411 protein-coding genes, 3 rRNA genes, 2 pseudogenes, 7 riboswitches and 1 other annotated feature (2 of these 424 running past the window's edge) are annotated in these 461,373 nt (G+C 47.6%); of the genes and pseudogenes, 298 read left to right on the top strand and 118 right to left on the bottom strand.

Annotated features, from left to right (window positions below; translation table 11 throughout):
* Window positions 1-467, top strand: partial view of a glycoside hydrolase family 88 protein gene (locus tag gpAD87_RS30755; protein WP_064642798.1) — the end only. The gene continues 670 nt to the left of window position 1, outside the view; the window shows 467 of its 1,137 coding nt (coding positions 671-1,137); its start codon lies off the left edge, out of view; it ends in the stop codon at window positions 465-467.
* Between the two features lie 147 nt (window positions 468-614).
* Here the strand turns inward: gpAD87_RS30755 and gpAD87_RS30750 are convergent, their stop codons facing one another.
* A complete protein-coding gene (locus tag gpAD87_RS30750; protein ID WP_064642796.1) occupies window positions 615-1,235 on the bottom strand; it encodes a class I SAM-dependent methyltransferase in 621 nt (206 codons plus the stop codon).
* A gap of 244 nt (window positions 1,236-1,479) precedes the next feature.
* Here gpAD87_RS30750 and gpAD87_RS30745 point away from each other — a divergent pair, with 244 nt between their 5' ends.
* Entirely contained in the window at window positions 1,480-3,819 is a 2,340-nt protein-coding gene (locus gpAD87_RS30745; protein ID WP_231952960.1) for an Ig-like domain-containing protein, read from the top strand.
* A 202-nt stretch (window positions 3,820-4,021) separates the two neighbouring features.
* Here gpAD87_RS30745 and gpAD87_RS30740 read toward each other — a convergent pair whose 3' ends face one another.
* The 8 genes from gpAD87_RS30740 to gpAD87_RS30705 all read right to left on the bottom strand — a co-directional run bounded on the left by gpAD87_RS30740 (window position 4,022) and on the right by gpAD87_RS30705 (window position 11,194).
* Complete coding sequence (locus tag gpAD87_RS30740; protein WP_064642792.1) at window positions 4,022-4,567, bottom strand: chromate transporter; 546 nt, start codon at window positions 4,565-4,567, stop codon at window positions 4,022-4,024.
* Window positions 4,568-4,570: 3 nt separating this feature from the next.
* Window positions 4,571-5,158: a chromate transporter gene (locus gpAD87_RS30735; protein WP_064642790.1), complete on the bottom strand. Its 588-nt coding sequence runs from the start codon at window positions 5,156-5,158 to the stop codon at window positions 4,571-4,573.
* 12 nt (window positions 5,159-5,170) lie between these two features.
* Window positions 5,171-5,665, bottom strand: coding sequence for an Lrp/AsnC family transcriptional regulator (locus tag gpAD87_RS30730; protein WP_064642788.1), 495 nt, complete (start codon window positions 5,663-5,665; stop codon window positions 5,171-5,173).
* Between the two features lie 277 nt (window positions 5,666-5,942).
* Window positions 5,943-7,055, bottom strand: coding sequence for a PAS domain-containing sensor histidine kinase (locus tag gpAD87_RS30725; RefSeq protein ID WP_064642786.1), 1,113 nt, complete (start codon window positions 7,053-7,055; stop codon window positions 5,943-5,945).
* Window positions 7,048-7,698 carry a response regulator gene (locus gpAD87_RS30720; protein WP_053780067.1) on the bottom strand — a complete coding sequence of 217 codons (651 nt, stop codon included), beginning with the start codon at window positions 7,696-7,698 and terminating at the stop codon, window positions 7,048-7,050. Before gpAD87_RS30720 ends, gpAD87_RS30725 begins: the two co-directional genes overlap by 8 nt.
* 121 nt (window positions 7,699-7,819) lie before the next feature.
* Window positions 7,820-8,767: an ABC transporter substrate-binding protein gene (locus gpAD87_RS30715; protein ID WP_197521574.1), complete on the bottom strand. Its 948-nt coding sequence runs from the start codon at window positions 8,765-8,767 to the stop codon at window positions 7,820-7,822.
* A gap of 168 nt (window positions 8,768-8,935) precedes the next feature.
* The gene (locus gpAD87_RS30710) at window positions 8,936-10,546 is read right to left on the bottom strand and encodes a helix-turn-helix domain-containing protein (RefSeq protein WP_064642781.1); all 1,611 of its coding nucleotides are present in this window, start codon (window positions 10,544-10,546) and stop codon (window positions 8,936-8,938) included.
* 216 nt (window positions 10,547-10,762) lie between these two features.
* Complete coding sequence (locus gpAD87_RS30705) at window positions 10,763-11,194, bottom strand: GAF domain-containing protein (protein WP_063566294.1); 432 nt, start codon at window positions 11,192-11,194, stop codon at window positions 10,763-10,765.
* Between the two features lie 383 nt (window positions 11,195-11,577).
* Here gpAD87_RS30705 and gpAD87_RS30700 point away from each other — a divergent pair, with 383 nt between their 5' ends.
* Window positions 11,578-12,354: a Crp/Fnr family transcriptional regulator gene (locus gpAD87_RS30700; protein WP_231952959.1), complete on the top strand. Its 777-nt coding sequence runs from the start codon at window positions 11,578-11,580 to the stop codon at window positions 12,352-12,354.
* Between the two features lie 133 nt (window positions 12,355-12,487).
* Here the strand turns inward: gpAD87_RS30700 and gpAD87_RS30695 are convergent, their stop codons facing one another.
* The 3 genes from gpAD87_RS30695 to gpAD87_RS30690 all read right to left on the bottom strand — a co-directional run bounded on the left by gpAD87_RS30695 (window position 12,488) and on the right by gpAD87_RS30690 (window position 13,912).
* Window positions 12,488-13,030 carry a GNAT family N-acetyltransferase gene (locus gpAD87_RS30695; RefSeq protein WP_064642779.1) on the bottom strand — a complete coding sequence of 181 codons (543 nt, stop codon included), beginning with the start codon at window positions 13,028-13,030 and terminating at the stop codon, window positions 12,488-12,490.
* Window positions 13,031-13,309: 279 nt separating this feature from the next.
* Window positions 13,310-13,465 (bottom strand): hypothetical protein, encoded by a 156-nt coding sequence (locus gpAD87_RS32380; protein ID WP_162842450.1) that lies wholly within the window; start codon window positions 13,463-13,465, stop codon window positions 13,310-13,312.
* Between the two features lie 153 nt (window positions 13,466-13,618).
* Window positions 13,619-13,912 carry a hypothetical protein gene (locus tag gpAD87_RS30690; RefSeq protein WP_157258621.1) on the bottom strand — a complete coding sequence of 98 codons (294 nt, stop codon included), beginning with the start codon at window positions 13,910-13,912 and terminating at the stop codon, window positions 13,619-13,621.
* A gap of 217 nt (window positions 13,913-14,129) precedes the next feature.
* Here gpAD87_RS30690 and gpAD87_RS30685 point away from each other — a divergent pair, with 217 nt between their 5' ends.
* The 3 genes from gpAD87_RS30685 (at window position 14,130) to gpAD87_RS30675 (ending at window position 17,718) form a co-directional block, all read left to right on the top strand.
* Window positions 14,130-15,641: a DUF6359 domain-containing protein gene (locus gpAD87_RS30685; protein WP_064642962.1), complete on the top strand. Its 1,512-nt coding sequence runs from the start codon at window positions 14,130-14,132 to the stop codon at window positions 15,639-15,641.
* Window positions 15,642-15,785: 144 nt separating this feature from the next.
* Window positions 15,786-16,415, top strand: a complete 630-nt coding sequence (gene cdaS, locus gpAD87_RS30680) for a sporulation-specific diadenylate cyclase CdaS (RefSeq protein WP_064642774.1) — start codon at window positions 15,786-15,788, stop codon at window positions 16,413-16,415.
* A gap of 196 nt (window positions 16,416-16,611) precedes the next feature.
* A complete protein-coding gene (locus gpAD87_RS30675) occupies window positions 16,612-17,718 on the top strand; it encodes a Glu/Leu/Phe/Val family dehydrogenase (protein WP_064642772.1) in 1,107 nt (368 codons plus the stop codon).
* 169 nt (window positions 17,719-17,887) lie between these two features.
* Here gpAD87_RS30675 and gpAD87_RS30670 read toward each other — a convergent pair whose 3' ends face one another.
* Together gpAD87_RS30670 and gpAD87_RS30665 are read right to left on the bottom strand one after the other, a co-directional pair.
* A complete protein-coding gene (locus gpAD87_RS30670) occupies window positions 17,888-18,499 on the bottom strand; it encodes an esterase/lipase family protein (RefSeq protein WP_064642770.1) in 612 nt (203 codons plus the stop codon).
* A 283-nt stretch (window positions 18,500-18,782) separates the two neighbouring features.
* A complete protein-coding gene (locus tag gpAD87_RS30665; RefSeq protein WP_064642768.1) occupies window positions 18,783-19,646 on the bottom strand; it encodes a LysR family transcriptional regulator in 864 nt (287 codons plus the stop codon).
* Between the two features lie 198 nt (window positions 19,647-19,844).
* Between gpAD87_RS30665 and gpAD87_RS30660 the strand changes: the two genes are divergently transcribed.
* Window positions 19,845-20,888 (top strand): alkene reductase, encoded by a 1,044-nt coding sequence (locus gpAD87_RS30660; RefSeq protein ID WP_231952958.1) that lies wholly within the window; start codon window positions 19,845-19,847, stop codon window positions 20,886-20,888.
* A 147-nt stretch (window positions 20,889-21,035) separates the two neighbouring features.
* Here the strand turns inward: gpAD87_RS30660 and gpAD87_RS30655 are convergent, their stop codons facing one another.
* The gene (locus tag gpAD87_RS30655; protein WP_064642764.1) at window positions 21,036-22,310 is read right to left on the bottom strand and encodes an MFS transporter; all 1,275 of its coding nucleotides are present in this window, start codon (window positions 22,308-22,310) and stop codon (window positions 21,036-21,038) included.
* Between the two features lie 65 nt (window positions 22,311-22,375).
* Complete coding sequence (locus gpAD87_RS30650) at window positions 22,376-23,617, bottom strand: ATP-grasp domain-containing protein (RefSeq protein WP_064642762.1); 1,242 nt, start codon at window positions 23,615-23,617, stop codon at window positions 22,376-22,378.
* Window positions 23,618-23,801: 184 nt separating this feature from the next.
* Between gpAD87_RS30650 and gpAD87_RS30645 the strand changes: the two genes are divergently transcribed.
* Window positions 23,802-24,365, top strand: a complete 564-nt coding sequence (locus gpAD87_RS30645) for a hypothetical protein (RefSeq protein ID WP_064642760.1) — start codon at window positions 23,802-23,804, stop codon at window positions 24,363-24,365.
* Window positions 24,323-24,772 carry a DUF2000 family protein gene (locus gpAD87_RS30640; protein ID WP_331710944.1) on the top strand — a complete coding sequence of 150 codons (450 nt, stop codon included), beginning with the start codon at window positions 24,323-24,325 and terminating at the stop codon, window positions 24,770-24,772. Before gpAD87_RS30645 ends, gpAD87_RS30640 begins: the two co-directional genes overlap by 43 nt.
* 72 nt (window positions 24,773-24,844) lie before the next feature.
* Here gpAD87_RS30640 and gpAD87_RS30635 read toward each other — a convergent pair whose 3' ends face one another.
* Window positions 24,845-26,044 carry an MFS transporter gene (locus tag gpAD87_RS30635; RefSeq protein ID WP_442950753.1) on the bottom strand — a complete coding sequence of 400 codons (1,200 nt, stop codon included), beginning with the start codon at window positions 26,042-26,044 and terminating at the stop codon, window positions 24,845-24,847.
* 266 nt (window positions 26,045-26,310) lie between these two features.
* Between gpAD87_RS30635 and gpAD87_RS30630 the strand changes: the two genes are divergently transcribed.
* On the top strand, window positions 26,311-26,892 hold the full coding sequence (locus gpAD87_RS30630) for a TetR/AcrR family transcriptional regulator (RefSeq protein ID WP_064642754.1): 582 nt from the start codon (window positions 26,311-26,313) through the stop codon (window positions 26,890-26,892).
* Window positions 26,893-26,989: 97 nt separating this feature from the next.
* Here the strand turns inward: gpAD87_RS30630 and gpAD87_RS30625 are convergent, their stop codons facing one another.
* On the bottom strand, window positions 26,990-28,114 hold the full coding sequence (locus tag gpAD87_RS30625) for an LLM class flavin-dependent oxidoreductase (RefSeq protein WP_064642751.1): 1,125 nt from the start codon (window positions 28,112-28,114) through the stop codon (window positions 26,990-26,992).
* Window positions 28,115-28,387: 273 nt separating this feature from the next.
* On the opposite strand from gpAD87_RS30625, the gene gpAD87_RS30620 reads away from it, so the two are divergent.
* The 12 genes from gpAD87_RS30620 (at window position 28,388) to gpAD87_RS30570 (ending at window position 40,930) form a co-directional block, all read left to right on the top strand.
* Window positions 28,388-29,788, top strand: coding sequence for a helix-turn-helix domain-containing protein (locus tag gpAD87_RS30620; protein WP_064642749.1), 1,401 nt, complete (start codon window positions 28,388-28,390; stop codon window positions 29,786-29,788).
* A gap of 245 nt (window positions 29,789-30,033) precedes the next feature.
* Window positions 30,034-31,419 (top strand): hypothetical protein, encoded by a 1,386-nt coding sequence (locus gpAD87_RS30615; RefSeq protein ID WP_064642747.1) that lies wholly within the window; start codon window positions 30,034-30,036, stop codon window positions 31,417-31,419.
* A 131-nt stretch (window positions 31,420-31,550) separates the two neighbouring features.
* Window positions 31,551-31,712 (top strand): aspartyl-phosphate phosphatase Spo0E family protein, encoded by a 162-nt coding sequence (locus tag gpAD87_RS31675; protein ID WP_139295711.1) that lies wholly within the window; start codon window positions 31,551-31,553, stop codon window positions 31,710-31,712.
* Between the two features lie 137 nt (window positions 31,713-31,849).
* Window positions 31,850-32,359, top strand: coding sequence for a DUF1453 family protein (locus gpAD87_RS30610; RefSeq protein ID WP_064642745.1), 510 nt, complete (start codon window positions 31,850-31,852; stop codon window positions 32,357-32,359).
* Window positions 32,360-32,606: 247 nt separating this feature from the next.
* Window positions 32,607-32,795, top strand: coding sequence for an aspartyl-phosphate phosphatase Spo0E family protein (locus tag gpAD87_RS30605; protein ID WP_064642743.1), 189 nt, complete (start codon window positions 32,607-32,609; stop codon window positions 32,793-32,795).
* Window positions 32,796-33,023: 228 nt separating this feature from the next.
* Window positions 33,024-34,847 carry a cache domain-containing sensor histidine kinase gene (locus gpAD87_RS30600; RefSeq protein ID WP_064642742.1) on the top strand — a complete coding sequence of 608 codons (1,824 nt, stop codon included), beginning with the start codon at window positions 33,024-33,026 and terminating at the stop codon, window positions 34,845-34,847.
* A 5-nt stretch (window positions 34,848-34,852) separates the two neighbouring features.
* Window positions 34,853-35,620, top strand: coding sequence for a response regulator transcription factor (locus gpAD87_RS30595; RefSeq protein WP_064642740.1), 768 nt, complete (start codon window positions 34,853-34,855; stop codon window positions 35,618-35,620).
* 103 nt (window positions 35,621-35,723) lie between these two features.
* Window positions 35,724-37,019: an ABC transporter substrate-binding protein gene (locus tag gpAD87_RS30590; RefSeq protein ID WP_064642738.1), complete on the top strand. Its 1,296-nt coding sequence runs from the start codon at window positions 35,724-35,726 to the stop codon at window positions 37,017-37,019.
* A 27-nt stretch (window positions 37,020-37,046) separates the two neighbouring features.
* Window positions 37,047-37,751 (top strand): hypothetical protein, encoded by a 705-nt coding sequence (locus gpAD87_RS30585; protein ID WP_064642736.1) that lies wholly within the window; start codon window positions 37,047-37,049, stop codon window positions 37,749-37,751.
* A gap of 34 nt (window positions 37,752-37,785) precedes the next feature.
* Complete coding sequence (locus gpAD87_RS30580; protein ID WP_064642734.1) at window positions 37,786-38,700, top strand: carbohydrate ABC transporter permease; 915 nt, start codon at window positions 37,786-37,788, stop codon at window positions 38,698-38,700.
* Window positions 38,684-39,538 (top strand): carbohydrate ABC transporter permease, encoded by an 855-nt coding sequence (locus tag gpAD87_RS30575; protein ID WP_064642732.1) that lies wholly within the window; start codon window positions 38,684-38,686, stop codon window positions 39,536-39,538. Before gpAD87_RS30580 ends, gpAD87_RS30575 begins: the two co-directional genes overlap by 17 nt.
* A 54-nt stretch (window positions 39,539-39,592) precedes the next feature.
* On the top strand, window positions 39,593-40,930 hold the full coding sequence (locus tag gpAD87_RS30570; RefSeq protein WP_064642960.1) for an FAD-dependent oxidoreductase: 1,338 nt from the start codon (window positions 39,593-39,595) through the stop codon (window positions 40,928-40,930).
* A 112-nt stretch (window positions 40,931-41,042) separates the two neighbouring features.
* On the opposite strand, the gene gpAD87_RS30565 is transcribed toward gpAD87_RS30570, so the two are convergent.
* The 4 genes from gpAD87_RS30565 to gpAD87_RS30550 all read right to left on the bottom strand — a co-directional run bounded on the left by gpAD87_RS30565 (window position 41,043) and on the right by gpAD87_RS30550 (window position 44,167).
* A complete protein-coding gene (locus gpAD87_RS30565; protein WP_063566273.1) occupies window positions 41,043-41,693 on the bottom strand; it encodes an amino acid ABC transporter permease in 651 nt (216 codons plus the stop codon).
* A gap of 53 nt (window positions 41,694-41,746) precedes the next feature.
* Window positions 41,747-42,469, bottom strand: a complete 723-nt coding sequence (locus gpAD87_RS30560) for an amino acid ABC transporter permease (RefSeq protein WP_064642730.1) — start codon at window positions 42,467-42,469, stop codon at window positions 41,747-41,749.
* Window positions 42,470-42,572: 103 nt separating this feature from the next.
* Window positions 42,573-43,406 (bottom strand): ABC transporter substrate-binding protein, encoded by an 834-nt coding sequence (locus gpAD87_RS30555; protein ID WP_064642728.1) that lies wholly within the window; start codon window positions 43,404-43,406, stop codon window positions 42,573-42,575.
* Window positions 43,407-43,438: 32 nt separating this feature from the next.
* The gene (locus gpAD87_RS30550; protein ID WP_076290684.1) at window positions 43,439-44,167 is read right to left on the bottom strand and encodes an amino acid ABC transporter ATP-binding protein; all 729 of its coding nucleotides are present in this window, start codon (window positions 44,165-44,167) and stop codon (window positions 43,439-43,441) included.
* Between the two features lie 461 nt (window positions 44,168-44,628).
* Between gpAD87_RS30550 and gpAD87_RS30545 the strand changes: the two genes are divergently transcribed.
* Entirely contained in the window at window positions 44,629-46,242 is a 1,614-nt protein-coding gene (locus tag gpAD87_RS30545; RefSeq protein WP_064642724.1) for a glycoside hydrolase family 28 protein, read from the top strand.
* Window positions 46,243-46,356: 114 nt separating this feature from the next.
* Here gpAD87_RS30545 and gpAD87_RS30540 read toward each other — a convergent pair whose 3' ends face one another.
* Window positions 46,357-47,208 carry a helix-turn-helix transcriptional regulator gene (locus tag gpAD87_RS30540; RefSeq protein WP_064642722.1) on the bottom strand — a complete coding sequence of 284 codons (852 nt, stop codon included), beginning with the start codon at window positions 47,206-47,208 and terminating at the stop codon, window positions 46,357-46,359.
* 258 nt (window positions 47,209-47,466) lie between these two features.
* Between gpAD87_RS30540 and gpAD87_RS30535 the strand changes: the two genes are divergently transcribed.
* Window positions 47,467-47,925 (top strand): cupin domain-containing protein, encoded by a 459-nt coding sequence (locus gpAD87_RS30535; protein WP_063566267.1) that lies wholly within the window; start codon window positions 47,467-47,469, stop codon window positions 47,923-47,925.
* 95 nt (window positions 47,926-48,020) lie between these two features.
* Here the strand turns inward: gpAD87_RS30535 and gpAD87_RS30530 are convergent, their stop codons facing one another.
* Window positions 48,021-48,848, bottom strand: a complete 828-nt coding sequence (locus gpAD87_RS30530; RefSeq protein ID WP_064642720.1) for an aldo/keto reductase — start codon at window positions 48,846-48,848, stop codon at window positions 48,021-48,023.
* 336 nt (window positions 48,849-49,184) lie between these two features.
* Between gpAD87_RS30530 and gpAD87_RS30525 the strand changes: the two genes are divergently transcribed.
* The 4 genes from gpAD87_RS30525 (at window position 49,185) to gpAD87_RS30510 (ending at window position 52,725) form a co-directional block, all read left to right on the top strand.
* Window positions 49,185-50,441: a DUF445 domain-containing protein gene (locus tag gpAD87_RS30525; protein WP_064642718.1), complete on the top strand. Its 1,257-nt coding sequence runs from the start codon at window positions 49,185-49,187 to the stop codon at window positions 50,439-50,441.
* A gap of 343 nt (window positions 50,442-50,784) precedes the next feature.
* The gene (locus tag gpAD87_RS30520) at window positions 50,785-51,066 is read left to right on the top strand and encodes a hypothetical protein (protein WP_063566264.1); all 282 of its coding nucleotides are present in this window, start codon (window positions 50,785-50,787) and stop codon (window positions 51,064-51,066) included.
* Window positions 51,067-51,148: 82 nt separating this feature from the next.
* Window positions 51,149-52,399 (top strand): lipase family protein, encoded by a 1,251-nt coding sequence (locus tag gpAD87_RS30515; protein ID WP_064642958.1) that lies wholly within the window; start codon window positions 51,149-51,151, stop codon window positions 52,397-52,399.
* Window positions 52,400-52,452: 53 nt separating this feature from the next.
* Window positions 52,453-52,725, top strand: a complete 273-nt coding sequence (locus gpAD87_RS30510) for a hypothetical protein (protein ID WP_064642717.1) — start codon at window positions 52,453-52,455, stop codon at window positions 52,723-52,725.
* Between the two features lie 171 nt (window positions 52,726-52,896).
* Here the strand turns inward: gpAD87_RS30510 and gpAD87_RS30505 are convergent, their stop codons facing one another.
* The 4 genes from gpAD87_RS30505 to gpAD87_RS30490 form a co-directional block, all read right to left on the bottom strand.
* The gene (locus gpAD87_RS30505) at window positions 52,897-53,667 is read right to left on the bottom strand and encodes a YcnI family copper-binding membrane protein (RefSeq protein ID WP_231952955.1); all 771 of its coding nucleotides are present in this window, start codon (window positions 53,665-53,667) and stop codon (window positions 52,897-52,899) included.
* 313 nt (window positions 53,668-53,980) lie between these two features.
* A complete protein-coding gene (locus tag gpAD87_RS30500) occupies window positions 53,981-55,675 on the bottom strand; it encodes a copper resistance CopC/CopD family protein (protein ID WP_197521570.1) in 1,695 nt (564 codons plus the stop codon).
* 180 nt (window positions 55,676-55,855) lie between these two features.
* Window positions 55,856-56,512 carry a response regulator gene (locus tag gpAD87_RS30495; RefSeq protein WP_063566261.1) on the bottom strand — a complete coding sequence of 219 codons (657 nt, stop codon included), beginning with the start codon at window positions 56,510-56,512 and terminating at the stop codon, window positions 55,856-55,858.
* Window position 56,513: 1 nt separating this feature from the next.
* Entirely contained in the window at window positions 56,514-57,344 is an 831-nt protein-coding gene (locus tag gpAD87_RS30490; RefSeq protein WP_064642713.1) for a sensor histidine kinase, read from the bottom strand.
* A 302-nt stretch (window positions 57,345-57,646) separates the two neighbouring features.
* Between gpAD87_RS30490 and gpAD87_RS32375 the strand changes: the two genes are divergently transcribed.
* Entirely contained in the window at window positions 57,647-57,814 is a 168-nt protein-coding gene (locus gpAD87_RS32375; RefSeq protein ID WP_162842449.1) for a hypothetical protein, read from the top strand.
* 128 nt (window positions 57,815-57,942) lie between these two features.
* On the opposite strand, the gene gpAD87_RS30485 is transcribed toward gpAD87_RS32375, so the two are convergent.
* The 3 genes from gpAD87_RS30485 to gpAD87_RS30475 form a co-directional block, all read right to left on the bottom strand.
* A complete protein-coding gene (locus gpAD87_RS30485; protein ID WP_064642711.1) occupies window positions 57,943-59,775 on the bottom strand; it encodes a bifunctional diguanylate cyclase/phosphohydrolase in 1,833 nt (610 codons plus the stop codon).
* 254 nt (window positions 59,776-60,029) lie between these two features.
* A complete protein-coding gene (locus gpAD87_RS30480) occupies window positions 60,030-60,662 on the bottom strand; it encodes a DUF5317 domain-containing protein (RefSeq protein ID WP_064642708.1) in 633 nt (210 codons plus the stop codon).
* Window positions 60,663-60,902: 240 nt separating this feature from the next.
* Window positions 60,903-62,345 (bottom strand): hypothetical protein, encoded by a 1,443-nt coding sequence (locus gpAD87_RS30475; RefSeq protein ID WP_064642706.1) that lies wholly within the window; start codon window positions 62,343-62,345, stop codon window positions 60,903-60,905.
* 277 nt (window positions 62,346-62,622) lie between these two features.
* On the opposite strand from gpAD87_RS30475, the gene gpAD87_RS30470 reads away from it, so the two are divergent.
* The 6 genes from gpAD87_RS30470 to gpAD87_RS30445 all read left to right on the top strand — a co-directional run bounded on the left by gpAD87_RS30470 (window position 62,623) and on the right by gpAD87_RS30445 (window position 68,707).
* Complete coding sequence (locus gpAD87_RS30470; protein ID WP_064642704.1) at window positions 62,623-63,654, top strand: BMP family lipoprotein; 1,032 nt, start codon at window positions 62,623-62,625, stop codon at window positions 63,652-63,654.
* A gap of 104 nt (window positions 63,655-63,758) precedes the next feature.
* On the top strand, window positions 63,759-65,258 hold the full coding sequence (locus gpAD87_RS30465) for an ABC transporter ATP-binding protein (RefSeq protein ID WP_063566255.1): 1,500 nt from the start codon (window positions 63,759-63,761) through the stop codon (window positions 65,256-65,258).
* Complete coding sequence (locus tag gpAD87_RS30460) at window positions 65,255-66,322, top strand: ABC transporter permease (protein WP_063566254.1); 1,068 nt, start codon at window positions 65,255-65,257, stop codon at window positions 66,320-66,322. The genes gpAD87_RS30465 and gpAD87_RS30460 overlap by 4 nt, the downstream gene beginning before the upstream one ends.
* Window positions 66,306-67,229: an ABC transporter permease gene (locus tag gpAD87_RS30455; protein WP_024632282.1), complete on the top strand. Its 924-nt coding sequence runs from the start codon at window positions 66,306-66,308 to the stop codon at window positions 67,227-67,229. The genes gpAD87_RS30460 and gpAD87_RS30455 overlap by 17 nt, the downstream gene beginning before the upstream one ends.
* A gap of 46 nt (window positions 67,230-67,275) precedes the next feature.
* A complete protein-coding gene (locus gpAD87_RS30450; RefSeq protein WP_064642702.1) occupies window positions 67,276-67,947 on the top strand; it encodes a sulfite oxidase-like oxidoreductase in 672 nt (223 codons plus the stop codon).
* Between the two features lies 1 nt (window position 67,948).
* A complete protein-coding gene (locus gpAD87_RS30445) occupies window positions 67,949-68,707 on the top strand; it encodes a nucleoside phosphorylase (RefSeq protein ID WP_064642700.1) in 759 nt (252 codons plus the stop codon).
* A 183-nt stretch (window positions 68,708-68,890) separates the two neighbouring features.
* On the opposite strand, the gene gpAD87_RS30440 is transcribed toward gpAD87_RS30445, so the two are convergent.
* Complete coding sequence (locus gpAD87_RS30440) at window positions 68,891-69,778, bottom strand: LysR family transcriptional regulator (protein WP_064642698.1); 888 nt, start codon at window positions 69,776-69,778, stop codon at window positions 68,891-68,893.
* Window positions 69,779-69,988: 210 nt separating this feature from the next.
* Here gpAD87_RS30440 and gpAD87_RS30435 point away from each other — a divergent pair, with 210 nt between their 5' ends.
* The 9 genes from gpAD87_RS30435 (at window position 69,989) to nfsA (ending at window position 78,371) form a co-directional block, all read left to right on the top strand.
* The gene (locus tag gpAD87_RS30435; RefSeq protein ID WP_063566251.1) at window positions 69,989-70,879 is read left to right on the top strand and encodes a DMT family transporter; all 891 of its coding nucleotides are present in this window, start codon (window positions 69,989-69,991) and stop codon (window positions 70,877-70,879) included.
* Window positions 70,880-71,002: 123 nt separating this feature from the next.
* On the top strand, window positions 71,003-71,185 hold the full coding sequence (locus gpAD87_RS30430; RefSeq protein WP_063566250.1) for a hypothetical protein: 183 nt from the start codon (window positions 71,003-71,005) through the stop codon (window positions 71,183-71,185).
* 148 nt (window positions 71,186-71,333) lie between these two features.
* A complete protein-coding gene (locus gpAD87_RS30425; RefSeq protein ID WP_064642696.1) occupies window positions 71,334-71,816 on the top strand; it encodes a GNAT family N-acetyltransferase in 483 nt (160 codons plus the stop codon).
* A gap of 156 nt (window positions 71,817-71,972) precedes the next feature.
* Complete coding sequence (locus tag gpAD87_RS30420; RefSeq protein WP_082935409.1) at window positions 71,973-72,374, top strand: metal-sensitive transcriptional regulator; 402 nt, start codon at window positions 71,973-71,975, stop codon at window positions 72,372-72,374.
* 48 nt (window positions 72,375-72,422) lie between these two features.
* Window positions 72,423-72,623, top strand: a complete 201-nt coding sequence (locus gpAD87_RS30415) for a copper ion binding protein (RefSeq protein WP_053779829.1) — start codon at window positions 72,423-72,425, stop codon at window positions 72,621-72,623.
* Window positions 72,624-72,784: 161 nt separating this feature from the next.
* Window positions 72,785-75,313: a heavy metal translocating P-type ATPase gene (locus gpAD87_RS30410; RefSeq protein ID WP_064642694.1), complete on the top strand. Its 2,529-nt coding sequence runs from the start codon at window positions 72,785-72,787 to the stop codon at window positions 75,311-75,313.
* Between the two features lie 334 nt (window positions 75,314-75,647).
* Window positions 75,648-76,808 (top strand): YhgE/Pip domain-containing protein, encoded by a 1,161-nt coding sequence (locus gpAD87_RS30405; protein ID WP_064642692.1) that lies wholly within the window; start codon window positions 75,648-75,650, stop codon window positions 76,806-76,808.
* Between the two features lie 227 nt (window positions 76,809-77,035).
* Window positions 77,036-77,644, top strand: a complete 609-nt coding sequence (locus gpAD87_RS30400) for a TetR family transcriptional regulator (RefSeq protein WP_064642691.1) — start codon at window positions 77,036-77,038, stop codon at window positions 77,642-77,644.
* Window positions 77,628-78,371 carry an oxygen-insensitive NADPH nitroreductase gene (gene nfsA / locus gpAD87_RS30395; RefSeq protein ID WP_063566246.1) on the top strand — a complete coding sequence of 248 codons (744 nt, stop codon included), beginning with the start codon at window positions 77,628-77,630 and terminating at the stop codon, window positions 78,369-78,371. The genes gpAD87_RS30400 and nfsA overlap by 17 nt, the downstream gene beginning before the upstream one ends.
* A gap of 108 nt (window positions 78,372-78,479) precedes the next feature.
* Here the strand turns inward: nfsA and gpAD87_RS30390 are convergent, their stop codons facing one another.
* The 7 genes from gpAD87_RS30390 to gpAD87_RS30360 all read right to left on the bottom strand — a co-directional run bounded on the left by gpAD87_RS30390 (window position 78,480) and on the right by gpAD87_RS30360 (window position 84,276).
* Entirely contained in the window at window positions 78,480-79,286 is an 807-nt protein-coding gene (locus tag gpAD87_RS30390; RefSeq protein ID WP_064642689.1) for a TatD family hydrolase, read from the bottom strand.
* Window positions 79,287-79,381: 95 nt separating this feature from the next.
* Window positions 79,382-80,281, bottom strand: coding sequence for an ABC transporter ATP-binding protein (locus tag gpAD87_RS30385; protein WP_231952954.1), 900 nt, complete (start codon window positions 80,279-80,281; stop codon window positions 79,382-79,384).
* A 43-nt stretch (window positions 80,282-80,324) separates the two neighbouring features.
* The gene (locus gpAD87_RS30380; RefSeq protein WP_064642687.1) at window positions 80,325-81,083 is read right to left on the bottom strand and encodes an ABC transporter permease; all 759 of its coding nucleotides are present in this window, start codon (window positions 81,081-81,083) and stop codon (window positions 80,325-80,327) included.
* Entirely contained in the window at window positions 81,083-81,373 is a 291-nt protein-coding gene (locus gpAD87_RS30375; protein ID WP_024632265.1) for a thiamine-binding protein, read from the bottom strand. Before gpAD87_RS30375 ends, gpAD87_RS30380 begins: the two co-directional genes overlap by 1 nt.
* Window positions 81,374-81,596: 223 nt before the next feature.
* Window positions 81,597-82,637 (bottom strand): ABC transporter substrate-binding protein, encoded by a 1,041-nt coding sequence (locus tag gpAD87_RS30370; RefSeq protein ID WP_157258617.1) that lies wholly within the window; start codon window positions 82,635-82,637, stop codon window positions 81,597-81,599.
* A gap of 222 nt (window positions 82,638-82,859) precedes the next feature.
* Window positions 82,860-82,972: riboswitch (TPP riboswitch) on the bottom strand.
* A 145-nt stretch (window positions 82,973-83,117) separates the two neighbouring features.
* Complete coding sequence (locus tag gpAD87_RS30365; RefSeq protein ID WP_064642682.1) at window positions 83,118-83,873, bottom strand: NAD-dependent epimerase/dehydratase family protein; 756 nt, start codon at window positions 83,871-83,873, stop codon at window positions 83,118-83,120.
* 16 nt (window positions 83,874-83,889) lie between these two features.
* Window positions 83,890-84,276: a VOC family protein gene (locus gpAD87_RS30360; protein WP_064642680.1), complete on the bottom strand. Its 387-nt coding sequence runs from the start codon at window positions 84,274-84,276 to the stop codon at window positions 83,890-83,892.
* Window positions 84,277-84,463: 187 nt separating this feature from the next.
* On the opposite strand from gpAD87_RS30360, the gene gpAD87_RS30355 reads away from it, so the two are divergent.
* Window positions 84,464-84,952, top strand: coding sequence for a hypothetical protein (locus tag gpAD87_RS30355; protein WP_063566240.1), 489 nt, complete (start codon window positions 84,464-84,466; stop codon window positions 84,950-84,952).
* A gap of 182 nt (window positions 84,953-85,134) precedes the next feature.
* Here gpAD87_RS30355 and gpAD87_RS30350 read toward each other — a convergent pair whose 3' ends face one another.
* On the bottom strand, window positions 85,135-86,370 hold the full coding sequence (locus gpAD87_RS30350) for an MFS transporter (RefSeq protein ID WP_064642678.1): 1,236 nt from the start codon (window positions 86,368-86,370) through the stop codon (window positions 85,135-85,137).
* Between the two features lie 379 nt (window positions 86,371-86,749).
* Here gpAD87_RS30350 and serS point away from each other — a divergent pair, with 379 nt between their 5' ends.
* The 32 genes from serS to gpAD87_RS30190 all read left to right on the top strand — a co-directional run bounded on the left by serS (window position 86,750) and on the right by gpAD87_RS30190 (window position 121,631).
* A complete protein-coding gene (gene serS / locus gpAD87_RS30345; protein WP_064642676.1) occupies window positions 86,750-88,048 on the top strand; it encodes a serine--tRNA ligase in 1,299 nt (432 codons plus the stop codon).
* A 219-nt stretch (window positions 88,049-88,267) separates the two neighbouring features.
* Window positions 88,268-88,915, top strand: coding sequence for a response regulator transcription factor (locus gpAD87_RS30340; RefSeq protein WP_064642674.1), 648 nt, complete (start codon window positions 88,268-88,270; stop codon window positions 88,913-88,915).
* Window positions 88,908-90,293, top strand: coding sequence for a sensor histidine kinase (locus gpAD87_RS30335; protein ID WP_079695847.1), 1,386 nt, complete (start codon window positions 88,908-88,910; stop codon window positions 90,291-90,293). The genes gpAD87_RS30340 and gpAD87_RS30335 overlap by 8 nt, the downstream gene beginning before the upstream one ends.
* Window positions 90,294-90,462: 169 nt before the next feature.
* Complete coding sequence (locus tag gpAD87_RS30330) at window positions 90,463-91,488, top strand: polysaccharide biosynthesis protein (RefSeq protein WP_063566235.1); 1,026 nt, start codon at window positions 90,463-90,465, stop codon at window positions 91,486-91,488.
* Window positions 91,437-92,543 carry an undecaprenyldiphospho-muramoylpentapeptide beta-N-acetylglucosaminyltransferase gene (locus gpAD87_RS30325; RefSeq protein WP_064642670.1) on the top strand — a complete coding sequence of 369 codons (1,107 nt, stop codon included), beginning with the start codon at window positions 91,437-91,439 and terminating at the stop codon, window positions 92,541-92,543. The genes gpAD87_RS30330 and gpAD87_RS30325 overlap by 52 nt, the downstream gene beginning before the upstream one ends.
* Window positions 92,544-93,032: 489 nt before the next feature.
* Complete coding sequence (locus gpAD87_RS30320; protein WP_064642668.1) at window positions 93,033-94,139, top strand: Ig-like domain-containing protein; 1,107 nt, start codon at window positions 93,033-93,035, stop codon at window positions 94,137-94,139.
* A 306-nt stretch (window positions 94,140-94,445) separates the two neighbouring features.
* A complete protein-coding gene (locus gpAD87_RS30315) occupies window positions 94,446-94,997 on the top strand; it encodes a GrpB family protein (RefSeq protein ID WP_064642666.1) in 552 nt (183 codons plus the stop codon).
* A 3-nt stretch (window positions 94,998-95,000) separates the two neighbouring features.
* A complete protein-coding gene (locus tag gpAD87_RS30310; RefSeq protein ID WP_064642953.1) occupies window positions 95,001-95,405 on the top strand; it encodes a ribosomal maturation YjgA family protein in 405 nt (134 codons plus the stop codon).
* A gap of 15 nt (window positions 95,406-95,420) precedes the next feature.
* Window positions 95,421-95,978: a GNAT family N-acetyltransferase gene (locus gpAD87_RS30305; protein ID WP_064642664.1), complete on the top strand. Its 558-nt coding sequence runs from the start codon at window positions 95,421-95,423 to the stop codon at window positions 95,976-95,978.
* A 51-nt stretch (window positions 95,979-96,029) separates the two neighbouring features.
* Complete coding sequence (locus tag gpAD87_RS30300) at window positions 96,030-96,359, top strand: DUF952 domain-containing protein (protein ID WP_064642662.1); 330 nt, start codon at window positions 96,030-96,032, stop codon at window positions 96,357-96,359.
* Window positions 96,360-96,392: 33 nt separating this feature from the next.
* Complete coding sequence (locus tag gpAD87_RS30295) at window positions 96,393-96,983, top strand: DUF1572 family protein (RefSeq protein ID WP_064642951.1); 591 nt, start codon at window positions 96,393-96,395, stop codon at window positions 96,981-96,983.
* Complete coding sequence (locus tag gpAD87_RS30290) at window positions 96,980-97,570, top strand: histidine phosphatase family protein (RefSeq protein ID WP_064642660.1); 591 nt, start codon at window positions 96,980-96,982, stop codon at window positions 97,568-97,570. Before gpAD87_RS30295 ends, gpAD87_RS30290 begins: the two co-directional genes overlap by 4 nt.
* Before the next feature lie 3 nt (window positions 97,571-97,573).
* Entirely contained in the window at window positions 97,574-98,404 is an 831-nt protein-coding gene (locus tag gpAD87_RS30285) for a DUF2785 domain-containing protein (RefSeq protein ID WP_082935408.1), read from the top strand.
* Between the two features lie 39 nt (window positions 98,405-98,443).
* The gene (gene pxpB, locus gpAD87_RS30280; RefSeq protein WP_064642658.1) at window positions 98,444-99,154 is read left to right on the top strand and encodes a 5-oxoprolinase subunit PxpB; all 711 of its coding nucleotides are present in this window, start codon (window positions 98,444-98,446) and stop codon (window positions 99,152-99,154) included.
* Window positions 99,151-100,179, top strand: a complete 1,029-nt coding sequence (locus tag gpAD87_RS30275; RefSeq protein WP_064642656.1) for a biotin-dependent carboxyltransferase family protein — start codon at window positions 99,151-99,153, stop codon at window positions 100,177-100,179. The genes pxpB and gpAD87_RS30275 overlap by 4 nt, the downstream gene beginning before the upstream one ends.
* Entirely contained in the window at window positions 100,176-100,943 is a 768-nt protein-coding gene (locus gpAD87_RS30270; protein WP_064642654.1) for a LamB/YcsF family protein, read from the top strand. The genes gpAD87_RS30275 and gpAD87_RS30270 overlap by 4 nt, the downstream gene beginning before the upstream one ends.
* A 64-nt stretch (window positions 100,944-101,007) precedes the next feature.
* Complete coding sequence (locus gpAD87_RS30265) at window positions 101,008-101,466, top strand: NUDIX domain-containing protein (RefSeq protein WP_064642652.1); 459 nt, start codon at window positions 101,008-101,010, stop codon at window positions 101,464-101,466.
* A 509-nt stretch (window positions 101,467-101,975) separates the two neighbouring features.
* Window positions 101,976-102,392 carry a pyridoxamine 5'-phosphate oxidase family protein gene (locus gpAD87_RS30260; RefSeq protein ID WP_063566223.1) on the top strand — a complete coding sequence of 139 codons (417 nt, stop codon included), beginning with the start codon at window positions 101,976-101,978 and terminating at the stop codon, window positions 102,390-102,392.
* 478 nt (window positions 102,393-102,870) lie between these two features.
* Window positions 102,871-105,129 (top strand): bifunctional 2',3'-cyclic-nucleotide 2'-phosphodiesterase/3'-nucleotidase, encoded by a 2,259-nt coding sequence (locus tag gpAD87_RS30255; protein ID WP_064642650.1) that lies wholly within the window; start codon window positions 102,871-102,873, stop codon window positions 105,127-105,129.
* Between the two features lie 213 nt (window positions 105,130-105,342).
* Complete coding sequence (locus gpAD87_RS30250) at window positions 105,343-106,386, top strand: EAL domain-containing protein (RefSeq protein ID WP_064642647.1); 1,044 nt, start codon at window positions 105,343-105,345, stop codon at window positions 106,384-106,386.
* A 216-nt stretch (window positions 106,387-106,602) separates the two neighbouring features.
* Window positions 106,603-108,693 carry a methyl-accepting chemotaxis protein gene (locus gpAD87_RS30245; RefSeq protein ID WP_082935407.1) on the top strand — a complete coding sequence of 697 codons (2,091 nt, stop codon included), beginning with the start codon at window positions 106,603-106,605 and terminating at the stop codon, window positions 108,691-108,693.
* A gap of 189 nt (window positions 108,694-108,882) precedes the next feature.
* Complete coding sequence (locus gpAD87_RS30240; protein ID WP_064642645.1) at window positions 108,883-110,175, top strand: arsenic transporter; 1,293 nt, start codon at window positions 108,883-108,885, stop codon at window positions 110,173-110,175.
* Between the two features lie 757 nt (window positions 110,176-110,932).
* Window positions 110,933-111,856, top strand: a complete 924-nt coding sequence (locus tag gpAD87_RS30235) for a phosphate ABC transporter substrate-binding protein PstS family protein (RefSeq protein WP_053779802.1) — start codon at window positions 110,933-110,935, stop codon at window positions 111,854-111,856.
* Window positions 111,857-111,998: 142 nt separating this feature from the next.
* Window positions 111,999-112,907, top strand: a complete 909-nt coding sequence (gene pstC / locus gpAD87_RS30230) for a phosphate ABC transporter permease subunit PstC (protein ID WP_099858708.1) — start codon at window positions 111,999-112,001, stop codon at window positions 112,905-112,907.
* A gap of 2 nt (window positions 112,908-112,909) precedes the next feature.
* The gene (gene pstA, locus gpAD87_RS30225; RefSeq protein WP_064642944.1) at window positions 112,910-113,797 is read left to right on the top strand and encodes a phosphate ABC transporter permease PstA; all 888 of its coding nucleotides are present in this window, start codon (window positions 112,910-112,912) and stop codon (window positions 113,795-113,797) included.
* A 12-nt stretch (window positions 113,798-113,809) separates the two neighbouring features.
* Window positions 113,810-114,565, top strand: a complete 756-nt coding sequence (gene pstB / locus gpAD87_RS30220) for a phosphate ABC transporter ATP-binding protein PstB (RefSeq protein ID WP_063566217.1) — start codon at window positions 113,810-113,812, stop codon at window positions 114,563-114,565.
* 189 nt (window positions 114,566-114,754) lie between these two features.
* Window positions 114,755-115,885, top strand: coding sequence for a phosphotransferase enzyme family protein (locus gpAD87_RS30215; protein ID WP_064642641.1), 1,131 nt, complete (start codon window positions 114,755-114,757; stop codon window positions 115,883-115,885).
* A gap of 29 nt (window positions 115,886-115,914) precedes the next feature.
* On the top strand, window positions 115,915-117,192 hold the full coding sequence (locus gpAD87_RS30210; protein ID WP_064642639.1) for an MFS transporter: 1,278 nt from the start codon (window positions 115,915-115,917) through the stop codon (window positions 117,190-117,192).
* 337 nt (window positions 117,193-117,529) lie between these two features.
* Window positions 117,530-117,653, top strand: a riboswitch (glycine riboswitch).
* Between the two features lie 4 nt (window positions 117,654-117,657).
* Window positions 117,658-117,801, top strand: a riboswitch (glycine riboswitch).
* A gap of 111 nt (window positions 117,802-117,912) precedes the next feature.
* Window positions 117,913-118,602: an L-serine ammonia-lyase, iron-sulfur-dependent subunit beta gene (sdaAB, locus tag gpAD87_RS30205; protein WP_064642637.1), complete on the top strand. Its 690-nt coding sequence runs from the start codon at window positions 117,913-117,915 to the stop codon at window positions 118,600-118,602.
* Complete coding sequence (sdaAA, locus tag gpAD87_RS30200; protein ID WP_064642635.1) at window positions 118,592-119,536, top strand: L-serine ammonia-lyase, iron-sulfur-dependent, subunit alpha; 945 nt, start codon at window positions 118,592-118,594, stop codon at window positions 119,534-119,536. The genes sdaAB and sdaAA overlap by 11 nt, the downstream gene beginning before the upstream one ends.
* Before the next feature lie 256 nt (window positions 119,537-119,792).
* Complete coding sequence (locus tag gpAD87_RS30195; protein ID WP_064642633.1) at window positions 119,793-121,010, top strand: YhgE/Pip domain-containing protein; 1,218 nt, start codon at window positions 119,793-119,795, stop codon at window positions 121,008-121,010.
* Between the two features lie 108 nt (window positions 121,011-121,118).
* Window positions 121,119-121,631 (top strand): PadR family transcriptional regulator, encoded by a 513-nt coding sequence (locus gpAD87_RS30190; protein WP_064642631.1) that lies wholly within the window; start codon window positions 121,119-121,121, stop codon window positions 121,629-121,631.
* Between the two features lie 148 nt (window positions 121,632-121,779).
* On the opposite strand, the gene gpAD87_RS30185 is transcribed toward gpAD87_RS30190, so the two are convergent.
* Entirely contained in the window at window positions 121,780-123,534 is a 1,755-nt protein-coding gene (locus tag gpAD87_RS30185; protein ID WP_064642628.1) for an alpha-glycosidase, read from the bottom strand.
* Window positions 123,535-123,813: 279 nt separating this feature from the next.
* Between gpAD87_RS30185 and gpAD87_RS30180 the strand changes: the two genes are divergently transcribed.
* From gpAD87_RS30180 to gpAD87_RS30155, 6 genes are all read left to right on the top strand, one after another.
* On the top strand, window positions 123,814-124,497 hold the full coding sequence (locus gpAD87_RS30180) for a response regulator transcription factor (protein WP_063566209.1): 684 nt from the start codon (window positions 123,814-123,816) through the stop codon (window positions 124,495-124,497).
* A gap of 44 nt (window positions 124,498-124,541) precedes the next feature.
* The gene (locus gpAD87_RS30175) at window positions 124,542-126,059 is read left to right on the top strand and encodes a HAMP domain-containing sensor histidine kinase (protein WP_231952953.1); all 1,518 of its coding nucleotides are present in this window, start codon (window positions 124,542-124,544) and stop codon (window positions 126,057-126,059) included.
* A gap of 61 nt (window positions 126,060-126,120) precedes the next feature.
* Window positions 126,121-127,035: an ABC transporter ATP-binding protein gene (locus tag gpAD87_RS30170; RefSeq protein WP_064642624.1), complete on the top strand. Its 915-nt coding sequence runs from the start codon at window positions 126,121-126,123 to the stop codon at window positions 127,033-127,035.
* The gene (locus gpAD87_RS30165) at window positions 127,032-127,748 is read left to right on the top strand and encodes an ABC transporter permease (RefSeq protein WP_064642622.1); all 717 of its coding nucleotides are present in this window, start codon (window positions 127,032-127,034) and stop codon (window positions 127,746-127,748) included. The genes gpAD87_RS30170 and gpAD87_RS30165 overlap by 4 nt, the downstream gene beginning before the upstream one ends.
* Window position 127,749: 1 nt before the next feature.
* Window positions 127,750-128,484 carry an ABC transporter permease gene (locus tag gpAD87_RS30160; protein ID WP_064642620.1) on the top strand — a complete coding sequence of 245 codons (735 nt, stop codon included), beginning with the start codon at window positions 127,750-127,752 and terminating at the stop codon, window positions 128,482-128,484.
* 276 nt (window positions 128,485-128,760) lie between these two features.
* Window positions 128,761-131,475 carry a PAS domain-containing hybrid sensor histidine kinase/response regulator gene (locus gpAD87_RS30155; RefSeq protein WP_064642618.1) on the top strand — a complete coding sequence of 905 codons (2,715 nt, stop codon included), beginning with the start codon at window positions 128,761-128,763 and terminating at the stop codon, window positions 131,473-131,475.
* A gap of 132 nt (window positions 131,476-131,607) precedes the next feature.
* On the opposite strand, the gene gpAD87_RS30150 is transcribed toward gpAD87_RS30155, so the two are convergent.
* On the bottom strand, window positions 131,608-132,561 hold the full coding sequence (locus gpAD87_RS30150) for an L-lactate dehydrogenase (protein ID WP_064642616.1): 954 nt from the start codon (window positions 132,559-132,561) through the stop codon (window positions 131,608-131,610).
* Between the two features lie 501 nt (window positions 132,562-133,062).
* Here gpAD87_RS30150 and gpAD87_RS30145 point away from each other — a divergent pair.
* The 4 genes from gpAD87_RS30145 (at window position 133,063) to gpAD87_RS30130 (ending at window position 137,106) form a co-directional block, all read left to right on the top strand.
* Window positions 133,063-133,716, top strand: a complete 654-nt coding sequence (locus gpAD87_RS30145) for a hypothetical protein (RefSeq protein ID WP_082935405.1) — start codon at window positions 133,063-133,065, stop codon at window positions 133,714-133,716.
* Between the two features lie 113 nt (window positions 133,717-133,829).
* Window positions 133,830-134,672: a serine/threonine protein kinase gene (locus gpAD87_RS30140; RefSeq protein WP_064642614.1), complete on the top strand. Its 843-nt coding sequence runs from the start codon at window positions 133,830-133,832 to the stop codon at window positions 134,670-134,672.
* 499 nt (window positions 134,673-135,171) lie between these two features.
* Entirely contained in the window at window positions 135,172-135,918 is a 747-nt protein-coding gene (gene map / locus gpAD87_RS30135) for a type I methionyl aminopeptidase (RefSeq protein ID WP_064642612.1), read from the top strand.
* A 174-nt stretch (window positions 135,919-136,092) separates the two neighbouring features.
* Window positions 136,093-137,106 (top strand): NADP-dependent oxidoreductase, encoded by a 1,014-nt coding sequence (locus tag gpAD87_RS30130; RefSeq protein ID WP_064642610.1) that lies wholly within the window; start codon window positions 136,093-136,095, stop codon window positions 137,104-137,106.
* 102 nt (window positions 137,107-137,208) lie between these two features.
* Here the strand turns inward: gpAD87_RS30130 and gpAD87_RS30125 are convergent, their stop codons facing one another.
* Window positions 137,209-137,694: a CcdC family protein gene (locus tag gpAD87_RS30125; protein WP_176854693.1), complete on the bottom strand. Its 486-nt coding sequence runs from the start codon at window positions 137,692-137,694 to the stop codon at window positions 137,209-137,211.
* 460 nt (window positions 137,695-138,154) lie between these two features.
* Here gpAD87_RS30125 and gpAD87_RS30120 point away from each other — a divergent pair, with 460 nt between their 5' ends.
* Window positions 138,155-139,285, top strand: a complete 1,131-nt coding sequence (locus gpAD87_RS30120) for a hypothetical protein (RefSeq protein ID WP_064642608.1) — start codon at window positions 138,155-138,157, stop codon at window positions 139,283-139,285.
* A 97-nt stretch (window positions 139,286-139,382) separates the two neighbouring features.
* Here the strand turns inward: gpAD87_RS30120 and gpAD87_RS30115 are convergent, their stop codons facing one another.
* From gpAD87_RS30115 to gpAD87_RS30110, 3 genes and pseudogenes are all read right to left on the bottom strand, one after another.
* The gene (locus tag gpAD87_RS30115; protein WP_231952965.1) at window positions 139,383-139,772 is read right to left on the bottom strand and encodes a TetR-like C-terminal domain-containing protein; all 390 of its coding nucleotides are present in this window, start codon (window positions 139,770-139,772) and stop codon (window positions 139,383-139,385) included.
* Window positions 139,773-139,823: 51 nt separating this feature from the next.
* Window positions 139,824-139,952, bottom strand: a pseudogene (locus gpAD87_RS32755) (TetR family transcriptional regulator); the annotation flags it as partial.
* Window positions 139,949-140,674: an MBL fold metallo-hydrolase gene (locus gpAD87_RS30110; RefSeq protein ID WP_442950752.1), complete on the bottom strand. Its 726-nt coding sequence runs from the start codon at window positions 140,672-140,674 to the stop codon at window positions 139,949-139,951. The pseudogene gpAD87_RS32755 and the gene gpAD87_RS30110, both read right to left, overlap by 4 nt.
* 435 nt (window positions 140,675-141,109) lie before the next feature.
* On the opposite strand from gpAD87_RS30110, the gene gpAD87_RS30105 reads away from it, so the two are divergent.
* Window positions 141,110-141,574, top strand: coding sequence for an Rrf2 family transcriptional regulator (locus tag gpAD87_RS30105; protein ID WP_063566196.1), 465 nt, complete (start codon window positions 141,110-141,112; stop codon window positions 141,572-141,574).
* 249 nt (window positions 141,575-141,823) lie between these two features.
* Window positions 141,824-142,450, top strand: coding sequence for a nitroreductase family protein (locus gpAD87_RS30100; RefSeq protein ID WP_063566195.1), 627 nt, complete (start codon window positions 141,824-141,826; stop codon window positions 142,448-142,450).
* Between the two features lie 115 nt (window positions 142,451-142,565).
* Here gpAD87_RS30100 and gpAD87_RS30095 read toward each other — a convergent pair whose 3' ends face one another.
* A complete protein-coding gene (locus tag gpAD87_RS30095; protein ID WP_063566194.1) occupies window positions 142,566-143,249 on the bottom strand; it encodes an S-layer homology domain-containing protein in 684 nt (227 codons plus the stop codon).
* A 324-nt stretch (window positions 143,250-143,573) separates the two neighbouring features.
* Here gpAD87_RS30095 and gpAD87_RS30090 point away from each other — a divergent pair, with 324 nt between their 5' ends.
* The 6 genes from gpAD87_RS30090 (at window position 143,574) to gpAD87_RS30065 (ending at window position 150,614) form a co-directional block, all read left to right on the top strand.
* Window positions 143,574-144,629, top strand: a complete 1,056-nt coding sequence (locus gpAD87_RS30090; RefSeq protein WP_064642602.1) for a lactonase family protein — start codon at window positions 143,574-143,576, stop codon at window positions 144,627-144,629.
* Between the two features lie 248 nt (window positions 144,630-144,877).
* Complete coding sequence (locus gpAD87_RS30085; RefSeq protein ID WP_064642600.1) at window positions 144,878-146,752, top strand: rhamnogalacturonan lyase; 1,875 nt, start codon at window positions 144,878-144,880, stop codon at window positions 146,750-146,752.
* 481 nt (window positions 146,753-147,233) lie between these two features.
* Window positions 147,234-148,313, top strand: coding sequence for a sulfate ABC transporter substrate-binding protein (locus gpAD87_RS30080; protein ID WP_064642598.1), 1,080 nt, complete (start codon window positions 147,234-147,236; stop codon window positions 148,311-148,313).
* 82 nt (window positions 148,314-148,395) lie between these two features.
* Window positions 148,396-149,232 carry a sulfate ABC transporter permease subunit CysT gene (gene cysT / locus gpAD87_RS30075; protein WP_063566191.1) on the top strand — a complete coding sequence of 279 codons (837 nt, stop codon included), beginning with the start codon at window positions 148,396-148,398 and terminating at the stop codon, window positions 149,230-149,232.
* A gap of 40 nt (window positions 149,233-149,272) precedes the next feature.
* Window positions 149,273-150,148, top strand: a complete 876-nt coding sequence (gene cysW, locus gpAD87_RS30070; protein WP_064642596.1) for a sulfate ABC transporter permease subunit CysW — start codon at window positions 149,273-149,275, stop codon at window positions 150,146-150,148.
* Between the two features lie 226 nt (window positions 150,149-150,374).
* On the top strand, window positions 150,375-150,614 hold the full coding sequence (locus gpAD87_RS30065) for a YezD family protein (RefSeq protein WP_062322628.1): 240 nt from the start codon (window positions 150,375-150,377) through the stop codon (window positions 150,612-150,614).
* A gap of 149 nt (window positions 150,615-150,763) precedes the next feature.
* Here the strand turns inward: gpAD87_RS30065 and gpAD87_RS30060 are convergent, their stop codons facing one another.
* On the bottom strand, window positions 150,764-151,684 hold the full coding sequence (locus gpAD87_RS30060; RefSeq protein ID WP_064642594.1) for a hypothetical protein: 921 nt from the start codon (window positions 151,682-151,684) through the stop codon (window positions 150,764-150,766).
* A 218-nt stretch (window positions 151,685-151,902) separates the two neighbouring features.
* On the opposite strand from gpAD87_RS30060, the gene gpAD87_RS30055 reads away from it, so the two are divergent.
* The 10 genes from gpAD87_RS30055 (at window position 151,903) to gpAD87_RS30015 (ending at window position 164,019) form a co-directional block, all read left to right on the top strand.
* Window positions 151,903-152,313 (top strand): GNAT family N-acetyltransferase, encoded by a 411-nt coding sequence (locus gpAD87_RS30055; RefSeq protein ID WP_064642593.1) that lies wholly within the window; start codon window positions 151,903-151,905, stop codon window positions 152,311-152,313.
* A 219-nt stretch (window positions 152,314-152,532) separates the two neighbouring features.
* On the top strand, window positions 152,533-152,910 hold the full coding sequence (locus tag gpAD87_RS30050; protein ID WP_063566187.1) for a hypothetical protein: 378 nt from the start codon (window positions 152,533-152,535) through the stop codon (window positions 152,908-152,910).
* Window positions 152,891-154,171 carry an MFS transporter gene (locus gpAD87_RS30045; RefSeq protein ID WP_064642591.1) on the top strand — a complete coding sequence of 427 codons (1,281 nt, stop codon included), beginning with the start codon at window positions 152,891-152,893 and terminating at the stop codon, window positions 154,169-154,171. The genes gpAD87_RS30050 and gpAD87_RS30045 overlap by 20 nt, the downstream gene beginning before the upstream one ends.
* A 186-nt stretch (window positions 154,172-154,357) precedes the next feature.
* Window positions 154,358-154,495, top strand: coding sequence for a hypothetical protein (locus gpAD87_RS32030; RefSeq protein ID WP_157258615.1), 138 nt, complete (start codon window positions 154,358-154,360; stop codon window positions 154,493-154,495).
* A gap of 114 nt (window positions 154,496-154,609) precedes the next feature.
* A complete protein-coding gene (locus gpAD87_RS30040) occupies window positions 154,610-157,351 on the top strand; it encodes a class III lanthionine synthetase LanKC N-terminal domain-containing protein (protein WP_064642589.1) in 2,742 nt (913 codons plus the stop codon).
* On the top strand, window positions 157,329-158,126 hold the full coding sequence (locus tag gpAD87_RS30035) for a hypothetical protein (RefSeq protein WP_064642587.1): 798 nt from the start codon (window positions 157,329-157,331) through the stop codon (window positions 158,124-158,126). The genes gpAD87_RS30040 and gpAD87_RS30035 overlap by 23 nt, the downstream gene beginning before the upstream one ends.
* Window positions 158,126-159,586 carry a hypothetical protein gene (locus tag gpAD87_RS30030; protein ID WP_064642585.1) on the top strand — a complete coding sequence of 487 codons (1,461 nt, stop codon included), beginning with the start codon at window positions 158,126-158,128 and terminating at the stop codon, window positions 159,584-159,586. Before gpAD87_RS30035 ends, gpAD87_RS30030 begins: the two co-directional genes overlap by 1 nt.
* A complete protein-coding gene (locus gpAD87_RS30025) occupies window positions 159,568-161,337 on the top strand; it encodes an alpha/beta hydrolase family protein (protein ID WP_064642583.1) in 1,770 nt (589 codons plus the stop codon). The genes gpAD87_RS30030 and gpAD87_RS30025 overlap by 19 nt, the downstream gene beginning before the upstream one ends.
* 256 nt (window positions 161,338-161,593) lie before the next feature.
* A complete protein-coding gene (locus gpAD87_RS30020) occupies window positions 161,594-162,226 on the top strand; it encodes an NAD(P)-dependent oxidoreductase (protein ID WP_064642581.1) in 633 nt (210 codons plus the stop codon).
* Between the two features lie 140 nt (window positions 162,227-162,366).
* The gene (locus gpAD87_RS30015) at window positions 162,367-164,019 is read left to right on the top strand and encodes a bifunctional ADP-dependent NAD(P)H-hydrate dehydratase/NAD(P)H-hydrate epimerase (protein WP_064642579.1); all 1,653 of its coding nucleotides are present in this window, start codon (window positions 162,367-162,369) and stop codon (window positions 164,017-164,019) included.
* 478 nt (window positions 164,020-164,497) lie between these two features.
* Here the strand turns inward: gpAD87_RS30015 and gpAD87_RS30010 are convergent, their stop codons facing one another.
* The 4 genes from gpAD87_RS30010 to gpAD87_RS29995 all read right to left on the bottom strand — a co-directional run bounded on the left by gpAD87_RS30010 (window position 164,498) and on the right by gpAD87_RS29995 (window position 170,324).
* Entirely contained in the window at window positions 164,498-166,150 is a 1,653-nt protein-coding gene (locus tag gpAD87_RS30010; RefSeq protein WP_063568252.1) for a methyl-accepting chemotaxis protein, read from the bottom strand.
* Between the two features lie 27 nt (window positions 166,151-166,177).
* On the bottom strand, window positions 166,178-167,185 hold the full coding sequence (locus tag gpAD87_RS30005) for a BMP family lipoprotein (RefSeq protein WP_231952952.1): 1,008 nt from the start codon (window positions 167,183-167,185) through the stop codon (window positions 166,178-166,180).
* 423 nt (window positions 167,186-167,608) lie between these two features.
* Window positions 167,609-169,219: a gamma-glutamyltransferase family protein gene (locus gpAD87_RS30000; protein ID WP_064642577.1), complete on the bottom strand. Its 1,611-nt coding sequence runs from the start codon at window positions 169,217-169,219 to the stop codon at window positions 167,609-167,611.
* A gap of 205 nt (window positions 169,220-169,424) precedes the next feature.
* Window positions 169,425-170,324, bottom strand: coding sequence for a glucose 1-dehydrogenase (locus gpAD87_RS29995; RefSeq protein ID WP_063568255.1), 900 nt, complete (start codon window positions 170,322-170,324; stop codon window positions 169,425-169,427).
* 168 nt (window positions 170,325-170,492) lie between these two features.
* Between gpAD87_RS29995 and fosB the strand changes: the two genes are divergently transcribed.
* Both fosB and gpAD87_RS29985 read left to right on the top strand, forming a co-directional pair.
* Window positions 170,493-170,912, top strand: a complete 420-nt coding sequence (gene fosB / locus gpAD87_RS29990; protein WP_064642575.1) for a metallothiol transferase FosB — start codon at window positions 170,493-170,495, stop codon at window positions 170,910-170,912.
* Between the two features lie 130 nt (window positions 170,913-171,042).
* Window positions 171,043-172,854 (top strand): S9 family peptidase, encoded by a 1,812-nt coding sequence (locus tag gpAD87_RS29985; RefSeq protein WP_064642573.1) that lies wholly within the window; start codon window positions 171,043-171,045, stop codon window positions 172,852-172,854.
* Window positions 172,855-172,950: 96 nt separating this feature from the next.
* Here the strand turns inward: gpAD87_RS29985 and gpAD87_RS29980 are convergent, their stop codons facing one another.
* From gpAD87_RS29980 to gpAD87_RS29965, 4 genes are all read right to left on the bottom strand, one after another.
* On the bottom strand, window positions 172,951-173,988 hold the full coding sequence (locus gpAD87_RS29980; RefSeq protein WP_064642571.1) for a phosphotransferase family protein: 1,038 nt from the start codon (window positions 173,986-173,988) through the stop codon (window positions 172,951-172,953).
* Between the two features lie 17 nt (window positions 173,989-174,005).
* Window positions 174,006-174,980 carry an SMI1/KNR4 family protein gene (locus tag gpAD87_RS29975; protein WP_064642569.1) on the bottom strand — a complete coding sequence of 325 codons (975 nt, stop codon included), beginning with the start codon at window positions 174,978-174,980 and terminating at the stop codon, window positions 174,006-174,008.
* Between the two features lie 206 nt (window positions 174,981-175,186).
* Window positions 175,187-176,218, bottom strand: a complete 1,032-nt coding sequence (locus tag gpAD87_RS29970; RefSeq protein WP_024632189.1) for a ribonucleotide-diphosphate reductase subunit beta — start codon at window positions 176,216-176,218, stop codon at window positions 175,187-175,189.
* Between the two features lie 347 nt (window positions 176,219-176,565).
* Window positions 176,566-178,899 carry a ribonucleoside-diphosphate reductase subunit alpha gene (locus tag gpAD87_RS29965; protein WP_063568260.1) on the bottom strand — a complete coding sequence of 778 codons (2,334 nt, stop codon included), beginning with the start codon at window positions 178,897-178,899 and terminating at the stop codon, window positions 176,566-176,568.
* Between the two features lie 761 nt (window positions 178,900-179,660).
* Between gpAD87_RS29965 and gpAD87_RS29960 the strand changes: the two genes are divergently transcribed.
* The 7 genes from gpAD87_RS29960 (at window position 179,661) to gpAD87_RS29940 (ending at window position 184,840) form a co-directional block, all read left to right on the top strand.
* Complete coding sequence (locus gpAD87_RS29960) at window positions 179,661-179,987, top strand: MTH1187 family thiamine-binding protein (RefSeq protein ID WP_063568261.1); 327 nt, start codon at window positions 179,661-179,663, stop codon at window positions 179,985-179,987.
* A gap of 209 nt (window positions 179,988-180,196) precedes the next feature.
* Complete coding sequence (locus gpAD87_RS32750; protein WP_017690880.1) at window positions 180,197-180,301, top strand: hypothetical protein; 105 nt, start codon at window positions 180,197-180,199, stop codon at window positions 180,299-180,301.
* A gap of 42 nt (window positions 180,302-180,343) precedes the next feature.
* Window positions 180,344-180,451: a sporulation protein YjcZ gene (locus gpAD87_RS32370; protein WP_197521564.1), complete on the top strand. Its 108-nt coding sequence runs from the start codon at window positions 180,344-180,346 to the stop codon at window positions 180,449-180,451.
* Window positions 180,452-180,618: 167 nt separating this feature from the next.
* Window positions 180,619-180,924: a hypothetical protein gene (locus gpAD87_RS32745; protein ID WP_063568262.1), complete on the top strand. Its 306-nt coding sequence runs from the start codon at window positions 180,619-180,621 to the stop codon at window positions 180,922-180,924.
* Window positions 180,925-181,499: 575 nt separating this feature from the next.
* Complete coding sequence (locus tag gpAD87_RS29950; protein WP_064642567.1) at window positions 181,500-182,096, top strand: RNA polymerase sigma factor; 597 nt, start codon at window positions 181,500-181,502, stop codon at window positions 182,094-182,096.
* The gene (locus gpAD87_RS29945) at window positions 182,093-183,073 is read left to right on the top strand and encodes an anti-sigma factor domain-containing protein (RefSeq protein ID WP_064642566.1); all 981 of its coding nucleotides are present in this window, start codon (window positions 182,093-182,095) and stop codon (window positions 183,071-183,073) included. The genes gpAD87_RS29950 and gpAD87_RS29945 overlap by 4 nt, the downstream gene beginning before the upstream one ends.
* Window positions 183,074-183,316: 243 nt before the next feature.
* Window positions 183,317-184,840: an HD-GYP domain-containing protein gene (locus gpAD87_RS29940; RefSeq protein WP_064642564.1), complete on the top strand. Its 1,524-nt coding sequence runs from the start codon at window positions 183,317-183,319 to the stop codon at window positions 184,838-184,840.
* Here the strand turns inward: gpAD87_RS29940 and gpAD87_RS29935 are convergent.
* A complete protein-coding gene (locus gpAD87_RS29935) occupies window positions 184,833-185,486 on the bottom strand; it encodes a phosphatase PAP2 family protein (RefSeq protein WP_079695791.1) in 654 nt (217 codons plus the stop codon). The two genes, gpAD87_RS29940 and gpAD87_RS29935, sit on opposite strands and share 8 nt — an antisense overlap.
* 232 nt (window positions 185,487-185,718) lie before the next feature.
* On the opposite strand from gpAD87_RS29935, the gene gpAD87_RS29930 reads away from it, so the two are divergent.
* From gpAD87_RS29930 to gpAD87_RS29915, 4 genes are all read left to right on the top strand, one after another.
* Window positions 185,719-187,134 carry a sensor histidine kinase gene (locus gpAD87_RS29930; protein WP_064642562.1) on the top strand — a complete coding sequence of 472 codons (1,416 nt, stop codon included), beginning with the start codon at window positions 185,719-185,721 and terminating at the stop codon, window positions 187,132-187,134.
* Window positions 187,135-187,342: 208 nt separating this feature from the next.
* Window positions 187,343-188,500 (top strand): MFS transporter, encoded by a 1,158-nt coding sequence (locus gpAD87_RS29925; RefSeq protein WP_231952963.1) that lies wholly within the window; start codon window positions 187,343-187,345, stop codon window positions 188,498-188,500.
* Window positions 188,501-188,520: 20 nt separating this feature from the next.
* A complete protein-coding gene (locus gpAD87_RS29920; RefSeq protein ID WP_231952951.1) occupies window positions 188,521-189,201 on the top strand; it encodes an oxidoreductase in 681 nt (226 codons plus the stop codon).
* A 147-nt stretch (window positions 189,202-189,348) separates the two neighbouring features.
* Complete coding sequence (locus gpAD87_RS29915) at window positions 189,349-189,723, top strand: RidA family protein (RefSeq protein WP_063567999.1); 375 nt, start codon at window positions 189,349-189,351, stop codon at window positions 189,721-189,723.
* A 102-nt stretch (window positions 189,724-189,825) separates the two neighbouring features.
* On the opposite strand, the gene gpAD87_RS29910 is transcribed toward gpAD87_RS29915, so the two are convergent.
* A complete protein-coding gene (locus gpAD87_RS29910) occupies window positions 189,826-190,584 on the bottom strand; it encodes a tryptophan-rich sensory protein (protein WP_063567998.1) in 759 nt (252 codons plus the stop codon).
* A 233-nt stretch (window positions 190,585-190,817) separates the two neighbouring features.
* Here gpAD87_RS29910 and gpAD87_RS29905 point away from each other — a divergent pair, with 233 nt between their 5' ends.
* Entirely contained in the window at window positions 190,818-191,765 is a 948-nt protein-coding gene (locus gpAD87_RS29905) for an arsenic resistance protein (protein WP_064642937.1), read from the top strand.
* Window positions 191,766-191,930: 165 nt separating this feature from the next.
* Here gpAD87_RS29905 and gpAD87_RS29900 read toward each other — a convergent pair whose 3' ends face one another.
* A complete protein-coding gene (locus tag gpAD87_RS29900; RefSeq protein ID WP_064642556.1) occupies window positions 191,931-193,562 on the bottom strand; it encodes a response regulator in 1,632 nt (543 codons plus the stop codon).
* Window positions 193,563-193,567: 5 nt separating this feature from the next.
* On the bottom strand, window positions 193,568-195,394 hold the full coding sequence (locus gpAD87_RS29895; protein ID WP_064642554.1) for a cache domain-containing sensor histidine kinase: 1,827 nt from the start codon (window positions 195,392-195,394) through the stop codon (window positions 193,568-193,570).
* A gap of 143 nt (window positions 195,395-195,537) precedes the next feature.
* On the opposite strand from gpAD87_RS29895, the gene gpAD87_RS29890 reads away from it, so the two are divergent.
* From gpAD87_RS29890 to gpAD87_RS29790, 21 genes are all read left to right on the top strand, one after another.
* Window positions 195,538-196,419 (top strand): carbohydrate ABC transporter permease, encoded by an 882-nt coding sequence (locus gpAD87_RS29890; protein WP_063567994.1) that lies wholly within the window; start codon window positions 195,538-195,540, stop codon window positions 196,417-196,419.
* The gene (locus tag gpAD87_RS29885; protein ID WP_053779743.1) at window positions 196,420-197,256 is read left to right on the top strand and encodes a carbohydrate ABC transporter permease; all 837 of its coding nucleotides are present in this window, start codon (window positions 196,420-196,422) and stop codon (window positions 197,254-197,256) included.
* 306 nt (window positions 197,257-197,562) lie between these two features.
* Window positions 197,563-198,861 (top strand): ABC transporter substrate-binding protein, encoded by a 1,299-nt coding sequence (locus gpAD87_RS29880; protein ID WP_063567993.1) that lies wholly within the window; start codon window positions 197,563-197,565, stop codon window positions 198,859-198,861.
* Window positions 198,862-199,268: 407 nt separating this feature from the next.
* The gene (locus tag gpAD87_RS29875; RefSeq protein WP_064642552.1) at window positions 199,269-199,889 is read left to right on the top strand and encodes a TetR/AcrR family transcriptional regulator; all 621 of its coding nucleotides are present in this window, start codon (window positions 199,269-199,271) and stop codon (window positions 199,887-199,889) included.
* A 77-nt stretch (window positions 199,890-199,966) separates the two neighbouring features.
* Window positions 199,967-201,973 carry an alpha/beta fold hydrolase gene (locus gpAD87_RS29870; RefSeq protein WP_082935404.1) on the top strand — a complete coding sequence of 669 codons (2,007 nt, stop codon included), beginning with the start codon at window positions 199,967-199,969 and terminating at the stop codon, window positions 201,971-201,973.
* 240 nt (window positions 201,974-202,213) lie between these two features.
* A complete protein-coding gene (locus gpAD87_RS29865; protein WP_064642550.1) occupies window positions 202,214-203,164 on the top strand; it encodes a DUF1177 domain-containing protein in 951 nt (316 codons plus the stop codon).
* Between the two features lie 96 nt (window positions 203,165-203,260).
* On the top strand, window positions 203,261-203,932 hold the full coding sequence (locus gpAD87_RS29860) for an AroM family protein (protein ID WP_064642548.1): 672 nt from the start codon (window positions 203,261-203,263) through the stop codon (window positions 203,930-203,932).
* A 19-nt stretch (window positions 203,933-203,951) separates the two neighbouring features.
* Complete coding sequence (locus tag gpAD87_RS29855) at window positions 203,952-204,902, top strand: aminopeptidase (protein ID WP_064642546.1); 951 nt, start codon at window positions 203,952-203,954, stop codon at window positions 204,900-204,902.
* A 228-nt stretch (window positions 204,903-205,130) separates the two neighbouring features.
* Window positions 205,131-205,763 (top strand): aspartate/glutamate racemase family protein, encoded by a 633-nt coding sequence (locus tag gpAD87_RS29850; protein ID WP_063567988.1) that lies wholly within the window; start codon window positions 205,131-205,133, stop codon window positions 205,761-205,763.
* A gap of 395 nt (window positions 205,764-206,158) precedes the next feature.
* The gene (locus gpAD87_RS29845; RefSeq protein ID WP_082935403.1) at window positions 206,159-207,691 is read left to right on the top strand and encodes a PucR family transcriptional regulator; all 1,533 of its coding nucleotides are present in this window, start codon (window positions 206,159-206,161) and stop codon (window positions 207,689-207,691) included.
* Window positions 207,692-208,003: 312 nt separating this feature from the next.
* Entirely contained in the window at window positions 208,004-209,014 is a 1,011-nt protein-coding gene (locus gpAD87_RS29840; protein WP_170867904.1) for an ABC transporter permease, read from the top strand.
* A 51-nt stretch (window positions 209,015-209,065) separates the two neighbouring features.
* Window positions 209,066-209,941 (top strand): ABC transporter permease, encoded by an 876-nt coding sequence (locus gpAD87_RS29835; protein WP_064642935.1) that lies wholly within the window; start codon window positions 209,066-209,068, stop codon window positions 209,939-209,941.
* 262 nt (window positions 209,942-210,203) lie between these two features.
* Entirely contained in the window at window positions 210,204-211,787 is a 1,584-nt protein-coding gene (locus tag gpAD87_RS29830) for an ABC transporter substrate-binding protein (protein WP_064642543.1), read from the top strand.
* A 95-nt stretch (window positions 211,788-211,882) separates the two neighbouring features.
* A complete protein-coding gene (locus gpAD87_RS29825; RefSeq protein WP_064642541.1) occupies window positions 211,883-213,220 on the top strand; it encodes a M20 family metallopeptidase in 1,338 nt (445 codons plus the stop codon).
* Window positions 213,221-213,280: 60 nt separating this feature from the next.
* Window positions 213,281-214,258 carry an ABC transporter ATP-binding protein gene (locus gpAD87_RS29820; protein WP_064642538.1) on the top strand — a complete coding sequence of 326 codons (978 nt, stop codon included), beginning with the start codon at window positions 213,281-213,283 and terminating at the stop codon, window positions 214,256-214,258.
* Window positions 214,255-215,217 carry an ABC transporter ATP-binding protein gene (locus gpAD87_RS29815; RefSeq protein ID WP_064642536.1) on the top strand — a complete coding sequence of 321 codons (963 nt, stop codon included), beginning with the start codon at window positions 214,255-214,257 and terminating at the stop codon, window positions 215,215-215,217. The genes gpAD87_RS29820 and gpAD87_RS29815 overlap by 4 nt, the downstream gene beginning before the upstream one ends.
* A gap of 255 nt (window positions 215,218-215,472) precedes the next feature.
* Window positions 215,473-215,925 (top strand): chemotaxis protein CheW, encoded by a 453-nt coding sequence (locus gpAD87_RS29810; protein ID WP_063567982.1) that lies wholly within the window; start codon window positions 215,473-215,475, stop codon window positions 215,923-215,925.
* A 285-nt stretch (window positions 215,926-216,210) separates the two neighbouring features.
* Window positions 216,211-219,414 carry a DEAD/DEAH box helicase gene (locus gpAD87_RS29805; protein ID WP_064642534.1) on the top strand — a complete coding sequence of 1,068 codons (3,204 nt, stop codon included), beginning with the start codon at window positions 216,211-216,213 and terminating at the stop codon, window positions 219,412-219,414.
* A gap of 52 nt (window positions 219,415-219,466) precedes the next feature.
* The gene (locus tag gpAD87_RS29800; protein WP_157258609.1) at window positions 219,467-220,285 is read left to right on the top strand and encodes a hypothetical protein; all 819 of its coding nucleotides are present in this window, start codon (window positions 219,467-219,469) and stop codon (window positions 220,283-220,285) included.
* A 319-nt stretch (window positions 220,286-220,604) separates the two neighbouring features.
* Window positions 220,605-221,567 (top strand): M15 family metallopeptidase, encoded by a 963-nt coding sequence (locus gpAD87_RS29795; protein ID WP_064642532.1) that lies wholly within the window; start codon window positions 220,605-220,607, stop codon window positions 221,565-221,567.
* A gap of 222 nt (window positions 221,568-221,789) precedes the next feature.
* Window positions 221,790-222,212, top strand: a complete 423-nt coding sequence (locus gpAD87_RS29790; protein WP_063568364.1) for a RidA family protein — start codon at window positions 221,790-221,792, stop codon at window positions 222,210-222,212.
* A 164-nt stretch (window positions 222,213-222,376) separates the two neighbouring features.
* Here gpAD87_RS29790 and gpAD87_RS29785 read toward each other — a convergent pair whose 3' ends face one another.
* Window positions 222,377-223,438, bottom strand: a complete 1,062-nt coding sequence (locus gpAD87_RS29785; RefSeq protein WP_197521559.1) for a copper amine oxidase N-terminal domain-containing protein — start codon at window positions 223,436-223,438, stop codon at window positions 222,377-222,379.
* A 294-nt stretch (window positions 223,439-223,732) separates the two neighbouring features.
* Between gpAD87_RS29785 and gpAD87_RS29780 the strand changes: the two genes are divergently transcribed.
* Both gpAD87_RS29780 and gpAD87_RS29775 read left to right on the top strand, forming a co-directional pair.
* Window positions 223,733-224,209: a GNAT family N-acetyltransferase gene (locus gpAD87_RS29780; RefSeq protein ID WP_064642530.1), complete on the top strand. Its 477-nt coding sequence runs from the start codon at window positions 223,733-223,735 to the stop codon at window positions 224,207-224,209.
* Between the two features lie 38 nt (window positions 224,210-224,247).
* Window positions 224,248-225,318 (top strand): Gfo/Idh/MocA family protein, encoded by a 1,071-nt coding sequence (locus tag gpAD87_RS29775; RefSeq protein ID WP_064642528.1) that lies wholly within the window; start codon window positions 224,248-224,250, stop codon window positions 225,316-225,318.
* A gap of 151 nt (window positions 225,319-225,469) precedes the next feature.
* Here gpAD87_RS29775 and gpAD87_RS29770 read toward each other — a convergent pair whose 3' ends face one another.
* A complete protein-coding gene (locus gpAD87_RS29770) occupies window positions 225,470-225,703 on the bottom strand; it encodes a hypothetical protein (protein ID WP_064642526.1) in 234 nt (77 codons plus the stop codon).
* Window positions 225,704-225,796: 93 nt separating this feature from the next.
* Between gpAD87_RS29770 and gpAD87_RS29765 the strand changes: the two genes are divergently transcribed.
* The gene (locus gpAD87_RS29765) at window positions 225,797-226,519 is read left to right on the top strand and encodes a hypothetical protein (RefSeq protein WP_064642524.1); all 723 of its coding nucleotides are present in this window, start codon (window positions 225,797-225,799) and stop codon (window positions 226,517-226,519) included.
* A 368-nt stretch (window positions 226,520-226,887) separates the two neighbouring features.
* Here the strand turns inward: gpAD87_RS29765 and gpAD87_RS29760 are convergent, their stop codons facing one another.
* From gpAD87_RS29760 to gpAD87_RS29750, 3 genes are all read right to left on the bottom strand, one after another.
* Window positions 226,888-227,928 (bottom strand): zinc-binding alcohol dehydrogenase family protein, encoded by a 1,041-nt coding sequence (locus tag gpAD87_RS29760; RefSeq protein WP_331710943.1) that lies wholly within the window; start codon window positions 227,926-227,928, stop codon window positions 226,888-226,890.
* 204 nt (window positions 227,929-228,132) lie between these two features.
* Window positions 228,133-228,498 carry a hypothetical protein gene (locus gpAD87_RS29755; RefSeq protein ID WP_082935400.1) on the bottom strand — a complete coding sequence of 122 codons (366 nt, stop codon included), beginning with the start codon at window positions 228,496-228,498 and terminating at the stop codon, window positions 228,133-228,135.
* An 85-nt stretch (window positions 228,499-228,583) separates the two neighbouring features.
* A complete protein-coding gene (locus tag gpAD87_RS29750; RefSeq protein WP_064642521.1) occupies window positions 228,584-231,256 on the bottom strand; it encodes a UvrD-helicase domain-containing protein in 2,673 nt (890 codons plus the stop codon).
* 346 nt (window positions 231,257-231,602) lie between these two features.
* Between gpAD87_RS29750 and gpAD87_RS29745 the strand changes: the two genes are divergently transcribed.
* Both gpAD87_RS29745 and gpAD87_RS29740 read left to right on the top strand, forming a co-directional pair.
* Window positions 231,603-232,394, top strand: coding sequence for a zinc ribbon domain-containing protein (locus tag gpAD87_RS29745; protein WP_064642520.1), 792 nt, complete (start codon window positions 231,603-231,605; stop codon window positions 232,392-232,394).
* Between the two features lie 68 nt (window positions 232,395-232,462).
* Window positions 232,463-233,260, top strand: a complete 798-nt coding sequence (locus gpAD87_RS29740; RefSeq protein WP_064642518.1) for a TrmB family transcriptional regulator — start codon at window positions 232,463-232,465, stop codon at window positions 233,258-233,260.
* Between the two features lie 188 nt (window positions 233,261-233,448).
* Here the strand turns inward: gpAD87_RS29740 and gpAD87_RS29735 are convergent, their stop codons facing one another.
* Window positions 233,449-234,132 carry an NUDIX hydrolase gene (locus tag gpAD87_RS29735; RefSeq protein WP_064642516.1) on the bottom strand — a complete coding sequence of 228 codons (684 nt, stop codon included), beginning with the start codon at window positions 234,130-234,132 and terminating at the stop codon, window positions 233,449-233,451.
* 79 nt (window positions 234,133-234,211) lie between these two features.
* Between gpAD87_RS29735 and gpAD87_RS29730 the strand changes: the two genes are divergently transcribed.
* Complete coding sequence (locus tag gpAD87_RS29730; protein WP_063567890.1) at window positions 234,212-234,514, top strand: hypothetical protein; 303 nt, start codon at window positions 234,212-234,214, stop codon at window positions 234,512-234,514.
* A gap of 279 nt (window positions 234,515-234,793) precedes the next feature.
* Here gpAD87_RS29730 and mscL read toward each other — a convergent pair whose 3' ends face one another.
* Window positions 234,794-235,288, bottom strand: a complete 495-nt coding sequence (gene mscL / locus gpAD87_RS29725) for a large conductance mechanosensitive channel protein MscL (protein WP_064642514.1) — start codon at window positions 235,286-235,288, stop codon at window positions 234,794-234,796.
* A gap of 270 nt (window positions 235,289-235,558) precedes the next feature.
* A riboswitch (purine riboswitch) is annotated at window positions 235,559-235,658 on the top strand.
* Window positions 235,659-235,958: 300 nt separating this feature from the next.
* Here mscL and gpAD87_RS29720 point away from each other — a divergent pair.
* Both gpAD87_RS29720 and gpAD87_RS29715 read left to right on the top strand, forming a co-directional pair.
* Entirely contained in the window at window positions 235,959-236,546 is a 588-nt protein-coding gene (locus gpAD87_RS29720; protein WP_063567892.1) for a xanthine phosphoribosyltransferase, read from the top strand.
* Between the two features lies 1 nt (window position 236,547).
* On the top strand, window positions 236,548-237,909 hold the full coding sequence (locus gpAD87_RS29715) for a nucleobase:cation symporter-2 family protein (RefSeq protein ID WP_064642512.1): 1,362 nt from the start codon (window positions 236,548-236,550) through the stop codon (window positions 237,907-237,909).
* 308 nt (window positions 237,910-238,217) lie between these two features.
* Here gpAD87_RS29715 and gpAD87_RS29710 read toward each other — a convergent pair whose 3' ends face one another.
* The gene (locus tag gpAD87_RS29710) at window positions 238,218-238,556 is read right to left on the bottom strand and encodes a DUF4870 domain-containing protein (RefSeq protein ID WP_063567894.1); all 339 of its coding nucleotides are present in this window, start codon (window positions 238,554-238,556) and stop codon (window positions 238,218-238,220) included.
* Window positions 238,557-238,838: 282 nt separating this feature from the next.
* Between gpAD87_RS29710 and gpAD87_RS29705 the strand changes: the two genes are divergently transcribed.
* The 13 genes from gpAD87_RS29705 (at window position 238,839) to gpAD87_RS29650 (ending at window position 252,104) form a co-directional block, all read left to right on the top strand.
* Window positions 238,839-240,419, top strand: coding sequence for a hypothetical protein (locus gpAD87_RS29705; RefSeq protein ID WP_064642510.1), 1,581 nt, complete (start codon window positions 238,839-238,841; stop codon window positions 240,417-240,419).
* Between the two features lie 25 nt (window positions 240,420-240,444).
* Window positions 240,445-241,593: a pentapeptide repeat-containing protein gene (locus tag gpAD87_RS29700; protein ID WP_064642508.1), complete on the top strand. Its 1,149-nt coding sequence runs from the start codon at window positions 240,445-240,447 to the stop codon at window positions 241,591-241,593.
* On the top strand, window positions 241,569-242,066 hold the full coding sequence (locus tag gpAD87_RS29695; RefSeq protein ID WP_064642506.1) for an imm11 family protein: 498 nt from the start codon (window positions 241,569-241,571) through the stop codon (window positions 242,064-242,066). The genes gpAD87_RS29700 and gpAD87_RS29695 overlap by 25 nt, the downstream gene beginning before the upstream one ends.
* Entirely contained in the window at window positions 242,063-242,716 is a 654-nt protein-coding gene (locus tag gpAD87_RS29690) for a hypothetical protein (protein WP_064642505.1), read from the top strand. The genes gpAD87_RS29695 and gpAD87_RS29690 overlap by 4 nt, the downstream gene beginning before the upstream one ends.
* A 17-nt stretch (window positions 242,717-242,733) precedes the next feature.
* Window positions 242,734-243,111 (top strand): DUF4280 domain-containing protein, encoded by a 378-nt coding sequence (locus tag gpAD87_RS29685; protein ID WP_064642503.1) that lies wholly within the window; start codon window positions 242,734-242,736, stop codon window positions 243,109-243,111.
* A gap of 39 nt (window positions 243,112-243,150) precedes the next feature.
* Window positions 243,151-246,156, top strand: coding sequence for a late control protein (locus gpAD87_RS29680; RefSeq protein ID WP_231952950.1), 3,006 nt, complete (start codon window positions 243,151-243,153; stop codon window positions 246,154-246,156).
* Entirely contained in the window at window positions 246,125-246,625 is a 501-nt protein-coding gene (locus gpAD87_RS29675; RefSeq protein ID WP_231952969.1) for a hypothetical protein, read from the top strand. The genes gpAD87_RS29680 and gpAD87_RS29675 overlap by 32 nt, the downstream gene beginning before the upstream one ends.
* A 109-nt stretch (window positions 246,626-246,734) precedes the next feature.
* The gene (locus gpAD87_RS29670; protein WP_231952948.1) at window positions 246,735-247,058 is read left to right on the top strand and encodes a DUF6985 domain-containing protein; all 324 of its coding nucleotides are present in this window, start codon (window positions 246,735-246,737) and stop codon (window positions 247,056-247,058) included.
* A complete protein-coding gene (locus tag gpAD87_RS33045; RefSeq protein ID WP_376765184.1) occupies window positions 247,048-247,146 on the top strand; it encodes a DUF6985 domain-containing protein in 99 nt (32 codons plus the stop codon). The genes gpAD87_RS29670 and gpAD87_RS33045 overlap by 11 nt, the downstream gene beginning before the upstream one ends.
* Window positions 247,147-247,368: 222 nt before the next feature.
* Complete coding sequence (locus gpAD87_RS29665; RefSeq protein ID WP_064642498.1) at window positions 247,369-248,340, top strand: hypothetical protein; 972 nt, start codon at window positions 247,369-247,371, stop codon at window positions 248,338-248,340.
* A 172-nt stretch (window positions 248,341-248,512) separates the two neighbouring features.
* Window positions 248,513-249,370 (top strand): AHH domain-containing protein, encoded by an 858-nt coding sequence (locus gpAD87_RS29660; RefSeq protein WP_197521556.1) that lies wholly within the window; start codon window positions 248,513-248,515, stop codon window positions 249,368-249,370.
* 34 nt (window positions 249,371-249,404) lie between these two features.
* On the top strand, window positions 249,405-250,667 hold the full coding sequence (locus gpAD87_RS31660) for a suppressor of fused domain protein (protein WP_231952946.1): 1,263 nt from the start codon (window positions 249,405-249,407) through the stop codon (window positions 250,665-250,667).
* A gap of 375 nt (window positions 250,668-251,042) precedes the next feature.
* On the top strand, window positions 251,043-252,104 hold the full coding sequence (locus gpAD87_RS29650; protein WP_231952944.1) for a M48 family metallopeptidase: 1,062 nt from the start codon (window positions 251,043-251,045) through the stop codon (window positions 252,102-252,104).
* A gap of 103 nt (window positions 252,105-252,207) precedes the next feature.
* Here gpAD87_RS29650 and gpAD87_RS29645 read toward each other — a convergent pair whose 3' ends face one another.
* Window positions 252,208-252,489, bottom strand: a complete 282-nt coding sequence (locus tag gpAD87_RS29645) for a hypothetical protein (RefSeq protein ID WP_064642492.1) — start codon at window positions 252,487-252,489, stop codon at window positions 252,208-252,210.
* Window positions 252,490-252,886: 397 nt separating this feature from the next.
* Here gpAD87_RS29645 and gpAD87_RS29640 point away from each other — a divergent pair, with 397 nt between their 5' ends.
* From gpAD87_RS29640 to gpAD87_RS29560, 17 genes are all read left to right on the top strand, one after another.
* On the top strand, window positions 252,887-253,075 hold the full coding sequence (locus tag gpAD87_RS29640; RefSeq protein WP_017690840.1) for a hypothetical protein: 189 nt from the start codon (window positions 252,887-252,889) through the stop codon (window positions 253,073-253,075).
* A gap of 232 nt (window positions 253,076-253,307) precedes the next feature.
* Window positions 253,308-254,069 (top strand): type I methionyl aminopeptidase, encoded by a 762-nt coding sequence (map, locus tag gpAD87_RS29635; RefSeq protein WP_064642490.1) that lies wholly within the window; start codon window positions 253,308-253,310, stop codon window positions 254,067-254,069.
* A 580-nt stretch (window positions 254,070-254,649) separates the two neighbouring features.
* On the top strand, window positions 254,650-255,702 hold the full coding sequence (gene coxB, locus gpAD87_RS29630) for a cytochrome c oxidase subunit II (protein WP_063567896.1): 1,053 nt from the start codon (window positions 254,650-254,652) through the stop codon (window positions 255,700-255,702).
* A 71-nt stretch (window positions 255,703-255,773) separates the two neighbouring features.
* A complete protein-coding gene (gene ctaD, locus gpAD87_RS29625; RefSeq protein WP_442950751.1) occupies window positions 255,774-257,624 on the top strand; it encodes a cytochrome c oxidase subunit I in 1,851 nt (616 codons plus the stop codon).
* Window positions 257,621-258,247, top strand: coding sequence for a cytochrome (ubi)quinol oxidase subunit III (locus tag gpAD87_RS29620; RefSeq protein ID WP_064642486.1), 627 nt, complete (start codon window positions 257,621-257,623; stop codon window positions 258,245-258,247). The genes ctaD and gpAD87_RS29620 overlap by 4 nt, the downstream gene beginning before the upstream one ends.
* A 3-nt stretch (window positions 258,248-258,250) precedes the next feature.
* Window positions 258,251-258,571 carry a cytochrome C oxidase subunit IV family protein gene (locus gpAD87_RS29615; RefSeq protein WP_063567899.1) on the top strand — a complete coding sequence of 107 codons (321 nt, stop codon included), beginning with the start codon at window positions 258,251-258,253 and terminating at the stop codon, window positions 258,569-258,571.
* Between the two features lie 106 nt (window positions 258,572-258,677).
* Window positions 258,678-259,601, top strand: coding sequence for a cytochrome c oxidase assembly factor CtaG (ctaG, locus tag gpAD87_RS29610; RefSeq protein ID WP_064642484.1), 924 nt, complete (start codon window positions 258,678-258,680; stop codon window positions 259,599-259,601).
* Between the two features lie 36 nt (window positions 259,602-259,637).
* Entirely contained in the window at window positions 259,638-260,102 is a 465-nt protein-coding gene (locus gpAD87_RS29605) for a DUF420 domain-containing protein (RefSeq protein ID WP_024632131.1), read from the top strand.
* Window positions 260,103-260,213: 111 nt separating this feature from the next.
* Entirely contained in the window at window positions 260,214-260,585 is a 372-nt protein-coding gene (locus gpAD87_RS29600; protein WP_063567901.1) for a hypothetical protein, read from the top strand.
* Window positions 260,586-260,812: 227 nt separating this feature from the next.
* Window positions 260,813-261,004, top strand: coding sequence for a hypothetical protein (locus gpAD87_RS32740; protein WP_231952942.1), 192 nt, complete (start codon window positions 260,813-260,815; stop codon window positions 261,002-261,004).
* Window positions 261,005-261,166: 162 nt separating this feature from the next.
* Complete coding sequence (locus gpAD87_RS29590) at window positions 261,167-261,982, top strand: hypothetical protein (protein WP_082935398.1); 816 nt, start codon at window positions 261,167-261,169, stop codon at window positions 261,980-261,982.
* 92 nt (window positions 261,983-262,074) lie between these two features.
* Entirely contained in the window at window positions 262,075-262,464 is a 390-nt protein-coding gene (locus tag gpAD87_RS29585; protein WP_064642930.1) for a GntR family transcriptional regulator, read from the top strand.
* Between the two features lie 15 nt (window positions 262,465-262,479).
* Complete coding sequence (locus tag gpAD87_RS29580; RefSeq protein WP_063567903.1) at window positions 262,480-263,376, top strand: ATP-binding cassette domain-containing protein; 897 nt, start codon at window positions 262,480-262,482, stop codon at window positions 263,374-263,376.
* A 20-nt stretch (window positions 263,377-263,396) separates the two neighbouring features.
* Window positions 263,397-264,299: an ABC transporter ATP-binding protein gene (locus tag gpAD87_RS29575; protein WP_064642929.1), complete on the top strand. Its 903-nt coding sequence runs from the start codon at window positions 263,397-263,399 to the stop codon at window positions 264,297-264,299.
* The gene (locus gpAD87_RS29570) at window positions 264,292-265,587 is read left to right on the top strand and encodes an ABC transporter permease (protein ID WP_064642479.1); all 1,296 of its coding nucleotides are present in this window, start codon (window positions 264,292-264,294) and stop codon (window positions 265,585-265,587) included. The genes gpAD87_RS29575 and gpAD87_RS29570 overlap by 8 nt, the downstream gene beginning before the upstream one ends.
* A 187-nt stretch (window positions 265,588-265,774) precedes the next feature.
* Complete coding sequence (locus gpAD87_RS29565; RefSeq protein ID WP_064642477.1) at window positions 265,775-266,995, top strand: TraB/GumN family protein; 1,221 nt, start codon at window positions 265,775-265,777, stop codon at window positions 266,993-266,995.
* A 461-nt stretch (window positions 266,996-267,456) separates the two neighbouring features.
* Entirely contained in the window at window positions 267,457-268,686 is a 1,230-nt protein-coding gene (locus gpAD87_RS29560; RefSeq protein ID WP_064642475.1) for a glycosyl hydrolase family 8, read from the top strand.
* A 258-nt stretch (window positions 268,687-268,944) separates the two neighbouring features.
* Here gpAD87_RS29560 and gpAD87_RS29555 read toward each other — a convergent pair whose 3' ends face one another.
* The 10 genes from gpAD87_RS29555 to gpAD87_RS29510 form a co-directional block, all read right to left on the bottom strand.
* Window positions 268,945-270,270 (bottom strand): 6-phospho-beta-glucosidase, encoded by a 1,326-nt coding sequence (locus tag gpAD87_RS29555; RefSeq protein ID WP_064642473.1) that lies wholly within the window; start codon window positions 270,268-270,270, stop codon window positions 268,945-268,947.
* 54 nt (window positions 270,271-270,324) lie between these two features.
* Entirely contained in the window at window positions 270,325-271,317 is a 993-nt protein-coding gene (locus gpAD87_RS29550; RefSeq protein WP_064642471.1) for an N-acetylglucosamine kinase, read from the bottom strand.
* Window positions 271,318-271,350: 33 nt separating this feature from the next.
* A complete protein-coding gene (locus gpAD87_RS29545) occupies window positions 271,351-272,358 on the bottom strand; it encodes a LacI family DNA-binding transcriptional regulator (protein WP_064642469.1) in 1,008 nt (335 codons plus the stop codon).
* Between the two features lie 131 nt (window positions 272,359-272,489).
* A complete protein-coding gene (locus tag gpAD87_RS29540; protein ID WP_064642467.1) occupies window positions 272,490-273,872 on the bottom strand; it encodes an ABC transporter substrate-binding protein in 1,383 nt (460 codons plus the stop codon).
* 53 nt (window positions 273,873-273,925) lie between these two features.
* A complete protein-coding gene (locus tag gpAD87_RS29535) occupies window positions 273,926-274,810 on the bottom strand; it encodes a carbohydrate ABC transporter permease (protein ID WP_063567787.1) in 885 nt (294 codons plus the stop codon).
* Window positions 274,807-275,664 carry a carbohydrate ABC transporter permease gene (locus gpAD87_RS29530; protein WP_063567788.1) on the bottom strand — a complete coding sequence of 286 codons (858 nt, stop codon included), beginning with the start codon at window positions 275,662-275,664 and terminating at the stop codon, window positions 274,807-274,809. The genes gpAD87_RS29535 and gpAD87_RS29530 overlap by 4 nt, the downstream gene beginning before the upstream one ends.
* Window positions 275,665-276,338: 674 nt before the next feature.
* On the bottom strand, window positions 276,339-277,073 hold the full coding sequence (locus gpAD87_RS29525; RefSeq protein WP_064642465.1) for an IclR family transcriptional regulator: 735 nt from the start codon (window positions 277,071-277,073) through the stop codon (window positions 276,339-276,341).
* A gap of 162 nt (window positions 277,074-277,235) precedes the next feature.
* Window positions 277,236-277,688: a heme-binding protein gene (locus gpAD87_RS29520; protein WP_231952939.1), complete on the bottom strand. Its 453-nt coding sequence runs from the start codon at window positions 277,686-277,688 to the stop codon at window positions 277,236-277,238.
* Between the two features lie 6 nt (window positions 277,689-277,694).
* Entirely contained in the window at window positions 277,695-278,888 is a 1,194-nt protein-coding gene (locus gpAD87_RS29515; protein ID WP_064642461.1) for an MFS transporter, read from the bottom strand.
* 167 nt (window positions 278,889-279,055) lie between these two features.
* Entirely contained in the window at window positions 279,056-279,349 is a 294-nt protein-coding gene (locus tag gpAD87_RS29510; RefSeq protein WP_064642459.1) for a putative quinol monooxygenase, read from the bottom strand.
* A gap of 321 nt (window positions 279,350-279,670) precedes the next feature.
* Between gpAD87_RS29510 and gpAD87_RS29505 the strand changes: the two genes are divergently transcribed.
* The gene (locus gpAD87_RS29505) at window positions 279,671-280,027 is read left to right on the top strand and encodes a FlxA-like family protein (protein ID WP_064642457.1); all 357 of its coding nucleotides are present in this window, start codon (window positions 279,671-279,673) and stop codon (window positions 280,025-280,027) included.
* 143 nt (window positions 280,028-280,170) lie between these two features.
* Here the strand turns inward: gpAD87_RS29505 and gpAD87_RS29500 are convergent, their stop codons facing one another.
* Window positions 280,171-281,526: an MATE family efflux transporter gene (locus tag gpAD87_RS29500; RefSeq protein ID WP_064642455.1), complete on the bottom strand. Its 1,356-nt coding sequence runs from the start codon at window positions 281,524-281,526 to the stop codon at window positions 280,171-280,173.
* Window positions 281,527-281,693: 167 nt separating this feature from the next.
* Between gpAD87_RS29500 and gpAD87_RS29495 the strand changes: the two genes are divergently transcribed.
* From gpAD87_RS29495 to gpAD87_RS29460, 8 genes are all read left to right on the top strand, one after another.
* Window positions 281,694-282,428, top strand: a complete 735-nt coding sequence (locus gpAD87_RS29495; protein ID WP_064642453.1) for a class I SAM-dependent methyltransferase — start codon at window positions 281,694-281,696, stop codon at window positions 282,426-282,428.
* Between the two features lie 174 nt (window positions 282,429-282,602).
* Window positions 282,603-283,181 (top strand): RNA polymerase sigma factor, encoded by a 579-nt coding sequence (locus gpAD87_RS29490; protein ID WP_079695757.1) that lies wholly within the window; start codon window positions 282,603-282,605, stop codon window positions 283,179-283,181.
* Window positions 283,178-284,446 (top strand): hypothetical protein, encoded by a 1,269-nt coding sequence (locus gpAD87_RS29485; RefSeq protein ID WP_064642451.1) that lies wholly within the window; start codon window positions 283,178-283,180, stop codon window positions 284,444-284,446. The genes gpAD87_RS29490 and gpAD87_RS29485 overlap by 4 nt, the downstream gene beginning before the upstream one ends.
* A gap of 60 nt (window positions 284,447-284,506) precedes the next feature.
* Complete coding sequence (locus gpAD87_RS29480; protein WP_063567797.1) at window positions 284,507-284,965, top strand: DUF523 domain-containing protein; 459 nt, start codon at window positions 284,507-284,509, stop codon at window positions 284,963-284,965.
* 267 nt (window positions 284,966-285,232) lie between these two features.
* Entirely contained in the window at window positions 285,233-285,910 is a 678-nt protein-coding gene (locus gpAD87_RS29475) for an NAD(P)H-dependent oxidoreductase (protein WP_064642449.1), read from the top strand.
* Window positions 285,911-286,057: 147 nt separating this feature from the next.
* Window positions 286,058-286,369, top strand: coding sequence for an ArsR/SmtB family transcription factor (locus gpAD87_RS29470; protein WP_063567799.1), 312 nt, complete (start codon window positions 286,058-286,060; stop codon window positions 286,367-286,369).
* Between the two features lie 164 nt (window positions 286,370-286,533).
* Window positions 286,534-287,568, top strand: coding sequence for an LLM class flavin-dependent oxidoreductase (locus tag gpAD87_RS29465; protein ID WP_064642447.1), 1,035 nt, complete (start codon window positions 286,534-286,536; stop codon window positions 287,566-287,568).
* Window positions 287,569-287,871: 303 nt separating this feature from the next.
* Window positions 287,872-289,032, top strand: coding sequence for an AI-2E family transporter (locus tag gpAD87_RS29460; protein WP_063567801.1), 1,161 nt, complete (start codon window positions 287,872-287,874; stop codon window positions 289,030-289,032).
* Window positions 289,033-289,143: 111 nt separating this feature from the next.
* Here gpAD87_RS29460 and gpAD87_RS29455 read toward each other — a convergent pair whose 3' ends face one another.
* Entirely contained in the window at window positions 289,144-289,515 is a 372-nt protein-coding gene (locus gpAD87_RS29455; protein WP_064642445.1) for an ArsR/SmtB family transcription factor, read from the bottom strand.
* A 264-nt stretch (window positions 289,516-289,779) separates the two neighbouring features.
* Here gpAD87_RS29455 and gpAD87_RS29450 point away from each other — a divergent pair, with 264 nt between their 5' ends.
* From gpAD87_RS29450 to gpAD87_RS29420, 7 genes are all read left to right on the top strand, one after another.
* Window positions 289,780-292,152 carry a heavy metal translocating P-type ATPase gene (locus tag gpAD87_RS29450; protein ID WP_064642443.1) on the top strand — a complete coding sequence of 791 codons (2,373 nt, stop codon included), beginning with the start codon at window positions 289,780-289,782 and terminating at the stop codon, window positions 292,150-292,152.
* 100 nt (window positions 292,153-292,252) lie between these two features.
* Window positions 292,253-292,612 carry an SdpI family protein gene (locus gpAD87_RS29445; RefSeq protein WP_161490650.1) on the top strand — a complete coding sequence of 120 codons (360 nt, stop codon included), beginning with the start codon at window positions 292,253-292,255 and terminating at the stop codon, window positions 292,610-292,612.
* 246 nt (window positions 292,613-292,858) lie between these two features.
* On the top strand, window positions 292,859-293,299 hold the full coding sequence (locus gpAD87_RS29440) for a helix-turn-helix domain-containing protein (RefSeq protein WP_064642440.1): 441 nt from the start codon (window positions 292,859-292,861) through the stop codon (window positions 293,297-293,299).
* A gap of 212 nt (window positions 293,300-293,511) precedes the next feature.
* Window positions 293,512-294,729, top strand: coding sequence for an MFS transporter (locus gpAD87_RS29435; RefSeq protein WP_064642438.1), 1,218 nt, complete (start codon window positions 293,512-293,514; stop codon window positions 294,727-294,729).
* 19 nt (window positions 294,730-294,748) lie between these two features.
* Entirely contained in the window at window positions 294,749-295,171 is a 423-nt protein-coding gene (locus tag gpAD87_RS29430) for a universal stress protein (protein WP_064642436.1), read from the top strand.
* Between the two features lie 90 nt (window positions 295,172-295,261).
* On the top strand, window positions 295,262-296,686 hold the full coding sequence (locus tag gpAD87_RS29425) for an aldehyde dehydrogenase family protein (RefSeq protein WP_090953953.1): 1,425 nt from the start codon (window positions 295,262-295,264) through the stop codon (window positions 296,684-296,686).
* A 368-nt stretch (window positions 296,687-297,054) separates the two neighbouring features.
* The gene (locus gpAD87_RS29420) at window positions 297,055-297,870 is read left to right on the top strand and encodes a MerR family transcriptional regulator (RefSeq protein WP_064642432.1); all 816 of its coding nucleotides are present in this window, start codon (window positions 297,055-297,057) and stop codon (window positions 297,868-297,870) included.
* 155 nt (window positions 297,871-298,025) lie between these two features.
* On the opposite strand, the gene gpAD87_RS29415 is transcribed toward gpAD87_RS29420, so the two are convergent.
* Window positions 298,026-298,514: a GAF domain-containing protein gene (locus gpAD87_RS29415; protein WP_064642430.1), complete on the bottom strand. Its 489-nt coding sequence runs from the start codon at window positions 298,512-298,514 to the stop codon at window positions 298,026-298,028.
* Window positions 298,515-298,700: 186 nt separating this feature from the next.
* Here gpAD87_RS29415 and gpAD87_RS29410 point away from each other — a divergent pair, with 186 nt between their 5' ends.
* The 5 genes from gpAD87_RS29410 (at window position 298,701) to gpAD87_RS29390 (ending at window position 302,230) form a co-directional block, all read left to right on the top strand.
* A complete protein-coding gene (locus gpAD87_RS29410; protein ID WP_064642428.1) occupies window positions 298,701-298,997 on the top strand; it encodes a hypothetical protein in 297 nt (98 codons plus the stop codon).
* A 197-nt stretch (window positions 298,998-299,194) separates the two neighbouring features.
* Window positions 299,195-299,767: a GNAT family N-acetyltransferase gene (locus gpAD87_RS29405; RefSeq protein WP_064642426.1), complete on the top strand. Its 573-nt coding sequence runs from the start codon at window positions 299,195-299,197 to the stop codon at window positions 299,765-299,767.
* Between the two features lie 129 nt (window positions 299,768-299,896).
* Window positions 299,897-301,405 (top strand): MDR family MFS transporter, encoded by a 1,509-nt coding sequence (locus gpAD87_RS29400; RefSeq protein ID WP_082935424.1) that lies wholly within the window; start codon window positions 299,897-299,899, stop codon window positions 301,403-301,405.
* A 119-nt stretch (window positions 301,406-301,524) separates the two neighbouring features.
* Complete coding sequence (locus tag gpAD87_RS29395) at window positions 301,525-302,013, top strand: hypothetical protein (RefSeq protein WP_064642420.1); 489 nt, start codon at window positions 301,525-301,527, stop codon at window positions 302,011-302,013.
* Between the two features lie 34 nt (window positions 302,014-302,047).
* Entirely contained in the window at window positions 302,048-302,230 is a 183-nt protein-coding gene (locus gpAD87_RS29390; RefSeq protein ID WP_063567815.1) for a hypothetical protein, read from the top strand.
* A gap of 89 nt (window positions 302,231-302,319) precedes the next feature.
* Here gpAD87_RS29390 and gpAD87_RS29385 read toward each other — a convergent pair whose 3' ends face one another.
* The gene (locus tag gpAD87_RS29385) at window positions 302,320-302,781 is read right to left on the bottom strand and encodes a MarR family winged helix-turn-helix transcriptional regulator (protein ID WP_024632985.1); all 462 of its coding nucleotides are present in this window, start codon (window positions 302,779-302,781) and stop codon (window positions 302,320-302,322) included.
* A 307-nt stretch (window positions 302,782-303,088) separates the two neighbouring features.
* On the opposite strand from gpAD87_RS29385, the gene gpAD87_RS29380 reads away from it, so the two are divergent.
* Window positions 303,089-304,423: an MFS transporter gene (locus gpAD87_RS29380; protein ID WP_231952936.1), complete on the top strand. Its 1,335-nt coding sequence runs from the start codon at window positions 303,089-303,091 to the stop codon at window positions 304,421-304,423.
* A 90-nt stretch (window positions 304,424-304,513) separates the two neighbouring features.
* Here gpAD87_RS29380 and gpAD87_RS29375 read toward each other — a convergent pair whose 3' ends face one another.
* Window positions 304,514-304,846, bottom strand: a complete 333-nt coding sequence (locus gpAD87_RS29375) for a type II toxin-antitoxin system death-on-curing family toxin (RefSeq protein ID WP_231952933.1) — start codon at window positions 304,844-304,846, stop codon at window positions 304,514-304,516.
* 179 nt (window positions 304,847-305,025) lie between these two features.
* On the opposite strand from gpAD87_RS29375, the gene gpAD87_RS29370 reads away from it, so the two are divergent.
* From gpAD87_RS29370 to gpAD87_RS29360, 3 genes are all read left to right on the top strand, one after another.
* Window positions 305,026-305,751, top strand: a complete 726-nt coding sequence (locus tag gpAD87_RS29370; RefSeq protein WP_064642415.1) for an ABC transporter ATP-binding protein — start codon at window positions 305,026-305,028, stop codon at window positions 305,749-305,751.
* A gap of 18 nt (window positions 305,752-305,769) precedes the next feature.
* Window positions 305,770-307,020 (top strand): ABC transporter permease, encoded by a 1,251-nt coding sequence (locus tag gpAD87_RS29365; RefSeq protein WP_064642413.1) that lies wholly within the window; start codon window positions 305,770-305,772, stop codon window positions 307,018-307,020.
* 114 nt (window positions 307,021-307,134) lie between these two features.
* The gene (locus gpAD87_RS29360) at window positions 307,135-307,518 is read left to right on the top strand and encodes a hypothetical protein (RefSeq protein WP_063567819.1); all 384 of its coding nucleotides are present in this window, start codon (window positions 307,135-307,137) and stop codon (window positions 307,516-307,518) included.
* Window positions 307,519-307,693: 175 nt separating this feature from the next.
* Here gpAD87_RS29360 and gpAD87_RS29355 read toward each other — a convergent pair whose 3' ends face one another.
* Window positions 307,694-308,962 carry an NAD(P)/FAD-dependent oxidoreductase gene (locus gpAD87_RS29355; protein WP_064642411.1) on the bottom strand — a complete coding sequence of 423 codons (1,269 nt, stop codon included), beginning with the start codon at window positions 308,960-308,962 and terminating at the stop codon, window positions 307,694-307,696.
* A gap of 169 nt (window positions 308,963-309,131) precedes the next feature.
* On the opposite strand from gpAD87_RS29355, the gene gpAD87_RS29350 reads away from it, so the two are divergent.
* The 3 genes from gpAD87_RS29350 (at window position 309,132) to nadE (ending at window position 312,403) form a co-directional block, all read left to right on the top strand.
* Window positions 309,132-310,853 (top strand): two-component system sensor histidine kinase NtrB, encoded by a 1,722-nt coding sequence (locus tag gpAD87_RS29350; protein ID WP_082935396.1) that lies wholly within the window; start codon window positions 309,132-309,134, stop codon window positions 310,851-310,853.
* A gap of 168 nt (window positions 310,854-311,021) precedes the next feature.
* Window positions 311,022-311,456 (top strand): BrxA/BrxB family bacilliredoxin, encoded by a 435-nt coding sequence (locus gpAD87_RS29345; protein WP_053779648.1) that lies wholly within the window; start codon window positions 311,022-311,024, stop codon window positions 311,454-311,456.
* A gap of 137 nt (window positions 311,457-311,593) precedes the next feature.
* Complete coding sequence (gene nadE, locus gpAD87_RS29340; protein WP_063567821.1) at window positions 311,594-312,403, top strand: ammonia-dependent NAD(+) synthetase; 810 nt, start codon at window positions 311,594-311,596, stop codon at window positions 312,401-312,403.
* 99 nt (window positions 312,404-312,502) lie between these two features.
* Here nadE and gpAD87_RS29335 read toward each other — a convergent pair whose 3' ends face one another.
* Window positions 312,503-313,318 (bottom strand): alpha/beta hydrolase, encoded by an 816-nt coding sequence (locus gpAD87_RS29335; RefSeq protein ID WP_064642409.1) that lies wholly within the window; start codon window positions 313,316-313,318, stop codon window positions 312,503-312,505.
* A 186-nt stretch (window positions 313,319-313,504) separates the two neighbouring features.
* Between gpAD87_RS29335 and acpS the strand changes: the two genes are divergently transcribed.
* Together acpS and mutY are read left to right on the top strand one after the other, a co-directional pair.
* Window positions 313,505-313,924, top strand: coding sequence for a holo-ACP synthase (gene acpS, locus gpAD87_RS29330; RefSeq protein WP_064642407.1), 420 nt, complete (start codon window positions 313,505-313,507; stop codon window positions 313,922-313,924).
* Window positions 313,925-313,979: 55 nt separating this feature from the next.
* On the top strand, window positions 313,980-315,335 hold the full coding sequence (gene mutY, locus gpAD87_RS29325; protein WP_064642405.1) for an A/G-specific adenine glycosylase: 1,356 nt from the start codon (window positions 313,980-313,982) through the stop codon (window positions 315,333-315,335).
* Window positions 315,336-315,528: 193 nt separating this feature from the next.
* Here mutY and gpAD87_RS29320 read toward each other — a convergent pair whose 3' ends face one another.
* Complete coding sequence (locus tag gpAD87_RS29320; RefSeq protein WP_024632995.1) at window positions 315,529-316,140, bottom strand: superoxide dismutase; 612 nt, start codon at window positions 316,138-316,140, stop codon at window positions 315,529-315,531.
* A gap of 538 nt (window positions 316,141-316,678) precedes the next feature.
* Here gpAD87_RS29320 and gpAD87_RS29315 point away from each other — a divergent pair.
* From gpAD87_RS29315 to gpAD87_RS29275, 9 genes are all read left to right on the top strand, one after another.
* Window positions 316,679-317,104, top strand: coding sequence for a GNAT family N-acetyltransferase (locus gpAD87_RS29315; protein ID WP_024632996.1), 426 nt, complete (start codon window positions 316,679-316,681; stop codon window positions 317,102-317,104).
* A gap of 421 nt (window positions 317,105-317,525) precedes the next feature.
* On the top strand, window positions 317,526-318,131 hold the full coding sequence (gene lepB, locus gpAD87_RS29310; protein WP_231952931.1) for a signal peptidase I: 606 nt from the start codon (window positions 317,526-317,528) through the stop codon (window positions 318,129-318,131).
* Between the two features lie 178 nt (window positions 318,132-318,309).
* Entirely contained in the window at window positions 318,310-320,151 is a 1,842-nt protein-coding gene (gene queG / locus gpAD87_RS29305; protein WP_064642404.1) for a tRNA epoxyqueuosine(34) reductase QueG, read from the top strand.
* A 15-nt stretch (window positions 320,152-320,166) separates the two neighbouring features.
* On the top strand, window positions 320,167-321,198 hold the full coding sequence (locus tag gpAD87_RS29300) for an HD-GYP domain-containing protein (RefSeq protein WP_063568445.1): 1,032 nt from the start codon (window positions 320,167-320,169) through the stop codon (window positions 321,196-321,198).
* Window positions 321,199-321,421: 223 nt separating this feature from the next.
* On the top strand, window positions 321,422-321,685 hold the full coding sequence (locus gpAD87_RS29295; RefSeq protein WP_063568444.1) for a YneF family protein: 264 nt from the start codon (window positions 321,422-321,424) through the stop codon (window positions 321,683-321,685).
* Window positions 321,686-321,764: 79 nt separating this feature from the next.
* Window positions 321,765-322,358 (top strand): GTP cyclohydrolase I FolE, encoded by a 594-nt coding sequence (folE, locus tag gpAD87_RS29290; RefSeq protein ID WP_063568443.1) that lies wholly within the window; start codon window positions 321,765-321,767, stop codon window positions 322,356-322,358.
* Between the two features lie 253 nt (window positions 322,359-322,611).
* Complete coding sequence (locus gpAD87_RS29285; protein WP_082935394.1) at window positions 322,612-323,466, top strand: lipoate--protein ligase family protein; 855 nt, start codon at window positions 322,612-322,614, stop codon at window positions 323,464-323,466.
* Between the two features lie 70 nt (window positions 323,467-323,536).
* Window positions 323,537-323,761 carry a hypothetical protein gene (locus gpAD87_RS29280; protein WP_053779639.1) on the top strand — a complete coding sequence of 75 codons (225 nt, stop codon included), beginning with the start codon at window positions 323,537-323,539 and terminating at the stop codon, window positions 323,759-323,761.
* A gap of 270 nt (window positions 323,762-324,031) precedes the next feature.
* Window positions 324,032-327,667 carry an S-layer homology domain-containing protein gene (locus tag gpAD87_RS29275; protein WP_082935393.1) on the top strand — a complete coding sequence of 1,212 codons (3,636 nt, stop codon included), beginning with the start codon at window positions 324,032-324,034 and terminating at the stop codon, window positions 327,665-327,667.
* Between the two features lie 135 nt (window positions 327,668-327,802).
* Here the strand turns inward: gpAD87_RS29275 and gpAD87_RS29270 are convergent, their stop codons facing one another.
* Together gpAD87_RS29270 and gpAD87_RS29265 are read right to left on the bottom strand one after the other, a co-directional pair.
* Window positions 327,803-329,128, bottom strand: coding sequence for a Fe-Mn family superoxide dismutase (locus tag gpAD87_RS29270; RefSeq protein WP_064642400.1), 1,326 nt, complete (start codon window positions 329,126-329,128; stop codon window positions 327,803-327,805).
* Between the two features lie 195 nt (window positions 329,129-329,323).
* Window positions 329,324-330,352 carry an alpha/beta hydrolase gene (locus gpAD87_RS29265; RefSeq protein WP_063568039.1) on the bottom strand — a complete coding sequence of 343 codons (1,029 nt, stop codon included), beginning with the start codon at window positions 330,350-330,352 and terminating at the stop codon, window positions 329,324-329,326.
* A 358-nt stretch (window positions 330,353-330,710) separates the two neighbouring features.
* Between gpAD87_RS29265 and gpAD87_RS29260 the strand changes: the two genes are divergently transcribed.
* Together gpAD87_RS29260 and thiC are read left to right on the top strand one after the other, a co-directional pair.
* Window positions 330,711-331,454 (top strand): IclR family transcriptional regulator, encoded by a 744-nt coding sequence (locus gpAD87_RS29260; protein WP_064642398.1) that lies wholly within the window; start codon window positions 330,711-330,713, stop codon window positions 331,452-331,454.
* A 116-nt stretch (window positions 331,455-331,570) separates the two neighbouring features.
* A riboswitch (TPP riboswitch) is annotated at window positions 331,571-331,684 on the top strand.
* Between the two features lie 359 nt (window positions 331,685-332,043).
* Window positions 332,044-333,831, top strand: a complete 1,788-nt coding sequence (gene thiC, locus gpAD87_RS29255; protein ID WP_064642922.1) for a phosphomethylpyrimidine synthase ThiC — start codon at window positions 332,044-332,046, stop codon at window positions 333,829-333,831.
* Between the two features lie 517 nt (window positions 333,832-334,348).
* On the opposite strand, the gene gpAD87_RS29250 is transcribed toward thiC, so the two are convergent.
* From gpAD87_RS29250 to gpAD87_RS29240, 4 genes are all read right to left on the bottom strand, one after another.
* Window positions 334,349-335,041: an aspartate/glutamate racemase family protein gene (locus gpAD87_RS29250; RefSeq protein ID WP_064642396.1), complete on the bottom strand. Its 693-nt coding sequence runs from the start codon at window positions 335,039-335,041 to the stop codon at window positions 334,349-334,351.
* Between the two features lie 202 nt (window positions 335,042-335,243).
* Window positions 335,244-335,411, bottom strand: a complete 168-nt coding sequence (locus gpAD87_RS32020; RefSeq protein WP_157258603.1) for a hypothetical protein — start codon at window positions 335,409-335,411, stop codon at window positions 335,244-335,246.
* Between the two features lie 542 nt (window positions 335,412-335,953).
* A complete protein-coding gene (locus tag gpAD87_RS29245; RefSeq protein ID WP_064642394.1) occupies window positions 335,954-336,772 on the bottom strand; it encodes a zinc ribbon domain-containing protein in 819 nt (272 codons plus the stop codon).
* Window positions 336,773-336,844: 72 nt separating this feature from the next.
* On the bottom strand, window positions 336,845-337,795 hold the full coding sequence (locus gpAD87_RS29240) for a helix-turn-helix transcriptional regulator (protein ID WP_064642392.1): 951 nt from the start codon (window positions 337,793-337,795) through the stop codon (window positions 336,845-336,847).
* A gap of 83 nt (window positions 337,796-337,878) precedes the next feature.
* On the opposite strand from gpAD87_RS29240, the gene gpAD87_RS29235 reads away from it, so the two are divergent.
* The 4 genes and pseudogenes from gpAD87_RS29235 (at window position 337,879) to gpAD87_RS29220 (ending at window position 341,197) form a co-directional block, all read left to right on the top strand.
* The gene (locus tag gpAD87_RS29235; RefSeq protein ID WP_063568044.1) at window positions 337,879-338,574 is read left to right on the top strand and encodes a response regulator transcription factor; all 696 of its coding nucleotides are present in this window, start codon (window positions 337,879-337,881) and stop codon (window positions 338,572-338,574) included.
* Window positions 338,567-339,655 carry a HAMP domain-containing sensor histidine kinase gene (locus gpAD87_RS29230; RefSeq protein WP_064642391.1) on the top strand — a complete coding sequence of 363 codons (1,089 nt, stop codon included), beginning with the start codon at window positions 338,567-338,569 and terminating at the stop codon, window positions 339,653-339,655. The genes gpAD87_RS29235 and gpAD87_RS29230 overlap by 8 nt, the downstream gene beginning before the upstream one ends.
* Window positions 339,656-339,753: 98 nt before the next feature.
* Window positions 339,754-340,414 (top strand): annotated as a pseudogene (locus tag gpAD87_RS29225) (M15 family metallopeptidase); the annotation flags it as partial.
* 231 nt (window positions 340,415-340,645) lie between these two features.
* Window positions 340,646-341,197 carry a VanZ family protein gene (locus tag gpAD87_RS29220; protein WP_064642386.1) on the top strand — a complete coding sequence of 184 codons (552 nt, stop codon included), beginning with the start codon at window positions 340,646-340,648 and terminating at the stop codon, window positions 341,195-341,197.
* A 183-nt stretch (window positions 341,198-341,380) separates the two neighbouring features.
* Here gpAD87_RS29220 and acnA read toward each other — a convergent pair whose 3' ends face one another.
* Window positions 341,381-344,095 (bottom strand): aconitate hydratase AcnA, encoded by a 2,715-nt coding sequence (gene acnA / locus gpAD87_RS29215; protein ID WP_063568048.1) that lies wholly within the window; start codon window positions 344,093-344,095, stop codon window positions 341,381-341,383.
* A 381-nt stretch (window positions 344,096-344,476) separates the two neighbouring features.
* Here acnA and gpAD87_RS29210 point away from each other — a divergent pair, with 381 nt between their 5' ends.
* The 14 genes from gpAD87_RS29210 (at window position 344,477) to gpAD87_RS29145 (ending at window position 360,403) form a co-directional block, all read left to right on the top strand.
* Entirely contained in the window at window positions 344,477-345,475 is a 999-nt protein-coding gene (locus tag gpAD87_RS29210) for an amidase domain-containing protein (protein WP_442950749.1), read from the top strand.
* A 133-nt stretch (window positions 345,476-345,608) separates the two neighbouring features.
* The gene (locus tag gpAD87_RS29205; RefSeq protein WP_064642382.1) at window positions 345,609-346,709 is read left to right on the top strand and encodes a D-alanine--D-alanine ligase; all 1,101 of its coding nucleotides are present in this window, start codon (window positions 345,609-345,611) and stop codon (window positions 346,707-346,709) included.
* Window positions 346,710-346,740: 31 nt separating this feature from the next.
* Complete coding sequence (locus gpAD87_RS29200) at window positions 346,741-347,064, top strand: hypothetical protein (protein ID WP_053779624.1); 324 nt, start codon at window positions 346,741-346,743, stop codon at window positions 347,062-347,064.
* Window positions 347,065-347,218: 154 nt separating this feature from the next.
* Window positions 347,219-348,220: a UV DNA damage repair endonuclease UvsE gene (gene uvsE / locus gpAD87_RS29195; RefSeq protein WP_064642380.1), complete on the top strand. Its 1,002-nt coding sequence runs from the start codon at window positions 347,219-347,221 to the stop codon at window positions 348,218-348,220.
* 107 nt (window positions 348,221-348,327) lie between these two features.
* Window positions 348,328-349,191, top strand: coding sequence for an inositol monophosphatase family protein (locus gpAD87_RS29190; protein WP_371121658.1), 864 nt, complete (start codon window positions 348,328-348,330; stop codon window positions 349,189-349,191).
* Window positions 349,192-349,465: 274 nt separating this feature from the next.
* Window positions 349,466-349,756: a hypothetical protein gene (locus tag gpAD87_RS29185; protein ID WP_064642378.1), complete on the top strand. Its 291-nt coding sequence runs from the start codon at window positions 349,466-349,468 to the stop codon at window positions 349,754-349,756.
* 206 nt (window positions 349,757-349,962) lie between these two features.
* The gene (locus gpAD87_RS29180; protein WP_064642376.1) at window positions 349,963-351,279 is read left to right on the top strand and encodes a stalk domain-containing protein; all 1,317 of its coding nucleotides are present in this window, start codon (window positions 349,963-349,965) and stop codon (window positions 351,277-351,279) included.
* A 257-nt stretch (window positions 351,280-351,536) separates the two neighbouring features.
* Window positions 351,537-353,324, top strand: coding sequence for a cache domain-containing sensor histidine kinase (locus gpAD87_RS29175; RefSeq protein ID WP_064642374.1), 1,788 nt, complete (start codon window positions 351,537-351,539; stop codon window positions 353,322-353,324).
* The gene (locus gpAD87_RS29170; protein ID WP_064642372.1) at window positions 353,299-354,852 is read left to right on the top strand and encodes a response regulator transcription factor; all 1,554 of its coding nucleotides are present in this window, start codon (window positions 353,299-353,301) and stop codon (window positions 354,850-354,852) included. The genes gpAD87_RS29175 and gpAD87_RS29170 overlap by 26 nt, the downstream gene beginning before the upstream one ends.
* A 221-nt stretch (window positions 354,853-355,073) precedes the next feature.
* Entirely contained in the window at window positions 355,074-356,357 is a 1,284-nt protein-coding gene (locus gpAD87_RS29165; RefSeq protein ID WP_064642370.1) for an ABC transporter substrate-binding protein, read from the top strand.
* A gap of 141 nt (window positions 356,358-356,498) precedes the next feature.
* On the top strand, window positions 356,499-357,401 hold the full coding sequence (locus gpAD87_RS29160) for a carbohydrate ABC transporter permease (protein WP_024633027.1): 903 nt from the start codon (window positions 356,499-356,501) through the stop codon (window positions 357,399-357,401).
* A 2-nt stretch (window positions 357,402-357,403) separates the two neighbouring features.
* A complete protein-coding gene (locus gpAD87_RS29155) occupies window positions 357,404-358,243 on the top strand; it encodes a carbohydrate ABC transporter permease (RefSeq protein WP_024633028.1) in 840 nt (279 codons plus the stop codon).
* Window positions 358,244-358,429: 186 nt separating this feature from the next.
* The gene (locus tag gpAD87_RS29150; protein WP_064642920.1) at window positions 358,430-359,542 is read left to right on the top strand and encodes a rhamnogalacturonan acetylesterase; all 1,113 of its coding nucleotides are present in this window, start codon (window positions 358,430-358,432) and stop codon (window positions 359,540-359,542) included.
* Between the two features lie 450 nt (window positions 359,543-359,992).
* Window positions 359,993-360,403, top strand: a complete 411-nt coding sequence (locus gpAD87_RS29145) for a sensory rhodopsin transducer (RefSeq protein ID WP_064642368.1) — start codon at window positions 359,993-359,995, stop codon at window positions 360,401-360,403.
* A gap of 63 nt (window positions 360,404-360,466) precedes the next feature.
* Here the strand turns inward: gpAD87_RS29145 and gpAD87_RS29140 are convergent, their stop codons facing one another.
* From gpAD87_RS29140 to gpAD87_RS29120, 5 genes are all read right to left on the bottom strand, one after another.
* Window positions 360,467-361,624, bottom strand: a complete 1,158-nt coding sequence (locus gpAD87_RS29140; protein ID WP_064642366.1) for a Ger(x)C family spore germination protein — start codon at window positions 361,622-361,624, stop codon at window positions 360,467-360,469.
* A complete protein-coding gene (locus gpAD87_RS29135) occupies window positions 361,621-363,090 on the bottom strand; it encodes a spore germination protein (RefSeq protein WP_063568160.1) in 1,470 nt (489 codons plus the stop codon). The genes gpAD87_RS29140 and gpAD87_RS29135 overlap by 4 nt, the downstream gene beginning before the upstream one ends.
* Complete coding sequence (locus tag gpAD87_RS29130) at window positions 363,071-364,177, bottom strand: GerAB/ArcD/ProY family transporter (protein WP_064642364.1); 1,107 nt, start codon at window positions 364,175-364,177, stop codon at window positions 363,071-363,073. Before gpAD87_RS29130 ends, gpAD87_RS29135 begins: the two co-directional genes overlap by 20 nt.
* A gap of 69 nt (window positions 364,178-364,246) precedes the next feature.
* Window positions 364,247-365,239 carry a tryptophan--tRNA ligase gene (gene trpS / locus gpAD87_RS29125; protein WP_064642362.1) on the bottom strand — a complete coding sequence of 331 codons (993 nt, stop codon included), beginning with the start codon at window positions 365,237-365,239 and terminating at the stop codon, window positions 364,247-364,249.
* A gap of 161 nt (window positions 365,240-365,400) precedes the next feature.
* Window positions 365,401-365,704, bottom strand: a binding site (T-box leader).
* Window positions 365,705-365,731: 27 nt separating this feature from the next.
* Window positions 365,732-366,667 (bottom strand): DMT family transporter, encoded by a 936-nt coding sequence (locus gpAD87_RS29120; RefSeq protein WP_064642360.1) that lies wholly within the window; start codon window positions 366,665-366,667, stop codon window positions 365,732-365,734.
* Window positions 366,668-366,844: 177 nt separating this feature from the next.
* Here gpAD87_RS29120 and gpAD87_RS29115 point away from each other — a divergent pair, with 177 nt between their 5' ends.
* Window positions 366,845-368,239 carry an aminotransferase-like domain-containing protein gene (locus gpAD87_RS29115; protein ID WP_064642358.1) on the top strand — a complete coding sequence of 465 codons (1,395 nt, stop codon included), beginning with the start codon at window positions 366,845-366,847 and terminating at the stop codon, window positions 368,237-368,239.
* Between the two features lie 86 nt (window positions 368,240-368,325).
* On the opposite strand, the gene gpAD87_RS29110 is transcribed toward gpAD87_RS29115, so the two are convergent.
* Complete coding sequence (locus tag gpAD87_RS29110; protein ID WP_064642356.1) at window positions 368,326-369,645, bottom strand: glutamate-1-semialdehyde 2,1-aminomutase; 1,320 nt, start codon at window positions 369,643-369,645, stop codon at window positions 368,326-368,328.
* An 81-nt stretch (window positions 369,646-369,726) separates the two neighbouring features.
* Entirely contained in the window at window positions 369,727-370,770 is a 1,044-nt protein-coding gene (locus gpAD87_RS29105; protein ID WP_064642354.1) for an LCP family protein, read from the bottom strand.
* A gap of 204 nt (window positions 370,771-370,974) precedes the next feature.
* On the opposite strand from gpAD87_RS29105, the gene gpAD87_RS29100 reads away from it, so the two are divergent.
* From gpAD87_RS29100 to bcp, 4 genes are read left to right on the top strand one after another with little or no spacing between them, the layout of a single operon-like run.
* Window positions 370,975-372,021 carry an ABC transporter ATP-binding protein gene (locus gpAD87_RS29100; protein WP_064642352.1) on the top strand — a complete coding sequence of 349 codons (1,047 nt, stop codon included), beginning with the start codon at window positions 370,975-370,977 and terminating at the stop codon, window positions 372,019-372,021.
* 1 nt (window position 372,022) lies between these two features.
* Window positions 372,023-372,817 (top strand): ABC transporter permease, encoded by a 795-nt coding sequence (locus gpAD87_RS29095; protein ID WP_064642351.1) that lies wholly within the window; start codon window positions 372,023-372,025, stop codon window positions 372,815-372,817.
* A 13-nt stretch (window positions 372,818-372,830) separates the two neighbouring features.
* Window positions 372,831-373,607, top strand: a complete 777-nt coding sequence (locus gpAD87_RS29090) for an ABC transporter permease (protein ID WP_175382219.1) — start codon at window positions 372,831-372,833, stop codon at window positions 373,605-373,607.
* Between the two features lie 44 nt (window positions 373,608-373,651).
* Window positions 373,652-374,116 carry a thioredoxin-dependent thiol peroxidase gene (gene bcp / locus gpAD87_RS29085; RefSeq protein WP_064642346.1) on the top strand — a complete coding sequence of 155 codons (465 nt, stop codon included), beginning with the start codon at window positions 373,652-373,654 and terminating at the stop codon, window positions 374,114-374,116.
* A 95-nt stretch (window positions 374,117-374,211) separates the two neighbouring features.
* Here the strand turns inward: bcp and gpAD87_RS29080 are convergent, their stop codons facing one another.
* Genes gpAD87_RS29080 through gpAD87_RS29060 form a run of 5 tightly spaced genes read right to left on the bottom strand, consistent with a single transcriptional unit; the run spans window position 374,212 to window position 379,487 of the window.
* Complete coding sequence (locus tag gpAD87_RS29080; RefSeq protein WP_064642344.1) at window positions 374,212-375,339, bottom strand: GerAB/ArcD/ProY family transporter; 1,128 nt, start codon at window positions 375,337-375,339, stop codon at window positions 374,212-374,214.
* A gap of 44 nt (window positions 375,340-375,383) precedes the next feature.
* Complete coding sequence (locus gpAD87_RS29075; protein ID WP_064642341.1) at window positions 375,384-376,493, bottom strand: GerAB/ArcD/ProY family transporter; 1,110 nt, start codon at window positions 376,491-376,493, stop codon at window positions 375,384-375,386.
* A gap of 19 nt (window positions 376,494-376,512) precedes the next feature.
* Complete coding sequence (locus gpAD87_RS29070) at window positions 376,513-376,749, bottom strand: hypothetical protein (RefSeq protein ID WP_064642339.1); 237 nt, start codon at window positions 376,747-376,749, stop codon at window positions 376,513-376,515.
* Window positions 376,750-376,754: 5 nt separating this feature from the next.
* The gene (locus gpAD87_RS29065; RefSeq protein ID WP_064642337.1) at window positions 376,755-377,957 is read right to left on the bottom strand and encodes a Ger(x)C family spore germination protein; all 1,203 of its coding nucleotides are present in this window, start codon (window positions 377,955-377,957) and stop codon (window positions 376,755-376,757) included.
* Window positions 377,958-377,975: 18 nt separating this feature from the next.
* The gene (locus gpAD87_RS29060) at window positions 377,976-379,487 is read right to left on the bottom strand and encodes a spore germination protein (protein WP_064642335.1); all 1,512 of its coding nucleotides are present in this window, start codon (window positions 379,485-379,487) and stop codon (window positions 377,976-377,978) included.
* Between the two features lie 176 nt (window positions 379,488-379,663).
* Between gpAD87_RS29060 and gpAD87_RS29055 the strand changes: the two genes are divergently transcribed.
* Entirely contained in the window at window positions 379,664-380,974 is a 1,311-nt protein-coding gene (locus gpAD87_RS29055; RefSeq protein WP_064642333.1) for an MFS transporter, read from the top strand.
* 146 nt (window positions 380,975-381,120) lie between these two features.
* Here the strand turns inward: gpAD87_RS29055 and gpAD87_RS29050 are convergent, their stop codons facing one another.
* Complete coding sequence (locus tag gpAD87_RS29050; RefSeq protein WP_064642331.1) at window positions 381,121-381,765, bottom strand: DedA family protein; 645 nt, start codon at window positions 381,763-381,765, stop codon at window positions 381,121-381,123.
* 245 nt (window positions 381,766-382,010) lie between these two features.
* Here gpAD87_RS29050 and gpAD87_RS29045 point away from each other — a divergent pair, with 245 nt between their 5' ends.
* The 5 genes from gpAD87_RS29045 to guaA all read left to right on the top strand — a co-directional run bounded on the left by gpAD87_RS29045 (window position 382,011) and on the right by guaA (window position 389,941).
* The gene (locus gpAD87_RS29045) at window positions 382,011-383,279 is read left to right on the top strand and encodes a polysaccharide deacetylase (RefSeq protein WP_064642329.1); all 1,269 of its coding nucleotides are present in this window, start codon (window positions 382,011-382,013) and stop codon (window positions 383,277-383,279) included.
* A gap of 103 nt (window positions 383,280-383,382) precedes the next feature.
* Complete coding sequence (locus gpAD87_RS29040) at window positions 383,383-384,372, top strand: AAA family ATPase (RefSeq protein WP_064642327.1); 990 nt, start codon at window positions 383,383-383,385, stop codon at window positions 384,370-384,372.
* The gene (locus gpAD87_RS29035; protein WP_064642325.1) at window positions 384,369-385,736 is read left to right on the top strand and encodes a DUF58 domain-containing protein; all 1,368 of its coding nucleotides are present in this window, start codon (window positions 384,369-384,371) and stop codon (window positions 385,734-385,736) included. The genes gpAD87_RS29040 and gpAD87_RS29035 overlap by 4 nt, the downstream gene beginning before the upstream one ends.
* A gap of 112 nt (window positions 385,737-385,848) precedes the next feature.
* Complete coding sequence (locus tag gpAD87_RS29030) at window positions 385,849-388,086, top strand: transglutaminase TgpA family protein (protein WP_197521552.1); 2,238 nt, start codon at window positions 385,849-385,851, stop codon at window positions 388,084-388,086.
* Between the two features lie 316 nt (window positions 388,087-388,402).
* On the top strand, window positions 388,403-389,941 hold the full coding sequence (guaA, locus tag gpAD87_RS29025; protein WP_063568414.1) for a glutamine-hydrolyzing GMP synthase: 1,539 nt from the start codon (window positions 388,403-388,405) through the stop codon (window positions 389,939-389,941).
* A gap of 139 nt (window positions 389,942-390,080) precedes the next feature.
* Here guaA and gpAD87_RS32875 read toward each other — a convergent pair whose 3' ends face one another.
* On the bottom strand, window positions 390,081-391,358 hold the full coding sequence (locus gpAD87_RS32875) for a flagellin N-terminal helical domain-containing protein (RefSeq protein ID WP_064642321.1): 1,278 nt from the start codon (window positions 391,356-391,358) through the stop codon (window positions 390,081-390,083).
* Window positions 391,359-391,605: 247 nt separating this feature from the next.
* Here gpAD87_RS32875 and gpAD87_RS29015 point away from each other — a divergent pair, with 247 nt between their 5' ends.
* The 6 genes from gpAD87_RS29015 to rrf all read left to right on the top strand — a co-directional run bounded on the left by gpAD87_RS29015 (window position 391,606) and on the right by rrf (window position 401,069).
* The gene (locus tag gpAD87_RS29015) at window positions 391,606-392,646 is read left to right on the top strand and encodes a leucine-rich repeat domain-containing protein (RefSeq protein ID WP_064642319.1); all 1,041 of its coding nucleotides are present in this window, start codon (window positions 391,606-391,608) and stop codon (window positions 392,644-392,646) included.
* Between the two features lie 96 nt (window positions 392,647-392,742).
* The gene (locus gpAD87_RS29010; RefSeq protein ID WP_064642317.1) at window positions 392,743-392,994 is read left to right on the top strand and encodes a hypothetical protein; all 252 of its coding nucleotides are present in this window, start codon (window positions 392,743-392,745) and stop codon (window positions 392,992-392,994) included.
* Window positions 392,995-393,336: 342 nt separating this feature from the next.
* Window positions 393,337-393,436: riboswitch (purine riboswitch) on the top strand.
* A gap of 179 nt (window positions 393,437-393,615) precedes the next feature.
* Window positions 393,616-394,992, top strand: coding sequence for an NCS2 family permease (locus gpAD87_RS29005; RefSeq protein ID WP_064642315.1), 1,377 nt, complete (start codon window positions 393,616-393,618; stop codon window positions 394,990-394,992).
* 1,095 nt (window positions 394,993-396,087) lie between these two features.
* Window positions 396,088-397,640, top strand: a 16S ribosomal RNA gene (locus gpAD87_RS29000).
* Between the two features lie 306 nt (window positions 397,641-397,946).
* Window positions 397,947-400,873, top strand: a 23S ribosomal RNA gene (locus tag gpAD87_RS28995).
* A gap of 79 nt (window positions 400,874-400,952) precedes the next feature.
* Window positions 400,953-401,069 (top strand): 5S ribosomal RNA (gene rrf, locus gpAD87_RS28990).
* Together the 16S, 23S and 5S rRNA genes form the textbook arrangement of a ribosomal RNA operon.
* Before the next feature lie 176 nt (window positions 401,070-401,245).
* Here rrf and gpAD87_RS28985 read toward each other — a convergent pair.
* The gene (locus tag gpAD87_RS28985) at window positions 401,246-401,800 is read right to left on the bottom strand and encodes an NADPH-dependent FMN reductase (protein WP_064642314.1); all 555 of its coding nucleotides are present in this window, start codon (window positions 401,798-401,800) and stop codon (window positions 401,246-401,248) included.
* A 302-nt stretch (window positions 401,801-402,102) separates the two neighbouring features.
* Here gpAD87_RS28985 and gpAD87_RS28980 point away from each other — a divergent pair, with 302 nt between their 5' ends.
* Window positions 402,103-403,113, top strand: coding sequence for a ketoacyl-ACP synthase III (locus gpAD87_RS28980; protein ID WP_064642312.1), 1,011 nt, complete (start codon window positions 402,103-402,105; stop codon window positions 403,111-403,113).
* A 111-nt stretch (window positions 403,114-403,224) separates the two neighbouring features.
* On the opposite strand, the gene gpAD87_RS28975 is transcribed toward gpAD87_RS28980, so the two are convergent.
* Both gpAD87_RS28975 and gpAD87_RS28970 read right to left on the bottom strand, forming a co-directional pair.
* Window positions 403,225-404,421 (bottom strand): S-layer homology domain-containing protein, encoded by a 1,197-nt coding sequence (locus gpAD87_RS28975; protein WP_064642310.1) that lies wholly within the window; start codon window positions 404,419-404,421, stop codon window positions 403,225-403,227.
* A gap of 173 nt (window positions 404,422-404,594) precedes the next feature.
* Window positions 404,595-406,529, bottom strand: a complete 1,935-nt coding sequence (locus gpAD87_RS28970; protein WP_064642307.1) for an amidase family protein — start codon at window positions 406,527-406,529, stop codon at window positions 404,595-404,597.
* A 383-nt stretch (window positions 406,530-406,912) separates the two neighbouring features.
* On the opposite strand from gpAD87_RS28970, the gene gpAD87_RS28965 reads away from it, so the two are divergent.
* From gpAD87_RS28965 to gpAD87_RS28860, 23 genes are all read left to right on the top strand, one after another.
* Window positions 406,913-409,042 carry a DNA topoisomerase III gene (locus gpAD87_RS28965; RefSeq protein WP_064642305.1) on the top strand — a complete coding sequence of 710 codons (2,130 nt, stop codon included), beginning with the start codon at window positions 406,913-406,915 and terminating at the stop codon, window positions 409,040-409,042.
* 58 nt (window positions 409,043-409,100) lie between these two features.
* The gene (locus gpAD87_RS32360; RefSeq protein WP_162842470.1) at window positions 409,101-409,238 is read left to right on the top strand and encodes a hypothetical protein; all 138 of its coding nucleotides are present in this window, start codon (window positions 409,101-409,103) and stop codon (window positions 409,236-409,238) included.
* Window positions 409,239-409,367: 129 nt separating this feature from the next.
* Window positions 409,368-409,631 carry a DUF1294 domain-containing protein gene (locus gpAD87_RS28960; protein ID WP_063568208.1) on the top strand — a complete coding sequence of 88 codons (264 nt, stop codon included), beginning with the start codon at window positions 409,368-409,370 and terminating at the stop codon, window positions 409,629-409,631.
* Between the two features lie 186 nt (window positions 409,632-409,817).
* The gene (locus gpAD87_RS28955) at window positions 409,818-410,252 is read left to right on the top strand and encodes a universal stress protein (RefSeq protein WP_024633549.1); all 435 of its coding nucleotides are present in this window, start codon (window positions 409,818-409,820) and stop codon (window positions 410,250-410,252) included.
* A 268-nt stretch (window positions 410,253-410,520) separates the two neighbouring features.
* A riboswitch (purine riboswitch) is annotated at window positions 410,521-410,622 on the top strand.
* A gap of 186 nt (window positions 410,623-410,808) precedes the next feature.
* Window positions 410,809-411,294: a 5-(carboxyamino)imidazole ribonucleotide mutase gene (gene purE, locus gpAD87_RS28950; protein ID WP_063568218.1), complete on the top strand. Its 486-nt coding sequence runs from the start codon at window positions 410,809-410,811 to the stop codon at window positions 411,292-411,294.
* Window positions 411,291-412,493 carry a 5-(carboxyamino)imidazole ribonucleotide synthase gene (gene purK / locus gpAD87_RS28945; RefSeq protein ID WP_064642303.1) on the top strand — a complete coding sequence of 401 codons (1,203 nt, stop codon included), beginning with the start codon at window positions 411,291-411,293 and terminating at the stop codon, window positions 412,491-412,493. Before purE ends, purK begins: the two co-directional genes overlap by 4 nt.
* Complete coding sequence (purB, locus tag gpAD87_RS28940; RefSeq protein ID WP_063568205.1) at window positions 412,490-413,788, top strand: adenylosuccinate lyase; 1,299 nt, start codon at window positions 412,490-412,492, stop codon at window positions 413,786-413,788. Before purK ends, purB begins: the two co-directional genes overlap by 4 nt.
* Window positions 413,789-414,064: 276 nt before the next feature.
* Window positions 414,065-414,940, top strand: coding sequence for a phosphoribosylaminoimidazolesuccinocarboxamide synthase (locus gpAD87_RS28935; RefSeq protein WP_063568204.1), 876 nt, complete (start codon window positions 414,065-414,067; stop codon window positions 414,938-414,940).
* Window positions 414,941-415,582: 642 nt separating this feature from the next.
* Complete coding sequence (purS, locus tag gpAD87_RS28930; RefSeq protein ID WP_024633544.1) at window positions 415,583-415,828, top strand: phosphoribosylformylglycinamidine synthase subunit PurS; 246 nt, start codon at window positions 415,583-415,585, stop codon at window positions 415,826-415,828.
* 4 nt (window positions 415,829-415,832) lie between these two features.
* On the top strand, window positions 415,833-416,522 hold the full coding sequence (purQ, locus tag gpAD87_RS28925; RefSeq protein ID WP_064642301.1) for a phosphoribosylformylglycinamidine synthase subunit PurQ: 690 nt from the start codon (window positions 415,833-415,835) through the stop codon (window positions 416,520-416,522).
* Window positions 416,500-418,743, top strand: coding sequence for a phosphoribosylformylglycinamidine synthase subunit PurL (purL, locus tag gpAD87_RS28920; RefSeq protein ID WP_064642299.1), 2,244 nt, complete (start codon window positions 416,500-416,502; stop codon window positions 418,741-418,743). Before purQ ends, purL begins: the two co-directional genes overlap by 23 nt.
* A complete protein-coding gene (purF, locus tag gpAD87_RS28915; RefSeq protein WP_064642297.1) occupies window positions 418,728-420,206 on the top strand; it encodes an amidophosphoribosyltransferase in 1,479 nt (492 codons plus the stop codon). Before purL ends, purF begins: the two co-directional genes overlap by 16 nt.
* A gap of 628 nt (window positions 420,207-420,834) precedes the next feature.
* Window positions 420,835-421,875: a phosphoribosylformylglycinamidine cyclo-ligase gene (gene purM, locus gpAD87_RS28910; protein ID WP_063568060.1), complete on the top strand. Its 1,041-nt coding sequence runs from the start codon at window positions 420,835-420,837 to the stop codon at window positions 421,873-421,875.
* Complete coding sequence (gene purN, locus gpAD87_RS28905) at window positions 421,875-422,492, top strand: phosphoribosylglycinamide formyltransferase (RefSeq protein WP_064642295.1); 618 nt, start codon at window positions 421,875-421,877, stop codon at window positions 422,490-422,492. Before purM ends, purN begins: the two co-directional genes overlap by 1 nt.
* A 333-nt stretch (window positions 422,493-422,825) precedes the next feature.
* Window positions 422,826-424,373 carry a bifunctional phosphoribosylaminoimidazolecarboxamide formyltransferase/IMP cyclohydrolase gene (gene purH, locus gpAD87_RS28900; protein WP_064642294.1) on the top strand — a complete coding sequence of 516 codons (1,548 nt, stop codon included), beginning with the start codon at window positions 422,826-422,828 and terminating at the stop codon, window positions 424,371-424,373.
* Between the two features lie 130 nt (window positions 424,374-424,503).
* Window positions 424,504-425,769 (top strand): phosphoribosylamine--glycine ligase, encoded by a 1,266-nt coding sequence (purD, locus tag gpAD87_RS28895; RefSeq protein ID WP_064642292.1) that lies wholly within the window; start codon window positions 424,504-424,506, stop codon window positions 425,767-425,769.
* Between the two features lie 724 nt (window positions 425,770-426,493).
* Window positions 426,494-427,831, top strand: coding sequence for a hemolysin family protein (locus gpAD87_RS28890; RefSeq protein WP_064642290.1), 1,338 nt, complete (start codon window positions 426,494-426,496; stop codon window positions 427,829-427,831).
* A 280-nt stretch (window positions 427,832-428,111) separates the two neighbouring features.
* On the top strand, window positions 428,112-429,200 hold the full coding sequence (locus gpAD87_RS28885) for a hemolysin family protein (protein ID WP_063568065.1): 1,089 nt from the start codon (window positions 428,112-428,114) through the stop codon (window positions 429,198-429,200).
* Window positions 429,201-429,493: 293 nt separating this feature from the next.
* Entirely contained in the window at window positions 429,494-430,444 is a 951-nt protein-coding gene (locus gpAD87_RS28880) for a ring-cleaving dioxygenase (protein ID WP_064642288.1), read from the top strand.
* A 14-nt stretch (window positions 430,445-430,458) separates the two neighbouring features.
* On the top strand, window positions 430,459-431,064 hold the full coding sequence (locus gpAD87_RS28875; protein WP_064642918.1) for an alpha/beta hydrolase: 606 nt from the start codon (window positions 430,459-430,461) through the stop codon (window positions 431,062-431,064).
* 270 nt (window positions 431,065-431,334) lie between these two features.
* Window positions 431,335-432,225, top strand: a complete 891-nt coding sequence (locus gpAD87_RS28870) for an alpha/beta fold hydrolase (protein ID WP_064642286.1) — start codon at window positions 431,335-431,337, stop codon at window positions 432,223-432,225.
* A gap of 63 nt (window positions 432,226-432,288) precedes the next feature.
* Window positions 432,289-433,581 carry a threonine ammonia-lyase IlvA gene (gene ilvA / locus gpAD87_RS28865; protein ID WP_064642284.1) on the top strand — a complete coding sequence of 431 codons (1,293 nt, stop codon included), beginning with the start codon at window positions 432,289-432,291 and terminating at the stop codon, window positions 433,579-433,581.
* Complete coding sequence (locus gpAD87_RS28860; protein WP_157258601.1) at window positions 433,581-434,183, top strand: GNAT family N-acetyltransferase; 603 nt, start codon at window positions 433,581-433,583, stop codon at window positions 434,181-434,183. The genes ilvA and gpAD87_RS28860 overlap by 1 nt, the downstream gene beginning before the upstream one ends.
* A 150-nt stretch (window positions 434,184-434,333) precedes the next feature.
* On the opposite strand, the gene gpAD87_RS31650 is transcribed toward gpAD87_RS28860, so the two are convergent.
* Window positions 434,334-435,299 (bottom strand): hypothetical protein, encoded by a 966-nt coding sequence (locus gpAD87_RS31650; RefSeq protein ID WP_082935391.1) that lies wholly within the window; start codon window positions 435,297-435,299, stop codon window positions 434,334-434,336.
* A 287-nt stretch (window positions 435,300-435,586) separates the two neighbouring features.
* Here gpAD87_RS31650 and gpAD87_RS28850 point away from each other — a divergent pair, with 287 nt between their 5' ends.
* Together gpAD87_RS28850 and gpAD87_RS28845 are read left to right on the top strand one after the other, a co-directional pair.
* Window positions 435,587-438,775 carry a copper amine oxidase N-terminal domain-containing protein gene (locus gpAD87_RS28850; protein ID WP_064642282.1) on the top strand — a complete coding sequence of 1,063 codons (3,189 nt, stop codon included), beginning with the start codon at window positions 435,587-435,589 and terminating at the stop codon, window positions 438,773-438,775.
* 303 nt (window positions 438,776-439,078) lie between these two features.
* Window positions 439,079-439,996 (top strand): AraC family transcriptional regulator, encoded by a 918-nt coding sequence (locus gpAD87_RS28845; protein WP_064642280.1) that lies wholly within the window; start codon window positions 439,079-439,081, stop codon window positions 439,994-439,996.
* A gap of 307 nt (window positions 439,997-440,303) precedes the next feature.
* On the opposite strand, the gene gpAD87_RS31645 is transcribed toward gpAD87_RS28845, so the two are convergent.
* Window positions 440,304-441,140: a DUF1129 family protein gene (locus gpAD87_RS31645; protein ID WP_082935389.1), complete on the bottom strand. Its 837-nt coding sequence runs from the start codon at window positions 441,138-441,140 to the stop codon at window positions 440,304-440,306.
* A gap of 414 nt (window positions 441,141-441,554) precedes the next feature.
* Here gpAD87_RS31645 and gpAD87_RS28835 point away from each other — a divergent pair, with 414 nt between their 5' ends.
* The 3 genes from gpAD87_RS28835 to gpAD87_RS28825 all read left to right on the top strand — a co-directional run bounded on the left by gpAD87_RS28835 (window position 441,555) and on the right by gpAD87_RS28825 (window position 443,829).
* Entirely contained in the window at window positions 441,555-441,791 is a 237-nt protein-coding gene (locus tag gpAD87_RS28835) for a hypothetical protein (protein WP_063568072.1), read from the top strand.
* 239 nt (window positions 441,792-442,030) lie between these two features.
* The gene (locus gpAD87_RS28830; protein ID WP_063568073.1) at window positions 442,031-442,861 is read left to right on the top strand and encodes an alpha/beta hydrolase; all 831 of its coding nucleotides are present in this window, start codon (window positions 442,031-442,033) and stop codon (window positions 442,859-442,861) included.
* Window positions 442,862-443,040: 179 nt separating this feature from the next.
* A complete protein-coding gene (locus gpAD87_RS28825; RefSeq protein ID WP_064642278.1) occupies window positions 443,041-443,829 on the top strand; it encodes a DODA-type extradiol aromatic ring-opening family dioxygenase in 789 nt (262 codons plus the stop codon).
* A 178-nt stretch (window positions 443,830-444,007) separates the two neighbouring features.
* On the opposite strand, the gene gpAD87_RS28820 is transcribed toward gpAD87_RS28825, so the two are convergent.
* Entirely contained in the window at window positions 444,008-444,220 is a 213-nt protein-coding gene (locus gpAD87_RS28820) for a hypothetical protein (RefSeq protein WP_064642276.1), read from the bottom strand.
* A 159-nt stretch (window positions 444,221-444,379) separates the two neighbouring features.
* Window positions 444,380-444,919 carry a DoxX family protein gene (locus gpAD87_RS28815; RefSeq protein ID WP_064642274.1) on the bottom strand — a complete coding sequence of 180 codons (540 nt, stop codon included), beginning with the start codon at window positions 444,917-444,919 and terminating at the stop codon, window positions 444,380-444,382.
* Between the two features lie 340 nt (window positions 444,920-445,259).
* On the opposite strand from gpAD87_RS28815, the gene gpAD87_RS28810 reads away from it, so the two are divergent.
* The 4 genes from gpAD87_RS28810 to corA all read left to right on the top strand — a co-directional run bounded on the left by gpAD87_RS28810 (window position 445,260) and on the right by corA (window position 449,477).
* Window positions 445,260-446,327, top strand: a complete 1,068-nt coding sequence (locus gpAD87_RS28810) for a DUF3048 domain-containing protein (protein ID WP_064642272.1) — start codon at window positions 445,260-445,262, stop codon at window positions 446,325-446,327.
* 216 nt (window positions 446,328-446,543) lie between these two features.
* Complete coding sequence (locus gpAD87_RS28805) at window positions 446,544-447,161, top strand: DUF47 domain-containing protein (RefSeq protein WP_063568078.1); 618 nt, start codon at window positions 446,544-446,546, stop codon at window positions 447,159-447,161.
* 14 nt (window positions 447,162-447,175) lie between these two features.
* On the top strand, window positions 447,176-448,165 hold the full coding sequence (locus gpAD87_RS28800; protein ID WP_063568079.1) for an inorganic phosphate transporter: 990 nt from the start codon (window positions 447,176-447,178) through the stop codon (window positions 448,163-448,165).
* Window positions 448,166-448,517: 352 nt separating this feature from the next.
* Window positions 448,518-449,477 (top strand): magnesium/cobalt transporter CorA, encoded by a 960-nt coding sequence (gene corA, locus gpAD87_RS28795; protein WP_063568080.1) that lies wholly within the window; start codon window positions 448,518-448,520, stop codon window positions 449,475-449,477.
* 361 nt (window positions 449,478-449,838) lie between these two features.
* Here the strand turns inward: corA and gpAD87_RS28790 are convergent, their stop codons facing one another.
* On the bottom strand, window positions 449,839-450,930 hold the full coding sequence (locus tag gpAD87_RS28790) for a DNA alkylation repair protein (protein ID WP_064642270.1): 1,092 nt from the start codon (window positions 450,928-450,930) through the stop codon (window positions 449,839-449,841).
* Window positions 450,931-451,107: 177 nt separating this feature from the next.
* Window positions 451,108-451,740 carry a hypothetical protein gene (locus tag gpAD87_RS28785; protein WP_079697190.1) on the bottom strand — a complete coding sequence of 211 codons (633 nt, stop codon included), beginning with the start codon at window positions 451,738-451,740 and terminating at the stop codon, window positions 451,108-451,110.
* A 449-nt stretch (window positions 451,741-452,189) separates the two neighbouring features.
* Between gpAD87_RS28785 and gpAD87_RS28780 the strand changes: the two genes are divergently transcribed.
* The 8 genes from gpAD87_RS28780 to bioC all read left to right on the top strand — a co-directional run bounded on the left by gpAD87_RS28780 (window position 452,190) and on the right by bioC (window position 459,513).
* Window positions 452,190-452,480: a YerC/YecD family TrpR-related protein gene (locus gpAD87_RS28780; RefSeq protein WP_017690665.1), complete on the top strand. Its 291-nt coding sequence runs from the start codon at window positions 452,190-452,192 to the stop codon at window positions 452,478-452,480.
* Window positions 452,481-452,482: 2 nt separating this feature from the next.
* A complete protein-coding gene (locus gpAD87_RS28775; protein WP_064642268.1) occupies window positions 452,483-453,262 on the top strand; it encodes a sirohydrochlorin chelatase in 780 nt (259 codons plus the stop codon).
* Between the two features lie 330 nt (window positions 453,263-453,592).
* A complete protein-coding gene (gene bioA, locus gpAD87_RS28770) occupies window positions 453,593-454,951 on the top strand; it encodes an adenosylmethionine--8-amino-7-oxononanoate transaminase (protein WP_064642266.1) in 1,359 nt (452 codons plus the stop codon).
* Window positions 454,948-455,682 (top strand): dethiobiotin synthase, encoded by a 735-nt coding sequence (gene bioD / locus gpAD87_RS28765; RefSeq protein ID WP_064642264.1) that lies wholly within the window; start codon window positions 454,948-454,950, stop codon window positions 455,680-455,682. The genes bioA and bioD overlap by 4 nt, the downstream gene beginning before the upstream one ends.
* A 2-nt stretch (window positions 455,683-455,684) precedes the next feature.
* Window positions 455,685-456,683 carry a biotin synthase BioB gene (gene bioB / locus gpAD87_RS28760; RefSeq protein WP_064642262.1) on the top strand — a complete coding sequence of 333 codons (999 nt, stop codon included), beginning with the start codon at window positions 455,685-455,687 and terminating at the stop codon, window positions 456,681-456,683.
* A gap of 13 nt (window positions 456,684-456,696) precedes the next feature.
* Window positions 456,697-457,875, top strand: a complete 1,179-nt coding sequence (bioF, locus tag gpAD87_RS28755; protein ID WP_082935388.1) for an 8-amino-7-oxononanoate synthase — start codon at window positions 456,697-456,699, stop codon at window positions 457,873-457,875.
* Window positions 457,872-458,690, top strand: coding sequence for an alpha/beta fold hydrolase (locus gpAD87_RS28750; protein WP_064642258.1), 819 nt, complete (start codon window positions 457,872-457,874; stop codon window positions 458,688-458,690). The genes bioF and gpAD87_RS28750 overlap by 4 nt, the downstream gene beginning before the upstream one ends.
* Window positions 458,656-459,513: a malonyl-ACP O-methyltransferase BioC gene (bioC, locus tag gpAD87_RS28745; protein ID WP_064642256.1), complete on the top strand. Its 858-nt coding sequence runs from the start codon at window positions 458,656-458,658 to the stop codon at window positions 459,511-459,513. Before gpAD87_RS28750 ends, bioC begins: the two co-directional genes overlap by 35 nt.
* 2 nt (window positions 459,514-459,515) lie before the next feature.
* Here bioC and gpAD87_RS28740 read toward each other — a convergent pair whose 3' ends face one another.
* On the bottom strand, window positions 459,516-460,076 hold the full coding sequence (locus tag gpAD87_RS28740; RefSeq protein ID WP_064642254.1) for a TetR/AcrR family transcriptional regulator: 561 nt from the start codon (window positions 460,074-460,076) through the stop codon (window positions 459,516-459,518).
* A 168-nt stretch (window positions 460,077-460,244) separates the two neighbouring features.
* Here gpAD87_RS28740 and gpAD87_RS28735 point away from each other — a divergent pair, with 168 nt between their 5' ends.
* Both gpAD87_RS28735 and gpAD87_RS28730 read left to right on the top strand, forming a co-directional pair.
* Window positions 460,245-461,168 (top strand): ketopantoate reductase family protein, encoded by a 924-nt coding sequence (locus gpAD87_RS28735; RefSeq protein WP_064642252.1) that lies wholly within the window; start codon window positions 460,245-460,247, stop codon window positions 461,166-461,168.
* Between the two features lie 89 nt (window positions 461,169-461,257).
* Window positions 461,258-461,373: the start of a DUF4395 domain-containing protein gene (locus gpAD87_RS28730; RefSeq protein WP_064642250.1), read on the top strand. It continues 301 nt past the right edge of the window; 116 of the gene's 417 nt are visible here — the first part of the coding sequence; the start codon lies at window positions 461,258-461,260; the stop codon falls past the right edge of the window.

The following is a 461,373-nucleotide window of genomic DNA, read 5'->3' as shown; positions in this document are numbered from 1 at the left end:
ATGCGCCAGGTTCGGCCTGGGCGCGGGGCACCGCCTGGGCGTTGCACGGGTTTGCGCTGTCTTTCCGGTATACGGGCGAAGCCCGCTATCTGGAGACAGCGGAGCGGGCGGCCGATTTCTTCCTCGCCATGCTTGGCGAAGAGATCGTGCCGGTGTGGGATTTTCGCGCACCTGCCGAGCATCAGGTGGCGTGGGACTCGTCCGCTTCGGCGATTGCCGCAAGCGGCCTGTTGGAGCTGGCGAAGCTGTCACCGCGCGGCGAGGAATATGCAGACGCGGCAGAGCGTATCCTCCGCGGGCTGCATGAGACCTACAGCTCCGGTGAGACGGCAGCGGAAGAAGGTCTAATCATGCAGGGCACGGTGCATTACCCAGAGGGTCGTGGCTTGAATGTACCGATTATATATGGTGATTATTTCTATATGGAGGCGCTGGCGAAGCTGCGTGGCCGTCCGGGTTTATTTTAGAGAAATGAGAATCAGGAATGTCACATTTCAAGCGGCGAGTATGCGTGAGTTGCATGAGTAGGCGACCCACCATACAGCCGTTCGAGTGTGCCTGCCTCCTAGTGGGAAAGGGTATTCCTGTCTTGGAGGCGGAGCACACCCTTGGTCTCAGACCGATTTATTTTCGTTGCCGGGTGTGCGTCTTAAGATGACAAAGTCGGCCGAGGACTGGTCGGGATATCGCTGAGGAATAATTTCATGTACTTTGAATTCGGGATAGTCGAACAGATAATCAAAAATATTTCGGTCCTGAATGGTGCTAACCCCTGGGTTACCGTTTTCTTTCAAACGAGTGTACAACACAACCCACGCTGACGAAGAGTGCAGAATGTCGTAGAGAGTATTGCGAAAATCCGTTTCATCCGTAATATGATAGAGCACATCCAGACAGACGGTGAGATCAGCTTGCAGGAAACCGCGGTTAATCCATAGACCTGGTGTATATAACATGAAACTTTTGGAGGTATCGTTAGCAAACTTGGAGGCGCATAGACGCACCGACGAGCCGGCTACATCGACACCCAGATACGTATTATAGTTCATATATTGCAGTTGATTGCCATCCCCGCATCCAAATTCAATGACGCTGGAAATACCCTCACGCTGAATCAGTCCATTTACCACCTCTGCCTTGAATTCAGCCAGTACGCCATACGAACCCCTTCCGGATGTCTCGCCTGAGCTATACGTTTGTTCCCAATATCCTTTGTAGTCAAAAGGCTGACTCATGTTTCTCCCCCGATCATATAAAAATGAATTCAAAAAGTGACTATACATAGGTTATGCGTAATATTTGCGGGTATGAATCATTTGGAAATCGGTAGTTCGGATGAATGAATTTCCACGAAATCCCCTGAAAATTCCCTGAAAGTCTAAACATCTGGAAAGAACTTGCCGACATTAAACTAAGGAACAAAATGAAAAGAATCGGGGGGAAATGATGTTAAAGCCAAGATTGACCAAGTACATGGTGATGATGCTGGTATTGGTGCTGAGTATTTCCAACGTAGGCTTGGCCGCTGCGGCAGATAAAGAACTGTCCAAAATTGTAGTTTCCAAAAATGAGCTGTCGCTCGAAGTGGGTGATTCCAGTTCGGTTACGGTGACAGGAGTATATACCGACAATACATCGGCTAACGTAACCATCAGTTCTTCCTGGAGTAGCAGTGATACTTCGATAGCGACTGTATATAATGGTGCCATTACTGCCAAAAAGGAAGGTACGGCAACCATTACAACGTCGTATCTGTCTCAGAGTCAAACGGTTCAGGTGAATGTAACCAAAAAGGTTAAAGCCCTTTCCAAAAACGTGCAGTCCCTGGACTTGCGCACAGGGGATAGCAAAGACATTATTTTGACAGCAACTTACAGTGATAATACGACGAATGCAGATGCATCCAAAGTAGCTGAATGGTCATCCGATGACGAGAAAGTGGCAACGGTTGTGAATGGTAAAGTTACTGGACAAAGCGCCGGTACAGCTGTCATCACAGGTAAAGTCGGCAGTCAAAGCGTGACTGTGGATGTTAATGTCGAAGTTGTTAAACGTGTAGATGTGGACAAGAAGCAGGTCAATCTGCTGTTGAACAAAAGCGAGAGTGTTAAGTTGACAGCCACCTATCCAGATGGCACAACCAAAGATGTAACCGATCTGGCAGAGTGGACGTCAAGTAATGAAAAAGTAGCAGATGTATTAAAAGGTGAAATTACAGGATACTCCGCAGGTTCTGCTAAGATTACAGCCAAATACGGAACGAAATCCGTATCCGTAGATGTGGATGTTGATCTGACAAGCAAACTGAGTGTGGAGAAACAGAGCATTTTCTTCCGTTTGAGCGAGTCCAATAAAACGGCAAATGTAGTATTGACTGCCTCTTACCCGAATAGCGCTGATGTAAATGTAACGGATCAAGCGACATGGACATCCAGCAACGAGAAGGTAGCGACGGTATTCAAGGGACAAGTTACAGCGATTGGTGCGGGTTCTACGACAATTAAGGCAACGTATAGCGGCAAAACAGTGGAAATCACGGTTGACGTTGATACAGCAAGATATCTGGATATTGCGGGTGTCGAAGATAAACTGGCCATGAGTGTTACAGGTGATAACAAAACCAAGAAACTGGTAGCCAATGCAGAATATATTGATGCAAGTACAGAAAACGTAACTTCCAAAGCAACTTGGACATCCAGCAATGCGGATGTTGTATATGTATCTGGCGGCGAGTTGATTGCTTATAAATCGGGAACAGCGACCATCACTGCGGCATACGGCGGCAAAACCGTTAAATTCACAGTGAATGTAGACGTTCCAGACAAGTATGAAATGGACAAGAAAAAAGGTTCTGTAGCCATTGGTGGTACATTATCTGTGAAAGTATTGGCCGTATATGGTGATACATCCAAAGACGTATCCGAAGATGCGGATTGGAGCAGCAGCAGTGAGAAACTCGCTGAAGTGGACAGCAAAGGTGTCGTGACGGGTATTGCAACAGGTAAAGTAACCATCACAGCCAAAATTGAAGGTAAAACGTTAACTCTGCCTGTTGAAGTAGGCATGGCTAGTGGGCTGGAGGCAGATGTGAACTTTGTGGTGTTGTCCTCCAAGGAAACACAGCAAATCGTACTCACAGCAACGGACGAAGATGGCTTGACCAAGGATGTTTCATCCGATGCAACATGGAAATCAAGCAATTCCCGCGTAGCCGACGTGAAAAAAGGGGTTATCACTGCCAACAGCAGCGGTAAAGCCAATATCACGGCTGAATATGGTTCCAACAAAGTAACCATTCAGGTAGAAGTGGACGTTATTTCACGCATTGAAGCATCGGAACCGGCTCTTTCCCTGAAAACCGGTGATTCCGCTGATCTTACGGTTACCGCATATCTGAGCGATGGCAGTGAGCGTGATGTCACGGACAAAGCGGAATGGAAAACCAACAGCTACAAAGTAGCTCAGGTAACCAAAGGTAAAGTAAAAGCGACAGGTTCAGGTAAAGCAAAAATTACAGCGAAGTACGGCAGCAAGACGGTAACCATTGCAGTCGATGTAGATACACTGAAATATTTGCAAACCGATAAAGTAACCCTGACCATGAAGCCTGGTGACAAAGCAACTCTGGTTGCTACAGCAACGTATGCCGATGGCAGCGAAGCGAACGTATCCAAGCCGGCACTGTGGAAATCTTCCCGTATAGCGACAGCATCGGTGAAGGATGGAATAATCCAGGCCAATGGCAAGGGTAAGGCAACCATTACTGTAACTTATGCAGGTGTGAAAACCAAAGTAACTGTAGTCGTTGAAGCGAAATAATATCTTCAAGTACGAAGGTAAAACAAGCAATTTTATGTACGGTGATGACAGCTTAAATGCTGGCATCACCGTTTTTTTTATGGGAAAACACAAAAGAACTAACAATACAAAAAGGAAACGGCCCGGCACTTGTGCATATATCCATACTGGATATAAAAACACAATGTTCCAAGACGTTCCCCGAATCTAAATAATCAATGAATTACATCGTATGAGACAGAACCAACGCTCCGTATGCAAAAGCAATGACGATGAGGATGGCTGGATGCAGCTTGGTCTTGGTCATGACCCAAAGCGAGATCCCTGCAATGATCAATGTCTGCCAAATGCCGATGGAATTGGTGGATACCTGACCGAATTCCCATGTAAGTAAGATCATAAGTACAGCAATAACCGGTTGTACGAGCAACGTCATCCCTTTCACCTTTGGTGAAGTGCGATGCTTGTTCAGTAAACGAAGCAGCAGAATTAACGCGACAGCAGAAGGTACAACGGTGGCAAAACTGGCGATGAATGCACCAAACCAGCCAGCCACCTGATAACCGACAAAGGCGGCAATTTTGGTCGCTATCGGACCGGGAAGTGCATTACCGATGGCGAGTACATCACCGAATTGCTCGGTGGTCATCCACTTGTAGTGGTTGACCACTTCCTCCTGCATTAACGGAATGGAGGCGGGGCCGCCCCCGTAACCCAAGGTATTGGCTACAAAAAATCCCCAAAACAATTCCCACCATGTCTGAAGCATCGCTTAGGACACCCCCTTGTCGGAATTGCGTTTGGATTTGAAACGCTGGACCACATCCAGATGGAAGACGCCATATCCGAGGAATACGGCAATCACAATACCGGGGTGAATATCCAGCAGCTGCAGCAGTACAAATGCAAGGACACCGAACAGGGCGGCAAAGGTTGTACCGAGTCCCTTCCATGCTTTCTTGGCGAATTCGTATGCCATCATGCCGAGCATGACAAAAATGACCGGGCGAACAGCTGCGACCATGCCTGCTACGATTTTCGATTCGCGCAGCGCGTACATGGAACCAAGCAGCGCAATGATGGCGATGCTCGTCGGCAAAATATGGGCCAGGACGGACACAATAGCACCCAGCACGCCCTTCGTTTTATACCCGAGATACGCGGCCATCTTGGTAGCAATGGGACCAGGCAGAGCGTTGGCAATGGCCAAAATCTCGCCAAACTCATCATCGCTCACCCACTTATAGCGGGTAACGGCTTCATAACGGATCAGTGGAATAACCGAGGGGCCGCCGCCATATCCCAAAATTCCGGTTCGTACCATCCCAATGACGAGACCGTTGTAATCTTTCCAACTCATGCTGATTTCCTCCTAGAGTCTCATGCCCATTCGGCTTTTATATCGTTTTAACAACAGCTGTGATTCTACCTTGACGATGCCTGGCATCTTGTAGAGCTTCTCCAGCAGGAACTGCTCCATCTCTTCCATATCTGCAAAAATACCATGCATGTGCAGGGTACTCGGGCCTGTCATATGATAGAGGCTGGTTACTGCGGGTTCTTCGTCCAGTTTCGCGGCCACTTCATCCAGGAATAGCGGTTCTACATCGACATTGAAAAAGGCAGAGACCTGAAGTCCAACTTTGCCCGGATTGATAACCACGGTGAAGCGTTCAATGATTCCCTTTTCGGATAAGGCATTAATGCGGGCCTGAACGGCCACACGGGACAAACCGATCTGTGCACCCAGATCGGTGTAGGATATCCGGCTATTTTGGTGAAGAGCGGCAATGATTTTACGATCGATTGCATCCAGATTGTGCATTTGCGGGATTTCTACACCTTTGGAGGAGCGTTTCTCTGACATGATTGACCATCCTTTTTTTTAACTATATAGAATAAAAAATTATGATAGGATCTACGTACAATTTGTATGCAGCATTCATATTTTAATGACGAATCGTAATTGGAGTCAATATATTTATTGTAAATGTTGAATTTATCCGATTCAGAGCTTTCATTTTGTCATTTTTACCAATCAGAGATGATAAATGGGAGCAGGATGCAGGCATGGATCGAAAAAGAGACTGTTCACGGAACACATCCGTAAACAGTCTTCTATATAAAGTACAGGTTAAAGCGACTTAATGAACAGTTTTGGGTAGACAAAAGGTAACTACAGTTCCTTCGCCAGGCTCCGAAGATACTACAAGTGTACCTCCGGCTCCACGAGCTCGCTCCTCCATGCTAAATAGACCAACACCGTTACCAGCCGTCGTACTGTTGAACCCTGCACCTTGGTCCACGATCTTAACAACGGTTGCCTCTTCCGAATCTTCCACCGTCACATGTGCTTCTGACACATCGGCGTACTTGGCTACATTGGTTAACGCCTCCTGGATAATGCGATACATGGCGATCTCCCGGTTCATCTCCAGTCGTTTCCGCAGATTACATTCCAGCTCCACTTCAATCCCGTAGTGCCGGGTGTAGTTCTCGATATACGTGCGAATGGCCGGAACGACACCAAGGTCATCCAGTACGGAGGGTCTCAGCTCCCATGCCATGCCGCGTACATCCTCCATAATGCCCGTAACTTGCTTCCGCAGTGCTTCCACACCAGATTGAGGTTGGTCCGCCAACAGACGATCCATCTGAATGACAAGAGAGAAGAGACTCTGTCCAATGCCGTCATGCAGCTCACGGGAGATGCGACGCCGCTCCTCTTCCTGAATGTTCATGACCTGGGTCATCATCGTCTGTATCTCAGCTTCGACCCGCTTCAACTTGGTTACCTCACTACGAACAGCCAAATACTGATAGGGCTCACCATCGTTATCGAGAAAAGGCACAATCGTTGTATTCACCCAATAATGGCTGCCATCCCTGGCACGATTACGAATCTCTCCGTTCCACACTCGTCCGGAAGAGATGGTTTCCCACAGGTTTTTCATAAAGTTCTTGCCGTGATAACCCGAATTAATGATCCGATGATCCTGGCCGATTAATTCTTCCCGATTATATTGTGAGATTTCGCAAAACTTATCGTTTACATACTGGATCTTTCCTTTGCGGTCCGTGAGGGCTACAATGGACGACTCATCCAGGGCAAACTTCAGATCACTGAGCTGATGCAGGGAACCTTTCAGTCTGCTGCGAAATTCAGTATCTGTAATGTGACTGTCGATTTCCTCTAATAACTGACGCACAGGCTGGTCGGCAAATCCGCTAAGTCTGTTTTTACGTGTGCTACTCAAAGTTAAGCAACCCCTTTTTCATCGCAAACTTCACCAGTTCCGGTCTGGTTCGAAGGCCGAGCTTCTCCATCAGATTGCTTTTGTGGGATTCGACCGTTTTGACACTGATCACCAGATGTTCAGCGATTTCCTTGTTGGCATAACCCTTGGCAATCCAGGACAATATCTCTTTCTCTCGTTCGGATAACGTGTCATACGGTCCAGCGTTCTCCTGCTTCGCTTTGTCCAGGTATTCACTCATCAGCCGCTTGGTCGCACTCGGGTACAGATAGGCGCTACCCTCTGCTACGGAACGAATAGCGGCAAGCAATTCTTCATGCGGCGCGCTCTTGAGAATATATCCGGATGCTCCCGCGTGGATGGCGCGGAACAGATATTCTTCATCGTCATGCATGGTTAGTATCAAAATGGAGACATCCGGCATCAATTTCTTCAATTCAGCAGTAGCGGTCAGACCGTCTTTGCCTGGCGGCATGCTGAAATCCATTAAGACCACATCCGGCTTCAGTTCTTGTGCCTTGGCAATAGCTTCATCCCCATCGGCCGCGTCTCCAACAATATGTATATCATTCTTTCCGTCGAGCAGGGCGATCAGCCCGGAGCGTACAACTACATGATCGTCGACAACTAATAATTGAATCACATCATTTTCCTCCTGTCCGGTTCCACAGTTCTCTCTTTATCATACCAAAAAAGAAAGCCATTCAGAGGGGAATCTCTGAATAGCTTCTTTTCTCTGTATATCGGACAAGAGGAATTAAACTTTAGTTCTCTGTTTTACCGAAACGCTCCTTAATCATGTCTGCAATTTCCTGAACCTGTGCTTCCACGGCAAGTGGATCATAGGGCCAGAAGCGTTCTCCGTCAAGCTTGAACACGCGATTGTTCTTCACGGCATCCAGGGATGACCAGACCGCTGAACCCTCATCCAGTGAACCTCCGTTGGACAAATCCAGGAAGATATAGTCACCTGCGTAATCTGCCAGCTTTTCCTCGGATATCGCTACGGTATCTTTATCCTGATCAATGAGCTCTTTCTGTACAATGTCTGGTGCTTTCAGTCCAAGCTGTTGATAGATGGCTTGTCCACCGCGATTGACACCATCCCCGTTGATGTACCATTCTTTGCCGAACAGGCTGAAGTTGGAGAAGGTTGTGCCTTCTTTGACCATTCCTTGAATGGACTCTTTGGCGGCCTTCACTTTTATTTCGAAATTCGATAACCAATCTTGGGCTTCCTTCTGTTTGTTAATGATTTCACCAAAAGCGGTGATTTCCTCATGGACATTGTCGTATGTTCCGTAAGGGATGATGAGTGTGGGTGCGATTTTACGATATTGCTCATTCAGTTTCTCATCTCCACCTACAGTAACGATCAGGTCAGGCTGAAGTGCCAAAATTTTCTCTACAGATCCGCCGTCAATCCGGCCAATGTCTGCCACGCCCTCAACGAGATCAAGCACATATGGGCTTTCCAGCTCATAATCTGGTGCGCCTACAGGCTTGACACCAAGTGCCAGAAAATCAGCAAGGTAACCTTGCGTAACGATACGTTGAGGATTCACGGGAATTTCAACGTCTCCGTTAACCGTAGATATAACCTGTGTTTCTGCTTCGCTTGTCGCTGGTTGTTCTTCTGTTACGGCAGGTGCGGAAGCTTTGTTTTCTTTCGTTTCTTCCGCTTGGCCTGAGCAGCCAATAATTCCTATCACGAATAAAAGGATTATGAGCCCGGCCCACCATTTTGATTTAACCCCTGTCATTCTACTTCTCCCCAATCAATAATGATTATCTTTCTCAATAAAACCTCCTATGTATCGTAGCTTTTGTGCACAAGTATCGTCTATCTCAAAATGTGACCCATTGAGCATGGACAAATGTTACCTGGCCTTAACGCTATTCTCCCGAATCAGGATGTCTACCATAAGTTCAAGCTGCTTCTCCAGAGACAAGGCATCATTACACCAGAATTGTTCCAGCTGGAGAGGGTATATGCGACGATTTCCGTTATTCATAACCTTGCGCCAGCCCGGGCGCTCTCTAAGTTTATCTGGTGAATCGTGATACAGGCCACCTTCGTGTGCCGGAAGAACAAGAAACATATGATCTGCTGCATATTCTGCCAATTGATCTTCTTCGATGTATTGATGATTGTCCGGTTCCAGAACATCACGGAGGATGTTGGGGTGCGGAGTAAGATGAAGTCCATAATACACGTTATAGGCTGCTCTGGCGGTTGCATTCCAGATACAAATGGTGCCATCTTCCCACAGCTCATACAAACCAACTGTTTCTCCGGGTTTAATAAAATCCTTTAGTCGATCAGATTCGGTTCTGGCCCGTGTTGTGTAATGTTCGATCCAATCTTCTGCTGCCTGTTCTCGTCCTATAATTCGGCCAATCAGACGAACGGTCTCCAGTCGATCCAGTTGATTCCAAGGGAGAACAATAACCTGGGATATGCGTTCAAGTTGTTCGAGCTTGTGCGGCAAGTAGTACAGATAGTCCGGTGCGATGATCAAATCAATCGGTTCAGCGCGCAGTGATTCTTCCACGCCATGTTCATCCAGATCAATTACGTCATGCAGCTCATCCTGGATCAATGGAGAAAGGGCCCAGGGAAGAAAGGAGGCTGCAACGGGTTGAACGCCGAGGGCAAGCAGATCCCCTGTATACTGAACCGTTGCAATCCGTCTCGCACGTGGCTGCAATCGATACTCACTTGGGCTGATCCCGGTGAACTGCTTAAACTTGCGGCTTAAATATAAACCGTCAGCATAGCCTACGAGCAAGGCAATTTCATTCAATGTGGCCTGTGTCGATAGAAGGTATTGCTTTGCCTTATCCATCCGAACTCGGGTCAGATGAGCCTGGAAGCTGCGCCCCACCTGTTTTTGAAAAAATCTAGAGAAATAGCTTGCGTTAAATCCGGTCATGCGGGCAATGTCTTCCCGGGTGAGATGATCGCCATAGTGATGATTAATATAGTAAAGAGCATCCCTAATTACACTGTCCACCATTTCTGTGGCAGGTTTAACAGCCAGCCTGAACAACTCAAGCAGCTCACTCAGTAGAAAATGGGATCGGGCTTCTTCAGTCATGATGCTGCCTGAACGTTTGTCGGTAAGTTCCTGGATAATGGCAAGGATCCGTAGCCCTTGTGAACTGGCTCCAGTCTTTGATCCATGTGCAGGTAAGTTCTCTGATGTAAGTTCATAGACACGCTTCTCATGGGACTCTTTCGTTAATCCGTATTCCAGAAAGCCGATATGATATACCGTGAAGGCAGAAGCCGGAGTATGTATAAGCTCCAGGGAGCATGGGGGATACAGGAAAAGGGTCTGGCCTTTATGTAAAACGCCATGTACCTGCCCATACTGGAAGTTCACCGTGGCTGTACAAGTCACCAGGGAAGGAGATTCTATGGAAATAAATCCGGTTTGCTGTGCAGCTTCCCAAGGAATCACACTGGCATTTGTCAGTACAAGCATATCTGTAGCCTCCTAGCCGTATGTTCTATCTTGAACATATCGATGTATGGACTCGATTATATCAATCTGTGAGAGAGACGTCGACGTACACAGAGGAGTGATGGCAAGGTGACTAATTAACGCTTGTCCAACTAAGAATAAACCATAATCAAAAAAAGTCTTGTTACTCCCATTAGGAAATAACAAGACTTTTTAGCGTATTCCAGACAGCTGTCTTTATCCGTACACTTTTGGCTGCAGCTGTATAGCGACCTGTTCGGTCTGACGGACCATCTCCGGTGAGAACGTGCAGGGTAATCTGCTGCCAAGGAGCAACACGGCGCCAGGAACACTTCCTTGCTGGAACACAGGCACTGCTATGGCACATACCAACCGCTCCGCAAGCATTAACGGGCAACGACCGGGTGTATGCTCCCCGATGGATTGTGCATCGGATAGAGCGGTGCGTCCAGTCCGAAGCGCTGTGCCAACCAGGTCTTGTCCGGGACGCATCTCCATGCGCTTCACACGTTCGTTGCTGGCGCCGGATGTATACTTCCAGCGCAACATCGCGCCGGAAAGACAGGCCAGTCCGCAAAAATCGCTGGAGGTACTCAGGCGCAGGCCGTCGATCATCTCCTGAATGCCAGATGGCAGTTCATCATGCATGAGAGGACACTTCCTTTTTTGGAATCATACCGTACGTTACGGTGTAATCAATAGCAATATCGTTAACCTGTGGTCAGGGAAATCTTAAAATAAGGGTATTTCGCTGTTGCTTCTATTGTAGCCCCTTTTTTCCGGATTGTAATTCAGGGAAAACCCCTATTTCCGTTCTGCAATTTGCTGATCCTGTGTATGGACAGGCATTCAGTCCAGGAACGGCAAGGCTTTTTTCGATTGCGGAGTCGTAAAGGTAGCTCATAAGTGTGATATATCTCACAGCAAATTCAGGGAGTTTCCCCGTGAGGTTCAGGTAATCCCCCGATAACCCCCACGCTATATTCGCGGTATGATGGATACATAAGGAAACACCGAGGGGGACGATGGTAATGGGTACGGTATTTAAAGAAAGAACAACCCAGGCGACACAACAAGAACAGACGGAGGCGAGCAAGATGACACGGGAGACAGGTGGAATCCTTTCGTTCGTGACAGCTGAACAATGGGGCTTGATCGAGACGAAGATGCAGCCTAAACGGGTAAAGTCGGGGTACAGTCTCTTTCTGGAAGGCGATGAAGCCGGATACCTGTACTACATTCGCTCGGGAAGAGTGAAGCTGACCAAGTCGACTGAGGATGGGAAAGAAATTATTTTATCGATTCAGCAAACCGGGGATCTGATTGGAGAGTTTGGCGGCATCGGCGGATTATCCCATAGCTACAGTGCAGAGATGGCAGAAAAAGGGGAGCTGGGGATCATCTCGCTCAGCGACTTGGAAAGTGTACTCAGCAAACACGGTGACCTTGCCTTGAAATTCCTGCAATGGATGGCACTCGCCCAGCGTATCACCCAGTCGCGTTTCCGTGACCTCTTGCTCTATGGCAAGGCAGGTGCACTCGCATCGACGCTCATTCGTGCCAGCAACTCGTATGGCAGAATTACGCCGGATGGCATCGTGCTCGACATGAAGCTGAATCATACCGAATTATCGGAAATGATTGGTGCCACGCGGGAGAGTGTAACGCGTATGTTGGGAGCATGGAAGGAACAGGGGACGCTGGACACCATGGATGGAAAGCTGATGATTCGTGACCTGGCAGCCTTACGCTGTATGTGCGGATGTCCTACATTTCCAAGCTGCCCGGTAGAGCTGTGCCGATTGTAATGAAAGCAAGTTGAATAGGGTTGTACTTCGATGGCGATTGGGGTCGTTACGGAGAAATCAAAAAAGCTGATGTCCGATTTACTCGGGGTCAGCTTTTTGGCGTGGTTAATATGTTTTTTTGTTGTAGGCACGCTTAACGTTCAACATTCGCGCTTACATATTCCTTTGCAAGAATCGAATATAGACACGAATCATGATATTCCCCTTTATAAAACCAATGCTCTCGCATCAGACCTTCACGCTGCATACCAATCTTCTGCATAACCTTCTCAGAAGCCTTGTTGTTCGGGCGGCATTTCGCATAAATACGGTGTACGCCAAGTGTATTGAAGCCAAAGCCAAGCATCGCTCGGGCTGCTTCGGCAGCGTACCCTTTTCCCTGATAAACGGGATTGAGCACATAACCGATTTCTGCGTTCGTCTTTTCGATGTGAAGGCCAACACCGCCGATCAGGATGCCCTCCTTTTTCAAGCATATCGCCAGTTCGAAGCCCTCTCGTGGTTGTGTTTGCTGTGAATTTAGCACAAATTCCACATAATCTCGCGTATTTTCTTCTGTATTCGGTCCCCATGCCGTATGCTCAGTAACTTCTGTCATGGATGTGTAGCTATGTATGCTCTCCCAGTCTGTCTGCAGAATTTCCCGGATAATGAGTCGTTCGGTCTCCAATTGCATCGCTATTCCCTCCCAATATAAATTGAACTAAAGAATATTTACACTTGCCACTCCGATGACAGAACAACCTTCCGATCGCTGTTATCCCCAGATTTTTTTGATTCCCTTTTTAAAAGGAGAAAATCCGGGGATAAAGGCGAACGCTCCGCTTCTTCAGTTTTTTTCTGTCCTCTCCGTTTCTCGTGTAAATGTTTAGTTCAATTATATAGTAAAACAAAAATAGCCCAATAACCGATTCGTGTAAAGAATGGGTTACGAGCTATGTAGGTATAAGGCATGCTATTGTGGTTGTTTACATTCAACTGCGGGATAAGTATAAGCCAGCTTGCGGATAATTTCCTTTTGCCATTTGGTGTCACCCAGGTTGGTTGCCAGGTTCAGAAGATCCAAATAATCGTCAAGCTGCAGATCAGCCTTTTGCAGAGTTGTATTCATTCGATGTTCGTTCCCCTTTATCTATAAAATCGTTAAGTCATGTACAGTAGGCAGAAGACTTGAGACAGGCTCAAGAATGATAATCATTATCACAGTTATATTATCATTATGCAATGAACGATGTCAAAATGCAATGCCAAGGCTCGAATGTACTCAACTTTTTTTCGAAAAAAGGCTCATCCACAGCACATAGGGAATGTACACACCCAGGTATGCAGACGGATAAAGAAACCATCCATTCAACAGGAAATGGTGAATTTCTGTGGTGAACGTTGTCATATGGGCATTCGTAGCGTACACATCGCCGGCAATGACAGTGGCCGCACTATAAAAGCATAGCAGGGCAAGTACATGGAAAACACGGGTAACCATCCGGGAGCGAAGCGCAACAAAAACCATAATCAGTGGAACAATCAGTAGGAGTAGAAGAAAAAGAAACTTCATCATACAGGCCTCCTTTGGGTTACTTTTGTTAACCAGTATGGGCAATTGGTGGAATTTCCAAAAGTTTTTTCAAACATTTTACAAAAAGAAAGAGGAATTCAGCATATGAACGATTAAATTAAAGGTGGATAACCCATTATCAGGTAATTACGAGGAGGAGAAGGCAAGTATGAAGAAAGCGATATGGCAGCATTGGATCGGGGCATTCCTGATCTTCATCATGATGGCGACGGCATTGCTTCAACCTGGTTCACAAGGTCCGGTACAGGCCGCTGCAGCACCTATTACGGTATCGCAGGCCATCGCTGCCCAGAGTGGCGGAGCAACGGCAACGGTGGAAGGATATATTGTTGGACATGCCACCGGTTCGCTTACAGCCAAGTTTACATCTCCTTACGCCAATGATTTTAACTTCCTGATTGCAGATTCAGCGACAGAGAAGACTAACGCGAAACTGCTCGACGTGCAGATTCCAGCGTCGTACCGCTCGCAATATGGACTGGCTACCAACCCGAATCTTGTGGGGCAGAAGGTTATCATAACCGGAACACTTGGCGCATATAACAGTTTTGCCGGAGTTAAGAATCCTACCTCAATCGCACTCTCCTCTGGAACAACCAATCCTGATCCTGATCCAGGCACAACGCTGCCGGATGGTACAGGGAAGAAAGTATTGTTCGATAACACGCATGCTCAGACAGCCGGGGCTGCGGACTGGGTTATTGATGGGGCATTTTCGGACTTTGCGAATGGTTTGCGAAACGCGGGCTTTATCGTGGATCAGCTGGATCGCAGCATCCCGTATACCTTCGGTGAGCAAGCCATCACCTTTAATAAATTGAAAGATTATGATGTCTTCGTTATCGGCGAAGCGAACGTGCCTTTCAAAGCGACAGAGCAAGCTGCGCTGCTGCAATATGTACAGAATGGTGGCAGTGTCTTCTTTATTGCCGATCACTATAACGCAGACCGGAACAAAAACCGCTGGGATTCCTCCGAAGTATTCAACGGCTATCGCCGTGGTGCATTCTTGAATCCAGCCAAAGGCATGTCGTCAGCAGAAGCTGAATCTTCAGCTATGCAAGGCATGACCAGTTCGGACTGGTTGGCATCCAACTTCGGTATTCGTTTCCGCTACAATGCATTGGGAGATGTTAATGCAACGGATATCGTCGCACCTTCACAGTCGTTCGGCATTACAACTGGCGTTAGCGCAGTAGCTATGCATGCAGGTTCCACGCTTGCCATTATTGACCCGAACAAAGCCAAAGGTCTGGTGTATGTGCCTAGTGGGGTTTCCAAATGGGGCAACGCGGTAGATCAGGGCGTATACAATGGCGGCGGACGAGCTGAAGGAGCCTATGCAGCGATCGCCAAGATCGGGGCAGGTAAAGCAGCATTTATCGGCGACTCCTCACCTGTTGAGGATGCTACTCCAAAATATCTACGTGAAGAAACAGGTGCTGCCAAAACAACGTATGATGGCTTCAAAGAAGTGAATGACGGTGTATTCCTTGTGAATACAGTGAAATGGCTTGCAGTAAAAGAAAGCTACACAAGTCTGTCTCAGGTGTCTGGACTGACATTGGATACGCCGACAAGTCTGCTTGCAATTGAAGCGCCGGCTTCATCCACCGAGCCGCAAACCGAACCATGGGCTACGCCGGCTGCAGGCTACAAATGGTACGATCCTACAACGTTTAAGGTAGGGTCGTACGGCAAAGCTCAGTAAGATAAGCAGTAAGAAAATATATGGATAATCAGCCTGTCCGCCACGATTGCGGACAGGCTTTATTTTGCATAAATGCCCGGAGCAGAGGGAAACGTATGGGTAATTATGAATGATGAGTGAGATGCCAAGGTGAGGAGGAAGACCATGATGAATCGGCAAGCAGACTGCGACAGCTCGACCATGAGGCAGAAACTCAAAGGGGACCTCCATCGTGTGGCAGATCGAATGAACAAGACGTTATCCACCTTTGATCATGACAGTGTGTGTCTGCTGGGCCAATTTGCGGAGATTCGGGCCGAGATCAAGCAGATCGAGGTGCTGGCGTCTTCCTTTTATCTGGATTGTTATCTGTCTCCCTTCACGGAGAAATTTGCCGAACTGACTGCCAGTGTACAGCATTTGTCGGATCGCAGATATGGTGCGCTCATTGTAATTGAACGGGAAGTTCCGCTTGAACCAATTATCCACTCAGGGGTTGCAGTCGATGCCAGAGTCACGCATGCGTTGCTGGAATCGCTTTTTATACCGGGTGCACCTCTGCATGATGGGGCGGTGCTGATTCGGGGCAATCAGATTGTATCCGCGGGCAATGTATTGCCTTTGTCACAGGCCATTGCACATGAGCGGAAAATTGGCACACGGCATAAGGCTGCTCTCGGATTAAGTGAGCTGACGGATGCGGTTGTGCTGGTTGTCTCGGAAGAGACAGGTCAAGCTTCATTCGCCGTGGGAGGGGATCTGCATCCCATCAACGTGGTTGAAACCGTGCCATGATTACTGGTCGCTAGATTTTTTACCGATTCCATGCTGGAGTAAATGAACCTTTTTCCCTGCGAAGAGAGAAAGGTCTTTTTGTTACATCGTGATGTGGTTTTGCACAAACTTGATCATCATGGGTACAATAGAGGATGGAAGACGAACTGAAGAAGGCGAATTGATCGCAAAAATGGTTGGAGGAGACGGTTAACACATGAGCTGGTTTGATGCAATGGAACATCACGATTATGAGGAACTGGTACTGTGCCAGGATAGAGCCTCTGGTTTAAAAGCAATTATTGCTATTCACGATACAACACTCGGTCCTGCGCTGGGAGGCACACGGATGTGGACCTATGCTTCTGAGGAAGCTGCCATTGAAGATGCCTTGCGCCTTGCGCGGGGAATGACATATAAACATGCTGTATCCGGACTGAATCTGGGCGGAGGCAAAGCCGTAATTATTGGAGATCCGCGCCGTGACAAAAATGAAGCGATGTTCCGGGCTTTTGGCCGATACATTCAGGGACTGAACGGACGTTATGTCACCGCAGAGGATGTGGGAACCACAGAAGAAGATATGAATCTGATCTATCAGGAAACCGACTATGTTACAGGCATATCACCAAGCTACGGTTCCTCCGGTAATCCTTCCCCGGCAACAGCCTGGGGTGTATATCGGGGCATAAAGGCCGCAGCGAAGCAAGCATTCGGCACGGATCTGCTGGAAGGCAAAACCGTGGCTGTACAAGGTGTGGGCAACGTGGCGATGCGTCTGTGCAAATATTTGTACGAAGAAGGTGCGCAGCTGATCGTTACCGATATCCATAAGGATTCCGTGAAACAGGCTGTGGATCAATTCGGTGCAAAAGCGGTGGACCCTGCCGACATTACTGGAGTGGATTGTGATATTTATGCTCCATGTGCATTGGGCGGTACAATTAATGACGATACGTTGAAACAGCTTAAGGCCAAGGTAGTGGCAGGCTGCGCCAACAACCAATTGCTGGAGCCGCGTCATGGTGACAAGCTGCATGAAATGGGGATCGTATACGCACCAGACTACGTGATCAATGCAGGTGGCGTAATTAATATTGCGGATGAGCTGAACGGCTATAACGCAGATCGTGCGTGGAGCAAGGTTGGGGAGATCTACAATAATCTGGAGAAAATCTTCGACACGTCACGGACCGAAGGCATCGCAACGTATATTGCTGCGGATCGCCTGGCTGAACGCCGGATTGAACTGATGAAAAATACACGCAGCACGTTTCTGCAAAATGGTCATCACGCGCTGAGTTCCCGCAGACTGCGCGGGTAAAACAGACGAGTGGTATAGAATGAGCAGATCGAAGAGAAACACACAGGAAAAACGTAAATTTAAAATAGTTAAAGGCAGGCATCTGTATGTAAACTGCACCCCAATGATTGAACACGAATCACTTGGAGGTGCAGTTCATGGAGGTCTGCCTTTCTTATATATTTTGGTTTTACTTCAAGGCGTTGAGGATGTGGCTTTGAACACCACGATCAATCAGCAGGCCGATATGGGTCACCCCGAAAATGCGAATATTGTTCGCCCCGTTCAGAGGGGATAACGTATTATTTACAATAAAGTCCGACGTACTGTAGATGGAAGTATATGAAATGCCGTTTGGTGCCGATTGGGCCACAAGCCGGTTGGGAGAGCCGAGTGTAATGACTTTGCCTATATTTTTACCTCCACCGAGGTTGTTGATATAATACAGGGTGTTGGCTCCGCCCATGCTATGGGCAATGATATCGACCTGGCTGGCGCCAGTCTTCCGCAGGACATCATCAATATAGGTGGATAACTGACGTGAATTGGTGACATTGTTTCCCGACTTGTCCAGGAAATCGATGGCGTACAGGTCACTTTGGGAATAGCCTTCGTTTATTAGTGCTCTTTCGATGCTGGCAAAGTTAAATCCCGCGCCTCCAATACCGTGTACAAGCACAATCGGATTGCGCCCATTGGCAGCCGCTGACTGCTCCGCACCGGCAGGGATGGATAGCAAAGATAACGAGCTAACGAAGAACAGACAGGTTAAGACACAACGTAGAATAATAGATTTAGTCAATATTAATATCCTCCTTTGGAATGTATATCCATACTATATCTCTCTTAATCTATCATTATTTGTAATTAAAAGGAATGGATTGGTAGTATTAAAATTAAAATAAATTTTGAGGGGATTAATGCATGCTGGTTTTGGCTGTAGTGGTCCATTTTAGTGAAAAGTAAGAAAAAGCCTTTATAGCTAATACCAGAAGAAGAGATGCGTAAGTTCGCCTCTCTTCTTCTGGTGTTCTCTAGCCCTAGATAAGCGCTGAGTCAGATATGGGGAAAATTGAAATTTTATTTCAAAACGTAATGCACTTCTGATTCAGCAGCTTCACAAATCGATCCAGCGCGCTGCTGACGTATCGATCCTCACCCCGGACAAAGGTCGTTGTGGTATGTGTGAATCGTTCGGCCAGATCATATACAGAGAACTCATCTGGTTTCTTGTGAATAACGCTGCAAGGCATAATGGTAAAAGCAATTCCCGACTCCACACAGCTAAGCAGGTTATCCATCGTGCTGACTTCAATCATATTGCGAGCAGACAAACCTTCTTCCTGCAAATATTCCTCCGTAATTTCACGGTATGGGCAGCCTTTTGGGAAAACGACCCATGAAACCTGACACAGGCTTTCGGGTGGAACGTCCATCCGTTTGGAGATGATATGCACCGTGTCTTGCATTTCATATTCCACTTTTAGACCCTCTTTCACACACGCACCACTAATAAAGGCACCATCAATCTCATATTCCTGTATTTTCTTGCGCAGCACTTTGGGTGAAGTGGCATTCACAAGTGAGATGGAGACCTCAGGATAGGTCACTTGGTATTCATTGAGAATCTCCATGAACCGGCTGGATGCTGCCGTCTCCACAATCCCGATTTTTAACGTGCCTGAAGGCTCACCGGGATCAGTCATATCCTGCTCCAGATCGTTTAACAGGTCACGGATGCGTGTTGCATATTGGACAAACTGTTCTCCTTTGGAAGTCAGCACTACCCCTTTGGGAAAGCGGTTGAACAACTGCACCTGATATTCCTGCTCCAGCTTTTTGATGCGTGTGGTGACGTTGGATTGAGCGTAATTCAGTTCCTTGGCGGCCTGTGAGATTTTGCCGGACCTTGCCACCGCGAGAATAATATCGATATCCGAGAGTTCCATGGCTCTGGCCTCCTGAGTTGTAATGAAATGAAGTAAAGTGAAGTGAAGTGTTAGGTATCTCTATGAGAGATACATCTATATATTTCAATCATTTTACGATATATATATGCCGGCTTACAATATCGTTATCAACAGCTTTTACAGAGCAATGGAATCATGCAAAACGCTGACAATGGAGAAGGAGTTGTGATGAGAAATATGTCTACATTACTGAGTCCGGTGACGATCAACGAATGGCATTTGAGAAACAGATTAGTGATGGCACCTCTTACCCGAGGGTTTGCCAATGATCAGGATGGGACTGCGACGGAAGAGATGGTGGCGTATTACGAGCGACGTGCCAGGGATAGTGTAGGGTTGATCATTACAGAGGGGATTAATCCCTCGCTGGCAGGCAAAGGAACCTACGGTATCCCCGGATTATATACGGCTGAACAGACCGCTTCATGGAAAAAAGTAACGAATGCCGTCCATAAACACGGAGGAACCATCATCGCTCAGCTGTGGCATGTGGGCAGACTGTCTCACTCCGATCTGATCGGTACCCCGCCGCTGGCACCTTCAGAGATTCCGGCTCAAGGAAGAGTCCATAAATTGCATAAGCCATATCAGATACCCCAAGCTATGAGTGTGCAAGATATCCGGGATACCGTTCAACAATTTCAAACGGCTGCCCGCAATGCGGTACTGGCTGGATTTGACGGAATTGAGCTGCATGCAGCTCATGGTTATCTGATCGATCAGTTTATCAATGAGAAGACGAACCACAGAACAGACGAATACGGAGGCGATATCCAGAGTCGATTGCGTTTTCTGAAGGAGATCATTATTGCAGTCCAAAAAGAAATCAGCGTGGATCGCATATCGATACGATTTTCCGAGAAAAAAGATGATGACCCTTCCTATGTCTGGTCAGACAAGGCTGGAGTGCTGAACGCCTATCTGAATCTGTTCCGCGAGACAGGTATTACAATCTTACATCCTTCAACAGATCGATACACCACTGTCTGGGATGGGGAGCACAATTTCCATGAAGCGATTCGCCAGCAGTGGAATGGAATCATCATTGGCGTAGGGGATCTTGAGGCAACAACCGCAGAGCAGGCAGTGCAAGATCGGAGCATTAATTTGGCAGCGTTCGGCAGACCGTTTATCGCCAATCCCGATCTGGTGCAAAAGTTGCGTTCGGGGCAGCAGTTGGTCGAGTACGATGCCAATGCACATTTGACTGTGTTGGTGTGAATGTAGCAAAAAAAGGGCAGAAGCTGATCCTAAAGATCACTCTGCCCTTTGTTTAACGAATCGTATATAGATTCGTCTATTATCGATGATGACCATGGTGAAATGTCTTCAATGCTGCAGTAACTTGCGGAGGGTTGGGTCAGATGCTCAAACACTTTGAGATAAATCCAATGGTTCAATTTCACTTTTTCTGGTTGAGATTTTTTCGATATACCACAGGATGATCATGCACAACGCATAGACCAAGCTGAAGGCCAGAATAATGATCCACAAGCTCCCCATGTCCATGCTTTTGATGAAAATACCTGTCAAGTATGGGCTAAGTGTATAACCCAGGCAGCCTACGAACAGCAGCAAGCCGTTAAACCGCCCCTGATGTGTATCCGGTACTCGTGAAGCGATATATAGATTGATATTGGTTTGCACCAGAATCTCTCCAACGGTCCACAGTACCGTAGAGACGGCGACGATGGTGAAATGGGGAAAGTAACCCATCAGGCTCAATGCACCAAATCCAATGCCATAGAAGAGCGCACCTGTGGCAATGGAGTTTAGCGCAGTTAATTTACGTGTAACGGATAGGATCAAGGTGGTCAGGATAATGACGCTGATAGCATTAATGGTCATGACTGAGCCGTAATATGCTGCCCCGTCCTCTCCAAACGAATCATTCATTTGTAGCGGAAGGCTAAACGAAGATTGCATATAAATAAAATAGTTGAGAAATGATACCAAGATGAAAAAGGCGACGAGCGGATTTTTCATAAGAAGTCTGAATAAAGGAGTGGGAGGTTGGCTCGATTGTAGATGTACAGAATTGTTGCTGCCTGTAGGTGTCATTACCTTGCTTGTACCGATCTTTACCTGGTTGATGATAATGAAGGTGGATATCAGAAATACAGTGCCGATACTTATAAAGACGATATGGACATGATCTTTGATGAAAAAACCGGCTAGCAATGGTCCGATGGCTATACCCAAATTGGCTCCCAAATACATAAGGGAGAAAGCGGACTTTCGCTCTTTCTCCTCCGTACACAGTTGAATGATTAATGCGTTATAAGCAGGGCGGGTAATGCTGATGAAGAACATGACAGCGATCAGTAAATACCCAACCGTAATGGTGCCCGACCAGAACGAACAGCATATTATCATTGTGGCGGACAACAATTGCCCGGTGACAATAATTGTTTTTTTGCCCATGAGGTCACTTAAATAGCCACCAAGAAGGACAGCTGGTCCACTAATCAAGGCTGCCAGTGATACAAAGATGCCTGCACTGACAACATTCATACCCATCTGTAAAGTCAGGACTAAGGTAATAAGGGAGAACACAAAGTCTCCTGCGCTGTTAATCGTTCTGGCTAAACAGAGGTAATATATTTCACGGCTCAAACCCGTGTATGATTTAAATAAAGACAAGAATTCCAGCCCTCCCCAATACAACTGTCAATCCAAATACAAGCCTTTATAGTCCATCCCGCGTTTTATACGGGTTCGGTAACAGTAACTTCAATCTTGAAGCGATCGTACATATTCAGCAGTGTTTGACGCAATTCTTCGAATGAACTCCCTTCCACAATGGCAAAACCCGATCTGGTCATCGTATCGCTGACGTCCCCGGCACGTTGTCCCACTTGATAGGATACATTGAAATCAATAATGCCGGAGATATCTTCATAATCTTCTATCCCTGATATGCTGTGAATCATTCCTGCGCGAGAAGGGAAACAGATCATACCCGTATATTTATTATTCGTCTTTTGTTTGTTGAGCTCATATATTCCAACTTCCAGATCGCTGACTGCCTCGAATAAATCAACACCGTGTGTGTTCTTGATACAAGGAGGCATAACCTGTGAACCCCCGATTCTTGCACCGATTTCTCCAAATACTACTTCTCCACCCGAAGTTAGAAAAAGCTCGGCATGTGTTACGGAATGATTAATCCCCAGAGCAGCAATCACCTGTTCATTGAGTTCTTTGATGTGGTGAATAAAGTCAGCCTCAGTGCTTTCAGGAAACGTAATGCTGGCCGGTGGCTTCTGCTTAGTAGCAATATCCAAACAGTTATACAGGTATTGGGAAACGGATGAAAATATAACTTTCCCCTTCGAGACAATGGAATCACAGTGAAACTCTGTACCGTCGATGAATTCCTCCAGCAAATCCCGTTGCTGCGCTTGTCTTGTATGGTGAAGATAATGGATCAGTTCTTCCATACTGGACAATTTGAACGTATTTATACTTCCATATCCGCTGAGTGGCTTCACAATAATCGGGAACCCGTGTGTATCAGTGAAACGAATGTAATCCTGTTCATGAAGAGCGATTGCAATGTCAGAAGTCCGAATTCCTCGTTGATGGAGCATCTGTTTCATAATCCATTTATTGCGGACGGCTTCAGCCTGATTGCGCTGCATACCGGGGATACCAAATTCGGATCGAAACTGGCCGCCGATCTCAATTGCATTCTCACCCGGAGTTAACAAAGCTACGATGGAATGGGAACGTCGGATTTCAATAATGTGTTCCCTGATGTCATCCACGGATTCCAAGTGGTCCACGTATCTAATCTCATCGAAGAAATCCTCAAGCAAGTAATCATGAAGCAGATTGTAACGTTCAATAATCAGAATTTTTTTGTAATCAGTAAATTTTTTCAAAGGTTTTACGAAGTTTAAGCCATGTGGAAGCCTGAAATCAGATATGTATACAATTGTTTTCATAAATCCTCCTTCAATGAAGAACAAAAAATAGAAAAAGACCATTTCATAACATTATATACAAAAATATTCCATTTTCAATACGGTTTTTGTAAAATTTTTGACGCGTTAAAGTGTTAATTGACAATAGATTTTTTTTGGTATACGATCTTACCGGATTTGAATAAAAGGGAGGAAATAGAAAAAAATGGAGATTACTGAAAGCAAATATGCCATACTGGGAACATTGGGAGACGAAGAAGGATTCCTGACTTGCAGCATGCATATCGCTAAGAAACTCAACAACTCTGATATAATCAAGCCGTACCCCGAATTTGAAGCGGCCGCGGAAGACTTGAAATCAGGGGAAATTTCCTGTCTATTGGTACCTGGGGCTTATCCCAAGCTCAACAGTTTCATTATGGATTCCGAATTAGTGGTGTCTGAGAGCTTTGTAGAGAAGATTCCTGCGCTGGTTCTATCCGGATTCCATGCGGAATGTCCTGATCAGATCGACGTTATTTTTCATCATCCGGCAACTACATACTTGTTATCTGAACTCAGTATAATTTATAGAGAGAGCAGCACCGTATCGTCCAACCCCGAAGCCTGCAGGAAGGTCATGCATCACACAGAAAGGTCCATTGCGCTCACAAATCAGCTCTGTGCCGATCATTACGGGCTCGTTACCTACAAGGTATTGCGTGAGGGAATCAATATGCCGTGGGTATGTTTTACAAAAAATGTACAGAGGGTGAATGCACTCGTATGAAAAGAATTGCTATTATATTGGATAAAAATTTGGAGATTGGCGCCGCAGCGAATGTAGCTGCCTTATTGATGGGACAAGCAGCCCTTAAAGAACCGGATTTATATTCTGATACACCTGTACTGGATCTTAGCGGCGTTCAGCATGCAGGCATCCGCTATAGCACGGTAATTTTGAAGGCTGGGGAGAATCAATTGATCCAATTGGCTAAATTCTGTTCATCTGACAACGACGAAGTGAGCTATGTTGTGTTTTCACAGAAGGGTCAATCACTCAATAATGCATTCGAACAATATGCGGATGAGATCGCTTCGATGGAAATGGAAATCACTAAAGTTGTAGGTGTCATTGTGTGGGGAGAGGATGACAAGGTTAGGGCAACGACCAAGAAATTTAGTGTCATGAAATGATGATGGATAAAGGGCAGAAGCTGATCCTCAAGATCACTCTGCCCTTTGTTTTGTTTACATATGGATGGATGGTTACGGGTTACTGACGACGGTAACTTTCTTTTCCGTTAAGTAATATACGAGTGCCAGCAGAGGCATCAACAGACCAATCAGTGTGGTGAGACTCCAACCTCCATGCGCGTAGGACCAACTGCCAAGAGATGATCCAATTGCGCCCCCTACAAAAAAGATCGACATAAATATCCCGTTTACGCGTCCCCTTGCTTCGCTCAACGAATAGATAATGCGCTGTCCCAGCACCAAATTACCCGAAACCGCCATATCCAGCGTGATGGCAACGACCAAAAGCAAAATAAGGGTAGCGGTAGAGTGACCCTGGAACAGATAGGCAAGCCCAAAAGATGCAGCCGCGATGACCATGGCGAGTCCGGTTAATATACGGGTTAAACCTTTATCCGCCCATCTTCCGGCAATAGGTGCTGCGATGGCACCCCCAACACCAGCCAGTGCAAACCAGGCAATTCCTTGCTGGGACATGCCATACTCGTTGGCGAGCTGCAAGGGAACTGTGGTCCAGAACAAGCTGAAGGCGCCAAACAGACTGGCCTGATAGAGAGCTCGGCGGCGGAGCAAGGGAAATGTTTTGAGCAGGGAGCCCAATGACAGAATTAATTGTCCGTATTTCATCGCAGGTTGTGGCTGACGTGCAGGAAGTGCGCGTAACAGGAGCAATGTAAGTAATACGATAATGATTGCCGAGAAGACAAAGACCGCTTGCCAGCCGAGCAGGCTCGTAATAAAACTTGCGACTGGCCGAGCCAGCATGATGCCCAGCAGCAGGCCACTCATCACGTTGCCGACAACCCGTCCGCGTTGCTCCTCAGAAGTGAGGTAGGTGGCGTAGGGAACCAGAATTTGTGCAACGACTGAACTGATACCGATGACGAGGGAAGCAGTCAGAAATAATACGGCATGGGAAGAGAAAGCAGCGGCAATCAATGCAACGACTAGAATGATGAGGAAAAAAGTGACCAGTCGCTTATTCTCCAGAATGTCACTGAGCGGAACGATAAACAGCAGGCCAATAACATACCCGATCTGTGTTAACGTCACAATCAATCCCGCAGCAGCAGAGGAAAGCCCTGTTGTCACGCCGATTGGCCCTATAACCGTCTGAGCATAATACAGGTTTGCCGCAATCAGCCCGCACGCCGCAGCCAAAAGTAAAATCAACCAGCTTGGAATCGAATTTGCCTTCACATCAGGTTGCATATGCATGAGTATCACCCTCCACATGTTCTCAAATTATTTTTTATTAAAGTGAACTTGTATTGAAATTGTTAATTACTAAACGGTGCGTTTACTAATCACAAACATATAATAAACTAAACGTTCAGTATTGTAAATAGACGTGAGAATTTTTTTGTATGTCGAAGTATGGCAAGAACGAAATTGTTTAATGTATCGGTGTTTTAGTATAATGAACGTATAGTTTTTATGAATTACAGATGCATTTGTTACACCAAGGAGGGCTTATGATGACAGCCAAAAGAGGGCGTCCCCGCAATGTGGAAACCCAGAATGCGATTCTTGCAGCTTCCTATGAATTATTACTGGAACACGGCTTCGGAGCGATTACGATCGAAAAAATTGCTGAACGTGCTAAGGTGAGCAAAGCAACGATATATAAATGGTGGCCTAATAAAGGTGCTGTCATTATGGATGGGTACATGTCTGCGGCAAAGGCAAGATTGCCTGTACCGGATACAGGATCGGTATTTGAGGATGTGCGCATTCATGCGAGCAATCTGGTTGTTTTTTTGAGCAGCCGGGAAGGTAAAGTGATCACACAGATTGTCGGAGAGGGACAGTCTGATCCAGGACTTGCAGAAGAATACCGAACCAGATACATTCAGCCTCGTCGGCGCGAAGCGTGGGGAATTTTTGAAAAAGGCGTAGAACGGGGAGAGTTGAAAAAGGATTGTGACATCGGACTGTGCATAGACCTCGTCTATGGAGCGATGTTCTATCGCATGCTGGTGACTGGCGAAGCGATAGATACTGAATTCGTGCAGCGTTCGTTGATCTCCTTGTTTGAGGGTATTAAATCTGGATCATAGAGAAAGACATCTTGGGGGAGGGATAGGGCGATTCGCAAGAATCACCCTGGGTGCAAAAGGCTTGTGGATGAATGGGGAATGTGTGGAGAATTGAGACCTACACCTGGAAGATCGGTGAGATGGCTGGGGGCCATGAATCAGGAGAATGCGAAGTGGAAGAGGGAAGAGACTGGTTCAAGAGCGGGGGTTCGTTCCATATGAAACTAGGTATTTCGCGTCGTAACACTGGTGCTACATCCTGGGCGAAGCGTTCTACCTGCTCCAGCTGCTCCGCATGGCTGAGTCCATCGACGCTGATGCTCAGCACCTGATGTCCATATGCGGCATGGTAATTGAGGATCTTCTCAATGACCTGCTCTGGACTACCAATCAGTACAGGGCCATGCGCAATGTTATCCTCCAGGTCCTTAAAGGGTGACTGGTTGTGCTGCGCAGCGGCCGTAGCATGAAAGGCCTCATAATAAGGTGTATAACGCCGGATCGCCTCTTCGCGTGTATTCGCGAGGTATAGGCTGCCTGCCCCGGAGCCAACCACTGCTCGGTTCGCATCATGACCATAATAATCGAGACGCTCCCGGTAATGGTCAATTAACGCTTTGTATTTTGCCTGCGGGTGGAAGGAATTCGAGCTAAATATCGGTTCGCCATACTTAGCTGCAAGCTCGGTAGAGCGGGTGCTCGATGCGCTGCCATGCCAGATCGGTATGGATTGCTGAAGCGGTCTCGGCTGAGTGGTAACCTCTTGAAGGGGAGGGCGATACGTTCCCTGCCAGGTTACATTCTCTTCAGTCCACAGCCGTTTCAGCAGTTCGTAGCGTTCACCGAGTGAATCCCATTGTTCCTCCTCGCTAATGCCAAACAGGGGATAGTGCCGAGGATCATTGCCTTTCCCGATGATCATCTCCAGCCGTCCGCCCGATAATTGATCCAGCGTGGCATAATCCTCGGCAACCCGTACCGGATCAAGTATACTAAGAACAGTTACTGTTGTTAGCAACCGGATACGTGAAGTCGCAGCAGCGACGGCGGTCAGCACAACGGGAGGTGAGGAAGACAGAAAAGGTGCGCCATGCCGCTCACCGATCCCATATGCATCGAACCCCAGCCGTTCGGCCAGCTTGGCTTGTTCCAAAATGTTGTGAAACTTTTGTTGTGTTGTTAGTGATTCACCAGTTACGGCATTTGGAAGATTCATCATGAGACTAAATAAGGCAAATTTCATCTAACCATCCCCTTGGATTGGATTGGATTGGAAAAGCACTGGGTTGTCTAATCCTATGGAAATAGTAGGATATTCAAGCTAAAACTAACTTTACCATGTTGCCATGCATTCTTCTAATGGATTTTTTCTATAAGGCGGATTAAAGCCGCTCAAAACTAGACAAATGGGCAGGAAATTGCCACGATTTTTATTGACCGCTGTAAAATTTAGGATTAAAATTGTGCATATCATATAAATTCAAATTTATGGATTTTCATTGTGGAGGTGGGAGACATGGAACCTACAACTACGATACGCTCCTTTATTGAGGACTACATCAGGAAACAGGGCTATACCCTGCAATACTTTGCCGATATATCGGGTGTGAACGCTGGAACGTTAAGTGCGATCATCAAAGGGACGCGGCCAATCGCCATGGCTCAACTGGATCTGATTACCAAAGGCATGAAGCTGGAAGAAGGTCATTTCTACGAAATTTACGGCGCTGAGTGTTTTGTGGAGTCTGCACCACATTGGAGAAGACTGGAACCTTTTCTGCAACGTTGCGCCGAGCTGGACAAGCTCGAATGTATTCAGAGGGTGATCCAGCAAGTGACGGATGATCGATCCTATATTTCAGAATTGTTCGAGATGGCAGAAGGCATGCTTGAGCGAGGACAAAAGAAAGCGGCCCGCATGTTATATGAATGCGTTGCGGAGTGTGAGAAGTACCAACACTCGGAACGTCTCGCATTGTGTCAGTATCGTATTTTCACATTATCTCTGGGTCAGGATCAGCATGAAAATCTTAGGGCAGCTGTGCACTTCGAGCCATATATTAATAGGCTGGATGAAGAGCGGCAGCTGGATGCGATAAGGGAATTGGCTAATTTATATGCTAGCTTAAATTATTGGGATAAAGTATTCCAGCTAGCTGACGAACTGTTGCAACGAGTTAAATTTTTGGAACAATATAAAAATAAGAAAAAAGGAATAGATGATATTTCAATTTGCAAGCACCCATTATTTACTTATAAATATTATGCTTATTTGATTATGGCTACGGTATGGAGTGAACGTAAAGACTACGAAAAAGCACTAAAGTATATTTCTCTCTATTCAAATATAGTTATTGAAGAACCTACTTCAGAAGAGCAACTTTTTATAAAACGATTCAAAGATTGGGCTGAAGTGAATACTTACTCGTGCAAATTAATGATGGGGGACATGGATGCGCTTAACTCCTATCTCGATTTTATAGAAGTTAATGAAAATGAAACTCTTCTAGGCCTTGTTAAAGTTATAGAAGCAGCAAATCTGTATCATTTAAATATTGATCACGCTCTTAGAAGATTCGATATGCTCATTCACAAGTTTTTCAATGAACTTAATTATCAAAGCAGTTATAGTACAATAATAAAGAACAAACAATATACTAATTTTTGGGGCAAATTAGCCTTATACCAGCTAACTAAAGGGAGATACCAAGAAGGATTCAGGAACTTGATTAATTGTTTAACGATTGCCCAGAAGATCAAAGATGACTCTACTGTAATATATTGTGTAGGTTTATTTGAAGCATACAGAAGTCATGCTTCTGAATTAATAGAGTCCCAATATAAAGATATAATAAAGGAGGCTTATGGTCGATATGAGAAAAAAGGCAATGTTGGCATTGGCATTAACGTTGTTTAGTTCCTTTATTTTGTTACAAAGTTCTACAGATGGTATAGATATCATAACAAAGCTATTTAGCGAGCACGGTATTGGGGGATACTAAGAGAACTAAAGTTTATAATATATTATTGGTAAGCGTGCTGTTTCCTATTTGGAGATGGGACGTTTTTTTGTTGTATTATACATTGACCAAGGTAAAATACAGGATTAAAATTACATTTATTATAAATCATTAAGTAGTTTGTTTGATGGGGGTGGGAGAATTGAAACTTACACCTAAGATACGCACATATATAGAGAATCACATAAGAGAAAGAGGATATAAACTACAGCAATTCTCAGATGTCACAGGTGTCAACGTTGGCACATTAAGTGCTATCCTCAAGGGCAGCAGACCTCTAGCTATGAATCAGTTGGATCAAATCACATCTGGTATGGGGTTGGAGAAGGGATACTTCTACGAGATGTACAGTGTGGAATGTTTTGTGGAAGCCGCACCTCATTGGAGGCGTTTGGAACCGTTCCTGTATCGCTGCGCTGAACTTAACAAGCTAGGCTGTATTAAAAAGGTAGTCTATCAGGTTACAGATGATCGATCCTATATTTCAGAACTGTTTCAAATGGCAGAAAATCTATATTTCAAAGAAATGAATGAAGCGGCGCTTATTTTATATGGATGCGTAGCCGCAGGTGAGAAATATCAGCACTCGGAACGGTTGGCGTTATGCCAGTACCGTATTTTTTTGCTTCATAAAACAATGAGTAAATTCGATAATCTGGCTGCAGCAGCCCAATTGGAACCTTATATTGAGAAATTGGATGAAGAAATACAACTGGATGCTATTAAAGACTTGGCGAATGTTTATAGTACAATACATCTCTGGGATAAGGTTTATGATCTGGCAGAGGAACTGGAACGAAAAGTTGATTTTCAACTTGAACTTCAATCTCGAAGACGGAAAAATAGAAAAAGAACCGCCTTTTACCCCATATTTACGTATAAAGCATATGCGAATTTATTGAAGGCAAGTGTCTGTGAAGCGCGTAAGCAATATGAAAAAGCTCTGGAATATACAGATGTTTACGTGACTGTTATTGAAATCTCTAATCCAACAGAAGAAGAGCAAGAATTAATAGAACGTTTCAAAGGATGGGCGGAGGGAAATCGGTATTTATACCATTTGATGAATGGGAACCATGAGGTTATTGAACCTTATCTGAATTACCTTGATGCTAATCCACATGAGATTTTAATAGCATTCGTGAATATTGTGCAAGCAGCTAACCGGCACTCACTGGATATTGATTCTGCATTGGATAGATTCGATCCTTATATTAAACAATTCAACACGGATATACATTTAAAAGGGACGTACAATATGCAAATGTTGAATTATAGATATATATGTTTTTATTATGAGTTAGCGAAGTACAGGCTCAACCAACAAAGATACGCAACGGGGATTGACACGTTACTCACGAGCCTGGAACTCTCATCATCAAGTAACGATGACCTAATGTCTATTAAATCTATTGATTTATATGGTAAATTCAGAAGGCATGTAACGAACCAACAGGAAGAACAATACAATAGGTTAATAGAAGGCCAGAGCTCACAAAATTTTGGAATTAGAATTAAAAGTGTATAACTACTGAGATCTAATCTTGCTCAATATAACGACCTCTACTAAAAGATCTAATACAAAAATTTTGCAAAGCATTCCATTATGAATTTTTAGATAAATGTACCCTAAAATAGGTTGAAAAAGGGGTGCATGCTGTGAGAGAAATCAAGCAGATCAAAGATCAAATCGAGCAGAATCGGCAACATTTGCGTCGGTTGGTGGAGAAACATGGCATGCATGATGATAAAGTTCTCAAGCAGTCTATGGTGCTGGATGAACTGATTAATAAATATATTCGACTAAGAGAGAAACACTAATTTGTTAACGCTCTTATCTTCCTCTGTAATCCACCTATAGGTGGACTTCTATATCAACCCAGTTGTGGACGCTAGAGCGGTGTTCTCCCTGCTATGCTTAAAGCATCAAATCAAGCAAATTACAGGGGGAACAACGTATGACGACGAGCATGTGGGTTCAGATGATCATCATGTTTGCGGTTTTAGTATTCACTTCAATTGGACGAAAGCCAGTACGTTATTATCGGTTATTGCTGCCTTTCGTTATTATGGGTTATTATGCAGCCAAATTCCTTAAAGACATGACTTTTACAGGCAATAATGTGCTGTTTTTGTTGGTGGCCGTGATTGTAGGGGCATTGTTCGGAATGATTGTGCTGGGAATAACGCGTATGGAATTCGATGCGACGGCAGGTAAGTGGTATACCCGAGTGGGGATAGGCAGTGTGGTCGTCTGGGCGGTGGCATTCCTGCTACGCATCATTCCGGTGGAATGGATCACGCATCATCCGCAGCAAGCATACCAGTATGCAAATGAGCATCAATTGGATCTTCAGAATATCGGTCCTGCATTTATATTAATGACCGCAGCTATGGTTTTGGTGCGTGTAGCAGGGATTCTAGTCCGCTCCAGAGCGAGCAAAGTACAGCATTCGATTGGAACATAATTTATAATGTGTTTCTGTCTTTAGTCTTTGCGTAAAGGGACTCCATTTTCTCATGAGTACGATATGTAGTTTAGTGTGAGTGGAATATATCTATATGCTGTAGTTGTGACGATTTTCACGGATTAATGCAAAATGCTATGTTATGAAAGTATTGTTATGTAAGAAAACATTTTATTTTGCAAAGGAATAAAATATGAATTTTTTGGCAATGTATCCTAAAATGTTTTAAAAAGAGGGGGTGCATGCTGTGAGAGAACCGAAGCAGATTAGAGACCAAATCGAACAAAACAGGCATGAGTTAAGTCGTTTGGCGGAATATCATGGCATGCAAGACTACAAAGTCCTTCAACAATCGATGGTATTGGACGAGTTAATTAATGAATATAATCGCTTCAAATATAAAAAACACTTTATGAAAAGACAGCCGATTGCATAATGCAGTCGGTTTTTCTATGCAATAGAAGAGTAGTCGACTGTAGCCATACAGTCGGCTTTTTTGCGTTTCGTCGAAACCTGGGCTTCAATCTTGAAATTCCGTACCAATCCCATGGTTGGCAGGATAGCCAACGATCATTAAAACTGGATATGATGAACCCCAGTTATATCCAGATTGATCTGTGAAGGGGGCTCATACAATGATCGGGAGAGGGAGGGATGAACGGAAATGATGGACAAGGTACTGGGTTATTTCGGAAGAAATATGAATCTGCGCACCAAGCTGCTTCTGTTGTTCCTGGCGTTGACCTTGCTGCCGCTAAGCTTGCAGGGAGTGGTGAATTACATGCATTTCTCGCAGACGATTGATCGCAAGACGGAGCAGTTCACCATTGATATTGTCCGCCAGATTAATACCAATCTGAATCGGCTGCTCAAGGACTTCGAACGTTTGTCGCTCTTGCCGCTCTATGATCAGATGGTGCTTGGCATTCTGGGCAAATACAATGCTCCGATGGGATCGGGTACATGGGCGCGGTCCGATGATTATCTGAAAATGAAGCTCTACACGTCCGGTCAAGCGTATGACCGACCGGAAATTCGTGGCGTCCATCTGATCAGCAACAGCGGCATTTTGTTCTCCAATCTGGATTCGCTGGCAGTGAATCCGGTATGGGACAGCAGGCAGGATGACTGGTTTGCAGAGCTTAACGGCTCGGAAGGGGAATGGCGTCTGCTTCCTCCACACGAACCAAGCTATTACACGGGCAGTCGTGAAGAGCCGTATATATCGGTTGCCCGTGAGATTCGTGATCCGGGTACACTCCAGCGACTGGGTTACATTCTGATCGACATCCGGCTGGAAGCCTTCGGCCAACTCTTATCCAATCTGAATTTCGAGCAAAATGCGAGCCTGATGATTGTCGACAGCAAGCAGCGTCTCCTGTTCGAACGCACCTCAGCCGGAGGTCTGTCCGCATACGACCAACTGTTAAAACATGGCCAGCTTCAAGGATACGCAGGCAACCAGAAGGTTGTCCTTGAGGGGAAGCCCTATCTCTACGTACAGCACCATTCCAGCTATTCAGGACTTTCGGTGATCAGCCTTACACCTATTGCCGTTATTCAGAAGGAGTCGGGCGAGATGCTCACGTTTACGTTTGGATTCGCTGTGCTATGTATGGCAGCCGTAGCAGTTCTCGCTGTTCTCTTATCCTATCGCATAACGAGGCCGCTGATTCGATTGAAGCACAATATGATTCGGGTGGAGCAGGGAGACTTTAGCCAGCGCGTAGCGCACTTCAGCAATGATGAGTTCGGACAGATTAGCCGGGGTTTTAACCGGATGATGGAAGAGATCAATCGACTGTTCAACGAGGTATTTCTGTTGGGCATTCAAGAGCGAGAGGCGGAGTTGTCAGCATTGCAGAGCCAGATCAATCCCCATTTTATATACAACACATTGGAGTCCATCAACATGATGGCGGTCCGCCAGAAGCACGCTGAGGTGTCTGATATGGTGACGGCACTTGGCAAGCTGCTGCGTTATACGATTGATAAGGTGAATCGGAGGGTTCCACTTCAGGAAGAATTGGCTTTTGTGCAATCCTATGTACGCATTCAACAGGTACGTTATGACGGCAAGCTGGAGGTAATCTATGACATCGATGAAGCCATTACAGAGTGTCTGATTCCCAAGCTGGTATTGCAACCGCTGGTGGAGAACGCTGTCTACCATGGCATTGAAGGGAAGGCGGATGGCGGGGTGATCTGGGTATCTGCATTGAAATTCGATGATGAGCTGCTGATTATTGTGCGTGACAATGGCAAAGGCATGGCTCAGGCGGAGATTGATGAATTAAATGAATCTATTGCTCGGCAGCCTTCCAATGAGGCATTGCGTTGTCATGCCGGGGACAGGCTGGGACTTAACAATATCTCTCAAAGGCTCCGCCTCATGTATGGAGAAGGCAGCGGCCTGAGCGTCGATGGCAGTCCCGGGCAGGGCCTGGCGGTGACGATATCCATTCAACTTCAACCGAAAGGGGAATGAAGCGCATGTATAAAGTATTGCTTGTGGAGGATGAGACGGTCATCCGTCAGGGACTGAGAGAGCTGATTGTACAGGCGGCTCCTCAGTTTCAGGTAACAGGTGAAGCTTCGAGCGGAGCCGAGGCACTGGATTTTCTGAGATGTGAAGTACCGGATGTGTTGATCACGGATATTCGCATGCGTGAAATGGACGGGCTGACACTGGTATCCAAAGCAAGAGATATGTACCCTGAACTGCTGATGATCATCATTAGCGGGTACGGGGAGTTTGAATATGCACGCAGGGCGATGGAATACGGGGTGTTGAACTATCTGCTGAAGCCGATTGAACGTCATGAACTGGCATTATGCATCCAAAAAATTCAATTGCTGCTGGATCGCAGGTACGGCATTTCAACCCTTCCAATCACGGAGCCATCTGGGAAAGCAGAGCACTCCGGCGGAGATACGCGGAAGATTATCCGAGATGTGAAGGAGCATATCAAGCAGCACCCCGATGGGGATCTGCGACTTCAGACCATAGCAGCTCTGGTTCATCTAAACCCCACCTATCTAAGCCAGCTGTTCAAGAACGAAACAGGAACCAATTACTCCGAATACATCGCTGAGTCTCGTATGGAACGGGCCAAGTGGCTGCTGGTTAACACAGGGCTCAAAATCTATGATGTTGCAAGGTTATCCGGGCATCAGAGTCCTAAGCACTTCATGCTGGTATTCAAGCAGCAGGTGGGATCGACAGCAGGGGAATATCGTGACCGATTCAGTAGTTCTTGAAAAACCATACCATTTCTGTAATTGACGTGATTTATGAACAGGCGTTGCCTTCGTTATACTTTGGTTGCACATGTATACCACTAAGTCCATAAGGGGGATTTTCATGAAAAAAGCAGGACTGATATTGATACTCTTACTCATGATGATTGCTTCAATCGGGTGCACAAGCTCCAATTCCGGAAGTGATCCTGGACAAACAGCCGGGGAAAATGGAGAGGTTGAGCTGAAATTCATGATGTGGGGCAATCAGGCACATATGGATGTATACAACAATCTGATTGATGGCTTCACGCAGGAAAATCCAGGCATCAAGGTGACGATGGAATCCGTACCTTTCGCGGAATATCAGCAAAAAATTTCGGTGCTTGCCGCTGGCGGCTCTCTCCCGGATATCGCATGGGTATCGGAGCGGATGGTGCCACAATTCAAATCCAATCACATCCTGGCCGATGTATCCGAGTTCAAGGACGATGCACAGTTCAAGCTGGATGATTATATACCAAGCACATTGGATTTGTTCCGTGATGGAGATCAGCTGCTGGGGCTTCCTTTTTCTACACCTCCGGTGGTCATGTTCTACAATAAAACGCTGTTCGACAAAGCAGGCCTGACCGACCCGAATACACTTGCCAGCCAAGGGCAATGGACATGGGAACAGTTCGAGAATTCTGCCAAGGCGATTACTAGCAAGGATGCGACCAACCGGATCTATGGCGCTAACTTTTTTCGCGACTGGAAGACCTGGGCTGTGCTCTCCTCGTATTCCTGGTCCAATGGCAGTGGTCCATTCGACGAAGGTATGACGAAGTTCACCTGGAACGATGCTTATGGCGTACAGACCTTTGAACTGCTGGAGCGCATGATGTTTACCGATGAATCGCATCCAAAAGCAGGCGAGCAGGTCAGTTTCGATGCTGGCAATGTGGGCATGTTCTTCGATAACTACAGCTATGTTTCCAAAGCAAGAGAAATTACGGATTTTGAATGGAGTATCGCTCCCATGCCTTCCGGCTCACAAGGCAGCGTACCGATGCTGGGGCAGGCTGGATATGCCATGTTCAATGACAGCAAACATCCGGAGGAAACCAAGAAGCTGTTGAAGTATTTTGCCAGTGAGCAGGGCATTCAGGCGACGGCCACCTACTTTGTGCCTCCGCGTACCTCTGTGCTGAACTCCGATGCGTTCATTAATCAGCCGAATAATCCGAGCAAGGAGCATATTGTGCAAGCGGTGATTAATGAAATGCCAAAAGCGCGCTTGATTCCAGGTCATATCCGTTGGCAGGATATCGACAATGCGGTGTTGCAGGGATTTGACCGACTGTTCGCCCGTTCAGCGACACCCGAGGATAATCTGAAGCAAATGCAGGAAGAGGTCCAAAGCGTGCTGCAACAATAAATAATCTTATAGAAACAGGAGGTGAGCATGATGGGCAAATTCAAGGAATTGCTTGATCGGAAATCCCTGTCACTTGTGGTCAGCTTACCCGAGAACGATCTATCTTTGGCCCGGGCAGCAATTGAAGAGGGCGCTGATGCACTGAAGGTGCATTATAATGTCGGTCATCGCGCCAGCGGGAATCATTTTGGTCCACTGGACAACTATGCCGAAGTTTTTCAGGCGATCCGTAACGAGTTTGGCGGCCCGCTTGGGGTCGTACCATCCGGTAGTATAGATGGAGCACGGAGGGAGGACGTGGAGCGCCTCTCCGGGCTGGGTTTTGACTTCTATTCCATCTATGCACATCACTTGCCGTCCTTCATGCTGGATGACCTGGGGTTGGACCCCACATTTGCGATCAATGACGAATATGAACCTTCCCTCGTAACGTCAGCCGCTCATTACGGCTTCACCGCCCTGGAGGCATCCATTGTGCCTGGGAATGAATATGGTACACCGCTAAGCTTTGCGGACGTGCTCAAGTATCGCCGTCTGGTCTTACAGGCGCAAATTCCGGTATTGGTTCCTTCTCAGCGTAAGCTGGTGCCGGAGGATGTTCGGGTGCTGCACGATACCGGAGTCAAGGCGATCATGCTTGGAGCGGTCGTAACGGGCAGAGCGGAGGAGCAGCTGCGAAGGGCTGTTAACGCCTTCCGTAATGCGGTGGACACTTTGAACCGTTCAGACTAGAGGGAAGAAATTTGATATAAAGGAGGGCCTGACTGTGACCCATTCACGCAAGCGTACAGGAAGAGGTCCGCTCGCCAGAGAGGCCCAGATCGCGGGATGGCTATTCGTATCACCAATGGTGCTCGGGTTTACCCTGCTGCTGCTGTTTCCCATGGGTCTCGCGCTATACATGAGCCTGACCGACTGGCCGCTGCTGGGGGATCATCATTTTATTGGACTGGAGAATTACCGGAATGTGATGACAGACGCCATGTTCTGGAAGGTGCTTGCCAATACGGTCTATTTCACTGCGGGGCTTGTGCCGCTTAACATTGTGCTTGCTCTACTGCTCGCGTTGCTGCTATCCAGAAGTTTGCGCGGTATCGGAATTTTTCGAACAGCCATCTTCGTTCCGGTCATGACCTCGCTAATTGTATGGTCCATCGTGTGGAAGCTGATGTATGCGACAGAGTCGGGACTGATCAATCAGCTTCTGTTAATGATAGGCATCAAGGGTCCGGCCTGGCTCTACAATCAGGATCTGGCGCTGCCTGCGGTTATTGTGACGAGTGTACTGAAAAATGTGGGGCTGAATATGGTGCTGTTCATTGCAGCCATTCAGCAGGTGCCGCGTTCACTTTACGAAGCGGCAACACTGGACGGCGCGGGTAGAAGGGGGACTTTCTTTCACGTCACGCTGCCCATGATTACGCCAACGGTGTTTCTAACCATGGTCATGACCGTGATTGGCTCGCTTAAGGTGTTTGGACAGATCTACGTCATGACACAGGGAGGGCCGAGCAACAGCACGAAGGTATTGGTCTATTACATCTGGGAAAAAGCATTCAAATTATTTCAGTTCGGCTACGCCTCTTCGCTTGCCTATGTGCTGTTTTTTATCGTGCTAATTCTGACACTGCTGCAATGGCAGCTTCGAAAGAGGTGGGTGTTCAATGAAGGCGATGCCTAATCCTTCGGTTCGTAAGACATGGAGTGCCCTTGGGACGTATTTGTTGCTGACACTGATCTCGCTGATCATGCTTGTTCCATTTATCTGGATGATATCGACGTCATTCAAGGAACCTCAGAGCATATTTACCTATCCACCACAGTGGATACCGGATACCTTCCGATTTCAGAACTACATCGATGTCTTTCGATTGATTCCGTTTCATCGTTTTTATTTTAACAGTGTATATATTGCTGCTGTGGTTGTGCTGGGTACGGTGTTTTTTGCATCTCTTGCCGGGTACGCATTTGCCAAAATTCCGTTCAAGGGACGTAATGTGGTATTTCTCATCCTGCTGAGTGCGATGATGATTCCCCATGAGGTGACGGCAATCCCGATGTTTCTGTTCATGCGGCAGCTGGGGTGGATTGATACACATCTTCCGCTGATTTTACTGCCGATCTTTGGGGCGGGCGGTGTGTTTGGCATCTTTGTGATGAGGCAGTTCTTCATTACGGTACCCACCGAGCTGGAAGAAGCGGCGATGATTGACGGCTGCAACCGCTTCCGGATCTATGCTCGTATTATGCTTCCGATTGCCAAGCCCGGTATGGCTACGCTGACGATCTTTACTTTTGTGACGATCTGGAATGAGTTTTTTGATCCGTTGATTTTCATTAACTCGCGAGAACTGATGACGCTGCCGCTTGGGTTATCCTTGTTCACGGATGAAGTGGGTACAGCCTGGCAATATCTGATGAGTGCCACCGTCATGGCGACCCTGCCACTGCTGATTGTCTTTTTCCTGGCACAACGGCGCTTCATTGAGGGAGTTGCTATGACAGGACTGAAAGAGTAGTCCATGTAATAGAACGGAAGGAGTGATAACTTGAGTGAACGGATAAGTATGAGTATGAAAAAGGAAGAAGCGAATGTGGTTATTGTGGGAGGAGGTCCGGCGGGAATAGCAGCAGCCATTGCTGCTGGACGACAAGGTGTTCGAACAGTGCTGGTGGAGCGGTACGGGTTCGTTGGTGGAATGTCGACTGCCGCCATGGTCTACCCTTGGATGACCTTCCATACGGAGAGTGGTGAACAGGTGATTCGGGGTATCGCCCAGGAAATCGTTGACCGACTGCAGGCGCGCGGCGGCTCTCCGGGGCATCTTCGGGATACGGTTGGATTTGTGCATACCGTTACGCCCTACCATCCTGCGATCTATCAAGTGGTTGCGGCGGAGATGCTGCAGGAGGCGGGTGTCCGGTTGTTATTGCACAGCTTCGTGGATGAAGTAGTTATGGTGGATGATCGGGTAGAAGCGGTACGCCTGACAAACAAATCTGGGCGAATGGACCTCCAAGCGAACGTGTTTGTGGATGCCAGCGGTGATGCGGATGCGGCTTATCTTGCGGGCGCTTCTGTTGCGAAGGGGCGAGATGGCGATCACCAGTCACAGCCGATGACCATGAAATTCCGGATGCGTGGTGTGGACCTTGGACGAGTAAAACAATACATGCAGGAGCACCCGGAGGATTTCTATGCCAAAACCCCTTTCTCCGAACTGGACAGTATTCCGTTAACCGGGGTGAGCGGCTTCTATTCCCAATGGAAAAAAGCAGGTGTACCGATTAACCGTGATCAGGTATTGTTTTTTACCGGACCGGCTGAAGATGAAGTATTGATTAACTGTACCCGGGTACAGGGGTTGGATGCTACGGATGCAGAGGATCTGACCTCTGCTGAACAGGAAGGCAGGAAGCAGGTGCTGATGATCGCTGAGTTTCTGCAGCGTGACGTGCCTGGATTCGAGCGGGCTTCGATCTCAGCGGTAGCACCACAGATTGGTATCCGTGAATCCAGGCGAATCATCGGACACTATGCATTGACCAAGGCGGATGTGGTTGCAGGGCGAAAGTTTGACGATGTAATCGCCAGAAGTGGCTATCCGATTGATATTCATGATCCCTCTGGTCAAGGCGTCGTAGCGGCTTTTATAGAAGGAGACGGAGCATACGATATTCCGTACCGCTCTTTGATTTCCCGAAATATTCGCAATCTGCTGGCGGCAGGACGTTGCATCTCCACCACACATGAGGCCCACGCAACGACAAGGCTGACTCCAAGCTGCATGGCTACGGGGCAGGCGGCGGGAACAGCAGCCGCTTTAGCTGTTCAGATGAAGCTAGATCCGTTGGAGCTACCGGTAGCGGTGCTGCAAAAGGAACTACGCCGTAACGGAGCAGCGATTTGAGGAATGATTCCTGTGCGAGCAGACTATCATGAAATCCAAAGAAGACTCCAAAACCACTATTGAAGTGGGCTGGAGTCTTTGGGTTGTAATGGAAGCATCGGTCATCCGATCATCAAGTCATTCGTGCTTCAAGCCGCCGTGCCACAATGGACAACGTGTAGTTGATGACGAAGTACAATACGGCTGCGAGCAGCAGGGCAGGGATGACATAATCGAAGCTTTGACCCCCGAGGATCTGCACATTGTGCATCAATTCCGGCAGAGAGATAATGATCGCCAGTGAAGTATCCTTCAGTAAGGAGATGAACTGACTCACCATCGGTGGCGACATGCGCCGCAAAGCTTGAGGCATGATGATGCCGCCAAGTGTCTGCATATAGCTTAGGCCGGAGGAACGGGCGGCTTCCACCTGACCGCGTTCAATCGATTTGAGTCCGCTGCGGACAATCTCTGCGATCATGGCGCCTTCGAACAGACTTAGTCCAACAACCGTAGACCAGAAGACGGACATTTTGATCCCGAGCTGGGGAAGTACGATATGAATGAAGAAAATGATCAGCAGCAGCGGCAGATTGCGGATCGTATCCACGATGACGGCCACAATCTGTGACAGGACCGGAATTCGGGTGTATCGAACGGTACCAAGCACCGTACCGAGTACAAAGCTGAATACAATCGATAACCCTGCCACTTGCAGGGTGATCAGGAATCCGTGCAGCAGGAAACGAAGGTTGGGCCAGGCGTAGGCCCCGCTAAAGTCCATAGATCATCGGCCTCCTTCTGTGAGTAGGACAAGATTTAGAAAGGATGTCTGTTTTACATGGTGACCTGACCCGTTGGTTTGTTCTTTTTTGGTTTGCCTTTGGCACGGCTGGCATCCGCATCACTTTGTCCGAAACGGCGCTCCATATAGTGAACCAGGAAGCTGAGCGGTAAGGTCAACACCAGGTAGAACAGCGCAACAATGGTGTAGACGCTGAGCGGCAGGAACGTATCCGAGTTGATCAGATCGGCAAAATACATCAGATCCATGCCAGCCACGACCGCTAGGATGGATGAGTTTTTGACCAGATTGATAAACTGGTTGCCAAGGGACGGCAATACAATCTTGATCGCTTGTGGCAAAATGATCAGGTTCATGGCCTGTACGTAGGACAGACCGGAAGATCTCGCAGCCTCTAACTGCCCGCGAGGGACCGTCTGAATACCCGCTCGAATCGCTTCGGCAATGAAAGCAGCCGTATAGATGGTCAGACCGAGTGTACCCGAGATGAATCCATCCAGTGAAATGCCGAGTGCCGGCAATCCGAGATAGAAGAAAAACACGACGAGCAGCAGCGGGATGTTACGGATAAACTCTACAAAAGCCGTGCCGATCCAGTTGAGTGGTTTGATGGGGGATATCCGAAAAATAGCCATGATTGCACCCAGAATAAAGCTGCCAATCAAGGCCATGATGCTCACCTGAATGGTGTTGAGGAACCCTTCCAGAAATCGATCCGAATGTTTGATCAGTACGCTGAAGTCCAATTTGCCCATGTAGGCGAAGCCTCCGTTCTCCAGATGTAGAAGCGGCGATTACGTCCTGCTCATGCATTGCATATCACAGGCGAAGTCGCCGCTTAACCATCATTAATCGGGGTTACTCTGGCTTGCTGCCCAGCCATTTCTCGTGCAACGTATCATATTCACCGCTGTCCTTCAGGTTTTTGAGCAGGCTGTTTACTTCTTCGACGAAGGCTGTGTCGCCTTTGCGAATTGCTATGCCGTAAGGTTCGCTTGTGAAATTGCCACCAACCAGCTTGTAGTTGTTATCCGTCTGCTGCATGCCGATCAGGATGATGTTATCGGTCGTCAGAGCTTCGCCTTTACCCGCTTTGAGGGCTGTGAAGGCATCCTGATAGTTATCGAATTCCAGCACCTCGGCGTCCGGGGCTTTTTCGCGAATGTTTTGCGCAGAAGTCGAGCCTTTGACGGCAAGTACCTTCACACCGCTGAGACTTTCGAGACCTGTAATTGCGCTGTCGTTTTTCACAAGCAGGGACTGCCCGGCTTCAAAATAGACATCGCTGAAATCCACCTGTTCCTTGCGTTCATCCGTAATCGTCATCGTTGCGATGATGAGATCAATGTCGCCGTTTTGCAGCATCGGAATGCGCGTTTTGGATGTTACTTCCTTCAGTTCTACCTTCGTTTCGTCTCCAAGAATCTGTTTGGCGAGTGCTTTGGCGATATCAATATCGAATCCTTCGACTTCGCCACTTGCGGGGTCCTTCAAACCGAACAATTTGGTGTCGTATTTCACGCCGGCAATGAGCTTGCCACGCTCTTTAATCTGTTCAATCGTGCCTTTGGCTTCGGTACTCTCACCAGAACCACCGCTGTTGCTACTTTCCTCTCCGGTGCTACAACCGGACAATACAAGGGATAGAATCAAAACAAGCATAAACGACGGCCACTTTAATACATTTTTCATTTGGTAAAGACCCCTTTCAAAATGGATTATTCTCAGTGGTGAATCAGACGACTCAGGAATTGCTTGGCCCGTTCTTCTCTCGGGTTGTCGAAAAATTCAGCGGCGGAGGCTTCTTCCACAATTCGGCCTTCATCCATAAAGATGACTCGGTCTGCGACCTCGCGGGCAAATCCCATCTCATGTGTAACAACGACCATTGTCATCCCGTTATGGGCAAGAGACCGCATGACATCCAGGACTTCCCCGATCATTTCGGGGTCCAGTGCAGAGGTGGGTTCGTCAAAAAGCATGATTTTGGGTTCCATAGCAAGACCTCTTGCAATGGCTACACGCTGCTGTTGTCCACCGGACAATTGGGAAGGGTAACTGTCTGCCTTGTCGGCAATGCCTACCCGGGTAAGATACTTCATTGCCGTAGAGGCTGCCTGTGCTTTGGGCTGTTTACGCACCTTCATGGGTGCAAGGGTAATGTTATCGATGACTTTTTTGTGAGGGTAGAGATTGAAGTGTTGAAATACCATGCCGATGTCACGGCGGAAGAGGTTGATGTCCACCTTTTTCTGATGTAAAGGGACACCACTGACGACAAGTTCACCTTCGGTAATCGTCTCTAGACGATTGATGCAGCGGAGCAATGTACTTTTGCCTGAGCCGGAAGGGCCGATAATGACAACGACTTCTCCTTCTTCAATGTGAAGATGAATATCTTTGAGGACATGAAAATGGCCAAAATGTTTTTGGACACCCCTAAATTCAATCAAGAGACCCCATCCTTTCTGCAACGTCTGTTTGTAAAAGGAATAATAAGGAATAAATTGAAACTAGTTATTTAATCATACATACTCATCCTGCTAAAGGCAATTGGTTTGTGATAAAACATGACATAAGTAATGGGTTTTATAGGGCTATAGCCAGTAATTATGTTATATATTTGTTATATTTCTAACCTCTTTGTGACGAATCCTGATAGAAAAATGAATCCATTCTCCTAGTTGTTTTACAACCATTGGAATAGATGTATAGAGTATACTGGAAGGGATGTTTACTTTATGACTCTGATCATAAAAACAAATAACATCAAATTCTGAATCGTACATGGCAAAAAAGCTCAACCTTATGCCCTATGGCATTGATATGATGGAGCGAGAATGCGCTTTCCAGTAAGTAATGCAATATTAAAAACAGTCCGATCCAATTATAGGTAGAGAGGATGTTCTGAACGATGAATACATATTACTCCCCACTGGGTACAGGAGAAGGTGTTGAATCCCATACGAAGGCTTATGAAGTGAGTTTACCTGTCATCCCTGCACGTGATTTTCAGATTACGGATTATGGTGCGGTAGGGGATGGCTTGACCGATAATACCGAGATGTTTCGACTGGCTATAGCAGCTTGTGCAGAAGCGGGCGGTGGCCGAATTGTCATTCCAGCGGGTGTTTGGTTAACGGGTCCGATTGTTCTCCGCAGTCGAATTGAGCTTCATGTTCAGGCGGGTGCTCTGGTTACGTTCAGCCGTAATTTCGATCAATATCCCCTGATTGCGTCCAGCTTCAAAGGTTGGCAGGCAGTGCGGTGTCAGTCGCCTATTGATGGTGAGCAGTTGGAGGATATTGCGATCACGGGTGAGGGGATTTGGGATGGCGGTGGAGAGGCATGGCGTCCGGTGAAACGATCCAAGATGACGGCCTCGCAGTGGAATCGACTGGTTTCTTCGGGCGGTGTGGTGGAGCATACTGGCGGAGACGAAGCCATTTGGTGGCCCTCGACTTCTGCTCTTGAAGGCGGTGCGATTGCGAATCGTCTGCATCTGGAGCAAGTGTGTGATGTGGCTGCTTATGACGAAGTCAGAGACTTTTTGCGTCCTAACATGGTCAGCTTGCGTCAATGTAAACGAGTGCTTTTGGACGGACCGACGTTCCAGAACTCGCCTGCATGGAATCTGCACCCCTGGGCATCCGAGCATGTCACGATTCGTAACGTGAGTGTGCGGAATCCATGGTTTTCTCAGAATGGTGATGGGCTGGACATCGAATCCTGCCGTCATGTCGTTGTGGAGCAGAGTGTATTCGATGTTGGTGATGATGCGATCTGCCTGAAATCCGGCAAGGATGCAGAAGGACGTGAACTCGGTCTGCCCTCGGAATATATTACGATCCGCAATTGCACCGTGTATCACGGTCATGGCGGTTTTGTCATTGGCAGTGAAATGTCTGGTGGTGTGCGGCATGTCCGGGTCTCGGACTGTACGTTTATTGGAACGGATATTGGGCTTCGCTTCAAAAGCGCGCGTGGGCGCGGCGGGGTCGTTGAAGATATTCAGGTGGAGCGCATTTATATGAAAGATATCATTATGGAAGCTATTTCGTTTTCCTTTTTCTATGCCAATCAGGAGGGTTCCGCTCGTGGTAGCGACTTGACTCAGGAGGTCAGTGAGCAGACTCCGGTGTTCCGGGATATTCGGATATCGGATGTGGTCTGTGCAGGAGCGGAAACCGCGTTATTGGTGAGTGGACTGCCGGAAATGCCTCTGGATGGTCTGGTCATTCAGGGATATACGGTGACGGCTCGTAATGGGGTGCAATGCGCTCATGCGAAGCACCTGCGAATCGCCGAAATGAACGCACATATTACCGAAGGATCGTTAATTCATTTGCATCAGTGTAAGGGTGCGGAATTGGAAGCGATTGAGGGTGTAGGCGCGGACGGTCGGCTTCTGATGGTGACAGGACATGAATCGGCAGGAATCGTATGCCGGGAAAGTGATGCAGATACAGAGGGACGCCAAATCTCCATTGGTCCTGAGGTAAGAAGTGGTGTAATTATCCGCAGGTAAGAAGGGTTCGACTTAGTATACGCTTAGCATATCACCGCGGGCATCTCCTGGCGCGCGGTGTCATGATAGGGTGTCATATGACAGGTGTCCGGCTTCGCCAGTCGCTTCCAAGATCTATCGATGTTCTTTGCGATAGCGAAGCGGCGTGGTCCCGGTCACCTGTTTAAACGTTTTATTAAAATGGGCTGTATGCTCAAATCCTACCTTCTCCGCAATCATTTGCACCCGTTCCTGAGTGGAGAGTAAACGTCTCTGTGCCTCCCGAACCCGGGTAACACGTAAATATTCACTGAAGCGAAATCCGGTAAAACGGCTGAACATCCGGCTCAAATAGGATGGACTGATATAAAATCGCGCTGCGGCCTCTTCCAACGTAAGGGGCTCGGTATAATGATTGTTCACATAAGTGACGATCTCACTGATCTTATCCTGCATGGGATGATGCGGGACCGGAGAGGATTGCCGAGTATCTTCTTCAACCCGGTGGATCTGAATCAGGATCTGGGCAAGCAGGCTTCTCACCACGATGTCATAATGAGGTCGGCGCTCCCTGCATTCTTGCAGCATCTGCCATAGCATTCGTTCGATCTCGGGCTGTTCCGCATCAGGAAAGTGCAGCAGCCTTGAACGATCGAAGGGAAGCAGACCACATATTCCAAGCTCCATCCCGGTGGCAAAAGAAGGCGAGAATCCGATCAGGATTCGTTCAAAGCCGGGAATACTTCCTTTGGACGTCGTATGTACATCATGGGGATTGATCAGGATCAAATCACCTTTGCGGGCAGTAAGAAGCTGACCATTCATGGAATAGACGCGTTCTCCTTCAAGAAGATAATACAGTTCATAAAAAGGGTGGGCGTGAGGCTGTGGCATGGCGTTCCCTTCGTGTCTGCTCATGTGTTCAATGGTGAATGAACTCTCGCCAATTCGATATTTGGGTCCAATCCGATCCTCTATAACACTCATAACACGTCTCCCCTCTGCGCCAGCTGATTTACGGTTAATATCCATATCATAACGGAAAATCCAGTTTGTTGTAAACGCTATCATTTGAATAGGGGTCCGACCAGACGAAATGAATAGCATACGGGTGGAATGATTTTCGGCAAGCTTATATATGCTGTAAAGGTGACAAAAGTCTATTCATGTTTTACAGTAGGGGGAGTGAGACTAACCTCTGGATAGGGGTGTCTCCAATTCGATTTGGAAGGAAGGAAACAGAATATGACGACACATGAATTATCGCCACTCGTTGCTGCATTGAATATGCAGCCGCACGTTGAAGGCGGTTGGTATAAGGAAGAATGGAAGGCATCGTACCAAATTCCACAATCCGTACTGCCGGATACATACTCAGGCCCTCGATTCTCGGCAAGTTCGACGTACTTCCTGCTGCACTCCCATGAAGTCTCGGAATGGCATACCGTTTTGTCCGATGAGCTTTGGTTGTGGCATAGCGGCAGTCCAGTAGAATTGAAATTGGGCGGCAACGGGGAAAACCCCGAAAATGAAGAAGTGCTCGTGTTGGGTATGGATATTGCTGCGGGGCAATCGCCGCAGGTACTCGTTCCAGCCGGAGTATGGCAAACCGCGCGTCCGCTGGGTGATGAGCCTGTACTGGTAACGTGTGTTGTAGCACCAGGTTTCCATTTTGATGATTTTAAACTGGTTTCCAAAGGCTAATATAACCATAAATGAACAAGCAAAATCCCGATCCAGGTGCGTGTGCATCCAGATCGGGATTTTTTGATGTTTTCTAGCTTGATTATATATTGAGGTTAGAAGTTAAAATTGTCCGGATCGGAACCAAAGCGCTTATTCTCGTTCAATTGATTGATGCGCTCGATTTCTTCCGTGGTCAACTCAAAGTCATACAGGTCCGCATTATCGCGGATGCGCTGTGGTGTAACGGATTTAGGTATGGTCACAATGCCATTTTGCAGATCCCAACGCAGAATGACCTGTGCCGGTGACTTGCTGTATTTGGCAGCGATGTCCTGAAGAAGCGGATGCTCTAGCAAATGTCCCTGACCCAGTGGAGACCAGGCTTCAATCTGGATCTGATGTTTGCTGCAATACTCCCTTAGCTCCGTTTGGATCAACAGCGGATGCAGTTCCACCTGATTCACAGCAGGTTTAATGGTGGCATCGGTCATCAGGTCCTCCAGATGGTGAATCTGGAAGTTACTCACCCCAATGGCGCGGATGCGTCCTTCCTTATGCAGCTTCTCCAGCGCTCTCCAGGTATCCTTGTACTTGCCTTTAACAGGCCAGTGGATTAGATAGAGATCCAGATATTCCAGTTCGAGTCGTTCCATGCTTGCTTCAAAAGCCGCCAGTGTGGATTCGTAACCTTGGTCCCCATTCCACACTTTGGTGGTAATGAACAGATCCTCGCGGGCGATTCCGGATTCACGAATACCCTGAGCTACACCCGTTTCGTTGTTATACGCTTTTGCTGTATCGATACTGCGATAACCTGCTTGAATGGCCGTTTTGACGGCATCAACCACTTCTTCTCCATCTTTAACTTTGAATACACCAAAACCCAGCCAAGGCATTTTGACTCCGTTATAAAGTGTCGTTGTGTCCTGCACGTGTTTCATGGTCCGAAATTCCTCCTCTGATTCATTCATTATTCCATTATGTAATTACCCTGTTGACCGCCGGCCAATCCTAAATGGAGGGCCGTCTGTATTGATTATACTAAAACCTTTTTGGTAATGGAAAAGAATACGACCATTTCGATAGGAAAAACCCCTCTTTTATCCTTTTTCGCCAGCCAGAGGTTTGGTTTTGACGCTTACGGGTGATAAGATGAAGTATACGAAATATGGAAACCGAAGCTTTCCTATGGAAGGGATCACATGAAGAACAGAGGAGCACGGGAAAGTTGGGTGTTATTGAACCCGTGTGATTAACGATAAAGGAGTAAGAATACAATGGCTAAACCTAAACAAACCAAAAAAGCAGCAGCTTGGTCTCTCGTTGTTATGGGAGCGGGATTTGCCGCATCATTGCCGTTTCAGGGCGGTGTAGTAGGCAAACTGCTGGTAGGGTCATTTGAAGCAGGATTGGTAGGTGGACTTGCGGACTGGTTCGCCGTAACAGCGTTGTTCCGTCATCCACTGGGTATTCCGATTCCCCATACGGCTTTGCTGCCCAAAAATCGGGACAAATTGACTGAAGGCCTTGTCTCCGCGGTGGAAAACAACTTGCTGAACAAGGATAGCATCACCGAGAAAATTGCGGGCTTCAAGGCGGCAGAAATCGTTCTGGATACCATGACAAGGGAACTTCACAATGATGGAGTCAAAACCATGATCGATACGCTCTGCAAACGTATCCTCGCAGGCCTGCCGTTAGAGCAGATTGCTCCATTGGTTGCGGCCGAGATCAAATCACAGGCGGGAGCCTTCGACCTGGGTCCGATTCTGGAACGTGCTTCGATCCAGATGAGTGAGCGTGGATATGATGCCAAAGCACTGGACTATGGTCTGAAGCAGGCAGAGGAATGGCTGGTGAAGCCGGAGACGATCATGTTTTTGGGTGAAAGCGGCCTAAAGGCAATCAGTGGCATCCAGATGAATGGATTAATGCAATTTGCGATGAATGCGTTCATGGGTTACCTGAACGAGGAGCGTCTGGGCAGCATTTTGCAAGGATATCTATTTGACCGGGTGGAGGACATGAAGCGGGAGGGCAGCGCTCTTCGTTACAAAGTGCTCGATCTGTTGCGAACCCAGGCTATCCGGCTGGCGATGAGTGAAAGTGTGCAGGATGGAGTCAACGGCTGGAAAAACAACATGCTGGATGGATGGAACGCAGAGGAAACCGTGCTGAACAAACTCATAGAATTGAGGGATAAGGCGCTCGCTGCGATGGAAGATGGTCAATATGTGGAGACGTTTGCTTTACCTGCGATTGAGCGGGTGTTGTCTGATTTGCGGTCAGACGATGCTTTATTGGCAGGATTGAATGCCAAGATTGTGGAAGGTGTAACGACGCTGCTGGAGAAAAACCATTCCAAAATCGGCAACCTCGTGCGCGAAAACGTGGACAAAATGGACAATGCCTCATTGATCTCCTTGATTGAGGATAAAGTAGGACAGGATCTGCAGTGGATTCGGATTAACGGGGCTGTTACCGGATTTATAATCGGGATTGCACTGACCGCCCTGCGGATGGTATTGGAGTAACTCATTGATAATGGCAAGATTAGGGCCGCTCTCTGGAGCAGGCTCTTTTTTTGTCTGGGCAAATGATAAATAGAGAAATGATGCAAAAACAGTTGAATTGGGTAATGTACACCCGAATGCTCTATTGGAATCATTTAGGAACAAAGTTACATAAAAACGATGCCAACAGCCGATGTCATCATGTTGATTTTGTACTATGATGCAGATAACAGAAGAAAAGAGTGGGTATACGAATATATTTAATGATAAAGAAAAGGTGATTGATATGAGGTTGAAGCGACGACTCGCATGTATATTTTTTTTGACCATACTATCTACTTTCATTTTGGGAGGGTGTCAGAACATGAAGGAAAGCGAAAAACAGGCCTATTTTAAAGAAGCCGAAGCGGAAGCCGTAAAATATCTGAAAAATAAATATGAACTGGATGTCGTGATCACAAATAAAGAGCTGTTACCTGAGATGGCGCTTGATTCTATTGCTATGGAAGGGCATGTGGTTGAACATGAAGAGCAAGAATTTACGATCTCGTACGACTATGAGGATAAAAAAATCAAAAACTTTGGCATGAGTCCAGCAATTAAGGAAGCAATTATAGCTAAGGGGTATGATCCGTTTAACAAATAAATCATAATTCAGGATTGATTTTCTTGGAGGTGCAACGGTTGTGAGTAAATCACCAAAAATTGATGATGAAACATACAACAAGATGTCTGAATTAGCTTACGAGAATCTGAAATCAGGTATTGAGTTTGACAATCTTCCCGGATGGCAAGTTCTTGAGGACACTCATGGAAATAAAAAATCGGGTTTTGATGCGGTGACCTTCTACAATCCTGAGACCAAACAGGCGGTTATCGCATATCGGGGCACCGAGGGAAGTGCATCATTGGATCGCAGCGCCCCTGATTATTACGCGGATGCTCAAATCGGTTTGCCTGAGCTTGGCAGAAAAATCGAACAAAGTACTGACCTTACACCAGATTGGTTAGCTAATGGAATTCAGAAGGTAAGAGATGTGACCGGAATCACTAAAGTCGAGAATGCTGTGGGAGAACTGGACAAAAAGCTGGATAAGACAATCGGGCTGGGTCCCAACCAAATGTATGAAGCGGAAGATTACGCCAAAGATATGCAGAAAAAATATAAGGATTTGGATTTTTCGCTGACAGGGCATTCGCTTGGAGGGGGCAATGCCCAGTATGCGGCCGCATACACGGGACTTTCCGCGGTGACGTTCAGTGCGCCATCCGTGATTTCCAGCCTCACGCCAGAGGCAAAACGAAAGGCTGAAGAGGGTGGGTTTGATAGCCAAATCATTAACTACGGACATCCCGGAGATTTTGTAACCAGCGGATTTTTTGGTGGATATGATCGTCATGTAGGTTCCATGTATTACATCAATTCCAACTACAAGGATATGAATGATGACATGGGCATGTTCGATAAAATCAGTAACACCTTTGGTGGTGAAGAGTATCACGGTTTGAAACAGTACAAATTCGAGAATGGCTATATTTCCAACGATCTATACGATCCGGTTACAGGCGAGCAAATCAGTTATTCACCACGTCAGCCATCCAATGTCCTGTCTGATCTCGCAGCATTCATGCGGAACCTGGGTGGGCAAGCAGGCAACCTTGCAAGAGGTATGGCCGCAGCAGCAGGAGCATCTGGCCTGATTCAGGTAACGCCCGAAGAACTCAAAAGTGTCGCTGCCCGGTGGAAGCAAAATGCACAACAGTGTAATGCAGAGTTGAATACGGTACGGAGCCGAATGGCGCAATACCTGCATTCCAGCCGTAGTCGCAGACTTGAGCCTATCGTCACTCATCTGGATGCGTCTATTAACGAATTGAGCACATGGCATATGAAGCATACGAGTCAATTCCTGAACTTTATCGAAGAGAAGGCGGAAGCATTCCGTCAGGCAGATGAGAGTCAGGTCAGTTTTAAATAGAATTTTGCGTGAAGGGCCTGGCGATTGGCACTTACATAAGGGAGGGAACACGAGTGAGCGGACAATTGCTGGTAGAGCTGAATGATCTTCGGATTGCTGAAAAAGAATTGACCCAGCTGCTTGCCCGTCTCCAGGCAGATGAGCTGGAGGCAAGAAGCCTATACAGCCGTCTCGACGATTGGAAGGGACAATCGGCCGATTATACAAGGCAGCAGATCGAAGCGTTTTTCGCGGGTCTGTCTGGACGAATACAGTCGATTGAACAACAGAAGAAGAGCTTGCTGCAATATATTGAAATCATGATCCAGACGGATCAGGGACGGTAGGAAAGAGTCGTAAGGGACGCTGCTCTTAACCAGTGAATGTAAGCATGATTTTGAAATCGAAGTTGGCGTATGCATACAGATATCAAAAAGGAGCCTCGGTACATCGGGAAAGATCCCGTATGCCAAAGGCTCCTTTCTTTTTTGTCTACATACAAGACTGCATCTTAACTCTTAACGTTTTTTGCGGCGTGTTGCCAGAGCAATACCCAGGAAGGACAGGATCAACGCCAGAATGGATACGATCAGTGTTGCCTGTTGCAGCTTCAATGTGCCTGGGTCTGAATCCGTGTTGTTTGGCTCACCAGTAACGGTGTCGTTCAGCGCGTCACCCAGTGTGGTATCGTCGTTTGCCTTCTTATCATCGCCCGTTGCTGCTTTATCATCATGGCCAGCATTGTCGGCTGTGCCTGCACTATCATGTCCTCCGCCTGCAGCAGCATTACCTGCAGCAGCAGGATCTTGGCTGATTGCCGTAATACTGTGCGGGTTGCTGTCACTTGGTCCGCCTGTCCATTCCACGATGCTGCCATCGCTATAATACTGGAACGCATCCCAAGCTACTTCCGTTTCAGCATCCGGATTCTGTGCTACGAAGTTGAACTGCTGGAATTGACCAGCCAGAATTCCTTCGTTATCTCCGTCCACTTCCCAAGTGATTGATGTTACTTCATTGGAATCATTTTTTTCGGTAGTGATTTTCCAGCCTGCCAGTGGTTGGTATTGCTTGAATGCAACGCCTTGCGGTACTTTCAGCGTGATTTTGGTGGTAGGCAGCTCTTTTTCGGATGGAATCTTGATGCTATACGTCTGCCATGCACCTGTTTGTGCTACGGTTGGGTTAACGGTAACGTGTGCGCTGGCGAATCCCGCGAACAGCATCAGCGCAGCGGCTCCAGCAGTGAGGCTGGATGTCAGTTTGGAAGTCCATGATGTTTTTTTCAAAATAATTTACCCCTCTCAAATCTTATCATTTATGTTTCGGCCCATTTTCTAAAATAAGTGCCTGATGTGCTGCAAAGTCACCGTTCCGGTTACGAATCGTTCTTTCAATCGCTGTTATTCCCAGATTTTTTTGATTCACTTTATAAGTGAAAATCCGGGAATAGCGTATGCTTCCGAAGCAGCTTTCTTGAAGAAAGCTTTTAGCGAACGTTACACTTTTCCAGAATCGATTTCGTCCCCTTCACTACAATTGCAGCTTATTGAGACACTGATTTTAGATTGAGTCGCGTTTCAAATCTGAATCGGTTTATACCTACGGATTAGCAGTGTCGATCTCAAATTCGGTATCCAGCGAATCCAGAGATCGGGTTAGCAGATGAACCTTGATGTTCCAGCGTCCTGGCATGGAGATATATTCTTCTGCTTCGTACACGCCAGTATCATTTTTCGGAATCGTGATCTCGTAAATGCCCATATCCATATCCAGGTGGGTCAGTGACAGTGTGATCTGTTCCAGATCGTTAACTGTAGTGCCGTCCGGTTTCTTCACGTCGACCTTGAACTGGTTCTCTCCGGTACGATTGGGACTTACTTGAAGCGTAATTGTAGTCCCGTCATCCGTAGTCTGCACTTCTTTATAGGGTCCTACGGCTGCCGGTTGTCCGGGAGACAGGTGTGTCAGCACGGCGGCCAACGCAAGCACGACGGCTCCAGCAATCAGTTCGGCCTTCAGGCTGCCAGCCAGTCGGTTGCCGCTGCTTGCACGTGCCATTCTGGCATGACGCCAGGCCAATAGAAGCATCACCACAAGCAAGACAACTTTAGCGATAAGCACGATACCATACGCCGTTGTGAACAAAGACGTAAGAATAGGTGCAGGCAAAATGATCAGGCTGCTGTATATCCCCGTAGCGACGAGAGCAGCAACAGCGCCGATGCCCCAAGCTGTAAATCGTCGGATCGCCGTCCAGTAGACCTCACCTCGCACCGTGGAAGGCAGTTTATCCGCGAGCGGAGGCAGACACGCAGCCATGGCAGTTAGAGCGCCGATCCAGAAAGCGGCTCCGATCAGATGAACGAAGTCCATTGCAATGGCGAGCGCGCGATGTTCTGCTGCAGCTGGATGTCCTGTCATGGCATGGGTGAACAACCAGCCAAGAACGAGGACCAGTGATCCGTATGATGACCAGATACGGATACGCAGCGAGCGATCCCGGTCATATCCGGAGAGGATGGTAACCGCCAGCAGCATCACAATAAGCATCTGTACCATCCAGATCTGCCCAAATGACGTCAATTTGAGTGCACTGCCCATCAGTGCCCAGCTGAACTCCCCGATGGAGACGCCTGATTCATACAACGTGTTCAGGGGCAGACTGATCAGAGCGGCAACAGAAGCGGCGCCATAACTGATCCATAACAACTTGTAGCTCCTTGGCACTTCCAGTGGTTCTCTCGCCATGGAAGCTGGTGCAATTCGGAACAGCAGGAAAGCAAGTGTGCCCAGAATCACAGACAATCCCAGATATTGAATCCAGTCTGTCAGCGACAAAATCCATTTTAACGGTCCGCCAACCTGGCCTGAACCTGAGGTTAAATCAGCGAGACCAGCAGGAGCGCCAGATGGTTCCCCAATATGAAACACATAGGCCCCTTGAATGGGGTGACCATCAGCAGACACGGCCTTCCAATTCACGGCGTAGGTTCCATTTCCAAGTCCGGTCCGCAGTCCGGTCTCCAGAATATGAGGACGGTTCTCGTCGACATGCACATTGCCGTCATCTGCCTGTGTTCCGTCAGGTCCGGTGATTTTAATATCAAAAAAGGCCGTCTGTAAAGACTCGTTGAACTCCAGAGTCAGGCGTTCAGGTGCTGTCGCAACAAGTTCATTTTCACCTGGTGAGGCCTGCACAATATAAGCATGGGCGGATGCCCATTGTGGCATAACAAGGCAACACAATAACATCAGGGCGACCATAAGTGCCCAGTGCCGTTTGCCCAATTTCATGGTGAACCTACTCAAAATCAAAAAATCATCACCCTTAGGTCTAGAATTGTAAGTCATTCTTTGTTAACCGAGCACAATCTATACCATTATAACTTTGTCCAAAATAACACTGTATGACTACATTGGGCTATAAAAAAACGAAATGATCCATGGAATTGTGACAAAAACATGAATGTGCCGCTATTTACGCAGCTTACGGCCTGCCAGTCCGCTTTCCAATGCATAGCGGGTTAATTGCACACGATTTTCGAGATGCAGTTTCTGTAAAATATTCTTCAGATGATTCTTCACTGTCTGGTCCGAAATGCCAAGTTGGTCGGCAATCTCACGGTTAGTATATCCCGCAGATACCCATTGCAGGATCTCAAGCTCCCGCGTAGTCAGTGGATTATCGGGTACATCTTCCGTGCGAGGTGCGGGGAACTCCTGAAGGATTCGATAGGCAAGTTCCTTGCTCAGGGGTGCATCATCACTGACGATGGCGCGAAGGTATTCAAGCCAAGTGGACGGAGACAGATTTTTGAGCAAATATCCTTGAGCCCCTTGCTTCAGCGCTTCGAACAGGTACGTGACATCATCCGATACAGTAACCATGACGATAATGACATAAGGAAAGCGCAGTTTGATCTGGCGGGTGGCTTCCAGCCCATCCATATCCGGCATCTGCACGTCCATCAGAATAAGATCGGGCATCCATTGCCCGGTAAGCTCCAGCGCCTCCAGTCCAGTCGAAGCGGTACCAATAACTTCAAACAGGCTGTCCTCGGATAAAATACTGCAGATCGCCTCACGCGCATGCGCGTGATCATCGACAACCAATACCCGTACAAGTTCCATATTAAGCATGCCCCTTTCCAATGGTTATTCGAGTGTAACCTGGCCTTGAATCAAGAGCGAAAGACCAGCCCATCTGAGCTGCACGTTCCTTCGTAATTCGCAAGCCGTACCGATCCTTCAGATGCAGTGGATCCCCGCTCACACCAACACCATTATCCTGAACGAAGATGGACCAGACAAAAGGGGCTCCTTCTGCAATCACCCGAATATCTGTGGCCCGGGCATGTTTACGTACATTAAGCAGTGCTTCCCGAATGCAGGCGAGCAGCTCTACCTGCTCCTTTGGGGAGAAGAAGGTGCTGTCGAGATCCCATTCCAGACGCGCCGAAGGAACCGTCTCCTCTATAAGTAATTCCACCTGTGACAATAGGGAAGTTCCCTCCGGTACTGCCGCTTGTCCAGGGACGTAGCGGAGCTGGGCGATGGCCTGCCTTACGTAAGCGTTGACCTCATGTACGGTTTTGCGTATTTCCTGAATTTCATTCTCGTGACCACTTCCAGCCAAACTGCGCTCGGCCTTGTCTGTTTTTACCGACAGGAGAAAAAGAGACTGCGAGATGCCATCGTGAAGCTCTCGGGCCAGTTGATCCCGAGCTTCGAGTGCCACTTTGGAAGCACGCTCCTGCTCCAGAGCAGCCCTGGCACTTTCCAGCATCTTAAATAAGCGACTTAGCAAGGTGACACTTATGAGGTACAGGATAAGTGGGGTAAGCCAGTTGCCCGCATCCATGGAAAGGTAGGGCATTAGGAATTGGTGACGGATGTATTCCCAGAGACCAACCGTGAATGTGGGGACCAGCAGAATCATCCATTTAATCTGTTTGTATGACATGAATACAGAACTCCTTTGAGATAAGGTCCATTTATATGTATCCGTTTCAAGGGCTGGCACCATTATAACGCATGCTTGCTTCAGACCCTAGTCTGGCTTTCTTCGGGGGAACCTCGGGTGGATAAGGGAGCATTTAGAAGGATATCTAAGAACAACATGTGGTGAAATTATGTCACGCAGGGTGAGCCTTGGTGAGTACAGATGAGCGGGGCTGTATCCATTTTCCCTATTGGAGAAGGTCCTCTATACTTATATAGAACAGAAATTCATTACAAAAGATGTTAAGGAGTGAACGCAACAACATGAATCAAGAGGTATTGGAACGTCGCAGCGAGTTGCTCAAGAAGAACATTCATCAAATGCTTCTTCAAGACAATCAGCACGGAATCAGTCGTCAGGATAACATGTTTTTGCAGCAGATGATTAAAGAGCTGCATCAAACTTCACATGAGATGAATACCACTCGATAACGCAGAATCTGCACAAGAATGAAGTAATCTCGTGCATGATTCATTCCATGATGAACATGAAAATGGCGCTATCCCCGATTAGGCCGGGGGTAGCGCTTTTGGCTTTGTAAGGGGGAATTCTGTGGGTGTTACACAAGTTGTTGCTGCACCGCTCGTTTCTGAATATATCGGATGAACAGCTCGGCTAGCTCGGGATCAAACTGAGAACCGGAGCACATCTGTAGTTCCTTGATTGCTTCATCGACATTTTTCGTTTCCTGATACGGTCGCTCTGTCGTCATTGCGTCAAAGGAATCAATCACCGTGAGCATCCGGCACAACCGTGGAATCTCACAGCCTTTCAGACCATAAGGGTAGCCTGCCCCGTCATATCGTTCATGATGCAATTCAATATAGGGAATGAGATCGGCAAAACGCTCGTTCGTCATGGCCATTTTTTTGCCCCAGGTGACATGGCCCTTGATCGTTTCCCATTCTTCAGCGGTAAGTTTTTCTTTCTTATTCAAGATGGACCATGGAATTTCGAGCTTTCCGATGTCATGAATCAGTGCGCCCAGTACAAAATTCCGCTTCTCCACATTATCTAGTTCCAGCAACTCACTTATATCAAGAGCATACTTATATACGCGTTTGGAATGTTTGAATGTATCCATATCCTTATACCTGAACAAGTTGAGCTGTTGCTCAATGTCACGCACATCCTGCACCAGATCAATCTCTTGCTCCATGCCATCATTACTACCGTGGCGATGCACATTGTTTTTGCCTTGCTTTTTGGCATAATACAGTGCTTTATCCGCCTGATCCACAAGTTGTGACTTGTTGTACATATCGACTTCATAACGCGCAACACCTGCGGAGAAGGAGAGACAACCGTGCGGAAAGACTTCAACCCCTTCAAAAGGTGTGTCGTTCAGCTGCTTGCGCAGCTTGTTCATGAAAGCATAAGCCTCGTCCAGGTCCATGCCTGGCATGAGCAGGGTGAACTCTTCTCCGCCATAACGAAAGGCGGTGACCGAAGTGCCTTCCGTCTTCCGACTGAGGAAATCTCCGAGAAGAGCCAGCAGGCTGTCACCCTGGAGATGACCGAAGCGGTCGTTATACTTTTTGAAATCATCAATATCGATGAGTCCCAGTGAAAGCGGGGTTCCCTGAGAACGGGCGTTACCAAGCTCGGTCTCCAGCATACTTTCAAAATGACTATGGTTAAACAAACCTGTACGTTGATCCGTATTCGCCTTTTCCTCAATACTCTGATACATCACAAACAGCTGTTTGAACGCATGTGATAGCAGAATGCTAAGACTGAGGTAGAGCAGCAGACCGAGAACGCCGTTATGCACAACGAGAATGGTCAGCACGAGCGCCAAAATCAATGTACATAAATAGACGAGCAGCGATTCAGTAACGAACACACGCTTCATCTGCTGTAATGCATCCTTTGTTGAGAAATGAAAAAACAGGCCAAGCGTGATTGTATTAATGATGAAGTAGGCTGCAAGTGCCGCAAAATAGGGCAGCAGGTTATATCCATCCAGTGCTCCCGGAATTCCTCCAGTCCAAGTAAATACATAAGCCGCTCCAGCAATCATGAGGCTGTAAATGCTGAAATTGACGATATGTTTCCACCAGGTGAGTTTGCGATCCTTGATTAACAGAATGAGGGAAACAGGCAGCAGTACAGACAGACTGAATGCACCACCAAACATGAAGATAGAGGCGAGGTACACGGAAGAGTCCATGGATTGCTGATTGCCTTTGGGCGGAATTTGAAACGTGAAATAATCCAAAATCAGCGCCGCACCAAGCATCGTGTATACCATTACCCATTCGTCAGAGGATAGATGGAGATAAGACCACTTGTTCATATACAGAAAAATACCGATGCCGGTGCAGCTAAGCAATACGACATACATGCTGCTCCGATCTGCTTTATGGATAAGGTTACGAATAAAGTTCATAAAAATTCTCCTGCTTGGTTTAGTCTGCTCTTGATGTGAATATATCGGCTTGTACTATATTGATGTATAACATAACAAGTTACCTCCCAAAAATCCAGAAAGAAAAAACAGGCCGCTGGCAGCCTGTTTGTCTTGGTTGGCGAAGTATATGTACTAGCCGCCCAGCTTGTATCCCGAAGTCAATGCAACAACGACAGAAGCTACGATGATTGCGTTGATGACGAGACGGGAATATTTAATGCCTTCGAATTTTTTCATGGAAAAGACCTCCCTTCCTTGGAGTCTGTCCGAATGTCTTCAGGCCTGATGGAACTCACTGGCTGCAAAGCTTCTCCGGTTCGATTCACCATCATGTACTGGATAAACAGGAATATGCCAATGTTCATGACCACATCGCCGATGCTGATCACCTGGGTCCGCGGATAAGGGCTGGACAGCGGGATGATATCACCTAGGAATGAAAGATGTGTAGAAGCATCCATCATATAGTGTTTCGATACTGCTCCGCCTTCGCGCAGCATGTCCACATAGTAGGGGCCGAGGACAGCAGAGGCTTCCACAGAAACCGGCATACGCCCACCGTTCACTGCCATGACGATGAAATTGAGAAAGACACCGATCCAGATCAACGTAAAACCTTTGTAATGTCGATTAAGCCACAAAAATGCTAGACCTGTGACATAAACGGCAGCAAACAGGTACCCGTTGATGGATGCAACCCAATCAAGCCTTTCCTGCAAGAAAAAGATGAAGAACTGGGCCAGCAGCAACAGCGGGAATATCCATCCGCCTCGCAGCTTGAGTGCTGCAAACTGGTGGAGACCATACCGAAATCCTCCCCGGAACAGTCCAACGATCAAGCCTAGCAGAATGCCGTCGTATACCATGATTAACTCCTGTCTTACAGATATGTGTAAATGTGATTGCGTGTTTGTGTATCTATGTTATTCGACCTTTTACTGGTAAATCCTTCAATGGAAAATATTTTTTTGAGAAGAAATTTGCAAAAAAATAAACAAAAAACCGCCTTTACGAACCAATGGGTCGAATCCATTGAAAAGTTCGGTAAAGACGGCTTTATATTATGTCAAAATGCGAGCTTTAATGCACCTAGCATTATGTTCGATTTATTCCGATTCCCCGTTGAGATAATTGAAGAACGGGTGGTCAACCCAGAAGGTGTAACTGGAAATGTCCGCATCAGGGGCCAGCTTACGGAATCCTTCCTGAATCGCCTTGGAATTCTCCTTAAGGGAGAAGGATTGTGCGTAGTAGTTGCCAAGTGAAATTTTATTGTTGGCAATGACCGGATATTCTGCGAGAGCAGTCGGCGAATAATACAGCGGCTGCCACCAGGAAGCATGGATCAAGGCAGAGGTGTCATCGCTATTCTTTTTGGCATACTTCAATATAATGTCGTTGAAGCGGGCTTTGTCCGCTGTGTTATTGAACTCGAACTGAATGTCATATTCTTTGGCGTAGGCGATGTAGTTGCCATTCTCGATCTGGGTTACTTTGTAATCCGGTGTTTCTTTGGGCTCTCCCCATTCCTTCAAATAGATGAAGGCAGATGTCTTCGGCTGGAACTGTACGTCGGCATCAATGCCTTCACTGCGCAACAGTCCAATTAACTGCACCGCGTGTTTAATATCATCATGTCCGTAAGTTAAAGTCAGTTCATCGATGAAGTTGGAATCAAAGCGACTATCCTTAAGATTGTAACCTGTGACGAGATCATTCCGCAGAGCTTGATCCACAATGGTCCGAAGATCCGGTGCTTCTATTAAATCAGCAGTGCGATAGGCAGCGTACAATTTGGAGTAAATGTCAGCGTCGCCGGAACGGCCAATTTCATTTTTATATTTACCCTGACTGGTCAATACCCGTCCAAGCAAAATGTTGGCAAAATCGGAACTCGCTTCGCCACCCTTACGGAGAGCGGGGTACAGACTTTCCGGAATTAGACCTGTATCGATGGCAGCGGCCAGTTCCTGCGCGGCTTGTCCCTGCACGCGGCTTGGGCTAATGCCCAGTTTTGCAAGTGCCTTTGCTGTTTTGTCTTTAGGATATGTATAGGCCAGCTCTTTGAATCCGGCTGCTTTGACTGCGATGAAGACAGCGGCATAAGTGCTCAGTTTGTCATTGGCACGAACTTCCGTACCGGATAGGATGCCATTGTTATATAAGGAAACGGCAGCTTTATAAGCAGAATCATTCGATTTCAGATCAGTAAAGGATGGGGCCTTAACTTTACTGTCACTTGCTTCATCTGTAGCAGGAGCAGCTTGATCGGCTTCAAGAATGGTAGCAATCGCCTTGATGAAGTCACCCTTCGTTAACTGTTTCGGCAATTGGATATTGTATTTAGCTTGCAGGAATTGGGCGTAATCAGCTGCACTCTCGGTATAAACTGAAGGAGCTTGTGCTACCGGTCCTTTAACAGCCTGTGAGGTCGTTTGTCCAGCGGAAGTGGCGGATGCTGCGGATACCGAAGCGGGCAAGCTGAGGCTGCCGAGTGTTACCGGAGCGGCGAGCAGAGCGGCCAGTGTGATCTGGGTGATTTTTTTCAAATGAATAGCCTCCTCAAAATAGGGTTGGAAAATAAATAAGATTGCGTTATAATTCTGACAAATCCTATCTGAATATAATAATTGGATTGACTTTAGCATGGAGCAGCTCTGGATGTCAACGGAAAAAACCTTGGTATAGAGAGGCTTCGGAGGCTCTGTCGAAGGCGAATCAACTATTATATTCCATTTAGTGTATACGCTCAAAGATTTATTGACAAGGATCGACAGTATCCGCTAGGATTATAAAAAAAGAATAGTGAAAAGGGGAATTTTCAAAATGAAAAGAGGTTTATCGTTCGTCTTATCGATCATCATGTTGGCTATATTGCTGGCGGCTTGTGGAAATTCTGCTTCCAAAGACGAACAATCGGCCCAAGGTGGCGACAGTGAAAAATCACTGCGCATGGCGCTTGTACTTCCTGAAAAAATCGGGGTAAACCCGTTCTTCGTACAGATGGATGAAGGTTTCAAAAAAGCAGGCGAGGAATTCAAGGTAGATACCAAAACGATTGAATCGACTGACCCGGCAGCATTTGAGCAAAACCTGCGTGCTGCAGTTGCTGAGAACTATGATCTGATCATTACAGCGACATTCCAGGCAGAAGATGCACTGAAAAAAGTAGCTGCCGAAAATCCCGACAAATCCTTTGCCGTTGTAGACACAACGGTGGATCTACCGAACGTACGTAGCGTTGGTTTCCATGAATATGAAGGAGCATACCTGCTTGGTGCAGCTGCCGGACTGTCTACGAAAACAGACAAAGTCGGTATGATTGCCGCGATGGACGTTCCATTGATCAAGAAATATACAGAAGGTTTCAAAGCTGGTCTGGAATCGGTTAACCCGAAAGCGGAATTCCTTGTGAACTACGTTGGTGGATTTAACGACCCGGCCAAAGCCAAAGAGCTTGCGTTGGTACAATTCGGCAAAGGTGCTGACTTCATTGCCGCAGCATCCGCTGTAGGGGATCTGGGCGTGTTCGAAGCCGCGAAAGAAAAAGGCTTCTATACTTCCGGTCAGGATACGGACCGTACCGTTGAAGATCCGGAACATATCGTATTATCTCAATTAAAGTCGACTGATACAGTTTCTTACCAGACGGTGAAAGACTTCGTTGAAGGAAACTTCAAGGCGGGCGCTGTGAACTATGGCTTGAAAGAAGATGGCGTAGGCCTGACTTACGTAACACGTGATAGCGAAACTCCATTGAATGCTTTTGTTGGACAAGAAGTTATCGACAAGGTTAAAGCAATCAAGGATGATATCGTATCTGGCAAAATCGTTGTGAAAGATCCATTGCAACAGTAGTATTGTTTGTTTCATAGGATTGAGTAATTGAGTTGATCAGCCGGCTGCCCGATCAGGCAGCCGGTTTTGCTGCTATTTAAGACCGAGAGGAGAGAACGCGAGATATGCTGTTGGAGATGGAGCAGATTACGAAGAAATACGGCGGCTTCACCGCTAACCGGGACATCCGTTTTAATTTGCGAGAAGGAGAGATTCATGCCCTCGTGGGTGAGAACGGCGCTGGTAAAACAACCCTGATGCGCATGTTGTATGGAATGGAGCAACCGACATCAGGCACAATCAAAGTTCGTGGACGCGAGGTCAGCTTCGCAACTCCGTCTCAGGCCATGGCAAGTGGTATCGGCATGGTGCATCAGCATTTCATGCTGTTTCCTTCCTTTACGGTTGCCGAGAACATCGTGATCGGGCGTGAACCGTCTGCGGCAGGTGTATTTGACCGCAAACAGGCAGCGGCCCAGGTGAATGAATTGGGCAGAACGTATGGCATGCCAGTTGATCCGTGGAAAAAAGTATTTGAATGCCCTCTGGGCATGCAGCAGCGTGTTGAAATTCTCAAGGTGCTGCATCAGGGCGCGGACATCATTATATTGGATGAACCATCAGCGGTACTAACACCACTGGAAGTGAAAGAACTGCTCGCGAATATGAAATCCCTTGCCAAGCTGGGCAAAACCTTTGTATTGATCACGCACAAGCTGCAGGAAGTCATGGATGTGGCAGACCGTATCACGGTTCTTCGTGATGGTCAGGTGACAGGTACATTGGAAGCAAAAGATACAAATGTAGAGGAACTGTCCCGCTTGATGGTAGGTCGTGAGCTGGTTCGCATGGACAAGCAACCATCCGTTCCGGGAGAAGCTGTGCTTCAGGTGGAAGCGGTCAATCTGTCAGGGGCAGAGGATCGTTCTGCACTCAAGGATATCCATTTGCAAGTTCGGAAAGGCGAGGTCGTTGGAATCGCGGGCATTTCCGGAAACGGTCAATCTGAACTGATTCAGATCATTGCCGGACTGCGCAAGGCAGATAGCGGTCGCGTCCTGCTGTCAGGGCAGGATACAACCAATTGGCCGGTGCGGCGCATTCGGGAGCATGGGCTTGCCCATATCCCGGAGGACCGTTATATGTGGGGAGCGGCGAAGGATGCGAGCGTTCGTGAAAATGGACTGATGGGCCACCATCACCGGCTTCAATCACGCGGTATCATTAAAGCGAAGGCAGCACGGACCATGGTGGAGAACTGGATTAAGCAGTTCAGCATTAAAACCGGTTCTGCAGAAACGAAGGCGCAGTTCCTATCCGGCGGTAACTTGCAGAAGTTGATTGCTGCGCGTGAATTTGCCCAGGATACGCCGTTTCTGATTGCGGCTGAACCTACACGGGGTGTAGACATCGGAGCGATGGAGACCATCCACGCTGAATTGCTGCGCAAACGGAATGAGGGTGCGGGTATTCTACTCGTTTCCTCCGAATTGTCCGAGATTTTGCAATTATCGGATCGGATCATTGTCATGTATGAAGGCGGAATTGCCGGGGAACTGAAGGCAGATGAAGCAACAGAAGAACAGATCAGCTTGTTGATGGCAGGAGGGAAAGAGCGGATATGAATCGGGTAAAAGAAACACTTCGCGGACTCATACAGCCGCTGCTTGCCGTATTCATCGGTTTGCTGGCAGGTGCTGTAGCCATTCTGATCGTTGGCGGGTCTGTGGTGGATACGTATGCGGAGATGTGGAAAGGGGCCTTCGGCAACTTCTACTTCTTCACCAACACATTGGCGCGTTCGACGCCCATTATTCTTGCGGGACTGGGCGTAGCCCTGGCGTTCCGCGCCGGATTTTTTAACATGGGTGCAGAAGGACAGATGGTTCTGGGCGGACTTAGTGCAGCGTTGACGGCGCTCTACCTGCCGGGTCCAGGCTGGTTTGTCTGTATTGCAGCCATTGTGGCTGGAATCATTGCCGGTGGAGTCTGGTCGCTGTTTGCAGGCTGGCTGGATGCCCGCTTTGGCATGAATCTGTTGATCACAACGCTGCTGCTCAACTATATTGCGATCTATTTTGGAGGATACATGGTATCCTATCCGTTTAAAGACCGCACGGGATCGGCGGCAATGGCCCAGACGCCAATGATTGATCAGAGTGTCTGGCTGCCGAAGCTGTTCCAGGGTATGGGACTGCATGCTGGCTTCATCATTGCTATTGTGGCGGCGATTCTCATCTACTGGTTCACACACAAGACAGTAACCGGTTATGAGATCCGCATGCTGGGTAGTAACCCTTCGTTTGCAACGTATGGCGGCGTGCGCCGCATTCGCATGATGATGCTGTCCATGATCATCAGTGGTGGACTTGCAGGTCTTGCGGGTGCAGGGGAAGTGCTGGGTACACAGTACCGTTTCCTTGATGGATCGTTGTCATCGGCAAGTTATGCATGGAGCGGTATTATGGCGACCTTGCTTGCCCGCTCGCATCCGCTAGGAACAGCTGTGGCGGCAATCCTGCTTGCAGCGTTGCAGACAGGTGCTATGGGGATGGAACGGAATACGGATGTGCCGCTGGAAGTCGGCAGTGTCATCCAGGCGGTATTGACGTTATTTGTTTCGGCTCAGATCGGATATTCATTCCTGAAGCGGAGAAAGGAGAAAAAGTCCAATGCAACAACTGTTTGATGCAGCTATGTTTGGCTCTACTCTGCGGATTATGACGCCGATCCTGCTTGCAGCGCTCGGTGGGGCTTTATGCTCTCGTGTCGGTCTGTTCAACGTGGGTCTGGAAGGACTCGTACTGATCGGTGCTTTCTCCGCTATTGTCGGTAACTATCTGTTCGGCAATGTACTGTTGGCTGTAATATTTTCCATTGTGATCGTCATGTTGTTTTCTGCGCTATTTGCCTTTATCAGTATTAATCTGAAGGCCAACGCCATTGTGGTCGGGATCTCGCTTAACTTTCTGGCGACAGGACTGACGACTTTTGCGCTGCGGGCGATTTTTGATGTAAAAGGTGCATACTACGACAAGGATATGGTGGGACTCCCCAAATGGGACATCCCTCTTATTAAGGACATTCCGTGGGTAGGCGATGTTATCTCAGGGCATAGCCCGCTCGTATATCTCGGGATTATTATCGTAATTGCCTTGCAGTTTTATCTGTTCAAAAGTGTCTCCGGTTTCCGTCTTCGTTCCGTGGGTGAGAACCCGGTAGCGGCACAAAGTATCGGCATCAAGGTGCGCGGTATTCAATATGGTGCAGTTCTGATGTGCGGCGTATTGTGCGCCCTGGCGGGTGCACAGTTATCGCTGGGTCAGGTTACGATGTTTACCGAAGGCATGACCGCAGGTCGCGGCTTCATCGCATTGGTAGCGACCATGCTGGGTCAAGCGAATCCGCTCGGCGTTATGGGGTCCAGTGTGCTGTTCGGGTTCATGGAAGCTCTTAGTATCCGACTGCAGGGCTTCGCGTTGCCAACTCACTTTACCATGATGCTGCCGTATATTGTGACACTGGTGGCGATGTTCTTCTTCAAGGACCGTACTTATGCACAAGACGCACTGAAAGCGGGCGGAAGCTCGCGTTAAATCCTGAATGTTATGCTTGAAGCATATAAAGAAGGAGGAATCACGCTTGCATAATAAGGCTGAACGTCTGAAAAAAACGAAAAGCCCGGCACCCAAAGCGGGTGCTGAGCACGGAGACCGACTGCCACCGGGGCAGGTACTGACCGAGAAATTCCCGATTCTGCATGAAGGTGAAGTGCCGGAATACGACCTTTCCACCTGGGATTTAAAGGTATTCGGTGAAGTTGAAGAGGTGAAGGTGTTCTCCTTCGCCGAGCTTCAGGCGATGCCTCAAGTGAACACGGTGAGCGATATTCATTGTGTTACCCGCTGGTCGAAGTTTGATACACCATGGGAAGGCATACGGTTCTCGGATTTCATCAAGCTACTTGGCGTCAAACCGGAAGCAAAATATGTTATGATCCACGCGGATCATGATTATGAAACGAATGTTCCGCTCGAAGAACTGATGCATGATGATGTATTGCTTGCTTTTAAATTTAACGGTGAGCCGCTCACACCAAAGCACGGTTATCCGCTGCGCTTGGTTGTTCCACAACTCTACTTCTGGAAGAGTGCGAAGTGGATACGGGGTCTGGAATTCATGAAAGAAGATCGCAATGGCTTCTGGGAAGTCAATGGTTTCCATCATTTTGCCGATCCGTTCAAGGAGCAGCGCTTCTCTGGTGAAGATATTCCGATTCCGGAAGACGAATGGACGAAGAAGGAGTTTGATTAAGATGTTGATGCCTATTTTGCAAATTCATTCCGAAGATATGCCTGCATATGCCATTGTCTGTGGTGATCCGGCACGTGCGGAGAAAATTTCCCGCAAGCTGGAGCAGGCGAGAGAACTGGCGTTCAGCCGGGAGTATCGCACGTTTGTAGGATTGTATGAAGGTGTACAAATGGCCGTGGTCAGCCATGGCGTAGGTTCACCAGGAGCAGCTGTCTGCTTCGAAGAACTGATCCGGGCAGGGGTAACGACCTTGATTCGTGTAGGTACAGCGGGCTCGTACACAACGGATTATCCAGCGGGCAGCGTAATCGTCAGCACGGCCGCTGTGCGTACGGACGGGCTGACACGTCAGCTGGTACCAGATGGTTTCCCTGCGGTAGCGGACCTTGGTGTTACACAAGCGTTAATCGAGGCAACTCGTGAGCATGCAAGTGCAGCGAAAGCTTCAAGTGCGGGTAAAGTTGGCGTGGGCATTACCGTTACGCTGGATGCATTCTTCACAGGAGTTGAAGAGATTCCTCATCGCAAGTACAAGCAGGCTGGTGCTCTTGCCGCTGAGATGGAAATTGCCGCGCTCTACATCGTCAGCACACTGCGTGGCGTTCGTGCCGGGGCTATTGTCGCTATCGATGGATTCGCAGACAGCGACCTGGCCGCCGAGTATGATCCGCATACAAATGCGGTAGCTGATGCTGTTGAGCGTGAGATCGAAGCGGCACTGCGTGCATTGGCTGCACTTGCTCGCCAGGATCAGGCGTAGGCTGGGTTTAGCAGGGCATTTTGTAGTACTACTGCTGGTAAAAAGCTAAACGCGTAAATGATGTTTATCTGAGGTGGACAATATAAAAGGGCGTCCCATAAGGTCATATTCATGACTTTGGGATGCCCTTTTGAGTTTGAGATAGAAGCGACTGGCGCTAGATTGGAAGGTGCAATCGATTCGTTAGCGTTGTCCGAACAATTGCTGTGCCGTCTCAATAAATAACCGGGATGCGGGAGAAGCATCAACAAGTGAAGGAACGGCAATCTCAATATTGCGGTAGGCTTTTGGCTCTGTGGGGAGTGCTTTGACACCCGGAGGCACCCAGGATAGTGAGATTGCAGGCAGCATGGCGGTCCCGAGTCCCTGCTCAATCATGCTAAGGCAAGTGTTTACGTTATACACGACAAATCCGAAATGTAATTCTGCATCTGCTCGATTGAACAGATCAACAATCGGTACCTCGTAGCCGCCTTTGCAAATAATCATGGGGTGTTTGTCCAGCATTTGTACGGGCAGAATTTCCTGATTCGCAAAAGGTTCATCGTCCCGAAACACTGCGAGCATCTCTTCGCTATAGAGTGGAAGCGTCTCATAAGCCACATCTACTGGTTCTTTATCTGTGGCAATAATGAGAGCTACATCAATAGCGCGTGAGCTTAGCCACTCCTGAATTTCAAGGATGTTCCCCTCGTGCAACTCAAACTGAATCTGAGGATAGCGGTCCCGAATCGAGCGGATGATTTTTGGCAGCAGATGGGCGGATGACATAGGGAAAGAGCCAATACGAATCGTACCAATCTCCAACCCTTTTTCGGCGGCAACGACCTGCTGTACCTTATCAAATTGCTGTAAAATGCGGCGGAAAATAACCAGAATTCGCTGTCCTACATCCGTAAGCACGATGCCGTTCCTACGATCCCGTATGATTAGAGTGACATCCAGTTCATTCTCCAGCGAGGAGATGGCCCGACTGACTGCGGGCTGTGTCATATTCAGTTCCTGGCCTGCACGGGTGAAGCTTCCCGTCTCTGCAATTTTCACAAATAACTGCAACTGTGAGTTGTTCATAACAAATATGGTATGCTCCTTATGATTAACATGCATTTCAATTATTTCGATCATTATTGTATCATGAAGACACGGAACGATCAAAGAACGGATGTAAAACGGATCTGGATCGGATTCCAAATGGTTTGCAGGCACAGAAAGAGCGCAGGATAATGTGTACGATTGATTAAACTGCGCCTATAGATATGTGCCGGATAGGAGAATAAACATATGGCTTTATCACGTGCAAAAGCAGGCTGGGTCCTGGCTTTTCTGGTACTCATGTGGGGAGTAAACTGGCCCCTGACCAAATACGCATTAAATTTTACACCACCGCTTATATTCGCAGGCATGCGTCTGTTGATTGGGGGTCTGGTGCTGGGGCTGTATGCTTTTCCCCGCTACAAAACGCTGCGACTGAAGCAAACCTGGCATATCTATGCCATATCTGCGGTGCTTAACATCATCTTCTTCTACGGTTTTCAGACCGTGGGGCTGACGGAAGTGCCAGCAGGATTATTTTCATCCATCGTGTTCCTACAGCCTGTGCTGCTCGGAATCGGGGCATGGTTGTGGCTGGGTGAGTCCATGTATGGACTGAAAATTGCCGGATTGGTTATCGGTTTTGCAGGGGTAGCTACGATCAGTATTGGTGGCATGACAGGCAAAGTATCCCCTGAAGGGGTTATGCTTGGGCTGTTCAGCGCAATTAGCTGGGCGATCGGGACCGTATATATGAAGCGAAATTCAATGAAGGTCGATGGAATCTGGATGACAGCCATTCCGATTTTGATCGGCGGAGTTGTTCTGACATTGACGGGTACGGTCACAGAGAGCTGGGCTGATGTGCAATGGGTGCTTCCTTTTATACTGGATACGCTATTTATTTCGGTGTTTGTCATTGCAATGGGCTGGCTCGCGTTCTTCAAACTGGTTAGCTCCGGCGAAGCCAGCAAAGTAGGATCGTTTACGTTCCTGATTCCGCTGATCGCCCTGTTATGCAGTGTGCTGTTCCTCGGAGAGTCAGTTACGGTCAATCTGATCGCAGGTCTGGTTATGATTATTGCCAGCATCCTGCTTGTGAATGTTAAAGTGAAAGGCAGTAAAGTGGCGAAAATATAAAGTTATGCGGAGAACTTTCTTCAAGTGGTTGTTGAACCTTGTATACATTCCGAATGACAATGCAAAAAATGGGTAAGTTATATATAGGAACATCACCATGATTACGAAGAGGAGGACTCCAACATGACACAGAACAATCAACCTCAGGATGAGGCGGCAATTCGCAACAAACTGGATGAAGACGGGGATTCCTTGATGGAGAAAAAGAAAATTTTGAGCGGTGTGGATATTGAGCCGCAAGCGGACGAATGGTCTGCTAAACCGTCACCTGTAGCATTTGATGAAGGTAAATCATCCAAAGAATAAGAGGAACCAGATATAGCTTTAAAAGAAGCGGGTACCGTTAAGGTATCTGCTTTTTTATATCAGAATGGTTAAGCACGTTACGGAGCATCATCTTCCTGATGTCTTATTGTATAATCATGGGAAACGTTTGTGAGAGGAGAATGTGAAGATGAGTGAGATTAACATTAGAAGGGCTGTCATCGGAGATTACACGGGAGTATCTGCATTAATGGATGAACTGCATCACTTGCATGTGGAGGCCAGGCCAGACGTATACAGAGAGCTGCAGACGAGAATGAGTCATAAGGAATATGAAGAACTACTGGAAACGGATCATCGTTATCTCTATGTTGCGGAATTGCTGGAACAGGGTGAGATTGTTGGATATGCGAGCGCACAGTTGAATGTTATTCAGAATGTGGATTTGTTAAAGGATCGAAAGATGTTATATATCCATGAGATCATCGTTGGTAGCAAACATCGTGGACATGGGACAGGCAAACTGTTGATGCAGGAGTTAATCCAACTTGGCAAAAAAATGCAGGTCGACAGTGTTGAACTGACCGTGTCTACATTTAATACGGGTGCTCAAGCTTTCTATGAGCAGATGGGTCTGGCTGTACGCAGCAGCAGAATGGAATACATACTATAATGTGCCTGTACGAAGACTGATGAGATGTCTGGTGCATTAGTGCAGTCGTAGGAAGCATGGAATACATCCATTTGGAGTAAAATAAAGAAATAGTCTTGCATACCCCCATGGGGTATGTTACTCTTATTACAGAACGAAAGAAAAGGGGTGTTCGCGATGGAACATCAGAGCCATCCCAAGGAACCTTTGGAGTCATCCGTAACAGAGGTGAACGAAGTCTCACAGACAGATGATCAGCAAGCCAATTCATGTCATACGTCAGGCAGTGATGGAAAGCATGTGCGCAAGAGCCATCACTCCCAAGAGATGAAGGGCAACCTGATTTCCCGCTTGAACCGTGTTGAAGGACAGATTCGCGGGATCAAGGGATTGATCGAGAAGGATACCTATTGTGATGATGTGCTGACACAGATCGCGGCTGCTCAGTCCGCTCTTAATTCAGTAGGCAAGCTATTGCTGGAAGGCCACATGAAGAGCTGCATCGTTGAGCGCATTCAGGCCGGAGAGCATGAGGTTGTGGATGAATTGTTGGTAACGGTAAGAAAGTTAATGAAGTAATTATTTTTGAATGAACTCATCATTTATATATCTAAGGAGGAACTACCCATGTCTAATATTACGTTGAACGTTACAGGAATGTCTTGCAATCACTGTGTGAAATCGGTTGAAGAAGCTGTGAAGAATGCGGGAGCGAATGGTCAGGTTGATCTGGCAGCAGGAACTGTCGCAGTTGAATATGACGAGCAAAAAGTCAATGTGGATCAGATCAAGGCAGCCATCGAAGATCAAGGATATGACGTAGTCTAATCATCGCAGGCTTAAACTGAACTTCCCTTTGCATGGAAAGGAATTCAACAGGTCTTTTCCATTAAATGAGTTCATTGTTTAAGCCTGATTTTCTGTCTTTTATATACCCCTTGGGGGTATTGGATGTGTAGGAATATTTCATAGAGAAAGGAGCTAACAACATGGATAAGTCATCAACAACGGAAAACGCAACAGTATCAGAACCCGTACCTTCACAGGAAGCGGCGGGATTGCAGACAACACTGCAAATTACAGGCATGACCTGTGCTGCCTGCTCTACCCGGATTGAGAAGGGTTTGTCCCGAATGGAAGGGGTCAATCAGGCGAATGTTAACCTCGCTATAGAACAAGCAACGGTATCCTATGATCCGAAGACAACGAACATCAATGCTTTGCGGGATAAGGTGGAGGCGCTTGGCTATGGTACAGTAACGGAATCCGTGGATCTGGACATTACAGGCATGACCTGTGCTGCTTGTTCTACTCGAATCGAAAAAGGTCTTTCCCGGTTGCCGGGTGTATCCCGTGCAAACGTGAACCTGGCGCTGGAAACGGGACATGTGGAATTTGCAGCAGGAGTACTGAAGGCAACCGATATTACGGCGAAGATCAAACAGCTCGGTTATGGAGCAGAGTTGCAGAAGACACAGGAAGATACCCAATCAGTGCGTGAGCGTGAATTACAGCGTAAAAAGTGGAAATGGATGATCTCCTCCCTGTTATCTTTGCCACTGCTTTGGGCCATGGTGGGTCACTTTTCATTTACCTCGTGGATCTGGGTACCGGATCTGTTCATGAACCCATGGTTCCAACTGGTGTTGGCAACGCCAGTACAGTTTGTGATTGGATGGCAATTCTATGTGGGAGCCTATAAAGCGCTCCGTAATGGCAGTGCCAATATGGATGTACTGGTTGCTTTGGGTACAAGTGCGGCTTTCTTCTACAGTCTGTATCTGACCCTGACCAGTGGCAATGCAGCTTCGACCATGATGGATCATGGTGGGACGGGAATGGCTACAGCAGCCATGCCAACCGTGGAGCTTTATTATGAGACGAGTGCAATTCTGATTACGTTGATCCTATTGGGAAAATGGTTTGAGGCCGTAGCCAAGGGACGTTCTTCTCAGGCAATCAAGAGCCTCATCGAACTGGCTCCGCGTGAAGCCAGAGTGATTCGTGATGGACAGGAGGTTATTGTACCGTCTGCGTATGTCGCGGTAGGTGATCTCGTTCTGGTAAAACCCGGAGACAGCATTCCTGTGGATGGCGTCGTGGAGGAGGGGCAGTCTTCTGTCGACGAATCCATGTTAAGCGGAGAGAGCCTGCCCGTGGATAAAAAACCAGGGGACGCCGTTACAGGCGCTACGCTGAACAAAATTGGAGTATTAAGACTGCGTGCGACCCGCGTGGGCTCGGACACGGCGTTATCGCAGATTATTAAAGTGGTTGAACAAGCGCAGGGTTCCAAGGCCCCTATTCAGCGGATTGCCGATGTGATCTCAGGTATCTTTGTTCCGATTGTTGTAGGCATCGCGGCAGTCACGTTCCTGATCTGGTATTTTTTCGCCAGTCCCGGTGACTTTGCCGGTTCGCTGGAGAAGGCGATTGCTGTACTTGTCATAGCCTGTCCTTGTGCGCTTGGACTCGCAACTCCAACGTCCATTATGGCTGGATCAGGGCGTGCGGCGGAATATGGTGTGTTGTTCAAAGGCGGCGAACATCTGGAATCGGCACAGCAGATCCAAACCGTTGTACTGGACAAAACAGGTACAGTTACCCAAGGCAAGCCCGTGCTTACGGATGTGGTGACGGCTCCAGAATGGACGGAAGCAGACCTGCTGCAACGGGTGGGAGCAGCAGAGCAGAGTTCGGAGCATCCATTGGCTGAGGCCATTGTAGAAGGAATCCGAGGTAAAGGTCTTGAGATAACCCAATCAGAGCAATTCGAGAACATACCGGGATATGGTGTGCGAGCTCGGGTTCAGGGACAAGAAATCCTGGTCGGGACACGCCGACTGCTTACGGATGCGAAGGTGAATGTCTCCGAGGAAACGATGCAACAGATGAATAACCTTGAGGAACAAGGACGCACAGCGATGCTGGTCGCCGTGGACGGTCAATGGGCTGGGGTTGTTGCGGTGGCGGATACCATCAAGGAAACTTCACGGGAAGCCATTCAGCGGCTTCATGCTATGGGAATTGATGTCATCATGATTACGGGAGACAATGAGCGGACAGCACGCGCTGTAGCTGAGCAAGCCGGAATTAATAAAGTTCTGGCTGAGGTACTGCCAGAGGGTAAAGCGGCAGAAGTGAAAAAACTTCAGGAGAGTGGCCTCAAGGTAGCGATGGTTGGAGATGGTATCAACGATGCTCCGGCCCTTGCTACAGCCGATATTGGTATGGCCATCGGAACCGGAACCGATGTAGCGATGGAAGCAGCGGATATTACGCTAATGCGCGGCGATCTGAACAGTATTGCAGATGCAATCGAGATGAGCCGGCGCACGATGGGCAATATCAAGCAAAACCTGTTCTGGGCACTTGGCTATAACGTGATTGGGATTCCAATTGCAGCAGTAGGCTTCCTAGCTCCTTGGTTGGCAGGTGCGGCCATGGCGTTCAGCTCTGTATCGGTTGTATTGAATTCGCTGCGTCTGCAACGGATGAAACTGAAAAGCAATGACTGATGTCCATTGAGGGACGTGATTCAACTTTGCATTATGCTCAAAAGTAAGCATAGGGTGCGGTCCGCTACGGCGGACCGTGCTTTTTTTGTTGAGGAAAGGTGTTTGAAATATGCTAAGGGAATGGTCCTTTCCTTGTTATTAGAAGGTGAGTATGTGAAGTGATGTCCTCTTATGAAATGGAATTCATTGTTTGCGAAACACATCTTAATCTTTCTGAACCTTTCAGAAATAGATTGACAATATAGACATATAGACTTAAAATTTAAAACGATCGTTTGATTTAAACAATCGTTTACATCAAATTCGAACTAATGAGTAATGGAGGACATCATTTATGTTGCAGGCTTTACGTATATTGTTGAAAAAACCGCCAGTAATTGTGGGGATCGTGACGGCACTTATGTTCCAAGTGATCTTCAGCGTGATCTGGATGACAGCATATTCCGGAGTGAATGACCGGATGAATGAATTGACGGTTGCCGTTGTCAATGAGGATGGAGAGCAGTCCAAGGGGATCGCAGATCGTATGGCTGAGACGCTTCCTTTTCATACCTTAACTAATCTGAGTGCTGCCGAAGCACTTGACCAGTTAAATCATCGCAAGATTCATATGGTGCTGAATATTCCTGCAGGGTTTAACGAGCTGATTCAGACAGCCGGTTCCACTGCTGAAATTAAGTACACCATTAACGAGGCGAACCCGGTTACGATAAAAAGCATGATGCAAGGTGTATCGCAAAGTGTGACGAACACGATTAACAAGCAAGCAACCGCTCAAGGTGTGCAAGCTGTGTTGACGGCTTCCGGAGCGCCTGCAGATCAGGCAGCTGAAGCTGCTGCCAACCTGACTACCCGCGTGGAAGGTACAACCACTTCCATTAATCCGGTTAACGGCATGAACAATCAGATGGTGCCGATGATGATGGTACTCGCTTCTTATGTGGGAGCCATGATTATGGGTATGAACCTGCAGACAGCGATGGGAATGCTGTCGGCTACTCACTCCCGCTGGACATTGTTCGGAGCCAGAGTGGTCATTAATCTGGGGTCTGCTCTTGTGGTTTCCCTGCTGGGATCATCACTGATTGTGTCGCTGGGCGGACAGATCGAGCAAGGATTTATCGCATTCTGGTTGTTCCAGGCGTTGTTCCTCTGCACGTTCATGTTCTTCTCCCAGTTCTTCCTGATCTGCTTTGGACCAGCGGGAAGTTTGTTCAACATCATTTCACTGTCGCTGCAACTGGTATCTTCCGGTGCAATGGTGCCACGTGAATTGCTGAACAGCTTCTACAGTGGTATTGGTCAGTATCTGCCAGCCACATATGCCGTTCAAGGTGTTCTGAGTGCTCAACTGGGCGGACCTGGAGTTCAATCCGCTGCTGGCTCAATTGCCATTGTATTGCTGGTTGCTGTAGCCCTCTCCCTGGTGGTGACGTTGTTGAAAAAACAACGCATGCCAGCTGGGGCACCAAGCCCGGCTCAAATGAACAGCTAATATTCCAGTCATCATGGTTGTTCTTCATAGGATATGATCAAGCACCCCGGTGATTTTCACCGGGGTGCTTGGTTTAATAGTAGGTTGAGGTGGCTAGCTTTGCAGAACCACAGGCGGCTCACCTTGCGCTTTGATGCACAAACTTTCATAATGAAACGATAGAGTAGTCTCGCTGCAGCCCGGTGAGCTGGAGCAAATGAATAGAACGGACAAGAGGAGCGGACGGAATGACGGAACCGGAATTGGATATAAAAACGAGGATTTTGCTTGCAGCCAAGAAGCTTTTTGCACAGCAGGGGTATGACGGGACGAGCGTTCGTCAAATCTGTGATGAGGCGGGTGCGAATGTATCGCTGGTCTCGTATCATTTTGGTGGAAAAGAAAAGGTGTTCGAAGCATTATTTGAGCACTTTTTTCCTGATCATATGATGAACGAGTTGGCTGAAGAGTCCATGTCCTCCCCCGTGGAGGGTATCCGACGAATCATAGGTGAAGTCGTAAAATTCACGATGACGGACCGGGAGATGAGCGATATTGTGCAGCTTGAAATTACACTGCGTACCCATCGCACAGCTACCGTGTTTCGTTTTTTGGACCCCGTCTGGACCAGAGTGAGAGAACTGCTGCAAGAAGGCAAGGAGCAGGGCGTGTTTCAGATCGAGTCCGTATCTTATGCGATGCTTCAGGTCATGGGTGTGGCTTTGGCGCACAAACGGGCTAAGAATTCGCGGTTTAGCTTTGAATATCAGGATATGAACACAGATGAGCTGGCTGAGCAAACCATTGAATTCGTACTACGAGGATTGGGAGTGAATAGCAATGAACGAAACCATTGAATTGATGATGAAGCACCGCTCTGTGCGGAAATTCAAGCCAGACCCGGTAAGTGAGGAGCAGCTGGCAGCAATCGTGGCGGCCGGGCAGATGGCTTCCTCTTCAAGTAGTGTGCAGGCCTATACTATAATTGCTGTTACCGAACAGGAGCAGAAGGCCAAATTGGCTGAATTGGCAGGCAATCAGTCTTACGTCAATGAATGCCCTGTGTTTCTCGTATGGTGTGCTGACCTTTATCGCCTGAGTGATGCTGCCAAGCGTCATTTGCCTGAAAAGGAATCCTATGAGGACTCCACTGAAAACTTTATGGTGGCCACAATTGATGTTGCACTCGCATCGCAAAATGCTGCGCTTGCAGCAGAGTCACTAGGTTTCGGAATTGTATATATTGGCGGGCTGCGCAACCGTATTGAGGAAGTGAGCGAAGTATTGGGTTTGCCCGACGGCGTCTATCCAGTATATGGAATGTGCATTGGTGTTGCTGATCAGGATACGGGTATTCGTCCGCGTCTACCACTGGATGCTGTCCTGCACCATGGCCGCTATAACGCCGAGCAGACTCTCAAAGGCGTCGAGAGCTATGACGAAACGACTGCTGCATACATGAAGGAGCGCACTCAAGGGGAACGTTCTACACCGTGGTCCGAAATGATGGCGAAACGCCTCACAGAACCGGTACGTCTACAGATGAAGCCATTCCTCGAAGGCAAAGGATTCTTGAAACGTTAAGTGTAAATTCAAAAGAAGTCAGTTCGGCAGATGCCGACTGACTTCTTTTTTTGCATACTATTTCTATTTAGTTGAGGAACCAGCACAAGAATGGATGCCAATTCGGAACTAAGGAAGACCGTAGAAGCGTTTCGTATTCTGATAAAAGAGACGCGCAGCCCGCTCCGTTCCCATACCGGTCACTTCACTCCACGCTTGAATGACCTGTCTGGTCATGGCAGGGTGCGTCATTCTTCCCTGAAAAGGTCCCTCGAAAGGCCAAGGTCCATCAGTCTCTGCCATAACCTGCTCGGAAGGATACTGGCGAGCTAATTCGCGAATTTCCTCTTCGTATATGATATCAGGTGTAAATGAGATGAAGTATCCGTTGTCAGCCATTCGCTGGACGGTCCGCTTGGAACCTTTGAACCAGTGAAAATGTGCCCGGCGATGATGATATTGCTCCAGCAGGTCACAGGCGATATCGGCATCTTCGTATACAGCGTGCAGCACAATCGGTTTACCGTGCCGTTTCGCTAGCTGGATAAATCGCTCCAACAGATCGATATAGCCGCTCTGATCAAAGCGTTGCCCTATCTGTTCGGCTTCCTGTCGGTTGTAATAAGGCAATCCAACTTCCCCAATCGCTGTGGCTTGTCCCATATGCTTTTCGATCCATTTGATAAATAGATCCTGCTCTGCCAGGGACGGAAGTGGCTGCTCGGGATGGAACCCAAAGGCCGGATATACGGTACGAGGGTATTGTGAAGCTAGTTCCAAGTTGGTCTGGGCAGAAGCCAGATTCATGGAAACGGCGATGACAGACTCAACCTGCTGGGATGGGAAGGAATGCAGCATCTCACGTTGTTCTTCAGGTGTATATTTGTCCAGGTGAAGATGAGCATCGATCAAGGGTGCAAAAGCGGTTGATTGCATGGATGGACCCCTCCTTTTTGTCTTTTACCAATGATACGCAGGGTAGTTTGTCTTGGATCACCCATTTTAGGGAAAAAATAACTCAAAAACCCGCACTATTTAGATAGGCGGGTTTTCTGCTGTTCTTCTCTCATCCACTGGGAAATCTGCCGTTTCCGTTCAAGAAAAGCAGATTCCTCCGTGATCGCTTCGCGACGTGGACGATCAAAGGGAACATCGACCTCGTGAAGTACAGCCGCAGGCCGATTTGATAAAACATAGATACGGTCCGCAAGCAATAATGCTTCCTCGATATTATGCGTAATGAACAGCACCGAGCGGCGGTTCTGTTCCCAGATATCGAGCAGCCAGCGCTGCATGTCGCTGCGGGTCAGTGCATCCAGCGCACTAAAAGGCTCGTCTAGCAGCATCAGCTCCTGCGGACTGAGCAGGGCGCGCAGAAAGGCAACCCGCTGCTGCATGCCGCCCGATAACATATGCGGATAGGCTTGTTCGAACCCAGCCAGTCCGACACTGCTCAGCCACTTCCGGGCATCTGCAAGCGCCTCTGCTCGGGGTGGTGCATCCGCAGACACTTCACCTGCAAGCAGCACATTGTCCTCAATGGTACGCCATGGGAAGAGGGCAGGCTGCTGCGGCATATAGCTAATCTTGCCGCGTTGTCCGGTGACATCCTGACCATTCATCAGGATTTGGCCCTCCTGAGGTTTCAGCAGACCGCCGATGATGTGAAACAGGGTGCTTTTGCCACAGCCGGAAGGGCCGACGATGGCTACGAATTCTCCTTGTTCCACGGCCAGGGACAGGCCCTCCAGAACGGGCAATGTGCTGCGTCGCTCTCGGAACGAAGCATTCACGTCTAATACTTCCAACGCTGGTGATGAATGATGTGCAGGTAAGGCCACGGTTCCATACTCAGGACTTCCACTACTCGTTGGAGTGGTTGCACCTTCATCCGGCGCAGCAGCTACCCGCTCGTTGTGTTCGGGTGTCATCTTGTCATCACTTCCTAACCTTTATATGGTGCATATTTCAAAGTTATCGCTTTTGTGGACGCCAGCGTACGAGCAGCTTCTCCAGTAGCGCAATGAGCAGGAAGAGCAGCAGACTCAATGCCACAATAATCATGATTGCCACGAAAAGACGATCCGTCCGATAGGCTGATTTTTGCAGCATCATATAATAACCGATGCCCTTATCTGCACCGATCCATTCGGCGATAATCGCACCCATGACGCTGTACGTAGCGGCAATTTTAATCCCCGAGAACACCGAGGGCAATGCATGTGGAAGTTCGAGCTTCCAGAAAATTTGGCCGCGTTTTGCACCAGCCATGCGCATATAGTTCATCATCGCCCCATCGGTGCGGGTCAACCCATCCATGGCAGCTACAGCCACCGGGAAGAAGCAGACCAGGATGATGGTAATCAGTTTGGGCAGCAGCCCAAATCCGAACCAGATCAGCAAGAGCGGAGCAAGCGCAATGGTCGGTATATTTTGACTAAGAATAAGTAATGGATAGAGTGCAGATTTCAAAAATGGAATCAAATGAAGCACCATCGCAATCAGTAATCCCACGAGCGTACCTGCTGCAAACCCTATCAATGTCAGCTGAATTGTTGCCGAAGCATGCATGCCAAGTCGCTCGGCCTGGGACGCTGCTTCATGGGCGATGTCCGAAGGCGCAGGCAGCATCCATTTCTCAATATGGAACAGGGAGACGGCTCCCTGCCATACCGCTATAAAGAGAATAACCGCCACAAAGGGCGGCCATACGCTTTTCCAATAGGCATGCATTAGCGATATTTCTCCGTCAGGGTGTCCATGCTGAAGCCGCTTGGGCTGTGGGCGATCTTGATCTGTGAGATGATGCTAGGGCTGCCGGCTTCCACGAGAACTTCGTGCATTTTGCGGACAACCTCGAGCAGTTCCTCCAGTTCTCCCTCCATCGTGGTATCCAGTGGATTAACCTGATATTTCAAGCCGGACTGCTGAATAACTTCAATGGCACGATCAACGTAAGGATAGGAATTTTCGCCATTTGGCGTTTTGGGAATGACTTGAATGCTAAGTAGTGTGCTTGCCATGAAAGATCACTTTTCCTTTCGGGTTAAGTTGCATGAGTTGAAGCCAGCTTTACACTTTACCACTCCGATTGCAGTACCCTCTTCCGATCGCTGTTATCCCCGAATTTTTTTGATTTCATTTTCCGCAAGGGGAAAATCCGGGGATAAAGGCGACCACTTCGTTTCTTCAGATGGGTTCTGTACTCTTCGTTCTGGTGTAAAAAAAGTTAAACTCAAACAATTTTTATTGGGGTAAGAACTCGTTTGTATATGCTTTGGATACATCTACCTGCTCATCGAGCAGTTTTTTGCTAAACATCCAATCCGTGTAGTTCTGCCATACTTCCTGCTTCTGCTCACCCCAGCGTGGTGCGTCATCCTGATATTTTGGACTCAGCCACTTCTGGCTTGCGAGTACAAGATCCTTATCCAGATCCGGTACGGCCTTGATCAGAATGTTAGCAGCGTCTTCGGGATGTTCAATCGCGTATTGATATCCTTCGGAAGTCGCTTTCAAGAACGCTTTAACCAACTCGGGATCGTTCTGAATCGTCTTTTCATTGGTAACGAGTACAGGTGTGTAGTAGTCCAGTGCTTCAGAATAATCTTTCACATATAACATGTCGATCGGTTCGCCGCGCAGTTCGGCTTCGATACCCGTCCACGCGTAGAAGATCCAGGCAAAGTCGATATCGCGTTTCACAGCGGTAAAGAAGTCTGCATCGCCCATGCTAATATTTTTTACTTTGGATACATCGGCGCCTTCGCCTTCCATAATGGACTGCATCACAGCTTCTTCCACCGGAGAGCCCCAGCCACCATAGGTTTTACCTTCAAAATCTTTGGGGGACTTGATGTTCCGATCCACCGGAGCGGCAAATCCGGACGTGTTATGCTGAATGACTGCAGCAATGGACACGAGCGGTACGCCCTGTGTGCGGGCCTGGGTCACACTCTCCTGATAACTTACGCCAAAAGGCACTTCGTTCGAAGCCACCATTGTATCCGCGCCTCCGGCACCTGGTTGTACAATCTCGACATTTAAGCCTTCAGCTTTGTAAAAACCTTGATCTACAGCCGCATACAGGCCGGTATGATTCGTATTTGGTGTCCAGTCCAGCACCACTTTAATGTCCTTGAGGGCTGCGTTTTCACCTTCATTGCTGTTTTCGGTGTTGCTGCTGCCATTTTCTCCTGAAGGTGCAGCTTCTTTGCCGCCACATGCGGCCACAGCCACGAGTAGTACGCACAAGAGCATTAGGCCCATCATTTTACGCCATCTCATCTTCATTTCTCTCCTTCATGTTGTCCGGCCAGTGGCACGGGGTACTCCTTGGCTTCATATCCAAGCTTCTTGCATAAATCGACAGATTTATACCAGCTATGATCCGGATGACGTCACTTTTTTTAGCTCTCTGGCTATATAAAAGAACATTAAAAAAAGCGCCCCGTTAATCCGGGACGCGTGCAGGCGTTAGAGATGTGGCACTCAGCAAAGAGGCTGGGCCAATTCGATATACTCCGATTCCTACGCTGGCATGATCCAGATCAGGTCTAAGGGTCAGTATCTTGGTGGGATACACTCTCAGCCGGCCTATTCCGACTCCCCTGGGAAACTATGAAGTTACGGGCATTACTAGGTGTAATTATAGGCCAGAGGCCCACGCATGTCCAGTCAGGAAATGGATAGGGGCACGTATGAATGAATCAAAGAGGCCATTATACATTCGTATAACGACCTCTCTAGATGTGTGATTTTCAACAATTATCGTGGCGAATCATATAAGGAAATCTGACTGAGTGCAAAAGCATCGGATTTCGGGTCATAGCCTACCTGTTTCTGAGTGGTTTCCAGATTCAATCGTTTAAACCGATTATTCGAGATCCCATGCAGTATGGTGAAGGGCTCCAGATCTGTAGTTGTAATTGCTTTGAACATCAAATCACACAAGTCAGCCGGACTAATATACGCGCTCATATCCCTTGCCTCCAGCGCGGGTCCATTCGGTTGGAAATCATCATATGCACCTATACGTATTGCTACACTTTGTATACCTTCGGTATATGCAAAATAGGAAGCGAGCGATTCACCAAAACATTTGCTAACCCCGTACAAATTCCGTGGGCGTGTCGGCATATCCGGATAGACTTGAGCATCAATGGGATACCCCTCAATCGTCTGTGCACTGCTTGCCAGAATGACTCTTCGTACACCCTGGTCTTTAGCTGCACGGAATACATTAAACGTGCCCTTGATATTGATGTCCAACAACGATTCATAGAATCCGGCATGCGGGGAAGGATCTCCCGCCAGATGTACAACCACATCCATGCCTTCGCAAGCGTGCTGACAGGCTTCGGGATCTGTCACATCAAGTGTCATGATCTCATGGCTTGTCCCTTGATACGTATGCAGTCTGTCGATATTCAAATCCGTTAGTCGCAGGTGAAATGCTTCTGACAAGTGTTGGGACAAGTCACGTCCAATTTTTCCGGCTGCGCCGGTAATTAAAATGTTCATAAATCAGCTCCAATTCTTAGCGCTGGAAGAACTCAATCCATTCCTTCTCGGGTCCATAGATGAAGAAATAACGGTAACCGTTAGGCAGTGTAATCATCTCTCCATCAATAAACTCGGCCTCAGTTGCCTTAATGCGGTTGTACTCAGACTCAAGGTCATCGACATGGATAGCAAAATGATGCACCGTACCTTCGGAAGGCAGCTTGTCGCTGTATCCCTGAATCAACTCAATCTCGGTCTCATCGCTTCCGTTGAAGCCGAGAAAGGCGAGCTGAATGACACCGTTGGTGTGGGTTACCCGATCTTTCAATTCAAGACCAACAATCTCCGTATAGAAACGCAGCGTGGTCTCTAGATCACGAACGGCAATGCCGACGTGGTCAATGCGCTTTTGAAAACTCATAATCCAAATCCTCCTTTATATGCAGTGAATCTTTTCTACCATTTTAAGGGATATCATAGGGCTGTACCACGAGGTTGTCAAATAAGATTTTAAGTTGGAAAAATTATAATTGTTCACAGAATGTTCACTTATGAGGAGGGGTTCGTCATCTCTATAATTACGAAGGTAAACAGAGAGGATGAGAGAATTGCCAACAACGAAGAAAGAACAGATTATTTTTGGAATGATGATGTGCACAGGAATGGTCATCGTCATGATGGCCTTCAATTTATGGCACAATGGGTTATTGAGCAAGATGTCCGCGCTTGAAATACTGCTTCAGTTCATATTGTGCTTTGTCATTGCATTTCTGGTGGAGTCTTTTATTGTCGGACCTGTAGCGAGAAAAATTGCATTTTCCTTACCTTTTGACAAGTCCAACAAAATCCTAGGCGTGCTCGCTATGTCATTTTTCATGGTCATTGGAATGGTTCTGATTATGTCCTTGTACGGAATGATTTCCGCTTATCTTGCGAATCAGTTAAATGGAGCATCCGTACTAAGTACGTATCTTCATACGATTGCTCGTAATTTTAGCCTGGCGCTTCCTTACCAAATTATTATTCTGGGACCACTCGTTCGATATGTATTCGGTAAATTCATTAAGGATAAAGGGAGTGTAGTCCCTACAACCTAAATAACGTTAGTTCCGATTTAGAGCATCTGAAAGTATTTCCTGGGCAATCGTCCACTGCACTAAGATAAAGAAGTAATTGTTATTTTCAAATCAAAAAAGACCTCGTAGCATTCACGCTACGAAGCCTATCTTTTTACCAGCTATGATTAATGAAATTTAATTTATCTTCTGTTCGGTAGATATTACGATGCTGAACTCACAGTATGCCTGCGCTGCCATTGATACGCGATCACGCTGATAATCAGCAGACCAACTGCAAAAATGGCAAGCATCCACGCCGACTGGTTAACTTCCAGATGGTCCAAACTCCAGCCTGTAACCAAAGGTAGAATGGCACCACCAACACCACCTGATGCAATCAGGATGCTGGGCGTTGATTCTTCTGTTCCAGGCAGCATTTTGCTGGCGAAGACGAGGGCAATGGAGAACACGCCCGATAGTGCGAGTCCGAGCAACAGGATGATCAGAAATGCCGACCAGATCTGGTTGGTAAAAGGAAAGATCATCAGCAGTACAACTGCTGCAAGGCAACTGTACAGAACGTAGACGCGATATTGGAATTTCTCCGCAATATATCCGGCAAACAGTCGTCCAACAGACATGGCGATCCAGAAGCAGGTAACACTAAGCGCGGCACCTGCTTCCTTCATGTTCATTTTCTCAATCAGAATGGCTGGCATGAAGTTGGCAAGGCTCATTTCGGTGCCGACATAGAGAAAGAAAAATAGAACAAATAAAGACAGAAGAGCCAAATTACGGCCGTGATAGGTTGAACGAGTTGGTTTAATGTCTTCAGGATTCGTTCCATTTGGCGATTCAGCAGCGTGAGTGTGTACAGGAGTCTGGTCTGAGCTGCGTCGACTGAGCTCGTTGTCCAGCTCACCGAATGAACTTTTGGCCCAGAAGATAAAAGTCATCGCTGCACAGACGGCAACCACGAGGAACGACAAGCGCCAGTACCCGGCAGAAATCAGACCGCTGGCAATGAGAGGCATGACCATGGCGCCGATACCAAATAACACTTCAAGTCGGCTCATGGCAACCGCCGTATTATCTTTAATTGCAGCAATGATGATTGTACCGATGACAGCTTCTATCATACCGAATCCGAATCCGGCTGCAGGTGCAATGACGAACATCCAGCCCCAAGGAGGCAGCAGCATATAGGATAACTCTGCAATGCAGAGCAGAGCTGCGGCAATTAATAGACCGCCTCGTTTCCCGAAGCGTTTATTCAACCACGGAGATAACAATACACCACCCAGGAACCCGGCAAATTGGGCAAATATCAGTGTGCCTCCCTGACTATAATCCTTGCCATAATGTTCAAGAGCAACGGGTAGGATGGAGCCGAGAACCACATGGGCAAGTCCGATGAGGAAATAGGACAAGCATCCAATCCAAAGCAATTTTTTCATGAAGAAAAACTCCTTCTAGATATTATGTTATGTAGTAAGTCTGCCATTCAGGAGTATTTCCTAAAAACAAACAATCTCTATCATAACAGGACATGTAAGGGTATGCACGGATAACTTGCAATGGAGGCTAAAGTTCGTATATACTGAAAAACAACAATTACAGATCGGACCATGCCGTTGAAGAGCATCCAACTCGGAGGCGTTTTCGCCAGGGGAGCGTTATTCCCCAAGTTAACCGGAACCGCCCGTTATCGCGGACCAAGAGGCTGAACCAGAATATTCTGGTTTGGCAAGTTGGGTGGCACCGCGAGCAGAGCGCTCCTCGTCCCAAGGGATGAGGGCGCTCTTTGTATTTTTACAGCCAAAGGAGACGGTGACCATGTTGGAAATGAAGTGGATTCGGGAGCATGCAGAAGAGGTGCAAGCTGCGGCAGTTGGCAAGAGAATGAATATCAGTATTCGCGAATTGTTGGAACGGGACGAAGAGCGCAGAGCACTTTTACTGGAAACGGAAGAAGGACGTAGAGTACGTAATTCGTTATCTGCAGATATTGGCAGACTGATGCAAGCTGGTGAGCGTGAACAGGCCGAGGGTTTAAGGGAACAGGTGAAACAGCTGAATGGTCAGTTAGAGCAAGTTGAAGCCAAGCTTGCCGTTGTGCAAGAGGAAGTGACAAGGCTGCAATGGTTGGTACCCAATGTTGTATCGCCAGACACGCCAGTGGGTGCATCGGATGAGGATAATGTGGAGCTGAGACGTGTGGGTGAGCTGCCGGTATTCGATTATGAGGCCAAGGATCACGTGGAACTTGGTGAACGGCATGATCTAATCGACATCCCACGTGGGGTGAAAATCGGCGGAACACGAAGCTATGTGCTCAAAGGAGCAGGGCTGCTCCTGCACCGGGCTGTACAGCAACTTGCGCTTGATCTGCTGTTGAAGCATGGATTTACGCCAATGGAAGTTCCTCTGATGGTGAGGGAGAATACACTCTTGAACACGGGGTTCTTCCCCACAGGACGGGATCAGGTCTATGAATTAGTAGGCGAGAACAAGTGGCTGGTGGGAACATCGGAAGTGCCGCTGGTTTCGTATTATGCGGATGAGATTGTGGATGTGCAGGAGCCAATCAAGCTGGCTGCTACATCGACGTGTTTCCGCAGTGAGGTTGGCTCAGGCGGGCGGGATGTACGCGGATTGTACCGGGTACATCAATTTGCCAAAGTGGAACAAGTCATTCTCTGTGCACCGGATGCGGAAGAATCGGAGCGAATGCTGCAGGAAATTACGGGACACGCCGAGGAATTACTGCAATTGCTGGAACTGCCTTATCGAGTGGTGGCTGTGTGTACAGGGGATATGTCGCAGAAAACGTACAAACAGTACGATATTGAGACCTGGATGCCAAGCCGCAGTGCTTACGGGGAAACACATTCGTCGTCGAATCTGCATGATTTCCAGGCTCGGCGTTCGAATATTCGTTGTCGCGATGGCCAAGGTAAGCTTGCATACTGCCATACGTTGAACAATACGGCTGTGGCTTCGCCACGTATTCTGATTCCATTGCTGGAAAATCATCAGCAGGCGGATGGACGCATTCGTATTCCAGCCGCACTTCAGCCTTATATGGGCGGTGCCGAATATTTGATTTTGCCGGACCAGGATGAAGAGGTTTAAAAGGAATTACAAGCTGTGTTGAGAAACAAAAGGGAACCCTGTTTTGGGGTTTCTTTTTGTTTTACCTGTGATTTTGGGACCAGTGAAGGTGGGCAGCGTTTTTTATGCTACGGTTACCATAGTACAGGAATGTGGGAAATGGCCAACCAGACGGGTATGTCACACAGCTGTAACGTACAGATTGTATAGTAGAATGCAGTTTGGAAAGGAGGCTCAGATATGAACCTGCTACTCGCGGATGATGAGCCGTTGATGCTGCAAATATTAAAAGCCTATTTCGTTAAAGAGGGCTTTCAGGTGTTTTTAGCCGAGGATGGGGAAGCAGCCCTGAATCTCTTTTATAATAATCAAATCGATTTGGCGGTTTTGGATTGGATGATGCCAGGACGCAGCGGTGTTGAGGTGTGCCGGGAAATCAAGCGTACGAGTCGTGCGAAGGTACTGCTGCTGACAGCCAAAGGGGAATCGGATGATGAATTTGTTGCCTTGAAGGCCGGGGCGGATGATTATCTGCGCAAGCCGTTTGATTCGCGTATCCTGCTATTGCGTGTAAAGAAGCTGCTGCAACTTTCCTCCAAAATCATTGTGGGAGAACTGACTGTCGATCTGGAAGGCCAGAAGGTTTACCGTCGTGGAGTGGATGTAGGGGCTACCCATAAGGAATTCGAATTAATGAAGGTTCTGGGAATGAATAAGGGGCAGATCGTAACCCGTAAAATATTGCTGGATCAGGTGTGGGGTTTCGATTACTTCGGCGAGGAGCGTACGGTAGACACTCATATCCGCAGACTGCGTGAGAAAGTTGGAGAAGATTCAATCAAAACGTACCGGGGAATGGGCTATTGCCTAGAGGATCAAGATGAGTAAACTGACCCGTAAACTGCTCGTGCGCATAATCAGTGCATTGTGTGTTGTCTTCTTCCTATCCTTTATCGTCAATACGTTTTTCCTGCCTAGCTATTTTTTGTATCAGAAAAAGCAGAAGTTGGCCGAGTTAACGACTGAAATCTCTGCTTCAGAACATGGCGATCAGCTATCACGGATTGAGAGTCTTGAAACGCAATACGAGGTCGCTATCGCTTATGCATCGTTGAAGGATAGTGTGAATGATATTAACGATCAATTGTTATTTCAATATAACCGCAAGGGAATTGCCCTTAGTAAATTTTGGCTGACAGAAGAGAGTATCTCTGCGCTGCGTGAGGGTGCCCGGGTTAATAAATTCTATGATCAGACCAAGCTGAAATCAAGCTTTCTCGTGAACTTTGTGAAGGTGGGGGATTCCGTGTTTGCTGTCGGCGAATCCATCTCCCATTCATCGGAGACGATTCGAATCATTAATCAGTTCAATGCGTACATATGGCTCGGTATGCTGCTGTTGCTTATCCTGCTTTCCGTGCTGTATACCGCCCGGATCGTTAAACCGCTCGCAAAGCTAAGCGAAACGGCTGAAGCCATTTCCAATTTATCGTTTACGAAGGTTGATATAAAGACAGGTGATGAGATTGAGTCTTTAGGGCGTAGCATCAATGTGATGAGCGACAAATTACAGCAGGCGCAACATTCTTTGGAGATAAAAAATGCCAATCTGCGAACGTTCATCTCGGATATCTCGCATGAGTTGAAAACACCGCTTTCCCTGATTCGAGTTTATGCCTCTGGTATTCAGGATGGCTTAGATGACGGAACCTATGCTGGAGTAATTCAGCAACAGAGCGAAGAGCTGGCTGGTTTAATTGACCGTCTGTTGGAGTTATCCCGTCTGCAGGCCGAAATATACGATTTTGAACCCGTTGATCTTCGTCAATTGCTCACGGAGACCCTTCATACCTATGAAACCGTATTTCAGCAGCATGGCTTGCATGTGGAAGTGGAGGATCGATGGACTGCCGAGACATGGGTGCTGGCTGATCGACGGAAGCTGGAGTCTGTTCTGCACAATTGGATGACCAACGCGGTGAAATATACAAGCGGTGACCGAATAACCATTACCCTTGAACTGAAAGGGGAAGCGGCACATTTCGGTATCGCCAATGAAACGGATAAGGAAGAGCATGAACAGTGGGATCAGGTTTGGGAGCCTTTCTATGTAATGGATAGTTCGCGCAGCAAAAAGTTTAGCGGGACGGGTCTGGGCTTGTCTATTGCCCGGACGATTCTGGAGAATCACCATGCCGACTATGGCCTTAGCGTAGCCGATGGAGAAGTTATGTTTTATTTTTCTTTACCTTTAATACAACGTTAATGAAGGAGCCGCCATGCAAATGGTGGTTTTTTTGTGTGAGAAGCAACCTGAATTAGAGCCTTTTTCATGTTGGGGAAAGCCAATTGTTCCCCTGTCATACTGATGTAACACAATTGCCTTAGGATAGGCCTATCACCAAATCAGAACTTAATTCATGGAGGGATATCCGATGTTCAATAAAACCTTTTTAATAACGGGAGGCACAGGCTCATGGGGAGAAGAGTTGGTCAAACAATTGCTCGTTCAGGAGCCGAAAGAGGTTCGTATTTTCTCACGAAATGAATCTCTTCAGGCTCAGATGAGACAAACCATCTCTGACCCGAGAGTGAAGTTTGTACTGGGGGATATCAGAGACCGATGGGAGCTGGCAGGTGCCTGTAAGGATGTAGATTATGTCTTTCATCTTGCGGCGCTTAAACATGTTCCGGTCTGTGAGGACCAACCGGATTGTGCGGTCAAAACCAATATAACCGGAACGCAGAACGTCATTGATGCTGCAATCGAGAATGGTGTGCGGAAGGTGGTATATGTCTCTACGGACAAAGCAGCGAATCCTTCCAGCATGTACGGGATGACCAAAGCCATTGGGGAAAAATTGATCTTATTAGCTGACAGTCGTTCCGCTACAAGCTTTGCTTGTGTACGAAGCGGGAATGTTCTTGGATCCACAGGCAGCGTAGTACCGTTATTCAAACGCCAGCTTGAGTTGAAGCAGCCACTCAGCGTTACCGATTCCAGAATGACACGTTTTTTTCTTCCCCTTGGAGACGCCGTGGAAATTCTCCTGTCGGCCATGGAGCAATGCGAGGGCGGCGAGATTATTGTACCCCGAATGCCATCCTGCAAAATAACGGATATCGCACAGGTTTTGGCAGAGGATGCTGGGCAAAAGCATGTTCCGATACATTTCATCGGTGCCCGTCCGGGAGAACGGCTTTATGAAACGCTGATTTCAGATTGGGAAAACGTTAAGGAAGTGGAAGAGGAGAAGTCCTACTTTGTTGTCACCGCCTCATCTTCAACCAAATTAACGGATAAAGAAGGTTGTGAGACATCTGTTCTTCCTGGCAGAGGATACCATTCGGAAGATGTCATCATGACCAAGGCAGAGGTTCGCGACATGCTGTGGAGAGGGGGATTTCTGTGTTCAAGCGGAGGATCATATTTACAGGAGGCGGCTCCGCCGGTCATGTAACAGCTAACCTCATTCTGATCTCCAGATTGCTTCAGGAGCAATGGGAAATTCATTATATCGGTTCCAAGCATGGCATCGAGCGCCAATTAATCGGCAAAATCCCGGCTGTTCATTATCATGCGGTTGCAACAGGCAAGCTGAGAAGATATTGGGCGTGGGCGAATATTTCCGATGTGTTCAAAATTATACTTGGAGTGCTGCAGGCTTATCTGCTCATTTTACGAATTAAACCACATGTATGCTTTTCGTTAGGGGGATTCGTGGCTGTTCCTGCTGTAGTGGGTGCCGGGTGGAATCGGGTTCCGGTGCTGATTCTGGAGCCGGATCTTCATCCGGGACTGGCCAACAGGCTGTCACGGCGATACGCCCAAATGATGTGTACTACGTTTATGGATACAGCGACATTCGCTTCCTCTAAGGAGTCAGACAAGACGATGTACGTGGGACCTGTAATTCGGGAGGAGTTGAAGCTTGGCAGCCGAGCACGGGGGATTCATTTTTGCCGATTTGTCTCCGACAGACCTATTCTGTTAATTATGGGTGGCAGTCAGGGTTCGGAAAAGCTTAATCAAATGGTACTTGAAACACTGCCAGAGCTGCTCAAGCGGTATCAAATCATTCATATATGTGGTACAGGTAAATTGAACTCATCCTTCCCACATTTTGCAGGCTACAAGGCATTTGAATACGTGCATGAAGAACTTGCGGATCTAATGGCTATGGCGGATATAGTTGTGTCACGTGCTGGCTCCAATGCGATACATGAGTGGCTGTTGCTCCGCAAGCCAATGCTCCTGATTCCCCATGCCAACGGCGGATCTCTTGTTGGACAGACGCTGAACGCGAAGTATTTTCAGGAGCGAGGTTATGCAAGAGTTCTCCAGGAAGAAGAGCTGTCTTCTCAGACATTCCTGCGAAATATTGACCTTGTATATAAGGAGAGAGATCATATGGTGGGTCATATGAAGGCGAGTGGAACGGACAACGCCGTTGACAAGGTTCTGCAGCTTATTCACACAACGGTTTCTTCGGTAGAAAGAGCTGAACATGAGTAAAAGATTTCCCGAACTGCTGCTGGTCATGTTCTTTTTGCTCATCGTATCTATCCTGATTATCTCTAAACGTTTATTGTATTGAACTATATAAGTTGAACTAAAGATTTTACACTGAACACTCCGATAACAGAATAACCTTCCAATCGCTGTTATCCCCAGATTTTTTAAATTCCCTTTTCTCAAGGGGAAAATCCGGTGATAAGCCTATGCTTACGACGTAGCTTTCTTTCAGAAAGCTTTCAGGCGAACGCTTCGCTTTTCCAGGTTTTTTCTGTCCTCTCCGTTTCTGTGTAAATGAATAGTTCAATTTATATAGGATTGCAGTCCATTACAATTCCGTTCTTCTTCTGAATAAAGAGGCTTTCTTCAGTCACTTCCTAATGACATGCAGAATGCCTCTACTTATTTGGGATATTCACTTTTATGTAATGAGTTTCCGATATAATATAATAGAAGTAAAATATTGGATTACAGGAGATGAAGATTGCAATGAATGGAATGAAATTAGCAATACGAGGCACCTTGGCCTTTATTTTAGTATTGGCAGTACTGGCTCCTTCGCTTGCCCTAGCAGCCACGGGTGACGTGACATCTATCGAGATTACCAACAGTAGTCCGCAACAGATGAGTGTTACCCAGACAACTACGCTTCAGGTGATGGCGGTTATTGAAGGGTTTGATAACAAGCAGGATGTTACGGGAGGCGTCACATGGTCCACGAGTAATGAAGCTGTTGCCACCATTATTAAAGGCAAAGTGAAGGCTGTGGCAGCGGGAGAAGCGACGATATACGCACAGGTAGATGGCGCCAAAGCGCAATTGGTGGTTAAGGTTCAGGATAAAATTAAAAGTATCAAAGCTTCGCCTAGTTCCTATAATTTTGTCAAAGGTAGTGAAAGTACGCTGCCCAAAGTAAGCATTGTGCGTGCAAACGGCAAGGAAGAAGACGTCACATCCGAGATTGTATGGACGGTATCGAGTGCTTCCGCTGTGCTGGAGAGTGGTAAAATCAAAGGAATTACGCCTGGCAGAGTGCTGTTACAAGGCAAATATGGCTCAGAGACGGTTAAAGTTCCCGTAGCGATCACGGACGAGATTACCAAAGTCGAAGTAACTCCTGCTGTCATGCAGCTGAATATTAAGAAATCGAAAGCGTTGAAGGTAATCGGTACATATGCCAATGGGAAAACGATTAATCTTTCGAAACAGGTAACGTGGACCTCTTCCAACAATAATGTAGCCATCGTCAAGAATGGTACAGTCAAAACACTGACGGAAGGACAAGCTACCTTGACAGGAACTTATCAAAATCAGACAATAAAGGCAGAGGTTACCGTTGTTCCTTTGCTCAAAAAACTGATCACAGGCCAGAAAACACTCATTTTATCGCCACAGGCAAGTACAACACTGAGTGTGATGGCGCAGTATGATACAGGCAAAACCACGATTGTAACGAGCAGTGCCGTATGGAGCAGCACCAAACCAAGTGTAGCCACAGTAACGGGCGGCAAGATTGTGGCCGTGGGTAAAGGCAAAACATCCATCACTGCCAAGTGGGGCAATAAAAAAGTTACTATACCGGTAACGGTAAAATAAAGTTTCAACAAATGAAGCATATCAAATGAAATAAATTCATCATCGTGAACAGAAACAGATGGGGCGTAGACATACGCCCCTTTTAAGTATAAAAAATTGGATGTGATGAAAACTGAATTCTTCAATTATAAGCTCAGATACCAATCTCAGTGGATTGGCTTACATGAAGTATCTTCTTCTGACCCTACTTTCGATACTGACACTTGGGATGATTGCCACAGTTGAGGACGCGAAGAAACGATCCCATACGAAGTACCTGGAACAATACCGATTAAAATTTAGTCCTGCAAAGGAGGAAGCATCTGAATGATAGATCATCTGCAACCGGAAAATTGGCCTGCGTGGGCGACAGAATCGGTAGAGATTGTTGAGGCCAATCCTATGTGGAGCCTACAGGCTCAGGAAGAGATTCGCCAGCTCAGAGAACTATTACAGCAACTCAATATTCATCGATTTGAACATATCGGAAGCACGTCGATTCCAGGATTGCCCGCCAAGCCCATTATTGATTTGATGGGAGAGGTGCAGTCATGGGAGGACATGGACATGATTGCCGATCAGCTGAATCCGGTAGGCTGGAACTACGTTCCACCTGAACTGGATGGTCGGGAATATAGACGTTTCTGGGTCAGAGTGAAGGATGGCAAGAGGGCTGTACATCTTCATCTGATGCGCCCAGGCCAGGAACGTTGGGATCGCCAAATCCAGTTCCGGGATGTGCTGAGACAGCGTCCGGATCTGGTAGAGGTTTACGCAGCTTTGAAAGCTAAACTTGCTGATGAGAATAAGGACGACAGGGAAGCGTATACCGCTGCCAAAACGGAATTTATTTTACAAGTGCTTGATGAAGGCATTTGATTGATGATGAAGGCATTTTTCAAAGAGAGGCTGATTTATTTCATCGCAGTGAACATAACCATGGCGGCAGGGTTGGCATCCAGACAATATGGTGAACTTTTACCGGATTTTGTGCATGAGCATTTCGGTGATGCCTTGTGGGCAGCGATGATCTATTTTGGGGTACGCATGATTTGGATTAATCGCAGCAAAGAGTTGGCGCTGATCGTGAGCCTGATTTTTAGCTGGGCCATTGAATGTTCGCAAATGATTCAGATATCTTGGTTGAACGAAGTGCGTTCCACGGTGCTGGGTGCGCTTATTTTGGGACGTGGATTTCTGGTGATGGATCTGCTGAGGTATGCTGTTGGCATTCTGTGTGTGTATGGGATGGATCGTTATTTCCTGAGAAATAAGAAGGCTAGATAATGGGGAGGGGCTTAAGTGAATGTAGAGAAGCTTTTTACGGAATCACCCGAATTTGAGACAAAGCGTTTGGTACTGAGACGTCTTACGCTCAACGACCTCGATGATTATTTTATGTTTGCCTCCGATCCGAAAGTGAGTCAGCAAAGTTTGTGGAACTGTCATGAGACGTTGGATGACTCCGTTCAATATATTCAAAGAGTGTTAGATAATTATGAGAAGAAAACGGTCTATATATGGGCCTTTATTCTGAAGGAAACGGGGAAGCTGATCGGGCGAGGTGGCATTTTTCATCTGAATGAATCCATGCAAAGTGCTGAACTGGGGTACGCGATTGCCAGCAGTTGTTGGGGCAAAGGCCTCGCAGCAGAAGCGATGCAGCCGATTGTTGAATATTGTTTTCAGGAATTGGATTGCAATCGGCTGGAGGGGACATGCAATGCAGGCAACATCGGCTCTGCACGAGTGATGGAGAAGATGGGCATGTCGTATGAAGGTTTGCTGCGTAAACAGTTGAAGATCAAAGGTGTGTTTACAGATCAAAAATTGTACTCCCGTATCCGGGATGATCTATAATACTTCCAATGACGTACAGGATACATAGAAGAAATTGAAGGAGGCGGAACAATGATCTACAGTATTATTTCCCGAGCGGTATGGGAGCAGGTATCCAAGCAGAGCGTGTATGCACCGGATAGCCTGGAGACGGACGGTTTCATTCATTGTTCCACTAAAGAACAGATTCCATGGGTAGCGGCTCAATTTTATCAAGGACGTACGGATTTGTTATTGATTGGTATTGATGAGAGGGCCTTGAAGCCGGAACTGGTGTATGAGGACCTGTATGAGTTGAATGAACTATTTCCACATATTTATGGTGAACTTAATTTGGATGCTGTACGGAAAGTCATTTCCTTTGAACCGAATGAGGACGGGACGTTTTCTTTTCCTGAATAAAGACATTTTGCGAAGGGTTGTGAACGTGTGGATATGAATCAGGTATTTCTGGATACAGCCGAGAAGCAATTTTTGTATTACAAACAGCTTGGTGAAAAGGCCATGGAGCAACTGGAATCTGAGCAACTATTTCAATCCTGGAATGAAGATGCCAACAGTATTGCAGTTATTGTGAAGCATCTATGGGGCAATATGCTGTCCCGTTGGACGGATGTACTGACAACCGATGGAGAAAAGCCATGGCGTGAACGTGATGCGGAATTTGTGAATGATATTTCGACTCGGGAAGAGCTGCTCGCCAAATGGGAGGAAGGCTGGAACTGTCTACTTGGAGCCATTCGTTCTTTTACACCGGAGCAACTGTCTCATATTATATATATCCGCAATGAAGGACATACCGTCATGGAAGCAATTATCCGGCAATTGGCGCATTACCCCTATCATGTGGGGCAGATTATTTATGCAGCCAAAATGCTCAAAGAAACCACATGGAACAGTCTTTCCATTCCGAGAAACGGTTCTAGTCAATATAATGGTGGCAAATTTGCCAAGCCGAAGGCACGAAAACATTTTACAGATGATGAATTACGCATAGAAAAAGGTAAAGGTGAGGAACAGCAATGACACAGATCGCATTGATTCGCCATGGAAGCACGGCATGGAATAAGGAAAAACGTTCACAGGGACAAACGGATAATCCACTGGATCAGGAAGGAAGAGAACAGGCACTATTGCTTGCTGCGAGACTGAGTGAGGAAACGTGGGATGCCATCTATGCGAGTGACCTGGAGCGTGCAAGTGAGACGGCTCGCATCATTGGCGACCGTTTAGGAATACAGGAGATTCATTTGGACCCGAGGTTGCGTGAAATGGGCGGTGGGCAGGTGGAGGGTACGACCGAAGCTGAACGAGTTGCCCAATGGGGAGCGGATTGGAACACTCTGGATTTAGGCCGGGAACTTGCGGATGCAGGTACGATTCGGGGCAGTGCCGCGATAGAAGATATTGTACGACAGCATCCCAATGGAAGAGTGATCGTTGTCAGCCATGGCGCTATTCTCCGTAATACACTGCGAGGTCTGGTGCCTGAACTTGATGTGAGTGCAAAGCTGTCCAACACGTCGATTACCCGGATTTCTTGGGAAACGAATTCTTGGCAATGCGAGCTATACAATTGCAGCGTGCATCTGAATTCCTCCAAGGAGTTGTGATCGATGGATGCTCTGGCATTAAAACAGAAATTGCGGCAGATTCAGTCGGCTAACCTATCTGCCCATGAAGTGGAACATCCTTACGAATTGGCTCTTCATATGATGCAGCATATAGGCAGTCCAGACCCGGTTCTGCGGGATGAACTGATCTATGATACGTTTGCCACCTGGATTGGACAGGGTGTATTTTCGGAAGAACAGCTTAGTCAGCTGTTACAGATGGCGCTGGATGATCAGCACCTTTTTCATGGAATCGGAGAACAAGGCACGGACAGTGTGTTTACCCGAACCTTCTCTGTGCTGCTCCTACCTCCCATTCTGAGTGTAGATCGTCAGCGGCCTTTTCTGAAAAAGGAAGATATAGAGGTTATTCATCATCGGTTGACCACGTATCTGGAGCGTGAAAAAGATGTTCGTGGCTATACCGATGATAAGGGCTGGGCGCACGCACCGGCACACGCGGCAGATGCGGTTGAAGATCTTGCACAGTCTCCTTATATGGAGCGGGCCGCCTTGCGGGAGCTTTTGCATGCGCTCACTGTGAAAATTACCGAATCAAGTGTAGTCTATATCCATGATGAGGATCAACGGATTGCTCATGCAGTGGTCACCATCCTTGGTCGCAATCTGCTGGAGCAAAACGATATTTCGTCTTGGATCGATTCACTGAATCCAAACGATAAGACGGAGGGGAAATCGCTTCTGGAGATCAGCCAGATGAGCTTGAATGTGCGCGTTTTTCTGCAGACGCTCTATCTTGCCATACGGACCGAAGAAGCAGAGCCCTTTCCCGCTGTTCGTTCACTTGTTTTGCAGGCTTTGGAGAAAAAATGATCAAGGGACTATAAACTTGTGGAGAAGGAGGGTGATAGCATGACTGAACTGTCGTATTCATGGACTGAGGATGTGCTGTCTCCTTTGGGCGAAACAGGGGTTATGATCCGTTGTGGGGACACGATATCCGAAGCGGTGCACCGGAGGGTGATGTCGGTATGTACTTTGCTGGAAAAGAGCCAACTACCGGGCATCTTGGAGTGGTTACCTTCGTTTGCATCGGTAACGCTATTCTATGATCCGTTGATTTCCCCGTACCACGAGGTATGCGGAAGGCTGCTTCATGAGTTGAACAAGATGCAAGAGGCAACGCTGGCTGAACCCAGAACGATCATTATTCCCGTATGTTATGGTGGTGAATTGGGTCCTGATCTGGAATATGTCGCTACTGAACATGGGCTTACGCCAGATGAGGTCATAGCTATTCATACATCCGGAGATTACCTGGTTCACATGATCGGATTCGCGCCGGGTTTTCCTTATTTGGGCGGATTATCGGAGAAGATCGCTACGCCCAGACGACCTACACCTCGGCTTCGAGTTGAGGCGGGAACGGTGGGCATTGGTGGCAAACAAACGGGAGTTTATCCGGTGACGACTCCCGGCGGATGGCAATGTATCGGCCGCACACCGCTGGCGCTATTTCGTCCGATGGAAAATCTACCAAGCCTGCTGGCAGCAGGGGATCGGGTTCGTTTTGCATCGATATCTCTTCAGGAGTATCTGGAACAAAAGGAGGGCGAGCGATGAGTATTGAAGTCATTCGCCCAGGTTTGTTATCCACCGTTCAGGACGAAGGAAGAATGGGATTTCGCCGGTATGGAATTCATCCGGGCGGGGTTATGGATACCTTTGCGGCCAGAGCAGCCAATGCACTGGTTGGGAATTCCCGTGATGCTGCTGTGCTGGAGATGACGATTACGGGACCGGAGCTTCGTTTCCATGAAAATCGGCTGATCTCTTTATGTGGTGCGGATCTGACAGCAACTGTGGATGATCTGCCTGTTCCACTATGGCGTCCGGTCGTGTTGCTTGCTGGAAGTGTGCTGAGATTTGGACGATGCCGTTCCGGTTTGCGGTCTTATATGGCGATTGCTGGTGGAATCGCTGTACCTGAGATCATGGGCAGTAGAAGCACGGATCTCAAGACAGGTTTTGGTGGGTTTGAAGGCCGTGCCTTGAAGGTGGGAGACAGGTTGTCTGCGGGAGAAGCCTCTCGGGAAGCGCAAGCGGCGTTGCATGGATTGATAGTAGAAGCTGAAAAGAATAACTGGCGGATGCATGCACCTGCCTGGTATTTGTCCAGCAGGGAATGGCCCGCCTACCATGCTGAACCTGTTATTCGTGTCATGCCGGGCAAAGACAGCGCAGAGTTTAATGAAGATAGTCTGGAACGATTCCATAAAGAACGATATGTGATCTCTCCTCAATCGGATCGGATGGGTTATCGATTGGAGGGTGCAAAGCTAGAACTCGTTCAACCGATGGATCGGCTGTCCGAAGCCGTCACCTATGGTACAGTTCAGGTGCCAGCAGATGGTCAGCCCATCATATTGATGGCCGATCATCAGACTATCGGGGGCTATCCTGTGATCGCACAGGTGGCACGAGTAGATTTGCCGATACTGGCACAGGCAAAGCCAGGGGATCGGGTTACTTTTGAACGGATTACATATGAAGAAGCACGGCAGCTATTCCTGGAACAGGAGTTGGAGTGGCGACTAACCGATCAGCTGATTCGCAGGAGATTGGCAGAAATGGGGGACCATCAATGAACACGGTGGATATCAACTGTGACCTTGGCGAAAGTTACGGGGTGTACCGGATGGCGTCGGATGAGTCGATTCTGCCGCTAATCACTTCAGCCAACATCGCTTGTGGATTTCATGCGGGTGACCCGGCAACGATGCGGCAAACCGTACAGCAAGCATTAGAGCATCAGGTTGCCATCGGCGCCCATCCCGGTCTGCCGGATTTGCAGGGTTTTGGCAGAAGACGTATGGATATTACACCACGGGAAGCCTATGACATGGTTGTGTATCAGATTGGTGCGCTGGATGCTTTTGTCCGTTCATACGGGGGGCGTATGCATCATGTGAAGCCTCATGGAGCCTTGTATAACATGGCTGCTGAAGATAATCAACTCGCTGAGGGAATCGCCGAGGCGCTTTATAAGGTGCAACCGGAACTGTACCTCTATGGCCTGGCCGGAAGTGCGCTGATACAGGCAGCGGATCGCATTGGACTGCGCAGTGTCAGTGAAGTTTTTGCGGATCGAACCTACGGACCGGATGGGACTCTAACCCCACGCAGTCAGCCCGGGGCTGTCATTCAGCAGACCGAACAAGCTCTTGTTCAAGTGCTGCGCATGGTGAAAGAGGGAATCGTTGTGTCGACGGAAGGTACACCTGTATCCATAAAGGCAGAGACAATTTGCATCCACGGCGACGGAGCGCATGCACTAGCATTTGCTCAAGAGATACGTACGTTGCTTGAATCTGATGGAATTAACCTTTTTGCACCTGGAGTTACTAGATGAGTGCTAACAGTAACCGAGGGCCAGAGGTCGATCTACAAGAGTTTGTAAGGAGTGAAATTAGAGCATGAAACCGATACGTAATTCGGCAAAGGCCGTTATTGTACAGGATGGACGTTTGCTGGTGATCCGGCTGGAGGATCAATATGGTGACGCTTATGTTTTCCCCGGCGGAGGACAGGAGAAAGGCGAAGAACTTAAGGATGCCGTTGCCCGTGAATGTCTGGAGGAGATTGGACAGGCGGTGACTGTGGGAGAATTGCTGCATATCCGGGAGTATATCGGAAAAAACCATGAATTTGCCGAGTGGGATGCCGATGTCCACCAGGTTGAATTTTATTTTGAATGCAGATTGATTGATTCGAAAGCAACAATCTTCGAAGGCTCTAATCCAGACGACCATCAGGTAGCTGTAGAATGGATTTCGCTTGAAGAGCTGTCCAAGGTTCGCCTATATCCGAAAACAATTGGTGAGTTGCTCCAGAATAAGAATTCATCACGCATTTATCTTGGAGATTTGAATTAAAACTGTCACGTTTACGAACGGGTTCATGGATTCACCATAGATGAGGTGGGTACACTATAAGTACAGGCTTATATACAACAATGTGATATAAGCGAAGAGATCAGAGATAGGCAATCAAGTATGCTTATCTTTGAGATTTTAGCTTATCTACCCTAATGTTGAAGAACAATGGAAGTAGTGAAGGGGACGGAATCGATTCTGAAGAAGCGAAGCGTTTGCTTGCATCCTAGATTTTCACTTATATATCCGTTGAATTAAACATTTACACGATAACGGAGAGGACAGAAGAAACCTGAAAAAGCAAAGCGTTCGCCTTTATCACCGGATTTTCCCTTGAGAATAGGGAGTCAAAAAATCTGGGGATAACAGCGATTGGAAGGTTGTTCTGTCTTCGTAGTGTCAGTGTAAATCGTCTGCGAGACAACAGCGATCGAAAGAACGATCCGTACCCGTAACGGTCGCCTACAACGTTCTTCAAATATTCCCCCAAATCGAAAGGAGCATGTCCCATGAACCAGACTGAATTGGAACAAAACATTGTAAAAGCATTGGAAAACAACCCTTTTTGCAGTTTCTCCACGGTGGAGAACGGTAAACCGAAATCCCGCTATATGGCGCTTTTCAACGATGGAATGAACATTCATCTGGCGACAAACCGCCGTACGCACAAGGTAGAGGAGCTGGAGAATAATCCGAACGTCAGCCTTTTGCTAGGTTATGAAGCGGGCGGCTCCAAGGAAGTGGTTGAGATTGAAGGAACATGCGAAGTGACGAAAAATGAAGGTTTACGCGAACAGGTATGGAATGATGAACTAAAAGCTTGGTTTGACGGCCCGAACGATCCCAATTATGTCATTCTGGACATTACCCCAAAACGGATTGAATACATCGGCAAAGATCATGAGCATCAGGTGTGGGAGCAATAATTTTAGATATTGAAAATCACCTTTTCTAAGTGGAAGGCCGTGCCGACTATTTGGAAAAGATATAGCAAACCGTGAACGCCAGAAGGCTTCACGGTTTTTTGATATGGGTCGATTCAGCTAATATGGATATAGATGTAAGCCACATGTAATATACGTTTTTAACAGCGTGAGTAAACTATTTTCATCCAAAAACATGCAAAAGATGTCGAAATCACGCATGTTATTGTAAACTGGGGTAGGTATGTGCGGATAACGTAAAAAATAATGCTTTTCAATGACTGAACATTGCGTTATGATTTGGAATGTAAACGGTACGCACAGATATGAATAGATGTTCATGTGAGATAAACTAACCTGGAATTCTGAACCATACGATCAGAAAATCAGTACGCACAACCCATGAGATCTTTCGCATTTCTGCGCTTATTCGTTTGCTCACTAATGCATGATTCAATGTACATAACCGGGAGGGGTTATTTTGAGAAAGAGTAAAAAAGTATTATCAAGCCTGACTGCCGCTTTGGTTGCATTAAACGTGCTTGCGGTATTTCCGGTACCTGTATCGGCTGCGGACGCTACCAAGGTTAAATTGCGGATCATGGAAACAACGGACATTCACGACAACCTGATTAACTATGACTACTATTCCGACAAAGAGACAGACCAGTATGGTCTGGCGAAGACAGCTACGCTGATCAAAAAAGCCCGTGACGAAGCAAAGAACAGCTTGCTGTTCGACAACGGTGACCTGATCCAGGGTAACCCGCTCGGGGATTATGTAGCGAAGATTGATCCACTCAAAAAGGGTGAGACTCACCCTGTATATAAAGCGATGAACCTGCTCGATTATGATGCAGGAAACATCGGTAACCATGAGTTTAACTATGGTTTGGATTTCCTTGACATGACGCTGGAAGGTGCGAACTTCCCTTACATCAATGCCAACGTATATGTAGATGACGGTGACGACGATGAGACGAATGACAAGAACTATTTCACCCCGTATAAAATTTTAGACAAAAAAGTTACCGATGAGAGTGGCAAAGAGCACACCATCAAGGTGGGTGTCATCGGATTTGTACCACCACAAGTAATGCAGTGGGACAGCGCTAATCTGGAAGGCAAAGTCATTGCCAAAGACATTATCGCTACTGCGAAAAAATTCATTCCTAAAATGAAGGCTGAAGGTGCCGACATTATTGTAGCTATTCCTCACTCCGGTTTTGAAGATATTCCGCAAACGGATCTGATGGAAAACTCAGTATTGTATCTGAGCCAGGTTGAAGGCATTAATGCCATTCTGTTCGGACATGCCCATAAAGTATTCCCAAGCGCTGATTTTGCCGGTAAAAAAGGTGTAGACCTTGAAAAAGGTACAATCAATGGCGTTCCTGCTGTAGAGCCAGGCTTCTGGGGTGACCACCTTGGAATTATCGATCTGGATCTGGAACTGGTAGACGGCAAATGGAAAGTGGCAGACTCCAAAGTGGAGGCACGCCCAATCTATGACACAGCCAACAAAAAAGCTCTGGTAGATGCTGATCAAGAGATCGTTGATGCTGTTCATGACGAACATGAAGGTACGCTTGAGTATGTGCGTGGCCCAGTCGGCGAAACGACAGCTCCAATCAACAGCTTCTTTGCACTGGTTCAGGATGATCCATCCATTCAGATCGTAACCAATGCACAGAAATGGTATGTTGAAAAACATATGCAAGGAACAGAATACGAAGATATTCCTGTATTGTCTGCAGGAGCTCCGTTCAAAGCAGGCGGACGTTCAGGTGCATCGTATTACACGAATATCCCTAAAGGCACCATTGCGATTAAAAACGTAGCTGACTTGTACGTGTATCCAAATACGGTACATGCCGTGTTGGTTAATGGCGCTGAGCTGAAAGAATGGTTGGAATGGTCTGCTGGCCAATTTAACCAGATCGATCCGGCAAAAGGTGGACAGCAACAATTGGTCAATATGGACTTCCCAACGTATAACTTCGACGTTATCGATGGTGTTACGTACCAAATTGATGTAACACAACCAGCGAAATACGATGGCAAAGCAACGATTGTAAATGCTTCAGCCAACCGGATTAAAGACCTGAGCTTCAATGGTAAACCGGTTGATCCTGCTCAAAAATTCATCGTGGCAACGAATAACTATCGTGCTTCTTCGTCCAAATTGGCTAACCCAGACGGTAAACGTATCGTCTTGGCTGCACCGGATGAGAACCGTCAAGTGATCATTGATTACATCCGTGAGAACAAAACGATTAACCCGGCAGCAGATGGCAACTGGTCGCTTGCACCAATTAAGCCTTCTGCAGGTGTAACGGCAGCTGCACTTAACGATCTTGAAGTGGTATTCGCGTCTTCCCCAGATGCCAAAGCATTGGTTGAAGCGAACCCGGCGATGTCCTTTATTGGGACAAACAAAGATGGTTTTGCTGAGTATGGCTTGAAATTGACAGGAGAAGCAACAACGACTCCAGAAACAGGTACGGAGCCTGCTCCAACGCCTACGAAACCAGACCCAACTCCAACTAAACCTACAACCAAGCCACAACCTGAGAAACCAGCAGGCGGCAAAGTGGTTCATGTAGTGAAAAAAGGAGATAACCTCTACCGCATCGGCTTGAAATACGGTGTGGACTGGCGCAAGCTGGTTTCCGTAAATAAAATTACAAATGTGCATAATCTTAAAGTTGGACAGAAAATCGTAATTCCCGCTTCTTAAGATTAATTAGCGGTAAATGAAGACCGACAGTCATCAGACTGTCGGTCTTTTTAATGCTATGCTGATACGTTAATGCATCAGTAACCGTCATAGTTGATGTCATCAAAACAGTAGAGATAAATTTCAAGACCCATGCTATAATATTTACAAACTTTGGGTATATACCAGTAAACATTAATGAGATAGAATCACAAACTGGCAAGGGGGTTCTACATGAATTGCAGTGGCTGCAGTCCAATTCATCCTATAGAGGATCAAGGTACCCTGTATATGCGTCCCATCTCCCCCGCTTTGCTGGAAGCACTGCAAAAGCAGGGAAGACATATCGAACATTCGGATGAACTCATCTGGATGCATTTTTTGAATCTTGAATCTGTAAAACGTTGTATTGAGGATATTCTCAAGATTGAAGCGACCCTGCCAGATATGTTAACGGTTCAGGTCACTCCACTGTATGGCCAGGCCGATGCTGATAGCTGGATTAGTCTATCCATGCAGGAAGCTCGCCTCAAACATGCTGATCTGGTTTCTGTTATTCTGGAACATCAATTCAGCAGTCATATGCAGCCAATCGTAGATGCATCGGAGCAGATTATCGGATTTGAATTTTTACTTCGTCCTGCTGAACAGGGTAGACCCTTCAGTGCATATGAATTATTTGAAGTTGCAAGGGATACCGGATTGCATTCTTTTCTGGATCGGACAGCACGTGTTGCTGCCATCGAGACGAGTGCCGTTCTTTTACCGCATGGTGTCAAACGTTTTGTGAATTTCCTGCCTTCCTCCATCTATAACCCCGAATACTGCCTGACGCACACATTTGAGACGATTGAACGCCTTTCGCTAGACCCTAAGGATTTTGTGTTTGAAGTGGTGGAAACGGAACAGATTCAGCATATGTCCATCTTGCAGCATATTTTTGAGGTGTATCGTTCTCATGGAATGTCGGTTGCCTTGGATGACGTGGGGGCCGGATTCTCGACGATCGAAGTAATGAATCGGCTGAAGCCGGATTTTGTCAAAATAGATCGGAGCCTCATTGATCATTGTGATCATGATTTGAACAAACAGCAGCAAATTATCAATATTGTTGAGATGTCGCGTCGATTTGAGGGGCGGGTACTTGCCGAAGGCATTGAACGAATCGAGGAATTTGATTTCTGTCGATCCGTGGGTATTGATTTGGCACAAGGGTATTATTTTGGTAAGCCAACCGCATATCCGCCACAAGGTCCCTACGGAAAAACATCTGCATAAACAATAAAATACGGATGTACCAACAAGTCACTTCGCATGATCGGAGTGGCTTGTTTGTCATGCTATGTAAATTTATAAATACGCTCATCCAACCGATATATAGGATAGGCCTTTAGATTAGATGGGCGTCTATGTGACACCTTATTTAATTAGATTGGGGAGGTCCTACATAAAAAAGAAAAAGGGCAGATTTATATTTGGAGGGGGAGAAGCAAAATGGGGAACATTCAGGGGAATGAGCAAGTTAAGGCAGCAACCAAGCCAGCCAAGCCAAAAGATAATAAACCGAAAAAGAAAAACAAAAAGGGCTTCGTCTGGAGCATAAGGAACAAATTATTGGTATCCTTCCTGGCGGTTCTGCTCTTGCCGAGTCTAGCCATTGGGATCGTTACGCTGATTATCGCTGATAATACGGTGGAAGACCAACTGATGGACAGTGCCAAACAAAGTGTAGACACAACGAATTCAATCATTGGGACACATGTGGATGCGAAGATTCATGATATCAATTATTTTGCCAGTTTGATTGAGAAAGACATGATTAAAGGACAAAATGAAAGTCCTGAGCTTGAAATGAAATTGAAACAGTATCTGGGTTTACATCCGGATGCTTTAAATATTTTTGTGGGAACCAAAGAGGGAGTCATGGTCCGTGGTAAGGAATCTGCGGGAAGCTCACAAGGGTCGCCCTATGATCCCCGGGAACGCGAATGGTACAAGCTAGCAATAGAGAAGCCAGGCACTACAGTAGTTTCACCTGTATCCAAAAATACGGACGGCATTGCTGTTGTTTTTGTCTCCAAAACGCTTGATGATCAATCCGGTGTTATTGGTTTATCCATGAATCTAACAGAACTGCGAAAACAGGCATCCATTAAGGTTGGCAAAGAAGGGTATGTCGTCATCTTGGATGCAGACAAAAATTATGTCGTATCTCCAGTCGTGGAAGCCGGTACACAAGAACCAACAACTGTGCTGGATCCAATGTATGAGAGCAAGGAAGGTGAGTTCAGTTATATCTATAATGATGATGCCAAAACCATGATTTTCTCTACTAATGAGGAAACCGGGTGGAAGATTGGTGGCACAATGTTCCAAAGTGAAGTATCCAATGCAAGTAAAGACATTCGTGTAACTACTTTAATAGTTATTCTGGTTGCCACATTGCTTACTCTGATCTTCATTATTTGGTTTACACGTTCGATGCTGCGTCCGATTAAACGTCTGCAGGAATCCGCCAGATCCGTAAGTAAAGGCGACCTGACGGTAAAATTGGACACAGGACGCAAAGATGAGGTAGGCGATCTGGCGAAATACTTTGAACGGATGGTCGACAATCTGCGCATGATGATTCTGGGTGTACAGGAAACAGCAGAGCAGGTATCTGCCTCCTCACAGGAATTGTCCGCTAGTGCGGATCAAACAACCAAAGCTATTGAGCATTCAACGATGGCAATTCAGGAACTTGCCGAGGGTGCCGAGCAGCAAGTGAAGAGTGTAACGGATGGATCGGGACAAATGAGCCAAATGGCGGAAGATGTTCGCATGATGTCTGAGCGAGTGCAATCCATTACAACGAATATGCGGCATACATCTGGAGCAGCGCATTCAGGTAATGAGGCTGCAGGTCAGGCAGTAGAGCAGATGAATAGCATTCAGGAAACGGTGGAACAACTGGCGACCGTGGTTCAGTCACTGAATGCACGGTCCGTTGAGATTGGCAGCATGGTAGATGTGATTGCCACGATCTCGAAACAAACTAATCTACTGGCCCTGAATGCTTCCATTGAAGCGGCAAGAGCGGGTGACGCTGGCCGTGGCTTCGCAGTTGTAGCGGGAGAGGTGCGGAAGCTTGCGGAAGAATCGGGAAGCTCGGCAGCACAAATTGGTGAACTGGTTCATAATATTCGTCTGGATATGGATGCTGCTCTAAACGCTATGAATGCAGCTCAGACTCGGGTTGGAGACGGACTTCAAGCTGTGAACACTTCTGGACAATCCTTCGCACAGATTCGGGAGGCTGTGGAGGATGCTGCTCATACGCTGGATGATTTGTCCGAAACGACGAAGCAATTGGAGAGTGGCGCTTCCAACGTTGCCAAAGCAATGAACGATATATCCATTGTGACCCAAGAATCTGCTGCGAATACAGAATCCGTCTCGGCATCTTCTCAGGAACAGCTGGCATCTGTAGAGGAGATCGCTTCGTCTTCAGCACATCTGAACAGTATGGCGGAGCAACTACAAGGATTGTTGGGTATGTTCAAAATGGTGGAGGACACGCCGAAGGATGGGGACAAGTCCTAACCATTAGACGATATCTTTTAACGCAGTTTCTATAGAGATTAGAAGGAAATAAAGATAGACATTTCTCCTGCAGCCCTGTATAACTATAGCGTCTGGTTAATCCGCAAGAATTGCGGTGTAATCATATCTGGCAGGCCATTCTCATATCATGCTCCAAAACATGATGAATACAGCGGCGCAGGAGGCTTTATGACATATGTAGCAATTCTGATTTTTGTCCTGACCATCACATTGGTTATCTGGCAACCACGGGGGTTGGGTATTGGTTGGTCCGCCATGGGTGGGGCTTTGCTAGCATTGATGTGTGGTGTCGTCAGTCTGAACGATGCATCTGATGTGGCATCCATTGTATGGAATGCAACGCTCGCTTTTGTCGGCATTATCATGATTTCATTAATACTCGATGAGACAGGTTTCTTCGAATGGGCCGCTCTTCATATGGCAAGGTTGGCAGGAGGAAATGGACGTAGGCTCTTTATCTATTCCATTTTGCTCGGCGCGGCGGTGTCGGCGCTCTTCGCCAATGATGGTGCAGCGCTAATCCTCACCCCGATTGTGCTCGCGATGGTACGTGCATTGAAGTTCCATGAGCGCATGGTACTCGCCTTTGTTATGGCTAGTGGATTTATCGCGGATACAACGTCGTTGCCGCTGGTCGTCAGCAACCTGGTGAATATCGTATCTGCGGATTATTTCGGTATTACATTTGTGGAATATGCGGTGCGGATGATTGTGCCTAATCTCTTTTCCATCGTGGCGAGTACCGGGATGCTGTTCTTGTTTTATCGCAAAAGCATCCCGCTTCGCTACGATATTTCTGCAGCACGTGATCCACGGGAAGCTATTCGTGATCCGCGGATGTTCCGCATCGCCTGGTTCATGCTGGTGCTGCTGCTCGTGGCCTATGCCTCCAGTGAGTTTTTGCCGATTCCCGTATCGGTTATCGTCGGCGCCGTAGCACTTTTGTTCGCTATATTGGCAAGAAAGAGCGAAGCTGTGGACCTGAAACGCGTGATCAAGGAAGCACCATGGTCCATTGTCGTGTTCTCGGTGGGCATGTATATCGTGGTGTATGGACTGCGTAATGCCGGCTTAACCGATCATTTGAGCCGCTGGCTTGATGCCATCGCAGACCATGGTTTGTTAGCTGCCTCAGTGGGAATGGGCATGATCGCTGCGATATTGTCATCTTTAATGAACAACTTGCCCACCGTTTTAATTAACGCATTGGCGATTCAGGGTGCACACACCGAAGGTATTGTACGTGAGGCGCTAATCTATGCCAATGTGATTGGTTCCGATCTGGGTCCCAAAATGACGCCAATCGGTTCACTTGCCACACTACTGTGGCTGCATGTGCTGTCCCGCAAAGGTGTAAAGATTACATGGGGATATTATTTCAAGGCAGGCATCATCTTAACCATTCCCACACTATTAATCACCTTGGCCGGATTGGCATTATGGCTATGGATTCTGGGTTAATAAAATCGCATTTTACATTAACAATCATCATATGATCCAACTTATTGTAGAAAGCTGCTCTCATTTGCTGGTGCTACCTACCAGCTATGAGGCAGTTTTTTTGTTTCTTCTATAGAAGAAACAAATTCTCTTTTTACATTACATGTACACAATGGCCAGCCTTCTACAGTGCTGGCCTTCTTTTTTGCCATCCCCCAGTCTGAGGATTAAAATGCCTGAGACACAACCAGCGCTGACACAGCGCAGGGAACGGAACGATTGTGTAAACGCGAAGCTTATTCTGTGTAAGGATTTTACCTGTAAGAAAGGTCAAAATTATCATTAGTTCTTAATGGGTAGATAAAACACCGAACGTAGTGGAGGGGACGGGACGGGACGGAATCGATTCTGAAGAAGCGAAGCGTTCGCCTTTGTCTCCGAGTTTTAACATTATACATATCAAATCAAAAAAAATTGGAGACAACAGCGATCGGAAGAACGATCCGTAACCGGAACGGCCAGTCGAAAGTATTAGCGACTTATTCATTATGTAATAAAAATCTGGACACAATACGGATTGAAACAACGTCAGTTCCCGGAGCGGCCACTTCAGCGCAATTTGTAACAGATGCATTTCAATCCAGTAAACATTTTTAACATTGCGTTTACAAAACATTGATTTTGAGATGACATAACGCAACTACAATGAATAAAGAGTTGATGGTGAACAAAAATAAAAGCAAATCGCCGTCACTAATTTGGGGGAGGAAAACAAAACATGTTTAAAAAGTTGCCGTTCATTTTGATGACCTTAACGTTCGTACTGGTACTCGCAGCATGCGGATCGAAAAATGACGCTGGTACAGAGGGAAGCAATGGTTCCACAGGAGAAACTGCTACTGAACTTAGTGGTAACATTCTCGCTGTTGGATCAACAGCACTGCAACCTCTGGTAGAGCAAGCTGGACAAAAATTTATGGCAGTTGATGAATATAAGAACGTGATGGTACAAGTGCAAGGCGGCGGTAGTGGTACAGGTCTGACACAAGTATCCGAAGGACAAGCTACAATCGGTAACTCTGACGTATTTGCAGAAGAGAAAATCGATGACGCAGCAAAAGTAAGCGAACTGAAAGACCACCAAGTGGCTGTTGTAGCCATCGCTCCAGTAAGCAACAAAGATGCAGGTGTACAAGATTTGACGAAGCAACAACTGATCGACATTTTCTCTGGTAAAATCACAAACTGGAAAGATGTTGGCGGTAAAGATCAAGCCATCGTTATCGTAAACCGTCCTAGCAGCTCCGGTACTCGTGCAACATTCGAGAACTTTGCACTGGGAACAAAAGTGGAAGATATCCAAGGTTCTATTCAGGAAGATTCCTCCGGTACAGTTAAAAAGCTCGTAGCTGAAACGCCGGGCGCTATTGGTTACTTGGCTCTGTCCTACCTGGATGACAGCCTGCAAGTTTTGAAATACGAAGGTGTAGAAGCAACGGTTGAGAACGTAGAAGCAGGAACTTATCCGGTATGGGCTTACGAGCACATGTACACTAAAGGTGACCCGGATGCAGCAACAAAAGCATTCCTCGACTACATCCTGAGTGACGAAATTCAACAAAACGACGTGACGGAGCTTGGTTACATCCCAGTATCCGGCATGAAAGTAAAACGTGACGCAGCAGGCACTGTGACTCAATAATCTTTGAACTTGCGCATACAGCGAGAGAGGCGGACCTAGGTCCTGCCTCTTTGCGCGGTTTGCTCTGGATTAATCCCATATTTTGCATGAATTCTACTATAGAAGGATGGTTGTTATGGAACAGACCGAAGGGGGAACGGTAATGAACAACAAGTTGAAACCGCGCCGGCCCTTGAGAGAGAAGCATTATTGGGAAGAGTGGACGGGACGGATCTATACGTCGATTTGTGTCGTTTTCCTGATCGTTGTCATGTTTTCCATCGTTTATTTTGTAGCGTCCAAAGGCTTGTCGACCTTTTTCCAGAATGGCGTAAGTTTACGCGAATTTTTATCCGGAAAAACGTGGAACCCAACGGGGGAACCCGCTGCCTACGGAGCGTTGCCGTTCATTACCGGTTCATTCATAACAACATTGCTTGCAGCTCTGATTGCAAGTCCGCTTAGCTTGTGTGCAGCGCTCTTCATGACCGAGATTGTACCAGGTAAAGGTAAAAAGATATTGCAACCTGCGATTGAATTGCTGTCTGGTATTCCTTCCGTTGTGTACGGGTTTATCGGTCTCAGTGTTATCGTTCCTTTATTGCGCAGCATGTTTGGCGGAGCCGGCGTCGGGATTGCAGCCGGATGTTTGGTTCTGTCTGTTATGATTTTGCCTACCGTAACAAGCATTATGGCAGATGCACTGTCTGCACTGCCGAAAGGTCTGCGTGAATCATCCTACGCACTGGGGGCAACTCGCTGGCAAACGATTTACCGTGTCATTATCCCGACGGTTCTTCCAGCTTTGCTGACAGGGATTGTACTGGGTATGGCTCGCGCATTTGGTGAAGCTCTTGCCGTACAGATGGTCATCGGGAATGCGCCGCATGTACCGACATCACTGCTCGAATCGGCTTCAACGTTAACGAGTGTAATCACCTTGAGTATGGGTAACACCACGATGGGATCTGTTCATAATAATGCACTGTGGAGTATGGCGCTTGTCCTGCTGGTGATGACCTTTGTCTTCGTCATTCTGGTTCGCCTGCTTGAAAGGAGGAACCGGGTATGAAAATGAAGGCTAAAACGGTAGATAAAGTTGCCACATCCGTTATCGTTGTTCTGGCCCTGTTCATTGTTGTTCTCTTGCTCGGTTTGCTTGGCTTCATTCTGGTACGTGGGATTGGCCAGATTAACTGGCACTTCCTGACCAGTTCACCACAGTTACTCAAAGGTGGAGGCGGGATTGGACCGCAATTATTCAACTCGATTTTCCTGCTTGTTCTGACCCTGATTATTACCATCCCTCTCGGATGGGGTGGCGGTATTTATATGGCTGAGTACGCCAAGCCGGGCCGGATCACAAGTTTTATTCGACTGGTTGTCGAAGTGTTATCCTCGTTCCCGTCTATCGTTATTGGTTTGTTCGGACTCTTGTTAATTGTTAATAAATTTGGTCTCGGATTCTCCTTATTATCGGGTGCCATGGCCTTGGCTATATTCAATCTTCCACTCATGGTGCGGACAACGGAGCAAGCGTTCCGGGCCGTTCCAAAAGAGCAGAAGGAAGCAGGTCTTGCACTCGGATTGTCCAAATGGAAAATTATTACTTCCATTCTGCTGCCTGTGGCATTGCCAAGCTTAATCACGGGTACGATCCTGGCATCGGGCCGGATCTTCGGTGAAGCAGCAGCCCTGATGTTCACAGCAGGTATGAGTAGTCCACCGCTGGACTTCACGGACTGGAATCCAACGAGTCCAAGATCGCCGATCAATCCATTGCGTCCGGCAGAGACGCTGGCCGTGCACATCTGGAAAGTAAACAGTGAAGGCATTGGCCCGGATTCCAAAGAAGTAGCAGCTGGCGCTTCAGCCGTGCTTGTACTTCTCGTACTGGCGTTCAATCTGAGTGCACGCTGGATCGGTCGGGTGGTTTACCGCCGCATGACAGCTTCGAAATAAGGAGGAACGAACATGGCCATACCTTTTGGTACGGAACAGTTAAGCATATATTATGGGCATTTTCAGGCAGTTAAGCAGATCAGCCTGACTTTTCCCGAAGCCAGTGTAACGGCACTCATTGGACCATCCGGCTGTGGTAAATCCACGTTCCTGCGGTCGCTCAACCGAATGAACGACGAGATTGCCGGTTCCCGCACCGAGGGACATATCTGGATGGATGGCAATGATCTGAATGAGCCGGGCACAGATGTAATCAAGCTTCGTCAGAAGATCGGCATGGTGTGGCAGAAGCCGAACCCTTTCCACAAGTCTATCTACAACAATATCGCGTTTGGCCCCCGCTACCGCGGTATCAAGAACAAGAAGGCACTGGATGAAATTGTGGAAAAAAGCTTGCGTCGCGCTGCGCTCTGGGACGAAGTGAAGGACAGACTGAATGAATCTGCCCTGGCCCTTTCGGGTGGGCAACAGCAGCGGCTCTGTATCGCCCGCGCGTTGTCGGTTGATCCGCAGATTTTGCTGCTCGATGAGCCGGCATCTGCGCTTGACCCGGTATCAACGGGTAAGGTGGAGGAGTTGATCTCGGAGCTCAAGAAGGAGCTGCGGATCGTGATTGTTACCCATAATATGCAGCAGGCGGCACGCATCTCGGATTATACAGCTTATTTTTATCTGGGAAGCATGATTGAGCACGGGGATACGGAACATATTTTCACCAACCCGGACAATCGTCTGACTCAAGAATATATTATGGGACGTTTCGGTTAACTGTTAAATTGGATGGAGTATGAGATCGATGATAGATTTATAGAGATAGAAGGAAGCATAACACTCGGGCGAGGTCGTTCGGGGGTTATGCTTTTTTACATCATTCTACATATGGAATAGTTTGCCAAAATAAAAACAATCATGCTACGATATTTGTGAGCACCACCTTTAATTTGATAAGAGAAGGAGATGTGGATCATAACTACCCATAAGATTGCCCATGACACCATGGCAACTGAAATTATCTCGCATTATTCCATAGAAAAGCCTTCAATTTCCTTTATCCGACATAATGAAAATCTAACGTATCAGGTGGTTGATGAATCAACCGGAGAGAAGTACCTATTGCGTATACATAAAGCCGCTTTTGCAAGCATGACGGGCATCCAGCATACACGACCTGCACTTGAAGCAGAGATGAATCTACTTTATGAATTACGGGCTACCAGACCATTGCGGGTGCAGACTCCTGTACGCAATACATCGGATGAGTGGGTCACCGTCTGGTTGGACGAAGCAGGAGAAGAGATCTGTTGTACTGTTCTGGAATGGATTGAGGGCAGGGATATTAAGCAGGGAGAACGTCTGACAACAGCGCAGATTCATGATTTGGGCGTACAGTTGCAGACGTTGCACCAATATGGACGACGACCAACGGGAGCTCCTGAGCCTCAGGTGGGTTCACTGAAGTCTGAAAGCGGGCAGCAGACGAATGACCGTGAACAGCACGCTGATAAGGCGATCATCTCAGATATATATAACGATAGCCCTGCCTTAGAGCAAATGGGAGTAAGACCAGCCTATGGCTCGATCAAAGAGAATCTGGTCATGTTGGAGCAATTGGAGGAAGGCGTTAGACGTGGTATCTTTACTCCTGAAGATTTCGATCTGATTCGTGAGACGTTTGAGAACATTAACAGGCAACTCGAAGCGTATCCGCAGAATGCCGAGACATGGGGAGTGATTCACGGGGACATCACCCGCGGTAATCTGCTAGTGACGGATCAGGGTATATCTATGATTGATTTTTGTTTATACGGTTATGGCTACTATCTCTTTGATGCCGGAGGTGCGGCTACGATTTTCAATCGGGAGGAACGGGATGTCTTCCTATCGGGATATACGGAGCAGACAGGACCACTGACGAAGCGTGATATTCGGTTAATGGAAGGATTCATGCTGATCTTTACGTTCGGCTATTTTGCATTTCAGATGGAGAATGAGTCCAGGTACGAATGGATGAAAGAGCGAATGCCTCTTATATGCAGCAAATTTTGCAAACCATATGTACAGAACGAGAGTATTTTCTATGAGTTATAATTTGTGATTTCTAGTGGGTGGGTAGCGCTATGAAGAACATTCGTGCAAAGAGAGTTGCATCGAAGGGGCAGTCTGGTGGCTGGAAGCATGCCGGATTGCTGCTTAGCGGAGTGGGCATATCCAATCTGGGTGATTTCATATATATTGTGGCGATTAACCTGATGGTATTGAATATGACACAGTCTCCAGCGGCAGTCGCAGGGTTGTGGATTATCTCGCCGATTGCTTCGGTGTGCACTAAGTTTTGGTCAGGCAGCCTGATTGATCGTTATGATCAGCGACAGCTGATGATTGGTGCTGATATGCTACGGGCATTGTTGGTGGCGGCGCTCCCACTGATGTCCAGCCTATGGATGATGTACGCAGTGATGTTTCTGATCAGCATGTCTTCATCTATATTTGTCCCTTCCTCTCAGGTATACATTACCCGGTTGGTACCTGCTGAACGGCGCAAGCGCTTCAATTCCCTACAAGCCCTGATCAGCTCAGGGGCATTTATTACCGGCCCAGCAGTTGCAGGAGTGATGCTAATTTATTTATCTCCGGCGGCAGCCATTTATGCCAATGCGGTTTCCTTTGCTGCTTCTGCGTTGATTCTAATGTTTCTTCCCAAACTGGGCATTGGAGAACAGAATATAGGGACGGGAAGCAGACTCACACCTCGGATGATTGCCCAGGATTGGAGAGCTGTACTGAGCTTCAGCCGAAAGTCGGGCTACGTGGTCGGTATATATGCCCTGTTCCAGATTATTCTGGTGGTCGGCATGTCGCTGGATGCCCAGGAAGTGGTGTTTATCCGTCAGGTGATGAACCTGCCTGAATCACAGTACGGAGCATTAATGAGTATCACCGGAATCGGTTATTTGGCAGGTTCCATGCTGGTTTGGATGTTCGCCAAACATTTGCCGATCCGTCACATGATGGGTGGCGGTGTACTTCTGGTCGCGCTGGGTTATTTTCTGTTCTCCCGTTCATTATCGTTTGAGCTGGCGGCGGTTGCCTTTATTCTGCTCGGTCTGTGCTCCGCACTGGCGAATACGGGCCTGGTTACCTTTTATCAAAATAATATCCCTGTCGATCTGATGGGGCGAATGAGCAGTGTACTTGGACTAGTGTTAAGTATGCTACAGGTGGCTTCCATTTTGATTGCAGGCGTAGTGGCCGAGCAGTTGTCACTTCGTATGGTATATACAGTTGTATCCGGGGTTATGCTGCTGGCTGCGTTGGGATTGTGGGTGACGAGTATGCTTCCTTCCCGAAGCAGGTATTACGATGAACCATCGAAGCCCAAGGCGATGGTGGGGTGACAGGCAGAAATACGGCAATTCTAGTACAGAATAAAGGTTACCTGAATACCCGAACCGTTCTGTGGAACATAACATAAATAGTATTAAACACTGATAGTCACTAATAGAAAATGAACAATGTATACGCTTTCGAGATGAAACGCATTAACACATTCATGTGATGAAAGTTTACAGTTCGTTAATTTATTTAGTGTATAAAATGGAAAAAAGCAAATATTCACAAAGAAATCGTTAAGTTTGTTGACACTGATCTTCCGGTCGATTAATCTTAATGAGAAAGTATTAAAAACTTCAATTATCGTTCTGTTACAAGATCAGAATGGTTCCATACAGCGAATGATAGCGAGCGGGAGAGACCTGGGCATGTCGAGTAAAATGGCAGCTGTCGGGCACCGAAGGAGCAAGCTGCTACGCACCCGGCGCAGTGGTTAATCTCTCAGGTAAATGTACCATCGTTGGACGCAACTCTGGAGAGTGCGCGAAACTGCGCCACCCAAGGGGTATATGGTCAAGCAGCACGGTGTGCAGGGTGACATCACCTGTGAATACAGGGATTGCATCGATCCGCCGCGCTGCTTATCATGAAACTCTCAGGTATCGAGGACAGAGAGAGGGCCTAGGGCCTTCTTCTGTCCTTTTTTGATGTCATCATTCAGTAATAAAGGAACATTATGGGTGTACGTCTGGATGAAAATGACGATTATAAATGGAGGGTTTGCGATGCGTTTTAAAGACGTTTTTTCAATTATTGGTCCGTCCATGACAGGTCCATCAAGTTCACATACGGCTGGAGCGGCAAGATTGGGGCGAATTGCCCGTCAGTGGCTGGGGTGCACGCCTGAACGCGCTCGATTAACACTGTATGGCTCGTTCGCCGATACGTATCAGGGGCATGGTACGGATCTTGCGTTAATCGGTGGCCTGCTTGATTATGTGACTGATGATCCACGTATACCGGATGCAGAACAATATGCAGAGGAAGTGGGTATGGAGGTAGAGTTTTTTACAAGCGGCCTGCCTGCTCCTCATCCGAATACGGTCAAGATTGAACTGTGGCATGGAGACCGTCAATGCTCACTAATTGGTGCTTCCATTGGCGGAGGTAGTGTATCGGTGCATGCATTGAATGATTTTCGTGTACAGATCAGCGGAGAGTTTCCCACACTTGTACTGCGCCATTCGGACAAAGCAGGAGTGCTCGCTTCCGTAACCTCCACCATCAGTTCGTCCGGGGTGAACATCGGGTACATGCAAGTGGATCGGAAAGCCCGGGATGGTGAAGCATTAACAGCGATGGAGATGGATGGTGTGCCGAATCCTGAGATGTTGAACCGTCTGCGGTCACTGGATCATATGCTGGACATTCGCGTGATTGATTTGAAGAGAGGGGTCGAGCCTGATGCGGTTTAAACATCTACATGAACTGAATACCATCTGTACAGCAGAATCCAAAACCATCGCCGAGCTGATGATCGAAGAGCAGGTTCAGGAGACGAATATCCCGGAAGCGGATGTTGTACGGCAGATGTCGGATTACTATCAGGTGATGAAGGAAGCTGTACACAAAGGGCTGACAGAAGATACGACATCACGCAGCGGTTTGACTGGCGGAGACGGCAAAAAAATGGCTGAGTACATTCGTAAAGGTGAGACTTGTTCTGGAGATGCTTCTGCACTGGCCATGGCGTATGCCCTTTGTGTATCGGAAGTGAATGCCTCCATGGGCCGGATCGTTGCCACACCAACAGCCGGTTCTTGCGGCATCATTCCGGGTGTGTTTATAAGCTCCCAAGAGCGTTTTGGCTGGAGTGACGAGCATCTGGTGAACGGTCTGTTCTGTGCGGGAGCGATTGGTTATGTCATTGCCAACAATTCATTTATCTCCGGTGCCGAGGGTGGCTGTCAGGCTGAAGTGGGTTCTGCCATCGGTATGGCCGCTGGAGCCATGGTGGAGCTGCGTGGAGGGACGCCGGAGCAAGTGGTTCATGCGGTTGGCCTCGCGTTAAAAAATACATTAGGCCTTATCTGCGATCCCGTCGCAGGCCTCGTGGAAATTCCGTGCATCGTGCGTAACGGACTGGGTGCCGTAACTGCGTTGGCTGCGGCCGACATGGCGCTGGCCGGGGTACGAAGTGCCATTCCTTCTGACGAAGTCATTGATGTCATGCTGGAAGTGGGCAGTGCGATGCCGAGCAGGCACCGTGAAACGGCCCAAGGTGGGCTTGCCCAAACACCGACAGGACGGAAAATGATGGAGAAGCTTGCTAAACCGAAGGCGAAGCGTGCGGAGCCTGAGATTGAAGCTGAGTCTCCTGCTGAAAATGAACCAGAAGCCAAGGCATAACATGCATGAACGTACATGAACTGAATTTAATTCGTGGAGCTTGATCATTAACGGTAATGATCTGCTCCCATCTTGATAAAAAAGCCGATACGAATTCTTCCTGGTGAAGAAGCGTATCGGCTTTTTTGTTGTTCCAACAAAGAAAAATAAAAAGGTATTGACGTTTATATATCGTTTAGATATATTATTTATTGTCATATATCAACACGATATATAAGATCGAGAATAAGTTATACAAATTAAGGAGATGGATAACATGAAAAGTGTTTTTCAAACGAGTCTTCTGTTTTTGAAAAATGGAGCTACAGTAGTCGGGTTAATTACAGCCGTACTGTTCCAGGTTTTTTTTAATACCATTTGGCTTAGTGGATATGATCAGGTAAATGCACGGATGAATCAGCTTGCTGTGACCATCGTAAATGAAGATGGGGCTGCGGCTGAGCCTGTGGCAAAGTCTCTTGCAGAGGGGCTTCATTTCGCGATTAAACCTTCGGCAACTATGGAAGAAGCCAGACAGATGTTAACGGACCGGGATGTATACATGATTATCGAGATTCCATCCGGTTTCATGCAGCAGGCGGGAGACTTGTCGGGCCCGGTGGCAGTGAAGTATGTAATGAATGAATCCAACGTGGCTACCGTAAAAAGTGTGATGCAGACCGTGTCCGCACAAGTTACAGCGACGTTGAACCGTGAAGTACAGCAAAACAGCATTCGGGGAGTGCTGAATCAATCAGGTATGGCTGCCGATCAGGCGAATACGATGGCGGTGGGGTTATCTTCCCGGGTGGAGGCAGAAGTGGAACGACTGAATCCAGTTCATAACTTTGCTTTTTCCATGGTACCAATGTTGATTGTGACAGCTACGTTTACAGGTGCAATGCTGCTTGGCATGAATCTGCAAAAGGTTTCTGGTGAACTCAGTAGCAGGGCAGGGAAATGGGAACGTTTCTGGGCGCGCAATATCATCAATGTTGGTGCTGCATTTATCGTATCGCTTGTTGGAGCAGGGATGATGCATGTTATGGGTGTATCATCAGCAGATGGATGGTGGATGTTATGGCTATTTCAGTTGTTGATTACTCTATCTTTTCTATTCGTGGCGCAATTGAGCTTGCTGCTGCTTGGAAATGCTGGAGCATGGTTAAACAGTGCCTTGTTGCCTCTGCTGATGTTGTCATCAGGCGCAACCATTCCCCGCGATGTCATGCCTGACTTCTATCAACAGATCGGTCATTATCTGCCGGCAACCTACGCGGTGCAGGGTATGATGAATCTGGTACTTGGCGGAGATGGGATTAGTCATGATGTTCTGCTTTTGGTAGTGATTGGAGCGGCGACGTTGGTTTTGGGAGCGGTGTGCACATGGATCAAACGCTCAGGTCCTGCACAATCCAGCATACCGTTGGAGTCCAAGATTGCTGCGACACCTGTCGCTCTGACTGGAAACCTGCCTTCACCTGATCGTGGATAAAGATATACCCCTTTTGCCGGATAAGCCAATCCGTGAATGTCTGATGATGTTGAACGTATAAGGGAGGATGTGATACGTTAAGAGCAATTGGAAAGGAGCGGTACACCGATGAACACGCAGCATGTCATCCTCGGAATACTGCACAATCAGCCATGTTCCGGATATGAGATCAAGCAGTACTTTGAACAATACTTTTCATTTTTCTTCGATGCCAGCTTTGGCACCATTTATCCCACACTTGCGAAGATGGAAAAGTCAGGGTTATTGACCAAAGAATCCGTTAGACAAGAAGGGAAACCTGACAAAAATGTGTATACCTTAACACCGGAAGGGTCTGCGGAGTTCAATACCTATTTGATGAGTCCCCTGGAAGCAGAGGTGTTCCGTTCTGATTTTCTGATGCGTCTGTATTTCGGAGAGCTGGCGGATGAAGATACTGTCGCAGGGTGGGTCCGGTCGGAGCTGAATCGTAAAGAGTTGCTGTATGCCGAGCTGCAGCGCCAGATGAAGCAATTTGGCGAACAGATCTCACCTGCACAGCGTTTGTGTATGCAAGTGGGGCTTGTACAATATGAGGCTACCATCCGATTGCTCAAGGAACAGCTGGCCGCCCCTCAGTAGCTTTCTATAGTATCCGTGTCATTAAATCAATTGACGATCCATCCATATCGCAGAAAAGCGCTCTACAGATCAGTAACAGGTCTGTGAGCGCTTATTCGGCGTTGCTTGCAATGCGTTGGAATTGCAAGGATACAACAATATGAAGAAGTTACGCGATATCTGTACTTAGTACAGCATATCCATATGCGGGCAGCTCAACGGCCAGGATGCCCTCTTCCTTGGCTGTACGATAATTCTCGCCAAATAACTCCGTCCATTCCCCGGCACCCGCTTCGAGCTCCACGATAGCTGTTTCTTCCGAACGATTGAAAAGGATCAGAATGCGCTCCTCCTCATCCTGTCGTTCCATCACAAGCTGGCTTCCGCCTTCACGGGCCTGCAGGAATCGAATGCTGCCTTCTGCACGCAGGGCAGGATGGGCTTGGCGAAGTGCGATTAGCTTCTGATAAAAGGTGAACAGCTCGCGATCCTGCTTCGTCTCATCCCACTCCATACATTTCCGACAGCCGGGATCATGATCGCCGTCCAGCCCAATCTCATCCCCGTAATAGATGCACGGGGCACCCATATAGCTGAATTGGAACAACGCGGCCAGTTTCATCTTCCGCTGGTCACCCTCACATAAGGTGAGCAGCCGTGGTGTATCGTGGCTATCAAGCAGATTGAACGCCACTTCGCTGGCTTGCAGCGCATAGCGGGACAGTTGTCGACCGATCGAGTTCGCGAACTGTTCGGCGTGAATGGCATCTTTTACAAAAAAACGATTTACGGCTTCCGTAAATGGATAGTTCATAGAGGCATCGAACTGATCACCTTGCAGCCAGGAGGAGGACTCATTCCATACCTCACCCAGGATATAGGCATCCGGATTCGCAGCCTTCACTACACGGCGGAAGTCGCGCCAGAACGCATTATCCACTTCATCCGCGACATCTAGCCGCCAGCCGTCGGTGCCCACTTCCTTGATCCAGTATTCGGCGACCTCCAGCAAATACGCCTTCACCTCGGGATTTTCCGTGTTAAGCTTCGGCATGTGGGCTTCGAATCCGAATGTTTCATACGTAGGAATGCCATCCTTCACGTCCAGCGGGAATTCATGCACATGGAACCAGTCCTTATATTTGGACTTCTCCCCGTTCTTCTGCACATCGACAAACGGCGCAAAAGTCTTCCCAGAATGATTGAACACCGCATCCAATAGCACCCGGATTCCGCGTGCATGGCACAGCTCAACAAGCCGTTTGGCTGTATCTGCATCACCAAAATGCCGATCTACTCGCAAATAATCTTCGGTATCGTATTTGTGATTGGTCGTTGCCTCGAAGATTGGTGTGAAATAAATGGCGTTAATGCCCAACTCTTCAAGGTAATCCAGATGGTCGATGACGCCCTGGAGATCACCGCCGAAGAAGTTAAACGGGGTCGGCTCACCACCCCAGGGTTCCACTTTTTCTGGATCAAGGTCGGGGTTGCCATTTGCGAATCGTTCAGGGAAGATCTGATAGAAGATTGCATCCTTCACCCATGCAGGCGGTGTAAATACAGCTCCGGGATGGATGTACGGAAACTGGAACATGTGACCAGGATCGTCGGGTTCATGCGTTTGGAAATCCGTTTCGGTCATCCAGATCTGTTCTGTGCCACTTTTCAGCAGGAAGGAATACTTCAGTCGATGATACGGAGGCTTTACTTGCCCCTCATAATAATCGAACATGGAATCGGATGTATATTTGGTTAAAGGAACTAGCTCTTTGGTGCGATCCCAGGCGTATTTGTCCCCAGTCAGGGCATGTACCTCGGTGAGGTCATTCTTTTTGGCACGCAGACGCAGACGAATGGTATCCTTATCGTAGGCATAGGCCCAGTTCCGTTTCGGTTGATGATAGATGGCTTCCAGCAGCATGTTGAATCTCCTCCCGTCGTATACACACGTAGTATGTGAGCAAGTAGCCGCATTCGATGCAAATCAATCTCGGGATGAATGCCACATGCTTATGTTGTTGAATCAACCTCTCAATCCCTGCATGAATTATGCGAAGCGGATGATTAAGGTATAATTTAAAATAAAAGGATATCCATGGTCGTGTGATCATCATTCGTACATTTTATATAAACAAGATACTTCATTATGTTTCAAATATATAATTAACCCAAAGGGTACAGAAAGGAAACGAATACGCGCATGAAAACGAAACTGTTATACATTGAAGACGATACGGAAATTGCCACATGGGTTAGGGCCGACTTGGAGGAGCGTGGATATGAGGTGGTATGGCTCGGAAGTGGTGAAGGTGCGGCTGAAGCTGCCGGGGGCTGTTCGTTGGTTATTCTGGATGTCATGCTGCCGGGACTGGATGGATTTACGGTAGGACAGCGACTCAAAAAGGAACATCCTGAAGTGCCCATTGTCATGCTCTCGGCTAGAACGTCCATTGACGACAAGCTGCATGGGCTTGATTTTGCCGATGATTATGTAACCAAGCCATTCCATCCCGATGAACTCGCCGCACGGATTGAAGTACAGCTTCGAAAGGCAGGGACGGCGATATCGGCCGATACCGTGGTAAAACTGGACCACTTGTCCATCTACGAGAAGGATCACCGAATCGTGAATGAGGAGACGGAGGAAGAAATTATTTTATCGGGCAAACAGTTTCATATCTTCGCCTACCTGCTCAGGCATATGGGCATGATTCGAACCAAGGAACAGATCTACGAAGCCGTTTGGAACGAGCCTTATCTGGACGGGGACAAGACATTAATGGTACATATCCGGCATCTGCGCGAGAAGCTGGAGCGTGATCCGGCGAACCCAACCATCATTCAAACCGTTCGTGGTGTTGGTTATCGTGTGAAGAAGCCATGAGAAGAAAAGCGACGATGCGCGATCCATCCAATAGGAATAGGGGAGTGAACCGTAGTCTTCCAGGCAAACGGAAAATGCGTTTTGGACGGACCTTGATGTCCCGATATATTCTCCTGATCTTGGCAGCGGTTTTGTTTGTGCCGGTCGTTCTCCCCATTACATCCATTATCTATGTGGTGGTGGTGAACAATACAAATAAAGACAATACGGCACCTTATGGCGATAGCACGAAAATTAGCAACCTGTGGACCCGGGAATCCGAGAAGCTGGATGGGGCGACATCTGAAAAAATCAATCAACGTATGGAACAGCTGCACCGGAAATATCCCAAATCTTCGATGTACCGTGTGGACCAAAACGGTGAAACGGCATTTATTCTCGCTGGAGAGGATGTTGATGTGTCGGAAACCAACGTGGATGGAACAACAATGACGACATTGAAATGGACGTTGGATCATCCGAAAACAGAGACCCGGATTCCTTCGATATGGAATGCAAACACCTCCCTGGAATTTATGAAGGAAGCCTCCTATCGTGATCCGCTAACGGTTGTTTCTTTTGTGGGTGGAGATAGTGAAGACAAGGGACAAGGGTTTATGGTGATTGAGGTTCCAAGGTATCTTTTGCAAAAGCCACAGAACAACTGGCCTATGGAACTTTTGTATTTGGGTGGATTGATGATGATCATCTTCCTGTTATTTATCATCATGTCGATCCTGTTTTTTGCGCGGATTCGCAAGCGGCTCATCCGGCTCCAGACGGCGATGATCACTCCGGGAAAGGAAGGCATTCCCCTTCCTGTGGAGATTCGCAGATCGGACGAGATTGGACATCTGGAGGAATCGTTCAACGAAATGGTGCATCAGTTGACAGACAGCCGTCACCGGGAGCGGGAGGAAGAGCAGCTTCGCAAACGTCTTGTCGCGGGATTGTCGCATGATCTGCGTACACCTCTGACCGTTATTCGTGGACATATGCATTCCCTTCACAAAGAACCACTAAGCCCGGCTGCGGATACTTCATTGCGTCGTATGGAAGCCAAGATGGATGATTTGAGCGGATTGATCGATAACATGTTATCGTACAACCTGCTCACCAGCGGAAAATATACATTGAAGCTGGAACAGAAGGACGTCCTGCGAATCGTCAGAGAAACGGCAGCGGCCTGGTATCCCGTTTGGGAGAAAGAGCAGTTTGAGATTGATATCGATCTGCCGGAAGAACCGTTGTTCTGGCAGGTGGATGAGCAGGGATTACGTCGTGTTCTCGATAACCTGTTTCAGAATGTCATCCGTCATGCAGCGAGTGGAAAATATATTGGCATATCGACAGAACAGATTCATGGGGAGAAGGCTCTTGTTATTCAGGATAGGGGCCCAGGATTGCAGGAAGATTCGGATACCAAGGGAACAGGTCTGGGGTTATCCATCGTGGATCTGCTGATTCGTGAGATGGGGCTGCGGAAGAGGGTAGACAGCTCTGAGAATGGATTGCGGGTGTGCCTCTATAGCGGCGGAGGAGCTGGGAAATCAAGGCCTTACCTTTTTTTAAACAAAACTTAAACTTCAGCCGACTTCAGCTTTAACCTTGGAAGGTTACGATGATATCCGAGGTGATTAAACAGTGACTGATAACATTATTCAAACCGCTAACTTATGGAAAACATACCGGGACCGTGCGGCGGTCCGTGAACTTGATCTGCATATTAAAAAGGGAGACATCTACGGCTTCCTTGGTCCCAATGGCGCTGGCAAAACAACAACTATTCGTATGCTTCTTGGCTTAATCAAGCCAACCAAAGGTGTCATCCGTATATTTGATAAGGATATCCGCAAGGATCGCATGGACATTCTGCGACGAGTAGGGTCATTGGTTGAGTATCCTTCATACTATGGTCATCTGAACGCGGTGGAGAATCTGGAAACCTTGCGCCGGATATTAAATGTACCCAAATCGAGGATTGCCGAAGTGCTTTCCATCGTGGATCTGACCCGGGATGCCAAACGTTCCGTGAAAGGTTACTCGCTTGGAATGAAACAGCGTCTGGGGATTGCAAGTGCCTTGTTGGGTCAGCCGGAGCTGCTGATTTTGGACGAGCCGACGAATGGTCTTGATCCAGCGGGCATTCAGGAGATTCGGGAATTAATCAAGCGCATGCCGCTAGAACACGGCATTACCGTGCTGGTGTCCAGCCATTTGCTGAGTGAAGTGGAACAGATGGCGAGCCGGGTTGGCATTATCCGTGAGGGGAAAATGGTCCTTCAAGATACGATCGCCAATCTGCATAGCCAGACGGGCAGCTCCATTCGACTGACGGTTTCCGAGCCGGAAGAGGCGATGAAGCTGGCAAGAGAGCAGGGACAATTTGGTCAACGTGAAGGAGCAGCGCTCACATTCCCGTATATGGATAATAGCGCGATTGCATTGCTGGTCCGTCGATTGGTTGAGCAGGACCATGCGGTTTATCGTGTGGAAGAGCACCGTCAATCCCTGGAAGACTTGTTCATGCGGGTCATCGGTGAGGGGGCAACGGTATGACAGGCCGTGCGTTATCCTCCGACTGGCTCAAAATTCGTGGCAAAGGTATCTGGTTTCTCGTTTTTCTGGCACCCATTGGACTGACGGCAATGCAGGCTTTGAACTTCGGGCTTCGCTTGGGCTATCTGAAAGAACAGTATGGGAATCATCTGTGGGAGGGTTTACTGGACAATGTGGTTGTTTTTGTACCACTTGCCTTGATGCTGGGGGCGACGATTCTCAGCTCGATGATCGCAAATGTTGAACATGAACAGGGTTCATGGAAGCAGCTGCTGGCGATGCCGATCACGAGACCTGCGGTGTACCTGGCTAAATTCCTGCTCGCTTGTGTGCTGCTCATTATCTCCTGCTTGTTATTAACAGCGGGAACTATTGGTCTGGGACTGCTGCTTGGGTTCGACGCTGGTGAGATTCCCTGGACGCATGCAATCAAGCTGGGTTTATTGCCACTGGCTGGCGCGCTTCCGGTGTTGTCGCTGGAGCTATGGCTGACGATGGTAAACAAAAATCAGGCTCTACCCGTCACTCTTGGGATTGTACTCGCAGTAATGGGGATGTTCGCACTCAGTATCTCACCGTACTTTCCGCTTGCTTGGGCACAGATGGCTTGGATCAGCCCGAAACCATTTGTGTATGTCGGTTTGGGTGTAGGGGCGGGGCTCCTAATCATGTTGCTGGGTATGATGCACTTTAGCCGGAAGGATGTGGCCTAAGATGAGTTTTGCAACAACCTATTTCCGAATCCTGTCCTCTGAGCGACTCAAAATGGGCAAATCACCTATCTGGCTTCTGATTCTGCTGAGTCCGTTAATCGCACTGCTTATTGGGCTGCTGTCCACCCCATCAGGTCAATGGAATGTGCTTATGGGTTCAATGGTCTTTCTGCACGGTTTGTTATTACTGCCCATCCTGACCGGCGTATTTACCTCTTTCGTCTGTCGATTCGAGCATGCGGGGGGAGGCTGGAAGCAAATGCTGGTGCTGCCGCTTACTCGTACGGGCGTATATGCAGGCAAACTGACCATTGTGATTTTGCTTCTGGCGGGCACACAATTACTGTTGCTGGGGGCCATCCTGCTGACAGGTACGATCCAGGGCATGACGGATCCCATCCCATGGGGATTGCTTACAGGTAAGCTGCTGCTGGGGCTATTCGCTTGTGTGCCGCTCGCTGCTCTCCAAATGTTCGTTTCCTTGGTATGGAGCAGCTTTGCCGCACCGCTGGCATTGAATTTTGCGTTGACCGTACCGAACATTCTGATCGTGAACTCGGCTACATTTGGCCCGTATTACCCTTGGGCGCAGCCGATGATTCTAATGACACCGTTTGAAGGTGGGGGATTCGGAGCTTATAATGTTCCGCTTTGGACCATGCTTGCAGTAGTCGGGGGCAGTGCAGTTCTCTTCATTTTAATTGGAGTTTTATATTTTAGAAAAAAAGAAATTTAATCGTAGAATTTATTCATTAGTTGTGTAATAAATTCCTTTTAAGCAAACATAGACCTCAATTATTGACGGACTATGTCGCTTAAAGGGGATTTTTTTGTCGCTTTTACATGGTTTTGGTGAAGAGATTGTAAGCAAATTCGAACTGGAATCTGGTAAAATAAAAAAAGCTGTTTCTAGGCGGGCTTACATGGTTATTCGAGGGTAGGCCCATTTCGCCGAAAATTATATTTTTTGGTTGTTAGATGAAGATATAGGCTGAGAAAAGAGGGGTAAGCCTTGGATATTAATAAAACGGAAACCCTGAAGCGCATTATTTCTGAGGGAAGTTCTTACCAATCATTGTTTTTTAATCACCCAGATGCCATATATGTGATGGACATCCATGGAAATTATATTGATGCCAATCCCTCGATTGAGAGGATTTCAGGGTATACATTTGAAGAGCTCCGTAGCTTAAATCGAGATAGGATTTGCCCTCCCGAAAGCGAGGAGTCACGTAAAGAATACATTCGTGAGGTACTGGCTGGACATTCAGTCAGTAAGTCGATCACGTTTTATCATAGAGACGGTTCCCTGAAACAGGCCAAGATTACCTATGTGCCCATAACGGAGAAAGAAGAGATTGTGGGGATATACGGTATTGCCAGGGATGTAACCGAGATCGTAGAAGTGGAACGTAAATTGCATGAAACGCAGGAGAAATATCAGATGTTGGCGGACCATGCCCAGGATCTAATCACCACAAGTTCAATGGACGGCAAGCTGCTTTATGTCTCTCCTTCCGTCTATTCGTTGCTGGGCTATCGTCCGGAAGAAGTGACGGGAAAGTTCCTGAAGGATTACTGTTATCCTGAAGATTACCCTGAACTTCTGGAAATGTCGTCGAGTGGGAATGGGTGCAAGATGCGAGTGCTTCATAAGAAGGGGCACTACATCTGGATGGAAACGCTGGCGAAGCCGGTGGCTGGAGAAGAGGGCAAGAATACTCAGATTGTCAGCGTCAGCCGGGATATCACCCAGCATAAAAATGCAGAAAGACGTCTTAGAGAGAGTCGTCAACGTTACAAATCTCTCTTCGAACATAATCCTGCAGCGGTATACTCGCTGAATCTCGAAGGCAAATATACGGCAGTGAACCGCAATCTGGTTAAAATGCTGGATGTACCTCGAATCAAATTGATCGGGCAGTCCTTTCTTTCGCATTTGGATAAATGTGAAGTGCACGGCGGGCAGGCATACTTCGAACTGGTGAAGCAGGGGAAACCCCAACATTATGAAACGCGGATCGTGAATTCCAGTGGCCGGAAGGTTGATGTATCTATCATTAATGTTCCCATCATTGTGGACCAGGAACTCGTGGGTGTATATGGGATCTTGTCTGATATTACGGAGCGTAAGGATTATACAGAGCAGATCCAGGAGCTTAGCAAACAGCATGCCCTGATTCTTAACTCGGTTACGGAGGGCATCTATGGACTGGACGCAGATGGCATCACCAGGTTTATGAATCCGGCTGCTGCTTCCATGTTCGGCTACGAAGCGGAAGAGTTTGTCGGCAAAAGCTCGCATCCTATCATTCATCATTCACGTGCAGACGGCAGTTATTTTCCAAAAAATGAATGCCCTATTCATATGACGGTGATGGACGGGCAGCGTCGCACTGTGAAGGAGGATGTGTTCTGGCGCAAAGACGGAACCAGCTTTCTGGTGGAATACCAGGTTACGCCAATTATCGATGAGGGTCAGATTCGTGGCGCCGTTATCGTGTTCAATGATGTGACGGGTGATCGCGAAATTGTGCGCGCCAAGGAAACCGCTGAACTCGCGGCACAGGCCAAGTCGGAATTCCTGTCCATGGTCAGTCATGAAATTCGTACACCAATGAATGGAATCGTGGGGATGACTGAATTGCTAATCAGCACGGATTTGTCGGAGGAACAGCGAGAATACGCCGAAATCATCCGTGAGAGCGGTGATGCACTGTTAAATATTCTGAATGACATCCTTGATTTCAGTAAATTGGAATCCGGTAAAATGGCTCTGGCCTACGAACCGTTCTCGCTGCGCCTTATGTTGGAACAGGTCGCGGAGCTTTTCTCCCCTAGAGCAGAAGAGAAGCAGTTGAAGATCCGATATCGGCTCAATCCCGATATTCCTGAGTTTATGGTGGGGGATGCGATGCGTATTCGACAAATCCTCGTCAATCTGGTGAGCAATGCCTTGAAGTTTACGGATCAGGGGGGCATTGATGTCACGGTAGATATTATTCGTGGCAATCGACCGGAAGCGAGTGTGCTGGACTTTGCGGTGAAGGATACGGGGATCGGTATTCCAGAAGATAAGCTGGATCAATTGTTCCAGTCGTTCTCTCAACTGCATCCTGTGATTAACCGCAAATATGGCGGGACAGGTCTTGGATTAGTCATCTCGAAGCGAATTGTGGAGATTATGGGGGGCAGTATCAGTGTGGAGAGTGAAGATGGAAAGGGATCAACCTTCCGGTTCGCTGTGCCTGCCACAAGTGTAGATGCGACTGCAGAGGCAGAGCAATCTGCACGTCAATTCAGCCATGATCGGACACGCCAGGGGGATAAGGTAGCAATACGTATTCTTGTTGCCGAGGATCACCCGGTAAACCGAAAGATTTTATCGGAGTATCTGGAGAAGCTTGGATACCAAGCAGATGTATGCACCAATGGCGTTGAAGCGATTGAAGCCATTTCGCAAAATGCCTATGATATTGTCCTGATGGATCTTCAGATGCCTGTTATGGATGGTCTCAAAGCGACAGACCTTGTACACCGATTAATTCCGCAGGAGCGTATTCCAGCTATTATAGCGGTAACTGGAAATGCCAAACGTGAAGACAAGGAAGCTTGTTTGGAAATTGGGATGCGTGACTTCATTAGCAAACCAATCATGCTGAGTGAATTAAAGCGGGTGTTGCAGCAATGGGGGCCAGCAGATGAACCGCAGCTTGCACCAAGCTGAAGACTCGTACTTCCAAGGTGGATAAAAACAAACAACACAAAAACGCCAATGACGCTTCTGTATCAGGAGGTTATTGGCGTTTTTGTGTTTCTGTTTATTTTGTTATGGACCATCCTTAAATGGCTGAACTGGTCAAACCAGGGTAAGACGATTGATGTTACCTGACAAAACTTCGCATGAACGCTCGAATTTCTCACGTTCAGATGCATCCAAATTCAATTCGATAATCTCCTGAATCCCATCCCCGCCAATAATGGCCGGAACACCTGCACAGACGTTGCTCTGTCCGTACTCTCCATCAAGGATTGCGGAGACAGCAATGATCTTGTGTTCATCGTTGAGAATCGAACGGGTAATATGTGCGAGTGCGTTACCGATTCCGAATTGCGTAGAACCTTTACGAGTGAAAATTTCCCAACCGGCGTCTTTCGTTTTGCGGGCGATATCTTCCAGGTCCAGATGTTTGAAGCGTTCCTTGTGCTGTTCCATAATGTGCATAATCGGTTTGCCTCCGATAGTGACATGGGACCATGCCACGAACTGGGATTCCCCATGCTCCCCGAGAGCATATCCATGCACGCTGCGTGGATCGATGGAGAAGACCTCTGACAACAGCGTTTTGAGCCGGGAGGAATCAATAGACGTACCTGTACCGATGACTCGTTCACGCGGAAGACCGGACAGCTTCCATACCATATAAGTTACTATGTCAACCGGATTGGCCGCGACGACAAAAATCCCCCGGAATCCGCTATTCATGATAGGAACAACGATATCTTTGGCAATGGACTCCGCTTCCTCCAGAATATCCAGACGAGTCTGCCCTGGCTTCGGATTCGCTCCGGCAGTCAGGACTATGACGTCCATGCTGCCGCAATCTGCATAAGTGCCAGCGTATACCTTCGTGCGGTTATGTGTGAAGTCCATGCAATGGGAAAAATCCAGCGCCTGTGCAACCGCACGGTCATACGTCCGGTCAACCATCATAATTTCTCTGCATATCGATTGATTAATCATGGAATATGCACAACTTGAACCGACAAGTCCCGCCCCGATCACCGCTACTTTACCTGATTTGCCTAACACTGCTGTTCAGCCCCCATTTACATTTGATTTATCCGTTCGTAATAATACATATGTTAAGTATAGTCCTTTATTTTATGCTAATAGCTGCTTCTACGTTACATAAGATAACACATGGAAAAGCTGTGCAGCAATGATTTCCTCTGTCGCGGGAGCGTATTGGAGTGACGGAGTTAACAAAATTGACATGAATAATTCATCCTCATAAAAAGTGACGGCGTTTGCACCAACGAATTTCGACATGACAGCATTCATGCTCATTGTCGGATGAAGGGTTATTTTTACGAATGAGGCAACTGACAAAAGTTCTTATGAATCCGCAGAAACAGAAGAAAAGCGTCAAAGGGATCTGCAAAGAGACTGACGAATACATACGGACAAGCAAATGAAATATGCGTACTTGATCTATGAGACAGGTTGACCCGATCCGATGACAGTTCCAAAAGGGAACGCTGAAGCCACTACCTTATATTCAAAAAGACTTCATTCCGGGAGGGAATAATAATGATTGAAGAAGCAGGAGCAACGACGGAAACGGCCAAGAGCCTGGGCATTGGTGCCAGTACTCTTCGTAAATATGCGGCAGCGCTTGAGGAACAAGGGTATCGATTCGAGCGTTCCGCCAACAAATCCAGATTGTTCAAGTCGGACGATATCGAGTGCATAGAACGCCTGATGACAGAACTTAGGGAACATAACCTGCCACTTGCAGATGCTGTGGTGACCGTACTGACTCCAGACGTGCCTGTGATGGTAATGGAGGAGGCCTCAGTGGCGGAATGTGCGGCAACAGTGATGCCTGCAATATTTCCTGAGGAACCTGAACTAACTGGAGCATTGAGATCTTATGAAGGTCTGGGACAACTGGTGAGTGAAGTGACTTACGGTGCTGTCGGACAGCAGGATGATCAGGTCCAGCTGCTGCAGCATCGGGTGGACGAACTGGAGTTAACGCTGCAACATCTGGCGGATACCCATCTTGCTCTCCAGGAGCAGATGGAGAAGCAACGCCTATGGATGAATGAGAAGCTGGAAGAGGAGCGAGACCGTGAACTGGTCACCAATCTGCGCAGCTTCCAGGGAAGAAAACGCAAACCCAAAGGAACATCGCTTCGAATGTTGTTCGGGCTGCTGCCCAAAAAGCACAAAGAAGCCTGAGAACCCGGTCCATGCTCGTCGTGATTTTACACAGGTAGCTTGGTATAATGAGCCCATACAACAACAAGACTGGCTGCTGACCTGCTCTGCTTAAACGGAAAACAGGAGATCAGATGGCTGGCGTGGGAGGACCTGTGGAGCTGCGACGAAGCTGGCAAAGACTACTCGGCCTATGGACTGATCGTCCCCGGAGGAAAGGTACGAAGATCGCCGGGCGTTATACGATATATGACTTGCTTGGTATGGGAAGTTATGGACTGACATACCTGTGTAACGATGAACAGACTGGCAAGGATGTAGCGTTAAAAGAATCCAAACCCAGCAAGGGTAGACTCGCTGTACGGTTGCTGGACAGGGAGGCGGATGTGATGAATCGGATGGATCATCCGGCCATCCCTAAGTTGCTGGATGTGTTCACATACCGGGCGCGCAGTTACATTGTCACCGAGTATATCCTTGGGGAGACACTGGAACAGTGCATATTCGAGCAAGGTCGCAAATATACGGAACAGGATTGTCTGGAGCTGGTAAAGCAACTACTGGCTCCCATTGTGCATGTTCATGAGCAGGGATATATTCATGGGGATGTCCGTATTCCAAATGTCATTTTACGTGACGGGCAGGTGCATTTGATTGATTTTGGCCTGGCGCGGCGCATGGGGGAGCCGTTGTTGCCTGAGCTAAAACGCCGGATGCGTGAGTTGCCCGAGCCTGAAGATGAACTGGCTGCGCCGGATCAGGATTTGCAGGATCTCGGTCATTTTCTTTTGTTCATGCTGTATTCCGCTTACGAGCCAGATAAGGGCCGCAAACCGGCTAGCTGGCAGGAAGAACTCAAGCTTACGCCGGAAGTTCACGATATGCTGGAACGACTGCTTGGACTTCGTCCAGGCTATGAAGGTGGAGCGCTGGAATTACAGGCGGATATTGACCTTGTGCTGATGAAATTGCGATAAAGAAAAAAGGGGTGTTTTACTAACCGTGAGGACGGTTGGCAGAACACCCCTTTCTATACATATATCATGATTTAGCGCCAGTCTAGCTGGAGCTGTATTTCCTGCTTTTATAATAACCGGAGCCGTGGCGGCTATCCCGACGCTTCGCATCCGAAGATGAATAGCGTTGATAGGCACGCTTGCCTGAGGAACTGCTGTGACGTTTATATGAGCGTCTATCCGATGAGCTGTTACGCCTACGATGAGATGAAGATTTAGAATCGAGGAGTTTGCCGATAATCTTTTTGAACATGAAAGTTCATCCTTTCGTCTTCAACCGTTTTAAGCATATACGGGGCTCTGTTGGAGTGGGTTTCGGATTTTTTAAGGGGGATTATATTCATTGGACAGGGGATAGGCGTATAATAGAATGTTGAGGATTACACGGAATTTTTTATTTTGAGCATTTCGCGTTACAATAGAAGACAGGATGAGATTTTAACGGACAGGAGTAGTTGTAATGATTACGTTGAAGACCAAAGAACAAATAGAACTTATGAAGAAGGCCGGAGAAATTCTTGCCGCATGCCATAGAGAAATCGCCAGAATGATCCGTCCAGGGATCACGACACAGGAAATTGATCAGTTTGCAGAAGCTTTTATGAAGAAAAATGGCGCTACGCCGGAACAAAAGGGATACAACGGATACCAATATGCGACATGTGCGTCGGTTAATGATGTGATCTGTCATGGATTCCCGGGAAAATATGTACTGCAGGATGGAGACATCGTTACGATTGATATGGTCGTGAATCTAAACGGCTGGTTAGCCGATTCGGCGTGGTCGTATGCGGTGGGTCAGGTGACTCCAGAAGCACAACATCTATTGGACGTTACCAAAACATCTCTCTACAAAGGGATTGAACTGGCTGTGATCGGCAACCGGATCGGTGATATCTCCAATGCGATTCAGACGTATGCAGAAGGTGAAGGTCTATCGGTTGTCCGTGAATTTATCGGTCATGGGATCGGCGAGAAAATGCATGAGGAACCACAGGTGCCTCACTATGGCCCACCACACCGTGGTCCACGTCTCAAGGAAGGCATGGTTATTACGATTGAGCCGATGCTGAACATTGGTACGTACCGTAGCAAGCTGGACTCGGATGGTTGGACAGCACGTACGCAGGATGGAAGTCTGTCTGCCCAATATGAGCATACGATTGCCATTACAGCAGATGGTCCTGTCATTCTGACTGCTCAATAATTACGCTCAATGTCTCCAATGTGATGATATTTGCATATTTCAAGGCGGCCCACGTTTGTGATCCGCCTGTTTCGGTTTAAACTATTTAGAGGCGATACACATAGAGCCGGTGGTGAATGATATCAGCTGACAGAGGGTTAACCCCTGTCCACTGGCAAGAAGGAGGTCATTTTGGTGTCTGAAAATAAACAGATCGTACTTGCGTCTCGTCCCGAAGGTGCCCCATCCAGAGAAGACTTTAAATTCATTGATGCACCCCTTCCTGAACCGGAAGCAGGACAAGTCCTGGTACGTACGCTATATTTGTCTGTAGATCCATACATGCGGGGCCGCATGAAAGATACAAAATCCTATGCTCCCCCCTATGCGTTGAATGAAGTGATCAAGGGCGGAACGATTGGGCAGGTGGTGGAGTCTTCGGAACCCAATCTGCGCAAAGGGGATTTGGTATCCGGCATGTGGGGCTGGCAGCAGTATGCAGCCGTAAATACGGGAGATATTTCCTTGATTGATACAGAAGAAGCTCCAATTACGGCTTACCTGGGTGCGCTGGGCATGACCGGTTTGACCGCTTATTTTGGCATGGAAGATATCGGTAAGCCGAAGGACGGCGAAACGGTGGTCGTATCGGGAGCAGCCGGAGCGGTAGGTATGATTGCGGGCCAGATCGCCAAGATTGTAGGTGCGCGTGTAGTCGGGATTGCAGGTTCTGACGAGAAATGTGCTTACCTGAAAGAAAAACTGGGATTCGATGTGGTGTTGAACTATAAGTACGAAGAGGATATGTCTTCTGCCATTGAACGGGCTTGCCCGGCTGGCGTAGACGTTTATTTCGACAATGTTGGCGGTGAAATCTCCGATGCGGTACTAAGCCATATTAATCGGAATGCACGTATTCCACTCTGTGGACAGATTTCGTCATATAATCTGGAGAAGCCGGATATCGGCATGCGCCCGCAGACGTTACTATTAACGAATACAGCGTTGATGAAAGGTTTCCTGGTGGGTGATTATGCCAAGTCCTTTAAGGAAGGCCGTGCCAAACTAGCAAAATGGATCAAGGAAGGCCACTTACAGTTTGAAGAAAACATAGTGGAAGGTTTTGACCAGACACCGGAAGCATTTATGGGCCTCTTCTCTGGAGATAACCTGGGCAAACAGCTTGTAAAGGTTGCGGACCCTGAATAGATATAGAATCCCTTGAACATATGCCAGAACAGGAAAAGACACGTTCCGCACGGTCAAGTGCACAGAACGTGTCTTTTTAGTTGTTAGGAAGTTGCGATGATGCTAAGATTCGGCAGCAACAACTTCCTTATAGTGCTTGTACATATATACCCGCCAGCGTACGATCATACCGAAGGCCAGAAGGAAGAACAATCCACCCGTTTGAGGAATGCTCACATAACGCTGAATGACTTCATGCAGGATTAGACGTATTGCCAGCAATCCAAGCAGAATGAACGCGAAGCTTCGTGAACGTGTGGCGAAAATTTCTTCATTAACTCGTTCAAAGCGAGTACTGCGTATGAGGGGGTAAGAGAATATAAACCAGCCCACCAACAGTGCGATAAGTGCCCATAGAAGCGGGACATGTGTCTGGGGTACAACAAACATGAGAAAACCCGTGCTCATTCCCAGTGGGGGAATAAGTATTTTGCGAATGGTTACCGGACGGTGGCTGGCTTTCATTCGAATAAAAATGGCAAGCAGGGCCATGACGAGCATACCCAGAGTTGCACCGATCTGAAGGTAAGACGGACTGATTTGAGCCACGTAAAACTCCCTCTTTCTGGAATAATATGTTATCCGGACATCCGGAACATGATGCGAATTACCGGAATTTTCTGTTTCTATTATATCACAAACGAAGAAAGCCGATAGAATGCTTAGTGTATCATTTACCCGGATTGTATATGCAGGGTTCATTTGAAAAATTTGTATTATTGTACCCACTGTGAGGCGGTTTATTCGAATAAGGAGAATTCAGGAAATGAACGAACATTTAGGGTATAAAAATCGGCGATTACAAGACAGATAACCAAGTGGGTCATATAGAGCTTGTCATGCGACTGCACAAACATATGAAACAGATGAAAGGGCGTGGACGTATTATATACATTCCCGATCCGATCTATGGGTGGATGGGCTACAGAAGGAACGACAGTAATAAGGGAAAGGGGTAATATTCCGATCATAGTAATACCTTGGAACAGAGCAAGGAGGAATACGCTTCATGAATAGAAGTCACAGGCCACTCACGGTATGGACTTTGGCTTGTCTGACCGTGGTATCAGTGGTCCTGGTTATCCCCTGGATTTTGTGGCAATCACAGGCACCGATACCGCTTAACATCATGATTGTCGACAAAAGTAAACCGGACTTGTCCTATGTGGGGCATAAGGGACTGGTCTGGATTCTGAATCAGCAGAAGATTGTCCAACAGACAGGGGAACATTATACGTATGAAGAAGACTACTACGGATATGAAATACAGAACGGGATCTCCCGGATTGAGCGGAAATTGCCGGATGAGGTGACAGACACAGACCTGATCTATCTGACGGCGAATCATCATATTTCATCAACAGATACGAATGAACGTATACAAGGCAAAGCCTATGAAGGTCTTACGATATATGATGCGCACAAAATTCGCGAAGCCGCAACCAAAGGCGTAACGATTGTCGCAGAGTTTAGCGCCTTATCGAATGCTGTTTCAAACATGACAAGAGAGCAATTGTATCCGATTCTGGGCATGAAAAGTAGCGGATGGCAGGGGAGATCGGTATCGGATCTGCAGAGCTTGGATGAAGTGCCACAGAAGGTACGAATGAACTATGAGCTTAGGGAGAAAAAAGAGTGGCCCTATCATGGAGCAGGTATTGTACTGATTCATGAGGATGGACGTGTGATTGTACTGAAGCAAGGCCGTGATGTAAAGACCGGTGACATAAAGCTCTCCTTTACACAGGAAGGTGGGAAATGGAGTGGAATTACCCGGGATATCTATTACAGCGAATGGTTTGACATCATTGTGCCTGAACAACAGACTACTGTACTGGCCTGGTATAAGACGGATCTAACGGAGAGTGGTCAGCTGAAACTGATGGACGCAGGTATTCCGGCGGAATTCGCTGCTCTTATCCGGTATGAGGGCTATAATCGGACATATTATATGGCAGGGTCCTTCGGAGAGCTTGAGCATTATTCGTTCTGGCGCCGTATTAAAGGGTGGGATGTGGTAAAAACAAGGCTCACACCAGATCAAAAGGGCGTCCCGGATCGGTTTTACTGGAAAGTATATGTACCCGTGATGAAGAAGATTTTGCAGGAAGTCCAGACAGGGCAAGCACCCTGGCAATAGAAAAGCCGTTCCTTTGGTAGCGGGACGGTAGGATACATAAGGAGGGCTGCAGATCATCTGCAGCCCTCCTCCATTTTCCATCAAGATATATCAGGTTTTATGAATGAAGATGTTGCAGCCCATTCAGGAAAGCGGCCACGGACAGTTGCAGGCTCTCATCCGGGTCAAAGTTCATACCGAAGCCACCTTTTTCACCCATGGAGGCGAAGCCGTGGCAAAGACTGCGTAAACCGCGAACGGCATGGAGCGTTTCCGCTTCACTTAGCGTATAGGGCTGCAACAGGCGGAGCAGCAGATCTAGGGCAGCCGTACTTTCCACAACGAGCTGCGCTTCCTGACGGTCCGGGGCGTGGAAGAAGGCTTCGTATAGCCCTGGATGCTTGCGGACGAAGCCTATATATGCGGCAGCGACCTCCTGAATGGCTTCGTCACCCGAACGGCCGACAGAAGCCTCAGTTAATGCAAGCCTGAGCTGCTGTGCGGACATCAACGCCATTTCCTGGCGAAGCCCGGGAAGACCGTTGATGTGGTTGTAAAGCGACGGGGAGCGCACATCCAGCCGCTGGGCCAGAGCGGCCAGTGTTAGCGAATGGAATCCGTCGCTGTCGGCAAGCTGGGTGGCGGCGCTTAACAGAGCGCCGCGATCCAGCCCTTGGCGGGGGCTCACAGCTGCCCCCCGGCAGGGCGCAGCCGCTGCTCTGCGTCTGCTGTAGCTGCGCGCATGGCCGCGGCGGGCTGACGCAGCATTCGTCCGTGCCCTACAGCGAGCACGGACGGCTCCAGCTCAGCCAGGCGCTTGGCGCTGGCAAGAGCAAGTTCACGGTTCCACGTCGCCAGCGCGGGGAACGGAAAGAGCGGGCGCAGGCGGCCGGATACGGCGAGGCCGCCGTGCAGCTGATACGCGTCGCCAGCGATGAGCACGCGACTGCGCGTATCCATGAAGGCCATATGGCCCGGCGTATGGCCTGGAGTAGCAATGGCGACCAGGGATCCGATCCGGTCGCCATCATCGAGCAAGCGATCCGGCCGGGTGCGGATCGCTTTGGGAACACTGCCACGTACCGGAGTCTGTGGCTCGCCGGGAAGCAGGGAGGCGTCTCCGGCCAGCAGTGGGGCATCTCTTCTTGAGATGCAGACCTCGGCTTCAGGCAGCGCCTCCTTAAGACCATCCAGTGCACCAACATGGTCGCCATGGGCGTGAGTCAGAATAATTCTGATAATCGGTTTGCCCAAGGATTGTGCAGTAGCTAAAATCCCCTTGAGACTGAATGGCATTCCGGCATCAATAAGGGTAAACCCCTCTTTTTCTTCAACAAGATATACGTTCACAGGGAAGAGGCGTGGAAGGAATGAAACTTGGACAACATCATGCTCACATGTAATTCGCATCATTGAATCCTCCTTAAAACTAATGTTGTTAGTAATATAACTAATGTCATTAGTTTTTGCAATACCCTTTGTAGATATACTTAAAAAATAGGATATTTTAAAATCCCAAAACACTTTACAAAAAAAGCGTTTTCAAAATAGGAATAACCGATTATAATAATCTCGTAAGCCCTTTCATATGTCTATCTTATTGGAGCCTTTCGCGAAGCGATTGGCTCACTTTTTTTGTTCTGTTCCCTCAAAACACGGAGGAATTCAAACTTTTTACTAAACCTATGAATGGCCTGTATATACTGGTATGACAGGGGGAATCAGGTTTTCTAACCCCTAAGTTGAGAATGTTGACAAACATAACTGTTATTCCTATAATAACAGTTATACTTACCTTGGATTGAATTTTCAGCGGTGAACGATATGCCGGGAAGGGAGTAAGTAATGAACAGTGAATTTACCATTGCTGTGCACTGTCTGGTCTTTCTGTCCATGAAGGATGAGTGTATGGCCAATAGTGAAGACTTGTCTCAAAGTGTTGGTACGCATCCAGCCAGAGTACGCAAGGTGCTTAGTGTGCTGCGGAAGCATGGATACCTGACCACCAAGGAAGGTGCCCACGGTGGATATCTGCTCAGCCGTCCGAGTGAAGAAATCAAGCTTGGAGAACTGTACAGACTGGTAGCAGGTGGATCACTTGGTCCCAGCTGGTGTTCGGGAGAATCCGGTTCAACGTGCGTTGTTTCTTCCAATATGCAGGATGTGATGGGAAGTATCTACGATGGAGGCGAAGAAGCATTAAGCGCTTATTTTGACCGTATATCCATTGAGGATGTGAAGCATCGTATCGGTAATGGGGAAGAATGTTCTTTGTCTATGGAACCCTTGGCCATGAAGGATAGGTCGTGACAGAACTGATCGTTAACAGCTCTTCATGACCTGGCCTTGGACTGCTGCTATCAGGCATGGTGGACAAGCTATATAAGGGCGTTTGCTCCGGTTGTAAGATCCGTTGATGTTTCAGGCGATTCCGGGCATAACGTGAACACAGATGGAAGCGATCGTCTGCGCTGATGTTATTTTCGGAAGGTGAGTACTCGGTAGAGTTTGGCCTTGCGAACGTAAAAAAAATAAAAAAAAACTTGGGGAGTGGAACGCATGTCCAGCATTGAAAACAATGAAACACTTCGCGTGATTAACGAACGTCACGCTGTCAAAAAGTACGAAAGTGGTTTTGTTATGCCTGAAGCAGATCTGAACGCTATCCTGACTGCCGCTTCCGAAGCACCGTCTTCATGGAACCTGCAACACTGGAAATTCCTCGTGATCGAATCCGAAGCAGACAAAGCCAAGTTGCTGCCAATCGCTTACGGCCAAAGTCAAATCACAGACAGCTCCGTTACGATCGCTGTACTCGGAGATTTGGAAGCAAACCGCAACGCCGTGATTTATGATCAGGCTGTTGAAGCAGGTGCGATCCCGGCTGAAGTTCGTGACGCATTGGTTGGACAGATCAACGGTGCTTACCAAAATCCGCAAATCGCTCGCGATGAAGCGATCCGCAATGCATCGTTTGCTTCACAGAACATTATGCTTGCTGCACGTTCCCTGGGATATGATACTTGCCCAATGGGTGGTTACAACCCGCAACAATTGATCGAAACATTCAACATCCCTGCGCGTTATTTACCAACGTTGTTGATCACTGTAGGTAAAGCTGCAGTACCAGCTCGTCCGGCAGGTCGTTTCCCGTTGTCCGAAGTTGTTGTTAAAGGTTCTTTCTAAGACTGATTTTGGATCAGTTATCGCTATAGAGAGTAATATATATAACGTAAATAGCCGCATGTCCCCTTTAGAGGGAACATGCGGCTATTTGGTATTTAAATGATGAAGAAGGGCATTATTTCTCTGGTGTTTCCGGGATTTTCGGTGCATTGAAATCTTCCAGATACTCAATTGCGTTATACATCATAACCGCAGCTTCGGCGCGGGTAATCGTTTCCTTCGGATTGAAGTTGCCTTCTGCATCGAGTGTATTAATCTTCAAGACAAGGGAACGTTGAACAGCACCTTGAAATTCTGGAGTCAGCTCTTTTTCATCCGTGATGTCTACAGGTTTGATGTTAATCATCGGCAGGCCGCCTTTGGCTTCAATGCCCTGCATCAAGAAAAGGGTATACTGTTCACGGGTCAACGCCTTGGAAGGATCGATATCGTTGGACATCTTAATGCCATTGAATTGGGCACGGACAAAAGCATCACTGTACCATACGCCATCTTTTACGTTGGAGAAGTAGTCACTTGGCAGGGGTTGTTTGATAAAACGAATCGTGTCCAAATTCAGATGGAGGCCATCTGCAATGAGCTGGATACCCTGAGCTGTGTTTAGTTCCTGTTCCGGTTTGAACAAGCTATCACTCACGCCTTTGATTAAACCATCCTGATGTAGGGATTCAATCTTGTCTGCCCCCACAATACCTTGAATATCAGTGAATTCCGCTTGAGCGGCGTGAATCGGACCAGCGCTCAGAGAAAGGGTAAGTAAAGCTCCGGCTGTTAATGTAGCCAATATATTTTTTTTCATATCAGATTCGCCTCACTTTTCTAGGGAATATCCCTTTGTATAAAAGTTATTTGTCCCTATAGACGACCCTATTCCTCAAAAGGTTGCTGTAATTTTCCATGTTTCTCAACATGAAATTCCTCTGGATTACGTTCAATATGTTTGGACTATTGTAAGGCCTTATGCTTTGTATTATGGTGAGGAAAGATAACCACTGAAGCAAAGGTCTGTGATTTGGGTAAGTACATAACAGTGGAATCAACTATTCGGGTTACAACTTCTTATAATTGCATGTAATTAGAGTGTAAGGTTAATCATTTGAATCAATAAGGAGAGAATGAGACGATGGAACCGACAGCAACGAATGAAGCTTTTTTCTATACAGGTACTTATGCATCAGCAGAACAGCCGGGGATTTTTCTATGTGCGTTAAACAAGGATACAGGCGAGTTGCGGATTGTAAATCATATGGATGGGGTGGATAGTCCATCCTATCTGGCTTTATCTCCGGATGGGAATGGTCTGTACGTGGTAAGTGAGACAGATGAGGGAGAGGTACTGGTCTATCGCAGGGATGCCGCAACGGGTGAGCTGCACTTGATGGATCGAAAGTTAACGAAGGGCGCTTCGCCTTGTTATGTATCTGTCACGGAGGACGGCAAGTGGGTGCTGACTTCGAACTACAGCAGTGGTAGTGTGAACGTATTCCCGGTAGGAGATCAAGGCACGCTGGAAGAGATGAGTGCGCTGATTGAGCATACAGGAAGAGGGCAGAATGATGACCGTCAAGAAGGGCCGCACGCCCACTCCATTCAACCAGACCCTTCGGGTCAGTATGCCGTTGTCTGTGATCTGGGTCTGGATCAGATTATTGTGTATCGTCAGGAAGAAGGTCGCCTGGTAACGCATCGTGAGATGAATCAGCCTCCAGGCTCTGGACCGAGACATCTCGTCTTCCACCCAAGCTCGAAATGGGCCTATGTGATTAATGAATTGAGTAACACCGTTACAGCATTCATGTATGATCAGCGAAGAGGTGAGTTTACTACGTTGCAGCATATCACCACACTGCCTGAAGGACATTCTGGAGAAGGTACGGCAGCGGACATCCGTGTGTCCCCGTGTGGTCGTTTCCTCTACGCTTCCAACCGTGGAGACGACAGCATTGTGCTGTATCACATTGACCAGGAATCCGGTGAACTGGAGGCAATAGAGTGGACTTCCACTATTGGTCAGACTCCGCGTAACTTCAACCTGCTGCCAGGCGGTATTCTGCTGGTAGCCAATCAGGACAGCAACAACCTGGTTGCTTTTCAGATCAATGGTGAAGATGGACGTCTAACACACAACGGATTCAAGCTGGAGATACCCCGCCCAGTGTGTATTGCTCCGGTAGTATAAGGTGGGATGACACAACATTCTTTGTTACGTTCAAATTCCGATCGAGCGTGTGAGAAAGAAGCATCCAAGTCGAAAGATTCATCTTTCGGCTTTTTCCCTTTTTTTCATACATAAAATTACTAAGTTAGACCTATAGATGGAATTATATGTTTAATTTAAAATGAATATATTAAAGCGCTTACATGGATGTGAGATGGCGCTACCAAGGGCATCGGGCTTACCAATTCGATTGGGGAGGCAATGGCTTTATGGGAAAACGATCGTTATGGAAGCGTACATTGCGGACCGCAGGGGTATCCCTGCTGAGTTCTGCGTTACTGGTTACTTCGCTCGGTCTTGGAAACATACCAGTCACTCATGCTGCTGGTGCCCGTCAGATGGAGTTTCTGGACCGAGGTGTAGTTGCAGTGAAGACAGGCACAGGTGTGTTTGTCAGTTGGCGGCTTCTGGGTACGGAAGGGTCGAATGTATCGTTTAATGTCTATCGGGATGGAACCAAGATAAACACATCGCCCATAACGAACAGCACCAACCTCCAGGATGCAAGCGGGACAAGTAGTTCCAAATATACGGTTCGAGCCGTAGTGAGCGGAACCGAACAGGCTGCTTCGGCGGCAGCGAGCGTATGGGGCAATAATTATTTGTCTGTACCTCTCAGTGTACCCGCAGGAGGCACAACACCGGATGGTGTAGCCTATACGTACAGTGCCAATGACGCGAGTGCAGGAGATGTAGACGGGGACGGCGAGTATGAATTGATCGTGAAGTGGGACCCGTCCAACTCTAAGGATAATTCCCAAAGCGGCTACACGGGTGAAGTATTTATCGACGCCTACAAATTGAATGGAACACGCCTATGGCGAATCAGTCTGGGTAAAAATATCCGTGCCGGTGCTCATTACACCCAGTTCATGGTGTACGATCTGGACGGAGACGGCAAGGCCGAAGTAGCGATGAAAACGGCTGATGGTACGAAGGATGGTACGGGAGTAGTCATCGGGGATGCCAGCAAGGATTATCGTAATTCAAGTGGATACGTTCTGTCAGGACCGGAGTTCCTTACGATCTTCAATGGACAGACCGGCAAAGCACTTTCCACGGTGAACTACGAACCGGCGCGCAGTAATGTGTCCGATTGGGGAGACAACTATGGCAACCGGGTCGATCGATTCCTTGCTGCGATTGCATATTTGGATGGAGAGCGGCCCAGTCTGGTCATGGCGCGTGGATACTACACCCGGACCGTGCTGGTGGCGTACAACTGGCGGGATGGGCAATTGACAAAACAATGGACTTTTGATTCCAATACATCAGGCAATTCCGGATATGCTGGACAAGGTAATCATAATCTGAGCGTGGCGGACGTGGATAGCGATGGCAAAGATGAGATCGTATATGGCGCGATGGCGGTGGATGATAACGGTAAAGGACTCTACACGACAGGACTTCATCATGGGGATGCCATGCATCTTAGTGATCTGGACCCGGATCGTGCAGGACTTGAAGTATTCCAGGTGCATGAGACAGCGTCCAATGCCGGAGTGGAATTCCGTGATGCGCGTACAGGTCAGTTGATCTGGGGCATACCTACGACAAAAGATATTGGACGCGGCATGGCAGCCGATATCGATCCACGTTATAAGGGTGCCGAAGTATGGGCAGATGGTGGTTTGTATACAGCCAAAGGACAGAAAATTGGGACAACCCTGCCTTCCTCCACGAATTTTGGTATCTGGTGGGATGGTGATCTGCTCCGCGAATTGCTGGACAGCAACCGGATTGATAAATGGGACTACGCCAATAGCAAAACGGTTAATCTGTTGACCGCATCCGGTGTTTCTTCTAATAATGGAACGAAGTCCACACCGAATCTGCAGGCTGACCTGTTCGGAGACTGGAGAGAAGAAGTGGTATGGCGGACCAATGATAGCTCTGCGCTGCGTATCTATACGACAACAGCCGTTACGGACAAACGGATCTACACCCTGATGCATGATCCGGTATACCGTCTTGGCGTAGCTTGGCAAAATGTAGCCTATAACCAACCGCCACATACTGGCTTTTATTTGGGAGATGGCATGAGCACACCTCCCGTACCGAATATCCGGTACGCTGGCAAATAAGAGCGAAAGGGCATGGAACTCATGCCAACCCCAGAGATGATGTTACAGCGAATTAAACTTAATGCTGACAAGGGAACAACGGACTTTGGTCCGTTGTTCTTCTTTTTCTGCCATTTACACAGATATTCGGTAGAAATCGGAAAAAAACGTTTGACAGTCATATGTACTGCCCTTATGATACGTATATAACTCACTAAACAGGTAGGAATAATAAAAATGACTATGCTCTATTTGCGGAAGCAGTCATTTACAGTCACATGAGCGATCGTAACGTGAACAGAATAACGTTCTCACCGTATAGACGGAGGAACACCGCAGCGCATCATTTCTGGATGAAGCATACACGGCCTTTGGGCCGGCATGACTTTATGAGGGAGAAGTGCGCGGGGGTTCCTCCGTTTTTTGTTTTTTTTTCGGTGCGTTCCATGCTGTTCAGCCTGTTGAGGTAATCTTGCAGATCCATTCGGGGGGAGTGTTATCTATGAAAAAGAGAATTCATAAGGGTATTCTGGTTGGTCTGGCATTGGTGTTAACAGGGGTACTGGCGGCATGCGGATCGGATAGCGGTGGCTCGAATGCGGCAGCAACATCGGGGGGAACGGAAGGTGGCAAAGAAGGGGCAAAAGCGATCGAGCTGCTGAATGTATCCTATGATCCGACACGTGAACTCTATGAGCAATATAACAAGGCATTTGCGGCGTATTGGCTGAAAGAGAAAGGTCAGGAAGTAACGGTTAAGCAGTCTCATGGCGGTTCAGGTAAACAAAGTCGTTCTGTTATTGATGGGCTGGACGCGGATGTGGTTACGCTGGCATTGGGATACGATATCGATGCTATTGAAGATAAAGGTCTGATCAATGCGGGGTGGCAGGACAAATACGAGCACAACAGCTCCCCGTATACGTCAACGATCGTGTTTTTGGTACGCAAAGGCAATCCGAAAGGCATTAAGGACTGGGATGATCTCATCAAGGGAGATACCCAAGTCATTACCCCAAATCCGAAAACGTCCGGCGGAGCGCGTTGGAACTATCTGGCTGCTTGGGGATATGCGCTCAAACATAACAACAATGATGAAGAGAAGGCCAAAGCATTTGTTGCAGAACTGTTCAAACATGCGCCTGTCCTTGACTCTGGAGCACGTGGAGCGACGACTACGTTTGTAGAGCGCGGTATCGGTGATGTACTGCTTGCATGGGAGAATGAGGCTTTCTTGTCAGTTAAAGAGCTGGGTCCAGACAAATTCGATATTGTGGTGCCTTCGGTCAGTATTTTGGCTGAACCACCTGTAGCGATTGTAGATAAAAATGCAGACAAAAAGGGCAGCCGCGAAGTGGCTGACGCCTATCTGAAATATTTGTACAGCGAAGAAGGGCAAACCATTGCTGCCGAGAACTATTACCGTCCAACCCTGGACAGCGTGAAGGAAAAGTTTAAGGATCAATTCCCGCAGCTTGAGCTGTTCACATTGGACGATGTATTTGGTACATGGCGCGATACCCAGGCCAAGCACTTTAATGACGGCGGTATCTTTGACCAGATCTATGTTCCGGGCAGCTAATGCATCTGACGTCGATGATGTTGAGTGACCATGTAAGCGGCCAACCAGTCCGACCGACTGAAGGCAGAGAGGATGAACGTGCATGAGCAAGGTGATGGTGGCCCGGAGTCGCACACTGCCGGGATTCGGATTAACGATGGGTTACAGTGTGCTTTACCTGAGCCTGGTTGTACTTATTCCACTCGCAGCGCTCTTGTTTAACTCCACGGGGCTCACCTGGTCCACACTGATTGAGGTGGCGACCAATCCCCGGGTACTGGCTTCTTTCCAGGTGAGTTTTCTGACTGCAGGTGCAGCGGCCCTGATCGATCTGGTTCTCGGGCTGCTCCTGGCTTGGGTACTTGTCCGGTATGAGTTCCCTGGAAAGCGGCTGTTTGATGCCGTTATTGATCTGCCTTTTGCCTTGCCGACAGCAGTGGCGGGGGTTGCCTTAACGGCGCTGTATGCCGGGAATGGCTGGATTGGGCAGTTTGTGGAACCTTTGGGCATCAAGCTGGCCTATTCACAGGCGGGCATTACTCTCGCGCTGATGTTTATCGGGATTCCGTTTGTGGTGCGTACGGTGCAGCCGGTTTTGCAGGAACTGGAGACTGAAGTGGAGGAAGCTGCGGCTACGCTGGGAGCGGGAAGATGGCGGATATTCCGGAAGATCCTGCTTCCGGATCTGATCCCGCCTTTGCTGACTGGCTTTGCGTTAGCCTTTGCCCGAGGTATTGGCGAATATGGTTCCGTGGTGTTTATCTCGGGCAATATGCCAATGAAAACGGAGATTGCGCCCCTGCTGATCATGGCGAAGCTGGAGCAGTTCGATTATGCGGGAGCTACGGCGGTAGCCTTGCTGCTGCTGCTGGTCTCTTTTGTCCTATTGCTGATCATTAATTCACTTCAACGCTGGAGCCGCAAGGCAGGCAGAGCTTAGTGAGCAGTGAGCCAACCTAAACCAAAAGGAGGTACAGAATATGGCGGGTACCGTTCCATTGACGCCTGCTTCCCGTGTGCGAACCGGGCCGGGGCCAAACCGTGCAACCACGGAAGCACCATGGGTCAAATGGTTGTTGATCGGATTGGCAAGTCTGGTGCTGCTCTGGCTGCTCATCTTGCCGCTGGTGATCGTGCTGATGGAAGCGTTAAAGCAAGGCTGGGGTGTCTACATCGCCGCGCTTACCGAGCCGGACGCGATGTCAGCATTGAAACTTACGCTGCTGGTTGCCGGGATTACCGTACCGCTCAATACGATATTCGGTGTGGCGGCTGCGTGGGTCATTACCAAGTTCCAGTTCAGGGGCAAAGGACTCATGATCACCCTGATCGATCTTCCTTTTTCGATCTCGCCTGTCGTAGGCGGGTTGATCTTTGTCCTCATCTTTGGTTCAAATGGATGGTTTGGACCGTGGCTGGCCGAGCATGATATCAAAATTATTTTTGCCCTGCCCGGCATTGTCATCGCAACATTGTTCATTACATTTCCCTTCGTTGCCAGAGAACTGATTCCGCTGATGGAGGATCAAGGCACGAGGGAAGAAGAAGCGGCAGTTACGCTTGGTGCTTCTGGGTGGCGGATCTTCTGGAACGTGACACTTCCCAACATCAAGTGGGGACTGTTATATGGCATTATTCTGTGTAATGCGCGGGCGATGGGCGAGTTTGGCGCCGTGTCTGTTGTATCGGGACATATTCGCGGGGAGACCAACACCTTGCCGCTGCATGTCGAGATCCTGTATAACGAATATCAATTCTCTGCTTCGTTTGCCGTCGCCTCCTTGTTGCTGATTTTGGCTCTGGCAACGTTGCTGCTCAAGAGCTGGTTGGGTCATAAAACGATTCCCGAAAAGTGATGTAACACTCCTGTATCCATGCCGATCATCTTGGTTTTGAAGAGGGTTCCGAATGAAAATGGATTTTGTTTAAACTTCATGAAAATTCGGATTGACAGCTACTGGAAGCCCTGCTAATGTATAAACCAAGTATATAGGTTGGATAAGAATGAATTATAAGTCGGGTTGGATGACAGCGCACTTGAGGAATATAGCGGGCAGTAGCCCGAGAAGAGGAGGCGGCTCTATGGCTAAGCCGTTAAAAGTGGATGAGGTATGGATGGATCGCATTGCCGGACAACTGAATGACATGGAGTTTGGCTCGTTACACATCGTTGTACACGAAGGCCAGATTGTGCAAATGGAGCGGACCGAACGCAAGCGTTTTGAAAATACGCCCTCCGGCAGCGCCTCCAAATCCGGCAGCACTGCACGAAGCAGCTCACCCCGTTCATTGCGCTCATCGAATGCAAGCGCGAAGGGATAGGCATCATGTAATCCAGGATCGAATTAGGCATAATGCAAAAAAATAGTAGAAACCAAAAAAGAGAAGCCGCGATTTTCCGGGCTTCTCTTTTTTTGGTTTTGAATGAACTGAGTCTGTTGATACCAAGCCAACCGAGTTAACAGAGAGGTTCACTTTTCAGAAATGGCTCCAGATGTGCGTGGTTTATAGAGGTTTAGCTCCATATCCAGGTTCTCATCCTCATGTGCTTCTGTACTGCTATTCAATTCCTTATCCGAATCGGTGTGTCCCGCGTACGGGCGATCACTGCGAGAAGGCGTTCCTGTCAGGCTGAAGCCAGAGATGAACAGGATGAGTTGCAATCCCAATGTGTAGGGAGCAGCAGCAAGTCCGATCAGATGAAGCAGCGAGCACATGGCAATTAGAGCAACAAGTGCTTTGGTTACTGTGCCCGATGAACCCTGTCTTGGGCTGGACCAGAGCAGATAACCATAGAACACCGTGATGATCAAAGAAACGAAGCGTATCCATGGCAAAGCACTGAACCATGAATGCCAGAAAGGATACAACAGACCTTGTTGACGAAACACAAAATCAGCGATTAGGTACAGTACAGCTACTACAGCGGTTGGCTCGGCAGCTGGACGAATGACATTCCAGATCGCTCTTCCCCAATGGTCAGGATGTACGGATCGATTCAATTCATCGGACAATGCTGCACTCTCTCGTTCCAGAGCTCTGTGCATCAATGCCAGTCGAGCGGGATCAACATCGATAATACAGCTGCGGATCTGATCCTGAAGCTGTGGAGACAGATGCACTGCGGCTCTGCAGGACAGCATGGCCGTTAATAATTCATGATGCTCATGTTCCGTTATAGCAACATTCCGTTGTTCTTTGGCTGTGAGTTGTCCCAATAGGGTTGTACTTATGTATAATGTATCTCGTTTCGCGTGCATTCGCCTGTCCCGGCTTCGTCTGACCTCAGTGGCTGACCACACGTAGAGTCCAAGCAGCACAGCGATCATTCCGAGTAGTACAGCCACGAAGCCCGGATATGAGAATAGAGCAAGCATCCAGCGTTGAAGCACAATGGTTCCTCCTTTGCAAAAACTGTAGTGTAGCATGAAACACGGTTCACATAAGCTTTCTCTCACTATTACACAGGAATTGCGTGAATTCAAGCAGGAACAGTAGGAATTTACTGTCATAAGAAGGACCACGGCACCCATGCAAAGAAGATGTGATTTCCATGAATTTTTTTAATTCTACACATAATTATAGGTTTAATAGGAAGGGAGCATGATACATGGACCAGATCAACATTGAACACACACCGCCCTCAGCAGCAGAATACCTAGCGTTACGGAAAAGCGCAGGTCTTAGTGCGATGAGCAACGAGGGGGCGGAGATTGGGCTGCCCAATAGTCTTTTTGCCGTATGTCTGCGTGAAGAAAATGAAATCGTAGGCATGGGCCGGGTCATCGGGGACGGAGGTTGCTTCTTTCAGGTGGTGGATATCGCCGTGCGCCCGGATCAGCAGGGAAGAGGATATGGCAAATTGATCATGAGCGAAATCATGAATTATTTGCGTGAACATGTGCCTGCTCGTGGTTTGGTTAGCCTGTTGGCTGATGTCCCTGCCGATCGTCTGTACGTTCAATTTGGCTTCGACTACACCAGTCCGAAATCGGAAGGTATGTGGTGGAGACAAGATTGAGGGAAACAGCTGAGTTAAGCCTGTTTAAATAAAATTAGCCTTATATATGTGAAATAGCCTATCAATACCTCATTCGTGTATTCAACCAATTAAACCTTTGGTTATCCAAAGGTTTTTTTACTTTACATCCATTTATTTACAAGTATAATGTAATTTAAATACAATTTACGATTTACAAATTACGATAATCATAATAAATGCAGAATGGAGGAGACGAAATTGGATAAAGATCAGCGGACTCAATTTAATCGAATGGTGGAACGATCCATGGAGCAAGCCAGCAGAAACCTATCGGGAACCAAGGGGGTTGTCTCCGTAAGATTAAGTCAGGAAGAGATTGATATTATTGATCAGCTTGTATTTCTTGAGCTGGCCAAGAACCGATCTGATGCAACGGCGATGTTAATCAGGGAAGGGATTCGGACTCATCAATCGTTATTGAACGAGATTCAGGAGTATACGGCAGAGCTTGAGCGGGTAAAGGCAAAAATACAACAGTCCATTCGCAATTCAGGTTTGTTGACACGTCTGCAAAGTGAAACTGGAAGTGAGATCGAAGGGAAAGGAGAGAGAGTGAATGAAACAGACGAAAAATGAAATCCATAACGACAGTTATGGATCTGTTCTGCGTCTTCCATCTTTTTGTGTACTTCTTGCAGGCAGGCTGATATCCGGTGCAGGTCAAATTTTATTTTCCATGGCTACGATGTGGTATATTCTTCAACTAACCGATTCAGCACTCGCAGCAGCACTGATTCCTATGTTGCCATACTTTATCTATGCTTTTTTGGGTATACCACTGGCTACAATCAGTGATCGGCTGCCCAAAAAGCAGCTCTTGATCTGGACAGATGTACTTAGAGCATGCGTGGCCTGTATATTGGCCCTTTTATTCATGAATGGTCAGATGGTACCGTGGCATATCTATGCTGCCAATTTGCTCATTGCGATTCTTGGATTTTTGTTCAATCCGGCAACCCAGACCGTCATCCCCGCAATTCTGCCCGACCCGTCGAAACAGTTAGCACCAGCCAACGCACTTCTAAATTCATCTTCTAAAACAATTGAATTGCTTGGATATGCTGTAGGTGGCATATTGGTGGCGTTCATCTCAGTCCAGTCCATCCTTTTCATCTATGCACTTACCTTTCTGCTATCTGCTTTCTCCATTGTCTTTATTCATATTCCGGTGACCAAAGTGGTCAAACAAAAAGGGATCTCTGGCTTCATGAAGGACAGTTTGCAAGGGATTACCTTTTTGTTCTCGCGTAAAATTTTGGCCAGCTGCATCATTTTTGGTGCCATTATCAACTTTGCTGGCGCGCCTCTGCACATCTTCACTCCGATTTTTGCTGACATGGTTCTTCATGCGGGACCACAAGGCTATGGTCTTCTCCAATCTGCCTTTGCCGCTGGTAGTATTGCAGGCTCTTTGCTCAGCGGGAAATATGCCAAACGGCTTTCGCTTGCTCGATGGTTCCTAATCAGTTATCTCATCTCAGGTGCAAGTTTGCTACTCATGCCTATGTTTCCTAATCTGTATATCGCCATCGCCTGTTCATTCTTGTTAATGTTGGGGCTTGCCCTCGTAAATGTACCGTTGGTTACCTCGATTCTTCTATCCACACCGGAAGAAAAGAGGGGGCGTGTCATGAACAGTATGGGGGTCTTAATGAGTGGCTTCAGCAATCCGCTGGGTTTATTGCTCGGAGGCTGGCTCATTGAAACGTATAATCCATCCTGGGTGTACATGGGAATCGGTGCATTTGTTATTGTCATGGGACTGGGGAGCATGTTTGTCCGGCCTTTCCGAGAGGAACAGGGGCAACGCTCCAGACAGCAAACGGCATCTGTGTGATCAAGATTCATATGTCATATTAGCTCTTTTTTTATACGATAATTCCGATTGGGTTAACGTGTATATGTCATATAAATGGATAATGTAAATAATTATTGTAAAATAATTCAATTAAAAAGAAGGAATATCAAAATTTATGTAGAAATTGGTTATTAAGAGGGGGAGACAAATGGGAGGTAATTTATCATGGAAAACAAGGAAATTTTATCTGTACAGGACTTGATGGCATTAGAGGTTGAAGAGGATAACTACATGTTCGAGGAAACTAGCCTGTGTACCGTGTGTAGCTGGACAAGCTCACAGACAATCGCTGTTGAGAGCTAGGAACATCTTCATTAAACGCTCTATCCAGTAAATTTAAGGATAAGTCTTTGATTTTCGCATTACTAAAATAATTGTACCTCCCCCTCTAACTATAACCAAGAGGAGTGATTCTCATTGAAATTCGCAAATGTATCCGTTAAAAAGGACGCCTTTGAGAACGCTTTGGAACATATAATCCGGGAACTTCCCCAATCCATCCAATGGTCGAATGACGGCCATTGGATTTGTTTTAGACCAGAGGATTTGAAACTTCCTTCACAAGGCTGGAAAATACATCTATCTGTGGTTCCTGGAGAAGGAGCTGAACTGTTACGCCGCATTACACCTGTTTTGACGGAGCACGGTGTGCAGTGGAAGGTTGTGAACAGTGGATTGAAATTGATTGAAACGTCCAATGGATCTAGCCCCCTGCCTCAAACGGGTAAATGTGTCACGATCTATGCAGCAAACGAGAAACAGTTTCTGAACCTGCTTGAGGATATGTATGTATGCACCAGCGGATTTGAAGGCCCGACTATTCCTACAGATCGGTCATACCGAGGGAGCGGGTGCGTATTTTATCGTTATGGTGCGTTCACAGAACGATTCTATTATGACCGTTACTCGGGAGTAAAAGTGCATGCGATCCAGAATATCGAAGGTAATCTGGAGGAGGATCGCCGTATACCTGGTAGGTATAAGCCTGAATGGGTCAACGAGCCGGAGGAACTTCTTCGTATCCAGGCCACCAAGAAGGATATTTCTTCCTCCAAAGTATCCAGTTCCAATAACAATGAGTTCGGAATACGAAATATTCGCGTAAAGCGTGTGTTCAAGAAGTCAGGCAAAGGCGGGGTATTTCTCATTTCAAGTGCGCGGCATGCGCAAGCCGTTATGAAAGAAGCAGTCCATCGAATGCGTGTCGATAGTGCTGGACGCTCTGCCCACGACTATCTAGAGAATGAATATCATGTACTTGAATTGTTGAAGGAGACGGGATATACCCCCCAGCCACTTGATCTGTTCAATTATGAGAAGAATCGGTATCTGATTCTGGAGTATTTTGATAGCATCAGCCTGCGGGAGTATATTCATCGCAGACATGTTGCCGCAGATTATACCTGGACGGAGATGGCTCGGATCTGCCAGGATGTTCTGGATATGGTGGAGACCTGTCATCGTAAAGGGGTTATTATTAATGATCTGACACCTAACAATATTGTTGTATTGCCGGATGGAAATGTACGTCTGATTGACCTCGAATTGGCTTACTTACGAAATGGCGAGAGGGAGACCAAGCCATTGACTGGGCATACGCCCGGATATGTGTCTCGTGGTCGGGAACACAGTCAGAGATCAAGTGTTCAGGATGATATCTATTCGCTCGGGGCTGTTTTCTATTATATGGCATCATCTGTGGACCCCTATTTCAAATATCAGACGGACTATCTGAAATGTGGTCAGGCTTTGTTGGATGGTCTGGTCAATATGCAGCAACTGCATGCCCTGGGCAACCTTTCCGTGCGGATCATGACTGGCGTGTATGAGCAGTTGGCAGATATTCGCAACGATTTGGCTACAATTTCGAAAGAACCGATGCATGAATTAAAAGGATCATCCCTGTCATTGAACAGCCAATTAACTGCTGCCGAGGTATTGCGTCAGGCGCAAAGGACGGCTGATTGGCTCTATAGATCGCTTGATTTCGATAATAGGCATGAACTGTATCCGGAAAACAACATGAGCCGGATGTTTCATCCGGCAAATTTTAACTTTGGATGGACTGGCATGGTCTACGGCTTTAACCAGCTCGGTCATATTACAGAACATATTCAGTATCATGAATATGCTAGAGAAGTTATGGAATGGATCATGACTCACCATCCATACATTCCGGATGAGACACCGACCGGATTATACTTTGGATATGGGGTGGTCCCGTGGAGATTGGCTGAGACCGCAGAGGCGCTGAATGATTCTTCATTGCTTGATCTGGCGGAGAATTTGGCATTACAGCTAACTCAGAATGACCCGACCCAAACCAACATCAGTCATGGAGCTGCAGGTCTGGGATTAATGTTATTGGAGATTCACCGCATTGGAGGGCGCCCGGAACTACTTGAACGAGCCGAGGCAATGGCTGCTTATATTTTGAATCAAGAAGAGCGGTACGAAGATGGACGGAGTATGTGGAAAGTGAAAGAGCAGCCGAGTAAGAAAAATGGTGGGCATTATTCACTGGGATTCTCCCATGGCATCGCTGGGATCGGTTACTTTCTACTCGCAATGGCAGATCGAACCGATAAGGAAACCTATATATCAGCAGTGAAACGAATTGTCCACACACTGGATCATACAAGCCATACCGGACAGAATGGCCTGAAGATATGGCCTGCAACACCTGAAAAACCGGATGCGCTCTGGGTACACTGGTGTAATGGATCGGCTGGCATTGGGCGTTTTCTTCTGGCGGCTGCCGATGTGTTGGGTGATCCGGTGTCTGCGAGGCTCGGCAAAGAAGCGGCAGATGCGGTGGCACAGACCACGATCTTTGCTTCCTTCGGGCAATGTCATGGGTTAGCTGGCAACGGGGACTTTCTGCTTTTGGCGGAGCGTTGTCATCCTGGCAGGTATGAGGCCAGACTGGAAAAATATGCACAGCTGCTGGTGGCGATGAGAAGTGACAACCACGACATGTGGATGTGGCCACTGGAGGATATGGAATCATTCTCACCTGATTACATGACCGGATATATGGGCGTATACTCCTTTCTGCTCCGTCTTTTTTATCCTTCAAGGAGTGCAGAAGCGTTGGTTTATTCGGGTTTCAATTCTGCTAAGGAGGCGATGGATCATGATATTAACATCCATATCTGATGTTCTTCCACAATTTCGGCATGAACAGGGCACGTACGGGGACCGTTATTATGCAGCAGCGCCAGAGTACCGCGAAAACGGATCTTCATTAATGATCATTGATCATGGGCAGAGGCAGTATACACTCGATTTGTGGAGCGGAGCAGGCCCGATGACGTATTGGGAAAATCGGGTCCAACCACTGCTGGAGTCACTTGAATGGGATGCCCTCTATGCAACAGTTCCTACTTCATTTCCGTGGGGAAAACTTGGATTCCGGGTGGAAGTTCTTGCACATAGACATCGATTTATCGGTAGCTTGAAAGATATCCCTGTTTCGGATATCCCATATGATGCAGCAACCTGGATTTCTGCGCAGGGGCAGGAGGGGGAGGTAGCCCGCATTCTTTCGGAAAGCGACCCCACCTGTCCCGGTTTGGAAGCCGCCCGTCAGGTCGTCAAAGACATCTATGGCGGAGCATATGGAACTTTGCTGGAGGGGTCCGGATTGGTTGAATTGGAGGGGCAAAGGATGGGAGGCTGCCTGCTAAGTGATGAGTTCGGATCTGTACTGATTGCTCATACATGTACAATACCCTCTGCTAAACGTAAGGGCTGGGCCCGCTGGCTTGCCGCTTATGGTCTTCAACGATGTTTAACAGAACAATATGAAACGGTAAAAGCTTCGCTCGACGTGGGCAATATCGGCAGTTATCGATTAATGGCTTCACTGAATTTGCAGCAGATTCCCGAAACTGCACATGTATGCCGGATTACGAAAGAGCGTGATTGCTAATGACGCCTGTTTTACTTGGAAGTACGCAATATTGTGATCTGCGAAGCGATTGGCTTCGTTCCAGTCATGAACCTGGGCTGTTTGTAGTTGAGGGGGAACCGGACGCGGTGAAGCGCGAGATGCAAAAGCTGCACACTCACTGGCAGGATCAAGCTATTGCGATATCGGTAGATCATCCGTATTATTCACTTCCCATCATCTATCAGCTAAATCCGGTTCAGCCCACCAGCGATCTTGTAGCCTGCAAAAATACCATCTTGAGATTTAAAACAGCGGGATGGGCTCCAGGTCAAAGGAAATGGGTAGTGGTGGAGGTTGCTTCACATTTACATGCATCTGACCTCGGGGCCATCCACCATCTTCTGTATCGCCAGAAACTAAGAGGAGTCAGTGTACTGCTCTTTTTCCACCGATATCCCTCCAGAATGCCCACTCACGGTGAGGTGCACTGGCTTCCAATCTCGCTTGTCAGAGAAACGCCTAACCATACCCGAAGTTCGTTGGATGAACATCTTGCAATCGCAAGAAAAAAGGGTGGACAAGAGAAAACATTGGCGCTCTACAACAGGCTGGCCTGGATTTTGTTGTCCAAGTCGGATGATCCGGTCCGGTATAGGGCTTGTTTGCATTTTTTTAAATACAATACGTTATTTCAACGTTTATCAGCAGCCCAGCAAGCGGTTCTATGGTTCGAACTGGCGCAGTTGCTCACCAAAAAAGGCATGGATTATACGGCAGCGCGATACTGCTATTCAGAAGCCCGAAAGGTGCTCTCTCATAAAGAATTAACCGAGTCGTACCGCATTGGGAAATGCTGTGCGCTGGATAATGGCGAAGCATTGATCGAGATGCAGGAGGGCAATGTTGAGCGTGCAATTGAGCTGGAACGGCAGGCGAGTCGGCGTATTCAGCTGCTTCCCAGTGGTCCTGACCAGCGTACTTTTCAGATTCAGACTGCGTTGAATATTGCGGGGCTGCAGCTCAGATCGGGCCAATGGGCTGAAGCTTATACTGCTCTGCTAGATGCGGAGAAGCTATGCACCGAGCACTATGCCGATTGGCTCAGTCCTATACTCGAATTAAGAATGGAGATTCTTCGGCAGCATGGTGAAGAAGAGAAGGAATACCAACTGCTGATTCGGTTGCTTCGATTGAAGACTGTATCCATCAATACCAAGCGGCTCCGTCGTGCGGTGGAGATTGCTGGAGAACAAGTACGTCGAGGGTCAAACGATCTGGCTGCCGATGTCTATCGTCTATTAATGATGTCCCTTCCTGCTGCCAATCTGCCGCAGATTGAAAAGATTCGGCAGGCCATAAACAGTCTTGATACAGATGTTTCATCTGGTACTTCTGTGCTGGATCAATACATCGACAGATTGCGGAGTCAGTTGGAGGAATGGGAGCGGCTGAAGCTCTGGAATGAAGGGAGGGAAACCAGGTGCGTCGTACATTTCTGACACGAATGAGCGTTAATCGGGAGCGCACTGGAATGCTTTTGTCCTATGATAACGGTTATACGGAATGGTGCGCACTTGATGAGACAGGTCAGATAACAGACAGGCAATGGTTGTATGAACATGCGGCAGATCCGGTTGATCGGACGCAGCATACTCAGTTTATTGCACCTGATCAGGTGCTGATCATCACCCAGGGCAAAACCGGAAAACGGCTGCATATGTATGAAATGCAAGCTCAGGTGAAGCTTGTCCATACCCAGGCTTTGCAATTGCCTTTTGCTGTCCTGCAGGCCGCGTGGCAAGGAGAGAAGTTGCAGTTGCTTTTTGCTATCCGTAACAAAGAGAGTTCCGTTCGATTAGGGCTTTACGATGCGAAACGGGAGGAAGCGAGATGGATTACAGCTGGTCTAGATCATCCGCAATTGGCTTTCTGGTCTGCATCAGAACAGGAAATTGGCTTGAATGTTGATGGACAAGGGAGGGTATATTCAAACAAAGACCAAGTGGGTCAAAGTGAGGAGTGGACATATACGGCATATCCATATCCAGTCATGGACAAGCAGGGCGATCTCATTGCGGTGTCCATCCCTTCAGAGCAGGGGTTCAAACCGGGATGGATGAAACAGGGCGAGGATATTGTGCATGAATTGCCTCCAAATTGTGAAGGATTCTCTGAACTGGTTCGCGTACAGATTGATACAGTTACACAGAAGATCCTCTGTGAAGGCATAACCCGTGGCAGATGGCATTATGTGCAGTATGCATTGCAGGAGAAGAAGGAAGTATTACAGCTTCGAGATTATCCGGGAATACTGACACAGGCTGTTCTTAGCAGGGACAAGCAGGGGCTGGTGGGCAAATATGAGTCCATCGCGATAGATCCGGTACCAGGTCTATTCCGTTTCCGAGATCAAACCAATACCATTGCTCGGGTTCAAGGAGAGCAGGAAGTTATTAATAGCTTTCGCAACACTGGGGAGCTTGATGTGAAATACGGAGAAGCCTACTATGGGTCCGAGATCATCCCTTATTTGGATATCCACCCGAAGGATGCCGTACAGGCTGTCATTTACCTGCATGGAGGGCCGCATAACTGCCTGTTCGACAGCTATAGTCCAGTGATGAAGCGATTATCAGAGTCTGGCGTACGGGTGATTGGGCTCAACTATCCGGGTAGCTCCGGCTTTGATTCTGGTTACAGGCGTCGTAATGAGAACGATTGGGGCGGCGTGGATGCAGATGTGGTCCGGTTTATCCGGGAACAGGTGTTATCCTCTTATTCAGACGTAGCTCTGTATGGCGTCAGTTATGGAGCTTATCTTGCATTGCTTGCCGCGGGCAGAGACCCAGTGCTGTGGAGTGCCGTGGTAGCTTGTGCTCCTTTTACGGACTTGGGCAAGCTGTATACAGAGGGAGGGGCGAAGCTCAGGTCTTTTTTGCAAAAAGAGATTGGTGAACTTCTTAAGGATGAATCTGCTCTGAGGAACCGAAGTCCTGTAGCGTATGCTACTGCTCTAAGCGAAATCGATATCTTGTTCATTCACGGCAAGCTAGATCAGCTCTGTCCGGTGGAACAGACTGAACGGTTATATCAAGAAATACTTCAATACCAACTGGCTTCGGATGAACCGTTAGGCAGACGGGAACTTCATATCATCGAAGATTTGGAGCATGCAGTATACTCGGAACGGTTCTGGGTACAGAAAGCTGTCGATTTTATAACCTTAGCCAAAGTGGGTCAAGCAAAATAGAGGTAAGCTGCCGAAGCCGCGATCGCGGCTTTTTTGGCGATGGTTGGAGTTTTCTTTTGAACGGAAAAGGCAGTTGTAATTACTTATTTAATACGGCATGTATATGGGATCGGGCGTTTGAACTAGACTCAAGGTTTACAAGTGGGCACAGACGGTTTAAGATGGCGTGAGCCGTTTAAGGTATATAACAATGGGATTAAGTATTAAAATAACGGTAAGTTGACAAGATGATATCTACTGAAAAGAGGGATTTGATATGAAAGTTGCCATTTTTGGAGCAACCGGAGCGATTGGAAAGACGATACTGTGGGAGTTCATGGACCGTGGTCATGAGGTAACTGCAATTGTTCGTGATCCTTCGAAGGTTGAGATGGAGCATGAGCGTTTGCGTGTAGTACAGGGGGATTTGCTTAACCCGGACCAGGTTGCCGATTTTACAGCAGGACAAGAAGCTGTTGTGAGTGCCTATGGACCGAAGTTTGGTGCGGAGGAAGAGATGTTGGAAGTTACACGTTCATTAATTGAGGGTGTTCGCCGTGGAAAAGCAGGACGTTTGGTTGTCGTTGGTGGAGCAGGAAGCTTGCTTACGGATTCTGGAGAAATGCTGATGGACACACCAGGATTCCCTGAGGAAGTCAAACCACTGGCGAAGGCTCATGTTGATGCGTATAACCTGATTGAGGGATCGGATATCAACTGGACCTACATGAGTCCTGCGGCTACGATCACAACAGGAAGACGGACAGGCCTGTTCCGGGTTGGTATGAATCGTGTAATCACAGATGATCTTGGTGAGAGTTCGATTTCCGTTGGTGATTTTGCAGCTGCATTGGTGGATGAGCTGGATGATCCGCAATTTATTCAATCCCGGTTTACGGTGGGGTACTAAGGGTTGCAGAAGTAAAGGACGGGAAAACAGATGCGAATATTAGAATGAAGCGAAGCAACTTGGAAAAAGAAAGAGATATCGCGACATTAACCTATTCGAAGATGTAAATTTCCGTGAATTTCACCGGGGAGGGATGAACGTTGTTTATCGTAACCGCTGAACAGATGAGAGCCGTGGATGAGCATACGATTCACAAGCTTGGCATTCCTGCTGCCAGTCTGATGGAGAACGCAGGCAGAGCCATCGCCGAGGAAGTTATCCGGCTGTGCGGGAGAGAGGACGTTGGCCTCAGTTCGGAGCAGCAGGGCCGCTTGGACAAAAACGGGAAGCGGGCGCACACCGGGCCCGGGGATCGGCCTGTTCATGGTGGCGACATCATCGCCGATCCGGCGCTCGTGATGGAGCAACCCGGCGATCAGCAGTGGTACATGCTGATCGGGAAGGGTAATAATGGCGGCGACGGGCTGGTTGCGGCGCGCCATTTGGTTGAAGCGGGGCTCGGCGTGACTTTGGTTTACGCCGATGCGCCTGATGCGTTGCGGGGCGAAGCCGCAGTGCAGCGGGATGCCGCCGCGCAGCTCGGCATCCCTGCTCTAGTCCACGGGCGCGAAGCCGTGGACTTCGGCCGGTGCACGGGCATCGTGGATGCGCTGCTGGGCACCGGCTCGCGTGGGGCGCCGCGCGGATCATACGCGGCGAACGACAGCGGCAAGCCGGTCGTGTCCGCCGATGTGCCAAGTGGGCTGAATGCTGACACCGGGGAGGTATATGAGCCCTGCATTCAGGCCCGGGTGACCGTATGTCTCGCGCTGCTTAAGCGCGGGCTGGTGCAGTACCCGGGTGCATCTACCGCGGGGCGCATTGTGGTGCGCTCCATCGGCATTCCCACGCGGCTTGCGCCGGAGCATGGCCCCTTGGTCCGTCTGCTGACGGAAGAGGTGCTGCGCAGTGCGCTGCGCGTGGACACGGGCCGTCTCCGGGCACCGGACGGCCACAAGGGCACTTACGGCCACGTGCTGCTGGCCGCAGGCAGTCTGCCGATGAGCGGCGCAGGCCTGCTCTCGGCCAAAGCCGCGCTGCGCGCTGGCTGCGGGCTCGCCACATGGGCGCTGCCCGCGGCACTGCTGCCGCATGTCATCGGCACCGTGCCCGAGCTCATGCTCGCTGCCGCCGCAGATGGCGACAGCGGCGAGTGGAACGCGGTTTCCGCGGACGCCGTGCTGCGTCTCGCGGAAAGCCGCGACGTGCTCGCGACCGGCCCGGGCCTTGGCCGCTTCAAGGGCGACACAGACTGGCTGCGCCGTCTGTGGCAACATTCGGATCGCCCGCTCGTCATCGACGCGGACGCCCTCAACATGCTGGCAGACGCTGGCCCAACAGGGCCTCGCGACTGGGGCAAACGAAGTGCAGCGACTATCCTGACGCCGCACCCTGGGGAGATGGGCCGACTGCTGGGCATGTCGACCCCCGAAGTACAGCGTGACCGAATTGGACACGCTGTACGGTACGCCCGCGAGCAGGGCGTGACCCTGGTGCTCAAGGGAGCACGAACGGTCATCGCAACGCCATCCGGCGAGGCGTATATCAACACCACGGGGCACGCTGGCATGGCAACCGGCGGTGCAGGAGACGTGTTGACCGGCATTATCGCCGGTCTGCTCGCCCAAGGGCTCAGCGCGGAGCAGGCTGCCACCTTTGGCGTGTTTCTACACGGCCAGGCAGGGGAGAGAGCTGCGCTGCTGCGCGGTGATCCGGCATCCCTGCTCGCCGGGGATATCGTTGATGCACTATAAAACAGGGGCATGATTGGTGCCGACTCTTGGTACGTACATTCGTTACTTCATAAGCTGCATTTACACCGCTTTGAGCTCGGGTGATAGGTGTGCTGCATGCCTTTGCACAAAGGACGAAGATATAAACCACTCATAACATTAAGAAAGGGATGTCCATAGTCATAAACATGACGAGGACATCCCTTTTTAGTGGTATTAACTTTTAACGAATCAAACACACGCTATGAGCTGCATTTTCCATTAATCTGCGCTAGAATCCCAGCGACGTGATTTCACTGATCGGCAGGTTCTGGCCCAAGTTTGTACCATTATAACGAGAATAACGTGACTGAAGTTCGTTAATCTGTGCATTCGACCCAAATTCTCTAATTAAGGTGTGGTCGATTCGTTAGAATGGATTAGCGCTTCGACCCGAGAAAGGAAGTTCCTTTCAACCTTCGGTACAGACGCTTCTCTTCATTCTTTTATCATGGTTCAACTACAACCGGAACCGTAAAAGCTCCTGATGCATCTCTGCACTGATATCCCGCAGGGTTTTCACCTTAGTGCTTGCTTCGGCGAACGAACGTTGTTGCTCGGCCGTAGAAGCTGTAATTTCCTCACTGCTTGCAGCCGATTGTTCCGTAATGGCACTGATATTTTCAATCGCCTGCTGAACCTGTGCGCTAAGTTCACTGGACTGCTGCATGTCTTCCGTAAGCTGGTTAATACTTGTGCTGATTCGCTCTACACTGTGACGAATTCCGGAGAAGGATTCGCCGGTTTTTCCGGTGGCCTGCTCCTGTTCAGCAAAGAGCTGAATGCTCTGTGTCACAGAGTTTTTCACTTTGCCCATAGCCGTTGTGATTTCGCCGACAGCCCCAAAGATATGCTGTACCGATTGCTCGGATTGCTCGGCCAGTTTCTTCACTTCCCCCGCGACGACAGCAAAGCCGCGTCCGGCTTCACCTGCACGTGCCGCTTCGATGGAGGCGTTCAGAGACAGAAGGGTTGTCTGCGTAGCGATGCTTGATACATAAGCAGTCATGGTTGCGATCCGGGAGGCACTCTCCTCCAATTCCTGGACAGTCTTTTCTACCTCGGACATGGCAATCCGGTTTACTTCAGCCAGTCGAAGCTGTTCCTGTACGGCAATGTGTCCCTCCTGCACGGAAGTCAAAACTTCGTTACCATAGATGGCCGATTGTGAAGTCGCCTGAAGATTGCTTTCAAACATATGCTGCATCTTGTCCACGACCATAACCGTGTCACTTAGATCCTCAGCAATTTTCTGACTGCCAATCGATAGCTCTTCGGTTGTTCTGGATACTTGCTGCACAATGGCCTGCACGGTATCATTGCCGCGGTCAATGTCCTGCGCCATCCCATCAACACGGTTTCCTGCCGCACCGATGGATTGAATGATACTGCGAATATTCCCCGTCATAAGGCGGAAGGAGCGGTTTAAGTCATCCAATTCATCTTTGCCTCGTGTCTCCGGAAGCTGCTGCGTCAGATCACCGTTCGCAATTTGTCCTGCTGCTTCCTTCAAGCTGCGTATGCGTCTCGCCAATTTTCGTGAAGTGTACATGTTGAACACCAGCACAGCGACAAGCAGGATGATGGCTCCGGCGAGGGCAATCTGCCAGGTCCGCTGAATGTCTTGTTCAAGATCTACTGTGTATTGGTCATATCGATCCCGGGTCACCTCATCCAGCATATAGATATCATTTTGTATGCCTTTGACCCGTGAGCTGAAACGTTTGGCGTCCGAACTGTTCATGGCTGTGATGGCTTCGGTGGCGCCCGTGTCCAGAGCTGTTAATTTGGTTTGGATCGATTGTATCAGGCGAAGCTGTTCATCCGTTTCCAGCAAACCTTCTGTGAGCTGCTTTACCATGGTTTTACCTTCATTCAGCAAGCGTGCAACATTATCCTGATTGCCAGCTGTCATGGAGAACGAGTACACATCGAGCGCCTGCTCGGTCTGTATCTGGTTAGCGTTCAACTCCGTGACCTTCAGCATGGCAGGCACCAGATTTTGATTTTTGGCATTCATGCTCAGCAATTGAATAATGATATAGGCTACAAGCAAAAGGCATAACAGTAACGATACTACGGCATTCATTATCAGCTTTCCCTGCAATTTCATAAGCGTGCCTCCATATTAGCAATTGGTTTATTGATCTAGGGTAATTTTGGTTTTGCCGGAAGCGATCTGTGCTTTCAAATCTTCGAACGTTTGCTGTTGTTCGTCCGTGAGTGTGATGTTATGTAGGGCGGTTAAACCTACGCCGTTTTCTGCCAGACCATAGAACATTTCTTTTTCGGGAAATGAATGCTGGTTCTGAATGAACGTATTAATGGCGTTATGAAGAGAGACATCTACATTTTTGAGCATGGAAGTGAGTACTGCTTTTTCTGCTAAAAAGAACTGATCCTGGTCCACGCCAATGGCGTATTTACCTAATCTCTGAATCTCTGAAAGTGAGCCTATGCCGGTAAGTCCGGCAGCAACGTAAATGACATCAACACGCTGTTCCTGAATCATCTGCGCCGCGAGTTTTCCTCCAAGATCAGGATTGCCGAAATCCCCGGCGTACACGACATGGACTGTGGCATCCGGATTAGCCGCCTTTACACCTTGCTCAAAACCTTGCTGGAAATCGTGAAGCACCGGAATATCCATTCCACCCAAGAAGCCTACATGGTCTTCGGTTGTTGCAAAGCCAGCAATGATACCTGCAAGATAGCTGCCTTCTTCTGCTTTGAAGGACATGGAGGTCACATTGGGGAGATCGGAATGCCCGTCAATGATGAGAAAGTGCTGATCGGGATACTTCTGAGCAACCTTCTCCAGATCGGTTTTTATCGTGTCGCTTAGACCAATAATCAGATCAACTTTATCCTTCGCAAATTGCTCAAAAGCTGCCTCGGATGTCAAATCCTTTCCAGGTTCCTTGTAATCAAAAACAATACTGTTCTCGTTTCTTGCCTGTACCAATCCCTCAAAAGATGCGTCACTGAAAGAATGATCACCCAAGCCGACATCCGTAAGAACGATTCCGACTTTGGTTCGCTGATCTGCGGGGGACGCCTTATCGGTTGCCGAACATGCTCCCAGCACCAGAACAACCAGAACCATCATCATGGTGAACCCGAATTTGATTTTCCATTGTGTTTTCATGTGCGTATGCCCTCTTTTCTATAAGATGGAGATGACGTGTGAGGTGAGCAATTCCTCTATATGTATATCGGACGAGAGCAGAGTCTCTATAATGGGTAAGGATGAAAATTTACGAAAACTCAATAAAATTCCAATTAAACCCATAAATTATACATAGAATTTACATCTGAAGAGGCATGAATTCTATACTGAACCTGTACTACGTCTTGCTGGTCAACGGGAAAAAGAAAGACAAAAAAAGGGTAAAGAAGAGACCGATTAGATCTCTTCTTTGCCCTTTCCTTGAAACCAAACGAATGATGAATGACTACATATCATGAATCAAAAAATTCATATATATGAACGGTTTTCCCGGTTCCCGCAGCATATGCAATATTCCTGAGCGTTACGTTCCCGCTCTCATTCAGCTGCACTTGCAACGTATTACCACGCTGCTACCGAGCCATCTGTTCGGCTTTCCGTGCCGCCGCACAATACGCCGTTGTCCGGGTTGCGCCAGATGATCTGGCCGCGTCCAAACATCGACGGATCGAGGGCGACCTGTATATCATGCCCTTTGCGAGCAAGTGCCTGTGCAATATGTTGAGGGAATCCAGGCTCAACCAGAATCGTTTTGCCTTTGGTCCACTGCCAGCGCGGAGAATCGAGCGCAGCCTGTGGATTGAGGTGGAAGTCCACCGTATTCATAACGATCTGCACATGACCCTGGGGCTGCATGAAACCGCCCATGACCCCGAATGGTCCGACTGCTTCATCACCACGTGTGAGGAAGCCCGGAATGATTGTATGAAATGTCCGTTTGCCTGGCTCCAATGCGTTGGCGTGATCGGGATCAAGCGAGAAATTATGCCCCCGGTTTTGCAGGGCAATGCCTGTGCCTGGCACAACCAGCCCGGAGCCGAAGCCCATATAATTGCTCTGAATGAAGGAAACCATGTTGCCCTCACCATCTGCCGTTGCAAGATACACCGTTCCACTTGCCCTTGGGTCGCCCGCTTCAGGCGGAAGTGCCACATCACCAATGAGCTTGCGCCGTTCGTCTGCATACGCTTCGGATAATAATTCCTGCACCGATACGCCCATCTTGCGTTCCTCGGTAATGTATTTTTCCCCATCGGCAAACGCAAGCTTCATGGCTTCCAACTGCCTGTGGTATGCCAGAACGGATTCCTTTTCTTCAAAATCAAATCCCTTTAACAGATTGAGTGCTGCCAGAGCAATCAGCCCCTGACCATTTGGCGGGATCTCCCATACGTCATATCCGCGATAGGAGACCGAGATCGGATCAACCCACTCAGGTTGGAATGCAGCCAGATCTTCTTTGGTCAGGTAACCTCCGTGTTCTGCCATAAAAGAATGAATACGCTCCGCGAGTTCGCCTTCATAGAAGTCTCGCGCACCGCTCTCGCCAATCCGGCGCAGTGTTGCCGCATGATCCGGCGAGCGCCACATCTCGCCCACGGCTGGAACACGCCCGCCTGGGGCAAACGTCTCAAACCACGCACGGCCGGCTTCCGCATCGCCTTGGCGCGCATAGATGTCGGCTGCCCTTGCCCAATGGCGAGCCAGCCCCGGCGCAAGCGGGTAACCTTCTTCCGCGTAGCGGACAGCCGGTTCCAGCGCTTCCGCCAGCGTGACCCGCCCGAATCGGCGGCTCAGCTCAGCCCAACCCGCCGGTGCGCCAGGCACCGTCACCGGGATGACCCCCAGCTTCGGCATCTCCGAATGGCCTGACGCCTTGAGCGCCTCAATCGATATACTCTGAGGCGCAGGCCCGCTGGCATTCAGGCCATGCAGTTTGCCCTTGGTCCAGACGAGGGCAAAGGCATCGCCCCCAATGCCATTGGACGATGGCTCCAGCACAGTGAGCGCAGCAGCAGTGGCGATAGCGGCATCGATGGCGTTGCCGCCCTTTTTTAACACGTCCAGACCGGCTTGTGCAGCCAAAGGCTGTGAAGTGGCGACCATGCCTTGTTTGGCATAAACGGGCACACGGTAAGACGGATACGGTTGGTAGAGTGGATCGTAGTTCATCAGGTTGTTCAGCTCCTTGTCGCAAGATGTCAGGTTCCGGCTCGCCGGATCAATTACTCCTAACCCTCTTCGGAACAGGTAACCTGATCTCCTGCTGCCAACGCGAAATCCAACCTGACATGGCCCGTGAATGGAGATGATACAGTTGTATTCATATCAGTGCCATTATATTTTTTTCAAAGAATTTGAGGTATTCTCCAGATGACTAGGTCGTTACCATGTCGCCGCCATTGACATGAATGCACTCCCCGGTGACATAGGAAGAGTCGCGGGAAGCGAGATAGACGTATGCAGCCGCAAGTTCATAAGGTTGGCCTGCCCGGCCCATCGGCGTCTCGGTTCCAAATACCTGCACGTCTTCAGCGGAGAAGCTGGATGGAATGAGTGGCGTCCAAATGGGTCCCGGAGCCACGCAATTCACCCGGATTCCTTCGGATGCGAGCGATTTGGCGAGTACCCGTGTCAGAGAGACCACAGCCCCTTTGCTGGAAGAGTAATCGATCAGTTGCACTTCACCTTTGTAGGCCGTAATGGAAGCCGTATTGATGATGGATGCTCCTTTGCACAGATGTGGGAGAGCCGCCTGAATCAGAAAAAAGTAGGCAAACACATTCGTCTGGAACGTATGGTACAGCTGTTCTTCCGTAATATCGACAATGCTTGGCTGTACGTACTGCACGCCATGATTGTTGACCAGGACGTCGATCTTTCCGAAGGTTTCCATGGTCGTACGGATGACGGCCTCGCAGTTTTTCTTCAACCGCAGATCAATCTCGATCAACAGACACCGTTGTCCCAGCTCTTCAATGCGTTCACGTGTCCTTTCGGCGTCGGTCCGTTCATATAGATAAGCGATGGTGATATCTGCACCTTCCTTGGCAAAAGCAATAGCTGCCGCTCTGCCGATTCCACTGTCACCACCGGTAATAATCGCAACCTTGCCTTCTAGCTTGCAGCTGCCAATATAAGCAGGATCTTCGCTGATCGGTTCAGGCACCATCAGGGTTTCCAGACCTGGCTGCTGATCCTGATGCTGGGGTGGGAAAGCCAACTTTTGTGGCTTGCACACCGTCTTCTCACCGTAAAAAGGATAGACAGGATTCATTCGGTTTACATCCTCCTCGCACGTTTGTTCATACGCCTAAACTATGCATTCGCCCAGAAGAAGGTGCGACAGGAGGAAGAAGGGCATTTGTTTTTGGGGCAAAATATACCATAATAAGGATGTGGCTATTGCAACAGTTCATTAAAATGTGGAGGTGTCAGGAGCCAAATGAATATTCAGGGAATTAATCATCTGTGTTTTTCCGTATCCAATCTGGAACGGTCCATTACCTTTTATGAGCAGGCTCTCGGTGCCCGTATTCAGGTAAAAGGCCGGAAGCTGGCGTATTTCGAACTTGCCGGACTATGGATCGCTTTGAATCAGGAAGACGTCATTCGCAACTACACGGAACGAACGTATACACATATTGCATTTACCGTAAAAGAAGAGGAATTCGACGAGTCTGTGCAGCAGCTGCGAGCAGCCGGGGCTCACATTCTTCCCGGAAGACCACGCGATCCGAAGGATGCATTATCCATTTATTTTACCGATCCCGATGGTCATCTGTTCGAGCTACATACCGGAAATATGAAGCAGAGACTTGACTATTACCGTGAGGATAAACCCCATATGACCTTTTATACGTAATCGAATGAGCTGAAATGGAAAAAAATATGACATATCTATTGTGCAAACAATGGATGTACATATAATATGGACAAATATACCCTTAATTTACCACTGTTTGATACTTCGTTCATACTCAAGGAGGATTGTCATGATTCAGTTTCCCAAACCGGATGTAGAACAGTATTTCCAGACGTATCGGATTTCCCATTTTGCCGTATCTGCCGACGAGAAACGTTTGTTTTTTGACAGCAATCTGAACGGCCAGCCCAATATCTGGGCGATGGATCTGCCGGGTGGCTACCCGTATCCTTTGACGTATTTGAATCAGAGCAGCCAGTTTATCAAACCAGACCCAGAAGGACGTCATATTCTCACGGCGTTTGATCGGGACGGAGATGAGAATTATCATCTGTATGCACTTAAACCGGAAGGCGGAGTCCCATTTCCTGTTGTTCGGGCAGAGCCCAATGATCGTTGTTATTTCTCCCATCTGTCCGACGATGGGCAGCGTCTTTATTATATGACAAGTAAGGATAACCCGAACTATCTCAATACACGCCGGATGAACCTGGAAACGGGAGAGGATGAGCTTCTGCATCAGGGGGAAGAGGTCACTTGCAATCTGGTTGCTGTTAGTTCGGATGAACAGGCCTATGTGATCTTGAATTTATACTCCAATACCTACCAGACAGCATACGTGTACCGGAACGGTGAGTCAGAATCTATTATTCCGGTCTCCGAGCGGCAGAGTCAGGTCCAGTATGTCCTATTTGCAGACCATAATCGGCTTCTGATGATTACAAATGATAACGAACCGTACGCCTATGTGGCTGAATACCGATTGGACACTCATGAATTTCGTCCGCTATGCAAAGTGGAGGGAGAAGACGTGGAACTCATCCGCTGGCATAAGGATTCAGAGACGTTATACTTCTGGACGTTTACAGGTACCGAGAATCGGATGTACGCGCTGGACAAAGGTTCCGAGCTGCCTAGGCGTGTGGACATGCCACTGGATACCGTAGAACATGTGACGGTTACCAAGGCTGGCAATGTGTATATTTCGGGGCGTGGAGCTGTCCAGCCGCATAATATCTATCGGTTGATGACAGGCAGTGAGTCCTGGGAACCGTTGACTGCCAATCGGGTAACTGGGCTTGATCCGAGCGATCTCGTCTACCCGGATGTTATTCGATATAACTCCTACGACGGACTGGAGATCGAAGCGCTTTTTTTCAAGGCGAAGCCGGAACAGGCTAATGGTTACACGGTATTTTGGCCTCATGGCGGGCCACAAGCATCGGAAGCGAAATTCTTCCGTCCGATGTTCCAAATGATGCTGGCTCAGGGTTATCATATTTTTGCTCCGAACTTCCGGGGAAGCACTGGATATGGCGCCGAGTTTGGCAAAATGGTCGAGAGAGATTGGGGCGAGGGCCCAAGGTTAGACTGTGTTGCCGGTATAAACTGGCTGTTTGACGAGGGTATCTCATCACCGGATCGCCTGTTCGTGGTAGGGGGTAGTTACGGCGGGTATATGACCTTGCTGCTGGCAGGGCGTCACCCGGAATTATTCCGCGCTGCGGTTGATATTTTTGGGCCAAGTAACCTGTTCACATTCCTGGAATCTGTGCCGGAAGACTGGAAACCGATGATGGACAACTGGCTGGGTGATCCGGTCCGTGACCGCGAACGCTTAACGAAGGATTCACCGATTACGTATCTGGACCAGATGGTCAACCCGATGCTGGTCATTCAAGGGGCCAATGATCCAAGGGTCGTGAAGGCGGAATCGGATCAGATCGTGGCCGCGTTGCAGGGGAAAGGGGTAGACGTGGAATACATCGTTCTGGATGATGAAGGCCACGGCTTTTCCAGAAAAACGAATGAGATTCTCGTGTATCGGCGGATGCTGGAGTTTTTGCAGAAACATCAGGAAGTGCCGGTTGCACAACCGTAATTCATATGTGCATATTACCGATTTAAATATAGTCATGGTTTGAGAAAACCGCCAGAAGTGAGTGTGTCTCATCTTTCTGGCGGTTTTTTTGTTGTGTTAATCCAGTAAAGCAATTACCGAATCCATGTACTGCTCCGCCCAATGTGCAAAAGGCATATCCGCTGCCCAGGTTACTCGGCCTGTTGCTTTGCATTCACCCCATAACAAAATGCGCTGATAGAGCAGATGCACCCGAAGACGGGTGGCAAAGTGCTGGTATCGCTCCGTATCTGCTGCGCAGACAACCTCCCGGTAACCGTGTAGGAATCGTTTGGCAAGTTCGGGTTGGCCTTTGCGTACATACATGGCTGTCATTTTGGTTAGGTCAGCTGTGCCATCTCCAAAATAGGCTGTTGTAAAATCAAACAGACCACTAATCTCCCAGTCCGAAGTGAGGCTATCATCATTCCTCTGAATCACAAAGTTCTCGACCTTAAAATCACCCATCACAAATCCGGGAACAGGCATGGAGTGAAATGCAGATTCAGCGTTTTTTAATTGCTCGTCCACCCACTGTGTATCTTCGTCTGTTATCACGGAGTACTTTGCAGCATCCTGCAGCCAGTGATGGATTGTCCCATACAGCCAGTCCAGATATTTGCCCGCAAAGGGAACGATCTGCTTTGCTACAGGATCATACTCTCCCGCATCAGGGACCTTCCAACGGTGTAGTTCTGCTAAGGAGTGGGCAAGCATCGTAGCGATCTTCTCCTGATCCTCCTGTGAAAGTGAAGCCTGTAATGACGGATCATGCAGGTGCATTCCAGGTAATCGGGGCATGATGGCATAGCTCCAGCCCAATATGTCGGTATCTTCATGTAATAAATATGGATCAGGTACAGGAATGTTGGTGTGGGTTCTCAGCTGCTCTACAAAGAACTGCTCTTCCTGAAGTTGTCCTGCATATAACGGGTTGCCTTTCAGAATATATTCTCCCTCTGAAGAGCGAATAAAAAGTGTCTGACCCATCACACCCTCATCGGTTCGCTTATAATCTATAAGCGCTCCCAGATTGCAATCATGAAGCGCCTTTTGCAAGGATGCTTGCTCAATCTCACCAAGTTTATTGGAGCCAAAATAAATACGGGTTGTCATAAGCCCCTCCTGCGATCTCAGTCTTCATCCTCTTCGTCAGACAGATCAAACGTATCGGCATCAACCAATCCGCGAATAAAAGTTTCAAAATTAGGCGCCAGATATGTAATCTCATAATCGTCTTCCTGATCCACATGAACCACAGCAGGTTCGCCTTCAGGGCCACAGAATCGATAATCCAGCATCACTACATCGTGTCCGGCAGACGGACAATCACAGATCACAACACCAAGATCAGGGTATCCCCAATCTTCAATCATGAAACGGCTTCCAAATTCTCCGCCCAGTGTATTGGACTTGTCCCGTGCAATGCCCATAATCCCCGTAATGGCGATATGGTCTTCAGCCCATGAAGTAGCTTCTTTGGTTGGGAAAACAGTGTGTGCAGGGATTCCACCGTTCTGTGTGTTCATTAACTGGATATAGGAGGCAGGTAATTTGTAGCCTAGCTCCTGTTCAATGGTTTGGATCAACTCTTCGTCAAAAGGTGAAGATACATAACTTTCCAACGCATATTCACTCTGTTCCCAGAATGAAGCCGGATCGTAGGACCCGGAAGCGGCTCTGAGGTTGTTCAGCCTGCCACTGTGCTCCAATTCCAACAATATCTCTTGATGTCGTTGTCGATCCTGTTGCATTTTTTCAGCTTTGGGCCTTGTCCATTCGAGAAATTCGATAGTCGATTCGTCATGGGGCAAGAGCTCGTTTGCCATCTCAAAAGCTTTGAGTGCCTGCTCGTACATTGCCATATGATAATAAGCGTAACCCAACCGGTACTGCCAGAGTGGGTCGCTTGCTCCCTGCCCATGGATGAATAGTAACTGTTGGACAGCCTCACGGTAACGACCTTCATTGTTATACGCTCTGGAAAGTTGTCCAATTAACTCATAATCCCGCTCCGATTCGGGGATTTGTTGAATACGTTCAATAATGAGACCAAACTGGTCCTGTTCATGCCATTTGTTTAGTTGTTCCAGCAGTTCTCTTTCCATCACTATGCCTCATTTCAATAGGGGAATGTGAACCTAATTCCATTATATCTTACAAGCTCGCAGGATGGATGGGTACAGTATCCTATCCAGTCGCATATAAAAAACACTCCCACAAGCAGAAAGCCATCAAGACATTTCAACAAGGGGAGTGTTGTGCATTTTTATTAGATTGCGTTCATTAAATTACGCTCACTGTATCAATCAACTTACAGATCGTCAAATCCGTTATCGTCGCCGACTTTGCCGTAGTTACGGGATTTGGCTTCAAAGAAGTCTGTTTTCGTAGCATTCAGTGCTTCGTCGGAGAAAGGTTTGATCCAAGGCATGCAGTTTACATCCACGCCTTCGTATGCTTTTTCCATACCCATCAGGCGCAAACGTTTGTTGGCGATGTACTTGATGTAGTCTTCCAACTCATTCAGGTCAATCCCGCGTACGTTGCTGAGTGTGTAGTGTGCCCAGTTGGTTTCGAGTTCAACGGCACGGTTGATCGTTTTGTATACATAGTCCATGTTCTCTGGTGTGTTCAGTTCAGGGAAGTCTACCAGCAGCTGTTTGTACACTTCAGCGAAGAAGTAGCAGTGTTGGTTCTCGTCGCGCTGAATATAAGAGATCATTTGGCTGGTTGCCATCATCTTCTGGTCACGGGCCAGGTTGTAGAAGAAGGCAAATGTACTATAGAAGAAGATACCTTCAAGTACCAGATCGGCTACCATGGCCTGGAAGAACGTCTGTGGAGACGGGTTATCCCGGAAGGTTTGGTAGATGTCGGCGATGAACCGGTTACGGTCAAGCAGCACCGGATCATGTTTCCAGTATTCAAAGATTTCCTTTTGCTCCCGATCGGACACGATGGAGGACAGAACGTAAGAGTACGATTGGTTGTGTACAACTTCCTGTTGTCCAATGATTGCTGAGATCGCTTCCAGCGAGGAATCGGTGAAATAACGTTTCACGTCACCTACAAACATCGTTTGCATGGAGTCCAATACAGCGAGCAGGGAGATGTTGACTTTGAATGTACGCTGTTCTTCCGGATCCAATTGGGCAAATTGGGAAGCATCCTTGGACATTGGAATTTCATCCGCGATCCAGTGGTTGAGCAGTAGTACTTTGTACAGTTTGTACATATGAGGCATACGAATATCGTTCCAGTTCAGAATGCCTGAGCATTCCCCTTCAATGATACGGGTAGACTGGTTAGGCGCTTCGGTATTGAAAATTTTCTGCAATTGCATAATCCGTTCACTCCTTGAATGAATTTACACTGTATAACTACGATGACAGAACAACCTTCCGATCGCTGTTATCCCCAGATTTCTTTAACTCCTTTTCTAAATGGGAGAAATCCGGTGATAAAGGCGAGCGCTTCGCTTCTCCAGCTTTTTTCTGTCCTCTCCGTTATCGTGTAATATTATTTCAACTTATATATTAGGGGCTGTAATGTGGCATCTATATCAACATCTCATGATGTTGTGATCGTGTTTTGGGCAAAAAAGTACCAGGGCAACGCCATTTTGCATTCAAAACAGGATGCCCTGGTAGTCATCGTAGATCTAGTGAGCTTTCAGCATCACGATAAAACTTAGCTTGCGCAAGAATCGCATTCTTCAATAGTCAATGCCCGACTGCGAACATAATAAGTTGATTTAATGCCGGCTCTCCAGGCGTGCAGATGCAGTTCCAGGAATTCCGTTGCTTTGATATCTGGACGAACATACAAGTTGAAACTTTGTCCCTGATCGACGTGGCGTTGACGGGCAGCGGCCATATTGATGGAAGCATGTTGATCCACCATGAACGCTGTTTTGTAATACCAGATCGTTTTTTCGGACAGGTCAGGTGCCGGGTTGGCAATCTTGTATGTCGTTTTCTCTTCATAGGACAACAGTTCGTAAAGCGGATCAATGCTGGCTGTTGAACCGGCAATGATGGACGTTGAACCATTTGGTGCAATGGCGAACAACCAGGCGTTACGTACACCGTTTTGCTGTACTTGGGCTTGCAGTTCTTTCCATTGTTCAGTTGTAACGAATTCGCCTACGCGCTCACCAGTCGTGTAATCCCGTTGGTCGAAGTATTTACCTGTTTGCCAATCGGAACCTTGGAATTTCGGATAATGTCCTTTTTCCTTGGACAACTCCATGCTGGCTTTCACGAGCAAATAGTTAATTTTTTCGTACAGATTATCGTTATATGTGACTGCTTCTTCCGATTCCCAACGAATGCCTTCGAGAGCAAGCAGGTGATGAAGTCCGAATGTTCCCAGACCAACCGCACGGTATTGACTGTTGGTGTATTGGGCTTGCAGCACTTCAATGTTGTTGATGTCGATAACGTTGTCCAGCATACGAACCTGAATCGGTACCAGACGCTCCAATACATCATGAGGTACAGCACGTGCCAAGTGAATGGAGTTCAGGTTGCAGACTACGAAATCGCCCGGTACTTTGGAAATCACGATGCGGGTTTGTCCATCTTTGGTTACGAGCTCTTCTTTTTCAACTACAGTTGCAGATTGGTTCTGCATGATTTCGGTACAAAGGTTGGAAGAGTACACCATGCCGTGTGCACTGTTCGGGTTCGAACGGTTAACAGTATCCCGGTAGAACATGTAAGGCGTACCGGTTTCGAGTTGGGATTTCATAACACGTTTCATGATGTCAATCGCCTGAACCGTAATCCGGGACAACAGCGGGTGGTTGACCGCTTCCTCATATTTCTCACGGAACGCGCCTTCGCCTACGGACTCATCATAGAAATCTTCCAGTCCGAGTGGACGACCGTTCTCATCTTTCCAGCCCATCACTTTTTTCGTTTCATGCGGGCAGAACAGGTTCCATTCGCCGCGGCTGGCCACTCGCTCCATGAACAGGTCAGGCAGGCAGATGCCGTGGAATACGTCATGCGCACGCATCCGCTCGTCACCATTGTTCAGCTTCAGATCGAGGAAGGCCAGAATGTCTTTATGGAAAACGTCCAGATAAACAGCGATTGCACCTTTACGTGTTCCGAGTTGGTCTACGCTGACCGCAGTATTATTTAGTTGGCGAATCCAAGGGATTACGCCAGAACTTGTATTTTTGTGACCCCGGATGTCCGAACCGCGAGCTCTGACTTTACCGAGGTAAACGCCGATGCCGCCGCCCATTTTGCTGAGACGTGCTACATCTGTGTTGGAGTCAAAGATACCCTCAAGGGAATCATCCACGGTATCAATGAAACAGCTGGAGAGTTGTCCAGCCACTTTTTTACCCGCATTGGACATCGTAGGTGTAGCTGCCGTCATGTACATGTTGCTCATTGCCCAGTAAGCTTCCTTAACGAGATCCATACGTCTCTCAGCAGGCTCCTGATGCATCAGGTACATCGCGATAACCATGTAACGCTCTTGAGGCAATTCCATGACTTTTCCGTCAAAATCGTGTGCAAGGTAACGTTCTGCCAGTGTGAGCAAGCCGATATAGTCGAACAACAGATCGTTGCGGTAATCGATGCATTCAGCAAGTTCGTCGATCTGCTCTTTGGTGTAACATTCCAGCAGTTCTTCGCGGTAGATGCCTTTCTTCACAAGATCCACTAGAAGCGGGTGGAAAGCGCCGTAAGGCTCTTCCGGGTAAGATTTGTATCTGCGGTTGGTTGCCGCTTTCTTGTAAAGGGAAGTAAGCAGGGAGCGTGCCGCTGCAAATTTCCAGTTAGGCTCTTCCTTCGTTACCAGTTCCAGAGCGCTCATCATAAAAGCGCTGCTGATCTCGTCTCCGGTAACTTCGTCACGACGGAGCTTGCTGTTTACCCCGCGTATCAGACGTTCCTTGTCCAGCATGTCCAGTCCTTCCAGAATACGATCTGCATATACCGAGATGCGCATATCATCAAAGGCAAGCTGGCGGTTGTTCGGCTTGGTCACAACTTGTGGCATGAATATTCCTCGCTTTCGCATGTTTAAGAGATAAATTGGAGAAATTCTTTATATAAAGAATTGAGTGTCTTCTTACGGTGAGATAAAGATATAAGCTGCATATTGCGGACTGAACGGCGGTGATTGCGAGTCTTGCCTCATCTTGCACATAGGAGCGCACGCAGAACATGGTCACATAAAAAGCATTCCCCTTGCCTCGCGGCTGAAAATGCCCATGGATGCCCTGAGTTCCTTACTGTCTTTGAAGAATCAAAAAAAGACAGAAAAGGGTGCTTATGTAATCTTTTGTCTATAGCAGACACGCCTGTGAATTAGAGGATACCGGTGCAGTCCAAATAGCCCCGTTAACCTCCGAGTCAAGTCTGTTTCGAGAAAGCGATTTACACCTACAGGGACGTGCCTTTAGAGGTGATTTCATCCTGTTTTTCGCGAGATTTCAGAAGATGACTAATAGAAGTGGGGTGATTTGATTTTACTACATTTTGTTGCTGTTCTCTTACTGTAACCCAACATATAGTGTTTGTAAACAGGGTCAACACAGTAAAACGTAATTCCGAGTATACCATTTAAGCCAGGATTCCGCAAAGGAAAAGGACTGGAAGATTTGAAGATTTATTAAAAAAAAATTTTGGTCAAATCAGATGACGTCATCACGTCAGTTTGAATTATAGCTCCTTCAACTGGTAGAATAAAAACAGGCAAAAATCGACTAAAAATGAGCGGCACCGGTATCTTTCGGGGCCCAAGGGAGGCGGAGCGAAATGGCAATAGCAGAAGTGACCGTAATTCCAATTGGCACCGGGACGACCAGCTTGAGCAGTTATGTGGCGGATATGCAGAAAGTATTGGAAAACCAGCGGGGCATTACATATCAGTTGACCTCCATGAGTACCATTATCGAAGGCCCGCTCAATGAAGTATTTACAGCAATTGCCGCTCTGCATGAAGCTCCGTTTCTGTCGGGAGCTCAGCGTGTCTCCACATCCGTCAAGATCGACGATCGTCGTGACAAACCGGATGCCTCCAGTGTACAGAAGCTGCAATCTGTCCAGGAGAAACTTTCATCCCGTCAGGCACGTCCGAACTGACGGAAGTCAGCAGCATAAGGAAGATGGTCTTATACAATGTACTGCAAGTCTCTTTCTGGGGCTTGCGGTTTTTTGCATTTCATGGGTTCAAAGAGAAAGAGAATATGGTTGCTTCGTAGGTAATGCCTGCCCAAATTTAACCAGAGCCCGATCTAGTGTGTGATTTTTGCATATAGTGAACTGTACCTCAAATAAAAGGAGGGTTTTGCATGAGTGGAGTTGTAGGTGGATACGGCGGCGCATGGACATCGACTGGTGCCATATTGGTTCTCTTCATTTTGTTGGTTATCATTTCCAAAGCATTCCTTATCTAATAGACCCTTAACACCTAAACCATTGGTAAAGGAGGAATCTCCATGAGCGAAGTACTTGGAGGCGCAGGATACGGCGGCTGGACATCAACTGGTGCCATCTTGGTTCTGTTCATTCTTCTCGTTATCATCACTAAATCTTTCTGGGTATAATATGTTGAACTCCGCCGGTTTACCGGTGGGGTTTTTTTTTGGTTTGAGGACAAGCTTACAGGAATAGTGAAAACGCCTATTTTGTCAAAGTAGGGCCATAGCCCGGTCCAGAGGTAGGCATAATACATAGCTTAGGGGTGTAGGCAAATGTTAAGGAGGAATGAACAATGAGCGAAGTAAAACCGAATTCACCGAACGGACAGGGACACGTATACGGATACGTGGGAGGGTATGAGCACATGCATGGATACACAGGTCATGAAATGCATGGGTACGGATATGGTTGTGGAACTATGCCAGCGGGCTATGGCTACGGCTACGCTCATCATCCCAATCAGGCTCCAGTGCTTCATGGGTATCACCATGGTTGTGGAACTTCCTATGGACATAGCGGAGGAAGCTGGGGATCCATGGGTACGATTCTTGTACTGTTCATCCTGTTGGTCATCATCTCCAAAACGATGTTTATCTAGTTCTTATAACAGCAACAGTATCAGGGAGTTGATCCATACAACTCCGATGAAAGGCGCCGAGATTGTATCGGCGCCTTTTAGCTGTCTGGACATTTTTTCTTAAAAGTGGACATGGAAAAACACCCGGAACCCAATTCCGGGTGCTTTGTGTATGTTTTCAATCTTCTCAAGAATAAGTGACATCCAAAACAACAAAAGCCCTACCTCTCTTTTGTCCTTGCGGCTCCGATGACCGCGCCAGTGTGAATGGGAACATCTTGTGAAACTCTGTACTACCGGGTTAATGTGATTCAGGTTCTTCAATCTTCATAGGTTAATGTGCATGTTCGCTGCGGTCGCAGCATGAAGAAAATATTCCGGGGTTTAAAGAAGACAGAAAATCATATGAGGTTGTTTAAATACCAACTCTTAGAGTATACCACAGGCTGTAATTTTTTGCAATAAAAAGGAAGGTTGAAGCTTTTTTTGAAAACAATTGCGAAAATATTTCAAATTTTTTCTTCAATAAGGTAATCCTCTTCAAATGATTCTGCGTAGGTTATAATAAGAGGGATGACACGGAAAGGGGCCCTCGCATGACTGAATCAATAGAGGACAGCAGGTTAATGCGGCAGATTGCGGAACGAGATGCTTCCGCACTGGAGCTTTTATATGACCGCTACGAGCGGGCGGTGTATTCTTTTGCTTATCGGATCGTTGGTGATCCAATGACAGCAGAAGAGACTGTCCAGGAATTATTCCTGCGGGTTTGGAACAATGCTGAACGATATGAGGCCTCACAGGGGAAGCTGACCACGTGGATGTTCGCCATTACGCGCAACATTGCAGTGGACATGCTGAGGCGAAAATCCAAAAGCGCAGCTACGACCTCAGTGGAGAACGAAACACTGGCGGCATATGCCGATGAACATACAAATACAGAAGAAGAAATAGAGCGCAAATGGGAAGGTGTCCGAATCAAGGAGGCGCTGTCCCAGTTGAATGGTGACCAGCAACAGGTCATTGAATCGATCTATTATGCAGGCTTAACGCAACAGGAGGTATCCAGCAGATTCGGGATTCCGCTGGGTACGGTAAAGAGCCGTGTCAGGCTTGCGATGCGGCAGCTTCAGAAGCTGCTCGCCGATGCTGAATTGCATCCGGACGCGGGAAGGGAGGGCATACATCCATGATAGAACGACATGAGGAATGGTCTGATCTGGCACCGGTGTATGTGCTGGGAGGACTCGAAGCGGAGGAAGTGGCAGCATTTGAAGCACATTTGGCCCAATGTGAGTCTTGTCGCCAGGAGGTGAGGGAATTGCAGGAAGTAACAGGCTTCCTGCCACTCGCGGCGGAACCTGTTGCACCGCCGCCTGGCATGCGAGCACGTGTGCTGAGCAACGTGCTTGGACACGCGCAGGAGAGCGCCGGAACGAAGCCGGCGGCTGCTCCTGCGCAGCCTGAAGCACCCGTGGTGCTTCAGGCTGATCTTGCGCCGCAGCAAGAAGCGGCGCAGCCCGGGCAAGGCTTGCCGCCGGAGACGGCGGTGCCTGCAGCCCGGGCAGAAGAGGCTGCACAGGCACAGCCATGGCAGCCTCAAGGGCGCGCGCGTGCGCGCAGCAGCCGCGCCTGGCGCATAGCGAGCGCAGCCCTCGCGGCAGCGGCGCTCGTGCTCGGCATCTACGCCGGGCAGCTGCAAGGCCAGGTCGATTCGCTGAAGCAGCAAGCTGCGGGCTCATCGACAGTGCAAGAGCAGCTTGCTCAGGCGCAGGCACAGAATGTACAGCTGAAAGAGCAGCTCGCTTCGTCCCTGCAGCCTGCACAGGGAATGCAGACAGGTGAAGCCGTCAAGCTTAGTCCTGCGACACAGGACATTGTCGCCCAAGGACTGGCTACCATCGTTATTGACAGCAAAGGCACTCACCTGGTCGTACAGGCGGAGAACTTGCCTACTCTGGAAGGGAATGAGGCGTTCCAGGTTTGGCTGATCAAGGGCGATACACCTCAGAATGCGGGGACCTTCCTGAGCCATAATGGAACGGGAGCGGTATATTATACGTTAGACTCTGCCAACGACTACGACACGGTCGCGATCACACTTGAACCGGATGCGATGGGTGATGAGCCGCGTGGTACAATGATTCTCGCTGCTAAGATTAAAGGATAAGAAATGTCTTGCTACATCAGGCTGTTTCCTACGGGGAACAGTCTTTTTTGTATGGTTGTACGCGTACATATAAGTTAAATGAGCGATTCATAGTTAATTCCAGGATGGAGGTTTCCCGTCCGTGAAATGAATTAATTTTTTCAGTCCGAGCAACCGATAACAAATAGGAGGCTGTACCCTTAATTTCCCTCTGTCATCATCAATGGGGAGAACGGGTTTACACCTAGAGAGTGAGGGGTTAGGGTGGAAGTATACCGTTCATTTATCTTTCGTCTGATGCGAAATTATATTATCGGTTCAATGGGAGCTGTTTTTGTGGTAGGTACAGTCGTTATGGTGTCTACCTTACAAATACCAAACATTCAATTTGTACGACTTATTATCATTGTGTTGATATCACTATTGTTCATGCTTGTTGCAGAACTGATTACGTTATGGGCACAACTTGGCCCCATCCGGCAGTTTTTTGCCGCTGAGCATCATGAAAAGGCCGAATTGACAAAAATGTATGAGAGCATTCACCGTTTTCCGGGACAAACGATCTATCGTATTTTGGGTCCGCATATGCTTGGATTTTCCCTGCCTGCTGCCGGATTGACGATATGGATGATTTCTACAGGATGGCTGGAATTTCCGTATGGATATGTCGCAGTTGCAGCTGCGTGTGCCTTATTGATCGCCGTGATGCATGCCTTAATTGAATATTTTCTGACGGTTCGGACCGTGAGACCGCTGCTGCTGGAAGTTCGCCGCAGAGGCAAAGAACAGCATGGCATGGAGCCATCTCTCGGAGGACGTGTCCTGGTGTCCATTCAACGTAAATTTCAGCTGAGTACGGCGTTGATCGGTTTATTTCCATTATTTCTGTTCTTCCTGGCTACATCGATCCGTCTTCAGTATATGGATAGCGAGTTTGCGAAAGAGTATATTCTGTGGGCAGTTCTTATCGTTGTGCTGGGCGGGGGCTTCGCCCTTGTGGGAAGCTGGCTGCTGATTCGGGATGTTCGTGGTCCGGTTGCAGAGCTAACGGAGGAGATGAACCGAATTCAAGAGGGAGACCTGGGCAGAAGAACCCCTGATCTGTACGCGGATGAATTTTCTGCGCTCATCTCCGGATTCAATATGATGATTAATCGGCTTGAGATGAGACAAGAACGTAATCGGCAGTTGCTGCAAAGTTATTTTTCCACCTTGGCGGCTGCATTGGACGCACGGGACAAATATACGGCAGGTCATTCCATGCGGGTGGCAGAGTACTCCATTATGATTGGCAAGCTGAGTGGCATGAATGAGGAACAAGCAGATCTATTATACAAATCAGCATTGCTTCATGATATTGGAAAAATCGGCATACCCGACGAAGTGTTATTGAAAGATGGGAAACTCACTGATGACGAATTCGCCATCATTCGCACACATCCCGTTCTTGGAGAGGGCATTTTGTTACAGATTGAACCGATTGATGCCATGGCAGATTTCCTGCCGGGTGTAAGGTCTCATCATGAAAGATATGATGGCAAAGGATATCCTGATGGCATAGCAGGCCAAGAGATTCCGCTGTTTGGTCGTATCATTGCCGTGGCTGATGCCTTTGATGCCATGACGTCTGATCGTCCATATCGGAATGGGATGAGCCATGAGAAAGCGCTATCTATTTTGGAAGAAGGAAAAGGGACCCAGTGGGATCCCTATTTTGCAAGTTTGTTTATTGATGAGTGGAGGCGGCAACAGCATCTCCAGAAATCGTCGGAGCGAGGGGTCAGCTGATCCCCTCAGTCCACTTCGATTCTTTTCTACGACGACGGAGCAGCGAGAGCCCAGTGATAATTGTAAAAACGCATTCGCCGAGTACGACTGCACCCAGGGCGTCATAGATTACATGTTGTTTAATCATTAAGGTGGACAATATAATCAGTGCTGCACCAGCAGCAACTAACACCTTAACATGTTTGCGAATACTCTGAACGGAGAGAACAGCACGCATAACCAGATAAGAATGAAGGGCATGAATACTTGGAAAACAATTATATGGACGGTCCTGGCCGTAGAGCCATCCAAGGAGAGATGCGCCGAGACCTGTACCTGTTAACTCGGGACGCGGCACCATAGTCTGAAAATTAAAATAGATCAGGTAACAGATCCAGACACAGATGTTCATGGATAACAGGACGCGATAATAAGTGAGCCGATCTTTGGCACATAAATAAGCCAAGACGCCGAAGACAAACGGATACCAACCCAGATAGGGTATGGACATGGAAGGTACATAAGGGATGATCCGGTCCAACGGGGAATTAAGAACAGAGAACCCGCGCTCCGGACTATTCAGAATATCATAGAACATCCCCATGACAGCCAAGGAAAGCATCAAGCTTAACGACAGCCAGTAGGATTTGCTTTTTAATACGTGCACAACACCGTTTCTCCTTTCATCCAGGTTCGCAAGGAACTGGATCACAGCAAATAAAATCGAACAACAATATATTCTACTACGTTCAGCGCACAAATTGAATCCTGATTTGTGTATTTTTGTGCATTTTTTTGACGACGAAGGAATGTCGAAGGTTGAATGGGCATGATATGATAGAGATGTATACGGACTAAAGGTTTTCTGTCAATGAATACACGACAACAGGAGTGAGTGAATGCAATTTTCAAAAATGTTCGTATTAAACATGGGGATGCTCATTACCATTGCTTACCTTGCTAGTGTGTTCTATAAATACGTCGTAATAAGAGCTTCATCACGAGTAAAACAGATATGTTCGTTGTTTGTACTTATTTTTGCAGGCTGGATCAGCACGGTATTTGGATTTCAGCTTAATGATGAAGTTGTCTTCGATCTTCGTTTTGTTCCTTTAATTGTTGCCGTTTTGACGTATAGACAACCCTATAGCGTGATTATCGTGGGTGTTGGGATTGGACTGACCCGGTTAACTTTCGGTATCAATGATGCTACGGTGGCTGCACTGATCAACATGTCAATCTTGGGTGTGCTGTGTGCAGGGTTGAATATATGGATGAGACGCAGTGACTACAGGCTAATTGTTAAAGGTGTCATCGTCATATTGATTGTAAATGTGGTCAATAGTGTGAACATAGCTATCGTCGGCGTTATCCCGGCTACATATTTTTTCTCACATATTATGCCGTATACCCTTCCTGTTGGTATTTTACTTAGTCTTATTTTTGCTTTTATTTTACGAGATTTCCAGAATGAACAGAATCGGATTTTGCTCATCCAGAGCACCAATCGTTTATTGTCTGTGCAAAAGGAAGAATTGCAGAAAGCTCAGATCGTGCTGGAAGACCGTGCCAAGCAGTTGATGATTACTTCGCAGTACAAATCGGAATTTTTGGCGAATATGTCGCATGAACTGCGAACACCGTTGAACAGTGTCATTAACTTTGCCCAGATGATCAGCGAGAACGGTGATACGCTGGAGCAGGAGGATGTCGTACGTTTTGCCACAATGATTGAGCATTCTGGTCAGGAGTTGCTAACGTTAATCAATGACATTCTCGATCTGTCCAAAGTGGAAGCGGGCAGACTGGATATCGTCTTGGAGGATATCAGTGTTGCCCAACTCACGGAAGATGCCATGAATCACTTCCAGTTGGTTGCCGAGAAAAAGGGAGTCCAGCTGCAACTGGACAAGAAGCCAGGACTACCAGAGACCCTCTGGTCTGATCCCCAACGAGTCCAGCAGATTTTGCGTAATCTTATGTCCAACGCCATCAAGTTTACGCATCAGGGGAAGGTCACACTGACCGTGAGTACCAAGCAAATGAAGAAGTCAGGCATTCTAAGTCAATGGATTGTTTTCTCGGTACAAGATACGGGAATTGGCATTGCTGAAGACAAACATCAATCCATTTTTGAAGCATTTCAACAGGCTGACGGGTCTATTAGCCGCAAATTTGGGGGAACTGGACTTGGCCTGTCAATCAGTCGGGATTTGGCAAGATTACTGGACGGATCGATCGAACTTAAAAGCGCTGAGGGTAAGGGGAGTACCTTCTATCTCTATCTCCCGTTGAACCGTGAAAAAATGAGTTGACAACCATCACGCTGTGAGTAGAATTTGGGGTGACAACTAGCATCGACCGGCTCTTGAAACCCGGTCTAAGGAGTGTATCCCCATACAGAAGACGGTCAACGTTAACCCTCCTCCGTTTGCAGGCAAACCACGGCGCAAGGGTTCGACACAACGCACGAATTTATCCATTGCAACATGGGAGGGTGTACCGGCAATTATTTTGCAGACGTTGCTGGGAGGCCCATTTTTAACCGGATTTCTGCTGTACCTTGGGGCCGGGTCAAGACATATTGGCTTTGTGCTCGCCATTACGACGTTTGTCAATATCGCCCAGATTGGAGCGGCTTACTGGATGCAGCGCATTCGCAGCCGCAAACGCATGCTTATATTGTTTGTAGGGGTGCATCGCGTCCTTTGGAGTTCGACGGGCCTCATCCCGTTCCTGTTTCCCAAGGAGTGGTGGGTAGGCATTTATATTGGTGTGTATACGGTTGCATTCATAGCCAATACGATTGGTGGTATGATCTGGACCTCGTTGATTGGAGATATCGTTCCTGCCAAGGTGAGAGGGCGTTATTTCGGAATTCGAAACACGATTCTGAACGCACTTGGAAGCGTATGCTTATTTGCTGGAGGCATCGTTCTGGACCGTTTCCCCGGGGAGATGGGTTTCTTAATCCTGTTCATTCCTGTGTGGATTTGCGCCATAGCCAATACAGTTATTTATTGCTTTTATCCAGATGTGCCGTTTGAACGTTCAACTGAAAAGGTTTTTTTGGGCATGTTCAAGAAGCCGTTTCAGGATCCTTCCTTTTTGAGGGCTGCAATGTTCCTCGCGGCCTGGTTACTGATCCAGACGTTGATCGTTCCGCTATTTTCCTACGTGATGCTTGACCTGCTTAACATTAATTATCAGACGGTATCTATAATCACCGTGGTGCAGACGCTCGTTATGATGGCCGGATTCTATATCTGGGGCAATCTGAACGCAAGATTCAGCAATAAAACCTTATTATTTTGGACATTACCGATCATCGCACTCTCCTGTCTGTCATGGGGATTGATGTCGTTTATGCCTGTTTTGATAGCGCTTTTTTTATCTCATATTTTTCTCGGTATTGGTGTGGGTGGATTCAACCAGCTTGCTTTCAACTTCACAATCGGAGATACACCCAAAAGCGAAAGACCGATGTTTGTCGCCGTGTATTCGGCTATGACCGGAGTGACCTCGTTTCTTGGACCGCTGATTGGTGGCTGGTTGTATGAGAGAATGGAAACCTGGCCGGACGCGATGAATTGGGTTTCCACCTATGGCTTCCAAGTGGGTGTTGGTGCAGCGATGCTGGTTCTTACGTTTACGCTTGGACGTCGTGTGCTTCTGAAATAGAGATATGTGGAGGGATGTACTTGGAAAATCACGAACGGCAAGCTCTTGTGATTGGAGCCACCGGGCTTGTGGGTGGACTACTGGTACGCAGCTTGCTTCAGAATCCGGCTTATGGCCGGATTCGTGTATTGGTCAGACGACCGCTTGAAATGGAACATCCAAAGCTGGAGCAGCATGTCGTGGATTGGGAACAACTTGAAGAGCAGAAAGATCTATTTCGCGATGTTGATGACTTGTACTGTTGCTTGGGTACAACGATTAAAAAAGCCGGCAGTCAGGAAAACTTCCGCCAAGTGGATTTTCACTACCCCGTAAAAGCCGCCAAACTGGCCAAGGAGTACGGTGTATCCCAGATGCTCGTCATTTCTTCCATGGGAGCCGATGCCGGGTCTCGTGTGTTTTATAGTCGGACCAAGGGAGAGATGGAAGAGGCATTAACGGATATCGGTTTCCGTTCACTGCACATATTCCGTCCGTCGTTAATCCTCGGAGATCGCAAAGAAAAACGGTTGGGTGAGCAGTTGGCAGCTCATGCCATGACGTTTCTGGATCGCTGGATGAAAGGCAGAGTGGATAAATACCGGGCAATCCAGGCTTCAACCATAGCTCGCGCCATGATGAACATTGCGCTTGTTCAAACCAATGGAAACCACGTGTATTCCAATGATGTTATTCATGTGCTTGGTTTGGATGAGTCCTGAGATATTCATGGTTATCCGATTTGGAATGAGAGCTAAGGGTAGACGTTTCTTGCCTGGGTAGGATCGTGGTATAATAAGCTTCAAAAATGAGTTCGAGGCTTGTCTCCTCGCGGTGGCAGGACAGCGAACATGAAGGAGAACTCATCCATGAAAAAACCAATCTCTACCGATCAGGCGCCAGGTGCCATTGGTCCATACAGCCAGGCTGTTGAAGCAGGCGGTTTCATCTATACTTCCGGTCAGCTTGGCCTGAACCCGCAAACAGGAGAATTCGGAGCCGATGTACAGGAGCAGACTCGTTTGTCCCTGAGCAACGTGAAGGCCATTCTTGAAGCAGCAGGCACAAGTATGGACAAAGTTGTGAAAACGACTGTTTTCCTGAAAGACATGAATGATTTTGTTCCGGTAAACGAAGTGTACAGCACGTTCTTCGAACAGCCTTATCCGGCACGCAGCGCAGTTGAAGTTGCTCGTCTGCCGAAGGATGCTCTTGTGGAGATCGAGGTCATTGCCCTCAAATAGGGGAGACTGATATTTGCCAAGCAAGGAAAGTTACATAAAAAGCCGATTTCTGGTCAGATGACCGAAATCGGCTCTTTTTGAATTTATATGAACGGATCCGGATTAATCCCGATCCTGGTTACGGGCGAAGAATAGCCATACCGCATAAATGGCTAGTACGATCGCAATGATAATTGCCGTATAATATACGGAGGTAACGTCTTTTTGTTTGAGTGCGATGGCAATGTATGCCCAAGTAAAGACAAGTGGGTATACGCTATCCCGGTAAGGGAAGCTCACCAGTACAGCCAGCACAAGGCCTACAATTAACATGATGATGGTCCAGGTAGGTTCACTGAGTCCGAAGCCATCCCAGCCGATTTTATATAATAATACAGCCGCATTGATAATGGTTGCCACGCTAACCCATCCAAGATATATGCTGAACGGCAGCTTCACGAGCCAGATTTCGGCAGTTGTGGGGAGGGTGATTGCACGCGTTTTTACATATAGCATGATCAGGGACAACAGAAGCAGAACGATGACGACTAAGGCGAGACCGATTTTGAGATTTTGAAAAGCAAAGATCCACGCTACATTAAAGGCACAGCTTGCTAGAAACCAGTAACCGAGGCGGGTAATGGAGTCTCTTTTCCAAGAAGAGGGAACGAACTGATAGATGACAAAGCCAGCGAGCAGCAGATAGATCAGCCCCCATATAGAGAATGCATAGCCCGAAGGGGTGAGCAATACAGGGTACATATCCGATACTTCCTTGTTGGTTCTACCTCCGATAGGCAGCGCGTTGGAAAGATAATTTACTACGATAACAGCGATGAATCCAATCGCGTTTAACCACTTGTACGGATTGTTACGTGACATTGTGTTTCCTCCTTGGTTTTACAAAAATGAATGAACCGCGGGTCAGTCTACAATGAATATACCCAGTTCTTTCGCATTCTAATAAGAAGCCGCAAAAAATTCACAGGATCGTTGTCTGCTATCCTGCGGTTTTTGCCGCTCTCTTATTCGCTGTGCTACGTCTCAATGTACGCTGGTTGAAGCAGAAATATGTTCACTTTGAAGGAGGAAGAAGGTTGTTTACGAGAGAAACGATGGAGAAGCAACAAACGTGGTTTTATGTCGTTGCCCTGTTCGTGGGAGCAGCGATTGGGCTGGGCACCCCTGAATGGGGGTCAGCGCTGCATTATACGGTTTCACCTGTGCTTGCCATTTTGCTATATAGCATGTTTGCACAGATTCCTTTTTTACAGCTTAAAGAATCCTTATCCAACCTGCGATTTATTGGAGCTTTGCTGGTGGCTAATTTTATCGTAGTGCCTGTGGTCGTGTGGTTGTTAACCCTGGCGTTTCCGCAACCTCCTGCTGTGCTCATTGGCGTTTATCTGGTACTGTTAACGCCCTGCATTGATTACGTCATTGTTTTTACACAGTTGGGTCGGGGCAATGAGAAATTGATGCTTACTGCAACGCCAATCCTGTTTGTTATACAAATGGTCTTATTACCAGTATATTTGTGGCTGTTCATAGGGAAGGAAGCGGCACAGGTCATGCAGGTGGGGCCTTTCGTGGAGGCTTTTCTGTTCCTGATCGTTATTCCGTTGCTGTTGGCTATTCTTACGCAAGTTGTGACCAAAGGCAAATCCGGAGGAGAACGGGTGATGAACGCAACCGCTTGGCTGCCTGTACCCATGATGGCTCTGGCCTTGATTGTGGTTGTCGCATCGCAGATCGGGAAGGTCTACAATGATTTTGCTGTAATTGTGGATGTTCTGCCCATTTATATTATTTTTCTAGTTGTTATGCCCTTCATATCACGAATCGTAGTGGCTCTATTTCGATTGAATACAGGCGCAGGCAGGGCCGTTATTTTCAGTGCAGGGACCCGAAATTCACTTGTCGTTCTGCCATTGGCACTTGCATTGCCGCAAGAGTGGGCCACAATTGCTGCCGCAGTGATAGTAACCCAGACGATCGTCGAGCTGGCGGGAGAGTTAATCTATATTCGTATTGTTCCTGCTGTCATACTGCGGGATCGCTGATTCCTTTAGAAAAGAAGATCAGGGTGTATCCATTAAGATGCATCCATATATGTAAAAAGGAAAGGGGCAATTCCCTGAGTCATGAACATGACGGGATGCCCCTTTTATCGTTTAACGAATCGAGAACGTTCTAGTAGACGAATTTCCACAGATCCGGCGGCTCAATTAAGCATTTCCGCCAGATAACGTTTTACGGTATTCCCCCGGTGTGATGCCCTCCATTTTTTTGAACACTTTACTGAAATACTTCTCGTCCTGATAGCCGACCATCTCCGAGATTTTTGCAATTCGTAGTGAAGGGTTCTGTAACAGCAGCTTGGCGTTATTGATTCGCAGTTTGCCCAAATACTCCGACCAATTCAATCCGAACTGCTGTTTGAATTTGCGAGATATATATTCGCGACTCAGGTAGAACCGTGCAGCAATTTGCTGCAGAGACAGGTCCTCCTGATAATGAGCATCCATATAACGTGCAATCTCACTCATTGGGTCCGGTGTTGCATGATGATGTGCAGTGAGGGCCTTTCCAGCTGCGAGCAACCGCTGTTCCAGCAGGGAGCGGAGCAAGGGCAGCGATAACAGTCCGTCACGGTCCAAAGGCAACTCGGCGAATGGAATGGATTGTTCATCTATCGCTTCATCTTCATCCTTCGGTGGGGCACCTGCAGCATCGTCGAGCCAACGGCCAATCATCCATTCCATTTCATCCATCCATTGCTGTATCTGCTCCGCTGTTATGACATCGAGCCGGGTGATGGGATCAATCCATTCTGCAACGGCATTGGACACGCTGGAAGCGCGCCCGCTCATCGACGCGAGACGTAAGGACTCCTCAAAGGTAGATAATCGCAGGCCCTTGTTTCCGTTGGAGGACTCCATCGCATCGTGAATGCACTGCTTCGTTTGCAAGGCATTGCGTCGCCACAACCGCAAACTAGCTTCCTGATAGGCTCCCGAGGTCCCCGTAGGATAAAACTCACAGCTGGATATACCAAAATGAAGACGGCGTTGAATGGTCTGATCCAGACCATCGTTCACTTTTTCGAGAATGGTTTGAAGTGTTGAGCACTGACCCCAGTACAGGAGAACGACTTCATCCGGCTGATCAAGTTGGCGGAACACGACACCTTCGGCAGGTGGGGATAACATCTCCGCACAGATATTCAGCACGGAGAATACGAGCAAATCAGGCTGACTGCGATATTTTGCCAAGCATTGAGCATCGAGATGGGAAAGGCTGGTGACTGCCACACTGCAACTGTCGACCTGCTTGGGCAGGTTTAATTCATCCCGCAGCCGCTGGAATTGGGTGTTATTGCTACCGCGTCCAACGACAAGCTCTGTGAGCAGTCTGTCATGATAATGCGGACGCATCTGATTGACCACCATGGATTGTCTTGTGGACTGCACACGAACAGCATCGTCTTCTTTCCAGGCGTCGACTGCTCTAAATAAGGAAGAATTCAGTTCGTCTGCTTCGACTGGTTTGAGCAGGTAGTCCGTACCTCCATAGCGAATTGCATGCCTGACCAGTTCAAAATCATCATATCCGCTGATGACCAGTACCTTGCTGTGCGGGGCATGAACAGATATCCATTCGAGCAGAGCCATACCATCCTTGCCAGGCATTCGCATATCGCTGAGTACAATTTGCGGTTGATGAGCCGTAATGGCAGCGACCGCTTCGTGACCATCTGCCGCTTCATATAAGGTATCAATTCCTGCGGCTTCCCATTGACCAAGCAGCTTAATCGCATCGCGGACGTGTTTTTCATCATCGACAATCAAGGCTTTCATGTTGTTCACTCTCCCGCGTATATTTTGACTATGATCTCTACGCCATTCGGTTCCAGATTGCCGATCGTAAGCGTGGCATTGTATCCCGGAGGTGAGTTTAGTTGGAGTCTGCGCATCACGTTACGCAATCCAATCGACTCGGTCTCGTCCGGTTCCTGAAAGGAATCGGAAGATATGGATGCCGGACGCAACCAGCGCTGAATCTCGGACAACTTGTCTTCCGGAATGCACGGTCCGTTATTTTCCAGCCGAATCTGAATCCAATCGTCAGGCGTTCGCTGACTGGATATGCGTATCCTGCCTTTGCCAGGCTGAACATCCGCTCCATGCTTGAAGTAATTCTCAATTAAAGGCTGTAAGGTCATCCTCGGCATTTCGGCCCGCAGGGTATCTTCCGCAAAATCCAATTCAACCTCCAGGCGGTCACCAAACCGCTCTTTTTGTAGTTCCAGATAGAGCCGTGCATGCTCGGCTTCTTCGTTCAAAGTGACCCGGGTCTGGTCACGCATGCTGTAGCGCAGCATTTTGGATAGGGAAGATAGCAGCACATACACCCGTTGTCCTTGCTGTTGAAGCGCAAGTGTACCGATGGATTGCAACGTATTATACAGAAAATGGGGATGAATCTGGGCTTGCAGCGCTTTAAGCTGATTCGTTTTATTCGCAATTTCAAGGCGATATTCCCGCAAAATCAAGTTGTTCACCGTATCCATCATATCCCGGAAATGACGGGCCAGCACACCGATCTCGTCCCGACTCGTTAAACGGATATCCACATGCAGGCGTCCTGCCTGAATCTGGTTCATATAACGCATTAATTGCTTGAGCGGTCCGGTGATCCGGATCGAGATGAACAAGGTTGCCACAATGACCAATAACAGCGCAGCAATAGCGATCATGGCATTATTCCACGTTAGAGTGGTGGCACTCGCGTACAGCGTTTCATTCGGAATCTGTTTTACAATGGTCCAGTCTGCAAATTGGCTTCCTAATTGCTGATACACATACATTGAATGATCTTGTTCAAAATGCCCTGAAGCGGTCTGTACTGTCCCTTCACCGGAACGTGCTGAATTCAGCTCAGTCGCTGCTTCCTGTCTTAATGCATCCGTTCCGCTGACTTCCGACTTTCCTTCGAAAATGATCTGGTTCTTATTGTCGATGACATAGATCTGTTCCTTTGTCGGATCATACAGTCTGCTGCAGATTTCGGCAATGGTATCCATGTTCAAATCGATGGCGAGCACACCCAATCGTTCTGTCGAAGGTACATCCTTGATCACACGGTGAAGGGTAATCACTGTTCTTGGAGGATCATCCGCTGACGCTGCCTTGAAGCCGTAAGAATGACTAAGGTGAGCCGATTCGACCCAGATATCCGGGCTTTTCTCGTTAGATTTTCCATGAAGCGAGTCGGAGTAGGCCTGTTTGCGTTCTTCCCGCTTCGGGAAAGGATTCGCAATTAATGTCGATTGATTGGCAGCAAAAGAGTGCAGATACAGCTGGAATACATCGGGCACAGCCGAACGTATCGTCTGCAAGGTGGTGTATACCTCGGCAACTGCGCGATAGTCGCCGGGGATTTTCGCCAGATTTCGCAGGAAATTCGGATCGTTGTACACAGCAAGCGAAGCTCTTGCCACGTTATCCACGTAATTGTTGAGATTGGTGGACGCCTGAAAGATTAGGCGTTTGTTCTCTGCGACGGCCTGCTCACGCAGGGCGGTCTTAGTCTGGATAAACGTCATGCTGATGGATGCCAGCAGCGGGATCGTCGTGGCAATGAGCATAAAAGCGATTAGCTTGGTGCGAATGCTGTAGTATTTTGACATCGTGACACCCCTTCTGGTTGCAGGTTAAGAGAGGACAATATTTTACACCCAACTGTTCACCAGGGTCGGTGTTTCCCTGTGCGAGAATGGGGTTTAATAGAACAAGAGACCAATTTCATCCATCTATAGAAGGGGAGAACGATATGAAGCATCGCAAATCTTCACAGCTGTTACAGCAGCTTGTGTTCGTGGGTCCCTCCATCGTCTTTTTTATTCTCATTATCGTGGTCCCTTTCCTGCTTGGCATGGTATATTCCTTTACCGACTGGAACGGGGTGTCGGCGAACATTCATTGGGTAGGATTCGACAATTTCAAGCAAATTTTTGCGAATGATCCCAAGTTTCTATCTGCGTTTTGGTTTACGGTGCGCTTCACCGTGGTTGGTGTAATTTTGACCAATGTTATCGGTTTTTTCCTGGCGTATTTCCTGACCAAACCGCTCAAGACGAGAAACTTTCTGCGCACGATCTTTTTTATGCCTAACGTGATCGGTGGATTGTTGCTCGGCTTTATCTGGCAGTTCATATTTGTGAAAGGGTTTTCAGCAGTAGGCGACGTAACAGGTTGGTCCTTCTTCAACCTCCCTTGGTTGGGAGACGAGCCAACGGCCTTCTGGGGTATCGTCATTGTATTTGTTTGGCAGACCGCAGGGTATCTGATGGTCATCTACATCTCGTCCTTGACCAACGTATCACCTGATCTGCTGGAAGCTGCCGAAATTGATGGTGCCAGCCGCTGGCAGGTACTGCGCAGCATTATTTTCCCGCTCATTATGCCGGGAGTCACAATCTGTCTGTTCCTTGCAATCTCCTGGTCATTCAAAATGTTTGATCTCAATCTGTCGCTGACTAAAGGCGGACCGTTTGGATCAACAGAATCGGTAGCACTGAATATTTACAATGAGGCTTTTGTGAATAATCGGTATGGCATCGGGACAGCCAAAGCACTTGTGTTCTTCGTAATCGTTGCCATTATCACCATGATTCAGGTGCGTGTGACGAAGAGCAAGGAGGTGGAGGCATAGATGGAAACGTCAAAAAATTACCGCTTCAGTACCATTGTAACCGAGATTGTTATGGTGCTCATTGGATTATTGTTCCTGGTCCCGTTTTACTTTCTGTTTGTCAATTCGGTCAAAACATTCGGTGACCTGCTTACCAATTCGGCCGCATGGCCGGAGGTGTTCCAATGGGGCAACTATGCGAACGCCTGGGAGAAAATCAAGTTCCCATCAGCGCTGATGAACTCACTCATCGTCACTGTAGTCAGCAATCTGCTGCTCGTGTTGATCAGCTCCATGGCCGCCTACCGAATGGTACGCAGCGATACACGCTTCAACCGGATTTTGTTCGGCATGTTCATTGCCGCCATGGTGATTCCGTTTCAGTCTATCATGATTCCACTCGTTACCGTAACCAGTAATCTTGGACTGATCGACAGCCTCTTCGGACTCATCATCTGTTATCTCGGTTTTGGTGCACCGATGTCCATCTTCCTGTTCCACGGATTCGTCAAATCGGTTCCGCTCGAAATTGAAGAGGCAGCTCGGGTGGATGGAAGCTCTGCCTACGGCGTGTTCTTCCGGATTGTATTCCCGCTTATGAAGCCGATGTATGTTACCGTCATTATCCTGAATACACTCTGGATCTGGAATGACTATCTGCTGCCATCCCTGATCCTGCAAAGCTCCAATTTGCGTACAATTCCGATTGCGACCTTTGCGCTCTTCGGACAATATACGAAGCAATGGGATCTTGCCCTGCCTGCACTGGTGCTTGGCATCATGCCAATTATCATCTTCTTCCTGCTGATGCAGAAATACATCATTCAGGGGATCACCGCCGGATCTGTTAAAGGGTAAGTGCGAGGGCGGGCCGCTCCGGGATCATGTGCGCTTTCGGCCGCTGTTGCTCCTCGGTGGCCTGAATGAATTGAGGCAAAGAAGCCACCGAGTATCAAAGGCGAGCGCTCCGCTCCTCCAACGCATCATGATCCCTCCGCTCCGACCTCGCACGGAGGTGTGCAAGGGAGTCATGCCCGCTAAGCATGGGCCTGACTCCTGAGGGGAAATTCGGGAACGGTTGTAAATCAATCGCCCCCTGCATCCTGGTGGCTAAAAAATGCAACGAAGCTGTTATACTGAAACTACTATAGGGAGAGTGTATGTATGAAAAGAATGACCAAGTTGACGTTGCTTATGCTGATTGCTTTTTCTGTAATGCTTGCGGGTTGTGGCAACGGAGATAAGAGTGGAAGTCCTGTCAAAACAGACGGCCAAGGTGGCGGAGAGGCTGCTGCAGGAGACAAAACCATTAAAATCTTTCAATTCAAAGTCGAAATTGCGGAAGCGCTTAACCGTCTCAAAGCGGAGTATGAGTCCTCTCATCCAGGCATCAAGTTGGACATTCAGACCGTGGGTGGCGGCAGTGACTACGGCGCTGCATTGAAAGCCAAGTTCGCTGCTGGCGAACAACCGGACATCTTCAACGTTGGTGGTTATCGTGAACTGGACACATGGCTCGAATACCTGGAAGATCTGTCTGGTGAAGCATGGGTAAAAGATGTGCTTGATGTTGCCAAAGAGCCAATGACCAAAGACGGCAAATTGTATGGACAGCCGCTGGCATTGGAAGGCTATGGCTTCATTTATAACAAAGATCTCTTCCAAAAAGCAGGCATCACTGAAATTCCAACGACACTGGAACAATTGGATCAGGCTGCACAGAAACTTCAAGCCGCAGGCATTACCCCGTTCTCCAATGGATATCAGGAATGGTGGGTACTCGGCAATCATAACGTAAACGTGGCATTTGCGAATCAGGCAGATCCGGTGAAATTTATTCAAGGTCTTAACGAAGGTACGGAGAAAATCCCTGGCAATCAGGTGTTCACGGACTGGATGAACTTGCTCGACTTGACGCTGAAATACAGCAACAAAAACCCGCTGACAACCGACTACAACACACAGGTAACCCTGTTTGCCACTGGAGAAGCAGCGATGATGCAGCAAGGGAACTGGACACAGGTACAAATTGATGGCATCGATCCTAATCTGAATCTCGGCATTCTGCCGATGCCAATTACGAATGAACCGAACGACAAATTGTTTGTTGGCGTACCGAACTACTGGGTTGTGAACAAGAATTCGCAAGTGAAACCGGAAGCGAAAGAGTTTCTGGAATGGCTCGTGACATCTGACATCGGGAAACAGTATATGACCAAAGAATTCAAGTTTATCCCGGCGTTCAGTTCCATTCAGGCATCTGAAGAGGATCTGGGTGACCTCGCAACCGATATCATGAAGTACAGCCAGGAAAACAAAACATTAAGCTGGAACTTCAACCGTTTCCCTGAAGGCGTTCCACAAGAATTCGGTAGCACGATTCAGGCTTATGTGGCAGGCAAATCGGACAAAAAAGCCCTGCTTGACGCATTGCAGCAAAACTGGGATAGTCTGAAAAAATAACCAACTCGGATTAGCCATCCGTATAAGTAAATAATGCTGTTCCAAACTTGAATGGTTATCCACATACTAGTATCCACAGGCTACTGGAGCCATTCGCAAATGATATGAATGAGTAGTCAACTTAAATAGGTCAACCAGAATTACATTCTGGTTGGCCTATTTTTTAGTTTTGGGACTCCGCTATCGCAGATCGGATGAATACCATGCGAACCTGCTCTTGAAATGTGGATAACCCCATCATATGTAGTGGCCCAATAACCTATTTAACACAGAGTTAATACTATATGTGGATATCCTGTGAGTACAATGCTCTAAATGTGGACAAGTCCGAGAAAATTGGGGCAAAGATCATCTTTTGTTAACCACATAACTTGTGTTTGATTAATTAGTACTGTATAGTTCTATTTATGAAAAATCAAAAATCGATCTCAGGTTCTGTGAAATCCAAAAGTTCAAATCCGGTTAATCGGACCAAGGCAGTCGAAGTGGCTGCTCAGTTATTTTTGCGTCAGGGATACAGCTATGTCAGTATGGATGAGGTCGTGCGGGCAAGCGGGGTATCCAAATCGAATATCTATTACCATTTCAAAAACAAGGAGGAATTGCTCCAGGCCGTGGTGCAGTACTGGATTGCCCAGTATGAATCGGAGCTCTACCTGCTGCTCAGTCAGCGTGAACGAGAGGTTACAGAACGGATCTATTCGTTCATGGCGTTACTGTCCGCAGGCATGGAAGGGCGCGATTATAAAGGAAGTTGTCCGTTTATTACATTGTATATGCAGACACCAGCCAGCGCACCCGAAGTGAAAGAAAGTATAGCCCGCTTCTTCCGTGAGCTGCAGCCGATGATGGAAAAGCTGTTGCAGCAAGGGGTGGATCGTGGCGAATTTCGTAAAGGGATTGAGCCTGGACCCGCGGCTGCATTATTTATCGCTGCATTCGAGGGTTCACTTGTACTCGCGGAGACTGCGCGTGATATAGGGATTATTGAACAATCAGCACGTACATTTTGTCAGATGCTTCGGTAAACGAAGCTCTTTTTTTAAATATTACTAGTACTATATAGTACTAAAATAAATAGGGATAAAAGGGAGAGAGATTAGAAATGAGTATACATAATTCATCATTATCAGATGCAGAACGTAAGACTGACCTCAATCCAGCTATGAACAACATGGCGACTGAATCAACGACTATTTTGATGACGGGCAGTACCGGATTTATAGGCAAGGAGGCAGTGAAACAACTTGGAGACAGTGAAGCGCAGTTATTACTGCTTGTACGCTCTGAATCCAAAGCGAGGATGGTTCTGAATGCATATGGAGTAACGGATTTCAGCCGAATAACGTATATTCAGGGGGATTTGTCAGCTCCAGGCCTCGGTCTGACCAAAGCTGATCGTGAGCGTGCTCATCAGGCCAATATCATAATTCATGCAGGTGGGACGATGGATGTCACATTGCCACCGAAGGTGGCAGAACAGATTTTTATGAATGGAGCAAGAGGCATGGCCGAACTGGCCGAAGAAATCCAGCGTACACACGGATTGAGGCACTTTATCCACGTGGTTGGTTTTATGAGTCCCTATGGAAGGAAGGATTCTCCGCCCATATCTTCAACGAATGAAGATGTTGGGGATAAGTCGAGCGGGCAGAAGTCATTGATTAGCAAAGCCTTCCATTCGGAAAGTGCTTATGAACATATGAAATTCGAAGCCGATCGTTATATTCGACAGCATGCAGAACAACATTCGTATGTCTTATCTGTTGTAAACCCGAGTACAATCGTGGGTCCATATCCTACAGGGGCAACCGAACAAACGGGCGGAATTGGCATGATGATACAGGCGATGAGAAGGCGTAGAATGCCGGTGATTCCCGGTGGTCTACAACATTGGCTACCCCTCGTATCCAATGACGTGGTTGCACAGACCCTTGTTTTTCTGACTCAGGACAGCAATCCATCCGGCGGTACATATCCCTTGTTGTCCAGAAAAGCGGACAGTCCGGATATGAAGGACTTGATTAGGTTGCTAGCGGCAGAGTTGGATGTATCTGCACCTCGATGGTCAGTGCCCCTGCCCATGATTCATGCAGCGATGAAGGCGGGTGGCACAAAGATCAGCGGAATACCGCCCGAATCAATCGCATTTATTACCAAACAGGAGTTTGAAGTGCAGCAAACGGAGCGGTTGTTTCAGCGGATGGGGCAAAAGTTATCTGAAGTTAGCGAGTTATTACCTTACGTGACAGCCGATTTGGATTATCGTTTCAGCTATCCTGCACAGGAGGATCTGCCTCAGAGCTGGACTCGGACACGTAAGGGCAGTCTTGCGGTGCTGGTCCATGAGGGTCAAGGGGAGCCATGGGTGATTGTTCATGGTTTGATGAGCAGTGCTGACGATATGATCCCGCTGGGAGATGCGTTATGGAGTATGACGGGAAACCCGATATGGCTTGTCGATCTTGCCGGATTTGGGCGTTCTCCGGTTCATCGGAACAAGGTAAGAGGGACGGCCTTCAAAGGGCAGGTGGAAGCGGTGCGAAGTGTGCTGGATGAGATACAAGGTCCGGTCAAACTGATAGGACATTCCATTGGGGCAGCGATAGTCGCTGGGGTCATGCAGGGGAGTGGACGTGAAGATATCCAGCTTGCCATGCTGCAACCTGTATGGGGGGCTCCGAAGGCCGGAATGCAGCGACTGATATCAAGGTTTCCGAGAAGAATGGTGCAAGGACTGTTATCTCGGATGACTCCACAGCAAGTGGCTGGACAGTTAAAAAGAGCAGAAGCTTCGGAGATCGATCCAACCCTGCTGGAAGGCAATGCGAGGAGAGCCTCTTCTGGTTTGAAGTCTCCCCGCATTGCAGGAGCGAATGCTGATTTGCTCCACTGGATACAGTCTCATTCAAACGATAAAGTGTCACAGACAAGTGCAGATGCGCAGCGCACACTCATGGTGTGGGGGACGAACGATAAGGGATACTCGCGCCCCGAAAATATCCATTCATCCGTTCAACGTGTGGAACTTCCCTATGGGCATCAATTCCCACTGTTTCATGCAGGAGAAACAGCTTCGCTGCTTGTGGAATGGCAAATGAAGAGAAGGTAAGTGAAAAAACAAAGTATGCGTTCCAAGAAATATACAATATTCAGTGTACTCGATAATAAAATGTTATATTATATTACACATACAGTTAGATAAACGGAATGAAAACGTTATTTTCACTGCCATTTATACTTGTCGCACAATAAAACGATGCTCATTTTGGCAAGGCAGTACATTGTGACCCTCTTCTGAACTGCGATAGACTTGATTTCAAGATCAACAGCTAAGAGGAGGATGTGTACGATGCCACTTCAAAAAACGTTATTGGCACTGGACGCGCTGGACAGCGCTTATGTAAATGGTGAAAGTGTAAAGCAACTATTTGTTCAATATCCACAAGTTTCCGTTGAAGTGCTGACCGTACAAGGGGAAAAGGGAAGTACGGATTTTGTTAAAATCATCATCCCTGGTACAAACGGCAAGTTGTCAGGAGGGCAGGCCCCGACCATGGGGATTGTCGGACGACTGGGTGGAATCGGCGCCCGTCCAACACGCATTGGACTCGTTTCGGATGCCGATGGCGCCGTGGCTGCTGTCGCAGCAGGACTGAAACTCGCCGATATGCAGACCAAGGGTGATTCGCTCAAAGGTGATGTCATTGTGACTACGCATATCTGTCCGGATGCTCCGACTCTTCCGCATGAACCGGTTGATTTTATGGACTCTCCGGTGGACATTTTACAGATGAACGAACATGAGGTTCTGCCTGAGATGGAAGCTATTTTGTCCATTGATACAACCAAAGGAAACCGGGTGATTAACCATAAAGGCATCGCCATTTCGCCAACGGTGAAAGAGGGATATATTTTACGGGTGAGCGATGATTTGCTCCGAATTATGGAGATGACCACAGGGCAGCTGCCTGTGACCTTCCCGATTACAACGCAGGATATTACGCCATACGGCAATGACTTATACCATATCAATTCCATTTTACAGCCAGCTGTGGCAACACATGCACCTGTTGTAGGCGTAGCCGTAACCGCTCAATCCGCAGTTCCGGGATGCGGCACAGGAGCGAGTCATGAGGTTGATATTGCAAGCGCAGTTCGTTTGGTCGTGGAGACAGCCAAGGAATTCACGAATGGCACCTGTTCTTTCTACAATGTAGAGGAATATAACCTGATTACTCGTCTGTATGGATCAATGAAAATACTTCAGACCCCAGGGATCCAGGCAGCTCCGTCTGCATAGTTTAGTCGAGAACGTCACGTTTGAAGCGGCAGGTGGAAACGCTGCTGTGAACATACGTGGCTTCCACAGCCGATCTGATATGTAGGAGGCGATAACATGACCAAGCAGCTAGGCATGATTACGATTGGACAAGCTCCACGAACCGATGTTGCGCCTGTCTTAGAAAAGTACCTGGAGGGGCGGGCGGAACTCCTTCAGGTCGGGGTGCTGGACGGACTGTCGGCAACTCAGATCGCTGCGCTGGCCCCGGAATCGGGTGAATATGTGTTGACTTCCCGTCTGCAGGATGGCAGTGCAGCTATCGTATCCCGTGAAAAAATCAGACCGATGCTGAATCAAAAGATTCGTGAATTCGAAGCCATGGGTGTCTCCAATATTCTGCTGCTGTGCACAGGTTCCTTTCCGGGTCTGCGTTCAGCTAAAGTGCACCTTATTGAGCCTGATCGTATTATTCCTCCAGCCGTACAGGCCATGGCCGATGGCCGCCGTCTGGGGCTTATTGGACCTTTGGCAGAGCAAGCGGGACAGCTTGATTTGAAGTTTTCCTCCCTGGTCCAGCCTGCGTTTGCAGCTGCTTCTCCCTATACATCCGGTGAGGATGAGTTTCGGCAGGCGACGGAATCATTAAAGGGGCGTGTTGAACTCATTTTACTGGATTGCATGGGGTATGATGAGCGCCACCGTCAATGGGTTGCCAATGCCAGCGCAGGAATCCCGGTCATTTTGTCGAATGCTCTAATGGGTAAACTAGTAGCGGAAATGGTCTGACACAGGAGGAGACGAACAAATGAACCAGCAACGAATTGACGTCAGTAAAAATGTTTTGGTGGAATGCCTTGGACTTCGCAGTGGTGAGACACTGGCTGTCGTAGCGGATGATGCCAAGAGAGAACTGGCCGAATCCATATATGAGGCAGGCAAGGCATTGGGAGCAGATGCGGTGCTTATGGTGATGAAGGAACGGAGCAAATCCGGTGAAGAGCCGCCTGCGCCGATTGCCGAAGCGATGAAGCGTGCAGATGTCGCGGTATGCGTAACCCGTTATTCACTAACCCATACGCAGGCGCGTAAACAGGCGGCAGCTGCGGGAACTAGGGTAGCTACGATGCCGGGCATGACGGATGATATGTTCATGAACGGTGCCATTACCGCAGAATATCCCAAAGTGAAGGCTTTGACAGATAAGGTCACTGCCATGCTGAGTGCAGGGAGAAGTGTCCGTATCGAGAAAGATGGACACCAGCTGTCGTTCTCCATTCAGGGACGTAACGGCGTGCCAAGCACAGGTATGTACCTCAATCCAGGGGAGTCCGGCAATTTGCCCTCCGGTGAAGCTTACATCGCCCCCGTTGAAGGTATTGGAGAAGGTGAAATCCCGGTGGATGGCTCAATTGCAGGAATAGGTGCGATCGGTGAACCTGTTCTATTGACGGTTAGAGAGGGCCGCCTTGTTACGGCAACTGGCGCTGAAGGAGACAAGCTGTTATCCATGCTGGGCGAAGGTGATGGTCGAATTCTTGGCGAGTTCGGCATTGGCACCAATGACAAGGCTCGAATTACAGGTGTTGTCCTGGAGGACGAGAAAGTCTACGGTACAATTCATGTTGCTTTTGGTAGTAACAATACCTTTGGTGGCACAGTCGCAGCAGGTGTTCACATTGATGCCGTTGTGCAGAAGCCGGATGTGTACATTGATGATGTGTTGATTATGCGTCAGGGAGAACTGCTCGATCAATAATAGAGCAGAAGATTCAAGGAATAACCTTGTGGATCAAAAAAAGTGAATGAGAGCGTATGCACAATATATCCACAGTGGGGACCAATGCGTAAATTACGCGGTAGATTTAGCGACAAATACACAACATATTCACAATATATAAAGAGATATCCACATAATTGGGGGTAACTATCAACAGTTTGTGGGTAACATATACACAAGATATCCACAGCCTGGGGAGGAATGCCGATGTTGGGTCTTATCAGAGTGATTACACTTCATCATGAAGAAGATATCCACAGACACGGGGCATTGATTGAAGGACGTTATGGCATTCAGGTTCGGAGTCGCTGCATTCCCGATCAACCGCTGGGGGTATATGATCAGTCCACAGAGCTTGAATCGATTCCCAAAATTGTGGATCTGGCACGAAAACTGGAACAGGAAGGCTGTACCTCTATCGGTATCAGTTGTGCAGCCGATCCGGCTCTTGCAGACATGCGTGCCGCTGTTCACATCCCCGTCTATGGTGCTGGCTCATGTGCTGCACATCTTGCGCTCACATCAGCGGCGCGTGTTGGTGTATTGACCATCCTGGAGGAAGTGCCCTTGCTGATCCGAGGAATACTAGGTGATGCTTATATCGGGATGGAGCGTCCTGAAGGTGTGGTAACCACGCTGGATCTCAACACGTCTCAGGGGCGAATCGCGGCTATGGAAGCGGCCAGAAGACTCAAGGCGAAGGGCGCCGAGTCCATCGTTCTTGCGTGTACTGGTTTTGCAACGATGGGTTTCGCCGTGGAAGTGGAAAAAGAACTGCATATCCGGGCGCTTGACCCGATCTATTCATTGGGAGCAGCCGTGTCTGCGTTGAATATCTGATCTATGGAATGCCGAGTGTGGGTATTGGATGATTTTATATTTGGGTTAATTTGATTTTGACGCCGATGCAGTGTGGATAACTGCATCGGCGTTATTTGTGTTGGATAAGGTTATCGGGGCTCTTGGAATAGCATGGCGCAGGTGTGCTAGGATCATGGGCATAATTTTTTCTGTTTTTTGATGTGAAGCGATAAAGTAATGAATTTATTTTCCATGCCATCAACTTCTACTAACAACGTATTATTATTGCTGTAATTTATAGAATCAATATATATCATACGTATATCACAGAAATTCCCGTTTTTTTTGATTAGATAGTCTGGTAAACTATCCAAAAAAATTAGATACAGTATGCAAAAATGATTTGCAAATCTGGCTCAGGGTGGTCGATAGGCTTGAAAACGACAGGTATAACACTAAAAGAACTGTTGAATATTCCTATACTCAGCAAGGCCAAAGTCATTAGTGGGCACCAAGGATTGGATCGGGTTGTACGGTTCGTGGATATTATGGAGGTGCCGGATCTGCAAGGATGGTTGCGAGAAGGCATGCTTATGCTGACGACAGCCTATTCGATTCGTGATAATCCCGGCTTGCTCGGAGAACTAATCTATACGCTTAATGAAGCAGGGGCGGCTGCTTTGGCCATCAAGCCTGCGCGTTTTCTCAAAGAAATCCCGAAAGAAGCCGTTGCAGCCAGTAATGACTGTGGTCTGCCCATCATTGAAATTCCTCCGGAGATACCCTACATGGATATTACGCAACCTGTTATGGAATTGGTACTGGATCGACAGGCCGCACTTCTCCGCAGGTCAGAGGAAGTATATCGGACACTGATGACAATGGTACTTGAAAACAGCGGAATTCAGGCGGTGGGGGACAATGTCGCCGAGCTGCTTCAGGCACCTGTGGGTGTTATCGACAATGCTGGTCAGATGATTGTGTCTTCACCGCCGGATTATGACTGGAAAGAAGCGGTGGACCCACTCGTATGGGAGATAAATCTGGATCGGCGGAAGGTTGCCCGACTGCTGGTGGACAAGGACTCCCTGGATGAAATGGAACAAGTCGGCATTGAGCAAGCCAGATTAGTATTATCCCTGGAATTGATGAGAAACAAGGTGGCGGAAGATACCGAATTACGTCTTCGAGGCAATTTCATTGACGAACTGCTGACACCGCCTCTGCTGTTGCCACATGAAGCCGAATCAAGAGGCCGCAAGCTTGGCATGAATCCGGAGCATTTATGGGAAGTAGCTGTGATGGAAGGGGAGACTGCTCCGGATGAAGACCTATTGACCGAATTGCTTGGTCAGGAGGCTAGAAAACGGAGGGTAGCGCCTCATATTGAGTTTCGGACCAACAGGGCAGTGCTCTTCTTGCCAACACCGGAGTCCCGGGATACGGCATGGAAGGATGACGTTCAATCCTGGTCTGATACGATTGGGCTATGGCTCGAAGATCCGGCTAACAAGCTTGGACAATTCAGGACAGGCGTAGGGACCCAGGTTCCACTTTGGAATATGCATCAAAGCTATGGCGAGGCCAGAAATGCTCTGCTCGTATCCTCCCGTTTGTCGGGTGGGCGTACAACCCGGTTTGAGGATGTAGAGGTATATCATTTGCTGAGCGAAACGGCGAATGAACCAGGTTTTGCGGCATTGTTTGAGCGGAAACTGGGGAAATTGCGTGCTTATGATGATGAACACAGTGGGGATTTGCTGCGGACGTTTTTTTATTATCTGGAGAGCCGGGGCAGCTTGATCGAGACAGCAAATCGCCTCTATATTCACCGGAATTCCGTGAAATACCGACTGGAGCGAATACGGGATATTACGGGCTTCGACCTGAATCATCCGCGTGAACAATTTGTCTGTCATCTGTGTCTTGTGTACTACTACATGAAGCAGGATAAACAAGAGGTGTAGGTCCTGCCAATCGGATACTCTCTTCTACAGCAAAATCAACAATGGATGATATGGTAGATATAGGTCGAAAAATAGCGAACTATGTCTTAAGGTGTAATTTAACATGACATAAATAGGAGACATTAGTGCACAATCGACAAACGGTTGTGCTTTTTTTTAGCTAAAAGGGACGTAGTTCGACGCTCGGATTCTAGGTAAAATAAGCACAATTACAAAGAAGAGACGGATAATCAGACAAGTTTTCAAGACTGGGCCGTCCACAGAGAATCGTAAAACAGCAAGTGAGACATCAGAGTTAAAGGGGTTGATCGATTGTTTGCTTACACGCTCCGAAGGCTGCTGCAGATGATTCCGGCGCTGATCGGCATTGTGGTGATTACCTTCATCCTGTCCCGTGTTCTTCCGGGAGATCCCGCCATTGTCATGGCTGGCGAACAGGCCACGGATGATGTCATTGCCAAAATCCGAATGGACATGGGATTGGACAAGCCATTATTTGTACAGTTTTTTAGTTACGTGGGACAGTTGCTTCAAGGGAATCTGGGATTCGCCTACCATACCGGTCATACGGTACTGAGTGATTTCGCTACCCGCTTTCCGGCAACCATTGAGCTGACATTAGCCAGTGTGATTATAGCCATCTGTGTTGCGATTCCGGTAGGCATTATCGCTGCAACCCGAAAAGAGTCCTTTATCGACCACATCTCCAGGGTGTTCTCACTGATTGGAGCATGTGTACCGATTTTCTGGCTGGGACTGCTGTTTATTTACATCTTCTATTCCATCCTCGGCTGGGCTCCAGCTCCAATGGGACGCATCAGCGGAGACCTCAACCCACCGACGCATATCACCGGATTGTACGTGGTAGACAGTCTTATGACCGGAGATATGGTTGCACTCAAAAGCAGTCTTGCTCATTTGCTGCTTCCGGCCATCTGCCTGAGCACAGGGACAATGGCGATTGTGGCGCGTATGACCAGGTCCAGCATGCTAGAAGTCATCGGACAGGATTATGTACGTACCGCACGAGCCAAGGGCTTGAGCGAAACCGCGGTCGTTGGCAAACACTCACTGATCAATGCCTTGATTCCCACGTTGACCGTTCTTGGCCTGCAGTTTGGAGGATTACTCGGTGGTGCGGTTATCACGGAAACTATCTTTTCCTGGCCCGGTGTCGGCGGTTATGTCACAGATTCGATTCTGGCTGCCGACTATGCACCAATTCAGGCATTCACACTGGTAAGTGCCATTCTGTTCAGCTTTATAAATCTGGCGGTGGATCTGGTCTATGGATTGATTGATCCACGAATCCGTTATGAATAGGGTCGCCGCGAAAGGAGGAGTACCGCTGTGAGTACTGCCGCACCGACTTCCATGGGAACCAAACCTACACCAGCGGTTGTTCCCAAACCCAAAACCTTTCTTAGATTGTTGCTCCGCAATCGGCTCGCTGCTATTGGTCTAGCCTTTATCGTTATGTGGACTGTCATAGCAGCTATTGCCCCTTGGATTGCCCCTTATGATCCGTACGTGACGAATACTGCTGTGAAGCTGGAATCCCCATCAGGTGGTCACTGGTTCGGTACCGATAACTATGGTCGTGACATTCTGAGTCGTGTTCTGTATGGAGCTAGAATCAGCATCTGGACAGGCTTGATTGCCGTCAGCATCTCGTTTGTCATCGGGGTTCCGCTGGGCGGAATTGCTGCTTACTACGGCGGACGTACTGGCAATATCATCATGCGGGTGATGGATGTATTGCTTGCATTTCCCTCGCTGGTACTCTCCATGGCAATTGCGGCTTCCATCGGCAACGGACTGACGAGTGCCATGATTGCTGTAGGGATTGTGGGTATTCCCGAATTTGCCAGATTGATGTATGGGCAGACCGTATCCCTGCGCGAAAAGGAGTACGTTGAGGCCAGCAGAGCCATTGGTGTTAGAGACAGAGTGATTCTGTTTCGCCATATTTTGCCGAATGCTTTGGCACCGCTGTTGGTACAAGCCACGCTTGGTATGGGCTTTGCCATCCTGACGGCATCCAGTTTGAGCTTTCTCGGTCTTGGCGTCAAACCGCCTACAGCCGAATGGGGGGCCATGATCTCTGAAGGTCGGGAGTATATCATTTCTGGACAATGGTGGCTCGTGACATTCCCTGGACTGGCTATAGCCACATCCATTCTTGGCTTTAACCTGCTCGGAGATGGTTTCCGTGATGTACTGGACCCAAGGTTGCGTTCGGGAAAATAGGGGTTAGTGTCATCGGTCCCTATAGAACCGATTCATAGATAGCTGGATGGTGGAACCAACTTGCGGGGACTGCCTGAAATAAAGGCAGGCAAGGTTCCATCACCGGCAGTAGGCAGATTGAATGCTGCTGCGGTTGGTATCAGGGATATGAGTAAGTTACTTTCCGAGATATTGGCCCACACTTTCGCTTTGTCTGATAAAAGCTGCAACGTTTTACAGCATTACATCATAAGACTGGTTCAAAAAGGGGAGGAAACTAAAAATGAAAAAGCTCAAATGGTTTTCTGCAATGATTGCTCTTACCGTTGTTCTTGGTGGCTGTGCCAGTAATGCCAACCAGCAACCTGCGGCATCCGGCTCAGGAGAGGAAACAAAACCCGCGCCAACACTGACGGTTGCTTACTCTGAAGGTGGAACCACGATGGACCCGGCGGAGGCGAATGACCTGACCTCGGACACATTGGTACTGGCAACCTATGACCAGTTGGTAACCTATGGTGTCAAAACGGTGGATGGTGCTGATGTAGCCAACACGGAGGATATTCAGCCTATGCTCGCCGAGAGCTGGGAAGTGTCTGATGACAATACAACGTATACGTTCAAAATCAAAAGCGGTCTGAAATTCCAAAGTGGAAATCCGGTCAATGCGGATGCGGTTGTGTACTCTTTTGACCGTGTATCCAAGTCCAGCTCCGGCAGCTTTCTATACGGAATGGCCGACATCAAGAGCGTAACCGCCAAGGACGACTCCACCGTCGAGATCGTACTGAATAAAGCAAACCACATGTTCACCCAGATCATTGCCATGTATACCTTCTCCATTGTGGACCAGAAGTTGGTCGAGGAAAAAGGTGATGATTATTTGAAAACAAATGCTGCCGGATCAGGCCCGTTCACGCTTGAAAAATGGGACCCGGCCAGTGAAGCGGTCTTCCAGGCCAATAACGACTACTGGCAGGGTGCACCGAAGCTCAGCAAAGTCACGCTGAAATTCACGAAGGAAGCCTCCAACCGTGTTCTGCTGTTGAACAAGAGTGACGTGGACATGGCTATCGAGATTCCTCCAAAAGATGTTGCAGCTTTGCAGGAGAACAGTAATTTGACCATCAAGTCGAATGCGAGTAACCGCATTTTGTTCTTCGCGATGAACAACAATGTCAAACCGTTTAATAATGAAAAAGTGCGTCAGGCCATCAACTATGCGATCCCTTATGACCAATTGATCAACGATGTCATGTATGGTCAGGCCAAAGAGATGAAGAGTGCTGTAGCGAGCAACACACCAGGTTTTACGGATGCAGGCTATGTGTACGAGTACAATCTGGACAAAGCCAAGGAATTGTTGAAAGAAGCTGGTTATGCGGAAGGGTTCAGCTTTGACTTTACCCTCGGTTCGGGCTTTGACGATTGGGAATACGACGCGGTTCTGATTCAAGCGGAACTGGCCAAGATCGGTGTCAAAATGAACATTAACAAAGTCGCTCGTGCGCAGTTCCTGGAACAGCAAAAAGACGGGAATTTAGTTTCTTACATTTCCAAATGGACTTCTTTTGTTAACGATCCTGGATACCATCTGGGCTTCCTGCTCTACGGTGAAGGCTCTTCCAACTACATTCATTACAACAATGCGGAAGTTAACAAACTGTGGGAAGAAGCAGGCGCCGAACCGGATCAGGCGAAACGCAACGAGCTATACATGAAGGCACAGGAGATTATTACGACAGAAGCGCCATGGGCGTATCTATATGAATACAACCGGGTTGTCGGCATGAATAACAAGGTCAGCGGATACGTGTATTACCCGGATGAGGTTCTGCGTTTCTACCCACTTAGCAAAGAGCAGTAAACGAACGGACGATTTGGGGGACAGGCAGTCATGCCTGTCTTCTGACGATTCGTACTGATCATAATGCAGCCATTATTGAAAGGAGCCTGAACGGGATGGATTGGAAAAGGAAGGTACTTGATGCAATCGAGGAAGGTCAGGATGAATTACTGGAGCTCTGTTCACAACTGATTCGTTTTCCGACGGAGAACCCTCCAGGGGATTCGCGTGAGATTAGTGCTTTTATTATCGAATATTTGCATCAGGCCGGAATTGACACCAAAGTACATGCGGCAACCGAAACGATGTTTAACCTGATCTCGACGTTGAACGGAGAAGGGGCAGACAAGTCAGACAAACATCTGATTTTCTGTGGTCATACGGATGTTGTGCCAGCCGGGGATCTTTCTCGTTGGGATTTTGATCCGTTCTGCGGTGAAATCAAGGACGGATATATGCTTGGACGCGGGGCATCCGACATGAAAGGTGGGCTTGCCGGCTTAATCTTTGCGACGGTTATTCTGGCAAAGTTGGGTGTGCCTTTGCGCGGAGATCTGTCGCTGATGATTGTTCCGGATGAAGAAACAGGCGGTGACCTGGGGGTACCATGGGTTCTGGAACGTGGTCTTGCAACCGGAACTGCCGCGGTAATTGCAGAGCCATCCAGCCCGCAGCATCCAACCATTGGACAAAAGGGGAGCTGCTGGTTTGAGTTTACGGTGGAAGGAACACCGGGTCATGGCAGTCTTCAACCCATTGTAGGCGATAATGCGATTGTGAAGGCAGCCAAAGGCATTGAAGCATTACAGCGTCTATGGGACATCAAGCCAGACATCCCGGAAGAGGTGAAGGATATTATCCTCATCTCGCAGGAGTATGCGCGTGATCGGGAGAAGGCAGGTCTGGCCTATCAGGTGTTCGACCATGTAACGGTGAATATCGGTTCAATTCAGGGTGGAACCAAGGTGAATGTGGTAGCGGATCGCTGCACAGTTCAGGTGGACTCCCGCGTTCCATTTGGTGTGGATTACCGCGATGTATTGGACCGTGCTCGCTCACTTCTGCTTGAAGCAGGAATAGAATCGGAGCTGAAGCCGTTTGGCTTCCAGGGCAACGCCAACTGGACTCCAGCACATGAGCCAATCGTGAGCCAATTGGTGGAGAGCATCAGTGAAGTGAGCGGCAAAGAGGCGTACGGTGTGCTGCAATGGGCATCCAGCGATGCACGCCACTTCCGTAATCATCAGATTCCGGTATTGCAATATGGTCCGGCAGAGCTGTCCACGATTCATAATTTTAACGAAAAAGCACCCGTATGGCAGATTATCCAGTGCGCCAAAGTGTACGCGCTGAGCGCGCTTAAATATTTGGGCGTGGAAGGTATGGAAGATGAGACGTCATTGAAGAATTCGAATGGTGCGGCTTCCGAAGAAGCCACGACGTCCAAGCGCTAATTCTTTTTAAAAGGAGCAAAGTTAAAGGTTCAGAACGTAATGGCATGGGAGGGGAACAACATGACTGAACTGCTCGAAGTTTCGGATTTGCGGACAGAGTTCATCACGGATGCAGGCGTAATCCGTGCCGTGGACGGGATCAGTCTTTCCATACGGCAGGGTGAAACGCTGGGTATTGTCGGAGAATCGGGATGCGGGAAAAGTATTACATCGTTATCGATCATGCAGCTGCTCCCCAAAAAGATCGGCCGCGTGGCGTCAGGGGAAGTCCGTTTCCAGGGGAAAGACATGCTAAAGCTGTCTGGGCGTGAAATTCGCCGAATTCGGGGTAACCGAATGGCTATGATTTTTCAGGAGCCGATGACCTCACTCAATCCGGTATTCAAAATCGGCAAACAAATCTCGGAAGCGGCACGATACCATCTGAAGCTGGGCAAAAAAGAGGCTTGGGCACGGTCGGTTGATATGCTTCGCAAAGTCGGCATTCCCCGTCCTGACAAAATTGCAGAACAATACCCGCACCAGCTCTCAGGTGGCATGCGCCAGCGGGTGATGATCGCCATGGCGATGGTATGCAGCCCGCAGCTGCTCATCGCGGATGAACCAACAACAGCCCTGGATGTGACCATCCAGGCACAGATTCTGGACTTGATGCGTGACCTCCAGCGTACAGAGAATATGGCAATCATGATGATCACTCATGATCTTGGCGTTGTAGCTGAGATGTGTGATCGCGTCATGGTGATGTATGCCGGGCAAGTGGTGGAAGAGACGGATGTCAAAACCCTTTTTGCCGATCCCAAGCATCCATATACTCGCGGTCTCTTGGCTTCGCTGCCGCAGCTTGCGGGGGATCAGGAACGTCTTCAATCCATTCCAGGTCAGGTACCGAATCCCGCCCAAATGCCGTCCGGCTGTCGCTTTGCTCCTCGTTGTCCGGTGAAGGAAGCACGGTGCGAGACGATACAGCCCGAATTACTGGAGACAGCACCAAGTCATAGCTGTCGCTGTCTGCTGCAACAGGAGGGGATTATATGAGTGCGATATTGGAAGTCAGAAACCTCAAGAAGCATTATCCTATCCGCAAGGGCCTGTTCTCCAAACAGGTCGGTGCCGTCAAAGCAGTCGATGGTGTAACGCTGTCTGTGGAGAGCGGGGAAACACTCGCCGTAGTTGGGGAGTCCGGCTGCGGAAAATCCACCACGGGGCGTGCCATCCTGCGTCTGATTGAGCCTACGGATGGCGAGGTGTTCTTCGAAGGCAAGGATGTACGGAAGCTTCCGCCAGAAGAGTTGCGCCGTTTCCGTACGGATATGCAGATGGTGTTCCAGGACCCGTACGCCTCACTGGATCCTCGATGGACAGTACAGCGCACACTGGAGGAACCGCTGCTCACCCACCATAATTTGAAAAAAAACGAGTTGAAAAGCCGAATCGAAGAGCTAATGGAAGTGGTCGGATTATCCCCCTATCAGGCGCACCGCTTTCCGCACGAGTTCTCGGGTGGGCAACGACAACGGATCGGGATCGCCCGGGCTCTCGCTTTGAATCCCAAATTCATTGTATGTGACGAGCCCGTGTCAGCGCTGGATGTGTCCATTCAGGCACAGGTGCTGAACTTGATGCAGGATCTGCAGGAACAATTCGGGCTGACGTATATGTTCATCTCTCATGACTTGTCCGTCGTTAAGTTCATCAGTGATCGTGTGGCTGTCATGTATCTGGGCAAAGTGGTCGAGCTTGCGCCCACATCCGAACTGTTTACCGAGGCGCTGCATCCATATACCAAAGCATTGATGTCCGCTGTTCCGGTTCCTGATCCGAATGTGCAAAAGGAACGGATCGTCCTGGGCGGTGATGTACCCAATCCGGAAAATCCACCGTCCGGGTGCACGTTCCATACCCGTTGTCCGTATGTGAAGGACGAATGCCGCTCCGTTATTCCGGAGCTGCGGGAGATTTCACCAGGACGTCAGGTGGCATGTCATTTGTATTAGAGTGATTATTTGAGCTGAAAATTACGTTCAGAAAATGCAAACAAACTCCAGTTTACTTGGGTTCTGTTTGCGTTTTTCTTTTTTTATCTTCTCTTCTGCCATTATTTCTGACAATAGAATCTACATATTAAGAAATGGGTAAAAATTTTTCTCCCTTCAACCGATATAAACACAGAGATTGCAACATGAAATGTAATTATTCATGATCAAGATGACTATAAAAAGCTTCTATTTGAAACTGAAAACAAGAAGGGTATGAAAACATCTATGGATGAGGAAGTTCAAATTCAATACATTAATTTCTCTGTCGGAAATCAGATTTGTGCGCTTCGTATTGATGAAGTTCATGAAATTATCAAAATGCTCCCGGTAACCACCGTTCCTTTTGGCAGTCCTGAGATTAAGGGTTTCACGCCTTTGTACGGCAAAGTGGTCTCTGTTGTGAGTGTACGCGTCCTGCTCGGCTTGCCTGACGAGGAGACTACACCTTCCACTCGTATCATTGTTGTGCCTTACCACGACGATTATGTACCGCTCGTCGTCGATTCCGTGGATTCCGTGGTGATGTATGATCGGTTTGAAGAGCCTACAGAAGAATATCGTCGCTACACAACGGGAATATTCAAGGAAATCGCACACAATGACGATCATGAAGCCGGCATTCTTAATTTGGATGTATTGCTCGGTAATTTAACCAAATCGCAGTAAACGCACGCTGAAATGTTATATACAAAGCACATAACCGCTTGATTATAATAATGCTCCTTACCCCTTTGTGGGGATGAGGGGCATTTTTTATTGTGATCACCCTATCTTTGAATGCCAATACGCGGTGTGTTTCACCTTTTAACAGGCATACATAATATAGTATGAAGTGGTTTGAAGATGGTTTTTGGAAGTAATGTAGCACTTTTTATGCGTAAAAGTTTTTAAATCCGAGCATTTTCGTATATGATGGAGAGTAACAATGCGAAGGGATGACGGGAGACTGTAATGATGCAATCGCTGTATGGAGTATGGCTTGGTGACGTATTTTTTTGTTTTTCCGGTGAAACATCGGAACCACGTGTGGATGCGTGGAGCCACGTGGTACGGAAGCTGAATTTTGGCGACGGGGGTCGTCTGTTTCAGCCTGCCGCTCTGCGTCTTGCGGAGCTTCGTTGGCCCAATCCGATGCGTAATGCCGCGGAAGCGAAGGGTACGAAGCGACGTCAATTGCTCGGACGGACGTTGGAAGGGCTCGCAATCTCGCCCAAAGATACATTCAAGCTGCTGCTCCATTGGGACGACAGTATATTGAATGCGGCAGGAATTCAGGCCGGAGAAGAGATTCGCTACTGGGTAAAAGCAGCACAGTTTACACAGGAACTGCTGCTGCGCGGAGAATTTGCTCCGTCCGCTGAGTTTGCGGCCAAGACGGGGGCGCGTCGTCGCACCGGACAGGAAACGCTGACAGGTGTATGGCGTCCACGTCTGTTGCAGGAAGCGGATGTAGAACGATTCCGGGAGTTGGCGGAATCTATGCCGCCGATCGGATTGTCTGCTCCCGGAGCATACGCATCTTCTGAACCGGAATCACGGGAGGAAGCGGGAGCGGCCGTATTATTTTCATTTATGAGCGGGATGATTCATGCGGTTGTCACGGGTGAGATGGAAAGCATGGACAGTGAGCTGTCTCGTTACCGCACGCCATTCCGGCGTGGGTCCTCTCCGGTAGCAGAGCTGTGGTGGAATAGTCTGATCTCGATGTTCCGCCCGGTGACGGTGCAGGGACCTACGGAGGAAATGGCAGAACTCATTGGAACGCTGCAAGAAGCTGGCGGTACAGCGAAACCCGTGGTAGGCAGTGAAGAAACGGCTCCCACGGAAGGTGAGCTGAAGCTGGTACTGCGGCTGGAACCGCCCCTTGGTGATCATGAATCATTGTGGGGGATTACCTTCTGGGCAGACAGTGTGCAGGAATCTGGCCTGAGATTGCCTGCACGTACGATCTGGGCACATCCGGAACGAGATCTGGACCGAGGCAAAGTACGTTATATTTCAGCTGCAGAACAGCTCCTGATGGCGCTGGGGCATGCATCAGAACTGGCACCGGAGCTGGAAACGGCGCTTCTTCATGCACGACCGGAAGGAATGAAGCTGGAACAGCAAGCCTTTTTTGAATTTTTGACCTATGCTGTGCCTCGTCTGCAGAAGGCGGGAGTAACGGTGTTAATGCCTTCCCGCTGGAGCCGTGCAGGGAAACGCCGCGCTGGACTGCGTCTGCAAATGCTCAATCGTGGAATAGAAAGACCGGTTGGGGCCCCGTCTGCACTGGGTATGGAGCAGCTGGTTGCCTTTAAGGCAGAACCGATGCTGGACGGCAAACCTGTTACGGCGGAGGAGCTGGCTGCCCTTGCAGAAGCAACGGTACCTTATGTGATGTTCCGCGGCGAATGGATTGAAGTGGATACAAAAGAGATTCGTCAGGTTCTGCGTTATATGAAAAAAGAAGAAGAACAATATATGCCACTCTCCGAATGGCTGCATCTGGCAGCGGAAGAAGGCGAAGATACGGCATGGAAGGGGCTTTCCGTCTTTGGTGCGGAATCCGAGGGGCTGCTATCCTTTTTGCTCGACGGACAGGTGCTCCGCAGTATTGAGCCTCGGCAGGTTCCGGCAGAGCTGCATGGCGAGTTGAGACCCTATCAAGAGCGCGGGTACCAATGGTTATCCGCCATGCGTGAGCTTGGGTTCGGAGTATGTCTTGCCGATGATATGGGACTGGGGAAAACGATTCAGGTTATTACCTGCCTACTGGACTTGAAACATGAGGAACAGCAAGCCGCGGCGGAGGAAGCACGTGAGCACGAAGCGTTTATGGGGATGGAAGAAGAATCCGCGAACGTTGAACAGCCGCACGTGCATGATGCGCATCTGCCTGCACTTATTGTGTGCCCTACCTCGTTGCTTGGGAATTGGCAGCGTGAGCTGAAGCGGTTTGCCCCGAATCTGTCGTTATATATTCACCATGGCGGACAACGGTTGCACGGCAATGCCTTCCAGGCAGAAGCGCAGTCCCATGATATTGTGCTGACGACCTATCATCTGGCTGGCCGGGATGGCCCGGATCTGGCTTCGTTGCACTGGTCTACCGTTGTGCTGGATGAGGCGCAATATATTAAAAATTATCGTACAAAGCAAGCGCAAAGCGTCATGCGTCTGTCTACGCCGCATCGCATTGCGATGACGGGTACGCCAGTGGAGAATCGACTAAGCGAGCTGTGGTCCATTTTCCAATTCCTCAATCCGGGGTATCTGGGTACGGCTTCTTCATTCCGCCAGCGCTATACCGGACTGGGCCCATCCGAAGAAAATGCAGCTTCTTTGCGTGAACTTCATCGGCTTGTATCGCCCTTTATGCTGCGTAGGCTGAAAAGTGATCCGGATATCCGCAAAGATCTACCGGAGAAGCTGGAACTGAAATCCTATTGTTCCCTGACACCAGAGCAGACCGTTCTGTATCAGCGGGTGGTGGATGATCTGATGGGCGGATTGGATGGACGAAACGGTATCGCCCGTAAGGGAATTGTGTTGTCATCCCTGACCAAGCTGAAGCAAATCTGTGATCATCCGGTGCTGGCGGACAGCAGCCGGAAGGAACATGGCAAGGCTGAGGCATCCGGCAAAATGGAACGTCTTCTGGAATTGGTGGATGCGATCCGTGACAACGGGGAGTCGGCGCTGATTTTCACTCAGTATGTGGCGATGGGGGAACTGCTCGTATCCAGGCTTACACAGCGGTATGAGGAAGAACCGTATTTCCTGCATGGCGGTGTTTCGAAATCGCAAAGGGATGATATGGTGGAAACCTTCCAAAAAGGGGAGGGACCATCCTTGTTTGTCCTGTCTCTTCGTGCCGGAGGTGTGGGCCTGAATCTAACTCGTGCCAGTCATGTCGTTCACTACGATCGGTGGTGGAATCCTGCGGTGGAGAATCAGGCGACAGACCGGGTATTCCGAATTGGGCAGAATCGAAACGTACAGGTGCATAAGCTGATCTGTCAGGGTACCCTGGAGGAACGGATTGATGAGCTAATTGAGAGTAAAAAGGCACTTTCTGAGCAGGTGGTCGGTTCCGGTGAGAACTGGTTGACCGAGATGTCGGATGATGAGCTGCGCGGTCTGATCTCGCTTCAGGGCGAGACATGGCTGTAGGTTGCGAGATAATTAGTACATGCAAAATATAGTGACAGGAAGGGGGATTGTTGTGAGCGAAAAATGGAATGTAGAGCTACATATGTCCCCCGGTGGATGGACAGCAGAAGTAAGTGCGGCGTCTGATGCAGGCAAAGAGACATTAGCCGCCGCAGGCAAGACTGAATCAGCCGAAGGCTTGTTCACGGTAACAGGCACGCTGCAGCAGTTCAGTGAAGCTGAACGCGAGGCTGTGCTGGCACAGCTGCGCAAGCGTCCGCTGGCGCTGTACGCGCTGCTGCGCGGTGGCCCTGCCCCGGCGGAGCTCGCCGGGCTGCTGCCCGCTGCGCCAAGCGAGGCTGAGCAGGGCACAGCCGTCGCTGGCAGCTCGCTTAGCGCGGGCGGCGCAGCGACGTGCACCTGCGGCCGCCCGGGCTGCGCGCATGCCGCGGCCGCTGAGCGAGCCGTTGCCGCGCGCTTCGCGGCTGAGCCGCTGCTGCAGCTGGCGCACGCCGGCCTGCCGCGCGAAGCACTGCTCGCCGGCGTGCTGGGATCATGGGCGGAAGAACTCGCCCATGATCCCAGCGGCCCCGGCCGCGCAGCCGAAACGGCCGGCCGCCCGCAGGCGCGGGGCGGCGAAGGCGGCGCAGCCGTCGGCGAGTGGATCGCCGAGGCAGCCGCGGACGGCGCCATGCACCAGCCGGGGCCTGGTTTCGGCGCCGTGAAGGTGCGGCTGGCGCAGCCGGGGAAACCCCCGGCAACGCCGGAACTGGCGGCGCTGCTGCCAGGCGTGCCTGCCACCGCAGGGCTGGCATTGATCCGCGAGCGCGTAGCTGCGCGGATGTGGGAGGCTGTTCAAAAGAAGAAGAAGGACAGCCCGGCAACCAAATGATGCACCATTCGGAGCGGGGGAGATCTTAGATCATCCCCCGCTTGTTTGTGATGTGCATCGGAATAATCCATTTTATCCAAAATGGATATATACATTTCTAATTCGCTTCTATGGCGTTGAACCTTGGGATAGGGCTCTAAAAGTCCAAAAAACGACCGTACAAGCTGTACACCCGGCATATCTTTAGGGTGACCTCCTCTCAAGGAGGTCTTTACCGGTGGAGCTTCGCTGCAATTTAAGGTATACTGTCGCAGGGGAAGACAAGCCCACATGCACGAATACTGCAATCATTATTACAATATGCGATAGGAGTTTTTACATGAAATTACGTACAGGACGACAGCGCCAAGTTGCGGTTATGCTGTCCTCACTTATGATATGCGGAGCTTTGTTATCCGCTTGCCAGGACGGTTCGGGCTCAGAGGAGAACCAGAATCTGAACGCAGCAGGAAGCGCACAGCAAGAGTCGGACGGTACCACGGTTCATTTGACTGAGGATACTGGCAAGGATGGCAGCAACACAGACAGCTCATCTTCGGACAATAACAATGATGATACGGATAGTGGTTCCGGCGATGCTTCAACTGGGGGAGAGGGTTCTTCTGACGCAGGCAATGGAGCCACATCAGAGGATCCCCTAATGGAGAAACGCAGCATTAGCGCGCTGCAAACGACGATTGATGCACAAGCGGTAGTGACCAATTCAGAAGCGATGACAGTGATCGTTAACAAACAGCGCAGCTTGCCAGAAGGATATGAGCCGGATGATCTGGTTGAGCCTAACGTACCGTTTTCCTTCGACGGGCCGCATGAAAAGCGCCATATGCGCAAGGAAGCTGCTGAGGCGTTGGAGAAGCTGTTCGCCGGTGCCAAAGCGGACGACATTGAGCTTCGTGCGGTATCTGGATATCGTTCTTATCAGCGTCAGGTTTCGATCTATAACAACAATGTCAAAACCAAAGGTAAAGAATACACGGATCGTGTAAGCTCTGTGCCAGGCCACAGCGAACATCAGACCGGACTAGCGATTGACGTTTCCAGTCCAAGTGTAGGCAATGCCATAGAAGAGGTGTTTGGCACATCGAAAGAAGGCCAGTGGTTGGCTGAGCATGCAGCAGAATATGGGTTCATCATCCGTTATCCAAAAGGTGAGGAAGGGATAACCGGCTATGTGTACGAGCCATGGCATATTCGCTATGTCGGCACTGATCTGGCTCCTGATGTTGTGAAAAGTGGACTGACACTTGAAGAATACTTTGATGAGGCTAATATCAAGCTGTAAGCCTGGTGCTTCATCTTTTGATTGAAGACTAGGGTCTCAATTTCTTAGAGCCCCTGAATGATTCACCCTTGTCCAAGGCACGGGAGATCACTTCAGGGGCTTTTTGGTTTGAGCTAAATTCAGTTATATCCTATTTTATTTGCTTGTTCAGCAGGTCGGCAGGCTGATATAATTCATGTTTAATCAGGAGTCCAAATCACATGTAAAGCGAGGGAAAGCAGAATGAACAGACAGCAGGTGTTTACCGGTTCTCCATGGGAGCCGCTTGTAGGATATTGCCGTGCCATTCGTGTTGGCAACCGAATTGAGGTTGCGGGTACTACAGCCATGCAGGACGGTGTTGTGGTTGGAGCAGGTGATCCATATGCACAGACGAGATTTATTTTGCAGACCATCGAAAATGCACTGAAAGAATTGGGAGCAGACATGTCTCATGTCGTGAGAACCCGCATGTTTGTTACCGACATTTCCCGGTGGGAAGAAGTGGGCAAGGCTCATGGTGAATTTTTTGGTCAGATCCAGCCTGTCGCTACGATGGTGGAAGTTAGTGCACTCATTGACCCTTTGCTGATGGTGGAGATTGAGGCAGAAGCGATTGTTGAAGCAGAAGCTGAAGTTGATGCCGAAATAACAATAACGGAATAGAGCTATTACGTACATATATATATAAATGCAGGATCGAGAAATAACCTTACCCCAACCTCCATGAAGGAGGAATCGTGGGATAAGGTTATTTCTGCATTAATATAGTGTGGTCTAGATCTGCTGTGCTCTACGCATAAAGAAGGCTAGCCTTCTTTTCTGGCAGCTTATTTCGCTTCAGGTTGATCGGCTGGTGTTTCGATTACTACTTTCCAAGCCGTTCCGATTGGAGGCAGGCTGCGAGTCAGGACGGGGCTATAAAAACCAATCACTTTGGCCCCTTTGGTCAGTTCCTCTGGTTTGATCGTTTCCCCTTGATGATTCACCAGTTTTGTATCTTTGCTAATGTTAAGGATAACATGGTCAGGTGCTGTCTCTGTCAGACGGGAGCCGGAGATCTCGATCTGAGTACCATTATCTTCTGTTGTTTTTACATTTTCAATCGTGCCTGCTGTACCCAGAACTTCTTTTGGTTGTGCTTCGGATTCCGAAGCAGCAGTATCCAGTACAGTGACTTTGTAAGTAGGTGTTTGAGGCGGTAAACTGAGGGTTGCAATCTCAGAATGCTCAGCTTCCACGTTCATGCCAATGGTCAGATCAGTAAGCTTGATATCTTTGCCATCTGCGGATTTGAACACGGTATCTTCACCAACATTAAGGACGATACCATCTGTACCTGCACCGCCGATATGGATGGATTGATATTTGCCTTCACTGTTAATTCCCGTAATGACCCCACGCTCAGTAACAGTTTTCACTTCCTCTTCACTGGAGATGGTTACTTGGTTACCTGTTGTATTCACTTGTGCGTGCAGTACTTTATCTGCAAAAGAAGCGGGTACAAACAATGTACCATTTGTGATTTCAGGTGCTGTTCCCAGCTTAAGCAGCATTTTATTAACTGAATACTGGTCTTTGCCTGTGGTGACGAGTGTCCAGAGGGTACCTTTTGTCAGCTCAGCAGATTTGTTTTCTTTGTTCCATTTCAGTTCAATGCCAAGTGCTTCTGTGAGATCACGCAGCGCGATCATGGGTTCTTGACCATCTTTGTTCCAATAGCCGTCAGCCATCGGTGCCCCGTTCACAGATACTTTTACGGCTTCAGTTCCTTTGCTGTCGGCTGATACGGAAGTTGAATTGATGGGCTGAGTGCTGTCCAGGTTTGCAGCGTATGCGGCTCCCCCGCCCAGGGCCAAGGACAGGACCATCAGGGCACTAACTTTTTTCATGTTGTTGTTCATCGTTGATTTCATCCCTTCTCATCTTGGTTATGACGCGGTAAACTCCTATTAAGGCCACGTTCCAACCTTATAGACGGGACAACTTCGTCCAGTGTTGCACTTTGAGGTAATTAATGTGAGCAGCATGTTAGTCTATTATTTGAAAAACAGACCAATAGCCGGTTATAAGAAGCGGGATGCGGTTAAGGATCAATAAGTGGAAGACGTGTGATTCAGATTTTGAATTAACCTAGGATTACATGGGGTTGTGGAGCATCCAAATATGAGGAGGGGGGCAATCATATGAGTGATATGTTGGTTGCGCTTTACCATTTGCCAGAGCAAGAGAGTGGACTTAAGAAGTTGGAGGAGTCCTCCATTGTCATCCGAAGAGCCATCGCACCAGAGAAGCAGGTTGTGCTGGATTGGGTGAGATCCCATTTTAGCCAGCCCTGGGTGGATGAATGTGATGTAGCTTTTGCACGTCAACCCGTGACTTGTTATATTGCGCTTGAGCATGGGGAAATGATCGGCTTCGCTTGTTATGAAGCAACGTGTCGTAATTTCTTTGGTCCAACAGGTGTTGGTCAGGAGGCACGGGGCAAAGGTGTCGGTACAGCGCTGCTGTTGGCCTGTATGCACGCCATGAAGACAGATGGTTACGCTTACGCGATTATTGGATCGGCGGGACCCGTTGATTTCTATGCTCAGACCTTGGGGGCCGTGAAGATCGAAAATTCAACACCAGGGATTTACAAAGGCATGCTCCGGGCAGACTAGACGATATTCATGTTCTGGAAAAGGAAGGGAGGAAGAAGATGAGTACAAGCAAAATGCTGCATATCGGCATGATTGGCACAGGCTCCATCTCGGATCTTCATATGAGGTGTTATGCCAAGAACGAGAATGCCGTCATTTACGCCATCTGTGACTTGAACGAACAGCGTGCAGCCGCGGCTGCTGAGAAGTATGATGCACAATCCGTGTACACTGATTATCGTGAGATGCTGAAGGATCCGCATGTGGATGCCGTTAGTATCTGTACGTGGAATAATACACATGCCGAATTTGCCATCGCTGCTCTGGAGGCAGGTAAACATGTGCTGCTGGAAAAACCGGTAGCAACTAATGTGGAAGATGCGCTGCGGATTGAAGAGGCTGTGAAGAAAAGCGGATGTACTTTTGTCGTGGGATTTGTGCGTCGTTATGATAACAATATGCAGATGATGCGCAGTTTCATTGATGCGGGTGAGTTTGGCGAATTGTACTATGCCAAGGCTTCTATCCTGCGTCGCTTGGGAAATCCCGGAGGATGGTTTGCGGACAAAAACCGTTCCGGCGGTGGCCCGCTCATTGATCTTGGCGTACATATTATCGACCAATGCTGGTATCTGATGGGCAAACCGAAACCTGTTTCGGTGAGTGGCAATACGTATCGAAAACTGGGCAATCGTGCCCATATCGAGCATCTTTCTTTTTACAAAGCAGCAGATTACAGTTCCGCTGTCAACAATGTGGAGGATATGGCGAATGCGCTGATTCGCTTCGAGAACGGGGCTTCTTTGGCGGTAGAAGTGAGCTTTACCCTGCATGCACGTGGGGAAGAATCTTCAGTCCGATTGTACGGTGAGCGTGGTGGAATTGAGCTGGAGCCGGAGACGCTAATCGTCACCGAGAAACACAATACGATCCTGAACATTGAACCTCAGACAGACTATAAAGGTCTCGATATTCACGGTGCCTTCCAGAATCAGATTGATCACTTTGTGGATTGTTGTCTGAATGGTACCGAGCCCATCAGTCCCATTGCGGATGGTGTGGCTTCGACAAGGATGCTATGCGGAATCTACGAGTCAGCCGAAAAGGGTCAGGAGATTCGTCTGGACTGAAAAATTTAGATTCGTGTATTTCGTGAAATAGTTGTTACACGTTAAAGTGTTCTGGTAGAAATGGATCTACCAGAACACTTTTTTAAATAGTAGCTTGGACTAATTTACAATATTCATTTCTCTGCAACTGGACTGGAATTACATAGCACGTTTAGTCATTTTTTTTACTCGAAAAACCAATAACGCAAAAGATTAATCCTAAGAATACAAAAAATGGAATGAAAAGATTGCTGAAAAATCCAGGGTATAACACTGTTAAATCAACAGAGATACCCTCTTTGCCAATACTTGTAATGTAGGTAGAGAAATAGGCAACCACACGTTCAAGAGTATATAAAAATCCTCCTAAAGATAAAAGTAATATGCCTGCAGTTCGGAAATTCATTTAAATACCTCCTTTATTTGAATTATTTTACAAATATATATATTTTCTTTATTATGGATTATGTACCAAATTATAAACGAAAAGAGGGAATATATGTTGTCTATTAGGAAAAAATTTTTTATACCAGTTGTTGCAGCTTCATTATGTTTGGGTAGTTCTTTATCGTCCATAGCAATGGCCCAATCTATTGAGGATACGGTTGCTCCAGTTTCTAGTAATATTGAAAAGGTTATTGATGGAAAGAACTTTTCCATCTCACCCAATGTAGTTGGAAAAATAACCGATGAGGAATTGAAAGCTATTTCTCAGCAAGCTAATGGAACAGGGGATATCATCATTTCAAATGTTATTGAAGGTACAAATCAAATCTCTCCTTTTTCACAAAACACTGTCTCTCCAAGTGCATGGTATGATACTCACATTATTTGGGATATTACTAAACAAGTAACTCAAAGAGATACTCCCTTAGCTGCTCAACAGATAACAAGCGTTGGCCAGTCTCAAGAAAGAACTATAAATACCACATACAAGTTGAGTGCTAATGTCTCTGCTAGTGTAACGATTCCATCTAGTTTAAAAACCTCAATCGAAGCTGGGTTGGCTAGTGAAATTACCCAAAGCATAAATACTAAATATTCAGGACCGAAAGTTGGTAGCGGTATTGTTTCTTATGTTTTTTGGATAACGCCATTCGTAAATCGCGGAACATGGAATGCAACAGGAAAAGGTAATTTCTCTGGTGACATTTCTGGGCCCTATTCTGGATCGTGGCAAGAACCTAATAAATTCGTAGAATGGACACAAGCAATTAAATAATTCAGCGAATTAAGAAAGAGGCTGTCTCAAAAGTCCTTAGAAACTATCGGTGAATAATAGTTACCATGGGTACTTGCAAAAAAGCCGAAGCAGAGGTTCATCCTGCTTCGGTTCTTTTGCATTTTTCCGTCATTGCGGTATTTTTAAGCAGATTGTGGGCAAGGCAAAGCCACTCGACCTCCAAGCTTACTTTTTGCAAGCTGCAAAGCAGGAATCTCTGGAATACCCGGTTGTTTTTGATTTGTCAAAATAAGCTTTCAGGCTCCGCATACGCCGAACCGAAAGGATATACCTTCCTCGCTACGCAGGGGACAACACCCTTTGGTTGATTCATTGATCGATCATAATCAGACAAAACGGATGTATGTTTAATTTTCAAACCCTTCCAACACGATTTTGCCAATCGCAGTGCCTGATTTGCTCTTTCGGTAGGCTTCCAGCAAGTTAGCTGCATTAATTGGTTCAATCCGCTCTGCCATCGTTGTATGAATCTTGCCCGCATCCACCAGATCTGCGATTTCATTAAGTAGAAGATGTTGTTCAATCATATCATCTGTCTGGAACATTGGGCGGGTGAACATCATTTCCCAAACGAGCGTTACGCTTTTTGAGAATAACTTTTGAAGTTGGGCTGGTTTTTCGAATGGCAGAATAGAACAAATTTTTCCTTGCGGTAAAATAACTTCTACCATCTCATCCATATGCTCATCTATATGATTTAGCACGAAAATATATTGTACACCAGCGAGTCCGAGATCTTTAAGTTGTGGTCCAAATGGTTGATGATGGTTGATCACATGGTCTGCTCCGTTTGATTTTACCCAAGAGACAGATTCGGGACGAGAGGCAGTTGCTATAACTTTAAGTCCAGCCAACTTGGCTAATTGAGTAGCGATCGATCCGACGCCTCCCGCTGCCCCGATAATAAGCATACTGTTACCCTCATTATCCGATGCATTTCTGGAAATGCCCAAGCGCTCAAAAAAAGCTTCTCCTGCCGTAAGGCTTGTCAGAGGTAAAGCTGCCGCCTGGGCGAAATCCAGATTTTTCGGCTTTCTGCCGACAATTCGTTCATCTACTAAATGAAACTCACTGTGTCCGCCTGGGCGCATATTGCTCCCCGCATAATACACTTCGTCACCAACGTTGAACAAATTGCAATCGGAGCCGATGTCCACTACTACGCCCGCTACATCACGACCAGGCACGGTCAGGGATAAATCGTCCGGATGTTTGGAAAGATGCGATCTCCAATCCGTCGGATTGACAGACACCGCCTTCACCTCAACGAGTAAATCCTTTCCTGTAGGTTTTGGTTTCTCAACTTCTACCTCCTGAAATGGTGGTATGTCGGTCTCTAGCCCAGGCTCGTAATATCCGAACGCTTTCATCATGATTGGATTTCCCATCGTTATAGTTATCCTCCTCGCATAAATAAGTTGTATATAAAATATATAGTATAATATCTAAAATAAACAGTAGTATCATTTTTGGTTTATAGTATCAATAATGATACTAATGGGACCGAACTGTAAAAAAATAAAGACTCCCGTTACTCCTGAAGCAGGTCATTGGCCTGAATTCATCGGAGTGGAAGTCTTTGTGATAAGAGTTCATTTATTCAGCGGTGAGTTCTCATACCCCGGATCATCATAATCCGTATCTTGCAGCCGTGAAAGTACATTCATGCTCTCAATCGCCTGCCTGGTATCCGAAGTGCCATGATCGTAAAGAAACGTGTACAGCAACGTCATGCCATCTGAGAATTGTTCTGTAGCCTCGTCATGATCCGCTGATTTGTAGGGTACCGGAGCCCGTTGCAATGTATAGGCATCTTCATCCTCCAACACTTTCATCAGGTCTTTCAGCCGGTTTAGCTGTTCATCGTCCACGATGATTTCAAACGGTGTTGATTCGTTCTTGGTCTGTTCAATAAGATTATGGGTTACCGATACATAGTAATGCTTTTTGCCGTGCATAATCCAACCTCCATTCTAAAATGGAAAAAAGACGCTTCTACTGTTAATAAACAGCAGAAAGCGTCCTGAAACGAATGGCAATCGTTCATCTTCCGAACCGCCCAGTTACGGGAACCTTACGGGTACCGGCCTCCATTGTACCTGTACATAGCGGACAAGCCGGGGGGCCAGACGCCGCCTTTTTGGATACCTTGGCTGAAGGACCATCCGGTTTCTGACGCAGCCATGCTTTGCAGGTGGAAGAACTGCACTTCCAGATCGCTACGGTTTCTGTACGTTCTGTACCTGAAGATTGCGACCCCGAACTGTTGGAGGACGAAGCTGCCTGATTCACACCCGTGGTGCTGAACGCCGTGTGATTGCGAATCACCCCGCTGCCGCGCCGCTCACTGAGACGATCCTCGTCTCGTTCATCGAGTACTTCAAAATCACGCCGATCACTTTGACGGATCGCGCTGCGCTGATCTGCACTTCGTAGATCTGCACCACGCTGAACTGGACTCACTGCATCCCGTCCCTGCGGCCGCGAACCTGAACGGGCGTATGCTGCATTTCCATTTCTACTCTCATTGCCGTTAGCTTTACCATTCGTGTTCCCGTTACCCTTCCAGTTGCTGCTACCGCTGCCATATGACGCGTGATTGCCAGTTCGGCCTTCATCGCGATTTTTGCGTTTGTCTGGTACCTCCATGCCGTAGGCCTCCAGCAGAAAGCGGGAAACGTCTGCTGGTTTTCCGTGATGACTGGCGGGAGAAGTGACGTATAAGTACTGTTTGGCTCGTGTGATTGCGACATAGGCGAGTCGTCGCTCTTCTTCCAGAGCCATGTCGAGTTCGGCATCGGTCTGCTGTACGGTAAGAGCAGCCTTCTGGTCTTCAGGGATATCCTGCCGCAGTGCCGTGCTGTGAGGTACAATTCCTTCGCTGGCGCCGATCCAGTATACACATGGGAATTCAAGTCCCTTGGCCCGGTGAATTGTCATCAGTTGGACTGCATCGCTGTCCTGTGAACGGCGCAGTGATTCCATCTCGCGGTGTCTGCGGGAGAGTTCATCGGCGAATTGGATGAACTCTTCAACGGTTTCGAATTTTTTGGCCGCAGCTTCGAATTCGTCCAATGTCTCCAGCATCGTTTCCTTATAATGGGTAAAGATGCTTGGATCACCGCTTTCCATATATTTGTCGTAAAACTGGCGGCGCATCTCCTGAATCGCAATCACCGGTTTCAGCTTCGTCAGCGATTTGATCAGCTTGATGCGTTCCTTGACCTGTTCCTGCTGAAAAGGCTTCAGCTTGTCCCATTTGGCCAAATGGATAAGCGGATATTTCTTCGCTTGCTGCTCTTCACTGCGCTGAATCCACTCCAGTCCGGCATCTCGGGATACATAGAGAGGCCCAAGCGCACTCGGCAGAGCATCTACAGCACGTGGATTCAGGGACAAGCGCATATGATCCATTAACGGTCGAATCAGTGACTGGTCATAGAAGACCGGGGAAGCGCCGTGTTGTACAAACGGCACATCTTTCAACACAAGCTGCTCAAATATAGCCCGACTGCTACTTGCTGTCCGGTGCAGGATCGCGATATCCCGATACGTATGCAAACCTTCCTCAACTTGCTGACACAACTGGTTAACAACCCAAGCTGCTTCTTCCTCGGTATTGGAGGGGGTGGCAAACCGAGGCGCATCTCCACGATGCCCGGCTGCGCGCAGCCGCTTGTCACGTCTTCGTTTGTTCCGGGCAACCAATTCGCTGCCCAGTCCCAGAATACGCGCATCGCTACGGTAATTGATATCCAGCGTCACGATGCGTGCACCGGGGTAAACTTTATCGAATTCCAAAATGGATTCCTGCCGTGCCCCATTAAACGTATAGATCGTCTGGTCATCGTCTCCCACAACCATCAGGTTGCGGTGGGCGGCAGCCAGTTTTTGTACAATTTCATATTGGAGACTATTCGTATCCTGGAACTCATCGACCATGATGTACTGAAAACGCTGCTGAAGCGGCCCCAGTACAGCAGGATCACGAAGCAGAGCGGCAGCTCGCAGCAAAATATCATCAAAATCCATTTTGTTGCGATCCCGCTTCCAGGCTTCATAACCAAGGAGAACACGTTTGGCATCTCGTTCCTCCTGTGATTTTTCGGGAAGATCGCTCGTCTCTGAACCTTGCATTTTCCAAGCGGACAGCATAGCCAGCAGACTCTCAGGCTGAAACGCCTCACTCATGCCATTCTGGCGCAGAAGCATCTTGAGTACCGTATGCTGCGCACGGGACTCACCAAAAATCTCCTCCTGCACGCCGTAATGACGCAGCAGTGTCAATGCGAACGAGTGGAATGTACGGGCCTGCACCGCTCGTGCGGCTGCGGGACGAATGCCAGGCAGCGATGCGATGCGGTCTTTCATCTCAGTGGCAGCTTTGTTCGTGAACGTCACCAGCAGGATGCTTCCCGCGTGAGCACCACTAACCTCCATCAGGTAGCCGGCTCGTGCAGCCAGTACGGTTGTTTTGCCGCAGCCTGCTCCTGCGAGAGTCAGCAGGGGTCCTTTGCCGTGGCGAACCGCTGAGATCTGGGGTCCGTTCAGACGGATGCCTACCTCTTCCAGAGAGCGGAAATAAGGCGCATCCCGTTCATCGCTGGCCACGAGTTGCCTACTGGTCTCGAGCGGAGCCGAAGGGGATTGGGGCAGGGATGCCGCCGGGGTAACCCCGAGCGGACGGGGGTAAAACGTTGAGTTCGGACTTAACATCATTCATCCACCTCTATATGCATTCAGGGATAGGACTATCCCAGCTTAAAAGTAATTCATTTGCCCTTTTCACAATCACATTGTAAATTGGTATGATAGGGATAACCGCCCAAGTAGGCGGATCAGTAGGGCCAAAGCTTCATTATACCCGAACGTATGGTCCTGACGAAAGCCCCCGAATTCATCCAGCATCGGCAGAAAACGGGCATTCACGCCAGATTTCGCAACTTTTTGGCATGATATCGTATAAGTTATATACTATAAAAAAATCAAATGAAAATGGGTTTTGGAACAAATGATGTTGAATCAAAAGGTTCAACTCTGACGGGACAGAGGAGGAGAAGTCATGAAACTGCTTCAGCGAATTAAGAACGGAGCAAACAAAGCAACAGAGCGTGCCCAGCACGCCGTTGAAATCGGAAAAATAAATAATCAGATTGTGGGCTTGCAGCAGGAACAGGAAGTCCATTTTACAGATATGGGTCGTATCTTCTATGAAGGTTATCGCGCACAGGACATGACGCGTGCCGAAAAAGAGATGGTGGATCTATCGGGATTGTGCGATGAATTGCAGGATGAGATCGATGGTCTGCGCAACAAGATTGCACAACTCAAAAATGAGCGCTTATGCGAGTGTGGACACGTCGCTTCACTGGATGCCAACTTCTGTCCGAAATGCGGACGCAAGTTGGGTGAATTCAAACCCGCAGCAGCATCTGTAGGGGCGACAAACCCTGCGAGACAGGAAGCAGCTGTGGCCCAAAGCCCGGAGGGACCAATCTATGATGCGCCAGCTGAAGAGGAACTGGAGGAAGCTGAGCCGTATCACACGGTAATTCCGTCCATTGCGGACCTGGAGACCGAATCCGAATATAACAGTACGGAATTTACCCAAGAGGAAAAGGAAGCGTTCGATGCCGAGTGGGAACGCCGTCGGGATGAAGAAATGCAACGGGAGCGCGAGCGCCAGCAGGAGCTGGATGAGCGCATTCGGTACTGGAAAGAAAATAATCCGATCGTGAACACGGTGGACGTACAGACGGAAGTGCCACGCGAAATGGTGAATTGTCAGATTTGTACAGCAGAGCTGCCCAAAGGTTCGAAATGGTGCCCACGCTGCGGAGCAGAACAGATCTGATGCAGTAGAAGCGCTGCCGAATCAATGTGTGGCAGCGCTGGTTGCTTACAGCATGGGGGGACGGGAATATGGACCAACTGCTGCATCATTTGCGTCATCTGGGGTTTACCGAGATGGAATCTAAAATTATGGTGGAACTCGCTCGCCAAGGCTCAGCCTCGGGATATGAGGTTGCGAAAAGGCTGGGAGTGTCCCGTTCCAATGTATATGCCACCCTGCAACGGCTGGAACAGCGGGGATTCCTGCGTTGCAGCGCAGGCGAGCCCGCGAAATACAGTGTCTTGAAGCCTGAGGAGATGACAAGCATGATCTCCGGTCAGATGCGTGCATCCCTTGAATATGTGCAGATCAGTATGCCGCAGCATGAACCTGAGAAGCCGGTCTTTTACAACATTGAAGGCGACAAAAATGTATTTGAGAATCTAAGCCGTGAACTGGCTGAGGCCAAACATGAGATTGTGGTGGACGTATGGCGTGAGGAAGCGGAGTTGTTGCGTGCAGACTTGCAGCGTGCTGAAGACCGAGGCGTGCGCCTGTTATGGTCATGTGATGGTGGAGAGGGTATTATGGATCAGCCCGCTCCTTGGCCTGGATTGCCTTCATACGGAGCAGGGAATGGCCGGAAGTTCTCTTTAGTGGTCGATCGTCGTTGGTGTATGTTAGGGATGCGCGGAGAATCTTGCGCCACTCAGGCGATGGTGACAGAACATCCGGTCATGACCGGACTGCTGCTGAATCATTTTGCTCAGGAATTGGTGTTGTATGAACTGGAGCAGGACATGGGGGAGGAACTGGAGTCTCGATACGGGCCTCGATACCAAAACCTGTCAGCACGTTATTGGTCAGTACCTTCAGATATCCTATGAACTCCAAAATACATGCTTAAAGGAAGCAGGCGTTGCCATGAGGCAGACGCCTCTTCTTGCTAGTTAACAGAAGCAGTGATGTTCATCACAGCAAATGTTCCCTGTTGAGCTAATGTAATAGGGTATGAATTCATGCTATTTTTGAGAAAATGAAGCTATGAACGTAACTTTATCATAGGCAAAATTGGTTAGTTTTTGGGCACGTGAACTAACGCTTCAAGTACATCGATATAATATTCCGTACCGTGTGGCACGAACTCGGCTGCTCTAATCTCGCGCATGTGACGTGTTTGAACGTGAAGAGGAACAGAGCTACTATTTGCCTGATCCACCTGATTGGACGCTGACTGCACGGCTTGCACTCCTGCGGCTTGAATCACATGGGTTTCGCCACGGAACAAGGCAATCAAGTCATCCAAAGGCACTTCGTATAAGCTGTCGACTTCGCTTACCTGCAAGGTATAGGCTTCGAGAGGCTGGTTCAAGCACAGTCCAAAGACGGAGCTGAATTCCCGATCGATAAAAGGTACACCGCGAACCTGCCCTTCAAGTTGCTGTCTTGCCGTCAACAGGTAGGTCAGCGTTTCAAAAGGTGCTTGCACGCCCAGTTCTTCCTCCAGCTCACGACTGGCTTCATGCAGCTGTTCGCCTGCTGTGAGATGCCCTGCTGCGGTAATGTCGTAACATCCGGGGAAGGTATCCTTGATATCCCGTCTTCGCTGAAATAGAACCAACCGCTGTGAGCCTTCGTCCCGCACGATCCAGCAGTGGAATGAACGGTGCCAGAATCCCTTGGCATGAACCACGCTGCGCAGCTCTGTACCTATCCAATTTTGCTGATCGTCGTAAATATCGAAACGTTCTGGGGTCATGATACGTATCTCCTTATATAGCAAGTTTTAAAGTTCAAAATTTCACAAAGTATGTTTTAAACGAAAGGGGAACCATCTTATGGAATGCATTGTACACTTTCAGGTCATTTATCCGCAACCTCAGGAACGTAAAAGTCTTAGAGGATTGATTATGGTAGGGCAAGGTCAGGAACCGGCGAATAGCCAGCTAACAACGATGTTTAAGGATATGGGATTCAACGTACGTCTGGAAGACGAGAGCCAATTGTTGTTTAAACCTGTGGATGCGTCGATGAATTTTGATTATATCCGGGTAACCGAGCTCGATACCGGGGAAGAGGTTTATAAGGAAGATCGGGATTTGAAGTCGATTTTGGAGCACTTGTTGCCGCGTCGATTCTAGTTTGTAAGCATGGTGAGCGTAAGATAATAATGACATTAGAGCAACATACCTGCTTGTGAGATAAAGAAAGGCCCCACCTTTACGGTGAGACCTTTCATGTGGTTGCCGATTTGATTCCACCCGCTCCGTGCGGGATTGCAACAACACGGATGAAGAAGCATGACGGACAGATCAAGCAGGAGTTTTTTACATAAAGCTTTAATAAAATGTTCCACTACAGTTCTCTATATAGAGTTTGGGTACACTGTAAATTCTGATGAACTTCAAGCATGGACACAATTAAGCCGTTGCGCCGTTACCTTCTGCTTCCAGCTCTGAAGTACAGTGCGAACAGCGAGTAGCCGCAGCCGGAATTTCAGACAGACAGTATTTGCAAGCCTTGGTCGTTTTTTGCGGCTCGGGCTTTTTGTGTTCTTTGCTTTTGAGGTAATTGATACCCTTCACCAGCATGAAAATACAGAAAGCGACGATGAGAAAATCAATCATCACATTGATAAACTGCCCATATGCAATCACCGTAGCGCCAGCCTCATTGGCTTGAGCGAGTGTTGTGATCTCCTGTCCACTGGCTGTTTTCATATCCCGATCCAGATTAATGATTTTCTGACTGAAATCAATGCCTCCAAGCAGCTTACCTACAGGTGGCATGATAATGTCATTCACGAGGGACGTGACAATTTTACCAAAAGCAGCCCCGATAATGACACCGACTGCCAAATCGATGACGTTGCCACGTACAGCAAATTCTTTAAATTCCTTTAGTACGCCTTTCATGTCTGCAAATCTCCTTTACCCAATAAATTCATAATACAGGCGGCGTTTCCATCGATTCTCCGTTCGGACACGCGCTTCCGTTCTCATATTGTACATAAAAAAACCGCAGCAATCATCCCTTTAATGCAAATTAAGACAAGTTTCCGCAACTTCCATGAAAATACTTCTTTATTTCACGCCGCCGATTCGGTATACTTCTAACATTATCAGTTCCGTTCATACTTTTACATTCAGGTTCGCGATCATACATTGTAACGAATCATGGAGCTCTAAAAATTTAATACGCCGACTCGTATATGTGCAGGAATAGGCCTGCATGTTTCTACCCGATCACCGGAATGATCGGACTACGGGAAAGATCCTGCAACGTTGTTAAGGTATGGAGAGAGATAATTATCGGGCAGTGTGTCTGAAAAAGGATGTTCAGGCAGCTTCATATCCCTTCTTGAATAGGGAGTTTGAGGTTTGCTCTGAGTTATCCTGTTATCATGCTCTTCCATTACACTATACTTGCAGTATCCATGCGGCTTGTCCACATATGTACAAGTCCGTCTTTTCCCGTCTCCGGTTCTTCCGCAGCGTGTAAAAAGGCGGGCTTTTTGTTTTTTACAGAGGGGATCGAGGTCATGCAGGCTTCTGTACGGGAGGGCGCACAGGGGGAAGAATTACGATGCAATTGTTAAAAGACAAGGTAATACAGGAAGGCATTGTCCTGTCCGAGCAGGTACTCAAAGTGGATTCATTCCTGAACCACCAGATGGACCCGGTTTTGATGAAGGAAGTCGGTAAGGAGTTCATCCGCCGTTTTGAAGGGGAGAACATTACGCGTGTACTGACGATTGAATCCTCAGGGATCGCACCAGGCATCATGACTGCGCTGGAACTCAACGTTCCGCTTATTTTTGCACGGAAGCAGAAGTCACTTACACTCACGGAAGACATTCTGGTTGAGAAGGTGTACTCCTTTACCAAGCAGGAGACCAATGAAATTACAGTTGCGAAGAAGTTCATGCAGCCTGGTGACCGTGTACTGATCATCGATGACTTTCTGGCCAATGGCGAGGCAGCATTTGGTCTGGCCCGCATTGTGGAGCAAGTAGGCGCTGAAGTAGTTGGTATTGGCATCGTGATTGAAAAGGCGTTCCAACCAGGAGGCCGCTTGCTGAAAGAAGCAGGATACCGTGTGGAATCACTGGTTCGTATCGGAGCGTTATCAGACGGAAAAGTTACGTTTGCGGACGAGGAGGTCACGATCTAATATGGCACGCGAACGAATTTTTCAGCGGCATCGGCATCCGATCAAAACGTTCTCGTTAGGTCTCCAGCACGTGCTGGCGATGTATGCAGGAGCTGTCGTTGTACCAATTATTGTAAGTAAGGCCCTTGGTTTTACAATGGAGCAGTTGACCTATCTGATTGCGATTGACCTGCTCGCCTGTGGTGTGGCAACACTGCTTCAGGTATGGGGCAATCGTTTCTTCGGAGTAGGGCTGCCCGTCATGCTTGGTTGTGCATTCCAGGCTGTATCACCGATGATTTTAATTGGGATGAAGAGCGGCGTGTCTGCCATTTATGGTGCGATCATTGCATCAGGGATATTCGTTGTATTGTTCTCGGGCATTTTTGGCAAATTGATTCGGCTCTTTCCGCCAGTCGTCACCGGATCAGTAGTAACCATTATTGGTCTGACCCTGATTCCGGTTGCGTTCAACGATCTCGGCGGCGGTCAGGGTGCAGAGGACTTTGGCAGTGGGGTTCATCTTCTGCTCGGATTCGGCGTATTGGTGTTCATCATTCTGATGACACGGTTCACGACAGGATTCGTTCGTTCCATCTCGGTGCTGATCGGCCTTCTCGTGGGCACAGTGGCAGCAGGGCTTATGGGTGAAGTGAACTTTGCGCCAATTCGTGAAGCAAGCTGGTTCCATGTCGTGCAGCCGTTCTACTTTGGTACGCCGACATTTGAGATTGTACCGATTCTGACCATGATTCTAGTGGCGATTGTCAGCGTAGCTGAATCTACTGGTGTATTCATGGCTCTTGGCAAAATTTTGGATAAAGACCTGTCCTCCAAAGATCTGGCTCGTGGCTACCGTGCAGAAGGTTTGGCGATTGTGCTGGGTGGTATCTTCAACTCATTCCCTTACACGACCTATTCACAAAACGTAGGGCTTGTACAGATGACTCGTGTCAAAACGCGTGATGTTATCGTTGTAGCGGGTGGACTGCTTGTGGTTATCGGCTTTGTACCGAAGATTGCTGCATTGGCGCAGCTAGTTCCAGGTTCTGTTCTTGGCGGGGCCATGGTTGCATTGTTCGGTATGGTGGTATCGTCAGGTATTCGTATTCTGGGCAGCCAGGTTGATTTGAACCGTCATGAGAACCTGTTCATCATCGCCTGCTCTGTAGGCATGGGTCTGGGTGTAACGGTTGTGCCTCAATTGTTCGCAGGTGCGCCGGACTGGGCACAGATTATGCTCGGTAACGGAATTATTGCAGGTAGCTTTACGGCCATTTTCATGAATTTGCTCTTTAATGGTCTGGGTACTCAAGCAACGGCTGCCAAAATGGCGGAACGTCAAGCGGACGTGATCCTTGGAGATAACGGCAAGTCGGCGTAAAAAGTAAAGATCTTAAATCGTCGTTGTTATTACCCGACGCCTTCAACATGTATATTATGTTAACTTTAAATTCCTCATGGATTGAATAATCAATGTTGTGAAGAAAAAAGTTAAACGGCCTGAACTATTCAGGGGATGAATCATCTATCCTGTGAATCGTTATTGAAGGCATAATAAACGAAACACCGGAGACCTTGCTCGTTAGAGAGCAGAAGATCCGGTGTTTTTTTTGCCCAAAACAAGATGGATTATTATGTAGACTCACATGATGAATTACTTTGAGATGAAGCCGATAGACACGTTACAGCTTACAGATGCCGCATCTGTTTCTCTGCAAAGTCTCCGACCCACGGCAGCTTAAGCCATTTGCCTTGCAGACTGGTCACCACCATGAGAAGCCAGACCACCACACCAAGCAAGGACAATAGCGATGCCAGCAGTGGCCCAAACAGTGGGAGGAATGCACACAACACATGGCCGACCATAATGAGGCCAAATACCGTAACGGATTGAAGTGCATGAAACAGAACGAATCGGCTTCGTTTTTCTACAGCCAGAAAGACGATTCCACCTACAAAAGTGAACAGATAACAGAGCATGCCGGCAATATTTTCATCCAGACCGCTTGATGATTTCATGGGGGACATTCGGTCCAGCCTCCTTTGTCCTTTTTAACTAGGTTATGAGGGAGTGGGACAGAACTGAACCGGTTTGGTCAAGGAATGTTCCAGATGGACAAAGAAAATGTAACACTCAATATAGGTAAACACCACGTGAGACTATAGATTCATTTGAAAATAGAAGTGCGTATATACACATTCAATTTGAGACTTTCTACATATTCAAAATATTCCATAAAATTCCGAATTATATAAATACAATTATAAAGGGGAACCATTGATTCATTTGAGATACAAGGAGGCTTATTCATGAATATATCCGCAACAACATATGGTCAGGTTCGGGTAACACCTTACGAAATCGTTCGTCTTCAAACCCTTGAAGTGAATAAAACGATGAACGGACATGCACGAATGAGAATGACGGCAGTGATACCGGAAGCTCGAAAAGACAGCTATGTGCAAGCAACAACATCCCAAACCGATATTAAAGTGAAAATTACCGATGACGAAGGACATGAGAAGGTGTTCTTCTCCGGTGTGGTGCTGCATGTGAAAGTGAACGTCATTAATGATGTACATACACTAATGGTTGACGCTGTATCCCATACCTACTTATTGGATGTAAAGCTGCATAAGCGTTCCTTCCAAAATCCCAATCTGTCCTACAAGAATTTGGTGCGCAAGATTATTTCTCCCTATGAAGGTTCAGATGTCATTGATTTTGCTACAGATGGCCGTAAAATCGGAGATTTTGTGATGCAGTATGAGGAAACAGATTGGCAATTTATCAAAAGGATAGCTTCGCATTTCTACACTGGAGTTGTTCCGGATACATCTTCAGGAAAACCCAAGTTTTATTTTGGCTTACCCGAAGGCCAGTATAAGGGTGAATTGCAAGCATCCCATTACACAGCAACCAAACGAATTGCCGACTATCGATCTGCCAAGGAAAACAAGGTACCGGGTGTCAAAGATCCGGATTATATCGTATACGAAGCGGACAGCAGGCAATGGTTCGAAGTAGGGAATGAAGTAGAGTTTAAATCCAAAAAGTGGATTGTAGGTGAGGCGAAGACCCGATTCATCGATAGTTTGCTAAATCATACATACTCCTTATTTCCAGCGGAGGGGCTTCGTTATAAGAAGAGCTACAATACTTCCATTATTGGCGCTTCCATTCAGGCTTCGGTTCTCCAAGTCAAGGGGGACAAAGTTCGTGCGAAGCTCGATATGGATGAGCAGCAGGATGAGAGCACAGCCTATTTCTTTCCCTATTCAACGATTTATGCTTCCGAGAACAATACAGGCTGGTATTGCATGCCTGAAGTGAATGATAGCATTCGTATTTATTTTCCGAGCAAAAAAGAGGAAGACGGCATTGCCATAAGCTCTGTAAAAAGGCAAGATCCTGAGATTGTGCCAGCTACACCGAAACAGGCTTCAACCGCATCATCTGCGGCTGGAAAGGGTGGGGCTTCGGGACAGTCTGGGGGAAGTCCAAGCGGGAGTAATCGTAATAGTTCAGGCGCGGGTGGAGGTGGAAGTAAATCTAGCCCGGCCAGCAGAGTAGCCCCGCCCCCAGTGCCCGAAGATCGAATGGGGAATCCAGACATCAAGACATTCCGAACCAAGTATGGGAAAGAGATCATGCTGGCTCCAGACAAAATTGTGATCTCGGCGGGTGGAATGTATATCACGGTCAGTGACGAGAATGGCATCGAGATTGTAAGCGATCAGAATGTCAGCATTACAGCAGGTCAGGATGTCGTCATGTCGGGGCAAACCATTCGCATCGCAGGCGAGAAGGTTGAATTAACCGGAAAGGGCAATACCATCACTTTGGAAGAAGAGTTGAAGATGCACGGGGCGGAGATCAAGATGAATTAGCCAAGAGTGGTAGAAAGGAAGAGAAATGAACAAAGCGGAAGCAATCGTACATTTGCAGCAGGAAATATTGGAACCCGTACTTCAGGATCATCTCTCCAGTCTGAGAGTGTACATTATGGAACATCAGAACTCGTTAATCCAATCGTTCGTAGAGTCTATGCGGCAACTCTGTGTAAAAGCAGAATGGGCCCAACAGGAACTCGGGAAAGAACCAATCTCAATCCTTCATTGTTCCATGTTGAGAACATCTATATTGGAGGGGAGTTACACCTGCTTAATGGAAGCCTACTCCGATCAATGGTATTGGGATGAGGTGGAGTGTATGCACACATATGATGCGACGTGGGCATTCCAGCCGTTGTCTTCGTTACAACAGCTGCTTCATATCGAAATGAGACGTTATGGAGGTGTACTGAATGCTTCTGATGTTGAACGGATGATGTTGCAGTCCGCGGGGAGATTCAATGCCTACGTCATTGCGCTTGCACGTCTGGCCGTTCCTCATGTTGTGAATTTGAAAGAGATGGAACACATCAACCGTGCAGATCAGTTTCAGATCAGGGTAGGTGAATATAAGGACTGGAGTGAACCTGTGTATATCAGGGACTATGGGTATAGGGACATGCAGAACATTCGCAAGAAATTATCAGTAGCGGAAGGGCTGGAATGTGCTTATGGAGACTATACGTCACTATCCTTGGCAGAAGGATTATATGACCACGTTGATATCAGGTATTCTGACTTCAGTCATGCCGATCTGAGCAAGAGTAACTTAAGAGGTACTGTGATGATTGGGACCAAATGGGAACAGAGTGATCTGAGTGGAGCTGATCTCAGAGGGGCGCTACTCATGGATGCTGTGTTCCGGGAATGCAGTCTGCGTGGAGCCAACCTGTCTGATGTCAGTGACGGAGCGAGTATGGAATTCCAGGAAGGTGTTCTTGGTCTTCAGGGAATCTGTTTTGCCGGAGCCAATCTGGAAGGCGTCGACCTCAGGGGAGCACAGTTATTTCATGCTGATTTTCAGGGGGCTAGGCTGAGTCAGGCACAGATATGGATTCATGACCGTGAGAGGTATACACATGTTTTGAATGAAGAGCAGATTGAATCGATACGCTGGGTTGTATCCCATGAGGAAGAGGAGGAGCTATGGTCCCACGATTTTATGAACTGACCGAAGATCATCGGATATTGAATCCGTTCAGGCCTCCTCTACTAAAAGCCAGTTTTGATGAGTTGCCCATTTCATCTGTCATGATGATTGAACGTAGACTGAATGAAGAGCCAACGGATTGGATAAGTAGGCCTTCATATTTTGTTAGTGACCGCATGAAGCGGCTGATGGAAATGGTCGATGAAGCAATGTTGTTCAAATCCGTCACCTTCATCGATCATGGTAGCGGGGAGCAGTTGAGCTACTGGGCGTGTCATATTCCTGCTGTGCAGGCTTTGTCTGACCATAGCCTATTTTATCCGAATGGTTCAATACAGCAACTTGTATTGCAGGGTGAGGCGGTTAAAGATCAACGCATGTTTACATTGGAGGGTGTAAGAGGGAGTGGTGTAATCGTGCGTCTTGATGTAGCAGAGAGCATGCTTCGCAGAGGGTTAAGTGGCTTTGTTTTACGAAAGGTGGATCTGGAATGAACCGATATGGTGATGAGATGCTGCTGAAAATGGATCGGGATTTGCGTTTGGCGAAGCGCATTCAGGAAGCTGAAGCGTCAAGTGGTGAGCTGATGACGCAGGAAGAGGTTACATACGGAGTACGCCAGGGTCTGATCAAGACCGAAGCAGAAATCATTACGTTGAACAATCACCAAATTTGGGAGGGGATAATAACCCTTCCTTTACCGGATCATCTGGTCAAGGTTCCCCGAGGCAAACTACAGGAGGGCAGAAACAGCCATGGACGAGATGAGGTCATGTGGATCGATGAGCAAAAGGGTATCAGCTTAAGCCTATCTAGATCATCTCATCCATTGCACGTCAGCCAGATTGAGGGAATGGGCAGTATCATCACAGATCAGATGCGAACGCTCAAAAAGGATGCGCAATGGTTACATGAGGAGACGGTACAAGGAGATAGCCTGATTGTCTTCTATGGAGAATCTATTCAGCCCTCAACCTTGGGGATGGCTTACGATATTGTGATCGTTACATCGGTAAAAGGAAGAGCGGTCACAGGGAATGTCCGTTTTCCGGTTGAACAGCTTCATCTATGGCGACTTCTAACAAGGGCGATATTCACATGTTCCCAGATGAGTGAAAACAGAAATGAACCAATCGATTATTAACATAGGAGGGAATTAGAATGCTGCTACCCATGCTGTTCAAAGCTTTGATGTCAGGAGGTTTCGGTGGTGAATTTACCTATGTGGTCAGAGGTGCCGAGATTTCCTGTAGTCAGGGATCAGATCCGGGTGTGCTGAACCTGCCTCTTTCCCACGGCATCTATATCAAGGAACAGCCTGTATTAAACATTGCGGACGTGATTCCATTGGCTAACGTTGGACGATGCGGGTTTTGCAAAATGGACGGAGCATTGTGTGAACCGGATACGTTCTTCAACAAATGGAGCCAGGGCAAGGAGGACGTGCTGGTGGAAGGTGAGGCCGCTCTGCTCAGTCGATCAGAACTGATATGCCGAAAAGGCGGGATTATCAAGATTGAGGTCGATGGTCAGTTGTAAGATGCAGAAGGATAAGAAAGGGGGAACACTGTGCAGACCTTGGAAAAATCAACGCTAACCTATGGGGATATCCATGTCCATTGGCCGTATGGCAAGATACGCCTGGATAAGCTGGAATTGATCCAGCAAGCAGGGGCACATGGTCGGTTATCCTTCAGTGGATGGGTAGATGAAGAATGGGAAGAAACCATTATCCAGAAAGCTGGGAGTCACGATCGAGTCGGATTCATCCAGATAGATGAATCCGGAAGGGAGTTACCCCTGTTCAAGGGACAACTCCATGAGATCAAAGTCGAAGCCACCAGGGGGATCGTATATATGATGGCTGTAGTCATCTCACATACCTATGAACTGGATGCCTTACAGAGAACGAAATCCTATCAGAACGAGAATCTACGTTATTTGGACATTGTTAATCGTGTTATGAAGGGTTATCCTGAAGGAGACTATATTGATTTTGCCTTTGATGAGACAAAGACGGGCGCTTTTATTATGCAGTATCAGGAGACCGATTGGAGCTTTCTGAAACGGCTCGCTTCTCATCTGGGAGCAGATCTGGTGCCGGATGTGACTGCACACAAGCCCAGGTTCTGGATTGGTTATCCAGAAGGCAGAGGGGCATTTGAGCTGAAAGACATCCCTTTCGAGAAGAATCGTAATATTGAGCGTTTTTTACATACCGAAGCCCAAGGGAAACATGCGGTAACCGAGGAGGAGTATACAACGTATACCTTCGACCTGGGGCAGGAGCTTCAATTGGGGGATGAAGTATCCTCTGATGGTCGTATCTACAACATAACCTCTCGCCAGGCGATGCTGGAACGGAGCTTGCTGCAGTGGAAATATACATGTGCATTGCCAGCATCGCATCCACTGCCCAGACAGCTTCAAACGATGATCACTGGTGCTGCTATCGAAGGGAAAATCATTGATGTGAAACGTAACCAGGTGAAGGTTCATCTGGATATGGATGAGGGTCAGCAGGCCGGGGAGGCACGCTGGTTCCCGTATGCCGCGGAAGGCAGTCAAGTATGGTACATGATGCCCGAACCCGGTGCGAAAGTGAAACTGTATTTCCCAAGTGCAGAAGAAGATGAAGCCATGGTGATGCAGTCGGTTCGTCAGGAACCAACGGAAGCGGGACATGTGGAGAAGAGCGGCAAAGTGATGCAGGACCCGGGTGTAAAGTCTTTCGGTAACCCGCAGGGGAAATCGTTCACCCTTGGCGACAGCGAACTTGTCATGAATGCCCAAGAGGGTGCTTTGTATATCTCGATGGCTGCGGGTAACGGGGTTACATTGAATAGCACAACCCACGTGCAGATCCAATGCATGGGTGACTTAAACATCAGCGGAGCCAGTGTCAGTCTGGAGGGTACAGAAGGTCTGTACATTCAGACGATGACAGATCATGTGGAGCTTGTGGAAGAGGTCAACGGCAAGAGTGAGAATGTAGTCCTGGAAGCCGAGATCCATCGTTCCTTTGATATGATTCAGTCTGCGTTCGACCAGAGTCTGGCCAGTATGGGAGAGAGCGCGCTGAAGGAAGCGCGGCTGAAACGAAACTGGGAAGCACGTGAAAAGGGCAAATTGGACGGTGTGATCGAAGAGGGGAAAAGCCTGCTCAGTATGGTCGGTGATGTGGCTGACCTTGCATTTACAGGCATTGTCGGGGGTGACAATGCCCAGGGATTATACAGCTGGGTCAAGGGAGAACAAGTTGGGTCATTAACGGAGCGGAATGCCACGGTGCAAGGAACGATTACGGGCGTAAATAACGTCATCGATTATACGGGAGACCTGGTCACGGGTCAGAAATCAGGGAAAGAGATCTGGCAGGATGTATCCAGTGCGGGAGAAGCGTATGCCAAGCCGTTCATGGACCTGAAGGGCGAAGACAATCGTACGATGCTGACCCTGACGGAACAGGAGAGCCACGACTCTGGTCGGAACGATGTCAACGCTGCGGTACGGGTTGTTGATACGGTAACGGCTGTAGCTGGTGGAGCATCACTGGTCAAAAATGGGGTCAAAGTGCTCAAGGGTGGTGGCAAGAAGTCTGGCCATGCAGATGGAGATGGAGCCAAGGGCGGCGTTCCACATGGTCATGGAGATGGGCCAGATGGAACCTCAGGCGGTGCCATGAAGGATGGCAAGCTCAAGACCAATGCCGCATTAATGCCTTCATCTCTTGCCGAGCTGGGAGAACGAATCAGCCAGGCTTTGGGCAAAATGACCGAAGGCGCAGCAGCCAGTGTTCCATGGCGAGTTCAGCGGGTGAGGCTGAGCAACGGCCAGACCGTGCCAGTGATTGTGAAGAATGACCATCACATGTTCTCGGAACCAGGTGGGAATCGTGGGAAAGGCAGTGATTCTGGGAGTTCGAAGGGATCGCCGAGCACATCCCATGTGGATTCGAGAGAGAGTAGTGCGCCATCGAAAGGAACCGTTTCTAAAGAATCGTCTAAGACGTCTCCAAACGTTACGCCGGTTAAGCCGAAGGATGCATCTAAACCTAAAGATGCTCCGTCATCGAAAGATGGAACTAAGGCAAGGGATGGGAAAACTGAGGGGACGGGTGAAATTCCAAAGATTAAACTTACCGAACCTTCTTTACCAAAGGATAGCAAACCTAAAGGGAATTACGGAGAAGGAGATTCTCATGGAATAAAGAAACAAAATGAAACAGCCGATGTATTGGCTGATAATGGATATGATATTAAGATGTTAGATGAAATTGATGGTGGAAATGGTCATGGAATTGCAGAAGGTTCAAATCCAGATTTTCTAATCGAAGGAAATGTATTTGATTGTTATGCACCAAAACCAGATGGAAAAGTACAAAGTATAATTAAAGAAATAGCAGGAAAGACGAAGAAACAGTCTGAAAGAATTGTTTTGAACTTAGACAACTTTCCAAATGAAAAAGTTATTGAAATTATCGAAACAATTTTAAGAAAAGCAAATCCGAATGGAGATTTAAAAAGACTAGAAGAATTAATTCTAGTGAAGGATGGAAAGATTACAAGAGTATTTGGAGGTTAGAAGTGAGATGGACTGTACGTTATTCTTAGTCTCAAATTTGGATGAGGAAGCACTTAAAAGAACAATTTATGACATAGTATGCGATACAGTTGAAGATAAAGTAACTAACTACGAAGATTTTTCTCGTCTTAGTTGTAAATACTTCACACTTGATATTGAAACAGAAGATATTATTAGTATTGATTTTTTAAGAGAAGAATATGCGATGGGAATTAATGTGGAAATTGGAATTCAATTATTTGGGAAATTGTTTGAAGAAGGATTAGAAGTGTTGTTTAAAATTTTCGGTAATATTTTAATGTCTTTCAATCCTGACATGGTGTTTGTGGAAAATGGTACAGATCAAATATTCAGAAAAGAGAATACTACTGTAATCATAAATACAAAGCTAGATCAATACCAGAAAAAGTATCTATCAAATAAGATAATTACTTTACTACGATTTCCTTATATTTTTCAGGAGATATAATCATTTAGGTGGAGTTGGAGAACATAAAATTAAAGAGAAGCTATTAGGAGAGTGATGGCATGGCTAACCTTAACCATGAATTATTCGGTGGAGTTTCTTACGATTTATATTGGAGCGGACAACAGAAAATAAAATATTTGGAAAAGAGAAAGTCATAATTTTAAGTATTGATGGAAATGAAGAAGGCGAATTTCACGATGTTCAAAAAGAAGCATATACCAATCTTGATGAAAATATGGACGATGTTATAACTAAAGTAGAAGAGGCTATCTTTGACTATTATCAAGAAGTTTACATGGATTATAGTGAAATTGTGGGAGAGCATGAATCTGAATCTGACAAGTTTGCACCAATCATTGAAAATAAAGAAGAGTTGGGTCACTTAGTTGAACCAACTCAATTGATTATCAGAAGAGTAAGGAATGCCTTTTAATTGTACTTGGAAAATAGTACATGGGCTTGCTGTGAAAATTGAGCATGAAGAAATAGTTGAGGTAGGCTTCCAAGATATAGTTCTATAGGTAGTCTGAAATGCATACCCAGTGTCGAATGATTGAACTTTTCAACTCGTTAAATAGAGTCGATTGCATTCAACTAAAATACTTGCTTTATAGCACTCCGGGTCTGACAACGATACAACCAACAACACCACAATGCGAGGAAGCCATCCGTATTGTGGTTTTTTCCCTTGTCTCAACTCCCACCAGTTTCAAATTTCGAGCGACCGATTCCAAGAGGGCGCCTTGTATATCTCGATGGCTGCGGGTAACGGGGTTACATTGAACAGCACAACCCACGTGCAGATCCAATGCATGGGTGAACTGAACATCAGCGGAGCTAGCGTCAGTCTGGAGGGTACAGAAGGTCTGTATATTCAGACGATGACAGATCATGTGGAGCTCGTAGAAGAGGTTAATGGAAAGAGTGAGAATGTAGTACTGGAAGCCGAGATCCATCGGTCCTTTGACATGATTCAGTCTGCGTTCGACCAGAGTCTGGCCAGTATGGGAGAGAGCGCGCTGAAGGAAGCGCGGCTGAAACGAAACTGGGAAGCACGTGAAAAGGGCAAATTAGACGGTGTGATCGAAGAGGGGAAAAGCCTGATCAGTATGGTCGGTGATGTGGCTGACCTTGCATTTACAGGGATCGTTGGGGGTGACAATGCCCAGGGATTATACAGCTGGGTAAAGGGAGAAGAAGTAGGGTCATTAACGGAGCGGAATGCCACGGTACAAGGAACGATCACGGGCGTAAATAACGTCATCGATTATACGGGAGACTTGGTCACGGTTCAAAAATCAGGGGAAGAGATCTGGCAAGATGTATCAGGCGCGGGAAAAGCGTATGCCAAACCGTTCATGGATCTGAAAGGTGAAGACAATCGCACAATGCTGACTCTGACGGAACAAGAGAGTTACGACGCTGGGTTAAAACGATGTTGGTGCTACGATGCGAGTCGTGGATACGGTAACGGCTGTAGCTGGTGGAGCATCCCTGGTCAAAAATGGTGCCAAAGTGCTCAAGGGTGGTGGCAGAAGTCTGGCCATGCAGATGGAGATGGAGCCAAGGGCGGTGTTCCGCATGGTAATGGAGATGGGCCAGATGGAACCTCAGGTGGTGCCATGAAGGATGGCAACCTCAAGACCAATGCCGCATTAATGCCTTCATCCTTGCGGAACTGGGGGAACGAATCAACCAGGCTATGGGTAAAATGACCGCAGGCGCAGCAGCCAGTGTTCCATGGCGGGTTCAGCGGGTGAGGCTGAGCAACGGCCAGACCGTGCCTGTGATTGTGAAGAATGACAGTCACATGTTCTCGGATACAGGTGGAAATCGTGGGAAAGGCAATGATTCTGGAAGTTCGAAGGGATCGCCGAACACTCCCATGTGGATTCGAAGAAGACAGGGAAGCCACAAAATGTGGAGTCTGGTTCTTCATCCACTTCACCGAAGGTTGGGGCATCCAAACCCCGAAATACATGGGTTCCCAAAGATAGTCCATCCGAAAATATCAAGCCGAAGACAAGAAATCACCAGGAATACGATGATCCACATCTGAATCAACAGAGTATATCCAAACTAAATGCAGCAGCTGATGAAGGGATCATTACACCCAACCAATGGACCGGGAAATTGGAATGTAAGAGTGGGGATCTGGAACATCTAACACAACGTGAGTTACAAGAAATTAATAAGCTGCTCATCGCTGGGAAAAATGTGGATGCAGATCGGATTATGACATTGCGCAATCAGTCTTCGAAGCTTGCAGAAGATTATTCTGATAAAGTTAAGGGAAGTAACGGATGGGAGCTCAGCAAGGAATATCCTGCATCCAGGCAGGACTCCGTAGTACTTGGAAAAGAACTGGAAGAAGCAGGTATTACCCGTCCGCCGGATTCTCAAGCGCATCACCTCGTGCCTGTAAATCAAGGGGGACTCCGAGAGCTAATTGAGAAGTATGGGATTAACATCAATTCCTCGGCAAACGGAGTCTTTCTTCCTCAGAAAGCAATGTCGGATTGGCCAGGGCAAGTGACGCATTTCCCGTTTAACAACATAGATAAAAAAGGGAATCCTATGTTCAGGCATGGTCAGGAGTATATTAAGTATATGAGAAAGAATCTATTGGATATAGATAAACTTCCAGTAAGTCAACAAATAAAGAAAGAACGCATACTAGCATTCTTGGAGGAGACAAGAGAAGGTCTGCTAACAGGCAAAATCGAGATTTTATATGAAGATTAATGAAGAGGGGGAAGTGTTTTTGAAAATTTGGAGAATGTCTGAAGTTATAGATGGGCAAATTCTTGATGTTGTAAAGGATGGAGGAATGCTCGAAGAACTCAATAGAGGTATTTCGTTGATTAATGAATGGAAAGTTATACAGATGAGATTGAAGTACGAAGGTGACTCTACTCAGATTTACAGTATATCTAGTCATCTATCAGATATGATTTTAAACCAGCATGCAGTTATTGAGTTGAGAGAATTTCTGGAGAATAATGTGGAACTTTTACCTGTTATTTATAAAAATGAAACACATTACGTAATGAATGTACTTAACATTTTGGATTGTATTAATTTGGATAAGTCTATTGCTAATAAATATGGAGGATTCGAAAAATTAGAATTTATTGAAGAAAGGGTCAGTGGACAGCATATTTTCAAAACGATCTTCTATAACTATGAAATCACTGAACATCCAATCATATCAAGTGCAACCTATGTCTCGGATGAGTTCAAACAACGTGTAGAAGAAGCAGGTCTAGAGGGATTTGATTTTGACCTAGCTTGGTCAAGCGAACCCGAAGCATACGTGGAACGTAATCCACGGATTCGAGTAACGGATCGTCAGGATGCGGAAGCACATATCAGCACATTCTATGGACCTATTCATAATATGATTCCCGCGGAGTCAAACGATGCAGGCGATCCTGAAATCTACATAACCGAACCGACTCCTGCCGTACCGTATCAAACGCTCGTTTCTTTTGGAAACAGTTACTTCCGGGGTGTGACACCAGCTTCGCTGGACACCGGATATGCAGAAATTGTTATGCATCTACCAGCGGATGCGCAGTTGACGAAAGAAAACGGGGAGAATCGTCCGCTTGGCTGGGTCGTATCTATGATGCGACATTTTGTAAAAGAAATCATGCAGCGTGGATATTTTACAGGACAGTGGCTCGTCTTCCCTAACCAAAGTGAGGAGGATTTGGCGGACACATATCGTGAGATGTTTAGTGAGACAGGAGTACCTGCGCATACACAAATCCTGCCGTACGACGATAGTACCTCCTACTGTGGAGTCATGATTGTCCCACCGCTTCCACAATGCGCAGAAGCGTTGAATATGCCGTACCGGGATGAGGGGAAGGAGATGGAGGGCGAATGGCCGATCTATTTCCATACATTGCTTCCCTTGTACCGGGAGGAGATTATACACTTTTTTGAGAAAGGCCGAGCTGCGCTGATCAGCAAGCTGATGTCCAATGGTGTTGAGGCAGTATATCAGTGGGACCGGAAAAATAGTTGTCTGTAGATAATTGAAATACTTGAAGATTTTGAATAAGTAGCTATTAAAAACAGGCCGATCTTGGTCAAAGGGATTGATCTGTTTTTTTTTGTTGAAAACTTTAGTGATAAGCACATATTTGAAAATAGAAATGCGTATATACACATTCAATTTGAGACTTTCTACATATTCAAAATATTCCATAAAATTCCGAATTATATTTAGATAAAAGGGAGGGGGATAGCAAGCTTCATTCGGAATTTAACATTACATGTGAATCCGGGGTACAGCACCTGGTGTGAGAAGTGTAATTGGAATGTTTATGAGGATGAAAGAGGACAAGGAACTGATAAGGGGGTAAACGGAACGGACGGGAATGGTAATGAACGATCATCAGACCGATTGTTAGAGGAGTTTAAGTATAACATCAATCGGGAACTTCCCTTCACTAAACAGAGGTTTTACACCTATTTGGTTGCTCTAATCGTGCATCTGTCAACGTTATCCATTTTAGGCGTAGCAATCTTTTTCTTTTCAACCAATTCAACATGGCTGGGTATATTTGGTATTTCGTTGCTTTTCCTCTGGATCACAATTATATTGCCATACCGGAAGCGGCTTCCAGGCAGGGTGATCTCTAGAGACGATTATCCAGAACTGTATGGAATGATTGACGAGATTGGGGAGCGATTGAATGTTCCACCTGTGGATATGGTCATCATTAGTGAAGAATATAACGCATACAACCTGCATCTCAAAAGAAAAAAGAGAGCACTTGTCCTGGGCATTCCCTTTTTTGCAGCCCTAACGTTACAGGAGAAGATAGCCGCCATCAGTCACCATATGAGTCAATTTGCACATCCGAACATTTCCAACAGCTCATTGGTCGAGAGAGCCATGCATGTACTGAATTCTTGGATTGACACCGTTGATCCACAAGATAGCGGCCTGTTATATTGGGTGGTGTTTCCACTTATAATACTACGTTTATTGTTATTTGCTGTTATAGGCGGTATCTATGTATTGTTAATCAAAAGCATGCGGAATGAGATGCAGCGAGTATTCTACATCGCAGATAATGAAGCATCGGAGACAGCTGGCAGTGAGGCAGTGTTATCTCTATTATTGAAGGCCGAGATGGAAGGTCTTTTTGCACAAACGGCTGAACAGGTTGCGGAATATCAATATAACAAAGAGCTGTATGAGGAGTTTAGAAAACGGATTTCTGCCGTTCCAACTCAGGAAATTCTTCGTATTCAGCGGATACAGGAAATGAATGATACTCAAAGCCGTAGCTACCATCCTCCAATGAAGAATCGCATCGAATTGATACGTGAGCACTGGGCGATGATTCCTGCGTATCGGCCGGATGCTGCTAAAGAACGAAGAATCAATGAGGAGTTTCGACAGCTGGAGCAGCGTTCCCAGAAAATTCTTCTTAACGATCTAAGGGATGCAAGTTAACCCTCTGTATTCTCAATTGCATATAGTATAGAAAACAGGGCAGCACCAACCAATGATTGGTATGATGCGCCCTAGTTTTAAAGTGATTTATTGCGTTTATAACTTAACGGTCACCCCGCTGGAAATGTCTGCGTGGATGTGTGGTCTTGCCAATCTTATCGGTATCATTCTCTTTAGGAACCAAACGCTCGTCGGTACGACCTTCGTGATGGTTGTCAAAAGTGAATTCTGTCAGTTCCCATTCCGTCTTGCCGAGAACGGGATCGGCCGGGAATTGTTGTCCGCGATGCAGATGTTCTTCTTGTCCGGCTTCGTTGGTATATATTCCGTCCACTTCCACCTTTTCATGCGAAAGGGGCAGCATTTCTTTATCTTTCTGATCCATAAAACAACGCCTCCTTAGATCCCAGTATTTTAACTGTATGGGTTGTCCGTGATAATATCCCCCGAATAGTTCAGTGTTATGCTGGATATATTAATTCCGTATAGAAGTATCGTATTTATAACATATGATTCGGAATTAAACTTTTTGGGCATAAAAACCGTTATAAATATTAGGTAAAATCGTCAAGTCGTCAGATACTTCCGAATATGCTACAATAAGATTATGATTCACACCGAATCATATCGGGTATTTATAGTGTCAGGTACTTGCTTAAGCAAGGGTTCCCGACCTAAAGCTTGCTTTGAGCCGCGCACACAACTTCATGGATGGCATTTAAGACTTATTCGGCATTCTCTAAACGGAGCATTCACTTTCAACGTTTTGGGAGGGAATTACAATGGCAACGAAAGGTCACAATGAGGTCAAAGAAAGTTTGAGGGAAATGACTCGGATTTTCCGTCCTAAAGATCCAAAAAAATTCGTGAAGGAGTACGTGAGAAAATACCGGATTACGGGTGGATACGAGGAAGAATTGACTTCTGTGGTTGAGCATGAGCTTGTCAAGATGGATTCTTCCGTGTCCTGAAACACACACAACTCTGATTATACTGTTCCGATATGAATAGAACCGTCTCCCGGGCGTTAAGCTCCGGCAGACGGTTTTTTTTGATTGAAAAATGATATGTACATATTTCCAACCGGTAAACCTTTCATCTAATGGTAAACAGAATAAGCTGTATAGCTTCGCTCCACTTTTGGGGGCTTTGTTTGGTTCCTGCTGCATATACATGGAAGTACACATATGGCAGGAAGGATGAATGCATGTGGACCCTATTTTGAAAACGAAAGAAGAGATTGGCTACATGCGGGAAGCAGGACGAATCCTGCGAAGCTGTCACGAGCATATTGAAAAGTGGCTGGCCCCCGGTGTAACGACAGGAGATATTAACGAACGGGTGGAGGCTTTTTTGGCTGAAAGAGGAGCTACACCTGAGCAAAAGGGGTACAAAGGCTATCCTTACGCTACATGCGCTTCAGTTAATGAAGTGGTTTGCCACGGCTTCCCTAATGACCGGAAATTGGCCGAAGGGGATGTGGTGACCATTGATATGGTGGTGAACAAAGACGGCTGGCTTGCCGATTCTGCATGGACGTATGGGATCGGTGAACAACGCAGGTCCATACGCAAACTAATGAATCGAACGGAAAGGGCGCTTCATAAGGCGATAACAAAGGCAGTGCCAGGAAATACGCTGGGGGATATCGGTAACGCGATTGAACGGACAGCGAGGCTGTATCGTTACGGGATTGTGAAGCCTCTTATTGGTCATGGGATCGGTCAATACATCCATGAACCCCCGAATGTCCTCCCTTACGGGAAACGCAGGACGGGCATGATGCTGACAGAGGGCATGGTCATTACGATTGAGCCTATATTTACGAAAGGCAGCTCTGGAGCAGTTGTATGGGATGAGGATGGCTGGACGGTGAGAACAGTGGATGGAAGCTGGGGCGTCCAGTATGAGCATACGGTAGCCATAACAAGTGAGGGTCCTCTTATACTAACTGACGGGACTTAGACGCTGTATCTATGGCAAGCTGGTAAGGGTGCCGCATACGGTGTAAGAGATATACAATAGGTTCAGGCTCCATGCCGTTTGGTTCTATAAGGGAGCGGTATGGAGCTTTACTGCGGCTTCCAGTAGTTGTAAGAGAAACAAGCTGATGCAGGCTTTTCTGTTTTGCATAATACTGCATGTTTTCAATGTGAGAAAAATCGGCAAAAAAATCAATTTCATCACCGAAATTTGGCAAAAATTTTCAAAAGTAGAGAGTAATATTTTTAACTGAAATCGGTTACAAATCAAGTTGTGGTGCGGTTTTTTACATATAGTGAACAATTTGTGAACATGTGTCCAAAGATTGACAAAATCATACCCTCAACTTATATTTAATAAGTGATTGAACCATATAGAATGAATTGGAAGAATGCGCAGACATGCCCTTAGCAGGAAATGACGGGAGTGGTGGAAGCGTTATTTTTGTAAGCGTTCTGTATGTCGGACAGGATTACGTGTATCGTGCTGAAATGAACTGAATTAAGTTTATTTTGGGCGACAACGGCAATCTACGAAAATGTTAAAAAAGTGGGGTAGATCAATGATGAAACAGTGGCAGGTTGCAAAGCGAATTCTCCCCTTGCTGGCGGTGTTCTCTTTGCTGCTATCCGCATGCGGGCGGGAAGACTTGTCGGTAATGAAACCTCAGGGTCCTGTGGCGCAAGGCCAATATGATCTGATGAAGCTGTCCATTGCGATTATGATCGTGGTGCTCATCATTGTATTTGCTATTGCTGCGTATGTGTTGATCCGGTTTCGCAGACGAGCCGGGCAGAATGAAATGCCCGAACAGGTTGAAGGTAATTTCAAGCTGGAAGTAATATGGACAGCCATTCCGTTGCTGCTCGTAATTGTTCTGGCAGTACCGACGGTAAAAACGATTTTTGCCCAAGGCGAAGATCTGTCCAACGACAAAAATGCAATTCAGGTCAAAGTCACCTCGCATCAGTACTGGTGGGAATTCACTTATCCTCAATATGACGTAACCACCGCTCAAGATCTCATCATCCCGACCGGAAAGAAAATCGCATTCGAATTGAAAACCGCTGACGTGCTTCACTCCTTCTGGGTGCCGTCACTTGCGGGTAAAATGGACACAAACCCGGATGGAACGCTTAACAAGTTCAGCTTCTCGGCGCCAAATGAAGGCGTTTACCGAGGCAAATGTGCTGAATTATGCGGCAGGTCGCATGCCTTCATGGAATTCAAGGTAAAAGCGGTCAGTCAGGAATCCTTTGACAAATGGGTTAACGAAATGAAAGCCCCGGCGGTACTTCCGGAAGATACCCAATTGGCTGAGAAGTTCAAAACGAACTGCCTTTCTTGCCATGCAGTTGGGGATCAGGGCGGGCCCGTTGCGCCTAACCTTACAGGTATCGGCGGCAAGCAATCCGTGGCAGGTATTCTGCTGAATCAGGGCGAAGGCCAGGAAGACGGTAATCCGGTGCTGGACAACATGAAAGAATGGCTCCATGATCCACAATCCGTGAAGCCGGGCAATACAATGCCTAATCCGAAAGACCTTGGACTCACAGATGAAGAAATCGACGGAATTGCCGAATATCTGGCCAACTACAAATTGGACTATGAATAGAACAGCAAGGACGAAGAAGGGGGTACACAACCTTGGCTCATGCTCATAGCGTCAAGCGGTATAGGGGCTTGATGGATTGGATCACCACCGTCGATCACAAAAAAATCGCCGTTCTCTATTTGATTGCGGGTGGATTTTTCTTCGGAATCGGCGGTATTGAAGCCATTTTGATTCGGATTCAGTTAATGAAACCGATGAATGATTTTGTGTCGGCACAGGTCTTCAACGAATTGATTACGATGCACGGAACAACGATGATTTTCCTTGGTGTTATGCCTATTATTTTTGCACTTATGAATGCTGTTGTACCTTTGCAAATTGGGGCACGGGACGTTGCTTTCCCTTTTGTTAACGCGCTTGGTTTCTGGACGTTCCTGTTTGGCGGACTGCTCTTGAACCTGAGCTGGTTGATGGGAGGGGCACCGGATGCCGGCTGGACTTCGTATACGCCACTCTCTGGCAGCGAGTACAGTGGGACGCACGGTGTGGATTTCTACACGATAGGTCTCCAGATCGCCGGTCTAGGGACACTCATCGGGGGCATTAACTTTCTCGCGACCATCATTACGATGCGTGCGCCGGGAATGTCCTATATGCGGATGCCGATGTTTACCTGGACCACATTTATTACATCAGCCATTATCCTTTTTGCATTCCCTGCCATTACGGTAGGACTTGTATTGTTAACGTTTGACCGTATACTGGGAGCCAATTTCTTCGATGTTGCAGGTGGCGGTAACCCGGTACTCTGGCAGCATATCTTCTGGATCTTCGGGCACCCGGAAGTATACATTCTCATCTTGCCGGCATTTGGTATTATCTCGGAGGTTATTCCAACCTTTGCACGTAAAAGATTGTTCGGTTACAGCTCCATGGTGTTTGCAACCATCCTGATCGCCTTCTTAGGATTCATGGTATGGGCGCATCACATGTTTACGACAGGTCTGGGAACAGTCGCCAATGCATTGTTCTCGATCTCAACCATGCTGATTGCTGTACCAACAGGGATCAAAATATTTAACTGGCTCTTTACGATGTGGGGCGGACAGATTCGTTTTACGGCAGCAAACCTGTTTGCTGTTGGATTCGTTCCAACCTTCGTTATGGGCGGGGTTACTGGTGTCATGCTGGCCTCAGCGCCTGCGGATTTCCAGTTCCATGATACGTACTTTGTTGTGGCTCACTTCCATTACGTTATCGTTGGTGGATTGGTGCTAGGTTTGTTCTCGGGACTACATTACTGGTGGCCGAAGATGTTCGGTCGTGTCCTGAGCGAAACGCTCGGGAAGTGGACGTTCTGGACGTTTATGATCGGTTTCCAACTAACGTTCTTTGTACAGCATTTCCTTGGTTTGATGGGGATGCAGCGCCGGATCGTTACATATTTGCCGAATCAGGATTTCGACCTGCTTAACCTGGTCAGCTCGGTTGGTGCATTCCTGATGGGTGTTGGGGTTATCATGTTCCTCGTGAACATCGTGATTACAACGAGAAAACCAGTTGATGCGCCGAATGATCCGTGGGAAGATGGTCGTACGTTGGAATGGTCAATCCCATCTCCCCCACCAGAATACAATTTTAAGCAGACTCCTATGGTACGTGGAATCGATGCGTATTGGAAGGAGAAGATGGCAGGACATACGGAGATGACACCGGCCGAACCTGTTGGTTCGATTCATATGCCGTCAGCCACTCCACTGCCGTTTGTTATGTCCGTCGGTATATTCATTGCGGGACTTGGTCTCATGTTCAGCAAAGATGATTTTGGCAATGCGTTTATGAACGGATTGTTTAACAATTATATTGTAGTCATTATTGGCCTTCTGATTACATTTGGTGCGATGGCGCTGCGGTCACTCTACGATGATCATGGCTGGCATATTGAACCGGAGGATCAGGATGAGAAGGGGGTTAGAACATGACAACTCCACATGCCGATCCGGTAAACGGCAAATTGCCGCATGAGCCGGAGAAAGCAACGCTGGAAGGACGCAACAAGCTTGTCGGCTTCTGGTTGTTCCTTGGCGGCGAGACCGTATTGTTCGGAACCCTCTTCGCAACCTTTTTGGCCCTCCGTGGCCAAACGAATGACGGACCGACGGCGAATGAATTGTTTCATCTGCCACTCGTGGCTGCAGCAACCTTTATTCTCTTAGTCAGCAGTTTGACAAGTGTATTTGCCATCCAGGCTATGCATAAGGGGAAGCGCAATGCTCTTGCTCTCTGGCTTGGCATTACCGTTGTACTGGGTCTTGGATTCCTCGGTCTGGAAATCTACGAGTTCTATGAATATGTGAAACATAAAGAGTTCGGCATGACTACAAGTGCATTCAGTTCAGCGTTCTACACGCTGGTTGGGTTCCACGGAGCTCACGTTGCATTCGGTATTATGTGGATCGGGCTCATTATCGGGCAACTGTTCAGAAAAGGATTAACGGTCGTAACTGCACCTAAAGTATACGTCTCCGCAATGTACTGGCACTTTATTGACGTGGTTTGGGTGTTTATCTTTACGGTCGTGTACCTGCTCGGAAAGGTGGGGTAACACATGTCGGTACAGGATAAGAGTGATCAGCAGCCTGTGAAGCATCGTCACCGGGCGGAAGGTCCACAGAAACACGTTGTTGTTTTTATTTTCTCGATTGTCCTGACGCTAATTGCGTTCGCGGCTGCTGCCGCGGGAGGAGTCAATACGACCTTTACCATTATTATATTGGTGGTTATGGCGATCCTTCAGGTGTTTGTACAGCTCGGTTACTGGATGCACTTGAAGGATAAAGGGCATTTAATGCCGATCCTGTTCATGAGCTTCGGATTTTTCGTAGCTTTTACGTGCATCATTATGGCACTCTATTGGGTTTGGTGGTAAAAGAGATGGCGGCGGCGCAGTGTCGCCGTCTTTTCCCCTTTTAGGCGAATCAATCAGTCAATGGATTCAGGCAACAAATAAATCAGGTCACGGGGAGGTTTCCCGTATGCTCGGGTTGCAATATTTTAGTTTTAACGATTTATGGAGTCCACTTATTATGGCATTGTTTTTGCTCATTGCTGCAGCTTATCTAGTGCTCGTTGGTCCATTCAGTGAGCGGATCAAGGGGGCAGATCAGGCCACGGCTGCACAGAAAATGATGTTTATTACTGGGCTTACCGTGTTGTATCTTGCACAAGCAGGGCCATTCAATCTGCTGGGTCATGTGATGTTCAGCTTCCATATGGTGAGTATGGCTCTGTCCTATCTGGTAGCGCCACCGCTATTGATGAAGGGATTACCCCTCTGGGTATGGCGCGGAATCATCCGGTGGCTGCCGACACGGCAGTTATCTTTTTTGGCTCATCCGATCGTGGCGGCTGTGCTGTTTAACGGGTTGTTCTCGTTATATCATCTACCCGTGGTACATGATTACGTGATGTTAAATTTTACGGTTCACCGTTTGTATTACATTGTACTTTTCATTACTTCCATGCTGATGTGGTGGACGCTGCTCAATCCGTTGCCGGAAGGCAGACAAGCGTCGGGGCTGTCCAAGATTGGTTTTATTTTTCTGAACATGGTGCTTCTGACACCAGCTTGTGGACTGATTATTTTTGCTTCAGAACCCTTGTATGCGACCTACAGCAATCCTGCCGTATGGGCTGAGGCGATGCGGTATTGTGTATCCGGGGATTCCACAGCATTGCTGCGATCGTTCGGTGGACCGGCGTTCTTCAACTTTCTGTCCTCTGCCAAGGAGGATCAGCAGGTGGGTGGTATTTTGATGAAATTCATACAGGAAGGCATCTTCGTCTCCATGCTGGCGTATGTCTTTTTCCAATGGTACCGCAAGGAAAAACGGGAAGATGATGATGATCCGTACCCTGTAGAGAATACGGGAGGACCGCTCAATCCTGCAGCGAAATAACACAAGTTTTGTTTGGACAAGAGGGGGGAACACACGATGGATATGTATTTTCTGCTACCCACGATCAGTACTTCTTTCATTGTGATTAGCGCAGTGCTGGTTGGAATTGGCTGGGTGCTAATTATCCGTGGCAAACGGGAGGCGCACCAAACCGCGATGATTGCAGGGGCCATTGCTGCCCTTCTGTTCTTTGTCATTTATATGTCTCGTACCATCTTTGTCGGGAATACGGCTTGGGGTGGGGACCCGGAAATGGAGATCTTCTATCGAATATTTCTGATCTTTCATATTATCCTTGCCACGGTGGCAGCGGTCTTCGGGATTTCCACTTTGGTGCTTGGGTTCAAAAAGAAATTCAAGACACATCGCCGTTGGGGGAGATTTACATCCATGATCTGGTTTAGCAGTGCTATCACAGGCGTTATTGTATACGTTTTGTTGTACCTGCTGTATCCTGGTGGACACACTCGTCCGGTATGGGAAGTCATTTTGGGTGTTTAATGCAATGAATTGAATTCTTTGAAAATATGAAAATGGATGTATCCACCCGTGGATTGGTCCAAGCTTCCTCTCGCATTCATTCATAGAATGAGTTCGAGAGGGGGAAAACAAATGAAAAAAACAGTCCATGTAAGTCAAACGTATCCACGTCTCACGGTGTATTCAGAAGAGGATTATCGTGGAAGAAGCAGGGTATACCGTGGTAACACGGGTCTCCGTAATCTGGACAACATCCTGGGTGGGGTAGAAAGCCTGCGTTTCTTCTCGACAAGTTCGAATGCAACGTTGGTTGTGTTTACAAGACCTAACTTTCAAGGCGGATTCCGCGTCTTTCGTGGGAACACCAACTTGAGAGATTTGGATGATCTGATTCGTGGCAATGATGTGGAATCTTTGATTTCCACCAATCAACGGCTTACTTTGGACGAAATTCGTGCGATTCGCAGTAATCGCAGCCTGCCAAGTGGCTACAACCTCGTTTAAGGATTAAACCTCTTCAGTATTCAGGTGCCGGGAAACAGGAAAGAGCTGTTCCGAATTGTGTTCGCACAATATCGGATACAGCTCTTTTTTTGGTTTGAGGAGTTATCCTAATCTCCACCACCGCCGCCACTGTCCCCACCACTGTCGTTGCTGGTTCCACTATCGCTACTGTGATGGTGATTAGATCCCGAAAAAGAATCACTGTCATGATGCTTGTAATCGTGTGAATGTTTGGAATGATGAGTGTAGGAGTCATCATTGGTGGTAATGACCGGGTATGCCGGAGAAGAGTCGGTGTAGCCGTTGTTACGCCGCACGCGATGTCTGCCTTTTTTGGCAGAATGCCGTTTGGGTTCGTCGCGAACAATGAGCCAGATGACCACGATAAGGAAGAGGAGCAGAAAGCCGATCTCAATTAGCCAATCAATGGTGAATCAATCCTTTCGATGTCTCTCTCTAGTATCTCTATAAGTTGAATGAATAAAATTACAATGAATCATTGTACATTCAGAATCAAGTTTTATTTTAACGTAACTCGAATACCAATCCATTTGTTCTTCCTGATTCAGGAAAATAAGGGGTTGACGGAACAAGAACGAGGTCTGTATACTGTGTATATTGATATATACAGTAGATACAGTGAGCAATGTGTTCCAATGACAGATGGAAAGGCAGGCAATGATATGAGCGCATGGAAGCAGGCGTGGTGGTTGACCCGTAGTGAGATGAACAAGGATAAGCTCCAATGGCTGTGGACCGCAATTTTTATGATATACACTGGCGGCATGAGTGGTGTGATGTTATTAGGACAACAGAAGACAGAATTCATTAATCCTGTTGTAGATACTTTCTTTTTGATCATGGTGCCATTTCAGGGATTCGTGTTTAGCAGGCGTTCCTTCCGTTACATACAGGAGGATTCCTATACACAGATGTTAGCCTACTATCGCAGACTTCCCATTCCACACGAGACAGTGATGTGGTCGAGACTTCAGCAGGCTCTGATGGCGTTTACGTATAATGGTATCTTTTTCTATGGATCACTGTATGTGGTCGGGTTGCACGAGGAAGGGTTCCGGTGGGATCAGTACCTGGCCTTTGGCATAACTTGTACAGGTTACGGACTTCTCATGACAGGCTTATATATTTACGGAGAGTTTCTGCACAGTGGTAAAAAATATTTGCTTCTCAGTTCACTGTTTTTGCCGCTTACGATCATCCTATCCTTGCTGATCCGAATGTCGGGCAGTTACGGATTTTCGATTGTAATTGATATGAGTAAATCATGGGGGCTGCTTTCCCCGATTATGTGGGTTGCTTTGGTGGCTGGCATAGCGGGATTATGGCTTTTCAGTCGGTTGACGCTGAAGAAACTTTCCAATCGGGATTTGAGTTAACGGTATGAGGGATGAACGCAAAAATGAATACAGGATGAAACCGGCACGGACAGGTAACAGACTGGAGTGTACCGGAGGGCGAGGTGCAAGATGTGAAAATACCCATTCAAATTAATGAAAATAGCGCTGAACCTTTATACCACCAAATTGAAAATCAGTTAAGATCGTTAATTGTTACGGGTCAGTTGGGGGAGGGAACACATTTGCCGTCCATTCGCGAATTCGCCGGATCACTGAATTGCAGTGTTATAACGGTTAGACGGGTCTATCAGGATCTGGAGAATGAAGGGCTGCTTCGTACGAAGCAGGGGACGGGTACATTTGTGGCCCAGGTAGAAGACGGCGACAGAGAAAATTATAGATTGAAGGCCGCGCAGGAAGCGATGCAGGCAGCGGTGCAGTCCGGAAAATCGGTAGGATGTACGGAAGAAGAACTGGAGAGTCTGTTCCGGGAAGTCCTCAAGGCAGTTTACTCGAAGTGAGGGAGTGATTCATACATGGAGCCCATAGCAGTTCAGTTGAACGGCGTATCCAAAATGCGAAAACGCAGAGTTATTGGCCCAATCGATCTGACCATCCCGGAAGGGTATGTAGTTGCTATTCTCGGTCATAACGGTTCAGGTAAAAGCACACTTCTTAACATGCTACAACAAGTGGTACTGCCAGATGCCGGGCAGATTATATGGTTTGGGAAGGAACATGAGGGGCCTCTTCCCATTGAACTGAGACAACAGATCGGTTTTGTGGCTGACAACGCTGGGCTCGAAGAGAACCGGATTACTGCACAGGAAGCAGCTGATTTTCGAGCCTACTGGTACCCCCGTTGGGATATGAAGTTGTTCAACCAACTGATTCACGATATGGAAGTACCTGTTGATGTGAAGCTGAACAAGATGTCCAAGGGAGAGCGACGGAAATTTGAGATCGCTGCTGCAATCGCAGCTCGCCCAAGACTATTGCTTTTGGATGAGCCTTCATCAGGACTGGACCCCTTTGCCTGGAAAGTGATGGTCGAGCAGTTCCGTACCTTCATGGCTGAGGGAGACACTACGATTCTGATTGCCACACATATTGCGGATGAAGTCAAAAGGCTCGCCGATTACATCGTATTGATGCACCGTGGTCAGTCCCTGGGGATGGCCGAGAAAGATATGGTGCTCGATCAGTGGAAAGAAGTCTGGTATGAAGGAGACTTACGACCAGAGAGCATCCCTGGGGTTGTGGAATCTTCTTCTGAAGAGAGAGGGCTGGTTCGCGTCATTACAACCCGGGTCAGCGAAGCGCAGGAAAGGCTGGAGCTGGCAAATAACCGGGTATTGAAAATCCGTAACTTGGAATTGGATGAAGTCTTGGCATTCTGGATTGCCGGGTATGCACCCGTACAGTGGAAATAACCGAAGGGAGACGATAAATGATGAACCGATTGGAATTGAAGCAGGTAGTCAAGCAATATGCAGACAAAACGGCAGTTAATGGTGTGACGCTTAATGTACAAGAAGGGGAGATTTACGGTCTGCTCGGAGCCAACGGCGCTGGTAAAACAACAACGATGCGTATGGTGCTTGGGCTAATCCACCCGGACGGGGGAAGTATCCAGTACAACGGCAAACCCTATAGCAAAGAATTGCAGCAGATTATGGGATATCTTCCGGAAGAGCGCGGTTTGTACCCGAAGGTAAAGGTCAGTGAACAGATCAACTATCTGGCCCGTCTGCGCGGCATGAATGGAAAGGATGCGGATCAGAGCCTGAAGTATTGGTTGGACCGATTCGAAGTGCCGGAGTATTACGACAAGAAGATTGAGGAACTATCCAAAGGGAATCAGCAAAAGATGGGCTTTATTGCCGCAGTGGTTCACAGACCGCAAATTCTCATTCTGGATGAAGCCTTCAGCGGACTTGATCCGGTCAACGTGGAATTGCTGAAATCCACGGTGAAGGAGTTGCGAGACGAAGGCACAGCCATTCTGTTTTCAACACACCGCATGGAGCACGTCGAAGAATTATGTCGTCAGATAACAATCCTGCATCGCTCCAACACCGTTGTACAGGGAGAGATTAAGGAGATCAAGAGCCGTTATCCACGTGAGCATGTGTTCCTGAGCACCACGGGTAATGTGGGCGGTCTGGAACAGCTGCCGGGTGTGAAAAAGGTAGAGCAAAATGAGCGTGGATACCTGATCCATATTGGTCAGATGGAAGCAGCTCAGGAAATTCTGAGAGCAGCCATGGCTCAGACGACCGTTGAACATTTTGAAATCAAGGAACCAACGCTTAACCAAATCTTTATTCGTGAGGTAGGTGAGTCGAATGAATAAAATGGGGACAATTATCGGATTTACGTTCAAAAACAAAGTGAAAACGAAGTCTTTCATGGTAACGACTATTGTACTTGCACTTTTAATTACGATTGGACTCAATATTCCATATTTCATTACCTTATTTAATGGTGGTCCCATCGGTGGAGGTTCGAGCACGAATCCGGTAAATATCGGTCTGCTGAGTAAAGGACAAACGGAGGTAGCCGAGAAGCTGGAGACATACTCCTCCGCACAAGGCAACCAGACGTATCGTTTTGTTAACGACGCGAGTAAAGGTGAAGCGGCACTCAAAGCCGATGTGGAGTCGGAGCTTTTGGATGGGTACCTGAAGTTTGAACCTGTTGCGGGGCAAGATTTCCCACAACCTGTTTTGTACTCAAGTGAAGATATCTCCCCGCAGGTTATAGCACCCATTGAAGCTGCACTGCAAATTGTGAAGCTGGATGTCGTGGTGAAGGATACACTCACGGCGGAACAAAAACAGCTCATCAGTACCCCGGTAAAACTGACAGAGCAAAACCTGGATTCTGGCCAAAGCGGAGCTGCAGCGGAGTCGGAAGGTACCATGAGTGGCATTAACTACATTGTGGTATATCTGCTGATTATCCTGTTGTTCACATCAACGATGATGACAGGTAATATGATTGCTTCCGAGATTACGGCCGAGAAGAGCTCGCGTATTATGGAGATTTTGATTACGAGTGTATCTCCGCTCAGTCAGATGTTTGGTAAAATCATCGGTATTTTCATGGTAGGTCTGTTGCAAATCGGTATCTTCGGTGCAGTAGTTGCTGGTAATATGCTGTTACCGCATAACCGCGATGTATTGAGTGATTTCAACATGAACCTGGGTGATGTGAACGTCGCAGTCATTGTATATGGACTCATCTTCTACATTCTGGGTTACTTCCTGTATGCGGTGATGTTCGCGGCCATTGGTTCGATGGTGAGTCGGACAGAAGAACTGGGTCAGGCCGTATTGCCGATTACGATGTTGTCCCTGGTTTCCTTCTATATTGCAATTTTCAGTATTGCTACACCGAACATCCTGTTATTGAAAGTAGCAAGCTTCATTCCGTTCACATCGCCAACGGCAATTCTGGTACGGATTGGGGCAGGCGTTGCGCCAACTTGGCAGATCTGGACGTCCCTGGCCATTCTCGTGGTATCGATTATGATCTTTGGCTGGCTCGCAGCGAAAATCTATCGTACAGGTGTGCTGATGTATGGTAAACGCCCAACGTTCAAGGAATTGTTCAAAGCGATGAAGGCTTATAAGATCTAATCCAAGTTTACGAACACGACGTTATTAGTGGTTCAATAGAACCTTCATGATTCAGAACAGAATTGGCTTGAGTAATTAAAGCAGAGAAGGTGCTATGCAATAGAGAGGAGCACCTTCTCTGCTTAATTCATAATAATCCAAATATCTTTATTCAAATTACTATATTGCTTAAAGGAGAATACATAATATGAAAAACTGGAAACGCATGCTCTTGTCTCTAACTATTTCGGTTGGTTTGCTCGCATCCGCAGTACCGGCTATGGCCTCTCCGCAAGAGACATCGGTAAAGGTGAATGACGAAACGGTTGAATACACGGTGGGTGCACCGATTAACGATAAAGGAACAACACTTGTGCCGCTTCGCTCCACGCTGGACGCAATGGACGTAAAGCTGACGGCAGCAACAGATGATACGATTACAGCCGTCGTTAACGGCAAAACGATTACTTTGAAGAGCAAGCTTACGCGTATTAATGGCGTAACATATGCGCCGATTCGCATTGTAGGGGATGCAACTGGTTATGAGGTCCGTTGGGATGCTGCTACACGCACAGTGCTGCTGGTTTCCAAAGGTGGCGAAACAGAAACTGTTCAAACCGGTGGACGTGGCTTCATGTGGGAAGTCGAAAGCAACGGTAACACCGTGTACCTGGTAGGTTCTATGCATATTGCGGATGAAAGCTTTTATCCATTGCGTAAGGAGTTTGAAGAAGCCTTTGCCGAGGCGGATTACCTAGGCGTAGAGATCGATATCAGCAAAGCGGCTGAAGAAGCGCAGCAGAAGATTGTTCTGGATCTGGGCTCGTATCAGGATGGCACAACACTGAAAGATCACATCTCCAGCGAGACATATACTCAACTGGGCAATATTTTGAAGCAAAGTGGATTGGAGCCTAATGCACTGGATACCTTTAAGCCTTGGGTAGTAGAGAGCACATTAGCCAGTCTCAAGTCTATGAAAGCGGGCTATGAAGCTTCTGCGGGGGTTGATCTGTACTTCATACAGAAGGCAATTGAGCGCAAACTTCCGGTGATCGAGTTGGAATCCTATGAATCTCAATTGGGAATGCTCAATGACTTCTCTAAGGAGCTGCAAGAGAAAACATTGAAAGCGACTTTGGACAATTTCGATGTGTTGGATGACAGCGTGAATCAAATGGCCGAAATGTGGAAGACAGGGAATGACGAGCAACTACTGGAGCTGACGAACAGCTTCTCTGATGACGAAGAATACAACAAAGCAATGCTAATCGACCGTAATGTGGGAATGGCTGATAAGATCGATGGTTACCTGAAAAACGGCAAGGGTGAAGAGTACTTCATCGTGGTTGGTGCAGCGCACTACTTGGGCGATCATGGGATCGTGAAGTTGCTGAAAGATAAAGGATACACAGTGGTACGAAAATAAAAGAATTATAGCTCCTTATATGGGAGTCTGGTATTCTTCCCACATGGTAGACAATAGTGAAAAAAGAGATCGTATAAAAATCCCTTCAAGCACTGGAAGCTTGAGGGGGATTTTTATATGCCTGCGAAGAAAGGAGTAGTCATCCATACGTGAGTGAATGAAGGCTTGATATTAATTAGGGTAAGAAACCCCCGTGCATTGATTCCCGTTTTTTTTACTGTAAAATGTCGATTCAGGACTTTAGAAGCAATCTCAGAAATGTCTATTTACAAATAATAGAAGAACAATTAAAATAAATGTAAGCGTTTTAAAAGTTAAAGCGCTTTAACTTTAAGGCGGAGGTGATTGTGTCTCGCGAGTATCGAATCATGGTTTCTCCATCAAGATGCTGCATTGAATTTTAGGCTTAAAGGTTATGTCATGGATCAAAACCCATTTGGACCTAAAAGGAGCGTAAATTTATGAGAAAAAATAGGGGATTTTCAGTTAGCAGCAAGGCTGTTATGATGTGTTGTCTCGCTTTTCTTCTGATTCCGGCGAGCTTTGCTTTCGCCGCTCCAAACAAGCCGTTTCCGCAGCACACGACATATACCAGCGGCTCGATCAAGCCTAACCATGTTACGCAAAGTGCGATGGATAGCTCCGTGAAAGCGAAATGGGACAGCTGGAAATCGGCTTATCTGAAAACGGCGGGCACAGGCAAGTATTATGTGAAGTATCAGTCCAACGGGGATACCGTATCTGAGGCACACGGGTACGGAATGCTGGCAACGGTTATAATGGCCGGTTATGACGGTAATGCGCAGACCTATTTCGACGGACTTTATCAATATTATAAAGCGCATCCGAGCGCCAACAATTCGAAATTGATGGCATGGAAACAAAACAGCAGCTTCCAGAACATTGAAGGCGCCGACTCGGCCACGGATGGAGACATGGACATTGCTTATTCGCTCCTGCTTGCGGACAAGCAGTGGGGTAGCAGCGGCAGTATCAACTACCTTCAGGCCGGTAAGGACATCATCAATGCCATCATGCAAAGTGACGTGAATCAGTCCCAATGGACGCTGCGTCTTGGCGACTGGGCAACGGATAATACGTTCAAAAATGCTACCCGTCCATCGGACTTTATGCTGAATCACTTGAAGGCGTTCCAGGCAGCAACGGGTGATGCCAAATGGGCGAACGTGATCGACAAAACCTATACCATTGTCAACTCCTTATACAACGGGTACAGCTCATCAACCGGATTGCTTCCAGACTTCGTCGTTCTGTCGGGCTCGACGTACAAGCCAGCTTCAGCCGATTTTCTGGAAGGGGCGAACGACGGCAGCTACGATTACAATTCGTGTCGTACGCCTTGGCGGATCGCAACGGATTACCTGATGACTGGTGACAGCCGGGCACTCAGTCAGCTCAATCAAATGAATAGCTGGATCTCAACCAAAGTAAGCGGTAATCCTAGCAACGTAAAGGATGGTTATAAACTCAACGGCACGGTTACAGGTTCCGGCGGCAGCGGCGCGTTCTATGCACCGTTTGGTGTCAGCGCTATGACTTCGTCCACGAACCAAAACTGGCTGAATTCCGTCTGGACCAAAACGGTCGGCAGCTCCAATGAAGGCTACTATGAAGACAGCATCAAGCTGTTCTCCATGATCGTGATGTCCGGCAACTGGTGGACATACTAAGCAACTTATAATCCGATGATTGCTCATATGCAAGCAGGCCGGGAGATTAGCTCCCGGCCTGCTTTTTTTATGGATGGAGCTAGACTAGGGAGAATGTATTTAATGATTGATTTAAGAAAGCCTTATAGATGGCAAATGCCTAGAAACGACAATCCGCCATATCTCAGGAAATCCTGGGATATGGCGGTTTCGTTTAATGTGAAAGTACGTCGATAGACGTTTTTCTTATGGTATCAGGACGAATGGATGATAGCCGAATTATGCTTTAGCTGCAGATTCAGTAAAGAACTGCGGCAAATATTCCTTGTTGGCTTCGAGCATTTCATCCAGCATCTGAATCGCCACTTCGACCGAAGGGACCAAAGGATGATGGGCCAATGCCTGTATGGCCAATCCACGATCGCCGGTCACGGCAGCATCGATGGCGAGGCGCTCATAGGTTTTAACCGCATGGATCAGTCCAACGGCCATTGGAGGAACCTTGGTCAACGGCAGGGGCAGTGGACCGGTTTTGGTGACCACGCAGTTGACTTCAATGCTGGCATCGTCTGGCAGGAAATCAATGATACCTTGATTGGCTACGTTCAACGTCTGAATGTCATTCGTTCCGTTGTATAGTGAGCGCATTAGGTTCACGGCAGCTTCGGAATAGAAGGCGCCGCCCCGCTGTTCCAGCTGTTTCGGTTTATCTTTCAGGTTCGGGTCATTGTAAAGCTCGAAAAGTTCTTCTTCGACGCGTTTAACCACTTCCGCACGGTTACCACCTGATTGTAAGGATTCCAGCTGCTCTTCGAGCATGGCGTCGGTCATATAGAAATATTTTAAATAGTAAGAAGGCAGGGCATGCAGGGATTGGAGGAATTCCGGATTCCATTCCCGTGCAGGCACGTTCTTCGCGCTGTAACCGGCCGTATCGGCCAGCATGTCATCCAGTTTGTCTTCTCCGTTCACATCAATACGCGTAATCCAGTGGAGATGGTTCAGGCCAACAAACTCGGCATAGATGCGGTCCGCTTCTACGCCGTATTTGGCCGAAGCCTGCTTGATTAGGCCGATCGGCGCATTACAGAGACCAATGCTTTTAACGTTGGAATACTTCAGAATGGCTTCCGTGACCATACCCGCCGGATTCGTAAAGTTCAGCAGCCAGGCATTAGGAGCGAGTTCTTCAATATCACGGCAGATATCAAGCAGGACCGGAATCGTCCGCAGCGCCTTCATCATGCCTCCGGGACCGGTTGTTTCCTGACCGATCACGCCGTATTTCAGGGGAATGGATTCATCGCGGCCACGGGCGTCAAGCATACCGACACGCATTTGAGTGCTGACGAAGTCCGCACCCTTGATGGCTTCGCGGCGGTCGAACGTCAAATGAACTTCAATCGGCAGACCCGATTTCTCCACCATGCGTTTGGCCAAGTTTCCGACAATATTCAGTTTGCGTTCTCCCGGCTCAATATCTACCAACCACAGCTCTCGTACAGGAAGCTCGGCATGATGGAGGATGAACCCCTCAACGAGCTCCGGAGTATAGGAAGATCCACCGCCGATTACCGCTATTTTTAGCCCTTGTTCATATGCCATTTTGCACACTCCAGTCTTTTAAGAATTTTTTATGATGACAGTGTTTATAGACGTTTATCTTGTTGTTTGCTTAATATGTTCGAAGTCACGGAAGGCCCTCATTTTGTCATATACATCCTGGCTTACCGCATGTCCGGCCGCATCCATAGCAGACCATAAGGCACCGACAACAGGCTCGGTGGCCAACGTTACGATGGTCGCATTTGGAGCGATGGTTGCAACAGTCTGTTCAATTTTGCTGCGAATCCAGCCACGATCTCCCCTTGTTAGCAGACTTCCTGCTAGTATAACGTCAAAGGCGTCCTTTTCCATTCCAAGTTTATGGATAACCGCAGCTGCTGATTTGCCAAGCTCTACGCCTTGACGGTTCAGAATTTCCAGAGCTACAGCATCGTCCTCTGCGGCAGCTTCAAATAGCAGCTTTGCTACATGGACAGGCACATGCTTGCCGTGATCCTGAAAGTCATCGAACATATCGCTGACACTGTCATATCCAAGGAAGTTAAGCAGCAGGGGACTCAGGAGCGTTGGCTGCTCACGGCCGTCCCAAGAACGGATGACAGAGCGGAACACCTCAATATTGAGGGAACCGCCACCGCCGAAATCACCGTACATATAATCAAAACCACCGACCTGTACATGTTCTCCTGCCGGATTGCGGCCTGCGGAGTTGGTGCCTGTGCCGCAGATCAGCGCGACCCCGTAAGGCCGGTTCGTACCTGCGCGCAGACCGATTATCGTGTCACAGTTAATCGAGTAATTCTGGGTGAATCCGATTCCTTGAACCAGAGGGTGCAGGATTCGGTAATCTACCTCCCGATCTGCGCCTGCAAGTCCGAAATAGGTGTGCGAAATTTCATGAATCCGCAGTCCTGCTTCGTTTAGAGCTCCTTCTGCAGCTTCCCGTATGCTTTGTGCGGCCAAGGCGCGGTCAATCTGGTGATTGCCGTTGCCGCCCACGCCTTTGCCAAGCACATTGCCGAAGTCATCGGTCAGCAGGGCGTATGTTTTTGTTCCTCCCCCATCGATTCCCAAGTAGTAAGCCAATGGTCGTCACTCCTATATATAAGGTTATATTTTTTATCCGGTTGTACCTTTTGTTGGTGATCCAGTAGATTCTCTCACGATGAGTTCAGGATCGATTCTTACATTAGCCCCGCGTTTCATCGTACCGTCCATGCGTTTCAACAGCATATCCGCAGCGGCGACCCCAATGCGGTCGGCAGGCTGCCGGACCGTTGTCAGATGGGGGTGCAGCTTGGATGAAATATACTGATCGTCATAGCCGACGATAGCTACCTGTTCAGGCACCTTGATGCCTTCTTCCGTGAGGGCGTTCACGACCCCAAGCGCAATATGGTCATCGCCCGCGAACACCGCGGAAGGCAGGCGTCCCTCACGCAGCCATTTGCGGCAGATGTCATAACCAAAATCGATTTCGAAATCGCCCGTGATCATTTCAAATGGAGCCAGATCTTTTTCCTTAAGTGCCTGCAGGAAACCGCTGCGACGCTCTCTCGTACTGCGGAACATATTCTGTCCGCTTAAGTGCGCGATGGAGGTATGGCCGAGATCAAGCAGATGCTTCGTAGCGGCATAGCCACCTTTGTAGTTATCGATCGTTACCGAAAAAGTATCATTCTCCGGCTTCTGATTGTCGATGAGGACATAAGGAATATTGCGCCGCTTCAGTTCCACGATGTAGTTATCCTCTTCCATCGGCGAGAGCAGAATAAGTCCGTCTACCCGGTCCTCCTGGATCAGGTAATGGGTTTCATCGGAGCCAATGCCGGTAGAGACCGAAACGGCAAGAAAATAGCCATGAAGTGCAAGCACTTCGTTCAGCTCTTTAACGACGGTGTCGAAGAAGGAGTCCTGAAGAGTGGTCATAATCAAGCCGACGATTCCTGTCTTACCGCGGGCTAAACTCCGCGCAGCAGCGTTGGGATGGTAATCGAGTTCCTTGATGGCTTCCAGAACCTTTTGCCTATTTTTCTCTCGCACGGATTCGGCACCGTTTAAGACGCGTGAGACCGTTACGACGGACAGCCCTGATTTCTTTGCAACATCAAATATACTAACCTTCATTGTTTATTCTCCTTGCGGCAGATTTTCCGTACTTTATATTGACTTAACATTAGTATACATGTACGGAGGCTTAGCCGCGAAGCTAATTTGATAGATGCACCGCCCCTTTCGGGACGGCACAATGTCTAGCGTTACCGTTTGATAATTTCCATGACCTTTTTCTGAATCGTCGGCATCACTTCTTCAACGGTGTTGTGTCCGGTATCGATCGGCTGCATCTCATTAATGAACATGTCGTTGATCTGAGAATAGTGGGTGATCAGGTGGTTATAGGATTCAAAGCCGTATTTCACAGCGCCTTCGTAAACCTTCTTCACATCTGCCGCATCGATGCCATCAAAATGCTTGTAATAGGTTTCGGCTGCCTTCGTATTCACTGGAGGGTTACCACCGCTCAGGTCGATGGATTTTTCCTGAATTTCGTCGCTGACCAGATACTTGATCCATTCAAAAGCTTCCTTCGGATGTTTGGAGCCCTTCAGAATCAAGAGCGGATCGACGAACAGCACGCTGCGGACCTTGTCATTGCCGCCGGCAGGCACTGCAGCTACGCCAACCTTGAAAGGGAAGTCATTGGAGCCCGCAAGGCTCCATGAGCCGCTGACAGTCATACCCACCTTGCCAGTTACGAACGCATCGCCGTTTTGCCCCGCTACGCTTTTGCTCCATTCCGTTGTCGGAGATACTTTATCTTTTAAGATCAGGTTGAACAGCTTGTTATAAGCTGCGATGACTTCAGGCGAATCAAAATGAGTCTCAGATGGTACGCCGCCGTTCGTCCAGGTATCCTGGGAGTAGGGTTCAGCTCCGAAATAGAGCGGGCGCATATCGCGCTCGGACCATGTGAAGTCAACGCCATATTGAGTTTTGGCAATATCATTGGATACATGCGTCATTTTCTTCGCGTCTTCGACCATTTTGTCAAACGTCCAGCTCTTGTCCTCGTAATCGCTTGGAGGATAAGCAACGTTAGCAGCATCGAACATGTCTTTGTTGTAGAGCATCAGAGAGACGTACATGTTGACCGGAATACCGTAGACTTGGTCTTTGACGGTGTAGATTTTCATAAGATCATCCGGGATGTTGTAGTCGGACGCCTTAAATCCGTCTTCCTTAATAATGTCGTTCATATCAAGCAGCATGTCTTTGTTGTAATACTCTGCAAAACCGCCGTATCCATAATGGCTTGTGACGTCAGGCGATTTGCCCCCGGCAATCAGTGTTTGGAGTTTACTGTCGAACTGCTCGTAAGGAGCTTTCTCGATTTTTACCTTAATATTTGGATGTTGGGCTTCAAAATCCGGAACGAGCTTTTCGATAAAGGTGCGATCCTCGGAATCGATGGTGTAGTGCGTTATGGTTACTTGCCCACCTGAGTTAGCGCTATCGCCATCGTTACCGGGTACGACATCTCCCGCTGATTTGCCGCCACTACAGCCGGACAATGCCAATACGATGAGCATGCTGGTCGCAAGCAAAAGTGTAAAAGACTTTTTGATCCTTATCGTTTTCATGAATTACAGTCCCCCATATATTCAAGTTTTTTGCCGCCCCTGCGGCGGAGTCTTTACTTGATGCCTGTAAGTACAATTCCTTCTACAAACCGCTTCTGGGCTATCGCAAACAGAGTCACGATCGGCAGCATGGCGAGCACAGAGGCAACCATGAGCAGATGCCACGGCGGAATTCGGAAACGCGAAGATGTGAAGGAAGACATACCGACCGGAAGCGTAAACTTATCCGATGAGCTTAAATAGAGCACAGGTGTCAAAAGGTCGTTCCAGCTGTAAATGAAGGCAAAGATCGCAACGGTTGCAAGTGCTGGACCAGACAGAGGCAAAGCGATTTGTCTCCACATCCGGAACTCGCTGCAGCCATCGATGCGTCCAGCGTCAAACAGCTCATCCGGCAGCGTGGTAAAGAACTGTCGCAGCAAAAAGATGTTGTATGCTGAACCGAAAAACGCAGGGACAATCAGCGGCAGGAAGGTATCGATCCAGTTCAGCTTTGAAAAGAGAATGAACTGTGGGATCATAATCGCTGGATATGGAAGCATCATGGTGCTGAGCATGAGCATGAACCACAAGTTGCTGCCCTTGCCCCGATATCTGGCGAAGCCATAGCCTGCAAGCGCCGACGAAAACAGGGTGCCAACAACAGTCAAAATGCCGATAATGAGACTGTTCATATACATTTGACCGAAGTTCAGCGTGTCGAAAATTTCTCTGTAGTTACTCCACTGCCAGGACTCCGGCAGAAAGGTCGGAGGAAACGTCAGCAGTTCCTTCTTCGATTTCAGTGAGGTCGAGACCATGAAAAACAGAGGGAGGAGCATGAGAAAGGTGGTGACCACCAGGGCAATGAAGCTGGCAATGCTAACTGCATCGATTTTGCGCCGGCGTTTATTCACAGAAGGTGAAGCCCCTGGGCCGGCAGTCGGAATCGTACTCATTTGCGTCCGCCTCCTTCATAGTGAACATAACGGTTTGAGAGTTTAATAATGAGCGCTGTAAACGCCATGACGACGATCAGCAGCACCCAAGCGAGTGCCGAGGAGTAGCCCGCTCTGTATTCCTTGAAGGCGCTGGTGTACAGGTTGTAAACGTAGAACCAGGTCGAGTAGTTTGGACCCCCTTGGGTCATTACATACGCCTGCGTAAATACTTGGAAGGAATCAATGACGCCCATAATCAGTTGGAACAAAAGTACCGGTGAAATCATGGGCAGCGTTACGTTCAGGAAAATCCGGAAACGTCCCGCACCGTCAAGCTTGGCGGCTTCCACGAGGCTTGAAGGAACGCCCTGAAGTCCCGCAAGGAACAAAATCATGCCTGAGCCCACCGTCCAGAAGGACATAATCATCAGAGCGTAAAGCGCATAATCGGGGCTCATGAGCCAGGCTGGGCCGCTAATGCCGAACCAGGACAGCACGTAATTGAACAGACCGATCGATGGATTGAAAATCCAGTACCATAGCAAGGACATGGCGACGCCGGATACCATGCTCGGAAAATACATGGCCGTGCGGAAAAATCCGCGAAACGGTATTTTCGCATTGAGCAGGAGAGCAAATCCCAGTGCCAGCAGCAGCTGGATCGGTACACTGATAAATGTATAGCGTACCGTTACGACAACAGATTTCCAAAATAGGTCATTTTGAAACATTTCTTTGTAATTCGCGAGTCCGACATATTTCGGCGGGTGGATAATGTCATAGTCCGTGAAGCTGTAATAAAGGGATGACAGAATCGGATACAAGGCAAACACGAAGAAACCGATAAGCCATGGAGAGATGAAGAGGTACATGTAAAATGTCTGCCGCCGGCTTTCGCGATGGGTCACATAAACACCAACCTTTCTATTTGATATAAAGTTATAACGCTTTAACTTTCGTAGTTGAGTTTCCCCGAAATGAAAAGGTTTCATGTGATGTTATGTAATTGAAAGTTAAAGTGCTTTAACTTTATTATCCGGACTGATGAGATTATCATAGTGGATGGTTTCTCAATTATCAACCCTTTTTTTGGATAGTTGAAAGCGCTACCTTCATTGGTGCTTCGGAAGTTCTTTCAAAACGCCTGGCAAAAGGCTGATATAGATAGGTTTGGGTGAATATTCAAGCCCTCGGAAATTAAAGATATTTCTTTGGAGGAATTTCCTCGAAAGGACTGTATTTTTAGGCCAAGTGTACTAGTAAGTCCGAATTGGCATTCGTATCATATGCTTCGACTCCGGTCAAGTCGAAGCGAAGTGGATTCCCTAACGCGTCAACTACCGCATGATAGAATTCGTTCTTCTACTCAAAGAACTATGCTAATCGTCGCTAAGCTCTTGGGAGCCCAGCCTCGATATATATTCCCCTCTTTGATGACATTTTTCTTTTGAACCTAAAAAGTTTACTCGACACGCAGTTCAGGTTACGTACTCTAGGGGACTGCAATTATCACAATATGTGGGCTGTATTTTAGCAGGTGAGCGGGTCAAAGTAGACCGGAAATTTGTGCACTGCATTCCTTCAATTTTTTACTTACCGCACGATCTCTCTTTCGACTTAATCGCGCGGCAGGGCCGGATATAGCCAATGCTGCAATCACTTTACCATTATAAAATATTGGAGCAGCAACGCAACGTAAACCCACTTCTGTTTCTTCATCATCAATGGCGTATCCTTGTTGACGGATTACGTTTAGATGCTCTTTTAATAAATGGTGGTCGTCAAAGGTATGCTTTGTTGCTTTGTGCTGGGTAAGATGTGTAAGCATTTTTTTTAGTTGTTCATCAGTTAGGTGCGCCAGGATAACTTTCCCAAAGGCACTTAGATGGGCATAAGCGGAATCACCTACACGTGTATGGCTACGGATGGCATGATTGCCCTCCACCACTTGGACTGTCATGACTTTCATTCCATCTAAAACTCCGATATAGGCAGTTTCGCCAAGATCCTGTGCTAATTGATGCAGGGATGGAACAACTAACCAATTAAGTCGAGTGTTAGCATACGATGAATGGTTTCCCTTTAATTCAGAAGCTTTGTACGTGTGACCATCTTTTTGAATAAATCCTGTCATTTCCAGCGTATATAGCAGACGGAAAGTTGTAGACTTGTTAAGGTTAAACCGATGCATGATCTCAGTCAGTCTCATGGGTGCGCCTTGTTGCAACGCGTCTAGAATGAGTAGTCCTTTTTTTAGGGTTGCAACCTCATATTGATCCATTGATTCACCTCTAAGCGGGAAATTATTATAATTGAATTATTGACATATAAACTGATTACATTCTTTATGCTGACCTCATTACAAATGAAAAAGAGAGGGAAAGAGCTTTACGCCCAAACCCTCTCAGGTATATTTAAGTGGTTATGACCATAACCATGACACTTATTCTCCTTTTAAAAACAGGCGAATGCCCTCAACTGCGTAAGCATGATCCAACTCACCGGTTAATCCGCCAACCGTTACAGATCCGACTACGCCAACACCCTTGACACGGATGGGAATAGAACCGCCAATCGCTTGATATTCTGCAGTGGAAAGCAGGGAGTGTTCTGCATGAGAAGCACCGCTTTGGATAAAGCGCTGGTCGATGTAGGCAGAACTGCGGTTATAGTGATCGACAATCCGTTTTTTGCGAAATAACCATACGTAGTTTTCCTCCGAAGTACCATCCATGAGATGTGTAAACACGGGAACTCGGTTACGTTCAATATGCACGGCCACCGCTACGTTGTTTTCTTGAGCATACTGCACAATCTGGTTACCAATGACAAGAGCATCTTGATGGCTAAAACTTGTAAATTCCAATTCTTCCTCTAATAGTTCTAGTGATTTCAAATCCATTTATCCTCTCTCCTCAACAAAAAGATTCTGTTTCTTATCCATTCTGTAGTTTATAGCTGCCAGTAAAAAGGAGAATCCTGCCATAATTGCACCGATCCAAGCCGTGTCCATCATATGCAAGTGGTCTACTGCAAGCCCACCCAATGTTGAACCAGCAGCGATCCCAATATTAAATGCAGAGATGTTTAATGCAGAAGCGACATCCTTGGCAGAAGGAACCAGCTTTTCTGCAAGCATTAGAATGTAAGCCTGTACGCCGGGAGACATCATAAAAGCAAAGAAACCCATTAATATGAGGGACAAAATGGTGAGCGCCTTGTTGGGCAATAGCCATATTTGGAGCAGCAGAGCAATGCCCTGAAACAGAAATACGAATCGAAGTGCCTTTACAGGATGTCGATTTGCTAATTTCCCACCGATAATATTCCCAATGGCTACAGCAACACCGTAAATTAGCAGTAGCCATGAAATAGACGAAGATGAGTAGCCGCTAATCTCTTCAAGGATAGGAGAGATATACGTAAATAAGGCGAAGGTTCCGCCGAAACCTAGAATCGTCATTAACAAGGCAGTGATGATCCGAGGATTAACAATCAAACTTCCAACATCTCTTAAGGTCGGTGAGTGCATTGAACGTGGAACTTTTTCTACTGCCATAAGACTGACCAACAAGGCTATCAGCCCTAAACCTGCGACCACAGCAAATGACATACGCCAACCAAATTCCTGCCCGATATAGGTTCCAAGGGGAACACCCAAAATGGTAGCGACGGTTAACCCAGTGAACATAATGGAGATGGCGGTGCCTTTCTTGTTAGCAGGCACCATATCTGCGGCCACTGTAGCTGCAACAGCGAAAAATACACCATGTGCAATAGCTGTAATTATCCTAGATAAGAGCAAAAGGGAATAGGTGGAAGATATTGCTGCTAGAGCATTCCCTAAAGTGAAGACAACCATGAGGAACACCAAGTATCCTTTTTTAGGCAATTTCCCGGTTATAACTACGACGATTGGGGTTCCAATAGCAAGAGCCACTGCATACCCTGACACAAGGGTCCCAGCTTGCGTTACCGATATGCTAAAATCGGTGGCTACCTCTTGCAGAATACCGACAATAACAAATTCTGTCGTTCCAATAGCAAAAGCACTTATTGCAAGTGACATTAGTGCTATAAAGATTTTTGAATTCATACTTTCACCTCCTTATGTAGGCCAATATTAAGTGAGAACTTAAATGGGTTCAAATAAAGAAAAAAAGTTTCTATAAAAGAAACTTTTCTCGGTGGATACATTGATAATACCAATTGGAGAATCGATTGATCTTTACATAAACGATAACAACGTACTTCGCTTTGATCTTATGTCTCAATGTTTTCCAAATGATACACGTCCATGGTGTCAATTATGGTTTCTATATTTTTTCGGTATGTTTGGTAATGCTCGGTATTCACATGTGCGATTATGGCATTTTCGTCAGCCCAAGACTCATAAAAAACATATGTGCCTTCTTTTTCAAGCGAATTATGCAGCTTGTACTGTATACAACATTTCTCTGCACGAGACGGTTCAATAAGTTTGATCAATTCATCGCGTAGCTGTTCCTCTTGCCCAGGTTTTGCTTTTAGAATCGCACAAATGGTAATGACATTCATAAAATACACCTCTTAATAAAAATTTTGTTGATCTCTTGTTGATAAAACCTAATCAATAATTGAGTAACGATATTACTGTGTCTCTAAGCCGATATTTTTTCTGTACAGTGATTCTCCAAAGGGGTTAAAAGGGAAGATCTGTTACTGAAATATGAAAAAAATGCATGCAGCATGGCCTATCATAGGTGAATCATAGGAGATTTTCAAAAAATGTTAGAAAGTTTCTAATAAAGAACCCATTCAGCAACCTTTCAGTTGATTTTAACGTTCCTATCGTCTGGATTGGATATAGTGGAACCATGAAAGAGGAGGAGATCAACGATGAATATTTCTTCAGCATCAAGTTCCACGACATCCTACATATCCACATCTTCATCGAGTTCGAACAGCACAAGCGAGTTGGAGAAACAAAAGACGAAGCTTGAGGCCGAATTGGAGAAAGTGCAATCCAGCAAGGACGATGATAAAACCAAGGAGACCAAAACGAAGCAACTGCAGCAGCAAATCAAGCAAATCGAAGCTCAAATCTCGCAGCAAAGCTCCCAGAGTAGCGGGACAACCGCAACTAAAGAAGCACCGCCGGCCAAACCACCAACCAATGGCATGCAAGCAGCGTCCCCGCAAGAAATTGCAAATGCAACAACGGACAGCAATGGCCGATTTGATATACGGGTATAAGAGGGAATACAGAACTTAACTTAAAACCGAATATTAAATAATTTAAATCAACGAGCTAATCGATAAGTTAGAGCGGATTAGCTCAACCAAAAGACCTGCCTGATCTCTATAGATCAAGCAGGTCTTTTGGTTGTTCACATGTTTTATTCAATCGTTAAACCGTTTATACGTTCTGAGATGGCTCTTTTTTTATAGTACATGCCGATAGTCACCAGAACCACCATCTCGGATAGCGGAACGGCAAGCCAAACGCCAGTAACACCGAAGAATGAAGGGAGGACCACAATCAAAGCAACCATAATAATCATCTCGCGTGCAGCTGTAATCCAGATGGCCATTTTGGCATTTCCGACAGATTGAAAGTACGTGCTCATGACAAAGTTAATACCCATGAACAAGTATGCAAAAGTAAATATTCGCAAACCGTACACGGCGTTATCCGTCACGCTGGCACTGAAGTTCCCGAAGATTTGCACAAAATAAGGTGCGCCCAGTTGTACAACGAGTAATAGCAGCACCCCACATGCCAGAGCCGTTCTGGAGGCTAAACGAATGGTCTGTTTTTCCCGATCCATCTGTTTGGCTCCGTGATAATAACTGACCAAAGGTTGGGCAGCGGAGGCTAGACCGAGAAATGCGAGCAGTACAACACCATGAATATAGTTCAAGACTGTAAAAGATGCCACGCCATCCGTGCCCGCAATCCGATCCAGTGAGATGTTGTGAGAGATGGAGAAGACGGACATGCCTAGTTCAGCAAGAAAGCTTGGAAACCCAATGAGTACAATAGAAGCCAGCAGTTTGGTATTCCATTTGAAGCGAGTGAATTTGAGATTATTATTTTTCCTGAAAAAGTGAGTCAGCAACACAAGAAGCGCCAGAGATGCCGATACAATTGTACCAATCGCGACGCCACGAACGCCCCATTCCAGCACGTATAACGTTATATAGTTAAGCACAATATTGGCTAACGCAAATGTAATCTGAGCATACATGGATGTATTGGGATTGCCGTCGTTACGAACAAAAATAGTGAGTGCATTCTCAATGGTGAAGACAAAACCGAACAACAGCATAATATTCATATAGTCCGCAGCAAACGGGAATGTTTCAGGATTGGCACCAAGGGCAAAGACAAGCTTATCTCTGAAAGTATATGCCGTATATCCAATAACCATCGTAATCAGCAAAATGATTGTAATGGATTTGGTGAAGAGTTGTCTCGCTGTCGTGAGATCCTTCTTACCCATATAGGTGGAATACAAAGTTGCCCCGCCCATTCCAATCCATAACGACATGGCTACAAAAAGCGTATAGACAGGAGAAGCAATCCCGATTCCGGCGAGCGCGGTAGACCCCAGCTTGTGACCAACCATAATACCGTCGATAATAAAGTTGAAAGCGATAACGAGCATCCCTAATATGGAAGGCACGAGGTAGCTTACAAATGCCTTACCTACAGATTGCCTTTCTAATGGATGCGTCCAATTTGTGTTCATGATGACCTCCGTTAGTATACTGAATGTTCATTCTATATTATATTATACTGAACGTTCGTTCTGTATAATAACATGCCGAGAATTTGGTTGGCAACTTTTCCAAAAGATGATCGTTTATATGGTAGAGTTAATAGAGCATCTTTTATGACACGGGAGGGAATCTCTTTATGAAGCAAAACAAATATGATGAAGCTGAGTTTTTCGGCAATTACAGTCAGATGGCTCGATCAACCCAAGGGTTGGAGGCTGCTGGCGAGTGGCATGAACTGCAAACGATGCTGCCTGAATTAAAGGGCAAGAACGTATTGGATCTGGGGTGCGGCTTTGGTTGGCACTGTCGATATGCACGTGAGCAACACGCTAGTTCTGTGGTTGGCGTGGATTTGTCTGAAAATATGTTGCAACGTGCACGCGAGATGACGGATGATCCTCAGATCGAGTACCAGCGTATGGCGATTGAGGATATTGATTTTGCACCCGGACAATTTGATGTAGTGATCAGCTCACTGGCTTTGCATTATATCGAGCGTCTGGATCAGGTATACGCCAAAATCAATGCATGTCTTGTTCAAGGAGGCACGTTTGTCTTGTCTGCGGAACATCCCATTTTCACGGCGCGGGCGGAGCAGGACTGGCATTATGGACCTCAGGGTGAAATACTGCATTGGCCTGTGGATCATTATCAAGAGGAAGGGCAGCGGGTAGCGAACTTTCTGAATCAGGACGTGGTGAAATATCATCGTACGATGGCGACTCATCTGAATGAATTGATTCAGGCTGGTTTTGTCATTCAACAGGTAGCCGAGTCCAAGCCATCTCCTGAGATGATGGAGCAGGTTCCCGGTATGCGAGACGAGAATCGTCGACCGATGTTTCTGATGATTGCCGCGGTTAAGGCTTGAGCAGCAGCTTCGGCATCAAAATGAAGTTTATGGGTTTTATACTCGATAGACCAGCGCGTTCAGTACATCTGGACCTTGCTGGTTTATTTTATTTTGTAGGAGAGGGAGAAGAAATGAACCGTTTGGGAACCAAATCCGAATGGACGTAGTCTTATTAAGTGAGGTGAACATCAGTTGGACTATCAATATCTGGCACACGCTCAGACGATCGACAATTATACACTTAGCAGCATGATGGATGAGTACGGGAACGATGTATGGAACTACGCGTACTTTCTGACCAAAAGTACCGAGCAGGCGGATGAATTGTCACAGGAAGTGTTTATCCGGGCATATTCCGGGATCGCCCATTTTCGAGGAGAATGCTCATTGAAGACATGGCTGCTGACCATCACTAGGAACACGACATTTACATACCGGAAATCCAGATTTTTTCGCAGCAGTTTATGGGGAGAGACACTGCCAATCCCCACGGAACAGGTGAATACGAGCATGGGTGAGATGAAGCCTGAAAAATGGGTTCACCCCTCTGCCGAAGCCGAGGCGATCAGCAGGGAGCACATTCACGAAATCTGGGACATCATCATGGCTCTGCCGGACAAATTCCGGGAATTGCTTTTGCTGCATCTGAAGTATGAGCTTAAGACGAGTGAAATTGCGGAAATGCTGGGCATCAGCGCGGGAACGGTCAAATCACGACTGTCCAGAGCGAAGGCCAAAGTACGGAAACAGTGGGAGGAGCGAAGTGAATGAAACATATGGATGACGAATGGGAAAAAGTAGTCAAACAGGAGCCGTTTGCGGCGTCTCCTTTTACCGAGGAGCATAAACAGAACGTACTTCGTCAGGTAGCCTGGCTCAAATCGGGATCTGCACAGAAAATGAGTGATGTTGGGGATAAGTCCGCCGAGCAAAACACCCTGCCCAATCAACACAGACGCCGTCTTCGCTCCCGCAGAGCTGTTATTGCGTGCACGACGATTGCAGCCGTGGCAGCGGCGGTCATTCTCTGGAACGGACAGATTGTGGAGCCTGTAATTGAAAAAGTATATCCCACAGCAGCGCTGCAATATACCGATGATGCCGGCATGAGCCTGCTCACTGACAAGATGAAAAAGAATGTAGCCGTCACGATGCGAGACTATCTTGGCAAACAATTACGTATAACCAAAGTGCAGGACCTGCCTGTCTCTGGAAGAGTATATGTCGAGGCTGGGAAAGAAGGCGGTGAAGAATACGCGTTGATCTGGCTTGATGCGGCAACAGGCAATCTACGTGAGGTACAGATGAGAAGGGAGATGTCAGCTAATGAGCTGGAGCATCGTTATTTGCGTCAAGTACCGTCACTGCTTGAAGGGATAAACAGTGACCCTACGCTAAAACCGGTCTCAGCCAGACGTTATGTGAAAATGAAGCAGGGTCAGGAAGAACCGGTTTGGTTCACAACATTGTTTTTGGAGAATAGTAGGGGCAGTGGCAGTATCGAATGGACAAGGGATGAAGCAGTATCCGTTTCTGGTAGTGTGAGTTCTGATACTGTATCACAAGAATTAATAACAGATGCCAGAATGTCGATTGAAGCCTTGTCTGGTGAGCCCGCACCTGATTTGAAAGATATAATATTTAAACAAAATGACAAGAAGCGTGAAGAAACAACGGACCTATATTTTGGAGATCGGTACTTAGTAAGAGAAATTGGTGGGAGATTTAGTAATGAATACACTGTAATGGATTTCCAGAGGGGGATTCCAGAATTTGAAACTGAGGAAGAGTATGGGCTTTACTTTGAGAAGTTACGTAACATGAAGGAAAGTGTAATCAGGCAGAATGCAGCACCAATAATCAAACAAATATTCAAAATCGACCTTGATCTATATAAACTTGAAAGAGATCCAAATACGCCTGGAATGGTCACATTCCTTTCAGCAGAGACAGAGGTTTACCATACTTTTAAGGTTCGATATGAAGAAGATGCAAGGATTACGATGATCACAATAGATGCCAATGCCAACCTCTAAGACTTGATTCCATATGGTACAATCAATTTAATAGATGATTGGAGCATAAGGAGCATAACGATGAAATATTTGGTGAGTTCATGTCTTGCGGGCGTAGCCTGCCGTTACAACGGAACAGCGAGTCTGGATGCAAAGATTCAGGAGCTTGTGGAGCAGGAACAGGCGAAGATGGTCTGCCCGGAGCTGCTTGGAGGATTTTCCACCCCGCGGGAGCCAGCTGAAATTATCGGCGGTACGGGTAAGGATGTGCTGGCAGGTACAGCCAAGGTAATTGAGAAGAGTGGCAATGACGTCACGGATCTGTACATTAAAGGAGCCTATCAGACACTTGAATGGGCGCAAAAACTGGATGTCACCTGTGTGGTGCTTAAAGAATTCAGTCCTTCCTGCGGTACACAGATGATCTACGATGGCAACTTTGCCAACCACAAAGTCGTGGGCGAAGGGGTTACTTCTGCTTTGCTGCGGCAAGAGGGATTTACGGTTATCTCGGAAAATGAGTTCATGGAACAGTTGTAATTGTCGTAATCACAATAATCTCTGATACGAATTACAGGTAAGTCGCCTTGGGGAGCAGCAGATCCATGGCGACTTGTTTTTTTGTTACAACAGGGCATGCACTTGATTATCGAAAAAACCTTGTTAGAAATAATAGTTACTTTTATATACTAAGAAACATTATTGTGCGTACTTTTATATTTTGATTATAAACTCTAAAATAATACTCAGGTATTCAAGTTCAGAGCATAAACAGGAACATAAACAAGAAAAGGATGTGCAGATCATATGGAATTCTCGGCAAAAGCCATTACGAAAGAAAATATTTTGAACGCTTACTATTTTCGGCATGCAACCAAACAGTTTGATGCTTCACGTATCATTTCGGCAGAAGATTTTGAGTTTATTCTAGAAACGGGACGGTTGTCGCCAAGCTCAATTGGTTTGGAACCATGGAAATTTCTGATTGTGCAGAACCCGGACTTCCGTAAGCGTCTGTCCGAAGTATCTTCCGGGGCTCAGAAACAATTGGCGAAGGCAAGCCATTTTATTGTCATTCTGGCGCGGTCTGAGGCGAGTTATAACTCGCCTTACGCGGAATATATGCTGAAAGAAATCAAGGGCATGCCGGATGACGTATTTGAGCTGACCCGTGAAGCTTATGGCAAATTTCAAAAGAACCAACGAATGCTTGAGAACCCGCGTACTTTATTTGACTGGGCGTCCAAACAGACCTACATCGCTCTCGGTAATATGATGACTGCGGCAGCGCTGATTGGTATCGATTCCTGCCCAATTGAAGGGTTTAGATATGAAGACGTACATCGTATTCTGGAAGAGGAAGGTTTGCTTGAGGATGGACAATGGGATGTTTCCGTCATGGCAGCCTTCGGTTATCGGGCGGAAGATCCGCCACGCGAGAAATCCCGTCAGCCTTTAGATAAAATCACGCAGTGGATTGATTAAGCTTATTAGTCCATGCTGGAACAAGTAAAAGAAACGGTCAGCACCAAGTTCTAAACGTATTCACTTGTATTTATTGGCAGGCCGGTTCGTTCGTTGAATCGGTCTGTTTGGTTTGCAAAATGAAAGAAAGGCGGTATAATCTTACCCATGGAACCTATACTCATATTCAAAGCATTATCCAACGAGACACGTCGACAGATTCTGTTGTGGCTCAAAAACCCGGAGCAACACTTTCCACCGCTGGAGTTATCCCAGCATCCGGATGCAGGAAAGAGCGGCATATGTGTTGGAACGATTCAGGTGAAGGCCGGACTGGCTCAATCCGTCATATCCAGCTATCTGCTGACCATGCTCAAAGCCGGGTTGCTGATCTCTGAGCGTAGGGGACAGTGGACGTATTATCGCCGGAACGAAGAAACCATTCGTCAATTTGCCGAGTACGTACAGCACGAGCTATAAGCCGGACGCCGAGACGGAAGCAAGAATGCAGGTGCAGGCGGGTATTCCGTCCGGATGTAAACGGCTAGAGGAGCAGCTCTGTGACATCATTTTTTTGCGCTTTTACATCTATATATCTGGATATACAAAAATAAAAATATGAACAAAGAGGAGAAGTTTCTATTATGTCTACCGAAAACACAGCTTCATCCCATAAAAAACTTATTAACGACGTTAAATTGTCCATACTGGATTTGGCTCCTGTCGTAGTAGGTGCCACACCTGCGGATGCGCTTCGCAACAGTCTGGATCTTGCTCAGCACGCAGAGCGTTGGGGATATCACCGTTACTGGGTAGCGGAACACCACAACATGCCAGGCATCGCTTCTTCCGCGACTTCGGTTGTCATTGGTTACCTTGCAGGTGGAACGAAGACCATTCGTCTCGGTTCAGGCGGAATCATGCTGCCTAACCATGCGCCGCTTGTTATTGCCGAACAGTTTGGCACGTTAGAGTCACTCTATCCAGGCCGTATTGACCTTGGGCTGGGCCGTGCACCGGGAAGTGACCGACGTACGTCTCTTGCTTTGCGTAAAGACCTGAACAGTGGTGAAGATTTCCCCGAATTGCTGGCTGAACTTAGAGCATACTTCGATGCTTCTGCTACATCGTATCACGCGCCTGTTCGCGCTGTACCCGGTGAAGGGTTGAATATCCCGATTTACCTGCTCGGCTCCAGTGATTTCAGTGCTCGTCTCGCCGGACAGCTGGGATTGCCGTTTGCTTTTGCCAGCCACTTCTCACCGGATTACACCCGGATTGCACTTGAAACGTATCGGAGCAGCTTCCAACCATCCGATCACTTGAAGGAACCCCATGTTATTGTGGGTGTAAATGCTGTCGTGGCGGACACTGACGAAGAAGCAGCATGGCTTGGCACAACGATGCAGCAGCAGTTCTTGAACATTATTCGTGGGACAACCGGATTAGTGCAGCCACCAGCCGATATGGAAGGCAAATGGACGGATCGTGAGAAAGCTGGTGTAGAGCAGACGCTAAAAGCAGCTGTGAACGGCTCTCCGGAGACCGTGCGTGGTCAACTGGAATCATTTATTGCTCAGACCCAAGCGGATGAGCTGATTATTACGTCGATGATCTATGATCATCAGGCACGTTTACACTCGTATGAGCTGATCGCACAACTGGCGGGAAAAGCATAAATGCAACAGCGGACGTGAACAAAAGGCTTGCATGCCGCTGACATATTAACGGTTTGTCTCTTCGGAGGCGAGCCGTTTTTTGGTAGGGAAATTATTCAAAGGAGTTGTATGGGGCAGAAGGTTCTTTTTAGGGTAAAATGAACTTACCGGTCTAATTTGAAACGGTTAAACAGCGCCATACGTATAAACTCAATGTGTTATACATATGTTGGCTTGTACAAGCAACTTTATGCGCAGTCAAGAAACATGCAGGTTTACAGCTTATGCTTTGATAAAGGATACATAAGAGAGGAAGACACGCCTATGGAGCAACCCGAGCAACCCCGCATTTGGCCAGATCGGTTTAAACGATTTTTTCTGAATAATAAGTTCGTGCTTTTTCTGTTAATTTTACTGCTGGTAGGACTGAACGTAATGGTTCTTACCAAAGTATCCTTTGTTTTGCACCCGCTCGCGGTGCTGATCAAGACGATTGTGCTGCCGATTATTCTGTCGGGTATTCTCTATTACCTGCTGAATCCGATTGTGGATGTCATGGAGAAATGGAAAATCAAGCGTGGCTGGTCCATTCTGATCTTATATCTGGCTATCGGGGGCATCCTGACAGTCGTGGTACTGGCGGTCATTCCGGTCGTACGTAACCAGATTACGAGTCTGATTGAAAATTTTCCAACGTACAGTGAGACGGTCAAACAGCAGTTTGAGCAGCTTACGGGCAGCAAGCTGTTCGGTCAGTTCCAGGAGACAGTCAATTTGAATTCTCAGGACTGGTGGGGCACGATTTCCCAGAAAGCCACTGACATTCTGAACTCAACCTGGAACAAATTGGGCGGATTCCTCGGAGCGTTCACCGAGACGGTGCTGTCCATTGTAACGGTTCCGTTTATCCTGTTCTATCTGCTGAAAGACGGCAAGAAGCTTCCATCGAAAATTCTGTCTTTCCTGCCAATCAAGAGTCGTACAGGTGCAATGCATGTGCTGGAAGATATCAATCACCAGATCAGTTCGTTCATTCGTGGACAGATTATCGTTAGCTTCTGCATTGGTATTCTGCTATACATCGGTTATATGATTATTGGTCTGGACTATGCGCTGATTCTTGCGATTATCGCATCGTTCACGAGTGTTGTACCGTATCTGGGACCTGCGATTGCGATCACGCCTGCGTTGATTGTTGCTCTGGTCACTTCCCCGGTGATGCTGCTGAAGATGGTAGCGGTGTGGACGATCGTGCAATTAATTGAGGGTAAATTCATCTCACCTCAGATTATGGGCAAAACGCTCAAAATTCACCCCATTACCATTATCTTTGTCATTCTGACTTCAGGTAATCTGTTCGGTGTAGTGGGCATTCTGCTGGCTGTTCCGGGATACGCAGTGCTGAAAGTATGTGTGTCGCATATCTTCAACTGGTTCAAGGAACGATCCGGTCTGTATGATCCGAAAAATAACAATCTACTGTAACCGAAGTTTTCTTTTTCTGGCAAAACGGTGCCCTCATTTAACAGAACCCCCGTCCATCGGCTAACAGCCGAGAGGCGGGGGTTCTATTGTGTGAACAGGCTGGCTTGATGCCTAGCCATGTTTAATATGTTGAAGCGTCTGCAGGAAAATCTGCTCAATGTGTGTATCATCCAGAGAATAATACACGGTCTTGCCTTCTTTGCGCCGCTTGACAATCCGCATGTTGCGGAGTGATCGCAGCTGGTGCGAAATGGCCGACTGTCCCATATCGAGCAGCACCGTCAGATCGTGCACACATAATTCCTTCTGCAACAGCGCATCAATAATACGAAGCCGTGTCGGGTCGCTGAAAGCCTTGAACCAATCAGCCATCTCGGAAGAGGTCTCGCGATCCATGAGAGAAGCACGAATGGTCTGCACGTCAGCCTCTGTTCCAGAGCAGGCCGCGTCGCAATCGGCTGGAGCTTTAACCGGTTGTTCCATTTCCTATCACCACCTATATTAACTCAACCTTTGATTTGATCAAATGTTCTTCGATAAGCCTATTATATCCAAAAAACGTCTAAAGCGAAATGATTACTATTAGCATATTCTGTATGAAAAATCAACCGGAATTGTTGACACTCATGTTTAAGCGTGCATATAATAGGGTTAACAAAACATATGAATGATTGCTCATATATTGATTTTAACGTAAAAATTACGAATAATAATATTGATTTACGTACTGCAAAGGGGAGAGTTCACATGGGAACCGGACAGGAACAGGTGAAAAGGGAACTGCTGCTGGATGGATTGGATTGCGCGAACTGCGCATTGAAGATTGAGAATGGCGTCAAAAAAATTAAAGGCATTTCCGATTGCTCAGTCAATTTTGTGACCAAAACCTTATCCATGCACACCACATCCGATATGGATGAGCAGGTGGTGGAAGAAGCGAAGCGCAAAGTACTTCGGCTGGAGCCGCATATTCGTATTTCGGAAAAAGGTAAATCATCACAAGGCAGTTGTGGTTCTGCTGATTCAATAAACCAAGCTAACGGCAAAGTGCACGCACATGCAGGTAGCGGAGCTCACACGCATGAGCATACTCCGAGTAGGCACGATCATGCTGGTCACTCCCATGACCATGACCACGGTCATCATCACGGAGCCCAAGATCACACGCATGATCATGGAAGTCATGCCGGACATGATCACGGTCATGCGGACGGTCACGATCATGACGATGCGCATGCCGGACACTCACATGAACATGGCGCTGGGCAGACAAAGGTGCTGCTTGCACGCCTGGCGGCAGGCTCCATTTTGGTAGCAGCCGCGATCTGGTCTCCGCTGGAAGGCTGGGCGCAGCTTGCACTCTATGTTGTCGCTTATCTGATCGCAGGGGGAGATATCGTTCTCCAGGCGTTCAAAAATATTATTCGCGGTCAGGTATTCGATGAATACTTCCTGATGTCCGTGGCCACCATCGGTGCTTTTGCCATTGGTCAATACCCCGAAGGTGTTGCGGTCATGCTCTTCTATCAGCTAGGTGAGCTGTTTCAGGGGCTGGCGGTTAATCGGTCAAGGAAGTCGATCCAGTCGCTGATGGATATTCGCCCGGACTATGCCAATATGCTGATTGGCGCGGGAGAAGAGACCAAGCGAGTGTCGCCGGAAGAAGTACGTATTGGAGACCGCATCTTGGTTAAAGCGGGTGAGCGAGTACCTCTGGACGGGATTGTTAAGGCAGGTCGTTCCATGGTGGACACTTCCGCTCTGACAGGTGAGTCAGTTCCGCGTGAGTTAGAGCCGGGTAGTGATGTTCTGAGTGGATTCGTGAACAAAAACGGAATGTTAACTATCGAAGTAACAAAAACTTTTGGTGAATCCACGGTATCCAAAATTTTGGATCTGGTGCAGAATGCGAGCAGCCGCAAAGCCAAAACGGAACATTTTATTAGCAAATTCGCCCGTTATTACACGCCGGTTGTTGTCATTCTCGCCGCGTTGATTGCGCTCGTTCCACCATTGGTGCTCAGTGGTGCGACATTCGCCGATTGGATCTATCGTGCACTGGTCTTCCTTGTGATCTCTTGTCCGTGTGCGCTGGTCGTTTCCATTCCGCTTGGTTTTTTCGGCGGTATCGGAGCTGCCTCTCGTAACGGTATTCTCATCAAAGGAAGTAACTACCTTGAAGCCTTGAACGATGTCAAAGTCGTTGTTTTCGATAAAACGGGTACACTAACTAAAGGTGTTTTCAAAGTAACAGCTATTCGCCCAGAAGGTGGGCGTAACGAAGATGAATTGATGGAGCTTGCTGCAATTGCCGAGGCTCATTCCAATCATCCGATTGCTGAATCCATTCGCACAGCTTGGGCAAAGGATATCCGGACCCAAGGTGTGGACGATTACGATGAGATAGCTGGACATGGCATCAAAGTCAGTGTGGATGGACGTGAAGTGCTTGCAGGTAATGCCAAATTGATGGAACAGTCAGGTATTTCCTACACGACTCCACAAACTGTGGGTACGGTGGTGCACGTTGCAGAATCGGGTTCGTATGTCGGTCACCTGATCATTGCCGATGAGGTTAAGGATGATGCAGCGGCAGCCATTCAGGCACTCAAGAAGCTAGGTATCCGCAAAACAGTGATGCTGACAGGGGATGCCAAGGCTGTTGGTGAAGCTGTAGGGCGTGAGCTGGGTGTCGATGAAGTATACGCTGAGCTGTTGCCACAGCATAAAGTCGAACAGTTGGAGCGTCTCGAAGCTGCCAAATCACCGAAGGAGAAAATGGTGTTTGTCGGTGACGGTATTAATGATACCCCGGTGCTGGCTCGTGCCGATGTTGGTGTAGCGATGGGTGGGCTTGGTTCAGATGCCGCGATTGAAGCGGCAGACGTTGTCATCATGACGGATGAACCATCCAGACTGGCAAGTGCGATCCGAATTGCAAAACGGACACGAACCATTGTCTGGCAAAATATCGGTTTTGCGTTGGGTGTCAAAGCGATCTTCCTGCTACTGGGTGTGTTCGGCATTGCCACCATGTGGGAAGCGGTATTCTCTGATGTAGGAGTGACCGTGCTGGCTGTCCTGAACGCTATGCGTGTACTGCGGGTGAAGGACATCTAAGTTTTACGAAACGATCCGGACGGCTCTTCGTATATACGTAGAGCCGTTTTTTTGTTTTAATATCTGTGGTGTATTTTTAATGGAGTTAGGGGAGAACATTGTGGCAGGAGCAGTAGTTGGGATTATATGCGGAGTGTGCTATTTCATTCTGGGATTAATGGTGTACAAAAAGCCGCCGAAAAGGATTAATGGCGTATATGGTTATCGTACTCCGCGAGCAATGAGTCATCCTGAGTTATGGGAAGAAGCGCAACGTTATAGCGCCAATCTAATGATGCAGTTTGGTGTGATTATTACGGTATTCGGCATAATCGGTTTTTGGCTTACGGATGTACGAGCTTTGGTTCTAAGTCTTGTGGCTATAGGATTCTATACATTCAGGCTGTTTACCAGAGTCGAAGGCCGTTTGAAGCAAATGCAGCGTGTCCAGCAACAGGAACAGAAGGAGCAAGGCGCTTAGAGACCCAATATGAAATCGCACCTGAACGAAGATCCGCGCGAGCGGATCTTTTTTGCATCTTATAGAGGCGAAGGATAACAGAGAACTGCTTTTAACAACATATTGTAAAAATTACCACTGCAATAATTTATCTATGTTTGAGACATACTACATATTCAAGTCCAAAATCTAACGTTGACGTTAACGTTAATAATATATATAATTATGTACATAACATTATAGACATATGAAAGTGAGGTGAAGGAAATGAGTTTATATAAAATCGATGACGTAGCCAAGGAATGTGGTTTGACCAAGCGTACCATTCGGTATTACGAAGAGATCGGTGTTATGCCTTCACCTCAGCGGACGGACGGTGGCACACGATTATACACCCGGGAAGATATCGATTATCTCAAAAAGGTGGTTCGGGCGAAGGAAGTGCTTGGTTTCTCGCTTCAGGAGCTACATACCTATGTGGCAACGGCGGATGCGCTGAACGAACAGCGTTTTGACTACCAACAGACCACTGAGGTGAGAGAACGGATCGAGAAGCTCACCAAGATGGAAACGACGTTGGATGACCAGCTGCAACTGATCGAGCAGAAACTTCAGAGTATTCACGCCGTTCAGAAGGAACTTGAGGAATTACGTGAACGGGTTCAGAACGGCATTCGACGATTAGAAGGGCACGAGAATGACACATAAATGAGCATTTTGCATAAATCCAAAGAGCGTGTACCCGAAGCGAATGCATCGAATTATGCAAAATGCTAAATTAGTATTTCACGATAAGCACCGGGAGATCCGGTGTCATTTGTGCCGTTTTCTTTCCTATATTTCTGAAAATAAAAATGAGTATTTCATTGTTTTTCACAATTTGTTTCACAACATAAATTATGAACCAGGAGGAATTACGTATGAAAAGAGAACCCTCATTACCTGACGAATTGCCGTCATCCCGTGGAGGTCTGTTATCCCAGCCCAGAGCGGTATGGGCAGTAGCCTTCGCCTGTATCATCTCCTTTATGGGTCTGGGATTGGTTGACCCGATTCTGCCTGCGATTGCAGATCAGCTGCATGCTTCCAAAAGCCAGGTATCTTTATTGTTTACAAGTTATAACGCGGTTACCGGGGTAGCCATGCTGATTACAGGTGTTGTATCCAGCCGGATTGGTGTGAAGTGGACACTGCTCAGTGGGATTTTGCTGATCATTGTTTTCTCTTTCCTCGGAGGAACCTCTGACACTGTAGGTGCACTCGTCGGTTACCGTGGTGGTTGGGGACTGGGGAATGCCCTGTTCATCGCAACCGCATTATCCGCAATTGTAGGACTGTCCACTTCGGGGACAGCCAAAGCGATTATTTTATATGAAGCAGCGCTTGGTTTGGGGATTGCCGTTGGTCCATTGCTCGGTGGTGAACTGGGTTCCATCTCATGGCGTGGCCCGTTCTATGGTGTAGCTGTTCTGATGTCGATTGCTTTTATCAGTATCACGTTTATGCTGCCTAAGATGGCCAAACCGAAAACGCGTAGTTCCTTGTCCGATCCGTTCAAAGCTCTGGGTTATCCTTCACTGAAAACATTGGCGATCACGGCCTTCCTGTATAACTTTGGTTTCTTTACCTTGATGGCTTATTCACCTTATGTCATGAATCTGGATGAACACGGACTCGGTTATGTATTCTTCGGTTGGGGTCTGATGCTGGCGATCACGTCTGTCTTTGTAGCACCAAGACTGCAACGTCGATTCGGATCCGTTCCTTCCATGAGCGTTATGCTGACCCTGTTCGCCATTGATTTGCTGGTAATGGCGGTGGGTACGGTAATGGGATCATCCACAACAGTTATTGTGGCCGTTATCGTTGCCGGGATATTCCTCGGGATCAACAACACGTTAATTACAACGGCAGTTATGGAAGCTGCCCCAGTGGAACGTTCTGTGGCCTCGGCTGCATACAGCTTTGTACGGTTCCTTGGAGGTGCGCTGGCACCTTGGCTTGCTGGTAAATTGTCCGAGTGGTTCCTGCCGGAGACACCGTTTTATTTTGGCGCATTGATGGTTCTGATCGGGGTCGTTGTGCTTCTGGTACGCCGCAGACATCTGCGCGATATCGATGCTGCCATTACGCATTAATGAACAGGAGGAATGGAAAATGCTGAAACGAATATTGGTTGCTGTCGATGGGTCGGATCATGCACACAAGGCTTTGGAGCAAGCCGTTGTTCTGGCAGAAAGTCTGAAACAACCGGCTTCCTTGATGATCGTGCACGTTAATCCTTCGATCTCGCTGAATGAGCCCGCACTGGGTGTGGATCTGGAAGCAAGGATCGCAGAAGAAGGACAGCATATTATACAACCTGTTAATGAATTGTTAGCTGCGCGTTCTGTTCATTATGAAACTTTGCTGATTGCTGGTGATCCCGTGAATGAGATCTGCCGTGTAGCGAAGGATAGAGACTGTGATCTCATTGTGATGGGAACGGCCGGGAAAAGCATGCTCGCTGAAATCGTGGTGGGCAGTGTCAGCCACGGCGTCTTGAAACATGCAGGATGTCCGGTAATGACTGTAAAATAGTGGTATGACTTTCTTGTGTTGATGATGCTAAAGTGGTGTATAAATAGGTATGGGATAACGCTGCGTTAAACATGAATGGAGGATACAACAATGAAAAAACAACATCTGTTCATCGGGGGCAAGCCCACCGAATCAGTAGACTATATAGCACTTCAGGCACCGTACTCGAAAGAAACACTGGCAGACGTATCCTCGGCGACAGCTGAGGAAGTTGAAGCAGCGATTGCCGCCGCAGTTCAGGCAGGCAAAGAGATGCGCAGAATGCCTGCCCATCAGCGTGCAGACATCCTTTACAAGCTGTCCACCCTGCTGGAAGAACGGAAGGAAGAAGCAGCACGGATCATTGCGCTGGAGGCAGCAAAGCCGATTACTGCGGCACTCGCCGAGGTTGACCGTACGGTGGAAACGTATCGTTTCGCCGCAGAGGAAGCTAAGCGGCTCACCGGAGAGACGGTTCCTATGGATGCAGCCAAAGGCGGTGAAGGACGCGTAGGCTACACGATGAGGCAGCCTTTGGGTGTTATTGGAGCCATTACGCCGTTTAATTTTCCGATGAACCTGGTGGCTCACAAAGTAGGACCGGCACTGGCAGCAGGCAATACGATTGTGTTGAAACCTGCGGAGCAGACACCGCTGTCCTCGTATTATATTGCCAATTTGCTTCAGGAAGCGGGATTACCGGATGGCGCATTGAATGTAGTGAGTGGTGACGGCAAAACGATTGGTGATGTGCTTGTAGAACATCCTGACGTGGCCCATATTACGTTTACAGGCAGCCCGGCTGTAGGCACCAGTATTCGCAGCAAAGCCGGACTGAAACGCGTCACATTGGAGCTAGGGTCCAATGCAGCTGTCATTATTGACGCGGATGCCAATTTGGACAAGGTGGTACCGAGATGTGTGACCGGAGCTTTTACTTACCAAGGTCAGGTATGTATCTCGCTGCAGCGGATTTATGTGCATAGCGCTATCGCGGATGAGTTCATTCGTCGTTTTGCTGAAGCGGCCCAAAAAGTCGTGGTTGGAGACCCGTTGAATCCAGATACCGTTGTGTCTGCGCTCATCACATCCAAAGATGTACAGCGTACGCTGGATTGGATCGATGAAGCGAAGCAGGCAGGCGCTGAGGTGGAAACAGGCGGCGAAGCCGAGGGAGGCGTATTACGTCCAACCGTGCTTGTTAACGTTCCGCGGGATGCCAAGGTGTCTTGTCAGGAGGTCTTTGCCCCGATCGTTGTGATTAATACGGTGGATTCGGTTGAAGAAGGCATCGAGCAAGTGAATGATTCCATCTACGGGCTTCAGGCGGGTGTGTTTACCAATGATATTCATACTGCATTGCATGCAGCGGACCACATTGAAGCTGGCGGAGTAATGATTAACGATATTCCCACTTTCCGAGTGGATCATATGCCTTATGGTGGTGTGAAGCAGAGCGGGGTGGGACGTGAAGGTGTTAAATATGCTGTAGAGGAAATGACGGAATTGAAGTTTGTCATGTTTAACAAGAATTAAATATCCACTCCTAGGACGAGCGGATATTCGAGATAAAATAGAACAAGATGATCCTGTACCCGAGTTAGGGGTGCGGGATTTTTTTCTTTTCTACATTCAGCCCTTACCGTAAAAAAATACATAGCCTTTCTTTATTAACCCCGGGTTCACATCTGATGAGAAGGGTATAAATACTTATCATACCGCAAATGTACCAATTAGATGCCGTTCATATCACCGAAGCATTGTGTATCCATCCTGAGAAATGAACGGATTACTGGGGTACAGAATTGTTGGAAGTTTTATAATATCTCACTTAAATTTAAATAAAATGCAGTATGAACAAGCCTGAACCTAGGAGTTACAGGCCAGACAGGAGGTGTATTCAAATGGCATATTCCATGGTTGATGTATCCGGGATGTCCGGTGTAAGTCTGAGTGAATTGGGACAGTATGCGGAGACAGGTCTGCTGAATCCAGCCTTCGTTGGTCAAGACGAGGATATCTACTATGAGAAGCCGGAGCTGCTGAGACTACAGCAGATTCTGTTCTGTAAAGAAGTAGGCATGGAGGAGGAGGAGATCGGCCCCATGCTCAGGGATACTCCCCGTGACATGATCCGTATTATGCAGCAGCATCGGCTCGAGATGCTGGAGAAGGCACTTCATCTGCACGGAATGATTCAGACACTGGACAAAACCATCTCCTACTTACGTGGAGAGCAGGAACTGGATGAGTACGAACTGTACGCCGGGTTTTCCAACAAGGGGCGTCACCAGCTTCTAAATGAACCGACCTCTGACCAAGCGTCAAAAAATGACTATTCTGAACGGATGCAGACAGAGGACAGTCAGAAGTACAACGCCAATTCACCGGAGCAATCCACAATGCCTGATGGGCAGGAGATGAAGTCGAAGGAAGATTTTCTCGATTCACAGGCGAAGATTGACCGGATTCACTTGGACTTGCAGGGCGCTATTGAGGATGGGTTAGAACCCGGCTGCTCGGAAGTACAGCAGATTATTGGAAGACACCTGGATTGGATCAAGGATTATTACACCCCAACAGCAGAGATTTACCGGGATTTGGCCAATCTGTACGTCGAGCACAAAAATTTTCGTCAGATGTATGATGGCTACCACCCCAAGCTGGCCGAGTTTTTGCGAGATGGGATGATGATTAAAGCGGAACAGGATTTATCCTAGATGCATAAAGTATCTTGGGCGAGCAGAACATGGGTGTGAAGAAAAATAATCATAACAAAGAGCGCAGATCCTCTAGGAGGAGTGCGCTCTTTGTTATTGCATATCATCGTCAGGCCTATGAACTCTCCATCAGCTTAAGATGGTATTTCAGGCAGTTAGGATAATTCCAGCTGCTCTGTAATCAGGCTTACCGCCTTTTCCAGAAAGACACGGTCTTCATCGTCAAAACGGTTTTTGAGCGGGCTATCGATGTCGAGCACCCCGTACAATTCGCCGTTTTTGATAATTGGGACAACGATTTCACTGTTCGATGCGGCATCACAGGCGATATGGCCTGGAAAGGCATGAACATCTTCAACGACCATCGTACGTCGTTCCGCAGCAGAAGTGCCGCATACACCGCGACCAAGTGGAATACGGATGCAGGCAGGCAGTCCCTGGAATGGACCGAGTACAAGTTCTTTTCCATCATACAGATAGAATCCGACCCAATTGGTGTCGGTCATAAATACATTGAGCAACGCCGCAGCGTTTGCCAGATTGGCAATAGCGCTAGGTTCATCGCGGATCAGAGCACTTAACTGTCCCAGGACGGCGGTTTGCTGCTCGCTTCGTGTTCCTTCATAAGAAACAGCTTGAAACATGTTGAATCACCCTCCCGAGCAAAAATGGTACTTATTTTCAAGATAGTGCAGAGCCTGCGGTTAGTCAAGCGGAGGATTTCGGAAAGGGCAGGTCAGGCATGAATACACCTCCTGTTTCTCATCTTCCTGGGCGGGGTAAATACTTAGCAACCACGGCGGGCTACAACCCGGGAAGGAGCTTGGCTTATGCATGCAGAGGTACAGAATCTTTTTGTACGAATTCATCTTCTATATTTGGCTCAAAATCAGGATTTAACTGTTAGCGACGCATTGCCTCTATTGGAAGAACGGGGGTATCGCGTTGGAGAACGGGAGATCAAGCAGGAGCTTGAGCATCTGACACAGGAAAATTTCCTGACCGCCCATGGAGATCAATGGAGCCTTACCGGGACTGGCATTGAGGAGTTTAAGGAAATCATAGCCGTGTTCGGCCGGGTTAGTGACGAATTGCTGGGGACGGGCAAGAAGACGTCTACAGCCTGAACTTAAATTTGGATAAGGTATCCCGAAATAGGATACAAACTTGAGTTGATCCATACGTACAACAAGACCGGGAGCGGAAGTGGCCCGGTTTTTTGACGTGATAATGATGACTGAACAGTTGCCATTCGGTGCAGGTTATGGTTAGATGGCTATTGAATATGAGGTCTGTGGGATAGATCGGATCGGAGAGTCTTTTCATGTACAAATGCAAAGGGAGAATTCCCGAATTAGAGACAGGGCGGTTGCTTCTGCGCAAAATGCGCCGCCGAGATGCGGCCCAGATGTTCGCTTGCTGGTCAGACCGGGAAGTGACCCGTTATATGAATTTGGCGCCCATGATCGGGACAAGTGAGGCTGCGGATATGATTGGGCTGTTGAACCATATGGCAGGAGAAGAGGAGGCGATTCGCTGGGGTATTGAACTCAAGGAGACGGGCCAGCTCATCGGAAGTTGCGGATATAACACTTGGCAACTTGAAGGCGCATTCCGTGGGGAGATCGGTTATGAACTGGGGCGCGACTACTGGCGTCACGGTTATATGACGGAAGCATTTTCGGTTATGTTACCGTTTGGGTATGAGACGATGGGTCTCAATCGGATTGAAGCGCTGGTTGATCCGCGTAATCTTGCTTCGGGAGAGTTTTTGACGAACCGCGGTTTCACGCGGGAAGGCCTGCTGCGTCAGGTGCAGCATACGTCTACAGGATATAAGGATATGGTGATGTATTCCCTGTTGTACGATGAGTTTTTGCGTAAGAGAGATAAATAAAAGATGAAAAAAATCCGGGGATAACAGCGATCGAAAGGTTGTTCTGGTTCGTAGTGGGCTGTGTAAATCAATGTTCCAATTATATAGAGAATTGAAGAGAGAAGGGTTTGTGTGAATACAACCGGAGGTTTGAACCGCAGTTTCATCCTGGCGGGATTGCTGCTGGCGACTTTTTTGTCTGCAATTGAAGGTACAGTCATTGGTCCGGCAGGGCCAACCATTGTCAGTGAGCTGGGAAGTGTGCAGCTGTTGAGCTGGATTTTCACTGCTTATCTGTTGACGATGGCTGTGAGCACGCCGATTTTCGGCAAAATCAGTGATCTATACGGAAGGAAGCCAGTATTCCTGATTGGCTGTGCCTTATTCTTACTAGGCTCGCTTCTGTGCTGCCTTTCGCAGAACATGGAGCAACTGATTATTTTTCGTGCGATTCAAGGGATTGGTGCAGGTGCGGTTGTGCCTGTTACGTTTACGATTATTGGTGACATCTACCGCCTTGAAGAACGGGGCAAAATACAGGGCTGGATCAGCTCCGTGTGGGGCATTTCATCTCTGGCCGGACCGCTGCTGGGCGGTTATTTCGTAGACAATCTGGGCTGGCAGTGGATCTTTGGATTTAATTTGCCGTTCGGACTGCTGGCGATGTGGTTTGTGTTCCGTTATTTGAAGGAAGAAATGTCTCCGCGTACCGCGAAAATTGACTATATGGGTGCGTTGACCTTTACCGTTGGTATTACAGCATTGCTCTTTGTATTGTCCGCGGGTGGACAGTATTATGCCTGGAGTTCTCCTATTATTGTGGGACTGAGTATCGTAGCTGTTTTGTTTATGATTTTATTTTTTGTGGTGGAAAAAAGAGCCCAGGCCCCAATGGTACCTCTTCATCTATTCCGTATTCGGGACATCCGGGTGGCGAATATCGCCGGACTACTGACCAGTACCCTGATGATTGGCCTAACCAGTTATTTGCCACTATGGGTGCAGGGGGTTCGGGGCGGTAACGCGACTGAATCAGGATTGCTGCTTGCACCGATGTCTGTTGGCTGGCTGATTGGTAGTGTACTTGCTGGCCGTCTGCTAATGAAAATTGGATCACGCTTAACAGCGGTGATTGGATTAACCGGGATTGCCATTGGATCGGGTGGACTCTTCTTGGTCGGTGGAACATCACCCCAAGCCGTACTGTTTATTTTGACCTTTATTTACGGACTCGGCTTCGGATTTGCTTTTACAATATTCACGATCATTTCACAGTCGTCGGTTGGGTATAAAGAACGTGGATCTTCCACGGCCTTACATACCTTTATGCGTACGCTTGGACAAACCATTGGTGCAGCAGCCTTCGGCACATGGTTAAATTACCGAATTTCAACGTTGTCGAGCGAACAGCATCTGGCAGAGGCGGGGATTTCGAATGGGGACCTGAATCAACTGCTTGCTCCGCATACGAATGCCGCTCTGTCGGATGACAAATGGGCGCTACTGCGTAACGTGTTGGAAGGAAGTCTGCATTCCTTGTTTGTCATCATGTTTGTCATTGCCATTATCTCATGGGTGACGACACTGGCCTTGCGCAAACGGCTAATCGTTCCCGAAGATGCAGATACTCCGCCACAAGCACAAGCTTCAGCGAAGTAAACGAAGTGAAAAGAAAATTCATTGGATTAGGGCAGCTGTTTCTTGGCTGCTTTTTTGTTTATTATTTTCTAGAAGGGATTATCTATAATTTACAATAATGGAATGGGAGGCGAGTTAAGATGAGTAAGCAATCGCTGCAATCATTCTGGTTAATATCCTTTTCAATCAAGCTGCTGGCAGTCATTATGACTTGCATTTCGCTCTCAATTGTTGTCGGACTCATGAAATATGTTCCCTTGGCAGAACGAGCGGAACATACATATTACTATCCCTTCTGGTATACATTGATCATAAGCATTCTTATCAACTTGGCTCTTCTTCTGTTTCTGATCCTGCCTTTATCGTTAATTGCGGACAGTGTGCTTGCTTCCCTGAAAATGAACAGATCTATATCCAAGGTAATAAGTACAATCGTAGCTTATTTTCTTCTTGGTGTAGGTAGTGCGCTGTTGTTCTCCATCTTTGTGTACAGAATGCATGCCTTTCAGTATGCTGGCCCTTATCAATACGTAGTAACAACAACGTTTGTTTTTTTACTGTGGCAATCAGGTCTGGGATGGATCTTGAAAAAAATTCGTAAGCAGAAGCAGCAGACCAGCACAGGATAATATAGATATCTCATTTGGAGTAGGGGTGAGGGTGATGTTTCCCAATAATCTGAATTCGTCCAAGGAAGATGAAGCCAAAAGAAAGTACGAAGAGACTCAGAGAGAGATTGAGGGTCACAGCCGCTCAGGTCTGTCCAGTTACATTGTCGATTTGTTGATTGCAGGTGGATTGGTTGTCGCTGTCCTCACGGTGTTGATGTGGATTCTGTACCTTTGATTTGATTAATAAACAAATTCGAATAACCGGTACCGCCTATTAAGGCGAACCGGTTATTTTTAGTTTGAATCAGGTGATATGGGTGGGCCTTAACCGTTTGCGGATAAACGATCCGCACCGAGTGCAAGCCTTTCCAACAGCTCAGAAAGCAATGTCTTATCATCTTCGCTCAGACCGCTGACAGCACGATCTATTTTGTGTGCGTAGCCTGGATAGATCTCATCCATCGTACGCTGGCCTTCTTCGGTCAATTCTACGAAAATGATGCGTCTGTCCTGCGGACAGTGTTTTCGATGTAAAAGTCCCTTTTGCTCCAGCTTGTCAATGACATAAGTGACATTCCCGCTTTGCAGCAGAAGCTGTGCACCGACTTGTTGAATGGGCTGTGCTCCTTTCATATATAACACTTCGAGCACCCCGTAAGCGGTGGGGTTGAAGCCATGCACTTTGCTTCCGGATACAGCGTGTTCATTCACGCTCTTAAATGTCTGGGCCAAGGTGCGGTACAGATGAAGAGAACGTTCGGTTCCGATTTCCTGTAATTCCAGCATACTGATCCCGCCTTTTCAGATTTATTGGAGTTGATGAATTTACATTTGACGATTCAAAGGTTCGCCATATTTCTATTGTAAGCATCTGTTTGCACGAAAAACATGCGATATGTCACAAGATTTGCATTTTTAGCAATTAAAATTTAATCATTTTTCGTATTGTCAGCATTCATGAGATTTGAAAATAAGTACTGAGAAAATCATCCTGAAGGCGCCGCGTCCTCTCCGTCTCTGGCAGGAGGTTGGAACTCCGCCTGCTCTCTATAATAAATTCATATCATGAATGGGTTGAGGGCGGAGGAGAAGAATGATGGCAAATGGATTAACGATGCAGGAACGAAGACCCCTGAAGCACAATCGATCTTTTATCACTTTGATGGCTGCGCAGGCTATCTCCAATCTGGGAGACTGGCTGCACCTGCTTGCGATCCTTACGCTGGTGGGCATTCGCTGGAATGCCACGCCATGGGAGATTACATTCACCACGCTCTGTGCAGCATTGCCTGTCTTACTTACAGGTCCATTTGCAGGGGCACTGGCGGACCGGGTCAATCGCAAGTGGCTGATGATCGGCGCAGACGGTGCGCGAATTGTGATCGTTGGAGGGCTCATTTTTGCGGATCAAATCTGGCATGTGTATGTATTGCTTATTCTCAAGTCTTTATTCGATGTGGTGTTCTCACCGGCCAAGAACGGCAAGCTTAAGGAGATTGTGCCGCAGGAGCAATTGGGGCAGGCGGTGTCCATCAGCTCGGTGATTGAACAGATGTCCAAAATTATCGGTCCGGCTCTTGGCGGGCTGTTGGTTGCCGCTTTTGGGATCACCTGGTGTTTCGTGTTGGATTCCGCGTCCTTTCTGATCTCAGGCATTATTTTGCTATGGATTCCTGGAGCACGAGTGATCCAATCTGTGAATCAGAACGTAGAACAAGTAAGGGAAGAGACAGCAGGTGTTGCTCCAGCAGGTAAAAAAGCTACGTTTATGAAAGATACAATGGAAGGCATCCGCATGCTCGCATCTCTTCCTCATGTGGGTACCTCTTTAGTCCTGCTTGCCTCAGCCCTTCTGTTTCTGCAATTTGCGGATTCCCAGACGGTAGTCCTGTTCAGACAGCTTCCTGGTATTTCAAGTGATCTGCTCGGATGGTGTGTCGCGGCTAGCGGTGTTGGGACGTTAATTGCAGCGATGAGTGTTCAGAAGTGGAAGAAGGCGGGGCATGTAATCAAGATGGGTCTTGGAACATCATTGATGGGTCTTGTCATTGGTGGAGTAGGCATGATCGTAGGAGTATGGCCGCATGCTGGTCTTGGCGCTAATTTACTGCTGATATCGTTATTTGCCTTGGCAGGTGTGGGGGTTGGGTTTGCCATTGTTCCGTTCCAAATTCTACTTCAGGAGCAAACGCCTGAATCTATGACAGGGCGTGTGTTTGGAACGGTTGGCAGCATCATGACGGCCAGTAACATCATGGGTCCGGTGGTAGGTGGATTTCTGGTGACCTCATTCGGAGTTATTCCGGCTTTTATCAGTTCAGGCATTTTGCTGACGTTGCTTGGCGTGATTTATGTAGCGATTCGTAGGCGAAAAAAGAACGATATGGACGGGAGTCTTACAGCAAACTACATGATTACAGGTGAGTGAAACGAGTATGCAAATATGAGATTTTCACTGTAATATAAAGAAGCAGGGGATCCAGATCCCCTGCTTTTTTTCGTTTATTATAAAATAATGCTACCGCACTACTGAATGGTCCTTTAATATAGTTGCGATGCTTTCAAATGAGTGCTTTCCCTCTGCAATATTGACCACGAACTCTACTGCAAATTGACGTTCCATTTGGAGATGGTAACCATTCAACATCAAAAACGATATGGTCACGAGATAAGCTGTCCTTTTGTTCCCATTTTGAAAGCAGTGATTTTTAACTAAAGACTCTAATAAAGCACTAGCTTTATCGAATATAGAAGGATAGGCATCTTCTCCAAACAAAGTTTGTTGGGGGCTATTTACAGCAGAGTCCAACAAAGAATAGTTCTTCACTCCAGCTTGTGCTGTGTCATTCATCCTCTTCAAAAACATCAAAAAAAGCTTCCAGTACTTCAGGTCTCACATTTTCAGGTATTTTCACAGTATGATCCAACTTAAGAACAAAAGCTTAAAATGATCAAACAATTCCTCACGAACTCGATTACAATATCAATAAAGAACCAAACAAGCACCTGACAGGACAGGGAGTGAATGATATGGAAAACGAAGATACAGCCGCACAGGAGTCCATATTGGACGTACATATTACGGAAGCAGGATATGAGGCGGGGCAATCCACGATAAGGAACATCCGATTACACGTGGCGCCGGGGGAACTGGTGGGTATTATCGGACCGAATGGGGCTGGCAAAAGTACTACCATCAAAACATTACTTGGCCTGCTTGAACATGCGAAGTATGAAGTAACCATTGGGGGAGACGGACGTTATGCCTATATCCCGGAACAACCTGTGTTTTACGAATATATGACCCTGTGGGAACATCTCGATCTGGCAGCGGCTGCCTATGAGATGGAGGAAGAGGTCTTTGTCTCCAGGGCGGAGGAGATGTTGGTTCGATTCGGCATGGACCACGTCCGCAATGATCTTCCGACCAGTTTCTCCAAGGGGATGCGGCAGAAAATGATGCTGATGATTGGCTTCCTGTCCTCGCCGGATGTATATATTGTGGACGAGCCTTTCATCGGGCTGGACCCACGCGCAACCAAGGATTTTCTGAAGTTGCTGGACGATGAGCGCCGCCGTGGTGCGGGTGTTCTTATGTCAACGCATGTACTGGATACCGCTGAGCGAATCTGTGATCGGTTTATTCTTATTCATTCCGGGCGCTCTGCTGCCGAAGGAACACTGGACGAAATACGAGCAATCGCAGAATTGCCGGATGCCTCGTTGTTTGATTGTTTTGACACACTGACATCCTAACCGGGAAAGGGGAGAAAGATGGAGACCTCTCGAGCATACACGCCACTTGGTTTATATAGACGCAGACGCAAGGAGCATTTCAATGAACAATTGAAAAACCTGAAACTGGTAGTAGATTGGACGGTATGGGTATACCTCCTTATTCCGGGTGTGCTGTATTTCAGCGGATGGTACGTGACTTTATGGTCCAAACCACTGCCAACATGGGCGACCGGATTAACGCTGCCTACACTGACAGGACTGATCGACGTCATTATGCTTACAGGTGGAATTCTTATATTTGTAGAGGAAGCGGATGTGTTATTCCTGAAGTCGCGGTCGCTGTGGATGCGTACATTGATGAAACAAGGGATCTACCGGGCTTGCTTGCAGCATTTGGGTAAAATGATTGCAATTACGGCGTTGACTTCACCACTATGGTCCCGTGTGTATGACATGTCATTTATCCATATCGCACTAATAGCGATTTGGTTTGGCGCAGTAGCTTCATTCCAGGTCATTGTACTTCATATGACGAAAGTACGTTATACCGGATGGAGACGCTGGATTCGCATGATCCCTTTAGCAGTTGCCATGGGCATTATCATGATTGGGGTAACATCCTGGATGCATGGACACATCTGGACACTGTTTGCAGGTATTGTGGCCGCAATCCTTCTTCTGATTTTGGTTGGCCGATTGAGGCTGGAGATAAAGGGAACCTTTGAGGGCGATGTGCGTGAAGATTTACGAGAAAGGCTAAAGTTCACAGCCCTTTTACTGAGTCGATCTGTAACCAAACCGAAAGCGCTACGCACCCGGACGATCATATTCCGCAAGCAGCGCAAGTTGCTGCGTCATCGAACGATCTCTAATCGGACAGCTGAGACGGCATTCAAAGCATTTTTTCGTAACTCCTCGACCATGAAATTGTACTTGCAGCTTGGCGGCCTTTCGATCGCTGCCGTTGCTTTACCACCTTTCCCGGTCAATGTAATTGTGTGTGGCTTGTTGGTCATCATGTTGAGCGTACTTTTTTATCGTTCCTGGGAGGTATTTGCAACCTCGGAGTACGTTCAGCTTGTATCCTATGATTCCGAGGCGTTAAATCTTGCAGGTGTGACCATGGTACGGATGTTGTTCGTTCCGCTAGGGATTCTAATGGGATTTTCACTGGGAGCAGCCTGGCTAGGCTGGCTGGAAGGTATCGTTACGGCTGCGGCTGTCGTGGCATTTGGGCTGTTTGTCCTGTCTATAACAGGCTGGATTCGTTACATCCGATCCGCTTAGTTGATATTCTTCCTTGTTCAGTAGCATATCAGATGAAGTAACTGACCATGCTATAGGAGACGGGTCTTACGATTTTGAAAGTAAGGGATCGGCTCTCGCAAGGAGGAAAAAATCATGTTGGATGATAGTGAACTTCAGGTACATTTTGCAGACAATGCAGCGTTGCTCGCGGCGCAGGCAACTTTGGAGGAACTGGGGTATAAGCCATACCAGTCAGGACCGCTTGAATTGTACATTCCTACAGATCGACAGGATACGCTATCTGCTGTGGAAATCGTACAGTCACACGGAGGAAGTGCGGTGTTTCTCTCCGAAACAGATGGATTGGATCAGTTTCAGAATATATCCATTCCGGCTCATCTTGTGAATGAAGATTGGAATGAAGGTTATGCGAGCGGAACCCAGGGGGGCAATCCCGAACAGGAGATGTCTAACCGGGATGAAGATCCGACATTCGATGATTCAGTGGATGGTTTCTCGGGCAGTGTGAAGGCGTAAATGCAACAGGGGCAACGATGCTGCTTGCCTTGTTGGTGACAGTGATTCTGGAATGCGTACATTTCAAAAAAACCTCGATACCCCGCCGATAGCGGGATGTCGAGGTTTTTTCATGCTCTTAATAAACTTACGTGATGTGGACCCTAACTCTGTCCATCAACATCCTATGTTCAAGTCATGAGCGAGCGTTTTTATACTCTGCAGCATGCATGCCAGCCGTGTACCCCGTAGAGAAGGCAGCGGTAATATTATAGCCTCCCGTGTAGCCGTGAATATCCAAAACTTCACCGCAAAAGAATAGTCCCGGCAGCAGCTTGGATTCCATTGTTTTGGGGTATATTTCCTTTAAGTGGATTCCCCCACCAGTCACAAAGGCTTCTTTGAGAGAACGAGTTCCGTCTACGCGGAAGGTGAAATCTTTCATTAACCCCACTAATGCACTTAACATGCCTTTGGGGAAATGGTGAAATGTGAGGTCTTCGCTGATCTCTGTACGCTTCATCATCAATGGAATCATGCGCTCAGGAACCCATGTTTTGAGTATGTTTTTGACGGCCTTTCGGGATTCCTGCTCCAGCACCTGCTGAACCTGGGCTTCCAGAGCACCGGGGGACAGATCGGGGAACAGATCAATACTCATCGTGACCTGAGGGTTCCCAGATTTCATTTGCACCTTGCGAATGAACTGGCTGCAACGAAGCGCGATCGGTCCTGATACGCCGAAATGGGTGAAGATCATATCTCCGCGATGGGAGATAACCGATTTGCCTTTGGCATCTAGAACAGATAACCCGACATCCCGCAAGGACAAGCCTTGCAGTTCTTTGGATTGAATCCAGCTCTCGCCAGATACAATCGGTACTTCTGTCGGATACAGCTCTGTAATCGTATGTCCAGCCGCTTCAGCCCAAGGGTAGCCATCCCCGGTTGATCCGGTTTGAGGGACTGATTTACCCCCGGTAGCCATAATAACAGAGCGTGCAAGTACCGTTGTGCCAGAAGCTAGCTTCACGCCCTGCACGTGTTGATCGTTCTGAATTAATTCCTTAACCGGCTGTTTGGTGCGAATCTCTACCCCAAGGGAAACAATTTTACCTACCAACGCATCAACGACCGTTTTGGCTTTATCGGTTACCGGGAACATTCTCCCGTTATCCTCCTCTTTCAGGGCAATACCGAGATTTTCAAAAAACCGCATGATTCCCTGATTGTCCAGATTCTGAAATGAACTATATAAAAAGCGTCCATTGCCCGGAATATGCCGGATTAGTTCATCCGTCTCCTTGGCATTGGTCACATTGCAGCGACCGCCGCCAGAGATCCCGAGTTTACGGCCGAGTTGATCTCCTTTATCCAGCAGAAGCACTGAGGCTCCATGCTCAGCAGCGGCAACACAGGCCATGAGGCCCGCAGATCCACCGCCAATTACAATGACATCATACATGCATTATTACCCTCTTTTTTCATTGATTTTGTCTGTTTTCCGAAAACCCTGTCTACTCCTGCCTGTTTATGAAACAATACAAATGTATTAGCAGTTCTATTATGCAGTCTTAAGGGATATATTGTAATATACTGTCGCCTATGTTTTAATCAGAAATACATGAGGGAATGTGCAGGCAGAGGAGGGAGATGGCATTGTGGTTGCGTTGAAGGACATTCTTTTACAAATACTGCTTGCAGGAACTGCGGTATTCCTGATTCCATTATTGCACTTGGGGCTCTCCAAGCAAGCGGTCGCCAAGGCAGGATATCATAGGATGGTACAGACCAGTTTTGCCGCTACCAGTGTGGTGAGCATGTTGCTATGTCTGCTTTTTGCCCACTATGGGAGTCCGGTGTCAGTTCCCATCTCCTTGGGCATTGTGCCCCTGACGCTAGTCATATTGTATTGCAGGCCTCGCATTGGTCTAACGCTGTCTCTTCTCCAGATACTCTTCTATTTTCTCTTTGCGCATCCCTATAATTTGTACGGATTTCTACTTCAAACGGGCATCCTTCTCTATCCTATTGTATGGTTGTCAGCCAAACGATTCAAGCATTATACACGTTCACGCAAAATGGCAACAATTATCGCCTTAATAACGGCAGAGCTGGTTGTGTCCAGTGTACTGTATATTCCATTGATGGAAAGCCAGCACATATTCTCAATAGTACAGTGGGTATTGCTAGCGCTGGGATATACGATCGGTGCAGTTATTGCTGGAAGTCTTAGTATGCTCTGGATTGAACAGATGCAACATCACCGGGGGCTAGAGCAACATTTGTCCGAAGTTCATCATAGATACATAGCCGAAACGGAAAAGCTTAACCAAATTCTGAATGCCGTTCCTTTGTCCATCGCAACCGTAGATAAGGAAGGGACCGTGCAGTTCGTCAATGATACGATGGAGCAAACGGCGCGGGATCAACTGCCTTGCACAACCACACCAGATTTGATTGGGCAACCAGCGAGTCAGTTTGTCGAACAAGCCCAGGCAGACAAGATGGAGAGCAGTATTCGTAAAGCCATTGTTCATGGAGAAGTGAGTGGGCTAACAGTGCGTTACGGTTCAAACGTGTTCCAATCCCGGACGGTTCCCATATACGCGTATTCAGCAGAACTGCCAAGAGAGGCTACCGGAGCCATGTTGATCATTCAGGATATTACTGAGCTTGAAATGCTGCGGAGCGAGCTCGATAATGTGGATCGCCTCAGTCTTGTCGGCCAAATGGCTGCAAGTATTACCCATGAAGTAAGGAATCCGATGGCGGTTGTGCGTGGTTTTCTTCAATTAATGCAGGAAAAGAGTCCAGAGTCCCTGGATCACTATTACCGGATCGTTCTGGAAGAGCTTGATCGGGCGAATAGCATTATTAATGATTTTCTGTCATTGGCTCAGAATCGAATTGCCGAGAAAGAAGAATCCCAGCTGCATGATATCATCCATGAACTAAGTCCTTTGTTATGGGCGGATGCAAATTTGCGAGGTCAGAGTATTGAATTTATGCTGGCTCACAATGTGCCGAAGCTGCATCTGAATTCAAAGGAAATCAAACAAGTGGTACTTAATCTGGCTCGTAACGGGATGGAAGCCATGAATGAAAAAGGGGTACTTACACTTGAGACCCGGTTGGTGGATGACACCGTGGAGCTGTGTGTGCGAGATACAGGCCCAGGAATACCTAGAGTGAAGCAGGAGAAGCTGTTCGAACCTTTTTTTACGACCAAGGCCAAAGGAACCGGACTGGGATTATCCATGTGTCTGAGTATTGTTGAACGGCATAACGGAACCATTACCGTCGAATCGGAGGAAGGGCAGGGTACAACTTTCAAGGTTGCATTTCAACGCTGAACTTTAAGCATGTTTTGCCAAGGAATGAGACATAATATTGAAGGAGAAGCCTTTCCGCAGGCGGTGTTTGAACCTTGCTTTCATTGATTAGGGATGTATAATAGGAATAGCACAAAAGCATTTAATTTTTTAAATAATAGAACTCACATGTTTAAGGAGTGAAACCGAATGTCTATGTCATTTGATCAATACATGAAAGATATGGTTCAACCGATGCGGGATGATCTGACTCGTTTGGGAATTCAGGAGTTGCGTACTCCAGAAGAAGTTGAAGCAAGTTTGCCGGATGCCAAAGGAACCGCTCTGGTTGTCATTAACTCGGTTTGCGGATGTGCCGCAGGTCAATGCCGTCCAGGTGTATCCCAAGCACTTCAACATGATATTACACCAGACCACCTGTACACAGTATTTGCTGGTCAGGACAAAGAAGCTACAGCAAAAGCACGTGAATACTTTGCACCGTATCCTCCATCTTCACCTTCCATCGCTCTGATGAAAGACGGAGAACTCGTTCACTTTATTGAGCGTCATCAAGTGGAAGATCGTTCTGCGGAGGAAATTGCGGCTGAACTCACAAGTGTGTTTGACCGTTACTGCCGTTAATTAGCTCAAGCAACGCCCCGCCTTTCGGATGACCGATGCCGGGGCGTTTCATTTTGAGCGAATAGGGTTATTGAACCATTCGAACCTTTCAAAATGGACATCAAATTTCATTAATTTAGAAACGGGGTGTGTGAACGATGAGTTTGCAACAACAGATCATCGCTGAATTGAAGGTTAAACCAAGCATTAATGAAGAAGAGGAAGTGCGCAAGCGCGTGGACTTTCTCAAAACCTATGTGAAAAATGCCAATTCCAAAGGGTTGCTTATTGCAATCAGTGGCGGGATTGACAGCGCTGTAGCTACGGCACTTTGCAAAAAAGCAACGGACGAGCTTACAGCTGAAGAGAATAAGGAATACAAAACGCTGGGTGTATTCCAGCCTTACGGTGAGCAATCGGACATTGACCATAGCTATGCTGTAGCAAAAGCCTACGACCTGAAGCACGTTGTGGAAACCAACATTGAAGATGCAGTGAACGAAATCGCACTCGAAGTGGAACAAGGTTTCAAATCCATGGGTAGCCCGCGTCATATGACTCACCAAGGCAAAGGGAACGTGAAAGCGAGAACCCGTATGGTGATGCAATATGCTCTGTCCTTTGAGGAAAACCTGTTGGTTGTCGGAACAGACCATGCTTCTGAAGCCATTACGGGCTTCTACACCAAATGGGGTGACGGCGCCGTGGATATTACACCACTGAGCAGCCTGAACAAACGTCAAGTGCGTCAGCTGGCTGCGTATTTGAACGTGCCACAGGCCATTTTGGACAAGGCTCCATCAGCAGGACTCTGGGAAGGCCAGACCGATGAAGATGAACTGGGCATTTCGTATGAAGCGAACAGTGACTATCTGGAAGGCAAACAAATTGATCCGGCTGCACAGGAACGTCTTGAAGCATTCTACACACGTACCCATCACAAACGTAATGCCATTCCTGGCATCTAATATGGATTGCAAGCATGCCATGATCTGATATGGGCAATGCAAGTATCTGAACAGCAAAGAGTCACTGCATAAGGCAGCGACTCTTTTTGTTATGCAAGATTAGTTAATCCAAGTTGCGATCTGGCGAAGTGTTTCGGCGATCGCCTGCTCAAGCTGCTTCGTCGATTCCTTGAATGGATGCACAGTATTAAAAGTATGATTACCGCCGGGAATCTGGTGCCACGGGATATCCGGGCGAGCCTGAACCAGTGCGGCCGAGCCGTCACGCAGCCGTGTGCCGTCCTCTGTTCCCTGAATAAGTGCCACACGCAGAGGGGAAGAAGCCAAACGATCAATGATGGCGTAACGCTCCTTATGCACGTCCAAGTCTTCCAGAATGGACACGTCCAGAGGCATCTGCTGGCCAGTTCGCCCGTTCGTGACATGGCTGCGGCCCTGTGTGCGCATTTCTTCTTTTTGCTCAGGGGTAAAGAGATCCAAGTTGGTTACACCGTTCCAGGAGAGTACACCTGCAATCTGTTCGGGATGATCCAGCGCGTACACGAGGCTTACGCCTGCACCGCGGCTATGTCCAAGTAGAAATACCGGCAGTCCGTGGAGTTCTGGCTGTGTGGACACATAATCAAGCAGTGTTGCCAAGTCGGCAAGCTCCCGGCTGTACGTATTGACTGCAAACTTTTCAAGTTCAGAAAATTGCTCTAGATCTTCTCCAACTCCGTTGTGAGAGAAATTGAAGGTCAGGACGTGATAGTTCTCGCTTAGCTGGGATGCAGTGTAGGGGAACATGCCCCAGTCTTTGAAGCCTTTGTAACCGTGAGCTAGGATAATGATTCCTTGAGCGGGTTGCCGTGCAGTGAATATATTTCCGCGAATGACGGCATCTTCGCCTGCAGGCAGTTCAAATGCTGTGGACATATCTTATTCCTCCTAAAGTTTCTTCTATTCCCGATTCATATTTTAACATAAATGGTAATGTGGACGAAGGTACTCGCATCCATGCGCGCCTCCTGCTACAATAGAATACGTGTTCGGATAAGTTACGGATCAGATGACCGAATGGAGATCGTTTACAGCATAAAAGGTTAAGCGGGTGAAGCGTTAATGATATATGGCATTGGAAATGACGTACTGGAGATTGGGCGTATGCGCAGGCTGTTGTCAGGTCAACACGCCGAAGCGTTTATGAAGCGGATTTTAACGCATGCAGAGCAGGAGATTGCGGAGCATCGGGGAAAACGGATGGTGGAGTTTGTATCTGGTCGATTTGCAGCGAAGGAAGCTGTGTCCAAGGCATTTGGCTGCGGCATTGGAAGCATGATGAGTTTTACCGACATTGAAGTGCTGCCTGATGCGAAAGGACGTCCCGTTGCCACACTGTCTGATGAAGCGTGGGAACGACTGCAACTGCCATACGGCAAGCAGTATGATATTCACTTGAGTATTACTCACCAGACGGAGCTGGCTGCGGCCTTTGCTATTGTAGAGCAGATGGGGGAGACGTTGCCTGAATCTGAACAGTAACAATGTGGGAGAACGTGTGAAGAACGTAAGCATGGTAACAGGAGAGGACGGGAATATGGGTTTATTGGAACAGAAACGACATTTCAGTGTGAATTTGCTGGATTGGTATATGGTCAACAGACGGGATTTGCCGTGGCGTCGCCACAACAATCCTTATTTCACGTGGGTATCGGAAATTATGCTGCAACAGACTCGGGTGGATACGGTGATCCCGTATTTCAACCGTTTTATTGGGAATTTTCCGACTGTACAGGCTTTGGCTGAAGCACCGGAAGAAGAGGTCTTGAAAAATTGGGAGGGGCTCGGATATTATTCGCGTGCCCGCAATCTTCAAGCAGCTGCCAGACAAGTCATGGAGCTGCACGGTGGGGAGATGCCACAGGACAAGCAGGCAGTCTTTGCGTTAAAAGGGGTGGGCCCGTATACAGCCGGGGCCATTCTCAGCATTGCCTTCAACCAGCCGCAGCCAGCGGTGGATGGCAATGTGATGCGGGTCCTGTCCCGATACTTCCTCATTGATGAGGACATTATGAAGGGCAGCACCCGGGTGTTGATGGAAGAGCTCGCGGGAGAGCTCATTCCAGAAGGGCGTGCGCGTGATTTCAATCAGGCGCTGATGGAACTTGGCGCACTGGTGTGCACGCCCAAAGCGCCGCACTGCCTGACTTGCCCGGTCATGGAGCAATGTTCCGGCCGCATCGCCGGACGGGAGCTCACGCTGCCGGTCAAGACCAAGGCGAAGCCGCCGCGCCCTGAGCAGCGGCTGGTCGCCATTGTGGAGGGCCGCGGTGCTCATCGCGGCCGTGTGCTTGTGCGCCAGCGCCCAGCGACGGGCCTATTGGCCCGCATGTGGGAGCTGCCGCATGTGCTGGCGGCGCCCGCCGCAGCCGGCAAGGCGGCGGGGCCGCTGGCAGATGAGCCGGCCATGGCTTTGCTGGCCGGCAGTCTTTGGGCGGAAGGCTTCGCTGCCCGCCCGGAAGGGCTGGCTACCCATGCGGAGCATGTGTTCAGCCACATTGTCTGGAGCCTGCAGGTGTACAAATGCACCGAGCAGGACCAGAGTAACGAGCTTCCGCTGATCGCCGCGGAAGCCAGAGCCGCCTACGACGCACAGGCGGCAACAAGGGAGGGCACAGCCGCATCATCAGCTGTGTCACCTGAGTCAGCCACATCGCCATCGGAGCCGGGCACTCCTCATGCACAGAACATCTCAACATCGCTTAACGATGGAGAGCTGCTCGCACCATCTGACGTTAGTGACCAGGAGCTGAGCACACTGACAGGTAAGGGTGATGGCTTGACCTATCGCTGGATTGGTCCAGAAGATATGGCCAAGATGGCATTCCCGAACATATTCCTGAAGCTGATCAGCAGTTATTTTGCAGGGGCATATGACGATGTTAATGAATAGTGAAACTACTCCATACTAACCGTCTTTGAATGAGGATACTTGCTCTAAGGACTAAGGATTCTTAACTTAAAGCTCGTAAAGCTCGTAGCAGTAGAAGGATTACTCATAACGAAGTGCAGCAAGCAAAACAAACAAAAAAAAGCCTGATTCGGTCGTGTTGACCAAATCAGGCTCTTCTATTATGCCAGCAGTCTTATTTCGCTGCAGCGTAACGTTTGTTTACTTCGTCCCAGTTGATTACATTCCAGAAAGCACCGATGTAGTCAGGGCGTTTGTTTTGATATTTCAGGTAGTAAGCGTGCTCCCATACATCCAGACCCAGAACCGGAGTCAGACCTTCGAAGAGGGGGCTGTCTTGGTTAGGTGTGCTAGTGATGGACAATTTGCCATCTTTACCAACTACGAGCCAAGCCCAACCGGAACCGAAACGAGTTGTAGCTGCTTTTGCAAAATCTTCTTTGAATTTGTCAAAGCCACCCAGTTCGCTATCGATTGCTGCTGCGATGTCTCCAGTAGGAGCGCCGCCGCCGTTAGGTCCGATGATTTCCCAGAACAGGCTGTGGTTAGCATGTCCACCACCATTGTTGCGAACGGCTGTGCGGATACCTTCAGGTACGCTGTCAAGGTTAGCAATCAGATCTTCCAAGCTTTTACCTTGCAGTTCAGGAGCGCTTTCCAGAGCTGCGTTCAAGTTCGTTACGTAAGTATTGTGATGGCGATCGTGGTGAATTTCCATCGTTTGCGCATCAATATGTGGTTCCAGTGCGTCGTTAGCGTAAGGAAGTGCTGGTAATTGAAAAGTCATAGTGAAATACCTCCTGAGATTTTTGAATTTTTGTTACGGTCAGCATTTTGCATAATTCAATTCGAATCGCTTCCGGGACAAGTTCTAGACGAATAGGATCACTTCGATCTATATCTTGCTGAGTGAAAGTCGCTCACAGGATTTATGCAAATTGCCACAGGTACCTATGTAATAATACCCTTGTCACTAATATTAAACCGCATTCGGGCTAATTAAGCAACATTTTTGTTTATTAAGTCCCCCCAGATGTTAATCCATTCATGGGTCAGAGATAACAAACATATTTTACCCATTATGAAACTATTTATGTGATTTTAGGTGTTTAAATAGAGGGAAAGTTTAATATTCGGATGTAAACGGTTACAATTAAGCGCTTTCAAAAGAAAATGCGTGTTTTATGGCGTAAAGTATGGTTTAATTGACGAAGAAGCGGTATTTTCTCGTTTTTTGTCATTATATGAACATTGGGTTTTTGGTAAAAAGGGGAGCCCCTTTTTGTAAAACCTCATCTAAGCTAACGAAAAGGGAGATTTAAGACATGCACGTTCGTTCCTTTCAGTTGAGTGATGCAAGCCAGATGACAGAGCTTCTCCAGGTTGCACTATCGGAAGAGTGTTATGAGAACACGATGGGCCCGTTTGCCCGTCAATTGTCATGGGATTCTGACCTGATCATGGTTGCGGAAGAAGAGGGAGACCTCGTCGGCGCTTTGATCGGTACGATTGACCACAACCAGGGATGCATCTATCGTATTGCGGTCCATCCAGACTATCGTCGCCGCGGAGTCGGCAAAAAACTTGTCGAGGCCATGGAACAAAGGTTCCAGCAGCGTAAAGTCAGTCAAATATGGGTGGCGGGTGATGAGCACAACAAAGTAGCCATGCCTCTTTATGAAGCAATGGGTTACGGTGCCAATCAGATTATGAGCGCTTTCCAGAAACTTAGTATCTTGTCCAAAGCTTAGTTTGCATGGTTAAAAAGAAATATAACAGATTTTCATTTCATATTAGGCGTATCTTTCAACGTGTAACAACGTGAGGGATATGCCTTTCTATTTATATGGGTGCTATTCACCGATTATTCCCCTTTTTTCGCCACTTCTGCACGCCTTTATATTTAAGTAAATCCCTATTTTAACTGTTTTAATCACGTTGTTATTCACCCTTCAAGTTGTGTTGGGGCTCATAACCAATTGTTTCACCCTTGCAAATGAAGTAGAATTAAAAGGATTATGATCACTCGATTTTGGTAATATCAGAACATATAAACGCGGAACGTCAGCTTCCTGATTTTTTTAAGAAAAACGTTCACTATATACAATCTGTCTTCCTTGAAAGTATGTCGATCGACGTTTTTTTCACAAAATGGATAAACGAGGTGTCTCTTTGAACTCCAATAATCTTTCAACGGAGCATGTAGCTTCCAAGGAACGAAATGGTCCGGGAGTGCCTGATCCACCGGGGAAATCCTGGGTTGCAGAGCTTTGGGACTGGGTGAAAACGATAGTGATTGCTTTTGTAATCATGATGCTGTTGAACCTGTTTGTATTTAATCTTTCGATGGTCAAAGGTCAATCGATGCAGCCGACGCTGGTTGAGCGGGATCGTCTGTTTGTAAATAAAATTGTATATGATTTTGGGACACCGTCCCGATCAGATGTTATTGTGCTTCGTGATCCAAGCGAAGGTGTGGAGAAAAAAGATTTTCTGGTCAAACGGATTGTCGGGCTTCCCGGTGATACGGTTGAAGTACGGGATCATCATCTGTTCGTGAATGGGGAGCAGCAAGCGGAAACGTACACGGATACGGAGGTTCAGGACCCTGATTTTGGACCGATTACGCTGGAAGCGGATCATTACTTTGTGATGGGAGATAACCGTCATGAAGGCAAGAGCAAGGATAGCCGTATGTTTGGCAGCATTACATCCAGTGAAATTGTAGGCAGGGCGGAGTTTATTTTTTGGCCGTTCTCGGAAATTAAAAAACTGTAAAATGTTAGCAGGACAAGGACAACAACTTCACGCTGCATTTTGCGTTAAACGATATAGACTCGGTTTCTTTCTAGCTCCGGTATGTCCGACTTGTATATCGAAATCAGCGCCTGTCCTCCCACCTGAGGCGGGCGTTCACTATTTACGGAATTAGCGTGGAAGAAGAGAGGGAATAGATATGACGAGTGTACAGACCGGAGCAGCAAAGGCAGCAGCTGTATGGGAGAAGTTAAAACAAGAGATTAAGGCAGCTGCTCCCGAGATGGGTATTGATGATATAGGATTCGCTTCGGCAGAACCATTCGTGACCTTGAAATCCATTCTGGAACAACATCGGGCGAAAGGATTCGAGTCCGGATTTGAGGAGCCTGATATTGAGAAAAGGGTGCGTCCCGAACTAAAAGATGGAGAGCCTGCTTCGCTCATTGCTATTGCTGTTGCTTATCCATCGAAGATGGTCAATCCGCCGAAGTCCGAGCCGGGTGCATACCGTGGTATTCTGGCTCGTTCCGCCTGGGGGCAGGATTATCACCAAGTCCTGCGTGCAGCGATGGACAAGCTGGTTAACTTTATACGTGAACGCGTACCTGAAGCCATGATCGAAAGTATGGTAGATACGGGGGCGTTGGTGGACCGTGCTGTTTCCCAGCGTGCGGGGATTGGATTCAGTGCCAAGAACTGTGCCATTATATCGCCCAAATTCGGTTCATGGATCTTTCTCGGCGAACTGGTCACGAATATTCCGTTTCAGCCAGATAACCCGGTGACCGAGGATTGTGGTGAATGTACGAAGTGTATTGATGCCTGTCCAACAGGAGCATTGGTGGGACCGGGACAACTGAATGCACAGCGCTGCATTTCGTTTGTGACCCAGACGAAAGGCTTCGTGGATGAAGAGTTTATGCTGAAAATTGGCAACCGTCTGTACGGTTGTGATACCTGTCAGATTGTCTGTCCGAAGAATCGGGGTAAAAACTGGGACCACCATCCCGAGTTTCATCCTGATCCGGAGATTGTAAAACCTTTGCTGATACCGCTGCTTGACATCGGTAACCGTGAATTCAAAGAGCGCTTTGGCCAAAGTTCCGCCGCTTGGCGGGGCAAGAAGCCAATCCAGCGCAACGCCGTAATTGCCCTGGGCAATTTCAAAGACAAAACCGCTGTACCGAAACTAACGGAGGTACTGAAGCGTGATCCGCGTCCCGAGCTGCGGGGAACTGCAGCTTGGGCGCTGAGCAGAATTGGAGGAGAAGACGCAATGAGAGCCATTGGGGAAGCTGCCGCTAACGAACAAGATGGGAACGTGCTAAGCATGCTGCAGAAGGCCAAGGAACGACTGAGTTCGTCCGAGACCTTACCCGATAAGCCTCAGGCAGAGCCAAAGAGCAACGATAAGCCTGAGGATCAGAAGGAACAGAATAAGACACCCGAACAGGAAAGCGAGCAGACGATAGAGCCTGCCAAACCAGAAGCTGCAGCATGGAAACCATCAGCCGTAACAGGCCTGCATGGTACGCCGGTATATTACGATGAGGTACTGACACCGATCGGTACACTAACGCTCTGTGCCACGGATAAGGGCCTGTGTCACATTGATTTCGGTGCATTCCATGTGCGCGAGGCGCATCTGCAACAATGGGCCCGTACATGGATTGGCGAATATCGATATGAGAAAAATGAAGAGAAGCTGAGTGAAGCTGCACAGCAGTTGAAGCAGTATTTTGCAGGAGAACGAAAAGCGTTTGAACTGAAGCTGGATTTGTTTGGAACACCATTCCAGCTACAAGTATGGCAAGTCCTGTCCGATATATCTTATGGAGAGGCCTCAACACACCAACAGGTTGCGGAAATCATCGGTAGGCCCAAAGCTGTTCGAGCAGTTCTGGATGCCATTAGTAAAAATCCGATTCCGATTATTATTCCCTGTCACCGCATCAGCGGTAAAGATGGAACCCTGGTGGGTTATGTAGGCGGGCTGCAAACCAAAGAGCAATTGCTCACATTGGAGCAGCAATCGTAAGAGCGGGGGACGTTCATGAAGTATGTTAACGTGGAGAGCGTGGAAGCGGGAGAGTTTCTGGGCAAAACAGTATATTCCGGTAACGGTACGGTATTGCTGTCTGCCGGAGTCCAACTCACCGTATTTATGGTTAATACGCTGAAGCGTATTGGCGTGACCATGCTATACATCCAGGATGAAGCTTATAAAGATGTGGATACAGAAGACATTCTGGATGAAGCCACGAAAAAGGCAGTTATTAATGAAATGAGTGTAACGCTTGAATCTATCCGTTCCGGGAAGGACTGGAGCCCGAAGAAGGTCGCCATCAGCATCGATAAATTGTTGAACGATGTTCTGAATGGGCGTGAACTGCTTGTCCAGCTCACAGATATTCGGACCAAAGATAACGCACAGTATGTTCACGCCATGAATGTATGTTTGCTGTCTTCTGTCATTGGTCTGAATCTGGGGCTTAACTATGTGCAGCTCAAGGATCTAGCCGTCGGAGCTCTATTGCATGACATCGGTAAAGTGGGGGAGCCACCCGGCAGCGGTTCAGCAGCGAATTCCTCCCTGCATCACACGTGGAGAGGGTTCGAGTTGATCAAGTCCAAACGGGAGTTCAATCTGCTTGTGGCACATACAGCTCTGCAGCATCATGAGCATGTGGATGGAACGGGACAGCCGAGAGGTATCAAGGGAAAAGACATTCATCTGTTCGCCAGAATCGTCAGTGCAGCTAACACGTATGATAATCTGATCAATGGCCTTTCGGGTCGAAGGTTGCTGCCGCATGAAGCCTGTGAAGAGATGATGGCGATGTCTGGCACGAAGCTGGATCGTGACATTTTGATAGAATTCAACCGGAGTGTATCCGTTTATCCGAATGGAACAGCAGTTCGATTGTCTACCAGAGAGACCGGAGTCATTGTGCGTCAGCACCGGGGTTTGCCCGGTAGGCCGGTCATTCGGGTGGCACGTGGCAGTACACGTTATGATCTGGATGTGATTGAAGTGGATCTGGCTCAGCATACAACCGTTTTCATAGAGGCGGTACTGATGTAACTTATACGGATGTTCCTGAGAGATTTATTGAATGTTTTCGATCTGTTTTCTGGATGTTAAATTCAGCAGATAGCTGGAAAATCCGTTTGCTCAAGGCGTGCGGAAATGCTATGATAACTTTCAGGAAATCCGGTGCGTGTCATGTTTGCATTGTGAGCGTATAACATCATGTGCTGACACGGATCATCAGGCTTTTTAGATTGCATACAGAGGTGTCTAAGAGATGGCAATAGCAATACCGATTATTACATTGATTGTTGGTCTGGTCGGAGGATTTTTCATTGGGGTATACTACTTGCGGAAGCAGCTTGAGAAAATGCAAAGCGATCCCGACATGCTCCAGAAGATGGCGAAGCAAATGGGTTATAACCTGAATGGCAAGCAGATGCAGCGCGCCCAGCAGATGATGAAGAACCAGCAGCCTGGCACTAAGATGCCTCAGCCGCAACAACATCCTGCGCGTAAAAACTCGGGCCGCCGAAAATAATAGCTGTGAGTGAGCATTTTGCATAATGCAGGAGTGAATAGCTACTTACAGCATGTGGTTCGAAAGGAGGCGTTCGGCAGTGGCTGGCGTTAAAGATTATTTGAATTCAAAAGTATCCGACAATCGGGAGAAGATCGAGTATCACATTGAGCAGATCTTGCAATTGATCGGTGAGGATAGTACGCGGGAAGGGCTGCTTGAAACGCCTGCACGCGTAACCCGGATGTATGAAGAGATTTTTGGCGGGTATGAAGTGGATCCGCGCGATGTACTTGGAGTGACGTTTGACGAGAATCATGAAGAACTGGTCATTGTGAAGGACATTGTCTATTACAGCCAGTGTGAACACCATATGGCGCCTTTCTTCGGCAAGGTGCACATTGGATATGTACCGAGTGGCAAGATTGTGGGATTGAGCAAAATGGCCCGTCTGGTGGAGGCAGTTACCCGCCGCCTGCAAGTCCAAGAGCGCATTACCTCACAGATTGCCGATATTCTGACTGAAGCAGTAGAGCCGAACGGTGTCATGGTTGTCGTGGAAGGCGAGCACTTGTGCATGTGTTCCCGCGGCGTGAAGAAGCCGGGCAGCAAGACGGTAACGTCTGCGGTACGTGGTTCTTTCCGTGACAATCCGGCACAGCGTGCCGAGTTCCTGTCGCTGATGAAAGATTAAGATCGGCTCATTCCACTCGTTGGACAAGCCAGAAGCATTGGATCCTTTGGCACCATCATGTTGTTTCCATTCGGCAATTTGCTGGATCTGAAATGGCAGTATAGATGCTTGTGCCAATGGAAGCTTTCATAAATAAGCCGTGTTCCCTGGGGAACCGGCTTATTTATATATTACTTTTGCATTCATGGGGATACATAAGGATTACGTAATTATTTCAATTCATCCAGATTAGTTTAGTCGGAGGCTATCTTATATGAGTGTACCGTCCAATTCAGATCAACCCGGATCGCCGGGAGCAAAGCAGCAGATGCAGCTGGATCATTCATTGCGTCTACAGATTTGGGAGACACCGCTGCTGCGGCACGGGAGCAGTGTGCTTGAAGCATTTGCTTGGGAAGAAGTCATGTGCCGCCGGGTGGGAGAAGGTCAGTTGCCTGTTGCTCACATTTGGCGGCATCCAGATGCCTTTGTAGCGGGGCTGCGGGATCGGAGGCTGCCTCAGGCGGTAGAAGCGATGGAACGCATTAGAAGCCAGGGAACGGCGGTCTGTGTTCGTCCATCCGGTGGTGCAGCAGTTCCTCTGAATCCAGGGGTGGTTAACGTGTCATTAATTCTGCCGAACCCTGGGCGCGCTATCAATATTCACGATGATTTTCGGGAGATGGCCTCACTGATTGCTGAATCGCTAACACCGTGGTCGAGTCAGGCACGTACGGGGGAGATCGAAGGCGCCTTCTGTCCTGGGGATTATGATGTCAGTGTGGGTGGACTGAAATTCTGTGGTATTGCCCAGCGCAGACAGGCCAAGGCTTATATCATTACGGCCTTTATCATCGTGGAAGGACAAGGGGACCAATTGGCAGCAGACGTGCGTAAGTTCTATCAGGATGCAGCAGACGGTGCCAGCGAAGGCTATCCGGATGTTCGGCCCGGAACGATGGCGAGTTTGCAGGAACTGGCAGGTGTCCCTTCTGCTGCGGCGTATACAGCTTCGCTGGTACGTACACTGCGTCAGCGTTTTCCCCTGGCGGAGACGAGCCGTGTGTTGACCGTGGATCGGGAAGCCGTTAGACGGACGGCTGAGCAGATGAAACTGCGTTACGATTAGGTTCAGAAGCTTGGACTTGGAATTGGGTAATAGAGATGATATGATGTGATTTCGGAAGGAGAGTGTCTACATGGAAACTTTAAGATATACGTACTTATATGAGGTCATTTCTACAGGCGAAAAGTCTGAATTTAGCCAAATGGCTACAAGCAAGGAAGAAGCAGCTGCCCTGATCGTTGCACGTATCGCTGATCTTGAATTTACAGGTGAAGAAGATATCAAGCTGGGCGATCTGATCGCCATTAGCAAACAGGTTGGCGACAACTATGTTGCCTGTGAAGGCTGCGCGTCTTAAGGTAAACGCTCTGCACAGTGGTTCTCAAATGATAAGCAAGTCTCTAGTATAGAGGCTTGCTTTTTTTGTATCTGCATTTGGATTATTCGATTCAGGCGCGCCCCGCTGAACAACAAATTGCACGGGAAGAAACATGCTTAATTGAAAGTGGTTTTGCGAAAATGCGAGAAAAGGCATATTTTCACGAAAAATGACGATAAATGTTCAGAATCCGTTCAGAGCTGATAGTTATAATCTTCCTACAACAGAAAGAGAAGGGAAGATTCGAACATGCGAAAAAAGGATCACCAGAAGCGCGCCAGGCTCCTGAGACGAATAGGGGTCGTGATATTATCGTTCCTTATGGTCTTCGGTATGCTGCCAGTTGTGTTTCAACAAGGCGTCGTTCAGGCCAAGAGTTGCTATGAAATAACGGAAACGGATTCTGATGATGTTGAATGGAAGCTCATTAGTACGCCTGAAGAGCTCTATTGCGTAAGAGGAGACTTAAACGGTAATTACAAGCTGAAGAATGATATTTCTGAAGCAGCCATGAGCACGTTTTTGAACGGAGGATCTTGGACTCCAATTGCTGACATGATAGAAGATGAGCTTATGCCTTTTACAGGCAGGTTCGATGGGAATGGTTATTCAATTTCTGGTTTGAGAACAACAGATGATACCCAGAAATCTGTGGGGTTATTCTACGGATTACAAAGTGCTGAGGTTAAAAATCTTATATTAAATAATGTATCCTTTACAGGTGATGCGATGGTAGGTGGGCTTGCAGGAGAAATTAGAGAGTCACGCATTGAAGGCGTGCATATCAGCGGAAATATACGAGGGAATATAAGAGTAGGGGGCATCTCAGGATACTCGGACGAAAGTGAGTACCTGAATAATAGCACTAGTGTCACGGTAAGTGGCTTAGATGAGTATGGCGAATCCTTCGGTGGGCTTTTGGGTGAAAGCAATAAAGGCACAATCGTTGGAAATGCTGCAGAAGGCACAGTGAGTGGTTATGATTCTATAGGTGGACTGATCGGAGAGTCGAATGATAACTTCATTCAACAAAGCTACGCTTCAGGACAGGTGACGGGTAACTACCAGGTAGGCGGATTGATTGGCCAGCTTAATTATGAGTCTAGCCATACTATTGCGGATAACTATGTGATTGGTTCAGTCAGATCTGATGCTACAGGGAATAATGATTTTTCTGCTGAAGCCATTGGCGGACTGATTGGTGAAGTGAATAAAGTACGTCGCTCGAGTAACACCTCTCAAATAAATGTACTTAATAATTATGTGGCGGCATCTGTAAACGTTATGTCTGATAATTCATCATCACCTATTGATGATCAGACAATAGGGTCAGTCATTGGTAATCTGAATGATCCAGAGAATCAAGTTATCTTTACTAATAACTACTATGATTTAGCCAAGAGTAGTACGAACCAGCAGAATGGTTTTAATTATGCAACGGGTCTTACTACCGAACAGATGAAACAACAATCTAATTTCAGTGGATGGGATTTCGATGGAGTTTGGACAACTCGTAACAGGATCAACGATGGGTATCCGATATTACGTTCATCCAAGCTTATGACTGCACCGACTCCACCACTGCCTGATCGGACAATAGATTATTTGTATCCATATCCTACAAACGGAACAATTACTCAGTCCACATCTAAAGTTATAGTGAAGCTTAATGAAGCTGGTAGATTTTATTTTGACAATCGAACGTATGATGAAGAAAATGCGGGACAGTCGGATGAAGATACTAAATTACATGCCTTGGCTAATCTATCTTATGTTGATCTAGAAGCTAATGAAGAAAGATCGTTCTTGTTCACAGGACTGGAAGAGAGCACCTCGTACCGAGTGTTCCTGGCGGTAGAAGATACGAATGGTCAGCTCTGGAACATGGGAGAACGGGGATATGAAACTCCTGCAAACTCAACGCCTTTTCCACAAAACGTAGTGGCTACACCGGGTGATGGTCAGGCTGCCATTGAATGGACTGAAGAACCAGAATTAGAATATCGCGTGTATATGTACCAAGGTACGGAGGCACCTAAGGATCCGGATCTGTGGACAAATGTGACGGACAGTTACATCGATGGACATATTGGTGGGCTGACGAATGGTGAATCTTATGTGTTTGCAGTTAGATCGTATACTTCCGATGAAGAAAATTCAGATTATGTTGCATCTAACGTTGTGATCCCGCAAGAGGAGAATAATAATGGTGGTGGATCTAATCCAGATCCAGACCCGAACTTTCCTGTACCACAGCATGTAGTGGCAACAAAAGGTGAGAAAAAGGTTACGTTAACTTGGGATCCAATCATGAACGGATTAGCTTCGGTCTATATGTACGAAGGTTCATCAGCACCAGTAGACCCTTCACAATGGGTACTTGTTACTTCTAATATTATGAATAGTAGTTGGGAAATTAATGATCTTAGAGAAGGCGAAAAATATATTTTCGCTGTTAGAGCTGTATATGAAGATGGCGTATCCGAATATGGAATTTCTAATTCAGTGAAGATTAACATAACTCCATCCAATCCAGAAACGCCAGTTAATGGGGGAGGTGGGGGAGCTATTACTCCAACTCCTGTATCGCCAACAACTCCACAAGCTCCACAGAAAGAAGTAATCAAAGTGGATGTAGCGAATGGGGATCAAGCTTCAACGATCGCTTCCTTGGAGATTAAACGTACTCGAGGAACAGATGGTACGGTTAAGGATGAACTTCTTCTTGATCAGAGCAAAACGCAAACCATTATCGACCAGTTGAAACAGACAGGCTCCCGTACAGCGGTTGTCTTGATTCCAGACGCAAAAGATGAAGTATCACAGTGGGATCTGAAGCTCTCTCCACAAGCGTCAGCAATGCTGGCTGAGCAAGGAGTGAATCTGGTTATTTCCAATCCTAATGTAAAGATTACCATTCCGGCGAATTCCTTGAACGGACGCACAGATGATATGTATTTCCGTCTTGTACCGGTGAAGAAGGAATCCCAACGTTCAGAGATCCAAAAGAGAGCACAGGCGAATGAGTCGATTATCCGATTCGTAGGCACAACGGATATCCAGATCATTGGACGTCCAATGATGATCGAAACGAATCTACAGAGCAGACCTGTTACGCTCATATTGCCTTTAGATGCTAATCAGGTTGCAGGTGTGAAGTCTGAGGAGCTAGGTGTATATATTGAGCATAGTGATGGAACGAAGGAGCTTGTACACGGCAAACGGGTTACCCTAAACGGTGATAATCAGCAAGGCGTCGAGATTGAAGTAAACAAATTCAGTACTTTCTCCATTGTTAAGGTCAAAGACTGGACAGACAACACATTGAAAGCACAACCTTATATTCAGGGGTACACGGATGGCAGTTTCCGACCAGAGCGTAATGTAACTCGTGCGGAAATGGCAACATTAATCACGCGTATTCTGGGAACATCTGCTCTTGAGGGAAGTCATGAATTTACAGATGTTACATCCAGCCACTGGGCACAGGGGGCTATATCAGCAGCAGCCCAATCCGGTTCTGTTCAAGGCTATACAGATGGCAGCTTTAAGCCGGATCAAGCGATTACCCGCGCGGAAATGGCTGTCGTGTTACAGCCGTTATTAACATCTGCTCAGATGACTACTGCGCCGAAAGCATTTACCGATGTGAACGAGCATTGGGCGCAACAAGCAGTAGAACAATTAAGTTCGGCGGGAGTAGTTACCGGATACAAGGATGGCACGTTCCGTCCAAGTCGGCCGATCACCCGCGCTGAAGCTGTTACAATGCTGAATAAGCTGATCGGTTTTCAAGCTGAAACGAATGCGGTAGGACAGTGGTCGGATGTACCCGCCACACATTGGGCTTATGAAGCGATTGAGGCAGCTTCTATCCGCAAGTAAATAGTTGTATTCAAACTCAAAGAGATATCTTTCAGTCATTTGGCTGGAGATATCTCTTTTTTTACATCAAATTATTGAACCATGGATTCAATGCGCTCCAGAGTACTCCCCGATGCTATGCTTAGCCCGAGAATACTAATAAGGCGGCCATAACAGCTTGCGCGCAGTTTCGTAACGTTCCGCCACAGCTGGCCAGTACACAACCTTCCACCAGTCCTCGATATATTTTTTGCGTTCATTCTGGTGTTTCAGATAGTAGGCGTGTTCCCATACATCAAGTGGCAGGAGAGGCACGATGTCGGACTGGGACAGGTTCTGATGTTTCTCCGCCTGTAAAATCTCCAATCTGTGCGCCCGCGGGCTCCAGACCAGCATGGACCAGCCACTGCCTTCCACTTTGTTGGCCGCTTCAGTGAATTGATTCTTGAACGCTTCATAGCTGCCAAAATCCCGCTTGATCTGCTCTGCGAGCATACCGGAAGGCTTACCTCCACCTTTAGGGTTCATAATTGTCCAGAAGATCGTATGCAGGTAATGGCCTGCACCATTAAATGCGAGTTCGCGTTCCCAATGTTTAACGAGTTCAAAATTATTCTTTTTCCGCGATTCTGCCAGCTTTTTCTCCGCGGTGTTCAGTCCGTCTACGTAGGATTGATGGTGTTTGTCATGGTGTATACGCATCGTCATCTCGTCGATATGTGGTTCCAGCGCATTGTAGGCATAGGGTAGGGGTGGCAGTGTGTGTCCGCCAATAGGTACAGGTTTCTCTTTGACTGGCGCTGCTGAAGAGCTGGTTGTACCCTCGGCATTTGTATTGGGAGTCTTTACAGCAGTCGCTGAAGATTGTGCCTGTACCGCTGGAGTGGAGTTATTGATTTTTCCCGCAGCATTGGACGATTCTTCTACTGCTTCACGATAGGCTTGTTCAGATACGGGCGTTGAAGCAACTTGTACGTTGGCATCAGCCGGTTGTTCCGAGGTTTGAAGAATATGGTCCAGTGAAAAAGATGGATCAGACACCAAATCTCGCAAAGCTCCAGATTGTTTCAGCGTTTCAAGTACCCCCAGGAAATACTCCGATTCACGTATGAAATGCAGAATAACCACTTTGGCAATCGGCACCTGCTGAACAGCAGTACTTTGCTCCAGCAGGACGTACAGCTGTCTAATGAACTCACGCGATTGTGTGCAGGCCGCAGCCACGAGCTGTTCAATACAGCGGATGATGTAAGGAGCAGGCGGTTGGGTTCCCGGCAGTATTTGCTTCAACAGCTGATTCGCGACTCGTTCGCTATTCTCAAAAATCGCTTCCCATTCCGCAAGCCATTTGACATATGAGGGTTCAAGATCAGGAACCAAGGCACGAATGACAATCGTATGTTCCTTCTCTTGCTCTTTCCAGAAACGGACTTCTTCGAGTACCCGCAGAGGCAGCAGATGCCCATATCCATACCAATTCATAAGCGGTATACCTCCGTTCAGATGAATTTGAATTCAGATCCAGTAGCAGAAACGAATTGCTTCCCCGGTTCGCTCAATTTTGTATTGTACAAGGTAGAGCTGTCTTTAATTCATCCCAAAAGTATATTCTTCAGGCATGTTGTCCTATGTATACACAAAAAAAGAGCCCTTAGGGGCTCTTGAATTACCGGATTTTCACGATTCTCCGTTATTCGTATTTTCCACATCATCGCTGCTCGTCTTGGTCACATGACTCAGGAATGTGGAGACACGGCGCAGATATTCCTTCGGATGCTCCCGGAAGATCAGCTCATGATGCGCACCGTCCACAATCCATTCATCGGAATTCGGATTGGTTTGGTTGCCGGCAAGCAGCTCCGCAATCGGGTAAGGAGCTTTCTCATCCTCGGTACCATGGATGAAGAAAATCGGGAAAGGATAATCTTCTTTTTTCACTTCTTGATACGGAATTTGCTGCAATCCGGTCCCGTTCAGAATCGGGAACAGCAGGTTCATAATCTCCAGCGTAGGCTGCCGCGGAAGATCAATCTGATTATGGATGTTGTGATACAGCGTATCCGGCTCAAGCAGGAACGTGCTGTCCAGAATCATAGCATCCACATCTTTGGTAATCAGCCCAGTCTGCAGGGCTGTACCTGCACCCATGGAGAAACCCCATACGACAAGCTCCTGAGCTCCGCGCTGCTTCGCAAACTGGATAGCACCAAGCAGCTGCTGGGACTCGGCTTTGCCGCCTGTGGCGACAGCTTTGTTCACCTGTGAAGCGAAACCGTAATCGAACATCACCACATTGAAGCCAAGTTGGTGAGCATAATGGGCCAGATCATACATCGGTACCCAGGTCTCTTCACGATTCGCACCATATCCATGGCTGAATATGATGGTTTTGTTTGCATTATCATCAGCCGGAATATACCAACCCTGCATCGTTCGACTGCCGTCTGCTGCCGGGAACGTGATGTCTTGATACTTCATGTTCTTCGCCTGCATGGGATTGGAGAATACAGGCGCTACAGTTGGATTGGATAATACCCAAGCAATATAACCGTGTAGTGCAATGAAACAAAAGAGCAGAAAAAATACAACGGAGAGCAACAACGCCACGACAATATGTTTGAACCGGATCAGCCTCGGTGATAACGAAGAAGGCAGATCTGACACTTTCGTTTGCAGCGGGGCTTCGCTCTGGGATGTCGGATACATGATTGCCCCTCCTTTAAAAATCAAATGAAGATAACAACGAGACGAACAGAGCAGATAAATGATTTTTCTGACTACTTATGAAGCAAAATCTTAATTTAATATATCTTTATCGTATGTTCCAATATAGTCAAAGTCAATTGATTGAGGCCATTTGTTACGCAATTGTTATATAGTTTTGAAGATATATGGGTAACATTTCCTTAGGGTGCAAATTGCAGGGGATTCTAATTTATAAAAAGAAAATATTTACAAATATCCCTATTCCAAATGGCGCTTTTTGGTTTACAGATGAGACCGTTTCTCATATAATTTATGTAACCAAGTTTCATGTGATGAAACATGAGGAGGGCAACTTGCCATGGAAGACCGAAAGTTAACCGTCCGGGCTGTAGAACGGGCGCTGGATATATTATTGTGTTTTACAACCCGCAGTGATCTGGGACTCACGGAAATTACCAGCCAGATCGGTCTGCACAAAAGTACAGTCCATCGTCTGATGGCTACTCTGGAGGACAAGGGGTTCGTGATCCGGGATGCAGCAACGGAGAAGTATCGACTCGGCATACGCATCTGGGAACTGTCTGCCCATATGTCTCGCAGCGATGATCCGGCTATTTTGCTCCTTCCTGCGATGGAGCGGCTGAGAGACCGATTGGGTGAAACTGTGAGTTTATATCTGCGTGATGGCAGTGAGCGGATTCGAATTCAAGCCGTGCAGAGTGATCAGGCGATTCGTCGTGTAGCTCCGGTGGGCGTCAGACTTCCGTTATCCGTGGGAGCATCCAGCAAAGTGCTGATGGCTTTTGCCACCGAAGAGGACCGCGAAGATCTGATGAATGGACCGGAATGGCCCGTATTTATCGATCCCAAAGTATATTTGGCCCAGATGAAAGACATTCTGGAATACGGCTACGCAACAAGTTATGAGGAGCGTGAACCGGGAGCCGCGGCTGTATCTGTACCCATCATGGATCGGAAAGGCAACATCGCTGCTGCTCTGTCGGTATCCGGGCCTGTTAGTCGCCTTTCGCAGGAGACGTTGCATGAATACGCACCTGTGCTGAAGGAAGCAGCTACACAGATGGGACTGATGTTATCCTGATTTTATGCTCTGGAAATTAAAGGTTGTTTTTATGATTCGGTTGCGCTACTCTGTAATGGACGGCCCAACGGGGTCAGCATAATTGAATAATCTGCGGCTGAGATGCTGCAACTTGTTAACGTTACTGGGGGAGTCCGAATTGTCCGGACTGAGACGGAATCGCATGAGATTCTGGACCCTTTGCACCTGATCTGGATCATACCAGCGTAGGGAAGTAATCGGCGATACGACCACGAACACCATATAATGTGACCTATGGATGGACTCCGTTATGGAGCCTGAGTGAGGTGTGTTATTGGTGATGGACATAAGCCGGTTCCCTTGGGAACCGGCTTTTTTTATACAGTAAACAGGCGGAAGCCGGTGTCAGAGCTGTTTCTGCATAAAGAGCTGGGTGCCATTGGCGAGCATTGGGTGTAAACCTTTTGCTTCGACTGTCTGTATTAATTGAAGTGTATGTCTCTATTTTGTGTGGTATGGTCGCTCTTCCTTTTTCTATGTTGTGGATGATTTGGACCCGTGAGCAAGCATTTCAATCCAGGCAATCACCAATGAGGAGGAGACAAGAGCGATGAGCACAGGAAACCGAATGATGGGACAGGACAAGCAGGATCTGCAGTTGGCAGAGGAAAAAGGTACGACAGGACGGGTTCAGCCCTTCCCGGGCAGCCGCAAAGTATACATTCATGGCTCACGACCGGACATTGCTGTACCGGAGCGTGAAATTGCCCTTCATGACACCAATACTCCCCAAGGAGTGGAGCATAACGAACCGCTGTGTGTTTACGATACGAGCGGACCAATGACCGATCCTGGATTTCATGCCGATATCCGGGCAGGGCTGCCAGCGCTGCGCACCCGCTGGATTACGGAGCGTGAAGATGTTGAAGCCTACCAGGGACGAACGGTAAAACCGGAGGATAACGGATTGAAACCGGGAGGGAAGCGAACTGGAGCCGAGAAGTATCCGGGCTTGCGTGGTAAACCGTTACGGGGACAGGCGGGGCGCTGCGTGACCCAGATGCATTATGCACGGCAGGGAATGATCACGCCGGAGATGGAGTTCGCCGCCATTCGTGAGGGTGTGGAACCGGAGTTTGTGCGGCAGGAGCTGGCGAGTGGCAGGGCCATCCTGCCGTCGAACATTAATCACCCGGAGAGTGAGCCGATGCTGATCGGGCGTCATTTTCATGTGAAGATCAATGCGAACATCGGAAACTCTGCGGTATCCTCCTCCATCGAGGAAGAGGTGGAGAAGATGACTTGGGCCGTACGCTGGGGATCGGATACGGTGATGGATCTTTCCACAGGCAAGGACATTCATACGACCCGCGAATGGATCATCCGCAATTCACCTGTACCGATTGGAACAGTTCCGCTCTATCAGGCGCTGGAGAAGGTCAATGGAGAAGCCGAAGCGCTGACCTGGGAGTTGTATCGTGACACGCTCATAGAGCAGGCAGAGCAGGGTGTGGACTACTTTACGATCCATGCAGGTGTGCTGCTGAGATATATTCCGCTGACCGCCAAACGTATGACGGGCATTGTGTCACGGGGCGGGTCCATCATGGCAGCATGGTGCCTTGCGCATCATCAAGAGAATTTTTTGTATACCCATTTTGAAGAAATCTGCGAGATTATGAAAAGGTATGATGTGGCGTTCTCGCTGGGAGACGGACTGCGCCCAGGAAGCATCTATGATGCCAATGATGAAGCCCAGATGGCGGAACTGGCTACGCTTGGAGAACTAACACAAATCGCCTGGAAGCATGATGTGCAGGTGATGATTGAAGGTCCTGGACATGTGCCGATGCACAAGATCAAGGAGAATGTCGATCTGCAAATGGAGATTTGCAAGGAGGCGCCGTTCTATACGTTGGGACCGCTGACGACCGATATCGCCCCAGGATATGACCATATTACCTCGGCGATTGGGGCGGCGATGATCGGCTGGTTCGGCACGTCGATGCTCTGTTATGTTACGCCAAAAGAACATCTGGGCCTGCCCAATAAGGATGATGTGCGGGAAGGCGTTATCGCCTACAAGATCGCTGCTCATGCCGCTGATCTGGCGAAAGGTTACCCACGTGCCCAGCGGCGGGACGATGCGCTGTCCAAGGCACGGTTTGAGTTCCGCTGGAGGGATCAGTTCAACCTGTCACTGGACCCGGAACGTGCGCTGTCCTACCATGATGAGACGTTGCCGGCAGAAGGGGCTAAGGAAGCCCATTTCTGCTCCATGTGCGGCCCTAAGTTCTGTAGCATGCGTATTACGCAGGATATTCGTGCTTTTGCGGCAGACAACGGCTTGTCCGAGAATGAGGCTGTGGCCGCGGGTATGTTGGAAAAGGCTGAGGAATACCGGACACGCTCTTAAGCGTCGTTACAGCGCAATCTGGGCGGCCTGACATGGTGAAAAGCCGTTCCTCTCCGTGATTGCGGAGAGGAACGGCCTCTTACTTGGTATGCGGTGCGCACACTTAACTTCGAAGGACAAGGATAACGACACAACATATTTTATCAGTTGTAGGTTGATTGTCTCGCAGATGTTTAATAAAATGAATATAAGTAAAAACAAATAAGAGTAGCCAGGCCAATGGCTACTCCTGCACAGCATTTGCGGTAGGTATTCCTCCAAGTGCAGCATAATTCAGACGAAGTGACCCGTCAGGCCGTCAACCTGTGGCGGGTCACTTCTTTTTACGGTCGATGTATGTCAGGAGCGCAATAATTAACATTGCGAACACGATTACGTCGTTGAAAGAGAAGTTCATAGGATCACCTCCCACCGGAGGCAACCTATTTCCCACCACAAATTGGCTGTACAAAATAATTATACCATTCGAAAGTCTCTCATTTGAGAGTCTTTTTATTTTGCTTCATGAGTTCAACGCTCAACACCGCTTCAAGCTCAACTTCTTCTCCAAATACGCCGCAAGCCTTGCCAGAGGGCTATAGATCGTTATGCCTGTGTCTGCTGTGACCCGTGCTGCTGCGGGAGCCATCGACAGTTGAGCTGCGACTACCGTGTTATCCGGGAACTGCTCAGCAAGTTGTTGTAACCCGGTGCTCACTGCTGTAAGATAACCTTCCTTTTCGCCTCGCATAATTAACTCGAATGTGCCCGGGATCAGTACTGCTTCAGTCTTTATGGTCACGGCCTCATGTCGCTGCTCATCCTCATCATCTTGCTGCAAAGCCAGATTCACCCGCACCATCGTTCCTTCAATCGTTGCGGGGTTGGTAAACGCTAGGATGTACTTGCCAGGATTCTGCTGCATTTCCTGAAGTAATGGATCATCAATTCCAATCACGGGCACGGGAACATGCTGTGCCTCCTGCTCAAGTACGGCCGCAAACAGAGTACAGGTGACGAGGATGGCATCTGCATGACAATGTGCGATCCATTGCAGCGTCTGTGATACTTTCTCATGCGTAACTGCCTCGCAGAAATCCGCATCATGTTTGAGGCGATCCAGACCTGGATCGACATAATGTACAAGTTCAACCTCATAAGGAGCGAGTGCTTCTTCAATCAGTGCAATATTGGAATAGTGAGCGTGAAAACAGCCAATGGTCATCATCATACGTGCCCCCTGAAATGGATTATGTCTCATGTAAGTGCCGCGGATATTTAAACCATTATAGGGATGTAACAATAGACTGTACATATTTAAAATACGGAGGTAACAACATTTATCGTGAAAACGCGAATAACCGTTCATCCACAACTTCGCAGAGGAACGGTGCAAACCACGTAAGCGATTCTCGATTCGCTCGTCACTTCATTTATCGCATAGAAGGGGAAGCATTCTTTTTAGCCATTTTTTGTTGCAAAATTTCATGAAAGGATAGACCTTGAGTGTTCTCATTCTCCTTTTTGGGAGCAGTGGTCGCCGTGTTGCGCGGATATTGGTGGTGGTACGGGATCATTTGCTGAATAGGCATGCGGATCATCTTGGTTCCTCCTTTAATGCATTTTCGAATATGCATATGTGATTATTAATAGGTTATGTATTCCGACGGGTTATCGTCTCTGTTACGCAAATAGGTATATGTGACTTGTTAGACGAAACAGGCAACTTAAGGTGTAATTCCAATTGGATTGTAGTGATTTTACCCCGTATTCAGGAGATGTAAACGTTTTTAAGTAAATTCAGGAGAAAAGGACCGCATATGTGAGGTTTCGTATGGGAGGATAGAATCGGTTGTTAAGTGAATAGACCCAGTTTTGGGAATGCCAATTGTGTCGAAATTAAGACATATTGTCTGGTTGTATAGGTACGACGCAAGCTAGCTAACTTGGTACCATGGTCGGTTGTCGGGTGCATATTAGGGCATTTTTTGATGGATAGACAAAGGTGAAACGCCAAAAAGCTGTCAGGAAAACCTGACAGCCTAACATCATTTTGCATAAATCCGTGAGCGGTATTCCATTGCTGAGATATAGATCGAAACGGTCCAATTGAAATTATGAAATGATCATAATCACTTTTTTCTTATTTTTCCTGCCGAACAGCGATATATAGATCTACTTGTACATTCTCAGGATTCAGACTTCGTTCATCATATAATTCGAAGTCCCCGGTAAACGTGCGTTCCCCCTGATTGTTCCAGGCCCACACCGCACCCCAGGCCTCACCTACGACCTCGGCCATCGGGCCCTTTCTAGAGGTGAATACCGCATATGTTGCAGGTGGCAGCTCAACGGAACTCACTCCCTCAGGCAACGCTTCATCCGGACCCACCTCATGACCCACCAATATGGTGTATTCTCCATTTATACCATCTGTATAATCAGCGTAACAGCCAAAGCGGGCGGATTCAGGGGTAGGCTGATGATCTGAGGCGAAGTAGCTGTTCCAGAGTCCCTGAATACAGCCTTTGCCACTCATCTCAATGGCATTGGTTGTTCTGGCGGACACACCTGCAAGGCGCTTCCCTGGCAGCGTGACATACCGAATGGGCTCTGTGGAAAGCCGATTGTCGTGAGTTCCTTGATTAAATTCAACGGACTCATCCGAATGTTCTGCCCCAAATGCCACGTTCCGTTCTGAGCCGGATGCATTCCATCTTTTCAAAAAAGGAAGTTGGTTGCGCAGCATTGCCCTTGCTGATTCCTCGTCCATACCTTCCTGATTCAAGATGGCGGTGCACATTTCAATCATGCCCTCCAGCGTAATATCGGGCTGCTCGAACTGGCCTTCTTTATAACAATAGATACAGTATTCGCGGGTTGTAGTACCATCCTTTTCTGTTCCGAATTGAGCAGGGGTAGTAAGTGGCATTCCGCAGCTCTGGCATACTGTGACGTTCATCAGCAATTCCTCCTCGTTATGTACAGCTTGAATATAGTAGAAGTATAACGGGAGGAACTGGACACCTGTCTGTCAGGTTAGGGGCGGAGCTTTATAATTTTGCACAATTTGTTCAGCAATTCTACGAATCTCTTCCCGAATATGTAGAGGCTCCAGCACTTCAACATCCGCGCCAAATCCAAGAATGAACCCATACAACCAGTTGTCCTCCGGGAATGCGACTTGGCTGATATAATACCCCTCACCATCCGAAACGACGTTCTCTATGCCAAACCATTCCTCTGCGATGTGACGGATACGAGCATGGAATCTCAGGCTCAGGGCCACTTTATTATCCGGAGTTGCCCACTCTTGCTGCCAGGGCCTGTCCTGCAAGTTGATTGGCTTGCGTTCGAAGCTTCCTTGGGCAAGAACGACATCTCGCATGCGGACCAGCTTGAACATGCGGAAATCGTTTCGTTCGTGACAGAATGCATAGAGGTACCAGGAATGCTTTTTGAGCACAAGAGTATGCGGGTCGGTCGTTCTATGAGTTTGAGTACCTTCTGCACTACAATAGGTAAATGTAATGGGGCGCAGTTGATCCATGCCCTGTTCAATAAGCTGAAGTTTGATTTGCAGCTCTTCGGGATGCGTCCACATCGAATAATCCACAATGAAGCGGCTGGTATTGGCCTGGAAGTCCTCATTTTTGGCTTCAGGTACGATGCTGCTGAGTTTCTCCATCAACAGATCCCGTGCTACATTCGTATGGGAGGTGGAGACACTGCGCAGCGCAGTGACAATGGAGGCCAGATCCTTGTCGGTCAGTACATTTCGGTCAAGACGATAGCCCTCTGCCAGGCCAATACCACCGCTTGCACCCTGATAGGTGACGACAGGAATACCCGCCTGACCCAGGGTGTCTATATCCCTGTAGATGGTGCGGATGGATACTTCAAACGTATCCGCCAGATCCTTGGCCTGCACCCGGCCACGATTGATTAACAGCACAACAATGGCTAATAAACGGTCCAGTTTCATATATTGGATTCCCTTCAATCATTTATAAGTTGGATTCAGATATGTTATATTGTTGAGCATCACATATAGGAGTGGAATAAGCAATGAAGCGTATTACGATTTTGATCGCAGATGATGAAGTTGAGATCGCTGATCTGGTTGCATTGCACTTGCAAAAAGAAGGATATCACATCATCAAGGCATTCGATGGGAAAGCGGCGGTTCAAGCCGTTCAGACACAAGCAATAGATTTGGCCATTTTGGATATTATGATGCCGGGTATGGACGGATATGAGGTGACCCGCAAAATTCGGGAGCAGTATCACCTGCCTATCATTTTTCTGAGTGCCAAAACCTCGGATATGGATAAAATCACCGGGCTCGTGATGGGCGCAGACGATTACATGACAAAACCATTTAACCCGATGGAACTGGTCGCCCGGGTCAATTCCCAACTGCGCCGTTCCCTTCAATTCAGCCAGTCTGTACCGGTCCAGCGCTCCATTCTGGAGAAAGGCGGGCTCATTATCTCGCCAGATCAACATAGCGTTACCCTATACGGCAAGCCAGTAGAGTTAACACCGAAGGAGTTTGATATCCTGTATCTGCTCGCAAGTCATCCCAAACAGGTGTTCAGTGCGGAAAGCATCTTTGAACAAGTGTGGGGAGAGGCTTATTATGAGAGCGGCAATACCGTGATGGTTCATATTCGGACCCTGCGCAAAAAGCTGGGCGAAGATGTGGACAAGAACAAGTTTATCAAAACGATCTGGGGTGTGGGGTACACGTTCAATGAATAAACGCAGAAGTTTTCGAACGACCATGATTCTGTTGCTTGGTTTAAGCATGCTGGCATCTGGCGCGATTACCTTTGGGGTATATAAAGTGATGCAATACTATTACACTGGTGTGCGTGCGGAAGATCAGTTAGCGGAATATCGTCATTTTATGAGAAGTATAGGGGATATTTACTTTTTCCTTATCTTGTTCATACCGCTTGCGATCCTGTTTTTCTTCTGGTTTACCAAGCCGTATGTTACCTACTTCAAAAATATTTCCACAGGTATCCGGCAACTCGCGAGTGGTGATTTCCAGCACCGTGTGCAGATTTCGACGAAGGACGAGTTGGGCGCGATTGCAGAGGATATCAATCTGGCGAGTCTGAAACTGAGGGAAGCGGTAGAACGGGGAGATTTTGCGGAGAGCAGCAGGGACCAGCTGGTTGTAAACCTGGCGCATGATTTGCGTACCCCTTTAACATCAGTATTGGGTTATCTGGATCTGTTGATGAAGGATGATCAGCTGACGGAGGAGCAGGTCAAGCACTTTACAGCGATTGCTTTTACCAAGTCTCAACGTCTTGAGAAACTGATCGATGATTTGTTCGAGATTACACGAATGAACTATGGCATGTTGCCGATTGAGAAAAAGAGGCTTGATCTTAGTGAACTACTAAGGCAGATGAACGAAGAGCTCTACCCTGTTTTTGAAAAGAACCGCTTGGTCACCCGACTGCATATCGATTCCGAGTTAACCATTTCCGGCGATGGTGAGGTGCTTGCACGCGTGTTTGAGAACCTGTTGATTAATGCAGCGCGACACGGTACAGATGGTCTTTATGTGGATATCAACGGACACCGTGATGCAGGACAGGTTATCATTCAGATCATGAACTATGGGGGACATATTCATCCGGATGATCTGCCTCATATTTTCGATATGTACTATACCGGAGATCGTGCGCGGACACCTCAGGAAGGTGGAACAGGTCTGGGCCTGTTTATCGCCAAAAATATTGTGGAGCAGCATGATGGGTCCATTTCGGCCCAAAGTGATATCGTACGGACCGTATTTGAAGTGCGATTGCCTGCATTAGAATGAAGTAAAAGGCTGAATTTAAGAAAAACTTTAGAATTGCCCTGCTTTTTTTTAACTAGTTTTCTCTATCCTTGAATTACGAGGTAAAGGAGGAGCATGGAATGAAAAAGTGGGGATTTTTGATATGTATCATTGTACTGGGATATATCTTTTCCAAGTCACCCGCACTGTTTGAGCAGAAGGAAGAGGCGAATCTGGAAGTTCAGGATACGGGTGAAATTCGTGCAGGATATACCAAAATAATTAACGTGGATATGCAAGATCAAGTACATAAAGGGAATTTATTGCTAGTCAATTCGGAGTATCCCGTTCATGCGGAGGGGATTAGAACCGATATTGTCAATCTGGCTGAACAACAAGAACTGATCCGTGGATACGGATTGCTAGATAATAACATTATGTTGTCAAAGTACGTAGCGCAAGCATTCCAGAAGATGGTTGAAGCTGCTGGGAAAGATGACGTACGATATTTCATCATCAGCAGTGGCTATCGGGACTTTACGAAGCAAGAACAGCTTTATGAGGAAAAGGGATCGGACTATGCGCTTCCCGCAGGTCATAGTGAACATAACCTGGGCTTGTCCATGGATATCGGCTCTACGCTGGCTGCTATGAGTGAAGCACCGGAAGGAGCCTGGCTGGAAAAGAATGCATGGAAATTCGGATTCATCTTGCGTTATCCGAAGGATAGAGTGGACATCACAGGCATCCAATTCGAACCATGGCATTTCCGGTATGTGGGATTGCCGCACAGCGCCATCATGTATCATAATCATCTGGTGCTGGAGCAATATTTGGAGCTGCTGCAGCAGAAAAAGAGTATTTCCGCTGAAGTCGGGGACGAGCACTATCTTATACGTTATTACGATGCATCCAAAGATGAAACCATTAATATACCTGAGCATGGTCAATATGAGATATCGGGAGACAACATGAAGGGAGTTGTCGTGACGGTGGAGGAATAAACAACAAGAAATACATGGAGGTTCATATATGAAACCTAAGGAGTTCAACATGAAGATGATATGGGTCGCCGCATTGATCGTCTATCTATATCTGTTAACCAAGCTGATATTATTCAAGGGGCATACGGTGGATTGGGACATCGTGAGGGTTCAACTTATGGCGATTGCGAATCAACCGGATCTGATTCATACGCGAACCGTTAACCTGACGCCATTTCAGGAAATTTCAAGAGACTGGCATAGCCTGTCGTTACATCGTCCGGGTACCGCAATTCATCTGATGGGTAATGTCATGGCCTTTATCCCACTGGGTATTTTCATTCCAGTGCTGATGGGGAACAAGCTGTTGTCAGGGGCCAAGGTACTCGTACTTTCCTTGCTATTAAGTTTTGCTTTTGAAGCGACACAGCTATTGACGGGCATGGGCATATTCGACGTGGATGATCTTATGTTGAACACTTTTGGTGGAATGATCGGTTATGTTCTGTACAGCCTGCTTATCGGTCTGAAACGGATAATCGTAGGTGGACCGGCTCGCACTTCCAGAAAAGAGTATAATTCCAATCAGAGTCGCGTTTAAGGAGGGGGAGCACACACTGCAATCCCTTGATCAAGTTTCACATTACATGGGACATTAAAAGGAAGTGTAGAGGCGTTACACAGCCTTTGTCATATTAATCAAAAAGAGCTCCCAGTCACCGTGCAGAGCGCACGTGACGGGGAGCTTTTTTGTATAACTTAATTGCATTAAATATAAATGCGATTAAGATTTTTTCATCATTTGACGCAATACGGTTTGCAGGATACCACCGTTATGGTAGTAGTCCACATCAACCATGCTGTCCAGACGAGCGATGACAGGGAAGTCGAACTTGGTGCCGTCCTCACGAGTTACGGTAACCGTCAGTTCTTGTCCTGGTTTCACATCATTGCTCAGACCTGTGATGTCATACGTTTCACGACCGTTCAGACCGAGGCTGGACCAGCCGTGACCTTCCTGGAATTGCAATGGCATTACGCCCATGCCCACCAGGTTACTGCGGTGAATACGCTCGAAGCTTTCTGCGATAACGGCTTTGACGCCAAGCAGGAATGTTCCTTTTGCCGCCCAGTCACGCGAGCTTCCTGTACCATACTCTTTACCTGCGATAACGATCAGGTTCTGTCCTTCGTCCTGATACTTCATGGAAGCATCGTAGATGGACATTTCTTCGTCCGTTGGCAGATATTTCGTAATACCACCCTCAGTACCTGGAGCCACTTGGTTACGAATACGAATGTTGGCAAACGTACCACGCATCATAACTTCATGGTTACCACGACGGGAGCCGTAAGAGTTGAAGTCTTTACGTTCTACACCATGTTCTTTCAGGTACAGTCCAGCCGGACTGGATGGTGCGATATTACCCGCTGGCGAGATGTGATCCGTTGTTACGGAGTCAGCAAGCAATGCCATAACACGTGCGGAACGAATATCTGCGATATCAGTCAACTTGTCGCCAAGCTCCTGGAAGAATGGTGGATTCTGAATGTACGTGGAGTTTGGATCCCACTCATACAATTCGCCTTCCGGTACAGGGATCGTATTCCAACGTTCGTTAGCTGTAAATACGTTCTCGTATTTGTTGCGGAACATCTGTGCGTTCAGCGAGCTAGCGATGGTATCCTTGATTTCCTCGGAGCTAGGCCAGAGGTCTTTCAGGAATACAGGCTCGTTGTTGGTATCATAACCGATTGGATCGGTTGCAAAATCAATATTAACAGTACCCGCGAGAGCATACGCCACAACGAGTGGCGGAGAAGCCAGATAGTTGGCTTTGACTTGCGCGTGAACACGACCTTCAAAGTTACGGTTACCGGACAATACAGCCGCTACCGTCAAATCGTTCTCGGAGATTGCTTCGCTTACTTCGTCTGGCAGTGGGCCAGAGTTACCGATGCAAGTTGCGCAACCATAGCCTGCAACGTTGAATCCGAGTTTGTCGAGATATTCGATCAAACCTGCTTTTTCCAGATACTCGGTAACAACGAGGGAACCTGGAGTCAAGCTGCTTTTCACATAGCCAGGCTTAGTCAGACCACGTTCAACAGCTTTTTTCGCAAGCAGACCCGCTCCGACCATAACGCTAGGGTTGGATGTGTTGGTGCAGCTTGTGATTGCCGCGATAACGACAGCACCAGCAGACAGTTCGCTAGTTGAACCGTTCGGGTGTTTCACAGGCACTTTCTCAGCGATTTTCTCGTCGCTCAGTCCGTAACCGCCTTTGTCGATCGGCGTACGGATGATGCTGTTGAAGCTATCCTTCATTTGAGTCAACTCGATGCGATCTTGTGGACGCTTAGGTCCCGCGAGACTTGGTACAACGGATGCCAGGTCAAGTTCGATAACATCTGTAAATTCAGGATCAACCGTATCAGCAGTACGGAACATGTTCTGAGCTTTGTAATAAGCTTCAACCAGATCCACCTGTTCGTCGGTACGGCCGGTATTACGCATATAGTTCAGTGTTTCGCTATCAACAGGGAAGAAACCGATTGTTGCGCCGTACTCTGGTGCCATGTTGGCTACCGTTGCACGGTCAGCCAGGCTGATGTTGCTAAGACCCGGTCCGTAGAACTCGACAAATTTACCGACAACGCCTTTTTTACGCAGCATTTGAGTAACTGTGAGTGCCAGATCCGTTGCCGTTGAGCCTTCGCTCAGGCTGCCTGTCAATTTGAAACCGATAACGTCCGGTGTTACAAAATAAAGTGGTTGGCCCAGCATACCTGCTTCAGCCTCGATCCCGCCAACACCCCAACCAACAACGCCGAGTCCGTTGATCATGGTGGTGTGGGAGTCGGTTCCTACGAGGGAATCCGGGAATACAACAGTTTCGCCATCAATGGTTTTGGTTGCAGCCACAGAAGCCAGGTACTCCAAGTTAACTTGGTGAACAATCCCTGTGGATGGTGGAACTGCACGGAAGTTGTTGAATGCCGTTTGCGCCCAACGCAAGAAGCGGTAACGCTCTTCGTTACGCTCGAATTCAACCTTGATGTTGTAGTCGAGTGCATCGTTCGTTCCGAACGCATCAACCATAACGGAGTGGTCGATAACGAGATCGACGGGAACGAGTGGGTTGATCTGTTTTGGATCGCCGCCTGCTTTTTTCACGGTATCGCGCATTGCTGCAAGGTCAACGACCACGGGTACACCAGTGAAATCCTGCAGAACGATACGTGCAGGGATAAATGGAATTTCTTTGTTATTGTCACGGCCTTCTGCCCAGCCGGTCAGTTGTTTTACATGTTCTTCGGTAATAGCACGTCCGTCGAATTGACGAATAGCTGCTTCGAGCAGCACTTTAATGGAGAAAGGAAGCTTGGAAAGGTCGCCGTAGCCGCCTTCCTGAAGAGCATCTAAACTGTAGTAGCGATAAGACTTGCCTCCGACCTCAAGACTGCGGGCCGCGGAGAAATGATTCTTGGCTGACATACATGTACCTCCTTAAAATGTGTCGGTGAGATGAAGAAAACGTTCATTTAGGTGAAGAACAGGCCTTCATCGTTCCGTGTCCTTGTTCGTTAGTTTCATTAGGTGAAACGTAATTTCATAATTGTAACTTTAGTTTTAATTATAACGTTTTCAACTCCGTACGTAAAGGGCTTTTTGCCTGTCCAGCCAAGCCATTGAGAGATTGAATGCGTTCTCAAGTAAAGGGAATGGACGCGATCTCTTCCGTACGCATTATCCCCGATTATAAGGCTTCAAAACAGAACCAGACACATACAACCGAAATTCTCTCATATAAATAAAAGGAGATTTTCATGCAATGGATCATTCCGGACAGAACTCATGCCAAAGGGGGACACAGGCTTGGAACGCGAATGGAAGAGTGCCTTATATACCTACGTGAACCAGTATAATCGCTGTGAGATCGACTATCGTCCACAGACAAGCGAGCGGATTGTCACTGATCCGGAATTTGTGCTGGACCGGGGAGAGCGGATGGCCAGACTGGACCAATGGTACCGCAAGCGGCGGGCCGTACCTCTTCGCAGTGAGACCAGCGCCAAGCTTGTGCGGACACTTATGGATGGGGCAGATGAATCGGTCGTCGATGTGCAATTGTACAGCAGGCTGTTCTATGAGAAGAATGGTTTGACCCATCGGGAAGACCGGATTGAACGGGAACGCCTGACCTTTCTTAGGCAAGGTGGAGTTTGGACCATTGCACGTGTAGAACGTGAAGTGCCGGAGCGTCGCCCGGTAGGAGAGGGCCGTCCTTTTCAACAAGCCGATTTTGTACAGGCGATGAATCGGCCGCTGCTTAACCGAGAAGTACTGGGACAGGGTAGGAGATCGAAGCAGCAGCTGTATCGCAGGGATCTGGCTGTCGCCTATGCGGACCGGTGGTGGAATGCGGGAAACCCGGCATTTGAGGAATTCGAAGTAGATTGCACTAATTATGTGTCCCAATGTCTCTTTGCAGGGGGAGCACCCATCCACTATACTGGTAAAAGAGAAGCAGGATGGTGGTACAAAGGTTATGTAAATGGCTCTGAAATGTGGAGTTACAGCTGGGCCGTGTCCAATAGTCTGGAGCGTTATTTATCTGGCAGCAGCTGGGGATTGTCAGCAACCGAAGTGGATCGTCCAGAGCAGCTAATGCTTGGAGATGTAGTCCTCTACGACTGGGACGGGGACGGCAGGTTTCAGCACAGTACGGTTGTGACCGCTTTTGATGCGGGGGGCATGCCGCTTGTGAACGCACATACAGTCAGCAGCCGCCACCGTTTTTGGGATTACCGGGATTCTTACGCTTGGAACGAGCGGACGGTGTACCGGCTTTTTCACATTGCAGATGAGTTTTGATGGTCAAAGATTTTACGGGATTCGGTGACGTGGACATCCGGTTCCGTGTAAAATAAGTCTAGATAACAGAATAAAAGTGGTGCTGAACATGCAGACATGGCAGCATCATTGCACAGATAATCGGAGGTTACACATGAGTATGGATAAATTAACAGTAGGCGTCGTTTACGGCGGAAAGTCAGGCGAGCATGAGGTGTCGCTGCAAACGGCGTTTGCTGTAACGAACGCATTTGATTATGAGAAGTATGAACTGGTTCCTTTTTATATCTCCAAGCAGGGTACGTGGAAAAAAGGATCTGTCATGCATGCGCCATTCGCGCAGATTGAAGATTTGAAGCTGGAGCAGGCGGCGGGCGGAACACAGGAAGCGCTGAACGCGCTGTTCGGCCGTTTATATGGCGGAGAAGAGGCGATGGACGTCATGTTCCCGCTGCTGCACGGTACGTTTGGTGAGGATGGCACGATTCAAGGGATGTTCGAGATGGCGGATATGCCTTATGTTGGCGCAGGTGTACTGGCTTCGGCAGGCGGCATGGACAAAGTGGTCATGAAGAAACTGTTCGCGCAGGCCGGAATTGACCAATGTGCCTTTACGTATTTTAACGCTACTCAATGGAAGCAGACCGAACATGAAATGATCTTGCAGGTGGAAGATCAACTGGGCTATCCGTGTTTCATTAAGCCGGCCAATCTCGGTTCCAGTGTAGGAATCTCGAAGGCGCGTAACCGGGATGAACTGAAGAAAGCCGTGGAGTTCGCTCTCCGTTACGATACCAAGGTAGTCATTGAGGAGTTTGTAGAGGCTCGAGAAGTTGAAGTCAGCGTGCTCGGTAATGACGAACCGATGGCTTCTGTACCAGGAGAAATCGTATCTTCCGGTGAATATTATGACTATGCAGCCAAATACATCGATGGTCAGTCTCAGATGCTGATCCCTGCTCCGCTCGACCCGGAAGCCGCAGATCGCATCCGTGAGGCCGCATTGCAGGCATTCCGTGCGATTGAAGGAAATGGCATTTCCCGTGCAGACTTCTTCATTCGCAAATCGGATGGGGCATTGCTTATTAATGAAGTAAACACCATGCCTGGTTTCACACCATACAGCATGTACCCGCTCTTGTGGCGTGAGACGGGCGTATCGTATGCCGAACTGCTGGATCGCATGATTGAGATGGCTTTGGAACGCTACAACCGCAAGCAGGCGCTGAACTACGAGAACGGCGTACAGGCGTAGCCTGAGGACGACATTATAAGGAGGGGTATGAATGGGATTTCAGACCGAATTCAATTCCGTGTGCAAGTTCAAGAATGAACAAGAGCTGTTTGAATTGCTTGAATACGGCCGTGGCAAAATGGTCAAACAAGGCTTTCGTGTATTTCCTACCGGACAGAAAGTCATTGCTTACACACCGGATAACGTGGCCGTAGCCATCGTAAAAATCGTAGTCTCCATTGCTGAGATTAACTTCCAGGGTCAAGAAGTGACCGAAGTGGAGATGCAATTGATCCGTAAACTGAACGAGGAAGAATCACGCATTCAGACTGCTCTCGCGGACGAGATGTTCTTTGGTGAACAGGCACAGGGGTAGTTTGTTACATGTGTACCCGAACGAATGGACGGATTTGTCCAAACACGATTATGGTCACTCTTTTAGGGTAAAACTTGGTTATATAAAGTGAAGGGAAGGCTGCCGGCTTCATATACCGGGAAGGAATCCCGCCCTAATAGAGAGGAAGAAATTCATGCTCGTACGTTTTGGTTATGTGGCGATGTCCGTGCTTGTGGAGAATGCTTCACCTTCCCGGACGATGACTATGTCCAGCTTTAAGAAAATTGATGATAGGGAAGCAGCAATTCGCAAGCTTGAACGGATTGCAGCCGAGAATTTGCATAATACATTACGTTTGCTCAGACACAACAAAGGAAGCCATATTCATGTATATCGTTTTTCTTCCAAATTAATTCCGCTAGCAACGCATGAGGATCTCAGTGATTGGGACCCGTTTCCCGCGCTTAAGCAGGATTTTGCCGCGATTGGCGATTTTGTGAAGGAGAACGAGATGCGTGTGTCTTTCCACCCGGATCATTTTACGGTACTCAGCACACCTCGGGAGGAAGTGCTGCGCAACTCCATGCGCGACCTTCGCCATCATGTACGGATGCTGGATGCCATGGGGCTGAATGCCACTGCCAAGAACAATATACATATTGGTGGTGCATACGGGGACAAGCCTAGTGCAGCGCTGCGTTTTGAAGAAAATTTTCTGAAGCTGAATCGGGATATTCAGGAACGGATGACGCTCGAAAATGATGACAAAACGTTCAATGCTCCCGAGACTCTCTCGGTATGTCAACGTATGGGGCTGCCCATGGTGCTGGATATCCACCATCAATGGGTGAACAATGAAGGCGAACAGCCGTGGGATCTCTGGCCGGATATATTGAAGACTTGGGAGTCTCCGCTTGCTCAAGCGGATTCACCGGCAGACAAGCCGTTGCCGCCCAAAATTCACGTCTCCAGTCCAAAGAGTGAGAAGGACCTGCGTGGTCATGCTGACGGTGTTGAGGTGGAACCGTTGCTCGCTTTTTTACGTCATATTGCAGCAGATACGCCCGCTCTTGATGTGATGATTGAGGCCAAGCGCAAGGATGAAGCTCTGGTGCAGTTGATGCAGAAACTAGCATTCTATCACGAAGAGGGTGTGAAGTGGGTGGACGAGTCGACGGTTATCATTCATCCGTAGCGCCAAAAGGGGCCTGGGCAACGAGAAACTTTACGACCCTCGGGGCGTATACTTTTAACAAGTATTTTAATTTTTCGTAGATTGATATAGAAAGTAGAGTGAACGCTTTGAATGAGAAGGAAAAAACACCTTATGTCGTGACAAGCAAAAGCTATACTGCCGTCGCCATTAATGCAGCTTCCAAAGCTGGAGAGTGGATCAAGAGTCGTCTCGGAACTGTGGGGGAGCCCGGAACCAAGTATTCGCCGCAGGATCTCGTTACTGAAGTGGATAAAGGTGCGGAACAGATGATCCGCCGCCTGATTCTGACGCATTTTCCCCATCATGCCATTCTGGGTGAAGAAGGCGTGGAACCAGGACCGGAAGCATCAGCGAAGGCACTGAAAGAAGCTGAGGAAGAAGAGTTTCTCTGGATTGTGGACCCGGTGGACGGAACGACGAATTTCGTACATGGTTTTCCGTTCTACTCCGTATCCATTGCCTTGGCTCATAACGGTGAGGTGATAGTGGGGGTAATCTACGATCCTTCCCGTGACGAGATGTTTGTTGCGGAAAAAGGAAAAGGCGCTTATGTGCATGGAAACCGGATGCTTGTATCTGGTGAACAGGAACTGGCACAGAGCCTGATCGCGGTTGGCTTCCCGGCGGATACGACCTACGCGTTGCCGATTAATATGGCGGCTGTTCAGGCACTGGCACCGCAAGTACGCAGTCTGCGTGCAGGTGGTTCTGCCGCCCTGCATTTGGCATATGTTGCAGCGGGTCGTCTGAGCGCTTATACCGAAGTTGGTTTGAAACCATGGGATATTGCCGCAGGTGCACTGCTGGTTGAGGAATCCGGCGGCAAGGTTACCGATACCGTGGGAACGCCATACCAACTGTCGGTGAGTCATGTGGTTGCCAGCAATGGCAAGATTCATGATGCACTGACGGGTGTGCTGAAGGAAGCAAACGCAACAGGTTTGGAGTGAGTGAGTTTATTCAATTCATCAATGCTTTAAAGATCTGAAATTGTACATTAAACGGAGGGGACTGAACAAATCTGAAGAAGCGTAGCTACAAGCTTTCTGAAAGAAAGCTGCTTCGTAAGCATATGCTGCGCCTTTATCACCGGATTTCTCCCTTGGACAAGGGAATCATAGAAATCTGGGGATAACAGCGATCGAAAGATTGTTCTGTCAACGAAGTGAAGGTGCAATAATAAGGTTAGTGCATATGTGAGTTTAATTTAAGGAGCGAACAACAATGGATGAATCCAAAGAACTGGAACGACGTTTGAGTGATATGCTGACTGAAGGGGACATGGAGGATTCCGGCGATGCTGACAAACGTGAACGTCAGCTGATTCCTCCCAAGTACGAGGTGCGCATTCAGACAGAACGGGACCCGATTGTTGAAGAAACGTTGAAGTACCGGGACATGGCACGTGAGGTGGACGATCGCTATGATCGATACCTAGAGCGTTCTGCCGGGAACAAACCAGATACCGATCCGATTGACTCAGATTCTGGAGATACGAATAAATCGAAGTCTTAACGAGTGAACATCTTGCCTATACTCAACGGATAACAGACTTCCCTAATTAGGGGAGTCTGTTTTTCGTGCGGATATGGGGTGGAGACGACAGCGCCCCTTTAATAATGTTAGAATAGAGTTACACGAACTTCTGTCACCGGAGTGAACAGTGTAATATGTAATTATTTTTTTATTTTATAGATACGGGAAAAAGGAGTGTTCTAAGAATGAAGCGTAAACGCATATGGAGAAGTACCGCCGCGGGATTAACGGCAAGTATGCTAGCAGGGATGCTGATTTTGGCATCATCCGCACAGTCCGCTCATGCTGCGGATAGCAATGCGTTACCCGCAGGAAGCGTAACATCATCATTGCCTGTACAGAAAGATGCGATATCAGTAACCAAGGAATTCCGCCTCGTCACATTGGGGGACTCCATCACCGTAGGGTATGAGCCGAACCTGAAAGAACTGCCCTATGGTTATGTAGAACGGTTGCAGGAACAAGGTCTACTTCACGGACGTACTCAGGTGGACAACTATGGTATTGCCGGATTGAAGAGCAGTGGTTTGAAAAACTTTGCAGATGCGATTAAAGAAGGGAAAGCGCTCACTTCCGAAGCCATTCAACCGAGCCTCCCTGATCCAAGAGCGGCACAAGTTGGAGCCAATATTGCTGCCATCCGGGAGAGTGTAGCTGGGGCTAATCTGGTTGCCATCACAATCGGAGGGAACGATGTGTCCGAGTTGCTCGGTTCAGCAGATAAGCTAAGTGATGCGGAACTGGAAGCAAAAGTGAAGGAATTGCTATCTTCCTATACAGCCAATGTTAGCGCAGTTATCAATGATATTCATGAGATTAATCCTAATGCCAAAATCGTAATCGCTGACCAGTACCAACCCATGCCTGAAGTAGCTGGTAAAGCGCTCTATGCGAAACTGATGGAGGCTTCCCAAGGGTTTACTGCGACCATTGATGGAATTGCGACTGAATTTTCCGCTAAAGGAATTGATGTAAAAGTGGCTCATGTCGCCAAGGAGTTTATTGGCGGTGAAGGCACGATGACTCACATGATTAAGGACCGCGATTTCCACCCGAATCAGTTCGGATATGAAGCGATTGCCAAAGTATTCGCAGAAACGATCTGGGGCGATTACACCAAGCTGACGGCTCCTGCTGCAGGCCAACCGATGAATATCATTGTCAGTGGTAAAACGCTGGACACGCCGTACAAACCAATCAACCGCAATGGTAAAAACTTTGTGGCGATCCAGGATATCGTGAATGCCGTTGGCGCAACTACGGTATGGGATAACAAAACCTCAACCGCAACGATTACATACGGAGATCGGAAGGTTGCCGTGAAGATTGGTGCAACGGCTGTTCAGGTGAATGGTGCATCCGTAGCCGTGGATACACCTGCATTCCTGAACAAGGTGGGCACAGAGTCCAAAACATATGTGCCGGTTGCTATGGTAGCCGAGGGTCTTGGCTTTGATGTGCAGTATGTCGCCAAGTTAAAAACCGTTTTTGTAAATCCGTAACGAAATAATTAGCACTCTTATACACTATCGACATGATATCAAGCAGCCAGATTTCCTTGATCTTTTCAGGGAATCTGGCTGTTTTTGCGTCTATGTTCATACCAGACCAAGGATACACACCTTCGGAAATGACCTGAAATGTTGCATAAATATGACTTGTCATCTGACCATGGATGTGTAAATATGAAAATAACTTACAGTAGATCGAAAACAGTTTCGAATGACTGCACCCTTCGCGAGCCAAAGGAGCGCTTTGGATGAGTAGAATTAAAAACGCTTTCACGACATTGCCGATTCATCACAAAACCATTCTTCTCATCGGATTACTGATGCTGATCAGCTTCACGTTCTATGTATCTGTCCTGGGCTATGTGTTCGGCATTTATGATCGACAAATCTATGAGAAATCCTCACAGGTGCTTAATATGTCTTCGGTGGGCATCGAGAACCAACTGCGTGAGATCTCCAATCTATCCTTCAAGGTCATGTCCGACGAGCCTCTTCAGCAATATCTTCTTCAGTTGGATAAGGCTGAATCGGGGTATGAGAAAAATGGCCTGCGCAAAAAAATTACCAACAGACTGGTGGCATATGCAGGTTCAGAGAAATACGTCTATTCCATGATCTTTATTGATAATGATAATAATATTATGGCAGCTGGAAACCGGGAGGGAATCTCGGAGAAGAAGCAAAGAGAATTGGTTGCTTTGGGACAGCAATATTCGGGCTCTAATGCTTGGTACACAGGCGGGGATCAACAAGCCAGATTACTGTCGGTTAGACAGGTGAAATCTTTTACTGGTGGAGCATTTACGCTGGAGAAGTTGGGCACCCTGGTTATTCGTGTACGACTGGATCGGATTGTTCAAGACCAGATGCAGCACCCGGCAGAGGATTCACAGCTATTAATTACAGATGGCCGGGAAGTAATCTACCCAACAGAGTCGACCGTCAGTAAATCTGAAATCGAGTCTGAACTGAAGCGCACTCAGCCCTATGGGATAGCCATGTTTGAGCAGGGAAGGAATTTTGTCGCTCGTGCGAATTCTCCATATACAGATTGGGTGTATCTGTATATGACGCCCTTTGACCAGATGTTTAAGCAGATCCAGTTTGTTAAACAGCTGGTGACTGTCATTTTTATCATGATATTCCTAGCGGCGCTTATATTCGGAGCGAAGTTCTCCCGCAGCATTACACAGCCAATCGCCCAGTTGATCAAGAAAATGCGGAATATCGAAAAAGGCGATCTGGATAAGTTGGAGGAAGTAGCGCTGGGCAATGTCCCGGTATCTTCACAAAATGAGGTCGGATTGCTGCATCGCACGTTCAAGATGATGGTACAGCGTATACGCGAACTCATTGACGAGAACTATGCGAAGCAACTCGTGATCCGAGAGACTGAATTGAAAGCGCTTCAGGCACAGATTAATCCACATTTTCTATATAACACACTGGAATCAATCAACTGGCTTGCTAAAGTGCAGAAGCAGCATCAAATCTCCGAAATGGTTGAGGCCCTCGGATTTCTGCTGCGAAGCTCAGTGAACATGTCCGAGAAGTGGATTACTTTGGAAAGGGAACTGGACATCGTCCGCAGTTATGTGACGATCCAACACACGCGATTCGAGGAAAGACTTGATTTTGACATGGACATTGCGCCTGAAGTGGGAACTGCACGCATTCCGAAGTTAACTCTGCAGCCATTGGTGGAAAACGCCATTCATTATGCATTGGAGCCAAGCATAGAACCTTGCCGTATTCGGATTAGGGCGAGAGCAGACGGAGACAACGTTGTAATTGAGGTGGAGGACGATGGTCCGGGTATGACTCCCGAATTTCTGGAGCAATTGCAAGAGGGACGCGTACAGACGAGGGGACAGGGGATCGGACTGTCGAACATCAAAGAACGGATCAGGTTGACCTTCGGCGAAGAAGGCGAAATGATCATGAGCAGCAATCCCGGATCAGGGACCGTAGTATCGATCAGAATACCTTGGATTAGAGAGGACGATGACGATGTACAAAGTGATGCTCGTAGATGATGAACGTGTCATTCTGGAGGGGATTTCGCAAGTCGTGGATTGGGCTGCAGCGGGAACGGAACTGGTGGATACCGCGAGAAACGGGATTGAAGCGCTGGATAAAATCGGTCATTCCAGACCGGATATTATCATCACGGATATTTCAATGCCGGGCCTGGATGGTCTTGGACTCATTGAAAAAGCATCTGAAGCTTACCCTGGACTCCGCTTTATCATGTTGTCTGGCTACAAAGAGTTTGAATACGCTCGTCGGGCGATGCAATATGGAGTGAAACATTATCTGCTCAAACCGTGTAACGAGAACCAGATTCACGATGCCTTGTCCGAGTTGCTTCAGGAACACCAGGATGCCCAGGTAAAGGAACATGTGGCCGGAGAGATGAAACAGCGTCTGCAGCGGGTGCTGCCACATGTGAAGGAGCAGTTCCTGCTGGAGTTTATGACGAACCAAACCTATGGTCCGGTCGATTTGGAGTATTATCAGGAGCTGTTTGACTTGGAGCTGGAGGATAACGAAGTTCGGCTGCTGCTGTTCCGGATTGCAGATGAACATGATTATAGTCATCTATTTGCAATCAAAAACATTGCCAGTGATCTGCTGCCCCATGTTCTATTAAGCACTACCATTGAAGGCAAACTGTTAATTCTGTTGGGGGACTCTGCCGATTCGGTCGGTCTAAAGGAGAGCATCGAGGAAGTGCGGACTGCTTTCACCAGATTATATAAATTGGAAGTTACGGCTGCCCTAAGCGAAGCAGATCGAATGATTCAGTCCCGGCGTTTGTTCCGTGAGGCACTACAATGCCTGAACCACCGCTTCTTTATCGGCGAAGGCAAGCTGATTACCAAAAGTGATCTGGAGCTGGCCGGGGAATGTGATGGGGTACATGTTGAACAAGACGCAGAGCAGCTCTGTCAGTTGATTAAGTCAGGCAATACGGAAGAAGCAGCAGCTGAAGTGGATCGCCTGTTCGAGCTTTTGTCTGGTCAGCAGCTTGAAATCGGGATTACTCGTTCGTATGTGGTGCAGTTGTACTCAGCAATGATTCATGTCTGTCCTCCTGAGGAGGCGACGGAATTCACCCAACGGATGGCAGAGCTGCCCCATATCGACACATTGTCTGGCTTAAAATCCTTTGTTGCCAGCAGCGCAGCCCGGTTAACCTCCGGTTATTACAAAAACAATATTAGCCGTCAGTCTTCTGCTGTGGAGAAGATGATGGATATTGTGGATCGCCACTATGGCGAAGCGGATCTGTCACTTAACGGGGTCGCTCATCAGATGTTATATATGAATCCGGATTATCTCGGCAAGATTTTCAAAAAAGTGACGGGAGAAAACTTCTCCAATTATGTGAATCGTTTGCGCATTGAGCGTGCCTGCGACCATATTCGCAGAGGTGGAGATGTGAAGGTCTTTGAGCTTGCCGAATTGTTTGGCTTCGGGGGGAACTCACAATATTTCAGTCAGGTGTTCAAAAAGTGGACCGGCATGACACCTACCGAATTTCGCAGAACTGGCTTATAACAATTGACTGACGATCATGTATTCGATAGATGAGGGGGACGAACAGCGCCGATAGAGGTGCAGTTGTCCTCCTCTGTTTTTTGAACCAACAAGACGGTTTTGTGTATTCAACTATGGTCCCACATTTGCGAAAATGACAATATAAAGTTCGTGAAAGCGTTATCAGAAAGTGGAAGGTAACTCGTTCACACAACCATTTCAACATAAAAGGGGAGATTGGCATGGTGAAAAAGGCGATATTCCTGATGATGGCGGCATTGCTGGTATTAACAACGGCATGCAGCAGCAGCGGAGAATCGGGCGGAACATCTGGGGATGGTTCGGTAACACTTCGTATCGCATGGTGGGGATCGGATGCACGTCACGAATATACACAGAAGGTCATTGACTTGTACAAAGAGAAAAACCCGAACGTCAAAATTGATGTGGAATACGCTTCATTCGATGACTACTGGAAAAAGCTCGCTCCACAAGCTGCAGCGAACCAACTGCCGGACATTGTTCAGATGGATATTTCCTACATCAGCCAATATGCACAGAATGGACAGCTCGAAGATCTGTCCCCGTACCTCGGAAACCAGATTAAAGTGGACGATGTATCCGAGAACGTTATCAGCACAGGCGTTATCAACAGCAAACAATATGGAGTACCTGCCGGTGTTAACGTACTGGGTTTCCAGTATGATCCGGCTCTGCTCAAAAAAACGGGTGTGGATGCCATTCCCGAAAATATGACTTGGGAATCGTATGAAGAGCTTGGCAAACAAACGGCTGCCAAAGGACTCTTTTTGGACGGGGGCGTAGCGCCGGATATCTTCTTCCACTATTTCTTGCGTACCAAAGGATTGTCCCTCTACAATGCTGAAGGAACGGGGCTTGGATATGATGACGACAAACTATTCGTTGAGTTCTTCGGACTCATGCGCCGGATGATCGAGCAGGGTGCAGCGCCTTCCCCGGATCTGGCTAACCAGACGAAAGGTATCATCGAGGAATCCGATTTGGTCAAGGAAAAAGGAGTTGGTATTTGGCAATGGTCCAACCAATTCGTAGCCGTACAACAGGTTGCCAATCGTCCACTGGAATTCGCTCCTATGCCTGGACCTGATATGGAAAAAGGGCTTTACATGCAACCAAGTATGTACTGGGCTGTTACTTCGAATTCAAAAGTGAAGGAAGAAGCGGCCAAATTCATCGATTTCTGGGTGAACGATGTGGAAGCTAACAAACTGATCAAAGGCGAGCGCGGTGTGCCGATCTCGGGCAAAATCAAGGAAGCTATCGCTCCTGAGCTGAGTGATGCAACGAAGCAGGTATTTGAATTCGTAGCGGCCATGGAGCCTAAGGCTTCGCCAATGAGCTCACCACCACCGGTAGGTTCGCCGGAAGTCATTGCTTCTCTGGCGGATGTTGTGGAGGAACTGAACTTTGGTAAGGTTACACCGGAACAAGCAGCAGCGACATTCCGCAAAAATGCCGAAGCCGTTCTTGCCAACAATAAATAACAATTGAATGATCGCTTGCTCATCCCATTACCGGGATGGACGGGAACAGGGCTACTCGCATACCGCGAGGGCCTTTCCCCGTCCAGTAGCTCGAAGCAAGGTAGCGGGAAGCAAGCAGATCAATAAAGGAGGTTTGTTCCGTTGAGGCAATATTCGTCGTTGCGTAGAAACCTAACCGGGTATGCTTTTATTAGTCCTTTTATCATCGGCTTTCTGGGCTTTACGCTTATTCCGATGTTTGTATCCCTATACATGTCGTTTACGAGTTATAACCTGTTCACTTCCCCACGGTGGATCGGGATGGACAACTACACCAAAATGTTCTTTGATGATCCGAAGTACTGGAATTCGGTTAAAGTAACGTTCCTGTATGTGTTCATTGGTGTCCCTCTAAGGCTGGTCTTCGCACTTTTCGTAGCCATGATTCTGAATACAGGATCCCGTATGGTCGGAACGTATCGTACCTTGTACTACCTGCCATCCATTATCGGTGGTAGTGTGGCCGTGTCGATTATGTGGCGTAACCTTTTCAGTAATGAAGGTGTCATCAACAGTGCATTAACGGCAATCGGAATTGGGCCAATCAGCTGGTTTGGTGATCCGAATGCGTCTCTGGTTATGCTGATCTCGTTATCTGTTTGGCAGTTTGGATCTTCCATGCTCATCTTCCTGGCCGGTCTGAAAAATATATCTCCCGAGATGTACGAAGCAGCAGGTGTGGATGGTGCCAACCCGGTACGTAAATTTTTTGGTATTACCTTACCGCTACTCAGTCCAATCATTCTGTTCAACCTGATTATGCAAACCATCGGTGCATTTATGACCTTCGTACCTGCATATATCATCTCTAAAGGCGAGGGCGGTCCAATGGACGGTACGATGCTTTACTCGCTGTATCTCTTCCGTCAGGCCTTTATGTTTAACAACATGGGTTATGCTTCGGCCATGGCCTGGATCATGCTTATTATGATCGGTATACTCACAGTCGCGGTGTTCCTGACATCCAAGTTCTGGGTGTTCTATGAATCCGAAGGAGGGAAGTAACGATGGTTTGGAGAAATGTGAAATGGCCCATCTATCACCTGTTCGTTGCAGCTTTGGCCCTCCTGATGCTTTATCCCGTTCTATGGATGCTTTTCAGCTCATTCAAAGAAAGTCGTACCATTTTCGTAACTGCCGAGTCATTGTTCCCAACGGAATGGATCTGGAGTAACTACGCGGATGGCTGGAAAGGCGCAGGCGGAAGACCGTTTATGGATTACATCACCAACTCACTCGTTATTGTGGTCATCTCTACGATTGGTGCCGTGTTATCCTCATCGCTGATTGCCTTTGGTTTTGCTAGACTTAACTTCAAAGGACGTAACTTTTGGTTCTCTCTGATGATGTTAACTCTGATGTTGCCGCATGATGTTGTACTCGTACCCCAATATATTATCTTCACGAAGCTTGGTTGGTTGAATACCATTCTACCGATAGTTGTACCTACGTTCTTCGGGATGCCGTTCTTTATCTTCCTGATGGTACAGTTCATTCGTACGATTCCGAAAGAGCTGGATGAGGCGGCTACCATTGATGGTTGTAACAAGTTCAGACTGTATGTACAGATTATTATGCCGCTCATCAAATCATCACTCGCAACGGCTGCGATCTTCTCCTTCTACTGGAGATGGGAGGATCTGCTCGGTCCAGTACTGTATCTCAACTCGCCGGATAAATATACGGTCTCCATGGCACTGAAAATGTTTCTGGACAGTGAGTCTGCCTCCAACTGGGGAGCGATGTTCGCGATGTCCATTGTGAGTCTCGTACCCGTTGTAGCCGTGTTCTTTATTTTCCAGAAACAAATTGTACAGGGCATGAGCACCAGCGGACTGAAAGGATAAACGATATTCACTGGATCCAAACCTGGATTAGCATATTGAACAAGGGGGTTGTTCCTATTGAATAAGGCCCAGGGTAGTCAGGCTGTTGCCACGGAGGTAACGGCAGAGGGCGGTGAAGAGGCCGTTACCCACTGGAAGTTCAATTTTGGACCGGACTCTGGCAGTGCAGGTGAGGTTGAGGGTTATTTGAAAGTGTCTGCCAGCACTGCATATGAAGAACAGGGAGAATACGGTTTTGAATCCGGCTCCCTTGTGTATGAGAAACAACGGATAAGTGAAGACGAAGTATCGAATTCCAGTAGGGCAAACAACGGCAAACAAGGGCAGGCCAATGTGTCTGCCCGATTGCGTTCAAGCTTTTGTATTCCGCTCAAGGCATCTTTCATCGTTGATGTACCTGATGGAACCTATCAAGTCTTGTTAATTGCAGGGGATGAATTGGCGGAGACGATCACCAGAATCAAAGCCGGAGAGGGCAGATTGATGCTGCCAACCATTCGTACACTTCCTGGGCAATGTGCAGAGGTTCGATTCTCGGTTGTGGTTCGTGGCGGGAAGCTCCGACTATCCTTCTCCGGTCCCGCGCCACGGATTAATGCAATGGAGATCACGCTTGCCAATCAGACGATGACAGTATTTCTCGCTGGTGATTCTACCGTGACAGATCAGCCGGAAAGTGGATATCCATACTGTGGCTGGGGCCAGCTGTTACCCGCACAGTTCAAACATGATGTTGCTGTGGATAATCATGCACAGTCTGGGCGCAGCTCCCGCAGTTTCATCAATGAAGGCAGATTGGATGCCATTCTGGAGAAAATTAAGCCGGAAGACTTTCTGTTTATTCAATTTGGACATAACGATGAGAAGCCGGGTCCTGACCGGGGAACGGAGCCTTTCACAACATATAAGGAATATCTGAAAAAGTATATCGATGCCGCCCGCGAAGCTAAGGCGCGTCCGGTGCTCGTGACACCGGTGCATCGGCGTTACTTCGCTGATGACGGCACATTGACCGACACCCATGGCGATTATATCGTCGCCGTGCATGAGCTGGCGGAAGAGGAAGGTGTGCCTCTGATCGATCTGGCTGAGCGAAGCCGCATTCTGTTCGAGCAAGCGGGCATTGAAGGCAGCAAGGAGGACTTCATGTGGGTGATGCCGGGTGAGTACGTGAACTTCCCAGCAGGCGTGGAGGATAACACGCATTTTCAGGAGCGCGGTGCCCGTCGCCTAGCCATGCAGGTGGCGGAAGCCATCCGCGAGCTGCGACTGCAGCCGCTGCATATGTATTTGAGGTAAGCAGCGGAGGAGGGCGGAATCGGAGCAGAGGGAGCGAAGCGTCCGCCTTTGGAGCGGGATTTCCCCCTGCTGAGGGGGAATAAAAGAAATCCCGAGCCAACAGCGGCCCATAGCCCGATCTGCCCACCGAAGCGCCTGCCCCGCAAGCAGCCTTTTTATTAAGCGAGTTAACGAAGTAACGAGCAAGGTTGCTCTTAAGTTGCCCAGCGAACATAGCGAAGGCAATAAGCCTTTAAAAAGCCATGGCGAGCGTTGCAGCGAAGGAGGGCGGAATCGGAGCAGAGGGAGCGAAGCGTCCGCCTTTGGAGCGGGATTTCCCCTGCTGAGGGGGAATAAAAGAAATCCCGAGCCAACAGCGGCCCATAGCCCGATCTGCCCGCCGAAGCTTCCGCCCCGCGAGCCTCCCGCGTGTTTAACTAATTATTGCATTAGCAAAGGAGGAATTATTTAATGGCACAGGATCAGACGAACACTTCAGCACATAAAATATCTTCCACAGCGACAGGTCACACCTACTGGGTGATTCCCGATGGTTACATTCCACCGGACAGCTCGGGCTCACTGGAGAGTCACGAGAGCATCTGTGTATTAAATACAGGCACAGTGGATGCACAGCTGCAAATAACGATCTATTTTGAAGATAGGGAACCGCTCGAAGACATCGTGGCTGAGGTGCCTGCGCGAAGAACAAAGCATATTCGGACAGCGTCGTTGAGATCGGGTGAACAACTCATCCCTCCTGGAGTACCCTATGCAATTACCGTCTCCAGCGATGTTCCTGTTATCGTCCAGTACAGTCGTCTGGATACCACTCAGCCTGAATTGGCACTCATGAGTGTTATGGCGTTTCCACTGGGATAAGACGAAATGAAAAGACGACCCGTAACCTTGCATGGACTGCAGGCTGCTGATCGTCTTTTTGCGTTACTCATCGTATTTATACGTACTGGCATTGAGGATTTTCACATGAACCTCGACCTTACCGAGTTTAAACCCCTCAAGTGGGTTGGCCCGTTTATATACCGCCTGTCTCCATAAGGGGAGATCATGACGATATAGATGTTCCACAAAACCGTAGGAATCAATCTTGCGTGATTTGGTTTTCTCAAACGTATTGCGAATTTCGGACTGAATCTGTTTCTCCGCTTCCTTTTCCATAACATGGGGAGAGCGATGAGAGTTATGATCCTCGATGATGGCGCTTTTAACCGAAGTAACCAGGTCGAATGTAACGCCATTTCCTTCTTTCCTCGCCTTAATCGTGGTCTTTGGGTGATTAAGCCTAAGCGTCAGCTCCGGCGTTTTGCTCCCGTTGCTGTATACATATAACGGATATTGAAAGACGCGGTCATAATTCACAAATCGTGTGCCATCAGCGTCCTTTCCCGTTACCCTGCCTTGATTTTTACCATTTGAAATGACGTAAAACCCATCCATTCTAATCAGCGGGGGTGTTTCATCCCCGTTATACCAAGTCTCGTTCTGATTGGTAATGGACGGCAAAAGAATAACGGAAGCAGGCTCCCGAAACCCGTCAAGGAGCTGATGAAGCCGGATGGGTTCATAACCGGAATGTTGCTTATACAGCTTCATCGGTTCAAACAGCTCAATGGTCTGGGCGGATTGGTTCAGCAGGGCAGAGGGAGCGAGTACATCTGTAATGTTACGCTCTGTACCGTAGAGCCATGGGGTATATCTCAGTTGGCCTGAATGCAACAGTGTATTGAAGACATCCTCCAGCCGTCCATTCAACACATTTTTGGATAAAACAATTGCTTTTACATGGGTCCAAAGCGTTTGTTGCTGAGACGTTTGATATAGATCATCAATAGCCATACTCAGCGTAGAACCCTCACCCCGTCCGATCCAAATATCACTTGCTTGCCTTGAAGTGGGTCCTTCCTGCTTGGCAATACTGGAGAAATCAATGAGTTGAGCGTAAGCAATGTATTGATTGTCCGCATAGTCTATCCCTACAGCCGTGATAAAGTTAATACTCTGAACCTCTTTGGAATCCCAGCACCCGGTCAGCAGGATAAAGCAGCTTATTAACAAGCTAACTTTAGCCATCCATCTAGTCACGAGCCTTTCCTCCGGCGAGTGGAATCCTGTGTATGGAGTACAGCTGGGCGCTTGGTCCGCTTCATAGAAGGGGGCATGGATACGGCTTGGGTGAAGTCGCCGGGTATATAAGGAGAGACGGGTGACAGGTATGAGACGCCATAACACTCCAAGGATACGAGGTGCACCAGCAGACCAAGTAGTCCAATCATGAAACCGAATAACCCAAGAATGGAAGAAATGACTAGCATCCCAATCCGGACTTGAGCAGTAGCCCCACTAAGCACGGTATTCACCAAAATATAGCTGGAGATAACCGAGATAGCGACCGTGACAATAATTGTGGGGGAAGTAATTCCTGCTCGGATAGCTGCATCTCCGATAATAAGCCCACCTACGACGCTGACGGTTTGTCCCAAGGCTCGTGGGAGTCGGCGGCCGGCTTCATTAAATAGCTCAAACATAAATATCATTAAAAATGCTTCCAGCGTTACTGGCATAGGTAGACCCATCCGTGTACCCGAAATGGTTGCAAGCAGAGGCAAGGGGATCTGTTCCACATTGAAACTAGTCAGGCCGATATAGAAGGCAGGGAAGAAGCAGGCAATCAGTAATCCGGATATGCGCAATATTCGCTCAAAAGTAACAATGAAAAAAGGGGTACTCTCGTCTTCCGGCGATTTTAACTGATTAAACAGAGTGGTTGGAGCGATAATGGCTACTGGTGAACCTTCAATGAGAACCGCAAATCGCCCATTTAAAAGAGAGTCCACGACATAATCGGGTCGCTCCGTATTATCAGTGAGTGGGAAGATACTGCGAATTCCCCCCATAATGGCACGTTCCATAATAGAGGTACCGAGAATGCCATCGATTTCAATTTGGTCGAGATTTTGGCGTGCTTCTTTCAGAATATCCGGGTTAATGATGTCTTTGACATACAACAGACCAATAGCGGTCTGGGTACGACCACCTTTAACATATTTCTCATAACACATGGAAGAGGTTTTCATTCGTTTGCGAATGAGGCCAATATTCACGGATAACTCCTCAGTGAACCCATCCCGAGGCCCTTTAATCGATGACTCGATTGCCGACTCCTCAGGGGTTCTTCCTGGTATACTCGCGATATCTAGACTGCAGGATTGATCACCATTTCCGAAAATGAGCAGTAATTGTCCGCTGAAAATCAGCAGATTTAAATTCTCTGTATCTGTGAGATCATCCACTGGATTCAATGTTAACCCCAATTCTTTGGGATGTGCTTCTTCTTCATGTAGAGAATGCTGTTCCAGCCGTGGGATAATAAACTGATTAATTTGTTTACCATCGACCAAACCGTCGCAATAGAGCATAATCACCGACATATCGGTTTCATCTTTGGCAGGAAAGCTTTGAATAACAACATCTGCGCAGGGACTGAACTGCTCTTCGAAAGAGGCAAGCAGCGTTTCATGGGACGTGGTGTCAATCGTTTGGTGCTCCATGATGTTTCCTCCTCTGATGGCGTGAACTGATGTATGCAACTGCTGTTGCAACCACCGCTAGTCCGCTCAGATACACGAGATTGAACGGGAATATGTATTGGACAAGCAGTTTTTCGAATGTCATATCATCCAGAGGATACAGCATGGTAAGAATAAAAAAGACGCCAAGAGTGGCACAACATATGATCCTTCTGGAGGAGCTCTTAATATTCCAAATTTCTACTACAATATACATGGCCAGACTAATCCGGGTAAAAGAACCGGCGAGCCACTGATAAATGGAAAAGAAATCAGTCTGGGCAATATATTTGCCCAAGGACGCAATTCGCCATTCTTCAAAGGCGGGATATCGCATTTTGGCAGCTTCAAAAGGGTCAAATTCCACGACCGCCCCAATGAGTGGGCCGAGTGTCAGCCCAAGGATAATTAACGCGAGCATCAGGTACTGCCATACACGTATCCGTTTGGAGAGGTGGGGCTGCAGATACCAGATGAACAGCAACTCAAACATGCCTGCAAGACTGTAGACTGTGCCATGAAGCACGGGATGCCAGCCATGTTCAAGCACAGGCAGCAGACGACTGTAATCCTTGTACTGTGTATTGACGATAGCTACATAGAAGCCAAGCAGCACAACCAGGGGCAGGATCAAACCTGCTGTAAATGCCAGAGAGCGTATTCCTTTATAGGCCGCATAGGCACAGAGAGACATCAGAGCAATGCTTGTAACCAATATGGGCGTCTCCGTCAGGTAATTGGTTTTGGCCCAAGTGGTGGTATCATGCAGAGTGAAGTAGATCACGGACAGAAAAAAGAGGCTGTTTCCCACCCGAAACAGCATGCCAAGAGGCTTGCCAAGATGGGAAGTCAGCCATTCATGCAGGGTTTGGTGCTGGAGAAAACGAGAGACATAGGCAAGCATTAGAGTGAATAAAAGATAAGGCCCTGCAGACAACAGAACGGATATCCATGCATCTCTTTTGGCCGAAGACAAAAGGGCAGGGATGATCAGGACGTGACTGATCAGGCCTACAGATAACATCATTAACATCATGGCTTGCAAAAAAGAAGGCTGTGTTGGTTTCATGCTGAGGGGACCTCTTTTCCCAATATACTGTTCTCAGCAGTGTTAACGTGATCAAGCCTTCTCATACCGTCAGTCGAAATAACGTATCCCCATCGCTTCACGAACCTCAAGCATCGTCTCACGTGCAGCCTGACGGGCCTGGCGTGTGCCTTCCACGAGGATTTCCTTCACTTCATGTCCACGTTGTTCATAGTAATTTCTCCGTTCACGGAAAGGGGAGAGCAGTTCGTTAATTGCAGTGCCTGCAATCATCTTGCAATCCTTACAACCAATGGTGCCGTCACTACAGCTCGCATGAATCTCAGCGGCCTGATCCTTTCGAAACAGCTGGTGATAGGCAAATACCGGACAAATATCCGGATGTCCTGGGTCAGAACGATGAATGCGGGCAGGATCGGTTTTTGCCCTGGCCAGCTTGGCATACACATCATCAGGATGAGCATTCAACGAGATGGCATTGCCCATGCTTTTGCTCATTTTGCCCACGCCATCCAGTCCGCCCAGCCGTTCTCCGGTCAGAATACGTGGTTCAGGCAGAACTGGCGAATATAATTCATTGAACCGCCGGACCAGCTTCCGCGCTGTTTCGATATGTGGGATCTGGTCTTCCCCCGCGGGAACAAGGGTTGCTTTGCAGAACGCAATATCCGCAGCCTGACTGACGGGATAACCGAGAAATCCGTAATAGAGATCCTTATAGCCACGGTCACGCGCTTCGTTTTTAATCGTGGGATTATGCCGAAGATTGTTCACCGTGATAAACATGGAGAATATGACAGTCAGCTCGGCAATTTCCGGGATCATCGACTGGATGAACAGAGTGGCTTTATTGGGATCGATACCTACGGCAAGATAATCGAGTGTCACTTGATGCACGCTGTCTGCAATCATCCCCGGTTGATCATAGTGGGTCGTAAGCGCCTGTACATCAGCCAGTAAAATATACGTTTTGTACTCATCCTGCAATTGCACCCGACTGCGCAGGCTGCCAACGTAATGGCCGAGATGAAGCTGTCCTGTTGTCCGGTCTCCGGTTAAAATAATGTCTTTGTTCTTGTTCATGGTTCATTCTCCTTTGATGTTGTAATTTTTCGATCCTTAATTGCTGACGCCACCAGCCGTCTTCCACGACCATCACCTCCTTTCAGCCTGCAACAGTTTTGGGTACATACATAAATCAAAAAAGCCTCGTCCTTCATCCTGTTTCCCAGACGGGAACAGAATAGAAGGACGAAGCTTATGCTTCGCGGTGCCACCTTAATTGGCCGCTGGTTGCGGCCCACTTGAGGGATACGGATAAATATATGCAGAAAGCCCACATATTCCTTATCGATATCCTGTCCATGGATAACGGCTGAACATGCCGCCTTGCCTACTGACGATCCGCGCTCCTGAGTACAGGTGGCAGAAAGGGTTCAACTCGGAACTCCGAAGCCCATTTCCACATGACCGATACACCTGCTCACACCATCCGCCGGCTCTCTGAGGTATCCTGTCCTGTGTACTTCTCTTCATCATTGTTGATAACATCCGTTTATAATTTTTCACATTGTATCATGCTTTATCTGGATTGACCAGCTTGCGTTTTCTTCCGCTCATATTGGTGCCAAGTACACCTGCGATGATCAGCAAGGCTCCAACAAAGTGGTATCCATGGACAGGTTCATGCAATATCCAGGCTCCGCCAGCAATCGAAATGAGTGTGGACAAATTACTGAATACACTCATTTTGGAAGCTTCCAGATGAGTCAGGGCATAACTCGCCAGCAGCGTGGAGAACATGGTGGAGAGGACGGCCAGATAGGCCAGTGCTCCTAGGTAAGATGCATCTCCGAGTGGCTTCACATAATCCATCATGGTTCCGCTCGACGCATGACGAATCAGAGAAGCTGCGTTGAACACGATAAATCCAACCATCAGGGTCACCCAGGTCAATTCCATCGGTTTATATTTCTGCGCCAAGGGTCTTGCCAACACACCATAACCTGCAAAACACACCGTGGAGAGCAGCAGTAAAGCAATACCTTTAAAGTTTCCTGCCGACATCCCGCTTCCTTTCATCAAGAAAATAAAGATTACACCCGCCACGGACAGCAGCAGGAACAGTTTTTGCAAAAGGGATGTACGTTCCTTAAGAAAGATAGAGGCTAACACAAGTGTGAATACGGGGGCCATCGCCTGGATAATCCCTGCTTCCGATGAGTTGGACGAGACTAACCCGAATGCCTGAAAGGCAAAGAACAAAACAGGAGAGAGCAGCCCTAACGGAATGATACGCCACAGATCACGAAGGGTTAGCTTGATCTTGATCCATCCGAAAATGACAGGGATGCTGACTACGAGTAATGACAAAGCAAAACGATGTGCAAGTACATCAATTGGATGTGCCACACTCACCGTCATTTTGACAAATAAAAAGGATAAACCAATAATGGCTGCATATAAAACAGCTGCTACATATGCGTATGTTCTAGTCTGGCTATTGTTCATAGGGTTTCCTCCAATAATACGGTTTTTCTTTACTACTACAACCGCGCATATGTTGCTGCGTACGCTGTCTGACCTTATTCAATATACTGCCAGACCAATAGTGGTACAATAGACAAAAACGTTTACTGTACCGGTACACTTAAGGTAATGCTGAAGTCGGAGGAGTTGCAGAATCCAATGAGAAAATACGAAATAATCGCCGAATCACTTAAGCAATGGATTCAGGACCAATTGCGGCAGCAGAATAGTGGACAATGGCAGGACAAAGGAATCAAACTGCCGGCTGTGCGTGTTCTGGCTGAGCAGTATCAATGTAGTGTGAGTACAGCCATACGAGCGTATGAGTGGCTGGAAGAGCGGCATCTGGTCTACGCGGTGCCTCAGTCCGGATATTATGCGGTACAGAATGGAGCCGAAGTGGAGGATGGAGAGTGGCAGGGACCGCTGGATTTTGCCTCTGCAGCTCCTGATCCGCGTGTATTCCCTTATTCCGATTTTCGCCATTGTGTGGATCAGGCAATGGAGAAGAAACAGGCGGATTTGTTTTTGTATGGAACCGAGAGAGGCTTGCCTTCCTTGATTGAATTGTTGCAGAAGCAATTCGCCGATTATCAGGTGTTTGCCCGGAAGGAGCAGTTCTTTATTACTTCAGGGGTGCAGCAAGCTCTAGCTGTGCTGGCGTTAATGCCTTTTCCAAATGGGAAAAAGCAGGTAATGCTGGAACTACCGGGTTATCATAATATGCCTTCGCTTCTTCAAGGACTGAATGTCCCTATTGTATGTGTCAGGCGCTCTCTGGAGGGCCTGGATTGGGACGCACTCGAACGACAGTTCCGCGAAGGAGACATCAAATTTTTTTATGTTATGCCGCGTTTTCACAACCCGATTGGGACTTCCCTGACGGCAGCTGAGAAGAAAAAATTAATCCGCCTGGCGCAGCGTTATGATGTCTATCTGGTAGAGGATGATTTCTTGGTTGATTTGGAAGAGAACACAAAGCAGGACCCGTTATGGTCCTATGATACGGAAGGGCGAGTCATTTATTTGAAAAGTTACTCCAAAATCCTGTTTCCCGGCCTGCGGATTGGCGTGGCTATTCTGCCTGCAAGTCTTACTGCATCGTTTAGTAAATACAAAAAAATGCTCGATATTGACACTGCGGTACTATCCCAGGCAGCACTTGAAGTCTACATCCGTAACGGGATGTTTGCCCACCATGGCAAAGTCATCCGCAGTCGTTATGCTGCCCGGATGAACAAGCTGTATCAACAGCTTAATGCTTACCCGGACTTTGCTCCGTTTGTGAATGCACCACGCACAGGAGGGGAGCATACGGTTCTGCCACTGCCTAAGGATATGCCACTCAAGGTCTTGCTGTCCCGGTTGGAGCAACGGGGAGTGATTGCCGATACAACAGAACGATATTTTCCGGAGGGTGCACAGGAGGTACATCAGGATAAAATGCTGCGGTTAAACATATCCAATGTACCTAAGCAGCGGATCAAGGAAGGGCTGAGGATTATCCGTGAGGAGATAATGAAACTGCAAAAGGCGTCCACACAAGCGGAATAATCGCTTGTGGGACGCCTTTATTTCATGTGATTAATTTAATTTCAGTGACATGCTATGCTGCGACGTGTGAATTGTTAGATAACGGTTTACGCCTGAGCCATAGCTTTGAAGGAAGCTTCTGCGGCTTCCAATGTTTCTTGAATATCCTTGTCCGTATGTGCAGTGGTCAGGAACCAGGCTTCATATTTGGAAGGAGCCAGATTAATGCCACGATTCAGCATATGACGGAAGAAGGAAGCGAACAGTTCCCCATCGGTATCCTGGGCTTGATCATAGTTCGTAATCGGATGGTCACAGAAGTGGGTGGAAAAGGCACCACGAATTCGGTTAATGGTTAACGCAATACCATGACGATCCGCAGAAGCCTGAAGTCCTGTTGTCAAATCAATCGCAAGACGTTCCATCTCTGCATATACACCTTCACCTTGCAGAACTTCCAGACAAGCGATACCCGCAGAGATAGACGCAGGGTTACCAGCCATCGTTCCGGCTTGATAGGCCGGGCCGAGTGGAGCAACCTGCTCCATAACCTGTTTACGCCCGCCGTAAGCACCGATGGGCAGACCGCCGCCGATGATTTTGCCAAGTGCAGTCAGATCCGGTTCAATTTCTGCATGATTGTCGAGTCCCGCGTACGTCTGTGTGGAGCCATAGTGGAAACGGAAGGCTGTAATTACCTCGTCGTAAATTACGAGTGAGCCGTTGGCCCGCGTCATAGCACAGAGTCCTTCCAGGAAGCCAGGTTCCGGCATGACCATACCGAAGTTGCCGACAATCGGTTCAACCATGACTGCGGCGACATCATCGCCCCAACGCTCCAGAGCTGCTTTCAGGCTGTCCAGATCGTTGAAAGGTACCGTGATGACTTCGTGCGCAATGCTCGTTGGAATACCGGCACTATCCGGAATACCCAGCGTGGAAGGACCCGAACCTGCTGCCACAAGGACCAGGTCGGAGTGACCGTGATAACATCCGGCGAATTTCACGATTTTATTGCGTTTGGTGTAGGCGCGTGCAACCCGGATTGTGGTCATGACTGCTTCTGTACCGGAGTTTACAAAACGAACCTTGTCCATCGAAGGAATGGCTTCTTTCAGCATTTTGGCGAGCTTGATTTCAAGTTCTGTTGGCGTGCCGTACAGCACACCATTTGCGGCTGCCTCGGTAATCGCCTGGGTAATATGAGGGTGAGCATGTCCTGTAACAATCGGGCCGTACGCCGCGAGATAATCGATATAACGGTTGTCGTCGACATCCCAGAAGTGCGCACCTTGCGCCTTTTTCATAAATACAGGTGCACCGCCACCTACCGCTTTGAATGAGCGGGAGGGACTGTTCACACCTCCTACAATATGTTGAAGTGCTTCTTCGTATAAAAGCTCGGAACGGGAACGTGATGGATTCATAAAATAACTTCCTTTCGTATTAGATAAGCAAAACACAGCGAGAGGGCAGCATATGGGCTGCCCTCTGCGTGTTGCACGTCATTACTGTGCAGGTTGCTTGGAGTCTTGATCGTCACCGCTTGCCGTTTTGTCTTCGGCTCCGGTAGTACTGCCTTCTTCTTGAGCAGGAGGATGAATGATGTCTTGAATATATTGCTTCAATTTTTCTTCATTGGTTACGGACAGCACCTCAGCTCCGCCAGGTGTCCGCTCTTCCTTGAGCATTTTCATTGGCGGAATTTGCTCGCTGCCGTTCATGCTGCTCTGATATCCGAGTCCGCCCAGCTTCCACATGTCGGAGAGGGTAAGATTGGTATCTACATAAGGATTTACTTCTTCCAGAATGGAAGGCAGTTTGGCAATGGTTGTCGTTGACTGCATTTTCGCTGCTACAGCTTTCAGGAATTCGCGCTGCCGCTCGGAGCGTGCATAATCCGACATGGCATCATGACGGAAGCGAACGTACATGAGAGCCGTATCGCCATCCAAATGCTGGTAGCCTTTTTTCAGATCAATATCGTATTCATTATTGTCCGCTTTACTTGTATAGTGCATGTCCTTCTCTACGTCAAAATCCACACCGCCAACGGCATCCACCAATTTGATGAATCCTTGGAAATCGGTATACACATAATACTGGACAGGGATACCCAGCAGGTCTCCAGCAGCTTTCATTGCTACGTTGGGACCATGGGTAATAGCAGTGTTGATTCGTTCCTTGCCATATCCGTCAATGTTGACGTATGTGTCGCGCAGAATGGAGAATAGATTAATTTTTTTGGTGAGTGGGTCAAGCGAAACGACCATCATGCTGTCAGAACGAGGAACTTCCCCCTTCTCCAGCCCGCGGGCATCAACACCCATAACGAGAATATTAACCGTTTCGGTGCCTTCCCATTTCGGAGGATCCGGTGTACTTACTTTTTCAACATTTTCGATACCGGCAAACGGCGATTCATCGCCTTCCTTTTGCAAGCCATTCAACTGATTGAGAATAGAACCGAAATAAAATGCCGCAGCGCCTCCAACAATAAGCACGAAGGCGGCAAGAGAAATCCAAATGGTTCTCTTCGTCTTTCTGGTCATGCTAGCTCTCCTTTGTATTCAAAATAAATGAAGATGAGTCCAAATTGATTTAGCCCGGGCTTTCCGTACACGACATATCTGTGAGATACAACAGAGGACGCGGCCTCAGACTATTTTTTAAAGCTTGCTGAATTTTGACTGATACTATTATAATTTCTTTTTGGGCTACAAGCAATTTCAACAAAATCCAAGTGAGGTATAATCATGCTGGCGATTGATGTCAAAGATTTACGCAAGTCGTTTAGCGTCCAGAAAAGTCGAGGAGGGCTTAAGGGCGCATTTCAGGATCTGTTTGCACGTCAATACCAGGAGGTCTTGGCTGTAAATGATATTTCATTTCAAATTCCGCAAGGCGAAATATGCGGATATATTGGGGAGAACGGTGCCGGTAAATCAACAACGATTAAGATGTTGACCGGCATTTTGGTGCCTACTTCAGGGCAAATATCGGTTGGTGGATATGTTCCGTATCAGGAACGTGAGAAGTTTGTGCAGAATATTGGTGTCGTATTTGGTCAACGCAGCCAACTCTGGTGGGATATCGGTGTTATTGAGTCCTTCCATTTGCTGCGCAAGGTGTATCGAGTAGGTGAGGTCGATTTCCGCAAACGTCTAGATGAACTTGTTGAGCGGTTACAGCTTCAGGATTTGCTGAACCGTCCTGTTCGTAAGCTCAGTCTTGGACAGCGTATGCGCTGTGAGCTGGTCGCTGCGCTGCTGCACAATCCAGATATTGTTTTCCTGGATGAGCCTACCATTGGTTTGGATATTGTTGTGAAATCGGAAATCCGTGAATTCCTGAAAGACATGAATAAGGAACACGGAACAACCATTTTGCTGACAACCCACGATCTGCAGGACATCGAAGCTTTATGTTCAAGAGTTATTATGCTCGATGCGGGCAATATCATCTATGATGGCGGGTTGGATCATCTGAAGTCCCAGTGGGGCAAGGAACGGGAAATCCGGTTCAAGTTTGGCACGGCTCATCCTATGGAACAAATGCTGGAGTGGACGGCTGCGCTCCCTGTTCGCTGGACGGTGGAGAATGAACTGTCCGCATCGGTCTGGATTCCACTTGAACTCAACGTGTCGGATGTGCTGGGACGCGTCGTTGGACAGGCAGATATTACCGATATTCAGATTATTGAGATTAACACGGATGAGATTGTGCGCAGTATTTACCAATCCGGTTCCGCCGAGCGTCCCGAAATTTTGGGCGCAAAGAACGAAGCGGTGGGTGTATCTTAAGATGAATAGTGCATTTTTTGATTTTATGCGCATCCGGTTCCTGACGATGCTTGCATACCGGGTGAATTATTATTCCGGCATTTTGATATATACGCTGAATATCGGCGTGTATTACTTTACGTGGCAAGCCATTTACGGCAGTAGTGGTGAACTGGGCGGTTTTACGGCAGCTCAGATGACGACATATGTGGCTGTATCGTGGATGGCGCGTGCGTTTTATTTTAACAACCTGGACCGGGAAATAGCCGCAGATATTCGGGATGGCTCCATTGCCATTCAATTCATAAGACCGATCAACTATGTCATGGTCAAAATGATGCAAGGACTAGGCGAAGGTATTTTCCGTTTCCTGCTGCTCATGATTCCTGGAATGCTCATTGCCATTCTGTTGTTCCCGGTTGAACTGCCTACGGCGCCGTCCGCGTGGATTGGCTTTCTGGTTATGTTGTTCTTCAGTTTCCTCATTAACTCCCAGATTAATGTCATTACGGGACTGGCCGCATTTTTTGTGGAAAACAATGAAGGTATGATGCGCATGAAGCGGGTCGTGGTTGATCTGTTTTCGGGTCTGATCATTCCAATCAGCCTCTATCCGGGCTGGATGTCCGCAGTGATGAAAGTATTGCCTTTTCAGGCCATTACGTATCTACCCGGTTCGGTTTTCACCGGAAGAGTGGAAGGCACAGGCATCTGGAGCGTACTCGGCATTCAGGTGTTCTGGTTTGTCATACTGCTCATTCCGATGATGCTGGTCTGGCGTCAGGCGCGCAAGCGTCTGTTCGTGCAAGGAGGATAACAGAGTGTACTATATGGGTCTGATCTGGGAATATTTAAAAAATTACATGAAAACACGTCTCACGTACCGCGCCGACTTTTGGGTTGAGATCCTTTCGGATTTGCTGTTCCAGGCAACCAATCTGATCTTTATCTTTGTGGTTTTCCGACATACGGATAATTTGGGCGGCTGGAGTGAGAGTGAAGTCCTTTTTGTTTATGGATATTTTATGGTGCCTTACGGCATCTTCAGTTGCTTTATCAATCTGTGGGGGTTCAGTGAACGGTATATTGTGAAAGGTGAGATGGATCGCATATTAACACGGCCTGCGCATAACCTGTTCCAGATTTTACTTGAAAATGTGGACCCGCCTGCACTCGTTGGTTCGTTTATCGGTCTGATCATTATGGTCATCAGCGGTGCGGAGATGGGACTTGTGCTGGAGTGGTGGCATATTCCGGCCCTCATTATTCTTACGCTTAGTTCAGTGTTAATCTATGCAGGAATCTATATCACCTTGACGTCTCTGTCCTTTTATTCGGACGCGCCTACAGGTATCTTGCCATTAATGTACAACATTCAGGGATATGGACGTTATCCGGTAACCATCTATAACCGCGCGATTCAGGTCCTGTTAACGTGGGTCATTCCATTTGCCTTCGTGGGCATTTATCCGGCAGCCCTGTTCCTGGAACGATCCGAAATGCATCGTATGGCGATGCTGACACCTGTGATGGGATTGGTGTTTGGCTCCATCGGTCTTCTCCTATGGAATTATGGCGTGAAGAAGTATCGCGGAGCAGGATCATAACAGATATCCATTGAAAGTATAGACGAGATATAGGAGGAAATGAGATGACATTAACCGAAGGCAAGCTGGCACCAGACTTTGAACTTCCGTCCAGTACGGGAGAGACGGTGAAACTCTCCGATTATCGCGGACAGCGGGTGCTTATATATTTTTACCCGAAGGATATGACTTCTTCCTGCACACAGCAGGCATGTGATTTCCGTGATCGTCATGAGGAGTTCAAGGGATTAAATACAGTTATTCTGGGGATTAGTATTGATCCGATGAAGCAGCACCACAAATTCATTGCCAAATACGGTTTGCCATTCATTCTGTTATCCGACGAAGAACATCTGGTTGCCGAGAAGTACGGCGTATGGCAGCTCAAAAAGATGTATGGCAAGGAATACATGGGCATGGTACGCTCCACGTTTCTCATTGATGAAGAGGGTGTTTTGTTGAAGTCGTGGTCGAAAGTTCGAGTTAAAGGGCATATTGAGGCTGCGTTGGAGGCTTTACAGCAACTTTAGGAAGTTAACTTGCCTGTTCTCTATACATCGAAAAAATGTTTACTTCATAAAAAAGGCTGTGCTCGCGGTATATATACCGTGAAGCACAGCCTTTTTTATGTGGGATAGCGTTCTGGATGGGTCTGATTTTTTCTGTTCTTGCCAAAGCGAATGCGATGAACAAGTAAAAGCAACAGAGGAATAATAAAACTGCAAGTAATGTCCCAATCCACCCATGCAGGCATAATGGTTTCGATATAAAAAATGACATTGGGGGAGATCAGGATGGCCAATGCAAACATGAGCAAGGATGAAGGGAGAATGAGCGGTTTGTATGTTTTCAACTGAAACAGCTGAGCTAGTCCGATAACAAAAGCGAACATGTACAGCAGACTTTTGAAATAGGTCGCAATTAACCAGGCAGTAGCCATGAAGGCTTCAATGCGCTCAAAGAAGTTGCCGATATTAATTTTTTGAGACAGGGTATACGAAATGAAAATGTTATGCTGGGTTAAGAAAGGACCCACAACCATAAGGGAAAATAATAGCAATACACACAGGAGCAGACCTCCGCAGAAAGTGGCAAGTAACAGGTCTCGTTTAAGGTGCGGACCTGACACTACATAAGGAAGAATCATCGTAAGCACGAGCAGCTCCCCGAAGGAGGTAAATGCTCCACGTACAACGGTTTCAATCAAATGAACCCGGCTGATGTTAAAGATAGGCTGCAGATGTGAAACATCTATTTTGGGCAGCAAACCCACGAACAGGAGAACCATAAAAACAACAACAATAGGGGTCAATAGTTCACTGGTTGCTCCCATGGTTTGCAATCCTTTCATTAGGCCCCAGATCAGTGAACACATGAGCATAATCAAAATGACACGGATGGGGGTCTGGAGGTAGATTTGAGTCGTCATGAAGTCTCCAACTTCCCGGATACAGATGGCAGCGCCTATAGCGAAATAGAACAGGTAACCAGCAGACAAGATCGATCCAATCCATGAACCAAGCAATTTCTTGCAAATTTCTATCAAAGATAGTTCAGGGTAGGTTTGTTGTAGTTTGTACAAAATCCAAATGATAAATAGACCGATGGGCTGACTGAGGAAAGAGCATATCCATGCATCCTGTTTCCCCAAGGTTGTGACCAACGAAGGATAGATCAAAATCATATCCCCAACCATGACAAGAAAGGTAAGTAAGGTGAATTGCCGAATGGTAATTTTATCTTTAATTATCATGGTCTACAGCCTCCTTCCTGACATATTAGAACTCCAGTATTGCCTTATCCCGAAGGTTTGTTTTTCCATCCCTTTTTGAACATGTGCACCAACAGTAACAGCCCTGGCAATATAATGCTCAATGTGGTATCCCAATCTACCCAATATGGAACGACCGTAATGACGATGAAGGTCAAATTGGGAGAGACCAGATTGGCAAGGCCGAATAACAACAATGATGCGGGCAAAATAAGCATCCGGTATTGCTTGAGCTTGAACAGTTCAGCACATCCCACAATAAATGCGTACAGATACACCATCGCTTTGACATACGTGGAGATAAGCCAGGAAGAAGCCATTATGGCTTCAATACGCTCAAAGAAACCACCTATATTAATCTTCTGAGATAAAATAAAGGAAGCATAGATATTATGTTGTGTAAGGAATGCACCCAGAACAAGCATGGAGATAGTAACCAGTACCGCCAACAACAGGTTTCCAAGTGCTGCAGAAATAAGTACATCCCGGGTTTGATGTGCCTGTTTTAGCGTGTAAGGGATAATCATCATAATGGGAACCAGTTCCCCTACCGGATATATGATACTCACGAGAATGCCCTGCAGGATGGGCACGACGCCGGTATCCATCATTATGGGCTTCAGATTGCTAGGATCAACTTGAGGCAGTAAACAGAATGCAAGCACGAGAATAAACACAATAAGAATAGGCATGAGCAGTTCACTGCTTCGTCCCATCGTTTCTAGACCATGGTATACCCCCCAGCCCAGTGTAATAACAAACATCAGGATAATGACTCGGATCGGGGTGTACTGAAAAATCTGGGACGTGATGAAATCTCCAACCTCTCGCGTATGTGCTGAGGCACCTATTAAAAAGAAGAAAAGGTAAAATACAGTGACCAAATTACCTGGCCAAAATCCTAAAATGCTTCGTGAAATTTGTACCAGATTCTTCCCTGGATACAAACTGCATAGTTTTATGAACATTAGCATAAGAAGCATCCCGAGTGGAACCCCTACAAGAGCACATATCCATGCATCTTGTTTAGCATAGGAAGTGATGACCGAGGGGTAGATCAGCATCATATCCCCGACCACCATCATGAAAATGAGGGTGGACAATTGTCTTGTTCCGATACGGCCCTTCTCAAGCATAATGGTCCCCTCCTTTTCACTAAGTTCCAGTCAAGTGTGCAAGAAATTGATTTACAGGTTCATAGATCCATATGATGAGATAAAGTGGACTGGGGATTTCCCACAGGTTGGCCGCGAAGATGCTTAGAAAGGTAGCCAGGATCAGCAAGACACTGTAAACAGCTGTTTCTTTCCATTCCTTGCGACGTATGAGCCCGGGCAGATCGAACCACCCAATGAGCCCTGCGGTCACAATGACACTAAGTGTAAGTAACACCTGTCTCACTCCCTAATTTGATCTTTAAATGAATCATCCAGTGTACCTACACGTTTGATTTGTACATTGACATCGTAATGGACATCCAGATCTTCCAAATAACTGTCCCAATCTTTCTCCACTTTTTTGAAAAACTTGGGATCAGCATGGTAGACCTCTTGCCCGAATCCGAAAATATCAACGTGAAACTTGCGCTGTACCGATTTGATGGATTTTTGCATCAGTTCTACAAGACGTTCCTCACTGTCCCGTTCCAATTCCTTGAGTACTTCCATTGAACCGATTTTGATTCCACATTCAACGGCACCTATGGAAGATACATTTTTGATTTTAATATTGATTAAAGGGTGATCTGCCACGACTTTTGCTTTCCGTTTGGTCGTTGTACGAAGTGTTTTGAAGGTCACATATCCTTCTTTTCGGCAAGGAAGATGGCTGATGGTGGATACCACATTGTTTCGAATGTAGTTATATCCCTTGGATTCATCCTCCGTTAGCCACCCAATCAGCTTGTCTCCCTTGAATACAGACAGCCCTGTTGAGTTGAGGCTGGCAGGAGCCTTAATGGTCCCAATGTTAGCTTGACTTCCACTTTTCTCAGGTTGACCAACAACCTCCACCCCGGTAATTACAGGCTGTATTCCAGGAGCCAAAATGTATTCCATTAACTGATCCCCAGTTACGGTTGTTGTGGGTGACCAAGTCTTGGTGGATACATCCAATGAATTAAACATCTTCTCCGCAGGTAAATTTTCAAGTGGTGTCAGCACATCTAGCACCTTGGAAGCTGTTGTATTTCGTGCAACCATGACGTAGTAGTCAGGACGAACCGTAGGCTCGCGCATTAATGCTTCTGTGATATCATAAATGCCCACTTTGCGAGCATACTCTTCGCCAATGACCATCACGCGGATATGTGCCATGAATATACGACGTGGGCTAGATTCCGTTAACTTTTGAATGGCTTCAAACAAGGTAGGCGCAGAAGCCTGATACTGAGTCACAGGCGTTCCTTTACCTCCTCCTGACTTGGAGGATACTTCATTGGGAACAACCACTTGAGCACTAACCTTAATCATATCGCCATCCTTGTCTACACCAAGACCCAGCATGATGCCAAGCTCATTGAGTTCCTGTCGATCCCAGCATCCGGTAAGGAGGGGGAGCAGAACGGCAAAAGATAGAATCAATTGTAGGCATTTGTTCATACACGTTCTCCTTACCGATTATCGCTTCGTTTTTTTGTTAGCTTGTCTGGTTTCGTTCGCAGTTCCGGTAGAGAGCGGACGGGTTTTCATCCGGGTCCAAGGCACGCGGAAAATGGTATCTTTGAGATCCTTCCCGATGTAAGGTGCGAACGGGGACATGTAAGACACACCAAAAGATCTTAAACTGCATAGATGGGTTACCGTAATCAGCAGAACCATCAGAATTCCGTAGAAACCAAAGGCAGCAGCCAAAATCATCAGGACAAATCGCAGAATCCGCACAGATATGGATAGTCCATTTTCCGGAATAACATAACTGGATATCGCTGTAATGGATACGATAATAACCATGGCAGCCGATACAACGCCTGCATCTACTGCGGCCTGACCAATAACAAGGGTACCTACGATGGAAACGGCTTGACCGACGGTCTTTGGAATACGGATGCCGGCTTCCCGCAAAATTTCATAGGTCAGCTCCATTAAGATGGCTTCAATAAATGCCGGAAATGGAACACCTTCACGCTGAGCTGCCAGACTAATAAGCAGGTTGGTAGGTAGCATCTCCTGATGAAAGGTAGTAATGGCAATATAGAAGGATGGAGCGAGCAGCGCGATAAAGAACGCCAGATAACGAATCATTCGAATCAATGAGCTAATATCGGCCCGTTGGTAATAATCTTCGGGGGACTGAAAGAAATGAACAAACAGAGCGGGAACAAGCAGTACGAAAGGAGTACCGTCTACAATGATCGCGACCCGACCTTCAAGCAGTGCGGCGCATACGGTGTCTGGTCGCTCACTGTTATAGACCGTAGGGAAGATCGTACCTGTTTTGTCCTGCACGAGCTCCTCGATATATCCACTTTCCAGAATAGCGTCAATATCAATCTCATCAAGCCTTCGCCGCAGTTCTTTTATAACCTCTTGATCGACGATATGCTCCAGATATACCACGGCTATCCTGGTGTTGGTGACTCGGCCAAGCTCCCTTTCTTCAATCCAGAGATGGGGGTCACGAATTCGTTTGCGGATCAAGCCTGTATTCGTTCGCAAATTTTCATTAAAGCCCTCCATGGGACCGCGAACAACCGTCTGGGAGATGGGTTCGCCGACGGCACGGTCTTCCCAGCCTGCCGCTGCAATTTTCAGACCCTGATTGGAACCTTCTAGGAGCACAACGGCAAAGCCCGCCAGAAGGGCATCAAGAACGTCTTTCATCTCATCAATCAATATCACGTTGCTGGCCACCAAGACATCATTCTGGAGATAGATCAGATGCTCATTTTCCGCTGAGAAGTCAGGTAGCTCTCGGGTTTGTAACAAGGATTCCAGGATGGAATGATTCACAATCTGCACGTCTACCATCCCATCGATGTACAACATGACAGAAGGCCATTTGTGCAAACACTGCAGAGGACGAATCATCAAGTCTTTGCTATTCCCCATCACCTTCTTACAATAATCCGTATTTTCCGTAAGATTCGGAGATATTCTCTGATCCTGGCTGCTCTGCGCTGTTGTACTCATTCCTTCACCCCTTATACACCCTATATTTGCAAATTAGTATGACCTGGATGAATCAGGATTATCACAAAAGTGTTATTGAATATCCCACAAAATAAAAAAAAGGACATTGTCAATCCTTGTATATTAGAATTTTATCTAATTAGATTAATGTCTAATATTAGAGAAGAGGATATGTCATGCTATTTAGATCTTCCATTGTGATCCTGCTACAAAAAGAATCGGAGTACCGCAAGTTCTTTGTCGCGGGACTAGTGAACGGCATAGGTGACCGTTTTTGCCAGGTGGCCATGCTTTCGTTAATTCTCAGCACAACAGGATCTGGACTTGCAGTAGGACTAGCCCTTGGTCTGCGTGTGCTTCCATTCCTGTTGCTTGCCCCGGCAGGTGGCATGTTAATCATGCGCTTCTCACGGAGAAAGATTATGCTGCTTACCAATTTGATAAGGGTGCCTCTTGCTCTAAGTTATTTACTCGTAAACAGTGCAGATGATTTGTGGATTCTATATACAGCGAGTACTTTACTAGCCTGCGCCGAGGCTCTTTATGCGCCGGTCCGTAAATCAGGCATACCACTGCTTGTTCAGTCGGAACATTTGCTCAAAATTAACGGACTTGAACAGGTCATGAACGGTACGGTGCTGATCGTAGGTGCCTTTCTTGGAGGGATCACCTCATCCGTGATGGGGCCGCAGGCTGCTTTTATAACCAATGCACTGTGTTTTCTGATGGCTGCTGTTTTGATTCGAAAAGTCTCGTTTCCATCGGGAGTAGGTACTGAATCAAATGGGAGATCGCTTGAAAATGTGGAGAGCTCAGCCGTTTCAGCTACTGGTAATTCTTCAATGATTACTCGCGCTAATGGTGCAGTTTATGTTCTTTCGGTAATATGGAGGCTGGTTCGATCCTCTGTAGCATTACAGATCATCATCCTGTTCGAGTTATGGGTACCGGTCATCAACGGGATCGACAATGTATTGATCAGCGTATATGCAATTGAAGTGTTTGCCCTTGGAGATTGGGGTGTAGGTCTGTTCTATGCGGCGCTTGGGACGGGACTGGTATTAAGCAACTGGTGCTCTCGTTATTTTCAGCATTGGCTGCTTCCAGGAGTAGTAATATGTCTGCTCGTGGAAGGGGGATTGCTTATGCTGCTTAGTATGGCGACTCTGCCATTGATCGCAGTGCTGATCTATATACTGTTGGCCCTTATGTCAGGGGTAGGAAATGCTTGTCTGGATACACTGCTAATGCGTGAAACACCTGAGAAATATCGAGGGCTCATCTATGGTTTGGTGACGGCTTGCAGTAGTAGCATGTTGGGGTTATCCATGTTTGGTGCAGGTTTGTTATTAGAAGTGGTAGAGCCACGGAAGCTTGGTTTCGCAGGCGGATTGGGTTTTGCGGCAATTGCTGTTTTGCTTACAGTCTATGGATGGCTAAGGGCACGTAATGCTTTTAAGATTAGACGTACCACCAAAAGAACATGAAAAAAAGGAGCCGCAATATGCAGCTCCTTATTAATAACAGAAGGGTTAACCTGGTGTTCCCACATCTAATAGGCAGAAAAACCTTTGCGCTAAATGTGTCTGAATTCAACCACTGATATCATCGATAGATATGTGAATGGTACCGTTTATTTTTGTCTTTGCCGAATCGCGGCAGGTTTGCGCAACGATCGGGCTGCCCACGCTTTTCGATAGCGGTACAGTACGGCTGCAATTAACAGCAGGCCGATTCCCGCCACGATGTAAGCTGTATATTGATGGGCAAGATGGAACACCGCGTTCCATTGGGGTCCGAATATTTTGCCAATACCCAGGAACAACAACACCCAGAACAGTGCGCCTGAATAGGCATAGAGAGCGAATTTACGAAAGGGAACAGCGGCTATACCCGCGAAATATCCGGTGAAATGTCTCACTCCCGGAATGAAATAACCGATGAAGATCAGGGCATTGCCGTACCTGGCAAACCACTTTTGTGTTTTATCCAGCTTGTCCTGTTTCATCAGAAACCATTTGCCATATCGTGTAATGAACGGCAGACCTGCTTTGGCCCCAATAAAATAAGTGATCGTCATGCCAATCGTCGTTCCCAGAAAAGCAAGGATGGCAAGTATTCCGAAGTCCAGATGACCCTTGTAGGACAGAAACCCTGCATAAGCCATAGTCGTTTCTCCCGGGAAGGGAAGGGCGATGAATTCCAGCAATAAACCAAAAAACAAAACGCTGTATCCGTAGGATCCAAACAGATGCTGGACCTTCTCAAGCAATTCCAATAGACTTCACTCTCCTGCAGACAGGGTGGGAGGAGATGCTTACTCTCCAAGGAGTTTTGTTCACGATCCTACCTGTCCATTATGCTACCTAATCCGAAGCCAAGAATCAATCACGAGCCATCCCAAATTGTGAAAAATTATAAAACAAAATCGCGTCTTTTTTCAGTGAGTCCTCCATATAATTCTAACAAATCTGCTGAAGTCTATCAGCAAATTCACTAGAGACGTTGGAGGTTGATTCGAACATGGTAACACCAATACATACAATTTTATCTGGAAAATGGTCTGTGCTTATACTTCGCATTGTGTTACTGCTGTGTGTATTCGCTGCATCGGCCGGCACAACTTACGCTTCCTCAGTATCGGGGTCTGATGCACCCGCCTCCAAAGAAGAGAATCCTCAAGACAAGGTAGTCTATTTGAGTTTTGACGATGGACCGGGTAACCATACCCGTGAAGTATTGGATATTTTGCGCAAGGAGCAGGTTTTGGCTACATTTTTTGTGCTTGGTGAGCAAGCAGAACGTTATCCTGAGATGATCCGTGCGGTTGTGGAAGATGGACATGCTTTGGGCAATCATACGTTTAATCATAATTATGAACAGCTGTACAGTGATTTCAAAGTGTTCTGGAAGCAGATCAAACAGACTGAGGCAGTCGTAGAGCGAATTACAGGATTTCGGCCGAATCTGGTCCGGGCACCGGGCGGTACCTACGGACATTTCGACAAGAGTTATTTTGATCTGCTGAAATTGGGCGGGTACACCGTTATGGACTGGAACGTAGACAGTAGTGATTCCAAACGGAAGGGTGTTCCGGCCAAAGAAATCTTACGCAATGCGACCAAGGTGCCTGCCGGGGCACGTTCGGTCATTGTATTGATGCATGATGGAGGCGCTCATGCTGAGACGGTAAAAGCACTACCTGGCATTATCAAGTATTACCAGGATCAAGGTTTTCGTTTTGACACGATGAAGGCCACGGATCAGCCTGTTCAATTCCGCATCGATTCCAATGGTAAATACAAGTCTCGCAAAGCTCCGGGTAAGGAATGGGTCGCAGAAAATGTACAGGAGAACAGCAACCTGTGGTTGGCTGGCAAAGAATTGAAGGTGGAAATTGGCTTGGCAGCAGCCACGTTGAAGCAAGGAGAATTTCGCGTGGAAGATCAGCGGATCATGGTGCCTTTGCGGACCTTTATGAAAAAGTTCGGTGGCAGCGCTCGCTGGAATGCAGAGACCCGGACAGCTACAGCCATATGGAAAGACCGAACCATCCATGCAGACAGTATCAGCGGAGACCTGACAACGAAACGTGCAGACCAGATGAATGACAGAACGACAGAGGGAGTCGTGCGTAGTCAGGGAGGAACGATCTGGGTTCCGCTGCGGGAATTGATGGAGCATATGGGAGTAACCGTTGATTCACTAAAGGCGAATGAAAAGGAATGGATGGTTAAAGCCAGCGTTCCTCTGGCAGCAGCGAACAGCATGTATTTGGATAAATTGATCTGAATAAAGTCGTTCGTACAGGACTATTCTCTCTACTTCCGGGCAACACTGAATCATAGATTAGTATGGTTCAGGAATGCCGATGGATGGAAGGAGATTAGAAGAAATGTCTTATATCCGAATGGAACATGAACATGCCGTAGAATTGCTGAATAGAGTTATGAAGCGAGTTGAAAGTGTGATCATTGGCAAAAAACAAGAGATTCGTTATGTGTTAACTGCAATGCTTAGTGGAGGTCATGTACTTCTGGAAGATGTACCGGGTACAGGTAAAACGATGCTGGTTCGCGCCGTCGCTTCTGCGCTGGATTGCTCCATGGGACGAATTCAGTTCACGTCGGACGTGATGCCGGCAGATGTGACGGGCACGTCGATGTATCATCCGCATACGGGAGAATTTAAGTTTCGACCAGGACCCGTCATGTCCAATATTGTTCTGGCTGATGAAATCAATCGCGCTTCCCCCCGGACCCAGTCGGCACTTCTGGAAGCGATGGAGGAACGACGCATTACGGTGGATGGCACAACCTATGCCTTGCCGCGCCCATTCTTTTTACTGGCGACGCAGAATCCGTTGCAGTTTGAGGGCACCTATCGGCTGCCTGAAGCGCAGTTGGATCGTTTTCTTATGAAGATTGGATTGGGGTACCCTGATCCGGAGCAGGAAGTCGAACTGTTAACCCGGATGCAAAGCAGAGAACTGCTTGATGAACTTCGCCCTGTCATGCTTGCTGAAGAAGTTGTAGCCATGCAGCGTGAAGTAAAACATGTACATGTGGATCCTGTTGTCAAACAGTATCTGGTTGCTGTTGCCGTTGCCTCAAGAAGTCACCCAGCGGTAAGACTGGGAATCAGTCCGCGCGGAACATTGGCTTGGATGGCTGCTGCACAATCATTTGCTTACCTCCAAGGACGCAGTTATGTCATTCCCGATGATGTGAAAGAGATGGCTGTACCTGTCCTTTCCCATCGCGTTCAATTGAAAGCCCAGAACAGAGCGGAAATCTGGGCACAGGCGCAGGTGATTCAAGAAGCTCTGTCATCGGTTCCTGTACCTGTACAGATGGCGGCACAGGGAAGGGGACGGCGTCAATGACTGCGCTGGGTCAACGAATGTTGGGTGCTGTCCTGGTCGTGGCTTTTGCCTCTTTATATGTATGGCATGGCGGCAAAGCCGCGCTATTTCTGTCCATTATCGCGGCCTTGATGCTCGCAAGCGCACTGATTATCCATTTTTTCGGTCCGCGCAATATTAACATTCGGCGGCAAATGCATGCGAATCGGGTTGTGGCAGGCGAAAGAACGCGGGTGGCAGTGGAACTGAAATTCGACTGCCCGATTCCACTGTTATGGATCATTCTGTGTGAGAATACACCTGCCGGTGTACATCGTAAATTACTATTTCCGGGAACCCGTCGCCAGTTTACGTATCAATATGAATTATCGGGTTTGCGCAGAGGTGTGTACAGATGGGAATCAGGCAGATTGTACTGGGGTGATGTTTTCGGATGGAATACGGTCTCCGCAGAGACTGTGAATCATACCTCGCTAATTGTTGTTCCCCAAGCTACGGAATGGGGTGAGAGTAATCCTGGAGAATACTCGGCCGTGGGGGAAGATGCCCTGTCTGAGCGAAGAAGCAGTCAGGGGAATCGCAGTCCTGAGTTCCGGGAATATCAGCAAGGAGACCCACTGGGGCGTGTTCATTGGAAAAGCACAGCCAAAACGGGTCGACTTCAGACTTTTTTGCCTGAAACCTCCGATTCTGTCTCGCTGGGTATACTGGTGTATGAAGGTGCATCGGGTTATGAAATGCGGCAGTCAGAGAAGAGGGATATGCCTGCTTTTGAACGTGCGGTCCGTGCAGCTGCTCGTTGGATTCATACCGCTGAACGAGAAAACATTCCTTATCAAGTGTGGACGGAAGGCGGTGGGTCAGGATCTGCTCTTCAGGAGAAATGGAAACAAGAACTACTGCACTCTCCTGAAAACCATGCGTTAGACAAGCTGGCGCAGGCACGAATTGCCACGGCTCAAGTTGTACCTCCTTCGCTTCGCACAGAGATGTTGGATAGAATGGCGATCGGGTCACGAATTGTGGTGCTCACCGGTAGAATGGACGAAGCTCTTGTGGAGTGGGTAATGTGTGCAATTGGGTTGGGATACAGGGTAGAGGTTCAGTTAACGGAGTTCATGGCTGGAGAAGATCCATCACCTATATCGCGAGCGGAATCCCTCAGCAGCAATATGGCTCAGAATCGAGGAACTCAAGGTGATGCGACTTCTGATACCACTGTAGTTTCAGAAACAGCACAGTCCATTGCAACAGATCGAACCATTCGTAACATGGGCAATGAAAGTCTGGAACAGCTTCGTCAAAGTGGAGTACAGATCCATTGGATCACAGACAGCTCTTTACCTTCAATGAGAAAGGCGGAGGTAACGGATGTGGGAGCATAATGGAAACCCTCAAGTGAACTCCACTGTGGCTGACAGGGGGCATACCGCCAGTTTGGGATTAGAGTCTGTGCATTCCATATATAAAGGGGAAACCAGGACATCTGGAGTAGATTTGAAGAGTCATGGCCAAAATTCGGAACCTCTCCTTTACAGAATCGGTCTTTCCGCCATTTTGCTTATATTGTCCCTGGAGTGGATTTATCCAGTTACGTCAACGGGTCAGCAGGGCAGTGAACGATTCTTGTCCGTGATGGCAGGATTAACAGGAACCTTGCTGCTCGCGGGGTTGCTTCGTACCGGCTGGATCACGGGAATACTGATTAGACTCCTCATTGCTCTAGCCGCATTATGTTGTATGTATGGAGGTAATGACCCTGCTGGATGGGCTGTTACATATCCGGCCACTCTTTCTGAGGATATGGGCAGTTTCATGAGTACCTGGCGTGTTCGCTCGATTAGTGTGGAGACAAGAGGTCTGCTCATGATGTGCGGTTGGAGCATGCTGATGGCTTCCGTGCAGTCCCTTGTACTGCTGCGAAGAAGTGTGATGCTGTTTGGCAGTGCAACATTGGTCTATTTGTTATTGCTTGAATCATTTGCCGGGCTGGATGTATATGCTTCGGTGATACGTTCTGTGCTGTGGATTCTACTCATCCAGGCCATGTTACAGTTGCTTCGCCTTAATGGCGGGGTCACCACACCGATCTTTAAGCAGAGTCCTTATGGTCGTTGGTGCACGGTAACGCTTGCGGTGTCTGCAGGAATGGTACTTTTCTCAGCGATCCCTGGTCAACTTGCTTCCATTCCTCCACCGGAACGTATATCCCTTGAGCAGATGGGTGAACGGCTGGCCCGCTGGGCAGGCTATACACAGCACGGAAGTATTCCTGCCACAACCGCCGTCACAGGATATAGTACAGCGGATGCACCAATGGGCGCACCTTTGGTGCAGGGAGACACGATCTTTTTTACGGCGAAAAGTCCGGAAGCTACGTATTGGCGGGGAGAGACCCGTTCATATTATAACGGAAGCACCTGGAGTGATCCTGTGCAGAGCTTTGAGACGGCAAGTCCATCTGGATTGGTGCGTACCGATGGTTGGGAGTATCCAGCCTATTGGCAACGTATTCGTCAAACGGTAACGATGAAGCGAGAATGGAGAGGACCCAATCCCCTCTTTACAGGTGGAATGCCAATCAATCTTTCGTTCCAGGATAAGAACAGGGATAATCAGAAGAATAAACGTTTATTACTATCAAATGAAGATTCCGCCACGTTATGGCTGGCGGCTACCTATGACAATCAACCGGTCAAAAGTTATACGGCAGACATCATGATTCCCGTGGCAACACCTGAACAACTACGCCTTCTGGGAAAGAAGTCCAACATGAAAGATCCGGCGGCAATTCGCAGAACGTATTTGCAGCTACCAACTACGCTTCCCGGACGTGTGCAGGCCCTTGCGAAGGAAATCATTCAGGGAAGTGAGACTCGTTATGATGCCGTGCAAGCCGTAAAGTCGTATCTTGCGGACCACGCCGAATATACACTAGATACCCGTATGCCACTACGAGGAACTGATTTTGTGGACGATTTTCTATTTGTTACACGGGAGGGGTATTGCAATCATTTCTCAACAGCTATGATTGTGCTGCTACGTGCAGAGGGTATTCCGGCACGCTGGGTGAAGGGATTCGGGCCCGGGGAAGCGGATGCGGACGTATCTGGGCAATACATTGTGACCCAAGGAGATGCACACTCCTGGGTAGAAGTGTATTTTCCAGGTGCGGGCTGGATGCCGTTTGAGGCTACGCCGGGCTTCACCATGACGCAGGGTGAAGGCCAAGATGCCGCTGCGCTCAGCGGGCAGCAGCCCGTTGCCGTAACCCCGCCGCAGACGGACGGCGGGGTAGCTCACGCGGGCGCATGGCTGCTCGCCCGCGCACGGGCCATTGCCGCGCACCCATGGCTCGCGGCAGCCCTTGCGGCAGCGGCGCTGCTTTGCGCCGCCGGGGCCATCCGCATGCGGCGGCTTCGCCCCGCGCTGCGGCTAAGGCTGCTGCTGGCGTGGCCGCGCAGCAGCTTTCCGGACCGAGAGCGGCTGCTCAGCGCCGCCGCTCCGGTCTGGGCCGCGCTCGCGCGCCGCTACGGCCCGCGGCCGCCGGGAATGACGCTGCGTGAATATGCAGCGTCACCCGCCGTAGCCGCAGGCACGGACGGCGCGGACATCGCGCGGTTCGCAGCCGACTGGGAACGGCTGCTGTACGGGCCGGACCGTCCGCTGCGTGCGGACAGTCTGGACTTCCTGCGCCGGGCACTTCAACTGGCCCAGCGCATGCAGGCGCTGTAACACGAAGTACAGCGCAGCACTAAACATATGACGCCTTTCTCGCCCCATAAAGCGAATGAGGCGTCTTTCCGCGATCATACACCGTGAGCTTTATGCGGAAGATCTCTTTTATGATGAAAATAGTGCGTCAACCCTTTTCTTATATTTCCGATCGGAAATATATAGAATGGAGGCGAGAATATTCGACTAAATATTGTAATCTCAGGCGTTGAATATGCCATGTTTTGAGATGTCGAAAAAAGGAGTTTCGCCTTTCCTTGACGGTATGTTTTGTCGTTGCGTATAATTAGTTTCATTAATTGAGGGAGGCTCGGTAATGAATAAGCAAAATGAAATAGTGGTTGTCCTTGACTTTGGGGGCCAATACAACCAGTTAATCGCCAGAAGAATCCGGGATCTGGGCGTATACAGCGAGCTTTTGCCGTATAACACACCGGCGGAGAAAATCGCAGAATTATCACCAAAAGGAATCGTATTCTCGGGCGGACCATCTAGCGTTTATGCAGAAAATGCACCACACGTAGATCCGGCCGTTTATGATCTGGGAGTGCCAATCTTCGGAATTTGTTACGGCATGCAGCTTATGGCGCAACAGCTTGATGGTAAAGTGGAGCGTTCCGAGAAGCGTGAGTACGGTAAAGCGGATATCGAGTTTGCACCAGGTTCCGCTCTTGCACAAGGTATCGAAGGTGAACATACGGTATGGATGAGTCATGGTGACCACGTGGTTGCTCTTCCTGCTGGATTCAAACTGGATGCAGGCACGGAAAGTGCGCCAATCGCAGCGATGAGCAACGATGAGCGCAAATTGTATGCTGTTCAGTTCCATCCAGAAGTACGTCACTCTGTTCGCGGTAATGAAATGATCAAAAACTTCCTGTACGAAATCTGTGGTTGCGAAGGCAACTGGAGCATGGAGACGTTTATCGAAGATACGATCAAGGATATCCGTGAAAAAGTGGGCGATGGTAAAGTATTGTGCGCACTTAGCGGCGGTGTAGATTCTTCCGTTGTTGCTGCATTGCTTCACAAAGCCATCGGTGACCAACTGACATGTATGTTTATCGACCATGGTCTGCTGCGTAAAGGCGAAGCGGAGAGCGTAATGGAGACGTTCGTCGGCAAATTCGACATGAAAGTTGTCAAAATCGATGCACAAGAGCGTTTCCTGTCCAAACTGGCAGGCGTGGATGATCCGGAACAAAAACGTAAAATTATCGGTAACGAGTTTATTTACGTATTTGACGAAGAATCCAAGCAGTTTGATGATTTTGCATTCCTGGCGCAAGGTACACTGTACACGGATATCGTGGAAAGTGGCACAGCGACAGCTCAAACTATCAAATCCCACCACAATGTGGGCGGATTGCCTGAGGACATGAACTTCAAGCTGATCGAACCACTGAGTGCCTTGTTCAAAGACGAAGTGCGTAAAGTCGGCGAAGAGTGCGGTTTGCCAGAAGCAATTGTATGGCGTCAGCCATTCCCAGGTCCGGGTCTTGCTATCCGTGTACTGGGCGAAGTAACGGAGGACAAGCTCAAAATCGTTCGTGATTCGGACTACATCCTGCGCGAGGAGATTGCCAAAGCCGGTCTTGACCGCGAAATCTGGCAATACTTTACGGCCCTGCCTAACATGAAGAGTGTTGGGGTTATGGGTGATGCGCGTACGTATTCCTATACTGTAGGTATCCGTGCTGTAACATCCATCGATGGTATGACAGCTGACTGGGCACGTATCCCTTGGGACGTATTGGAGAAAATCTCCGTGCGGATCGTTAACGAAGTGGATAACGTAAACCGTATCGTGTATGACGTAACTTCCAAACCACCAGCAACGATTGAGTGGGAATAGGTTGTGAAATATTAGTGGACTTCATTGCTTAGAAGCCCTGATATGGTTGGAACCCTTGAATTATTAAATAAAAAGCTCATTCTTGATAAATTGTTATCAAGAATGAGCTTTTTATATTGGTTAGATGAATTAATTAACCCTAGTTCCGAAGTAACTCCAGTATTCGTTGGGGTTGACTGTTTGCTTGAGCAAGTATGGCTTGAGAGGCATCGGTTAGAATACTCAGTGTAGATATCTTTATCATTTCTTTGGATATGTCAGTGTCCCTGATTCGTGACTCGGATGCTGTAAGGTTCACAGAATAGTTGGATGTGTTGTTATAGGCGTACTCTAGTCGATTTTGATAGGCGCCTAATTTTGCACGCTCCCCTGTGACTTTATCTAAAGCCGTTTTGATATCTGTTACTGTGATATGAGGAATGACTTCATAATCATCAAAACTTGCTTCCGAAAATGCGGTGAACAATCCGGTGTAGCCTTCAAGCATGGATGTATTGGCGGAATAGCCTTCGATCTTTCCTACACCCGTAACAGAAAATGTATAATAATTGCCTACAACAGTTCCGGTAAGTTCATAGTTCTGATCTAATTGCGCAGGATTCACTACTATGGAGGTAATTAATCGATATGATCCATTTAAGCGTTCTCCAATATATAATCCACCGTACTGGCTATACCATCCAAAAACTTGGTTGTTAAAGTCGTTTCCTTTAATAATTATGCCAATATTTCCATCTGGATGTGTCGTCATGAATTTTCCATTGACCGTGATGGTCATATCGTTACCTTGAATTACTTCCGAGAGAATCGTTTTGTCACCAACGCCTTCAGTGGACTGTGTCAATAATCCGTTCTGGACTGTCCAGGCACCTTGCGCAGGATGCCATTGTGAAAACCTATTTTGATCGTTAAAATTCTCCCTATAATATAGGTCCAGATGCATGTCATTAATGCTTAGCGGAATTGTGTCAGTACCTGTATGGACAGCAGCATTAGTAAGTGAACCATTCAAAAGGTAGATTCCATTAAATTGTGTGTTGTTTGTTATATCCTCTATATTTCGGAGGTTGTGTGTAATTTCTAGATTAATTGTTTCTTTATCACTATAGGTGTATGTATCATTTTCCCTTTGAACAAGTAGTTCTCTGATTCTTTGAAGTCCGCTTGTTATGCTATTGAGAGCACCTTCCGCAGTTTGAATTAATGAAATTCCATCTTGGATATTTCTTGCTCCTTGCTCTAAAGCCCTAATCTGAGCACGCATACTTTCGCTAATAGCTAGACCGGCAGCGTCATCCGCAGCGCGATTAATGCGTAGACCGGACGAAAGTCTTTCAAAAGATGTTTTTTTGGCGTTACTATTATTATTAATTCTATTTTTGGCGTTTAATGCTGGCAGATTATTGTTAATTCTCATATTTCTCCTCCTATCCTAATATTAGTATACACGTTTCGTGAAGAAAATTAATCTGATAAGGATGGACACTTAAACAATACTGACCGTGTTGATGAGCTATGAAACGTAAAATGCATTTTTTATGAAAAATTTAAACGTCCATCGATGGTATGACAGCTGACTAGACACGTATCCCTTGGGACGTATTGGAGAAAATATCCAATAGATTTTATGAAGAAGAACACTCTGTAAGGAGGAACTATAGCGGATGAAGGAAAGAATCGAACTCAACCCGGGATGGACTCGTGAGGAGGTTGTCGCACTTACGGCTCATCCTGAGCTAAAGATTGTTCAATACAGTGAGCACAATATCCCGGACGTGAACCTGATGCAGATATTGAATGAGGAGCTGTTTGCCAACAGACCCGATGTTACTTTTCGTATATATGGCTTTCATTCGCAATCTGGCGACTTGTCTGGTCTAAGATATATGAACCATGTAGAAAAGCTTGTGATTGATTGTAACAGACACATTCATGGGATTGAGGGCTTAGGTGAATTGCTAAGGTTAAAAGAATTTGCTTTTGACGTATTTGAAGCGGAATCTCTTGATGTATTAACACTTGTACCTAACACTTTAGAGCAGCTCCGCATCGGCAAAACCAAAACAAAGAAAACCAATTTGTCCGTACTTAACCGCTTTACCGAGCTTAAAACGCTGAGTGTGAATGGTCATACAACTAACATCGAAACGATCGGAACGTTGTCTTCACTCCGGTCCCTCTATGTTTCGGGAATGCCATTAAAGGAATTGGGATACTTAAAAGATTTAACGGGTTTGCGCGAACTTCATCTCAGTTTTGGTGGAGCAGAGAATCTGGATAGCCTTGCGGGAATGAAATCCTTGCAATTGTTGAAGCTCCTGAGGGTGAAAGGATTATCTGACCTATCCATATTGCCTGAATTGAAGGGGTTGCGCTTATTAGGGATAGAGGACCAGCCGCATCTAACGAGTCTGCCGTCTCTTGAAAATCTGACTGAATTACAGCGTGTTTACCTGAACAATGTGAATGTGGAGAATATTGAATGGGCAAAGACATCCAAAAGCCTGAAAGAGCTCGCTCTTCTGCAAATGAAACATATTACCGCCGAAGATATCGAATCCCTGATTCATGATAAATCCTTGGAAAGAATGATCGTTCATTTGAAAAGTGGCAAACAGCAAAAAGTGGCGAAGCTGGCGATAATGGCAGCAGGCATATGGGATGAGAGCGGATGGTGGTATAACGATGAATCTCTGAATATTTAATTTCATTTTTAAGTTCGTTTCATATTATTTTCATGTAGGGCTTGTACACTACGTACAGAATACGGCTATATGGCAACTGAAAGGAGAATTGAATGTATGCGTAAAACCGACAATATGAGCAAATGGAAGATGGGCATTGGAAGTGCGTTTCTGATGGTGATGCTGGCAGGATGCGGCTCGGGTATGCAGGACTTGGCTCTTGGTGCGGGAGATTCTTCATTTGTGAACTTAGAGGCAGCAGATTCATCTTCCGATCAAGCACAGAATCAGGAATTGTCTGAGGGATCGACCGATAATACAGGTCAGGAACAACAGCAGGCACAGGACGTGCTTCAGACAGAGATTTAGAATATATGGCATAGGACCTATCATGTAAAAAAATGAACTAGTAACCGTAGCAGACTGCTCTCTATACCTAAGCTTTTTGAATATCCAAATACATGATCCTCATCACATAACCATCTTCTCGGTAACGGTAACCTATGAAGCTACCGCAATCAAAGTGTGCCTGCCACCTTTGATTGCGGTAGCTTTTTGAATTGTGAAACCTCAGTTTAATTTGGGTGGTAAACCGCTGAACTGGTTCATTTTGTTAAATAATACGAACGATTTATATGATAAGTGATAATAATATTCGTTTTTCTCATTGACAAACTAGAGGTAACCCTCCTAAAATAGTGATTGGAAACACACAAATAGCGCATACTACTTCGTATAATCCCGGGGATTGGCCTGGGAGTCTCTACGAGATCACCCTAATGATCTGGCTACGAAGAGGAGAAGGCTGAGCACATGAATTCTACATGATTGCGTCGGGCATGACATCACGCACATTAGAATTTTTTTTGTTCTCCCTAATTGGCACCGTGCCACTCCTCATCAGTTAAAACCCTGGGTGATGCATTCATCTCAGGGGTATTTGTTGTTTTTCAAAAGGCTTCAACATCTCTAAGGGGGAATTATTGAATTATGGATCGTTTCTTTAAATTAAAAGAAAACGGAACGAACGTTAGAACGGAGATTGTTGCGGGTCTTACTACCTTTATGACAATGGCGTACATTCTTTTCGTAAACACGTTGTTCTTGGGATCAGCCGGAGCCGGTATGTCGGACAATGCAGTATTTTTTGCAACAGCCGTGGGTGCTGGTCTGATGACCATCATTATGGGATTGTTCGTTAACATTCCGATCGCCCTTGCACCAGGTATGGGTTTGAACGCTTACTTCATGACCGTGGTTCTGAGTTCCAACGGTGCGATTTCCTGGCAGGCAGCTCTCGGAGCCGTATTTATTTCTGGTATCGTGTTTATTATTTTGACAGTAACCAAAATTCGTCAAATGCTGCTCGTTGCAGTTCCAGACTCATTAAAAATGGCAATCACCGTTGGTATTGGTCTCTTTATTACCATTGTAGGTTTCAAACTTGCTAATCTGGTCGCTGTAACAGTTAATGTTGCACCTGATGCAGATCTGAGCCAACCGATTCCTGGCAGCAGTTTTAATCTGTCTTTAGGTAATTTCATCACACATCATGATGCATTACTGGCACTGATTGGACTGCTCATTATAGCTGTACTGATGGTTATGCGCGTCAAAGGTGCACTGCTAATCGGTATCATTGCTACAACGTTGATTGGTATCCCCATGGGCGTTACGAATCTCAGCGGTTTATCCGGTGCAAGCTGGTTGCCTAACTTCAGCGATCTGGCGGTTGGACAACTGGACTTGAAAGGTGCAATTAGCCTTGGATTGTTTGAAATCATCTTCATCTTCACCTTTGTAGAGCTGTTTGACACATTTGGAACAATGGTGGGTACAGCAACACGAATGGGGATTATGAAGGATAAGAAGAAAGGCGAGAAAACAATTGGTAAAGCAATGCTCGTGGATGCAGTGGGTGTAAGTGCAGGGGCTGCACTGGGTACAAGTACAATTACCGCATTCGTTGAAAGTGCCTCAGGCGTCGAAGCTGGTGGACGTACAGGTCTGACCTCTGTAACGACAGGTATCCTGTTCATCCTGGCTTTGTTTATTGCTCCACTTGCATTGGTTGTTCCGTCCGCTGCAACAGCTCCGGCGTTGATCATCGTGGGTGTCTTGATGATGAATCAGGTTCGTAGCATTGAGTGGGATGACTTCCTGCAAGCTTTCCCGGCGTTTCTTACCATCGTATTGATGCCTTTCACTGGAGGAATTGCAAACGGGATTTCCGCAGGGATTGTCTCCTATGTAATCCTGGCCGTATTCAGTAACCTGGTTACGGATCGCAAAGTGAAGATACACTGGCTTATGTGGATATTGGCTATCATTGTTATATGCCGGTATGTATTTATCGGTGGAGAATAAAGGTTTGACTGAATGAATTGGGTCAGATACTTATGATGTATTTGTTATTGTACAAATGAAAAGAAGCGGAAGCCTTGGTACATTAACGGGGCTTTCGCTTTTTTTGTTTCTTCTATATATGTAGCATGAACTTTGACTTTCTTCTATATATAAAGGAGGAACATACATGAGTTATGATTTGATGATTTTTTATCCAGCCAAGAGCTCCATTTGATAAAGCGTCGTTTATGAAGATGGTATAGTGAGCATACAAAGTAGTCGAAAGTGGTCGGAGGAGCATTCCTATTCGGGCCTTTCTTTCTATGAATGTGGACGATGATGTGTTTGAAGCGATGGAAGGAGCAGGAACAGATAATCGATTAACAGAATACTCGCTTGGAAAAGAAGTGATTTATGCTGCATTCGCATGGTCTGTTGCGTAAGATGCCTGTAAATTGATGCGTGAGTTGACTAAGAAGCATAACGTTGGTTTTCTTTGATGTAAGCGGATCGGATGGTGAGATCATCAGGACCTAATGTGTACACTAAAATAGCAAACTTGAAAAACAGCACGACGAGAATTAAATAGCAGCTGGATATAGCCAGTTTGAAAGACACTCTACTATATATAATATAAACTATTGTAATGTGAGAGAGTTGCTATTCTCCGAGATTAAAAAGATAATTGCTGATGAGGGATGAGTATCGTATAAGTTATAAATAGGAGTAGAGAGGAAGAAGAGAACCCCTCACAGATAAATTGAAAATAAAGCTTGCATTCGAAATCTGTACATGGTATATTCTAATTCCGGCCAAGAAAACACGAGAAACACGGTGCGGCAAGCAAATGAAATAAGCTTCGAAAGAAACTTAAAAAAAGAGCTTGCAAAGTTGGTTCGGATGTGATAAGATATAAAAGTTGCTGAGGTGAACAACACGCGGCAATGAAACAAGTTTGATCTTTGAAAACTGAACAACGAGTGAGTAACGATCTTGCTTGCAAGATCGACGCTGAGAAATTGGTACAAGTCTTCGGACTGTATGATTTCAAAGCAAAATAAATGAGATTTTTAATCTCGTCAGTTTCAAAATGAGCTTATCGCTCTTTTCAATACTTTATTGGAGAGTTTGATCCTGGCTCAGGACGAACGCTGGCGGCATGCCTAATACATGCAAGTCGAGCGGACTATCAGAGAAGCTTGCTTCTCTGATAGTTAGCGGCGGACGGGTGAGTAACACGTAGGCAACCTGCCCTCAAGTTTGGGACAACTACCGGAAACGGTAGCTAATACCGAATAGTTGTTTTCTTCTCCTGAAGAGAACTGGAAAGACGGAGCAATCTGTCACTTGGGGATGGGCCTGCGGCGCATTAGCTAGTTGGTGGGGTAACGGCTCACCAAGGCGACGATGCGTAGCCGACCTGAGAGGGTGATCGGCCACACTGGGACTGAGACACGGCCCAGACTCCTACGGGAGGCAGCAGTAGGGAATCTTCCGCAATGGGCGAAAGCCTGACGGAGCAATGCCGCGTGAGTGATGAAGGTTTTCGGATCGTAAAGCTCTGTTGCCAGGGAAGAACGCTTGGGAGAGTAACTGCTCTCAAGGTGACGGTACCTGAGAAGAAAGCCCCGGCTAACTACGTGCCAGCAGCCGCGGTAATACGTAGGGGGCAAGCGTTGTCCGGAATTATTGGGCGTAAAGCGCGCGCAGGCGGTCATTTAAGTCTGGTGTTTAATCCCGGGGCTCAACCCCGGATCGCACTGGAAACTGGGTGACTTGAGTGCAGAAGAGGAGAGTGGAATTCCACGTGTAGCGGTGAAATGCGTAGATATGTGGAGGAACACCAGTGGCGAAGGCGACTCTCTGGGCTGTAACTGACGCTGAGGCGCGAAAGCGTGGGGAGCAAACAGGATTAGATACCCTGGTAGTCCACGCCGTAAACGATGAGTGCTAGGTGTTAGGGGTTTCGATACCCTTGGTGCCGAAGTTAACACATTAAGCACTCCGCCTGGGGAGTACGGTCGCAAGACTGAAACTCAAAGGAATTGACGGGGACCCGCACAAGCAGTGGAGTATGTGGTTTAATTCGAAGCAACGCGAAGAACCTTACCAGGTCTTGACATCCCTCTGATCGGTACAGAGATGTATCTTTCCTTCGGGACAGAGGAGACAGGTGGTGCATGGTTGTCGTCAGCTCGTGTCGTGAGATGTTGGGTTAAGTCCCGCAACGAGCGCAACCCTTATATTTAGTTGCCAGCACTTCGGGTGGGCACTCTAGATAGACTGCCGGTGACAAACCGGAGGAAGGTGGGGATGACGTCAAATCATCATGCCCCTTATGACCTGGGCTACACACGTACTACAATGGCCGGTACAACGGGCTGCGAAATCGCGAGATGGAGCCAATCCCAACAAAGCCGGTCTCAGTTCGGATTGCAGGCTGCAACTCGCCTGCATGAAGTCGGAATTGCTAGTAATCGCGGATCAGCATGCCGCGGTGAATACGTTCCCGGGTCTTGTACACACCGCCCGTCACACCACGAGAGTTTATAACACCCGAAGTCGGTGGGGTAACCGCAAGGAGCCAGCCGCCGAAGGTGGGATAGATGATTGGGGTGAAGTCGTAACAAGGTAGCCGTATCGGAAGGTGCGGCTGGATCACCTCCTTTCTATGGAGAATCGTTTCCCGAGTGGAAACATTCAAATATGCAGCTTAGCTGCAAAAACTACTCACTCGTTGCTCAGTTTTGAGAGCTCAAACTCTCAAACAGCTTGCTTTTGCATGGAGCTTGTTCTTTGAAAACTAGATATCGAAACGAAATTTTGCGATTTAGAACATTCCTTTTTAAGCTGAACTTGTGTAAACAAGTGAAGTGTTTATAAGGTAGATTGCATGAGCGAGTGATCGAAATGGAACGACTTTTGGCTTTGCGCAAGCAAAACAAGGGAAGAGACAGCTCGAACACGAGCGATATGGTTAAGCTACTAAGAGCACACGGAGGATGCCTAGGCGCTAGGAGCCGATGAAGGACGTGGCGAACAACGAAACTGCCTCGGGGAGCTGTAAGCAAGCTTTGATCCGGGGGTGTCCGAATGGGGAAACCCAGCTGGGGTAATTTCCAGTTACTCATAACTGAATACATAGGTTATGTAGAGGCATACCAAGGGAACTGAAACATCTAAGTACCTTGAGGAAGAGAAAACAATAGTGATTCCGTCAGTAGCGGCGAGCGAACGCGGAGAAGCCCAAACCAGAGAGCTTGCTCTTTGGGGTTGTGGGACATCTCACATGGAGTTACAAAGGAACCGGTTAAACGAAGAGGTCTGGAAAGGCCCGCCAAAGAAGGTAAAAGCCCTGTACTTGAAAGTTGGTTCCCTCCGAGATGTATCCCGAGTAGTGCGGGGCACGTGAAACCCCGTATGAATCCGGCAGGACCATCTGCCAAGGCTAAATACTTCCTAGCGACCGATAGTGAAGCAGTACCGTGAGGGAAAGGTGAAAAGCACCCCGGAAGGGGAGTGAAATAGAACCTGAAACCGTGTGCTTACAAAAAGTCAGAGCCCGTTTTAGGGGTGATGGCGTGCCTTTTGTAGAATGAACCGGCGAGTTACGTTCCCGTGCAAGGTTAAGGTGAAGAGCCGGAGCCGCAGCGAAAGCGAGTCTGAATAGGGCGACTTAGTACGTGGACGTAGACCCGAAACCGGGTGATCTACCCCTGTCCAGGGTGAAGGTGCGGTAACACGCACTGGAGGCCCGAACCCACGCATGTTGAAAAATGCGGGGATGAGGTGGGGGTAGCGGAGAAATTCCAATCGAACTCGGAGATAGCTGGTTCTCCCCGAAATAGCTTTAGGGCTAGCCTCGGAAAACAGAGTCGTGGAGGTAGAGCACTGATTGGGTGCGGGGCCCGCAAGGGTTACCAAGCTCAGTCAAACTCCGAATGCCATAGACTTACTTCCGGGAGTCAGACAGTGAGTGCTAAGATCCATTGTCAAAAGGGAAACAGCCCAGACCATCAGCTAAGGTCCCCAAGTGTGTGTTAAGTGGGAAAGGATGTGGAGTTGCACAGACAACCAGGATGTTGGCTTAGAAGCAGCCACCATTGAAAGAGTGCGTAATAGCTCACTGGTCGAGTGACTCTGCGCCGAAAATGTAACGGGGCTAAACACACCACCGAAGCTATGGCTTGATGCTTTGCATCAGGGGTAGGGGAGCGTTGTATAAGGGTTGAAGGTGTACCGTAAGGAGCGCTGGACATTATACAAGTGAGAATGCCGGTATGAGTAACGAAAAGATCAGTGAGAATCTGATCCGCCGAAAGCCTAAGGGTTCCTGAGGAAGGCTCGTCCGCTCAGGGTAAGTCGGGACCTAAGGCGAGGCCGAAAGGCGTAGTCGAAGGACAACAGGTCGAAATTCCTGTACCACCGTAAGCCGTTATGAGCAATGGGGGGACGCAGCAGGGTAGTGACGCGGACTGATGGATGTCCGTCTAAGCAGTGAGGCTGATGTGTAGGCAAATCCGCACATCATTAAGGCTGGGCTGTAATGGGGAGCGAAAATTATAGTAGCGAAGGTCATGATCTCACACTGCCAAGAAAAGCCTCTAGCCAGGTGATGGTGCCCGTACCGCAAACCGACACAGGTAGGCGAGAAGAGAATTCTAAGGCGCGCGGAAGAACTCTCGTTAAGGAACTCGGCAAAATGACCCCGTAACTTCGGGAGAAGGGGTGCCCCGGTAGTGTGAATAGCACGAGGGGGCCGCAGTGAAAAGGCCCAAGCGACTGTTTAGCAAAAACACAGGTCTGTGCGAAGCCGTAAGGCGAAGTATACGGGCTGACGCCTGCCCGGTGCTGGAAGGTTAAGGGGAGCGGTTAGGAGCAATCCGAAGCTGTGAACCGAAGCCCCAGTAAACGGCGGCCGTAACTATAACGGTCCTAAGGTAGCGAAATTCCTTGTCAGGTAAATTCTGACCCGCACGAATGGCGTAACGACTTGGGCGCTGTCTCAACGAGAGATCCGGTGAAATTTTAATACCTGTGAAGATGCAGGTTACCCGCGACAAGACGGAAAGACCCCATGGAGCTTTACTGCAGCTTGATATTGAATTTGGGTACGATCTGTACAGGATAGGTGGGAGCCTTTGAAGCAGGAGCGCAAGCTTCTGTGGAGGCACCGTTGGGATACCACCCTGATCGTATCTAGGTTCTAACCTGGTACCGTAATCCGGTGCGGGGACAGTGTCAGGTGGGCAGTTTGACTGGGGCGGTCGCCTCCTAAAGAGTAACGGAGGCGCCCAAAGGTTCCCTCAGAATGGTTGGAAATCATTCGAAGAGTGCAAAGGCATAAGGGAGCTTGACTGCGAGACCTACAAGTCGAGCAGGGACGAAAGTCGGGCTTAGTGATCCGGTGGTACCGCATGGAAGGGCCATCGCTCAACGGATAAAAGCTACCCTGGGGATAACAGGCTTATCTCCCCCAAGAGTCCACATCGACGGGGAGGTTTGGCACCTCGATGTCGGCTCATCGCATCCTGGGGCTGAAGTAGGTCCCAAGGGTTGGGCTGTTCGCCCATTAAAGCGGTACGCGAGCTGGGTTCAGAACGTCGTGAGACAGTTCGGTCCCTATCTGTCGTGGGCGTAGGAAATTTGAGAGGAGCTGTCCTTAGTACGAGAGGACCGGGATGGACGTACCGCTGGTGTACCAGTTGTTCCGCCAGGAGCACCGCTGGGTAGCTATGTACGGAAGGGATAAGCGCTGAAAGCATCTAAGCGTGAAGCCCCCCTCAAGATGAGATTTCCCAGTATGTAAGACCCCTTGAAGACGACGAGGTAGATAGGCTGGGGGTGGAAGTGCAGCAATGCATGGAGCTGACCAGTACTAATCGGTCGAGGGCTTATCCAATATGCAAGTTGTAAATCGCACATTTCGTTTCGGATCTAGTTTTCAGAGAATGATCTCTGAATGTAAGCTAAGCTATGCGTTTGGTGGCGATGGCGGAGGGGTTCCACACGTACCCATCCCGAACACGACCGTTAAGCCCTCTAGCGCCGATGGTACTTGGACCGCAGGGTCCTGGGAGAGTAGGACGCCGCCAAGCAAAGAACCACTGCCGATGTTATTCGGTGGTGGTTTTTATTTGTTATATACGAAGTATCTAATAAGTATCTAATATAAACCGTAACAGCCCGGAGAAAATCCAGGGCTGTTCTTTTATTTCAATTTATGTGAATGTGCTAATTTTTTTATAGTCAGATTAATTTAAGAAGGTTCTGTCTATTTAATCATTTGGTTGCATGCATCCCCTAGGCTTAAAAGTGAGTTCTCCAATGCATAATGGGTCTCTGAATCAATGATGACTCCTTGTTTATTCATCTTCAATGTAATATGAGGAATGGTTAGAGAGGCCTCATGTAAGACTTGAGCATTAATCATGTTTAGCGTCAGCAATAGTGAAGCATGGGCTTTGTCACCGCCCATGGGGCTGGGAGAAGCAGCGATGGCAACGGTGGGTTTATTGAGCCATTCTCCTGAAGATACAATCCAATCTAATGCGTTTTTTAAGACCCCAGGAACTCCATTTCCATACTCCGGTGTGCAGATCAGAACTCCATCCGAATACTTCAGTTGGGCTCTCAAATTCTGTACGGACTCAGGAGCTTCCTCAATATCGAGGTCAGGGTTAAAATGCGGTAGATCATTTAATCCACCATATACTCCAAACTTAAGGTTAGGAGGAGCTAGCTTAATCATGGCATGCATTAGTAAAGTATTGGAGGACTGATTGCGCAGGCTTCCGGAAATCGCAAGGATATTAAATTCTTTTTTCATGGGTATACATCATCTCTATTCCTTAGTAATGTAGGGCAATCTGTTTATTTTCCTCCTGTTGGAATGGACTGTCTATAGAAAACGCATTTAATTAAGGCATTCTTCATGTTACTCAGAGGATATCCACAATTCTTCATCAAAAATGCATGCGATAGTTTGCATGACTCCTGGGTAATAGGATGAAGAGAGCGCTTAAAATAAACAACTGACGAATGAATCATAATAAATATTTTTTAAAATTAGTACCAAGTACTAATACTTAGTGCTATAATGATAAAAAAACAAACGAGGTGACTACCGGTATGAATCAATCAATGTCAACCATTACCGCAATGGGTACGTATGTACCGGATCGAATATTAAGTAATGCTGATTTGGAGAAGCTGGTCGACACGAGTGATGAATGGATTGTACAGCGTACAGGGATGAGAGAACGGCGCATAGCAGCTGATGATCAATTTGTATCTGACCTGGCCACCAAGGCTGTAGAAGATATGATGCGCCGTTATAATGTTAGCGTAGAAGATGTGGATATGATTTTGGTTGCTACCAGCACACCTGAATATTCATTTCCCAGCACAGCATCTAGAGTACAGGCAAATCTCAAGATTCCACGTACGGGAGTACTTGATTTGAATGCGGCATGTGCAGGATTTACGTATGGATTGCAACTGGCGGACAGTCTGGTAACCAGTGGTATGTATCATAAAGTGTTGGTTATTGGAGCAGAGACGTTGTCCAAGATTACTGATTATACAGACCGTACGACATGTGTATTGTTCGGCGACGGGGCAGGAGCCTTTTTGGTAGAAAGAGCTGCTGGGAAAGGCGATTTTGTGGCAGCCATCTCAGGTACGAGTGGAGAAGGCGGTATTCATCTCTATAAGAGTGGTCTTTCTTCTGAGATGAATGGTGTACCTCTGCAGGGTGAGGGATGCCTTGTCCAGAATGGCAGAGAGATCTATAAGTGGGTAGTACGCACGATTCCAGAACAATTGAGTGGGCTTATAGCCAAAGCAGAGATGAAGCCGGAGCAGATCGATTGGTTTGTACCCCATAGTGCGAATCTAAGAATGATTGAAGCGGTTTGTGAACGCGGTCCTATTCCGCTGGAACGCACTTTAACAAGTGTTGAGTACAGGGGAAATACCTCGGCAGCTTCCATTCCGCTCGCTTTACAGCTTGCAGTAGACGCAGGGAAATTAAAGCATGGGCATCAAATAGCACTGTTTGGTTTTGGAGGCGGCCTGACCTACGCAAGTCTTGTGCTTAGATGGAGTGTACCGGACAGTCCTTCAGCAAACGAGGGATAAAATATATATACAGTGCCGTCTTCGATAATGTATGAGTCCTTTGCTATCAATATCGCTATAGTTACTACACAAAAGGGGTACAGCTCTCAAGAAGAGCTGTACCCCATATTGTTACTGCCAAGATAAAGGTTCAATTGAATTGAAATCGACAAGTTTATCAGATACATAGTATGTTAACTGTATGCTTTCAACATCATGAACCAATTCACCAGTACTTCGTAGTGTTGGATAGATCTCAGCGAAGTAAGCTCCATCAAACGGGATAATAACAGGTGCATCCAAAATACTTAGTCGCTCATAAGTGTAGAACATAGCTTCTCCGTTTACTATTACTTTCAGATCCACAGGTGCTTTAGCGCTCAAAGCGAGATAAAGTGTTGGAACGTCATCTGCATTAACTAGTGCAAAATCATCTGAAATACTCATCGTTGATACATCATCCTTGTACAAAAACAATCTTGTTCCATTGGTGACCTCTTCATCTTTGGATGGCTTTGGCACATAACCTGTTCCGCCATAATACTTATAAATCCGATGTAGAATCACTGCCGTTTCGGCTAAAGTTACCTTTTGATTTGGATAAAAGTATCCTTTGGAATTGGGCTTCATCACGCCCTGCTGGGAGAATCCAAGCAGAGCATCACGTTTTACATAATCAAGGTCGGAACCTAAATGATTTTCGTTTTTGGATTTAATAAAGCCAAATTCGGGTGCTAATGGCTGGTAAGCATAATTCCATTTTTCATAAGTATCATAGGAATTAAAATATCTTTTGGGAATATCCTTGAATGTTTGCAGTTTGGTGAGTGATTCTTTCTCTGACATTTCATTGACGGAGTAACCGATATCCGGAAAAAGAGTATTTAGTGTAATTAATAAGTCCCAGCGAGATAAGATCTTACTAGGTTGATATGTAAATGTCCCATTGTTGTAATTGATTTTATCTGCTGCTGCAATTAATCCTGAGGGATTGCTAGGGATACTACCGTATACGTCTCTAAAAGTTTGATAATATGTACTGGTTGCAGGAACACCAGGGATTTCTACATCTTTACTGCTATCTACCCGGAACTCTTGGAATAAGAGGTAAATCATACGAGTGAGTTCTGCTTTTGATACGTTCTTGCTTAAATTCTTCTCTTCTTGCTTAAAGTTCTGCATGACCTTATGAGATGCCATAAATTCAACAGATGGTTTGGCCCATTCATATTTGCTTGAGCTTGAAGCTGCGTTTGCTAGTGACGTAGTGAACAGTGATAAACTGAGTGTCAGAATAATAATGAAAATACTACACTTTGGATACCTCATTCGAACCTCCTATGATTTTTAAAATTAGAATTACATCCTATTTATTGTAGTCGACAAATGATGGTAAGATCAATTTTAAATTGTATAACTGAGTAAACTTAATAAACGTACACCTCATGTAATCCATGAGGTGTACGTTTATGTTTAAAAATTTTCTTAATCCCATTAACGATTTATGGCGTGAGCTTTGGTGCTTGGCGGTGATGAGTCCCTTGCTCATAGCTGTAAGCCAGCTTGATCAAGGTTCCTTCATCAAAGGCGCGGCCCAGGAATTCCATACCTACTGGTAAACCTTCAGTTGTAAATCCAGCAGGTACGGTGATTGCCGGGAAGCCGGAGAATGGACTCAATCGGTTGTTACCGCCGGAGTTTTGTCCTTCGCCAATAACACCAGCGGCTTGCGTGGACGTAGGATAGATGATGGCATCCAGGTTGTTGTCCGCCATAACTTTCAGCAAGGACTCACGTGTGATTTGAGTACGTTTCAGGACGATGTCCTTGTATTCGGCAGTTTCCAACGTTTCCCGTGCATCACGAGTCTTCATCGACTGTTCTTGTGATTTGTCGAACTGTCCGGAAGCAATAATCTCAGACAAGCTGTGATAAGGGGCTTCGTCACCAAGAGACTCCAGATAGTCATTAAGTTGGAATTTGAACTCGTATCCACTCAAGCTTGGGTATTTGTTTATTTCAGCCAGGTTCGGAATGCTGATTGGGACTGCCGTAGCTCCCAGCGTTTTGAGTTCTTCTACAGCGTTGTTAATCACGTCAGCAACGGCTTTTTCCTCAGCTTTGGTGCTTGGGATGAGTTCGGTGGCCACACCGATCCGTGCACCTTTCAGACCGTTTACATCCAGGAAATCTGTATAACTGGAAGGGATTTTGCCTACAGCATAAGCTGTAGCGACATCATTTTTATCATAGCCAGCTGTAGCATCCAGCATGATTGCGGCATCACTTACGGTACGAGCCATAGGGCCACCGACATCCTGTGTCAATGCGAGAGGGATGATTCCTTCACGACTGGACAGTCCGATCGTTGGACGAATACCAACAAGGCTGTTGAAGCTGGAAGGGATACGGATTGATCCGCCCGTGTCAGTACCCATGCCTGCAGCTGCAAAGTTTGAGGCAATGGCGGCACCCGTACCACCACTTGACCCGCCTGGATAGTGATCCAGCGCATAAGGATTCAGTGTTTGTCCACCCAGCGAGCTGGACGTGGTAATGCCGAATGCGAATTCATGCAGATTGGTTTTGCCCAAAATAATGGCCCCGGCTGCTTTGAGTTTCTTCACTTGTTCAGCATCGTGAGCAGGAACAGAATCTTTCAAACAGATACATCCTGCGGTTGTAGGCATATCGTTGGTATCAAAGTTATCTTTAACTAAAACCGGAATACCATGTAAAGGTCCGCGGGCACCCTGAGCTGCACGTTCTTCGTCCAACGTTTCAGCGATTTTGAGGGCATCCGGGTTCAAGGTCAGAACTGCGTTAATGCTCACACCCTGATCATCATATTTTTCAATCCGATCCAGGTACTTCTGCACGAGTTCTTTGGATGTTAGCTTTCCTTGCGTCATGGCAGCCTGGAGATCCGTAATTGTCGCTTCCTCCAGAACAAATGGTTTTATGTAGTTATAAATGCGGTCTTTCAATATAGCAACATCATTTTGGGTCAGTACTGCATTAGGAAGGAAGAGGGCGTCGGTATATCCTTTCATCAACCCCGCGGTGTTCAGCGCACCAACGGCACCGGCAAAGCTCGCCTGATCCGGAACATCCTTGAACGATTCTGGAGTGGACTCCAGCTTCAGCCAGGTTTGCAAAGCTAAAGCAGCATCTTTACGCTGTACTGTTGTGCCGGAAAGTTTGTCCATGGAAAAAGGAACACCTGCAAGTGTAGCCGCTTCTTCCATAGCTTGAACAAATGCTACTGCTGTGACAGGTGCCTTACCAGCTGTTACGGCTGCAACCGTAGTTTTGCTAGAAGGCGTTGCCGTTGCAGCTGACGCTGAGGGAACCGTTCCTCCCCATGTTGAGGCAACAACCGCTCCGGCCAGTAACAAGGCCCCACTTTTTTTCAATACAGATCCATGATAAGTCATGCATCCACGCTCCCTTCCTGTGTATCAATGATGTGTGTTGGCGAATCTGATATAGTTGCTTTTTTCACATTCTAAGTACATGTAAGGTATTCTTACAACACTCATATTTATCCAAAAAAACGTATACATACTATTTTTCCGCTATAGAACCTACCAAATGCTCCTAATTCCATGCGCGGAAGAAAAATGTCGAAGAATATTGTGTTAACTAATATGACATAAGAGCCGGAAGATAGGCATCTTATGGGACAAATCGTTATTTGTGAAGCCAAAGCAAACCAATACCATGAAATGATATAATGAAAAGATAGAAGTAGAAGAACTCTTTTAATTACGATAGAAGCAAGAGAGTCATAGGTTTATCAAAGAAAGGAAGATATGGATTGAAAACATTAGTACTCGCAGAAAAACCATCTGTGGCACGAGAAATAGCCAGAGTGATGGGAGCGCGTGATAAACATAAAAGCTATATGGAAGGCCCGAAATATATCGTGACTTGGGCGCTTGGGCATCTTGTTGGATTGGCTGAACCAGAGGACTATGACAAAAAGTATGCAACCTGGAATCTGGAGGATCTGCCGATTCTGCCTGATCGTACCAAGCTGAAGGTACTCAAAGAGACCAACCATCAATACAAAGCGGTACAGCAGCTGATGAAACGTCAGGATGTTGGTGAATTGGTCATTGCAACGGATGCAGCACGTGAGGGTGAATTGCTGGCTCGCTGGATTATGCAAATGGCCCAGTGGAAAAAGCCGTTTAAGCGGCTGTGGATATCATCCCAGACCGACAAGGCCATCAAGGATGGATTTGCATCGCTGAAGCCAGGCAGCCAGTTTGATCGTCTCTATGAATCGGCACGTTGCCGGGCAGAAGCGGATTGGATGATCGGCCTTAACGTGACTCGTGCATTGACGGTTCGATTTAATGCACAATTGTCAGCTGGACGGGTACAGACCCCTACACTTGGCATGATTATGGACAGGGAAAATGAGATCAATGGATTCCGTTCCCAAGAGTATGAGACGTTAACGGCCGATCTGGGAGGTTTCCAGGCGGTATGGCGCGCTGCAGGTGGGGATTCACGCATCTTCGATCCGCAAGAGACACAAGAATTGAAGAAACGAATAGAGGGTCGCAAGGGTACGATTGCCCAAGTGAAAAAAAGTGAAAAGGTTGAGCCGCATCCGCTGGCTTATGACCTGACGGAATTACAACGGGATGCCAACCGAAAATATGGTTTCTCCGCCAAGCAAACATCGAATGTGCTGCAACGTCTTTATGAACAGCACAAGCTGGTAACCTACCCACGTACAGACAGCCGTTACCTGACATCGGATATGACGGGAACGCTGAAAGAACGACTGGATAGTGTAGCGATTGGCCCCTATGCGTCTCTGGCTCGTCCGTTGTTGCGCAAAAATCTGAATATCACCAAACGTATCGTGGATGACAGCAGGGTAACGGATCACCATGCGATCATTCCAACAGAACAGACGGTTCTCCTCAATCAGCTGAATCCAGAGGAACGTAAGCTATACGATCTGATCGTACGCCGTTTTATCAGCTTGTTCTATCCGGCTGCGAAGTACGATTCTGTTGCGATCACTGTTCAGGTGGGCAACGATTCCTTTCATGTGAAAGGCACAACGGTGAAAGAAAGCGGCTGGCGGGAAGTGTACGGCGGAGATTATAGCGATGAGGATGATGATCGTGCTGACGATTCCTCAGACCATGAGCGTGCGCTTTTGCCAGACGTGCAGCAAGGTCAGTCCGTGACGGTTCAACGTTGTCATATCAAAAGTGGACGGACGATGCCGCCAAAACGGTATACCGAGGCAGCTTTGCTTTCTCAAATGGAGAAGCATGGACTGGGCACTCCGGCTACACGAGCGGATATTATCGAGAAGCTTGTAAGTTCCGACACCATTGATCGTCAAGGGAACAGCATGCATCCAACGGGAAAAGGAAAACAGCTGATTGAACTGGCTGCTCCACAGCTGCGTTCACCGGAGTTAACAGCTCGCTGGGAAGCTGAGCTGGAACGAATCGCCCGTGGACAAGGGAAGCCTGAGCCTTTCCTGGAGAGCATCCGTTCGATGGCGAAAGAGCTTGTATCTACAGTAAAAGGTAGCAAAGCGGAGTACAAGCCACATAATGTATCGAATAGTCACTGCCCGGATTGTAATGCCCGCTTACTGGAGAAGAAAGGCAAACGCGGCAAGTTCCTCGTGTGTCCAACAGAGGATTGCGGATATCGTCGTTCGGCGGAGAAACGATTATCCAACCGTCGCTGTGCACAGTGTCACAAAAAGATGGAAATCAAAGAGGGTAAGGCAGGTTTGTACGTGCAATGTCTGCCTTGCGGCATAACGGAAACATTGGATAAAGACAAACAGCATGTGAACAAACGTGATCAGCAAAAGCTGGTCAAACAATATGCGAAACAGGAGTCGATCGGTTCCAATTTGGGAGAACTGTTGAAGGCAGCCATGGAGAAAAAGGGAGAGTAAGACTGTCGTATAAGATTCTCCTTTTTCAGGCAACGTAAGCCTAGGAGGTGATACGCAGATGCCACATAACAAACCAGAGAAGATTCATAATCAGCAGAACAAAGACAGCATTCAGGAAGAGAGTATCTCTGTACGTCCCGAAAAGGCAGCAAAAAGAGCACCAAACCTGAATGGTATTCCTAAACAGGAGTCATAGGTTAGGTATTCGGGATTCATTGCTTCTAAATATCTTTGCGGTTCCCTTCTCGCGTTGATCATGTTCCTTCAGAGGACTATAATGGAGGTACAGGGAGATGTCCCGGGACAGGGGGACCGCTAGAATTATATGCAAACCGGATTGATACTGTGGTTTTTATTTATCAATGTCGTAGGTTACCTGGTCATGTCGGACGACAAGAAACGTGCGCAGCGCCGTCGAGACCGTACACCCGAACGAACGCTGTTTCTGCTGGCCTTTATTGGTGGGGCATTGGGAGTATGGATTGCAATGTATCGTAAACGTCACAAGACCAAACATCCCAGTTTTACGATCGGCATTCCGTTGTTGTTATTCCTGAATGCGGTAATTTATGGGTATTTCCTGCAATAAGGTAGAATTTAATGGTTAGGATCTGCTGTACTCCAGGTGAGTGGCTAGAATGATTATGTAAAATGTTTCTTATAAATGGTTCATTTAGACCTGGGGACGTTTAAGGAGTTACATGGTTCTTGTATTTTATGTCAGACCGAAGCTGGCTTCGAATGTTCTACATATAAAGGAAGGGACGGGATTTACATGTTATTCTCCAAAATACTAGTTGCTTATGATGGTTCGAAAGCTTCAAATAAAGCACTCGATCGTGCGATTGAGTTAGCCAAAGTTTCTCCGGGTGCAGTCTTGGATGTTATTCATGCCTTTGACTTTCCACGTGTATTCATCGGGGAAGGATTGGCACCTTTGCCACCTTCTTTGAATAATGACTACTATAATCTGGCGGTGCAAACGACGGATGAAGCGAAAGAGCGGATTCAGGCTGCTGGCGTTACAGCAAACGTGGATCTGATTCAAGGAGCTGCTGCCGAGGTCCTTCTCGATTATGCCAAAGAGAACGGATCGGATATCATCATTATTGGTAGTCGTGGTCTTGGTGGAATCCGGGAATTTGTCTTGGGTAGCGTTAGTCACAACGTAGTGCAGCATGCTCAGGTTCCGGTACTTATCGTGAAATAATTATAGAATTTGTGTACACATAAAAGAGAAATGCCGGCTGTCTTCGATAGGTTGAAGAGGGGTCGGCTTTCTTTTTTGGAATAAAAGGGATGCAGTATCTCCGAATGATCGGTTATTTCCGAACATTAAATTTGTCAATATGTTAAATGTTCGTCTTTAAGTTGACATTAGCTGTAGGGGATTGTTAGAATGTTAGATGTGTCGATCAGTTATATATAAGGTCGAGTAGGTTCGAAAGATGTGGAATTTTCAATATTATTGAATTAATTTGTTGAAATAGATATTTGCTCGTATAACGCCGGGAATAGGGCCCGGAAGTATCTACCCGGGAACCGTAAATTTCCGGACTACGAGGAGATACGGCTGAGAGACGCATGAAATCAGATGCGGACAGCAAGCCTGCCTTTGGCATGCCCAAATGCGGGATACGTATTTCTTGGAGTCCGGTGTCCGGAGAAAATGTGATGTTTTCGCGGGTAGCGGATTTTTTCATTTCACAATAAACGAGAAGCAACAGGATGAAACCAAAACGCTCAGACGGGAGTTGGATGTATTCATGTCAGTACAGGTGGCTGTAATTATGGGCAGTAAGTCGGATTGGGAAACGATGAAGTATGCTTGTGAGGTGCTGGACGAGCTGGAGATTGGGTATGAAAAAAAAGTCGTATCCGCGCATCGCACACCAGATTTGATGTTTGAATATGCGGAGCAAGCGATTGACCGTGGATTCAAGGTTATCATTGCGGGTGCGGGTGGGGCAGCTCATCTGCCCGGTATGGTTGCTTCCAAAACGATGCTTCCGGTCATTGGAGTTCCCGTGCAATCCAAGGCGCTAAATGGTCTCGATTCCTTGCTGTCCATTGTTCAGATGCCTGGTGGCATTCCCGTCGCAACGGTAGCGATTGGCAAAGCAGGTGCAACGAATGCCGGATTGCTTGCGGCTCAGATCATCGGTGCTTTTGACCAGGATGTCCAACGTCGCAGCGAAGCCCGCAGAGAGCGAATCAAACAAGAAGTGCTCGAAAGCAGTGACGAAATATGAATAATACAAGAATACAACCCGGATCAGCAGGCAAAGCAGAACGTGTCTTGCTCCCAGGAAAAACAACCATTGGTGTTCTCGGAGGCGGGCAGCTTGGACGGATGCTGACACTTGCCGGAACAGCGATGGGTTATCGGTTCGTTACACTTGATCCGGCAGCAGATGCTCCTTGTGGACAAATTGCCGATCAGATTGAAGCGGGATATGACGATGAAAAGGCTGCACTCGAACTGGCTCGGCAGTGTGATGTAATCACATATGAGTTCGAGAATGTAGATGCAGATGTTGCTTCTCTCCTAGAACGGGAATCCTATGTACCGCAAGGAAGTGCATTATTGTACACAACCCAGCATCGTTTACGAGAAAAACGAGCCATTGAGGCGGCTGGTGTACGTGTAGCCCCTTATCGGGAAATTACAAGCAAGGACACAATGAAGGCGGCCGTGAGTGAACTTGGTGTTCCTTGTGTACTGAAGACGGTGACTGGTGGATATGACGGCAAGGGTCAGCGGGTTATACGAGAAACAAATCAGGCGATAGCTGCCTATGAAGAACTCGCAGCTACCGGTGCGGAACTGGTATTGGAGCAATTTATTAAATTTGACTGCGAGATTTCAGTCGTTGTTGCACGCAGCACGAATGGGGAAATTAAGACGTTCCCGCCTGCGGAGAACATTCATGTGAACAACATTTTGCATGCTTCGATCGTACCAGCAAGAGTGGCGACCGAAATACAGATTGAGGCGCAGAAGTTGGCGGCAGCAGTGGCTCAATCCATCCAAGCCGTTGGATTGCTGGCAGTGGAATTGTTTGTTGCGGCAGATGGAAGACTTTACGTGAATGAGCTGGCCCCTAGGCCGCATAATTCCGGTCACTATACGATGGAGGCCTGTGCCACATCACAATTTGAACAGCATATTCGTGCGATTTGCGGATTGCCGCTTGGAGATACTTCATTATTGAGCCCGGTTGTTATGGTCAATGTGCTTGGAGAACATCTGGAAGGTATAATTGCCAGAACGGGTCAGGCTGACGCGGAAGCGTTGGAACTCGGTGTGATTCCTAAGCTTCATATATATGGTAAGACTGAAGCGAAGACAGGACGGAAAATGGGGCATGTCAATCTGCTCTGTCAGGATGTCGAAGAAGGATTACAATGGATTGAACAAACTAATCTTTGGAGGAATACAAATTTATGATCGAACGTTATAGCAGACCCGAAATGAGAGCCATTTGGACGGAGGAAAACAAATTCAAGTCATGGCTGGAAGTTGAAATTTGTGCATGTGAAGCTTGGGCGGAGCTTGGAGTCATTCCTAAGGAAGAAGCAGCATTGCTTCGTCAGAATGCTTCTTTTGATATCGACCGCATTTACGAGATTGAACAGGAAACACGTCATGACGTTATTGCCTTCACACGTACGGTATCTGAAAGTCTGGGAGCAGAGCGGAAATGGGTGCACTACGGACTGACTTCCACGGATGTCGTTGATACGGCTCTCGGATATGTACTCCGTCAGGCAAACGAAATCTTGGAACGTGATATCGTGAACTTTATCGAAATTTTACGTGACAAAGCGAAGACTTATCAGCACACGCCAATGATGGGACGTACACATGGGGTGCATGCAGAGCCAACGACGTTTGGTCTGAAAATGGCACTCTGGCATGAAGAAATGAAACGGAATCTGGAGCGTTTCCGCCACGCGGCAGATAACGTACAGTACGGTAAAATCTCTGGAGCAGTTGGGACTTACGCGAACATCGATCCATTTGTTGAAGAGTTTGTCTGCGAGAAGCTGGGTACGAAGCCTGCACCAATCTCGACTCAAACGCTGCAACGTGACCGTCATGCAGAATACATGGCTACACTGGCATTGATCGCAACATCTTTGGACAAGTTCGCTACAGAAGTACGTGCGCTGCAAAAGAGCGAGTTCCGTGAAGTGGAAGAAGCATTTGCGAAGGGTCAAAAGGGATCTTCGGCAATGCCGCACAAACGTAACCCAATCGGCAGTGAAAATATTTCCGGTCTGTCCCGTGTCATTCGTGGACATATGGTATCGGCATACGAGAACGTGACACTGTGGCATGAGCGTGATATCTCGCACTCTTCCGTAGAGCGTATCATTCTGCCAGATGCAACGATGCTGCTGAACTACATGCTGAACCGTTTCGGTAACATCGTGAAGAACTTGACGGTATTTCCTGAAAATATGAAACGTAATATGGAGCGCACCTTCGGCGTGCCATTCTCCGGTCGCGTAATGACGAAGCTGATCGACAAAGGTTTCAGCCGCGAGCAGGCATACGATACTGTTCAACCACGTGCGATGCAAGCATGGGAAGAACAACGCCAGTTCCAAGATATCGTGAAATCCACACCGGAAATCACGGAAGTGCTGAGCGAAGAGGAAATCGCAGATGCGTTCAACCCATCATGGCACCTGAAGCACGTAGACACCATCTTTAAAAAGCTTGGTTTGAACGACTAATATAATACTCTCATAAGGCTAGAGAACAGAATGATGGGTCAGCAGGGAACGCAGAGGACAGAAATAAGCTGAAGAAGCGAAGCTAAAAGCTTTCTGAAAGAAAGCTACTTCGGAAGCATACGCTTCGCCTTTATCCCCGGATTTGCACTTTGAAAAAGTGGAATCAAAAAATCTGGGGATAACAGCGATCGGAAGATTGTTCTGTCATCGGAGTGGAGTCCGCACCATCAGGATTCTGTTCTTAGCCTTACATCTCCTGAAAGAAGGTGAGCCTCCATGGCGCTGTCCACTGCGGCAGATCTCGTTAAAGCTCCTTTGTTATATAAGGGAAAAGTACGTGAGTTGTACGATCTGGGTGAACATTTTCTCATCGTGGTTACGGATCGGATTTCGGCATTTGACTATGTGCTGGACCCAGCCGTTCCCGAGAAGGGCAATGTGCTTAATAAACTGAGCAGCTTCTGGTTTGAACTGACGGGCGACATGATGGATAACCACGTGGTGCATACGGATGTAAACCAATTGGGCGATATCATTACTGATCCTGAACTGCTCAAAGACCGCATCATGGTGACCCGCAAAGCCGAGCGCATTGATATTGAATGTGTGGTACGTGGATACATTACCGGAGGCGGATGGAGACAATATGAGAAAAGCGGAGAGGTCAACGGTATCAAGCTGCCTGATGGACTTCGCAAAAATGCCAAGCTCGACGTTCCCATCTTCACCCCGGCGGCCAAAAATGATGTCGGTCATGACGAAGACATTCCGATGGACCGAATGAAAGAACTTGTCGGAGATGCTCTCGCGATTGAGCTTCAGGAAAAGAGCCTGCGTCTCTACGAATTTGCTCGCGACTATTGCGATCAGCGGGGCATCATTCTCGCAGACTGCAAATTCGAGTTCGGCATGGTCGATGGCAAAGTCATTCTGATCGATGAAATCTTCACGCCAGACGCTTCTCGCTTCTGGGCCAAAGAGAATTACGAACTCGACATCGAGATCGATAGCATGGATAAAGAGCCAGTGCGCACATATCTGTTAGGCAGCGATTGGGACAAGAACAGCAAACCTGACCCGCTGCCACAAGAGGTAGTGGAGGCCACAACCGCAAGGTACGTCGATATTTATAACCGTTTAACGGAAAAGTAAGTTTGAGTAAGGGACGTTTGAGTGTAGGCTACGGGAAAGTTTGAGGAGGCTAACGTTTGAGCGGGCTACGGGAAAGTTTGGCTTTCGATCGCTGTTGCCCCCGGAATGTTTGGATTGGAATCCTTTTTTCAAAAGGAAACATTCCGGTTGCAAAGGCGAAGCATATGCTTACGAAGTAGCTTTCTTTCAGAAAGCTTTTAGCTTCGCTTCTCCAGCTCAAATCTTTCCCTCCGCCAGTTTCAAACTGGGGATGAGGCAATTAAGTGCGGAGGCTTCCCACAGGTAGGGAAGCCTGAAAAAATTACGAGAATTAAATTCATTGATTACTAAACTATTTTATAGACCATTCACTGTTTTCACGTAATGGTCAGACTAGACCATTACACACCGTGCAACGTAAAAGGTTTAGGCCTTTAAAAACGTCCGTATGGACTAGCGGAGGGGCGGAATTGTTCTTAAAGGAGCGATAGCGTTCGCCTTTGTCCCCGGGTTTTGACCGCATAGCGGGCCAAAACAATCCAAAAAACCTGGGGACAACAGCGACCGGAAAGAACAATCCGCCCCGGAGCAAGCTCCCAAGTCACTTTTTTTAACAGCGTAAAGCATTTATCCCGTTCATTACTGAGGAGGAACATAAGGATCATGATCAAAGCAACCGTCTATGTCACTATTAAGCAAAGCGTTCTCGACCCGCAAGGAGTAGCTGTTCAAGGTGCCCTGCATTCGATGGGATTCAATGAAGTGGAAAGTGTACGGATTGGTAAAGTCATGGAACTGACTCTGGATACAACAGACCGTGCGGAAGCGGAGAAACGATTGACAGTAATGTGTGAAAAGCTGCTGGCTAACACCGTTGTTGAAGATTACCGCTACGAATTGGAGGGTTAATCCCATGAAATTTGCAGTTCTTGTGTTTCCTGGCTCCAACTGCGACATCGACTGTTACAAATCAGTAGAAGATGCGATTGGACAAGAGGTTGATTATGTATGGCACACGGCTACAGATCTATCGGCTTATGATTGTATCCTAGTTCCAGGTGGTTTCTCTTATGGTGACTATCTGCGTTGCGGAGCGATCTCCCGTTTTGCACCCGTAATGAATGAGGTAGCTAAGGCTGCTGAACAAGGTAAATATATTCTCGGCATTTGTAACGGATTTCAGATCCTTACTGAGGCAGGATTGCTTCCTGGCGCTTTGATCCGCAACATGTCGCTGAAATTCCGTTGTCACGATACGGTGTTGAAAGTAGCGAATGCAGATACTCCATTTACACGTGACTATGCACCGGGGGAAGAGATTGTTATTCCAATTGCTCACGGTGAAGGAAACTATTACTGTGACGAGGAAACACTCGCGAGTTTGCAGGCAAACAACCAGATCGTCTTTACGTATGGCAGCAACCCGAACGGTTCCCTGGGTGATATCGCGGGAATCTGTAATGAGGGTGGAAACGTGGTTGGTATGATGCCACATCCAGAGCGCGCGGTGGACTCACTGCTGGGTTCGGAAGACGGCAAACGTATGTTTACATCTATTTTGAAAGCATGGAGGGATCGGCATGACGCAGCAGCTATCCGCTAAGGAACCGACAGCAGAACAGGTCGCAGAACATAAACTTTACGCACAAATGGGCGTGTCTGACAGCGAGTATGAGCTGATCTGTGAGTTCATGGGGCGTAAGCCGAACTACACGGAGATTGGTGTTTTCAGTGTTATGTGGTCGGAGCACTGCGCATACAAAAACTCCAAGCCGTTACTGCGTCGATTCCCTACAAGTGGACCGCGTGTCCTGATGGGTCCGGGTGAAGGTGCCGGGATCGTAGATATCGGTGACAATCAGGCCGTTGTATTCAAAATTGAAAGCCATAACCATCCTTCCGCGGTTGAGCCTTACCAAGGTGCGGCAACAGGTGTTGGCGGCATTATCCGTGATATTTTCTCTATGGGAGCAAGACCGGTAGCTTTGTTGAATTCCTTGCGTTTTGGCAAGCTGGAAAGTGATCGCGTTAAATATCTGTTCGAGCACGTGGTAGCAGGTATTGCTGGATACGGAAACTGTATTGGTATTCCTACTGTTGCTGGTGAAGTCATGTTTGATGAGAGCTATGAAGGCAATCCGCTGGTTAATGCTATGTGTGTGGGTCTTATTGATCATGACAAAATCCAGCGCGGCGTGGCTAAAGGTGTGGGGAACCCAGTGTATTATGTAGGGCCGCCAACAGGCCGGGATGGTATTCATGGAGCGACCTTTGCATCAGTTGAACTGACGGAAGAATCCGAGTCCCAACGGACAGCGGTTCAGGTAGGTGACCCGTTCATGGAAAAACTCGTAATGGAGTCTTGCCTCGAATTGATCGATACCGGTATCGTGCTTGGTATTCAGGATATGGGCGCAGCAGGTCTGACGTGCTCCAGTGCGGAAATGGCAAGTAAAGCAGGTAATGGTTTGGAACTGTATCTGGATCAGGTGCCACAGCGTGAAGAAGGCATGACACCTTACGAGATGATGTTGTCCGAGTCCCAAGAACGGATGTTGTTCGTCGTTGAGCCGAAGGATGAGGCGCAGGCGATGGAAATCTTTGAACGTTGGGGCGTAATCTGTGCAAAAGTCGGTAAAGTAACGGATGATGGTCGTCTGAAATTGATTCACCACGGCGAAGTGGTTGGAGATATGCCGGTAACGGCATTGGTTGACGAATGTCCTGTGTATGACAAACCTTCTTCTGTACCTGCCTACTACGAGCAAAGTGCTTCCATCGACACGCTTCGTTACGACGAAGTGTCGGATCTCGGCGGAGCTTTGAAACAAGTGCTGGCTTCACCAACAGTAGCAAGTAAAAAATGGGTGTATGACCAATACGACTACATGGTGCGTACAAGCACTGCCGTTCGTCCTGGTTCGGATGCAGCCGTAGTTACGATTCGTGGTACACGCAAAGGTCTCGCGATGACAACGGACTGTAATGGACGTTATGTTTACCTTGATCCTGAAGTAGGTGGACGGATTGCAGTCAGCGAAGCTGCCCGTAATATTGTATGTTCCGGTGCAGAGCCACTCGCGATTACGGACAACCTGAACTTCGGTAACCCGGAGAAGCCGGATATTTTCTGGCAAATGGAGAAAGCGGTAGACGGTATGGCGGAAGCTTGTCATGTGCTGGATACGCCGGTCATCGGTGGTAACGTAAGTCTGTACAATGAAAACGCCAAAGGCTCTATCTATCCAACGCCAGTTGTCGGTATGGTAGGTCTCGTTCATGATACGGATCATATCACGACACAGGCATTCAAATCCGAAGGAGATGTTATCATCCTCCTCGGTGAAACAAAAGCTGAACTGGGTGGCAGCGAGCTGCAATACGCGGTTCATGGTCAGACGGAAGGTCGCCCTCCAGAACTGAACTTGCAAACAGAAAAAGCGTTGCTCAGCACGGTGCTGGAAGCTATTCAATCCGGTCTCGTTCGCTCTGCACATGACTTGTCTGAAGGCGGCTTGGCTGTAGCACTCGCAGAGTCTTGTATCAGCGGTAACGTAGGAGCACAGGTGAATGTGGAGACTGCACTGCGTGCAGATCACGCCCTGTTCAGTGAGAGCCAATCCCGTATCTTGTTGTCGGCTACGCCAGAGCAAGCGGGGAAACTTGAAGCATTTGTACGTGAGCGCGGTGTACCTGTAGCTGTGATTGGACGTGTAGAAGGAAGTAACCTGACGATTGAATTGAACGGAACATCAGCCGTGAGCGAACCTGTAGGAGGTTTGGCTCAGGTCTGGGAGGATGCGATTCCATGTCTCATGAACTGACGACAGGACCGTTGTGGACAGGTGATTATTATAATGAAGGGTCCGGCAAGGAGGGACTCGACAAATTGAAGGAAGAATGCGGCGTGTTCGGGGTGTTCAGACACCCTGACGCAGCTTCGCTCTCCTATTATGGACTGCATGCGCTGCAACATCGGGGCGAAGAAAGTGCAGGCATGTGTGTGAGTGATGGCAGCCAGTTTAACTATCATCGCGGCATGGGTCTGGTGAAGGAAGTCTTCACTAAAGACCTGATGCAGACGTTGACCGGGGATATTTCCATTGGACATGTCCGTTATTCTACAAGTGGTGACAGTAAGCTGACGAACGCACAGCCATTAGTATTCAAATACCGTGATGGTGATCTGGCTGTAGCAACGAACGGAAACATTGTAAATGCGCCAACAATCCGGCGTGAATTGGAGCAGGGCGGATCTATTTTTCAAACGACCAGTGATACCGAAGTTATTGCCCATCTAATCGCGAGATCTTCCAAAGGATTGGTAGAAGCCGCGAAGGATGCGTTCCAGCGTATTGTGGGTGGTTATGCATTTCTGATCATGACCAACGACAAATTGCTGGTTGCTTCTGATCCCCATGGTCTGCGTCCGCTCACAATGGGTAAATTGGGAGATGCGTATCTGTTCGCATCCGAGACATGTGCATTGGAGACGATCGGTGCAGAGTTGATTCGTGACATTGAACCGGGTGAACTGTTGGTGCTGGATGCGGATGGTCTTCACGAGGACCGCTTCGATCATCACAAACACCGCAAGGCACTGTGTGCGATGGAGTATATTTACTTTGCCCGTCCGGACAGTGACATGAATGGTGCAAACCAGCACGCTGCGCGTAAACGGATGGGCAGCCGGATGGCGATTGAGTCATTTGTGGATGCCGATCTGGTAACAGGTGTACCAGACTCCAGTATTTCCGCGGCAATCGGCTACGCCGAGCAGACAGGGATTCCGTATGAGATGGGTATGATCAAAAACAAATACACCGGACGTACGTTTATCCAGCCAAGCCAGGAACTGCGGGAACAAGGCGTGAAGATGAAACTGAGTGCTGTGCGCCGTGTGGTAGAAGGCAAACGCGTGGTCATGATTGACGACTCCATCGTACGGGGAACCACTTCCCGCCGAATCGTGAACATGCTGCGTGATGCCGGAGCAACAGAGGTGCATGTACGCATTACATCACCACCGTTCAAAAACCCGTGCTTTTACGGCATCGATACGCCTGACAGCCGTGAATTAATTGCTTCACAGCTGTCGGTGGAAGAAATTTGCCGTGAAATTAATGCGGACTCCCTGTCGTTCCTCAGCCCCGATGGGCTGATTACGTCGATTCAGGGAGATAATCAGGATGACTACAAAGGCGGGCTTTGCCTCGCATGCTTTGATAATGATTATCCAACCCGCCTCGACTTCGGCGGCGAAGAGAAATTCGGCTGCAGCTGCTAGCTGTTATCCTGCGAGACAAACGTAACTCGTAGCCCGCGCCCTTAAGCCCCGCCTTGCGGAGCAACAGGGGCCCAGGCAGCGGTGCGAAGCAGCTGGCCTCAGGGCGCAGCCCGGCCCTTAGCCCCGCCTTGCGGAGCAACAGGGGCCAAGGCAGCAGTGCGAAGCAGCTACCCCCGGGCATAGCCCGAGCCCTTAGCCCCGCCTTGCGGAGCAATAGGGGCCAGGGCGGCCAAGCGAAGCAGCTGCCCCCGAGCGCAGCCCGGCCCTTAGCCCCGCCTTGCGGAGCAACAGGGGCCGGGCAGCCAGGCGAAGCAGCTGCCCCCGAGCGCAGCCCGGCCCTTAAGCCCCGCCTTGCGGAGCAATAGGGGCCAGGGCAGCCAAGCGAAGCAGCTGCCCCCGCGGGCTTGCCCCGCAGCGCAGCCGAGCGGGGTTCGCCGACCGATGGCCTTCGGCCAGCGGAATCGGCGAACAACCACGCGAGCACACGAACGAACCAATCATAGCAAGATCATACCAGCCACCCCTGCACCGCTTGTTTGGCGGGTGTCCAGAGGGCCTGCCAAGGTCCTATGGGGTCCTCCCGGGCGGGAGGATTTAGGAGGGGCGAAAAATAAGGAGCTGATTCCACTTGTCCGAAGCATACAAAAACGCCGGCGTCGATATCGCGGCAGGCAACGAAGCGGTTGAACGGATGAAAAAACACGTGAAGCGTACCTTCCGTCCGGAAGTGATGACAGATCTGGGAGGCTTTGGCGCCCTGTTCGGTTTGAACAAAGATAAATATGATGAGCCGGTGCTTGTATCCGGTACAGACGGTGTAGGAACTAAGCTGAAAATCGCATTTGCCATGGACCGTCATGATACCATCGGAATCGACGCGGTAGCCATGTGTGTGAACGACATTGTGGTACAGGGTGCAGAGCCGCTGTTCTTCCTCGACTATCTGGCTTGTGACAAAGTCATACCGGAGAAAATCGAAGCCATTGTTGCGGGAATCGCAGAAGGCTGTCATCAATCCGGTTGTGCATTAATCGGTGGGGAAACGGCTGAAATGCCGGGCATGTACAGTGAGGGTGAATACGATATTGCCGGATTTACCGTAGGTATCGTGGACAAAGCGAAAATCATTAACGGTACAACGATCTCTCCTGGCGACACAGTGATCGGACTTGCATCCAGCGGAGTGCATAGTAACGGATTCTCCTTGGTACGCAAACTATTGTTGGAACAAGCCGGATTGGGCTTGCAGGATGAAGTTGCTGAACTGGGTGGTAAGCTGGGTGACGCACTACTGGAACCAACGAAAATCTATGTGAAACCACTCCTGTCCCTGCTTGAAAAGGTAAAAGTAAAAGGCATGGCCCACATTACTGGTGGTGGCTTCATCGAGAACATCCCGCGTATGCTGCCAAGCAGCGTGAATGTAGATATTGACTATGGTTCTTGGCCGATTCTGCCAATCTTCAATCTGTTGCAAGAAAAGGGCTCCGTTTCGAACCGCGACATGTTCACCACGTTTAATATGGGGATCGGACTTGTGCTGGTCGTGAATGAAGCTGACGCAGTTGAAGCATTGGAACAACTGAAAGCATCCGGTGAAGAAGCGTACATCATTGGACGTGTGACCGAAGGAGATGCGCGAGTAACCTTCACGGGAGCGGATGTTTAATGGCGAACTACCGTATTGCTGTATTTGCCTCTGGTGAAGGGTCGAACTTTCAAGCATTGGTAGATGCAGCACGGAACGGAGGGCTGGGGGCATCCATAGATCTGCTGGTAAGTGACAAACCGGCTGCACGTGTGGTGCAGCGGGCGCAGGAGGCAGGCGTGGAATGCCATCTGTTTACTCCTAAAAATTATGATTCCCGCGAAGCCTACGAGGCTGAGATCGTGGAAGTGCTTGAATCCAAAGACATTGACCTGGTTGTTCTTGCCGGATACATGAGATTGTTGACTTCGGTAGTCGTGGATCGCTATGCAGGAAGATTGATTAACATTCATCCGTCATTGTTGCCAGCGTTTGCAGGCAAAGATGCCATAGGGCAGGCACTGGAATATGGCGTTAAAATCACCGGGGTTACCGTCCACTTTGTGGATGGGGGAATGGATACAGGGCCGATTATTGCCCAGCACCCTGTTCCTATTTTGCCAGATGATACGCCTGAGTCAATCAGCCGTTCTATTCATGCGGCCGAACAGCAGTTATACCCCGAGGTTGTTTCCTGGTTTGCGCAAGGTCTGGTTCAGTTAGACGGACGTCACGTCACTGTTAACAAACCGGTTTGATATAAGTTGAAAATTTTTTACACATTAACGGAGAGGATAGAAAAAACCTGAAGAAGCGAAGCGTTCGCCTAAAAGCTTTCTGAAAGAAAGCTGCATCGGAAGCATACGCTTTATCACCGGATTTTCCCTTTAAGAAAAGGGAATCAAAAATCTGGGGATAACAGCGATTAGAAGGTTGTTCTGTCATCGGAGTGTCTCGTGTAAACATCTTGGTTCAACTTGTATAACAGAAGTCGAAAATTGGTACGCATTTTGTGATATTTCTCGGGAAATAAATCGGTTGTGTTTCGCCATGAAACGCGAAACCATGGGACATTAAAGGAGGAGCATATTGTGAGTATCAAAAGAGCGCTGGTCAGCGTATGGGATAAAACAGGTATCGTGGATTTTTGCCGCGAGCTGTCGCAAATGGGTGTGGAGATTATTTCGACAGGAGGTACAAGCAGTCTGTTGTCGAAGGAAGGCGTACCTGTCATCGGAATTTCGGATGTGACCGGATTCCCGGAGATTATGGACGGACGTGTTAAAACATTGCATCCGGCAGTGCATGGTGGTTTATTGGCTGTTCGTGACAGCGAAGAGCACAAGCGCCAGATGGAGGAGAATGGACTGGACTATATCGACCTCGTTGTTGTAAACCTGTATCCGTTCCAGGACACCATCGCCAAACTGGACGTAACGTATGAGGACGCAATCGAGAACATCGATATTGGTGGTCCAACCATGCTTCGTTCTGCTGCCAAAAACCATGCTTATGTTAGTGTCGTTGTAGACACAGCAGATTATGGCAAGGTGCTTGAAGAGGTCCGCAGCAATGGGGACACCACACTCGAGACACGCAAACGGCTTGCGGCAAAAGTGTTCCGCCATACAGCGGCATACGATGCAGTTATTTCCGATTATCTCTCCAACCTGAACGGTAATCCACTGCCAGAGCGTCTGACGGTTACTTACGAAAAACTCCAGGATTTGCGCTATGGCGAAAATCCACATCAGCAGGCGGCATTCTACCGCAAACCGCTGGCAGCCCAAGATACGTTGACAACAGCCGAGCAATTGCACGGCAAAGAGTTGTCTTACAATAATATCAACGATGCGAACGCAGCCTTGCAGATTGTGAAAGAATTTGAAGAACCGGCAGTTGTGGCGGTTAAACATATGAATCCTTGCGGCGTAGGTATTGGCGAAAGCATCTACGAGGCTTATGGCAAAGCTTATGCGGCTGATCCAACTTCTATCTTTGGTGGAATCGTGGCAGCCAACCGCATTATCGACAGCGATACAGCGGCTAAACTGAGTGAAATTTTCCTGGAAATCGTACTGGCTCCTGACTTTACACAAGAGGCACTCGACATCCTGACCAAAAAGAAAAATATTCGTTTGCTCAAAACCGGTGAACTGAACGCTGCCCGCAATCGGGAGAGTAAGTTCGTAGTTACCTCCATCGACGGCGGCATGATCGTGCAACAAAGCGATGTGCATTCCATTGAAGCGAGCGAGCTTAAGGTAGTTACAGATCGTGCACCATCCGAAGAAGAACTGAAACAGCTGTTGTTTGGCTGGAAAGTGGTTAAGCATGTGAAATCTAATGCGATCGTGCTTGCAGCAAACGACATGACTGTAGGTGTTGGCGCAGGGCAAATGAACCGTGTCGGCGCAGCCAAGATTGCTATTGAACAAGCTGGAGAACTAGCCAAAGGTGCCATTCTGGCATCCGATGCGTTCTTCCCAATGGGCGATACACTGGAACTTGCAGCCAAAGCTGGAGTTACAGCCGTTATTCAACCAGGTGGTTCGATCAAGGACGAAGAGTCCATTAAAGTAGCGAATGAATACGGCATTGCCATGGTCTTCACTGGCGTTCGTCACTTCAAACACTAGAGCGAAAAAGGTTTAATAAGGGGTGTCGCCTGTCATGCTTATGACTTATGGTACACCCCTTCTTTTTTAGGATATTTCAACACGTAATAGTATAACAAAACCAGTTATACACGGAGGGGGAACAACGCTAATGGATATTCTGGTAGTGGGTGGCGGTGGCCGGGAACACGCAATCATATGGGCACTGGCGAAAAGCCCGAAGGCAGGCAAGATTCATTGTGCTCCGGGAAATGCAGGCATTGCACAGCTTGCTGAGTGTCATCCGATTGCGGTAAATGAATTCGATAAACTGACGGCGCTTGCCGTTGAACTTAACGTGGGATTGGTTGTTATTGGGCCAGACGATCCGCTGGCAGACGGCATTGTGGACGCTTTTGATAAAACAGGAATTCCTGTATTTGGACCACGCCGCAATGCAGCAGAGATTGAGGGCAGCAAAACGTTCATGAAAGACCTGCTGCACAAATACAATATTCCGACTGCAGCCTATGAGAAGTTCGACAATTACGAGCAAGCGCAGACTTATCTGAATGAGCAGGCCATCCCTGTGGTAATCAAGGCCGATGGGTTGGCGGCTGGAAAAGGCGTTACCGTAGCCTATTCCCGTGATGAGGCTGACCAGGCACTCCGCAGCATTATGGTGGAGAAAGTATTTGGTGAAGCAGGAGCCAAAGTTATCATCGAAGAATTCCTGGCAGGTCAGGAAATGTCGATTTTGGCTTTTGTCGATGGGGAGACCGTTCGTCCGATGGCTGCTGCACAAGATCACAAACCGGTATTCGACAATGATCAGGGGCCAAACACAGGCGGAATGGGTACGTACTCACCATTGCCACACATTCCAGCCTCCATTATTGAAGAAGCGGTAGAGACGATTATCAAACCAACAGCCAAAGCGATGGTATCCGAAGGGCGCCCGTTCCAAGGTGTATTGTTTGCCGGGCTGATGATTTCACCAGATGGTAAACCCAAAACGATTGAGTTCAACGCGCGCTTCGGTGATCCCGAGACACAGGTTGTATTGCCGCGTCTGAAGAGTGATTTGCTCGACATTTTCTGGGCAACTGTGCACGGGAAATTGGCGGATATTGAGATTGAATGGAGCGACGAAGCCGCTGTATGTGTGGTGCTTGCCTCTGGAGGTTATCCTGGTCCGTATGCAAAAGGTGTAGTTATTGAAGGACTGGATCAAGTCGACGAAGCAGTGGTATTCCATGCTGGAACAGCACGCAATGAATCTGGAGAATGGGTCACCAATGGTGGACGAATTCTAGGCGTTGTGGGTCTTGGTTCTGATATTGCCGAAGCTAGAAACAAAGCCTACGCTCAAGCGGAACGTATTCATTTTGACGGTAAACATCAACGTTCTGATATTGCTGCCAAAGCGTTGGTATAACTAATTCTAATTAATTGTAACTTGATAAAGTGAAACCTAAGGGCCCGTAAAGATGTACACCGAAAAAGGTGTTTGCATCCCGCGGGTCCTTTTCAACGTATACATGATTATGGTGTAATTGCTGGACGTGTCGCAGTCCGGATACGGCAAAGAAGAATGGCTGTAAATAAAGGCCTGTAGCAGGTTTAATCGACTAAAGTAAAGGGTACCATTTCTATAAACTGGTCTATACTAATTATGTGAACCATATCACATAAAATGAACTGTAGATGCGAGAAAGACCACATACATAAAAGTTTATTTTGTGAACTCATTTTATAATCTATATTCCAAACCATAACGTGCAACTGGATGGTTTGGCGTAGAACATGTTATACTTTTCTGAAACAGGAATGAATAAGAGGGGAGGTGGATATCTATTGGGAAGGCGATATTGTAAACTGTCCAAATGGAGAATTTTGGTGGAGTAAATCGAGAAACAATGACAGCATGAGGGGGAACCCTGTTTTTAGTGAAGTAGTTTCTATAAGTGATTGACTTCATCCTGAATTCCTGTTTTGCAATTTTACAAGGTCAAAGTACAACCTATACACACTTTATCTTTTCGATTTCATATAAGGCATACGCCATATTGAACGTCAATCAGCTGTTGAATGGTTAACGAAGTTAACCAATGACGCTGTAACTATCTCTGGAGGTGAATCCCTGAGAAGCGGGGAAATCATTGGACATAATCACCATATTAAATATTGTATTACTCATTATCTTGATTGCATTGACCGCATTTTTCGTTGCATCTGAGTTCGCTGTGGTTAAGATTCGTACATCAAGAGTGGATCAACTGGTTGCCGAGGGGAATAAAAAAGCCATACTGGCCAAAAAAGTAGTCTCGGACCTCGATTATTATCTGTCAGCCTGTCAGCTCGGTATTACCGTAACTGCCCTTGGATTGGGAGCGCTCGGTAAGCCAACTGTTGAAAGGTTGTTATACCCGGTATTTAATTATCTGGACGTATCAGCTTCCATATCGGCGGTTGCTTCCTATGCGATTGCCTTTATCCTTGTCACGTTCCTGCACGTTGTGGTTGGGGAGATGGCTCCCAAAACGATGGCGATTCAATTTTCGGAAAAATTGACGCTGTTGCTCTCGCCGCCGCTATATTGGTTCGGAAAAATTATGTATCCCTTCATTTGGGCGCTGAATGGTGCATCCCGCGTGCTTCTTAGGGCATTTGGCGTGAAGCCTGCCGGACATGAACAGGCCTACTCGGAGGATGAGATCAAAATCATCATGAACCAGAGTTATGAAGGAGACGAGAACAACAAGACCAAGCTTTCGTATCTGGAAAACGTATTCGTGTTCGATGAGCGTGATGCCAAAGACATCATGGTTCCGAGGACAGAGCTTGTGACGCTGAATCAGAATATGACTTACGACGATATCATTCCGATATTGGATGAGCATAATTATTCACGTTATCCCGTCATCGAGGATGGGGACAAGGACCGAATTGTCGGTGTAGTGAATGTGAAAAAGATTTTGCCTGACATGGTTGCCCTTAGGGAGCACCAACTTATCGATTTTGTTCGGGAGATTCCTTTCGTTTCTGAAGTTACAAGTATCCAGGATGCGATGATCAAGATGCAGCAGGAACGCGTGCACATGGCTGTGGTCGTGGATGAATACGGAGGTACTTCGGGAATCATTACAATGGAGGATATTCTGGAGGAGCTTGTCGGTGAGATTCGGGATGAGTTCGATGCTGATGAAGTTGCTGACATTCAGGTAACCGGAGAAAACCAATATCTCATTAACGGCCGAGTGCTGCTGGATGAGTTGGAGCGGCAGTTTGGGATTGTCTTTGAAGGCAACGAAGAAATGGATACTGTGGCCGGATGGATTCAATTCCAGAAGGGTGTCGGTGTGGAACAAGGTGATACAGTAGAACACGGTGATTACGTTTGGACTGTTGTGGACGCAGAAAATTTTCACATTAAGCAGGTTCTGCTTGAACGTGTAAACGGTACTGAGGTCGATGAATCTGCCAGTGACCTGGCGTGATGTTGGTTCGATCATGACTGTAATCTAGGGTATGACTGCCCATTTGGCTACTGCCCTCAGAATTTAAATGTTTTGGCAACGTAGCAGTGTAGGGGACGGAATCGATTCTGAAGAAGCGTAGCGTTCGCGTTTGCAAACCAATTTTAAACCTTTGAAAACAACAATTAGGGAAATTTGGAGGCAATGGCGATCGGAAGAACGAGCCGTCACCGGAACGTCACTCGTGCAACCTTAATATAAATTTTACTTGGAGGTGAATCCCTCATATTGAGGGAAATCATTGGACGGAATAATAGCCTTAAACTTATTTTTAGTAGCCGTATTTATAGGACTGACCGCCTTTTTCGTTGGAGCGGAATTTGCAATTCTGAAAGTACGGATGTCCCGAATAGATCAGTTGATCTTGGAAGGGAACAAAAAAGCGGTACTGGCCAAAAAAGTGGCTCACAATCTGGATTATTATCTATCTGCGTGTCAATTGGGTATCACGATCACAGCACTGGTATTGGGTGCGTTGGGTGAACCCACTGTTGAGAAAATGCTGCATCCGCTGTTTGAGCGATTAGAAGTCCCAGCGGCGTTGTCTACGGTACTTTCGTACGGGATTGCCTTGGCAATCATTACGTTCCTGCATGTGGTTATCGGTGAATTGGCACCGAAAACACTGGCGATCCAGTTTGCAGAGAAGATGACACTATTGCTTGCACCACCGCTGTATTGGTTTGGTAAGATCATGAATCCGTTCATCTACGCGCTGAATGGGGCTGCCCGTCTATTGCTTGGCATCTTCGGTATAAAACCAGCCGGTCACGATACGGTTCACTCCGAAGAGGAACTGAAGCTGATTATGGCGCAGAGTTATGAGAGTGGAGAAATTAATCAGACAGAGCTGGACTACCTCAAAAACATTTTTGCTTTTGATGAGCGTTTGCTTCAGGAGATTATGATCCGCAAAGAAAAAATCGTTACGCTGGACAAAGAAATGCCGCTGGAACGTATGATCGAGGTTCTAAAGCAGCATGAATATACACGTTTTCCTGTGATCGAAAAAGGAAATCAGGATCACTTCGTTGGATTTATTCATACAAAGGAAATGCTTACGAGTGTTGCCGCAGGCCGGGCTTTCAACATGGATACGTTTGTACACGACATGTTGAAATTTTCGGAGTTATCGCCGATTAAGGATGTCTTGGTCCAGATGCAGCAAAGTCGTTCCCATATCGCATCAGTGCATAATGCAGAAGGGGAAACAGTTGGTCTGGTTACGATGGAGGATATTCTTGAAGAAATTGTTGGGGATATCAAGGATGAGTATGATGGCAAAGATCTGGTTCAACCGTCTAAGCGATTAAAATTAACTAAAGCGTAATACGAAGTTTCAAGGATTGATGTTGTGTGGTGGCAAGCAATTGAATAAGATTTAAGGAAAACAGGTTTCCGAGTGATCGGGGCCTGTTTTTTTGTCGATCTCAGTATACTCAGGCGGAATTCAGCAGGTTAAAAAGCATATATCTTAACTTCAAAACAAAAGCTTGCATATTTAGTTCCAATGGATTAATATAAATTTAAAGAATCTTAATTTAAAGATAAATAACAAAAAGCGATGCATAACAAACTGCTAAATATAACAACGATACAAATAAAACCAAGGGAGTGAAGATTATGTTCAGAACTTCAGGAATCCATCACGTTACGGCTTTTGTAGATGATGCACAGAAAAATGTTGATTTTTACGCAGGTGTATTGGCACTGAGACTGGTGAAAAAAACGATTAACTTTGATGCACCGGATGTGTACCATCTGTATTATGGCAATGAGGATGGCGCACCAGGTACTATTATCACCTTTTTCCCTCAACAAAATGCCAGAAGAGGTGTCATCGGTGCAGGACAGACTGGCGTAACCGTATATGCGATTCCGGTGGGTAGTCTGCCATTCTGGAAAGAACGTCTGACATCCTTCGATATTCCATTTGAAAATAAAACAAGATTTGGTGAGCAGTACATTCGCTTCTTCGATAAAGGGGGTCTCTTGCTCGAATTGGTCGAGCGTGATGGAGGCCAGCCAAGTCAGTGGGCATTCAACGGTGTGCAGTCTGAACATGCCATCAAAGGTTTTGGTGGAGCTGTACTATTCAGCCATGTACCTGACAAAACAACGGATGTGCTGACAACGATGCTCGGTCTGGAGCAGGTAGGAGAAGAGGATGGAATCATTCGTCTGCAGGCGAGTGGTGACATCGGTCAACTCATCGACATTCAATCGACTGGAATCCAGCGGGGAATTGGCGGAGCAGGGACGGTTCACCATATCGCATGGCGTGCAAAAGATGATGTTGAGCACGAACAAATGCAGCAGGAGCTTCAAAAAGCCGGTTATCATCCAACTCCGGTCATTGACCGCCAGTACTTTAACGCTGTGTATTTCCGGGAACCGGGAGGTATACTGTTTGAACTGGCTACTGATCCTCCAGGATTTGCACGGGATGAACCACAGGAGAGCATGGGTGAAAAACTGATGTTGCCTGAATGGTACGAACCACAGCGTGAGCAGATTGAACAGTTGCTGCCACCTATTCAAGTACGTGAATGGAAAGGAGAGTCCAAATCATGAGTACTACTAATACAATGAAACATATTTATAAAGCAGGTTCTCAGCCAAATGCACCCACCCTTTTGTTGCTGCACGGGACAGGTGGAACGGAGAACGATCTGGTAGGTCTGGCCGAGATGATTGCCCCAGGAGCTGGTATTCTGGGGGTGCGTGGCAACGTATCTGAAAATGGAATGCCCCGTTTCTTCCGCCGTTTGGCGGAAGGGGTGTTTGACGAAGAAGATCTCATTGCACGGACAGCGGAATTGGGTTCATTTGTGGATGCAGCTGCTTTGGAGTATGGCTTTGATCGTGCCAATGTCTTCGCACTGGGCTATTCTAACGGAGCAAACATTGCAGCAAGTCTGATCTTCCATCAGGCTGACGTATTCAAAGGAGCGATTCTGCACCATCCGATGGTACCGCTTCGTGGTTTGGAATTGCCGGACCTGAAAGGGCTGCCTGTATTCATCGGCGCAGGAGAGAACGATCCAATTGTGCCGAAACGTGAAGCGGATGAACTCGCTTCACTTCTAAGTGGAGCAGGTGCAGCATTGCATATGCACTGGGAGCGTCAGGGCCATCAACTAACTCGTACCGAGGCGGAAGCTGCTGCGGCTTGGTTTAAGACTCTGGCTTGAAAAATTTGACTGGCTGCTTAAATACTTCTTTTAAAAGGGATGTCCCGTAGGTCATGTAAATGACGGGGACACCCCTTTTTTGCCGTTTTTAAGGTTTAACGAACCGAGCAGCATGCTACTCGTGCTAATTTCCAACGATCCACTTTTTAATGAATCAGAGCGACACTATGCCTTGTCCTAAAGTATGGAATAATCTATAATCAAGTAATTGATAATCATTTTCAATTAGATTCGGTTTGTTATGACTATGCGTGTAATTAGGAGGGGAAGATGAAGCCTAACCATAGCTCACATTCTTTTGGTTCAAGTGCCTTTATTCAGACCCGGGATGGTCGCAAACTACATTATATGTCCAGAGGAACAGGCGATCTGACAGTTGTATTTGAGTCCGGTATGGGCTTCTCACGATCGACCTGGGGGCTGGTAGCACCTGCAGTTGCTGAATATGCACATGCCGTTGTGTACGACAGGTCGGGGACAGGACGAAGTGAAATTGATTCGTCTCCGCGCAAACTTCGTAGAATAGCAGAAGACCTTGATGATATGCTGACTGCATTGGGACCTGGTCCGTTCATATTAGTAGGGCACAGCTGGGGAGGACCCATTGTACGAGCGGCTGCGGCCTCGAACCTATCACGATTAAGGGGAATCATCCTGGTTGATCCTTCAGACGAGCACTGCCAATTGTACTTTTCCAAAGCAGCCAAATTCAATTTTGCCTTGAACAGTCTCCTAATTCCCCTCATGGCACGTACAGGATTGTACAGATTATTAGGCAGCAGACCTGGAAGTGTACAGCCTGACGATGTTGTCAGGGATCACCGTTCAGAGGATTTCACTGTACAGGCGGCTAAGACTATGGTTGCTGAGTCGAAACCTTTTCTGAATGACTTGGCTTCCTTGCTGGTTACTCCTCTCGATCTTGGTGATTTGGAAGTCAGCATCATATCAGGTACGAAAACGGGCATGGGAGAACGTAAAATAAGACCCGCTATTATCGAGGCACACCGCCGGACTGTGAGTACTTTAACGAATGGAAAATGGATCGGAGCCGATCAATCCAGCCATATGGTTATGTTTACAGATCCCCAGGTCATTGTTGATGAAATATTGCGAATGATAAATGATGCGAGCTCAGGCGCAAGAACAGAACAAAAGTGATACAATAAAAAGAAAAAGCAATGCTTGCATTGCCAACCAAGATAAGCGGAGTGTGGATAAGAGATGAAACCAGTGGAACAAGAACCAACGGGAACTGCCAATCCCGGCCGTACCGGTGTTGGCATGGAAGATATCGTGCGCGCACATCATGTGCTGCGTGAAGTCATTGTAAGAACACCGTTGCAGCGGGATGCTGTATTGTCGGCCAAATATAACTGTAATGTGTATCTTAAACGGGAAGATCTACAGGTGGTACGTTCGTTTAAAATTCGTGGAGCTTACAACATGATTCGTAGTCTGACTCCGGCTCAACTGGAGAAAGGCATTGTCTGCGCGAGCGCAGGTAACCATGCGCAGGGCGTTGCTTTTTCCTGTAACGCGCTTAGCATTCACGGGAAAATCTTCATGCCAAGCACAACTCCTAACCAGAAGGTGAAACAGGTACGTCGATTTGGTGGAGATAATGTTGAAGTTGTGCTGACAGGTGATACGTATGACGATGCTTATGAAGAAGCTATGCGTGCGTGTAATGAACAGGGTATGACGTTTATCCATCCGTTCGACCAGCCGAAGATCATTGCAGGTAATGGTACGGTGGCGATGGAAATCATGGAGAGTCTGGATGAAAAAGCGGATTATGTATTCGTCACAATCGGTGGTGGCGGCCTGGCTGCCGGTGTTGGAACCTACATGAAGACGGTTAGCCCGGAAACACGTATCATTGGCGTAGAACCACTTGGCGCGGCTTCCATGAGTGAGGCCATGTTCCGTAAGCAGGTTGTCACGTTGGATGATATTGATAAATTCGTGGATGGTGCTGCGGTGAAACGTGTTGGTGACCTGACCTTCGACATCTGTAGTGAAACGTTGGATGACATTGTGAAGGTGCCTGAGGGCAAAGCCTGCACCACCATTTTGGAGCTATATAATGAAAATGCGATTGTTGTAGAGCCTGCCGGTTCTCTGGCGGTTGCTGCACTCGAGCAGTATCGCGAACAGATTGCGGGCAAGACGGTTGTCTGTGTGATCAGCGGCGGCAACAATGATATCGATCGGATGCAGGAAATCAAAGAACGTTCGTTGATCTACGAAGGTTTGAAATATTATTTCATGGTCAATTTCCCACAACGTGCGGGAGCTTTGCGTGAATTCCTTGTGGAAGTATTGGGACCCAATGACGACATTGCCCGTTTTGAATATACGAAGAAGCATGATAAGGAAAATGGACCTGCTTTGGTGGGCATCGAGTTGATGTACAAGGAAGATTACCAGCCGCTGATTGAACGTATGAATCGTAAAGGTCTCGCGTATACCGAGCTGAACAAAAATCTCAATCTGTTCAACATGTTAATCTGATGAATCATTCCAATGTGAAGTCGGACCGTAGTGAGGCGCAGCCTCTGTTGAGACCTGCTCGCATAGAAGATGCGGCACAAGTCATTCCTCTGCTTTATCAGGCGATTGGTGATATTGCCTATGCGCTGGCGGGTGAAGGTGAGCATGAGAAAGCGATGCAGATTTTGCAGCAATTTTACGCGCAGGAAGACAATCGGATCAGTTATCGCAATATAACGGTAATGGAGCAGAACGAACAGGTCGCTGGAATACTGGTAGCGTATGATGGCGGTGAAGCAGATCTTCTGGATCAGCCAATACTGGATCGGCCTGGTCGGAGTACAGATGAGAAATATACGTTGGTCAAAGAAACACGTCCCGGGGAGTATTATCTAGATACTCTATCCGTAAGCGAAGCGTATCAGGGACAGGGTATCGGCAAGGCATTGATGGCTGCTTTTGAGCAGCAGGGCAGGGAACTGGGACACTCCCAGGTGTCCCTCATTGTTGAACGTGACAATGGCCGTGCCTTGATGTTGTACGAACGCCAGGGCTATATCAAGGATGAAGTAATTGTCATTGCTGGACATGAGTATAACCATATGGTCAAGCCAATTCTGTAGTTCATGCATCCGAATTAGCCTGGTGTAGGAGATTCAATTCAAATTCAATTCATCGATAGAATCCACAAAGAAAACCGACATGGGAGCAAATCCTATGTCGGTTTTCTTTGTGTGCTTTATGTGCCTTTAGGTGATTAATACCATGCATTATTAATAGCCGGCATCGGCCCCGTTCGGAACGTTCTGTTCCAGCCATTTCTCCACCGCAGCTGTTTTCTCATACTTCGCTTCTTTAACCACACCCATAAAGGCATCCAGCTTGGTGAGGAATTCACTATCCACGGATGCAAGACGCTGCAAGACGCCGTTGTAGCCTCTTTGAGCATTCGCAACCATTTTGTTCGTTTCATAATCAAACAGCGGTGTGTTGTTCAGCCCATAAAAGGTATACAGGGTATAACTGTTCAACAGATCCTGCACCTGCTTGGCCCGATTCGACTTCGGATAAAGTTCCAGGAATCTTTCCTGACTGAGTGCCCGAAGGAGAATTTCCTGATAGCCAATGACCAGTGCTCCGTCATCCGCAGGCAGGTTTTTCGTTTCCTTCGTCATGATGAAGATGTAGCTTGAAATATCCTCTGTAATATCAGAGGTATATTTCACGAGTGCCGCATAATTCATAATGGGATAGAGGGAGCCTTCCAGCATAACGAGGCGATAGCCGCTGTCACGGGCTTCTTTTAACAGTACACGCAGATCGGATTCCTGGGTACGCCCCATGAGTTTGGTGAAGCTGTCGTTCGTTTGGTATGCCTTGAGCATCTTGTCCTGAACGTTAGGAACAAGCAAACGGTCCGTCATGGCGGTTAGAGCCTTCAGACGTGCATTCTCCAACTGAAGCACCATCAGGGTGGCGTGATGCTTTGTTACTTTTTTGATATTGGATTCCAGAAAGGTGTCAGCGGCGGGTAAGTCGTTCTTTTTTTTGAGCATGGACTGAAATGTTTTATATATGGCGGTTGAACTGCTGGTGGTTACTTTGGTATCCGGGCTTGAAGGAGCGGCAGTAGCAACTCCAGATGTAGCTGCGGTTCCTGTGAAAATTGCAGCAATGGCAAGGAATGTGAGGAAGAATCGCATCCCTTTGCGTTGTCCATATAAATACGATGATGTCATCTGTGTGAACCTCCCGTAATTTTAAAAATAATAGGTTGTTATTCACTATACATTAAACGAATTTGGGAAGGATGTTGTTGCGGAATAATGACAAATTCTTCTGTTATTTTTAACCTTTGGAGGGTAGATGGTATAAGGACATTTCTGCGAAAATATTTTTTGTGGGATTGGAAACTTTTACTGATGTTCATACGTCTTAGATGTGCACAGGAAATTACAGGAATAAAATGAAATTCAACAACGATCACATTTTAACTTAAATAATGAAGAGAATGGGGATATTGGATATGAGAAAAGCTGGAGGACGTCAAGTGAAAAAGGTGATGTCAGCACTGGCCGTATCGGCCATGTTAATGTCTGCACTTCCAACGTCAGTTATGGATGCAGCTGCAAGAATCAGCATTTATATTAACGACGCGGAGTTATCCTCTGCACAGGCTCCTGTCATGAAAGGTGGACGTGTACTGGTTCCATTGCGCTCCATTTTTGAAGGATTGGATGCAACAGTAGAGTACACCAACAGAACTAAAACCATTAAGGCTAGCCGGGGTGACCAAGAAGTCTCGCTGACGCTGGGTTCCAAAACGGCTTACATCAACGGCGAAGCGATCGCACTGGATGTGCCAGCGAACACCATCAAAGGAAATACAATGGTTCCGATTCGTTTTGTCAGTGAAGCTTTTGGAGAGAAAGTATTCTGGAATTCCCGTAATCAGCGGGTAGATATCAAAACAACGTCCACTCCTCCTGTGGATGAGACGCAATATGCAGCATGGAATATTTACGGTGCTGTGTCAGGAAGCAATGGGGATGGTCGTGACCTGACCGTAAGCTTCACACGTCCGACGTCCGAGAAGGCTGTGTCGGCATATCGGATTATGCTGGTAAAAACACGTGATGTGAACAGCTTTACTGAGTCTGCGGCATCGGCTGTGCCTGCTTCGAACTATACATCCGTTACTCCAAATGGTAGTAACCCTAGACTGACACTTAATGCACAGACCCGTGACGTTAACGGGGATCTGTTGAATTCTAATGAAACATATCGTTTATATGTACTCACGGTGGGAAATAGCAACAACAGCTACAAAAATCTGCTGGCGTGGTCTTCCCAGTCTTTGAAATTAAACAATGTGAAAACGACGGTTCAACCTGTCACAGGTCTGCGGATCGCAGATATCAGTGACTATGGCGATGGACGTGACTTGGAAATTAACTTCACACAGCCGAGTACCACATCCAATATTACGTATTACCGTGCTTTTGTAGTTAAGGCGAAAGACGCTTCTTCATTCAATCTAACTACAGCAAATAATGTGTCCAGTTCGAATTCAACCATTATTTACAAAGGTAACAGCACAGCGGTCAAAACCCAGTTAAGTTCCTCGACACGTGATACATCGGGGGAATTGATCAAAAACGGCACATCCTATGTCGTCTACATTGTATCTGTGAGCTCCAATGCGGCAACAGCAGACAATAAACTGTCCACAGTATCATCTTCACTTACGCTGGGCGTAAACACAGCAACGGCACCAGTTATCACATCTGTGAGAGATAATTCGGATTATGGAGACGGTCGTGACATTCAGGTGAGCTTCAACCGTTCATCCGATGAGTCCAAAGTTGCTAATTATCGAATTTTTGTAGTGCGGAACTCGGTATCCAGCAGCTTTAATCTGACTACGGCGAGCAATCTGTCTTCCAGCTTGTACTATAACGTGAACAAAACAGGCAACAACATTACAACAACACTGCCATCCTCCATGAAGGACACAAGTGGTTATAACGTAACGAATTTACAGGATTATCGGATCTACGTTATGGCTGTAGGCAACCAGCAGAATGGATATACCAATGCGCTGTCTTCCTCGTCAACGCTGCTGAGACTGACAACGAATAGTAATGCTGGAGTTGCAAGCAACATTGGTGTGGCTGATGTGAGTGACTACAACGATGGACGTGACCTGAAGGTTTCGTTTAATAGAGCTTCGGATGAAACTAACGTTTCAGCGTATCGGGTATATGTGGTACGTTCTGCTTATGCAGGCAGCTTCACACTGAGCGCGGCTAACGCATCGAACAATTATTATCAGGTGAGCAAAACGGGTGGAAATCAGTCATTTACTCTTCCGAGCAACGCGGTAGATACTAATGGATCTCGAATCTCTAATGGTGTTTCTTATCGTGTGTTCGTCCTGTCGGTAAGCAATAGCGGCAATTCCAGCCAGAATGCATTGTCATCTTATTCTTCACAAATTACGCTAGTACAGAACTCGACTGTGGCCGCTCCGACCTACGTGAATGCAGCGGACATCGGAGATAATGCAGACGGTAGTGATTTGCAGGTGATATTTAATAGATCGTCTAATGAGACGAATGTTTATCATTACCGTGTTTTCGCAGTCAAAACGGCGAATTTGGGTGGGTTCGATTTGGCAGAAGCAAATCGGAATCCAAACTATAAAGTTGTGAATAAAGCTAGCGGAAGCGGAAATTATACTCTGACTTTAAAGGATGTAAAAGCAACAGATGGTACAGATATTCGCAATGATGAGAACTATCGTATATTTGTGCTTGCAGTAAGCAATACCAGCAACTCTTCCAATGTGCTGTCCACGGCGTATGCTGATATTAAATTGTCTGTAACAAGTGCCGTTGGAAAAGTTAAAATCACTGATGTAGAAGTTAAAAATGAAGAGCAAGCTGCTGGTGATGCAACGGATGTGACTTTGAAATATACTGAACCAGCTTCCAAGGTAGGGATCAGTCGTTATGTTTTAATGATTGCCCCGACTGGAAGCACATTTGATCTAAGTATGGCAAAGAATATTGCATTAGTTAATAATAGTAGATCTGTAGGAATAAATGGAAGTCCAGTTTTACTTTCAAATGCTCTGCTTGACATTAACGGTCAAAATATTGAAGCAGGTAAACCGTATACTGCATATATTTTATCAGAGTCCTCCGACAGCAAACGTGAATCAAGCCTAGATTCAGCTACTTTCAAAATTAATGCTAAAAAACAGTCTCAGGTTCCTGTTGCAACCAATGTAACGGCAACGGCAAGTATTGAAACGGGGATCAATGTAAGTTTCAATATGCCTAGTGGTACGGATGGGATTTCCGGTTATAATTTGTATGTTGTAAAAGCATCGAAAACATCCTTCGATTTAACAAAACCTTCTGGAAACATAAATACTGCCGATAATTTTACGGCGAATTTAGGATTAAATCCAAAAGACTCGGACGGAGCTGATTTGGAAGCAGGAAAGGATTATATCATCTATGTTGTATCTGTAGCTGGTAATCAGACAACTAATAAAAATTCAACTTCCGCAGCATCAAGATCTTTCACAGTGCCGACTTCTAATACAAATCAGGGTGGCACAGGCACACCTAATACTGAGGTAAGCCCAAATGGTAAAGATGGCAATAGCACGAATAATCAAACTTCATCTACAGGTAGTAATTGATTATTAGACTTTAAAGTAGTAGTGAAGCATAAATCAAAAAATTTAATTCTCAGCTTATATGGTTTGAATGATGGATATCTAAATAGTCCACCGTTCAGTGTGAAATAAATAAGTATTTATTAAACAAAGTTTGTTAAAGCCTCCCTTTGGAAAAGTGAAAGGGAGGCTTTAATTTTCGCATGTGAGAACACGTTTATTCTTTATAAAAATCCTGTCACCAAAAGGTTCCTTTGGCTGTTGCTGCAACGAGTCAACCGATGGATAATAGGAGAAAGAAGAGCATGATCCGAAAGGAATGATGGAATGCTTGCATTTCGCTTGACCGGCCTGCCGGATTCCCGGTTGCCTCTGTATCTGTATTGTGTGGGAACACAAGAAGAGAAGGTTCAGTTCAGACCGGATGGATTTCCGGTGTATCAGCTTTTTTTGTTACGCAGTGGCAAGGGGGAATTTAAAGTTCAAGATGAAGGAGTGTGGAATGTGTCGGCGGGTGAACTGTTCGTGCTGGAACCTGGGGTTGCACATGAGTATATTCCGCATTCCAAAACACACGGAGAGCTTGGATATATCGGCATTGGTGGAGAGGCGGCGGGGGCGGTGCTTCGGTCGGCAGGACTGCTGCCGATGGGGCCACTGCGTTTGTCCGAATTTGAAAAGTTTTGGTCACGAGTGACGGCTATCTGGCACTCACTGGACGATGGGATGACTGAAATGTGGAACAGTTCAACGATCATCTACCAGCTTATTCTGGACATATCCCGGTCCATCCTCCCGCTGCATGATGAGACAGGAGAGCGAGAAGCAAGGAATAGGTCGTTAACACGTTCTGAGCGCGAGTCGGAATCGGCAAATGAAGCATTCACCCGAGCTGTGTCACTGATGCAAACGCACTACCAGGATGATCTGCTGCTGAAGCATGTAGCTGAAGCCGTTGGTTATTCGGTGCAGCACCTGAACCGATTATTTCACCAGAGGCATGGGATAACGGGACATCAGTACATGCAGCGATTGCGTTTGCAGAAGGCGTCCGAATGGTTGGACAAGCACCCACAAGCAAGTGTAAGAGAGGCTGCGGAGACAGTTGGTATGGAAGTGAACTACTTTATCCGCATGTATAAGCGAGAGTTCGGAGAGACTCCGGGCAAGGAAATCAAGCATCGCATTCAGCTCAAAATGGAGAAAGACTCTACGGGCCCTGTGGATCATCTATATGAAGTATGACAAGGTCATCCTTTCGGATATGGATTCAGTTTCAAACGAGCTACTGGCCGTAATATAAGGTTACTTATGAGTTATGGTAAGTGATTATCTTTACCTATGCTAGATAAAAAGCATTATGGGGTTTACCTGAAGGGTCTGAAAATAAAAATAGCTGTCGAGAATTTCTCAACAGCTGGTTGGGGGCCATTAGGGCCCCTTTTTTGACACTCGATATTCTATTTCATCACCGAATTGTCGTACTTCATCTTCGCACACCACATAACTGGGATATACCCAATGCTGCTGCCCACAAAGGGCACCAACATCCTTATGCTTTCTTTTGTCCGAAGAGTGGTCTCAACGTAGCCAATCCCACAATCCCGATTACGAGACTAATCCACGGAGCCAGCGTAAATACAGGAAGGCTGTCACGCAGCGGATATCCTACAAATAAGACAAGCACAACGATAACGATATAGATGGCGATTCCGCGAAGATTGACCTGTGGCCTGGCAGTCTTGTCTGCTCCCTGATCATCTGGACGCTCAGCAAGGCGACGAAGCATTTCAACCAGTGCAATACCCCCAACCGCCGCAACGATAAGGGAGAACAGGCTGATATGGCTAAATGGTTCCGTATCTCCACCCGTCCAACCAATAAATAGCCCAACTGCACCTTGAATCAGCATGACAAAAGACAAAGCTGCCCAGGAGATCATGAAGTACCATTTGGGCGTCCGTTTAACTTGATCCTTAGTCTCCGCAGGCTCGGCTTCAACTTCTGCTGCCTTCTTGGCTGAAGTACTGCGTTCATTGGATTTGCTTCCGGAGCCCTGTACGGCCGTACTTGAAGCTCTGGATGAGTCCATATTTGATTCAATAGCAGTTGCAGCCGGATTATTGTCTGCTACTCCTAGTTGTGAATAGATATGTTGTTCCAGATCAGGTCCATATAACTCACGAGCAGGCTTGCCGTCACGCTGAGCTTGTACGATGGATCTTCCAGCAGAGAGAATCCATTCTTCCTGTGTTCTCTCATCTGCAGGTGATTGACGCGCAATGGTGCTGATCTGGTCAAACAGTTTTACATGTTCCGGTGTCATTTTACTCATTTCGGTCATTTGCCGATTCTGTATTTCTTTCAACTTCTTATAGGAAATCCCCAATGATTGCTCCCCCTGTCTACACACGTTCTGATCCCCGGTGAATCTGGAGACCCTGACGGTATTTTAGTATACGGGAAGGGCTCTCGTTTCGCAAAGTCATTCCTTATAAAACAACTGTTTACGATTCGACCACAGCCCTGCGCAGGCCAGAATGACACATGTGCATAGCAGCACTATTTTTCCGTGACTACGAATCCATTCCAAGATGTGTTCCATGAATTCAACCCTTTCGCCAGAAGGAATCGGAGGCAAATGTTGGCTATGATATATGGCTTAGGTTCTCCGTGGTTTGACGTTAATATGCGTAAGTGCTCATCCAGTTCTAACGATTGTGTGAAGAATGAATAAAGTACAGCCGATTCCACCACAATAGTAGCATTTCCAACAGAAACCAGGGATTGGAGTGTGGCAGGGATGGATCAACAAACAGAACAATTAACAAGGAAGCTGCTGCTAAACAGCAACTCCCGTGGAGTAACGGATGAGGTTGTGCCAATGGAGGAGACGTTGGAGGATGCGGAGTATGCGGAAGAGTATTCAGAAGGAACCTTTCAATCAGGGAGCTTCTGGGGGAGCTCGAATTCGGTTCATGAACATGAATGGCAGGGTCGAGTGGAGACCCATGAGATGTTCCGTCGCAGTTATGAGTAGTGGCTTTAAGTATTAGAAATGATTCGAGTCAGCTGTGGTCAGCTTGGCTCATTTTTTTTGCGGAATTACCGATAAAATGTAGACAAGGTACGTCTGGAAATAGACATTTCCTCACGTTGACTTGAGGTTCACAGGATGATAATATACTAATATCATCTTAATACACATTAAACTTATCGGATTTATATATAATTAACAAAGTGAACATGAGCAGGGAAGAATGGAAAGGGGAAATAGGCATGGAGCGTCAGATCAGTATTCGTCATGGGCAGGAAGAATTAACAGCCACGATTCATTATCCGGTCGTTAAAGACATCAAGGAGGGAAATCACCAACAGCGCGTGCCTCTTGCTGTCATCTGCCATGGATTCGTAGGAAGTCGGATCGGTGTAGATCGTCTGTTTGTGAAGACCGCCCGTGAGCTGGCCGAAGATGGGTATTTGGTGCTGCGCTTCGATTACATCGGCTGCGGGGAGAGCAGCGGTGAGTATGGAGCTGAAGGACTTGAATCCATGATTACCCAAACACGTTCTGTGCTGGACTATGCGGTAAATTGCAGTGATGTAGATCCAACCCGTGTAACGCTGATTGGTCATAGTCTGGGTGGAGCTGTTGCTCTGCTGACTGCTGTCCGCGACAAACGAGTTAAGAATCTCGTCATGTGGTCATCAGTGGGATATCCGTTCAACGATATTGTGAAGATTACCGGACGTGATGTGTACGATGAAGGGGTGAAACTGGGGTCTGCTGATTATCTTGGCTACAAGTTTACACCAGCATTCTTTGAATCACTGGCTGAACATCAGCCTTACCAGGAAGCCGTTAAATTTAACGGAGATGTTCTGGTGGTGCACGGCACGTCGGATGAGATCATTCCTGTCGATTACGCATTCCTGTATCAAAAGGTATTCTGGATGCGCCAGGAAGGCCGCTGCGACAAGGAGATTATTTTCCAGGGCGATCATACCTTCTCTTCCGGTAAAGAGCGTGAACAGCTGATTACGCGTACGAGAGAATGGCTAGGAGAGCGTCAGAAGATTGAACAGGATTGGCAGCACTGGATGATCTAAGAGGGCTAAATATCAATCTCTATGATTAGGCTGGAGCATTCTATAGCCAACATGGATCGGTCCATAAGGTAACATGCGCGTCCATATTGCATCTGATTGGGATGTTAGCTTGGAAAAGCGCCTTCTTCGGGGTAAAATAGAAGGGTAAGCATCCTATCCGTGTCTGGAGGTTGGCAGCAATGACATTACCCGCACTATTCATTGCGCATGGTTCTCCCGCTCTGGCGGTGGAGAGCAATGACTACACTCACTTTTTGAACCAGCTTGGAGACAGGCTGCCGGCTCCGAAAGCCATTGTTGTATTTACGGCGCATTGGGATCGTCCCGAACCGTCCGTGACAATGGATGATACACATCAGACCTTGCATGATTTTTACGGATTTCCCTCTAATATGTATACAATGAATTACTCGGCTCCTGGTCAGCCAGACCTTGCGAATGAGATCTGCGCTCTGTTCACTCGTAGTAATCTTCCACATCAACCGGTTCGAGGCCGGGGATTGGATCACGGGGTATGGGTACCGCTGTTACACATGTATCCAGAGGCCAATATTCCTGTTATTGCGGTATCTGTCGACTCGTTGCGTTCCCCGCAGGAACAGTATGATATAGGCCGGATGCTGGAGCAGCTGCGTCATGATAATGTGCTGATCATTGGCAGCGGTGGAACGGTTCATAACTTGCGTATGCTTGGCAGTAATGATGAACCGCCGCAAGACTGGGCAGTGGAATTCGATAACTGGATTGGCGAGCGGCTTGAGCAGTGGAATACGAGAGAGCTGTTTCAGTATGACAAAAAAGCGCCCCATGCCCGCACAGCAGTTCCATCTTATGGAACGGAGCACATTGCGCCTTTGTTCTATGCTATGGGTACGGCCGATATGTCACGATCTGCAAAACGTCTATTCCAGTCGTATCCTTACGGTACGCTCAGTTTAAACTGCTGGCAGTTTGGTGACGGCGTATAACTTGGAACAAACAAGAGTATGTGAACAAGTCTTTGAGTTTTATTTTGCAAATACACCTAGTTCATCGACCAGACAGACTTAGGTTATGAATTAGCTGAACCAAAAAAGGTTTCTGCGGCCAGCGTAATGGGCCTCAGGAACCTTTTTCTATGACTGAGCATTCTGCATTTTAGTATAATCACTTGCGAATCTCAAAAAGCTCACATGCTGTACGCGAGTGATATGCCAGTTCACTTACACTGGACTGAATAACAACGGTATTGCTGTCAAAACGGATAATGACGCCACCAGAATCAATCTGGTGATTATCTTTAAAAACACGAACTTTATGCTTCATTTCCATGGCTTCCTGGAAGTCGGCATTGGTTTCAAGACGGCGCTGGGTTGGCATGTCATGTACTCCTTTAATTGTAATCGATCGATATGTTCATCATAATACGTGTTTCTGTCGATGGGCAAGTCAGTTGACCTACAAGCATATATAAAAAACCAAAAAAAGTCCTGCTCTCCAGGGGGAGGGGAGCAGGACCGGAAAATGTCTATTTAATATTTAGGCTGTTTTGTGTGTATGATTTATCGTTGGTGTATCTTTAGGCTGACTGCCTTTATTGCGAGTGAACAATCCGCGAAGGTAAGGCATTACCCAATGATCCAAACCAATTTTACCAGCATTTGCACCAGCGACTACAAGGAAGATTTCCATCAGAACTAATTGAGCATTCGTGCTTACTGTTCCAGAGAAGAGGAATGCGAAGTTCATGACCATCGCCATCAGTGCTGCGAGTGTTGTAAAGCATCCAAGAATGAGACCCAGACCTACAAGGAATTCACCCAGCGGGATGATGAAGTCGAACAGTCCTGCGTTTGGTACCGCGAAGTTCTCAAGGAATGTTCCCCACCAAGCTTGAACGGTTGGGTTTTCACCCGTTGCTTTTCCTACAGCGCCTGCAAGGAATCCGCCAGCTTGGAATCCACCTGTTAATTTGCCCCATCCGTGTGTCATCCAGTCGTAACCGATATACACCCGAAGTACTGTCAAAATCCACATTGCCACTTTGTTTTCTCTAAGCCATTGGTTGAAGCTGAACATATAAACCACTCCTTCATGGAATTTAGTGTGTGTTGTTTTTTTTTGTTTTTCTAAGTGATCACCTTTGATGTCTTTATTGTATAGTTCAAAAGTCATTCTGTTTGTGATTATTATCACAATCTAGTTCAAATTTTAAGTAAGGTTTGAGAAGTTCACATTTAGGACATATTTTTCATCCTGTCTCAAGTTTCAAACGTGAAATGCGGGGTAGAAAATGCTCTCCTTATCGAAGACAAATGGTGCTGTGTGTGATTAAATGGAAAGAAATACGTGAAATGGTCACTTACATAAGAGCAACTACAGCCTAGATTTCAGCCATATCGTCCAGGAGGTACATATATTGAAGCAACTGAAATGGAACAAACCGACGTCAGTGGCGTCGCTGCTTATTCTGGCCCTGAGTCTGGTCGCTTGCCAGAGTAAGGAGATGGTCCCGATTCCGAAGCCGGAGTCCGTTCCCACACCCGTACAGGAAGAACAAGAAACGGAAGAACCTGCCACATCGCTCTACACAGCACCACTGACGGGTCTGCCTGTTGATGAAGCAATTACGCGCCGTCCGCTGGCAGTTATGATTAACAATGCACCTGCAGCGCGGCCCCAGTCAGGTCTGAGTGCGGCAGATATTATTATTGAAGTGCTCGCTGAGGGAGGTATTACCCGTTTTATTGCCATCTTCCAAAGTGAAGGCGGGGCAGGAACGGTTGGACCCGTGCGCAGTATCCGTCCGTATCTGATCGAGCTTGGTGAGAGTTACGATGGGGTATTGGTTCATGCGGGTGGCAGCCCGGATGCCTATTCTATTTTACAAAAGCAGCAGAAACAGCATATGGATGAGATATCGAATAGCGGCCCTTATTTCTGGCGTTCCTCCGATCGCAAAGCACCGCACAATCTATATACGTCGGCGGACAAGCTGAGAGAAGGCGCGGATACCAAAGGCTATAGTCACGACTTTAAGTCCCCTGTATATACGTATAACGAAGAAGGTGCCACGTCCGCCGGAGAGTTGGTCAAGCAGTTCGATATTCATTATTTATTGGAGAGTTACCGGGTCACGTATGATTATGATGAAGTTAGCGGACGATATATGAGATTGGTGAACGGAAAGGCAGATCAGGATCTGGATAACGGCAATCCCATTGGAGCGGCCAATATTATTGTAGCGGGTGCAGATCACAAGGTGCTCGACAATGTGGGCAGAATTTCCGTTAATTTGGAGCAGGGTGGTGAAGCCATGCTGTTTCAAAAAGGCAAGATGATTCGAGGACAGTGGGTCAAAAAACCAGGTGACATTATTCGATTTGTGCAAAATGGGTCCGAAGTTGCTCTTATTCCTGGCAAGACTTTTATTAGTATCGTTCCGAATCAGCCTGATTTTGCAGGGCACGTCGAAATTGAAAATTAATCCAATTTGAAGAGAAATGTAAACGCAGTGTAAAATTTCATCATCATTTTTCCAGCCATTCCAAATAATTAAGATTCATTTCAGATTTATGTGATAAGAATATAAAAAAGGATCATGCCTTATGTACAAACCGTGAAACATTTATGATAAGATATCAAAGGTTGTCATTTCATGTTTCATCGGTTATCGGCAATTTCTCGTAAAGGGGATAGAGCTATGAAGCTTAAGAAGAAGAAGGATATATTTTTTGAGACACTAGAGAACATGGCAGATACGGTCGTGCAAGCGGCTGATTATTTCTCCCAACATGTTTCCAACCTTCAGGATGTGACTCTTTTTGCCAATGAAATGAAGAAGTACGAGTCCCAGTGTGATGATTATGTGCATACCGTCATTACAGAGCTCAACAAGACATTTATCACGCCGATCGAACGCGATGATATTATGGAACTGACAACAACACTTGATGACGTATTGGACGGGCTTGAAGCAACGGCTTCCCGTTTCTATATGTACCAACTGACTGACCCGGACGAATATATTGTTCAATTCGCTGAAATTTTGCGCCAATCGGCTTACGAAATTCAGAAGGCCATTCATTTGCTGTCTCAGAAAAAATTGCTGGCGATTCGCGAGTACACGATTCGTTTGAACGATCTGGAAAACCAGGGCGACGAAGTGCTGCGCAACTGTATCAAGAACCTTTTTGCTACCGTGCCTGATCCGATTGAATTGATCAAGCGCAAAGAAATCTATGAACGTCTTGAGACGACAACGGATGCTTGTGAACATGTTGCCAATGTGCTTGAATCCATCATCATGCGTAATTCTTAAGGAGCCAGAGAATAATGGAAACAACGATTTGGGTATTGGGTATAGTCGTCTTCCTTGCACTGGCGTTTGACTTCATCAACGGATTCCACGACACGGCGAATGCCATTGCAACTTCGGTCTCGACCCGAGCACTGACGCCACGCCGAGCTATTCTTATGGCTGCGGTGATGAACTTTGTCGGTGCCATGATGTTTACGGGAGTTGCGAAGACGATTGGGGGGAGTGTAACCGACCCCACCACGCTAGATAACGGGATTGAGGTCGTCATAGTCACCTTGATCGCGGCGATTATCTGGAACCTGGTTACATGGTGGTTTGGTATTCCGTCCTCTTCCTCACACGCATTGATTGGAGCCCTTGCAGGAGCTGTACTCGTTGGCGCAGGCGCTGATAAAGTCAAATGGAGTGGATTTATTGACATCGTCGGAGGATTGTTATTATCACCTCTGATCGCATTTGCCATCGGTTATGTGGTCATGACCATTCTCAAATATATTTTTGCCAAACGCAGTCCGCATAACGTGAACAAAGGTTTCCGTACGGTACAGATTTTCACAGCAGCGCTCCAGGCGTTTACGCATGGTACCAATGATGCGCAGAAGGCAATGGGGATTATTACTTTTGCACTGGTCGCAGCAGGCGTACAGGATCATCTGGATGTTCCGTTGTGGGTTAAAATCTCCGCGGCAACAGCGATGGCACTCGGTACTTCCATCGGTGGTTGGAAAATCATCAAAACGATGGGAACCAAAATTTTCAAAATTGAACCGATTAACGGATTTGCAGCTGATCTATCAGCCGCATCTGTTATTTTCTCGGCAACCTTGCTCCACCTGCCGGTGAGTACAACTCACGCAATCACATCTGCCATTCTGGGTGTAGGTTCCGCGAAACGTTTCTCAGCCGTGAAATGGGGACTTGCCGGACGTATCATTATTACGTGGTTTATTACGATTCCGATTACCGGGGCGCTGGCAGGATTATTGTACTGGATCATTTTCTAATTCGAAAATGTGTTCCGGGACAAATTCTGGGTTTCAGACAAACTGTTCATAACTATGTGAATATCGGGATATGTGGACAATTATACAACCAAAAAGAAGAGACGCCTGTGCATGAACGTGTGGACAGGCTGGATATGTGGATAGCCATCCGTGGAATGATAAACCAAAAGAAGATATTCCTGTGGATACAGGAGACTGTGGATAGGGAAATGAGAGAAGCCAACAGGGTTGGCTTTTTTTGTTGTCGCGTTTGCAGGATAACGTGTGTATAATGGGCTGTTGCAGGAGACGGTTCAATGGTTAAAGTTGTACAATAACGTAAAGGATACAAGACAAGGACGTGGTCTAATTTATGATTCGTACACTCGCCATCTCACGGGATCATCAGGTATCTGTAAATGTACCGCTTACACAGCTGGATCTGCAGGATTACGCTTGGGTATGGGCAGATTTCAATCAGCCTTCCGAAGAGGAAAGCCAGTTGCTCGATACATATTTTCATTTTCATCCATTAGCTATTGAGGATTGTATGCATGTATTGCAGCGACCTAAGCTCGATTATTATGACAATTTGCAGTTCCTCGTGCTGCATGCACTGAATCCGACCACATTGGAAGCGGAAGAGGTGGACCTGTTTCTGGGTGCGAACTTCCTGGTATCCTTTCATCACGGGGCACTGGAGGAAGTCGATGAAGCTTGGGAGAGGTTGCTGCATCATGCGCACGAACGAACCATCTGGGCCCGAGGCCCGGTGGCAGCGGCATATACGGTGATGGACAAGTTGGTCGATCATTATTTCCCGTCTCTGTTTGCCATAGAGGATGAGCTCGCTGAACTGGAGAACCGGGGCGGCAAGGAGTCGGTGGAAGACCTGATGAATCAGGTGTTCGACTTGCGCAGTCGACTGCTGAAGCTTAGACGGACGGTAGTGCCTATGAGGGATCTGCTCTATCGTGTAGTCAATTCTCAGCATGTGCAGAGAACAGGAGAGCATACCGTATATTTTACCGATATCTATGACCATTTGTTGAAGCTGACGGATATGATTGAAGCTGATCGGGAGATGACGGCAGACCTGCGCGACAGTTATATTTCGCTGAATTCCAATCGAATGAACCAGATTATGAAGACTCTCACCGTGATTACAACAGTCTTTATGCCACTGACGCTGATCGCAGGGATCTATGGCATGAACTTTGCTTATATGCCTGAGCTGCAATGGAAGTTTGGCTATGGGGCTGTGCTGCTGTTGATGTTTATTCTGGGCGGAAGCATGGTGGCCTGGTTTGTGAAGCGGGGCTGGTTTAAGTAAGGAAGAATAGAAACTGAATAGCAAGTGAAGAGTTAGCGATCTCCACAGATCGCTTCTTTAGCCTGTGTATGATGTGCATAAGAGGGCAAATAAGAGTACATATAGATTCATTTTCGGAATAGATGTCCACATGTGGATAAAAGTAAATGAAGAAGCATCATGTGCATAACTTTATTTGAGGGGGAATTTGGCTGTTACGAACAGGATGGAAAAAGTAATAGGCATCTTCAGTACTGAAGACGCCTTGGGGAATTTCTCAAGGAATGGATGCTATGAGCTGAATTTTAACATGGGATTTATATCATAAAAGAACCTTGCTACCTTTTTATGATAAGTTGGATGGCTACTGGCCCTTCGCAGGTTACTCTGTTTGCTCCAATACAAATGTGGCTGTAGCTGTAGGTTGTCCATTAACGACAATCGTTAGCGTATGCAAACCAGCGTAATGCTTTCTCGTCGTAATGACTTTGAACGATTGCTTCGTTGCAACCTTGGTTCTTCCGGTAGGGAAGGTTTTGTCAGAGCATTTGAACCGCTTGGGTGCCTGCTTGCCATTTGCTTTCATATATCCGATTTCATATTCGATTCGCAGCATCTGTGACTGACCACTTTCATTAACGACATCAAAGGAAAAATGAAGATCTTCCCCGATGGCCACGGTATCTCTTGCAAGCTGAAGATGCTCGATATGTGTCGCATCCTGCTCGACATAACCAAAGAGACTCAGCGCCTTCGGATGTCCCTTTTTCAGTAATGAGCGGCTTGCATGACGAACGATCCAGTCCGTATGTTCATGTTGTCCGTACCAGCTTGAGGCCAAATCCAGGACCAGTTCTGGATGGTCTTTCGAGATGTCGTTCAGGTGATTGGCTACACTTTTTCGGACATACAGGGACTCGTCCTGCTTCAATTCATGCAGAATGGGAAGTACTGGGGTGGGATCGGTGATGAATTCCCGAAGTTTGGAACCCCATGGAAGACGTGGACGGCTGCCCTCACTGGCAAGCCTGCGTATATGTTCATTGGAACTTCCCGTCCATTCCATCATGCGTTTCATCGTTTCGATCGGGTAGCGTTCAATAAACGGGCGTACCGCGAACTCGGAACTGGAATAAGGTGTGAAGAGGGTCAAGTACTTCATGGATAGTTCGTAGTTTTCCGGCGCAAGTCCGTTGACTTCAATAAAATCAGGAACGAACAAATACTCGACCCCTCGCATCTGTGGTGCTGCCTGTTCAATCACGTGTAATGCCTCTTCATAGTTGTCAGGGAGCACTTCGGTCAATGCCGACGTAATGCGGCGGATACGAGCTTTGAATTCCAGCTCTCCCCAGCCTTCGGCAAATACAAGTTCACGAAATTGCTGCTTGTCCAACTTGGGGTAGAATTGGTGTAACCTTTCTCCTGTCCGGTCGATTAATGCGGGAGTATATTTGTCTTTAAACAGTTCCATAATCCGCCTCCTTTATCTATAACACAGTATACCTCAATTCACGGGAATAAGAACATAGGTTCTTAAGAAAAGGTTGTGAATATTCTCTTATATGAAAGAATGAGTGGATTGAAGGGGAGAATAAGATGGAAGTGGATTAAGGCACCCCCTTATGTAAGAGGGCGCCTGGGAAAAGAGTTAGAGCTTTTTGCTTTTTTTAGGACGATGTTTGGTAGAATTGGATTTATTCCGGCCAGTTTTACTATTCGTGTTCCGTTTGCGCGGAGCAGAGGTCGTTTTTTTTCGGCGTTTGCGTGAGCGAGGTGGCGAATACTCTTCATAATCTTTATCCGCAACACTGCTTCCCTTTTTTCCTTTTCCAAAAGGCAGAATCCCCATCACCAGTTTCATCATGGGTGCCATCTGCTGGAAGCCGCCAACGACCTTTTGCATTTTGCCGATTCCACTCATGATGCCATCAATTCCACCGAAGCGGTCGATCATTCCTTTCAGTTCTCCGATGTTGGCCAGGGAAAAGCCTGAGGAAGACGCAGGCGCTTCCACCGGAACAGGGGGAGCAACAGGAGCTCCCCCGCCGAAAAAGTTTCCACCGGGTCCTCCGGGACCACCTGGACTATAAGGCACAAGTCCGGATGCTTCAACCTCTTGGAATTGAGGGTAGTAAGGCTCTACTCCAGGATACATGGGTGGAACCTGAGCTTCATTCAATGCCCGTGGCGGCATATAGGCAGTAGTATGGGCCTGCCGTTGCGTATGGGAAGCCGGACGCTGCCGTGGAGCGGGCTGGCGGTGATAATAATGCTGTGGCATGAACTATCACGTTCCTTCTATGTTGGATTTCGGAATTGCGTTCCTTCAGCTGCTGGACGTGCATAACAGACCGAGTTGGAACTCCCTTTTGCTATACTGTATGTCATTAGCGGAGAGACGGCGTAGGCGAGTATCCCGTAAAACGGGATATTTGCGGATTTGGGCGCAGGAGAGTATGATAGGTTCGCAGTGGAATTATATGGTTTGGACACAAATTTGTCACATTTTAAACATAATAATTCCTACATAATTAATCGGAAATATACGCGGAAAAAGGGGATAAATCGTGAGATAGAGGGGGATTGTGCGCGCAGGGAGGACATTAATGCTATATGAAAGCGGTAACATGTATTTTTATTCTGTAGTGCGTGAAATCGTTAACGCTTGAAATACCAACTCAGGCTGGGTACAATGAAGGTACACAGTAACCGCTAGGGGATGATGATGAAATGCAGCTGAAAAAGCTAAATGATAAAAGCATTGAACAATTATTTGAGGCTATTTTGACTCTGAAAGATATTGAAGAGTGTTATGTGTTTTTTGATGACCTCTGCACGGTAAACGAGATTCAATCCATGTCCCAGCGGCTGGAAGTAGCGCGTATGCTTGGCAAAGGAAATACCTATAACCAGATTGAAGCTGAGACAGGTGCAAGTACAGCCACGATCTCTCGTGTAAAACGCTGCTTGAACTACGGTAATGACGGTTATAAAATGACGCTGGAACGCCTGGGACGTTAAGGATGAAGAAACCGGGTGTACTCATCATTAGTCACGGTTCTCAGGAGAAGACCTGGGTAGAATCCGTCGATGACGCGGTCTCCCGGTTGAATCTGCCTGTACCCTTACCCGTTGAAGCCGGGTTTCTTGAGCTTGTGGAGGGACGCCTGATCCAGGACGGTATCAACCGACTGGAAGCACAGGGCGTAACTGATATATTGGTCGTACCTCTGTTTGTTTCGTCCGGTAGTACACATGTGGATGAGATTGAGTATGCCATCGGTGCCAAAGACGCTCCGGAGCGTGAGACGGATCTGGAACCATTCGAGGTGAAAGCACAAATTCACTTCGGTTATCCTGTGGATAACGACCCGGATATTGCGGTTATGGTCTGGGACAAGGTAAAGGCCCTGTCGCAGCAACCAGAACAGGAGACGATCCTGTTAGTCGGACATGGGAGTATTCACGATGGTTTCCGTCAGCGCTGGGAAGCGGGCATTTCTTCACTCGCACAGCGGGTGCAGGAAGTAAGCGGTGTTGCTCATACCGATTATGCGCTGCTAAATCCGGATAGTGTGTACGACAAGGCGAAATACTGGAGTGAAGAGCGGGGGAGCCGGGTTATTGTGGCGCCGCTGTTTTTGAGTGCCGGTTATTTCACCATGAAGGTGATCCCGGGTCGGCTGAAGGAACTGGATTACGCGTATAGTGGTGAGACACTGCTTCCACATCCTTTATTAGGAAAGTGGCTGGAGCGCCAAATTCAACTTTTACTGGAAAGATGTAATAAGGTTAGGGTTTAATTCAGGGAAAACAAGTCGCTGCTAGCGATTATTCCCGTTATCTCTAACAATAGCTTAAACACAAACGGCAGAGATGCCGTTTTTTTGTTTTTGTATGTATTTTAGACAAAACACGCTGAATCAGGCGTGTTTTTTTGTATTAGGCCAAACCCTTTACGAGCCGAAGTTCCGGGTTCAATCCGTTCATACAGAGTGGAGGTGAGGGTTTTAACTCAGAAATGATTCTCTTTACAGGAAAGTTTTTGTCTGATAAGATGTCAACATTCAATTGTTAACCTTTAAAATAATTTTGGTTAACAATTGAAATACTCTAAAGGAAGGTGATATCTTGTGACACATTATGAACGGCTTGCAGCTATAAATAAGGCCCATTTATGGAACCCTTTTACGCAGATGAAAGATTACAATAACTCCGATCCTCTCATCATTGAACGAGGCGAAGGCGTCATGCTGTATGACGTCCAGGGACGTGCTTATTATGATGGATTCTCCTCGGTTTGGCTTAACGTTCACGGACATAACGTACCCGAGCTGAACCAAGCTATAACGGATCAGTTGGAACGTGTTGCACATTCTACGTTACTTGGAATGGCTAATGTGCCTGCTATAGAACTTGCAGAGAAACTAGTAGAAATCTCCCCAGAAGGATTAAATAAAGTATTTTATTCCGATTCGGGAGCAACCGGTGTCGAGATCGCAGTGAAAATGGCGTTTCAATACTGGAAGAACCGAGGAGCAACCGGTAAAACGAAGTTTATTACGATGAATCAAGCCTATCACGGAGATACGATTGGTGCGGTAAGTGTCGGTGCAATTCCGTTGTACCATGATGTGTTCCGTCCCATGCTGTTTCCTACTCATGTCATTCCATATCCTTACGTTTATCGACATGAGGACGGCGAACGGGAAGCCATGGAAGCTACGTTAACCGCATTGCGTAATGTACTTGAAACCAGTGCGGATGAAATCGCGGCTATTATCGTGGAGCCAATTGTGCAAGGAGCTAGCGGCATCCTGATTATGCCAGACGGCTGTCTGCGCGAGATGGCAGCACTTTGCCGTACATATGGCGTACTGTTCATAGCCGATGAGGTGGCGACAGGTTTCGGCAGGACAGGGGCTATGTTTGCTTGTGATCTCGAAGAGGTGTCACCTGATTTGATGGTGATAGGCAAAGGTCTTACAGGCGGCTACTTACCTGTGGCAGCGACACTGGCAACAGATGAGGTGTACAGCGCGTTTTATGCCGATTATGAGGAGCAAAAAACATTTTTCCACGGCCATTCCTTCACAGGTAATCCGCTCGGCTGCGCCGTTGCTTTGGCTAACTTGAAACTATTTGAAGAGCGCAACCTGGTGGAAGGTGTAAGAGATAAGGCGGCTTTTGTAGAGCAGAAGCTCTCCGTGCTCAAAGATTCTCCGCACGTCGGGGATATCAGGCAAAAGGGACTGATGTTAGGAATTGAGCTTGTCCGGGATAAAGCAACTCGGGAACCGTATGATTGGGCCGAACGAATCGGCGTTCAGGTAACGGAGCGGGCCAGAGAGCTTGGCATGCTTACGAGACCCCTTGGCAATGTTATTGTGTTCATTCCTCCTCTTGCCAGCACAGAGGATGAGCTTGAAGCCATGATTGATATCTTGATGCAATCCATTTTTGACGTGACCGAAGGTGGTTTAAAATCATGAATGTAATTCGCGGATTATTCGTAACAGGTACGGACACAGGAGTTGGGAAAACCATCGTTACAGGGGCTCTTGTTGCTGCGCTTCGTGCTGAAAAGCAGAATATAGGCGTCTGGAAGCCCGTGCAATCCGGTGCACTTCTTGGCAGCGGAGAAAGCGATGCAGAACGTCTGTTACAATACACCGGAATTGATGAGCGTGCCGAGGATGTGGCGCCATTTACATTCCAAGCTCCACTGACCCCGATGCTCGCTGCCAAGCAGGATGGGGTGGAAATTACGTTACAGGAGATTATCAGTGCGGGTCAGCCGCTGGCAAACCGATACGAGTCGGTACTCATTGAAGGAGCAGGCGGCGTCGCTGTCCCACTGACCGAAGACTCTCTTGTAGTGGATTTAATCTCGGAGCTTGGAACACCGGCTCTGATCGTTGCACGGACAGGTCTAGGTACGATTAATCACACACTTCTTACGGTATCGTACCTGCAGCAGCATGGGGTACCGATCGTAGGTTTCATTTTGAACGATGGTGAATTTGACGAGATTTATAACGATTCCAGCATCACAACAAACGCGGAGCTGATTGAACGTTATTGCGGCATACCCTTTCTTGGACGTTTTCCCCGCTTGAGGGACGAATTAAATACGGAAATGTTGATCCAGGTGATTCGAGAGAAGATCCAGTTAACACCGATCAGACAGGCATTAACCGTTCAATTCATGGAGGAGGAATGAAGATGAAAACAACGGTAACTAATCTGGAATGGTCGTCGCTTGGGAATCGATCGTTGAATGGCGAATGTTTAACAATGGAAGAGGGACTTGCCGTGCTTGAAGCAAGCGACGATGAGGTACTGCCGCTGATGCAAGCGGCTTTCCAAGTGAGGCAATATTTTTACGGCAAAAAAGTGAAGCTGAATATGATCATCAACGCCAAAAGCGGCTTTTGTCCCGAAGACTGCGGTTATTGCTCACAATCTATCGTATCAACTGCCCCCATCCAAAAGTACAGCTTACTCGACAAAGAAACGTTGCTTGCAGGAGCACATGAAGCTATGGCGCGTAAAGCCGGAACTTATTGCATTGTAGCTTCAGGCAAAGGTCCCACGAATAAGGAGCTGGATCAAGTTGTAGAGGCGGTAAAAGAAATCCGTGAAACGATGCCCCTTAAAATCTGTGCGTGTCTAGGAATCTTGAAGGACGGTCAAGCTGAACGTTTGGCTGAAGCAGGTGTGCACCGATACAATCACAACTTAAACACAAGCAAGGCCAATTATCCGTCGATAACCACAACTCATACCTATGACCAGCGAATTGAAACCGTGGAAAAGGTAAAAGCATACGGCATGTCCCCCTGCTCCGGTGTCATTATCGGTATGGGTGAAAGTAATCAGGAAATTGTCGAGATGGCTTTGGCACTGCGTAAGCTTGATGCGGATTCAATTCCAATTAATTTCCTCAATGCGATACCGGGGACCCCTCTGGAAGGAGCAGGACGCACACCCGCTATGAAGGCGCTCAAGGTACTGGCACTATTTCGACTCATCTGTCCATCTAAAGAGATTCGTGTTGCAGGTGGACGCGAGATCAACCTCCGTACATTGCAACCTTTGTCACTGTATGCAGCAAATTCACTCTTTGTAGGTGATTATTTAACGACAGCAGGTCAGGAAATATCGAATGATCATCAAATGATTGAAGATTTGGGTTTTGAGATTGAGTTAAATGCACTTTAAGGCGGTACGGACTATGAACTGGATGGAAAAAGAACTTGCGTTATTGGCTGATGCCTCCAATGAACGTTACTTGCGTGACAGTGCCCCGGTTCCAGATCGTCCTGGTTATACGTGGAGAGGAGACCGAGTGCTCCTCAACCTGGCCTCCAATGACTACCTGGGACTCGCACAACATCCCGCTATCATGGATACGATGCGCGAGGCGCTTCTTTCCGAAGGAGGAGGCTCGGGCGCATCTCGTCTGGTTACGGGGAATCGACCGCTTTATGGTCGTCTGGAAGAAGAGCTGGCCACTTGGCAGCATAGTGAAGCCGCGCTTGTTTTTGCAAATGGTTATATGGCTAATTCAGGTGTCATTCGTGCACTCATGGGCCGGGGTGATGTGGTTTTTAGTGATCAATTAAACCATGCCAGCATCGTGGACGGTATTGTGATGAGCCGCGCGGAACATGCCCGGTATCGGCATAATGATATGGAGCATTTGAAGCTATTATTGAACAAACATCGGGATAAACGACGTAAGTTGATTGTTACGGATGCTGTCTTTTCAATGGATGGTGATCAAGCACATTTGGAAGAACTCGTTGCGCTCAAACAAGAATACGGGGCCATGCTGATGGTGGATGAGGCGCACAGCGAGGGCATCTACGGGAAACGGGGGGAAGGACTTTGCTTTAAGCTTGGTCTGCATCATGATGTGGATGTGCATATGGGGACGTTTAGCAAATCATTCGGTTTATATGGGGCTTATGTTTGCGGCAGCCGAACATTAATCCGCTTTCTCATCAACAAAGCAAGGCCGCTTATCTACTCAACCGCATTGCCGCCTTCTCTCGTAGCTGGTATTTCAACTGCGTTAATTTTGGTACAAGAGGATCATTGGCGCCGCGAACGCCTCAACTTGGCAAATCAATTATTTCGTTTTTCGCTTAGTGATGGCGGATTTCACGTTGGGACCGGGGACTCCCCTATTGTACCGATAATTGTCGGTGATAACGAAAGGGCTCTTCGTTTCAGTGAGGCACTTGAAGCAGGCGGTATTGCTGGGGTTGCCATCCGGCCGCCTACCGTTCCTGATGGCACTGCGCGAATTCGCTTCTCTTTATCAGCCGACCATACCCCTGAGGAGCTGAATGATGCCAGTGCAAAAATCTGCAAAATCGGGCTTCAGTTAGGGGTGCTGAGCTCATGAATGTCTCGGAAAATATCTCGCTGCAAATCGAGCAGGAGACTAGTGGAACCATATTATGGCTAACAGGATGGAGCATGCCAGATGCGGTGTATGACCGTCTTCGCCTGTTATTGCCTGATTTTCGACATATTTCTGTAGATTACAGTGCTGCGGATTCTCCAGAGGAAATGCTGTGTTTAACTGATACAGTAGTTAGGGATTTGTTATTCATTGAAGGATCCCCTTCCAGAGAGAGAGTGCTCCACGGTCCGCTTCTGATTTCAGGTTGGTCGCTCGGAGGTTTACTTGCGCTCAGACTAGCGGCTAAAGGTTACGGGGATGGCCTTGTGCTGTTCGGTGCAACGGCTCGTTTTACCCGCCCAAAAGAAGAGTTGGACCTCGGCATAGCAGATGCCTACGTTAGGCAGATGATCAAAGGGATTTTAAAGGATCGACATGCCGTTGAAGTCAATTTTCGTCAAAGGATGTTCACAGAGCATGAATGGAAGGCAGGTCTGGCTGAGTGTCTACCTCCTATGGGTAGCTGGACAACGCAAGCACTACTGGCAGGTCTTCAGATTTTACGAAGCGAGGAATGTTTGTCTCAACTGCCCAATATCAGTTGTCCGGTTCTTCTTATTCATGGGACTGAGGATAGGATATGTCCTTACGGTGCTGGGTTGGAGCTTACAGCTCATTTACCTCAAGCCAAGTTAATGACATTAACAGGCTGCGGGCATGCACCCTTTTTGGGAAAGGAAGTACACATCGCTGATGAATGGAGGAGATGGTGGCGTGACCATGGGGAGAAGCAGTGCTGTTCAACGCCAATTTAATCGTAGTGCCACTTCTTATGATGCACATGCTCATATTCAGCGTTCTATGGCTGATCAGCTGGCAAGATCCCTCGCAGACTGCAAGAACAAAGGGTTCATAAGTGATCCGAGCATTCTTGAGATCGGTTGTGGCACAGGGGCTTTGACTCAAATCCTGGTAAATGAATGGCCTAGTGCAAATATTACTGCAATTGATATTGCACCCGAGATGATTGAAGTGGCTTCAAAACGGTTCCGATCAGCAGAGCATCCAGGTACTGCGAATTGTACAGCGGATCGTTTACGTTTTCTACAGGCAGATATCGAAATGTGGGCCGTAAATGCTACGGAGTGCTCCGTGGATATTATCGTCTCTAACGCCTGTTTTCAATGGCTAAATTCGCCACAGGAAACACTGGGCCACCTGCGGCGAATGCTGCGCCCTGGAGGTTTGCTCATATTTACGACCTTCGGGCCTGATACATTTCGTGAGATGCATGAGGCATTTGATGAAGTTTATCGAGCCAACGGGATGGAATCACAGCGGCATGGACTTTCGTTTCATTCACCTGCTCAATGGGAAATCATGCTTCAGGAATCCGGGTATTCTAGTTTCCATTGTGAGCGTTCGATTCATACAGAAAAGTATACTTCCGCAAGAGATTTCCTGTATTCGGTTAAAGGAATGGGAGCCAGCACTACAGAAGCAGCAACGATTCCTGGGTACAGCTTACGACGTTTATTCACTAACATGTATAAGGAGTATGAGGATAAGTTCAGCACGCAGGGAGGAGTCACAGCGACATATGATCTCCTGTTCATTCAATCCGTAGCTCCTTATTAACCCTATACCTGAGAAGGAAGAATCAGATGAAGCTCCAGCAAAGACATCAGTTCTTCGACGATCTGCTCAGCTGGATAAGGCATGGAATTCATGATCCACCATTCCAGCAGCCCAGCGGAGGCACAGGCCAGAAATTGTACAGTAATCTCCCTATTAATTCCCTTGTGAATACCACACGCATCAACTTGTTCTTCCACTCCCTGAATCAGGATGTTCATCAGCCGGTTTCGAAAAGCAGGAATACCTTTTTGGGTTAAAAGTGTGGTATAAACGGGAGCATGCTGCTCCAGGTACCGGAAGGTTGAGAGCAGCGCGTCCTTGACGGTCATGGGCGTTGTAGGGCTCTCGACCATACAGCTCTCCACCAGCTGCTGCAAATACGTCTCAATGCTTTGATCCAGCAGATCAAACTTGTCCGTGTAGTGCAAATAGACGGTGCCACGGTTTACATTGGCCCGATCAGCAATCTCATTAATCGTAATTTGCTCGAAATCCTGCTCTTCTAACAACCCGATAAAGGCATCGGTTATGGCTTTTCTTGTTTTGACAACTCGTCTGTCCATGGCTCCCCCTTTGATGTTTTCAACAATATGGATCAATTCGTTGATTATTCAACAATAATGGATATTTTAGCGATTGAAGCGTTGCAGATGCTTTGTTAATCTTATTTTATCAACAAATGTTGATAAAGCAACGAATATCCATAAAAATTTGAAATAGAGGGATAACTAATGAATATATTAGTGTATGGCGCAGGCGTTCTGGGCAGTCAGTTGGCGCAGGTTCTGGTACGTGGGGGAAATGACGTCACCCTTCTGGCTAGAGGAAAGCGGGCAGCGGAACTGGAGAGAGATGGTATTGTCATTCGTCATGTGTTCCAGTTTAAAACGACCGTTGATCCGGTTCGGGTAACCAGAACACTGGAAGAGAACGATGAATATGACCTTATTTTCGTGGTTATGAAATATAACGATTTTCCATCAGTGCTGCCTATTTTGGCGGCCAATCAGAGCAGGAACATAGTGATCGTCGGCAATAACGCAGATGCACGAAGTATGCAAACCTTTTTGGAGGAAAACAGCAAGGTGGAAAAAAAGGTCGCGTTTGGTTTCCAGGTTAGCGGTGGGCGGCGGCAAGAAGATCGGATGTTATCCATTGGTGGAGCAAGAGGGCAAATGGTGATTGGTGGGCTGGACGGTGAGATTACCTTTAAATCCATACTGGATCAAGCTTTTGAGAAGACGAAATACAAGTTGAATTACCTGGACGATATCGATGCCTGGCTGAAAAGCCATATTGTTCCCATTCTGATGCTTAATGCGGTGAGCTTTAATGAGAAGCGTGAGATGATCAAGTTGGACGGGAACAGAAAGCAAATCCAACATATGATTGGGGCAATGGATGAGGGCTTTAGCGTGCTTGAGGCTATGGGCATAACAATTATACCGGAGATTCAGGCGAAACTGATTCGCAAACATCAACGGATGTTTTACCTTTTGTTGAAGATGTATAGTATGCTTCCGATCTATAAACTGGTTGCGGGTTCCTTTGGGGAGATTGAGGCACTAGATAATGCATTTACGGATTGGAAAAAGGCTACAGGTGTACCAACACCGCATTGGGAGATCTTGAAAAGGGACTATTCCATCTTATAAGCATGATCAAAGCAACTTTCTATTGCTCTTACTTCATTTACCAACTACAATTAAACCAACTAATAAAATGGGGATAAGGAGATATGCAGATGCGGGAAGTGCCTATGCGCTATGTCAAAGCCAACCAGATTGGGATTGTGCTATTTGTTGTCCTGTCATTTCTGATCAATCAGCCGTTAATTCTGGGAGCGTTATGGATCATCCA

The sequence above is a fragment of the Paenibacillus sp. AD87 genome, from assembly GCF_001659845.1.
Classification (GTDB): Bacteria; Bacillota; Bacilli; order Paenibacillales; family Paenibacillaceae; genus Paenibacillus; species Paenibacillus marchantiae.
The sequence above is the reverse complement of the archived record's forward strand: the minus strand, read 5'-3'. Positions and strand labels throughout refer to the sequence as shown.

Coding starts and splice junctions, on each gene's coding strand:
- gpAD87_RS29075 (WP_064642341.1), bottom strand. CDS start 376,493: ATGCTTGAGAAGGGCCGTATCGGAACAAGACAATTGTCCACCCTCATT.
- gpAD87_RS29465 (WP_064642447.1), top strand. CDS start 286,534: ATGTCTACCGAAAACACAGCTTCATCCCATAAAAAACTTATTAACGAC.
- gpAD87_RS29995 (WP_063568255.1), bottom strand. CDS start 170,324: ATGAATCCTGTCTATCCTTTTTACGGTGAGAAGACGGTGTGCAAGCCA.
- gpAD87_RS30495 (WP_063566261.1), bottom strand. CDS start 56,512: ATGGAACTTGTACGGGTATTGGTTGTCGATGATCACGCGCATGCGCGT.
- gpAD87_RS29370 (WP_064642415.1), top strand. CDS start 305,026: ATGGAAAACGAAGATACAGCCGCACAGGAGTCCATATTGGACGTACAT.
- gpAD87_RS30190 (WP_064642631.1), top strand. CDS start 121,119: ATGAACACGCAGCATGTCATCCTCGGAATACTGCACAATCAGCCATGT.
- bioB (WP_064642262.1), top strand. CDS start 455,685: ATGAAAACAACGGTAACTAATCTGGAATGGTCGTCGCTTGGGAATCGA.
- gpAD87_RS29475 (WP_064642449.1), top strand. CDS start 285,233: ATGGAATTCTCGGCAAAAGCCATTACGAAAGAAAATATTTTGAACGCT.
- gpAD87_RS29245 (WP_064642394.1), bottom strand. CDS start 336,772: ATGAACGTCACAGTATGCCAGAGCTGCGGAATGCCACTTACTACCCCT.
- gpAD87_RS30650 (WP_064642762.1), bottom strand. CDS start 23,617: ATGAAAACAATTGTATACATATCTGATTTCAGGCTTCCACATGGCTTA.
- gpAD87_RS30195 (WP_064642633.1), top strand. CDS start 119,793: ATGAAAAGTGTTTTTCAAACGAGTCTTCTGTTTTTGAAAAATGGAGCT.
- gpAD87_RS29710 (WP_063567894.1), bottom strand. CDS start 238,556: ATGTCCCCCATGAAATCATCAAGCGGTCTGGATGAAAATATTGCCGGC.
- gpAD87_RS30460 (WP_063566254.1), top strand. CDS start 65,255: ATGAATCGGGTAAAAGAAACACTTCGCGGACTCATACAGCCGCTGCTT.
- gpAD87_RS30370 (WP_157258617.1), bottom strand. CDS start 82,637: ATGAGATGGCGTAAAATGATGGGCCTAATGCTCTTGTGCGTACTACTC.
- gpAD87_RS29735 (WP_064642516.1), bottom strand. CDS start 234,132: ATGACCCCAGAACGTTTCGATATTTACGACGATCAGCAAAATTGGATA.
- gpAD87_RS30005 (WP_231952952.1), bottom strand. CDS start 167,185: ATGAAAACACAATGGAAAATCAAATTCGGGTTCACCATGATGATGGTT.
- gpAD87_RS30525 (WP_064642718.1), top strand. CDS start 49,185: ATGGCTAAACCTAAACAAACCAAAAAAGCAGCAGCTTGGTCTCTCGTT.
- gpAD87_RS29335 (WP_064642409.1), bottom strand. CDS start 313,318: ATGTCCACAGCATTTGAACTGCCTGCAGGCGAAGATGCCGTCATTCGC.
- gpAD87_RS28835 (WP_063568072.1), top strand. CDS start 441,555: ATGGATCAACAAACAGAACAATTAACAAGGAAGCTGCTGCTAAACAGC.
- gpAD87_RS30745 (WP_231952960.1), top strand. CDS start 1,480: ATGATGCTGGTATTGGTGCTGAGTATTTCCAACGTAGGCTTGGCCGCT.
- gpAD87_RS29975 (WP_064642569.1), bottom strand. CDS start 174,980: ATGGAAAGAGAACTGCTGGAACAACTAAACAAATGGCATGAACAGGAC.
- gpAD87_RS29560 (WP_064642475.1), top strand. CDS start 267,457: ATGAGAAAAAATAGGGGATTTTCAGTTAGCAGCAAGGCTGTTATGATG.
- gpAD87_RS29110 (WP_064642356.1), bottom strand. CDS start 369,645: ATGAATCCATCACGTTCCCGTTCCGAGCTTTTATACGAAGAAGCACTT.
- gpAD87_RS29415 (WP_064642430.1), bottom strand. CDS start 298,514: ATGTTTCAAGCTGTTTCTTATGAAGGAACACGAAGCGAGCAGCAAACC.
- gpAD87_RS29380 (WP_231952936.1), top strand. CDS start 303,089: ATGATGGCAAATGGATTAACGATGCAGGAACGAAGACCCCTGAAGCAC.
- gpAD87_RS29545 (WP_064642469.1), bottom strand. CDS start 272,358: ATGAAGGTTAGTATATTTGATGTTGCAAAGAAATCAGGGCTGTCCGTC.
- gpAD87_RS30300 (WP_064642662.1), top strand. CDS start 96,030: ATGATCTACAGTATTATTTCCCGAGCGGTATGGGAGCAGGTATCCAAG.
- gpAD87_RS29100 (WP_064642352.1), top strand. CDS start 370,975: ATGCTGGCGATTGATGTCAAAGATTTACGCAAGTCGTTTAGCGTCCAG.
- gpAD87_RS29830 (WP_064642543.1), top strand. CDS start 210,204: ATGAAAAAGCTCAAATGGTTTTCTGCAATGATTGCTCTTACCGTTGTT.
- gpAD87_RS30730 (WP_064642788.1), bottom strand. CDS start 5,665: ATGTCAGAGAAACGCTCCTCCAAAGGTGTAGAAATCCCGCAAATGCAC.
- gpAD87_RS32380 (WP_162842450.1), bottom strand. CDS start 13,465: ATGAATACAACTCTGCAAAAGGCTGATCTGCAGCTTGACGATTATTTG.
- fosB (WP_064642575.1), top strand. CDS start 170,493: ATGAATATTCAGGGAATTAATCATCTGTGTTTTTCCGTATCCAATCTG.
- gpAD87_RS30100 (WP_063566195.1), top strand. CDS start 141,824: ATGTCCAGCATTGAAAACAATGAAACACTTCGCGTGATTAACGAACGT.
- gpAD87_RS29235 (WP_063568044.1), top strand. CDS start 337,879: ATGAAGCGTATTACGATTTTGATCGCAGATGATGAAGTTGAGATCGCT.
- gpAD87_RS28750 (WP_064642258.1), top strand. CDS start 457,872: ATGAATGTCTCGGAAAATATCTCGCTGCAAATCGAGCAGGAGACTAGT.
- gpAD87_RS30105 (WP_063566196.1), top strand. CDS start 141,110: ATGAACAGTGAATTTACCATTGCTGTGCACTGTCTGGTCTTTCTGTCC.
- gpAD87_RS29170 (WP_064642372.1), top strand. CDS start 353,299: ATGTACAAAGTGATGCTCGTAGATGATGAACGTGTCATTCTGGAGGGG.
- gpAD87_RS29615 (WP_063567899.1), top strand. CDS start 258,251: ATGTCGGTACAGGATAAGAGTGATCAGCAGCCTGTGAAGCATCGTCAC.
- pstC (WP_099858708.1), top strand. CDS start 111,999: ATGAACAACAAGTTGAAACCGCGCCGGCCCTTGAGAGAGAAGCATTAT.
- gpAD87_RS28960 (WP_063568208.1), top strand. CDS start 409,368: ATGCAAACCGGATTGATACTGTGGTTTTTATTTATCAATGTCGTAGGT.
- gpAD87_RS29395 (WP_064642420.1), top strand. CDS start 301,525: ATGAGTAAGCAATCGCTGCAATCATTCTGGTTAATATCCTTTTCAATC.
- gpAD87_RS28935 (WP_063568204.1), top strand. CDS start 414,065: ATGGCGCTGTCCACTGCGGCAGATCTCGTTAAAGCTCCTTTGTTATAT.
- gpAD87_RS29295 (WP_063568444.1), top strand. CDS start 321,422: ATGGCAATAGCAATACCGATTATTACATTGATTGTTGGTCTGGTCGGA.
- gpAD87_RS30530 (WP_064642720.1), bottom strand. CDS start 48,848: ATGAAACACGTGCAGGACACAACGACACTTTATAACGGAGTCAAAATG.
- gpAD87_RS29805 (WP_064642534.1), top strand. CDS start 216,211: ATGATGCAATCGCTGTATGGAGTATGGCTTGGTGACGTATTTTTTTGT.
- gpAD87_RS28985 (WP_064642314.1), bottom strand. CDS start 401,800: ATGAAAAAAGAATTTAATATCCTTGCGATTTCCGGAAGCCTGCGCAAT.
- gpAD87_RS30350 (WP_064642678.1), bottom strand. CDS start 86,370: ATGAAAAAATTGCTTTGGATTGGATGCTTGTCCTATTTCCTCATCGGA.
- gpAD87_RS29105 (WP_064642354.1), bottom strand. CDS start 370,770: ATGACCAGAAAGACGAAGAGAACCATTTGGATTTCTCTTGCCGCCTTC.
- gpAD87_RS30465 (WP_063566255.1), top strand. CDS start 63,759: ATGCTGTTGGAGATGGAGCAGATTACGAAGAAATACGGCGGCTTCACC.
- purN (WP_064642295.1), top strand. CDS start 421,875: ATGGCGAACTACCGTATTGCTGTATTTGCCTCTGGTGAAGGGTCGAAC.
- gpAD87_RS29485 (WP_064642451.1), top strand. CDS start 283,178: ATGAAACATATGGATGACGAATGGGAAAAAGTAGTCAAACAGGAGCCG.
- gpAD87_RS28825 (WP_064642278.1), top strand. CDS start 443,041: ATGACATTACCCGCACTATTCATTGCGCATGGTTCTCCCGCTCTGGCG.
- gpAD87_RS30635 (WP_442950753.1), bottom strand. CDS start 26,044: ATGCAACCTGATGTGAAGGCAAATTCGATTCCAAGCTGGTTGATTTTA.
- coxB (WP_063567896.1), top strand. CDS start 254,650: ATGATGAAACAGTGGCAGGTTGCAAAGCGAATTCTCCCCTTGCTGGCG.
- gpAD87_RS30120 (WP_064642608.1), top strand. CDS start 138,155: ATGAATAGAAGTCACAGGCCACTCACGGTATGGACTTTGGCTTGTCTG.
- gpAD87_RS29685 (WP_064642503.1), top strand. CDS start 242,734: ATGCTGCTACCCATGCTGTTCAAAGCTTTGATGTCAGGAGGTTTCGGT.
- gpAD87_RS29435 (WP_064642438.1), top strand. CDS start 293,512: ATGAAAAGAGAACCCTCATTACCTGACGAATTGCCGTCATCCCGTGGA.
- gpAD87_RS30055 (WP_064642593.1), top strand. CDS start 151,903: ATGGACCAGATCAACATTGAACACACACCGCCCTCAGCAGCAGAATAC.
- gpAD87_RS29950 (WP_064642567.1), top strand. CDS start 181,500: ATGACTGAATCAATAGAGGACAGCAGGTTAATGCGGCAGATTGCGGAA.
- gpAD87_RS31650 (WP_082935391.1), bottom strand. CDS start 435,299: ATGACATCATCGTATTTATATGGACAACGCAAAGGGATGCGATTCTTC.
- pxpB (WP_064642658.1), top strand. CDS start 98,444: ATGACTGAACTGTCGTATTCATGGACTGAGGATGTGCTGTCTCCTTTG.
- gpAD87_RS29120 (WP_064642360.1), bottom strand. CDS start 366,667: ATGAACAATAGCCAGACTAGAACATACGCATATGTAGCAGCTGTTTTA.
- gpAD87_RS29750 (WP_064642521.1), bottom strand. CDS start 231,256: ATGTTAAGTCCGAACTCAACGTTTTACCCCCGTCCGCTCGGGGTTACC.
- gpAD87_RS30690 (WP_157258621.1), bottom strand. CDS start 13,912: ATGATGAAGTTTCTTTTTCTTCTACTCCTACTGATTGTTCCACTGATT.
- gpAD87_RS29430 (WP_064642436.1), top strand. CDS start 294,749: ATGCTGAAACGAATATTGGTTGCTGTCGATGGGTCGGATCATGCACAC.
- gpAD87_RS30065 (WP_062322628.1), top strand. CDS start 150,375: ATGGCTAAGCCGTTAAAAGTGGATGAGGTATGGATGGATCGCATTGCC.
- gpAD87_RS29180 (WP_064642376.1), top strand. CDS start 349,963: ATGAAGCGTAAACGCATATGGAGAAGTACCGCCGCGGGATTAACGGCA.
- gpAD87_RS29770 (WP_064642526.1), bottom strand. CDS start 225,703: ATGAATTTCCGAACTGCAGGCATATTACTTTTATCTTTAGGAGGATTT.
- gpAD87_RS29705 (WP_064642510.1), top strand. CDS start 238,839: ATGAATATATCCGCAACAACATATGGTCAGGTTCGGGTAACACCTTAC.
- gpAD87_RS30390 (WP_064642689.1), bottom strand. CDS start 79,286: ATGCAATCAACCGCTTTTGCACCCTTGATCGATGCTCATCTTCACCTG.
- gpAD87_RS29790 (WP_063568364.1), top strand. CDS start 221,790: ATGAACAGACAGCAGGTGTTTACCGGTTCTCCATGGGAGCCGCTTGTA.
- gpAD87_RS30365 (WP_064642682.1), bottom strand. CDS start 83,873: ATGAACATTTTAATTACCGGCGCAGCCGGAAAAATTGGACGTGACTTG.
- gpAD87_RS29500 (WP_064642455.1), bottom strand. CDS start 281,526: ATGAACACAAATTGGACGCATCCATTAGAAAGGCAATCTGTAGGTAAG.
- gpAD87_RS29345 (WP_053779648.1), top strand. CDS start 311,022: ATGTCTATGTCATTTGATCAATACATGAAAGATATGGTTCAACCGATG.
- purE (WP_063568218.1), top strand. CDS start 410,809: ATGTCAGTACAGGTGGCTGTAATTATGGGCAGTAAGTCGGATTGGGAA.
- gpAD87_RS32750 (WP_017690880.1), top strand. CDS start 180,197: ATGAGTGGAGTTGTAGGTGGATACGGCGGCGCATGGACATCGACTGGT.
- gpAD87_RS29045 (WP_064642329.1), top strand. CDS start 382,011: ATGGTAACACCAATACATACAATTTTATCTGGAAAATGGTCTGTGCTT.
- gpAD87_RS30275 (WP_064642656.1), top strand. CDS start 99,151: ATGAGTATTGAAGTCATTCGCCCAGGTTTGTTATCCACCGTTCAGGAC.
- gpAD87_RS30420 (WP_082935409.1), top strand. CDS start 71,973: ATGGAACATCAGAGCCATCCCAAGGAACCTTTGGAGTCATCCGTAACA.
- gpAD87_RS29460 (WP_063567801.1), top strand. CDS start 287,872: ATGGAGCAACCCGAGCAACCCCGCATTTGGCCAGATCGGTTTAAACGA.
- gpAD87_RS30010 (WP_063568252.1), bottom strand. CDS start 166,150: ATGAAATTGCAGGGAAAGCTGATAATGAATGCCGTAGTATCGTTACTG.
- corA (WP_063568080.1), top strand. CDS start 448,518: ATGATTCGTACACTCGCCATCTCACGGGATCATCAGGTATCTGTAAAT.
- gpAD87_RS30600 (WP_064642742.1), top strand. CDS start 33,024: ATGATGGACAAGGTACTGGGTTATTTCGGAAGAAATATGAATCTGCGC.
- gpAD87_RS29785 (WP_197521559.1), bottom strand. CDS start 223,438: ATGAAAAAAGTTAGTGCCCTGATGGTCCTGTCCTTGGCCCTGGGCGGG.
- gpAD87_RS29285 (WP_082935394.1), top strand. CDS start 322,612: ATGAGTGTACCGTCCAATTCAGATCAACCCGGATCGCCGGGAGCAAAG.
- gpAD87_RS30360 (WP_064642680.1), bottom strand. CDS start 84,276: ATGAGTTTTCAAAAGCGCATTGACCACGTCGGCATTGCCGTTCGTGAT.
- gpAD87_RS30425 (WP_064642696.1), top strand. CDS start 71,334: ATGAGTGAGATTAACATTAGAAGGGCTGTCATCGGAGATTACACGGGA.
- gpAD87_RS30085 (WP_064642600.1), top strand. CDS start 144,878: ATGGGAAAACGATCGTTATGGAAGCGTACATTGCGGACCGCAGGGGTA.
- gpAD87_RS30330 (WP_063566235.1), top strand. CDS start 90,463: ATGTTCAATAAAACCTTTTTAATAACGGGAGGCACAGGCTCATGGGGA.
- gpAD87_RS29540 (WP_064642467.1), bottom strand. CDS start 273,872: ATGAAAACGATAAGGATCAAAAAGTCTTTTACACTTTTGCTTGCGACC.
- gpAD87_RS29900 (WP_064642556.1), bottom strand. CDS start 193,562: ATGAAAGCCTTGATTGTCGATGATGAAAAACACGTCCGCGATGCGATT.
- gpAD87_RS30020 (WP_064642581.1), top strand. CDS start 161,594: ATGAAAGTTGCCATTTTTGGAGCAACCGGAGCGATTGGAAAGACGATA.
- gpAD87_RS28845 (WP_064642280.1), top strand. CDS start 439,079: ATGCTTGCATTTCGCTTGACCGGCCTGCCGGATTCCCGGTTGCCTCTG.
- gpAD87_RS29145 (WP_064642368.1), top strand. CDS start 359,993: ATGGCACAGGATCAGACGAACACTTCAGCACATAAAATATCTTCCACA.
- gpAD87_RS28970 (WP_064642307.1), bottom strand. CDS start 406,529: ATGACTTATCATGGATCTGTATTGAAAAAAAGTGGGGCCTTGTTACTG.
- gpAD87_RS29580 (WP_063567903.1), top strand. CDS start 262,480: ATGGAGCCCATAGCAGTTCAGTTGAACGGCGTATCCAAAATGCGAAAA.
- gpAD87_RS32370 (WP_197521564.1), top strand. CDS start 180,344: ATGAGCGAAGTACTTGGAGGCGCAGGATACGGCGGCTGGACATCAACT.
- gpAD87_RS29320 (WP_024632995.1), bottom strand. CDS start 316,140: ATGACTTTTCAATTACCAGCACTTCCTTACGCTAACGACGCACTGGAA.
- gpAD87_RS30285 (WP_082935408.1), top strand. CDS start 97,574: ATGGATGCTCTGGCATTAAAACAGAAATTGCGGCAGATTCAGTCGGCT.
- gpAD87_RS30695 (WP_064642779.1), bottom strand. CDS start 13,030: ATGCAATTGGAGACCGAACGACTCATTATCCGGGAAATTCTGCAGACA.
- gpAD87_RS28975 (WP_064642310.1), bottom strand. CDS start 404,421: ATGAGGTATCCAAAGTGTAGTATTTTCATTATTATTCTGACACTCAGT.
- gpAD87_RS29455 (WP_064642445.1), bottom strand. CDS start 289,515: ATGGAACAACCGGTTAAAGCTCCAGCCGATTGCGACGCGGCCTGCTCT.
- gpAD87_RS29015 (WP_064642319.1), top strand. CDS start 391,606: ATGAAGGAAAGAATCGAACTCAACCCGGGATGGACTCGTGAGGAGGTT.
- gpAD87_RS29780 (WP_064642530.1), top strand. CDS start 223,733: ATGAGTGATATGTTGGTTGCGCTTTACCATTTGCCAGAGCAAGAGAGT.
- gpAD87_RS30030 (WP_064642585.1), top strand. CDS start 158,126: ATGACGCCTGTTTTACTTGGAAGTACGCAATATTGTGATCTGCGAAGC.
- gpAD87_RS30560 (WP_064642730.1), bottom strand. CDS start 42,469: ATGGGCAAATTGGACTTCAGCGTACTGATCAAACATTCGGATCGATTT.
- gpAD87_RS29355 (WP_064642411.1), bottom strand. CDS start 308,962: ATGTATGATGTCATTGTAATTGGCGGTGGATCTGCGGGCCTCATGGCC.
- sdaAB (WP_064642637.1), top strand. CDS start 117,913: ATGCGTTTTAAAGACGTTTTTTCAATTATTGGTCCGTCCATGACAGGT.
- gpAD87_RS30415 (WP_053779829.1), top strand. CDS start 72,423: ATGTCTAATATTACGTTGAACGTTACAGGAATGTCTTGCAATCACTGT.
- gpAD87_RS30575 (WP_064642732.1), top strand. CDS start 38,684: ATGAAGGCGATGCCTAATCCTTCGGTTCGTAAGACATGGAGTGCCCTT.
- gpAD87_RS29055 (WP_064642333.1), top strand. CDS start 379,664: ATGCTATTTAGATCTTCCATTGTGATCCTGCTACAAAAAGAATCGGAG.
- gpAD87_RS29970 (WP_024632189.1), bottom strand. CDS start 176,218: ATGCAATTGCAGAAAATTTTCAATACCGAAGCGCCTAACCAGTCTACC.
- gpAD87_RS29870 (WP_082935404.1), top strand. CDS start 199,967: ATGAGTATACATAATTCATCATTATCAGATGCAGAACGTAAGACTGAC.
- gpAD87_RS30405 (WP_064642692.1), top strand. CDS start 75,648: ATGTTGCAGGCTTTACGTATATTGTTGAAAAAACCGCCAGTAATTGTG.
- gpAD87_RS30445 (WP_064642700.1), top strand. CDS start 67,949: ATGTTGATGCCTATTTTGCAAATTCATTCCGAAGATATGCCTGCATAT.
- gpAD87_RS29005 (WP_064642315.1), top strand. CDS start 393,616: ATGGATCGTTTCTTTAAATTAAAAGAAAACGGAACGAACGTTAGAACG.
- gpAD87_RS30735 (WP_064642790.1), bottom strand. CDS start 5,158: ATGAGTTGGAAAGATTACAACGGTCTCGTCATTGGGATGGTACGAACC.
- ilvA (WP_064642284.1), top strand. CDS start 432,289: ATGAAACCAGTGGAACAAGAACCAACGGGAACTGCCAATCCCGGCCGT.
- gpAD87_RS28830 (WP_063568073.1), top strand. CDS start 442,031: ATGGAGCGTCAGATCAGTATTCGTCATGGGCAGGAAGAATTAACAGCC.
- gpAD87_RS30675 (WP_064642772.1), top strand. CDS start 16,612: ATGAGCTGGTTTGATGCAATGGAACATCACGATTATGAGGAACTGGTA.
- gpAD87_RS29390 (WP_063567815.1), top strand. CDS start 302,048: ATGTTTCCCAATAATCTGAATTCGTCCAAGGAAGATGAAGCCAAAAGA.
- gpAD87_RS30485 (WP_064642711.1), bottom strand. CDS start 59,775: ATGAACTTTATTCGTAACCTTATCCATAAAGCAGATCGGAGCAGCATG.
- gpAD87_RS30610 (WP_064642745.1), top strand. CDS start 31,850: ATGACGACGAGCATGTGGGTTCAGATGATCATCATGTTTGCGGTTTTA.
- gpAD87_RS32875 (WP_064642321.1), bottom strand. CDS start 391,358: ATGAGAATTAACAATAATCTGCCAGCATTAAACGCCAAAAATAGAATT.
- gpAD87_RS29570 (WP_064642479.1), top strand. CDS start 264,292: ATGAATAAAATGGGGACAATTATCGGATTTACGTTCAAAAACAAAGTG.
- gpAD87_RS30320 (WP_064642668.1), top strand. CDS start 93,033: ATGAATGGAATGAAATTAGCAATACGAGGCACCTTGGCCTTTATTTTA.
- gpAD87_RS29645 (WP_064642492.1), bottom strand. CDS start 252,489: ATGGATCAGAAAGATAAAGAAATGCTGCCCCTTTCGCATGAAAAGGTG.
- gpAD87_RS29440 (WP_064642440.1), top strand. CDS start 292,859: ATGAGTTTATATAAAATCGATGACGTAGCCAAGGAATGTGGTTTGACC.
- gpAD87_RS29035 (WP_064642325.1), top strand. CDS start 384,369: ATGACTGCGCTGGGTCAACGAATGTTGGGTGCTGTCCTGGTCGTGGCT.
- gpAD87_RS29890 (WP_063567994.1), top strand. CDS start 195,538: ATGAAGCATCGCAAATCTTCACAGCTGTTACAGCAGCTTGTGTTCGTG.
- gpAD87_RS30290 (WP_064642660.1), top strand. CDS start 96,980: ATGACACAGATCGCATTGATTCGCCATGGAAGCACGGCATGGAATAAG.
- gpAD87_RS29885 (WP_053779743.1), top strand. CDS start 196,420: ATGGAAACGTCAAAAAATTACCGCTTCAGTACCATTGTAACCGAGATT.
- gpAD87_RS30700 (WP_231952959.1), top strand. CDS start 11,578: ATGGGTACGGTATTTAAAGAAAGAACAACCCAGGCGACACAACAAGAA.
- gpAD87_RS30660 (WP_231952958.1), top strand. CDS start 19,845: ATGTCTACATTACTGAGTCCGGTGACGATCAACGAATGGCATTTGAGA.
- gpAD87_RS30140 (WP_064642614.1), top strand. CDS start 133,830: ATGGCTGGCGTGGGAGGACCTGTGGAGCTGCGACGAAGCTGGCAAAGA.
- gpAD87_RS29740 (WP_064642518.1), top strand. CDS start 232,463: ATGGACCAACTGCTGCATCATTTGCGTCATCTGGGGTTTACCGAGATG.
- gpAD87_RS33045 (WP_376765184.1), top strand. CDS start 247,048: ATGCCTTTTAATTGTACTTGGAAAATAGTACATGGGCTTGCTGTGAAA.
- gpAD87_RS28875 (WP_064642918.1), top strand. CDS start 430,459: ATGAAACATATTTATAAAGCAGGTTCTCAGCCAAATGCACCCACCCTT.
- gpAD87_RS29555 (WP_064642473.1), bottom strand. CDS start 270,270: ATGGCATATGAACAAGGGCTAAAAATAGCGGTAATCGGCGGTGGATCT.
- gpAD87_RS29200 (WP_053779624.1), top strand. CDS start 346,741: ATGGGATTTCAGACCGAATTCAATTCCGTGTGCAAGTTCAAGAATGAA.
- gpAD87_RS30470 (WP_064642704.1), top strand. CDS start 62,623: ATGAAAAGAGGTTTATCGTTCGTCTTATCGATCATCATGTTGGCTATA.
- gpAD87_RS29745 (WP_064642520.1), top strand. CDS start 231,603: ATGAAACTGCTTCAGCGAATTAAGAACGGAGCAAACAAAGCAACAGAG.
- gpAD87_RS30545 (WP_064642724.1), top strand. CDS start 44,629: ATGAATACATATTACTCCCCACTGGGTACAGGAGAAGGTGTTGAATCC.
- gpAD87_RS28955 (WP_024633549.1), top strand. CDS start 409,818: ATGTTATTCTCCAAAATACTAGTTGCTTATGATGGTTCGAAAGCTTCA.
- gpAD87_RS29115 (WP_064642358.1), top strand. CDS start 366,845: ATGAGAAAATACGAAATAATCGCCGAATCACTTAAGCAATGGATTCAG.
- gpAD87_RS29910 (WP_063567998.1), bottom strand. CDS start 190,584: ATGTCACGTAACAATCCGTACAAGTGGTTAAACGCGATTGGATTCATC.
- gpAD87_RS29945 (WP_064642566.1), top strand. CDS start 182,093: ATGATAGAACGACATGAGGAATGGTCTGATCTGGCACCGGTGTATGTG.
- gpAD87_RS29850 (WP_063567988.1), top strand. CDS start 205,131: ATGTTGGGTCTTATCAGAGTGATTACACTTCATCATGAAGAAGATATC.
- gpAD87_RS30705 (WP_063566294.1), bottom strand. CDS start 11,194: ATGCATGATGAACTGCCATCTGGCATTCAGGAGATGATCGACGGCCTG.
- gpAD87_RS29450 (WP_064642443.1), top strand. CDS start 289,780: ATGGGAACCGGACAGGAACAGGTGAAAAGGGAACTGCTGCTGGATGGA.
- gpAD87_RS28980 (WP_064642312.1), top strand. CDS start 402,103: ATGAATCAATCAATGTCAACCATTACCGCAATGGGTACGTATGTACCG.
- acnA (WP_063568048.1), bottom strand. CDS start 344,095: ATGTCAGCCAAGAATCATTTCTCCGCGGCCCGCAGTCTTGAGGTCGGA.
- gpAD87_RS29855 (WP_064642546.1), top strand. CDS start 203,952: ATGAACCAGCAACGAATTGACGTCAGTAAAAATGTTTTGGTGGAATGC.
- gpAD87_RS30270 (WP_064642654.1), top strand. CDS start 100,176: ATGAACACGGTGGATATCAACTGTGACCTTGGCGAAAGTTACGGGGTG.
- bioD (WP_064642264.1), top strand. CDS start 454,948: ATGAATGTAATTCGCGGATTATTCGTAACAGGTACGGACACAGGAGTT.
- gpAD87_RS30240 (WP_064642645.1), top strand. CDS start 108,883: ATGACATATGTAGCAATTCTGATTTTTGTCCTGACCATCACATTGGTT.
- pstB (WP_063566217.1), top strand. CDS start 113,810: ATGGCCATACCTTTTGGTACGGAACAGTTAAGCATATATTATGGGCAT.
- gpAD87_RS29065 (WP_064642337.1), bottom strand. CDS start 377,957: ATGAACAAATGCCTACAATTGATTCTATCTTTTGCCGTTCTGCTCCCC.
- gpAD87_RS29760 (WP_331710943.1), bottom strand. CDS start 227,928: ATGGGAAATCCAATCATGATGAAAGCGTTCGGATATTACGAGCCTGGG.
- gpAD87_RS29265 (WP_063568039.1), bottom strand. CDS start 330,352: ATGTATCCGACATCCCAGAGCGAAGCCCCGCTGCAAACGAAAGTGTCA.
- gpAD87_RS30630 (WP_064642754.1), top strand. CDS start 26,311: ATGACAGCCAAAAGAGGGCGTCCCCGCAATGTGGAAACCCAGAATGCG.
- purD (WP_064642292.1), top strand. CDS start 424,504: ATGGATATTCTGGTAGTGGGTGGCGGTGGCCGGGAACACGCAATCATA.
- gpAD87_RS29060 (WP_064642335.1), bottom strand. CDS start 379,487: ATGAGTACAACAGCGCAGAGCAGCCAGGATCAGAGAATATCTCCGAAT.
- gpAD87_RS29875 (WP_064642552.1), top strand. CDS start 199,269: ATGAAAAATCAAAAATCGATCTCAGGTTCTGTGAAATCCAAAAGTTCA.
- gpAD87_RS29360 (WP_063567819.1), top strand. CDS start 307,135: ATGTTGGATGATAGTGAACTTCAGGTACATTTTGCAGACAATGCAGCG.
- serS (WP_064642676.1), top strand. CDS start 86,750: ATGTTGGAAATGAAGTGGATTCGGGAGCATGCAGAAGAGGTGCAAGCT.
- gpAD87_RS29965 (WP_063568260.1), bottom strand. CDS start 178,899: ATGCCACAAGTTGTGACCAAGCCGAACAACCGCCAGCTTGCCTTTGAT.
- gpAD87_RS29930 (WP_064642562.1), top strand. CDS start 185,719: ATGCAATTTTCAAAAATGTTCGTATTAAACATGGGGATGCTCATTACC.
- gpAD87_RS29505 (WP_064642457.1), top strand. CDS start 279,671: ATGAATATTTCTTCAGCATCAAGTTCCACGACATCCTACATATCCACA.
- gpAD87_RS29620 (WP_064642486.1), top strand. CDS start 257,621: ATGACAACTCCACATGCCGATCCGGTAAACGGCAAATTGCCGCATGAG.
- bioF (WP_082935388.1), top strand. CDS start 456,697: ATGAACTGGATGGAAAAAGAACTTGCGTTATTGGCTGATGCCTCCAAT.
- gpAD87_RS30570 (WP_064642960.1), top strand. CDS start 39,593: ATGAAAAAGGAAGAAGCGAATGTGGTTATTGTGGGAGGAGGTCCGGCG.
- gpAD87_RS28740 (WP_064642254.1), bottom strand. CDS start 460,076: ATGGACAGACGAGTTGTCAAAACAAGAAAAGCCATAACCGATGCCTTT.
- gpAD87_RS29090 (WP_175382219.1), top strand. CDS start 372,831: ATGGGTCTGATCTGGGAATATTTAAAAAATTACATGAAAACACGTCTC.
- pstA (WP_064642944.1), top strand. CDS start 112,910: ATGAAGGCTAAAACGGTAGATAAAGTTGCCACATCCGTTATCGTTGTT.
- gpAD87_RS30310 (WP_064642953.1), top strand. CDS start 95,001: ATGATGAAGGCATTTTTCAAAGAGAGGCTGATTTATTTCATCGCAGTG.
- trpS (WP_064642362.1), bottom strand. CDS start 365,239: ATGAACAAGAACAAAGACATTATTTTAACCGGAGACCGGACAACAGGA.
- gpAD87_RS32745 (WP_063568262.1), top strand. CDS start 180,619: ATGAGCGAAGTAAAACCGAATTCACCGAACGGACAGGGACACGTATAC.
- gpAD87_RS29470 (WP_063567799.1), top strand. CDS start 286,058: ATGGAACCTATACTCATATTCAAAGCATTATCCAACGAGACACGTCGA.
- guaA (WP_063568414.1), top strand. CDS start 388,403: ATGAATAAGCAAAATGAAATAGTGGTTGTCCTTGACTTTGGGGGCCAA.
- gpAD87_RS29405 (WP_064642426.1), top strand. CDS start 299,195: ATGTACAAATGCAAAGGGAGAATTCCCGAATTAGAGACAGGGCGGTTG.
- gpAD87_RS29985 (WP_064642573.1), top strand. CDS start 171,043: ATGATTCAGTTTCCCAAACCGGATGTAGAACAGTATTTCCAGACGTAT.
- gpAD87_RS29480 (WP_063567797.1), top strand. CDS start 284,507: ATGAAATATTTGGTGAGTTCATGTCTTGCGGGCGTAGCCTGCCGTTAC.
- gpAD87_RS29730 (WP_063567890.1), top strand. CDS start 234,212: ATGGAATGCATTGTACACTTTCAGGTCATTTATCCGCAACCTCAGGAA.
- gpAD87_RS30160 (WP_064642620.1), top strand. CDS start 127,750: ATGAGTTTTGCAACAACCTATTTCCGAATCCTGTCCTCTGAGCGACTC.
- map (WP_064642490.1), top strand. CDS start 253,308: ATGCATGTGGACCCTATTTTGAAAACGAAAGAAGAGATTGGCTACATG.
- gpAD87_RS30645 (WP_064642760.1), top strand. CDS start 23,802: ATGGAGATTACTGAAAGCAAATATGCCATACTGGGAACATTGGGAGAC.
- gpAD87_RS29375 (WP_231952933.1), bottom strand. CDS start 304,846: ATGAATGACACAGCACAAGCTGGAGTGAAGAACTATTCTTTGTTGGAC.
- gpAD87_RS32375 (WP_162842449.1), top strand. CDS start 57,647: ATGAATCAAGAGGTATTGGAACGTCGCAGCGAGTTGCTCAAGAAGAAC.
- gpAD87_RS31660 (WP_231952946.1), top strand. CDS start 249,405: ATGTCTGAAGTTATAGATGGGCAAATTCTTGATGTTGTAAAGGATGGA.
- gpAD87_RS30585 (WP_064642736.1), top strand. CDS start 37,047: ATGATGGGCAAATTCAAGGAATTGCTTGATCGGAAATCCCTGTCACTT.
- gpAD87_RS30380 (WP_064642687.1), bottom strand. CDS start 81,083: ATGCATGCCTATTGGAAAAGCGTATGGCCGCCCTTTGTGGCGGTTATT.
- gpAD87_RS29230 (WP_064642391.1), top strand. CDS start 338,567: ATGAATAAACGCAGAAGTTTTCGAACGACCATGATTCTGTTGCTTGGT.
- ctaD (WP_442950751.1), top strand. CDS start 255,774: ATGGATTGGATCACCACCGTCGATCACAAAAAAATCGCCGTTCTCTAT.
- gpAD87_RS29810 (WP_063567982.1), top strand. CDS start 215,473: ATGAAAACATCTATGGATGAGGAAGTTCAAATTCAATACATTAATTTC.
- gpAD87_RS30750 (WP_064642796.1), bottom strand. CDS start 1,235: ATGAGTCAGCCTTTTGACTACAAAGGATATTGGGAACAAACGTATAGC.
- gpAD87_RS29825 (WP_064642541.1), top strand. CDS start 211,883: ATGGATTGGAAAAGGAAGGTACTTGATGCAATCGAGGAAGGTCAGGAT.
- gpAD87_RS30250 (WP_064642647.1), top strand. CDS start 105,343: ATGAATTGCAGTGGCTGCAGTCCAATTCATCCTATAGAGGATCAAGGT.
- gpAD87_RS30595 (WP_064642740.1), top strand. CDS start 34,853: ATGTATAAAGTATTGCTTGTGGAGGATGAGACGGTCATCCGTCAGGGA.
- gpAD87_RS30095 (WP_063566194.1), bottom strand. CDS start 143,249: ATGAAAAAAAATATATTGGCTACATTAACAGCCGGAGCTTTACTTACC.
- gpAD87_RS29575 (WP_064642929.1), top strand. CDS start 263,397: ATGAACCGATTGGAATTGAAGCAGGTAGTCAAGCAATATGCAGACAAA.
- gpAD87_RS30045 (WP_064642591.1), top strand. CDS start 152,891: ATGAAACAGACGAAAAATGAAATCCATAACGACAGTTATGGATCTGTT.
- gpAD87_RS30500 (WP_197521570.1), bottom strand. CDS start 55,675: ATGAAATTGGGCAAACGGCACTGGGCACTTATGGTCGCCCTGATGTTA.
- gpAD87_RS28800 (WP_063568079.1), top strand. CDS start 447,176: ATGGAAACAACGATTTGGGTATTGGGTATAGTCGTCTTCCTTGCACTG.
- gpAD87_RS29205 (WP_064642382.1), top strand. CDS start 345,609: ATGAGTATGGATAAATTAACAGTAGGCGTCGTTTACGGCGGAAAGTCA.
- gpAD87_RS30455 (WP_024632282.1), top strand. CDS start 66,306: ATGCAACAACTGTTTGATGCAGCTATGTTTGGCTCTACTCTGCGGATT.
- gpAD87_RS32740 (WP_231952942.1), top strand. CDS start 260,813: ATGTTTGGAATGATGAGTGTAGGAGTCATCATTGGTGGTAATGACCGG.
- gpAD87_RS29220 (WP_064642386.1), top strand. CDS start 340,646: ATGAAACCTAAGGAGTTCAACATGAAGATGATATGGGTCGCCGCATTG.
- gpAD87_RS29530 (WP_063567788.1), bottom strand. CDS start 275,664: ATGTACCTCTTCATCTCTCCATGGCTTATCGGTTTCTTCGTGTTTGCC.
- cysT (WP_063566191.1), top strand. CDS start 148,396: ATGAGCAAGGTGATGGTGGCCCGGAGTCGCACACTGCCGGGATTCGGA.
- gpAD87_RS30090 (WP_064642602.1), top strand. CDS start 143,574: ATGGAACCGACAGCAACGAATGAAGCTTTTTTCTATACAGGTACTTAT.
- gpAD87_RS29240 (WP_064642392.1), bottom strand. CDS start 337,795: ATGAAACTGGACCGTTTATTAGCCATTGTTGTGCTGTTAATCAATCGT.
- gpAD87_RS29565 (WP_064642477.1), top strand. CDS start 265,775: ATGAAAAACTGGAAACGCATGCTCTTGTCTCTAACTATTTCGGTTGGT.
- gpAD87_RS29080 (WP_064642344.1), bottom strand. CDS start 375,339: ATGATAATTAAAGATAAAATTACCATTCGGCAATTCACCTTACTTACC.
- queG (WP_064642404.1), top strand. CDS start 318,310: ATGACGAGTGTACAGACCGGAGCAGCAAAGGCAGCAGCTGTATGGGAG.
- gpAD87_RS29865 (WP_064642550.1), top strand. CDS start 202,214: ATGCCACTTCAAAAAACGTTATTGGCACTGGACGCGCTGGACAGCGCT.
- ctaG (WP_064642484.1), top strand. CDS start 258,678: ATGCTCGGGTTGCAATATTTTAGTTTTAACGATTTATGGAGTCCACTT.
- gpAD87_RS29155 (WP_024633028.1), top strand. CDS start 357,404: ATGGTTTGGAGAAATGTGAAATGGCCCATCTATCACCTGTTCGTTGCA.
- gpAD87_RS29165 (WP_064642370.1), top strand. CDS start 355,074: ATGGTGAAAAAGGCGATATTCCTGATGATGGCGGCATTGCTGGTATTA.
- gpAD87_RS29775 (WP_064642528.1), top strand. CDS start 224,248: ATGAGTACAAGCAAAATGCTGCATATCGGCATGATTGGCACAGGCTCC.
- gpAD87_RS29260 (WP_064642398.1), top strand. CDS start 330,711: ATGGAAGACCGAAAGTTAACCGTCCGGGCTGTAGAACGGGCGCTGGAT.
- gpAD87_RS29425 (WP_090953953.1), top strand. CDS start 295,262: ATGAAAAAACAACATCTGTTCATCGGGGGCAAGCCCACCGAATCAGTA.
- gpAD87_RS30035 (WP_064642587.1), top strand. CDS start 157,329: ATGATATTAACATCCATATCTGATGTTCTTCCACAATTTCGGCATGAA.
- gpAD87_RS29175 (WP_064642374.1), top strand. CDS start 351,537: ATGAGTAGAATTAAAAACGCTTTCACGACATTGCCGATTCATCACAAA.
- acpS (WP_064642407.1), top strand. CDS start 313,505: ATGATATATGGCATTGGAAATGACGTACTGGAGATTGGGCGTATGCGC.
- gpAD87_RS29700 (WP_064642508.1), top strand. CDS start 240,445: ATGAACAAAGCGGAAGCAATCGTACATTTGCAGCAGGAAATATTGGAA.
- purS (WP_024633544.1), top strand. CDS start 415,583: ATGATCAAAGCAACCGTCTATGTCACTATTAAGCAAAGCGTTCTCGAC.
- gpAD87_RS28870 (WP_064642286.1), top strand. CDS start 431,335: ATGAAGCCTAACCATAGCTCACATTCTTTTGGTTCAAGTGCCTTTATT.
- gpAD87_RS30165 (WP_064642622.1), top strand. CDS start 127,032: ATGACAGGCCGTGCGTTATCCTCCGACTGGCTCAAAATTCGTGGCAAA.
- gpAD87_RS28805 (WP_063568078.1), top strand. CDS start 446,544: ATGAAGCTTAAGAAGAAGAAGGATATATTTTTTGAGACACTAGAGAAC.
- gpAD87_RS29535 (WP_063567787.1), bottom strand. CDS start 274,810: ATGAGTACGATTCCGACTGCCGGCCCAGGGGCTTCACCTTCTGTGAAT.
- gpAD87_RS29695 (WP_064642506.1), top strand. CDS start 241,569: ATGGTCCCACGATTTTATGAACTGACCGAAGATCATCGGATATTGAAT.
- gpAD87_RS30260 (WP_063566223.1), top strand. CDS start 101,976: ATGAACCAGACTGAATTGGAACAAAACATTGTAAAAGCATTGGAAAAC.
- gpAD87_RS30515 (WP_064642958.1), top strand. CDS start 51,149: ATGTCTGAATTAGCTTACGAGAATCTGAAATCAGGTATTGAGTTTGAC.
- mscL (WP_064642514.1), bottom strand. CDS start 235,288: ATGAAAGGCGTACTAAAGGAATTTAAAGAATTTGCTGTACGTGGCAAC.
- gpAD87_RS29420 (WP_064642432.1), top strand. CDS start 297,055: ATGGCATATTCCATGGTTGATGTATCCGGGATGTCCGGTGTAAGTCTG.
- purL (WP_064642299.1), top strand. CDS start 416,500: ATGACGCAGCAGCTATCCGCTAAGGAACCGACAGCAGAACAGGTCGCA.
- gpAD87_RS29765 (WP_064642524.1), top strand. CDS start 225,797: ATGTTGTCTATTAGGAAAAAATTTTTTATACCAGTTGTTGCAGCTTCA.
- cysW (WP_064642596.1), top strand. CDS start 149,273: ATGGCGGGTACCGTTCCATTGACGCCTGCTTCCCGTGTGCGAACCGGG.
- gpAD87_RS29905 (WP_064642937.1), top strand. CDS start 190,818: ATGGAGAAGCAACAAACGTGGTTTTATGTCGTTGCCCTGTTCGTGGGA.
- gpAD87_RS29860 (WP_064642548.1), top strand. CDS start 203,261: ATGACCAAGCAGCTAGGCATGATTACGATTGGACAAGCTCCACGAACC.
- bcp (WP_064642346.1), top strand. CDS start 373,652: ATGACATTAACCGAAGGCAAGCTGGCACCAGACTTTGAACTTCCGTCC.
- purB (WP_063568205.1), top strand. CDS start 412,490: ATGATCGAACGTTATAGCAGACCCGAAATGAGAGCCATTTGGACGGAG.
- gpAD87_RS29835 (WP_064642935.1), top strand. CDS start 209,066: ATGGGAACCAAACCTACACCAGCGGTTGTTCCCAAACCCAAAACCTTT.
- gpAD87_RS28820 (WP_064642276.1), bottom strand. CDS start 444,220: ATGCCAACCCAGCGCCGTCTTGAAACCAATGCCGACTTCCAGGAAGCC.
- gpAD87_RS28775 (WP_064642268.1), top strand. CDS start 452,483: ATGAAGAAACCGGGTGTACTCATCATTAGTCACGGTTCTCAGGAGAAG.
- gpAD87_RS29365 (WP_064642413.1), top strand. CDS start 305,770: ATGGAGACCTCTCGAGCATACACGCCACTTGGTTTATATAGACGCAGA.
- gpAD87_RS29385 (WP_024632985.1), bottom strand. CDS start 302,781: ATGCTGGAATTACAGGAAATCGGAACCGAACGTTCTCTTCATCTGTAC.
- gpAD87_RS29605 (WP_024632131.1), top strand. CDS start 259,638: ATGGATATGTATTTTCTGCTACCCACGATCAGTACTTCTTTCATTGTG.
- gpAD87_RS30080 (WP_064642598.1), top strand. CDS start 147,234: ATGAAAAAGAGAATTCATAAGGGTATTCTGGTTGGTCTGGCATTGGTG.
- gpAD87_RS30740 (WP_064642792.1), bottom strand. CDS start 4,567: ATGCTTCAGACATGGTGGGAATTGTTTTGGGGATTTTTTGTAGCCAAT.
- gpAD87_RS30555 (WP_064642728.1), bottom strand. CDS start 43,406: ATGAAAAATGTATTAAAGTGGCCGTCGTTTATGCTTGTTTTGATTCTA.
- gpAD87_RS30385 (WP_231952954.1), bottom strand. CDS start 80,281: ATGACACCCGAACACAACGAGCGGGTAGCTGCTGCGCCGGATGAAGGT.
- gpAD87_RS29515 (WP_064642461.1), bottom strand. CDS start 278,888: ATGAATTCAAAAATCTTTATAGCACTAATGTCACTTGCAATAAGTGCT.
- gpAD87_RS29690 (WP_064642505.1), top strand. CDS start 242,063: ATGAACCGATATGGTGATGAGATGCTGCTGAAAATGGATCGGGATTTG.
- gpAD87_RS30620 (WP_064642749.1), top strand. CDS start 28,388: ATGGAACCTACAACTACGATACGCTCCTTTATTGAGGACTACATCAGG.
- gpAD87_RS30235 (WP_053779802.1), top strand. CDS start 110,933: ATGTTTAAAAAGTTGCCGTTCATTTTGATGACCTTAACGTTCGTACTG.
- gpAD87_RS29600 (WP_063567901.1), top strand. CDS start 260,214: ATGAAAAAAACAGTCCATGTAAGTCAAACGTATCCACGTCTCACGGTG.
- gpAD87_RS29815 (WP_064642536.1), top strand. CDS start 214,255: ATGAGTGCGATATTGGAAGTCAGAAACCTCAAGAAGCATTATCCTATC.
- gpAD87_RS30535 (WP_063566267.1), top strand. CDS start 47,467: ATGACGACACATGAATTATCGCCACTCGTTGCTGCATTGAATATGCAG.
- map (WP_064642612.1), top strand. CDS start 135,172: ATGATTACGTTGAAGACCAAAGAACAAATAGAACTTATGAAGAAGGCC.
- gpAD87_RS30685 (WP_064642962.1), top strand. CDS start 14,130: ATGATGGCGACGGCATTGCTTCAACCTGGTTCACAAGGTCCGGTACAG.
- gpAD87_RS29720 (WP_063567892.1), top strand. CDS start 235,959: ATGCAATTGTTAAAAGACAAGGTAATACAGGAAGGCATTGTCCTGTCC.
- gpAD87_RS29300 (WP_063568445.1), top strand. CDS start 320,167: ATGAAGTATGTTAACGTGGAGAGCGTGGAAGCGGGAGAGTTTCTGGGC.
- gpAD87_RS29130 (WP_064642364.1), bottom strand. CDS start 364,177: ATGAAACCAACACAGCCTTCTTTTTTGCAAGCCATGATGTTAATGATG.
- gpAD87_RS28790 (WP_064642270.1), bottom strand. CDS start 450,930: ATGGAACTGTTTAAAGACAAATATACTCCCGCATTAATCGACCGGACA.
- gpAD87_RS29095 (WP_064642351.1), top strand. CDS start 372,023: ATGAATAGTGCATTTTTTGATTTTATGCGCATCCGGTTCCTGACGATG.
- gpAD87_RS30315 (WP_064642666.1), top strand. CDS start 94,446: ATGATAGATCATCTGCAACCGGAAAATTGGCCTGCGTGGGCGACAGAA.
- gpAD87_RS29010 (WP_064642317.1), top strand. CDS start 392,743: ATGCGTAAAACCGACAATATGAGCAAATGGAAGATGGGCATTGGAAGT.
- gpAD87_RS30480 (WP_064642708.1), bottom strand. CDS start 60,662: ATGGTATACGACGGCATTCTGCTAGGCTTGATCGTTGGACTGTTCCGG.
- gpAD87_RS29795 (WP_064642532.1), top strand. CDS start 220,605: ATGAAATTACGTACAGGACGACAGCGCCAAGTTGCGGTTATGCTGTCC.
- gpAD87_RS29270 (WP_064642400.1), bottom strand. CDS start 329,128: ATGAATTGGTATGGATATGGGCATCTGCTGCCTCTGCGGGTACTCGAA.
- gpAD87_RS29820 (WP_064642538.1), top strand. CDS start 213,281: ATGACTGAACTGCTCGAAGTTTCGGATTTGCGGACAGAGTTCATCACG.
- gpAD87_RS29275 (WP_082935393.1), top strand. CDS start 324,032: ATGCGAAAAAAGGATCACCAGAAGCGCGCCAGGCTCCTGAGACGAATA.
- gpAD87_RS29135 (WP_063568160.1), bottom strand. CDS start 363,090: ATGGAGCACCAAACGATTGACACCACGTCCCATGAAACGCTGCTTGCC.
- gpAD87_RS30665 (WP_064642768.1), bottom strand. CDS start 19,646: ATGGAACTCTCGGATATCGATATTATTCTCGCGGTGGCAAGGTCCGGC.
- gpAD87_RS30215 (WP_064642641.1), top strand. CDS start 114,755: ATGTGGATCATAACTACCCATAAGATTGCCCATGACACCATGGCAACT.
- gpAD87_RS29495 (WP_064642453.1), top strand. CDS start 281,694: ATGAAGCAAAACAAATATGATGAAGCTGAGTTTTTCGGCAATTACAGT.
- gpAD87_RS28780 (WP_017690665.1), top strand. CDS start 452,190: ATGCAGCTGAAAAAGCTAAATGATAAAAGCATTGAACAATTATTTGAG.
- gpAD87_RS30375 (WP_024632265.1), bottom strand. CDS start 81,373: ATGGCAAGCACACTACTTAGCATTCAAGTCATTCCCAAAACGCCAAAT.
- gpAD87_RS28880 (WP_064642288.1), top strand. CDS start 429,494: ATGTTCAGAACTTCAGGAATCCATCACGTTACGGCTTTTGTAGATGAT.
- cdaS (WP_064642774.1), top strand. CDS start 15,786: ATGATGAATCGGCAAGCAGACTGCGACAGCTCGACCATGAGGCAGAAA.
- gpAD87_RS30335 (WP_079695847.1), top strand. CDS start 88,908: ATGAGTAAACTGACCCGTAAACTGCTCGTGCGCATAATCAGTGCATTG.
- gpAD87_RS29510 (WP_064642459.1), bottom strand. CDS start 279,349: ATGAATGTCATTACCATTTGTGCGATTCTAAAAGCAAAACCTGGGCAA.
- uvsE (WP_064642380.1), top strand. CDS start 347,219: ATGCTCGTACGTTTTGGTTATGTGGCGATGTCCGTGCTTGTGGAGAAT.
- gpAD87_RS29675 (WP_231952969.1), top strand. CDS start 246,125: ATGGAAAGATTACAAGAGTATTTGGAGGTTAGAAGTGAGATGGACTGT.
- gpAD87_RS29880 (WP_063567993.1), top strand. CDS start 197,563: ATGAAAAGAATGACCAAGTTGACGTTGCTTATGCTGATTGCTTTTTCT.
- gpAD87_RS29525 (WP_064642465.1), bottom strand. CDS start 277,073: ATGGATCAATATGAGGTTGCAACCCTAAAAAAAGGACTACTCATTCTA.
- nadE (WP_063567821.1), top strand. CDS start 311,594: ATGAGTTTGCAACAACAGATCATCGCTGAATTGAAGGTTAAACCAAGC.
- gpAD87_RS30145 (WP_082935405.1), top strand. CDS start 133,063: ATGATTGAAGAAGCAGGAGCAACGACGGAAACGGCCAAGAGCCTGGGC.
- purQ (WP_064642301.1), top strand. CDS start 415,833: ATGAAATTTGCAGTTCTTGTGTTTCCTGGCTCCAACTGCGACATCGAC.
- gpAD87_RS30625 (WP_064642751.1), bottom strand. CDS start 28,114: ATGAAATTTGCCTTATTTAGTCTCATGATGAATCTTCCAAATGCCGTA.
- gpAD87_RS29960 (WP_063568261.1), top strand. CDS start 179,661: ATGGCAATAGCAGAAGTGACCGTAATTCCAATTGGCACCGGGACGACC.
- gpAD87_RS28785 (WP_079697190.1), bottom strand. CDS start 451,740: ATGCCACAGCATTATTATCACCGCCAGCCCGCTCCACGGCAGCGTCCG.
- gpAD87_RS30340 (WP_064642674.1), top strand. CDS start 88,268: ATGAACCTGCTACTCGCGGATGATGAGCCGTTGATGCTGCAAATATTA.
- gpAD87_RS30520 (WP_063566264.1), top strand. CDS start 50,785: ATGAAGGAAAGCGAAAAACAGGCCTATTTTAAAGAAGCCGAAGCGGAA.
- gpAD87_RS30400 (WP_064642691.1), top strand. CDS start 77,036: ATGACGGAACCGGAATTGGATATAAAAACGAGGATTTTGCTTGCAGCC.
- mutY (WP_064642405.1), top strand. CDS start 313,980: ATGGGTTTATTGGAACAGAAACGACATTTCAGTGTGAATTTGCTGGAT.
- gpAD87_RS30110 (WP_442950752.1), bottom strand. CDS start 140,674: ATGCGAATTACATGTGAGCATGATGTTGTCCAAGTTTCATTCCTTCCA.
- gpAD87_RS30210 (WP_064642639.1), top strand. CDS start 115,915: ATGAAGAACATTCGTGCAAAGAGAGTTGCATCGAAGGGGCAGTCTGGT.
- gpAD87_RS29915 (WP_063567999.1), top strand. CDS start 189,349: ATGAAAAAACCAATCTCTACCGATCAGGCGCCAGGTGCCATTGGTCCA.
- gpAD87_RS30565 (WP_063566273.1), bottom strand. CDS start 41,693: ATGGACTTTAGCGGGGCCTACGCCTGGCCCAACCTTCGTTTCCTGCTG.
- thiC (WP_064642922.1), top strand. CDS start 332,044: ATGATGGGACAGGACAAGCAGGATCTGCAGTTGGCAGAGGAAAAAGGT.
- gpAD87_RS30640 (WP_331710944.1), top strand. CDS start 24,323: ATGTTTTACAAAAAATGTACAGAGGGTGAATGCACTCGTATGAAAAGA.
- gpAD87_RS30540 (WP_064642722.1), bottom strand. CDS start 47,208: ATGAGTGTTATAGAGGATCGGATTGGACCCAAATATCGAATTGGCGAG.
- gpAD87_RS30180 (WP_063566209.1), top strand. CDS start 123,814: ATGAAAACGAAACTGTTATACATTGAAGACGATACGGAAATTGCCACA.
- nfsA (WP_063566246.1), top strand. CDS start 77,628: ATGAACGAAACCATTGAATTGATGATGAAGCACCGCTCTGTGCGGAAA.
- gpAD87_RS28735 (WP_064642252.1), top strand. CDS start 460,245: ATGAATATATTAGTGTATGGCGCAGGCGTTCTGGGCAGTCAGTTGGCG.
- gpAD87_RS30265 (WP_064642652.1), top strand. CDS start 101,008: ATGAAACCGATACGTAATTCGGCAAAGGCCGTTATTGTACAGGATGGA.
- bioC (WP_064642256.1), top strand. CDS start 458,656: ATGGGGAGAAGCAGTGCTGTTCAACGCCAATTTAATCGTAGTGCCACT.
- sdaAA (WP_064642635.1), top strand. CDS start 118,592: ATGCGGTTTAAACATCTACATGAACTGAATACCATCTGTACAGCAGAA.
- gpAD87_RS30115 (WP_231952965.1), bottom strand. CDS start 139,772: ATGTCCGCACAGCAGCTCAGGCTTGCATTAACTGAGGCTTCTGTCGGC.
- gpAD87_RS32030 (WP_157258615.1), top strand. CDS start 154,358: ATGGAAAACAAGGAAATTTTATCTGTACAGGACTTGATGGCATTAGAG.
- gpAD87_RS29410 (WP_064642428.1), top strand. CDS start 298,701: ATGCATGCAGAGGTACAGAATCTTTTTGTACGAATTCATCTTCTATAT.
- gpAD87_RS28860 (WP_157258601.1), top strand. CDS start 433,581: ATGAATCATTCCAATGTGAAGTCGGACCGTAGTGAGGCGCAGCCTCTG.
- gpAD87_RS30410 (WP_064642694.1), top strand. CDS start 72,785: ATGGATAAGTCATCAACAACGGAAAACGCAACAGTATCAGAACCCGTA.
- gpAD87_RS30430 (WP_063566250.1), top strand. CDS start 71,003: ATGACACAGAACAATCAACCTCAGGATGAGGCGGCAATTCGCAACAAA.
- gpAD87_RS30295 (WP_064642951.1), top strand. CDS start 96,393: ATGAATCAGGTATTTCTGGATACAGCCGAGAAGCAATTTTTGTATTAC.
- gpAD87_RS28815 (WP_064642274.1), bottom strand. CDS start 444,919: ATGTTCAGCTTCAACCAATGGCTTAGAGAAAACAAAGTGGCAATGTGG.
- gpAD87_RS32360 (WP_162842470.1), top strand. CDS start 409,101: ATGCCACATAACAAACCAGAGAAGATTCATAATCAGCAGAACAAAGAC.
- gpAD87_RS30185 (WP_064642628.1), bottom strand. CDS start 123,534: ATGCTGCTGGAAGCCATCTATCATCAACCGAAACGGAACTGGGCCTAT.
- gpAD87_RS29185 (WP_064642378.1), top strand. CDS start 349,466: ATGGATGAATCCAAAGAACTGGAACGACGTTTGAGTGATATGCTGACT.
- gpAD87_RS29715 (WP_064642512.1), top strand. CDS start 236,548: ATGGCACGCGAACGAATTTTTCAGCGGCATCGGCATCCGATCAAAACG.
- gpAD87_RS30490 (WP_064642713.1), bottom strand. CDS start 57,344: ATGTCATACAAACAGATTAAATGGATGATTCTGCTGGTCCCCACATTC.
- gpAD87_RS30590 (WP_064642738.1), top strand. CDS start 35,724: ATGAAAAAAGCAGGACTGATATTGATACTCTTACTCATGATGATTGCT.
- gpAD87_RS29040 (WP_064642327.1), top strand. CDS start 383,383: ATGTCTTATATCCGAATGGAACATGAACATGCCGTAGAATTGCTGAAT.
- gpAD87_RS30435 (WP_063566251.1), top strand. CDS start 69,989: ATGGCTTTATCACGTGCAAAAGCAGGCTGGGTCCTGGCTTTTCTGGTA.
- purK (WP_064642303.1), top strand. CDS start 411,291: ATGAATAATACAAGAATACAACCCGGATCAGCAGGCAAAGCAGAACGT.
- gpAD87_RS28850 (WP_064642282.1), top strand. CDS start 435,587: ATGAGAAAAGCTGGAGGACGTCAAGTGAAAAAGGTGATGTCAGCACTG.
- purF (WP_064642297.1), top strand. CDS start 418,728: ATGTCTCATGAACTGACGACAGGACCGTTGTGGACAGGTGATTATTAT.
- gpAD87_RS29250 (WP_064642396.1), bottom strand. CDS start 335,041: ATGATGATGACCATTGGCTGTTTTCACGCTCACTATTCCAATATTGCA.
- gpAD87_RS29280 (WP_053779639.1), top strand. CDS start 323,537: ATGGAAACTTTAAGATATACGTACTTATATGAGGTCATTTCTACAGGC.
- gpAD87_RS30440 (WP_064642698.1), bottom strand. CDS start 69,778: ATGAACAACTCACAGTTGCAGTTATTTGTGAAAATTGCAGAGACGGGA.
- gpAD87_RS30710 (WP_064642781.1), bottom strand. CDS start 10,546: ATGCTTGTACTGACAAATGCCAGTGTGATTCCTTGGGAAGCTGCACAG.
- gpAD87_RS30245 (WP_082935407.1), top strand. CDS start 106,603: ATGGGGAACATTCAGGGGAATGAGCAAGTTAAGGCAGCAACCAAGCCA.
- gpAD87_RS29640 (WP_017690840.1), top strand. CDS start 252,887: ATGGCAACGAAAGGTCACAATGAGGTCAAAGAAAGTTTGAGGGAAATG.
- gpAD87_RS29980 (WP_064642571.1), bottom strand. CDS start 173,988: ATGACAACCCGTATTTATTTTGGCTCCAATAAACTTGGTGAGATTGAG.
- gpAD87_RS29755 (WP_082935400.1), bottom strand. CDS start 228,498: ATGCACGGCAAAAAGCATTACTATGTATCGGTAACCCATAATCTTATT.
- gpAD87_RS29315 (WP_024632996.1), top strand. CDS start 316,679: ATGCACGTTCGTTCCTTTCAGTTGAGTGATGCAAGCCAGATGACAGAG.
- gpAD87_RS30000 (WP_064642577.1), bottom strand. CDS start 169,219: ATGAACTACGATCCACTCTACCAACCGTATCCGTCTTACCGTGTGCCC.
- gpAD87_RS32020 (WP_157258603.1), bottom strand. CDS start 335,411: ATGATCCGCATGCCTATTCAGCAAATGATCCCGTACCACCACCAATAT.
- gpAD87_RS29895 (WP_064642554.1), bottom strand. CDS start 195,394: ATGTCAAAATACTACAGCATTCGCACCAAGCTAATCGCTTTTATGCTC.